General features: G+C 48.0%; 402 protein-coding genes, 7 pseudogenes, 2 riboswitches and 1 other annotated feature (1 of these 412 only partly in view). Of the genes and pseudogenes, 216 read left to right on the top strand and 193 right to left on the bottom strand.

Annotated features, from left to right (window positions below; all coding sequences use genetic code 11):
• A protein-coding gene (locus tag P2G85_RS02045) for a hypothetical protein (protein WP_275862435.1) crosses the window boundary here: on the bottom strand, nt 1–145 show its 5' portion. Its footprint begins 23 nt before the window's first position; the window shows 145 of its 168 coding nt (coding positions 1–145); its start codon is at nt 143–145; the stop codon falls past the left edge of the window.
• A 322-nt stretch (nt 146–467) separates the two neighbouring features.
• Here P2G85_RS02045 and htpX point away from each other — a divergent pair, with 322 nt between their 5' ends.
• From htpX to P2G85_RS02000, 9 genes are all read left to right on the top strand, one after another.
• Nucleotides 468–1331: a protease HtpX gene (gene htpX, locus P2G85_RS02040; RefSeq protein WP_275862434.1), complete on the top strand. Its 864-nt coding sequence runs from the start codon at nt 468–470 to the stop codon at nt 1329–1331.
• Nucleotides 1332–1538: 207 nt separating this feature from the next.
• Complete coding sequence (locus tag P2G85_RS02035) at nt 1539–1958, top strand: nuclear transport factor 2 family protein (protein WP_275862433.1); 420 nt, start codon at nt 1539–1541, stop codon at nt 1956–1958.
• A complete protein-coding gene (locus tag P2G85_RS02030; protein WP_275862432.1) occupies nt 1955–2680 on the top strand; it encodes an SDR family oxidoreductase in 726 nt (241 codons plus the stop codon). Before P2G85_RS02035 ends, P2G85_RS02030 begins: the two co-directional genes overlap by 4 nt.
• 30 nt (nt 2681–2710) lie before the next feature.
• Complete coding sequence (locus P2G85_RS02025; RefSeq protein ID WP_275862431.1) at nt 2711–4003, top strand: NAD(P)/FAD-dependent oxidoreductase; 1293 nt, start codon at nt 2711–2713, stop codon at nt 4001–4003.
• Nucleotides 3993–4811, top strand: coding sequence for a DUF1365 family protein (locus tag P2G85_RS02020; RefSeq protein WP_275862430.1), 819 nt, complete (start codon nt 3993–3995; stop codon nt 4809–4811). The genes P2G85_RS02025 and P2G85_RS02020 overlap by 11 nt, the downstream gene beginning before the upstream one ends.
• The gene (locus tag P2G85_RS02015) at nt 4805–6061 is read left to right on the top strand and encodes a cyclopropane-fatty-acyl-phospholipid synthase family protein (RefSeq protein ID WP_275862429.1); all 1257 of its coding nucleotides are present in this window, start codon (nt 4805–4807) and stop codon (nt 6059–6061) included. The genes P2G85_RS02020 and P2G85_RS02015 overlap by 7 nt, the downstream gene beginning before the upstream one ends.
• A gap of 6 nt (nt 6062–6067) precedes the next feature.
• Nucleotides 6068–6580 carry a DUF2878 domain-containing protein gene (locus P2G85_RS02010; RefSeq protein ID WP_275862428.1) on the top strand — a complete coding sequence of 171 codons (513 nt, stop codon included), beginning with the start codon at nt 6068–6070 and terminating at the stop codon, nt 6578–6580.
• Nucleotides 6540–7133 carry a chalcone isomerase family protein gene (locus P2G85_RS02005; protein WP_275862427.1) on the top strand — a complete coding sequence of 198 codons (594 nt, stop codon included), beginning with the start codon at nt 6540–6542 and terminating at the stop codon, nt 7131–7133. The genes P2G85_RS02010 and P2G85_RS02005 overlap by 41 nt, the downstream gene beginning before the upstream one ends.
• Nucleotides 7134–7150: 17 nt before the next feature.
• The gene (locus P2G85_RS02000) at nt 7151–7672 is read left to right on the top strand and encodes a DUF3833 domain-containing protein (RefSeq protein WP_275862499.1); all 522 of its coding nucleotides are present in this window, start codon (nt 7151–7153) and stop codon (nt 7670–7672) included.
• A gap of 78 nt (nt 7673–7750) precedes the next feature.
• On the opposite strand, the gene purB is transcribed toward P2G85_RS02000, so the two are convergent.
• The 3 genes from purB to mnmA form a co-directional block, all read right to left on the bottom strand.
• Complete coding sequence (purB, locus tag P2G85_RS01995; protein ID WP_275862426.1) at nt 7751–9121, bottom strand: adenylosuccinate lyase; 1371 nt, start codon at nt 9119–9121, stop codon at nt 7751–7753.
• Nucleotides 9122–9266: 145 nt separating this feature from the next.
• Nucleotides 9267–9887: a high frequency lysogenization protein HflD gene (hflD, locus tag P2G85_RS01990; protein WP_275862425.1), complete on the bottom strand. Its 621-nt coding sequence runs from the start codon at nt 9885–9887 to the stop codon at nt 9267–9269.
• Nucleotides 9888–9897: 10 nt separating this feature from the next.
• Nucleotides 9898–11022 carry a tRNA 2-thiouridine(34) synthase MnmA gene (gene mnmA / locus P2G85_RS01985; protein ID WP_275862424.1) on the bottom strand — a complete coding sequence of 375 codons (1125 nt, stop codon included), beginning with the start codon at nt 11020–11022 and terminating at the stop codon, nt 9898–9900.
• A 190-nt stretch (nt 11023–11212) separates the two neighbouring features.
• Between mnmA and P2G85_RS01980 the strand changes: the two genes are divergently transcribed.
• Both P2G85_RS01980 and P2G85_RS01975 read left to right on the top strand, forming a co-directional pair.
• Nucleotides 11213–11482 (top strand): hypothetical protein, encoded by a 270-nt coding sequence (locus tag P2G85_RS01980; RefSeq protein WP_275862423.1) that lies wholly within the window; start codon nt 11213–11215, stop codon nt 11480–11482.
• A gap of 116 nt (nt 11483–11598) precedes the next feature.
• Nucleotides 11599–12903 (top strand): inosine/guanosine kinase, encoded by a 1305-nt coding sequence (locus P2G85_RS01975; RefSeq protein ID WP_275862422.1) that lies wholly within the window; start codon nt 11599–11601, stop codon nt 12901–12903.
• A gap of 107 nt (nt 12904–13010) precedes the next feature.
• On the opposite strand, the gene P2G85_RS01970 is transcribed toward P2G85_RS01975, so the two are convergent.
• On the bottom strand, nt 13011–13418 hold the full coding sequence (locus tag P2G85_RS01970; RefSeq protein ID WP_275862421.1) for an H-NS family nucleoid-associated regulatory protein: 408 nt from the start codon (nt 13416–13418) through the stop codon (nt 13011–13013).
• A gap of 582 nt (nt 13419–14000) precedes the next feature.
• Nucleotides 14001–14182, top strand: a riboswitch (Lysine riboswitch).
• Between the two features lie 111 nt (nt 14183–14293).
• Between P2G85_RS01970 and tet(35) the strand changes: the two genes are divergently transcribed.
• Nucleotides 14294–15895 (top strand): tetracycline efflux Na+/H+ antiporter family transporter Tet(35), encoded by a 1602-nt coding sequence (gene tet(35), locus P2G85_RS01965; protein WP_275862420.1) that lies wholly within the window; start codon nt 14294–14296, stop codon nt 15893–15895.
• Nucleotides 15896–16442: 547 nt separating this feature from the next.
• On the opposite strand, the gene P2G85_RS01960 is transcribed toward tet(35), so the two are convergent.
• Nucleotides 16443–17396 (bottom strand): sigma-54 dependent transcriptional regulator, encoded by a 954-nt coding sequence (locus P2G85_RS01960; protein ID WP_275862419.1) that lies wholly within the window; start codon nt 17394–17396, stop codon nt 16443–16445.
• 340 nt (nt 17397–17736) lie between these two features.
• Nucleotides 17737–17874 (top strand) — a sequence feature (His leader region).
• Between the two features lie 53 nt (nt 17875–17927).
• Between P2G85_RS01960 and hisG the strand changes: the two genes are divergently transcribed.
• The 8 genes from hisG to hisIE all read left to right on the top strand — a co-directional run bounded on the left by hisG (nt 17928) and on the right by hisIE (nt 25089).
• On the top strand, nt 17928–18824 hold the full coding sequence (gene hisG / locus P2G85_RS01955) for an ATP phosphoribosyltransferase (protein WP_275862418.1): 897 nt from the start codon (nt 17928–17930) through the stop codon (nt 18822–18824).
• A gap of 5 nt (nt 18825–18829) precedes the next feature.
• On the top strand, nt 18830–20134 hold the full coding sequence (gene hisD, locus P2G85_RS01950) for a histidinol dehydrogenase (RefSeq protein ID WP_275862417.1): 1305 nt from the start codon (nt 18830–18832) through the stop codon (nt 20132–20134).
• Between the two features lie 2 nt (nt 20135–20136).
• Nucleotides 20137–21177: a histidinol-phosphate transaminase gene (hisC, locus tag P2G85_RS01945; RefSeq protein ID WP_275862416.1), complete on the top strand. Its 1041-nt coding sequence runs from the start codon at nt 20137–20139 to the stop codon at nt 21175–21177.
• Between the two features lie 74 nt (nt 21178–21251).
• On the top strand, nt 21252–22325 hold the full coding sequence (hisB, locus tag P2G85_RS01940; protein WP_275862415.1) for a bifunctional histidinol-phosphatase/imidazoleglycerol-phosphate dehydratase HisB: 1074 nt from the start codon (nt 21252–21254) through the stop codon (nt 22323–22325).
• A 12-nt stretch (nt 22326–22337) separates the two neighbouring features.
• Entirely contained in the window at nt 22338–22952 is a 615-nt protein-coding gene (gene hisH / locus P2G85_RS01935) for an imidazole glycerol phosphate synthase subunit HisH (protein WP_275862414.1), read from the top strand.
• A 12-nt stretch (nt 22953–22964) separates the two neighbouring features.
• Nucleotides 22965–23702, top strand: coding sequence for a 1-(5-phosphoribosyl)-5-[(5-phosphoribosylamino)methylideneamino]imidazole-4-carboxamide isomerase (hisA, locus tag P2G85_RS01930; protein WP_275862413.1), 738 nt, complete (start codon nt 22965–22967; stop codon nt 23700–23702).
• Complete coding sequence (gene hisF, locus P2G85_RS01925) at nt 23684–24457, top strand: imidazole glycerol phosphate synthase subunit HisF (protein ID WP_275862412.1); 774 nt, start codon at nt 23684–23686, stop codon at nt 24455–24457. Before hisA ends, hisF begins: the two co-directional genes overlap by 19 nt.
• On the top strand, nt 24454–25089 hold the full coding sequence (hisIE, locus tag P2G85_RS01920) for a bifunctional phosphoribosyl-AMP cyclohydrolase/phosphoribosyl-ATP diphosphatase HisIE (RefSeq protein ID WP_275862411.1): 636 nt from the start codon (nt 24454–24456) through the stop codon (nt 25087–25089). The genes hisF and hisIE overlap by 4 nt, the downstream gene beginning before the upstream one ends.
• A 79-nt stretch (nt 25090–25168) precedes the next feature.
• On the opposite strand, the gene P2G85_RS01915 is transcribed toward hisIE, so the two are convergent.
• The 4 genes from P2G85_RS01915 to P2G85_RS01900 all read right to left on the bottom strand — a co-directional run bounded on the left by P2G85_RS01915 (nt 25169) and on the right by P2G85_RS01900 (nt 28347).
• On the bottom strand, nt 25169–25672 hold the full coding sequence (locus P2G85_RS01915; RefSeq protein WP_275862410.1) for a YchJ family protein: 504 nt from the start codon (nt 25670–25672) through the stop codon (nt 25169–25171).
• Between the two features lie 67 nt (nt 25673–25739).
• Nucleotides 25740–26954 carry an EAL domain-containing protein gene (locus tag P2G85_RS01910; protein WP_275862409.1) on the bottom strand — a complete coding sequence of 405 codons (1215 nt, stop codon included), beginning with the start codon at nt 26952–26954 and terminating at the stop codon, nt 25740–25742.
• A 78-nt stretch (nt 26955–27032) separates the two neighbouring features.
• Nucleotides 27033–27791: a UDP-2,3-diacylglucosamine diphosphatase gene (gene lpxH, locus P2G85_RS01905; RefSeq protein ID WP_275862408.1), complete on the bottom strand. Its 759-nt coding sequence runs from the start codon at nt 27789–27791 to the stop codon at nt 27033–27035.
• A gap of 61 nt (nt 27792–27852) precedes the next feature.
• Complete coding sequence (locus tag P2G85_RS01900; protein ID WP_275862407.1) at nt 27853–28347, bottom strand: peptidylprolyl isomerase; 495 nt, start codon at nt 28345–28347, stop codon at nt 27853–27855.
• Between the two features lie 203 nt (nt 28348–28550).
• Between P2G85_RS01900 and cysS the strand changes: the two genes are divergently transcribed.
• Nucleotides 28551–29933 (top strand): cysteine--tRNA ligase, encoded by a 1383-nt coding sequence (cysS, locus tag P2G85_RS01895; protein ID WP_275862406.1) that lies wholly within the window; start codon nt 28551–28553, stop codon nt 29931–29933.
• Between the two features lie 84 nt (nt 29934–30017).
• Nucleotides 30018–30596 (top strand): thymidine kinase, encoded by a 579-nt coding sequence (locus P2G85_RS01890; RefSeq protein ID WP_275862405.1) that lies wholly within the window; start codon nt 30018–30020, stop codon nt 30594–30596.
• 63 nt (nt 30597–30659) lie between these two features.
• Here the strand turns inward: P2G85_RS01890 and P2G85_RS01885 are convergent, their stop codons facing one another.
• Genes P2G85_RS01885 through P2G85_RS01875 form a run of 3 tightly spaced genes read right to left on the bottom strand, consistent with a single transcriptional unit; the run spans nt 30660 to nt 33046 of the window.
• Nucleotides 30660–31298: a YdcF family protein gene (locus tag P2G85_RS01885; protein WP_275862404.1), complete on the bottom strand. Its 639-nt coding sequence runs from the start codon at nt 31296–31298 to the stop codon at nt 30660–30662.
• Complete coding sequence (locus tag P2G85_RS01880; protein ID WP_275862403.1) at nt 31295–32122, bottom strand: NAD-dependent epimerase/dehydratase family protein; 828 nt, start codon at nt 32120–32122, stop codon at nt 31295–31297. Before P2G85_RS01880 ends, P2G85_RS01885 begins: the two co-directional genes overlap by 4 nt.
• 27 nt (nt 32123–32149) lie before the next feature.
• Nucleotides 32150–33046 carry a LysR family transcriptional regulator gene (locus P2G85_RS01875; RefSeq protein WP_275862402.1) on the bottom strand — a complete coding sequence of 299 codons (897 nt, stop codon included), beginning with the start codon at nt 33044–33046 and terminating at the stop codon, nt 32150–32152.
• An 89-nt stretch (nt 33047–33135) separates the two neighbouring features.
• Between P2G85_RS01875 and P2G85_RS01870 the strand changes: the two genes are divergently transcribed.
• Complete coding sequence (locus tag P2G85_RS01870) at nt 33136–33558, top strand: PACE efflux transporter (protein WP_275862401.1); 423 nt, start codon at nt 33136–33138, stop codon at nt 33556–33558.
• 241 nt (nt 33559–33799) lie between these two features.
• Here the strand turns inward: P2G85_RS01870 and P2G85_RS01865 are convergent, their stop codons facing one another.
• Nucleotides 33800–34036, bottom strand: coding sequence for a TIGR02647 family protein (locus tag P2G85_RS01865; RefSeq protein ID WP_275862400.1), 237 nt, complete (start codon nt 34034–34036; stop codon nt 33800–33802).
• A 407-nt stretch (nt 34037–34443) separates the two neighbouring features.
• Between P2G85_RS01865 and P2G85_RS01860 the strand changes: the two genes are divergently transcribed.
• Both P2G85_RS01860 and focA read left to right on the top strand, forming a co-directional pair.
• Nucleotides 34444–35190: a DUF726 domain-containing protein gene (locus tag P2G85_RS01860; protein WP_275862399.1), complete on the top strand. Its 747-nt coding sequence runs from the start codon at nt 34444–34446 to the stop codon at nt 35188–35190.
• Nucleotides 35191–35412: 222 nt separating this feature from the next.
• A complete protein-coding gene (gene focA / locus P2G85_RS01855; protein WP_275862398.1) occupies nt 35413–36255 on the top strand; it encodes a formate transporter FocA in 843 nt (280 codons plus the stop codon).
• Between the two features lie 453 nt (nt 36256–36708).
• On the opposite strand, the gene P2G85_RS01850 is transcribed toward focA, so the two are convergent.
• A complete protein-coding gene (locus P2G85_RS01850; protein ID WP_275862397.1) occupies nt 36709–37503 on the bottom strand; it encodes an ABC transporter permease in 795 nt (264 codons plus the stop codon).
• Between the two features lie 475 nt (nt 37504–37978).
• On the opposite strand from P2G85_RS01850, the gene torE reads away from it, so the two are divergent.
• The 4 genes from torE to P2G85_RS01830 all read left to right on the top strand — a co-directional run bounded on the left by torE (nt 37979) and on the right by P2G85_RS01830 (nt 43827).
• The gene (gene torE, locus P2G85_RS01845) at nt 37979–38158 is read left to right on the top strand and encodes a trimethylamine N-oxide reductase system protein TorE (protein WP_275862396.1); all 180 of its coding nucleotides are present in this window, start codon (nt 37979–37981) and stop codon (nt 38156–38158) included.
• A 51-nt stretch (nt 38159–38209) separates the two neighbouring features.
• Nucleotides 38210–39394: a pentaheme c-type cytochrome TorC gene (torC, locus tag P2G85_RS01840; protein WP_275862395.1), complete on the top strand. Its 1185-nt coding sequence runs from the start codon at nt 38210–38212 to the stop codon at nt 39392–39394.
• Between the two features lie 24 nt (nt 39395–39418).
• On the top strand, nt 39419–41881 hold the full coding sequence (torA, locus tag P2G85_RS01835; RefSeq protein WP_275862394.1) for a trimethylamine-N-oxide reductase TorA: 2463 nt from the start codon (nt 39419–39421) through the stop codon (nt 41879–41881).
• Between the two features lie 203 nt (nt 41882–42084).
• Nucleotides 42085–43827 carry an alpha-galactosidase gene (locus tag P2G85_RS01830; protein WP_275862498.1) on the top strand — a complete coding sequence of 581 codons (1743 nt, stop codon included), beginning with the start codon at nt 42085–42087 and terminating at the stop codon, nt 43825–43827.
• A 45-nt stretch (nt 43828–43872) separates the two neighbouring features.
• On the opposite strand, the gene P2G85_RS01825 is transcribed toward P2G85_RS01830, so the two are convergent.
• Entirely contained in the window at nt 43873–45087 is a 1215-nt protein-coding gene (locus tag P2G85_RS01825; RefSeq protein ID WP_275862393.1) for a putative manganese transporter, read from the bottom strand.
• 196 nt (nt 45088–45283) lie between these two features.
• Here P2G85_RS01825 and P2G85_RS01820 point away from each other — a divergent pair, with 196 nt between their 5' ends.
• Together P2G85_RS01820 and P2G85_RS01815 are read left to right on the top strand one after the other, a co-directional pair.
• Nucleotides 45284–46189 (top strand): manganese-dependent inorganic pyrophosphatase, encoded by a 906-nt coding sequence (locus P2G85_RS01820; RefSeq protein ID WP_275862392.1) that lies wholly within the window; start codon nt 45284–45286, stop codon nt 46187–46189.
• Between the two features lie 75 nt (nt 46190–46264).
• Nucleotides 46265–46654, top strand: a complete 390-nt coding sequence (locus tag P2G85_RS01815; protein ID WP_275862391.1) for a DUF2750 domain-containing protein — start codon at nt 46265–46267, stop codon at nt 46652–46654.
• A 92-nt stretch (nt 46655–46746) separates the two neighbouring features.
• On the opposite strand, the gene P2G85_RS01810 is transcribed toward P2G85_RS01815, so the two are convergent.
• From P2G85_RS01810 to pspF, 6 genes are all read right to left on the bottom strand, one after another.
• Entirely contained in the window at nt 46747–47529 is a 783-nt protein-coding gene (locus tag P2G85_RS01810; protein WP_275862390.1) for an ATP-binding cassette domain-containing protein, read from the bottom strand.
• Entirely contained in the window at nt 47526–48521 is a 996-nt protein-coding gene (locus P2G85_RS01805; protein WP_275862389.1) for an oligopeptide/dipeptide ABC transporter ATP-binding protein, read from the bottom strand. The genes P2G85_RS01810 and P2G85_RS01805 overlap by 4 nt, the downstream gene beginning before the upstream one ends.
• A complete protein-coding gene (sapC, locus tag P2G85_RS01800) occupies nt 48521–49408 on the bottom strand; it encodes a putrescine export ABC transporter permease SapC (protein WP_275862388.1) in 888 nt (295 codons plus the stop codon). Before sapC ends, P2G85_RS01805 begins: the two co-directional genes overlap by 1 nt.
• A complete protein-coding gene (locus P2G85_RS01795) occupies nt 49395–50357 on the bottom strand; it encodes an ABC transporter permease subunit (protein WP_275862387.1) in 963 nt (320 codons plus the stop codon). The genes sapC and P2G85_RS01795 overlap by 14 nt, the downstream gene beginning before the upstream one ends.
• Nucleotides 50357–51976 carry an ABC transporter substrate-binding protein SapA gene (gene sapA, locus P2G85_RS01790; RefSeq protein ID WP_275862386.1) on the bottom strand — a complete coding sequence of 540 codons (1620 nt, stop codon included), beginning with the start codon at nt 51974–51976 and terminating at the stop codon, nt 50357–50359. The genes P2G85_RS01795 and sapA overlap by 1 nt, the downstream gene beginning before the upstream one ends.
• A gap of 251 nt (nt 51977–52227) precedes the next feature.
• A complete protein-coding gene (pspF, locus tag P2G85_RS01785; protein ID WP_275862385.1) occupies nt 52228–53241 on the bottom strand; it encodes a phage shock protein operon transcriptional activator in 1014 nt (337 codons plus the stop codon).
• A 228-nt stretch (nt 53242–53469) separates the two neighbouring features.
• On the opposite strand from pspF, the gene pspA reads away from it, so the two are divergent.
• From pspA to P2G85_RS01750, 7 genes are all read left to right on the top strand, one after another.
• Nucleotides 53470–54141, top strand: a complete 672-nt coding sequence (gene pspA / locus P2G85_RS01780; RefSeq protein WP_275862384.1) for a phage shock protein PspA — start codon at nt 53470–53472, stop codon at nt 54139–54141.
• 14 nt (nt 54142–54155) lie between these two features.
• Nucleotides 54156–54389, top strand: a complete 234-nt coding sequence (gene pspB / locus P2G85_RS01775) for an envelope stress response membrane protein PspB (RefSeq protein ID WP_275862383.1) — start codon at nt 54156–54158, stop codon at nt 54387–54389.
• Nucleotides 54382–54771, top strand: a complete 390-nt coding sequence (pspC, locus tag P2G85_RS01770) for an envelope stress response membrane protein PspC (RefSeq protein WP_275862382.1) — start codon at nt 54382–54384, stop codon at nt 54769–54771. Before pspB ends, pspC begins: the two co-directional genes overlap by 8 nt.
• A gap of 187 nt (nt 54772–54958) precedes the next feature.
• Nucleotides 54959–55990 (top strand): efflux RND transporter periplasmic adaptor subunit, encoded by a 1032-nt coding sequence (locus P2G85_RS01765; protein WP_275862381.1) that lies wholly within the window; start codon nt 54959–54961, stop codon nt 55988–55990.
• A gap of 1 nt (nt 55991) precedes the next feature.
• Nucleotides 55992–57077: an efflux RND transporter periplasmic adaptor subunit gene (locus P2G85_RS01760; RefSeq protein WP_275862380.1), complete on the top strand. Its 1086-nt coding sequence runs from the start codon at nt 55992–55994 to the stop codon at nt 57075–57077.
• Entirely contained in the window at nt 57074–60178 is a 3105-nt protein-coding gene (gene vmeI, locus P2G85_RS01755; RefSeq protein ID WP_275862379.1) for an efflux RND transporter permease subunit VmeI, read from the top strand. Before P2G85_RS01760 ends, vmeI begins: the two co-directional genes overlap by 4 nt.
• Nucleotides 60179–60241: 63 nt before the next feature.
• Nucleotides 60242–60826, top strand: coding sequence for a DNA-3-methyladenine glycosylase I (locus P2G85_RS01750; protein WP_275862378.1), 585 nt, complete (start codon nt 60242–60244; stop codon nt 60824–60826).
• A 38-nt stretch (nt 60827–60864) separates the two neighbouring features.
• Here the strand turns inward: P2G85_RS01750 and P2G85_RS01745 are convergent, their stop codons facing one another.
• Together P2G85_RS01745 and cls are read right to left on the bottom strand one after the other, a co-directional pair.
• The gene (locus tag P2G85_RS01745) at nt 60865–62070 is read right to left on the bottom strand and encodes a cystathionine beta-lyase (RefSeq protein ID WP_275862497.1); all 1206 of its coding nucleotides are present in this window, start codon (nt 62068–62070) and stop codon (nt 60865–60867) included.
• Nucleotides 62071–62169: 99 nt separating this feature from the next.
• Entirely contained in the window at nt 62170–63624 is a 1455-nt protein-coding gene (gene cls / locus P2G85_RS01740) for a cardiolipin synthase (RefSeq protein WP_275862377.1), read from the bottom strand.
• Nucleotides 63625–63999: 375 nt separating this feature from the next.
• On the opposite strand from cls, the gene P2G85_RS01735 reads away from it, so the two are divergent.
• The 3 genes from P2G85_RS01735 to P2G85_RS01725 all read left to right on the top strand — a co-directional run bounded on the left by P2G85_RS01735 (nt 64000) and on the right by P2G85_RS01725 (nt 67282).
• Entirely contained in the window at nt 64000–65433 is a 1434-nt protein-coding gene (locus P2G85_RS01735) for a sodium-dependent transporter (protein WP_275862376.1), read from the top strand.
• A 192-nt stretch (nt 65434–65625) separates the two neighbouring features.
• Nucleotides 65626–66318, top strand: coding sequence for a TIGR01621 family pseudouridine synthase (locus P2G85_RS01730; RefSeq protein ID WP_275862375.1), 693 nt, complete (start codon nt 65626–65628; stop codon nt 66316–66318).
• A gap of 31 nt (nt 66319–66349) precedes the next feature.
• Nucleotides 66350–67282 carry a class I SAM-dependent methyltransferase gene (locus P2G85_RS01725; RefSeq protein ID WP_275862374.1) on the top strand — a complete coding sequence of 311 codons (933 nt, stop codon included), beginning with the start codon at nt 66350–66352 and terminating at the stop codon, nt 67280–67282.
• Nucleotides 67283–67619: 337 nt separating this feature from the next.
• Here P2G85_RS01725 and P2G85_RS01720 read toward each other — a convergent pair whose 3' ends face one another.
• The 12 genes from P2G85_RS01720 to P2G85_RS01665 form a co-directional block, all read right to left on the bottom strand.
• Nucleotides 67620–68663, bottom strand: a complete 1044-nt coding sequence (locus P2G85_RS01720; RefSeq protein WP_275862373.1) for a hybrid-cluster NAD(P)-dependent oxidoreductase — start codon at nt 68661–68663, stop codon at nt 67620–67622.
• An 84-nt stretch (nt 68664–68747) separates the two neighbouring features.
• Nucleotides 68748–70409, bottom strand: a complete 1662-nt coding sequence (gene hcp / locus P2G85_RS01715; protein ID WP_275862372.1) for a hydroxylamine reductase — start codon at nt 70407–70409, stop codon at nt 68748–68750.
• Between the two features lie 174 nt (nt 70410–70583).
• The gene (gene norR / locus P2G85_RS01710) at nt 70584–72113 is read right to left on the bottom strand and encodes a nitric oxide reductase transcriptional regulator NorR (RefSeq protein ID WP_275862371.1); all 1530 of its coding nucleotides are present in this window, start codon (nt 72111–72113) and stop codon (nt 70584–70586) included.
• A gap of 226 nt (nt 72114–72339) precedes the next feature.
• Entirely contained in the window at nt 72340–72816 is a 477-nt protein-coding gene (locus tag P2G85_RS01705; protein WP_275862370.1) for a glycine zipper 2TM domain-containing protein, read from the bottom strand.
• Nucleotides 72817–72949: 133 nt separating this feature from the next.
• Entirely contained in the window at nt 72950–73570 is a 621-nt protein-coding gene (locus P2G85_RS01700; RefSeq protein WP_275862369.1) for a CDP-alcohol phosphatidyltransferase family protein, read from the bottom strand.
• Complete coding sequence (locus P2G85_RS01695) at nt 73563–74210, bottom strand: ATP-binding cassette domain-containing protein (protein ID WP_275862368.1); 648 nt, start codon at nt 74208–74210, stop codon at nt 73563–73565. Before P2G85_RS01695 ends, P2G85_RS01700 begins: the two co-directional genes overlap by 8 nt.
• The gene (locus P2G85_RS01690; RefSeq protein WP_275862367.1) at nt 74176–75885 is read right to left on the bottom strand and encodes a thiamine ABC transporter permease; all 1710 of its coding nucleotides are present in this window, start codon (nt 75883–75885) and stop codon (nt 74176–74178) included. Before P2G85_RS01690 ends, P2G85_RS01695 begins: the two co-directional genes overlap by 35 nt.
• A 9-nt stretch (nt 75886–75894) precedes the next feature.
• Nucleotides 75895–77040, bottom strand: coding sequence for an ABC transporter substrate-binding protein (locus P2G85_RS01685; protein WP_275862366.1), 1146 nt, complete (start codon nt 77038–77040; stop codon nt 75895–75897).
• Between the two features lie 232 nt (nt 77041–77272).
• Nucleotides 77273–77950, bottom strand: coding sequence for a TVP38/TMEM64 family protein (locus P2G85_RS01680; RefSeq protein ID WP_275862365.1), 678 nt, complete (start codon nt 77948–77950; stop codon nt 77273–77275).
• Between the two features lie 25 nt (nt 77951–77975).
• Nucleotides 77976–78746 carry a (Fe-S)-binding protein gene (locus P2G85_RS01675; protein ID WP_275862364.1) on the bottom strand — a complete coding sequence of 257 codons (771 nt, stop codon included), beginning with the start codon at nt 78744–78746 and terminating at the stop codon, nt 77976–77978.
• Nucleotides 78743–80539, bottom strand: a complete 1797-nt coding sequence (locus P2G85_RS01670) for an FAD-dependent oxidoreductase (protein WP_275862363.1) — start codon at nt 80537–80539, stop codon at nt 78743–78745. Before P2G85_RS01670 ends, P2G85_RS01675 begins: the two co-directional genes overlap by 4 nt.
• A 21-nt stretch (nt 80540–80560) precedes the next feature.
• Nucleotides 80561–81544 carry a rhodanese-like domain-containing protein gene (locus tag P2G85_RS01665; protein ID WP_275862362.1) on the bottom strand — a complete coding sequence of 328 codons (984 nt, stop codon included), beginning with the start codon at nt 81542–81544 and terminating at the stop codon, nt 80561–80563.
• Nucleotides 81545–81880: 336 nt separating this feature from the next.
• Between P2G85_RS01665 and P2G85_RS01660 the strand changes: the two genes are divergently transcribed.
• Nucleotides 81881–83647: a sensor histidine kinase gene (locus tag P2G85_RS01660; RefSeq protein ID WP_275862496.1), complete on the top strand. Its 1767-nt coding sequence runs from the start codon at nt 81881–81883 to the stop codon at nt 83645–83647.
• A gap of 1 nt (nt 83648) precedes the next feature.
• A complete protein-coding gene (locus P2G85_RS01655; RefSeq protein WP_275862361.1) occupies nt 83649–84251 on the top strand; it encodes a response regulator in 603 nt (200 codons plus the stop codon).
• A 55-nt stretch (nt 84252–84306) separates the two neighbouring features.
• Here the strand turns inward: P2G85_RS01655 and P2G85_RS01650 are convergent, their stop codons facing one another.
• On the bottom strand, nt 84307–84753 hold the full coding sequence (locus P2G85_RS01650) for an META domain-containing protein (protein WP_275862360.1): 447 nt from the start codon (nt 84751–84753) through the stop codon (nt 84307–84309).
• 207 nt (nt 84754–84960) lie between these two features.
• On the opposite strand from P2G85_RS01650, the gene P2G85_RS01645 reads away from it, so the two are divergent.
• A complete protein-coding gene (locus tag P2G85_RS01645; protein WP_275862359.1) occupies nt 84961–85212 on the top strand; it encodes a DUF1289 domain-containing protein in 252 nt (83 codons plus the stop codon).
• Between the two features lie 129 nt (nt 85213–85341).
• Here the strand turns inward: P2G85_RS01645 and P2G85_RS01640 are convergent, their stop codons facing one another.
• The 7 genes from P2G85_RS01640 to P2G85_RS01610 all read right to left on the bottom strand — a co-directional run bounded on the left by P2G85_RS01640 (nt 85342) and on the right by P2G85_RS01610 (nt 93562).
• Entirely contained in the window at nt 85342–85563 is a 222-nt protein-coding gene (locus P2G85_RS01640; RefSeq protein WP_275862358.1) for a hypothetical protein, read from the bottom strand.
• 433 nt (nt 85564–85996) lie between these two features.
• Nucleotides 85997–87712 (bottom strand): bifunctional UDP-sugar hydrolase/5'-nucleotidase UshA, encoded by a 1716-nt coding sequence (ushA, locus tag P2G85_RS01635; protein ID WP_275862357.1) that lies wholly within the window; start codon nt 87710–87712, stop codon nt 85997–85999.
• A 1006-nt stretch (nt 87713–88718) separates the two neighbouring features.
• Nucleotides 88719–88997: a 50S ribosomal protein L25 gene (gene rplY, locus P2G85_RS01630; protein ID WP_275862356.1), complete on the bottom strand. Its 279-nt coding sequence runs from the start codon at nt 88995–88997 to the stop codon at nt 88719–88721.
• A gap of 211 nt (nt 88998–89208) precedes the next feature.
• The gene (locus P2G85_RS01625; protein WP_275862355.1) at nt 89209–90609 is read right to left on the bottom strand and encodes an ATP-binding protein; all 1401 of its coding nucleotides are present in this window, start codon (nt 90607–90609) and stop codon (nt 89209–89211) included.
• Nucleotides 90599–91258: a response regulator transcription factor gene (locus tag P2G85_RS01620; protein WP_275862354.1), complete on the bottom strand. Its 660-nt coding sequence runs from the start codon at nt 91256–91258 to the stop codon at nt 90599–90601. Before P2G85_RS01620 ends, P2G85_RS01625 begins: the two co-directional genes overlap by 11 nt.
• 27 nt (nt 91259–91285) lie before the next feature.
• Nucleotides 91286–91714 (bottom strand): PepSY domain-containing protein, encoded by a 429-nt coding sequence (locus P2G85_RS01615; RefSeq protein ID WP_275862353.1) that lies wholly within the window; start codon nt 91712–91714, stop codon nt 91286–91288.
• Nucleotides 91715–91810: 96 nt separating this feature from the next.
• Entirely contained in the window at nt 91811–93562 is a 1752-nt protein-coding gene (locus P2G85_RS01610; protein ID WP_275862352.1) for a DEAD/DEAH box helicase, read from the bottom strand.
• 74 nt (nt 93563–93636) lie between these two features.
• Here P2G85_RS01610 and rsuA point away from each other — a divergent pair, with 74 nt between their 5' ends.
• The 3 genes from rsuA to P2G85_RS01595 all read left to right on the top strand — a co-directional run bounded on the left by rsuA (nt 93637) and on the right by P2G85_RS01595 (nt 96622).
• On the top strand, nt 93637–94338 hold the full coding sequence (gene rsuA, locus P2G85_RS01605; RefSeq protein ID WP_275862351.1) for a 16S rRNA pseudouridine(516) synthase RsuA: 702 nt from the start codon (nt 93637–93639) through the stop codon (nt 94336–94338).
• Nucleotides 94339–94757: 419 nt separating this feature from the next.
• Nucleotides 94758–95960, top strand: coding sequence for a Bcr/CflA family multidrug efflux MFS transporter (locus tag P2G85_RS01600; RefSeq protein WP_275862350.1), 1203 nt, complete (start codon nt 94758–94760; stop codon nt 95958–95960).
• Complete coding sequence (locus P2G85_RS01595) at nt 95960–96622, top strand: DUF2913 family protein (RefSeq protein ID WP_275862349.1); 663 nt, start codon at nt 95960–95962, stop codon at nt 96620–96622. The genes P2G85_RS01600 and P2G85_RS01595 overlap by 1 nt, the downstream gene beginning before the upstream one ends.
• Nucleotides 96623–96697: 75 nt before the next feature.
• Here the strand turns inward: P2G85_RS01595 and P2G85_RS01590 are convergent, their stop codons facing one another.
• Genes P2G85_RS01590 through P2G85_RS01580 form a run of 3 tightly spaced genes read right to left on the bottom strand, consistent with a single transcriptional unit; the run spans nt 96698 to nt 101971 of the window.
• The gene (locus P2G85_RS01590; protein ID WP_275862348.1) at nt 96698–98680 is read right to left on the bottom strand and encodes an MtrB/PioB family decaheme-associated outer membrane protein; all 1983 of its coding nucleotides are present in this window, start codon (nt 98678–98680) and stop codon (nt 96698–96700) included.
• A 10-nt stretch (nt 98681–98690) separates the two neighbouring features.
• Nucleotides 98691–99659 (bottom strand): DmsE family decaheme c-type cytochrome, encoded by a 969-nt coding sequence (locus P2G85_RS01585; protein WP_275862347.1) that lies wholly within the window; start codon nt 99657–99659, stop codon nt 98691–98693.
• Nucleotides 99660–99706: 47 nt separating this feature from the next.
• Entirely contained in the window at nt 99707–101971 is a 2265-nt protein-coding gene (locus tag P2G85_RS01580; RefSeq protein WP_275862346.1) for an OmcA/MtrC family decaheme c-type cytochrome, read from the bottom strand.
• Nucleotides 101972–102525: 554 nt separating this feature from the next.
• Between P2G85_RS01580 and P2G85_RS01575 the strand changes: the two genes are divergently transcribed.
• Together P2G85_RS01575 and P2G85_RS01570 are read left to right on the top strand one after the other, a co-directional pair.
• Nucleotides 102526–103149, top strand: coding sequence for a cytochrome c-553 (locus P2G85_RS01575; RefSeq protein ID WP_275862345.1), 624 nt, complete (start codon nt 102526–102528; stop codon nt 103147–103149).
• Between the two features lie 29 nt (nt 103150–103178).
• Complete coding sequence (locus tag P2G85_RS01570; protein WP_275862344.1) at nt 103179–103769, top strand: NapC/NirT family cytochrome c; 591 nt, start codon at nt 103179–103181, stop codon at nt 103767–103769.
• A 28-nt stretch (nt 103770–103797) separates the two neighbouring features.
• Here the strand turns inward: P2G85_RS01570 and P2G85_RS01565 are convergent, their stop codons facing one another.
• Nucleotides 103798–105231, bottom strand: coding sequence for a DUF2867 domain-containing protein (locus tag P2G85_RS01565; RefSeq protein ID WP_275862343.1), 1434 nt, complete (start codon nt 105229–105231; stop codon nt 103798–103800).
• 95 nt (nt 105232–105326) lie between these two features.
• Between P2G85_RS01565 and P2G85_RS01560 the strand changes: the two genes are divergently transcribed.
• The 9 genes from P2G85_RS01560 (at nt 105327) to fabV (ending at nt 117264) form a co-directional block, all read left to right on the top strand.
• Nucleotides 105327–106703 carry an MATE family efflux transporter gene (locus P2G85_RS01560; RefSeq protein ID WP_275862342.1) on the top strand — a complete coding sequence of 459 codons (1377 nt, stop codon included), beginning with the start codon at nt 105327–105329 and terminating at the stop codon, nt 106701–106703.
• Nucleotides 106704–106832: 129 nt separating this feature from the next.
• Entirely contained in the window at nt 106833–107504 is a 672-nt protein-coding gene (locus P2G85_RS01555; protein WP_275862341.1) for an ABC transporter ATP-binding protein, read from the top strand.
• Entirely contained in the window at nt 107485–109938 is a 2454-nt protein-coding gene (locus P2G85_RS01550) for an ABC transporter permease (RefSeq protein ID WP_275862340.1), read from the top strand. Before P2G85_RS01555 ends, P2G85_RS01550 begins: the two co-directional genes overlap by 20 nt.
• Nucleotides 109939–109970: 32 nt before the next feature.
• Nucleotides 109971–110987: a lipocalin-like domain-containing protein gene (locus P2G85_RS01545; RefSeq protein ID WP_275862495.1), complete on the top strand. Its 1017-nt coding sequence runs from the start codon at nt 109971–109973 to the stop codon at nt 110985–110987.
• A gap of 318 nt (nt 110988–111305) precedes the next feature.
• Entirely contained in the window at nt 111306–112469 is a 1164-nt protein-coding gene (nhaA, locus tag P2G85_RS01540) for a Na+/H+ antiporter NhaA (protein WP_275862339.1), read from the top strand.
• 30 nt (nt 112470–112499) lie between these two features.
• The gene (locus P2G85_RS01535; RefSeq protein ID WP_275862338.1) at nt 112500–112766 is read left to right on the top strand and encodes a hypothetical protein; all 267 of its coding nucleotides are present in this window, start codon (nt 112500–112502) and stop codon (nt 112764–112766) included.
• 143 nt (nt 112767–112909) lie between these two features.
• Nucleotides 112910–113548: a TetR/AcrR family transcriptional regulator gene (locus P2G85_RS01530; protein WP_275862337.1), complete on the top strand. Its 639-nt coding sequence runs from the start codon at nt 112910–112912 to the stop codon at nt 113546–113548.
• A 54-nt stretch (nt 113549–113602) separates the two neighbouring features.
• Entirely contained in the window at nt 113603–115885 is a 2283-nt protein-coding gene (locus tag P2G85_RS01525) for an acyl-CoA dehydrogenase (protein WP_275862336.1), read from the top strand.
• A 176-nt stretch (nt 115886–116061) separates the two neighbouring features.
• Nucleotides 116062–117264: an enoyl-ACP reductase FabV gene (fabV, locus tag P2G85_RS01520; RefSeq protein ID WP_275862335.1), complete on the top strand. Its 1203-nt coding sequence runs from the start codon at nt 116062–116064 to the stop codon at nt 117262–117264.
• Nucleotides 117265–117360: 96 nt separating this feature from the next.
• Here fabV and P2G85_RS01515 read toward each other — a convergent pair whose 3' ends face one another.
• A complete protein-coding gene (locus tag P2G85_RS01515) occupies nt 117361–119043 on the bottom strand; it encodes an aspartate:alanine antiporter (RefSeq protein WP_275862334.1) in 1683 nt (560 codons plus the stop codon).
• Nucleotides 119044–119219: 176 nt separating this feature from the next.
• Nucleotides 119220–119486: a GrxA family glutaredoxin gene (locus P2G85_RS01510; protein WP_128810701.1), complete on the bottom strand. Its 267-nt coding sequence runs from the start codon at nt 119484–119486 to the stop codon at nt 119220–119222.
• A 299-nt stretch (nt 119487–119785) separates the two neighbouring features.
• Between P2G85_RS01510 and P2G85_RS01505 the strand changes: the two genes are divergently transcribed.
• Nucleotides 119786–121018: an iron-containing alcohol dehydrogenase gene (locus P2G85_RS01505; RefSeq protein WP_275862333.1), complete on the top strand. Its 1233-nt coding sequence runs from the start codon at nt 119786–119788 to the stop codon at nt 121016–121018.
• A 389-nt stretch (nt 121019–121407) separates the two neighbouring features.
• Here P2G85_RS01505 and P2G85_RS01500 read toward each other — a convergent pair.
• The 6 genes and pseudogenes from P2G85_RS01500 to P2G85_RS01475 form a co-directional block, all read right to left on the bottom strand.
• Nucleotides 121408–121590: pseudogene (locus P2G85_RS01500) on the bottom strand (transposase DNA-binding-containing protein); the annotation flags it as partial.
• Nucleotides 121591–121716: 126 nt separating this feature from the next.
• Complete coding sequence (locus P2G85_RS01495; RefSeq protein ID WP_275862332.1) at nt 121717–122571, bottom strand: MurR/RpiR family transcriptional regulator; 855 nt, start codon at nt 122569–122571, stop codon at nt 121717–121719.
• Between the two features lie 312 nt (nt 122572–122883).
• Nucleotides 122884–124530: a pyridoxal-dependent aspartate 1-decarboxylase PanP gene (gene panP, locus P2G85_RS01490; RefSeq protein ID WP_275862331.1), complete on the bottom strand. Its 1647-nt coding sequence runs from the start codon at nt 124528–124530 to the stop codon at nt 122884–122886.
• A 121-nt stretch (nt 124531–124651) separates the two neighbouring features.
• Entirely contained in the window at nt 124652–125164 is a 513-nt protein-coding gene (locus P2G85_RS01485) for a hypothetical protein (protein WP_275862330.1), read from the bottom strand.
• 80 nt (nt 125165–125244) lie between these two features.
• Nucleotides 125245–126150, bottom strand: coding sequence for a lysine exporter LysO family protein (locus P2G85_RS01480; RefSeq protein ID WP_275862329.1), 906 nt, complete (start codon nt 126148–126150; stop codon nt 125245–125247).
• A 67-nt stretch (nt 126151–126217) separates the two neighbouring features.
• A complete protein-coding gene (locus tag P2G85_RS01475) occupies nt 126218–127138 on the bottom strand; it encodes an HDOD domain-containing protein (RefSeq protein WP_275862494.1) in 921 nt (306 codons plus the stop codon).
• Nucleotides 127139–127508: 370 nt separating this feature from the next.
• Here P2G85_RS01475 and P2G85_RS01470 point away from each other — a divergent pair, with 370 nt between their 5' ends.
• Nucleotides 127509–128096 carry a TfoX/Sxy family DNA transformation protein gene (locus P2G85_RS01470; RefSeq protein ID WP_275862328.1) on the top strand — a complete coding sequence of 196 codons (588 nt, stop codon included), beginning with the start codon at nt 127509–127511 and terminating at the stop codon, nt 128094–128096.
• 182 nt (nt 128097–128278) lie between these two features.
• Here the strand turns inward: P2G85_RS01470 and P2G85_RS01465 are convergent, their stop codons facing one another.
• The 3 genes from P2G85_RS01465 to P2G85_RS01455 form a co-directional block, all read right to left on the bottom strand.
• Nucleotides 128279–128827 (bottom strand): hypothetical protein, encoded by a 549-nt coding sequence (locus P2G85_RS01465; RefSeq protein WP_275862327.1) that lies wholly within the window; start codon nt 128825–128827, stop codon nt 128279–128281.
• A 203-nt stretch (nt 128828–129030) separates the two neighbouring features.
• Complete coding sequence (locus P2G85_RS01460; protein WP_275862326.1) at nt 129031–129528, bottom strand: response regulator; 498 nt, start codon at nt 129526–129528, stop codon at nt 129031–129033.
• Nucleotides 129521–131464, bottom strand: coding sequence for an ATP-binding protein (locus P2G85_RS01455; protein ID WP_275862325.1), 1944 nt, complete (start codon nt 131462–131464; stop codon nt 129521–129523). Before P2G85_RS01455 ends, P2G85_RS01460 begins: the two co-directional genes overlap by 8 nt.
• Before the next feature lie 185 nt (nt 131465–131649).
• Here P2G85_RS01455 and P2G85_RS01450 point away from each other — a divergent pair, with 185 nt between their 5' ends.
• Both P2G85_RS01450 and serC read left to right on the top strand, forming a co-directional pair.
• A complete protein-coding gene (locus tag P2G85_RS01450) occupies nt 131650–132912 on the top strand; it encodes a DUF945 family protein (RefSeq protein WP_275862324.1) in 1263 nt (420 codons plus the stop codon).
• A 131-nt stretch (nt 132913–133043) separates the two neighbouring features.
• Nucleotides 133044–134138, top strand: coding sequence for a 3-phosphoserine/phosphohydroxythreonine transaminase (gene serC / locus P2G85_RS01445; RefSeq protein WP_275862323.1), 1095 nt, complete (start codon nt 133044–133046; stop codon nt 134136–134138).
• A 55-nt stretch (nt 134139–134193) separates the two neighbouring features.
• Here serC and cydC read toward each other — a convergent pair whose 3' ends face one another.
• The 3 genes from cydC to trxB all read right to left on the bottom strand — a co-directional run bounded on the left by cydC (nt 134194) and on the right by trxB (nt 138756).
• Nucleotides 134194–135915 (bottom strand): cysteine/glutathione ABC transporter ATP-binding protein/permease CydC, encoded by a 1722-nt coding sequence (gene cydC, locus P2G85_RS01440; protein WP_275862322.1) that lies wholly within the window; start codon nt 135913–135915, stop codon nt 134194–134196.
• A complete protein-coding gene (cydD, locus tag P2G85_RS01435; RefSeq protein WP_275862321.1) occupies nt 135908–137692 on the bottom strand; it encodes a cysteine/glutathione ABC transporter permease/ATP-binding protein CydD in 1785 nt (594 codons plus the stop codon). Before cydD ends, cydC begins: the two co-directional genes overlap by 8 nt.
• Nucleotides 137693–137796: 104 nt before the next feature.
• Nucleotides 137797–138756, bottom strand: a complete 960-nt coding sequence (gene trxB, locus P2G85_RS01430; protein WP_275862320.1) for a thioredoxin-disulfide reductase — start codon at nt 138754–138756, stop codon at nt 137797–137799.
• A 355-nt stretch (nt 138757–139111) separates the two neighbouring features.
• Here trxB and P2G85_RS01425 point away from each other — a divergent pair, with 355 nt between their 5' ends.
• Entirely contained in the window at nt 139112–139768 is a 657-nt protein-coding gene (locus P2G85_RS01425) for a 2OG-Fe dioxygenase family protein (protein WP_275862319.1), read from the top strand.
• Nucleotides 139752–140987, top strand: a complete 1236-nt coding sequence (locus P2G85_RS01420; protein WP_275862318.1) for a cysteine desulfurase-like protein — start codon at nt 139752–139754, stop codon at nt 140985–140987. The genes P2G85_RS01425 and P2G85_RS01420 overlap by 17 nt, the downstream gene beginning before the upstream one ends.
• 57 nt (nt 140988–141044) lie before the next feature.
• On the opposite strand, the gene P2G85_RS01415 is transcribed toward P2G85_RS01420, so the two are convergent.
• Complete coding sequence (locus P2G85_RS01415) at nt 141045–141869, bottom strand: DUF2797 domain-containing protein (RefSeq protein ID WP_275862317.1); 825 nt, start codon at nt 141867–141869, stop codon at nt 141045–141047.
• Between the two features lie 269 nt (nt 141870–142138).
• On the opposite strand from P2G85_RS01415, the gene P2G85_RS01410 reads away from it, so the two are divergent.
• Nucleotides 142139–143470, top strand: coding sequence for a GGDEF domain-containing protein (locus tag P2G85_RS01410; RefSeq protein WP_275862493.1), 1332 nt, complete (start codon nt 142139–142141; stop codon nt 143468–143470).
• A 108-nt stretch (nt 143471–143578) separates the two neighbouring features.
• On the opposite strand, the gene P2G85_RS01405 is transcribed toward P2G85_RS01410, so the two are convergent.
• The 3 genes from P2G85_RS01405 to P2G85_RS01395 all read right to left on the bottom strand — a co-directional run bounded on the left by P2G85_RS01405 (nt 143579) and on the right by P2G85_RS01395 (nt 147731).
• Entirely contained in the window at nt 143579–144949 is a 1371-nt protein-coding gene (locus P2G85_RS01405; protein WP_275862316.1) for a DASS family sodium-coupled anion symporter, read from the bottom strand.
• Nucleotides 144950–145148: 199 nt separating this feature from the next.
• Complete coding sequence (locus P2G85_RS01400; RefSeq protein WP_275862492.1) at nt 145149–145880, bottom strand: ElyC/SanA/YdcF family protein; 732 nt, start codon at nt 145878–145880, stop codon at nt 145149–145151.
• 162 nt (nt 145881–146042) lie between these two features.
• On the bottom strand, nt 146043–147731 hold the full coding sequence (locus P2G85_RS01395; RefSeq protein ID WP_275862315.1) for an NAD-dependent malic enzyme: 1689 nt from the start codon (nt 147729–147731) through the stop codon (nt 146043–146045).
• Between the two features lie 264 nt (nt 147732–147995).
• Here P2G85_RS01395 and P2G85_RS01390 point away from each other — a divergent pair, with 264 nt between their 5' ends.
• From P2G85_RS01390 to P2G85_RS01375, 4 genes and pseudogenes are all read left to right on the top strand, one after another.
• Nucleotides 147996–150353, top strand: coding sequence for a helicase-related protein (locus P2G85_RS01390; RefSeq protein WP_275862314.1), 2358 nt, complete (start codon nt 147996–147998; stop codon nt 150351–150353).
• A 136-nt stretch (nt 150354–150489) separates the two neighbouring features.
• Nucleotides 150490–151248, top strand: a complete 759-nt coding sequence (locus P2G85_RS01385) for a phospholipase A (protein ID WP_275862313.1) — start codon at nt 150490–150492, stop codon at nt 151246–151248.
• A 240-nt stretch (nt 151249–151488) separates the two neighbouring features.
• Nucleotides 151489–151866, top strand: a complete 378-nt coding sequence (locus P2G85_RS01380) for a transporter (protein WP_275862312.1) — start codon at nt 151489–151491, stop codon at nt 151864–151866.
• A gap of 113 nt (nt 151867–151979) precedes the next feature.
• A pseudogene (locus P2G85_RS01375) lies at nt 151980–152669 on the top strand (alkaline phosphatase D family protein); the annotation flags it as partial.
• 56 nt (nt 152670–152725) lie between these two features.
• On the opposite strand, the gene P2G85_RS01370 reads toward P2G85_RS01375, so the two are convergent.
• The 7 genes from P2G85_RS01370 to P2G85_RS01340 form a co-directional block, all read right to left on the bottom strand.
• The gene (locus tag P2G85_RS01370) at nt 152726–153829 is read right to left on the bottom strand and encodes a phosphoribosylaminoimidazolesuccinocarboxamide synthase (RefSeq protein WP_275862311.1); all 1104 of its coding nucleotides are present in this window, start codon (nt 153827–153829) and stop codon (nt 152726–152728) included.
• Nucleotides 153830–154033: 204 nt separating this feature from the next.
• Complete coding sequence (locus P2G85_RS01365; protein ID WP_275862310.1) at nt 154034–154426, bottom strand: SulA-like leucine-rich domain-containing protein; 393 nt, start codon at nt 154424–154426, stop codon at nt 154034–154036.
• 346 nt (nt 154427–154772) lie between these two features.
• Nucleotides 154773–154958 carry a hypothetical protein gene (locus P2G85_RS01360; protein WP_275862309.1) on the bottom strand — a complete coding sequence of 62 codons (186 nt, stop codon included), beginning with the start codon at nt 154956–154958 and terminating at the stop codon, nt 154773–154775.
• A gap of 178 nt (nt 154959–155136) precedes the next feature.
• On the bottom strand, nt 155137–156114 hold the full coding sequence (locus P2G85_RS01355; RefSeq protein ID WP_275862308.1) for a J domain-containing protein: 978 nt from the start codon (nt 156112–156114) through the stop codon (nt 155137–155139).
• 102 nt (nt 156115–156216) lie between these two features.
• Nucleotides 156217–156885, bottom strand: a complete 669-nt coding sequence (locus P2G85_RS01350) for an OmpA family protein (RefSeq protein WP_275862307.1) — start codon at nt 156883–156885, stop codon at nt 156217–156219.
• A gap of 120 nt (nt 156886–157005) precedes the next feature.
• Complete coding sequence (locus P2G85_RS01345) at nt 157006–157695, bottom strand: DUF2786 domain-containing protein (protein ID WP_275862306.1); 690 nt, start codon at nt 157693–157695, stop codon at nt 157006–157008.
• 137 nt (nt 157696–157832) lie between these two features.
• The gene (locus tag P2G85_RS01340) at nt 157833–158513 is read right to left on the bottom strand and encodes a DUF3334 family protein (protein WP_275862305.1); all 681 of its coding nucleotides are present in this window, start codon (nt 158511–158513) and stop codon (nt 157833–157835) included.
• 200 nt (nt 158514–158713) lie between these two features.
• Between P2G85_RS01340 and P2G85_RS01335 the strand changes: the two genes are divergently transcribed.
• Together P2G85_RS01335 and P2G85_RS01330 are read left to right on the top strand one after the other, a co-directional pair.
• The gene (locus tag P2G85_RS01335) at nt 158714–161749 is read left to right on the top strand and encodes an FAD-binding and (Fe-S)-binding domain-containing protein (RefSeq protein WP_275862304.1); all 3036 of its coding nucleotides are present in this window, start codon (nt 158714–158716) and stop codon (nt 161747–161749) included.
• 80 nt (nt 161750–161829) lie between these two features.
• On the top strand, nt 161830–162291 hold the full coding sequence (locus P2G85_RS01330) for an isoprenylcysteine carboxylmethyltransferase family protein (protein WP_275862303.1): 462 nt from the start codon (nt 161830–161832) through the stop codon (nt 162289–162291).
• Between the two features lie 163 nt (nt 162292–162454).
• Here P2G85_RS01330 and P2G85_RS01325 read toward each other — a convergent pair whose 3' ends face one another.
• The 6 genes from P2G85_RS01325 to hutC all read right to left on the bottom strand — a co-directional run bounded on the left by P2G85_RS01325 (nt 162455) and on the right by hutC (nt 169809).
• Nucleotides 162455–163180 (bottom strand): DUF3581 domain-containing protein, encoded by a 726-nt coding sequence (locus P2G85_RS01325; protein WP_275862302.1) that lies wholly within the window; start codon nt 163178–163180, stop codon nt 162455–162457.
• Between the two features lie 208 nt (nt 163181–163388).
• The gene (gene hutH / locus P2G85_RS01320; protein ID WP_275862301.1) at nt 163389–164933 is read right to left on the bottom strand and encodes a histidine ammonia-lyase; all 1545 of its coding nucleotides are present in this window, start codon (nt 164931–164933) and stop codon (nt 163389–163391) included.
• A 6-nt stretch (nt 164934–164939) separates the two neighbouring features.
• Entirely contained in the window at nt 164940–166637 is a 1698-nt protein-coding gene (gene hutU / locus P2G85_RS01315; RefSeq protein WP_275862300.1) for a urocanate hydratase, read from the bottom strand.
• 84 nt (nt 166638–166721) lie between these two features.
• Nucleotides 166722–167729 carry a formimidoylglutamase gene (gene hutG / locus P2G85_RS01310; protein ID WP_275862299.1) on the bottom strand — a complete coding sequence of 336 codons (1008 nt, stop codon included), beginning with the start codon at nt 167727–167729 and terminating at the stop codon, nt 166722–166724.
• Complete coding sequence (hutI, locus tag P2G85_RS01305; protein WP_275862298.1) at nt 167719–168981, bottom strand: imidazolonepropionase; 1263 nt, start codon at nt 168979–168981, stop codon at nt 167719–167721. The genes hutG and hutI overlap by 11 nt, the downstream gene beginning before the upstream one ends.
• 120 nt (nt 168982–169101) lie before the next feature.
• Nucleotides 169102–169809, bottom strand: coding sequence for a histidine utilization repressor (gene hutC, locus P2G85_RS01300; protein ID WP_275862297.1), 708 nt, complete (start codon nt 169807–169809; stop codon nt 169102–169104).
• 193 nt (nt 169810–170002) lie between these two features.
• On the opposite strand from hutC, the gene P2G85_RS01295 reads away from it, so the two are divergent.
• Complete coding sequence (locus P2G85_RS01295) at nt 170003–170746, top strand: sporulation protein (RefSeq protein WP_275862296.1); 744 nt, start codon at nt 170003–170005, stop codon at nt 170744–170746.
• 6 nt (nt 170747–170752) lie between these two features.
• Here P2G85_RS01295 and P2G85_RS01290 read toward each other — a convergent pair whose 3' ends face one another.
• Entirely contained in the window at nt 170753–171694 is a 942-nt protein-coding gene (locus tag P2G85_RS01290; RefSeq protein ID WP_275862491.1) for a DUF3187 family protein, read from the bottom strand.
• Nucleotides 171695–172041: 347 nt separating this feature from the next.
• Between P2G85_RS01290 and thrS the strand changes: the two genes are divergently transcribed.
• The 11 genes and pseudogenes from thrS (at nt 172042) to ihfA (ending at nt 183469) form a co-directional block, all read left to right on the top strand.
• On the top strand, nt 172042–173970 hold the full coding sequence (gene thrS, locus P2G85_RS01285; protein ID WP_275862295.1) for a threonine--tRNA ligase: 1929 nt from the start codon (nt 172042–172044) through the stop codon (nt 173968–173970).
• A gap of 3 nt (nt 173971–173973) precedes the next feature.
• Nucleotides 173974–174525, top strand: coding sequence for a translation initiation factor IF-3 (gene infC, locus P2G85_RS01280; RefSeq protein WP_275862490.1), 552 nt, complete (start codon nt 173974–173976; stop codon nt 174523–174525).
• A 121-nt stretch (nt 174526–174646) separates the two neighbouring features.
• The gene (gene rpmI / locus P2G85_RS01275) at nt 174647–174841 is read left to right on the top strand and encodes a 50S ribosomal protein L35 (RefSeq protein WP_271698461.1); all 195 of its coding nucleotides are present in this window, start codon (nt 174647–174649) and stop codon (nt 174839–174841) included.
• A gap of 40 nt (nt 174842–174881) precedes the next feature.
• Complete coding sequence (gene rplT / locus P2G85_RS01270) at nt 174882–175235, top strand: 50S ribosomal protein L20 (RefSeq protein ID WP_004401084.1); 354 nt, start codon at nt 174882–174884, stop codon at nt 175233–175235.
• 256 nt (nt 175236–175491) lie between these two features.
• A pseudogene (locus tag P2G85_RS01265) lies at nt 175492–175737 on the top strand (nucleotide pyrophosphohydrolase); the annotation flags it as partial.
• A gap of 98 nt (nt 175738–175835) precedes the next feature.
• Nucleotides 175836–176153, top strand: coding sequence for a heavy metal-binding domain-containing protein (locus P2G85_RS01260; RefSeq protein ID WP_275862294.1), 318 nt, complete (start codon nt 175836–175838; stop codon nt 176151–176153).
• 399 nt (nt 176154–176552) lie between these two features.
• Nucleotides 176553–177362: a helix-turn-helix transcriptional regulator gene (locus tag P2G85_RS01255; RefSeq protein ID WP_275862293.1), complete on the top strand. Its 810-nt coding sequence runs from the start codon at nt 176553–176555 to the stop codon at nt 177360–177362.
• Nucleotides 177363–177558: 196 nt separating this feature from the next.
• A complete protein-coding gene (locus P2G85_RS01250; protein WP_275862292.1) occupies nt 177559–178680 on the top strand; it encodes a GGDEF domain-containing protein in 1122 nt (373 codons plus the stop codon).
• Between the two features lie 285 nt (nt 178681–178965).
• Nucleotides 178966–179949: a phenylalanine--tRNA ligase subunit alpha gene (pheS, locus tag P2G85_RS01245; RefSeq protein WP_275862291.1), complete on the top strand. Its 984-nt coding sequence runs from the start codon at nt 178966–178968 to the stop codon at nt 179947–179949.
• An 18-nt stretch (nt 179950–179967) separates the two neighbouring features.
• Nucleotides 179968–182370 (top strand): phenylalanine--tRNA ligase subunit beta, encoded by a 2403-nt coding sequence (pheT, locus tag P2G85_RS01240; protein WP_275862290.1) that lies wholly within the window; start codon nt 179968–179970, stop codon nt 182368–182370.
• Nucleotides 182371–183172: 802 nt separating this feature from the next.
• Nucleotides 183173–183469: an integration host factor subunit alpha gene (gene ihfA / locus P2G85_RS01235; protein ID WP_275862289.1), complete on the top strand. Its 297-nt coding sequence runs from the start codon at nt 183173–183175 to the stop codon at nt 183467–183469.
• Nucleotides 183470–183559: 90 nt separating this feature from the next.
• Here the strand turns inward: ihfA and P2G85_RS01230 are convergent, their stop codons facing one another.
• Nucleotides 183560–184333 (bottom strand): phosphoribosylglycinamide formyltransferase, encoded by a 774-nt coding sequence (locus tag P2G85_RS01230; protein WP_275862288.1) that lies wholly within the window; start codon nt 184331–184333, stop codon nt 183560–183562.
• Between the two features lie 342 nt (nt 184334–184675).
• On the opposite strand from P2G85_RS01230, the gene P2G85_RS01225 reads away from it, so the two are divergent.
• On the top strand, nt 184676–185323 hold the full coding sequence (locus P2G85_RS01225; RefSeq protein ID WP_275862287.1) for a thiopurine S-methyltransferase: 648 nt from the start codon (nt 184676–184678) through the stop codon (nt 185321–185323).
• 141 nt (nt 185324–185464) lie between these two features.
• Here the strand turns inward: P2G85_RS01225 and purT are convergent, their stop codons facing one another.
• The 6 genes from purT to P2G85_RS01195 all read right to left on the bottom strand — a co-directional run bounded on the left by purT (nt 185465) and on the right by P2G85_RS01195 (nt 191336).
• Nucleotides 185465–186640 carry a formate-dependent phosphoribosylglycinamide formyltransferase gene (purT, locus tag P2G85_RS01220; RefSeq protein WP_275862286.1) on the bottom strand — a complete coding sequence of 392 codons (1176 nt, stop codon included), beginning with the start codon at nt 186638–186640 and terminating at the stop codon, nt 185465–185467.
• A 141-nt stretch (nt 186641–186781) separates the two neighbouring features.
• Nucleotides 186782–187669: a cytidine deaminase gene (cdd, locus tag P2G85_RS01215; protein ID WP_275862285.1), complete on the bottom strand. Its 888-nt coding sequence runs from the start codon at nt 187667–187669 to the stop codon at nt 186782–186784.
• A gap of 246 nt (nt 187670–187915) precedes the next feature.
• Nucleotides 187916–188593 carry an LrgB family protein gene (locus P2G85_RS01210; RefSeq protein WP_275862284.1) on the bottom strand — a complete coding sequence of 226 codons (678 nt, stop codon included), beginning with the start codon at nt 188591–188593 and terminating at the stop codon, nt 187916–187918.
• Nucleotides 188594–188595: 2 nt separating this feature from the next.
• Nucleotides 188596–188970, bottom strand: coding sequence for a CidA/LrgA family protein (locus tag P2G85_RS01205; RefSeq protein ID WP_275862283.1), 375 nt, complete (start codon nt 188968–188970; stop codon nt 188596–188598).
• 57 nt (nt 188971–189027) lie between these two features.
• On the bottom strand, nt 189028–190449 hold the full coding sequence (gene sbcB / locus P2G85_RS01200; protein WP_275862282.1) for an exodeoxyribonuclease I: 1422 nt from the start codon (nt 190447–190449) through the stop codon (nt 189028–189030).
• A 191-nt stretch (nt 190450–190640) separates the two neighbouring features.
• A complete protein-coding gene (locus P2G85_RS01195; RefSeq protein WP_275862281.1) occupies nt 190641–191336 on the bottom strand; it encodes an NAD(P)H-binding protein in 696 nt (231 codons plus the stop codon).
• A gap of 457 nt (nt 191337–191793) precedes the next feature.
• Between P2G85_RS01195 and P2G85_RS01190 the strand changes: the two genes are divergently transcribed.
• From P2G85_RS01190 to btuD, 9 genes are all read left to right on the top strand, one after another.
• Nucleotides 191794–192405, top strand: coding sequence for a flavin reductase family protein (locus P2G85_RS01190; protein WP_275862280.1), 612 nt, complete (start codon nt 191794–191796; stop codon nt 192403–192405).
• A 17-nt stretch (nt 192406–192422) separates the two neighbouring features.
• On the top strand, nt 192423–193466 hold the full coding sequence (gene cobT, locus P2G85_RS01185; protein ID WP_275862279.1) for a nicotinate-nucleotide--dimethylbenzimidazole phosphoribosyltransferase: 1044 nt from the start codon (nt 192423–192425) through the stop codon (nt 193464–193466).
• A complete protein-coding gene (locus P2G85_RS01180) occupies nt 193466–194260 on the top strand; it encodes an adenosylcobinamide-GDP ribazoletransferase (protein ID WP_275862278.1) in 795 nt (264 codons plus the stop codon). Before cobT ends, P2G85_RS01180 begins: the two co-directional genes overlap by 1 nt.
• Nucleotides 194257–194802, top strand: a complete 546-nt coding sequence (cobU, locus tag P2G85_RS01175; protein WP_275862277.1) for a bifunctional adenosylcobinamide kinase/adenosylcobinamide-phosphate guanylyltransferase — start codon at nt 194257–194259, stop codon at nt 194800–194802. Before P2G85_RS01180 ends, cobU begins: the two co-directional genes overlap by 4 nt.
• On the top strand, nt 194799–195410 hold the full coding sequence (gene cobC / locus P2G85_RS01170) for an alpha-ribazole phosphatase family protein (protein ID WP_275862276.1): 612 nt from the start codon (nt 194799–194801) through the stop codon (nt 195408–195410). The genes cobU and cobC overlap by 4 nt, the downstream gene beginning before the upstream one ends.
• A gap of 92 nt (nt 195411–195502) precedes the next feature.
• On the top strand, nt 195503–197302 hold the full coding sequence (locus P2G85_RS01165) for a M3 family oligoendopeptidase (protein ID WP_275862275.1): 1800 nt from the start codon (nt 195503–195505) through the stop codon (nt 197300–197302).
• A gap of 239 nt (nt 197303–197541) precedes the next feature.
• A complete protein-coding gene (locus P2G85_RS01160; protein WP_275862274.1) occupies nt 197542–198570 on the top strand; it encodes a succinylglutamate desuccinylase in 1029 nt (342 codons plus the stop codon).
• 93 nt (nt 198571–198663) lie between these two features.
• Entirely contained in the window at nt 198664–199659 is a 996-nt protein-coding gene (btuC, locus tag P2G85_RS01155) for a vitamin B12 ABC transporter permease BtuC (protein WP_275862273.1), read from the top strand.
• Entirely contained in the window at nt 199646–200413 is a 768-nt protein-coding gene (btuD, locus tag P2G85_RS01150; RefSeq protein WP_275862272.1) for a vitamin B12 ABC transporter ATP-binding protein BtuD, read from the top strand. The genes btuC and btuD overlap by 14 nt, the downstream gene beginning before the upstream one ends.
• 74 nt (nt 200414–200487) lie before the next feature.
• On the opposite strand, the gene P2G85_RS01145 is transcribed toward btuD, so the two are convergent.
• The 4 genes and pseudogenes from P2G85_RS01145 to P2G85_RS01130 all read right to left on the bottom strand — a co-directional run bounded on the left by P2G85_RS01145 (nt 200488) and on the right by P2G85_RS01130 (nt 203465).
• Nucleotides 200488–201063, bottom strand: coding sequence for a nucleoside triphosphate pyrophosphohydrolase family protein (locus P2G85_RS01145; RefSeq protein ID WP_275862271.1), 576 nt, complete (start codon nt 201061–201063; stop codon nt 200488–200490).
• Between the two features lie 375 nt (nt 201064–201438).
• Nucleotides 201439–202014: a YdeI/OmpD-associated family protein gene (locus P2G85_RS01140; protein WP_275862270.1), complete on the bottom strand. Its 576-nt coding sequence runs from the start codon at nt 202012–202014 to the stop codon at nt 201439–201441.
• 529 nt (nt 202015–202543) lie between these two features.
• Nucleotides 202544–203077, bottom strand: a pseudogene (locus P2G85_RS01135) (alpha-amylase); the annotation flags it as partial.
• 79 nt (nt 203078–203156) lie between these two features.
• Nucleotides 203157–203465 carry a metalloregulator ArsR/SmtB family transcription factor gene (locus P2G85_RS01130; protein WP_275862269.1) on the bottom strand — a complete coding sequence of 103 codons (309 nt, stop codon included), beginning with the start codon at nt 203463–203465 and terminating at the stop codon, nt 203157–203159.
• Between the two features lie 251 nt (nt 203466–203716).
• Between P2G85_RS01130 and P2G85_RS01125 the strand changes: the two genes are divergently transcribed.
• Nucleotides 203717–204814, top strand: coding sequence for a permease (locus P2G85_RS01125; RefSeq protein ID WP_275862268.1), 1098 nt, complete (start codon nt 203717–203719; stop codon nt 204812–204814).
• Between the two features lie 95 nt (nt 204815–204909).
• On the opposite strand, the gene P2G85_RS01120 is transcribed toward P2G85_RS01125, so the two are convergent.
• Together P2G85_RS01120 and P2G85_RS01115 are read right to left on the bottom strand one after the other, a co-directional pair.
• The gene (locus P2G85_RS01120; RefSeq protein ID WP_275862267.1) at nt 204910–205491 is read right to left on the bottom strand and encodes a DUF1415 domain-containing protein; all 582 of its coding nucleotides are present in this window, start codon (nt 205489–205491) and stop codon (nt 204910–204912) included.
• A 50-nt stretch (nt 205492–205541) separates the two neighbouring features.
• Entirely contained in the window at nt 205542–206765 is a 1224-nt protein-coding gene (locus P2G85_RS01115) for an MFS transporter (RefSeq protein WP_275862266.1), read from the bottom strand.
• A gap of 113 nt (nt 206766–206878) precedes the next feature.
• Here P2G85_RS01115 and P2G85_RS01110 point away from each other — a divergent pair, with 113 nt between their 5' ends.
• Nucleotides 206879–207748: a LysR family transcriptional regulator gene (locus P2G85_RS01110; RefSeq protein ID WP_275862265.1), complete on the top strand. Its 870-nt coding sequence runs from the start codon at nt 206879–206881 to the stop codon at nt 207746–207748.
• A gap of 43 nt (nt 207749–207791) precedes the next feature.
• Here P2G85_RS01110 and P2G85_RS01105 read toward each other — a convergent pair whose 3' ends face one another.
• Entirely contained in the window at nt 207792–208022 is a 231-nt protein-coding gene (locus P2G85_RS01105; protein ID WP_275862264.1) for a glutaredoxin family protein, read from the bottom strand.
• Between the two features lie 138 nt (nt 208023–208160).
• On the opposite strand from P2G85_RS01105, the gene P2G85_RS01100 reads away from it, so the two are divergent.
• Nucleotides 208161–208676, top strand: a complete 516-nt coding sequence (locus tag P2G85_RS01100) for a M48 family metallopeptidase (RefSeq protein ID WP_275862263.1) — start codon at nt 208161–208163, stop codon at nt 208674–208676.
• On the top strand, nt 208663–209778 hold the full coding sequence (rlmF, locus tag P2G85_RS01095) for a 23S rRNA (adenine(1618)-N(6))-methyltransferase RlmF (RefSeq protein ID WP_275862262.1): 1116 nt from the start codon (nt 208663–208665) through the stop codon (nt 209776–209778). Before P2G85_RS01100 ends, rlmF begins: the two co-directional genes overlap by 14 nt.
• A gap of 97 nt (nt 209779–209875) precedes the next feature.
• On the opposite strand, the gene P2G85_RS01090 is transcribed toward rlmF, so the two are convergent.
• Together P2G85_RS01090 and P2G85_RS01085 are read right to left on the bottom strand one after the other, a co-directional pair.
• Nucleotides 209876–210280, bottom strand: a complete 405-nt coding sequence (locus P2G85_RS01090; protein WP_275862261.1) for a hypothetical protein — start codon at nt 210278–210280, stop codon at nt 209876–209878.
• Nucleotides 210264–211850, bottom strand: a complete 1587-nt coding sequence (locus P2G85_RS01085; protein WP_275862260.1) for a S41 family peptidase — start codon at nt 211848–211850, stop codon at nt 210264–210266. The genes P2G85_RS01090 and P2G85_RS01085 overlap by 17 nt, the downstream gene beginning before the upstream one ends.
• Nucleotides 211851–212376: 526 nt before the next feature.
• On the opposite strand from P2G85_RS01085, the gene P2G85_RS01080 reads away from it, so the two are divergent.
• A complete protein-coding gene (locus tag P2G85_RS01080; protein WP_275862259.1) occupies nt 212377–212619 on the top strand; it encodes a hypothetical protein in 243 nt (80 codons plus the stop codon).
• On the opposite strand, the gene pilW is transcribed toward P2G85_RS01080, so the two are convergent.
• Both pilW and metA read right to left on the bottom strand, forming a co-directional pair.
• Nucleotides 212616–213368, bottom strand: a complete 753-nt coding sequence (gene pilW, locus P2G85_RS01075; RefSeq protein WP_275862258.1) for a type IV pilus biogenesis/stability protein PilW — start codon at nt 213366–213368, stop codon at nt 212616–212618. The two genes, P2G85_RS01080 and pilW, sit on opposite strands and share 4 nt — an antisense overlap.
• Before the next feature lie 140 nt (nt 213369–213508).
• Nucleotides 213509–214450, bottom strand: coding sequence for a homoserine O-succinyltransferase (metA, locus tag P2G85_RS01070; RefSeq protein WP_275862257.1), 942 nt, complete (start codon nt 214448–214450; stop codon nt 213509–213511).
• Nucleotides 214451–214710: 260 nt separating this feature from the next.
• Between metA and P2G85_RS01065 the strand changes: the two genes are divergently transcribed.
• The 9 genes from P2G85_RS01065 to P2G85_RS01025 all read left to right on the top strand — a co-directional run bounded on the left by P2G85_RS01065 (nt 214711) and on the right by P2G85_RS01025 (nt 222303).
• Entirely contained in the window at nt 214711–215055 is a 345-nt protein-coding gene (locus P2G85_RS01065) for a hypothetical protein (RefSeq protein ID WP_275862256.1), read from the top strand.
• A gap of 134 nt (nt 215056–215189) precedes the next feature.
• Nucleotides 215190–215714: an RNA 2',3'-cyclic phosphodiesterase gene (thpR, locus tag P2G85_RS01060; protein WP_275862255.1), complete on the top strand. Its 525-nt coding sequence runs from the start codon at nt 215190–215192 to the stop codon at nt 215712–215714.
• A 191-nt stretch (nt 215715–215905) separates the two neighbouring features.
• Nucleotides 215906–216391: a VOC family protein gene (locus tag P2G85_RS01055; RefSeq protein WP_275862254.1), complete on the top strand. Its 486-nt coding sequence runs from the start codon at nt 215906–215908 to the stop codon at nt 216389–216391.
• A 14-nt stretch (nt 216392–216405) separates the two neighbouring features.
• Entirely contained in the window at nt 216406–216618 is a 213-nt protein-coding gene (locus tag P2G85_RS01050) for a hypothetical protein (protein WP_275862253.1), read from the top strand.
• 59 nt (nt 216619–216677) lie between these two features.
• On the top strand, nt 216678–217214 hold the full coding sequence (locus P2G85_RS01045) for an N-acetyltransferase (RefSeq protein ID WP_275862252.1): 537 nt from the start codon (nt 216678–216680) through the stop codon (nt 217212–217214).
• 196 nt (nt 217215–217410) lie between these two features.
• Nucleotides 217411–217659, top strand: a complete 249-nt coding sequence (locus tag P2G85_RS01040) for a DUF3297 family protein (protein WP_275862251.1) — start codon at nt 217411–217413, stop codon at nt 217657–217659.
• Between the two features lie 381 nt (nt 217660–218040).
• Nucleotides 218041–218715, top strand: a complete 675-nt coding sequence (locus P2G85_RS01035) for an ABC transporter ATP-binding protein (protein WP_275862250.1) — start codon at nt 218041–218043, stop codon at nt 218713–218715.
• On the top strand, nt 218702–221203 hold the full coding sequence (locus P2G85_RS01030; protein WP_275862249.1) for an FtsX-like permease family protein: 2502 nt from the start codon (nt 218702–218704) through the stop codon (nt 221201–221203). The genes P2G85_RS01035 and P2G85_RS01030 overlap by 14 nt, the downstream gene beginning before the upstream one ends.
• A gap of 32 nt (nt 221204–221235) precedes the next feature.
• Nucleotides 221236–222303: a lipocalin-like domain-containing protein gene (locus P2G85_RS01025; protein WP_275862248.1), complete on the top strand. Its 1068-nt coding sequence runs from the start codon at nt 221236–221238 to the stop codon at nt 222301–222303.
• 178 nt (nt 222304–222481) lie between these two features.
• Here P2G85_RS01025 and P2G85_RS01020 read toward each other — a convergent pair whose 3' ends face one another.
• The gene (locus P2G85_RS01020) at nt 222482–223141 is read right to left on the bottom strand and encodes a GntR family transcriptional regulator (RefSeq protein WP_275862247.1); all 660 of its coding nucleotides are present in this window, start codon (nt 223139–223141) and stop codon (nt 222482–222484) included.
• A 231-nt stretch (nt 223142–223372) separates the two neighbouring features.
• On the opposite strand from P2G85_RS01020, the gene P2G85_RS01015 reads away from it, so the two are divergent.
• The 5 genes from P2G85_RS01015 (at nt 223373) to P2G85_RS00995 (ending at nt 228601) form a co-directional block, all read left to right on the top strand.
• Nucleotides 223373–223720, top strand: coding sequence for a UxaA family hydrolase (locus tag P2G85_RS01015; protein ID WP_275862246.1), 348 nt, complete (start codon nt 223373–223375; stop codon nt 223718–223720).
• Complete coding sequence (locus tag P2G85_RS01010; protein WP_275862245.1) at nt 223717–224892, top strand: UxaA family hydrolase; 1176 nt, start codon at nt 223717–223719, stop codon at nt 224890–224892. The genes P2G85_RS01015 and P2G85_RS01010 overlap by 4 nt, the downstream gene beginning before the upstream one ends.
• Before the next feature lie 57 nt (nt 224893–224949).
• A complete protein-coding gene (locus P2G85_RS01005) occupies nt 224950–226077 on the top strand; it encodes a mandelate racemase/muconate lactonizing enzyme family protein (protein WP_275862244.1) in 1128 nt (375 codons plus the stop codon).
• A gap of 22 nt (nt 226078–226099) precedes the next feature.
• On the top strand, nt 226100–227668 hold the full coding sequence (locus tag P2G85_RS01000) for a BCCT family transporter (protein ID WP_275862243.1): 1569 nt from the start codon (nt 226100–226102) through the stop codon (nt 227666–227668).
• A 180-nt stretch (nt 227669–227848) separates the two neighbouring features.
• Entirely contained in the window at nt 227849–228601 is a 753-nt protein-coding gene (locus tag P2G85_RS00995; protein ID WP_275862242.1) for a TIGR01458 family HAD-type hydrolase, read from the top strand.
• Nucleotides 228602–228760: 159 nt separating this feature from the next.
• On the opposite strand, the gene P2G85_RS00990 is transcribed toward P2G85_RS00995, so the two are convergent.
• The gene (locus P2G85_RS00990; RefSeq protein ID WP_275862241.1) at nt 228761–229129 is read right to left on the bottom strand and encodes a DoxX family protein; all 369 of its coding nucleotides are present in this window, start codon (nt 229127–229129) and stop codon (nt 228761–228763) included.
• A 101-nt stretch (nt 229130–229230) separates the two neighbouring features.
• On the opposite strand from P2G85_RS00990, the gene P2G85_RS00985 reads away from it, so the two are divergent.
• From P2G85_RS00985 to P2G85_RS00950, 8 genes are all read left to right on the top strand, one after another.
• Nucleotides 229231–230118: a LysR family transcriptional regulator gene (locus P2G85_RS00985; RefSeq protein WP_275862240.1), complete on the top strand. Its 888-nt coding sequence runs from the start codon at nt 229231–229233 to the stop codon at nt 230116–230118.
• A gap of 572 nt (nt 230119–230690) precedes the next feature.
• Entirely contained in the window at nt 230691–233861 is a 3171-nt protein-coding gene (locus P2G85_RS00980) for a hypothetical protein (protein WP_275862239.1), read from the top strand.
• Between the two features lie 199 nt (nt 233862–234060).
• Complete coding sequence (locus P2G85_RS00975; RefSeq protein WP_275862238.1) at nt 234061–235596, top strand: MFS transporter; 1536 nt, start codon at nt 234061–234063, stop codon at nt 235594–235596.
• 429 nt (nt 235597–236025) lie between these two features.
• Nucleotides 236026–237648 (top strand): NAD(P)/FAD-dependent oxidoreductase, encoded by a 1623-nt coding sequence (locus P2G85_RS00970; protein ID WP_275862237.1) that lies wholly within the window; start codon nt 236026–236028, stop codon nt 237646–237648.
• A complete protein-coding gene (locus tag P2G85_RS00965; protein ID WP_275862236.1) occupies nt 237615–238874 on the top strand; it encodes an FAD-dependent oxidoreductase in 1260 nt (419 codons plus the stop codon). The genes P2G85_RS00970 and P2G85_RS00965 overlap by 34 nt, the downstream gene beginning before the upstream one ends.
• Before the next feature lie 342 nt (nt 238875–239216).
• On the top strand, nt 239217–239510 hold the full coding sequence (locus P2G85_RS00960; protein WP_275862235.1) for a hypothetical protein: 294 nt from the start codon (nt 239217–239219) through the stop codon (nt 239508–239510).
• Nucleotides 239511–239983: 473 nt separating this feature from the next.
• Nucleotides 239984–240406 carry a DUF2817 domain-containing protein gene (locus tag P2G85_RS00955; RefSeq protein WP_275862234.1) on the top strand — a complete coding sequence of 141 codons (423 nt, stop codon included), beginning with the start codon at nt 239984–239986 and terminating at the stop codon, nt 240404–240406.
• Complete coding sequence (locus P2G85_RS00950; RefSeq protein ID WP_275862233.1) at nt 240376–241203, top strand: DUF2817 domain-containing protein; 828 nt, start codon at nt 240376–240378, stop codon at nt 241201–241203. The genes P2G85_RS00955 and P2G85_RS00950 overlap by 31 nt, the downstream gene beginning before the upstream one ends.
• A 102-nt stretch (nt 241204–241305) precedes the next feature.
• Here P2G85_RS00950 and P2G85_RS00945 read toward each other — a convergent pair whose 3' ends face one another.
• Nucleotides 241306–242778 (bottom strand): carboxypeptidase M32, encoded by a 1473-nt coding sequence (locus P2G85_RS00945; protein WP_275862232.1) that lies wholly within the window; start codon nt 242776–242778, stop codon nt 241306–241308.
• A gap of 260 nt (nt 242779–243038) precedes the next feature.
• Between P2G85_RS00945 and P2G85_RS00940 the strand changes: the two genes are divergently transcribed.
• The gene (locus P2G85_RS00940) at nt 243039–243680 is read left to right on the top strand and encodes a LysE family translocator (RefSeq protein ID WP_275862231.1); all 642 of its coding nucleotides are present in this window, start codon (nt 243039–243041) and stop codon (nt 243678–243680) included.
• An 83-nt stretch (nt 243681–243763) separates the two neighbouring features.
• Here the strand turns inward: P2G85_RS00940 and P2G85_RS00935 are convergent, their stop codons facing one another.
• Nucleotides 243764–245140 carry a sodium:alanine symporter family protein gene (locus P2G85_RS00935; protein ID WP_275862230.1) on the bottom strand — a complete coding sequence of 459 codons (1377 nt, stop codon included), beginning with the start codon at nt 245138–245140 and terminating at the stop codon, nt 243764–243766.
• Nucleotides 245141–245259: 119 nt separating this feature from the next.
• Nucleotides 245260–245360: riboswitch (glycine riboswitch) on the bottom strand.
• A 527-nt stretch (nt 245361–245887) separates the two neighbouring features.
• On the opposite strand from P2G85_RS00935, the gene P2G85_RS00930 reads away from it, so the two are divergent.
• Together P2G85_RS00930 and P2G85_RS00925 are read left to right on the top strand one after the other, a co-directional pair.
• Nucleotides 245888–246046, top strand: a complete 159-nt coding sequence (locus P2G85_RS00930; RefSeq protein ID WP_275862229.1) for a hypothetical protein — start codon at nt 245888–245890, stop codon at nt 246044–246046.
• Between the two features lie 32 nt (nt 246047–246078).
• A complete protein-coding gene (locus P2G85_RS00925; RefSeq protein WP_275862228.1) occupies nt 246079–246813 on the top strand; it encodes a chromosome partitioning protein ParA in 735 nt (244 codons plus the stop codon).
• Nucleotides 246814–247278: 465 nt separating this feature from the next.
• Here the strand turns inward: P2G85_RS00925 and P2G85_RS00920 are convergent, their stop codons facing one another.
• The 8 genes from P2G85_RS00920 to P2G85_RS00885 all read right to left on the bottom strand — a co-directional run bounded on the left by P2G85_RS00920 (nt 247279) and on the right by P2G85_RS00885 (nt 257286).
• Complete coding sequence (locus tag P2G85_RS00920; RefSeq protein WP_275862227.1) at nt 247279–249213, bottom strand: LTA synthase family protein; 1935 nt, start codon at nt 249211–249213, stop codon at nt 247279–247281.
• A 295-nt stretch (nt 249214–249508) separates the two neighbouring features.
• Nucleotides 249509–250069 (bottom strand): fasciclin domain-containing protein, encoded by a 561-nt coding sequence (locus P2G85_RS00915; RefSeq protein ID WP_275862226.1) that lies wholly within the window; start codon nt 250067–250069, stop codon nt 249509–249511.
• Nucleotides 250070–250303: 234 nt separating this feature from the next.
• Nucleotides 250304–251881: a sensor domain-containing diguanylate cyclase gene (locus P2G85_RS00910; protein WP_275862225.1), complete on the bottom strand. Its 1578-nt coding sequence runs from the start codon at nt 251879–251881 to the stop codon at nt 250304–250306.
• 324 nt (nt 251882–252205) lie between these two features.
• A complete protein-coding gene (locus tag P2G85_RS00905) occupies nt 252206–253357 on the bottom strand; it encodes an ABC transporter permease (protein WP_275862224.1) in 1152 nt (383 codons plus the stop codon).
• Nucleotides 253354–254511 (bottom strand): ABC transporter permease, encoded by a 1158-nt coding sequence (locus tag P2G85_RS00900; protein ID WP_275862223.1) that lies wholly within the window; start codon nt 254509–254511, stop codon nt 253354–253356. Before P2G85_RS00900 ends, P2G85_RS00905 begins: the two co-directional genes overlap by 4 nt.
• Before the next feature lie 18 nt (nt 254512–254529).
• Nucleotides 254530–255510, bottom strand: a complete 981-nt coding sequence (locus P2G85_RS00895; RefSeq protein ID WP_275862222.1) for an HlyD family efflux transporter periplasmic adaptor subunit — start codon at nt 255508–255510, stop codon at nt 254530–254532.
• A 3-nt stretch (nt 255511–255513) separates the two neighbouring features.
• Complete coding sequence (locus P2G85_RS00890; protein ID WP_275862221.1) at nt 255514–256920, bottom strand: TolC family protein; 1407 nt, start codon at nt 256918–256920, stop codon at nt 255514–255516.
• A 138-nt stretch (nt 256921–257058) separates the two neighbouring features.
• Entirely contained in the window at nt 257059–257286 is a 228-nt protein-coding gene (locus P2G85_RS00885) for a hypothetical protein (protein ID WP_275862220.1), read from the bottom strand.
• 841 nt (nt 257287–258127) lie between these two features.
• Between P2G85_RS00885 and zwf the strand changes: the two genes are divergently transcribed.
• From zwf to gnd, 3 genes are read left to right on the top strand one after another with little or no spacing between them, the layout of a single operon-like run.
• Nucleotides 258128–259630 (top strand): glucose-6-phosphate dehydrogenase, encoded by a 1503-nt coding sequence (gene zwf / locus P2G85_RS00880; RefSeq protein ID WP_275862219.1) that lies wholly within the window; start codon nt 258128–258130, stop codon nt 259628–259630.
• On the top strand, nt 259627–260343 hold the full coding sequence (gene pgl / locus P2G85_RS00875; RefSeq protein WP_275862218.1) for a 6-phosphogluconolactonase: 717 nt from the start codon (nt 259627–259629) through the stop codon (nt 260341–260343). The genes zwf and pgl overlap by 4 nt, the downstream gene beginning before the upstream one ends.
• A 36-nt stretch (nt 260344–260379) precedes the next feature.
• Nucleotides 260380–261828: a decarboxylating NADP(+)-dependent phosphogluconate dehydrogenase gene (gene gnd, locus P2G85_RS00870; RefSeq protein WP_275862217.1), complete on the top strand. Its 1449-nt coding sequence runs from the start codon at nt 260380–260382 to the stop codon at nt 261826–261828.
• Nucleotides 261829–261909: 81 nt separating this feature from the next.
• On the opposite strand, the gene P2G85_RS00865 is transcribed toward gnd, so the two are convergent.
• Nucleotides 261910–262113: a hypothetical protein gene (locus P2G85_RS00865; protein ID WP_275862216.1), complete on the bottom strand. Its 204-nt coding sequence runs from the start codon at nt 262111–262113 to the stop codon at nt 261910–261912.
• Between the two features lie 487 nt (nt 262114–262600).
• Here P2G85_RS00865 and P2G85_RS00860 point away from each other — a divergent pair, with 487 nt between their 5' ends.
• Nucleotides 262601–262741, top strand: a complete 141-nt coding sequence (locus tag P2G85_RS00860; RefSeq protein ID WP_275862215.1) for a hypothetical protein — start codon at nt 262601–262603, stop codon at nt 262739–262741.
• A gap of 93 nt (nt 262742–262834) precedes the next feature.
• On the opposite strand, the pseudogene P2G85_RS00855 reads toward P2G85_RS00860, so the two are convergent.
• Nucleotides 262835–263985: pseudogene (locus P2G85_RS00855) on the bottom strand (HD domain-containing phosphohydrolase).
• Between the two features lie 320 nt (nt 263986–264305).
• Here P2G85_RS00855 and P2G85_RS00850 point away from each other — a divergent pair.
• Nucleotides 264306–265277 carry a TAXI family TRAP transporter solute-binding subunit gene (locus P2G85_RS00850; RefSeq protein WP_275862214.1) on the top strand — a complete coding sequence of 324 codons (972 nt, stop codon included), beginning with the start codon at nt 264306–264308 and terminating at the stop codon, nt 265275–265277.
• A 184-nt stretch (nt 265278–265461) separates the two neighbouring features.
• On the opposite strand, the gene P2G85_RS00845 is transcribed toward P2G85_RS00850, so the two are convergent.
• Nucleotides 265462–266244, bottom strand: a complete 783-nt coding sequence (locus tag P2G85_RS00845) for a sulfite exporter TauE/SafE family protein (protein WP_275862213.1) — start codon at nt 266242–266244, stop codon at nt 265462–265464.
• A 281-nt stretch (nt 266245–266525) separates the two neighbouring features.
• Here P2G85_RS00845 and P2G85_RS00840 point away from each other — a divergent pair, with 281 nt between their 5' ends.
• The 9 genes from P2G85_RS00840 (at nt 266526) to P2G85_RS00800 (ending at nt 278226) form a co-directional block, all read left to right on the top strand.
• On the top strand, nt 266526–267236 hold the full coding sequence (locus P2G85_RS00840) for a GntR family transcriptional regulator (RefSeq protein WP_275862212.1): 711 nt from the start codon (nt 266526–266528) through the stop codon (nt 267234–267236).
• On the top strand, nt 267233–268129 hold the full coding sequence (gene prpB / locus P2G85_RS00835; RefSeq protein WP_275862211.1) for a methylisocitrate lyase: 897 nt from the start codon (nt 267233–267235) through the stop codon (nt 268127–268129). The genes P2G85_RS00840 and prpB overlap by 4 nt, the downstream gene beginning before the upstream one ends.
• 133 nt (nt 268130–268262) lie before the next feature.
• Nucleotides 268263–269405 carry a 2-methylcitrate synthase gene (prpC, locus tag P2G85_RS00830; protein WP_275862210.1) on the top strand — a complete coding sequence of 381 codons (1143 nt, stop codon included), beginning with the start codon at nt 268263–268265 and terminating at the stop codon, nt 269403–269405.
• Between the two features lie 90 nt (nt 269406–269495).
• Nucleotides 269496–272087, top strand: a complete 2592-nt coding sequence (acnD, locus tag P2G85_RS00825; protein WP_275862209.1) for a Fe/S-dependent 2-methylisocitrate dehydratase AcnD — start codon at nt 269496–269498, stop codon at nt 272085–272087.
• A gap of 11 nt (nt 272088–272098) precedes the next feature.
• Entirely contained in the window at nt 272099–273286 is a 1188-nt protein-coding gene (gene prpF, locus P2G85_RS00820; RefSeq protein ID WP_275862208.1) for a 2-methylaconitate cis-trans isomerase PrpF, read from the top strand.
• A gap of 26 nt (nt 273287–273312) precedes the next feature.
• Nucleotides 273313–275190, top strand: coding sequence for a propionyl-CoA synthetase (locus tag P2G85_RS00815; RefSeq protein ID WP_275862207.1), 1878 nt, complete (start codon nt 273313–273315; stop codon nt 275188–275190).
• A 120-nt stretch (nt 275191–275310) separates the two neighbouring features.
• Nucleotides 275311–275802, top strand: coding sequence for a GNAT family N-acetyltransferase (locus tag P2G85_RS00810; RefSeq protein ID WP_275862206.1), 492 nt, complete (start codon nt 275311–275313; stop codon nt 275800–275802).
• Nucleotides 275803–276250: 448 nt separating this feature from the next.
• The gene (locus P2G85_RS00805) at nt 276251–277564 is read left to right on the top strand and encodes a molybdopterin-dependent oxidoreductase (protein WP_275862205.1); all 1314 of its coding nucleotides are present in this window, start codon (nt 276251–276253) and stop codon (nt 277562–277564) included.
• Nucleotides 277565–277632: 68 nt separating this feature from the next.
• Nucleotides 277633–278226, top strand: coding sequence for a c-type cytochrome (locus P2G85_RS00800; protein ID WP_275862489.1), 594 nt, complete (start codon nt 277633–277635; stop codon nt 278224–278226).
• A gap of 143 nt (nt 278227–278369) precedes the next feature.
• Here P2G85_RS00800 and P2G85_RS00795 read toward each other — a convergent pair whose 3' ends face one another.
• Complete coding sequence (locus P2G85_RS00795) at nt 278370–279683, bottom strand: 6-phospho-beta-glucosidase (RefSeq protein ID WP_275862204.1); 1314 nt, start codon at nt 279681–279683, stop codon at nt 278370–278372.
• Nucleotides 279684–279795: 112 nt separating this feature from the next.
• Here P2G85_RS00795 and P2G85_RS00790 point away from each other — a divergent pair, with 112 nt between their 5' ends.
• The 3 genes from P2G85_RS00790 to P2G85_RS00780 all read left to right on the top strand — a co-directional run bounded on the left by P2G85_RS00790 (nt 279796) and on the right by P2G85_RS00780 (nt 283862).
• A complete protein-coding gene (locus P2G85_RS00790; protein WP_275862203.1) occupies nt 279796–280713 on the top strand; it encodes a LysR substrate-binding domain-containing protein in 918 nt (305 codons plus the stop codon).
• Between the two features lie 373 nt (nt 280714–281086).
• Nucleotides 281087–282268: a GGDEF domain-containing protein gene (locus P2G85_RS00785; protein WP_275862202.1), complete on the top strand. Its 1182-nt coding sequence runs from the start codon at nt 281087–281089 to the stop codon at nt 282266–282268.
• A gap of 148 nt (nt 282269–282416) precedes the next feature.
• Nucleotides 282417–283862, top strand: a complete 1446-nt coding sequence (locus P2G85_RS00780) for a phosphatase PAP2 family protein (protein ID WP_275862201.1) — start codon at nt 282417–282419, stop codon at nt 283860–283862.
• 46 nt (nt 283863–283908) lie between these two features.
• On the opposite strand, the gene P2G85_RS00775 is transcribed toward P2G85_RS00780, so the two are convergent.
• Entirely contained in the window at nt 283909–284718 is an 810-nt protein-coding gene (locus P2G85_RS00775; protein ID WP_275862200.1) for a Cof-type HAD-IIB family hydrolase, read from the bottom strand.
• Nucleotides 284719–284897: 179 nt separating this feature from the next.
• Between P2G85_RS00775 and queE the strand changes: the two genes are divergently transcribed.
• Together queE and queC are read left to right on the top strand one after the other, a co-directional pair.
• Nucleotides 284898–285548 (top strand): 7-carboxy-7-deazaguanine synthase QueE, encoded by a 651-nt coding sequence (gene queE, locus P2G85_RS00770; RefSeq protein WP_275862199.1) that lies wholly within the window; start codon nt 284898–284900, stop codon nt 285546–285548.
• A gap of 14 nt (nt 285549–285562) precedes the next feature.
• The gene (gene queC / locus P2G85_RS00765; protein WP_275862198.1) at nt 285563–286261 is read left to right on the top strand and encodes a 7-cyano-7-deazaguanine synthase QueC; all 699 of its coding nucleotides are present in this window, start codon (nt 285563–285565) and stop codon (nt 286259–286261) included.
• Here queC and P2G85_RS00760 read toward each other — a convergent pair.
• From P2G85_RS00760 to P2G85_RS00745, 4 genes are all read right to left on the bottom strand, one after another.
• A complete protein-coding gene (locus P2G85_RS00760) occupies nt 286218–288188 on the bottom strand; it encodes a GGDEF domain-containing protein (protein WP_275862197.1) in 1971 nt (656 codons plus the stop codon). The genes queC and P2G85_RS00760 overlap by 44 nt on opposite strands.
• Nucleotides 288189–288560: 372 nt before the next feature.
• Nucleotides 288561–288914, bottom strand: coding sequence for a DUF2750 domain-containing protein (locus P2G85_RS00755; RefSeq protein WP_275862196.1), 354 nt, complete (start codon nt 288912–288914; stop codon nt 288561–288563).
• A 122-nt stretch (nt 288915–289036) separates the two neighbouring features.
• Entirely contained in the window at nt 289037–289654 is a 618-nt protein-coding gene (locus tag P2G85_RS00750; RefSeq protein WP_275862195.1) for an OmpA family protein, read from the bottom strand.
• Between the two features lies 1 nt (nt 289655).
• Nucleotides 289656–290972, bottom strand: a complete 1317-nt coding sequence (locus tag P2G85_RS00745; protein ID WP_275862194.1) for a TolC family outer membrane protein — start codon at nt 290970–290972, stop codon at nt 289656–289658.
• A 419-nt stretch (nt 290973–291391) separates the two neighbouring features.
• Here P2G85_RS00745 and P2G85_RS00740 point away from each other — a divergent pair, with 419 nt between their 5' ends.
• Nucleotides 291392–297613 carry a Calx-beta domain-containing protein gene (locus P2G85_RS00740; RefSeq protein WP_275862193.1) on the top strand — a complete coding sequence of 2074 codons (6222 nt, stop codon included), beginning with the start codon at nt 291392–291394 and terminating at the stop codon, nt 297611–297613.
• Between the two features lie 53 nt (nt 297614–297666).
• On the opposite strand, the gene P2G85_RS00735 is transcribed toward P2G85_RS00740, so the two are convergent.
• Together P2G85_RS00735 and P2G85_RS00730 are read right to left on the bottom strand one after the other, a co-directional pair.
• Complete coding sequence (locus P2G85_RS00735; protein WP_275862192.1) at nt 297667–298860, bottom strand: class I SAM-dependent methyltransferase; 1194 nt, start codon at nt 298858–298860, stop codon at nt 297667–297669.
• A 162-nt stretch (nt 298861–299022) separates the two neighbouring features.
• Complete coding sequence (locus P2G85_RS00730) at nt 299023–300429, bottom strand: methyl-accepting chemotaxis protein (RefSeq protein WP_275862191.1); 1407 nt, start codon at nt 300427–300429, stop codon at nt 299023–299025.
• Between the two features lie 90 nt (nt 300430–300519).
• On the opposite strand from P2G85_RS00730, the gene yccX reads away from it, so the two are divergent.
• The gene (gene yccX, locus P2G85_RS00725; protein ID WP_275862190.1) at nt 300520–300792 is read left to right on the top strand and encodes an acylphosphatase; all 273 of its coding nucleotides are present in this window, start codon (nt 300520–300522) and stop codon (nt 300790–300792) included.
• Between the two features lie 186 nt (nt 300793–300978).
• On the opposite strand, the gene P2G85_RS00720 is transcribed toward yccX, so the two are convergent.
• Nucleotides 300979–301869, bottom strand: coding sequence for an EamA family transporter (locus P2G85_RS00720; RefSeq protein WP_275862189.1), 891 nt, complete (start codon nt 301867–301869; stop codon nt 300979–300981).
• Nucleotides 301870–301986: 117 nt separating this feature from the next.
• Between P2G85_RS00720 and P2G85_RS00715 the strand changes: the two genes are divergently transcribed.
• From P2G85_RS00715 to P2G85_RS00700, 4 genes are all read left to right on the top strand, one after another.
• Nucleotides 301987–302469: a MarR family transcriptional regulator gene (locus P2G85_RS00715; RefSeq protein WP_275862188.1), complete on the top strand. Its 483-nt coding sequence runs from the start codon at nt 301987–301989 to the stop codon at nt 302467–302469.
• Nucleotides 302470–302503: 34 nt separating this feature from the next.
• The gene (locus P2G85_RS00710; RefSeq protein WP_275862488.1) at nt 302504–302860 is read left to right on the top strand and encodes an MmcQ/YjbR family DNA-binding protein; all 357 of its coding nucleotides are present in this window, start codon (nt 302504–302506) and stop codon (nt 302858–302860) included.
• A 96-nt stretch (nt 302861–302956) separates the two neighbouring features.
• Nucleotides 302957–303391 carry an Mpo1-like protein gene (locus P2G85_RS00705; protein WP_275862187.1) on the top strand — a complete coding sequence of 145 codons (435 nt, stop codon included), beginning with the start codon at nt 302957–302959 and terminating at the stop codon, nt 303389–303391.
• A gap of 235 nt (nt 303392–303626) precedes the next feature.
• On the top strand, nt 303627–303926 hold the full coding sequence (locus P2G85_RS00700; RefSeq protein ID WP_275862186.1) for a hypothetical protein: 300 nt from the start codon (nt 303627–303629) through the stop codon (nt 303924–303926).
• A gap of 108 nt (nt 303927–304034) precedes the next feature.
• Here the strand turns inward: P2G85_RS00700 and P2G85_RS00695 are convergent, their stop codons facing one another.
• Genes P2G85_RS00695 through P2G85_RS00685 form a run of 3 tightly spaced genes read right to left on the bottom strand, consistent with a single transcriptional unit; the run spans nt 304035 to nt 308776 of the window.
• Entirely contained in the window at nt 304035–305126 is a 1092-nt protein-coding gene (locus P2G85_RS00695) for a porin (RefSeq protein WP_275862185.1), read from the bottom strand.
• Nucleotide 305127: 1 nt separating this feature from the next.
• The gene (locus tag P2G85_RS00690) at nt 305128–305595 is read right to left on the bottom strand and encodes a hypothetical protein (RefSeq protein WP_275862487.1); all 468 of its coding nucleotides are present in this window, start codon (nt 305593–305595) and stop codon (nt 305128–305130) included.
• A gap of 22 nt (nt 305596–305617) precedes the next feature.
• Complete coding sequence (locus tag P2G85_RS00685; RefSeq protein ID WP_275862184.1) at nt 305618–308776, bottom strand: response regulator; 3159 nt, start codon at nt 308774–308776, stop codon at nt 305618–305620.
• Nucleotides 308777–309022: 246 nt separating this feature from the next.
• On the opposite strand from P2G85_RS00685, the gene P2G85_RS00680 reads away from it, so the two are divergent.
• Nucleotides 309023–309412, top strand: coding sequence for an ATP-binding protein (locus tag P2G85_RS00680; protein WP_275862183.1), 390 nt, complete (start codon nt 309023–309025; stop codon nt 309410–309412).
• 18 nt (nt 309413–309430) lie between these two features.
• On the opposite strand, the gene P2G85_RS00675 is transcribed toward P2G85_RS00680, so the two are convergent.
• From P2G85_RS00675 to P2G85_RS00665, 3 genes are read right to left on the bottom strand one after another with little or no spacing between them, the layout of a single operon-like run.
• Nucleotides 309431–310069, bottom strand: coding sequence for a sugar transferase (locus tag P2G85_RS00675; RefSeq protein WP_275862182.1), 639 nt, complete (start codon nt 310067–310069; stop codon nt 309431–309433).
• A 10-nt stretch (nt 310070–310079) separates the two neighbouring features.
• Nucleotides 310080–311273 carry a glycosyltransferase family 2 protein gene (locus tag P2G85_RS00670; protein WP_275862181.1) on the bottom strand — a complete coding sequence of 398 codons (1194 nt, stop codon included), beginning with the start codon at nt 311271–311273 and terminating at the stop codon, nt 310080–310082.
• Complete coding sequence (locus P2G85_RS00665) at nt 311266–312369, bottom strand: glycosyltransferase (RefSeq protein WP_275862180.1); 1104 nt, start codon at nt 312367–312369, stop codon at nt 311266–311268. Before P2G85_RS00665 ends, P2G85_RS00670 begins: the two co-directional genes overlap by 8 nt.
• A gap of 361 nt (nt 312370–312730) precedes the next feature.
• Between P2G85_RS00665 and P2G85_RS00660 the strand changes: the two genes are divergently transcribed.
• On the top strand, nt 312731–313957 hold the full coding sequence (locus tag P2G85_RS00660) for an HDOD domain-containing protein (protein ID WP_275862179.1): 1227 nt from the start codon (nt 312731–312733) through the stop codon (nt 313955–313957).
• Between the two features lie 35 nt (nt 313958–313992).
• Here P2G85_RS00660 and P2G85_RS00655 read toward each other — a convergent pair whose 3' ends face one another.
• Nucleotides 313993–314814: a sterol desaturase family protein gene (locus P2G85_RS00655; RefSeq protein ID WP_275862178.1), complete on the bottom strand. Its 822-nt coding sequence runs from the start codon at nt 314812–314814 to the stop codon at nt 313993–313995.
• Nucleotides 314815–314979: 165 nt separating this feature from the next.
• Between P2G85_RS00655 and P2G85_RS00650 the strand changes: the two genes are divergently transcribed.
• Nucleotides 314980–315729: a tRNA-uridine aminocarboxypropyltransferase gene (locus tag P2G85_RS00650; protein ID WP_275862177.1), complete on the top strand. Its 750-nt coding sequence runs from the start codon at nt 314980–314982 to the stop codon at nt 315727–315729.
• A 171-nt stretch (nt 315730–315900) separates the two neighbouring features.
• Nucleotides 315901–316809 (top strand): N-acetylglucosamine kinase, encoded by a 909-nt coding sequence (nagK, locus tag P2G85_RS00645; protein WP_275862176.1) that lies wholly within the window; start codon nt 315901–315903, stop codon nt 316807–316809.
• A 373-nt stretch (nt 316810–317182) separates the two neighbouring features.
• Here nagK and P2G85_RS00640 read toward each other — a convergent pair whose 3' ends face one another.
• The 6 genes from P2G85_RS00640 to P2G85_RS00615 all read right to left on the bottom strand — a co-directional run bounded on the left by P2G85_RS00640 (nt 317183) and on the right by P2G85_RS00615 (nt 322149).
• The gene (locus P2G85_RS00640; protein WP_275862175.1) at nt 317183–317449 is read right to left on the bottom strand and encodes a DUF2960 domain-containing protein; all 267 of its coding nucleotides are present in this window, start codon (nt 317447–317449) and stop codon (nt 317183–317185) included.
• Nucleotides 317450–317523: 74 nt separating this feature from the next.
• Complete coding sequence (locus P2G85_RS00635; RefSeq protein ID WP_275862174.1) at nt 317524–319302, bottom strand: bifunctional molybdopterin-guanine dinucleotide biosynthesis adaptor protein MobB/molybdopterin molybdotransferase MoeA; 1779 nt, start codon at nt 319300–319302, stop codon at nt 317524–317526.
• Entirely contained in the window at nt 319299–319886 is a 588-nt protein-coding gene (gene mobA / locus P2G85_RS00630) for a molybdenum cofactor guanylyltransferase MobA (RefSeq protein WP_275862173.1), read from the bottom strand. Before mobA ends, P2G85_RS00635 begins: the two co-directional genes overlap by 4 nt.
• Entirely contained in the window at nt 319864–320583 is a 720-nt protein-coding gene (locus P2G85_RS00625) for an energy-coupling factor ABC transporter ATP-binding protein (RefSeq protein WP_275862172.1), read from the bottom strand. The genes mobA and P2G85_RS00625 overlap by 23 nt, the downstream gene beginning before the upstream one ends.
• A 42-nt stretch (nt 320584–320625) precedes the next feature.
• Complete coding sequence (locus P2G85_RS00620) at nt 320626–321324, bottom strand: ABC transporter permease (RefSeq protein WP_275862171.1); 699 nt, start codon at nt 321322–321324, stop codon at nt 320626–320628.
• A 6-nt stretch (nt 321325–321330) separates the two neighbouring features.
• Nucleotides 321331–322149, bottom strand: coding sequence for a substrate-binding domain-containing protein (locus P2G85_RS00615; RefSeq protein ID WP_275862170.1), 819 nt, complete (start codon nt 322147–322149; stop codon nt 321331–321333).
• Between the two features lie 295 nt (nt 322150–322444).
• On the opposite strand from P2G85_RS00615, the gene P2G85_RS00610 reads away from it, so the two are divergent.
• From P2G85_RS00610 to P2G85_RS00600, 3 genes are all read left to right on the top strand, one after another.
• Nucleotides 322445–323893: a sigma-54 dependent transcriptional regulator gene (locus P2G85_RS00610; protein ID WP_275862169.1), complete on the top strand. Its 1449-nt coding sequence runs from the start codon at nt 322445–322447 to the stop codon at nt 323891–323893.
• Nucleotides 323894–323945: 52 nt separating this feature from the next.
• A complete protein-coding gene (locus P2G85_RS00605; RefSeq protein WP_275862168.1) occupies nt 323946–325919 on the top strand; it encodes a cache domain-containing protein in 1974 nt (657 codons plus the stop codon).
• 184 nt (nt 325920–326103) lie between these two features.
• Nucleotides 326104–327696, top strand: coding sequence for an ABC-F family ATPase (locus P2G85_RS00600; RefSeq protein ID WP_275862167.1), 1593 nt, complete (start codon nt 326104–326106; stop codon nt 327694–327696).
• A 247-nt stretch (nt 327697–327943) separates the two neighbouring features.
• On the opposite strand, the gene P2G85_RS00595 is transcribed toward P2G85_RS00600, so the two are convergent.
• On the bottom strand, nt 327944–328765 hold the full coding sequence (locus P2G85_RS00595; protein ID WP_275862166.1) for a formate dehydrogenase accessory sulfurtransferase FdhD: 822 nt from the start codon (nt 328763–328765) through the stop codon (nt 327944–327946).
• A 351-nt stretch (nt 328766–329116) separates the two neighbouring features.
• Between P2G85_RS00595 and P2G85_RS00590 the strand changes: the two genes are divergently transcribed.
• The 9 genes from P2G85_RS00590 to P2G85_RS00550 all read left to right on the top strand — a co-directional run bounded on the left by P2G85_RS00590 (nt 329117) and on the right by P2G85_RS00550 (nt 337967).
• Nucleotides 329117–329581 carry a DUF3305 domain-containing protein gene (locus P2G85_RS00590; protein ID WP_275862165.1) on the top strand — a complete coding sequence of 155 codons (465 nt, stop codon included), beginning with the start codon at nt 329117–329119 and terminating at the stop codon, nt 329579–329581.
• Complete coding sequence (locus P2G85_RS00585) at nt 329571–330140, top strand: DUF3306 domain-containing protein (protein WP_275862164.1); 570 nt, start codon at nt 329571–329573, stop codon at nt 330138–330140. Before P2G85_RS00590 ends, P2G85_RS00585 begins: the two co-directional genes overlap by 11 nt.
• Nucleotides 330141–330439: 299 nt before the next feature.
• On the top strand, nt 330440–332101 hold the full coding sequence (locus tag P2G85_RS00580) for a 4Fe-4S dicluster domain-containing protein (RefSeq protein ID WP_275862163.1): 1662 nt from the start codon (nt 330440–330442) through the stop codon (nt 332099–332101).
• Nucleotides 332102–332110: 9 nt separating this feature from the next.
• Nucleotides 332111–332737, top strand: coding sequence for a molecular chaperone TorD family protein (locus P2G85_RS00575; RefSeq protein ID WP_275862162.1), 627 nt, complete (start codon nt 332111–332113; stop codon nt 332735–332737).
• A 73-nt stretch (nt 332738–332810) separates the two neighbouring features.
• Nucleotides 332811–333014 carry a twin-arginine translocation signal domain-containing protein gene (locus P2G85_RS00570; RefSeq protein ID WP_275862161.1) on the top strand — a complete coding sequence of 68 codons (204 nt, stop codon included), beginning with the start codon at nt 332811–332813 and terminating at the stop codon, nt 333012–333014.
• Between the two features lie 10 nt (nt 333015–333024).
• Nucleotides 333025–335880 (top strand): formate dehydrogenase subunit alpha, encoded by a 2856-nt coding sequence (locus P2G85_RS00565; protein WP_275862160.1) that lies wholly within the window; start codon nt 333025–333027, stop codon nt 335878–335880.
• 11 nt (nt 335881–335891) lie between these two features.
• Nucleotides 335892–336500, top strand: a complete 609-nt coding sequence (fdh3B, locus tag P2G85_RS00560) for a formate dehydrogenase FDH3 subunit beta (protein ID WP_275862159.1) — start codon at nt 335892–335894, stop codon at nt 336498–336500.
• A gap of 14 nt (nt 336501–336514) precedes the next feature.
• On the top strand, nt 336515–337567 hold the full coding sequence (locus P2G85_RS00555; RefSeq protein WP_275862158.1) for a formate dehydrogenase subunit gamma: 1053 nt from the start codon (nt 336515–336517) through the stop codon (nt 337565–337567).
• Nucleotides 337551–337967: a hypothetical protein gene (locus tag P2G85_RS00550; RefSeq protein WP_275862157.1), complete on the top strand. Its 417-nt coding sequence runs from the start codon at nt 337551–337553 to the stop codon at nt 337965–337967. Before P2G85_RS00555 ends, P2G85_RS00550 begins: the two co-directional genes overlap by 17 nt.
• 112 nt (nt 337968–338079) lie before the next feature.
• Here P2G85_RS00550 and P2G85_RS00545 read toward each other — a convergent pair whose 3' ends face one another.
• The gene (locus P2G85_RS00545; RefSeq protein ID WP_275862156.1) at nt 338080–338301 is read right to left on the bottom strand and encodes a helix-turn-helix transcriptional regulator; all 222 of its coding nucleotides are present in this window, start codon (nt 338299–338301) and stop codon (nt 338080–338082) included.
• Between the two features lie 899 nt (nt 338302–339200).
• Here P2G85_RS00545 and P2G85_RS00540 point away from each other — a divergent pair.
• Entirely contained in the window at nt 339201–340421 is a 1221-nt protein-coding gene (locus tag P2G85_RS00540; RefSeq protein ID WP_275862155.1) for an ammonium transporter, read from the top strand.
• Between the two features lie 55 nt (nt 340422–340476).
• On the opposite strand, the gene P2G85_RS00535 is transcribed toward P2G85_RS00540, so the two are convergent.
• Nucleotides 340477–340668: a hypothetical protein gene (locus tag P2G85_RS00535; RefSeq protein WP_275862500.1), complete on the bottom strand. Its 192-nt coding sequence runs from the start codon at nt 340666–340668 to the stop codon at nt 340477–340479.
• 104 nt (nt 340669–340772) lie between these two features.
• Between P2G85_RS00535 and cobB the strand changes: the two genes are divergently transcribed.
• A complete protein-coding gene (gene cobB / locus P2G85_RS00530) occupies nt 340773–341492 on the top strand; it encodes a Sir2 family NAD+-dependent deacetylase (protein WP_275862154.1) in 720 nt (239 codons plus the stop codon).
• Between the two features lie 98 nt (nt 341493–341590).
• Here the strand turns inward: cobB and P2G85_RS00525 are convergent, their stop codons facing one another.
• The 4 genes from P2G85_RS00525 to potA form a co-directional block, all read right to left on the bottom strand.
• Complete coding sequence (locus tag P2G85_RS00525; RefSeq protein ID WP_275862153.1) at nt 341591–342628, bottom strand: extracellular solute-binding protein; 1038 nt, start codon at nt 342626–342628, stop codon at nt 341591–341593.
• Nucleotides 342629–342912: 284 nt separating this feature from the next.
• Nucleotides 342913–343683, bottom strand: coding sequence for a spermidine/putrescine ABC transporter permease PotC (gene potC / locus P2G85_RS00520; RefSeq protein ID WP_275862152.1), 771 nt, complete (start codon nt 343681–343683; stop codon nt 342913–342915).
• Nucleotides 343683–344543 carry a spermidine/putrescine ABC transporter permease PotB gene (gene potB / locus P2G85_RS00515; RefSeq protein ID WP_275862151.1) on the bottom strand — a complete coding sequence of 287 codons (861 nt, stop codon included), beginning with the start codon at nt 344541–344543 and terminating at the stop codon, nt 343683–343685. Before potB ends, potC begins: the two co-directional genes overlap by 1 nt.
• The gene (potA, locus tag P2G85_RS00510) at nt 344524–345615 is read right to left on the bottom strand and encodes a spermidine/putrescine ABC transporter ATP-binding protein PotA (protein ID WP_275862486.1); all 1092 of its coding nucleotides are present in this window, start codon (nt 345613–345615) and stop codon (nt 344524–344526) included. The genes potB and potA overlap by 20 nt, the downstream gene beginning before the upstream one ends.
• A 420-nt stretch (nt 345616–346035) precedes the next feature.
• Here potA and P2G85_RS00505 point away from each other — a divergent pair, with 420 nt between their 5' ends.
• The 3 genes from P2G85_RS00505 to P2G85_RS00495 are packed head-to-tail and all read left to right on the top strand — an operon-like array spanning nt 346036 to nt 348330.
• Nucleotides 346036–346833, top strand: coding sequence for a hypothetical protein (locus tag P2G85_RS00505; protein WP_275862150.1), 798 nt, complete (start codon nt 346036–346038; stop codon nt 346831–346833).
• Complete coding sequence (locus tag P2G85_RS00500) at nt 346826–347662, top strand: glucosaminidase domain-containing protein (protein ID WP_275862149.1); 837 nt, start codon at nt 346826–346828, stop codon at nt 347660–347662. The genes P2G85_RS00505 and P2G85_RS00500 overlap by 8 nt, the downstream gene beginning before the upstream one ends.
• Nucleotides 347663–347670: 8 nt before the next feature.
• A complete protein-coding gene (locus P2G85_RS00495) occupies nt 347671–348330 on the top strand; it encodes a DUF2987 domain-containing protein (RefSeq protein WP_275862148.1) in 660 nt (219 codons plus the stop codon).
• Between the two features lie 60 nt (nt 348331–348390).
• Here P2G85_RS00495 and ttcA read toward each other — a convergent pair whose 3' ends face one another.
• The 11 genes from ttcA to ccoN all read right to left on the bottom strand — a co-directional run bounded on the left by ttcA (nt 348391) and on the right by ccoN (nt 358458).
• Entirely contained in the window at nt 348391–349323 is a 933-nt protein-coding gene (gene ttcA / locus P2G85_RS00490; protein ID WP_275862147.1) for a tRNA 2-thiocytidine(32) synthetase TtcA, read from the bottom strand.
• A 152-nt stretch (nt 349324–349475) separates the two neighbouring features.
• A complete protein-coding gene (gene uspE / locus P2G85_RS00485; protein WP_275862146.1) occupies nt 349476–350423 on the bottom strand; it encodes a universal stress protein UspE in 948 nt (315 codons plus the stop codon).
• Nucleotides 350424–350600: 177 nt separating this feature from the next.
• Nucleotides 350601–351347 carry an FNR family transcription factor gene (locus P2G85_RS00480; protein WP_275862145.1) on the bottom strand — a complete coding sequence of 249 codons (747 nt, stop codon included), beginning with the start codon at nt 351345–351347 and terminating at the stop codon, nt 350601–350603.
• Between the two features lie 90 nt (nt 351348–351437).
• Nucleotides 351438–352115: a sulfite exporter TauE/SafE family protein gene (locus P2G85_RS00475; protein WP_275862144.1), complete on the bottom strand. Its 678-nt coding sequence runs from the start codon at nt 352113–352115 to the stop codon at nt 351438–351440.
• 11 nt (nt 352116–352126) lie between these two features.
• A complete protein-coding gene (gene ccoS / locus P2G85_RS00470) occupies nt 352127–352291 on the bottom strand; it encodes a cbb3-type cytochrome oxidase assembly protein CcoS (RefSeq protein ID WP_275862143.1) in 165 nt (54 codons plus the stop codon).
• Between the two features lie 11 nt (nt 352292–352302).
• A complete protein-coding gene (locus P2G85_RS00465; RefSeq protein ID WP_275862142.1) occupies nt 352303–354672 on the bottom strand; it encodes a heavy metal translocating P-type ATPase metal-binding domain-containing protein in 2370 nt (789 codons plus the stop codon).
• A gap of 4 nt (nt 354673–354676) precedes the next feature.
• A complete protein-coding gene (locus tag P2G85_RS00460) occupies nt 354677–355153 on the bottom strand; it encodes a FixH family protein (protein WP_275862141.1) in 477 nt (158 codons plus the stop codon).
• A gap of 87 nt (nt 355154–355240) precedes the next feature.
• Nucleotides 355241–356215: a cytochrome-c oxidase, cbb3-type subunit III gene (ccoP, locus tag P2G85_RS00455; RefSeq protein WP_275862140.1), complete on the bottom strand. Its 975-nt coding sequence runs from the start codon at nt 356213–356215 to the stop codon at nt 355241–355243.
• Entirely contained in the window at nt 356215–356388 is a 174-nt protein-coding gene (locus tag P2G85_RS00450) for a CcoQ/FixQ family Cbb3-type cytochrome c oxidase assembly chaperone (protein ID WP_275862139.1), read from the bottom strand. Before P2G85_RS00450 ends, ccoP begins: the two co-directional genes overlap by 1 nt.
• Nucleotides 356389–356397: 9 nt before the next feature.
• Nucleotides 356398–357018 (bottom strand): cytochrome-c oxidase, cbb3-type subunit II, encoded by a 621-nt coding sequence (gene ccoO / locus P2G85_RS00445; protein ID WP_275862138.1) that lies wholly within the window; start codon nt 357016–357018, stop codon nt 356398–356400.
• Nucleotides 357019–357030: 12 nt separating this feature from the next.
• Nucleotides 357031–358458 (bottom strand): cytochrome-c oxidase, cbb3-type subunit I, encoded by a 1428-nt coding sequence (ccoN, locus tag P2G85_RS00440; protein WP_275862137.1) that lies wholly within the window; start codon nt 358456–358458, stop codon nt 357031–357033.
• A 256-nt stretch (nt 358459–358714) separates the two neighbouring features.
• Between ccoN and P2G85_RS00435 the strand changes: the two genes are divergently transcribed.
• From P2G85_RS00435 to P2G85_RS00425, 3 genes are all read left to right on the top strand, one after another.
• Nucleotides 358715–359071, top strand: coding sequence for a hypothetical protein (locus P2G85_RS00435; protein WP_275862136.1), 357 nt, complete (start codon nt 358715–358717; stop codon nt 359069–359071).
• Between the two features lie 111 nt (nt 359072–359182).
• A complete protein-coding gene (locus P2G85_RS00430; RefSeq protein WP_275862135.1) occupies nt 359183–360376 on the top strand; it encodes an FIST N-terminal domain-containing protein in 1194 nt (397 codons plus the stop codon).
• Nucleotides 360369–362114, top strand: coding sequence for a response regulator (locus P2G85_RS00425; protein WP_275862134.1), 1746 nt, complete (start codon nt 360369–360371; stop codon nt 362112–362114). Before P2G85_RS00430 ends, P2G85_RS00425 begins: the two co-directional genes overlap by 8 nt.
• A 550-nt stretch (nt 362115–362664) precedes the next feature.
• Here P2G85_RS00425 and P2G85_RS00420 read toward each other — a convergent pair.
• Nucleotides 362665–363015, bottom strand: a complete 351-nt coding sequence (locus P2G85_RS00420) for a hypothetical protein (RefSeq protein WP_275862133.1) — start codon at nt 363013–363015, stop codon at nt 362665–362667.
• 186 nt (nt 363016–363201) lie between these two features.
• A complete protein-coding gene (locus tag P2G85_RS00415) occupies nt 363202–365220 on the bottom strand; it encodes a methyl-accepting chemotaxis protein (RefSeq protein WP_275862485.1) in 2019 nt (672 codons plus the stop codon).
• A 140-nt stretch (nt 365221–365360) separates the two neighbouring features.
• Here P2G85_RS00415 and P2G85_RS00410 point away from each other — a divergent pair, with 140 nt between their 5' ends.
• Nucleotides 365361–365852 (top strand): NlpC/P60 family protein, encoded by a 492-nt coding sequence (locus P2G85_RS00410; protein ID WP_275862132.1) that lies wholly within the window; start codon nt 365361–365363, stop codon nt 365850–365852.
• A gap of 14 nt (nt 365853–365866) precedes the next feature.
• Here the strand turns inward: P2G85_RS00410 and P2G85_RS00405 are convergent, their stop codons facing one another.
• The 3 genes from P2G85_RS00405 to P2G85_RS00395 form a co-directional block, all read right to left on the bottom strand.
• A complete protein-coding gene (locus P2G85_RS00405; protein WP_275862131.1) occupies nt 365867–366211 on the bottom strand; it encodes a DUF3802 family protein in 345 nt (114 codons plus the stop codon).
• Between the two features lie 127 nt (nt 366212–366338).
• A complete protein-coding gene (locus P2G85_RS00400; RefSeq protein WP_275862130.1) occupies nt 366339–367310 on the bottom strand; it encodes a sensor domain-containing diguanylate cyclase in 972 nt (323 codons plus the stop codon).
• A complete protein-coding gene (locus P2G85_RS00395; RefSeq protein WP_275862129.1) occupies nt 367310–368284 on the bottom strand; it encodes a response regulator in 975 nt (324 codons plus the stop codon). Before P2G85_RS00395 ends, P2G85_RS00400 begins: the two co-directional genes overlap by 1 nt.
• Before the next feature lie 225 nt (nt 368285–368509).
• Here P2G85_RS00395 and P2G85_RS00390 point away from each other — a divergent pair, with 225 nt between their 5' ends.
• Both P2G85_RS00390 and P2G85_RS00385 read left to right on the top strand, forming a co-directional pair.
• A complete protein-coding gene (locus tag P2G85_RS00390; protein ID WP_275862128.1) occupies nt 368510–369379 on the top strand; it encodes a fructosamine kinase family protein in 870 nt (289 codons plus the stop codon).
• A 269-nt stretch (nt 369380–369648) separates the two neighbouring features.
• Nucleotides 369649–369843 (top strand): CPXCG motif-containing cysteine-rich protein, encoded by a 195-nt coding sequence (locus P2G85_RS00385; RefSeq protein WP_275862127.1) that lies wholly within the window; start codon nt 369649–369651, stop codon nt 369841–369843.
• 55 nt (nt 369844–369898) lie between these two features.
• Here P2G85_RS00385 and P2G85_RS00380 read toward each other — a convergent pair whose 3' ends face one another.
• Entirely contained in the window at nt 369899–370513 is a 615-nt protein-coding gene (locus tag P2G85_RS00380; protein ID WP_275862484.1) for a riboflavin synthase subunit alpha, read from the bottom strand.
• 232 nt (nt 370514–370745) lie between these two features.
• Between P2G85_RS00380 and P2G85_RS00375 the strand changes: the two genes are divergently transcribed.
• A complete protein-coding gene (locus P2G85_RS00375) occupies nt 370746–372116 on the top strand; it encodes an MATE family efflux transporter (protein WP_275862126.1) in 1371 nt (456 codons plus the stop codon).
• 125 nt (nt 372117–372241) lie between these two features.
• The gene (locus tag P2G85_RS00370) at nt 372242–373237 is read left to right on the top strand and encodes a DUF3080 domain-containing protein (protein WP_275862125.1); all 996 of its coding nucleotides are present in this window, start codon (nt 372242–372244) and stop codon (nt 373235–373237) included.
• Nucleotides 373238–373244: 7 nt separating this feature from the next.
• Here the strand turns inward: P2G85_RS00370 and P2G85_RS00365 are convergent, their stop codons facing one another.
• Nucleotides 373245–374090 (bottom strand): DNA ligase, encoded by an 846-nt coding sequence (locus tag P2G85_RS00365; protein WP_275862124.1) that lies wholly within the window; start codon nt 374088–374090, stop codon nt 373245–373247.
• Nucleotides 374091–374409: 319 nt separating this feature from the next.
• On the opposite strand from P2G85_RS00365, the gene P2G85_RS00360 reads away from it, so the two are divergent.
• From P2G85_RS00360 to P2G85_RS00300, 13 genes are all read left to right on the top strand, one after another.
• On the top strand, nt 374410–374730 hold the full coding sequence (locus P2G85_RS00360; protein WP_275862123.1) for an STAS domain-containing protein: 321 nt from the start codon (nt 374410–374412) through the stop codon (nt 374728–374730).
• Between the two features lie 36 nt (nt 374731–374766).
• Nucleotides 374767–375615 (top strand): OmpA family protein, encoded by an 849-nt coding sequence (locus tag P2G85_RS00355; RefSeq protein ID WP_275862122.1) that lies wholly within the window; start codon nt 374767–374769, stop codon nt 375613–375615.
• Nucleotides 375612–377708: an SLBB domain-containing protein gene (locus P2G85_RS00350; RefSeq protein WP_275862121.1), complete on the top strand. Its 2097-nt coding sequence runs from the start codon at nt 375612–375614 to the stop codon at nt 377706–377708. Before P2G85_RS00355 ends, P2G85_RS00350 begins: the two co-directional genes overlap by 4 nt.
• Complete coding sequence (locus P2G85_RS00345; RefSeq protein WP_275862120.1) at nt 377708–378394, top strand: CpsD/CapB family tyrosine-protein kinase; 687 nt, start codon at nt 377708–377710, stop codon at nt 378392–378394. The genes P2G85_RS00350 and P2G85_RS00345 overlap by 1 nt, the downstream gene beginning before the upstream one ends.
• A 15-nt stretch (nt 378395–378409) precedes the next feature.
• Nucleotides 378410–378793, top strand: a complete 384-nt coding sequence (locus P2G85_RS00340; protein ID WP_275862483.1) for an Hpt domain-containing protein — start codon at nt 378410–378412, stop codon at nt 378791–378793.
• Nucleotides 378794–378929: 136 nt separating this feature from the next.
• Nucleotides 378930–380444, top strand: a complete 1515-nt coding sequence (locus P2G85_RS00335) for a sigma-54 dependent transcriptional regulator (RefSeq protein ID WP_275862119.1) — start codon at nt 378930–378932, stop codon at nt 380442–380444.
• The gene (locus tag P2G85_RS00330) at nt 380422–381486 is read left to right on the top strand and encodes a glycosyltransferase (RefSeq protein WP_275862118.1); all 1065 of its coding nucleotides are present in this window, start codon (nt 380422–380424) and stop codon (nt 381484–381486) included. Before P2G85_RS00335 ends, P2G85_RS00330 begins: the two co-directional genes overlap by 23 nt.
• A 153-nt stretch (nt 381487–381639) precedes the next feature.
• Complete coding sequence (locus P2G85_RS00325) at nt 381640–382818, top strand: glycosyltransferase (protein ID WP_275862117.1); 1179 nt, start codon at nt 381640–381642, stop codon at nt 382816–382818.
• An 8-nt stretch (nt 382819–382826) separates the two neighbouring features.
• On the top strand, nt 382827–383996 hold the full coding sequence (locus P2G85_RS00320; protein ID WP_275862116.1) for a glycosyltransferase family 4 protein: 1170 nt from the start codon (nt 382827–382829) through the stop codon (nt 383994–383996).
• Nucleotides 383989–385416: a lipopolysaccharide biosynthesis protein gene (locus P2G85_RS00315; protein ID WP_275862115.1), complete on the top strand. Its 1428-nt coding sequence runs from the start codon at nt 383989–383991 to the stop codon at nt 385414–385416. Before P2G85_RS00320 ends, P2G85_RS00315 begins: the two co-directional genes overlap by 8 nt.
• The gene (locus P2G85_RS00310) at nt 385413–386780 is read left to right on the top strand and encodes an O-antigen ligase family protein (protein WP_275862114.1); all 1368 of its coding nucleotides are present in this window, start codon (nt 385413–385415) and stop codon (nt 386778–386780) included. Before P2G85_RS00315 ends, P2G85_RS00310 begins: the two co-directional genes overlap by 4 nt.
• A gap of 110 nt (nt 386781–386890) precedes the next feature.
• Nucleotides 386891–388015, top strand: coding sequence for a glycosyltransferase (locus P2G85_RS00305; protein ID WP_275862113.1), 1125 nt, complete (start codon nt 386891–386893; stop codon nt 388013–388015).
• Nucleotides 388012–389448, top strand: coding sequence for a GNVR domain-containing protein (locus P2G85_RS00300; RefSeq protein ID WP_275862112.1), 1437 nt, complete (start codon nt 388012–388014; stop codon nt 389446–389448). The genes P2G85_RS00305 and P2G85_RS00300 overlap by 4 nt, the downstream gene beginning before the upstream one ends.
• A 48-nt stretch (nt 389449–389496) precedes the next feature.
• Here P2G85_RS00300 and P2G85_RS00295 read toward each other — a convergent pair whose 3' ends face one another.
• The 3 genes from P2G85_RS00295 to matP all read right to left on the bottom strand — a co-directional run bounded on the left by P2G85_RS00295 (nt 389497) and on the right by matP (nt 390715).
• Nucleotides 389497–389817, bottom strand: coding sequence for a hypothetical protein (locus P2G85_RS00295; RefSeq protein WP_275862482.1), 321 nt, complete (start codon nt 389815–389817; stop codon nt 389497–389499).
• A gap of 125 nt (nt 389818–389942) precedes the next feature.
• Nucleotides 389943–390254: a DUF3634 family protein gene (locus P2G85_RS00290; RefSeq protein WP_275862111.1), complete on the bottom strand. Its 312-nt coding sequence runs from the start codon at nt 390252–390254 to the stop codon at nt 389943–389945.
• 11 nt (nt 390255–390265) lie between these two features.
• On the bottom strand, nt 390266–390715 hold the full coding sequence (matP, locus tag P2G85_RS00285) for a macrodomain Ter protein MatP (RefSeq protein WP_275862110.1): 450 nt from the start codon (nt 390713–390715) through the stop codon (nt 390266–390268).
• A gap of 211 nt (nt 390716–390926) precedes the next feature.
• Between matP and P2G85_RS00280 the strand changes: the two genes are divergently transcribed.
• Nucleotides 390927–392567, top strand: coding sequence for a Lon protease family protein (locus P2G85_RS00280; RefSeq protein ID WP_275862109.1), 1641 nt, complete (start codon nt 390927–390929; stop codon nt 392565–392567).
• Between the two features lie 70 nt (nt 392568–392637).
• Nucleotides 392638–393156 carry a bifunctional 3-hydroxydecanoyl-ACP dehydratase/trans-2-decenoyl-ACP isomerase gene (fabA, locus tag P2G85_RS00275; RefSeq protein WP_010448008.1) on the top strand — a complete coding sequence of 173 codons (519 nt, stop codon included), beginning with the start codon at nt 392638–392640 and terminating at the stop codon, nt 393154–393156.
• Nucleotides 393157–393276: 120 nt separating this feature from the next.
• Here the strand turns inward: fabA and rmf are convergent, their stop codons facing one another.
• The 14 genes from rmf to P2G85_RS00205 all read right to left on the bottom strand — a co-directional run bounded on the left by rmf (nt 393277) and on the right by P2G85_RS00205 (nt 414494).
• Nucleotides 393277–393450 (bottom strand): ribosome modulation factor, encoded by a 174-nt coding sequence (gene rmf, locus P2G85_RS00270; RefSeq protein ID WP_275862108.1) that lies wholly within the window; start codon nt 393448–393450, stop codon nt 393277–393279.
• Between the two features lie 169 nt (nt 393451–393619).
• Nucleotides 393620–395416: a DUF3466 family protein gene (locus tag P2G85_RS00265; protein WP_275862107.1), complete on the bottom strand. Its 1797-nt coding sequence runs from the start codon at nt 395414–395416 to the stop codon at nt 393620–393622.
• Between the two features lie 7 nt (nt 395417–395423).
• A complete protein-coding gene (locus P2G85_RS00260; RefSeq protein WP_275862106.1) occupies nt 395424–397343 on the bottom strand; it encodes an ABC transporter ATP-binding protein in 1920 nt (639 codons plus the stop codon).
• A complete protein-coding gene (locus P2G85_RS00255; protein ID WP_275862105.1) occupies nt 397321–397563 on the bottom strand; it encodes a glutaredoxin family protein in 243 nt (80 codons plus the stop codon). The genes P2G85_RS00260 and P2G85_RS00255 overlap by 23 nt, the downstream gene beginning before the upstream one ends.
• A 32-nt stretch (nt 397564–397595) precedes the next feature.
• The gene (gene rlmKL, locus P2G85_RS00250; protein WP_275862104.1) at nt 397596–399722 is read right to left on the bottom strand and encodes a bifunctional 23S rRNA (guanine(2069)-N(7))-methyltransferase RlmK/23S rRNA (guanine(2445)-N(2))-methyltransferase RlmL; all 2127 of its coding nucleotides are present in this window, start codon (nt 399720–399722) and stop codon (nt 397596–397598) included.
• A gap of 486 nt (nt 399723–400208) precedes the next feature.
• Nucleotides 400209–400751: a cell division protein ZapC gene (locus P2G85_RS00245; RefSeq protein WP_275862481.1), complete on the bottom strand. Its 543-nt coding sequence runs from the start codon at nt 400749–400751 to the stop codon at nt 400209–400211.
• Nucleotides 400752–400917: 166 nt separating this feature from the next.
• The gene (pyrD, locus tag P2G85_RS00240) at nt 400918–401928 is read right to left on the bottom strand and encodes a quinone-dependent dihydroorotate dehydrogenase (protein WP_275862103.1); all 1011 of its coding nucleotides are present in this window, start codon (nt 401926–401928) and stop codon (nt 400918–400920) included.
• A gap of 310 nt (nt 401929–402238) precedes the next feature.
• Nucleotides 402239–407080 (bottom strand): NAD-glutamate dehydrogenase, encoded by a 4842-nt coding sequence (locus P2G85_RS00235; RefSeq protein ID WP_275862102.1) that lies wholly within the window; start codon nt 407078–407080, stop codon nt 402239–402241.
• Nucleotides 407081–407281: 201 nt separating this feature from the next.
• A complete protein-coding gene (locus P2G85_RS00230; protein ID WP_275862101.1) occupies nt 407282–407500 on the bottom strand; it encodes a DUF2835 domain-containing protein in 219 nt (72 codons plus the stop codon).
• 79 nt (nt 407501–407579) lie between these two features.
• Entirely contained in the window at nt 407580–410186 is a 2607-nt protein-coding gene (pepN, locus tag P2G85_RS00225; protein ID WP_275862100.1) for an aminopeptidase N, read from the bottom strand.
• A gap of 228 nt (nt 410187–410414) precedes the next feature.
• Nucleotides 410415–411062, bottom strand: coding sequence for a hypothetical protein (locus P2G85_RS00220; protein WP_275862480.1), 648 nt, complete (start codon nt 411060–411062; stop codon nt 410415–410417).
• Nucleotides 411063–411275: 213 nt separating this feature from the next.
• Complete coding sequence (prc, locus tag P2G85_RS00215; RefSeq protein ID WP_275862099.1) at nt 411276–413282, bottom strand: carboxy terminal-processing peptidase; 2007 nt, start codon at nt 413280–413282, stop codon at nt 411276–411278.
• A gap of 17 nt (nt 413283–413299) precedes the next feature.
• Entirely contained in the window at nt 413300–413923 is a 624-nt protein-coding gene (proQ, locus tag P2G85_RS00210; RefSeq protein WP_275862098.1) for an RNA chaperone ProQ, read from the bottom strand.
• Nucleotides 413924–414020: 97 nt separating this feature from the next.
• Nucleotides 414021–414494 (bottom strand): GAF domain-containing protein, encoded by a 474-nt coding sequence (locus P2G85_RS00205; RefSeq protein ID WP_275862097.1) that lies wholly within the window; start codon nt 414492–414494, stop codon nt 414021–414023.
• A gap of 102 nt (nt 414495–414596) precedes the next feature.
• Between P2G85_RS00205 and P2G85_RS00200 the strand changes: the two genes are divergently transcribed.
• The 4 genes from P2G85_RS00200 (at nt 414597) to rsmF (ending at nt 421870) form a co-directional block, all read left to right on the top strand.
• On the top strand, nt 414597–416393 hold the full coding sequence (locus P2G85_RS00200) for an ABC transporter ATP-binding protein (protein ID WP_275862096.1): 1797 nt from the start codon (nt 414597–414599) through the stop codon (nt 416391–416393).
• Between the two features lie 24 nt (nt 416394–416417).
• Nucleotides 416418–417665 carry a paraquat-inducible protein A gene (locus P2G85_RS00195; protein ID WP_275862095.1) on the top strand — a complete coding sequence of 416 codons (1248 nt, stop codon included), beginning with the start codon at nt 416418–416420 and terminating at the stop codon, nt 417663–417665.
• Nucleotides 417658–420324, top strand: a complete 2667-nt coding sequence (locus P2G85_RS00190; RefSeq protein WP_275862094.1) for an MlaD family protein — start codon at nt 417658–417660, stop codon at nt 420322–420324. Before P2G85_RS00195 ends, P2G85_RS00190 begins: the two co-directional genes overlap by 8 nt.
• A 109-nt stretch (nt 420325–420433) precedes the next feature.
• The gene (gene rsmF, locus P2G85_RS00185; protein WP_275862093.1) at nt 420434–421870 is read left to right on the top strand and encodes a 16S rRNA (cytosine(1407)-C(5))-methyltransferase RsmF; all 1437 of its coding nucleotides are present in this window, start codon (nt 420434–420436) and stop codon (nt 421868–421870) included.
• A 275-nt stretch (nt 421871–422145) separates the two neighbouring features.
• Here rsmF and P2G85_RS00180 read toward each other — a convergent pair whose 3' ends face one another.
• Nucleotides 422146–422979 carry a S1-like domain-containing RNA-binding protein gene (locus P2G85_RS00180; RefSeq protein ID WP_275862092.1) on the bottom strand — a complete coding sequence of 278 codons (834 nt, stop codon included), beginning with the start codon at nt 422977–422979 and terminating at the stop codon, nt 422146–422148.
• Nucleotides 422980–423117: 138 nt separating this feature from the next.
• On the opposite strand from P2G85_RS00180, the gene P2G85_RS00175 reads away from it, so the two are divergent.
• Nucleotides 423118–424470, top strand: coding sequence for a hypothetical protein (locus P2G85_RS00175; protein WP_275862091.1), 1353 nt, complete (start codon nt 423118–423120; stop codon nt 424468–424470).
• A gap of 24 nt (nt 424471–424494) precedes the next feature.
• On the opposite strand, the gene P2G85_RS00170 is transcribed toward P2G85_RS00175, so the two are convergent.
• Together P2G85_RS00170 and P2G85_RS00165 are read right to left on the bottom strand one after the other, a co-directional pair.
• Entirely contained in the window at nt 424495–424971 is a 477-nt protein-coding gene (locus P2G85_RS00170; RefSeq protein WP_275862090.1) for a DUF4442 domain-containing protein, read from the bottom strand.
• A 111-nt stretch (nt 424972–425082) separates the two neighbouring features.
• A complete protein-coding gene (locus tag P2G85_RS00165) occupies nt 425083–425967 on the bottom strand; it encodes a putative PEP-binding protein (protein WP_275862089.1) in 885 nt (294 codons plus the stop codon).
• A gap of 444 nt (nt 425968–426411) precedes the next feature.
• On the opposite strand from P2G85_RS00165, the gene P2G85_RS00160 reads away from it, so the two are divergent.
• Nucleotides 426412–427464, top strand: coding sequence for a 3-deoxy-7-phosphoheptulonate synthase (locus P2G85_RS00160; RefSeq protein ID WP_275862088.1), 1053 nt, complete (start codon nt 426412–426414; stop codon nt 427462–427464).
• Nucleotides 427465–427498: 34 nt separating this feature from the next.
• On the top strand, nt 427499–427981 hold the full coding sequence (locus P2G85_RS00155; protein WP_275862087.1) for a YajQ family cyclic di-GMP-binding protein: 483 nt from the start codon (nt 427499–427501) through the stop codon (nt 427979–427981).
• Between the two features lie 76 nt (nt 427982–428057).
• On the opposite strand, the gene P2G85_RS00150 is transcribed toward P2G85_RS00155, so the two are convergent.
• Nucleotides 428058–428978, bottom strand: coding sequence for an NAD(P)-dependent oxidoreductase (locus P2G85_RS00150; RefSeq protein ID WP_275862086.1), 921 nt, complete (start codon nt 428976–428978; stop codon nt 428058–428060).
• A gap of 461 nt (nt 428979–429439) precedes the next feature.
• Between P2G85_RS00150 and P2G85_RS00145 the strand changes: the two genes are divergently transcribed.
• From P2G85_RS00145 to P2G85_RS00120, 6 genes are all read left to right on the top strand, one after another.
• Nucleotides 429440–430468 (top strand): amino acid ABC transporter substrate-binding protein, encoded by a 1029-nt coding sequence (locus P2G85_RS00145; RefSeq protein ID WP_275862085.1) that lies wholly within the window; start codon nt 429440–429442, stop codon nt 430466–430468.
• Nucleotides 430469–430542: 74 nt separating this feature from the next.
• Nucleotides 430543–431751: an amino acid ABC transporter permease gene (locus P2G85_RS00140; RefSeq protein WP_275862084.1), complete on the top strand. Its 1209-nt coding sequence runs from the start codon at nt 430543–430545 to the stop codon at nt 431749–431751.
• A gap of 1 nt (nt 431752) precedes the next feature.
• Nucleotides 431753–432850: an amino acid ABC transporter permease gene (locus P2G85_RS00135; RefSeq protein WP_275862083.1), complete on the top strand. Its 1098-nt coding sequence runs from the start codon at nt 431753–431755 to the stop codon at nt 432848–432850.
• Nucleotides 432851–432874: 24 nt separating this feature from the next.
• Nucleotides 432875–433624 (top strand): amino acid ABC transporter ATP-binding protein, encoded by a 750-nt coding sequence (locus P2G85_RS00130; protein ID WP_275862082.1) that lies wholly within the window; start codon nt 432875–432877, stop codon nt 433622–433624.
• Nucleotides 433625–433884: 260 nt separating this feature from the next.
• Complete coding sequence (locus P2G85_RS00125; protein WP_275862081.1) at nt 433885–434547, top strand: Bax inhibitor-1/YccA family protein; 663 nt, start codon at nt 433885–433887, stop codon at nt 434545–434547.
• A 342-nt stretch (nt 434548–434889) separates the two neighbouring features.
• The gene (locus P2G85_RS00120) at nt 434890–435219 is read left to right on the top strand and encodes a TusE/DsrC/DsvC family sulfur relay protein (RefSeq protein WP_275862080.1); all 330 of its coding nucleotides are present in this window, start codon (nt 434890–434892) and stop codon (nt 435217–435219) included.
• A gap of 96 nt (nt 435220–435315) precedes the next feature.
• On the opposite strand, the gene P2G85_RS00115 is transcribed toward P2G85_RS00120, so the two are convergent.
• Complete coding sequence (locus P2G85_RS00115; RefSeq protein WP_275862079.1) at nt 435316–435849, bottom strand: hypothetical protein; 534 nt, start codon at nt 435847–435849, stop codon at nt 435316–435318.
• A 342-nt stretch (nt 435850–436191) separates the two neighbouring features.
• Nucleotides 436192–436542, bottom strand: a complete 351-nt coding sequence (locus tag P2G85_RS00110; protein ID WP_275862078.1) for a DUF3147 family protein — start codon at nt 436540–436542, stop codon at nt 436192–436194.
• A 281-nt stretch (nt 436543–436823) separates the two neighbouring features.
• Here P2G85_RS00110 and P2G85_RS00105 point away from each other — a divergent pair, with 281 nt between their 5' ends.
• Entirely contained in the window at nt 436824–437063 is a 240-nt protein-coding gene (locus P2G85_RS00105) for a PAS factor family protein (protein WP_275862077.1), read from the top strand.
• Nucleotides 437064–437394: 331 nt separating this feature from the next.
• Nucleotides 437395–437611, top strand: a pseudogene (locus P2G85_RS00100) (MipA/OmpV family protein); the annotation flags it as partial.
• A 123-nt stretch (nt 437612–437734) separates the two neighbouring features.
• Here the strand turns inward: P2G85_RS00100 and P2G85_RS00095 are convergent.
• The 7 genes from P2G85_RS00095 to P2G85_RS00065 all read right to left on the bottom strand — a co-directional run bounded on the left by P2G85_RS00095 (nt 437735) and on the right by P2G85_RS00065 (nt 445387).
• Complete coding sequence (locus P2G85_RS00095; RefSeq protein WP_275862076.1) at nt 437735–438493, bottom strand: SDR family oxidoreductase; 759 nt, start codon at nt 438491–438493, stop codon at nt 437735–437737.
• A gap of 9 nt (nt 438494–438502) precedes the next feature.
• Entirely contained in the window at nt 438503–439399 is an 897-nt protein-coding gene (gene mmsB, locus P2G85_RS00090; RefSeq protein ID WP_275862075.1) for a 3-hydroxyisobutyrate dehydrogenase, read from the bottom strand.
• Nucleotides 439400–439413: 14 nt separating this feature from the next.
• The gene (locus P2G85_RS00085) at nt 439414–440544 is read right to left on the bottom strand and encodes an enoyl-CoA hydratase/isomerase family protein (RefSeq protein ID WP_275862074.1); all 1131 of its coding nucleotides are present in this window, start codon (nt 440542–440544) and stop codon (nt 439414–439416) included.
• 10 nt (nt 440545–440554) lie between these two features.
• Nucleotides 440555–441331, bottom strand: a complete 777-nt coding sequence (locus P2G85_RS00080; protein ID WP_275862073.1) for an enoyl-CoA hydratase — start codon at nt 441329–441331, stop codon at nt 440555–440557.
• Nucleotides 441332–441374: 43 nt separating this feature from the next.
• Nucleotides 441375–442529: an acyl-CoA dehydrogenase family protein gene (locus P2G85_RS00075; RefSeq protein ID WP_275862072.1), complete on the bottom strand. Its 1155-nt coding sequence runs from the start codon at nt 442527–442529 to the stop codon at nt 441375–441377.
• 87 nt (nt 442530–442616) lie between these two features.
• The gene (locus tag P2G85_RS00070; protein ID WP_275862071.1) at nt 442617–444110 is read right to left on the bottom strand and encodes a CoA-acylating methylmalonate-semialdehyde dehydrogenase; all 1494 of its coding nucleotides are present in this window, start codon (nt 444108–444110) and stop codon (nt 442617–442619) included.
• Nucleotides 444111–444208: 98 nt separating this feature from the next.
• Nucleotides 444209–445387, bottom strand: coding sequence for a thiolase family protein (locus P2G85_RS00065; RefSeq protein ID WP_275862070.1), 1179 nt, complete (start codon nt 445385–445387; stop codon nt 444209–444211).
• A gap of 210 nt (nt 445388–445597) precedes the next feature.
• Between P2G85_RS00065 and P2G85_RS00060 the strand changes: the two genes are divergently transcribed.
• From P2G85_RS00060 to P2G85_RS00035, 6 genes are all read left to right on the top strand, one after another.
• Nucleotides 445598–445984 carry a MerR family DNA-binding transcriptional regulator gene (locus P2G85_RS00060; RefSeq protein ID WP_275862069.1) on the top strand — a complete coding sequence of 129 codons (387 nt, stop codon included), beginning with the start codon at nt 445598–445600 and terminating at the stop codon, nt 445982–445984.
• A gap of 45 nt (nt 445985–446029) precedes the next feature.
• Nucleotides 446030–447199 (top strand): isovaleryl-CoA dehydrogenase, encoded by a 1170-nt coding sequence (locus P2G85_RS00055; RefSeq protein WP_275862068.1) that lies wholly within the window; start codon nt 446030–446032, stop codon nt 447197–447199.
• A gap of 122 nt (nt 447200–447321) precedes the next feature.
• Nucleotides 447322–448929, top strand: coding sequence for a carboxyl transferase domain-containing protein (locus P2G85_RS00050; protein WP_275862067.1), 1608 nt, complete (start codon nt 447322–447324; stop codon nt 448927–448929).
• Between the two features lie 93 nt (nt 448930–449022).
• On the top strand, nt 449023–449805 hold the full coding sequence (locus P2G85_RS00045) for an enoyl-CoA hydratase-related protein (RefSeq protein ID WP_275862066.1): 783 nt from the start codon (nt 449023–449025) through the stop codon (nt 449803–449805).
• Nucleotides 449798–451858, top strand: a complete 2061-nt coding sequence (locus P2G85_RS00040) for an acetyl/propionyl/methylcrotonyl-CoA carboxylase subunit alpha (RefSeq protein WP_275862065.1) — start codon at nt 449798–449800, stop codon at nt 451856–451858. The genes P2G85_RS00045 and P2G85_RS00040 overlap by 8 nt, the downstream gene beginning before the upstream one ends.
• Nucleotides 451839–452741 (top strand): hydroxymethylglutaryl-CoA lyase, encoded by a 903-nt coding sequence (locus P2G85_RS00035; RefSeq protein WP_275862064.1) that lies wholly within the window; start codon nt 451839–451841, stop codon nt 452739–452741. The genes P2G85_RS00040 and P2G85_RS00035 overlap by 20 nt, the downstream gene beginning before the upstream one ends.
• 255 nt (nt 452742–452996) lie before the next feature.
• Here P2G85_RS00035 and accD read toward each other — a convergent pair whose 3' ends face one another.
• Complete coding sequence (gene accD / locus P2G85_RS00030; RefSeq protein WP_275862063.1) at nt 452997–453863, bottom strand: acetyl-CoA carboxylase, carboxyltransferase subunit beta; 867 nt, start codon at nt 453861–453863, stop codon at nt 452997–452999.
• 108 nt (nt 453864–453971) lie between these two features.
• On the opposite strand from accD, the pseudogene P2G85_RS00025 reads away from it, so the two are divergent.
• Nucleotides 453972–454223 (top strand): annotated as a pseudogene (locus P2G85_RS00025) (LysR family transcriptional regulator); the annotation flags it as partial.
• A 74-nt stretch (nt 454224–454297) separates the two neighbouring features.
• Here P2G85_RS00025 and P2G85_RS00020 read toward each other — a convergent pair.
• Nucleotides 454298–454858, bottom strand: coding sequence for a hypothetical protein (locus tag P2G85_RS00020; RefSeq protein ID WP_275862061.1), 561 nt, complete (start codon nt 454856–454858; stop codon nt 454298–454300).
• 526 nt (nt 454859–455384) lie between these two features.
• Between P2G85_RS00020 and P2G85_RS00015 the strand changes: the two genes are divergently transcribed.
• Nucleotides 455385–458105 (top strand): PEGA domain-containing protein, encoded by a 2721-nt coding sequence (locus tag P2G85_RS00015; protein WP_275862060.1) that lies wholly within the window; start codon nt 455385–455387, stop codon nt 458103–458105.
• A 49-nt stretch (nt 458106–458154) separates the two neighbouring features.
• Here P2G85_RS00015 and P2G85_RS00010 read toward each other — a convergent pair whose 3' ends face one another.
• Nucleotides 458155–458331: a hypothetical protein gene (locus tag P2G85_RS00010; RefSeq protein WP_275862059.1), complete on the bottom strand. Its 177-nt coding sequence runs from the start codon at nt 458329–458331 to the stop codon at nt 458155–458157.
• Between the two features lie 237 nt (nt 458332–458568).
• On the opposite strand from P2G85_RS00010, the gene P2G85_RS00005 reads away from it, so the two are divergent.
• Nucleotides 458569–460650: a sodium:proton antiporter gene (locus tag P2G85_RS00005; RefSeq protein WP_275862058.1), complete on the top strand. Its 2082-nt coding sequence runs from the start codon at nt 458569–458571 to the stop codon at nt 460648–460650.
• Nucleotides 460651–461373 lie beyond the last annotated feature (723 nt).

Raw genomic sequence — 461373 nt, 5'->3', positions numbered from 1 at the left:
TCAGGGCTTGGTGTGTGTCGGAAGCCTGCGTTAGCATCGATGGTTCAGTAGAAATACCCAGCTGCTGTTTTGCTTCTTCCTCTGAAATCCCTAGATGACAGCATAACAAATCGATAGCCATTTGATAGTTGTTAGTTTCTACCATGATATTTTCCCTTTATGACATGGACTGGAAGAGGCGGGTAAAAGACTGGCAGTCTGCCGCACTCTCGGTTCACTACAATATTCTATTAGCCTGAGTCTAACTCGATCCGGTTGGTGTACAATAAGACCAAAGTCTAACCTAATGCTAAACATTTGTTTTTTGATAACTAAAAACAACAAACTTTGTTCAGTATAGAAAACAAATGTTGCAATTTAATACTTAACCTTGTTTATAACCCAGTTAGACTATATCTATAAAGCAGCATAGTCCAATTGCGTTTGATTGGGCTCTCACGATAATAAGCTTCCCTCGGAGAAAAGTAATGAAGCGAGTTCTGTTGTTCCTGGCAACCAACCTGGCCGTTGTGCTGGTGTTGAGCGTTGTTCTGAATATTGTTTATGCGGTAACGGGAATACAGCCCGGTAGCCTGTCTGGTTTGCTGATCATCGCTGCGGTGTTTGGTTTTGGTGGTGCGCTGATCTCTCTGCTGATGTCCAAAAGCATGGCTCTGCGCTCGGTCGGCGGGATGGTGATCGAAAGCCCACGCAACGAAACCGAGCACTGGTTATTGGAGACGGTTGGTCGTCAGGCACATCAAGCCGGTGTGGGCATGCCGACGGTAGCAATCTACGATTCACCGGACATCAATGCGTTTGCAACCGGAGCTAAGCGCGATGATTCACTGGTCGCAGTGTCAACGGGATTGCTACACAATATGACACGTGATGAAGCCGAAGCGGTTTTGGCCCACGAGGTAAGCCATATCGCTAATGGTGACATGGTTACGATGACCCTGATGCAGGGGGTGGTGAACACTTTCGTGATCTTCTTATCGCGTTTTATTGCCAATATTGTCGCCTCCGGTGATGATGAAGAAGGTGAGGGATCCAACGTGATGGTTTACTTTGCCGTTTCGATTGCGCTTGAGTTAGTGTTTGGTTTTCTGGCCAGCTTTATTACGATGTGGTACAGCCGTCACCGTGAGTTTCATGCCGACGCAGGCGCGGCACAGCTAGTCGGTAAAGAAAAAATGATTGCTGCACTGGAGCGTTTGAAAATGAGTCATGAATCTAAGCTGGACGGAAGCATGATGGCATTTGGTATCAATGGTAAACAGTCATTGACCGAGTTGCTGATGAGTCACCCGCCGCTGGACAAGCGAATCGCGGCGTTACGCAGCCAGTAACACTAAACAGTCGCTAACTGAATCGAAAGGCCTGATTGAGAATCAGGCCTTTTTTATATCTGTTGATCCTGATCGCAATCAACTACGTAACACAGTTGAGAAATAAAGTTATACAAAATTTTTTTTGTACAACTTTTATTGTTGAACTATCTTGTACATATAAATATTTTGTACACTTTTTGAATTGCGTATACAGGAGTCCGGACGATGGATGTGGAGTCAGTTGGCAATATCTATCAGCAACTGAGCAAGACCAACTTGCATTTGCTTGAAGGTGTCTATCACCCGGAGGTGGTGTTTGAAGACGCTGCCCATCGCCTTGAGGGCTGGCCTGCGCTGTCTGGTTATTTTCAGTCCCTTTATTCTAATGTTTTGCGCTGTGATTTTATTATCCACGAGCACCAGCAAGTCGGGGATACGGGGTTTCTTACCTGGACGATGGATCTGCAGCACCCTAAATTGCAAAAAGGTGCGCCGATAACGGTTCAGGGGGTATCACACTTGAAGTTCAGCAATGGCAAAGTGATTTACCATCGCGACTACTTCGATTTGGGTGAGATGTTGTACGAAAACCTGCCATTGCTGGGGGCGGTGGTGAAAGCGGTCAAACAGAGGTTAGGGCAATGAGTGACAGTGTATTGATTACCGGGGCAACGTCTGGCATTGGCAAAAGGCTGGCACTGGACTACGCCGACAGTGGTTATGATGTTATTGCCTGTGGCCGCAACCTCGCTGTGCTCAATGAGCTGAAAAACCACAACAGTAACATCGCGACTTTACAGTTCGATGTTACCGATCATGAGCAGACACTTAGCGCGCTGGAAACGCTACCGTTCATACCGGCAACATGGATTTTCAATGCCGGTGACTGTGAATATATGGATGAGGGGCGAGTCGACGCCAAGTTGCTGGCCAGAGTGCTTAATGTGAATGTGGTTGGGGTGGCTAATTGCATTGAAGCGTGTCAGAAGCACTTTACCCGCGGGCAGCGGGTGGTGGTGGTCGGGTCGATCGCCTCGGAACTGCCGTTCCCGCGTGCGGAAGCGTATGGCGCGTCTAAAGCGGCGGTGAGTTATTTTGCCCGGAGCCTCAGCGTTGATTTGAAAAGCAAGGGCATCAAAGTGGTGACGGTTTTTCCGGGATTTGTTGAAACACCGCTGACCGATAAAAATAGTTTTGAGATGCCGATGATCATCTCGGTTGAGCAAGCTTCGAAAGCCATTCGAAAACAGCTCGCGGCGAACAAGAGCCATATTTACTTTCCAACCAGATTTACTGCGCTTCTGCGCTTGCTGGCTCTGCTGCCATACAGTTGGCAGGCGCGGATTACCTCAAAACTGGTCTCATAACGACGGGTATTTCATTATCAAGGAACGAGCATGAAGATTGCGATTATTGGTACAGGGATTTCAGGACTGACCTGCGGTTACTACTTACACAAACAGCATGATGTTACGTTGTTTGAAGCCAATGACTACATTGGCGGGCATACTGCAACTGTCGATGTCCATCTGGACGGCACAGATTATGCGATTGACACTGGTTTTATCGTTTACAACGACCGTACCTATCCCCATTTCATTAAGATGATGAGCGAAATAGGCGTGGAAGGGGTACCGACCCAAATGAGCTTCAGTGTGCGCAACGATGGAAACGGACTGGAGTACAATGGCCACACACTGTCGACGTTGTTTGCACAAAAGCGCAACTGGGCAAACCCTTACTTTTACCGTTTTATCTTTGAGATTTTGCGCTTTAACAAGCTGGCAAAATCCTTGGCGAACGAGCCGTCGGCTCACGTGCAGACGTTAGGAGAGTTTCTCGATGAGCATCATTTCAGTGTCTTCTTTTGTGACAATTATATCCTGCCAATGGGCGCGGCTATCTGGTCATCAACTTTAGCAGACATGCGTTCATTTCCGCTGATGTTCTTCCTGCGCTTTTTTCTGAATCATGGCTTGCTCGACATTACCAACCGACCACAATGGTTTGTGATCAAAGGCGGCTCCCGCAGTTACATTCCGCCACTCACCAAGGGGTTCGCTGACCGGATCCGCCTGAATAGCCCGGTAGAGAGCGTCATTCGCGATGACACTGGAGTTGCAGTGCAGGTCCATGGTGACACGGAATGGTTTGATGAGGTGATTTTTGCCTGCCACAGTGATCAGGCTATCAGGATGCTGGGGGATATCATGCCTGCTGAGCAAGAAATTCTCAGTGATATGACCTATCAGGCCAATGAAGTGGTGTTGCACACTGACACCAGCCTGTTACCAAAACGCAAAGCCGCATGGGCATCGTGGAATTACCGCCTGGAAGGCAGTGAAGAGGAGCAGACGCACCTTCCTTCTCTCACCTACAACATGAACATTCTGCAGCATGTTCAGTCACAGCATACCTTCTGCGTAACGCTCAACAGCACGGATAAAATCGATGCGGGCAAAATTCTGCGTAAGTTTACCTATCACCACCCGGTGTTCACGACAGAATCGATTGCGGCCCAGCAGCGCAGAGGTGAGATTCAAGGCGTAGCGAAGACCTGGTTCTGTGGGGCGTATTGGTATAACGGATTTCATGAAGACGGCGTACGTAGTGCTCTGGATGTGGTTCAGGCTCTTGAGAACAAACACCGGGAGCAGAACCGCCTCAGCTTAGACAAGGGTGCGGCGTAATATGAATAGCCGACTCTTTATAGGTAATGTTCGCCATCGTCGCTTCACACCGGTCAATCATGAGTTGAACTATGCTTTGTTCATGCCTGCTATTGATGTGGAAGAGCTTGCTGAGCTGGAAAAAAAGGTATGGGGGTTTGGTACGCGCTGGTGGCATTGGGCGCGATTCAAGCGCAGTGACTATGTCGGAGAAGGGGATCTAAAAACGGCGGTGCAAGATAAGGTCGCCGAGATCACTGGTGTTCGCTGTACCGGCAAAGTGATTGCGGTATGTCATCTGCGTTATCTCGGGCTTTACTTCAGTCCGGTGAATTTCTACTACGTTTACAATCATGCGGGAGAGTGGCAATACCTGCTTGCTGAAGTGAGTAACACACCATGGAATGAACGTCATTACTACGCAGTCGCCGCAAACCAGAATGATGAACAATTTGGTTGGGAGCAGGACAAGGCATTTCATGTATCGCCGTTTAACCCAATCGACCAGCTTTATAAGTGGAAGCTTAAACCGCTGACAGGCAAGCTGAGTATTCATCTGGAATGCCACAAAGGTGAGAAACATTTTGATGCCACCATGGCTATGAAAGCACATGAACTAACAAGTAAAAACCTGCTGAGATGTTTGCTGGTAACACCGATGCAAACGGTAAAAATCATGATCGACATTTACTGGCACGCACTGAAACTCTGGCTTAAAGGGGCACCTTTTTATTCTCACCCCAAATACAGCCAACCCGTTGAGGTGAAAGATGTAAAAGCGCTGAAAGACGAGAAAAATAACAAACAGAAGGAGAATTCTGCATGTTAAATACCACTTCTATGGCAATGCCCCGTGTCCTGACCACGACCCAAAAAGCGGCTCGCGGCGTTATTTTTCAGTGTCTGCACAAAATGGAAATCGGCTGCCTGACGGTCATCGAAAGTTTCAAAACAGAAACGACCGAGCGCAGTGAGAGATTCTCCACACCGAACGGTGATTACAACGGCGAACCGGTTGTCGCAACGATTGAGGTCAAGCACCCGGGTTTTTACTCGCGTATTTTGCAGGGCGGGAGTATTGCAGCGGGCGAAGCCTATATGGACGGCTGGTGGGACAGTCCCGACCTTACCGCATTGATGAGGCTGATGGCCCTCAACCTGCGCGCTCTTGACCAGCTTGAAGAGCAGGGCAGTTGGCTCACTAAGCTTTTGTATAAGGTTAGCCACCGGTCGAAGCGTAACTCACAAGAGAACTCACGTAAGAACATCCACGCCCACTATGACTTGGGCAACGATCTCTATGAAGCTTTTCTTGATACCAATATGCTTTACTCATCGGCAGTTTACCATCAAGACAGCGACTCCCTGGAGCAAGCGCAAATCAATAAAATGGATCGCTTGTGTCAGCAGCTTGAGCTAAAACCGACAGACCACGTGATTGAAATTGGTACCGGTTGGGGCGCAATGGCAATCTACATGGCAGAGCAGTACGGCTGCCGGGTAACCACGACCACCATTTCTGACCAGCAGTATGCGTACGCTGAGCAGCAAATCGAAGCGCGTGGTTTGTCGGATAAGATCACCCTGTTGAAAGAGGACTACCGTAACCTTGAGGGCAACTACGATAAGTTGGTTTCGATAGAGATGATTGAAGCGGTCGGCAAACAGTTCCTGCCATCGTATATAAAGGTGTGTGAGTCACTGCTCAAGCCGGGTGGTTTAATGGCTATTCAGGCGATCACGATTGCGGATCAGCGTTATGAGTACTACAGCAATAACGTTGATTTTATTCAGAAGTACATTTTCCCGGGGGGATTTCTGCCTTCGGTCACTTCGTTAACCCAAGCCACTACTAAGCACAGTGACTTAGTGGTGCGTGATCTGTTCGATATTGGCCTTGATTACGCCAAAACGCTTAGTGAATGGCACTACCGTTTCAATCAGGCGGAAAGCGAAGTTCGTTCGTTTGGCTATGACGACCGTTTTGTTCGCATGTGGCGTTACTACCTAAGTTACTGTGAAGGTGGTTTCCTTGCTCGCACTATCAGCGCGGTTCACATGACGTTTCAGCGTCCGTAGTTTGTTATGAGAGTGTTTATTGCATCGACATGGTTCCAACTCATCTGGTTTGCAGCGGTGCTTGGAACCTATCAGTGGCAGTGGCTGACTTTATTGCTGACCCTTGCGACCGTCGTGTATTGCTGGAAAACGGACCGTTCTTCGTTAAAGAGTATCGCCAGTATCGTAACGACGGGGCTGGTGCTCGAAACCCTCAACCAACAATTTTCTGTATTCATCTTCCCGACGCAATGGTTACCTGTTTGGCTCTTGTGCTTATGGGTTCTGTTCTCCTGGTATGCTTACCAACTAAAGTCAATTTTGTACCGTTTTCCCAAAACCTACGTATCAATAGTAGGCGGTCTCGGAGGAACAGTGAGCTACTTCGCTGGTTATAAATTCCAAGCCGTTGAATTTGGATTCAGCATGAGTACGACTCTGGCGCTTTTATTCGTTGAGTGGTGCGCGATGATGCTATTGATACTCAGGGTATACGCAAATGAAAGGGTTGAAGAGAAATTGGAAACGGAAGCTGACTAATGGTGTGATGGCAGTTTCGCTGTTGTGTGCCGTGCCTTTGCAAGCTCATAATGTTGCGGGTGCGCGTATCACAGCAGATACAAGCAGTTGGCAACATTGGCAGACGGTAGGGGAAGCTCAACTTACGTGGTTCATCTTTGATATCTATAAATCTCGCCTAAAAACCCCGGATGGCCAGTACACCGTCTCGAGTGACGTTTCTCCTCATCCCTTTGCGCTCGAAATCAACTATCAGCGTGACATCAGTAAAGAGCAACTGCTCGATGTGACCGATGAGCAATGGCAAAAGCTCGGCTTTACTCAGCCTTATCGTCGGCAGTGGATTTCCGAGCTTAATACCATGCTCCCCAATATTAAGAAGGGTGATGAGCTGACGTATCTCACTGACGGTAAAACAGGACAACTTATTTATCGCCAGGCGGGCCGAGTGCCTCATCAAACGGTTGGGTACGTAAAAGATGAACGACTTAATGATGCGTTTCTCTCTATTTGGTTATCACCACAAACGGAGTTTCCTAAACTTCGCAAACAACTGATTGGGCAGGTGAGGTAGTGAAAATAGTAAAGCGAATGATAAAAGTGTCGGTGATTGCAGCCGCAGCCTTGCTAGGGGCTTGTTCTGCTGATATCGCTAACTACCGGGCGGCGACACCAACCTTTGACTTGTTTGGTTATTTTGACGGTGAGATCAAGGCGTGGGGCATGGTGCAAGATTACACGGAGCAGCAAACCCGCCGCTTTGAAGTGGATATTGTTGGTAGCGTTGATGGTAACGAGCTGACGCTGGTGGAAGACTTCGTGTTTGATGATGGTTCGCTCGACCAGCGGATTTGGGTTATCACGAGGTTAGAAGACGGCAGCTACAGGGGGAAAGCCGACGACATCATTGGTGTTGCGACGGGCAAAGAACAAGGTAACGCACTGCAATGGCAATACGACTTTAACCTACAGTTGGATGAGTCGAGTATCACGGTTGCCTTTGATGACTGGCTTTATCGCCAGGATGAGATGCACGTGTTTAACCTGACTAAGATTAAGAAGTTTGGTGTCGAGGTCGGAACGATAACCTTGTTCTTTCAAAAACAGCCTTAAATACGGTTATCGACGCCAAAATAAAAAAGTTGACGCGTTCGCGTCAACCTTATGCATTTTCAGTTTATCACTCAGTGATTACAGCTTGTCAGTCAGCTCGATGGCCTGACCGATGTAGTTCGCTGGCGTCATCTCTTTCAGACGTGCTTTCTCGTGCTCAGGAAGCTCAAGACCATCGATGAAGTGACGCATTGCTTCGCCGTCTACACGCTTACCACGAGTCAGCTCTTTTAGCTTCTCGTAAGGCTTCTCGATGCCGTAACGACGCATTACTGTTTGTACTGGTTCTGCTAGTACTTCCCAGTTCTTGTCTAGTTCAGCAAGAAGTGCTTCGCGGTTTACTTCTAGCTTGCTGATGCCTTTAAGCGTAGAAGTGTAAGCGATAATTGCGTAGCCAACACCAACACCAAGGTTACGTAGAACTGTTGAGTCAGTTAGGTCACGTTGCCAACGAGAGATAGGCAGTTTCTGTGCTAGGTGACCGAACACAGCGTTCGCAAGACCTAGGTTACCTTCTGAGTTTTCAAAGTCGATTGGGTTAACTTTGTGAGGCATTGTTGAAGAACCAATCTCACCAGCAATGGTTTTTTGCTTGAAGTGACCTAGTGCGATGTAACCCCAAACGTCACGGTCGAAGTCAATCAGGATAGTGTTGAAACGCGCAACCGCGTCGAACAGCTCAGCGATGTAATCGTGCGGTTCGATCTGAGTTGTGTAAGGGTTCCAAGTTACACCTAGAGACTCGGTAATGAACTCTTCAGAGAACTTGTGCCAATCTAGCTCTGGGTAAGCTGAAAGGTGTGCGTTGTAGTTACCTACTGCACCGTTGATTTTCGCTAGGATCTCAACGTTTTCGATTTGCTTGAATTGACGCTCCATACGGTACGCCACGTTTGCCATTTCTTTACCCATTGTTGATGGAGAAGCTGGCTGACCGTGTGTACGAGATAGAAGAGGAATGTCGCGGTATTCCACTGCTAGCGCTTTGATAGCGTCGATTAGGTTACGGATTTCTGGAAGAATCACGTTCTCACGCGCTTCTTTAAGCATAAGAGCGTGTGAAGTGTTGTTGATGTCTTCAGAAGTACATGCAAAGTGGAAGAACTCGTTTACTGCGTGCAGTTCAGGAACGTCTGCTACTTTCTCTTTTAGGAAGTACTCAACCGCTTTTACGTCGTGGTTAGTTGTACGCTCGATCTCTTTGATTCGGCGTGCATCTTCTTCAGAGAAGTTTGCAGCAAGGTCGTCTAGGAATTGGTTTGCTTCTGCGCTAAACGCTGGCACTTCTGCAATTTCAGCAGTAGCAGCAAGCTTTTGTAGCCAGCGGATTTCAACGATAGTACGGTACTTTAGTAGACCGTATTCACTGAAAATTTCGCGTAACGCAATTGTCTTGCTTCCGTAACGGCCGTCTACTGGTGAAACAGCAGTCAATGCTGACAGTTCCATGATGTTCTCCTGAATTGGGTTTCTAAATTTCGTGAGCTTTATACCAATAACTGTGGCAATTGTCACGAATATTGCGCAAACGTTTGCGCGAGATTGGTGTTAGTCAAAAAATTAGCTCGCGGTAAACGCGAGCTAGCTGCTGGATTTATGCCATTCTGGCTAACAGGATTTGTGCCTGTTCAACCATCTTCTTGCGTCCGAAGATTAAGTGGCGACGCTTACCGCCAACCTGGCGCCAGAGTACCGCACTGCGAATACCGGATAACAACAGCGCCCGCACTTTATGCTGGTTTGAGGTCTGTTGCAGTACCGATGGGGTTCCGGTTACCTGAATACGAGGACCAATCGGGCTCACCACATCGAGGTAAATACTGGCCAGGTTGCTGATCATCTGTTCATCGAGCAGTTCAAAGTGATCCGTTTGGCGTTGTGCCATTTGGATACGATCGCCAAGCTGCGACATGGCATCATTGCGACCGGTAAGCTTACGCTCTAAAGCCATTAAACTAATGATGTAGCGGGTGATCTCGCTGCCGGCAGGTGTGCTGTCAATGCCCTTTACCAAGCATTCCAGGCCCAGTTTTAGGTTGGCTTCATGGCCAAAAACACTGGCGGTGTTGGCTGGATTAGTATTCAAAATGGCCTTGATTGACGTTTCAAAGGCATCTTGATCACAATGACCGTCTCGCGCAACCTGCTGAACCAACGCCACGGCCTGACAAATACCGGCAAAAGCAATAGTACGGTCATAAAGTGTGTTCGCCACGTAACGACTCCTAAGCTTGAGAATATTTAATGCGCTGCTCGATGATGCCACCACCTAAGCACACGTCACTTTGATAAAACACCGCAGACTGACCCGGAGTCACTGCGATTTGAGGTTCGTCGAAGATAACTTTAATGTTGTCATCATCGATAGGGATGATTGTACAAGGAATATCTTGTTGACGGTAACGTGTTTTCACTGTGCACTTCATAACATCGCGAATCGGCTCACGATCAACCCAGTGAAGTTGTGATGCAAGTAGACCTTCTGATTTCAGCATTGGATGATCTTTGCCTTGTACGGCGATTAAAACGTTACGTTTAAGATCTTTATCTCCAACGAACCACGGATCTTCGTTACCGCCACCACCTTTGCGACCGCCGATATGGAGACCTTTGCGCTGGCCTAGTGTGTGGTACATCAGGCCCTGGTGCTGGCCGATCACTTCACCTTCAGGTGTTTCGATGTCGCCTGGCTGAGCGGGTAGGTAACGGCCAAGGAAGTCGGTAAACTTGCGCTCTCCGATAAAGCAGATACCGGTTGAGTCTTTTTTCTTCGCCGTAACTAAACCTTGCTCTTCTGCGATACGGCGAACTTCCGGCTTCTCTAAGTCACCAACAGGGAACAGGCTGCGGGCAACTTGTTCATGGCTGAGCGTATAAAGGAAGTAGCTTTGGTCTTTGTTGCTATCCAGGCCTCGTAGCATCTGAGGTTTCTCACCACTTTCCGGGAAAGAACGACGTACGTAGTGACCCATTGCAATGTAGTCTGCATCCAGAACTTCATCGGCGAACTCAAGGAAGGCTTTAAACTTAATTTCTTTGTTACAAAGAATGTCTGGGTTTGGCGTACGGCCGGCTTTGTATTCAGCAAGGAAGTACTCAAATACGTTATCCCAGTATTCTGCAGCAAAGTTAATGGTGTGTAGATGGATGCCGAGTTTGTCACATACTGCCTGAGCATCGGCGAGGTCTTCTGCTGCTGTGCAATATTCTTCGTTGTCGTCTTCTTCCCAGTTCTTCATAAACAGGCCTTCTACTTGGTAGCCTTGCTGCTTGAGAAGATACGCAGAAACAGATGAATCAACGCCGCCGGACATACCGACGATGACTTTCTTTTGGCTGTTATCAGACATTACTAAACACCACTTAAATTAACAGGACGCAGATTCTAACAGAAACCACAAACCGGGGACAGATCCGAGATCGAAATCACAATTTGTTTTTGATTAAAAACACACCAAAAAACACGTATCTGTGAAAAATCGATAAGTATAGACAGGGTATATATGGCATAGTTGGCCAAAATCCAAGAGGAGAAAGTAAATGACGGATGAAACCCAGTTTATGCAAGAGGCTGAGCTGATAGAAATTATTGAGAATCAGCTTGAAGATGGTAACCCGGTAAAAGTGAAGGAAACCCTAATGCGGCTGGTGATGACCGGAACGCCCCGTGAAGATGCGGTAGCAATGATGGCGTGCGCAGTTTCTATTGAGATTTTCGATGTGATGAAAAACCAGGGTGAGTTTAACCTCAAACGTTACAGTGAACATCTGGATCGGTTGCCGGATTTAAGCTTTATGGAAGGTGAATAAGCCAGGATTGATAAAAAAGCACCCGGCAAACGTTTGCTATACTAGCTTTTATTGCCGCTGGATTGGCAGCAGTATAGAATCCGTTCTCCTTTTCATCCCTTACTCAGACTTACAATATGAAATTTCCTGGACAACGTAAATCGAAGCACTATTTTCCTGTTCATGCTCGCGACCCTTTGGTGAGCCAAGCGCAAGAAAGCAAGAAGATGGCGCGCACGCACATTATCGGTATTGATCAGACGCTGGTGGATATTGAAGCCAAAGTGACGACAGATGTGATTGAAAAATTCGGTTTGAGTAAGGGGCACTCCCTGGTCATTGATGATGTCAAGGCAGAAGCGCTGTATCTGCAATTAAAAGAAGAAAACCTGATCACCAATGAATATGCCGGGGGCACGATTGGTAATACGTTGCACAATTATTCTGTTCTTGCCGATGATCGCTCTACATTGCTGGGCGTGATGAGCCAGGACATTAAAATTGGTAGCTATGGTTACCGTTATTTGTGTAATACCTCAAGCCGCATGGATCTTAATTATCTTCAAGGGGTAGATGGGGCTGTTGGCCGCTGTTTTGCGCTTATTACTGAAGATGGTGAACGTACTTTCGCCATCAGTGAAGGTAAAATGAACCAACTTCATCCTGAAAGTATTCCGGAAAAGATTTTTGAAACCGCTTCGGCGTTAGTCATCACCGCGTATCTGGTACGTTGTAAACCGGGTGACCCGATGCCAGATGCGACAATGAAAGCCATTGAGTATGCCAAACAACATGATGTGCCGGTGGTTCTCACTCTGGGTACCAAGTTTGTTATTCAAGACGATCCCCAGTTCTGGCAAGCCTTTATTCGTGACCATGTTTCTGTCGTGGCGATGAATGAAGATGAAGCAGAAGCGTTGACTGGTGAGTCCGATCCGCTGGCGGCATCAGATAAAACGCTGGACTGGGCCGATATGGTATTATGTACTGCGGGTCCGGTGGGGTTATTTATGGCAGGGTATACTGAGGATAGTGCTAAGCGAGAAACGTCTTTGCCGTTACTGCCAGGCTCAATTGCTGAGTTTAACCGTTATGAGTTTAGCCGTCCGGCGAAAAAAGAGGCATGTGAAAACCCAATTAAAGTTTATTCACATATTTCTCCTTACATGGGCGGACCGGAGAAAATTAAAAACACTAATGGTGCCGGGGATGCGGCATTATCCGCGGTGCTGCACGATATGGCGGCCAATAAATATCACCGAGAGAATGTACCAAACTCAAGTAAGCATTCTTACGAGTATTTAACCTACTCTTCATTCTCGCAAGTGTGTAAATATGCTAATCGAGCAAGCTACGAAGTTCTTGTTCAGCACTCACCACGCCTTTCGCGTGGTCTTCCCGAGCGCGAAGACAGCTTAGAAGAGGCATATTGGGAAAGGTAACAAAGGTTGTCAGTCCGACCGGTTTATTAAAATGGCGTGTTGTTAAACACGCCATTTTTATTTAGTAAACAAAAAGGCGCCGATTGGGCGCCTTTTATTATGCAATCTTAGATAAGAAAATCGTCTAGTGATTTACCGGCATCTAGTTGCTCTTGAATAGCTGAAGGTGTACGGCCTTGACCTGTCCAGGTTTTCTCAACACCATTTGTATCGACGTATTTGTATTTTGCCGGACGAGGAGCTCGTTTGGCTTTTGCTTTGGTTTTGGTTTCACCTGAAAGCGCATTAATTAACGCTTCAACATCGATACCATCTTGAGAGATTTTTTCTGCGATAGCAGCCAATTTAGCTTCTTGTTCAGCTTGCGCTGCGCGTTCTGCTTCTTCTGCTTCTTTACGCTCTTCAACAACGGCGGTTAGTTTATCTAGAGCTTCTTCCAATTGCTCTAGAGTCAGCTCACGAGAAAACGCACGAAGGCTACGGATATTAAGAAGTGTTTTAGTCAGCTCTGACATAACTTTTCCTATTCATGTGACTGGTTAATTTGTAATAATCTGTTGCCACTATTTAGACAAACAAATATAGATATAAAGTCCTTATATTTAACGTTATAACCGCTGATTGTGCAAATACTAATTGTGATTGCTTTCTAATATTATCCGAAATTAAGTGCGAAAAATGGTTTTATAAGCATTTCGATATGAAAATTTACTCAAATTTCTCAAAAATGTGGGCCTAGTTGTATAGAAGCAGAGTGACACATTAATTTCGCCAATATTCATATGAGGTAAAATAGGTAATATTTGCAAAGACCTTATCAGCAATAATGGAAATGGGGTACAACCAACAGAATAGGCTGTTTAATGAAATGTGCTTATCAAGGCTGATGTCGTTTTATTTACATTAGTTACAGTGCTGTTAGTTGCGTATGCTAAGTGTGCTAATCGAACAAATTTAAACCATAGTGTTGACAGATTAATAATTAATTCGGGCTAATGTGTTGCATTGGAGGGGGTCATGCGTACAATACCTAGTACCTGATGCAATACAGCAGACAATCTGTTGCTGATTTATCCAGTATATAGTTGGTTATGCGTTATTGCCGTAGAGGCGCAGGCTCGAAGAGTAGCTATTATTGGGGTGATGCCAATGAATAATAGTGAAAGGCGTGTCTGCCGAAGTAAGTTGCCTGATCAAAGCACCTTGCTGGGGTTGTCTCCGAAAGGAACAACACTGCCATAGTCTTATTTACATTAAACTATGGAGCGCTACTGTAGGGTTGGGTGGAGTGTTCGCTTCCCTGTCGCTAAGTTCAACATGAGCACGTATCAATGGTGTTGCGTGACTTGTCTGCAGTAGATCTCTAGCCAAACTTTGGTTTTTGAAGATCATGAATTTAATAGATTTTGCTAATTCTCCGGTTTCCCTATTGCCACCGATTGTCGCATTGACACTGGCAATTTTGACTCGACGTGTTTTGATTTCTCTCGGCGTAGGTATCGTGTTAGGTGCGGTACTGCTTAATGATTGGTCCGTTGGTAGTGCGGCCAGTTACGTTACCGCTCAGGTTTCCTCTGTTTTCGTTGAAGATGGTGGGATCAATAGCTGGAACATGAGTATCGTTGCTTTCCTCATCTTACTGGGCATGACAACGGCGTTGCTTACCTTATCGGGTGGTACCCGTGCGTTTGCTGAGTGGGCTCAGACTCGCGTTAAGAGTAAGCGTGGCTCGAAATTACTAGCGGCTTTTTTGGGCGTATTTATTTTTGTTGATGACTACTTCAACAGTCTTGCGGTGGGGGCAATTTCTCGTCCGGTAACCGATCGCTTCTATGTCTCTCGCTCTAAGCTAGCTTATATTCTTGATTCTACCGCTGCTCCAATGTGTGTGATCATGCCCGCTTCGAGCTGGGGTGCCTACATCATTACCATTATTGGCGGTATTCTGGTCTCTCATGGTATTACTGAGTATTCTGCTTTAGGTGCATATGTGCGCCTAATTCCAATGAACTTTTATGCAGTGTTCGCCTTATTGATGGTGTTTGCTGTGGTTTGGTTTGGTTTGGATGTTGGTAAAATGCGTGAGCATGAAATCGCTGCCTCTCAGGGGCGTGGTTTCGACAAAGATCAAGAAAATGACCTGCAGGAAGCCCACGAACTGAATGAAGAGCTCGACATCCACGAGAGCGGTAAAGGCCACGTTTCCGATCTTGTCCTTCCGATTGTGACACTGATCATCGCCACCGTTGCTTCGATGCTCTACACCGGCGGTCAGGCTCTGGCAGCCGACGGCCAGGCCTTCAGCCTGTTGGGTGCATTTGAAAACACTGACGTTGGCATGTCGCTGATCTACGGTAGTTTGCTTGGTCTGGCAGTGGCAATGTTTACTGTGATCAAGCAAGGTATTGCCGTGAACGAAATTGTGCGCACACTTTGGATCGGTGCTAAATCGATGTTCGGTGCTATCTTAATCCTGGTGTTTGCCTGGACGATTGGCTCAGTCATTGGTGACATGAAAACGGGCTCTTATTTGTCTACCCTGGCACAAGGTAATATTAATGCACATTGGCTGCCGGTGATTCTGTTCCTGCTTTCTGGTCTAATGGCGTTCTCTACAGGTACGTCCTGGGGCACATTTGGTATTATGTTACCTATCGCCGGCGATATGGCCGGGGCCACTGACCTGGCACTGATGCTGCCGATGTTGAGCTCTGTGCTGGCTGGCTCTGTGTTTGGCGATCACTGCTCGCCTATCTCAGACACCACGATCTTGTCATCAACGGGGGCTCGTTGTAACCACATTGACCACGTGTCTACTCAGCTGCCATATGCATTATCGGTTGCGTTGGTATCGTGTGTTGGCTTTGTTGTGTTGGGTATGACGACATCCATTTCGCTTTCATTCGCTGCTGCTTTTGTTGCTTTTGTGCTTGTTTGCGCAGTATTGTCCTGGGTTTCTAAATCGAAAAGAAACGCTTACCAGAGTGCTTAACGCATTTTAACCTAAAGCTAATCTATAGAAGGAAGCTCCGCTTGAAAAAGCGGAGCTTTTTTTAGACGCGATTTGATGGGGAAGGACAATCGCGAACTGAGGACGAATAACAATGAGGGCATCGTTATTCAAACCATCAGGGGCTGCCGCCACCGATGGTAGGTTGATGGGCACTAGACCCATCATAGCGGTGTGAATTGTCCACGCTATCTGCCAGGGGCATGGCAGGATAGGGGATACCATCGTTGATACGCAAACGCCAGGATCGCTAGGTTGGCGTTGCTAACTTTCCTTATCATCGTTGCCTGACGGCAAAGTTCCTCCTGAATGGTTTGTGTATGGGACAGAGCGTTTCCAATAGTACATACACGCTCCCGTTTACATCAAAACTATCTACAGCAAAGCTTACTATAGCAAGCCTTATGCCATTTTTAAGTTATTGAAAGTAAAAGGGTCAGATGACGGTGATGATGGTTGGATGAGCTAAAGTGATGATTTCTATAAACACCAGTGATACACACTGTAACATGACATGTGGACAGCCGGGTCAGGTGCTCAGGTTGTACTTCTTAATCAATCGGTACAGCGTAGTTCGGGAGATCCCTAACTGTCTTGCGGCAGCGCTCATGTTGTGCTTGTTTTCTTCTATCGCTTGTAGCAAGTAATCCAGATCGATTTGTTCGGCCACCGGAATGGTGTTGCGTTCCAGACTATCTATGCCCAAATCTGCTGCCGATATGACGCCCTTTTCACACATAACCAGTGCTCTTTGTATGACATTACGTAATTCCCGGACGTTGCCCGGCCAGGCATGTTTGCGTAATTTCTCTTGGGCCTCTTTAGAGATTTTTACCCGCTCTCCTTTAGCCAGGTCGGTTAAGAAGAAATCAGCCAGCATCAGGATGTCCTGACCTCTCATACGCAGAGGGGGAATGGCCAGTGGTAGAATATTCAGGCGATAATACAGATCCTGGCGAAAACCACCCTGAATCACTTCTGATTTTAAATCGACGTGGCTGGCAGCGATGATCCGACAATCCACTTGAGTAATACTGTCAGAGCCAAGGCGTTGGATTTGTTTGCTTTCTAAAAAATGCAGTAAGTGAATTTGCAGGTCGGCGGGCATGTCACCAATCTCATCCAGAAATAAGGTGCCGTGATTTGCTCTCTGGATAAAACCGACCCGGTCAGTAATTGCACCGGTGAATGCGCCTTTTTCGTGGCCAAACAGTTCTGACGCAATCAGTCCGCCAGGTATTGCCCCGCAGTTTACTTCAACGAATGGGTACTGCTTGCGACTGGAAAGCTGATGGATAATATTGGCGCACAGGCCTTTACCTACGCCCGTCTCACCTTGAATGAGAACTTCAGCGTCGCATGTTGCATATTTTTTCAGTGAGTTGCGAAGCTCTTTCATGCAAGTGCTGTCACCAACCAGTGGAAACAGTTCTTTGTCACTAACCGCCAGAGATAGCTTCGCTCCAGTTTTATAAGTGGCCATAGTTAGTCTTTGTTTCCTTCCCCATCTAAAGAATAGCCGTGAATGGACAAGCTCAACCTTAAACCCGTGTCTTGAAAATGAGAATGCAACTTAAAGGCAACGGCTATCATGGTTAGTTGTTGATAACGGCTGTGTTTGATTTTTCAGGTGGTTTTGGCGTTAATCTGGTGACGATTGTAAAGTTGATGATTTTTTAGTTGTTAAAAATCAGCGTCTTACCATATTTTTGGGGCGGAAGTGAAAATTTCCTGTTGCAAAAAAAACCAAGCTTGGTTAGTGTGGTTCTAACAGCTAACAAACAGAAGTTATTAATAAGTATGCGCAATTTCGTAATGAATATTCATCACCATCATCACCCAGTTTAGTCTTTCGGGAGATGCGCGCATACCCGGGAGGCAGGAAACTCCCGGCGGTTAAAATCGATCAAATTCAGATTTAAAACCCTCGGGAGACCAACTTCTCCCGAGGGTTTTTTAGTTTTAACCATTTTACAAATTCTTATATATCAGAATCATGCACAGGGATAACGCAATGCAGACACAACGCCTAAGAATAGCCATTCAAAAAAAAGGTCGCTTAAGTAAAGAGAGCCAGGCTCTGCTTAAAAAATGCGGCGTAAAGTTTAATGTGATGGGCGAACGCTTGGTTGTTCACTCAGAAAATATGCCGATTGACTTACTTCTCGTCCGTGATGACGATATCCCAGGTTTGATCATGGATGGGGTCGTTGACCTTGGCTTTATCGGTGAGAATGAGCTGGAAGAAGTTCGCCTTGACCGAAAAGCATTGGGTGAACCGTGTGAGTTTGTTCAGTTGCGCCGCCTGGATTTCGGTGGCTGCCGACTGTCGATTGCCATCGACAAAGATGAACAGTACAACGGTCCTCAGGATCTGGCCGGTAAGCGCATCGCCACTACCTATCCGCACTTACTTAAGGCGTACATGGATAACGCCGGTGTGCCTTTCTCAACCTGTATGCTGACTGGCTCGGTAGAAGTTGCCCCGCGTGCGGGTCTTGCTGATGCGATTGCTGATTTGGTTTCGACGGGAGCGACGCTGGAAGCGAATGGCCTGAAAGAAGCCGAAGTGATTTTCCGCTCAAAAGCGACTTTGATTCAACGCACCGGTGAGTTTGATGCGGATAAGCAAGCTTTGATCGAAAAACTTCTCACCCGTATGCAGGGCGTTCAGCAGGCAAAAGAGTCGAAATACATCATGCTGCACGCACCCGCGGAGAAGCTAGACCAGATCAAAGCATTGCTTCCGGGGGCGGAAGATCCAACCGTATTGCCCCTTTCAGCCGACAAGCAAAAAGTTGCCGTTCACCTGGTCAGTACTGAAAATCTGTTCTGGGAAACCATGGAACAACTTAAAGATCTGGGCGCGAGTTCCATTTTAGTGCTGCCAATTGAAAAAATGATGGAGTAATTGCAATGAGAACAGTCGTATGGCAATCATTGAGTGAAACGCAGCAAGACTCGGTTCTTGAGCGTCCGGCAATTACCGAAGGTGCAAATATCACGGCAGCCGTTGCCGATGTTATCGCTAAGGTTCGTCGTGAAGGTGATGCGGCGCTGATGGCGCTGACCGAGAAATTTGACCGAGTTACACCAAAGTCAATTCGAGTTTCTTCTGAGGAAATTGATGCCGCATCCGGGCGCCTGTCTGACAAGATGAAAAATGCCCTCGAGCAGGCGTACCAGAATATTGCTAAGTTCCATACCGCACAAAAGCCGAAACCACTCAAAGTGGAAACGCAATCTGGAGTAATTTGTGAGCAGGTTACTCGCCCAATTCAGAAAGTTGGCTTGTATATTCCGGGAGGGAGTGCACCACTGCCATCAACGGTTTTGATGTTGGGGGTTCCGGCCAAAATTGCAGGTTGTCAGAAAGTGGTACTATGTTCTCCGCCTCCCATCGCCGATGAAATTCTTTATGTGGCAAAACTGTGCGGTATTGATGAAGTGTATAACGTTGGTGGCGGCCAGGCAGTGGCAGCCATGGCTTACGGAACCGAGACCGTGACTAAAGTAGATAAAATATTTGGTCCGGGTAATGCTTATGTCACCGAGGCAAAGCGTCAGGTCAGTAATGATTTCCGTGGTGCGGCGATTGATATGCCGGCGGGGCCGTCAGAAGTGCTGGTAATTGCAGACGAAACTGCGGACCCGGACTTTATTGCCGCCGATCTACTTAGTCAAGCGGAGCACGGGCCGGACTCTCAAGTCGTATTGGTGACACCATCTTCGGTTATTGCTGATCAGGTGGCCGATGCGGTCCAGCGCCAGCTCAAACAATTATCACGTGCCGACATTGCAGAAAAAGCGTTGGCATCCAGTCTGATTATCATTGCGGACTCGTTGACCAAAGCGGTTACGATTTCCAATTACTACGGTCCAGAGCACCTGATCGTCCAGACCAAGAATCCACGTGAATTGCTTCCGTTGCTCGATAATGCCGGTTCGATATTCCTCGGTGACTGGTCACCGGAATCGGCAGGGGATTATGCGTCAGGTACTAACCATGTGCTTCCAACCTACGGTTACACACGGACTTATTCAAGCCTTGGTTTAGCCGATTTCTCAAAGCGTATGACGGTTCAAGAGCTGTCAGCCGAAGGCTTACAGAATCTGGCACCAACTGTTGTCACGATGGCGGAGGCGGAGGGTCTGGATGCCCATAAGCGCGCAGTGACGATCCGGGTTGAAAAGTTGCAAGCCCAAACAGAAGGAGCCTGATGGTGGAAAAATTAGCTCGTAAACAGGTTCAGCAGTTAATGCCTTATCTTTCGGCGCGCCGTATCGGCGGGACCGGCGATGTTTGGTTAAATGCCAACGAATCGCCGTTTAATAACGAATACAAAACCGATTTTGCCGGTCTTAACCGTTACAGTGAGTGTCAACCCAAAGATTTGATTAACGCCTATGCGGCCTACGCCGGGGTTAAGCCAGAACAGACTTTAACCTCCCGCGGGGCCGATGAAGGCATTGAGTTGCTGATCCGGGCGTTCTGTGAGCCGGGTGAAGACGCCATTTTGTATTGTCCACCTACCTACGGTATGTACGCTATCAGTGCTGAAACCTTTGGGGTAGAGCGCAAAACCGTGCCGTTAACTTCGGACTGGCAGCTCGACTTAACCGCGATTGAAGCCAACCTGGATAAGGTTAAGCTGGTTTTTGTCTGTTCACCTAATAACCCGACCGGTAACCTGGTTAAACGTGAAGATATCGTTGCTTTGCTTGAGATGACTCAAGATCGTGCGATTGTGGTGATGGACGAAGCTTACATCGATTTCTGCCCGGAAGCCTCTACGGTTGATCTTCTCGCGCAATACCCGAATCTGGCTATTTTGCGTACCCTGTCAAAAGCATTTGCCCTGGCCGGCCTGCGCTGTGGTTTTACCCTGGCCAACGAGGAGCTGATCAACGTTCTGCTGAAAGTTATCGCGCCTTATCCGGTACCGGTGCCGGTCGCAGAGATCGCCACTCAGGCGCTGTCCGAAGCGGGGTTGGCCCGGGCCAAATTCCAGGTGCTTGATCTCAACGCCAACCGTGCTTACCTGCAGGTCGGGTTGTCGATGATCCCCGGGCTGACCGTGTACGAAGGTTGGGGCAATTACCTGCTGGTGCAGTTCCCCGATGGTGATGCACTGTTTAAAGCCGCCTGGGATACGGGGATTATTTTGCGTAACTCACCGGTTGAAAACTGTGTGCGCATCAGTGTTGGTAGCCGTGATGAGTGTGAAAAAACACTCGGCTTTATCAGAAACTATTATTCGTAACCGGTAGTCCAAGAATGAATCACGCTCTTGTGTTGTGCGAGGGTGTTAGCAAGATTAGCAATAAGGAAGTTCGAGTGAGTAAACAACAAAAAATCCTGTTTATCGATCGTGATGGTACGCTGATAGTTGAGCCGCCTATCGACTTTCAGGTTGACCGTCTGGATAAATTGCAGTTAGAGCCGTATGTGATCCCAAGCTTGTTGGCGTTACAGGATGCGGGCTATCGTTTAGTGATGGTGACCAACCAAGATGGGTTAGGTACCGACAGCTATCCGCAGCAAGATTTCGATGAGCCACACAATATGATGATGGAAATCTTTGCCTCGCAGGGCGTCAAATTTGACGATGTTTTGATTTGTCCGCACTTCGAAGAAGATGACTGCTCCTGTCGTAAACCAAAACTGGGTATGGTCAAAGAGTATCTTCAGGGCGGGAAAGTCGATTTCCAGAATTCTGTAGTGATTGGTGATCGTCCGACCGACCTGCAACTGGCTGAGAACATGGCAATTCGCGGTATACAGTACCACCCGGAAACCATGGGCTGGCCGCAGATCCTCAAAGATCTGACGGTTAAAGCGCGTGTCGCGAAGGTGATTCGTACCACCAAAGAGACTGACATTAAGGTCGCGGTTAATCTTGATGAGCAAGGCGGAAACGAGATTTCAACCGGCCTGGGCTTCTTTGACCATATGCTGGATCAGATTGCGACGCACGGTGGTTTCCGGATGGTGTGCAAAGTGGAAGGCGACTTGCACATTGATGATCACCACACGGTAGAAGACACCGCACTGGCATTGGGGCAGGCGCTGAAAGAAGCACTAGGGGACAAGCGCGGTATTGGCCGTTTTGGTTTCAGCTTGCCGATGGACGAATGCTTGGCGCAATGTGCACTGGATTTGTCTGGTCGCCCATACCTGAAGTTTGATGCCACGTTCAGCCGTGAACTGGTCGGAGACTTATCGACCGAGATGGTGGAGCACTTCTTCCGTTCATTAACCGACACGCTGGCGTGTACGCTGCACCTCTCTTCGTCTGGTGAAAATGATCACCATATTATTGAAAGTTTGTTCAAGGCGTTCGGCCGTACTTTGCGTCAGGCAATCAAAGTTGAAGGCAACGAGTTACCGAGCAGTAAAGGCGTACTTTAAGGAGCGAACCCGATGACAGAACAAAAAGTGGTCATTATTGATACCGGTTGTGCCAATGTTTCTTCGGTAAAGTTCGCCATTGAACGGCTGGGCTACACAGTAACCATTTCTAAAGATCCTCAAGTGGTATTGTCGGCTGACAAGCTATTCCTGCCGGGGGTAGGTACAGCCAGTGAAGCGATGAAAAACCTTGAAGAGCGTGACTTGATCAACCTGGTGAAACAGGTAGAGAAACCACTACTCGGCATCTGCCTGGGCATGCAACTGCTCGGTAAGGTTTCTCAGGAGAAAGGTCAAAAAGCCGATCAGTTGGTGGAATGTCTTGGTCTTTGTGATGGTGAAGTGAAGCTACTGCAAACCGGTGAGTTGCCATTGCCGCACATGGGGTGGAATACGGTTTCAGCTAAAGAAGGAAACCCGTTGTTTAAAGGTATTGAAGAAGGGGAATATTTTTACTTTGTACACAGCTTCGCGATGCCAGTAGGGGACTACACGATTGCTGAGTGTGATTACGGTAATCCGTTCACCGCAGCCGTTCAAAGTGGTAATTACTATGGCGTGCAGTTCCACCCGGAGCGTTCTTCTAAAGCGGGCGCGAAGCTTATTCAAAACTTCTTAGAACTATAAAAGGGATTTAGTGTGATTATTCCAGCTCTTGATTTAATTGAAGGACAGGTGGTTCGCCTTTATCAGGGGGATTACGGCCAGGTAACCGAATACAAAGTTGATCCGGCAGAGCAATTTAATTTGTACCATCAGGCCGGGGCAAACTGGCTGCATTTGGTTGATTTGACGGGCGCAAAAGATACCTCTGCGCGTCAGCTTGACCTTATTGCCAGGTTACTGGCGAGCACACCAGCAAACATCCAGATTGGTGGTGGTGTGCGCAGTGAGCAGGACGTTACCGACTTGCTGGAAGCGGGTGCTCAGCGCGTGGTGGTTGGCTCTACGGCGGTGAAACAACCGGAACTGGTAAAAGGTTGGATGGCAAAATACGGCGCAGAGAAAATTGTTCTGGCGCTCGACATCAATATTGACCAGGACGGTACCCGTAAAGTGGCCATCTCAGGCTGGCAGGAAGATTCAGGCGTAACGATTGAAGCGCTGATTGATGATTACCTGACGGTGGGCCTCAAGCATGTTTTGTGTACCGATATTTCACGTGACGGCACGCTAGAGGGGTCAAACGTTGAGCTATACGTCGATCTATGTAAACAGTATCCACAAGTGCAGTTCCAGTCCTCAGGTGGTATCGGCTCTCTGGCCGATATTGAAGCATTGAAAGGCAGTGGTGTCTCAGGCGTGATCGTCGGTCGGGCACTGCTGGATGGGAAATTCACTGCAGAGGAGGCATTTACATGCTGGCAAAGCGAATAATTCCATGTCTTGATGTTCGAGATGGTCAGGTTGTGAAGGGCGTTCAGTTCCGCAACCACGAAATCATTGGCGACATCGTGCCTCTTGCGCAGCGCTATGCCGAAGAAGGTGCCGATGAACTGGTGTTTTACGATATCACCGCATCAAGTGATGGTCGGGTGGTAGACAAGAGCTGGGTGGCACGCGTGGCAGAAGTGATCGATATTCCTTTCTGCGTGGCGGGTGGGATCAAATCAGCGGAAGACGCGGCCCGCATTCTCGAATTTGGCGCAGACAAAGTATCGATTAACTCACCGGCATTAGCCAATCCAGAGCTGATTACTGAACTGGCGGACAAATTTGGTGTGCAGTGCATCGTGGTTGGCATCGACTCTTACTACGACAAAGAGACCGGTAAATATCAGGTTTACCAGTTTACCGGCGATGAAGAGCGCACCAAAGCAACGAAATGGGAAACGCGTGACTGGGTGCAGGAAGTACAAAAGCGGGGCGCGGGTGAAATCGTACTGAACATGATGAACCAAGACGGCGTGCGTAATGGTTACGATATCGAACAACTGAATATGGTGCGTGAAGTGTGTCACGTGCCGCTAATTGCGTCCGGCGGTGCTGGTGCAATGGAGCATTTTGCCGAGGCCTACCAGCAAGCCAATGTGGACGGTGCACTGGCGGCGTCGGTATTCCACAAACAAGTCATCAATATTGGTGAGCTGAAACAGTATTTGAAACAACAAGGCATAGAGGTACGACTATGAGTTTGCAAGCCGCCGAAGTAAGTTCGCTATCTGAGCGAATCAACTGGGACAAGGTGGATGGTCTGGTACCTGCCATTGTCCAGGATTTTCAATCCAGCCAAGTGTTGATGATGGGCTACATGAACCAAGCCGCGTTGGCGAAAACGGGTGAAACAGGCCAGGTGACGTTTTTCTCGCGCACTAAAGAGCGTTTGTGGACCAAAGGCGAGACTTCCGGAAACGTTCTTCAACTGGTGAACATCGCACTGGATTGTGATAACGATACGCTACTGATCAAGGTCAATCCCATCGGCCCAACCTGCCATACCGGGACCACAACATGTTGGGACGGCGACCCTCAGGAAGAGTCACAAATGGTGTGGCTTCATCAGCTTGAGCAGCTACTGGCTGCCCGCAAGAGTGCCGATCCAGACTCATCTTATACCGCCAGCCTTTATGCCCGCGGTACCAAACGTATTTCGCAGAAAGTGGGCGAAGAAGGCGTTGAAGTCGCGCTTGCGGCGACGTCGGGTGATAAGGCGGAGCTAGTGTGTGAATCTGCCGATCTGATTTATCACCTGCTGGTCTTGTTGCAAGATCAGGGTTTGTCGATGAACGATGTGGTCAATAAACTAAAAGAGCGCCACAAGTAATTTAGTAGCAAGACTAAATATTGAGAATGAAAAAGGCTTCCAGTTGGAAGCCTTTGTTTTATTGCTCGCTAGTGAGTGGCTAGCCACAGCACTTCTTGAATTTTTTACCGCTGCCGCAGAGGCACGGATCATTTCGGCCGACTTTTACGCTGCTGACTGGCTGGGTCAGGCGTGGGTCTGGAGTGGCTTCTTCTTCTGGGAATGTGCCATCAATGTAGTACCACAGGCCGTCTTCTTTGACAAAGCGCGAACGTTCGTTCATACAATAACGCTTACCGTCTTCATTGAAGTAGGCATTGAACTCCACAAAACCTTCGTCTGCGTTGTGGCCAGCTTCAGCTTTGGTAACCTCCAGCTTACACCAATCATTGTCGATAGATTGGGTAATGGCGTCGCGCTGCTCTTCTGCGTGGCAGCTCGGGTGGTAGGTATTCACTACGTAATCAACCAAACCTAACACATGTGCACTGTAACGCGAGCGCATCAGTTGCTCTGGGGTGGTCACATCAGCGTGGTGGTTGTGGGCGATTTGACAGCATTGGGAATAGGTACGGTTTGATCCGCAGGGGCAAGATGAAGCCATAACAGTAAGTCTCGTATTTTTAAAATCAGCGGCCGCACATGCGTGAAGCCGGCCCCATTATAGCGGTTTAGCAGTTTTGCGAAAGCAGTTCTTGGGCCCATGCAGTAGACTGGCTGAAGGCTTTAGCGATTTGAGCGTCGGTCAGCTTTAATGCTTTGCAATACTTTTCCGTCAGCGCCCAGTCGGCTTGCTCATAAGCGACGATCATCGACAACAGATAGCCCAGCACACCTTTGCGACAGATCAGGGCTTGCTTGATCTCGGCATCTACGGGGATATTCTCAATCACATCCTCCAGAGGTTGATCGAGCAGTGAGTCTAAAAGCGAAAACATCCCGGTGAGAAAGGCCTGACCCGGATCATATCTGGTATTCATTTGACTAAGCAGGATCTCACACATTCGCGCACGCTGAGTCGCCAGGGAATAGAGCGAATCGGGTTTATCTTCATGAACAGAGGCGATGGCAACCAATGAGATAAAACGTCTTAGCCGATCCTCCCCCAAGTAAACCAGTGCCTGACGGAATGACTTGATATTGGTGGTGAGTGTGCACCCGGAGTTGACGTAGGTCAGTAACTTGTACGACAGGGTTACGTCCATCGAAAACAGTTGTTCGAGCTGGCTGAAGTCGATTGGCTCGTCTGCGATATGCTTACACAGTTGCACCACCGTGAGAAAGTAAGGGTTGAGGCGCTTTTTTTGGATCATCTCCGGCTTGCTAAAGAAATACCCCTGAAAATAGCTGAATCCGGCATTTAATGCCTGCTCGAACTCTTCATAGGTTTCCACTTTTTCTGCCAAAAATTCAATCTCAAAGGCGTGAAGCGAGTTGATGTAAACCGCGGCTTTGGAAATCGGTACGATGCGTATATCAAATTTGATCAGTGATACGTAGGGCAAAAAGCGTTTCCAGGCTTTGGTCGGAACAAAATCATCCAGTGCTATTTTGTAGCCCGCTTCGGCCAGCTGCCTGATTGCCTCAAGTAACTCATCCGTTGGCTCACAGTCCTCCAGCACTTCGATAACCAATGAGTCTTTTGGAAACAAGATCGGGACCAGGTTTACTAAGCTCTGGTATGGGAAATTAACAAAGCCGAGCTTGTCACCGAGAGTATTATAATGTGTGGACAGGAAGTGATCAGACAACAAACGGCTAGTAGCCAGTTCAGGTTCTACTTCTGGAAAGGTATTTTTCGGACCGTCACGAAAGAGAAGTTCATACCCTACGGTTTTCTTCTCTCTATTCAGGATCGGTTGGCGAGCGACATAAGAATACTTCAATTCGGCACTTCGTTCTGTTAATTCTTGCTTATTGATAATAACGAGTTATTTCAAATTATCCATGGGTGGAGCCCGAATCTATGAGGCGTCCGACGTCGATTGATGAAATGATGATTGCAACGGCCGGGACTGTAGTTCGTAGCCATCAGAATTGACTGTTAACACAGAGCCTTGCGTATACCAATCACCCAAAACGATTCTAATGTTTGTACCAGATTCGGTTTGAAAAAAATGTGTATCTGGTCGATGTGTATGACCATGAATCATCAACTTTACGCAATTTTGAGACATTACGCGTTCTACTTCGTTCTGGTTCACGTCCATGATATCCAGCGATTTTGTTGCTTTATCATCACGAATGTCACTCTGGACTTTGCCGACAATCCATTTTTTAACCGGCCATGGTATGTGGCGAAACACCCATTGTAACCAGGGCTGATGAACGGTTTCACGGAACTTTTGGTATTTTACGTCATCGGTACAGAGGGTATCCCCATGCAGGATCACCGCTTTCTGGCCATACAGGTCGATGGTGCAAACATCGTCGAGCAAGGTTAGGCCGGTTTCCTTACAGAAACGCTCACCGAGGAGAAAATCACGGTTTCCCTGGATGAAGTACACAGCGACACCGGCTTCAGTCAGTGCTTTGAATTCAGCACGAATGCTACTGGCAAATGGTGTATTGTCATCGTCTCCGATCCAGAACTCGAACAGATCGCCTAACACATAAAGCGCGTCGGCTGAGATCGCTTCGGTGCGCATAAAGGTCATGAAGCATTCGGTAATATCCGGCCGGGATGGCGTGAGGTGCAGGTCTGATATAAATAGTGTCGTCATAAAAAATAAGGGGAAGCGATGCCTCCCCACAAATTAATCTGTTACGAGTAATTCTGGTGAATTATTCTTCAATAGTGGTGCCAGTGATAACCACGTCTTCTAGTGGAACGTCCTGGTGCATGCCGTAAGAACCGGTGTTTACGCCTTTGATCTTGTTAACCACATCCATGCCTTCAACCACTTCAGCGAACACACAGTAACCCCAACCGTCCAGGCTTTCTGAGCGGAAATCAAGGAAGGTGTTGTTGTTAACGTTAATGAAGAACTGAGAGCTTGCTGAGTGAGGTTCCATAGTACGAGCCATCGCCAGTGTGCCCACTTTATTGCTCAGGCCATTGTTGGCTTCGTTTTTGATAGGCGCGCGTGTGGTTTTTTCACGCAGGCCTGACTCCATGCCACCGCCCTGGATCATGAAGCCGTCAATAACACGGTGGAAAAGAGTGTTGTCGTAAAAGCCGTCGCGGCAGTACTGGAGGAAGTTCGCGCAGGTTTGTGGCGCTTTCTCTTCGTTTAGTTGAATCTTGATGTCACCAAAATTAGTGTGAAGGGTGATCATGCTACTTTCCTTTACTGTGTTGTCTTGAAACTCGGATTCTAGCCTAAGTTCATACCCAAGCAAAACCTGAGGCGAATAATTCTTAGTTTTGTGCTGGAAGTTTAGCCGATTATCGTTTTATCGCTGAGATTGCTATTACCTAAAAGAGCGGGAGTTGATATACTCGCCAGTCTGTAAACCATTCACAATTATAGATAGAGATCATGTTAAAGATATATAACACACTCACAAGACAGAAAGAGGAATTCAAACCAATTACAGCCGGTAAAGTCGGCATGTATGTCTGTGGAGTTACCATCTACGATCTCTGTCATATTGGCCACGGCCGTACGTTTGTGTCTTTCGACGTCGTATCGCGCTACCTGCGCTACCTGGGTTATGACCTGACGTTTGTGCGTAACATCACCGACATCGACGACAAAATCATCAAGCGTGCAGCAGAAAATGGTGAATCGTGTGAATCACTGACAGGGCGCCTGATTGCTGAGATGCACGCTGACTTTGATGCGTTAAATATGAAGCGCCCGGACGTTGAGCCACGTGCAACGCAATTTATCACCGAAATCATCGAACTGGTTGAGAAACTGATCGAGCGCGGCTTTGCTTACGTGGCGGATAATGGCGACGTAATGTTTGAAGTGGGCAAGTTTGATGAGTATGGCAAACTATCCAAGCAGGATCTTGAACAGCTTCAGGCCGGTGCGCGAGTGGATGTGGAAACCGCCAAGCGCAGTCCGCTGGATTTCGTGCTGTGGAAAATGTCTAAGCCGGGTGAACCAACATGGGAATCGCCATGGGGCCCGGGCCGTCCTGGCTGGCACATCGAGTGTTCAGCGATGAACTCGTCCATTCTTGGCAATCACTTTGATATCCATGGCGGTGGTTCTGATCTGCAGTTCCCACACCACGAGAATGAAATCGCTCAGTCTTGCTGCGCTCACGATACTCAGTATGTGAATACCTGGATGCACAGCGGTATGGTGATGGTGGATAAAGAGAAGATGTCTAAGTCACTGGGTAACTTCTTCACCATCCGTGACGTGTTGGGTTATTACGATGCAGAAACCGTCCGTTACTTCCTGATGTCTGGCCATTACCGCAGCCAGCTGAACTACAGCGAAGAGAACCTCAACCAGGCGCGCGCCTCGCTGGAGCGTCTGTACACTTCTCTGCGCGGTCTTGATCTTACTGTGGCACCGGCTGGTGGTGAGGAGTACGTTTCTCGCTTTACAGCGGCAATGAACGACGATTTCAATACCCCAGAAGCTTATTCTGTGCTGTTTGATATGGCGCGTGAGATCAACCGTCTGAAAACAGAAAATCTGGAAAAAGCCAGCCAGCTAGGTGCGCTGATGCGTGAACTGGCGGATGTGATCGGTATTCTTTATCAGGATCCGGAGACATTCCTTAAAGGCGACGCCGGCAATGATGATGAAGTAGCAGAAATCGAAACGCTGATTAAGCTGCGTAATGACTCTCGTGCGGCAAAAGACTGGGCTAATGCCGATATGGCACGTGATAAGCTGACCGAAATGGGCATTGTTTTAGAAGATGGCCCTGAAGGCACCACGTGGCGTCGTAAGTAATTGAATCTTAGAAAAGGGCTGATGATTCAGCCCTTTTCTTTACCACTATTTATAAATTCTAAACTTTAACGAAGGTAGTGCCCTGTGGCTCAGATGTATTTCTATTACTCAGCAATGAATGCGGGTAAATCGACGACTCTTCTTCAATCTTCATTTAACTATCAAGAGCGAGGAATGACCCCCGTCATTTTTACTGCCGCGCTGGATGATCGTTATGGTGTCGGCAAGGTCAGTTCCCGTATCGGCTTGCAATCGGATGCCCATTTGTTTAGACCGGACACTGATCTCTACCTTGAGATCGCTGCCCTGAATGAAGTGGAAAAACGCCACTGTATTCTGGTGGATGAATGCCAGTTTCTATCAAAGGAGCAGGTATATCAATTAACGGAAGTGGTGGATAAATTAAATATTCCAGTGCTTTGTTATGGCCTGCGTACCGATTTTCTGGGCGAACTGTTTGAAGGCAGTAAATACTTACTGTCGTGGGCTGATAAACTGGTAGAGCTTAAAACGATCTGCCACTGCGGCCGTAAAGCCAATATGGTGATCCGTACCGATGAACATGGTGTTGCTATCAAAGAAGGTGACCAGGTGGCGATTGGTGGTAATGACCGTTATGTATCGGTCTGCCGCCAGCACTACAAAGAAGCGTTGGATAAGTAGTCTAACAGCCGAATTAGAAAGCCACCGTTGACGGTGGCTTTTTTATTGAGTTAGAAACAGCAATTACGCTGCGCCAAAACCAAACCGCTGATGTAACACTTGATAGGCGTCAGCGACATGATCCGGTATCGGTTGTGTGGTTTGAAAACCTTTGGCCGGGTAGTGTTTGATCCGGCTGAAATCTTCCATCAAAGCCTCCAGCACCATCATTAACGGCATGTCTTCATTAATGTAATCGAAGAATGAATGCGCCGTGGAACTCACTTGTAGCCGGGAATATGGCGACTGCCACTGTTTCTCAAAAGTCGCGATAGCGCGGCGTTCCATAAAGGGTTTCTGCACCAAAATTAAAGATGAACAGTGTAGGCCTTGGTTTTTCAGTAGCTGCTCGGTGAAGCGGACATTTTCCCCGCTGTTGCGTGATTGGGTCTCAAGAAGGATGGCTTCGCCGGGGACACCGGCCATTCTGGCAATGGCAGCAAAGGTTTCGGCCTCACTTGTATCAAACAGGCCATCAGTAAAACGTCCTTCGCCGCCGGAGAAAATAACCAGTGGTGCGAGTTTTTGGTGGTAGAGGGCTGCCGCATGCTCTGCGACGCGCATATCATTACTGCACATCACGAACAGGCAGTCAGCGGGCTGCAACTCATGCCCGAGTTGCATGTAACCCCACAAGGTTTCAATTTGTTGATATAGCTTCATAGCGCATCCAACGTTGAGTTGAAACGGAAGTCGTAACCGAGCGCGATGAGTTTATCGGCGACGATACGTTTATCCGCAGTGTCGGTGACCGGAGGTAAGGGCGTTTCCAGTTGCGCTTGTAAAATCGCAGCCTGGTAAAACTCGGCTTTACTGACGGTATTTGGTGTTGTGACATTGACCACTTGGTTGTGCAGGTGTTGTAACGCAAATATGCTTGCTGCGACGGCGTCGTCCTGATGCAGCATATTGGCCGGCGCTTTACGGCTGACCTGTGACAGGCGTGTGGCGAAGCGGGATGGATGGCGATCGGGGCCGAATAAACCGCTGCAACGTAAGATAGCGTAATCTATGCCGGAGTCGATGACGTATTGCTCAGCTTGTAACATGATCCGAGCGTTATCAGAGAAGTGTGGATTGCCTTGCGCTTGCGCCAGAGCGGCATCTTGCTCTCGCATCTCGCCTGGCAAATTGGGGTAGACGGTAGTTGAGCTGATCATCACCAGTTTGTCGATCGGCCGGTACTTCGCAGCGCGCACCAGTTTATTCCACTGCTCAGCGTATTCCTGGCCATACCCTTTGCGGAATCCGGGCGGGAAACTGCCTATCACATGTGTAATCGCGTAGTCGTCCAGTAATTGTGCCAGTTCTTGTTCAGCCTGTGCGGTAGAAAGGTCGAGTAGCGCTTTATTTATCAGTGGGATCTGAATGTCATCCAGCCTTGATTGACTGGTGCGGGTCACGGTCACCGTGTGTCCTTCAATGCTCAGTGCTTGTGCCAAAGGCAGGCCCAGCCAGCCAGCACCAATGATCAGAATATTCGCCATATGTGTTTTCCTGCCCCCTTTTCTTGGTTAAGTCATGTTAATCCGTTGCTTATCGCGAAACAGTGCTTGTAATTCGAGGCGTGCCTGTTGGTGAACAGGGTCAGCGTGCCACTTCTGGTGTTGGATAATATCGATATTGGCATGCCAGGAGAGGTCGGCAAAGTCACCACTGACACTGACAAGCTGGTTGGGTAGCCGTTCGGCCAGGTGGACAGGCAAAACGCTCCAGCCAAAACCTTGTTTGGTCAGTTCCAACAGTAAATAGTAATTATCAGCGTACCAGATATCAGGGCTAAACGCTTGATTAAGACTGCTAAAGTGTGTGCTTTTAGATCGAATGACTAACTGCCGATGTTGTTTGAACTGATCTACATGACGGATATCGGATCGCGCTAACGGGTGAGTTTTTGCAACAAACACATCAAAGGCGATGTGTCCTAGCGTACTGAAATCCAGTTGTTCGGGTAATGATGTTTCACTGAATATTACGCCCGTCGTGGCACGCTCAGACGCGACCAAGTCGATGATATCCGGGCTCGAAGCGGTCAGGCACCCAATTTGCAGCAGAGGATACTGCTGTGAAAGACGGGCGAGGAGCTCAGGGACATAGGCAGGTGGCATGCCGTCGTCAACCGCCAGTACAAACTGATTGGTCGTGGTTCTGGCCAAATGTGCTGCCCGGTTGGACAAGCGGTTGAATTGGTCGAGCGAGGCCTGAGCATCGGGCAATAGCTGTTTACCCGGCTCAGTCAGTAACGGATAGCGCCCTCGGCGGTCGAACAGTTCCACACCGCAATCAATTTCCATATTGATGATATGTTGGCTAACGACAGATTGTGCTTTGCCCAGCTTCCTGCCCGCGGCGGAAAAAGACCCGGTTTCGCAGGTTATGACAAAGGCTTGAAGTTGCTCAATGGTAAACATATCGCTTTTTCCGATGGTATCTAACTTTTAGTTATCTTAATGATAGATAAAATGCCAACCATTGAGTAGAACTATCTAGGGTTAAAACCATGGCACGTAATGAACGTATTTTTCATGCTGTATTATTTGAACTTATTGCACTGGCGATTATTGTGCCGGTGACTTCCCTCATTACCGGTAAAGGTTCAAGCGATCTGGCGATTGTGGGTATTGGCCTGAGCCTGTACACCGTGGTGTGGAACTACATGTACAACTTGTACTTTGATAAATGGTTTGGCGCGAACCGAGAAGAGAGAGGCTTAGCGATGCGTATCGGTCATACTGTTGGTTTTGAAGGTGGACTGATCTTTATCACCATTCCGGTGATCGCCTGGTTTTTGCAGATCACCTTGTTGCAGGCGCTGGCACTTGAAGCCGGATTTTTGGTGTTCTTCCTGTTTTATGCAACCGGTTTTAACTGGGCTTACGACAGAGTGCAGCCGTACCGGAAAATAGCCAAGCTGAAGGCGTAATATTAATCTGCATCAGTGTATGATTATTCTTGTTGGTTAATATCGCTGAGAACTGCGCTGTAGGTCCGTGAATTAGCATCACTAGTTAACCGAAATCTACGCTTTGTTCTGAACGATTTATCCTGCGCAATTATCTGAACACTGACTTATCCGGATTGGTATCACTGAGTGCCAAAATAATGTGTTGAAAATTAAAAAAAGCCACCGGGTTCGGTGGCTTTCTTGCCATGTGGATTATTCATTATTCGGCAGAAAGAACACGCAGAATTTTGTCGGCATGTTCTGCTACTTCGATACCTTCGTCAGTCAAATACCCCCCGTCTGGTAGAGTACATAATTGTTTGGCGTAAAGACGAGCTACCGCTGCCTGCATGTCTGCAGATGCTTCTTTATGGACCTTGATACCGGTTGCTGAACTGCTTAAATCGAATTGAAGAAGTAGGTTTAGTTCAGCAATGTGGTCTGCAGAATATTTCATAGATAAATTCCTTATGCTTTTTAATCCAAGCTAGACGTAAACACAGGCTTGAGCAATACATATCACCAAGAAGTGTTAACTGTGGCGCCATTGGGTTGATATAACGCGGAAATTTTATTCAATGGTAAACGCAGCCTTTGCGCACGCCACTCCGTTCACCTTAAATCTGGGGTTAGAACATTCCCGCCTCGGGGATATCACCCTGTTGCCATGTTGTCGGGGCTGGTATTTCAGAACCAAAGGTGAGGATTAAATAAATGTTGCATATAAGTCGCCGATTTCTTTTAGAATATGCTGTTACAGAATGAAAGCCGTTTGGGTTAACACGCGCCAGTGTGGGGGGAAATGCTCCATAACCGGTGATAGTGCCGGACGACTGTCATTATGCAAAAGTGAGTTTGGATGTAATGAAACAAGAATTTAATCTAAGAACTATCCGTAAAGGGGCCGGAGTCACAGTGGTGGTTATTAATGGCTTCCTGTCTGAGTCCGATAATGATGTGTCTGATTGGCTGTCCGTAATTGATAAAAACTATGATGGCGCGGAGGTTTTGCATTTGGATTGGCCTGCCAGCAACATAAAGAAGAATGCGCTGAAAATTGTCGGGACCCGGCTGGCAACCAGTTTAGCGGGAGGGGTCATATCTCCGGCGGTCGGGGTGGTATCATCAACCAGCTTTCTCCAGGCGGTAACCACGATTTCACTTGAATGGAAGAAAGCACTGGCAAAAACAGAGAAAGCGGGTGAGTTTCTGGCCAGGCATATTAATGATAACGCCGGTGATTATGTAATTATGGGGCACTCACTGGGGGCGCGTGTGACCTATCATGCGCTGGATCAACTCCAACAACATGAGCGAGTGAATGATGTCTATCTATTTGGTGGTGCTATTGCCCATAACGTGAACTGGAGTGCGATTACGCGTTGTAACCCCAAGCTTAGGCTGTTTAATATGTATTCAGCTAAGGATTCCGTATTGCGCTATCTCTATCGGGTGGGAGCACCGCTTTCTGCGGAGGCGATTGGCAGAAAAGCGATCAAGAATTCTTCGATTCAGATCAGAAACCATGATACGTCGGAGTTTGTTGCCGGCCATATGAAATATAAGACCAAAGCAATGGGACAATATATTGGCACCTTTTTAAGGGCTTAGTTATTTGCTCTTGTTATCTCGCATCCAGGGTTGGTAAACAATGCTGAGATGTTCTTGCCGGTTGGTCAAGCATATATTCGTTCCCCCCGTACTGATGGGTAATTTATCGATTACCCTCTCATCAACAACATTTTTGGTAAACATTGCCTGTTGCCCTTGAAAAAAAGTGGGAATCGAGCGATTATCCGCGCCACCTAAATTGTTGCTAAATGTTACTTCCTAATGAACTTCAATCAGTTTGATTCACTTCTACCGCCTCAGGCTGCAGAACGCGCAGCTGAGGTTGGTGTTGGTAAAGCCACCAAAGATCCCGTCAAATCATTTTTGCTCGCGATATCTGCCGGCATCCATATTGGTATTGCGTTTGTTTTTTATACCACTGTTACTACCGGGGCCGGTGATCTTCCCTGGGGGATGACTCGCCTGATCGGTGGTCTGGCATTTAGCCTCGGACTGATCCTGGTTGTGGTGACCGGCGGAGAGCTGTTCACCAGCTCGGTACTGACCCTGGTTGCACGAGCCAGTGGCAAAATATCCTGGCGGGTCTTGGTTAAAAACTGGTTAATTGTCTACCTGGGGAACTTAGTCGGGGCTCTGCTGTTGGTAATGTGCATGCTGCTTACCAGGCAGTACCTGTTTGATCATGGTCAGGTTGGTTTAAACGCGATGGCCATTTCGCAGCATAAGTTGCATCACCCGTTTTTCTCTGCAGTGGCTCTGGGCATTATGTGTAATGTGCTGGTGTGTGTGGCGGTTTGGATGACGTTCAGCGGCCGTACCTTAACTGATAAAATTGCGGTGATGATTTTGCCGGTGGCCATGTTTGTTTCGGCAGGCTTTGAGCACTGTATCGCTAACATGTTTCAGGTACCGATGGCGATCGGGATCAAATATTTTGCATCGCCGGAGTTTTGGCAAATGACCGGGGCTAATATCGCTGATTATGCCGACTTGACGCTAGGTAACTTTTTAATGAATAACCTGCTGCCGGTGACGCTGGGTAATATTATCGGCGGAGGAGTGTTTGTCGGCATGTGGTACTGGCTAATTTACCTTCGTGATTAATTAAACCAGCGTATGATTGAATAGCAAAGGGCAGGTGAGTGATCACTTGCCCTTTTTTGTTCAGAGCAGTTCATAATTAATGCCGATGTTCTCGGGCTCCCAGTGTGAGGTGAGCTCACTTGGCTCTATAACCAGCCAGTCACGTGGGTTATCCAACAGCTCTTCCTGTTTTTCTACAGTGCTAGTAATTCCATGGCAGTAACACCTTCTTAAATGCGTAGTGAGACCATAGAGAAGAAGTTTTTCATTGCTGTGAAGTTGCCATGACGGTTTCTTGGCAATGATCCTGCACCTTTAGATTAAGCCTTCCATTATCCACTGTTGCATATTGCTTGGCGGTGCTTATCCACATTTTCTGTGGATAACCTGTCTTAAAACGCGTGAGTATTTATAAAGACTTGGAATAATTGGAAAAAATAGTGAACGGGGTGGTTAAATTTTCACCGCTCGTTTTTAGGGTTCCTGCTTAAATGCGATTTTAATTTTCCCTTCTTTGGTTTGAACGCTGGCGAGAGTCAGTTCCAGGGTGATGGTCACGGAAATCGTCAGTACCACAAAAATAGCGAGCATAATGAGCAGTTGGTATTTGATCGCCACAATCGGGCTGGTGCCTCCGAGTATTTGCCCGGTCATCATGCCCGGTAGCGTTACCAGCCCGGTTGTGGCCATTGAAGCCATGATCGGGGCCAACGACTTTCGTAAAGCTTCTTGAATGAAAGGAAACGAGGCATATCTGGGTGAGGCGCCCAGCGATAAAGCAGCGTGATACTCGGGTTGGCGTTGGTCAAACGCGGTAAACAGGTTTTGCAGTGCAATAATATTGCTGCTCAAACTGTTACCCAGAAGCATACCGGCTAATGGAATCATGTATTGCGCACTGTATAACGGGTGCGGCTGCACCAGACCAAGAATGATGGCGCCAAGTATGGGGAACATGGCACAGCTTAGGGCAATGACTACCGGCCCGAATAGTGGGCGTTTGGGTAGGTTGGCTTTGTCCAAAATCGAGCTGGCTCCAACCGCAAGCATGATGGCGAGCCAGAGTGAATTTATTAATAAGCTATTGATCTTAAATAAGTACTCGAGATATATCCCCATTAAAACCAGTTGAACCGCCATGCGCGAAACACTGATGGCCGTATCTCTGGCGATCCCCAGCTTATAACGTGCATTAATGGCGAGCGGTACCAACAAAATGAACCCGAATCCTGCCAGCTGCAACCAGCTAATATCTACTACACCTTGCATATGTTCTCCTAACCCGCTATGTGGGCAGTTTAGCGAACTGGGGATCATTTATGAATCCCGCGTGAGTATTTTGGCGTCTAATTCTGTGTTAACAATGTCCCCAAACAGGAAGCTGCTTTTGCTACAACGCGATAACGCGCGGTTAACGCTTTGAGAAAGGGAGAGTAAATATGGCTGTCGCAAAATTGATTATTGAACCCTATTTTTCACTCGCAATGTTGCCCGAATGTGGCGTTATTAACACTTTCGCAAAAGACGCAAATCTTCATATCTATTAATAAATTTTAATAAAAAACATCATTCAAACACATCTCGGGATGAACTCAAAAAAGTGTTGAATAACAAGCTCTGAAAGGCAGGAATCGATTGAACCCTAGTAAAAGTATGGTCTAACATTTTCCATTAGAGATTGTAAAAAACTTAGGCTCAGTCACTGGAGCTAACCAAAAACACTAAATACAAAATAGGCAAATGTATGAGTGATGTTAATAAAATCGAGCGTGGTGAAAAACGCTCTCTGGAGTGGAAGTCTTTCCTCTTCATCGCGGTTGTTCTTTTCCCAATTCTTAGTGTGGCATTCGTAGGTGGTTACGGGTTCCTCGTTTGGATGCTTCAAGTATTCGTTATGGGGCCACCGGGCGCACACGGAATGTAAGCTAGTTAGCTCATTTCCACATTTTTGAAAAAGATTTTAAGAGAGCAAACCATGAAATCATTAATCCTTAAATTGTGGCGTACCATGACGCGCCCAGCTGTCCATATCAGCCTTGGAGTGCTGACTCTGGGCGGCTTTATTGCTGGTGTTATTTTCTGGGGTGGTTTTAACACCGCTTTAGAAGCGACCAATACAGAAGAGTTCTGTATTAGCTGTCACACCATGCGTGATAACGTTTACGTTGAACTGCAAGATACGGTTCACTGGAAAAACCATTCCGGTGTTCGTGCTACTTGTCCGGATTGTCACGTACCCCACAACTGGACCGATAAAATTGCACGTAAGATGCAAGCCTCAAAAGAGGTTTTTGCTCAAGTATTTGGCAATTACGGTGAAGAAGGCGTGTTTGAAGAACGCCGCATCGAGCTGGCAAAACACGAATGGGATCGTTTCTCAGCCAACAAATCTCTGGAGTGTAAGAATTGTCACAACTACGCTTCGATGGACTTTGAGTTAATGTCTCCAACGGCTCGAATTCAGATGAAACAAGCGGCTGAGAAAGATCAAAGCTGTGTTGATTGTCACAAAGGTATTGCCCACAACCTGCCTGCGGGCATGGACAGCATTGGCGGTATCGTTGGCGACCTGGAAGGTATGACGTCTAACACAGATTACGGTGTTGGCCAGGAGCTAGTAAGTGTTCGTCACTTACCAATCTACTTCGACGAGCAAGGCGCAACCGAAGCTGGTCTGCTAAACCCTGCCTCGGTGGTTAAAGTGGTTGCCGATAAAGGCGATTACGCTGAAATTGAAATCGATGGCTGGCGTAAAGCGAAAGGCTTTGGTCGTGTAATCCAGGAAGATTTTGGTAAGAACATTGCGGTGGCATCACTGTTGAAAGAAGCGTCTACTGACAGCAATGTGGTTACCACTGGTGAGCAAAAAGTTGATGAGCTAACAGGCCTGCCTTGGGAGAAAGTGTCAGCGAAAGTTTGGATCAAGAAAGAATCTATGCTGAACGACATCGCTCCGGTATGGGAAAAATCTCAGGAAGCGTACAAAACCAATTGTTCAGTTTGTCATACTCAGCCAGACGAAGCACACTTTGATGCCAACACATGGCCAGGTATGTTCGACGGTATGATGGCATTCGTTAACCTAGATACAGACAGTGAAGCACTTATCCTGAAGTATCTGCAGAAACACTCTTCAGATTATGCTGAAGGTCACCATTAATAAGCGTCGGATGGAGTAATTAGAATGGCTATTACACGAAGAAGTTTTCTTAAAGGCGTAGCAACGACAAGTGCGGCGTCAGTCATTGGTCCTAGCTTATTAGCGTCAGCGTCTGCAAGCGCGGCTGAGAGCACAGGTACCTGGAAGGTTTCAGGCTCTCACTGGGGCGCATTCCGCGCCCATATCTATGCGGGTAAAGTTCAAGAGATCAAACCGCTCGAGCTGGATAAAAACCCGACCGAGATGCTAAACGGCATTAAAGGTATCATCTACAGCCCGTCACGTGTCCGTTACCCGATGGTGCGCCTGGACTGGCTGAAAAAGCATAAGTACAGCGCTGAGACGCGCGGTAACAACCGTTTCATCCGTGTTACCTGGGATGAAGCGCTGGATCTGTTTTACCGCGAACTAGAGCGTGTGCAGAAAGAATACGGTCCGTGGGCACTGCATGCCGGTCAAACCGGCTGGAACCAAACCGGTTCCTTTAACAACTGTACCGCGCACATGCAGCGTGCGGTGGGGATGCATGGTAACTTCATCACTAAAGTGGGTGATTACTCAACGGGTGCCGGTCAAACCATCCTGCCTTATGTACTGGGTTCAACAGAAGTTTATGCACAAGGTACCTCTTGGTCTGAAATTCTGGAAAACGCAGATAACATTATCCTGTGGGCGAACGACCCGGTGAAGAACCTGCAGGTAGGCTGGAACTGTGAAACGCATGAATCGTTTGAGTACCTTGCGCAGCTGAAAGAAAAAGTCGCGAAAGGCGAAATCAATGTCCTTTCTGTTGATCCGGTGAAGAACAAAACACAGCGTTACCTGGAAAACGACCACCTGTACATCAACCCACAAACTGACGTGGCGTTCATGCTGGCAGTGGCTCACGTTTTATATAACGAAGACCTGTACGATAAGAAGTTCATTGAGACTTACTGTCTGGGCTTTGACGAGTTTATCCAGTACGTTCAGGGTGAGACTAAAGACAAAGTTGTTAAGACTCCTGAATGGGCTGCTGAGATCTGTGGCGTGAAAGCCGACAAGATCCGTGAATTTGCCCGTATGCTGGTCAGCGGCCGTACTCAGATCCTGATGGGTTGGTGTATCCAGCGTCAGGAACACGGCGAGCAGCCATACTGGGCAGCAGCCGTTGTTGCCGCGATGGTTGGCCAAATCGGCCTGCCAGGTGGTGGTATCTCTTACGGTCACCACTACTCGAGCATCGGCGTACCTTCAACAGGCTTTGCCGGCCCTGGCGGCTTCCCGCGTAACCTGGATCAAGGTATGAAGCCGAAATGGGACAACAATGACTTTAACGGTTACAGCCGCACCATCCCTGTTGCGCGTTGGATCGACGGTCTGTTAGAGCCAGGTAAAGAGATCCGTTATAACGGCGGCAAAGTGAAGCTTCCGGGCTTCAAGATGATGGTGATTTCGGGTTGTAACCCTTGGCACCACCACCAAGATCGTAACCGAATGAAAAAAGCGTTCAAGCAACTGCAAACCGTGGTTACGATTGAGTTTGCGTGGACGGCAACCTGTCGTTTCTCTGATATCGTGCTGCCGGCATGTACGCAGTGGGAACGTAATGACATCGACGTTTACGGTTCTTACTCAAGTAAAGGCCTGATTGCAATGCACCGCCTGGTGGATCCACTGTTCCAGTCTAAGCCTGACTTCCAGATCATGAGTGAGCTGACCCAGCGTTTCGGTCGCCGTGAGGAGTACACTCGTGGCATGAGCGAGATGGAATGGATCGAGAGCCTGTACAACGATTGCCGTAAGTCTAACGAAGGTAAGTTCGAGATGCCGGAATTCAATGAGTTTTGGGAGAAGAGCGTACTGGACTTTGGTGAAGGTAAGCCTTGGGTTCGCCACGCCAGCTTCCGTGAAGATCCTGAGATTAACCCGTTGGGTACGCCATCAGGCTTTATCGAGATCACGTCACGTAAGATCGGCCGCTATGGTTACGAGCATTGTCAGGAGCACCCGATGTGGTTCGAGAAAACTGAACGTTCACACGGTGGTCCGGGCTCTGATAAACATCCTTACTGGCTTCAGTCTTGCCACCCGGATAAGCGTCTGCACTCGCAAATGTGTGAGTCAGAAGAGTTCCGCGCCACTTACGCTGTAAAAGGCCGTGAGCCGGTGTACATCAACCCGCTCGATGCGAAAGAGAAAGGCATCAAAGATGGTGATCTGGTACGCGTGTATAATGACCGCGGTCAGTTGCTGGCCGGTGCAGTGCTGACTGATAGCTATGCACGTGGTGTAATTCGTATTGAAGAGGGTGCCTGGTATGGTCCGTTAAGTGAAAAAGAGGGCGCGATCTGTACTTATGGTGATCCGAATACACTGACTCAGGACATTGGCTCTTCAGAACTGGCACAGGCAACATCTGCCAATACCTGTATCGTTAACTTTGAGAAGTTTACCGGTAAAGTGCCGCCAGTGACCTCATTTGGTGGTCCAATCGAAGTGGCATAAATCTTTGCCCATTTCGTTGAACAATACGCTTTAATCAATACCAGCCTCCGGGCTGGTATTTTTTTGAGCAAAGTATCAGTGAGCGACTTCTCAATAATCGCAGCGGGAAACAGTACGCCCCAAAATCGTGAGCAGGATAACAATTTGGAGGGGGACTCATCAGGATAATAGCCAGCAGAGAACCAAAACAAATGAGTGAATATATGGTGTCAACCCTGCAACTTGCTAATCACACTGAAGTTCAGTTGATCAACGCTGATTTCCAGTCTCAAGTCGACGGTAATCAAATACATTTTGCCTTTACTGGTATTCATCCGCGGACTTTTACTGAACGTGAAGTGCTTTTCGTTATGCCGTTTCTGTTTGAACACAGTGCGACCGTGATTGGTGATGGCTTTCAAATGCTGGCACAGACTTCGGGTACGGTTGAGCAACCGGTCGATATCGGACGATGCCCGGATAACAATGCTTCGTACCGAATTTACCCGGAGGACGCACCAAAGCGCTATTACAATTATCTGGCGATCGAAGATGCCAGTGGTTATACCTTGCTCGGCTTTACGTCTTGTCGCCGGTTTGCCGGCTATTTTGATATCACGCGACAAAATGAGCAGTTGGTGGTCTCTGCCGCCGTTGACGGGGAGGGGACGCAGGTCACTGACTGGCAAACCAACCAGTTGGAATCGGTTGTGGTGCTGCACGGAGAATCACTGTCTGAGTTGTACCGGGAATACGCCGAACTGATTGAACATCATCACCCTGCGCGTGACGGTGTCACGCAAGAGGCGCCGATAGGCTGGTGTTCATGGTACGCGTATTATGCTGACGTCACGGAAAACAATGTGCTGGAAAACGTCGAGTGCATGCAAGACCATCTTGCCGAGCTCGAATGGGTGCTGTTGGATGACGGTTATCAGGCCTTTATGGGCGATTGGCTGAGTCCTTCGGATAAGTTTTCTGGCGGGGTTAAAGAGCTAATCGCCAAAATCCGCGAGAAAGGCAAAAAACCCGCGATCTGGATGGCTCCGTTTATTGCCCAACCTGAATCGGACGTGTTCAAAAACCATCCGGACTGGTTTGTTCGCCATCCTGACGGCAGTCTGCTCAAAGCGGAAGATGTGACGTATGGCGGCTGGCGGTGCACGCCCTGGTATATTCTCGATACGTCTCACCCGGAAGTGCAGGAGCATTTGACCCATGTTGTTGCCACCATGCGCAATGATTGGGGAGTGGAGCTGTTTAAACTGGACGCTAACTACTGGGGGACGTTAAAAGGTCAGCGCTACCAGTCAGGTGTTACCGGGGTAGAGGCTTACCGGATGGGTATGGAGGCGATTGCAGCCGGTGCCGGAGAGGCGTGGCTACTCGGGTGTAATGCTCCGATGTGGCCTTCGTTGGGCCTGGTTGATGCGATGCGGGTATCGGATGATGTCGAGCGCCACAGTCACCGTTTTGAGCAGATTGCCAAAGAGACGTTTTTCCGCAGTTGGCAACATCGCAAACTGTGGCAAATTGACCCAGACTGCGCGACGTTTACTTCGCTCGCCAATCAGGCGGCCTCCCGTGAAGATTATGAGTTTCACCGTTGTGTGCTGCTGGCGTGTGGCGGACTGCTGCTCTCCGGTGATCCTTTGCCACAGATAACGGAGTTTGCCAAGACAACCTTAAGCAAATTGATCCTGCGCCAGCGCCACAACCAGCAAGCGGCAAAATTCACCGCGCTGAGTCTGAACCACGCGTTTCTGGCCTTGACAACAAAAAGCGACCTGCATTGCCTGTTTAATTATGCCAATCAAGAAGCGAAAGAATTTACCCTGACGGCCAACCAGCCGACCGACTGGTATGATTTCTGGAGTGGAGAGAAACTTAATCAGCAGCCTTGCCAGTTGTTATCCGTCAGCTTACGCGATGGAGCCAATGCCCGGGCGATCGTGACCGCAATGTAAGATATGAAGAGCCTCTGCGGAGGCTCTTTTACGATGATTTGCGTTTTAATACTCGAATATGAAAAAGTACCCATAACCGACAATTAAAGCCGGGATGGCAGAGTAAATTGTCGCTACGATTGCGGCTTTAGGAGCCAGCGCAATAATCGGGAACAAGGCGTCACCATCATTGGCAATGGCGTTTGACAATTGGGCGGATAAAGGCGCTGCACCTGAGATGTACAAACTAGTGATAAGGATCTGGGGACCACATCCCGGAAACAAACCCACAGATAAACCAACCAATGGCATCCATCCTTCTAAACCAGAAAAGAGTGTGGCTAAGTCCGGATCGAGCAAGTAAGTTGTGAACTCGAATGCAAGGAAAGCGACGATCACCCATGCACTGACAAAATTAGTGTCTTGCGCGGCTTTCTGGATTGGATGTGAAGCGAGGATCTTATGATCTGCCGATACCGCGGATTGATAGTCATCCAGATCTTTTGTCATTGCCCATAAGAACATGCTGATGACGGCTAAAGCTGCGCCCAGCCATTCGATGGTGTTTTCTGTTAGCCCCAGTAATTGATTAACGTTGACCTGGAAAGAACCAAGCAGGGCGATAAATGTGGCAGGTATAAGCAGCCATTGCCAGAAAGTGCCCTGAAGATTGAGCACGCGTCGTTCCAGCGGAGAAGGGTTGTCGCTATCGCCTGTGTTACATCTTAGTGTGGTTGCATCTTCATTTTGCTTGGGGCGTAAGAAGTCATCTGGGTGAAAACTGTTTACCACCCAGCCGGCAATGCTGCCAACCACAATGCCAAGGGCAATTACACCAAATCCGGTTACGGGCTCGGCCGCTAATAACACAAAGGCCGCATCCCCCATCGTAGAGGTAAGTACAGCAACAATTGCCCCAAACCCAACACGGCCACTAATAAACTGGGTGGCTACCACAATAGCGCCTCCGCAACCGGGTAGCGCACCCAGTAGTGCCGATAAGCATACCTGATGGTTGCGAGAACTATGGTACAAGGCCGTTAAACGATTGGTGTTTGCCATAAAGTTTGACAGGTAGTGGTAGATGGCTAAGGTCGCCGCTACGTAACAGGACACTGCCCAGAACGAATCGGATAAAGCCGCAACCGTGATTTGTCGCGTTTCTGCATTGAGTAATAGGGTAACCAGAATGACGGGCAGTAATAGTCGTTTGTAGGCGAGGCTAAATTGTGTTGGTTGGAACAGCGGATTTGCGGAGTGGACATTCTTTGGTGCGTTCATAGATGCCTCATTTAATGCAAGTGAGAATTATTATCATTATATGTTAATGATAATAATTCTCAACAGTGGCGCACTTTTCTTGGTGTCAAAGTCTCACAAATCAGGTAAAGTATCAGCCTTTGTGAGCAAACCAGCTTCCACGGTGTTTCACACCAATATTAGGAAGCGTATCAAATTGACTTGAATAGGAAGAAACATGATTCTAGTTGTAGGTCATAAGAACCCAGACAGCGACAGTATTTGCAGTGCACTAGTTGCAACTGAACTTCTAAAGGCGCGTGGCGTTGAAGCAATGCCAATTCGTCAGGGCGAAATTAACCGTGAAACTCAGCATATCCTGGAAGTAGCTGGCGCAGAAGTTCCTGAACTTCGCACTTCAGTAGCGGGTGAAACAGTTTGGCTGGTAGACTACTCAGATCTAGCCCAAGCACCAGACGACATCGCTGAAGCTGAAGTAGCGGGTATTGTCGACCACCACCGCCTGGGTGACGTGATGACAGTAAACCCAATGGAAGCATGGATCTGGCCGGTGGGTTGTACCAACACCGTTCTATTCAACATGTTCAAGATTGAAGGTCACGCAATCTCTGCGAAAATCGCTAAGCTGATGATGTCTGCTATCCTGTCTGACACTGTAGGCTTCGCGTCACCAACTTGTACGCAGAAAGACAAAGATGCGGTGGCTGAACTGGCTGAAATCGCTGGCGTTGCAGATGTTGACGCATTCACGAAAGATCTCCTGATCGCTAAGACAAACATCGAAGGCCTGTCTGCAGCTGAGCTAGTAGAAAAGGACCTGAAAGGTTACCCATTCAACGGTCGTGATGTAGTCGTAGGTCAAGTTGAACTTGCAACTTTAGAGCAAGTTGACGGTATGATCGATGCGCTAGAAGCTGATTTGGAAGCACGTTGTGCAAACGACAACCTGGCGTTCGCTGCTGTTATGCTAACCGACATCACAACCGCTCAAACTCGCCTGCTATACAAAGGTGAATGGGCTGAGAAACTGGTTAAGCATGAGCAAGATGGCATGCTAATGATGGAAAATACGCTAAGCCGTAAGAAGCAAGGTTGGCCTTGGCTTCAAACAGAGCTTGCGTAATTTCGTTATTACCAGCGTATACTGTAAATGCCCGCCATCAGGCGGGCATTTTTCTATGGGAAACAGGAGACGAACATGTCTGAAGCATTAACCCAAGAGCAAATGGACACTATTAATCGCTACAACGAAGAGCAGCGATTGAAATACTGTGTGAAAGAGATCGTTGCCAATCGCAAAGTGTGGATCCTGAAAGATGAGCACGGCTGCGTGATGTTAAACACCGAAGACGACGATTGTGTCCCGGTTTGGCCAAACCAAGAGTTTGCCCAGCAATGGGCGACTGGGGAGTGGGAAGAGTGTGAGCCGGAAGCGATCTCATTGAACAAATGGCATAGCCGCTGGACCTCGGGTCTGGAAGACGATGAGCTATCTGTTGTGGTGTTCCCAAACCAGAACGAAGAAGGTGTGGTTCTGTTCCCGGACGAGTTTGATTTCGAACTGCGTAAGCAAGCGAGCCGTCGCTAATTTCTGCGAGTTCAGCTCTGACAAATACGAAAAAGCCTGCACAGATGCAGGCTTTTTCATTCATAGCTACGCTTTTTGAGCTCTGGCTGTCATCAGTGGCCAGGGGCCTTGTAGAAGTGGCTTTCGACCAGCCTCTGGGTGATTGGGTGTTCAGGTTGGGTCAGCACCTGGTTGGTGTCACCGAATTCCACCACCTCACCTTCATGCATGACCATCACTTTATCCGTAATGTGTTTTATGATGCCAATATGCTGGGACACATAGATAAAGGACAATCCCATCTCTTCCTGCAGTTCCAGAAACAAGTTGATGATCTGGGAGCGCATCGCCATATCCAGGCCGTTCAGCGCCTCATCGGCGACGATGATTGAAGGCTGGAGAATTAGCGCCCGCGCCAGACATACCCGTTGTTTTTGCCCCGCCGCTAACATTTGCGGGTAAAAATAAGCGTGTTCCGGTAACAGGCCGACTCGTAATAAGGTTTGTTTGACCCGGTTCATCCTCGCTTCCGGCGGCATATTGGTGTTTCGCTTTAATGGTCCTTCGAGGATACGCCCAATTTGGATCCGTGGGTTGAGTGAGGTGTTGGGATCCTGGAAAATCATCCGGATCAGCTTGCAGCGCGTGGCGTAATCCTTATGCTCCAGGCGCTCACCATTTACCCGGATTTCACCGGAAGTCGGTTCGATTACACCGGCCAGCATCCGGGCCAGAGTCGACTTCCCTGAACCGTTCTGGCCGATAAACCCGATGGTTTGCCCTGGCTCTAACGTAAAGCTGACCGGCTTGACCGCTTGTTTGACCGTGCGTTTGAACAAGCCTGAGCGCGTGACAAACTGCTTGGATAGGTTGTCGACTTCAAGCAACGCACTCATGACTTTTTCTCCGTATTCAATGGGAAGTGACAGCTAAATTTATGATTCTTAATCCGTCGGGTGCGCGGCATCTCGACACATTGGCGCTGGGCGTACGGGCAGCGCGGACCCAAACGACAGCCAATCGGTAAATGCTGCAGCGGAGGGATTGAGCCGGGCAGTGACTGCAGTTTTTGCTTGTGTGGCAGCCAGTCATTGAAGTCGGGCATAGCCTTGAGCAGCGCGGCCGTGTAGGGGTGCTTCGGTGCAGCAATGATGGTTGCCGTGTCAGCCGATTCAACTGACTGGCCACAGTACATGACGGTAATCCGGTCTGCCCACTGGGTGATGGTCGTTAAGTCATGGCCTATCAACACTATGGTGGTGTTGTTGAGCTGGTTCATCCGGCTAAGCAAACGCAGGATTTGTGACTGGGTGATCGGGTCCAAATCGTTGGTTGGTTCGTCGGCGATCAGTACTTTGGGTTTGGTCGCAATCGCCATCGCAATCATGACTTTTTGGCACTCACCATCAGTCAGTTCATAGGGATAACTGTCCATCAAGCGACGGTGATCTTTGATCCCGACTTTATGCAGCAAGGCGATGGCCTGTTTTTTACGCCACTTGAAGCGCTCCCACCATTTGCCTTCAAAGGCACGGGCAGGGATCGATTCAATCAGTTGCTTGCCCACCTCTTCAGAGGGATCCAAACAGGTAGACGGTTCCTGGAAGATCATCGCAATGTCACGGGCGATCACCCGGCGACGCTCTCTTGGTGTCAGCTGCAGCAGGTCAATATTGCCCAGGCGCATGCGGTCAGCGCTGACTTTCCAGTTGTCTTTACACACGCCGACGATCGCCTTGGCCACCAGGCTTTTACCCGAGCCTGATTCACCTACCAGGCCTCGGATTTCGCCTTCATTCAGGCTCAGGCTCATGCGGTCAACCGCTTTTACTAATCCCTGTGGAGTTTCAATTTCAATTGTTAAGTGTCGAATATCTAACAACGGCATTATTCGATCCCCGCGTTGAGTGCCTGACGGACACCTTCGCCTACTAAGTTTATGACAACCACGGTAAACATGATGGTAAGGCCGGGTAGGGTTACTGTCCATGGGGCCAGGTAGATCAGTTCGACCGAGTCGCCCAGGATGGCCCCCCATTCGGTACTTGGTGCCTGGGCACCTAAGCCGAGAAAGCCTAATGCGGTGATATCTAAGATCGCGACGGACAGTGCGAGCGTCAGCTCAGCGGCAATGACGGTCAGGATGTTGGGAAAAATTGAGTTCCACAGCAGGTAAAAGTCATTCGCCCCGTCCAAACGAGCAGCCATGATGTAATCTTTTTCGACTTCAGTATGGACGGCAATATATACCGAGCGAATAAAGCGGGGGATCAGCGCCAGGCAAATTGCCAGCAAAATGTTGAACTCACCGAAACCGAGGAAAGCGACAAAAATAATCGCCAATAACAGCGAAGGGATCGACATGACCGTATCGAGGAGATGGTTCAGGATACTGGAGAGTAAGCCTTTCGTCATGCCGGCTAAAATGCCAATCACACAACCGAGCAGCGCGGCGATGGCGGTGATCACAACCGCGGCGCCGAAAGTCAGTTGTGAGCCAATGATCAGCCGGGACAAAATATCGCGGCCTAAATCGTCAGTGCCGAGAAAGTAGTCGACGGTGCCTTCCGGGTTCCATGAAGGCGGGACAAGCAGTTCACCGGACTGGGATTGCGGATCATAGGGGGCGAGCCAGGGGGCCAATATTGTCACCAAGATGACAAAGATCAAGCACCATAACCCAAACATGGCCAGGCTGTTAGCCCGGTAGCTGCGCCAGAAGCGTTCAAACTGAGTCGGAATGTGCTCTTCCTGATAAACGTTATTTGTTAGCATACCATTCCTTGCGTACTAGTGGGTTGATCATTGCACCAATCAGGTCAGAGAGAATGTTGGCCATCAAAACCAGCGTGGCAATAACCATTACCCCGGCTTGGATTGAAGCATAATCCTGGCTGGATAGGGCATCCAACAGCCAACGGCCAATACCAGGCCAGTTAAAAATTGACTCGGTGATGATGGCTAAGGTGATCATACTGGATAACTGTACACCGACCTTTGGCACGATGGGTGGAATGGCATTTCTGAGCACATGTTGGGTAACGATTTCCCGGTTTGACAGGCCTTTGATGCGTGCAGCACGGATATAGTTTTGGCTCATTACCTGTGCCACCGAAGAACGCATCATACCGATAACCTGTGTTGTTGGGGCTAAAGCCAATACCAGACAGGGTAGGGTAATGTGTTCCAGGACGCTTTGCAGTGCGTGGGCCCGGTATTCGCCGGTGGCCAAAAATGCATCAATGATGGCGAAGCCGGTAATATGATTGATTTCGTACAGCAGGTCATAGCGTCCGGCTACGGGGAAGATTGGGTATTCCAATGAGAAATACATGATCAGCATCATCGCGACCCAAAATATCGGCGCTGAATAGCCGGACATGGAGATGAAGGAAATGCTGGTATCAAGCCATTTGCCTTGTTTCATTCCGGCAATGGTACCCACTGGAATACCGATCAGCAGTGAGACTGCAAAGGCAAAAAAACACAGCTCCAGTGTGGCCGGAAATACAATAACAAGCTCATCATAAATGGCGTTGCCACTTTTACTGATACCAAAGTTGAGTTGTGAAAGCTCAGTAAGGTAGCTCTGCCATCCCGACCAGAACTCAATGTTTGCCCAATGCGAAAGCGGATCCAAACGCAGTAAGGAAAAACCCACCAAGGTTAGGATCATGAAGGTAATAAAGAACAGGTTGAATCTTCTGATTGCATACCAAAGCATTAATGGACTCTCTCAACTTGATCAAATGGTTGGGCATTGAACGGGCTTTGTTTGAAGCCTTTCAGAGACTTATCATGAGCGCGGAACTGAACACCATGTGCCAGCGGAATGACCGGGAACTCTTCATTCAGTATGTTCTGAGCCTGGTGATACAGGTTTAACCGGTAACGCGGTTGTTGGGTCTCCAATGCCAGATCGAGCAAAAAGTCGAAATCATCGTTACACCACATTGCTACGTTAAGGCCGACTTTTTTCGATTCACAGGACAGCAATGGTCGCAGGAAATTATCGGGATCTCCCGTGGTCCCTATCCAGCCAGTTAACAGCAAATCGACATCAGCGATATTTTCGAGCTGGGTACGCTCGAAGCGGTCATCGGTAAACAGGTTAAGCTGTATGCCGATATCAGCAAAGTTGGACTGGATCAGTTCGGCTGTTTTTCTTGGGCTAGGGTTAAAAGCACGTGGTTCAAGTGGCACCCACATCGAGAGTGACAGGCCATCTTCATAGCCGGCTTCACGCAGCAGTGCTAAGGCATAGTTTCTGTCATAGCGGATTTTGACGCTATCTTTTTGATAGGCCCAGGAGTTCGGCGGCAACAGGGTATATGCGGTTGTTCCCGTACCGTAGTAGACCGAATCGAGAATATTCTGTCGGTTGATAGCCAGGTTCAGTGCCTGCCGAACACGCGGATCGGACAAAGCAGGATGGCGGGTGTTAATCGCAATGAACGACACATTGTTGGCTGGTGTTGCAGTCAGGTTTAAGCTGTCAGTTTCTTTAATGAGCGGAATCTGGCTGGAAATCGGCGATGATAATACATCACATTCATTCCGTAACAGTTTCGCCAGCGTGCCGGTGCCACGATGGGAAATATCAAACACGACTTGCTTCATTTTGGCCGGTTTATGCCAGTAATTGGGGTGACGCTTAAGCCGGATCAGATCGTTGACCTGGTACTCTTTTAACTGGAAAGGGCCGGTGCCTACCGGTAGTTGATCTATTTGTGCCTTGTTGTCTTCCGCCGCGAGATTGTGCGCATATTCTTCAGATAATATCACCGCATGACTGGTGGCAATGTTAGCGAGAAACGCAAAATTGGGCTGTTTGAGAGTGAACTTGACGGTGTAAGGATCAACCGCTGTGACCTCTTGCAGCAAGTTCTGAAAATCAAGCCCGGCAAACCAAGGGTAAAATCCTCCGCCGACATTGTGATAGGGGTGTTCTTTATCAATTATGCGTTTAAAACTGAATACCACGTCATTTGCATTGAGCGTGCGAGTTGGGGTAAACCATGGGGTGGTTTGAAACTGAATGCCTTGTTTCAGGGTAAAGGTATACTCGGTGCCTTCATCATTAACGTCCCAGTCCTCTGCCACATTGGGGATCGGCTGGTGAGTATTAGCATCCAGAGTGAGTAATGTATCGTAGAGTTGTGGGCTTAGCGCTTCGGCGGTGATGCCACTGTCTACAAGCTGGGGATTAAAGGAGCTCGGTTTACCTTGCCCACAAAAAACAAAGCCTTGCCTGCGAATGTCGTCGTGATCGATTTCTTCACCGCACGCGGTGAGCAGGCTTATACCGAGTAGGCCCAGCGATAGTCTTATCAAAGCTTTCATAATATGAAATGGTCATGGGATCTTGCTTGGTCTGCTTAACAACGGGTGCTCGGCGCTCAAGCGAAAATGATCTCGCTAATTTAACACCTTTGTGAACTTGCTCCAAACATAAATTATTGGCTGACAACGTGTTAGATCAAATTAGTGGCTTTATTTCCCTCTTTAGCCCTGACTGGCCAAGATACAGAGCTAAAGTGAGCACGGAATCTCACCCTACTATCCACAGTATAGTGAGCTATCAGCGGTTAGGTTTAACTTTGCCCGACTAAGCCGTATTTTCTTACCATTCCGCGTAGTTGATGATAACTGAGCCCAAGTAACTCAGCGGCCTGGCGCTGGTTGAATTTCGCCTCTTCCAGAGCTTGGTTCAGCAGTGAAATGTCCTGGTCTTCCTGCCATTGTTTGTAATCGATAGGAAACTGTACCGGTGGCGCTGTCTGCTCTTCTGAACTGAATGTTTGTTGCGCCGGTTCGGCAAAATGCCCTAAGTCTTCTTGCCATTGAGATTCGAATGGATTGAAGACCAGTTCGCTAATTGGTTCAGCGCTTAAACCGTGTTGGTAGATGGCTCGTTCGACGACATTTTTCAGTTCACGAACGTTGCCTGGCCAAGGGTAGTCCAGCAACGCCTGCTGCGCGGTTTGAGTAAAACCGACAAAATACTCTAGCTGTAGTTCACGACACATCTTGATGGCGTAATGTTCTGCCAGAGAAAGTATGTCTTCTTTGCGCTCGCGCAGAGGTGGCAGCAGCAGTACATCAAACGCCAACCGATCCAGTAAGTCAGCACGAAATTCTCCTTGTTGGGCCAACAGAGGTATGTTGGCATTGGTGGCGCAGATCAAACGTACATTGGCGTTAAGCGCCTGATGGCCACCGACTCGCTCGTATTCACCATATTCGATGACCCTTAACAACTTTTCTTGAACTAATAGTGGGGCTGTGGCAAGTTCATCCAGGAAGAGTGTGCCACCTTCCGCGCGTTCAAAGCGCCCTTTGTGCTTACCTTTTGAGCCGGTGAATGAACCTGATTCATGGCCGAACAGTTCGGAGTCAATCAAGCCTTCGCTGAGTGTTGCGCAGTTTAGTGAAATCAGAGGTTTATCCCAACGTTTGGACAAGTAGTGTAAGCGCTGGGCAATCAGTTCTTTACCGGTACCTCGTTCACCGATAATCAGTACCGGGCGCTCGATCGGAGCCAGTTGTGAGACTTTATCTAACACGGCGAGAAAGGCGGGCGATTCTCCAATCAGGTTTTGCTTCATAATATCCTTCTTATGCGAGCCACTCTGTATAGGTGAGTTATGGTTGGTGAAAATTGCCAACTGTTGGCATAAAACATCATAGCACAAACCAAATTTGCTACAATGCCATTATTAAGGTGTTGATTTATAAGAATATAAAACTTGGCATGCAACTTGTTAGATCTGTTGGGAGACACAAGGCAATTGACCACCTTGCCGAGTAAAAAATAGGAATAGAGGAGTACTATTATGGGTATTTTTTCTCGTTTTGCAGATATCGTTAACTCAAATATTAGTGCATTGCTGGACAAGGCGGAAGATCCGGAAAAAATGATCCGTCTTATCATTCAGGAAATGGAAGATACGTTGGTTGAAGTGCGTACCAACTCGGCTAAGGCCATTGCGGATAAAAAAGAGCTGACACGTAAAGTTGAGCTGCTGGAACTGCAAATTGTAGAGTGGCAACAGAAAGCAAGCCTGGCACTGGTTAAGCAGCGTGAAGATCTCGCACGAGCAGCTTTGATAGAGAAACAAAAGCTGGAACACGTAGTTAAAGGGTTGCATACTGAACAAACTCTGGTCGAGGAAACGATTGAAAAACTCACCGGGGAAATTGGCAAACTGGAAAACAAAATTGCCGAAACCCGGGCGAAGCAGCAGGCGCTGGCTATCCGTACCCAGACGGCTTCAAACCGTCGTGATGTTCAGAAGCAACTGCATACCGCACGCACTCATGAAGCCATGGCCAAGTTTGACCAGTTTTCCCGTAAGATTGATGAAATGGAAGCCGAAGCGGATTTGTATGCCAAAAGCGGTAATGCCAAATCACTGGATCAAGAGTTTGCCGAGCTGCAAGCGCAGGATGAGATTGAGAAAGAGCTGGCAAAACTAAAAGAGCAGATGTCATCTCAAGATAAATAAGCAAGGAGCCATTTATGTCGCCATTTTTTATAACAGGACCACTGATCGTCTTTTTAATCTTTGTCGCGCCATTATGGCTCTTCCTACACTATCGCAGCAAACGCAAGACAGATAGTACCCTGTCGGGACAGGACATAGAGCGACTGCAGGTACTGTCTGAAAAGGCTGAGACGATGCAGTCTAGAGTGGAAACGCTGGAACGCATTCTGGACGCTGAATCGCCAAGTTGGAGGCGCAAGTATGATTAAGCATGAACTGTATCGCGATCCCGTTAACGGCAAAATTTCCGGGGTGTGTGCTGGGATTGCCAATTACTTTGGCGCAGAGGTCTGGCTTGTCCGTATTTTGGTGATATCCGCCGCATTGCTGGGTGGGACGTTTTTGGTGCTGTTGGCATACATAGCCATGACTTTTATGCTGGAAAAACAGCCGGTCAGTTACAGTGCCAACATCAAGGCGCAACAAGAGCACACCTTAAAGAGTAAACCCTGGCAGCGTGGCCAGTCAGCAGATGAGTTGCTGAGGATATTGGAGAGTGATTTCGACCGTTTGGATGGCAAAATTCGAGATCTCGAGGCGTACGTCACCTCTGAAACCTTCCGGGTTAACCGCGAGTTCAACAAGTTATAATATGCACTACCCACCAATCCAATGAGCAGGCCTTCGCCTGCTTGTTTTTATCCCGTAAAACCGCGTTTAATGTGAAGCGACTTAAGTAATTTACAACCAGTTCATTTATAAGAAGAATTATTCTAGAAGTCTCTATAGGTTTCACCTACATTTATAGCTTACTGTCTATAAATGTGGACCAACTCGCATGAAAAATGTGTTCGTTGCTTTTGCTATAGCACTCTCATTATCAGGGTGTGGCAAAGAGCTTCCCCCCGTTCCTGAGCCAGAATCACGTCCGGCGAAACTGTTTACCGTTAGTGTCGGCAACGCCCAGTTTGAAAGAAGTTTCCCTGCCACGAGTGAGGCCGGAGACCGAGCTGTTCTCGCCTTTCGAGTGCCAGGGCTATTGCAAACCATTGAAGTCAATGCCGGACAGCCGGTAAACAAAGGTGACGTGCTGGCGACACTGAATCCTGATGAATATACCTTATTGGAGAAGCAAGCACGGGCGCAGTATCGCTTAGCGGATGTTCAGTACCAACGCTATAAAAAATTGCGCAAAGATAAGGTCGTGTCGGAACAGGACTTTGATCAGGCCAAAGCCAATCACAATTCTGCCAAGGCGCAGTGGGATCAAGCCAAAGCGAATCTGAGCTACACTAAGCTGCTGGCTCCCTACGATGGGACGATTTCTTATATTCCGGCTGAAAATCATGAGTTTGTCGCTGCCAAAGAAGGGGTGATGAATGTGCAGTCCAATCAGGTGATGAAGGTGATTTTCCAACTGCCTGATCATCTGCTGAACCGTTTTAATCGTAAGGCCGTGGTGCAGGCGAGTATGGTTTTTGATTCATTCCCTGAACAGTCATTTGATTTGGTATTTCAGGAAATCGATACCGAAGCGGATCCTAAAACAGGCAGTTATAAAGTGACCATGGTGATGGGACGTCCGGAAGGTATCGGCATTCTGCCGGGGATGTCCGGTACGGTCAATTTAGTCGCTCCTGTGGCCAGTGCGACTAAAATTCCGGATTCAGCGTTATTCGAAGAAAATGGCGTGACCTGCGTATGGCGGGTAACCGCTGAAGGCATAGTTGAAAAGGCAATCGTAAGTTTGAACGATAAACAACAGGTGCTGGATGGATTGCAAGATGGTGATCAGATCATTGTCTCTGGTGTCAGTGGTATTGAGCCGGGTATCAAGGTTCGAGAATGGGTTAAAGAGCGGGGACTGTAGTATGAAGGCATGGATAACCTTAATCACGCTTTATTCTGCGGTGTTCATTGCCGGCTGCGGCGAACAAGGCCCGCAGAGAACCATTGAGCCTGCGAAAGTCAAAGTGCTGTCATTACAAGGTAAACAGGTTAATGACAGGTTGTATTTTCCCGCTGTGGCCAATGCTGCTGATCGATCCCACTTAAGTTTTCGGGTTGCTGGGGAGATTACCAGGCTTGCTGTGCGTGAAGGGGATAGAGTCAAGCAAGGGGATATCATCGCAACGATAGACCCGACAGACTATCAGCTTGCGGTGGATAATGCTTCAGCACGCTTCAGTGTGATTGACAGTCAGTACCGGCGATCGAGTCCGTTGGTGAAAAAAGGCCTGCTTGCCAAATCTCAGTTCGATGAAATTGCTGCGGAGCGACAAATTGCACTGGCAGAACTGGAACTGGCTAAGCTGCGACTCTCTTTTACCACACTCAAAGCACCAATAGACGGCATTATCTCACGGGTAAATGCGGAACGATTTGAGAACATTCAAGTTGGTCAACAAATCGTTAATATTCATAGCCTGGACAGGGTTGAAGTGCTGATCCAATTGCCTGATCGCTTGTATGTTAACCGGCCTCCGACGGGAGAAAGTTTCGCCAGAGTAGATATTGTGGTGCGTGTACCAAGCGGCAATGAGTACCCGGCGTCGGTCAAAGAGTTTACGACTGAACCAGACCCGAAAACCGGTACGTTTACCGCGACTTTGTCTTTACCGATGCCCAAACAAGAGTTCATTCTCGACGGCATGGCAGTAGAAGTTACCTCAAAAAGCGATCTTGATAGTTTTAAGCTGGATGCGGGCATCAACGTGCCAATTGAAGCCATCTTTAATGCCGACGGTGATGCACTTGATCGGGTTAATAAGTTCGTTTGGGTACTTAACAGCGATGATACCGTAAGTAAAAAGCAGATAAAAATTGGTAAGGCGTCGCAGACCTCGGTACAGGTACTTGATGGCCTGGATTTGAATGATCGGGTCGTGGTTGCTGGCGTCTCGAGGTTAAGGGACGGTATGACAGTTGATGTGGTGGAACAGGAGGCAAACCAATGAGCGGACAACCAAAATCGTTGCCTCAGGATGACGACAACATTAGCGGTGTAGCGGCGTACTTTATTCGTAATCGCGTGATCAGTTGGATGATCTCGCTGATCTTCCTGATTGGTGGTGCGGCGGCTTTCTTTGGTCTTGGCCGTCTTGAAGATCCGGCATTTACCATCAAGGATGCGATGGTGGTGACCTCTTATCCTGGTGCGACTCCTCAGCAAGTGGAAGAAGAGGTGACGTATCCGTTAGAGAAAGCCATTCAGCAACTGACGTATGTAGATGAGGTTAATTCAATTTCCAGCCGGGGTTTATCGCAGATCTCGGTATCGATGAAAAATAACTATGGTCCGGACGATTTGCCGCAGATATGGGATGAATTGCGCCGTAAAGTTAACGATTTGAAAAGGTCACTACCGCCGGGCGTGAATGAGCCCCAGGTGATAGATGATTTTGGCGATGTGTACGGGATCTTACTTGCGGTGACGGGTGAGGGTTACAGCTACAAGGAGTTACTTGACTACGTTGATTATTTGCGTCGTGAGCTCGAACTGGTTGATGGTGTGAGTAAAGTTTCCGTAACGGGTCAGCAGCAGGAGCAGGTATTCATCGAGATTTCGATGAAAAAGCTCAGCAGCCTGGGTCTGGCTCCGACGACGGTATTTAACCTGTTGGCGACGCAAAACGTGGTGTCTGACGCCGGGGCGATCCGTATCGGTAACGAATATATCCGCATTCAACCCACGGGTGAGTTTGAAAGCGTTGACCAGCTTGGAGATTTGATCATCACGGAAGGTGGTGCTCAGGGGCTGATTTACCTGAAAGATGTCGCCAATATTGAGCGTGGCTATGTTGAGGTGCCAACTAATATTATTAACTTCAATGGTCAACTGGCTTTAAACGTTGGTGTGTCTTTCGCCCAGGGCGTTAACGTGGTTGAAGTGGGGAAAGCCTTTGATCGCCGTTTGGCAGAACTGAAATACCAGCAACCAGTTGGTATCGATATCGCGGAGATTTACAGCCAGCCCAAAGAGGTGGATAAGTCCGTCAGTGGATTTGTCATCAGTTTGGGCCAGGCGGTGGCGATTGTGATCATTGTTCTGCTGTTTTTTATGGGGCTGCGCTCCGGTCTGCTAATTGGCTTGATCCTGCTGTTGACCGTACTGGGTACCTTTATCTTTATGAAGTACTTTGCTATCGACCTGCAGCGTATTTCGCTCGGTGCGCTGGTGATTGCGTTGGGTATGCTGGTGGATAATGCGATCGTGGTGGTCGAAGGGATACTTATAGGAACACAGAAAGGGCGAACGCGATTGCAGGCGGCGACGGATATTGTCACCCAGACGAAATGGCCGTTGCTCGGGGCGACGGTGATTGCCGTTACGGCATTTGCGCCGATAGGCCTGTCTGAGGATGCTACCGGGGAGTATTGCGGTACCTTGTTCACCGTGCTGTTGATCTCGTTGATGTTGAGCTGGTTTACCGCGATTTCATTAACGCCATTCTTTGCGGATATTTTCTTTAAAGGTCAGAAGGTAAAAACCGGGCAGGATGAGGAGAGCGATCCGTATAACGGGATAATTTTTGTCGCTTATAAACGCTTTCTCGAGTTTTGCATGAAACGTGCGTGGTTGACGGTCATTGTATTAGTTGTTGGTTTAGCTGCGGCGTTGTTTGGCTTTGGCTATGTAAAACAGGCTTTTTTCCCTTCATCAACAACGCCTATGTTCCAGGTCGATGTATGGTTGCCTGAAGGTACCGATATTCGCTCGACCAACAACAAGTTGAAAGAGCTGGAAGGCTGGTTAGCGAGCCAGGAAAACGTTGCACATATTACCACCACCGCTGGTAAGGGGTTACAGCGCTTCATGTTGACCTATGCTCCAGAGAAGAGCTATGCGGCATACGGTGAAATTACCACCCGCATGAGCAGTTACGAGGCTCTCGCCCCGTTAATGGCAAGTTTCAGGGAACATATCAAATCCAACTATCCGGAGATCAATTACAAGTTTAAACAGATTGAACTCGGCCCCGGCGGAGGCGCAAAAATTGAGGCGCGGGTTATAGGCTCGGATCCGACGGTATTGCGAACTATCGCGGCTCAGGTCATGGACATTATGTATGCCGACCCGGGAGCAACCAACGTCCGCCATGACTGGCGGGAGCGGACTCAGGTACTGGAACCTCAGTTTAACGAGAGTCAGGCACGTCGTTATGGTATTTCCAAATCGGATGTGGATGACTTTCTCTCGATGTCGTTTTCAGGTATGGCCGTTGGTGTATATCGCGATGGCACAACTTTGATGCCGATAGTGGCCCGTTTACCGGAAGACGAGCGAATTGATATTCGTAATATTGAAGGGATGAAAATTTGGAGTCCGGCACAAGGCGAGTATATCCCATTGCAACAAGTGACGATGGGCTATGAAATGCGCTGGGAGGACCCGATCATTGTGCGTAAAAACCGTAAGCGTATTCTTACTGTGATGGCTGATCCGGATATTTTAGGCGAAGAGACGGCGGCTACACTGCAAAAACGTTTGCAGGATCAGATTGAAGCGATTGAACTTCCTCCGGGTTACTCCTTGGAGTGGGGGGGAGAATATGAGTCTTCACGTGACGCACAGGCATCACTGTTTACCACCATGCCACTAGGTTACCTGTTCATGTTCTTGATCACGGTGTTCCTGTTTAACTCGGTTAAAGAACCTCTGATCGTCTGGTTAACCGTGCCTCTGGCGATTATTGGTGTGACTACCGGTTTATTGGCGTTAAACACCCCGTTTGGCTTTATGGCATTGCTGGGCTTCCTGAGTCTTTCCGGTATGTTGCTGAAAAACGGGATAGTTTTGCTGGATCAAATCGAAATTGAGATGCATTCAGGCAAAGATCCGTATGTTGCGGTGGTGGATGCGGCGTTAAGCCGGGTTCGGCCAGTGTGTATGGCCGCGATCACGACCATCCTGGGTATGGTGCCACTGCTGCCGGATATTTTCTTTAAGCCTATGGCTGTAACCATCATGTTTGGTCTGGGTTTTGCCACGGTACTGACTTTGATTGTGGTTCCAGTGCTCTACCGACTGTTCCACAAGGTTTCTGTACCTGAATGATTAGGTAATGCTATGCCAAAACGCCTCTGATTTACGGAGGCGTTTTTATTTAAGGATTGTAAAATGACACGAGAACAAGTCTGTGCCTGGGCAATGAACCATCCGCTGGAGCGAGATTATCATGATGCGGAATGGGGTAAGCCTGTCTATGACGATCGGGTGCTGTTTGAGTTTATTACGCTGGAAGGTGCGCAGGCCGGGCTGAGCTGGATAACCATACTTAAAAAGCGCGAAGGGTATCGACGAGCGTTTGAAAATTATGATCTCAACCTGTTGGCACAATATGATGAGTCGCATGCCGATTATATTATTGAGCATTTTGATGTGGTTCGGCACCGGGGGAAAATCAATTCGGTGTTCAGTAATGCAAGAGCGGCACAGGCACTGATTATGGAGTACGGAAGTTTGTCGGAGGCGTTGTGGCAGTTTGTCGACGGCGTGCCAGTTACCAACCGTTGGCAGGAGATGAGTCAGGTGCCGGTTTCAACCGAACAATCTAAGGCGATGAGCCGGTTCTTAAAGAAAAAGGGCTTTAAGTTCGTCGGGGAGACCATCTGTTACGCATTTATGCAAGCGGTTGGTATGGTCGATGATCACCTGGTTGATTGCCCTTGCAAGGGTAACTTTTCTCTGGAGAGTAAAAAATAACCCCGCATTGCGGGGTTGGGAGACGGTTTTTGCCGGGTTTACAAAGACGTTTCTTTTTCCTGTACTAAGGCGTTGTAACGTGCAAAGCCGGCTTCTAAATCTGCGATCAGATCATTGACATCTTCAAGTCCAACATGAATGCGCACCAGCGTGCCATCAAAGTGCGGGTGAGCAACCGAACGTAAGCTGTCAAAGCTTTTTGGCTCGTTGGCCAGGATCAGGCTCTCAAAGCCACCCCATGAATAACCCATGCTGAAGTGTTTCATACCGTCCAACAATGCGGTGGTTGCGCGTGGGTAAGAGGTTTTAAGTACAAACGAGAACAGGCCGTTTCCGCCAGTAAAATCACGCTTGAAGAACTCATGCCCCGGGCAGCTCTCCAGCGCCGGGTGGCGAACATGATCCACTTCCGGGCGGTTCGCGAGCCACTGGGCGATTTTCAGGCTGTTTTCGGCATGCTGGCGTAAACGCACATCCAGGGTGCGAATGCCACGCAGACCCAGGTAGGCATCATCGGGAGAGACGCATTGACCCATCAGGTAACTTTGTTCGCGCAGTTGGTCCCAGTATTTGGTTGAGGCTACGGCGGTGCCTAGCATCACATCAGAATGGCCGACAATGTACTTAGTGGCCGCTTGGACTGAAATGTCCACGCCATGTTCAAAAGGAGAGAAATTGACACCAGCCGCCCAGGTGTTATCCAGCATGACGATAATCTCATGCTCATGAGCGATACGAGCCAGAGTCGGAACATCCTGTACTTCCATCGTGATCGAGCCCGGAGACTCAAGGAACAACACTTTGGTGTTTGGCTGAATCAGCTCACGTATGCCTTCACCAATCAGCGGGTCGTAATAGGTGGTCTCAACCCCCATTTTCTTCATGATTTTGTCACAGAAATCTCGGGTCGGTTCATAACAGGTATCAACCATTAAAATGTGGTCACCAGCCTCTACAAAAGACAAAATCGCATTTGATATTGCTGCGGTTCCGCAAGGGTAAAGGGCACAGCCTGCGCCGCCTTCCAGTTCCGTCATGGCATCCTGGAGCGCAAAATGGGTGGTTGTACCGCGACGGCCGTAGAATAGAGTTTTGTTGGCCCGGTTAACGGTGGCATGATGTTTTTCTGCGACGGTATTGAATACTACGGTCGATGCACGTTGAACCGGGGGGTTGACCACTCCGTTGGTCCATTTTTTATCCCGTCCTGCGGTGATAAGTTTGGTTTGCTTGCCTTCTGACATACGAAATCCCTGTCTCATTTACGATTTCTTTATTTAAAACATGGAGTACGTGCGCTTGGCAAGTGGAAAGCGCAAATAAGCCGGGATTGAAGTCCTACCTTAGAGTAACGGGTTAAACAGGTAAAAGGTCCGTTCAAGAAAGCGGTAGTAGTAACTACGCTCGGCCCATTCTTCCTTTTTGACCGGATAGGACTGCGCGATATAGCTGTCTTGTAGTTGCGACATTTTGTGGGTGAACTCGGTATCATCAACCGCAAGGGTGACTTCGAAATTCAGCCACAGGCTGCGCATATCCATATTGACTGTACCAACCAAACAGAATGCCTCATCGATCACCACCGACTTAGTATGCAGTAAGCCACCGTAGAACTCGTAGATTTTGACCCCGGCATCCATTAACTCAGTGTAAAAAGCGCGCGATGCCCACTGCACCATCGTGGAGTCGTTTTTGTGCGGGATGATCAACTCAACAGTGATGCCTCGCTGGGCGGTCATCTTCAGCGTTTCCAGCAGGTCGGTACTTGGGACAAAGTAAGGCGTGGTGATCCGCACCGATTGATTGGCTTGATTGATCGCCAATGTAAGAACCTGATAGATAAGGTATTCCGGCATCCCAGGGCCAGAAGGCACCACCTGGATTGGGTGTTGCGGGGAACAGCTATCCAACTGGCACTCTGGTAGCTTGGGTAACATTCGCTCACCGGTTTCTACCTCCCAGTCCCAACAGTGAATCGCGCTCAATACATTAACCGTCGGGCCGGTAATGCGCACCATGATATCGATCCACTGCCCAACGCCGCTGCTCTGTTTAAAATACGCCGGGTCGACCAGGTTCATGGAGCCGGTGTAAGCGATTTCATCATCAATGACAATGATCTTACGGTGCTGGCGCAGATCTAACCGGCGCAGAAACATACGCCACATTTTGACTTCCAGTGCCTGCACCACTTCAATACCGGCATCTTGCATCATGCGATGCCAAGGACTGTTGAAAAATCGTGGGCTGCCTGCAGAGTCCAGCAGAAGTTTAACGTCGACCCCTCGCTTGGCGGCCTGAATAAGAGCTGAGGCTACAGCATCTGCTAGTCCGCCGGGATGCCAGATATAGAACACCATGCGAATGCTGTGCTCCGCTTGTTCAATATCACGAATTACAGAGTGGAGGATCTCATCGGGTGAGCGCTGCAGTGACAGAGTGTTGCCGCTTAAGGCGGGGAGGCCAAGCCGGTTATTACACAGTTCATCAATACGGTAAATATGCCGTCCCATGGTTTCAGGCATGTGTGCGTTGCAGTCGTTGAGTTGGTTAAACCACTGCTCGAAAGGGGTGAACATTTCTTTCGCCCGTTCGGCACGTTTACGGCCTAAATTGAGTTCACCGAACAGAAAGTAGCAGCCAACGCCAAGCACCGGGAGAATATAAATGATCATCAGCCATGCGAGCGATACGCTGACAGCTCTACGCTTTAAAACCACCCGGATGGTGACACCGGCAACCAGCAGCCAGTACAGGCCAATGCTGGCCAGTGTCAGAAAATGATAAAACTTATCCATAGAAACATAATGTTAAAGGCCCTATAGGATATTAAGCGTAAAACAGGCCGGGGGGAAATAATTTTCATACTTGACCAAATGGTGAACAAGTACTAATTATTGTTAAGGGAACAGATATATCTGTTGCATATGCCTCATCGAATGGAGCAAATTGTAACATTTGCGCAAAAAAACAGCACTTAACGTGCTTGATTAGACAGTTGTGCGATAAATATACTTTTCAGGGTTCCAATTTTAAACCGAAACTGCTTTACTTGCCAGACATAGAGCGTCATACCATTTTTTCATAAAGTGTACATATAAGTTTACACGCACATATTTTAGGCGCCTATCTCTTTTTAAAACACAACATGACATTACATTTGGAGACAAAGCGTGGCTACAAGTAATACAAATACAGCACCACGTGATACGTGGGGGTCTAAACTGGGCTTCGTTATGGCAGCAGCGGGTTCCGCTGTCGGTTTAGGTAATATATGGAAGTTCCCTTACACTGCAGGTGAGAGCGGCGGCGGGGCGTTCGTGGCAATTTACCTGGTTTTTGTGATTTTTATCGGTTTTAGCGTCATGCTCACCGAGTTTGCTATTGGCCGTAAAACAGGCCTTTCGGCTGTGGGAGCGTTTAAATCGACTGACCGTCGCTGGACCTTTACCGGGGTGATCGGTGTGTTCAGTGGCCTGCTGATCATGGGTTTCTATCCTGTGGTTGGCGGATGGGCGCTGGCTTACATCTTTAAAGTCGGTGGCGGCCTGTTAAGTGCTCCAGAAGCGATTGGAGACAGCTTCGGTGGCTTCATCTCTAATCCACTACAACCACTGATGTGGATGGGTATCTACCTGTTCCTTAACATTCTGATTGTTATGAAAGGAATTTCGGGCGGTATTGAAAAGGCCGGTAAAGTATTGATGCCTCTTCTATTCCTTATCCTGATTATCGTATCAGTGAAAGGTCTGACACTGCCGGGTGCGATGGCCGGTCTTGAGTTCCTGTTTATGCCTGATTTCTCTAAAGTCGACAGTAATGTCGTGTTAGCGGCCCTGGGCCAGGCATTCTTCTCTCTGAGTCTGGGTATGGGCTGTATGATGACTTACGGTTCTTACCTGAAGAAGAAAGAGAATCTGGTTCAGACAACCGCTATGGTGACGGCGATGGATACCGGGGTTGCGATCCTGGCTGGTGTGGCGATGTTCCCGGCGATGTTCGCCTTCGGTATGGAGCCTGCGGCAGGTCCGGGCCTGGTATTCGTTGTTGTTCCTCAGCTATTCGCTGAAATGGGCGGCGTGATTGGCCTGCTGTTTGCGCTGATGTTCTTTATCGGTCTGACGGTTGCGGCACTAACATCATCGGTATCTCTGCTGGAGGTGGTGGTGTCTTACCTCATCGATGAGAAGGGCATGAAGCGTCCGGTCGCGGTACTGTCTGCAAGTGTGGTGATGGCAGCGCTATGTGTGTTCGCATCTCTGTCACTGGGCGGAGTAGGACCAACACTGTTCGATACCGGTGCGTTTGATATCTTTGACCTGTTGACCGATAAGATCTTCCTTGCGGTTGGTGGTATGTTGGTGTGTATCTTCGCGGGCTGGCGTCTGAACCGCTCAGATCTTGAAAAAGAGATTACCAATGATGGTGAAGTTTCATTCCCGCTGTTCGGCCTGTGGTACAACCTGGTTAAATACGTTATCCCTGTCGCCATTGCTATCGTGGCTTTCATGGGCATCAAGTCGGGTTTCGACAGTGGCAAAGGTGAAATCATGGTGCTGGGTATTGCGATCATCGGTCTGGCCGGACTGTTTTCGAAGAAACTGTAGCCCTAACTACATTTTTTAACAACAAGCGAGAGCCCGACAAAGGCTCTCGCTTTTTTGTTTCTGGGCATATGGGTCGTAGGCTGACATATCCGAGTACAGGGCTGGTGGAATAACCTAAACTGGGTAAGTTTAAGCTCGCCTAATTGGTTAGAATCGGTATACTTCTGGCTCCAAACGTGGAGCCAGTTTTTTATGTTCGACATTCTACATACCCATCCAGATTTTCTGATCATCAATAAGCACCCCAACGTCTCAGTTCACAAAGACGATGGTGACACCATGTTGCTGCAAGAAGTGGCCCGGCAGAGCGGGGATGAGCAGTTGTATCTGATCCACCGACTTGACAAGATGACGTCTGGTATATTGCTCCTCGGGCGTAATGCGCAAGCGGCGAGTGTGTTATCTCGGGCGTTTGCCGATCGTCAGGTAGAAAAATTCTATCTGGCGATTGGTGCGAAAAAGCCCAAGAAGAAGCAGGGCCTGGTGATCGGAGATATGGAGCGTTCTCGTCGCGCCTCGTGGAAACTGCTCAACAGCAAACAGAATCCGGCGATTACGCAGTTCTTCTCGCTCGCCGCAGAGCCGGGCGAGCGCCTGTTCTTGTGTAAGCTGCATACCGGCAAGACACACCAAATCCGTGTGGCGCTGAAATCCGTGGGTTCAGGGATTGTTGGTGATCCAATCTATAATGCGGGTAATGAAGCCGACCGTGGTTATCTTCACGCGTTTTCACTGTGTTTCCAATACCAAGATGAAGACTATCGCTTTGTGTGCGACCCGCGTGCGCACGCGTTACTTGGCAGTAAATGGCATAGTGACAGCGTCTCCCAAGGCCTGGACACTTGGCTGTCGCCGTGGAATTTGAACTGGCCTACGATCAAATAACCGTCACAAAGAAAACCAATAAGAGAATTCGATGCAAGCATCACAACTTCCGCTGTTTTTCCAGCACCTAGAAGCGGAGCTAACACAGGCTCCTAATGAAATTCGTCGACTGTTTCACGGTCGGGGCCGTCGCTTCGAAGGCTTAGAGCAAATCACTTGTGACTGGTTACAAGGGCAACTGATCATCAACCTGTTTAAAGAAGTGGATGAAGCGTTCCTGACCGGGCTGAATAGTGGTTTGATCGCGCTATCTGAGTCAGCGTTGTGGGCTGAGAAGCAAGGTCGTACGATCGTAATTCAACACCGCTATGCCGACGGTGCACCTTCAGAAGTGCTGCTGGGTGAGTTAGATGCCCGGCCTGTCGTGGAAGAGAGCGGATTGAAATACCAGTTGGATATCGGTCGCAACCAGAACTTCGGCTTGTTTCTGGACATGCGCTACGGTCGTGATTGGGTGCGTGAGAATGCGAAGCATAAAAACGTACTTAACCTGTTTGCTTACACTTGTGGCTTTTCTGTGGCGGCCATTGAGGGTGGGGCAGACAAAGTGGTGAACGTCGATATGGCGAAGGCTTCATTGTCTAAAGGTCGCGAAAATCATAAGCTGAATGGTCACAATATCAACCAGGTCAGCTTTATGGGGCATGATATCTTTAAGTCCTGGGGTAAGATCAAGAAAGCGGGTGAGTATGACTTGATTATCATCGATCCGCCATCATTCCAGAAGGGCAGTTTTGCCCTGACCAAAGACTACAAAAAGATCCTGCGTCGTTTACCAGATTTGCTGGCCGAAGGTGGTCAGGTGCTGGCGTGTGTGAACTCGCCGTCAGTAACCAGTGACTTCCTGATTGAAAGCATGCAGGAAGAAGCGCCAGAGCTAACGTTCCGCGAGCGTTTGGACAACCCGCCGGAGTTTATGGATGTGGACAGTGAAGCGGCACTGAAAGTTCTGCTGTTCAGCTAGAACGATTCACCGGCAAACAAAAAGCGCCTTTTACCGGCGCTTTTTAATGTTCGTTTATTAACCCTGAATCTTAACTTATCTGCACTTCGACACCGCAGTCAAACGCCGAAAATTAGCCGAGCACACCGCCTTTATAATGGTGAGCGGGCGTTACATCTGGCATGAGACAACAGCAATACCAATCAATATAAGTCTCTGATCATTCATGCTAGTTATAAACGCAGCTAACTGTGTTGTAGATTTGGCTGTCAGAATAACTAGTTAACCGAAATCTACGCCTTGTTCTAAGCGATTTTTCCTGCGCAATTATCTGAACACCTACTTATCCAGATTGGTATTAACCAATCTGTACTTCAAGATCAGATTCAATAGTAGAAGAACACGCCAGCACATAACCTTGTTCTATCTCTTCTGGGGTTAAGGTTTCCTGGCTGGTGGAAGATACGTTACCTTGGCGCACTTTACACTTACAAGAGCCGCAAATACCGCTGCGACAGGCAATAATCAGTGGTAATCCGGCACTTTCGAGTGCGTCTGCTAATACTTGCCCTTTCTGTGCATCGATGGTTTGAGCAAAGTCCGGAACCGATACGCTCGCGGTTTCGTCGGACACCTGTGATTCTTCTCTCGCCGCAGGGGTAAAACTCTCTTGATAGAAGTTCGCCATATCAAAGCCAAGATCACTTAAGTAACCTTGCACATCCTGCATGAACTGGTTCGGGCCACACAGGTACACGGTACGCTGTTTAAAGTCGGGCACCAGGGCTTGCAGCCAAGTTGGATTTAATCGACCCTCTGGATGCAAAGTTGTCCCACGATTTTTCAGTAACAACTTCAAGTTAAAATCAGGGTAGACAGAATGGTACGTTTCCAGCAAATCCAAGTAGATGGTTTCTTGTTGCGAGCGGGCAATATGCAAGAACTCAATATCGACACCTTGCCCGTTGATCAGCCACTGTTTGGCCATGGCAAATACAGGCGTAATACCGCAGCCTGCACTGATCAGTAGCGCTTTCCGTTTGCCTTGATGGGCAATTGGCGGGTGATCAATGCAGTTAAACTCTCCCGTCGGTGGTAGCGCTTTAACCGTATCGCCAATCAGTAGCTGATCGATGATGTAGTTGGAAACCTTACCGCCGTCGACGCGCTTGATGGTCAGTTGCAGGCAATCGTCACCAGATAGTGAGCTCAGAGAGTAAGCACGAAATTCCATCTTGCCATCCACCTCGACGCCAAGGTTAATGAACTGGCCTGCTTTAAATTCGAATAGATATGATTCAGATAGATCGGCCAGTTTGAGGCTCACTGCGTCTGCGGTTTCATGGTACTTATCAACACAGCGTAACGTGACAGGTTGACTGCCTTGCCATTCAAAAAACATAACAATCTCTTTGGTTGTGGCTATTTCTACAGTTAATTACATAAAGCCGCCCCCGGTTAGGGGGGCGTATTAAATGTGTGTCAGTTACGCTGTCAGGATAGCTTTTAGGTCATCCTGGACGTTACCAATACTGCGCATGTCGAACTTCTCCTGGATGATGGCAATTAGATTTGGTGTCAGGAATGCCGGTGCAGTCGGACCGGTATAGATGCCTTTTACACCAAGTGCGAATAGCGTCAGTAGAATCACAATTGCTTTTTGCTCGAACCAGGACAGTACCAGCGTTAGTGGCAGTTCATTGATGTCACAGTCAAACTCTTTCGCTAACGCCAGCGCCAGCTGGATCGCTGAGTAAGCATCGTTACATTGGCCGACATCCAATAGGCGAGGGATACCGTTGATATCACCAAATGTGTTCTGGTTGAAGCGGAACTTACCGCAAGCCAGCGTTAGGATGAGCGTATCTTCTGGGGCTTCAGCGGTGAAGTCGGTGTAGTAACTACGTTCGGCCTTGTCACCGTCACAACCGCCAACCAGGAAGAAGTGTTTGATGTTGCCTTGCTTCACCTGGTCGATAACCGCAGGCGCTGCGTTCATCAGGGCATTGCGGCCAAAACCAACCGTGATGCTGTGTTCGATTTCATCGTATTGGAAACCTTCTTGAGCCAGCGCGCATTCAATTACCTGGCTGAAGTCATCGCCTTCAATGTGTGCCACGCCCGGCCAGCCTACGATGCTGCGCGTGAACAGACGGTCTGCGTATTGGCCCACGTTCGGGTTGAGCAGACAGTTAGACGTCATCACGATTGCGCCCGGGAAGTTGGCGAACTCTTTCTGCTGGTTTTGCCACGCGCTGCCGTAGTTGCCCACCAGGTGAGCGTATTTTTTCAACTCGGGGTAGCCGTGCGCCGGGAGCATTTCACCGTTGGTGTAAACGTTGATGCCTTTGCCTTCGGTTTGCTGGAGGATTTTTTCCAGGTCATGCAGGTCGTGGCCCGAAACCAGAATACATTTGCCTTTTACTGGCTTGACGTTAACCGTTGTAGGTTCTGGATGACCGAAGGTGGCAGTCTCGCCTTGGTCTAGCATTTCCATCACTTTGTAGTTCATCAGGCCGATGCGCATAGAACAATCGAGTAGCTCGCCTAGATCTTCAGGGTCAGTGCCTAGCCACGCCATGATCTCGTGGTATTCCGCGTAAATGTCGTTGTTGGTTTGCTCAAGCACACGCGCGTGTTCCATGTAGGCGGCGGCACCTTTAAGACCGTACAGGCAGAGCAGGCGTAGGCCAATCACGTCTTCATGGAGTTGGTCTTTACCACGGTTCACCGCTACTTGAGGAGCAAACGACAAAATCGCTTCCGCGTTGGTTGGCAGCTCAAAGTCAGCTACTGGCGGAACCTCTGAGATATTCTCATTGGCAAGTGTTGCAGCGGTGATGACTTGATCTTTAAGCATTGCTTTGTAGGTTGCCGCCAGTGAGGTCAGCTCCAGAATACGCTGCGGGTCGAAGTTAACGTTGGTCAGGGTTGAGAAGAATGCCTTCGGTGCCCATTGGTTGATTTCATCTTTGATGATGCCAAATTCAAGTGCTTTTGATGCCCAAAATGAAACCCCTTGCAGCGTGTAAACCAACACGTCTTGCAGGTCGGAGACTTCTGACGTTTTGCCGCACATACCTTGTGCGAAAGAACAGCCTTTAACAGCAGGGGTTTGGATAGTCTGTTCACATTGAATACAGAACATATTGGGTTCTCCAGTGGTTGTAATCATAGTTGTTTTGTTTTGCACTAGAGAGCACAATGCGTGCCAATTGTTATCTTATTGAAATGTATAGGTTTATTTTGTTTGAGTTAAGACGATTGATGTGATTTGGACAACGGTGTTGATGTCCAAACTACATCGCAAGCTGAGGGATGGTTATTTATTGATGCCGAGCTTTTTGCCCATACGGTATAAATTGCCGCGATCCATCTGTAAAAACGCTGCCGCCTTGGCCCAAACTCCATTAGATTGGCGCAACGCATGTTCAATTAAGTCTTTTTGATACGCTTCAACGAGCTCGCGCATGGGCTGACTTTCGCTTGGTAGGTGGGTTGATGTGTTTTTAACATCATCAACTGCCGCAGGCGTATCAACGTGGCTGAGCATGATGGTGCCGGCGCCTTGCTGGATCGCATGCAGGGCGGCTCTTGTCAGAGTGTGTTCTAGCTCGCGGACATTCCCGTGCCAGGGCAGCGATTCCAGTTGCATCAATACCTTAGGATGGACGTGTAGGTTGGGTGCATTAAATTGTTGGCGGACCTTCTCCAGCAAATAGCCGGCTAAAACCGGAATGTCGCCTTCGCGTGCGCGCAGCGGTGGTACTTTGATTGGAAACACATTCAGGCGGTGGAACAAGTCTGCGCGGAATGTGCCGGCCTCGACTTCCTTTTCCAGCTGGCGGTTGGTCGCCGCAATGATGCGAACGTTAACCATCAGATGCGCATCGCTGCCGACGCGCTGTAACTCACCCTGCTGGATCACCCGCAGCAGTTTTGCCTGCAAAATCAATGGCAGCTCACCGACTTCGTCAAGAAAGATGGTGCCGCCATCAGCCAGTTCAAATTTACCGGCACGATGGTTGTTTGCCCCGGTGAACGCTCCTTTAACGTGACCGAACAGTTCACTCTCGGCTAAGCCTTCGGGTAAGGCGGCACAGTTAACGTAAATCATCGGCTTGTCGCTGCGATGTGACTGCGCATGGACAGCATGGGCAACAAGCTCCTTACCAGAGCCTGTTTCGCCGGTGATTAATACCGCGTAATCCGATGGGGCTACGGTCGCAATATGGTTACGTAGCTGGTTGATTTGCGGGCTTAAGCCGATCATTTCGCCATGTTGAGAGCGGGCTTGCTGGATCAGGGTCTGGGTGACGCTTTTCTGTTTTTGGTTTTGTGCTTTCAGGGCGCGCAGCTGGGCAATGTTACGCAGCGTTGCTGCGGCCAGCGCGGCGAAGGTTTCTATTGTGATTGGGTCAATGTCGTCGAACGCCCCTATGGCTAACGCATCCATGGTTAACGCGCCAACCAGTTGGCCTTCGACATACAGGCTAAACCCCATGCAGTCGTGCACATCAATGCACTGGTCATCGCCGAGTAAGTTGCCATCAAACGGATCGGGCAGGGCGCAATCAGCATCAAAGCGTACCGGAATACGGCTCTGAATAATGGTGTCCAGACGTGGGTGGGCTTTGGGAAAGTAGCGCCGGCCCAGAACTGCGGATGTCAAGCCTTTTACCGCGACAGGGGTCAGGAAGCCATCTTCATCAAAGACAAACAGGCAACTGGCATCGCAAGGGAAGACCTGGGCAACACCATTAATCAGGCTTTGATATTGTTGTTCGTAGGAGCGGTTTGAACTCAAATTAAGCGCGATATTGAGTAAAACGTGATCGAGAGTTGGTGACATAGCATACCTGACAGCATAGAAATCCCGGTCATGCTAACAGGATGATGTTATTTATACATCAAAACTTAGGTGCTATTGTTGTTTTATTGACGCTGATCAGCCGATGCACCGGGCCTGGTACGGAAGGAAAGGCAATCAGCGTTAGGTGCTTCTGCTCAAGTGCTGGCAGCAATCAGATGTGCGCGATGAACATCTGATCTGCTACTGAACTGAGTCGCGGCGTTTGTCAGCGCGGAACAACCCTTGCGTTGTCACCTGCGACGTTCACCTGAACGGCCTGGCCTGGCTGGAAAACCATGTTGGGATCTGCCTCTTGAACGACAGAGATGAGCTTGCCATCTTCTAAGCGAATGGTGAGGTTGACGCCATTGCGTTTGCCCACCTCAGCTGCGGTTTTACTACCGGCATATCCGCCCAATAGCCCGCCACCAATTGCTGCGATGTCAGAGCCTGAACCGCCACCAATTTTAGAGCCTAATATCCCCCCAATGGCGGCACCGGCCACCGTACCAATGGTGTTGGTTTGAGTCGATGCATCAATCGTCACGGGAGCGACTTTTTCTACCGTGCCGTAGTAGACTTGCTGAATCGTGCGGGTTTCAGATGAACCATAGGCATCCCCATAGGGGTTTGGCGATGTACATCCGATCAGAGACGCAATAGAAAGTACCAGAATAATGGGCAAGTTGACGTAATGTGCCATGTAACCTCCGCATGTTGTGCTACTCAAACAGTATAGAAGTTCAGCGGCTTTTTCGCCGCGAGCATGCGGTTGAAGTGCGCGACAGGGAAACCGTCAATTAACGGATAAAGGTGGTCTCTTGCTTTGAGGCCGGCTATTGACCCTGTTGCGCGTTTAGGGTGTGGAAGCCAGAGTAAATCCGGGTAAAGGTTGTAAACCAGCAGGCCACCCCGAAGATATAGGCGATCACCGTAAAATGCTGGGGGAATAAGCAAAACGCGATAAAACAGCCAATGGTTTCGGTACCTTCGGTTAGTCCGCTCATATAGTAAAGCGATTTATGCTGGTAGATCGGGTTCTCGATACCGCGTTTGCCCGCCATAACGGCAAAAGCCAGAAAGCTGCTGCCGGTCCCGACAAAAGAGAAAATCAGAAACGCACCAGCGATCGCATTTTGCTCCGGATTGGCTAACACAAATCCGAACGGGATCAGAGAGTAGAAAAGAAAATCTAAACTGATATCGAGAAATCCACCGGCATCGGTTATGCCCTGGATTCGGGCCAGTGCTCCATCTAAGCCATCACAGATCCGGTTAAGCACAATAAAAGCCAGTGCCAGCATATAATGCTGGGTAATGAGTGCCGGTAATGCTAAGCAGCCTAGTGCAAATCCGAGCAGGGTGGTTTGATTTGCGGTGCCTCCGCATTTGTCGATGATTTTTGCACTTTGGGTCAGCGGCCAGCGGATCAGCTTAATGCTCAGGCTATCAAGCATGGTTTGTCTCCCATGGCCAGTTCAGGCAGCGGCTGCCTTCAGGGACATCTTCCTCGTCGTGAGTGACCATCAGGGCAGGAATGTTGGCCTGTTGCAACTGTTCCACGACCCAGTTACGAAACTGAACCCGAAGATCTTTATCAAGTTTGCTGTAGGGCTCGTCAAGCAGCGCCACTTCGGGCCTGGCGAGCAGCATGCGGGTCAGGGCGATCCGAGCTCTCTGGCCGCCGGATATCTGATCTGGGAAAGACTCCGCAAGCTTGGTCAGGGCGATGTTTTTTAGCGCCTGCATGGCATGTTTTTTACGCTCAGTCCCTTTAATGCTATCGGGCAGGGCAAACGCCAGGTTTTCCCACACGGTTAAGTGAGGGAAAAGTAAATCATCCTGAAACAGAATGCCGACCTGGCGCTTGTGCGCAGGAAGGGTATCGAGTTTCCTGCCATTCAGAATGATAGCACCGGAATAATCAAATTCAGCAGACAGGTGCCCGGCAATCGCGTCCAACAAGGTTGATTTACCACAGCCGCTCGGGCCCATCAGAGTAACAATTTCGCTTTTTTCCACGGTCAGATCAAAAGCAGAAAACAGCGTATCGCCATTGGTCTTACGGATGGCGAGGTTTTTGAGACAGAGACTCATTAAACAGTAAACCTTTAATAGATAACCGACGATACTTAACCTGAAAGTGGCTCAGTAGAATCGCTGAAGAAAAGAGGATAAACGGCAGCAGTGCCTGCCAAATTGCGTAAATTGCGGTTACACGGCGGTCAAAGCCGCTGGAAAGGGCGACGGCTTCGGTTGTAATGGTACTGATCCGGCCTGCCCCGAGTACCAGCGTCGGCAGGTACTGCGCTAAGCTTACGCTCATGCCGACCGCCCAAGCAAAGGCGATGGCGGGTAACAGAATTGGCAGTTTTACTTTCAGCCAGGCCTGCAGTGGTGATTTACCAAGGCTCAATGCTACCTGAGTCAATCCGTTATCGAAGCTGCGCCATGGCCCGTCCAATGATAAGTAAACGAACGGGAACGCGAAGAACACATGTGCCCAACACACCCAAAAGAAGAACGCACCATTGTTTAGATAGAGTGCGGCAACCTGCATACCAAACAGCACGGACAACTGGGGGATCAGCATCGGCACGGCAATGATGTAGCCCGGTACCTGCCAGCGGTAACGCAGCCGGTATTCATGGGCGATCAAAGCCAGAATCAAGGCTATCGTTGCACTGATGAAGGCAATGGACATACTTTGCTCTAATGTCCCAAGGATACTGTGCCATTCGTACTGCCAGAAGCGCAGGCTATAGCGGCTGGGTAACAAATCAGGAAAGCGCCAGCGTTGAGCGAAACTCCAGACCACCATTAACGGTACCATCACCAGTGTCAGCAGGGTGATGAGGGAAAACAGTGTTTTGCCCGGGAGAGCGGCGCCGCCTCGCCCGGAGTACTGCCAGCGCCGGTAGCCTTTGGTAAGTGACCACTCAACCAAGCGGGCAAAGCCAATCAGCACACTGGCGATAGTAAATAGAATCACCGCGCCTGCCGCTGCGCGTGGTAACAGGGATAAATCAGGGTCATTAAACCATTGCCATACCAGAACCGCAAAGGTGGGAGGGTTGGTCGGGCCGATGATCAGGGCAACGTCAACCACCGACAAGCTGTAGGCCATTACCGCCAGTATCGGAAAGCGCAGTTTTGCCAGCCACTGCGGGAATATGCATTTCCACCACGCCTGCGCAGAGCTATAGCCCATCGCATGGCTGACTTTTTCGATTTTGCTCACTCTCAGCTGTTGCAGTACCGGGATGCTCATCAGCAGGAGGAATGGCACTTCTTTGAGCGCTAGCATGATGATTAAGCCCAGCGCATAAGGGTCTTTCACCAGTAACGCCATATCATTGACAGTTTGAGCATTGGGGTCGTAACCGAACAGTTGGTGCAAAACCCGCGCGCCCATACCGGTGGGGGCAAACAAAAAAGCAAAACCGATCGCGAAGGCGACATGGGGCATGGCAAGCAGGGGCGATAGGCTAAGCTCAACTTTGCGCCAAAAACGGGTTTGCCAGCTAGACTGCAATATCGCAAAGGTGATCATGCAGGCAAGATAGCTGCTGAAAATTGCCGAATAGATCGTCAGGCCAATGGATTTCCATACTCCCTGCCACTCAAATACGGCATAGAACCCATCTAAAGAGAGCTCATTGAGGCCGATAGGCGGCAAATAACCGAGTGAAGATACCACCACGCCAAGCAGCCCCGGAATGGTAGGTAAAATACAAACGGCGATGATGACCAGATACAGCGCTCTTAACATAGGTTTGTGCTAATTCCCATAACGTTTCAACCATTCTCTTTCCAGCGCCACTTGCCAGCTTGGGTGTGGCTCGGCGATAGATTTGAACTGTTGGGTGTTTTTGGCCGTACCGGTCAGGTACTGGCGGTTTAGTACAGAAGGATCGCCCCAGATATTGATGTCACCCTTACGCGACTGGGCGGCCGGGCTCAGCAAAAAGTTTATGGCCACTTTCGCCCCGGCACTGGCGTTAGCGTTCCAGGGGATGGCCAAAAAGTGAATGTTTGACAGTGCGCCGGCATCCATGGCGTACGCTTGGGTAGTGTCTGCCAGGTTGCCACTTGACTGGGCAGAGAACACAGCGTTTGGGTTAAATGTTATCGCCAAATCGATTTGACCATCATCGAGCAACTGCTGCGTTTCTGCGGTTCCCGCAGGGAACTGTTTGCCGCCGCGCCAGGCCACCTTGTGAAATTGATCTAAGTAGTGCCAGAGCGGTTGGGTTAGCGGAAGAAATGTCTCTTCTGCAACGGGCTGCTGTAAGGCCGGATCGTTGTTGGTTAGTTCTATCAGCAGCGCTTTGATGAAGCTGGTACCGTGGAACTCTGGGGGGCGAGGGTAGGTGAGACGATTGGGAAACGCTTTGGCGTAGCTCAGCATCTCGGCAAATGAACGTGGTGGATTGTGTAACGTTTGGCTATCGTGGATGAACACCAGTTGTCCGATGCCCCAGGGCGCTTCCAGCCCTTCGGTGGGCTCAGAGAAATCCACATCCACCGGCAGAGTTTGGTCGACATATTTCCAGTTTGGTAATGCTGTTGCAAAAGGACCCAATAATAGCTGGTTGTCTTTCATGGACTTGAAGTTTTCACCGTTGATCCAAACCATGTCAACGCTGCCACCGCTGTTTTTTCCTGCGGCTTTTTCCGCGATTAATCGGGTGGTGGTTTCAGAAATGTCGGTGACTTTGACATGATTTAAAGTCACGTTGTAGCGTGATTTCAGCTCTTTGCCTGCCCATTGGATGTAGCGGTTAATTTCCTGGCTGCCACCCCATGCGTGGAAATAAACCGACTGGCCGTCGGCTTGTTGCTCAATTTGCTGCCAGTCTTCGGCGAGTGAGGCAGTGGTGAACGTGGTGGCCAGAATGCCGATGGTGCTCAGTAGCTTTTTCATACGCGATCCGTGTTACTTTTTAATTATTTTCATTTCAGGAGTTGCTCATTTCTGCAGGCGGATAACTCCTTTCCCTCCTAAAGATAGTAATTCATCCCTAATTATTATCAATCTGAATCCCAAATGGATTCATCAATCAATTCAGCTAATTACTACCAACATAAAGCAAAGTGAAAGAGTGCGACTTCCGGTTCGCCGCACTCTTTTTAATATCCGTAATGGATAGACCGGGTTATTTGGCTAATTCTTCCATGTTGATGCCTTTTTTCTTGGCGATGTATTTCGGAATGAGAGACATGCCAAACAATACAAGGCCCGCTACCGCAAATTTGACCAGTAGCATGGCTGAGACACCGTTTGTCGCGATATCCCCCGCCATATAAGCGAAGATGAATGCGCCCGGTGCCATGGTCAGCAGAGATACCAGTGCGTAGGTGCCCAGCTTCAGGCTGGTGAGGCCGTAGGCATAGTTTTGCAGGCTGAAAGGGAAAACCGGTACCAGGCGAGTCAGGATCAGAAAGCTGGTCCCATTTTGAGCGACACCGTCGTCGATTTTCTGGAAGATCGGGTTGTCGCCAAATTTTTTCATGATGGTATTACGCAGTAGGAAACGCGCGACGATGAACGCCGCTACCGCTCCCAGTGTGGCAGAGAACAGGGCCAGAATAGCGCCTTTGATCGGGCCAAAGACGATACCGGCTACGATGGTGAACGCGCTACCCGGCAGCAGGAACACACAAGCAAACACGAACGCGGCGACGAATACCGCATAGCCCCATACACCAAAGCCTGCGATCCATTCCTGTAGGCTCTTGATGTCTGTGATGATCTCAAGGATGCCAGTCTGTTTTGCTACCAACAGGGCGATAGCGGCAACAGCTACGATAAGAGCAATTTTTACGAATTTCATTAGATAAACTTCACTTAAACGGTTATTAAACAGACATACACTTGATCAGGCCCGCTTTTGATTTGTAGCGGTTGAACCAAGCTTTCACCGGGCTTGCCAGTACGTTTACTGGTGACTCATCACCTTGCATGATGACCGGGCCAAACATCAGATCCAGGATGTGCCACGCTTTTGTACCCACGCCCATCATCGATGCGCGGCAGGCCGAGCAGTACACCACTACGTGGTCTGTCTCGAACTCTTCAACACGACGCTTAATAACGCGCGTTGCAACGTCCGGGTTGGCTGGTACCACCATGCCACCAAAACCACAGCAGCGCGTGTTTTCGCGTGTGTGTTCTGGCTCCGAGGTTTTGTAGCCCAGCTCATTTAAGACCCAACGGATGCCATCTTGTAGCTCTTTCTCGTAACGGGTAGAGCAAGAGTCGTGAATGGTGAACACTACGTCACTGTGTTTTGCTTTGCCGCGCAGTTCTGTTGGCAAGCCAATTTCAGGCAGTAGCTTCCATAAAGAAACCGGTTTTTGCGTACCGCCTGATTTCTTGATCATGCCATAGCAGCTTTGACACGCGACGATCACTTCTTGTGCGTCCAGTTTGTCGAAGTCTGCTTGTAGCTGGCCATAACGCTGTTTGAACTTGTCCGTCTGGCCGATCGCAGCGGTTGGTTTACCACAGCATTTCTGTACCGCGCCCATGTCTGGGAATACTTGTTTTAGGTAGCTCGCAATTGCAGCTACGCCTTCTGGTGAGTAGGATGGCAAGCTGCATCCTGGCATAAATACTTTATTACTCATTTTGTCGATACCGCCCGTTTTGCCATAGTGAAGATTTTTGAGAAGCCCAGCTTCTGGTGCATGTTGATCGCTTTGTGACCGGGCATTGGGGATTCACCGTTATTTGCCTTAACAAAGTCCGCACGTGCGCCAAGGAACAGTTCCTTCATCGGGAAATCTTTCGGGCACACGATGGTGCACTGGTCACAGGCGTTACATGAGTAAGCCAGTAGCGCATCCATCGACTGGTTGTTGACGAAGTCAGAGAAGATGGTTTTCGGGCAGTCACTGAAATCGTTCATCATGATGCACTCGTTCATACACAGCTTGCAGCTGCATTGCAGGCAGCGGGATGCTTCTTGTCTGATTTGCTCTTCTGTAAAGCCTAAATCCACTTGGGCAAAATCTTGCTTACGCTCTTGCGCGTCACGCAACTTACCGTGTAGGCGAGGGGTATCTGCCGTCCTTTTTGGCAGTGGTACATCTAAACGAGATGGGTGGCTGTACTCTTGCTCGAAATCACGATCTTCGCTGAGTGGGCGAGCCGTCAGGAAGCGTTCCACGCTCATCGCGGCTTTGCGGCCCAGAGCCATCGCTTCAATGACGATGTTACCGCCACACGCGTCACCGGCGACGAACACGTCTTCCAGGTTCGAAGCCAGGGTTTGTTTGTCGACAACATAACGGCCACCGCGAGTTTGCTCGAGTGCGCCGCCGGTGATGTCAGCCACGACTTGGCCGGTTGCGAATACCACGGTATCAACCGCCATGGTTTTGCTTTCTTCGCTGTATTGCGGTGCAAAGTTGCCTTGCTCGTCAAAGATAGACAGTACTTTCTTAATCGTGATGCCGGTGATCCGGCCGTCATTGTGTTCGATAGCAACCGGACCCCAGCCAGCGTTAAACGCCACGCCTTCTTCAAGAGATTCGTCGATTTCGATTTGGCTGGCCGGTAGGTTTTCCATGCTCTCCAGAGAGCACTGGTAGACCTCGCTCGCACCGATACGCCAAGAAGAGCGCGCACAGTCCATCGCAACGTCACCACCACCAATTACCATCACGCGTTTGCCGGCGCGGGGGAACTGGCGGGTTTCGGAAATTTCTTTCAAGTACTCCACTGCTGAGAACACGCCATCGTTGTCGTGGCCCGGAAGAGGGATGATTGAGCCGATGTGGGCTCCGTGTGCGAGGATCACAGCATCGTGATCGTTACGTAATGCTTCGAAGCTGATGTCTTTACCGATTTCTACCCCAAAACGAGTTTTAACCCCCAGCATCGCCAGATAGTTGTATTCGAAATCGATCACGTCGCGTGGCAAACGATATTCAGGAATACCCACACGCATCATGCCACCATAGACGTTAAGCTTTTCGTAGATGGTGACTTCATGCCCCTGACGGCGCAGCTCAATTGCCGCTTGAGCCCCAGCAGGGCCTGCCCCAACGATTGCGATGTGCTTGTTCGTCAGCGGTGCGATATTCAGATCCCAGTGTTCTTGGTTATCTAGTTTTTCCGCGACAAAACGTTTAATGCCCGCAACGCTGATCGGCTGGCCGAATTCGGTGTTACGACGACAAGAGGCTTCACAAGGGTGAGCACAGATGCGACCTAGCGTTTGTGGCAGGAACAGCTTACTGCGAATGACATTGAGTGCCCCGTGGAAGTCGCCTTTGCCCGCCATGTGGACATACTGTTTAACGTCGGTGTGCATAGGGCAAGCGGTTTGGCATGCCGGATCGGCCTCACCCATACAGCCATCAACGATCATCTGAGCGGTGTCATATAGCTTCTGGCTAAAAATTACTTTATTCATTGATTACTAGTTCCGGGTTGATCAGCTCTTGCCGTTGATAACGTTGACTTCAGGATTGTTTTGCTCGTAATGAGCGTGGCTGTACTCTATCCAGGAACCATCATAGTTATAGACGTTTTCCGCACCGAGTACGTTGGTCAGTACCATAGTGGTATGTGCTGAGCGAACCCCGGACTGGCAGTAAGCAATGACTTTTTTGCCGTTGATAATGTCGCCGTAGAGCGCTTGCAGTTCATCCACTGATTTCAGTGTTGTGTCGTCATTCAGGCTGTTGGTCCAGTTGATGTGGATACTGCCCGGAATCGTACCTGGCCCATAGGCACCGGACACAGCAACCTCTCCCCGGAATTCATCATCACCGCGCGTATCCAGAATGACCCAGTCGGGGTTGTTTTGTGCCGCCAGAACCATATCCAGCGTCGCTAAAGTGTTATTTTCCTGAGCAGGATTTGCAGCTTTGTACTCAACCGCTGCGACAGAACGATTTGCGGAACCGGTTGGGTAGCCTTCACCTATCCAGGCGTTCAGGCCGCCGTCTAAGTAGCGAATGTCCTGGTGGCCTAGGTTGTGGATTTGCCAGTATAAGCGGGCGGCGTCATGGTGAGAACCGGCGGCGTATACCACGATCGTGCTGTCCGTGGTGGCGCCAAAGCTGCCCAGGATCGTTTCCATCTCCTCGGTGGTATTTTGCATGCCACCAAAGTCATAGGTCCCTTTAGCGGCGGAGTAATCGTTACGCCACATGGTGTACGAACCAGAAATGGGGCTGTCAGGTCTGATAGGGTTTAGCGCACCAATCACCACGATATCTTTGTTATTGTCCATCAGAGACTTGAGCTGTTGGGCAGAGATAAAACTATCCGGATGGGTGTACTGGGCGAACTTGTTTGCCAGTTCCTCGGCATCAACGCTGACGACTTCGGTAGAAAACACCGACTTATAAGTCGGGTAACCCACTGCCGCGGCGGCGACCAGGATACTTATTGCTATGGTTGATTTTTTCATGAACTGCTTCCACGTTTTATTTTTAAAGTTTTGTTGCCGGATCGAAGAGATCCGAGATACTGAAATCGGTGAAGGAGCTATGGCCGCATGAGCGTTATTTGTTTATTTTTGGTGCTCAGAGTGTCTATGTGAAAAGATGACCTGGCCTGCTTCTTTTTAGCTGGTGCATTCTGATCAAATCGGTGGGATAGGGATATTGTGGTTTTCCACAATCTTGATGTGGAATTGATCTGAAGCAACAAAGCCGGAGGGGGGAGTGGTGCTAAACTGTGCGCCGGACCAGCATTTCACGGAACTTTATAAGTGATTGAAAAGTATTTGCAGCAAATTTTATTGATGGTTTCGTGTGTGTGTTGTTTGTGGGGCTCGCCGGTAAAGGCAACGCTTCACCCCGAGCGGACCCAGTTTGATGTCGGAGTCTTAGCATTAAGGGGCCACGTTCATACCAGGCTGGCCTGGCAGCCGACAATGAGTTGGCTGGAAGAGCATAATCCCGGCTATGAGTTTAAGTTACATACTTATGATTTTGAGCAATTAGAAAGCGCCTTTCTGCGCGGTGAGCTGGATTTTATGTTGACCAGTCCGGGTCAGGCGACCAAGCTGGCGCGTGAATACCAAATCCATTGGTTAGCTACCCAGAAAACGGCACACAGTGATATTCCAGACCGGTCGATTGCGTCAGTGGTGGTCGTGCGACAGGCGTCCCCTTACAAAACGTTAAACGACCTTAATCGAACCAAGATTGCCGCTGTATCGGAAAAAGCCTTTGGTGGCTTTTTAGCGCTTAGGTATGAGCTGGATAAGCTCGGCTATTTCACTGCCTCTTTTTTTGAGAACATTCACTTTACCGGTCCGCCGACCGATCGATTGGTTTTTGATGTTATAGAGAACAATGTTGATGTTGCAATTGTTCCGGCGTGTACGCTGGAGAACATGGTGAAAGAGGGCATTATTGAACTGCGTGAGTTGGATGAGCTGCGAGTCATTAATGAACAGCGTCCGGCCAAATCGAAATGTGCAGTCAGTACACCGCTTTATCCCAACTGGACCATGGCGATGACAAAACGAGCACCTGCACAGATAGGTCAGCGTGTCGCCCAAACGCTGTTTGCTATGCCGGAAGATCACCCGGCAGCCATTGCCGCCAATAATATCGGCTGGATGCTTTCCACTCCCGGCAATCAGGTGGATGAGGTATATAAACACTTAAATATGCATCCATTGCAGAAGCCATTGGGGCAAAAAATCCATGAGTGGCTGTATGAAAACCGAACGGTAGCGGTTGCCGGGGTGCTTACTTTTGTTCTGTTAACCTGTTATCACTTTTGGTTGCAATGGCGGTTTCGGCGCAGTCGTGACAAATTACGCCGTACGTTAAATGATTTACGCCGCAAAAGCAGCATGCTGGAGCATGCCCAGCGCATCACTATTGTTGGTGAGTTGGGGAGTAGCCTGGCTCATGAAATCAATCAACCACTGGCAGCGATTAAGAATTATAGCCAGGGAGCAAAAGTTCGTATGGAGCGTGGGGCATCAGCAGAGGAAATGCAGCCCGTTTTAGAGAAGATTCAGCAACAAGTGACAACCGCGAGTGCGATTGTCCAGCGTCTGAGAAGCCTGATCCATAAATCTCCGGTAGAGAAGCACTGGATTTGCTTAACTCATTTGATTGAAGAGTCGATCAAGCTGGTAGATTATGAGTTTCAGCGCCACGATATCCAGCTCGGCATGCTGTATTCCGGAGAGCCGAAAAATATTTACGCCGATGCGACCGGCCTGCAGCAGGTGATTCTCAATGTATTAAACAATGCGAAAGATGCCTGCCTCAGTCATACCACGCGACCTGACGTATTGTTTGTTGATGTGCATGTGGATTTTGCAGATGACAAGGCCGTCATCGAAATCACGGATAATGGCGTGGGGATTGAGGGCCACAACACGCCATTAGAGCAGGCGTTTTATACCACCAAAGAGAATGGGCTTGGGTTAGGCTTAGCCATCTGCCGTGAGGTTATTGAAGGGCATCAAGGTAACATTCGTTTTCGGTCAGTTGAGCCTACCGGTTGTCAGGTGACCATAGTTCTACCGTATCAGGAGGTTTGATATGTGTCGTCAGCGTTGTCCGATTTACATTGTCGATGACGAAGAATCGGTGTTGGAGTCCATGGCATTTATGCTGGAAAGCTATGGTTACCAAGCCCGGACTTACTCAAGTGGGAAAGAATTCTTGCACCATGTGGATTTAGCTGACGCCGGATGTGTTTTGCTGGATAGCCGAATGCCGGAAATGCGTGGCCAGGACGTTCATCAAGTGATGATTGAGCAATGTAGCCCGATGAGTGTGATTTATTTGACCGGGCATGGTGATGTTCCTATGGCAGTCGAGGCGCTGAAAGAGGGGGCGGTGGATTTTTTCCAGAAACCGGTAGATGGCAACGTTTTGGTATTAGCGATTGAGAACGCGATGGAGCAATCCTCACGCAAGCTTGAAAAAACGCGTTCCATGCAGACTTTAACCAGCCTGACCAAACGAGAGGCCCAGGTGCTGAGATTAGTGATACAAGGAATGAAAAACCAGGCGATGGCCGACCAGTTATGTGTGTCTTTGCGGACAATTGAAGTACATCGTTCGAATGTGATGAAAAAGCTGGAAGTGGATAGTTTAGCTGCGCTGATCCGTAAGGCAGGCGAGTTTTTCGAGGAATAAAAAAAGCAGCCTGTCAGGCTGCTTTTTACCCGTTTACCAGTGCCTGAGACTATGGTTAGTTGACCCAGTCACGTAATGTAAACGTCAGTTCATGTGCGGCATTTTTCAGGATTAAGCCGTCGTTCGTCAGGGTGATATCACTCCAGTCAGAGAGCGTTTGTGACATGGCGCGTTCGACTTCCATCTGCTTATCCGGGCACATCATCATCGTCATGGCCATTTTTTCAATCCGCAACTGGTTATTTTTTAGTTCCGCCTGGCCGAAGAAATTATTGCAACCGGCATAGCCGTTGGCCGTCAGGTTTTCGCCGATTTCCAGACGCGGCGCTTTTTGTTGCTCTGCCAGAACGAGGGCTTTGCCATCAATCTCAACCAGTTCCCAGTTGTGGTGTTGTAGATCTTGAGCCGTAATGTCTTTCATATTTTCGTTATTGCTAGCACAGGCAGTCATCAAAACTGGCAGTGAAATTGCTGCTACTAACGTTTTTAGGCTAAGCTTCATTTTATAGACTCCGTTTTAAAAAACGTGGTAAGTATAGGTAATAAAACAGTGTTTTTGTCAGTACAGGGTAATAGATTCGCATATTTGTGCTTGGGGTGAAAAGAAAATTGGTAATTATCTGAATTTTGAGTGATTTTAATTCGGGTTATGTCGAAATGCGTTTTGTTAATTCAACGCTGATGCAGGTTAAGGTGAAATGGATTAAGTATGGAACAATTAGAGTTTTTTACTGTTCCCAGCCCTTGTGTTGGCATCTGTACGGTGGATGAAAAAGGCTATTGTCAGGGTTGTATGCGCAACAGGGAGGAGCGGTTCAACTGGTTGAACTTAACACCGGCTCAGCAGTTACACGTGATCAAACTGTGTCGCCAGAGATACCGAAGAAAAATACTGGCAGGGAAAACCAAACCCCAATCAGTTCAAGACGATGTACCATCACCACAACAAGACCTGTTTTAACTTTTCTTTTGGCAGATGTAAAAATCCCGGCCTGAAACGACGTTATCGCTTCTGTTTGCCGGGATGATCCTACTATAGCTTACACAGTGTTTTTGAGCTTACACAGTATTTTTGTCGTTTGGCTCTACTCTATTTTATTGACCAAAGGTCGCTTACCCAGCCCCCTGCATGTTCGTCAAAATGATTACCGGCAAAGCGGTGATTCAGTTCGGCATCAAGTCTACTGGTGGGGCGTTCATCTAATAGTTGATGAATGTATCTCGCCATAGGATCATTGCATGCTTCACGCTCTCGTCGGGTGACGACTTCTTTGATCAGTTGTAGTCGGTAGCTGTTGCTGGCTCGTTTCATTTTTGACCTCCTGAACTCGATGGCAGCATTGTGAAGGTATAGGCGTTCGTTCACTGCTCATTAGGGCAAACATCGCGGTTACGCCCCTTGGTTAGGAGTCTGAATGAGAGACAAGTTGTATGAGAGCAGTACCAATTACGCCAATGTGTACTTTTTGCAAGGAAGGGGGGCATACTTCAGCAGAAGTGTTTGCCAGCGCCAGCTCCTTGCTTTAAAGACCTTATCAAACATAGAAGCCACGCACAGAGGCGTCAATAACACAAATGAATATTTTTTGAACAATATATAAACGGGCAATAATTTTAGGTAGTTAGCGCAGAATAAAAACCGGAGTCATCAGACTCCGGTTTTTGGTGTGACAGTTTGCCTTAGCTTGGGTAGAGTTTCACTACCGTTAAACCCAGTTGCAAACAGTTTTTTTTGCAAAGATCGTTTAGTTACTTTCTGCCGGACAGCCTTTCACTGCTTCGCCGTTGCTGAAGTAGCTAATCTTATCCAGGTTCTTGTCGTAATCGGCCGCAGAAACCTGAGGGTTGTTGACAAAGAATTCACGCAGTACAGAAGCGTCGGTCATTTGGGTAGACTCAACCTCGATCACTGGGTAATTGTCACCACCGGCAGCACTGAAGCTGATCACAGAGAAGGTGTAAGTTGCGTCCAGATCGAAGCCTTTACCGTTAATATCGGTAATGCTTACAGAGCCAGCATCACAATCAACATCAAGCGTGATGTTATCCAGCTGCGCGTATGCACCAGAGCCTGCAGATTTAGTCGCGACTACATCCAGGTAATCTTTGACTTGTTGGCCGGTCATGGTTGCTTTGGTCACGAAGTTACCGAAAGGCTGAACCGTCAGTACATCACGGTAAGAGATGTCGCCTTCCTGAATAGAATCGCGCACACCACCAGAGTTCATCACACCAAAGTCTGCATTGACCAGGTTGTAAGTACGGTAAGCTTTACCTAACAGGTGGCCCAGGTTGGTCTGTTGGCTGCGTACTACGCTGCGGTCACCTTCCAGTTTACCGTCTGTGTGCGAGATCACTTCGTCAAGCAGTTCCTGACCTTGTTGCTGGTACGGGTACAGGATCGATTTAACGGTCGCGTCAGGTTTGATTTCTTCTGCGATGAACTGGTATTCACCATTTTCATCTTTTTCTTTCAGGTTCACCGGGATCAGTGAGTAGTTTGCCAGATGCAGTTCGCCACCGTAGAACTCAAAGTCAGCACGGCCTACGTATTTACCCCACTCATGCGCTTGCATGATGTAAGTACCATTCTGTTGATCCGGGGCACAGTCGTCACCAGGTTTAAAGTCAGCGTATTCGTTAGTGCCTGGCTCCATACAAACCGGGTTCTGCGAGTGGCCACCGATGATCGCATCTAGCTGGCCTTCTTCCAGTGAGCGTGCCAGTTTAACGTCGCCGGCCGCTTCGTTACCATGTTTGCCATCCGCGTAGTGACCCATGTGAGTCGTAGCGAATACCATATCAACGGTTTCGTTGGCCTTAATTTCTTCCAGTACTTTCTTAATTTCTACTTGTGGATCGGCGAAGTAGATGTCCGATACGTTGTCTGGGTTAACCAGCTTCGCGGTATCTTTAGTCGTTAGGCCCACAACGGCCACTTTAAGGTTCTTGATAGTAAATACTTTGTAAGGTGCAAAGTAACGCTCGTCGGTCACGTTGCCTTCAGCGTCTTTCTTGTAGATGTTTGCGGCCAGCATTGGGAAGTCTGCCAGCTCTGCCTGCATATCCAGGATATCTAACGAGTTATCAAATTCGTGGTTACCAACCGCCATGGCATCATAGCCTAGCAGGTTCATACCGACGAAGTCAGGCACGGCGTTTTGCATGTCTGACTCTGGTACACCTGTATTGATATCACCACCAGAGAGTAGAATTGACTCGCCGCCATTAGCAGCGACTTCGGCGCGAATCGATTCAATCAATGTCTTACGCGCGGCCATACCATATTCGCCTTTGCTGTTTTCCCAGAAGCGGCCGTGGTTATCGTTGGTGTGAAGTACCGTGAATTTAGTACATGAATCAGCTGTTTCACAGGTTAATGGAACGTCAACGCTATCTGCGCCACATCCTGCTAAAGCAGCGCCAACTGAAAGTACCAAGAGGGATTTGGAAAACTTCATAAGGGATCCTTTCTTTGTGATTTTGGTTATGTAACGGCGTGAAATATACGGAATTTATGTGAAAGTTTAGTGATCTTGCTCTTATTTACCGACTTGTTATCAGCGATATTTCATCAGCCTGTAAACTGAGTCTACAAATAAACAGAAATGGTTTTTGGAGATGGAATTGGTGCTAATTTGATGGAAAATGTGATCTGATAAATTGAATGCATTTTGTTTATGTGAATCTGTGCGCACTTCGCTCAAGTCTGAAGCCGGAACTGATGGTTAATCTATCAGATACGCATTTTTCTAATTCTTAAGAAACAATTAGTTAAGATTTTCTTGCCTGCCAGTATGGCAGGCCGGACAGCTCACGGGTTCATCAGCCGCAGTACTGTCGGAGAAAAATATCGATCGGTTTTGGTGGTAAAGTATCCAATGGTTATTATGATGATGCTGACCACTGATGAAAGTTCACTGAAATTAACGCCGTTTTTTTATATTAGTTCAACGTGGTGAAAACTATTTCTTGGCTCACTGAATAGTGGCGTAATATCGATCCGGATAAGTAGGTGTTCAGATAATTACGCTGGAAGAATAGCTCAGAACAAGGCGTAGGTTTCGGTTAACTAATTATTCTAATCACTAAATCTACAATGCGGTTATCAGCGTTTTTAACCAGTAAGAATGATCAGAGTCTTATGCAGGCTGGTATAAAAGTCAGTTCATTTTTATTCTTAACAGAGAAACGCTCAGCAAGAGTCCATTGCGCGCGACTTTACTGCTGTCGGATGCGATGTATTCAATCCAGCTTACCCTGGCAGGGAGAGGCGAAGGTAGGCAAAGGTGAGGTGCATCGCTTAAATACCGTGTGTGGCTTGTTTGATACAGTCTAAATAGTAAAACCCCGGAGGTGGTAAGTCTCCGGGGTTTTGAATTTTTTTAGATTTCTCGGTTGGTAAGGCCGGTAATCTTTTTTATGCAAAAGGGTTGGATTTAATCCGAATAATTCCTTGGTAGGGAATTAGATACGGATGAAGTCCATGTGCTCAACTTTTGGCTTGTAAGCGTGGCGTTGAACGTCTTGTGGCTTAACTTTAACTTCTTTGCCATCGATAACCAGAACGATGCCTTCGTAGAACTCAGGCTTATCCATTTGGTTAACAACGTCATCGTGGTTAAGAACGATAGCAACTGCTGCTTCTTCACCGCCGTATACAACTGCAGGGAATTGACCAGCGTGACGTAGGCGGCGGCTCGCACCTTTACCTAGTTCAGTACGTACTACTGCTTCGAATTTCATAGTATTTACTCTCAAATTAGTAAAAATAAAACTTCACGAACAACAATGCGACCTTGTGTTCATGGTATAGCCTGAAACAGGAACTGTTCAAGCGAGCGCGGATACTATCATCGTCCGCGCTTATCAGCAACCAAAATTACATTTAAATCAGCAAAAAGCCGAATAACTGTATACAAAAATGTTTATTTTTGCGTGTTGCGCTGAATTTGCCTTAATTCGGCGTATTTTTGAACAAATTAATCCGGCTTAGCGGTGTGGTATTCTCCGGGCGAATTCTATGCAGTGTTAATGTGGCTTTGAGCCCGCCCAAAGCACTGTCGCCGAGCGACAGGTTGCCACGATAGCTGTGCGCCATTTCACTGACAATGTTTAATCCTAATCCGGATCCCGGTGTGGTTTCGTCCAGCCGGACGCCTCGCTGAGTGACGCGAGTCAGGAGTTCGGCTGGAATGCCAGGACCATCATCTTCAATCAAGATATGCATGTACTCTTTATCACTATGGGCATGCACCCGGATCATACTGTTTGCCCATTTGTAACTGTTTTCCAATAGATTACCCAGCATTTCGTCCAGGTCAGTCTGCTCGACTGCCACATAGAGCTCGGAGTCCAGTTCGTTGATTAAGCTGACCTTGCGAGCGGCGTAGACTTTATCAAATGCCATGGTGATCGCGTCTGTCCGCAGTGCCGGGTTAGACTTAACCGACAGGATATTCATTGAGCCTGCCATGCGTGCGCGTCCAAGGTGGTAGTCAATGTGCTGCTGGATTTGCTCAATTGGAGGGGTGAGCTGGTTTTGGGCTGCTGGTCCAAGAGACTGAAGTTCATTGCGGAGAACTGACAGCGGTGTTTTGAGTGCATGGGAGAGGTTACCGGCATGATTGCGGGCGCGTTCAAGCAGTTCCTGGTAGTGAAACAGTAAGGCGTTAAGATCAGCGATCAACGGTGAGATTTCTTTGGGGTATTCTTCTTCCAGACTGGTTTTCTTTCCGGCCTTTAGCTCGGCCAGTTCTCGCTGGAGCTTGGTTAACGGGCTGAGTGACCAGGCAATTTGAATTAATATCACCATCAGAATGCCGCCAAACAACAAGCCGAGGATCACCCATAACTGGCTCATCAGGGTTTGCAGGGATTTCTCTAACGGTGCTTTATCGATGCCAATTATAACGTGGATCGGTTTGGGCGATTCGGGCAGGTAGAGGGTTTTCTCCAGGGTGATTAAGGGCTCTTCTCTGGCTCCGATGGCCTCATGAGCCGGACCGTGGTAAGTGATGGTCTTATCCCACAGTGAACGGGAGCGTTCGACGCTTTGGTCCGTGAACGCAACCCAGTACAGGCCACTGTATGGGCGGTTAAAACGCGGATCGGATAACGCTGTGGCCAGTGAAAGCTGGCCCTGGTTGTTGACCTCCAACTGGGCGGCGACTTCGTCCATAAAAATGTTCAGCTGAGCACGGGTATCGTCGACCATGTAACGGTAAACCTGTGTCGGGATGGTTACACCGGCCGCCAGAATCATGGCGGTTAACCAGACGATCGCCGCCAGGACCAGGCGACTTTTGATGCTCAGCCGTTTGATTGGGGTAAAGGAACGCTTATGGTTATTCGGCATTGAGCTGATATCCCAGTCCTCTGACGGTTTTGATGATCTTGGGGGCGATTTTCTTGCGAATGCGTCCGATGAAGACTTCAATGGTGTTGGAGTCCCGGTCAAAATCCTGTTTATAAATATGTTCAACCAGTTCGGTGCGGGAAATGACTTTGTCCGGGTTGTGCATAAAATACGCTACCACTTTGTACTCCAGGGCCGTCAGGCTGACGGCCTGTCCCTGCCACAGGACTTTGGACGTACGGGTGTCGAGGCTTAAATCGCCAATTTGCATCACAGGCGAGGCATTCCCTGAAGCCCGGCGTAGCTGGGCACGAAGGCGGGCAATCAGCTCGACCATCTCGAACGGCTTGGTGAGGTAGTCGTCTGCCCCGGCATTTAATCCTTCCACACGCTGGCTCAGGGTATCCCGTGCACTCAGGATCACCACCGGTGTGTTGATGTTTTCATCCCGAATGCCGTTTAGCACCGTCAGCCCATCCAATTTGGGTAAGCCTAAATCCAGTACTATCACGTCCCACTCTTCCGCGGTGGCACGATATAGGGCATCAATACCATCTTGCGACAGTTCGGGTACCCAGCCATTGGATTCCAGCGCTTCAACAATCTGCTCGCCTAATCGAGGATCATCTTCCACAACAAGTATTTTCATAACACGCTCTTGTAGTTATTGTTTTGGTTATTGTATTTGAGGTTTTAGCGCTTTGTTGAGATTTCGGCCTTTTATTTCCAAAATTTCCAATGTGGCGGCGTCGTACTCAATGCGGATAACGTTGTTGTCAAACAGGACTTTAAGCTCATAAACCCAAACGCCGTCGTCTTTTTCCAGTTCTACTTTGATGATACGACCATACACATCGCGCTCTATTGCTGCATATAATTCGGAAAACGGGCGAATATCGCCATTTTTCACCGCGCGGTAGACTTCATCCTGATCTTCATCAAACTCGATCTGAGTGCTGGCGTGCCGGCTGTCATGCCATGACACCTGATCCTTGTGGTTTCCCGTGCTGTCATCATGGGGGCTGGCAAAACCGGGCACCGCAAATATCGCGAACAACAGGCAGCACGCGATGATTGGTTTGTTTAATGCAGGCAATTTATCCATGCTCATCTCTTTCTATAACGTATGCGGCAAGTATATCTTTGCAGAGATGAATAGGAAGTGAATGATGGGTCAGCTCCCGCTAATCCCCGGCATCAATCATTTCAGTTCATCGTCGAATATTTTGTCTCGAAGCTTCCAGAATCGCCCTGCCTTACGGGCAATGACAAACTGCGGCAGGCGGAAACGGTGTTGGTTTGCAGCCACCCGGGTTGGAGAAGCTTCTTCAAAGGGGCGATGTTTGTCCGCCAGGTGGGGGCGGACAAACTGATCTTTGAAGGTTTGCTTTTGTTTTTTGGTGTTCAGCGACCAAAACTCGTGGACCTGAGCATGGCCCTCGCCCTGATAGGGATCACCGGAATAAGTCACCCTTAGCTGAGGTTTGCCGTCGCCGGATTTAAACACGGACAGATCCATCCCGGTGCATTCAAAGATCAGGGCATCTTTCAGATTCAGCGCCTCTTTGAGTTTTTTGTCCGGGTCGACCAGGGTTGCGTCGCACTCGTGGCAGATCCGCGCGGCGATGTCATTATCCGCGCCGCATTCGCTGCAGTACTTGGCCCTGAAGCGGTAACCGCAATGCTCACGTTCACCCGTGTCCTCATCTTCAAAATAACCCTGGCAGCGGCGGCCAAAGTGCTCGAGCAAAAAGCCGTTGCTGTCGAGTTTGCCCCAGAAGTTATTATTAAAGCCGCAGGCCGGGCAGGGGATGGTAATGATTTCACTGCTGGAGTCTGGTTTTGGATCGCCTACTTCCGGTTGATACAAATCGTAACTGTTGCCGGCATAGTCGAGTACCAGACATTCCGATTTGCCTTCTGAGAGACGCAGTCCACGACCGACGATTTGCTGATACAGGCTGACCGACTCCGTCGGGCGCAAAATCGCGATCAAGTCCACATGGGGCGCGTCAAATCCGGTCGTCAGAACAGACACGTTAACCAGGTATTTGATTTCACGATGTTTAAATGCCTGAATGATCGCATCGCGTTCGGGAGTCGGGGTGTCACCAATCACAATCGCCGTCTCACCTTCTGGTAACAGGCGGAAGATTTCCTGAGCGTGACGAACCGTTGCCGCGAACACCATTACGCCCTGGCGGCCCTGAGCGTACTGCATCACTTGTTCCACAATCTGCGGCGTAGCGCGCTTTGCCTTGTCGATCACCATATCCAGTTCCGCTTCTTTGTAGCGTCCGGTACTGGCCGGTTTGAGCTGCGAGAAGTCGTAGGACAGGACTGGCGCGTCCATCATCCGCGCCGGGGTCAGGAACTGCTCATCGAGCAGATAGCGTATCGGTAACTCAAAAATGCAGTCGCGGAAAAAGCGGGATTCTTCAGTACGTACCTGACCGCGGGTGTGGTACTGGTAAATCCAGCCCATCCCCAGCCGGTAAGGGGTCGCCGTTAATCCGAGTACCTTTATGCCCGGGTTAAGCTCTTTCAGGTGGGTGATCACTTTCTGATAACTGCTGTTTTTATCGTCAGGTACGCGGTGACACTCGTCGATAACCAGTAATGAGAACTGATTTTTGAACGCGTTCAGGTTACGTACTACAGATTGTACTGACGCAAACACCACTTGCTGATCGGTCTCTTTTCGCCCCAGCCCAGCAGAAAAAATCGCACCTTTCTGCCCATAGCCTTCATATTTGGCATGATTTTGTTCAACCAGTTCTTTTACGTGGGCCAGAACCAGTACTCGGCCTTTGGCCAGGCGGGCTAACTCTGCGATCACTAAGCTTTTGCCCGCGCCGGTGGGCAGCACGATCACCGCCGGTGTCGAGTGTTTACGAAAATAATGAATGACCGCTTTAACTGAGTCAGCCTGGTAGGGACGAAGGGTATACATGAAAAACTGTGAAATCGCTCAACTATTGCCATTAGGATGGCTATAATACCCGACCTTAACAAGATGAGGTATTCATGCGTTTAGATAAATATTTGTGTGATGCTCTGGGTGCGACCCGCAAACAGGCAACAAAGATTCTCAAAAGTGGCGATGTCACCGTTGATGGTGAAGTACAAAAAAGTGGTGCGTTCAAGGTTGCCGAAGGCAGCGAAGTCGCATGGGAAGAGCGTGTGATTGGTGCGCCGGGGCCTCGGTATATTATGTTGTACAAGCCTGCTGATTTTGTCTGTTCGCATGAAGACGGTTATAACCACACGGCATTCGTTCTGCTTGATGAACCGCGTATGGAAAACCTGCATTTTGCCGGCCGCCTTGATGTCGATACCACTGGCTTGGTTTTGATTACCGATGATGGCCAGTGGTCACACCGGATCACTTCGCCAAAGCATAAGTGTGACAAAACCTATCGGGTGTGGCTGGTGGATGCGATTCAACCTGATTACGTAGAAAAGTTTGCTCAGGGCATCGAACTGCGTAACGAGCGTGACGCCACATTGCCAGCCAAGTTAGAAATCGTTAATGAAGCGGAAAACGAAGTGTTGCTGACCATCGTGGAAGGGAAGTACCACCAGGTGAAACGCATGTTCGCGGCATTGGGTAACAAGGTGGAGCACCTGCACCGCGAACGTATCGGCACTATTGAGCTGGATGAGGCGCTGGAGCCGGGTGATTACCGCTACCTGACCCAGGAAGAGGTTGATTCTGTCTGGAAATAATGTGAGCTATGGGAAATAGTTTGTTTCCTGAAAGGAACTAGTAATTTGCAGGAAATTGCCCCAGAATGGGGTTTCCTCCCAAGGTATCTAGTGATCATTGCCAGCCCTGCGGCCAGGTTGATATCACGCTGGAATTTTTAGCTAACGATATAAACATTTGCAGGCAAAATAATGGCAAGCCGGAGCTCTTGCCCACTCGCCTGGCATGGACATCAAATCTGTGTGGCGAAGGCGAGTTGGAGCAATACCTCATGAAATTCTCTGAACTCTCTGGATAATCTCGAACCCTTTAACCTACTCGAGGTGACGGAAGGACTGTGATGTCTTAACGGCTGAGGACAAGCGTTTTTACGCCATGCAGATTAACGAACGCCAACAACCAGGATGGTTGATGGCATTCCATAACTAGAGGTAACAGAATGACAGAAAAGGTCCAAAGCGCCCCACAATCACAAATCAGCTTTCTACTCTTTCTTGTATTGGGTGCCGTAGGTGCCCTGACACCACTTGCCATTGACATGTATTTGCCTGCAATGCCGACCATCGCCAAGGATTTGGGTGTCACAGATGGGGCGGTGCAGTTTACGCTCACCGCCTACACCGCGGGGTTTGCCGTCGGGCAGCTGATCCATGGACCACTGGCAGACAGCTTTGGCCGCCGACCTATTCTCATTTTAGGTGTGCTTTTTTTTGGTCTGGCGGCTGTCGTCAGCGCAACTACTCATGGTATTGATGCGCTGACCTATGTACGTACCGCGCAAGGCTTTGCTGGTGCCGCTGCTGCAGTGATCATTCAGGCGGTGGTGCGCGATATGTTTGACCGGGAAGATTTTGCCCGTGCAATGTCGTTTGTCACTTTGGTGATCACGGCGGCCCCGTTGGTTGCGCCGATGATTGGTGGTCACCTGGCAATTTGGTTCGGCTGGCGTTCTATTTTTTGGCTGTTGGCAATCTTCGCGGTGGTGGTGATTCTGTTGGTGTTGTGGAAAATTCCGGAAACACTGAAAGCAGAGCATCGTCAGCCGCTGCGTTTTCGCACTACACTGCGTAACTATGCGCGCTTGTGCACCAGCCCAATGGCGGTCGGTTTGATGTTTTCGGGGGCATTTTCATTCTCCGGTATGTTTGCCTTTTTGACGGCCGGTTCGTTTGTTTACATCGACTTGTATGGCGTGCGCCCGGATCAGTTTGGCTATCTATTCGGCCTGAACATTGTGGCCATGATCATCATGACCAGTATCAATGGCCGGGTGGTGAAGAAAGTCGGCTCCCATGCGATGTTGCGTTTTGGGTTATTTGTTCAGTTGCTGGCGGGAACCGGCCTGTTTGTCAGCTGGCTGCTGGATTTGGGGCTGTGGGGGATTGTGCCGTTTGTGGTGTTGTTTATCGGTACCCTGTCAACCATCGGCAGTAACTCAATGGCGCTCTTGCTTAGCGGCTACCCGAAGATGGCGGGGACAGCATCGTCGCTGGCGGGTACGTTGAGGTTTGGTACCGGATCCCTGATTGGTGCCTTGGTTGCAATGCTGCCGGGTGGGGTCGCGTGGCCGATGATCATTATAATGTTTTGTTGTTCGGTGCTTTCGGCACTGTTTTATTGGACTTTAGGAAGAAAGGCGTAATGTCTAGTTACACCAAAGAAATTCAAAACCTGGTTAATTCTGCGTTGAGTGATCTTGAGCAGGAACATCGTTCGGGCAAGCTTACTGACGCTCCGGTGGCCAACAATCTTTTTTTACTGCGTTGGGTAACCAAGGCACTGAAATCTCAAAGCTTTAACCGTTGTGTCGGCGATGATCTGACCCGCTGGCAAAAAGCGGGGCGTTCAAAAGGCAATAACGCTGGGCTGCTGTCTATTTTTAAACGGATTTCTGCTTTTTATGCGCAATTTTTCCCGCAAGATGACTTTGCAAAAGCCATCACTGACGCTGACATTGAAGCTTTTCTGGATCTGATGGAGCAGGCGGGTTGGGAAGTGTCGACCTCAGAGACCCTGGTTGGCGGCGGTAAAGTGCAGATCTTTACTGAGGGGCAGAACTCTTTAGCCTTGTGTGCCGATCAGTGTGAAAGCTGTTTTGATGGGGCCACCTTGGTAAAACCGATGAGCTGGTTTGTGCGTGGTAACCATGCCGAATTTGTCGAAAAGGCCAGCCAGGCCGGTTTTATGGTGCATAAAGTCACCGATTACAAATCGATGGTGAAATATCATGGCGAGTACCTGATCTTTCCGTCAAATCAAGGTGATCAGCTGGCAGAGATCCCCCTAAGTTTTAAGGCTGATTAAGCTAAACGGTACCGGACGTCCGGCCTTGATTAATACAGTAACAGAGGGGCATGATCAAGCCCCTCTGGTTTATTACTAGAAGCGGTATCTCCAGTATACCGAGCCAAATAACCCCTCGTAACTCTGCAGTACATCCCCCATATTGGCGGCTTCCTGAGTAAACAGATAATCGTCTTCATCATAATTTTCATAACGAATATTGATGAGTATATTTTGGTTATCAGAGAGCTGGTAATCGCCGGTAAACTCGAAACGGTGTGAAGTGGACTCATTGTCCGGGTATTGGTAACTGCTGGTGGTTGCAGTACTTCCTTCACCACGGTGATAGCTGTAATCAAACGAAACTAACAGCGTATCTTCCAGCAGGTCATCTTTACTCAGGCCAAATCCAAGTGTGGTAATGTTATCTTTCGATTCGCTGCTATACCGGCCCCAGCCGATCACGTCGGTGTTGGCCTGTTGCTGGGTTGAGCGAATGGTCTGTTGATTAACAAAGGCGTGGCCACTGACACCATTATCGAGGTAGAAGTTGATACTGACATCGTAACCATAGTCTTTGCCTTCGCTGATACCAATATCCGGCGTCGGGTATTCGTCGTCGGCGTACCATGCCTCCACCACCAGTTGCATGTTGGATGTGAGTTCATAAGTCCCGTCGCCACGCAATTCAATTCTGTCTCGATCTGCCAGGTAATAGTTGCGCAGGTGGGCGTCATCCGGATCATCGTTCTTCCAGTTTGAACCATCACGGAAATGGTAAGCGATTTTTCCCCCCAGGCTCCAGTTTGCGTCAGGTCGGTAGCGGGCTCCAAGGAAAAGGGTTTGATCTTCGGTTTCCTCCCGGTCGGCATAACTACGTCGATCTCGCTGGTAGTCATAGCCGGCCTTCAGGCGCAGGGAGCGGTTAAGACGATGATCCAGTGCGGCTTCAAGTTTAGTCCGGTCCCGATCGTACTCTTCACGATCCGTGCCGATGACTACGCTTTTATCAGAGTCGTCATCGCGGTCACGGTAGTCTGCGCTGAGTTTGAACGCCGTTTGCCGGGTGAAGCGATTGTGGTAATCCGCACTGAGCTGGAAAGTATTGATTTCACCGTGGAAAGTATCCGAAGTGACCGGAGACTGAGGGAATGGGGCCATTCCGCCCTCAGAGGTTGAGCGTGACCACAGCAGCCGGCCGTTCAGGGTTTGGCGATCTATCCGGTAATTACCTGACAGCGCCAGTTGGTGGAAATCGTTGTCCGGCTCGTAGGCGATGTGGTTTGCGTATGGAGAGCTTTCTGTACCGTAATAAAGTGCGGGTCGGTCATTGCGGAAAAATGAACCACGATAGGCGACATCGGCCATCCAGTTTTCTTCCACATAGCTGACACCCGCATGGGTATTTAAGGTCTCATGTTCAATGGGCTTGGGCAGGTAACCGGGAACATTGCCATAACCCGGAATCGACGTGGAATATAAAGTGCCGGTGCCCTGTTTTTGCTCATGTTTCATTGTGGCGTATGGTTTCCAGGGGCTGTAGGGGGTGTACTTTAACGCCAGGTTAAACGTTTCGCGGGTTACTTTGGTCGTGAAAGAGCTTAACTCCTCACTGAGCAAACTGCCGCTGCTGTTTTGATAGGCACTCAGTCCGTTGTAGTTCCGGTAATACGGACTTTCACTGTAACTGCCGAGGAACTGAAGGCCGTCATATTGGCCGACTTCCCATTGAACCAAGAATCGTTGCAAGCCCAAATCTACCGCAGTGAAGCGGTTGTAATACCCGTCATCCTGATATTGCTCGATGTCGGCGTTAAAACTTGGGCTGATACGTTTATCGCTGGAATGAGTACCATAAACGGGTGGGTTCCAGTTATTGAAGTGAGCGGAACCGTCGTTATCCAAATAACCCAGACCGAAATAGATATCGCCGTGCCAGACACCATCACTACTGCATTCATCGCATCTCCACCGGCTGGTGTCGGCCTCGCTACTACGGTTGAGGGAGTAGTCTGCGTTCGCCTGCACTGAGAGTGACAATGCCATTGAAACGGCTATCCATACTGGTGATAATTTCATCATGCCCTCCTTAGTTTCTCAGTGCGTGTCCGCGTGGGTGATTTGAGCCGTGCACCTGATTGTGGCAGCCAAGGCAGCTTCCGCCGCGCACACGCAGGTCATTGTCTGGCAGTTCAATATTGGCGTGTGGCACTTTGTGGCATTCCTGACATAACAGTGGCAAGCGTTTGGTCAGCAGTGCCTGGTTGACGGAACCATGAGGGCTGTGGCAAGCGGTACAGTCTTCACTTACCGGCTCATGTTCCCACAAAAATGGTCCGCGTTTTTCTGCATGGCAGTCGTAACAGGAGTCGTTGACTGACGGTAATGTCAGACTTGCTTCGTTGATGGCCTGATGAGGGTTGTGGCAACTGGCGCAGTCCATTGTGCCATTTAACATCGGATGGCTGGTTCGCTTATGGAGATCCGATTTGGTCTTAGTATGGCAATCGGTACAGGTTTGGATTTGTAATTGAGACACCATCATCGGGTCATTCTTTTTGTGCACCTGATGACAGCTTGAGCAGGACAATCCCTCAAAGGCATGCTCACTGCTGTGCCACGTGGCACGGCTGGAATCCTGGTGGCAGGAGAGGCAGACACTGTTTTGTTTTTCGGCTGGAACGGGTGAGCTGGGGCCGAAGGTGATCATGGGTTCACGTATTTCTCCCTGACGGGGGTTACGTGCGTGGTTGTTGGCCGGGCCATGGCATGCTTCACACTGTTTATCTTGCATCGGCCCGTGAGCGTTGGCCAGTTTGCCATGGATGTTGTTGAAAATACCAGTGGCCGGCTTGTCTGAATCATCGTCGTGGCAGCGCAGGCAGCCATCGGCCCCGCGACGGGAGTATTTCCCCTCGCTAAACTTGTGATCCAGCATTGCCTCAATGTCCACCCGGGAGTCGGGCTTGCTGTCGGTGGTATCTTCCGAGTACACCGCCGAAGCAAAACCAAGTAGCACCATCGCCACAAGTAACCACTGCTGAAACCTTGTTTTCATAGCCACTCCTTGTTGTTGGTTATCCTTTTGCTTTTTTGTCTGCGTGGTTAACGGTAGTCATACACGTGATGAACTTTGTCCACACCCTGAGCCTGACCAACCGCATGGCAACTGGCACATTGCTCTGTTCCTGTTGCTTCCGCGGCGGTATCGGCGGCGAAAACGGCGCCGTTATTGAGCATATGAGTCAGTATTGCATCACCGGCGACGTTATCCGGGTCCGCATTGGCGATGGCTGACTCAAGATGGCATGCCCCACAAGCGACCAGTGCCGGGCTGAAATACTTGTCGCTTGCGAGGGAAGGGCGGGTATTTTCCGTACTCGGAAGATTGTATTGTGACTTGGTGTGGCAAGCTTCACAGTTGTTTATCGCGCCGGGATACTCCGGATCGCCAGACCGATTTGAGCCATAGGTATGCAAGGAGTGCACATGGTATTTCAGATCCGCCGCCATACCCGGGTAGTAAGCGGAACGTTCTGAGTTGTGGCAGTTCTTACATTGTTGAAAGTCCGTTGCCGCATGGGGATGCGCGCCCAGTTTGTGAATAGTCAGTTCCTTGTGGCAGTCATTACAGCTGTCGATATCCGCCCCAACCGGAAGTCGGTGAGAGACCGCCACGCCACCGGTATCAAAAGCTCCGGAGGCGTTGTTGGCGGCGATGACAAATGGATAATTGAGCAGGTCAATACCGGTAAAGCTGTCACAGTTGGTCAGAGCTGCCGTTTTCCTGTCAGCACATAATGGCATGTCGGCCATGTTCACGGTGAGTTTGCTGGTTGCGCCAGGCAGAGCTGCCGAGTCACTGAAGTCTTTATGGCAACTGAAGCGTCCATTGCCTTCGGCGACACAACCATCACCGCTGGTTCCATCTTCCGTCATATCCAGATCGTTATTTGCTAGCACCGGACCGAGGCCATCATCCCAGTTCAAAAGCAGATTCAGGTGGCCATGTTCGTTGATAAATGGGGTGATCTCATCCAGCGTTTTGACACCGACACCATCTTTGCTGACGTGAACCAGGATTTCAAAGCTCTGATCGACAAAACGTGCTTGCTCGATATTAACCTGCAAAGAGTCTCTTGCCGCTGCCAGGTTAGCCAAGCGCATGGTATGTACAGTTCTGGCGCTGCGACTGGCATCCTGGCCAATGATAGGCTCACCATTATCGTCCCGTTCATAAGGCCGGTGACAACCAGTGCAAGTGTTTTGCGGTGAACCGTCACGAACCCATGCGGTTCCGATTTGGTTGTCATGTGCGCCGCGATCACGGAACAGGTGGCAGGTTTCACAAGCTACCTGGGTTGGGTGTTCAAACCAGTTTTTAGCGTCGGAGGCGAGCGTGACGTCATTGGTATGGCAGGTCGTGCAGTTGCGCGCGTCCTGTGGGAAAGGGTTACCTTCAACCACCAGGCCATTAATGTCCGCGACCAGCTGTTCGTTTTCATCGACGGGCTGTTTGTACGTGGTGAGGTTATTACGGTCACTGCCAAGCTTAAAGATATTCCCATGATATTGGTGGACTACAGCCGCCAAAGGACGACGGCTCGGCGCCGCTCCGGGGTTGCTGTCATTGTGGCATGAGGTACATACCGCGATATTGTTATCAATTGAGCGATAGCCCGGGCCGTGATAAAGCGGTTCTCCCATGTGGCAGGTTTCACAGGTGCCTTGTCCAATTACGTTTCTTGTTACTGCAGCGTCCGACTCTGCGTTGGGCTGCCACTCGTATACATGGGTAAATCCCAGCGCTTGATCGCCATATGCCATGACGATACGGTGCAATTTATCTTCATCCCATGCGATGTAGCCGTTGTTAGTTGTGGAATCTGCAGGGTAGGGATCGGCTACTTTCAAAATATCCGGAATAGCAAAGGTGTATCGGTAGCCGGTTTCCGTTTTGACCAAGTCGCCATCCCAGACACTTTCCATACGGGCTTTATTGTTTGGCTCGTTACTTGAGTGATGGAAGCTCTTCCAAAACGTGTTGCCATGACGCCCGTTGAATGCAAAAGCGGGGTCAGTGCCGTCTTCAGTATCGCTGCGCGCAGGCATTGCCTTAAGTACGGCAATACGAAAATCTTTTTCCTGGTCGAGGCTGTAGTCACGTCCGGCTCCGTCAACAACCGAGAAGTTCACCACTAGTTTGGTTTCGCTACCGGTTTCTGAAGGGATCAGTGATGGCGTATCAATACTGATACTAAATGCATTTATATCCGGCGGTGGGGCATTTTGATCATTTTTACTATCTGGACCACATGCAACCAGAAAGAATCCAAGGATTGTGATGAGAATTGATTTTATGTTGTTCATGTTCCCTCTCGCTTTCATCCTAAATGTACGTGGGATTGATTTTTTACTGCATCCTTGACTGAAATAAGTGACTGATAAATTGGGTTACCTTGCTCTCTGATCGCCGGTACGTTGCAAATGATTGAAGCACGGAAATACAGGCCGGCAAATCGATAACTGATAAGAGTATAGACACAATATAGTGTTTGACATTCTTCTGGTGGGGTCATCAGTTCTGATGTGAGCATCGGTTTTAACGTGGTTCGTTACTGGATAAATGGTGATGGTGTTGATGCGGTTAGAGTGGCGTAACGTACTTGCTGAAAGTTGGGTTCCAGCAGTGCTGCTAATTCAGTAAAGCGCAGTGGTTTGGATTATACTGGTTAATGGTGTGTAATCTGTGTGTTGCTATAATGTTATCGCGGCGTGATGTGAGGGAGGTGGTATATTGCCAATTTATCTGCTCTTCAGCGCAGTTTCAGGCAGGTAAGTTTACCAGCAGGATAACGTGATTGTGAACCGACCTCAGTGACATCCAGCTTTTGCATACAGATAAACACAAGGAAGCGTAACTCATGTCTGTCAACTTAAAACAATTAATCAAAGCCCTGGCGTTAACGGTGATGTATACCATTATGACTACCGCCTCTCAGGCATCAACAACTGACCTGAACCAACGTTTTGAGTGCGAAGCGTGCCACGGTGTTAATGGCGTGTCTCAAAACACCGATATTCCTTCTATTGCCGGGATCCCCGAGTTTAACCTGCTTGACCAGATGATGCGCTACAACGAAGGCAGGCCCGCCGCGACGGTCAATCATCTTTACGGGGATACTGGTAAAAGCGGGGATATGGCGACGGTAGTCAAAGCGCTGTCTGAGCAGGATATCGCAGCGCTGGCTGTTCATTATTCACAGATGGAGTTTATTCGGGCGAAACAAGCGTTTGATCCTGATCTGGCCGCGAAAGGAAAAGTGATTCATGACAAGAGCTGCGATCGCTGCCATGCGCAAGGCGGAGGCGATCCGTATGACGAAGCTTCAATTTTAGCCGGCCAGCAAAAAGGCTATCTGCTCACGACTTTGAAGCAATTTCAGCGCGGTGAACGCTCGGTGGATAAAAAAATGGATCAGGCCATTAGGAATCTGAATGACGAAGAGCTGGTAGCCTTATCCGAATATTACGCGAGCTTTCAATAAATTGAACAACCAAAACCAGGATGCCGGGTATGGGATTGTGGAGTCAACCGAAAAAGAAATGGATGCTGGGCATTCCGCTGGGGGGCGTGGTTGCATTTGTTTTAGGTGTGGTTACGCTTGGTGCTTATCACGGCGTGATGAATTACACCAATAGCAACGAGTTTTGTTATAGCTGTCACGTGGGGATGGACACGATTGTCGAGGAATATCAGCAATCGACTCATTTTAAAAATCCCCAGGGAGTGATAGCCGCGACCTGCAGCGATTGTCATGTGCCGAGGGAGTTTGTGCCGAAAATCGCGCTAAAAATAGGTGCGACAGCAGATATTTTCCATAAGCTAACCGGCCGGATCACTCTGGAAAATTTCGAGACGGAACACCGGCCTCGTCTGGCACAAAAAGTGACGCAGGAATTTATCAATGATAAGTCTAAACAGTGTCAGTACTGTCATTTGGTAGAAAGAATGGATCTGGAAAGTCAAAGTCGTACAACTGCCCGACGTCACCAGATGATGGAACAAAGAGGACAGTCGTGCATTGATTGTCATGCCGGTATTGCCCACCGATTACCAGAAGAGGCGGAGTCGCAAGATTCCGATGAATCCATTCAAGCCGAATAACCTGTTGGGTCTTTTTGTAAGCTAATATCTAGAGAAGTTTGCTGGCTTTTCTGATGATTGCTCTTGCCATGCCATTAAAGATGAAAAGGTGGGCGGGCATCATTGCATACCAATACAGCAGGCCACGAAAACCCTGTGGGTGCCACCAGGCGGTAATATCGAGCTCCCGCTCCTCACCCAGATCTTTGATGGTTATTTCCAGCCGTCCAAGCCCCGGGCCTTTCATGCCAAAAAACAGCGATAAGAAGTGGTTTTCTTCACAGCGGATGACTTTCCATGAATCAATAAAGTCACCGACTTTCAATTTCGGCCCGGGTGGTGAGCGGCGTACGGGCTTGCCGCCGCCAAAAAGCACATCCAGCCATTCACGGGTTCGCCACAGTGCGTTTGCAAAAAAATAGCCTTCCTCACGGCTGCCAACACGCTGTGCCACCTGCCACAGTCTATTGGCGGATGCATTCGTTCTAACCGAAGTGCCGGCTTGTTTGGGATAGTAGCCAAAACCGGGTTGCCAGCGATGCAGGGCTCCGGGATCAAACCCCCAGACATTGCTGCGGACAAAGGTTCCCTCGTGTGCAATCGCGCTTTTTACGGCTTGCTCATAACTGATCAGTGGTTGAGGAAAACGCATTTGAATGTCAGTGGTATCAGCAATGTAGTCATGCTCCAGGCCTGCCAGTAAGGCTCGACCGATGTTGGAGGGAACCGAGGTAACAATACCCAGCCAGAACGATGCCATTTTGGGGGTAAAAAGTGGCGTGGCGATGAGCCGGTAGGGTTTGTGCGCCAGTAGGCAGATCACCTTAAACTGGTCGCGGTAACTCAAGATGTCCGGGCCGCCGACCTCGTAGATTTGGTGTGCGGCAGGTCTGGTTTGGGCAAGTGCCAGGAGGTAGTGATTGAGGTTATCCAGCGCAATCGGGTTGGCCTTTGAATCTACCCATTTTGGGGCGATTAATATCGGGAGGTTATAGACAAAATCACGCATGATCTCAAAGGCTGCCGAGCCGGGGCCGATGATCACCCCGGCGCGAAGCTCGGTTACCGGAATACCGGCCTGGCGGATGATCTCACCGGTGGCTTTGCGCGCGGCGAGGTGCATAGAGTGGCCATTTTCCGGTTGAATGGCACTCAGGTAGATCACATGGCGCACCCGGCTTGTTTCCAACGCTGCCCGGAAATGTTCTGCCAGCTCGATTTCGTAGTCGATGAAATCATGGCCTTGTGCCATACCATGAACCAGGAAGTAGACTAAATCAAAGTTGTTGACCAAAGCTTTGGTTGCATCGGCGTCGGCTAAGTCCAGGTACTGAAGTGTCAGGTGCGGATGAGGCGCGGTGCGTGCCTGCAGATAATCAATATGCCTGGCAGCAGCGGTGACATGGAAGCCTAGTGTGAGCAATTGGGGAATCAGTTGTGAACCGACATACCCGGAAGCACCTAAAACCAGAACTTTTTTCATCCCTAATCCTCTTATTTGCTGGTGGAAAAATCACCGCCAAGTATAATAATGGAGTACTTTTCTAAATCTATCAATAAGTTGTAACCGGAGTGCGCGTGGCTTTCTTTTCTCAGGTGTTGATGTACACAGACAAAACTTTTTTACGTCGTCTTATTGCGATCGCATTACCGATTACGTTGCAAAATATTATGTTTTCCAGCCGGGGGCTGGTTGATGTTTTGATGCTGGGACAACTCGGTGAAGCCGAAATTGCTGCGGTCGGGGTGGCAGCCCGAGCGACGTTTGTGACCACGATTATGTTAGTCGGTGTGACTACCGGGGGCGCATTATTGACGGCCCAATACTGGGGAGCGGGCGATCGGGATGGTGTCAGGCAGGGTACATCATTAACCTGGCTGATCGCTATGATGGTTGCCGCACTTACGGTCGCGCTGTTTGTTGTCCTGCCAGAACAGATCATGGCGCTGACGACTGACTCCTCAGAGGTGATCAGACTAGGGGCAGAGTATCTGACGATTGTCTCTGTCAGTATGTTTGCGGTTGCTTGCGTTGCGAGTATGGCGGTTGGGTTACGCGCGATGCACCAGCCGGGGATCAGTACCTTTTTTAGCGGCATCGGTATTTTGTCTAATATATTCCTGAACTGGGTGCTGATATTTGGTCACTTCGGCCTACCGGCGATGGGGATAAAAGGTGCTGCAATTGCAACGGTGATCAGTGGCGCTATCGAAGTCGGCTGTTTGTTCAGCTACCTTTGGCTTAAAAAGCATACCATCACATTTGGAGTAGCAGATTTGTTGGCATGTCTGGTTTGGGACAAAGTGCTGCGTTTCCTCAAACTGTCGTTACCTACCACTTTCAATTTTCTGGCATGGGCCGGAGGCCTTTTTGCCTATCACGCTATTATGGGGCAGGCCGGGGTAGAAGGTTTGGCGGCGTTGTCGGTGATGACTCCGGTCGAGTCAATCGCATTAGCGATGATGATTGGGTTATCTAACGGGGCTGCGGTACTGGTTGGTAATCAACTTGGGGCGAAAAACTACGGCCCGGTTTATTACCAGGCGTGGGCGACACTGATTCTGAATGTATTGATTGCCATTGGGGTTGCTTTGACGTTGCTGGTTAGTAACCAATGGATTCTGGATTGTTTCAGCGCCCTATCCAGTGAAACACGGGCTTTGGCGGAACAATTCATGTTGATTTTAGCGCTCGGCGTGGTTTTGCGTTCGGTACCCATGATGGCAATCGTCGGGGTGTTGCGAGCCGGTGGAGATGTGAAGTTTTGCTTGTATCAGGATTTGCTCGCTCAGTGGTTGATCAGTATTCCACTCGCAGCTTTTGCAGTGATATATCTCGGCGTTGAACCCCAATGGGTTTATTTACTTTTCCTGACTGAAGAAGTTGTCAAGTGGGTGGGGTCACTAATGCGAATGAGTAGTAGAAAATGGATAAATAATTTGATCGAGACGTAGTTGTGTGGTGTGTGTTTCACAGCAGTTTGTTTTAATAGTGTGAGCCAGAATTCAAAATACTTTCTACGAACAAGAAATTAGTGTAGATTCTGATCCCAATTTTCAAACATCATTCGAGCGGCATAATCAATGTTACAACTGTCAGACCTATGTAAAGGCTATGTAGATGGGGGGGAGTTTCATCCTGTTCTACAAGGGGCAGAATTAACATTGCAGCAAGGTGAGCAACTCGCCCTTATGGGAGAGAGTGGTTCTGGTAAGAGTACCTTGCTGAACCTGATTGCCGGGCTAGATACGGTAGACTCCGGAGAAATTCGTTTTCCTAATTTTTCGATGCATGATGCACCGGAAAACCTCCGCACTTTATATCGACGCAATAACATCGGTAATATTTTTCAACAGTTCAATTTGTTACCCACACTGAATATCGCCGACAATATTCGTTTTTGCCGTCAACTGAAAGGTCTGCCAGAGGATAGGGCATTGTGGCGCCAGATCCTTTCTGCACTTGATCTGATGCCACTGCTGGGGCGCTATCCCGAAGAGGTGTCCGGTGGACAGCAGCAACGGGCAGCTATTGCTCGCGCGTTATATATGGAACCGAAAATCTTATTGGCCGATGAACCAACCGGCAGTTTGGATGAAAGAAATGCTGAAGCGGTGATGCGGTTGCTTACCTCGCTGGCTCGACAGCTAGAGTGTACTTTGCTTTTGGTAACCCATAGTGAAAAAGTTGCCGGTCACATGGAAGGTAAGATCCGTCTTCAGGGAGGGCAGTTGCATGTTATGGCCCGTAGTTAAAGCACTACTTGGTCACTATCGACGTTATCCTCTGCAAATTATCCTTGTCTGGCTTGGTTTAACACTTGGGGTCTCACTACTTGCCGGAGTAACCTCGATTAACCAGCATGCCCGGCAAAGTTATGCAACGGGCGAACAGCTGTTTTCTAACCCATTACCGTACCGAATTCGTACTAAACACTCTGCAAACAAAATTCCCCAAGGTTTCTATATTCAGTTGAGACGGGCTGGCTTTAACCAGTGTGCGCCTTTTGATGTGCTGCATTTAGACAGTAAATATGACATGAGTCTTATGCTGGTGGGCATTGATCCGGTTGCGATGCTGCCGTTGGAAGATGGCCGGACGCTGGATGATTTCCTCACCTTAAGCTTAATGAAGCCTCCTTACCCAATACTGGTAAGTCAGGATCTGGCGCAGCACCTTAGTTGGCAGGATGGCGACTTTATTGAACTCAATGACGGTAGTCAGCTTGGTCCGATCCAAGTCGATACTGAACAGTTGCTGACCGGGACCCGGCTGGTTACGGATATTTCTTTATTACGTATGCTGAAACGCAGCTCGGGTTTGTCAACCATTGCCTGTGGAGAAATGCCGGACGAGAAGCTTGAAGCCTTAAAAACGATGTTACCCAAGGGGATGTCACTGGTTCGTAGTAGCCGTGTCGAGCTGGAGTCGCTGACTAAGGCTTTCCACATGAACTTAACGGCCATGGGGATGCTGTCATTTTTGGTTGGTTTATTTATTTTTTATCAGGCGATGTCGTTGTCTTTTATCCAACGCCAGCGTTTGGTGGGAATTTTGCGCCAAACAGGTGTGAATGGTATGCAACTGGCACAGGCGCTGCTGTTAGAACTGTCGATTTTGGTTCTGGTAGCCTGGGCATGTGGTAATTTCTTCGGCTTACTGCTGGCTAATGAGCTGATCCCTGCTGTTTCGTCAAGTCTGAGCGATCTTTATGATGCTAACGTTGGATTAAGTATTGGCTGGTCGTGGCAATCAAGCCTGTACAGTTTGGCGATGGCGGCGATGGGTGCACTGATCTCCTGTTTGTGGCCGTTGATCCGCTTATTGCAGGCACAGCCTATACGGCTTTCGTCACGCTTGTCGTTGATGCGATTTGCCGGCAAAGAGTTTTCTTGGCAGGCATTTGCTGCCTGTGCTTGCTGTGTCATGGCGATTGCGGTCTATCAAGCCCCGAAAACCCAAGAGTCAGGATTTACCATCACTGCGTTGATGCTGGTTAGTGTTGCTTTATTCCTGCCTTTTTTGATGTGGCATCTGTTTCAGAAATTCTCTTTCTCGTTGCGTTGGGTTCGAGCCCGCTGGTTTTTTGCCGATGCCGCAGCAAGTATGAGCTATCGTGGTGTTGCTACTATGGCCTTTATGTTGGCGCTGGCAGCTAATATTGGCGTGGAAACCATGGTTGGTAGCTTTCGTGACACCACCGACAAATGGTTAAATCAGCGACTGGCCGCTGATATCTACATTTATCCAACCAATAACTCAGCGGCGCGAATGAGCTCCTGGCTCAAGGAGCAACCTGAAGTGGATATGGTTTGGTGGCGATGGGAAAAGGAACTATCCACCGATTTTGGCGCGCTACAGGTGGTCAGTTCCGGTGCTTCAGAGGGGGAGCTGGATGCGCTGACGGTCAAATTGGGGGTGCCCAATTACTGGTATCAGTTGCATCACACGCAAAGCCTGATGGTGAGTGAGTCGATGGCGCTCAAACTGGATATTCGTCCCGGCGATGAAATTGAATTGTCACACCCGTTAGGTGAGAAGTGGCTCGTTGTTGGGGTCTACTATGATTATGGTAATCCATACAACCAGGTTCTGTTGTCGCATAGAAACTGGCTTCACGCGTTTGCAGGCACTGGCAACGTTGGCCTTGGCGTTCTGCTGCGGGATAACGTTAACAGTGACGGGCTGAAGCATCGCATGGAAGAGTTGTTCCGTTTGCCTCAGGATCGTGTGTTTAATAACAACAACATCTACAATCAGGCAATGCGGGTGTTTGATCACACTTTTGCTATTGCAGATACGCTTGGGAACATCACCCTCATTATTGCCGTGTTTGGTTTGTTTTTTGCGACACTGGCGGGGGAACTTTCCCGGCAGCGGCACTTCTCCCTGTTGCGTTGTATGGGGGTGTCGGATAAAGAGCTGGTTATCTTAGGCGGGTTACAGTTGTTTGTGTTTGGTGCTGTTTCGGCAATCATCGCGGTTCCTCTTGGAATGGCTTTAGCCCACCTTATTATTGACGTTATCATTAAGCAGTCGTTTGGCTGGTCATTGGAGCTACAAGTTATACCCTGGAAATATGCCCAAACGATTGCCTGGGCGATGGTGGCCATCATCGCGGCCGGCGCCTTACCTGTATTACGAATGATCAAAAGTACTCCGATGAAGTCTCTCAGGGATGCGTTGTAATGGAAAACATCAAGCCTCGAAACCCCATAGCAATGGCATTATTGCTTCTGCTTGCCAGTTTTAGCTCATTGGTCTGTGCTACGAGTGTTTTTGAGCCCGTCCTGCCAAATAGGAGTGTGGTTTTGCCGCGTGATTTTGCGTTTCATCCAGAGTATCAGCATGAATGGTGGAATTACTTTGCAAGATTAAGAGATAAGAACGGTACGATATATCACGTACAGTGGCGTTATGTGAGGTTAGCTACTGATGAAAGAGAAATGCGAGGATGGCAAAGCCCTCAAGTTTACTTATCTCATGTTGTGGTCAGTAAGGGATCAAAAGTATGGCGTGAGCAGAAGGTTGCTCGGGGCGGGATTGGTCAGGCAGGTCTGGTGAGCAAACCTTTTCGCTTATGGATAGATAACTGGAGTTGGCGATCTCTTGGAGCAATGCCTTTTCCGGGAAGTATTGATATTGCTACCGATAGTTTCGGTGTTGAACTTGATACCGTTACCAGTGGCCCGTTGGTTCTGAATGGAAAACGTGGTTACCAGGTGAAGCACACCTTGCAGTCTGTTGCTTCATATAGCTTCAGTGCTCCTTTTCTTAAGGTAAATGGCAGACTTATCCTTGATGGCAAAGAAATCCCGGTTGTAGGTAGCGCGTGGACGCAAAAAGAGTGGGGCAGTGGCTTGTTCGGTGATGAACAACAGGGCTTGGATTGGTTCGTGTTTAATCTGGATGATGGCCGCGCACTTACTGTCAGCCGCTATCGTTATCTGGGGCAGCTGCCATCTGTTTTCGGTACGCTCTCCACACGTTCCGGAAAAACGATCAATCTTACTGATAAGCAGTTGTCCCTTATCGCGCTTGATAGCACCAGCTTGCCAAACGGGCGAAGACTGCCATTGAAGTGGAAGATCAATATTCCAGAGTACAATATTAGCCTGACGACCAGAGTCAGGAATCAAAATATGTGGTTACCTTTCCTGGTGCCACTTTGGGAAGGCCCGGCTCTCGCTTCTGGTTCTCATGAAGCTTGGGGGTTTATGCAGCTTAACGGCTATTGAGAGTGAAAAAAGCCACCGGACAGGTGGTTTTTTTGTGGCTGCTATCCTGGCTTGTGGGCATAGTCGTCTTTACCAGCGAGTGCAAATGATATGCTAAGTTTATAGCGTGACTAAGATATCACGTGAGGTAATCAATACCTGCAAGCTATGATTAATTTGAATCAATGTGTTGGTAAATACGATGTTCTGTATCTAAATGTTCGGAAATTACGATGTTTAAGCTCTGAACAAGCGATTATTCCCATAAAATCATTAGTTATACACTTCAGGCATTCTTTGTTAATCGTTTATCAAGACAATAAATATAAGGACAAAACCATGAACGATGTCATTCGTGACTTTTTTAAGATGGAATCGGCAGGTGGTATCTTACTTGTGATTGCAGCTGCTATCGCTATGATGATCGCAAACTCTCCGCTGGGTGACACTTATCAGGCTTTCTTGCATAGTTATGTATTTGGTATGTCAGTCTCACATTGGATCAATGACGGACTGATGGCGGTATTTTTCTTGCTCATTGGCCTGGAAGTCAAACGTGAGTTACTGGAAGGGGCGCTGAAGTCAAAAGAAACTGCTATTTTCCCGGCCATTGCGGCAGTAGGCGGTATGCTAGCCCCGGCTCTGATTTATGTGGCGTTCAATGCGGGCGATGCTGAAGCGATTTCAGGCTGGGCGATCCCGGCGGCTACCGACATAGCCTTTGCGCTGGGTATCATGGCCCTGCTCGGTAAACGCGTGCCTGTCAGCCTTAAAGTTTTCTTGCTTGCTCTGGCAATCATCGATGACCTTGGTGTGGTGGTGATTATTGCCTTGTTCTACAGCGGTGATCTTTCAACAATGGCATTGACGATCGGCTTTATTATGACGGCGGTGCTGTTTATCTTAAACGCGAAACAGGTGACCAAGATCAGTGTGTATATGGTCGTAGGTTTGATCCTTTGGATAGCGGTACTGAAATCGGGTGTTCATGCTACCTTGGCTGGGGTTGTAATTGGTTTTGCCATTCCGCTTAAAGGGAAGACCAGCGAAGATTCTCCGTTAAAGCATATGGAGCATGCACTGCACCCGTACGTTGCCTTTGGTATTTTGCCGCTGTTTGCTTTCGCGAATGCAGGTATCTCGTTGCAAGGTGTCTCATTGTCAGGCCTGACATCAATGCTACCGCTGGGAATTGCACTGGGCCTGCTTATTGGTAAACCACTGGGAATTTTCAGCTTTAGCTGGGCAGCAGTAAAGTTAGGTATTGCTAAGTTGCCTGAAGGCGTAGGCTTCCGTCATATCTTTGCGGTCTCAGTGTTGTGTGGTATCGGTTTTACCATGTCGATCTTCATTTCGTCGCTGGCGTTCGGTAATGTCAGTCCGGAGTTCGATACCTATGCACGCCTGGGGATCCTGATGGGCTCGACCTCTGCAGCATTAATTGGTTACTTCTTACTGCATTTATCCTTGCCAAAGCAAGCTAAGCAAGAAGTGCTAACCTGATAAAAAAACCTCCTTTATTGGAGGTTTTTTATGCCCGGTAAACTTGGGACGCCGCTGGCCTTTAGGTGGCTCTTTTACATTTTCAGACGAAAGAAAGCTCAGACGAAAAAAAGCCCAGACGAAAAAAGTGTCTGGGCAGATACAAACATAGGAGTTAATAAGAAAAAGCAGCAACGTAACAAAAAGATAGAAGCAAGTTTGACGGCCAGAAAAGCTTTCAATGCTCTCATCGTTACATCTATTCAGACCGGTCCATTGCACAACAGTTCCATTTTTTTGTTAACTTTTTCAGCATAAAAATATTCTCTTTAGAACTTAGTGGGTTAGACGAGAATATTTCTATCTGGTCAGACCAATGCTGGAAAGTGTGATGTTAATCGTTTGTTAATTGCGTTGAGAGGGGGTATATTTCAAACAGTTGTTTAATACGAGTGATTGAAATGGCCCCGAGAAGTACAACAAAAGAAAAAATACTCGATGTCGCGGAAGGATTATTTGCCGAGCATGGCTTCAATGATACCTCGCTCAGGACGATTACTGGTAAGGCAAACGTCAATCTTGCCTCAGTGAACTATCATTTCGGTGACAAAAAGAGTTTGGTCAGAGCCGTCTTGGATCGTTACCTTGAAGCTCTTATGCCACGTATTAATACCTCACTTATTGAACTGAACACGCGCGATGACTATTCAATGGACGATGTGTTTGAGTCACTCCGTTTGCCACTGCGTAACCTGAATGAAGTGCGACCTAACGGTACGGCATTGTTCATGTTATTGATTGGTCGTGGTTACACTGATGTGCAAGGGCATTTGCGCTGGTTTATTACAACCCGTTATAAAGATGTGCTGGATCTCTTTATCCATTCAATACTTAAAGCAAACCCAAAGTTAACCGAAGAGACCCTGTTTTGGCGGCTACACTTTACGCTGGGTACCTGTGTATTCACCATGGCTTCCAGTCGGGCATTGAGTGAAATTGCCGAAAGTAAGTTTGGTCATGAAACCGAAGTGAAATCTGTTGTGGATTTATTGATTCCCTACCTGTCAGCAGGGATGTCTGCTGAGCAATATAACTTGTAATCGAATAATAAGCATAAGCCGTAAGTGGTAATAGTGAACAAAAGGATCTGAACTATGAGCTCTCTAAGAAGAAAATGGATAAGCGACCCTGCTTTCAAAATGTTTAAAAAAGTATTGCCCCCTTTGTCGAGTACGGAAAAAGAGGCTATGGAAGCGGGTAGCGTTTGGTGGGATGCTGAGTTGTTTTCAGGTAAGCCCGATTTCCAGACTCTTCATCAATATCCCAAACCCGTGCTGACTGTGGAAGAACAGGCGTTTATGGACAATGAGCTTGAAACCCTGCTGCAAATGCTGGATGACCAGAAAATCGTTAAAGATGATCGTGACTTACCTGACGAGGTTTGGGACTACCTGCGCACCGAGCGTTTCTTCTCGCTGATTATTTCCAAGCAGTATGGTGGCCGAGAGTTTTCCGCGCTGGCCAATTCAACAATTGTATCCCGTATTGCCACCCGTAGTATCAGCGCGGCGGTGTCGGTCATGGTTCCGAATTCGCTCGGGCCGGGAGAGCTGCTGTCTCACTACGGAACCCAAGAGCAGAAAGACTACTGGTTGCCACGCTTGGCTGAGGGTACGGATATTCCTTGTTTTGCGCTGACCGGGCCTGAGGCAGGCTCCGATGCCGGTGGCATCCCCGACCATGGTGTGGTTTGTTATGGCATGCACCAAGGAAAAGATGTACTGGGTGTGCGCCTGAGCTGGAACAAACGCTACATAACGCTGGCACCGGTAGCCACGGTATTGGGGCTGGCATTTAAGCTGAGCGACCCGGACGGCCTGTTAGGTGATAAACCCGATGTCGGTATTACCTGTGCGTTGATCCCGACCGACCATGAAGGCGTGGAAATTGGCGAACGTCATGATCCTCTGGGTTCGGCTTTCATGAATGGTCCGACTCGTGGTGAAAATGTGTTTATCCCGATGGACTGGCTGATTGGCGGATCAGACTATGCCGGTAAAGGCTGGCGCATGCTGGTCGAGTGTCTGTCGGCGGGGCGTGGTATCTCCCTTCCTGCGCTGGGTACGGCGATTGGTCACCTGACCACACGGACCACAGGGGCTTATGCATATGTACGCAAGCAGTTTGGTATGTCAATTGGTAAGTTCGAAGGTGTGGCTGAAGCGATGGGGCGTATTGGCGGCTTAACCTACTTGCTGGAAGCGACGCGTACCTTAACGACGACTTCGTTGGATATGAAAGAGAAACCCGGCATTGTGACTGCTATCGCTAAGTATCATATGACAGAAATGGCACGGACTATCCTGAATGATTCAATGGATATTCATGCTGGTCGGGCGATTCAGGATGGGCCAATGAACTATCTGGCAAAACACTATTTGGGTGTTCCGGTCGCTATTACCGTGGAAGGGGCCAATATTCTGACTCGTAACCTGATGATTTTTGGCCAGGGTGCGACCCGATGTCACCCTTACGTTTTGCAAGAGATGGAAGCCGCGGCGAATCCTGATGAAAAACAGGGAGCGAAGGAATTTGATCAACTGCTGTTTAAGCACATTAAGCACGCTACCGGTAACACATTCGGCGCGCTGGGTGCTGCATTAACGGGATCGCGTTTTGTTAAAGCGCAAATGAGCGGACCGACACAGAAATACTATAAAGACATGACCCGACTGAGCCGTGCCCTGGCGGTAAGTGCCGATGTTGCGATGCTGACGTTAGGTGGTGATCTCAAGCGAAAAGAAATGATTTCTGCCCGGTTAGGTGATGGCCTCAGTTACCTGTACATGGCTTCTGCGGCACTGAAAAAATATGAAGATGAGGGGCGCCAGCAAGAAGACCTTAATTTTGTCCACTACGCGGTGCAACACTGCCTTTATCATGCCGCGAAATCCTTGCAAGAGGCCTATAGTAACTTCCCGGTTAAGTATGTGGGTGGCCTGTTGAAAACAATTGTCTTCCCGTTGGGTAATCATTTTAAACAACCGAGTGATGAGTTATCAGTCAGCTTGGCAGAAGCCATGATGACACCGGGGGCACAACGTAACCGCCTGACCAACCTCTGCTATATCGGTAAGGGTGAAGATGACAGCGTTGGTCTGATGGAAAGTGCATTCTTGGCCATGTATGAAATCAAACCGCTGGAACGTAAGTTGTTTAAGGCAGCGAAGGACGGCAAAGTGGCACGCAAAGGCTTGCTTCATGACCGTTTGCAGCAAGCGTTTGAAGCGGGAGTGCTGACCGAAAATGAAATAGATAAAATTATGGCGGCAGATAAATTACGCTATAAAGCCATTCAGGTCGATCATTTCAGTCATGACTTCACTGAAGTGCGGACGAATGCTTCGACAACACCACATCTTAATTCAGCAGCATAAATGAGCCTGCTAAACGCGGTATAAGCACCTCTCGGGAGGTGCTTTTTGTTTATCTGGGCAAAAAATGGTTGATGAGTCATCCAACCACTTGCATTTTAGCAGCATTTTTTCAGAAATTAGATGCGAAGTTAGAGCGAAACTTTTATCCTAGCAAGGTTTTTTAAAGGAAGTTGAATATGATCATCAAACCTAGAATTCGTGGATTTATCTGTACCACAACGCACCCGGTGGGTTGTGAAGCTAACGTAAAAGAACAAATTGCTTACACTAAAGCGCAAGGCCCAATTGCAAACGCACCTAAGCGTGTGCTTGTTGTGGGTGCTTCAAGTGGCTACGGTCTATCTTCTCGTATCGCTGCGGCATTTGGTGGCGGTGCATCAACTATCGGTGTGTTTTTCGAAAAAGAAGGCACAGAGAAGAAACCTGGCACAGCAGGTTTTTATAACGCAGCGGCTTTTGAAAAGTTAGCGCGTGAAGAAGGCCTGTACGCAAAAAGCCTGAATGGCGATGCTTTTTCAAATGAAGCCAAGCAGAAAACAATCGAGCTGATCAAACAAGATCTTGGTCAGGTTGATATGGTGGTTTACTCACTGGCATCACCGGTACGTAAAATGCCTGAGACTGGCGAGTTGGTTCGTTCTGCGCTTAAACCAATTGGTGAGACTTACACATCAACAGCGGTTGATACCAACAAAGATGTGATCATCGAAGCAAGCGTAGAGCCAGCAACAGAAGAAGAGATCAAAGACACCGTAACCGTAATGGGCGGTGAAGACTGGGAACTTTGGATCAATGCTCTTTCTGAAGCCGGTGTTCTGGCAGAAGGCTGTAAGACGGTAGCCTACAGCTACATCGGTACAGAGCTGACATGGCCAATCTACTGGGATGGCGCTCTGGGTAAAGCGAAAATGGACCTGGACCGTGCAGCAACCGCTCTTAATGACAAGCTTTCAGCAACAGGCGGCAGCGCAAACGTTGCAGTACTTAAGTCTGTAGTAACTCAAGCTTCTTCAGCCATTCCGGTCATGCCACTGTACATTGCTATGGTGTTCAAGAAGATGCGTGAAGAAGGCGTACACGAAGGTTGTATGGAACAGATCTTCCGTATGTTCAGCCAACGTCTGTACAAAGCCGATGGCAGCGCACCTGAAGTGGATGAGAAGAACCGTCTACGTTTAGATGACTGGGAACTGCGTGACGATATCCAGCAACACTGCCGTGATTTGTGGCCGCAAATCACCACTGAAAACCTTAAAGAGCTGACTGATTACGTTGAGTACAAAGAAGAGTTCTTGAAACTATTCGGCTTTGGTGTTGACGGTGTGGATTACGAAGCAGACGTTAGCCCTGCAGTAGAAACAGATTTTATCGCAATCTAATCGGTTTCTAACTTCATTAAAAAGGCGCTCAATGAGCGCCTTTTTTGTGCCTGCTCCCTAAATGGGATTTATAAGCATTAGTTTGCTGTAATACGACTAGCTAAGGATGATAAGAATCGTACCTGCTAGTGTCATTAAGATATTGGCAATCGCATAAGTGCCAGCATAGCCCAGTGCCGGGATAGTCGATTTTGCGTATTCGTTCACCACATCCATTGCCGGTGCACAGGTGCGAGCGCCGATGATCGCACCAAACAGCAGTGCGCGGTTCATTTTCAGCACATAAGCGCCGACCAGGTATGCGGCCGCGACAGGCAGGACACTGACGATAAAGGCCAGGCCAATCACCTGTGGTCCGATTTGGGTGAGGTGTTCGAACATCTTACCCCCTGCACTTAAGCCGATCCCAACCATAAAGAACATCAACCCCAGGTCTTTTACCATGTTCAACGCACCTTGCGGAACGTAACCAAAGGTGGGGTGGTTGGCTCGCAAGAAACCAAGCGTGATCCCGGAGAGTAACAAGCCGACCGCATTCCCGAGGCTAAAAGAGACCTGGCCAAAAGTCATGGTGATCAAACCGAACATAATACCAAGGATAAAGAAGCTGCAAAATGCGAGTAAGTCAGCCATTTGGCTGTGGATAGAGATAAAGCCAATTTTTTCCGCCAAGCCATGCACGCGGCTCTTTTCTCCACTGACCTGCAATACATCACCTTTGGCTAGCACGATGTCCAGATCCATGGGCATTTCAATTTGCGCTCGCACCACGCGGTTGAGGAAACAGCCAAACTCTGACAGGTTGAGATCCGATAAGCGTTTGCCTGCGATCGCGTCGCTTTTGACAACGATCTCCTCTTCTGTGATGCGCAGATCTAGCAGGTTACGGTCGAAGACCTCTTTACCGTTGCGAAAACTAGGATCCAGTCGGGCATGGCTGTCAGGGAAACCCACCAAGGCTATTTCATCACCTTCCTGCAGGATTGCATCACCGTCAGGGTGGGCCAAAATGCCATTGCGCCGGATCCGTTCTATGTAGCAACCTGTTTGGCGGTATATGCCCAGCTCCCGCAGGTTTTTGCCATCGCCCCAGTTCACCAGTTCTGGCCCGACACGATAAGCACGGATGATTGGCAGATAGACTTTGCGCTGGCTGGAGCTACCGAGGCCACGCTCTTGGACGATTTGCTGAGCGGAGTCGGACAGGTTCTGTTTTTGCAGCTTAGGCATCAGCTTGGCAAACATGATCATACTGATCAAACCCACCAAATAGGCCATGGCGTAACCAACCGAAAGGTTTTCCAGCACCAGTGAAAAGTCCATGTTTCTTGGAATGGTCGCTAAGCCGGAGTTAATTGCATCTTGTGCACCCACCAGGACGGGGGTGGCGGTCAGTGCCCCGGCCATCATCCCGGCTGACAAGCCAAAATTGAGACCAAAATACTGACTGCTGAAATAGGTCACACTGACTGCAGTTACCAGGACCACCATACTCAACACAAAATAGTGCTTACCGTCGCGGAAGAAAATGCCAAAGAAGTTTGGCCCTGCCTCTATACCAACGCAGTAAATAAACAGCATAAAGCCGATGGTGAGCGCTTCAGCATTAAATGAAAAACCTAAGTGGCCCATGATTAGCGACATAATCAATACGCCAATCGAGTTGCCGAGTTGCAGGTTACCAAAACGAATTTTGCCAATGGTTAGGCCAAGGGCTAATACGACGAAGATAAGTAAAATGGGATTTTGTTCGAGAAGTTGTACGACGTCTATGTTCACGATGTGGCTCGGTAAAGTAAGTGCCAAAGATAAAGAAGGTTGAGTGATGGATTGTAACCAAATATAGCCAAAAGATAAGTGAAATTTTTTGGTTTTTACGATTAGTTGAGGTATGGATAACTAATCTGGTGACAAGAAAAAAGCCGCAGATGCGGCTTTTAAAAAATTACTTGAGCTTACTCGTCGAACAGGCCCAGGTGCTCTTTTGCATACGCTTCAAAATCGTCGCAGCCGCCAATGTGCTCTTGGTCGATAAAAATTTGCGGTACGGTTTCTACCGGCTTGCCAACGGTCTTTTCTAGATCAGCTTTTGAGATGCCTTCTGCGTGAATGTCTACATAACGGTAGTTGAAGTCGTCGCGTTTCGCTTTCAGTGTTTCAGCGTGTTCTTTTGCGCGAACACAGTAAGGGCATGCCGGGCGGCCAAAGATAACTACGAACATATTCTTTATTCTCCTAAATCTATAATTTTCAAGCGTTACATAAAGCCTAAGGCTTGTTTGCTCTGTTATTGGCATCATCATGCCTCATCCAACCTAGGAAATAAAGTAGCAATTACCTCATGATCCAATAGGTAAAACCTATTGAGTGAATCTTAAACTAAGCATTTAAAACCACCAGTGTGAAGTGACGCATAAAAGCTTGCTAAAATTAGGGTTATTAGTGGTTAAGTGGAACGGGTCAACTTTTTTTCATTCAAGACATAGCAAGCTATAAGCAGTTACTTTGGGGGAGGGTGAGTATGTTTCAGTTTATGACTGCAACGCGGATTATATTCGGTGAGGGGGCGCTTCGGTCCTCGTTGTCGGTGATTAACCAATATGGTTACAGTGTTTTGCTGGTGACCGGACAGGATATACAAAGAGCGGCACCTATTATTAACTATTTGAAGGCGCAGAATATGCGCTATCAGCATGTTTCGATCAGTGGCGAACCTTATATCACCATGGTTGAAGAAACCGCTATCATTGGACGAAAATTCCAGCCCGATATGGTCATTGCTATTGGCGGCGGCAGTGTGATTGATATGGGTAAAGCACTGGCGGCCATCATACCCAATCAGGGTAACGTTTATGACTATGTCGAGGTAGTCGGGCGTAACGTGCCGCTTAAAACCAAACCGATCCATTTTATCGCCATTCCTACGACGGCCAGTACCGGCTCTGAGGTGACGCGTAATGCGGTGCTGAAATCGGGTCAGGATCAGGTCAAAGTCAGCTTGCGTAGTCCTGATATGCTTGCGGACGTTGCGATTGTCGATCCGACCCTGACTTATGGTATGGATCAATACACCTCCGGAAGGGGGGCGATGGATGCCTTTACCCATCTCATGGAAGCATATGTGTGTGGTGATCCTAATCCACTGACGGATATGGTATGCGAAGAAGGGTTACGCCGGCTCAGCGCTTCTGTTATTGCTGGTTGTAAGCAGGATAACCATAAAGCTCGTGTAGACTTGTCATTTGCAGCGTTGCTCGGCGGAATGGCTATCACCAATGCAAAGCTGGGTGCTGCGCATGGTCTGGCTTCAGCATTAGGCGGGAAACTTGAAGCTCCCCACAGCGTAATAACAGCGCGGTTGGCTCCGCATGTGATGCAAGAAAATATTAACGCCGCTAAACGCGCCGGCCGTAACGATGTATTAAGTCGTTATAGAAAGCTGGCGCAGTTGGTGACGGGCCGCACTAATGCCAATGAGCAAGATGGTGTGCTTTGGGTCAAAATGACCCTGGACAAGTTGGAGCTGCCGCAACTCGGTAAGTTTGGGGTATGCAGGACACCATTTGAAAAAGTGGCCGATGATGCGTTGAAATCAGTAGCAATTAAAGGCAACCCACTGCCTTTGACTCAAGAACGGCTGATTCATATTTTGCGGCAAGTCTGTGACTGCAGCGGAGAATGTGTAGGTGAAGTGCAAACCCACCAAAGCTCTGTCGAGGTCGTTAACCAACAAGAAAATTTAAGCAAGGCGTAGGTAGAATCAGTATAAGAAAGGGGGGAAGGAGCTGACGTGTGTCGAACCTCTTTCTTGAGCGGTGGGTGTGATGCATTGCACCGCTCATTGAATGGTAAAACACCGAAAGATGGGCTTGTGGAATTAGCCGATCTCCCCTCACATCATCTCTACCCACGGAATTTCAATAGCGCTAGCAGCGTTGGGAAGAGAGGTTGCAGGAGCATAATTACAAGCTCGGTCTTCAGCTACGATGATTGCAACCATCTCTTTGAATCACACACTTAAGGTGTTGCTCCTGGTCCCGCTTTTCATCACCAGGCTGTTTTTGGTCAGTGACTCATTGCTGGGCACAGTTATTCAGCCAGAAAAACCGAGTCACTTCGCTTAACTAGTACATCAGATTAGCTCCGTATTGCTCCTTTCAAATCGGAAGGCGAGATAGGTATTTTGGCCACAGATACTTCTGGTTGCTATGCCAATGATGCAGCAAGACAAACAAGCTTTTGAGTTCTTGCAGGCTCATTGAGATTAGTTTGTCCAAGTTGCTTTTGAACCCAAAGTGTTAGTTCTGAGTGTTTCGCCTTAATAATTTGGGTTGGTAGTTCAATGATCTGATTGCAAAGCCATGTCAGAGCCTAAAAAAATCCCCAAACCTTTTGGTTCGGGGATTTATGTATAAGAGACACGCTACTGCTCAGTTATTATCGCAGTGATTATCAGTATTGACTCAGCTTGTCATAACGGCTGTCTTTCAATGCGTCTTTAACACGGCGTAAGTTTTCGCGAAAACCACTACCACGACGTAGGGTAAAGCCCGTCGCGAGTACGTCAATTACCGTCATTTGCACGACCCGGCTGGCCATCGGCATATAGACGTCTGTATCTTCAGGCACATCCAACGTAATCGCCAGCGAACTGGCTTTTTCGAGTGGTGAATCTTTGGCAGTGATGGCAATGACCGTTGCTCCATTCTCTCGTGCCAGGTTGGCAATCTCTACCTGACTTTTGGTGCGTCCGGTGTGAGAGATCAGAACAATGACATCGTTATCGCTACAATTAATACAGCTCATGCGTTGCATGACGATATCTTCAAAACAAGTAATAGGGATATTGAAACGAATAAACTTGTTTTGTGCATCACGCGCGACGGCAGAAGATGCACCCAGACCAAAGAACGAAATACGTTTTGCCTGAGTTAACAGGTCAACTGCTCGGTTCACCTGCATTGGATCTAAGCTGTTTTTAGCCACATCCAAACATGCCATAGTAGATTCAAAAATCTTATGCGTGTAGGCATCTGGTCCGTCATCTTCCTCAACATTACGGTTTACATACGGTGTTCCGTTAGCGAGGCTCTGTGCTAAATGTAGTTTAAAGTCTGGAAAACCTTTGGTGTCCAGACGACGGCAAAAGCGGTTTACTGTGGGCTCACTGACATCCGCCATTTTGGCCAATGTGGCAATACTTGAGTGAATCGCAGTCTGTGGTGACGCCATAATTACTTCTGCAACTTTGCGTTCAGACTTACTGAAATTCTCAAGGTTTTTCTGAATTTTTTCTAATGTATTCATAGTGTTCACGAGGGCATAGAGAACATCTCGCTGGTTTTGTTAACAGAGGGAAACGGATAGGTTTCCTGGTTTCTTGGGGACGTCAACGAAAACGACCAGCGCCATAAAAACAGTATAAACCCGATCGACAATCTGGCTGAAACAAATACGAGCAATATTTCGTGAGAATTTGACAAGCCTCAAACAAAGTGTTGTAAAAACTACAGAACTGGAGGCTGTGTCGATGATTATTGGCGTTAGTAGCACAATATTGATGTCTGAGTTACACCAAAAAGAAAGAAATTTTCAAATTGGCGTAACTTGACACGGAATTCACTGTTGAAGGATTTCATCCACCAGTTGCTGGATTTTGCTTAACAAGTTTGGTGCCTGGTGCGAGATCTCACGTTGTTCCACCAAAACTGAATGGAGAATATCCCGACTGGTTAACGGGTTGGCTAATACCACCCGGAAGACGATCGTATTCATGCGTTGCCATTGCTCTGGGTTCAAGCGGGTACGGGATACGAACGATTTGCCAGTTTCGCGTTGGCGTTTCTGAATGAACTGAGTGAGCTGATTGACCAGTTCATTTAGTTTGTCACGTTGCGTGCCTTGGGCCTTTTCGAGCGCCATGCGCACATCGGTGGGCAGGTAGCGATATGTAAGCAAACACAGTTCTGGTTGAGAAACCAGTTCGAAGTCTTCTTCTGCATCAATTAACTCAGCGAAATAGCGCGCTTTTTCGATGCTTTGATCAATGAGCAGTTCATATCCCGGCCGGCTGATGATATGCATGGCTGCATACACCAACATCGCCATTCCGGAGCGAGAGCCTTCAAGAGTGTGACTACCTAAATCTTTCGAGCCTTTACGCAGGATATATTGCGCATGGTGCTCAATCGATTTCATTGCGTCGGGGTCTTTGAATAGCACCATGCCGGCACCCATCGGGATGTATAGCTGTTTATGTGCATCAATAGTAACTGAGTCGGCTAACTCAACCCCGGACAACAATTTCCGGTATTTACCGGACATTAATGTCGCACCGCCCCAGGCCGCATCCACATGGAAATGGCACTGGTGCTCTCGACTGATTTTAGCTATTTCATTCAATGGATCGATGTTACCGGTTTCTGTGGTACCGGCCACGCCGATAATGGCGATGGGTTTAATACGCTGCTTTTCCAACTGGATAAGTTTAGCCTTAAGGTCATCGACAATAATGCGGTTATTGGCATCAGTTTTGACTGCAACTAAGCCTTCTTGTCCGAGACCAAGCACATCGGCCGCTTTTTTCAATGAGTAATGGCCGCGTTCGGAAACCAGAATGGCCAAGCCTTCATAACCATAATGTTTCATGGCTTTGAACAGGCCTTCTTTTTCCACCCCTTTAAATGGCCCGTCTGCTCTGAGCGCTTTATTGCGTGCTACCCATAGTGCGGTAATGTTGGCAATTGTACCGCCGGAGCAAAATGCTCCTAGAGAATGTTTGGCACTGTGCATCCATTTGGCGTAAAAATCGTCATCTCGAGTGTAGATTAGGCGATGAAGCATGCCCAACACTTGACGCTCTAATGGTGTAAATGCTTTCGATGTTTCGATTTTTACCAAGTTTTGGTTCAGCGCGATCATGATTTTAGACAGTGGCATCAGAAAATAGGGCAGTGCCGATGTCATGTGGCCGATAAAGCTTGGTGCAGAGGTATGCACGGAGTGAGATACCAGGGTATCTAGCAAGTGTTCGGTGTGTTCGGAGACAAACTCTGGCTGCTCCGGTATCTGAGCAGAAGAAAAGTCTTTCTCGATTTCGCGTAAAGGCTTTTCTTCTGCCACGATGTGCTCACGAAGAAACTGGTTCAAATTTTGCGAGAGGCTGTCTTCGATTTTGGTTAGCGTTGAGTCGGGGCCTTCTGGAATCGTAAAGATTTTTAGCAAGCTCTCGAAGCTAACGTCTGCTGTTTTGTGTTCCTTAACCATAGCAAAGAGTCGTTTGTAGTTATTTTAGTAATGCGAGCAGAACAATCTAAACCAAAACGGGAGCAATGTCCCGTTTTAATTATCGAATTCCAGGTTGCTGATATGAAATGACTAGTGGCAGTTATTCACATTTCATCTGTTCAATCTTGCTGATGGATTGGTTGTATCGGTTCAGAGCAGCATCGATTTTCTTGGGGTGGCTAAGCAGGTCGGCAAACGCTGAGCGTAACTCGTAATTTTGCGGGTGATTGGCCGACTGGCGATCACTAAAGGTTTTTTGCGCGGCAACGCCGAGCGGATCTGTGCGTGTCGCCAGTTGTTTTACGTCGTGTTGCTCGAGTTTTAACCATGCCTCTACCGGCTGTCCAGTGGCGACACGTGCAGGGTCATTAGCCAAAAAGTAGTGGACGGCCTCGCGGTTAAGTTCAAAGTGATGCCGGCGTCCTTCTAAAAACCACTGGCTTACTTCTGCCAGATGTGGGTACTGACTGGCCGTCAGGTCAACCAAGTCCTGATACCATGTCAGTGAGGCATCAACATAAGCATCGTATTTTTGGGCTAAACATTGTTGATCTGCAGCAAAGGTAAAGCTTGAGCAGCTAGTGAGCAGGGCTGCAACGACAAAGCGTTTCATGGTTATTCCTTTTTAGACTGTATTAGCGTTTTATAATATTTTGCCGCATTGTAATCGAAGTTGAGGGAAAAACCTGAGATCTAGTTAGCAAGTGATACAAAGAAAAGCATCATTACCGGTACTAACAGACTTAAAATAAAACCACTGACAATCGCAATCGGGACACATCGGACCCCCCCGGTGGACTGAATGACCGGAAGTGTGAAATCCATGGCGGTGGCACCTGCATACCCGATAGCACTACACGGATGGCTGCGGATCAGTAACGGAATCGCGACCAGAGCAACCAGCTCACGCATCAATTCGATCAGAAAAGATGCCCCGCCGAATACCGGGCCAAATGCATCACCCATCAGAATGCCCGAGAGTGAGTACCAACCAAAACCAGAAGACATAGCCAAGGCTTGGTAAAGCGGCAGGTCGAGAAGTATAGACACAATGACGCCACCGGCCATACAACTGGCTATGAGAATCGCGGCAATCGCCATGCCCTGCTTATTTAGTAAGATTTGCCGCAGGGTAAGTCCGCTGTTTCTTAACTGAATCCCGATAAAGAACAGGAGTAAAAACAAAATCCACTCACTGGCAGTGTCCACCCATGAAAGATCGACGGAAAGCACCAGGCCGGCGAGTAAACCGCCTCCTACCACCAGCACCAGCTTGACAGACTCAAGCGCCATTGCTGACAAGGGGAGTTTGCTGTGATTCAGATCCGTTTGCAGTGGCAGCAGTTTATCGATAAGTGGTAACGCGAGTAAGTTACACACGCTGAGAACACCAAAAAAGGTGCCGGCATAAAGCAGGATGTTTTGCAGATTACTGCTCAAATTATCCAGCGCCGCTAAACTTAACCCCATCAGGGAAAGAATGACGTAAATTAGGTATGAGGTTGATTTGTTAATTTTTTCCAGAATGGCGCTATTCGATACTGGTATTAAATAACCCACGACCAGCGGCGCGAAGATAAATAACATCCCTGATAGCATAAGTCTCTATGATTCCTTTCTATGTGTGGCAGACGAATGATGATGGTAACCGCTGTAGTGCTAAAAGCTACCAACCACTGGCTTGAAGTACATTATTGATTTCGTCCTGAAAATCGTCGTCGCTTAGATTGCTCAAGTCATAAAGTACTTCCGCACCAGTCAGATTAAATTCCACTTCATGTTCTTCGATTCGTTCGTCCTGACTGCGGAACATCAATAAATGATTGGCAATACGGGCGATATCGAGATAACTCACTTCTGGACGCACCATCTCAATTATTTCATTGGAAGAGACTTCGCGGAAGTCGTTATCAAATCCCCACCTTTCCAGTACCAAGTTGCTGGTGGCTGAACAGCGGGTTTGGAAAATCTGCAGGGCAATATCATCATCCAAATAATTGCCCCTGTCCAGGTAGAGGTGGTATTCATTGACAAGACAGAACAAACCGATATCGGCCAACAAACCAACCAGCAGTGCTTTCTCTTGCTCAAGATAGTCGTAGTTATCGGGTTCACGTTTACGAAATTCCTGAACTATCAGCACCATCGTCGCGCCTAACTCACGTGATACGGCTGCGCTTTTGATCAGGATAGCATTCGATGCGCTGGATAAGTTTATCGAATGTTTGAGTTGTTCAATGGCTTGGGCGGTAACAATATCTCTCACCCGAAATATACCTAATCTGGAAACGGCGGTTGCCAAGTCATTACAGGTAATATTACGCCGGTTAAAAGTTACCGAGTTAGCGATACGGATCACCAAGGCTGCCAACCCTGGGTCTTCCAGCAGACAATGGGCGACATCGGTGACAGTGGTGTGTTCTTCGACACACATCTTCTGTATTTTCACAACAACATCGGATATCGGTGGTAAAGAAATTTTACCAGTAGCAATAGACTGTTCGACCAACTGGGCGAACTCAGTCTCGAGCGCCTTAATTAGTTTGTCTTTATTATTGGGCAGCCAAAAAAATGATAGGTGTTCCATGCGACGTTGTGTTTTTAGATATTTCACCCAGTGTAACCTCACAAGCGCTTCGTTAGCAACGAAATGCGTATTTTGGATTTGGTGGTTGGTCAATAAAGCATCGCGCATAATCTCTGTTTGTAACAAAGTGTTTCTGCTAAGGTCGTCAATCGTGCTGGTATGTGAAACCAATCACGTATAGCGAGTTAATCGTTTGTTATCTGTGACATAGATCTTAACTTATTTTTCGCCGTTAAGTATGATGAGGGCAGTTGGTGGAGATAACCCAGACAATATCACCAACAATCAAACTATTTCTAATTCGCTATAAGCTGCTGTTCTATCTGGTGACATCGCTAATCGGGGTAATTTATTCAGATTAAAGAGGTCAATGGACATGACAGACCAAGCTTTTTTTAAATACGTAAACAATTTTAGTAACTATCAGAAACGCTCGATGTTTGGTGGCATCGGTTTGTTCACTAACGACGCTATGTTTGCTTTGGTAAGCAATGGTTGTTGCTATATCCGCGGTGGTGACGGGTTGGATGATACCTTTGCTGCCTTGGACTGTGAAAAGTACAAACACGTTAAGAAACAGACAACGGCTACGGTGAACTATTACGATATAACCAACTTGTTTGAAAGCCGCTATGACGGTCTGGACGAGCTTTTGCAACGTTCGATTCAGTGTTCAGTGAATGCTCGCCGGTTACAGAAATCTTCAGCCAGCAAACGTCTGCGTGATTTGCCTAATATGCAGCTTACGCTTGAGCGCATGGTGAAAAAGGCCGGTGTTGAGGACGTAGATACATTTCTTGAGCTTGGTGCGGTAGAAGTGTTTAATAAAGTTCGCGTTGCTTACGGCAGTGATGTGGACTTAAAGCTCCTCTGGAAGTTCGCTGGCGCTATTGATGGTGTCCACTGGAAACTCATTCAGGAACCACGCAAGAAACAGTTGCTGGCATTGTGTCACTAAAGTGCCACAAGCAGATAGTTGACTTAACGTTGTATGGAGTTAGCGGGTCGTAAAAATTAAGTGTTAGAAATGGCAAAAGGAAGTTTGCGTTTTTAGCCGCTCCGGGATGAGTCTAAACAGCATAAAAAGCCGAGGTAACTACCTCGGCTTTTGGCATTATTACACTGGTACTTGCTTAGTGTTTAAAACTTAAAACGCGTGGTGAACATCAGTTGATCACCGTAGAAATCATTCAGGCGCGCTTCTATCCCCAAAGAGAAAAGCTCCGTGGAATGAAAGCGGGCGTAAGCGGCACCGGTCACGTCGTCATCGTCATCGATCGAGACATAACCAACTTTGCCTCCAACTTCGAGTTGCGGCCCTAGCCACTGACGGACACCTAAGTTTAATTCCATCCCCACATCTGCACTGCTTGATGTTTCTGGTTTTACCACACGCATTAGCATTGCCCCGGTCAAATCTGCCCAGTTGTTTAGGGGCGAATGGAAACCAAAGCCGGCAGCAGAGTCGAAGTCACCTTCAAACTCCGAGTCAATGCGGGCAATGACGTGAGCGTTGGGGTGGATTGTTTTGCTGAAGCCGGCACCAAACGTTACCGGGCTGGCACCAATACGTGCCTCAGCGTAGTCGTAGCTAAAGTTGCTCATGACGGCAGGGCTGTTGCGATCGGTTTCAGCGAACGCCTGGCTGGATGCCAACAATAGCGCAGCGGCTAATAGTGTTTTACGCATAATCAACGATAAACCTTTTGTTTATGTTTCTATCGATCCAAATAAACATTTGAACCTTAATCCTGTTTGTTCGACATCATAATAAAAACCGCGGCTAGCGACCAATAAAATGTGTCGGTATTTTGTTGAATTTGCAATTATTGAGCAAATAATATGCCGTTATAGTGCGAATGGAACAGCAGTATTGGCATCATCGGCGATGGTCATTCACCAAAACTTGCCCGTCGTTCTGCCATTGCGTTTAGAATTGCTTCAGAGTCAAGTACTGAGACCCAGGACAACAGGTTGTCATCGTTATGAATCACAAATTCTGTCAATTGTTTTCTGAGTACCTCGCGAAGCGTATCACCACGCCAAGGCTTGGCAATATAGTAATCCAGGCTAGCATGGTTGACGGCTTCAACGGTATCTTCTAAGCCCGCTTGCCCGGTGAGTAGAATTTTCCGTGCTGATTGGGTATCACTGTTTTGATTCAGTTCGATTAAGAAACTGATACCGGTTTGTTCTGGCATGATGTGATCGCATAAAATGAGTGCCAGTTTTACCCCTTCAGCAATAAAGTCTTCAATGACCTCTCTTGCTTCCGTGACAGACTCGGCACCTTCTACAATAAAGTGCTCTTCAAACTGGGCGAGATCTTGAAGTACGCTGTCCAAGACTTCTCGCTCATCATCCACACACAAGATCAAATACTTAGACATGTTCTTCTCCTTCTGTTTTGATAGGCAACCAGACGGTCATTCTTGTGTACGCATCTGGCTCGGACTCAACCTCAATCCATCCATGATGGCTGGTGACGATCTGTTGGCAGATTGACAGGCCAATACCTAAACCGAAATTACCTTCTTTCTTGGTTGTAAAATTGAGCTCAAAAATAGCTTGTTGCTGACTCTCTGGTATACCATGGCCGTTGTCCTCAAAGGCAATGACGGCATAGCGTTGTCCATCCCGCTGCTGAATACTTGATTGAATCGTCAACTTGCCTTTGTCTGGAAATGCGTCGATGGCGTTAGAAATTAAATTTGTCCACACCTGCTGCAATGCAATAGGTTGGCATTCTATCTTGGGAATGTCAGCATAGTCGGTGACCACGGTATGGCGTTTGAGTTTATTTTCAAAAATAACCAAGGTGTCCTCTATGCCTTCGTGGATATTGGCATAGTGCATCATCTCGTCATCGTCGCGTGCATAGCCTTTCAGGCTTTTCACCATATCGGCGATGCGCGCAGCACAGACGTTGATCGAGCGCAGTGACGTACCGACGCGATGATACTCTTCCAGTAATGCCAGATCAGAAAGTGACTGGGCATCGTTGCGTTTTAGTGTCTCTAGCAGTTGACGATCGCTGTCTAAGCCTAATGACACGACTTTTTTGGCAATACTCCGTTCGCTCAACAGAGGTTTAAGCTGATTTGCCCGTTGGCGCAACTCGGCAGTGGAAGAGGGCCTGCTATGCTGGGCGTTGCCAAGAATTTCAATTCCCTTGGATTGAACTTTATTATCAGGGGTTTGAGTCAGGAGCTGCTGTAAGGTTGTGGTCAGGTTTTCCACGCCGCGCAATATGGCTGCGATAGGGTTATTGAGTTCATGTGCCACACCCGCAACCAATTGCCCCAACATGGCCATTTTTTCTCGCTCAATGAGTTGCAAGTGTGCCGACTCGAGCGACTCGAGTGTCTTCTGTAGTTGCAGCTTGGTGTTAATACTGCGCTGCAGGCGCCGGTTGAAATGCCTTAATAACAGGTTGGTAAACAGCGGTAATAAGTTGGAATCCGACTGCATCACTTGGCGGAAAACGGTGCGATCCAGCTTGATGACTTCAGTTTTGGTTAATGTCATTGCAGTAGAAAAAGACTTTTCACCAGTGACAAAGGACATACCGCCAACAAGGTTCCCCTTGCTATGCCTAACCACTTCGCGCTGCATACCCATTTCGTCACGTTTATACAGAGCTACCTCACCATTGGTAATGAACCATAAGAAGCTGTTCGGCTCTCCCTCGACCGTGAGAAGGTGTTCCGGGGAATAAGTACGGCAGGCTTTGGTCTCATCTTTTTCTTGAAAAAAGGCCTGCAAGGCGCCGATGACCCGCTCTGCCAGTTCGGAGTCGCTCATGACGTGGTAGTCATCCAGAAACCCGGCTTGATAGCTTTGCATTTGTCTATCAATATGTGCGCGGAGTAATTTTTGCTGGTCTAGTACATGGCTGTAGCTGAGTAAGTTTTCACGGTCATGGTGTAGAATAAAATGTGTTAACTCTTTTTGAGCCGTATTAAACAACACTTTGTCAGGTAGTGGTTTGGTCAGGCAGTAGTCCAGGCGGCCTTCATTGACGGCAGTTAAAATGGCATCAATATCAGACGAATAACTAATCAGGATTTTACGGGCTTTTTCAGTATGAGGTGAGCGATCCAAACCAATTAAAAACTCGACACCATTGATCTCTGAGTGATGGCTGGCAATCACAAGTGCAACCGTTTGTTGATTAGACTGCAAATAATCTAATGCACTCTGTGCTTCTTCCAGCGACTCAACCGAGTGAATGTCAAATTTACTGGCAAAAACAGATAGCTCATGCCGGAATTGTTCCGCACTGATGGGGTTGTTATCCAGGCAAAGTACAGCGTAACGGTTCACAGGTGATTAAACTCCGGTTGAATCTTAGCCATTTCACCATATCAACAAAACTATTTGTTCGTTGGGAGCTACGTTTAATAAATGATGAATCAGTGTGTTAAACCATCAATAGTCTGATACATCTCAATGTTTTATCCGCTCTGGGTTTGCGGTAGACTGGGTGAAATTACGTAATAAGTGACATTATGGAAAATCTGAAAAAGCTCGGCGCTATTGGTGGCGCAATTTCGTTAGCGCTCTGTTGGCCTCTGGCGGTTGGGCAAATTGGCCAATCTCTTGTCGAAGATGGCGTTGCTAATATGAACAACGACATGGTTAAAGGCGAAATCGTTGAATATGATCGCGGTTACTTGTCTTCGGTGGTGCTGACGCGCTATAGCGTGACCGATCCGGTGATCAAACAGCAGTTGGAGCTGGATGGTTTGCCGGTTGTGTTTAATGTCAGAAGTGACGTCACGCACGGACTGACCAGTTTGAGCGCAGATTCAGTGATTCTTGAAAACCAAGCGTTACCATTGACAATGCAAACTACGACTCAGCTTAATGGTAATACCGCTTTTGACATTGAACTGGATAGCTGGCAGTTCCAGCACGAGCAACAAGGTTTGTTAGTCTCCACCAGCCCCGCTGTGTTGAGCGGTAATGTGACGGTACTCGGTGATCTTCAGTATGCGGTAGATATTCCGTCAGTGCAGGTTGATTTTGACAGTGGCGAGGAAATCTATCTCTCCGCTCTAAAAGGTGAGGGGAAAGGCAAACAGGCTAATGGGTACTGGCTCGGCCAACAGAACTTTACGCTAGAAAAATTTAATATTGTTGATGCAGAGCATCAGCCAATATTTTTGGTCGAAAGCGCCAGCTACGATGGCAATACTACGCTAGACGTAACCGGGGATAAGTTGAACAGCCAGTTGGTGATGAATGCGCTTAAGCTTCACCTATCTGATGGAACCGATGTTGATCGTTTTAAGTTGGATTTTTCGGTCAGTGATGTTGATAGCCACTCTTTCGACCAGATTATGGCCATCTATCAGAATACTCCAGCACTTGGTGAGGATGATATCGCCAAGTTACTCCCCCATATTGATGCACTGTTCAGTAAGGGCTTTGACGTATCGGTTAATGAGTTATCATTGGCATTTGGTGATGGTAAGTTTAGTAATCAGTGGCAACTGGCGGTGCCTCAGGGGACCGATGGTATTACCAGTGGCCCAATGAAGCTCATCAGTGCAATAAACGGTAATCTGAACACTTATTTTTCGGATGAGTTGGTTGAAGCGTACCCCTTCATTCAGGAAGGTATCGATGAGTTACTGATCATGGAACTGATAGAGAAGACGGACGACGGCTATCAATTGAAAGCACAGATATCCGACGGTAAACTCAAGTTTGAAAATGGTCATGAGTTCCCGCTAGTGAGTTTATTGCTTCCGGCGTTGGCACAGTAATCATTAACCATAGTTTAATATTTCAACGTAATCAGTAAAAAAGAGGCCGATAGGCCTCTTTTGTTGTTTTTATCCCAGCTAAAACGTGATATTAATTTCGTAATATTTATACAGCAGGAGCAATGAGCATCATGGAACAAAATACGGATCACGTATTTAACTTTAGTGCAGGCCCGGCAGGATTACCGAAAGCCGTTATGCAGCAAGCACAGCAGGAACTACTCAATTGGCAAGGTTTGGGTACTTCAGTGATGGAGATCAGTCATCGAAGTAAAGAGTTCATTAAAGTCGCTGAAGAAGCGGAACAAGACCTTCGTGACTTGCTTAATGTGCCAGACAACTACAAAGTCCTGTTTTGCCAGGGTGGTGCCCGTGCTCAGTTTGCTGCCGTGCCGTTAAATTTACTCGGTGATGCGGCTACCGCGACGTATATCGATGGCGGTTACTGGGCGGAAAGCGCAGTCGCAGAAGCAAAAAAATATTGTGAGCCGGATGTATTTAATGCCAAAACGGAAATCGACGGTAAAGTCGCGATCCTGCCAGCCAGCGAATGGCAGGTGGCGCCAGATGCCGCTTACGTACATTTTTGCCCGAATGAAACCATCGATGGTATTGAAATTAACGATCTGCCCGTCACGGATAAACCGATCGTCGCCGATATGTCGTCGACCATTTTGTCACGCGAAATTGATGTATCGAAGTATGGCGTTATTTATGCGGGTGCGCAGAAAAACATCGGCCCTTCAGGCATTGCCATTGTAATCGTGCGTGATGACTTGCTTGGTTTGGCGAACAAAGTCTTACCAACGATTCTGGATTACACCGTGCTGGCTGAAAAAGATTCGATGTTCAACACTCCTCCTACCTTTGCCTGGTACCTGTCAGGATTGGTGTTCAAGTGGCTTAAGGCACTGGGTGGGGTAAAAGCGATTGAGAAAATCAATCGTGACAAAGCGCAGCTGCTTTATGACTACATCGATCAGTCAGAATTCTACCGTAACAACATTCACCCTAATAACCGTTCATTAATGAATGTGCCGTTCCAGTTGGCGAAGCCAGAGCTGGATGCCACCTTCCTTGAGCTGGCGGGTGAGCAAGGGCTGAAAGCGCTTAAAGGCCACCGTGCGGTAGGCGGTATGCGTGCTTCTATTTACAACGCCATGCCACTTGAAGGCGTGCAGGCTCTGGTAGACTTTATGCGTAAGTTTGAAGAGCAATATGCGTAAGGCACCTGTACACTTTTAATAAAAAAAGCCGAACTCCTGTTCGGCTTTTTGTTTTTTATAGCGACTGTAACAGTTGATAGTAGCGCCCTTGCTGGGCGAGTAGCGTCGCATGATCACCTTGCTCGATGATCTCTCCTTGCTCCATCAGGCAGATGTTGTCCATGGCATCCAGCCCGATCAGGCGGTGGGTAATAAATACCACGGTCTTATGCGTAAAGTGTTCGCTAAACAGCGCCATGATGTTTTTCTCGGTGCGCTTATCCAGCCCTTCGGTCGGCTCATCCAAGAGCAGGATAGGGGCATCTTTTAACAGAGCCCGGGCAATGCCTATCCGGCGTTTTTCTCCACCTGAAAGCTGGCGGCCACCGTCACCCAGCCAGGTATCTAAGCCCTGATTGTCGAGTAAGTTGCCCAGATCCACCTGACGCAGAATGGCAGACAACTGGTCATCCGAAGCCTTGGGTGATGCCATCAGCAAATTGTCGCGCAAGCTACCGTTAAGCACATCAACGCGCTGGCTGACCACGCTGATCGCCGCGCGGAGATCGGGCTCACTCCAGTTCTGCAGTCGGGTATTGCCCATGCGGATCTCGCCCTGGTTAACATCCCAGTAGCGGCACAGTAGCTGGATCAAGGTTGATTTTCCTGAGCCGGTCTGGCCGACGATCGCAGTTTTTGTACCGGGTGGCAGTGTCAGTGACAGGTTATGCAGTACCTGCTGATGGCCATCAGGGTAGCTAAACGCAACGTGGTCGAACTCAATATGGAATTGCTTGTCCCGGGCGTGTGACTGGGCAGGAAATTGCACCTCCGGTTCCGCCAGAATCACTTCGTTGAGGCGACGAGCGGAAGTCAGCGTCTGGCCCAGGTGCTGAAACGCGCCAGCGATAGGCATCAGCAACTCAAAGCTGGCCATGGTGGCAAAAGCCATCAGCGCTACCATCGGATCCGGTGCCTGACCTGCGACCCCATCGGCAGCAAACCACAGCATGGTCACCAGCGTCAGGCCGTTAACCAGCATCAGCAGTCCGGATGCCATACCAGTCAGATTGGCGTTAACAAACTGATTGGCAAACAGTTGTTGCTGTTTGTCCAAAATCGCATTGCGGTAGCGTTCTTCTGCACCAAACAGGCTGAGTTCACTGTAACCCTGTAACCAGTCCAGCGTAGTAACACGCAGGTCAGCTTTATTTTGGGTCAGATGCTGGCCATTGTGTTTGCCCAATTTGTAAAACAGCAGTGGCCAGATAAACAGCATCAGTGCCAGAATCGAACCGAGCAGCAGCGCTAACTCAAGATCAAACCATGCCAGTACGGCGGTCAGACCGGCAATGCCCAGTACACCGACGGTCACCGGGCTGATAAGGCGCAGGTACACGTGATCCATGGCATCGACATCGGCCACCAGGCGGTTTAACAGGTCGGCATCACGCAGGGTAGAAACCCGGCCGGGAATAAGCGGTGCAAGCTTGCGGAAGAAGAAAATCCGCAAATCGGTTAACAGTTTAAAGGTGGCATTGTGGCTTACCACGCGCTCGCCCCAGCGGCCTGCGGTGCGCGCCATCGCCGCACCACGCACACCCGCCCCCGGCAGCATGTAGTTAAAAGTTTCCCGGGCGATGGTCAGCCCGGCGACGGCGGCGGCGGAAATAAACCAGCCGGAGAGCGTCAATAAACCGATTGAGGCGGCCAGAGTGACAAATGCCAGCAGCATACCAAGCGACAGGCCGAACCAGTGTTTCTTATATAGTTTTAGATAAGGGAGTAAATCACGCATCCAGGTTCCCCTTGTCTGAGTGTTGTTGAGCGAGGTTGGCGGCGAGCATGTCGCTAAACAGTCCTTCTTGCTCAGAGAGCGTCGCGTAGTCACCGCTTTGCACGATCAGGCCATTATGCATGACCAGGATTTGCTCGACGTCCTGTAGTGGCGCCAACTGGTGGGTGACCATCAGGTTGGTGGTACTAGCGGTATATTTGTTGATGCCTTCCATTACCAGTTTTTCGCTGTGGGCATCCAGACTGGCGGTAGGTTCATCAAGCAGCCAAAAACGTCCGTTTTGCAACATCGCGCGCGCCAGCGCCAGGCGTTGCGCCTGACCGACAGACAAGCCGCCGGAGCGATCGGAAATGGCATAGCTGAGTCCGTGTTTGGAAACAAATTCAGCCGAATGTGAGTCTGCCAGTACCTGCTCAACCTGGCTGTCGGTGATATCGTGCTTACCAAGAGTGACGTTGTCACGAATGTCGCCATGCAGTAGCATCGGGTTCTGGCCAATCCAGCTGATGGCCGCGCGCCAGGAGGCGAGTTCCAGCTGTTTGAGTTCACAGCCGTTGATTTTAAGGCTGCCCTGATAAGGCATAAACCCGAGCAGGGTATTCACCAGACTGGTTTTACCGGCACCACTCGGGCCGACTAAGGCCGTGCTCTGATTGGTATCGAGTTTAAATGTTAGCGGGCCTGCCAGTTGTTTACCTTCCGGGCTGAAAATGGTCAGATCCGATGCTTCAATCAAGATATTGCCGTCGGGTAGTGACTGGTGGCCGCCTTGCACCTGACTGACCTCGAGCTCCAGAAACTCAACGATGCTCTCGGCCGCGCCAACAGCCTGCTGCTTGGCATGGTAGAAGGTGCCCAGATCGCGCAGTGGCTGATAAAACTCCGGTGCCAGGATCAGGATAAACAATCCGGCAAACAGAGTAACTCCGGTACCGTAATAGCCGAAATTCAATTCACCGATGTAGCTAAAACCAAAATACACCGCGGTGATGGCGATAGAGATAGAGGTGAAAAACTCCAATACCGCGGAAGAGAGAAACGCTATCTTCAATACATCCATGGTTCGGGTGCGAAACACTTCTGAGGCACCTTTTAACACTTCGGTCTCTGCCTGAGTACGGTCGAACAGGCGGATGGTGGTCATGGCCTGCAGGCGATCGTAAAAATGGCCGGATAAGCGCTGCAGCGCTTTGAAGTTTTTGCGGTTAGCATCAGCCGCTTTGATACCGACTAAAGCCATGAACAGTGGCACCAGCGGAGCGGTGATAAGGAAGATCAATCCGGCTGCCCAGTTGACAGGAAACACCACCACCAAAATGATGAAAGGCACTAGCACGGACAGCGACATTTGTGGCAGGTAGCGGGCAAAGAAGTCCTGCATATCTTCCACCTGCTCAAGAATTAATGTTGCCCAGGTTCCGGCTGGCTTGCCCTTGATGTAAGCAGGTCCAAGTTGATGTACTTTGTCGAGGATCATTTGGCGAATGTAGCTGCGGATCTGTTCACCACAGCGATAACCGGCGATTTCCCGTCCCCAAGTGCAGGCCGCCCGGGCAATTACGGTGATGCCCAATCCAACAAAATGCCAGATCAGTTCGCTCTTATCGATATGTTCAATGATCAGTTGATGAAGAATGGAGGCGAGCAAGGCTGCTTGAGCCAATAAAAACACGCTTGAAACTACGCCCAGGCCAATCGCAATCGTAAGCCAGCGTTTGGCTAACTTACTCTGTTGCTTAAGCCACTTATTCAAGCTGCGTTGCTTTTTCTTATCCATTTTGAAGGCTTAATGATAATTGTTTTTAGAAAGGCGCTAGTATACAAAAGAAAACCCAGCGGGAATACCGCTGGGTTTTAAGGATATGATACAAATGTGAAAAGTTATTTGTCATTTAAGCCGTCGAGGAAGCGTTCTGCATCCAATGCGGCCATACAACCGGTTCCGGCTGAAGTGATCGCCTGACGGTAGTTGTGATCCATGACATCGCCGGCAGCAAATACACCTTCAATGCTGGTTTGGGTGGCGTTGCCTTCCAGGCCCGACTTGACAATGATGTAACCGTCTTTCATCTCGACCTGGCCTTCGAAGATTTGGGTGTTTGGCTGGTGGCCAATGGCAATAAAGGCACCCATGACGGCGAGATCTTCGGTAGCGTCGGATTTTGCGTCTTTGATCCGGACACCGGTGACGCCCATGTCGTCGCCCAATACCTCTTCTAACACGCGGTCGGTGTGCAGCACAATATTACCGTTTTCGACTTTATCCATCAGACGATTGACCAGAATCTTTTCCGCGCGGAAGGCATCACGGCGGTGGATCAGGTGCACTTCAGCGGCAATATTCGATAGGTACAACGCCTCTTCAACCGCGGTATTGCCTCCACCGACAACGGCAACTTTCTGATTGCGGTAGAAGAAGCCGTCACAGGTGGCGCAAGCCGATACACCGCGACCTTTGAATGCTTCTTCTGACTCCAGGCCGAGGTATTTTGCCGAGGCCCCGGTCGAAATAATCAACGCATCACAGGTGTATTCACCAGAATCGCCTTTCAGACGGAACGGACGCTGCGAAAGGTTCACTTCGTTGATGTGATCAAACACGATTTCGGTTTCAAAGCGTTCAGCGTGTTCTTTCATCCGGTCCATCAGGCCCGGGCCAGTTAAGCCTTCAGGATCGCCTGGCCAGTTTTCTACTTCGGTTGTGGTGGTTAGCTGACCACCTTGCTGCATTCCCGTTACTAGCACTGGGTTAAGGTTAGCGCGCGCAGCATAAACGGCGGCGGTGTACCCGGCTGGACCAGAACCAAGAATTAATAGTTTACAGTGTTTTACGTCGCTCATTATGGCTCCAAAAGGGCTGAACATTTCTTTCGATTGTAGGGAAATTCCGATGGCTTTAAAAGCGTAAACCAAGGGTCTGAAGTGAATTAATGGTTATAGGTTAGAACCTTTGATGGTATAGAAAAGGTATAAAATGCTGAGTGCAGGACAGAAATCTAGTTTCAAATGCTGCTAAGGTGGCGCAATGAAGTTATGTGCTGTTATTTGGTCGCTGTATGGTTATTGGTTGTGTATTATTCTTTTTGCTAACACTATCGGCGGTAAAGGCTGGTAATTGCAAAATATTTGCGTATTCTAGAATGTAAATTAAATGTTAATTTGTTTAGCTTAGATGTGCTTCATTAAGGAGTCGATGATGTTACATTCGCGAGAGAATACCTTGCACCTTACCCAGCTCAGCATGGCTGCTATCGAGCAACTATCCCCGTCTTTTTCTTATCTGCCAAACACCGGGCACGCCGATGGGCAATATCGCCTGAGACGTTATTCGGTTGTGCAGTTTAAAGATGGTCAAATTGTTGATTTGAAAAGGAACCAGTTTGTTCAATCATCCGACATTAACCGTTTTCAGGGTGATGTCGTGCGCGAGTTTGCTCCGATCGAGCCTGCGATCATGGCCAGCGAAGGCTTCGGTGAAATGTGTGATCTGTTTGTCAGCGTCAATCATCTGCCTGACGGGCAGGAAATCGAGGTTCATCAGATCCGTATTGCTGCGATCGAGGATGAAACGCAAGTCGCGCCGGAAGGGGTACATCAGGATGGTTTCGATCATATTGCACTGGTTGGGGTAGGGCGTCATAACATCATCGGTGGTGACATCATGCTGTACAGCAGCAGCAACCAGGCACCGTTTTTCCGCAAAGTACTGGAAAACGGAGAGGTGGCCATCCTGGCCGACGGTAAACTGTGGCATAACGCGTGTCCTATCCGTTCAGTGAACAACGATCAGGAAGGGTATATGGATGTGTTCGTACTAACAGCAACGGATAAACGCAATGAATTTCACTCTTAACCAAATACGCGAACAGTTTTCGGCACTAGGCCAGTACCATAATGACCGACCGGTTACCTTTTTTGACGGGCCGGGTGGTTCACAAGTGCCGCAGTCCGTACTCGACAGCATGACGCAATATCTCGGTCAGTATAATTCCAATCTCGGCGGACACTATTTTTCCAGCCGGAAAACCGTTGATGTAATGCATAACGCACGTGAGTCGGCGCAGGCGCTGCTTAATGCGCCTTCTTCCGGCAATGTGGTGTTTGGTGCGAATATGACTTCACTCACGTTCCAGCTGAGCCGGGCGATCAGCCGTGACTGGCAAGCCGGCGATGAGGTTATCGTCACCTCGCTCGACCACTACTCGAACGTGTCGAGCTGGCAGCAAGCCGCTGAGGATAAGGGAGTGATCGTCCATCAGGTGCGCGTCAATCAGCATGACTGTACGCTTGATATGGAGCATCTGCTCAGCCTGTTATCAGAGAACACCCGCCTGGTGGCGGTCACATATGCGTCGAACACCACCGGATCAATTGTTGATGTGAAACAAGTGATCCAAGCCGCCCACCAGGTCGGCGCACAAGTGTATGTCGATGCCGTGCATTATGCGCCCCACCACCTGATTGATGTGCAGGAGTTGGGCTGTGATTTTCTGGTTTGTTCAGCGTACAAGTTCTTCGGCCCGCATGTGGGCATCGCTTATGTGGCGGATCAGTGGTTACATAGCCTGAAGCCTTATAAGGTCGAACCGGCCAGCAACATTGGACCGGGGCGGTTTGAAACCGGCACCCAGAGTTTTGAAGCGTTGGCCGGGCTCAGCGCAGCGGTGCGCTATCTGGCGCAATGGGGCGATGAAGGGCAGCCACTGCGGAAACAGCTTGAGCAGAGTTACGTGCTGTACAACCAGCACGAACAGCAGTTAAGTGCGCACTTTTTACACCGGCTCGATGCACTGCAGGGGATCAGGCTGTATGGTATTGCAGACGAAAATGTGCTGTTACGTACACCGACTTTTGCTTTGACGTTTGACAAGCTCAGCCCGGAGCTGGTCGCAAAGACATTGGGTGAACACAACATTTGTGTTTGGAATGGTCACTTTTATGCCCAGGGTTTAGTACAGCAACTTGGTTTGCTGGACTCAGGAGGTGTGGTGCGGATCGGTTGTATGCACTACAACACGGTGGAAGAGATTGACATGCTGTTTGATGTGCTGGAAAACATGTTGAGTCTTTGACAGATACTATGTTTAAAACTTAAAAAGCTCGAGGTGACTCGAGCTTTTTCCTCTTAACTAAGCGCTGACTTCAACTTCGTATGAGGTGAACTTGCGAATGTTGATCACCCCGGTATCAAAAATCAGGTACTGGCCTTTGATCCCTTGCAAAACACCGCTTACCACCGGGTTTTTATCAAAGTTGTGCGAGGTGATTTTGGTCGGGTGCTGTTGTACCGGATAGCTGAGGTCGGTAATTTTTTCATTCAGAATCTGAATCGCATCATCACCAAATCGCTGCCTGATCTCAGCGATTTTGTTTTCAACCAGTGGCAGCAACTGTGCAAACTGTTCTGCCAGAGGCAGCGGCTCACCGTCGCCTTTAAGCAGGGCTCGCCAGTTGGTTTTATCGGCGATATGCTTGGCCATTTCAACTTCAATTAAACCGGAAATGTAGCGACTTTTTACTTTGAATACCAGTAAACCCTGAGTGGCGCCCTGATCAATCCAACGGGTCGGAATTTGAGTATGGCGGGTGATGCCGACCTTGAGGCTGGAGGTGTTCGATAAATATACAAAGTGATCGACCATACAGTTCGCCTCGCCCCATTCCGGCTCGCGGCATGTGCCTTGGTCATAGTGACAGGTTTCCGGCTTCATGATGCACATATCACAGCTGGCCAGCTTCTTCATGCACACGAAGCAGTGTCCTTGTGAGTAGCTTTTCTTGGTTTTCTTACCACATGAACAACAGTAGATATTGCCGGTATGGGTTAAGGTCAGAGGTAGGCCGATTAATGGGTTGAGATTGATTTCCTCATTGCCTACAGGCAGACGATAGGTGACTTCTCCATCCAGAGTGGCACGCATTTTACTCAGCGTGCCGGTTATTAGTAGTGACATGACATTACTCTTCTTGTGTTTTGCGCAGTATACCAAAAGGTATGTTTGACTGCCTGTTGAAGCTAATGTGAACTATACCGCAAAAATCTGCTCACCCTTGCAGTTTTCACTTATGAACCACGTCCGATACGGCATACTGTTGTCTGAATGATGAGAATTCTAGTTAAAAAATGAATGACTGATAAATTGATTTTGTTTAGTGGGAGCTTCTGGTCACGGCAAGGTCTCGTAGTCAAAGGTTTCAAGGTGTAAGGCCATAGCTTATGAATCTGAAGTGGATACACAAACTCGTTTTTGCATTGTCACTGAGCACTATTGGTGTGGTTGGGCTGTACAGCTTGTTTGGTGACACACGTAAGCTGCAAATTACGCCAAACAAGTTTGACTTTCATGTCACCAGCGATGTTTCAGAGGGGGGCTTAAGCCGCGCTGATATTGACTGGCAGGGTGACAGGCTCGAGCTGAGTTGTGAGCTGAAGCAAAGTGATTATGCCTGGCCATATTGTGGCCTTTCTGTATACACCGATGTGGTTAAAGCAAATCAAGGGATTGATCTGTCCAATTATCATACTGTTCGAGTGAAACTGCGCTATTTACAAGCCGGAGATGGTGAGAGAAAACTGCGCTTGTATTTACGCAATTTTAACCCGGCTTATTCTGTCCCGGGTGAGGAGTATACGATCAAATACAATGGGGTTCAGTTTGACTCTGCTGAGCAGACCGAAACGCTCGAGATCCCAATCAAAAATCTTCAAGTGATGACTTGGTGGCTTGCTGATAATGATGTGCCGATAGAATATTCTGCGCCGGAGTATGCCAATGTGACCCGGATAGATTTGTCTACCGGAGCCGGAGCAGGGTATGGCAGCCATAAGATCATCATCGACAAAATTGAATTTGAAGGTACTTACCTCCCTCGGGAAACGCTGCTGTTTGTCTTGCTTTTTTCCTGGATGGCTCTCGGTCTGGCATTTTCGTTGAGTGAGCTGAGAAAGCGTAAAAACGCGATTGACGAAGCACAAAAGCGACACCGTCATTTAAAAAAACTCTACCACTCCCTGCGAGCCCAGAACTTTGAGTTTGCTGAACTGGCTCATCGTGATGCACTGACCGGCGCTATGAATCGTCACGCCGTTCGGGAATGGCTTGAACGGCAGGCGCGCCAAGTCAGGTGGGGGCACAACTCTCTGTCCATTTTGTACTTGGATTTAGATCATTTTAAAGCGGTTAACGATCAATTTGGTCACCAAATGGGTGATGATATTCTGCGTGAGTTTGTGATGGTTATCGCCAGTGCACTTGAGGCTGAAGATCGACTGGTTCGTTGGGGCGGGGAGGAATTTGTATTGTTTTGCCCGGATGTGACGCTTCAATTTGCGGCAGAAAAGGCTGAGCGTATTCGTAAGCATGTCGAGAACCATCTTTGGCTGCATGGTAATACGCTTACTTGCAGTATTGGTATTGCGGAGCTGCAAAATGAACGAGTGACCGAAGCGCTGGCACGCGCAGATGAAGCGCTCTACCAGGCAAAAGATCTTGGTCGCAACCGGGTGGAAGTCAATTATGGGCTAATGACGGTAGGTACGGCTGAGGCGAGTTAGGCATAAAAAAACGGTGGCCTGTTGGCCACCGAAATAAATTGCTGATCAACGCCGGGGGAAACATGGGGCATCTGGTCGATGACCAAGATCAGCCATGTAGTGCTCTTTTTACCAGAAGAGCCAGGCAAACAGGGTTAATGCACCAATACAGGCGATATTGAGCACTAAACCAATTCTCATCATCTCTTGTTGTTTGATGTGGCCGGTACCAAAGACAATGGCATTTGGTGGGGTTGCGACCGGTAACATGAATGCACAGGAAGCGGCGACAGCGATAAGCGCTGAAAGAATGACCGGTGACAGGCCCAACGCTTCAGCAATAGTAGCGAACACCGGCACCAGCAGAGCCGCACTTGCGGTGTTACTGGCAAACTCGGTTAGAAAGACCACGAAAGCAACCACAGCTAAAATGGTTAGTAAAACGCCCGCCTGCTCCAAGAAGCCGCTTAACCCGTGCGCCAGGAATACGCTGGTACCGGTTACCTTTAAGATGTTGCTCAGACAAATACCGCCACCAAACAGGATAAGTACGCCCCAGTCGGTGGTTTTTTCAATATCTTTCCACTCTACGGCGCGAGATGCACCAAGTAACAGGATAGCGCCAATTGCGACCAGAGTATCAAACTTGGCGAACCCACCCAGCATGGCGTTGATCGGTTTGCTGAAGATCCAAAGCGTGACTGTGAACAAGAAGATCGCCAGAGTGATCATTTTGCCGTTGGTCCATTCAACAGGCTGGTGGCTGAGTTCAAATTTATGGCCTAGGTCGGGCTTGGTCATCACATATAGGATCAGCAGCGCAATCGGTAACAGCATCATTGAGATGGGAAGACCTAATTTCATCCATTCAGTAAAGTTCAATCCGACTTCGGCAGCGGCGATTGCGTTAGGTGGGCTACCGACGAGGGTGGCAATCCCGCCAATTGATGCGCTGTACGCAATCCCAAGCAGAACAAACAGGAAAGTACGGTGATTTTTTTCACTATCGAGTTTGGTCATTACGCCCAGAACCAGGGGCAGCATCATTGCCGTGGTGGCGGTGTTGGAGATCCACATTGACAGGCCTGCACTTACACCAAACAGCATAAATACCGCCACTGACATTTTGCCGCGTGCGATCAGCAGAACTTTATCGGCAATCGCCTGGTCGAGCTTTTGTTTATGTAATGCGGCGGCCAATGCAAATCCACCCAGAAACAGGAAAATGATCGAGTTGGAAAAATTGTTCAGCGCCGCTTGAGTGTTAAACACGCCAAGGAAAACTGCCAGCAATGGTACGAGCAAGGCGGTAATGCTGACATGAATTGCCTCAGTAAGCCAAAGCACGGCAACAAAGACCAGAATACTCAGGCCTGTTACTACTTTGGGATCAAACGGTAGGGTATTAAGTAAAATAGCAAACAGCACGATATTGGCGATCAAAATCATGCTGTTACGGGTGAAGAACCAGTTCTTCAGTGTCACAGCGAGTGCAGTCATAGTAGTGCTCCTTTTGCATTGCCTTATAGTATTTTTTATAGCAACGTAACCGACTTGTTTTTAGTTATTGAGAAAATGTTACAATGAAAATGCAAAGGAAGGGGCGGTGAATAAAGGTATGAGCGGCAAATTGTGAGGTTAGAATTGCGAAATGGGTAGACATCTACCCATTTATTTTTAATTAATTGTTAGCTGGTTGTTATGGGGTGGCGTTTATGGCTGGCTGAGTTTTCTCTTGCTCATCACTGACGGCCAGAATGGGCTCTGGCGGGCCAAGAAACTTAGGCTGGGTATTAATAATATACAAGTCCAAAAAGGCTTTGGTTCGTGCCATTAGTTCACGTAAACGCATTGAGGTTTGCTGGCGATTGGTAGTTGGGCCGGCGACAGCCAGGCACTGGGCATTAATGTTATAGGCGTGGGCAATAAATAAGGCCCGCTCGCAGTGAAAGCGTTGGGTAACAATCAGGAAGCGTTCTGATGCAAAAATCTTTTTAGCCCGGACAATTGAATCTAAGGTCCGAAAACCGGCATAGTCGAGGTGCAGCACTTTATCCGGCACACCGGCTTTAAGCATGTCGCGCTTCATGGTCCAGGGTTCATTGTAAGAACGGTGTGCGTTATCACCGGTGAGTAAAAATTGTTTTACCTTACCGCGCTCATACAGTTTGATTGCGGCATCAATACGATGTGAGTAATAAGTATTGAGGGTTTTCCCGATGTATTTGCTGGTCCCGAGCACTACAGCAACTTCATGCTCGGGCAGAGCATCATAAGAAGTGAAAATTTTGTCTTCTGCCTGTAGCACGACCCAGCGATCGATCGCGATAATGGCGAGCGTTGCCCCAATGAAGAGAATCGCAGTCAGGAGTGAAATACGCGGCCAAGTGAATCGACACTTGCAAAGCCGCTTTTTCCAGGCCCGCAACATGCGTGGGATTTCTTTGATAAATTTCATGCTGCTCATCATATCCGATAGCGGACAAAATAGAGAAGTCTATTTGTACGGAAATCTTGTTATCAGGAGAAAAAGCTTATAAAAATCAAAAGCCCCTAGGTCTTGGGGCTTTGATACTGGCCATGGAGATGGTTTTTAGAATGCCGTGCGTTTGTAACGGCGATAGACGGGTTGCCAGAAGGCTTGGTCTATCGCGTGTTGAAGTGCTTCATCGGTGATCTCCAGCGCAACGCCTTGCTCGATGGCTTTCTTGCCTACCGCAAACGCAATTTTCTTCGATACGTGGTGAATTTCTTCCAGTGGTGGCAGTAAAGCCCCGTGACCGTTAATTGAGAGTGGGGAGCAGGATGCCAAAGCGCGGCTTGATTCCATCAGCATCTCATCGGTCACCCGCTTGGCGTTAACCGCCAGCACACCTAAGCCAATACCCGGAAAAATGTAGCTGTTGTTACACTGAGCAATAGGGTATGTTTTGCCTTCGTGAGTCACGGGTTCGAACGGGCTGCCGGTTGCGACCAGGGCCTCACCGTTTGTCCAGCGAATGATGTCGTTCGGGGTGGCTTCTACGCGGCTGGTCGGGTTAGACAGCGGGAATACGATTGGGCGTGGGCAGTGTTTATGCATCTCCTGGATTACTTCCTGGCTGAAGAGGCCTGGCGCACCAGAAACACCAATCAATACGGTTGGTGTGGCATTGCGCATTACATCCAGCAGTGAGAAGCCGTTGCCTTCACTTTGCCACTCCTTGGTGTTTTGGGCTTTTTGTACCAGGCGCTGCTGGAAGTCTAGTAAGTTTGGCATACCCTCTTGCAGCAAGCCCCAGCGGTCAACCATGTATACCTGCGAGCGGGCTTGGCTATCCGAAATACCTTCTGAAACCATTTGGGCGATGATCGCTTCTGCAATACCACACCCGGCAGAACCAGCACCTAAAAAGGTAATGCGTTGCTCAGACAATTTACTGCCAGCCGCCTTACACGCCGCTAACAAAGAGCCGACCGTCACAGCCGCTGTGCCCTGAATATCATCATTGAAGCAACAGATGCGGTTTTTGTAGCGTTCCAGCAGTGGCATGGCATTTTTTTGTGCAAAGTCTTCGAATTGGATCAGGGCATCGGGCCAGCGGCGTTGCACGGCTTGAATGAACTCCTCAACAAAAGCGTCATATTCTGCTCCGGTAATACGTGGATGGCGCCAACCCATGTACATCGGATCTGCCAGTCGTTGCGGATTGTTGGTACCTACGTCCAGAACGATAGGTAGCGTGTATGCCGGACTGATACCGCCACATGCGGTGTATAACGATAACTTACCAATCGGGATCCCCATTCCGCCAATCCCCTGGTCGCCTAAACCCAGAATTCGCTCGCCATCAGTTACAACAATAACTTTTACGTTATGGTTAGCTGCGTTGTTGAGCAGATCATCGATACGGTCGCGGTTCGGGTAAGAGATGAACAGGCCACGGCCGCGACGGTAAATATTGGAGAAGTTTTCGCACGCGGCGCCAACCGTTGGGGTGTAGATGATTGGCATCATTTCAGAAATGTGGTTTTGAACCAGGCGGTAAAACAGGGTCTCATTGGTGTCTTGAATATTACGCAAGTAAATGTGCTTGTCCATATCGCTTTCAAAGCTCTTGTACTGCTGATAAGCACGCTCAACCTGTTCCTGAATAGTTTCTGTGCTTTCAGGAAGCAGACCTTCCAGGTTGAAGGAACTGCGCTCTTCCGCTGAGAATGCACTGCCTTTGTTTAACAGAGGGGTCGCGAGCAGTGCTGGGCCGGCGTAAGGAATATAGAGTGGGCGTTTGTCGTTATTCATTCGGTGCCTTATGTAGGGTATAGGATGAAGGATGCGGCGAAAATTCTAACGGGATTTGCAATTAGTTGTAAACAATCGTTGATGTACATCAACGCAATATCGTAAAAATTCTTGTTGTAAGGTTCAAATTTGTTCAATTACCCAATACTGCCGAAGGGACTTTGCTGCATCGCGAGCCTTAGGCGGCTTGATACGGATATCTGAGCATCTTGCGCTTAGTTGGGTATAATGCCGGTGTTCCAACAATGAAAAGCCAGCATCTATATGTCCCAAACATTACCCATTGAGAGTTTACGTTCCGATTTTGATACCTTATTACCCCGGCATCACCTTGTTGTTGAAGCCGAAACCGGTTCAGGTAAGTCTACCCGCCTGCCTCTCTGGGCTGCTGAGCATGGGCGGGTGTTGGTTATCGAACCGAGACGTATCGCCTGTACTTCGCTGGCAGAATACCTGGCCGGGCAATCTGGCGAGCCGCTGGGTAAAAAAATAGGTTATGCCATTAAATTGCATACTCGTTTTGACCCTGATACTCAGGTCGTGTTTGTCACTCCCGGTGTTGCATTGCGCTGGTTTGCTGAAGATAAACTGGCCAATTTCTCGGTGGTAATGATTGATGAGTTTCATGAACGCCGCTGGGATATCGACCTGTTGACCGCCATCATCAAGCATTCGCAGCAACACCGTTTAATCGTTACCTCCGCGACTATCGAAGGCGCGAAGTTAGCCCGTTATCTTGGCGCGGAGCGCTTGCGTTCTGAAGGGCGTTGTTTTCCCGTTTCGGTGTGCCATCAAGCCCGGGACAGTCATTATCTGCCCGACAAAAGAAGCTGTGAATCGCATGTCATTGATACGATCAAACAGGCGATGATGGATGAGCAAGGGGACATACTGGTGTTCTTGCCCGGGAGAAAAGAGATCAATCATTGTGCACAGGCGTTACAGAGCCTTGATGGCGTACTCATCACCAAGTTGCACGCTTCTGTCAGCGATAACGAACGGATGCGGGCTTTGACCCAGCAACCGCAGCAAAAAGTGGTGCTGTCGACTAATGTGGCGGAGACCTCCCTGACAATTCCTAACATTACTATGGTGATTGATAGTGGTTTGGAAAGACGAACCCTACAGCGGAACGGTCGTACCGCGCTGGCGCTGACACATATCTCTAAGGCCAGTGCAGCGCAGCGTGCCGGGCGTGCCGGACGGGTGAGAGAGGGCTCCTGTATCCGATTATATGGTGAGCACGCGCCGCTCGAAGCGGTAACCCCGCCGGAGCTGCAACGGGAAGAACTGGTTGAGCCGATGCTGGCCGCGGCCTGTTGCGGATACCGCCTGAACGAACTGGAGTTTCTTGATCCGTTACCAGAAAAACCATTGTTGCAGGCACTGCAGACGCTTCAGGGGATGGATGCACTGAATAATGAGGGGCGTATTACGGAACACGGCCAGAGCGTTTACCCGCTGCCGATTGATGCTTTGTTTGCTGACCTGGTTACTCGTATTCAGAGTAAAGCCAACAAAGAAGCCATGATAGACCTTGCTGCGGCACTCTCTGTTCCGGGGCAGTTATATCAATTATCAGGCGGGGATGAGGCTGAGGCGTTAGCGCAGGGAGAGCCATATGGTTGCGATGCCAGCGTATTGATTCGATTAGTCAGAGGTGAACCATTGCCTGGGGTATCCTTAGACAAGAGCATTGTTGAAGAGGCGCAAGGATTGGCGAAGCAGATGCGTGAGGTGTTCGGTCTGCCCGATTTGGAAGTTGCCTCGCGCCTTAACCGAGAGGGGCTGGCGAAGGAGATTGCGACGCTGCACCCTGAGCTGGTTTTTGTCCGCCGTGCACGTCGTCGGGAGGCGTTGGCAAATGGCGCGGTTGAAATGGTGGCCGGGCGCAATAGCCGTTTCCCGGAAAAGGCAGAAGCGGCATTGGTACTAGATAGTCACAGCTTACCCGGACGCGGCAGCAGGCAGACGCTCAATCTGGCGTCGGTCATGATGCCTGTTTCGCTCTCATTATTGCGGGAGCTGGAACTGGGTGAATGGCAACAAGGCGAAACCAATTACGATGAACCCATTCCCAGGGCAACCATGCATCTGCTCTACGCCGGACGGACGATCGCGACTGAATATCAGCCACTGGAAGGTGAAGTGGCAATCCACTCGATTGTTGAGATGGTTGAAAATGAAACTTTGTTAGCTGGTTTTGCCCCATTGAGAAAGCAGCAGTTGCAACACTGGAAATTGTATAATGCACTTGAACTTAATCCGGCCCCTGTATCGTCGAAAGAGCTGGACGAACTCAATTTTTCAACTTGGCTGACTGAGCAGTTACACACGCTTGGGGTGGAAAGCATTGACGATATGGCACTGTTTGAGAGTGATGATTTCCCCTTTCATGGCATACCAGAGTGGGAGTACGCAGAGTTTGCCGAGCGGTTTCCACTGAAGTTGGTATTGGCTGAACTTAAACTGGATGTGGAGTATTTCCCGGCCAGAAAACTGGTGCAAGTGGTGTATGCCGGGGGGAACAGAAAAGGAGACCCGAAGCGGTGGGAGCTACCCAGATGGCAGGGGTGGAGGGTGCAATACCGTAAGGCCAGTCGGGTTATTGATATAAGATAAAACCCGAATGCATCATGGTGGCGTCTTGAATATGGTATGATAATTGCTCATTGTGCTTCCTGAATTTGATCATGGCGGGTACTGAACCCCATGAGGAATGTGTTTGCCGCCAAGTGTGGCGGCTTGAAGGAAGACAATGAAGTATAAAGCGATTCCGTTTTTATTGTGTCCCGTACTGGCGTACGGGAAAAGCCTGACCCATATTGCCACATATGAAGACAACTATGTTCTGGGCACTTACACCTCGGATGTTAATCAGTCTGAATATGATAAGCTCGGCTCAGAGATGGACTCCCTGCAGCACTTTGAAGTCAAATTTCAGTTATCCGCTGCTGTGCCGTTTTACCGGTTTAACCCTGCTACAGCCGTAATGGGTTCCTATACCCAGAAATCATTGTGGCAACTGGCTAACTCAGGCATTTCTTCACCTTTCCGTGAAACCAATTACAAACCTCAGCTTTTTGTCGCTCATCAATCGAACATGTTGTTATTTAACCATGTAGAAGCTGGCTACAAGCACGAATCTAATGGCCAATCGAGTACGCTTTCTCGTAGTTGGGATCGGCTTTACGTTGCCGCAGAGCGCTTTGAGGGCCCGGTTGAATACGGTGTCCACGCCTGGTGGGTCATTAGTACTGAAAATAAAGAAATGAAGGATTACTTCGCACCCTATGAGTTATGGGCGAAAGTGCATATCCGGGCCGGTGTGATCAATACTCGGGGGTTTTATAATTTCGCTACCGACAAAGGCGGTGTAGAGCTAGGTTATACGTTTTATTTCAACGAACTGCTCGGTGTATATATTCAGGGTTATCATGGCTACGGTGAAACTTTGATTGATTATAATCATTCACATACCCGGATTGGTGTTGGGATCCGACTGATGAATTTATAATCGTTATGGTGCCCCGGTCAACTGCCTCAACCATAGCGTTTTAGTTTGATGAATAAAATATTAATCAATTGGGTGCATATATTTAGCCAGGCTGTACAGTTGTTGTTACGAAACTGGTTTTAATATTTCTTTTTGGTGCTTAGATGGGGAATAAAAGACAATTCTTTTATATCCTATTGCTATATCACGTAGGTTGGACGATATTGTTTGTATTTCATTCCAAGAATGTCGGGGCCTATAATGGAAAAACAACCAGTAAAATGCATTGAGTTCGACTACACCAGTTTTCTTGGTACATCGGGCAGTAAAAAATGGACGTTTGTCGAAGCATTTTGCATCATCGCCCCGGTTTTCGGCGTCATGTGGAAGCGAAATATCGCTGAGTTAACGAATCCGGAAGACCGTTTGTGGGACGCGGCGTTAAAATCGATGTCTTCACGCCAGAGCGATGAAGCTAACTTGGTCAAGTTAGTCGGTTTAGCGCAATATGAAGGAATAAGTGAGCTGCGAATCGTGATGCCATACGCCTTAGAGGCGGAACAAATCGATTATATCGAGGCCCACAGTAAGCTTAAAGTGGATACCTCTGAGCAGGATATATTGACACTCAAATTGTAAACCATCTTCTGCTGAACAAAAAAAGCGATTGAGAAAACCAATCGCTTTTTTTGTGCCATTTTCTAAGCAATATCGCCTGTTGTCCAGAGCCTGGAGTGGCAGACGATGTATTATCGCGCAGTAGTGAGCGTGAGTTGCTCGGCGTGGAACAACTGGGCTGGCTCATGAATCAAGTGAATAGCCATAATGCACACTGGAATGTCCTCGGACAGCAAGTGTTGATGTCACGTGTGGAGTTACCCAGTACGGTTATGATGGCTATGTTCCAACTGTTTACCGCGGGAGAGGAACAGGCCAACGAGGCGATGTTGGCGGTAAACAACGCCATCAGTAACTACTTAGCCGATCCTGGCTCTGATCCGGTCAAACTGCCCTATAACCTTGATGCATGGGATGGTTACTATGCAGAGCGAGAGCGGGTTTATGGGGCGATAAAAGCCAGCCGTGGGCGTTTTGTCTGTTTAGCCGGAGATACGCATAATGCATGGAGTAGTGAGCTGAAAGATATCAGCGATCAGCCTGTGGGAGTTGAGTTTGCTACCAGTTCGGTCAGCTCTCCCGGATTAGAGGAGTATTTGGGCCTGAATCCAGTCGCGATTGCGCAGATGGAATATACCTTGCCGTATTTGGTTAATGAACTACAGTGGGCAGATATCAAACAACGTGGGTTTATGCGAGTCAGGTTTACCGAGGAGCAGGCTCAGGCAACGTGGTATTTTGTCTCTAGCGTGAAAGAGAAGCAGTATCAGGTGCAGACTAAGACGGTTTCAACTTCGGACGGGAAAAGCCTCAACCTGGAGTAAGCTGTAAAAAGTCCGCGATTAACGCGGACTTTCAAATTTGCTGCCATGGTGTACAGTTAGTCAATTAATCCGTATTCGTCACTCAAAATTTGGATGATTTCCGCTTTCGGGTTGTCACTCAGGGTAATTGGCTCTCCGATGATTTTCTCTGCCAGGCCAATGTAGGTTTTTGATACCTCCATCAGAGCCTCTAGCGGCAAGGCGTTATCGCGTGCCAGTGCTTCTCGTTCGGGCATTCGTTCTTTATTAAGCAGAATGTCCGGGTCAGGGAAGTGGCTCAACAAGAACTGACGGAAACCTTCTTTTGAGTTTTCGATGATCTGCCCATCCTGGTAGGCGTTGCTATCCCAGATACGTGAAGAGTCCGGTGTTCCTACTTCATCCATGTAAATGAGCTTTTCTTTCCCGGCGGCATCTTCGACATAGCCAAACTCAAATTTGGTATCGACAAAAATTTGGTCAATCGCTGCCAGTGCCGAACTGATAACGTTGAACCCCTCTTTGAGTAACGTTTCGTACACTGCGATATCTTCAGCGCTGGAAAAGTTAAACGCGGCGTAATTGTCCTCGATATTCTTGCGGGTGATGTTAACATCATCGGCTTCCGGTACGCCGGGAATACCTTTTAAAATACCTTTGGTTGATGGCGTCATAAGTAGCTCGGGCAGAGCCTTATCTTTTTCCAGCCCTTCAGGTAGCTGGATACCACAAAATTCACGTTCGCCGTTCGCATACGCACGCCACATTGAACCTGTAATGTATTTACGGCAAATGGCTTCGATCTTAACCGGCTTGGCTTTTTGTACAATCCAAACAAATGGGTGAGGAATATCCAGAATATGGCTGTCAGCCAGCCCGTTTTCCTTAAACAGTTTAAACCAGTGATTGGAGATTGCATTCAGTGCTGCGCCTTTCCCTGGAACGCCTTTCAACCCGCCTTCACCGTGCCAGATGCAGTCAAAAGCAGAGATACGGTCACTAATGACCATGATGGCTAATGGGGCATCCGGGGCTACATCGTAGCCTTTTTCTTGAATTAGGCGTGCACTGTCTTGTTCGGTCAACCAGTAGACTGAGCGAACTTTACCACTGTGGACCGGTTTGTGAGTGCGAATGGGCAGATCGTCATTGACGGCAAGTACTTGATCAGCAAGGCTCATTTTGACATTCCTATCATTTAAATCAAACGTCATACAGAGAAGTTATTCAGTGCAAATTCTCACACCGAATAAAGCGAATGTGGGCATCATACCAGAACTATTTTAACTCGCCAGAGAAAAAGCAAACGTTTGCTTTGTTTTTTGCCAACAATAAAAAAGCCCCCCATGAGGGGGCGTGGTGCAGAGGAGATAACGTCGAACTTATTAGTGGTACTTATTTGCTCTGCCTTCGACGAAAAACACTTCACACTGATGACGTTGTGCCAGATCGCGCAGCATGATCTGGTTGATGTGGGCAATGTTCGTTGAAGCTACCACGGCACTGGCATTGCCTGAGCGGATTGCTTTTACAACGATCTCTACTTCGGACTGCTGCTGAGAAGGTTTCATTTGAATAATATTTTGACAGCGAATCTTAGATGCAGTCAGTTGTGCAAAATCGGGACGAGGGCACTCAGCAGTAAACAAAATCCATTGTTGCTGCTGGGAAAGGGTGGCCAGTTTTGCCAGCAAACTGCTGGGAACATTCATTGGCTGAGTTGTTTGTGCCAGTACGTTAAAACGTGAATAAGAGTGACCGTGACTTTGAAACTGCATCTTACTGTTCCTTTATACATGCTGTATGCTTATACAGTAGTTTGTTTTACGCCGAGGATCAACTGATTTTTGCCAGTTGGTGATCAGAAGATGCTGGATTTTTGGGATGGTTTTTAACTTAAGTTATTGATATAAATGGGGTAAAAGCGTCTATTGCTGTGGGTGGTTTGGTGGTGAAAATGTGAGCTGAGTGCATTTTGTACAGCTATGCCAGGGAGATACGAGCAGCGCATTGCCTGTTTGTACAGTAGTCGGGAAAGAGGGTTAGCGGTGAATATTGGTTATTAAAAAAGCGCCGGTATAAGGCGCTTCTGAAAATCAGTTCCATTGATTAATGCCGCTCTGTTTAACAAGATTGCCTTGCTAATTGTTCCCGCATTTGCAGCTCAGCCCGGTTAAACCGACGGACATCGATCTTGGCGATATCGTAACAAGCTACACATGAACAATGAGTTTTTCCATCTATGTATTCATGACGGGTGACAAAGCTTAGTTTTTTGCACCAGTCGCAGGTGCCTTCTTCAGTGAACATTGATTTTCTCCCCACCTATTAGTTTACAGTGTTTAGGTGTTATTTTGCGCCGGATATTATGACACAAAGAGGGGGCTAAGGTTAATGGTCTGTTAAGGTTTTTTGAGAGCGTGATCGATTGCGACCCCAGAAATAACGGGGCTGATGGACAGAGAAATATGGTAACAGTGTGCTGCGGTTAATTTTTTGTGCTTTTTTGAGTGATTGTGTTAAATGCCTGGTTTAGGCGTTTCATTTCTTCTTCACTTCCGCGCGTATCCGGGTGATACAGTTTTGAGAGTTGGCGATAGCGCAGTCGCACCGATTTGTCCTCCGGGATACTGGCAGGGGTATAGCCAAACATCGCACATGCGATAGCCAGTTTGTGCTGATCAGATTGTTGTTGAGTTTTACGGAACTCTTGAAACACTGTTTCTAACTGACGTTTTAACTGCCGGTTGGTGAACTGCAGTTCTTTAACCTGCGTCTCAAGTTGCACCTCTTTAGTGAGTTGCTGTTGATGAACTGTATTTTGGCGTTTATCGGCTTTTCTTCGGAAGCCAAACCATGAGCCGGCGAGAATCATGGTAATTGCAAACCCGGTGGAAGGGTAAAGCCAGTCAGAGTTTATCGCAGATTGAGCAGGCGGCTGCGGTGTCCCTTGTTGATTCTCTGTGGTTTGCTGTTGTTCGAGCTCGGTAATCTCCGTGACCTGCTTGGCGCGTAACTGATTAAAGCGCTGCTCAAGAAAAATGGCATAGGCGGTTTCGGCTTGCGGATTATTCTCCGCGGCAAACTTGTACCATGCTTCAATCAAATCGTGGTTGTTTACTTGCTGCTGGTGCTGCTGCAAAAATTGAGCGAGGAGATAACCATGGTCGGTTGCGTCTTGGTTCGCGATGGTTGTGAACCAGTAAATCGCCTGCGGATAGTTTACTTTTCCGCTGAGGCCGTCAGCATAATCTTTGGCGAGCTGCTTTTGTGCGGCAAGATGGCCTTGTTGGGCTGATTGTTCAAGCCAGTACCTGACTTCAGGTAGCGAGGATTGGGAGGCCTGTTTCGCAAGGTTCTGGGCCTGTTGGTATTGCGCCACAGGATCGGTCAGCGGCTCTGTCGCGTAGGCAGGTAAAGAAATACAGGCCATGGCGGCCAGAGAAAGAATCGTGCGTCGTGACATCCAAGTGTCAGGCCTGGTTATTTCTACCAGGCCTGCTCCGGTAATGATTACTCTTACCTTTATACCCAACTTCAGTCTATTTGGGTATACATTGCACCGGGTTTACTTAAGTGGCAAGATTTGGATCTCAACCCGGCGGTTACACGCACGTCCTTCTGCGGTACTGTTGGTACAAAGTGGGTAACGCTCACCGTTTCCGCGGGCAATCGCACGGCCAGCGGCAACATTTTGTGAGATCAGAAACTGGCGCACAGATTCCGCACGACGTTCAGAAAGAGTCTGGTTGTATGATTCACTACCCGTGCTGTCGGTGTAACCGTCAATCACCAGGCTGGTGTCAGGGTACTCGACCAAAATCCGAGCAACACCTCGTAACGTATTATGAATACCGGCATCCAGTTGGTAAGAGCTGGATGAGAAACCAATACCGTTTTCCATCCGCAGCAGCAGTTGATTTTCACCCACGCGTTCAACTTGTACACCCGAGTTGAGTAACTCACGACGCAGCGCGTCCTCCTGCTGGTCAAAGTAGTAACCGATACCTGCACCTGTAGCTCCGCCAGCGGCAGCACCGATCAGTGCACGCTTACGGCGCTCTTTCGCATCATCACCGGTAGCCAGACCAACTGCAGCACCGGCGATAGCGCCGATGATAGCCCCTTGAGTGGTTGAGTTGGTTTCATATTCACCAGTAGTTGCGTTTTGGCGTTGAGTAGCTTGACAGCCGGTAAGCGCCAGCACTAGCGCTAGTGCAATAGACATCTTTTTCAAAGGAATCTCTCCATGTAAAAGCAAGGCGTTGTCGCGCCTTAATGTTGAATCAATAGTATGGCCAAACAATAATGGATTTTTGTTATATCACGGTAATTTTGGGCGGTTGTGTAGCGAAAACTATTTGCTTTGTATCATTTTTCTTGACTGGGCACCGTTTACCCCACGGTTAACCGACACTTTGCGACCTTTCTTCAGGCCAACTTCATAATCTTCGGTGAGGTTCTTCATCGCTTCTCTGAGCTGCTTTTTGAAGGTTTCCCGGTCTATGTTCTTAAATTCTTTGTCAATGTAGTTGTTGATTTTGTTTGCCGACTCTTCGTCAGGTGAGATTACCGGCAGCTTCTCCAGCGCCCCTTCGACCCATCCTGAGACAAATGAGTTTACCCGACGATTGACCTCGGCTGATGGTGTTCCACTGCCGGCAAAGCTGTTGCGGAACTGGCCGGTACTTTCGTTCATCTCACGATAGATGATGTCAAATGCAAACGCTGCAAAGATCGCGCGATCCGCTTCACCAATAAACTCTACCCGTTTAAGTCCTTTATGGTTGAGTAACACCGCTTCAACCCCAAATTTGGTATTGATGCCACGGATCACTCGCAACAGGGTTGAACTAATGTTGGCAGGCAGCAAATGCGAAGATTGAGTTTTGCCCATCTTGATGAATTCAATATCATCTTTGTCCAGCCCGTATTTGAGCATCAAACGGTGGGCCATTTTTATGGCGTTTGCGGCTTCGTTTACGTTGGCTGAGTTGCCCAGTTCTAAACATTTAGCGATTTTCTTGAGAGCTTTTTGCTTATCCATCGACGACCAATCACGAAAATTTAAGAAGTCGAGTATATTACCTTTTTTAGCGCAGAAACGAAACCAAGCCAGACAGGTGGAACAAAAAACGCCACAAAATAGTGGCGTTGGTTGCAAGGTTAGCTGGGGCGGGCTGGTTAAATACCGAGTTCATCTAACAAATCATCGGCTTCATTGCGTGCTGGCGAGGATTCATTACGCTGTTGCTCCATGCTTTTGCGTGTGGCTTCCAGAATGTCATCTGGATTTTCGTCTTCAGTAATCTCAAACTCTTCCAGTTGGATAAACTCGGTTTTATCCATAGCCAGCTCGAGATAAAAGATGTTGTTTTGCGCGGTAGAAAAGGTGACGCGTCGTGCCTGGGGGCGATCCAGATTGGTATCAACTTGCAGGATCACCTGTTTGTTGAGTGACAACATCTTAGGCTGGTTTTGCGTGATGTTCGTTTGCAGCTCTTTACGAATTTTGTGGGTGAAGTCGCCGACCAGTTGATTCATCAGCTCACCCAGTACATCGGCAACGTCATCAGAGGTGTGAGTAATCGCCAGTTCTTCTTCCGGCATCCCCATACTGCGCATGTAATTGGTGTATACCTCCAATGCTGCTTTGGCAGTAAAGTTAATCACCACCAGCCCGGTGAAACCGCCGTCAAAAAGGACAAAACAGCCAAAATCGGGCTTGAGGCTGGTTTTATGGATCTTTTGCACCATTGCAGAGTAGTTGATCTGTGATGACGTTGCTGAGGTCAATACGCCTGATACTGACTGACAAAGTTTTAAAAGGATATCTTCAGTCGTCACGACTTTATTTTTTTTCATTCTAAAAGGCTCATGTTGAAATGCGATTTTTGCACCAATGTAAGGTATTAAGTAACAAAAAAGAAAGCATAAGTTGATTTCATGCAGTGAGATTCTGATTTGATCACTTTTTTAAATGTTGTAAAGTGACGAAATTCAAAGATTATTCTTAAATCATAACCCAAAGCTGATTGGATCAGTACCGTAGGGGCAGGAAGCAAATGTTACCAAGACTACACTCGCAAACCGATGTTGACCCACTTGTTCTGAATTTTCTTAAAGAGTTGGCTGAAGCCGGGTTTACCGGCGATATTGAAAGCCAGTATTCCAGCCGGTTAGCCGTCGCGACAGACAATAGTGTCTACCAGTTACTCCCTCAGGCGGTTGTTCACCCTAAAACCACCCATGATGTTACCTTGATCGGTAAGCTTAGTAACCATGAAACTTATGAGCGGATTACCTTTTCTCCCCGCGGCGGCGGAACCGGGACTAACGGCCAGTCACTAACTCAGGGCATCGTGGTGGACTTGTCCCGCCACATGAATAAGGTGCTGGAGATTAACGAAGAGGAGGGCTGGGTTCGTGTTCAGAGTGGGGTGATCAAAGATCAGCTTAATGATGCCGTCCGTCCCTATGGTTTCTTTTTCTCCCCGGAGCTGTCAACCAGTAACCGCGCGACTATCGGTGGCATGATCAATACCGATGCTTCCGGGCAGGGCTCACTGAAATACGGTAAAACCTCGGATCATGTCCTGTCGTTGCAAGCGGTATTTGCCGATGGCTCGATTTTAGAGTCGGATCTGTCCCATGGTCTGCCGGATGAAGGGGATTTTGCGGCAACAGCTTTGCAGGTAACCGAGTCGGTGTGCCGTGAGAAACGCCAGCAAATTATGGATAAATTCCCGCCACTCAACCGTTTTTTAACCGGTTATGATTTAAAAAACGCTTTCGATGAGCAAAGTGGTGACTTTGATATTACCCGTGTGCTGTGCGGCGCTGAAGGCTCACTGGCTTTTATTACTGAAGCTAAGCTGAATCTGACCCCGCTGCCTAAAGCGCGCACCTTGGTGAATGTCAAATACAACAGTTTTGACTCTGCGTTGCGAAATGCGCCGTTTATGGTCGAAGCTCAGGCTTTGTCGGTTGAAACGGTCGATTCCAACGTCCTGAATCTGGCTAAACAAGATATTGTCTGGCATACCGTAAGCGATTTGTTGGCGGATGTACCCAACAAGGAAATGCTTGGCATCAATATGGTGGAGTTTGCCGGTCAGGACGAACAGGAAGTGGCATCACAGGTGGCGCAGCTGACGGCAAAGCTGGATGAGATGATCGCTGACGAACAAGCGGGCATTATTGGTTATCAGGTCTGTGATGATATCGCCAGTATTGGCCGTATCTACAATATGCGCAAAAAAGCCGTCGGCCTGCTTGGGGCGGCAAAAGGCAAAGCTAAGCCGGTGGCGTTCGCAGAAGATACTTGTGTCCCCCCGCAACATCTGGCTGATTTTATTGCAGAGTTTCGTCAACTACTCGACAGTAAATCTCTGGAATACGGTATGTTTGGCCATGTGGATGCGGGCGTGTTGCACGTGCGGCCTGCGCTGGATTTATGCGATCCCCGCCAGGAAGCCTTGATGCATGAGGTATCGGACGAAGTCGTGAAGCTGGTGGCGAAATACGGTGGCCTGATGTGGGGCGAGCACGGCAAAGGTTTTCGCTCCGAGTACGGACCGGAGTTCTTTGGTGATGAACTGTTCACCGAACTGCGCCGGGTGAAAGCCGCATTTGACCCTCACAACAAGATGAATCCGGGTAAAATTTGCACCCCGCTGAACAGCGATGCCGAATTGGTTAAAGTCACCGGCACCAAACGTGGCTTTTATGATCGCCAGATTGAAGTTGAGGTGCGGGACAGTTTTAAACAGGCGATGGAGTGTAACGGCAATGGGTTGTGTTTCAATTACGATTCCAGCTCGCCAATGTGTCCTTCGATGAAGGTCACTGCGGATCGTCGTCAATCGCCGAAAGGTCGTGCTGGTTTGGTCAGAGAGTGGCTGCGCCAGTTGACAGAACAGGGCATCGATATTCTCGACCTTGAGCAGCAAACACTGACACACAAGCCGACCATCAAAACCATGATTGAGCGCGTCCGCCATTCACTGAACAAGCGTCATCAATATGATTTTTCTCACGAAGTCTATGAGGCGATGAACGGTTGTCTGGCGTGTAAAGCATGTGCAAGCCAGTGTCCGATCAAAGTCGATGTACCAAGCTTCCGTTCGCGGTTCCTTAACATTTACCACAGCCGTTACCAGCGCCCGGCGAAAGACTACCTGGTTGCCAATATTGAGACGATGCTGCCGCTGATGGCGAAGGCACCGAAAGTTGTAAATGGCATGCTGAATCAGCCGTTGGTACAGAAACTGACCGCCTCAACGGTTGGTTATGTTGATACGCCATTGTTGTCGGTACCGACTTTAGCCAAGCGGGTGAACAAGCTGACCACGCCTTACGATCTGAAAGCATTGAACTCGCTGTCATCGCAGGAAAAGCAAAATCATGTGTTGATAGTCCAGGATCCGTTCACTACATATTATGATGCAGATGTGGTGGAAGATTTCATTAACCTGGTGAAGAAGTTGGGTAAACATCCGGTATTGTTGCCGTTTAAACCCAATGGTAAGGCGCAGCATATCAAAGGTTTTTTACGTCAGTTTTCTGCTACAGCGCAAGATACGGCGAAGTTCCTGGCATTGGTTGCCGATCTGGATATCCCGATGGTAGGGGTCGATCCGGCACTGGTGTTGTGTTACCGCGATGAGTATCAGGAAATCCTGGGTGAGAAACGGGGTGACTTCGAGGTTCTGACCGCCCACGAATGGCTGTTGCCAAGGTTAAGCGAGTTTCCTGCACCGGCAGAAAAACAGGCCGAGCCCTGGTATCTGTTTGCCCATTGCACAGAAAAAACCAAGTTGCCCAATGCGGAAAACGAGTGGGGCGCGATATTTAGCCACTTTGGCGCAGTGCTTAACACAGTGGCGGTTGGTTGCTGTGGTATGGCCGGCACATTTGGTCATGAAGTCGATAAACTGGCGATGTCGAAAGATATTTACAACCTGAGCTGGAAACCCAATCTGGACGCGCTGCCGAACGAGCGTTGTTTGATCACCGGCTATTCTTGCCGTAGCCAGGTGAAGCGCTTTGAAGGGGTGAAACCGAAACATCCGGTGCAAGCGTTATTAACACTGGTATAACCGATGTCCTTAGCAATAAAGCCCAGTCAACCTGGGCTTTATTTATAAGAATGGAACCAGGATTTGAAAGGATCTGAATCATGATAAAACTAGAACTCAGAGTTCCACCGGTGGCGGTGTTCCTGCTGGTGGTGTTACTGATGTACTGGCTGAAAGGATTGACACCGAGCTTGATGATCCGAGTGCCTTTTGTTGAGTATGTTGTTGGCGGTTTAACCTTGTTATCTGGCTACACTGGAATTGCCGGGGTATATGAGTTTTGCAAATTAAAGACCACAGTGAACCCGGTTAAGCCGGAGTCTGCCTCTTTTGTTGTCAGCTCTGGGATCTTCAATTATACGCGTAACCCTATGTATTTCGCATTATTGCTGCTTATCATTGCATTGGGGCTGTGGTGGCAACATTTAAGTGTATTTCTTTGCAGTGCTGTGTTCGTGTTTTATATGAATAAATTTCAAATAAAACCGGAAGAGCAGGTGTTAGAGCGACTGTTTGGTGAAGAGTACCTTAAATATAAAAACCGCGTGCGTCGGTGGATATAATTCCTGCTGGCATAAGTTTCTGATTATTATGTGTAATTACCAGAATGGTTACTGACTAGTTTGGTATTCAGGATGGCTATCAGGAGTGTCCTGATGTAAAGAAGCCCAGCTCATTTGAGCTGGGCTTCGTTATATTACTGAGACGTGGCAATGTGGCAGCGGCTTATGCTGCCTCAGCAAACTTTGCCAGGAAGGTATCCTTACGCTCGTGAAAGCGTTGTACCAGATCGTCAACCGCAGCTTGATCATATGGTTTCAAGCCACTGGCTACCATGCGTTTGATACCTTTACCTACGACTTCGCCATCTTCTTTGAAGGCAAAGTTGAGGGTGACGACGCCGCGTTTGCCTTCTACGTCGAACGTGGCACCGGTGAACTCGACTTCCGGATGGGTGAGATCCAGACGAGAAAACTCCACTTCCATGCTCTCGTAGATCACCAGTGGACGCTGGCAGTTAATCATCATCTGTTGCTCTTCCATCAGAGGCACCATAATGTGAGGAAAGTTCATGCCAGAAAACTGCACGTAGTTGGTTACTACATGTTCGATGAAGGCAGGATCCTGATTACAGTCACCTTCACGAGTCATATGCAGATACTCTTTGCCCGCTTCATCGACTACTGAACTATGTTTCTCACACTTATTTTCGATGTGTAAGTCGATACCATCATTGACCATTCCAGAGAATTCAAAACGCATCTTCTGGCTCACGCCTTCTTTGCTGAGCAGCACTGCGAACAACAGATCGCCGGGTACGCAGAAACGTTTGTTGTCTTCATCATGGATAGGGTTGTAATCACCTGCGACACGTTTAGCGAAGTGACTTGCCTGTTCACGAGTGAACTGGAACTGATGGTTATTGCTTGAAAAATAAGGTGTTAGAAACATAACTTTCACGAAGTTGCCAAAACTGTCACGGATTATATGCGAAGAACCCGATAGCAATGGTCCATCCAGTAGAGAATTTAATGAAACTTAACACTTATACCTGAGCGTATCGTCGTAATAGCAGTAAAAACCATGATTTCACTGGACTGACTTTGATAAGGAAAAGGGCCCCGATAAGGAGCCCTGGCTAAGTCGCGTATCTGACCGATTATGCCGGCTGGCTCGGTAATAAACCGCCTGGCATCAGGCTGTGGTGCAGTGCCAGTTTTAGCAGCGAGTTTGCCTGTTCGATGTCAGGTGCAAAATAGCGGTCTTTATCGTAGAACGGGACTTTCTCACGCAACATTTGCTTGGCGGCCTCAATGCGCACGGAGGACTTGTCCGGTGCGCGGAAATCCAGGCCTTGTGCGGCAGACAGATACTCCACAGCTAAAATGCCACGCGTGTTTTCGCCCATTTCGCGTAGCCTGCGCGCGGCGAATGTGGCCATTGATACATGATCTTCCTGATTGGCCGAGGTGGGCAGGCTGTCAACTGAAGCCGGATGGGCCAGGGTTTTGTTTTCACTGGCCAATGCCGCTGAGGTTACCTGAGCTATCATAAAGCCGGAATTGACTCCGCCATTGTCGACCAGGAAAGGTGGCAGTTTGGATAACGCACTATCGATGAGCAGGGCCATGCGGCGTTCGGATAAGCTGCCAATTTCTGCTATCGCAATCGCGAGATTATCGGCGGCCATGGCAACCGGTTCGGCGTGGAAATTACCGCCAGAAATGATGTCCTCGTCTTCAGCAAACACCAATGGGTTGTCCGATACTGAGTTCGCTTCGACCTGCAGGATTTCAGCGGCATTGCGGATTTGTTGCAAGCAGGCACCCATCACCTGCGGCTGGCAGCGCAGCGAGTACGGATCCTGTACCCTTTCACAGTTAGTGTGGGATTCACCGATTTCGCTGGAACTGTCCAGCAGGTGACGGTACACCAGCGCAGCGTCCATCTGACTGCGATGGCCGCGTACACGGTGAATGCGTGGGTCAAACGGACGACGGCTGCCAAGCGCGGCTTCGACTGACATGGCACCGCATACGGTCGCTGAGGCAAACAGGTCTTCGGCAATGAACAGACCTTCCAGCGCGAAAGCGGTCGATGCCTGGGTGCCGTTGAGCAGGGCCAGGCCTTCTTTGGGGGCCAGCGTGATGGGTTCCAGGCCGGCGATTTTCAATGCTTCAAGCCCGGAGATAATTTTGCCGTTATGGCGTGCTTGGCCTTCACCCAATAACACGGTACTCATATGTGCGAGTGGAGCAAGGTCGCCAGACGCACCGACGGAGCCTTTCTGAGGCACACACGGATACACCTGCGCATTGACCAAATCAATCAGCATATTGATGACTCTGAGGCGAATCCCGGAGAAACCACGGGCTAAGCTGTTGATTTTCAGAACCATCATCAGCCGCACGGTTTCATCGGCCATAAATTTGCCGATGCCAGCGGCGTGTGACAGGACGATACTTTTTTGCAGAGTTTCCAGATCCTCTGGCGCAATACGGGTGTTGGCAAGTAAGCCGAAACCGGTGTTGATGCCATAAACCGTGCGATCTTCCGCAATGACGCGATTAACCACCTGAGTGCTCTCTTCAATGGCAGGTGTCGCTTCAGGGTCAAGAGTAAGGTTTACGGGTGAACGGCTCACTTGACGAAGTTCATGCAAGCTAATATGACCTGGCTTTAGCAGTAGGTTTAACATCTTCATCTTTCCTTACTTCAGTGTTGTCAGTTCGTCGTTCAGCATCGGCAGATCGAGGCCTTGTTCTGCTGCGCATTGCTTGGCGATGTCGTAACCGGCATCCGCGTGGCGCATTACACCGGTAGCCGGATCGTTATGCAGCACGCGAGCAATACGCTCAGCGGCGTCATCACTGCCGTCGCAGCAGATCACCATGCCGGAGTGCTGGGAAAAGCCCATACCAACCCCACCTCCGTGGTGCAATGAGACCCAGGTTGCCCCCCCGGCAGTATTGAGTAGTGCATTGAGCAATGGCCAGTCGGATACTGCGTCGGAGCCATCCATCATGCCCTCGGTTTCGCGGTTCGGGCTGGCGACGGAGCCGGAGTCGAGATGGTCGCGGCCAATCACAATTGGTGCTTTCAGTTCGCCGTTTTTCACCATTTCGTTGAAGGCCTGGCCTAAACGCTCACGATCTTTCAGGCCAACCCAGCAGATACGCGCGGGTAACCCCTGGAATTGAATACGTTCACGCGCCATATCCAGCCAGTTATGTAGATGCGGGTTATCCGGGATCAGTTCTTTCACTTTCTCATCGGTCTTGTAAATGTCTTCCGGATCGCCGGAAAGTGCAGCCCAGCGGAAAGGCCCGATTCCCTCACAGAACAGGGGACGAATGTAGGCCGGGACAAAACCAGGGAAGTCAAACGCATTAGTCACGCCTTCTTCAAGCGCCATTTGGCGAATATTATTGCCGTAATCCAGCGTTGCTGCGCCACGGCTTTGCAGATCCAGCATTGCCTGCACCTGAATGGCCATGGACTGCTTGGCCGCTTTGACGACGGCCGCTTCATCTTGCAGGCGCATTTCAGCAGCGTGTGCCATTGTCCAGCCTTTGGGCAGGTAACCATTAAGGGGGTCGTGGGCTGAAGTCTGATCCGTGACGACATCAGGTGTGATGTTTCGCTCCACCAATTCTGGGAATACGTCTGCCGCGTTACCCAGCAGGCCAACGGATACGGGGGTTTCTGCGTCGTTGATGATGGCAAGCGCTTCGTCCAGGGTGGTGGCTTTTCTGTCGACATAGCCGGTACGCAGGCGATAGTCGATCCGCGTTTCATCACACTCAACCGCAATCATCGAGAAACCGGCCATGGTCGCTGCCAGTGGCTGAGCGCCGCCCATTCCGCCAAGGCCACCGGTCAGGATCCAGCGCCCTTTAGCCTCGTCGTTGAAATGCTTTTTGGCAACCGATGCAAAGGTTTCATAGGTTCCCTGAACGATGCCCTGAGAGCCGATGTAAATCCAGCTGCCAGCGGTCATCTGGCCGTACATCATCAGGCCCTGTTTATCCAGCTCATTAAAGTGCTGCCAGTTTGCCCAGTGTGGCACCAGGTTGGAGTTGGCTATCAGCACACGCGGGGCGTTTTTGTGGGTTGGAAAAACGCCGACAGGTTTACCGGATTGAACTAACAGGGTCTGATCTTCTTCAAGTCTTTCCAACACCTCAACGATTTTGTCAAAACAGGCCCAGTTGCGTGCGGCACGGCCAATACCACCATAGACCACCAGGGAATGGGGATGTTCTGCGACATCTGGATCGAGATTGTTCATCAGCATGCGAAGCGGGGCTTCGGTCTGCCATGATTTTGCGCGCAGTTCATTACCGTGTGGAGCACGAATTGTTCTGCTGGTATCAAGTCGTGGATCTTGTCCCTGGCGCTGTGTCATTGTAAGACTCCTTTCGTTTCTCGTTAAGGCTCAGTCGTTATTTCGCCTGGCCTTTCGTTATTGTATAGGGTGGAAAATTTGTGCTTAACGGTGTGTTTTTTCAGCCATCGCGTTGGCGATATCCCAACACAGCCGCGCGGCCAAACGGGCCGTCTGGCCGTCGACATCGTAGCTTGGGTTATATTCGGCGATGTCGGCGATCAGCAGTTTGTTTTTGTAATGAAGGATGCGGTCTAAAAACGGCGCTAAAGTTTCGTAGCTGACGCCCCGGGCCGCCGGTGCACTTACGCCGGGCGCCGTGGCGGCCGGAAATACATCCAGGTCAATCGTGAGGTAGAGGTAATCACAATCGTCAATAAAATGTTGTAATTGGGTCAGGTGGTAACTGTGGTTCAAGTAAGAGAGTTGTCTGTCTTCGACAAACCAGACGTTCAGCGCTTTAGCCCGCTCAAACAGTGCCGCGGTGTTGCTGGCTCGGCTGACGCCCAGACAGGCGTAGTGGAACAGCCAGTCATGACGCTGGCAATAATGATGAATCTGATTAAATGGGGTGCCTGAGCTTGGCTTAACGTCAGTATGCGGGCTGCTGAATGCCCGTAGATCGAAGTGCGCATCAAAGTTGATGATGCCAATCTTTGGTTTGCTGCCGGGATCATGAGCCTGAAAGTACTTCGCCAACCCCGAGAATGAAGCCCATGCCACTTCGTGCCCGCCACCGAGGGTGATCACCGGGGTATGAACCAGGGCTTGTGCGATGGTATCCGCGCATTTGTCCTGACTGGTTTCCAGTAAGTCGTCTTCACATGAAACAGTGCCTAAATCAAACAGAGCACAATCCTGGTGCCACGCCAGGTTCGCCAGCGCAGCGCGGATCAGATCTGGAGCGTTACGGGCGCCGATCCTGCCTTTATTGCGCGCGACACCAGCATCACAGGCGAAGCCCAGCAAGGAGACCGCATGAGAACCATTTGGCAACTCGTGGCTACAACGGTGTTGAATAACATGGTGGACGCGCTGGCCCAGGAGGCCATCTTCAGCATCGTGCCGGCCCTGCCAGCGAAAATTACTGGCATTGAGTTCGTTATTCGCCATATCCATGTTCTCCGTGTGAAACGTAATCACCCCTGACGATGCGCGCATGCAAGCGTTTGGCGCCGACCTGATAGCTTAAATCAGCGGGATGGGTGATATCCCAAATCGACAAGTCGGCATCGTAACCGAGCTCGATTTTGCCCCGGCTTTGCGGGTAACCCAGCGCCTGTGCAGCATGACATGTCACCCCCCGTAGTGATTCCTGCGGGGTTAAGCCAAATAAAGTACAGGCCATGTTCATTATTAATGATAAGTCGGCAAAAGGAGAGGTACCCGGGTTGAGATCCGTAGCGACTGCCATCGGTACCTTGTGCTGGCGCAGTTTCTCAACCGGGGGTAACTGTTTTTCACGTAAGAAGTAAAAGGCGCCGGGCAGGAGGGTTGCCACTGTTGAAGACTGCGCCAGGGCGCTGATCCCATCTTCGTCGAGATATTCGATATGATCGGCAGAGAGGCCGTTGTAGTGCGCAGTTAAGGCTGTGCCGCCAAGGTTGGAGAGTTGCTCAGTGTGTCCTTTAACCTGCAGGCCATGTTGATGCGCACAATCAAAGACACGTTGGGTTTGTGACAGGTTAAAACCGATCGACTCACAAAAGATGTCCACGCTTGATGCTAACTGTTCCTGGGCGACGTATGGGATCATCTCCTGACAGATGTGTTCGATGTAGTCATCGGCCCGGTGCGCGTATTCCGGGGGGAGTGCATGAGCCGCCAACAGAGTGGTGGTGATGTTGACGTTACGTTCTTTATCGAGCGCTTTAGCGGCGCGCAACATTTTCATTTCATCATCAAAGGTGAGGCCGTAACCGGATTTGATTTCCACTGAAGTGACGCCGCTGTCCAGCAGGCCATCCAGCCTTGGCAGGGCAAGTTCAACCAGTTCGGCTTCACTGGCAGCACGGGTTGCCCGGACGGTCGACAGTATTCCACCACCCTGTCTGGCAATCTCTTGATAGGGGAGGCCATTCAGGCGCATTTCAAATTCACCGGCGCGATTGCCGGCATAGACTAAATGGGTATGACAATCGATCAACCCCGGAGTGATGAGGCGGCCCTGCAGATCCAGAACCCTGGCATATCGATTCGGATCCAGTTCACACTCGATGGCCGGTGTGTCTTCTCCTTTTTTTGCGGTGCTGATGGCGCAAATTTTGCCTTGCTGGATACCCAGACGAGCAGGCGCTGAAGGGAGATAGCCCTCCTCGCCAGGCTGCATGGTGACAAGACAAGCATTAACGAGCAGCAAATCCATTTAAGCAACTTCCTTTGATTTGTATTATTAAATGTATATACAAATTAATAGGAGAAAAAACTCTGGCTGGCAAGGTGGATGTTATGGAAATGTGATCGAAATGCAGTGATGAACACTGTTCTAGAGCAGAATTTTAGAGCTGAGTTTGTACTTGCTACCCGGGTGGTAAAGTAAGGCTGTACTGACCAGTTTGTCTTCGCTCCAGGTGCGGCGATTGAGCAGCAAACACGGCTCATTGGTCTGCATGTGCAGATCCTGCCTGATACGGGAGTCGGGTACGATTGCCTCAACGGTATGCTCAATCGCACTGAGTGGACAGTTATCGGACAGATACTGATTAGGTGTGATGAGTGTAAAATCTTGTTGTAAATATTGCGGTGCGTATTGGCTGTTGACCCAGCGTAACTCCAGCTGGATCGGTGAATCGTTTTCATAGTGAATGATTTCACTATAGAAAACGGTGGTGCCAAGCATTACACCTAATTTGATCGCGATGGCGTCATCAGCCTTCAGTGCGAGTTGTTGGCGTACTTTACTATGGTGTGTCCGGCCCCGGTTTGCGATCTCATCAGCAATGTTGCGAATATCCAGCAAAGGGGATTCGGCTTTTGATTCCGGAGGGCAGACAAAGGTACCAAGGCGTGGCCGACGCTGCAGTCTTCCTTCATTAACCAGGTCCCGGATGGCTTTATTGACGGTCATGCGGCTGACACCAAATTGCTCGGTGAGGGCTAATTCTGTCGCGATACGATGTCCAACCGGCCACTCTCCTGAATCTATTTTTCCCACGATAAAGTGTTTGATCTGGATGTAGAGAGGTGAAGACATAGATAATTCCTTTTAATTGCATATACAAATAGTGCGTAATATACGTGCAAATTGCAACCGCCAGTTTATGGAGGTGTAAAAGGAATTTGTCCGCATTCTTGGGGTCTATTGCTTGCAGGAGTTGCGTCAGTTGTGTAAACAGAGAGTTAAACAACACAAAGATAATGAACATAGACAGTCACAAAGGAATCATATGTTTAAGAAACTGAAAGCGTCACTTGGAATTGGCTCAGCAAAAGTGGATACGATTTTGGAAGAAATGAGCGTTTACCAAGGTTCAATCCTGAAAGGGCATGTCCACATCAAAGGTGGCGATATCGAACAGCAAATTGATGCAATTACGATCAAGCTCAATACGGAAATGAAGGTTGAAGTGGACGACAGTGTTAGCTATCAAACTTTCATCATCGACCAACTTAAAGCGGTTGAATCCTTTGTGATTCGGCCTAATGAAGAAAAGCAGGTACCATTTGAACTCAAACTGCACGATGAAACCCCAATCACGGCGGTGAATGCATTAAAAAATATGTGCCATGTATGGATAGAAACCAGTCTGGATATCGACTTTGCTATTGATCCCCGGGATCGTGACTATATCGAGGTGAAACCATTGCCTGTGGCTGCTCGTGTGATCCAGGCGATCGAACAGGCGGGTTTTACAATGGTCAAAGCCGATGTTGAAAAAGGTTTTTTGGGTGGTAACGGCTTTACCTCGCGATCCGGTATTTATCAAGAGTTAGAGTTTCGTAACAAGGGATTTATCTCCTGTAAGGAAATTGAGCTGTCGTTCATTCTCGATGGTGAACGGATACACTGTTTGGCTGAAATTGATCGCTCTTTAAGTTTGGCTGGTGATCAATACCGCTCTTTCTCTTTGCCATTGAATGCATCAGATGCGCAAGTTGTGGCAGCGATGGACCCCACGCTCAGTTTATAACGACCGTTAACTCCCGGAGTCAGGTGAGAACAGGTACCGGTAGCCGAAGGTAAATGCGATATCGGTACTGTTGTCCATATTCCTTGCGTTCTCGATAGCCATAATTTCAAAAGCTGAATTTTCCATCAGGTAGCGGTAACCCAGGACAAACTCGTTAGAAGCATCGGCAAACTCACTGGGGCCTTCCGTTGAGCCTTGATACCAGTGATATTCAATCAGGAAATGGTGGTTTTCTCGGAATGCGTAGCGATATCCGCCGGCAACGGCCGCGGTGTTACGCCGATAGGGTAAATCGGCCAATGCACGGCCACCGGAGCGAAACGTCATTCCGGCCATTGAATAAAACGCGTGCGCCTGATTTAGGTAGCTGTAATTGAGTTGAACACCCTGCTCGAAATTGCGGTCTTTAAACGTGCCATGCGCCACATAGTTGTAATAGAGACTACCGCCAACAGAGAGGCCATGAGCCCCTTGATCTAAAAGCTGGTACTGCACATAAGTTGAAAGATTGTTGGCAAGGGTCTCGCCTTCAAAATCGTCAACTAAGACATCGTATTCAGGCATGGAGATGTAGAAGCGGTGTTGGTCGACTTCATCTCTGCCGTTCTGGCCGATGCCGAACAGGTTATGGAATCCTTTGGTCAGATCATCAAGATGGTTGTCAGCTGCAAATACCCAGCGATAATTCCATTCCCACTGCCATTTCGTGTCAATTTGCCACTTTGCCCCTAATTCCAGTTGGTTGTGATAGTAATCGAGAAAATACTCATCGGTATGAGCCCAGACACTGGCCACGGTACCCGAACCGTAGGTTTCAACGTAGCCTGAAGGCAGGCTATGTCCTGAGCGAAGGACATTGGTATGGCTGACTACTTGCATTGGTGATTGGGCGTACGAGCGCATAGGGCCATACAGGTCAGCCGCGTTGGCGGCAGGTAAAGAAACCATACAAGCGGTTAAAGCAAAGGTGCTGGATCGCCACATTATATTCATCTGATGCATTCCTATTTACAGGTCGCTCAATAAAACTAACTATAGCTTCGATTATTATTGAACGCTGTACAATTGGAATAATTCATCACCAAAGTGATTTTGATGAATATAAAATTATGAATCTGGTGTAAATCCTGCTTTGCAATCTAAATGTGAGCTAGGTACAATCGCGTCCTCAATAGTGGTCCGGTATTCGTGTTACCGAGCGGCCTTTATTGACTTTCAACTATTTTCCAATGAATAGCTTCTAATTTGAACAACATGTGTTGCTTGGTGTGCAACACCACTGTAAAGGACATAGCATGCCTATTATTACTCTTCCTGACGGCAGTCAGCGTCAATTTGACAACCCAGTTTCTACTATGGAAGTTGCGCAATCGATCGGTCCTGGTCTTGCAAAAGCAACTATCGCTGGTCGTGTAAACGGTAACCGCGTTGATGCGTGTGACTTAATTGAAGAAGACGCAAGCCTTGAGATCATCACCGCTAAAGATGAAGTTGACGGTCTGGAGATCGTTCGTCACTCTTGTGCTCACCTTCTTGGTCACGCTCTTAAGCAGCTTTACCCTCAAGCTAAAATGGCGATCGGTCCAACCATCGACAATGGCTTCTACTACGACATCGATCTAGACGAGTCTCTAACGCAAGAAGATCTAGAAAAGATTGAAAAGCGTATGAAAGAGCTGGCTAAGACCAAGTACGACGTTGTTAAGAAAAAAGTGAGCTGGCAGGAAGCACGTGATACGTTTGAATCACGTGGCGAACCATACAAAGTGGAAATCCTGGACGAAAATGTTTCTCGTAACGATCGTCCGGGTCTATACCACCATGAAGAATACATCGACATGTGTCGTGGTCCTCACGTTCCTAACATGAGCTTCTGTCAACATTTCACACTGTTGAATGTTGCAGGTGCATACTGGCGTGGTAACAGCGACAACAAAATGCTTCAGCGTATCTACGGCACCGCTTTCCACGATAAGAAAGCGCTGAAAGCGCACCTGACTCGTCTTGAAGAAGCGGCGAAGCGTGACCACCGTAAGATTGGTAAGCAATTAGACCTGTTCCATATGCAGCAAGAAGCACCGGGTATGGTGTTCTGGCATCACAATGGTTGGTCTATCTTCCGTGATCTGGAAGTATTTGTCCGCGCTAAGCTGGACGAGTACGGCTACCAAGAAGTTAAAGGTCCTCTGATGATGGACCGCGTGCTTTGGGAACGCTCTGGTCACTGGGACAAATACGCAGATGCGATGTTCACAACTTCTTCTGAAAACCGTGAATACGCTATCAAGCCAATGAACTGCCCGGGTCACGTACAGATCTTTAACCAGGGTCTGAAATCGTACCGCGATCTACCGCTACGTATGGCAGAGTTTGGCTCATGTCACCGTAACGAACCATCAGGTGCACTACACGGTATTATGCGTGTACGTGGTTTTACTCAGGATGACGCTCACATTTTCTGTACTGAGAGCCAAATTCAAGAAGAAGTAACAAATTGCATCAAGATGGTGTACGATACGTACCAAACTTTTGGTTTCGACAACATCGTGGTGAAACTGTCTACACGTCCTGAAAAACGTGTAGGTTCGGATGAAATCTGGGATCAATCAGAAGAAGCCTTGAAACAGTCTCTTGAATCGATGGAAATTCCATACGAGATTCAAGAAGGCGAGGGTGCATTCTACGGTCCTAAGATCGAATTCACGCTATACGACTGTCTGGACCGTGCATGGCAGTGTGGTACAGTTCAGCTTGATTTCAACCTACCAGGCCGTTTAGGCGCTACTTATGTAGGTGAAAACAATGAACGTCTTGTTCCGGTAATGATCCACCGTGCGATTCTGGGTTCACTGGAGCGTTTCATCGGTATCCTTATCGAAGAATATGCTGGTTTCTTCCCGACTTGGTTGGCACCAGAACAGGCAGTTCTTATGAATATTACTGATAAACAGTCAGATTATGTTCAAGAAGTCGTACAAAAACTGCAAAAATGTGGAATTAGAGCTAAAGCGGACTTGAGAAATGAGAAGATTGGCTTTAAAATCCGCGAACACACTTTAAAGCGTGTACCGTACATGCTGGTTGTTGGTGACCAAGAAATGGAAGCCGGCGAAATTGCAGTACGTACTCGTAAAGGTAAAGATCTCGGTAAATTTAAAGTGGATGACTTTATTGCATACATCCAAGACGAGATCTCTAGCCGTAAGCTCAATCTGGAGGAATAAGCTATTAAAGGCGGAAGACGCGGCCAACAGCCGGTAAAACAAAACCCACACCGTATAAACGGTGAAATTCGTGGCGTTCGTGAAGTTCGACTAACTGGCGCTGACGGTGAATCAGTTGGTGTTGTATCGATTCAAGAAGCGATCGCAGCTGCTGAAGAAGCAGGCATGGATCTTGTGGAGATCAGTCCTAACGCTGAGCCGCCAGTATGTCGTGTTATGGACTACGGCAAATTCCTCTTTGAGAAGAGCAAATCTGCTAAAGAGCAGAAGAAAAAGCAAAAGCAGGTTCAGATTAAGGAAGTAAAATTCCGTCCTGGAACTGATATTGGAGACTATCAGGTAAAACTACGCAACCTGACGCGTTTCCTTGAAGAAGGCAACAAAGTGAAGGTAACAATTCGCTTCCGTGGCCGAGAAATGGCACACCAAGAGATCGGTGTTGACGTTCTGAATCGCTTGAAAGAAGACACTGCAGATATCGCTGTAGTGGAAGCTTTCCCAAGCAAGATTGAAGGTCGTCAGATGATCATGGTTCTTGCCCCTAAGAAGAAGTAATTAACGGCTTACAAGTAATACAAACCCAGCCGCGTTCCTTTCAAATAAAAGGTGTTACGGCTGGGTTTTATTCGCCCTAATTACGTGTTTATTAAACTACTACAATGCGGAGTTATTCATCATGCCTAAGATGAAAACCAACAGAGGTGCTGCTAAGCGTTTTAAGAAAACTGCTGGTGGTATTAAATACAAGCACGCTACTAAACGTCACATCCTGACTAAGCGTACTACTAAGAACAAGCGTCAGCTTCGTCCAAATGCAATCCTTCCAAAATGTGAAGTGGCTGCAGTTGTTCGTATGCTGCCATACGCTTAATTCTTTTTAGTTATCAATCGTTTAGTTTAGGAGAAGCATAATGCCTCGCGTAAAACGTGGTGTACAAGCTCGTGCACGTCATAAGAAAGTTCTAAAACAAGCTAAAGGTTACTACGGTGCACGTTCACGTGTTTACCGCGTAGCTTTCCAAGCAGTTACTAAAGCTGGTCAATACGCTTACCGTGACCGTCGCAACAAGAAACGTCAATTCCGTCAACTATGGATTGCACGTATCAACGCGGCATCTCGTCAAAATGGTCTATCTTACAGCCGTTTCATCAACGGTCTTAAGAAAGCATCTATCGAGATCGACCGTAAGATCCTTGCGGACATCGCGGTATTCGACAAAGCTGCATTTGCAGTGCTAGTTGAAAAAGCGAAAGCTGCTCTTTAATTAGTAGCTTAGGTTTAAGAGAAGGAGAGCATTTGCTCTCCTTTTTTATTGTAGCCAGTTCAGATCCTCCCCTTTAATTCCTCCAGTCTATTTTCTATCAATCTTGTGATGCCACTTTTATCGTCTACGTTCAACCAAGTGGTAGAGGTGTCATATATTCAACTTAGTGCTATAACTAGCAAACATAAAAAGTGGACCAATAACCGAACAAGAGGGCGTGAAAATCAGCGATCTACCAATACTCAGTTAACCACGTGACTATGAACCGGAGCAAAAGGAACACTGTTTTCTCAAGTTCGTTGAAGAAGTTGGCGAGCTTTCGGAATAGTCAGGAAGTAATGCAGTTGGGCAACCTTGTCCGGAGACAATTAAGGGCACTGTCGCTGACGAGCTTTATGATATTTTGTATTACGTATGTGCCATGGCGAATGTTTATGGAATCGATTTAGAGAAGATCCATTACAGCAAAGAACCGCTTAACAAAGCCAAATACTACTGCTAGTACAGCAAAACCAGTAGTTCACGGATTTGTTTACTGACTTGACGATAAATGCGGGCCAGTTCCACCCTATCGTGATAACTAAGAGTAAGGATTACAGGATGATATATACCACCACAGATCATATTCCGGGTAAAGAGATCACTGAAGTGCTTGGTGTCGTCTCTGGCAATGTTGTGCAATCAAAGCATATTGGCCGAGATATCATGGCGGGACTGAAAAGTATTGTAGGGGGCGAGATCCGTGGCTATACCGAAATGATGACTGAAGCGCGTAATGTCGCCATTCAGCGTATGGTCGACGAAGCAGAAAGCAAGGGCGCAAATGCCATTGTGGGTATTCGTTTTACGACCAGCTCTATCGTGGATGGTTCTTCGGAGATTCTGGTGTTCGGTACTGCGGTACGGCTGTTACGCTAATCTTTTCGCTCAGGAGTTAAAGTGCTCAGTTTTTGCTTTGTTACTTGTGGATCTATTTTATAGCGGCTCTTGTGAATATCTATGCATTTTGATAGCGTCAATATAGGAAAAGCAATGCTCTGAATGTGACATTTGTTTCTATTGCATATGATTATATTGGCTCTAAATACTGTTACATTTGATTAATGTTTGGCGGTGATTATGGCTGGGTGTTGTAACACAAGTTGCTAATATTATGGCTCTATAAGTGAATAACTCTATCGTTGTCTCACGAAAATAATGGCGTTATTAAGCATAATAACTCATCTCGGAGCTATAAAAATACAAACTAAACGTTTGCGTCCGGGGTGTAAAATGTTACAAATAAACCAGAAGAGGAAAATAATAAAGGAAACCTAGATGAGAGATATCACTCCCGAGTACCTGTTGGCGGCTTTGAGGCAAGCGATTAAGACCAAAGGGTTAACGTATCGAGAGCTATCTGAAAAAATGGGCATGCCATTGTCTACTTTCAAGCGCCATCTGACCAGTACTAACTTAGCGTTAGATAAGTTGTTAGAGTACTGCCGTGCGGTTGATTGTACTCTGGATGAACTGCAAAAAATTGCCAATCAGCTTCAGGCTGAAGATGAAGACTACTTCAGCCATACCCAGGATGAGGTGTTTTTTCAGTTCCCGCATCTGTACGATTTTTACCGCGAATTACGCATGTTACGTGGCAAAGACGGTTACACCATCTTAAAGAAGAAACATCAGCTTTCTGAAAAATCGATGGCGGATTATCTTAGGGCGCTGGAGTTGCTCGGCCTTGCCACGGTAGATGAGTCAAAATCGATCTCGCTTAGTGGACCGCTATATTACAGCTATGCAGATAACTCAAAACTTAATGATAAGTACACTGAGATCCTCAAGCAGCAAACTACAAAAAGTGACAACTGCGTTAGGGTAGCGTTGTCGCGAATGAAAATCACCGAAGAGCAGCTATTAGCGCTTGAAAAAGAGCTGTGCAAAATTGTCCTGGATTACCACTCGAAGAACGTAGTGGCAGAGAACTTCAATGTTTCTGATTTTACTAATGTGCTATTGATAGCAGGCCCCCATGAACCGGTGATGTTTTCTGACGGTATTGTTGATACAAACGGTACATTTATTGAAGATATCCGTGGCGCGATCGCCGCGACAGGAGATAAGCCTAGTTTATCTATCTAGAACCACAAAATGATTTGAGCTTTTGAGGCAATTTAGCTCATCTTTTTGTCTTGCTGAAGGCGATCCAAATCATCTTTTTGTCGGGTTTTGGAGTCATCGCCAGAAAATTTGGTTACTATTCCATATGTTTTGCAGGGGATTGATTGCATTGAGTGATAAATGTCCGGCAGTTTGATACATGATTGGAGTAGTGGGCTTGAATTCATTTCGCTGGGATAACTATTTTGAAACCGGAATAACCGAAGTCGATGAACAGCATCAGTATCTGGTGGGGTTTATCAATAAGTACGGAGCGCTGCTCGCAGAAAACAACATCTCACTCCAGGATATCCAACAGGCCCTATTTGAGCTTTCCCGCTATGCGGAATTCCACTTCCGTGAAGAAGAAGAACTGATGCGCAGAGTGGGCATTCACCATGCGCATCTACAAAAGCATGTGGTTATTCATCGCACGTTTATCAATGACATTAAAAGCATGCAAAGCTTTATTGAACAGGGTAATAAGAAAGCGGCCGAAGAGTTGCTTGATTTTCTTATCCATTGGTTGGCTTACCATATATTGGGCATTGACCAGAATATGGCAAGGCAAGTCGAAGCGATTGAGCAGGGGATAGCAGCGAAGGATGCCTACGAGCAACAAGAAGAAAAGGTTAATGCCTCTACAGAGCCACTTTTAGACGCACTGAGTGCTTTGTTTGCGCAGGTCTCTGAGCGAAATCGCGAGTTGCTTAAACTCAACCAGGTGCTTGAAGATAAAGTAGAAGAGCGCACTAAGCAGTTATCACAGGCCAACAAGCAGTTAGAAGAACTGTCTTTGACTGATTCGTTAACTAAGTTGCCTAACAGACGCTGCGCTATGCGGACGCTCAAAGATTTGTGGTCGTCGCCGGAAACTCAGGGCAGGCCTTTGGTTTGTATTATGATCGATGCCGATAATTTTAAGCAGGTCAACGACACCAGCGGCCATGACGCCGGAGATCGGGTACTTAAAGAGTTGGCAACAACGCTTCACCACCACTTTCGCAATGACGATATTGTGTGCCGACTCGGTGGTGACGAATTTTTGGTTATTTGCCCGGACACCGAATTAGACGGCGGTTTGCTGGTCGCAGAATCGGTGCGTCAGCAAGTGGCGGCTATGGTGGTTCCGACGGGGAATCAGCCTTGGCTTGGTAGTATCAGTGTAGGGGTTGCCGAGCGGCAACCAGATATGCATGTTTATACTGATATCATCAAAATTGCCGATGAATCGGTTTATCTTGTCAAACAAAATGGCCGGAACGGGGTCAGAACAGTGCAAGAAAGAGTGCATGCTTAAACAGAGACGAGCTGGATTTTTACTGTGCGGTTTGAGTCAAACAATGATTCAAACCGCGCGTGATGCTATTTATATGCTTAGTATTTACCCTTGTCTGCGTAAAGCTATATTCGGCCCGCATGACTTCATTTGCTGGCTTTATGCCGTTTTTGTGTTCTTTTTATTCAATAACCTCTTCTTTTCATAATTCAATTTGGCATTGGTGGCTGGTTTGGCTACTATGTACAGCTATCAAAAAACCAATCACTCCCTTATGGACACTACCTACAGGTAGATGAGGAAACGATGCAACATCTAGAAGAGATCATTGCTAGCGCGAGCACTGCAATTGAAGCTGCCGAATCGCTAGTCGCACTTGATGAAGTGCGTGTTCAGTATCTGGGTAAAAAAGGTGAGCTGACAGCTCAGCTTCAAAGCCTAGGTAAGTTACCACCAGAAGAGCGTCGCAGCGCTGGTCAAGAGATCAACAAAGCAAAAGGCGTGGTTCAGCAAGCTATTGCAGCTCGTAAAGACGCACTACAACGTGCAGAGCTTGAAGCGAAGCTGGCAGCAGAAACGATTGACGTGACACTACCAGGTCGTCGTATTGAAAACGGTGGTCTGCACCCGGTTACGCGCACTGTTGAGCGTATTGAGAAATTCTTCGGCGAACTTGGCTTTAACACTGAGGCTGGTCCGGAAATCGAAGATGCGTTCCACAACTTCGATGCGTTGAACATCGCTGAAGATCACCCGGCGCGTACTGACCACGATACTTTCTTCTTCAACCCAGATTTGATGCTGCGTACTCATACCTCGGGTGTACAGATCCGTACGATGGAAAATGGTAAACCACCATTCCGTTTCATCGCACCGGGCCGTGTTTACCGTAACGACTACGACCAGACGCACACGCCGATGTTCCACCAGGTGGAAGGCATGCTGGTTGATGAGAACGTGAACTTCGCTCAGCTAAAAGGCATCCTGCACGATTTCCTATGTAACTTCTTCGAAGAGGAAGTTGAAGTACGTTTCCGTCCATCTTACTTCCCGTTCACTGAGCCTTCAGCAGAAGTTGATGTGAAAGGCAAAAACGGTAAATGGCTAGAAGTTCTGGGCTGCGGTATGGTTCACCCGAACGTATTACGCAGCGTAGGTATTGATCCTGAAAAATACTCTGGTTTCGCCTTCGGTATGGGTGTAGAGCGTCTAACCATGCTTCGTTACGGCGTGAACGACTTACGTGCGTTCTTCGAGAACGATCTTCGTTTCCTAAAACAGTTCAAGTAATCCAGAGGGTTCATCAACATGAAATTCAGCGAATCATGGCTTCGTGAGTGGGTAAACCCTGCGGTTACTACTGACGAGCTTACTCACCAAATCACTATGGCGGGTCTGGAGGTAGACGACGTACTACCTGTAGCGGGTTCTTTCACCGGCGTTAAAGTGGGTCAAGTTGTTGAGTGCGGCCAGCACCCAGACGCAGACAAACTGCGCGTAACAAAAGTTGACGTGGGTGAAGCAGAGCTTCTAGACATCGTGTGTGGCGCACCTAACTGTCGCCAGGGCCTGAAAGTAGCAGTAGCAACGGTTGGTGCTGTTCTTCCGGGCGATTTCAAAATTAAGAAAGCCAAACTACGTGGTCAGCCATCTCACGGCATGCTTTGTTCATTTACTGAGCTAGGCATTGACGTTGAATCAGACGGCATCATGGAACTGGCAGAAGACGCAGTAATCGGTACAGATTTCCGTGAATTCCTGGGTCTGGATGACGTAACGGTAGACGTTGACCTGACAGCAAACCGCGCGGACTGTTTCAGCATTCGCGGCCTTGCTCGTGAGGTGGGTGTTTTAAACCGTGCTGACGTTACGGAACCTACAGTAAACCCAGTTGCACCGGCTATCGATGACACTGTATCTATCGAAGTAAAAGCACCGGCTGCGTGTCCTCGTTACTTAGGCCGTGTAGTTAAGAACGTAAACGTTCAGGCGGAAACACCACTATGGATGCAAGAGAAATTGCGTCGTTGTGGTATTCGCTCAATCGATCCAGTAGTAGACATCACTAACTACGTGCTTCTGGAGCAAGGTCAGCCAATGCACGCGTTCGATCTGGCTAAGATCGAAGGTGGCATCGTGGTTCGTCTGGCTGAGCAAGGCGAGAAACTAACACTTCTTGACGGCACTGAAGCTGAACTAAACGCAGACACACTAGTGGTTGCTGACCACAACAAAGCACTGGCAATTGCTGGTATCTTCGGTGGCGAAGAGTCTGGCGTAACGTCAGAAACTAAAGACGTTCTACTGGAGTGTGCATTCTTCGCCCCAGATCACATCCGTGGCCGCGCCCGTAGTTACGGCTTGCACACTGATTCTTCAATGCGTTTTGAGCGTGGTGTGGACTACGCACTACAAACAAACGCGATGGAGCGTGCAACAGAGCTTCTGGTTGAAATTTGTGGCGGTGAAGTTGCACCGGTGATCGATGCTGAATCTGAAACGGATCTGCCAACACCGAACACGGTTGCACTGCGTCGCTCTAAACTGGACAAATTGCTGGGCCACCACATCGCGGATGCGGATGTAGTAGAAATCCTGGAGCGTCTGGGTCTGACGGTTGAACCTACTGAGTCGGGCTGGATTGCGACGGCACCAACCTGGCGTTTTGATATTGCTATCGAGCAGGATCTGATTGAAGAAGTAGGCCGTATCTACGGTTACGACAACATTCCGAATCAGCATCCGGCAGCAGCGCTTAAGATGCATAACCACGTAGAAGCGGACCAACCGCTGAAACGCGTGCGTGACTTACTGGTTGACCGCGGTTACCACGAAGCCATTACTTACAGCTTCGTTGAGCCTGAGCAACAAAAGTTATTTGTACCTGGTGTTGAGCCACTAGTGCTACCAAACCCAATCTCTGCCGACATGTCAGCAATGCGTCTTGGTCTTATCCAGGGTCTGCTGAACACGGTAGTGCACAACCAGAAGCGCCAACAGCCACGTGTTCGTCTGTTTGAATACGGCTTGCGTTTCATCCCATGTGAAACTGCAGAAAACGGCATGCGTCAGGAGCCTATGCTCGCTGGTGTTATCGCCGGTACTCGCAGCGAAGAGCATTGGGACATCGAAACCAACACCGTTGATTTCTTCGACCTGAAAGGCGATCTGGAAGCGATCCTTGAGCTATCTGCTAATGAAAAAGCGTACTCTTTCGCAGCAGCGAAGCACCCGGCACTTCACCCAGGCCAGTCTGCGGCAATCATCGTAGATGCTGGTCTTGAAACAGAAAGGGAAGTGGGTGTGATTGGTGCGGTTCACCCAGAACTTGAGCGCAAGTTTGGTCTGAACGGCCGTACTATCGTATTCGAAATCGAGTGGTCTGCGATCAACACTAAAGTGATCCCAGAAGCAGTACAGCTTTCTAAGTTCCCGTCAAACCGTCGTGATATTGCTGTAGTTGTAGACGAAGCAGTAGCATCTGGCGACATCGTTAACGCTTGTCTCGAGCAGGGCGGTGAGTTCCTGAAAGATGCGAAACTGTTCGACGTATACGTAGGTAAAGGCGTTGAAGAAGGCAAGAAGAGCCTGGCTATCGCACTGACACTACAGTCAGTTGAGCGCACGCTGGAAGATGCTGATATCGCGGGTGCGGTAGAAGCTATCGTTGCTCATGTCTCTGAGAAGTTTGGTGCTGTTCTTCGAGACTAAGAACGCGTGACAGAGCTTTTTTGGAAAGTACAGAAACCCTGCCAGTTCGGCAGGGTTTTTTTTGCTGCTTCAAATACCAGCTGGTTGAATGCATGTGAACGGAGATTCCTGTCTGAACTAGCATAGGATTGGCAATAGACTTTCTGGCAGCTGGCTACGCTACTCGCCAGCTAAACAGTTTAAGCGCGATCAACTCAGCGACAAAGCCAACGTCAGCCGCAGGGGTAAAAACACTCAGAAATTTGCCAAACAGCTCCTCTTCCCCCTAACGAGTGCAGCATCACCGGTACGGCTGCCAGAACTGACTCAATTAACCTTTTTGTATAGCGTTATGCTTTCTATATTGCATTTACACAGCATTCACAGCTAGCGCATTGTTATTTGTACTGCAAAGAATGATAGAAACACTGCGCAGACCAGTTGGCATGTTTTTAAGGGCAAGCCACTGATAATTCAGCAAAGTTTACCTGATCATTATGTTAAGACTCTGTCAAATCTGGCCTGTTTTGACAACCTTGTCAAATGGTTAAAAATTCTGCCTTTTTCGCTCAACTTAGACGTATAAACTGGCTTTTTGGTCTCGATGTAGAATAATGTAAAGTGAAATTTTGTATTTTAAGTGGCGCTAAGGGCTTGTTTTAGTTGTGGGCTCTCGATTAACGAAGAAAAAAGTTGGCGAAAATCATAAGCTTGGCATACACTTCCTGATGTAGGCCCGATATGTTGTTGAATTGGTAGGGTAAAACTGCTCTGGCGCTACAAATAAAGTAGCATTGTTTAATCTAGCTTTGAGGAAAGTTTTATGGCGCTCACAAAAGCCGAACTTGCAGAGAACCTGTTTGATAAACTGGGATTTAGTAAACGGGACGCCAAGGAAACGGTAGAAGTGTTCTTTGAAGAGATTCGCAGAGCACTGGAAAGTGGCGAACAGGTAAAACTATCAGGTTTTGGTAATTTTGATCTTCGTGACAAAAATGAACGACCTGGTCGTAACCCGAAAACCGGTGAAGATATTCCCATTACTGCTCGACGTGTCGTGACGTTCCGCCCGGGCCAAAAATTAAAAGCTCGTGTAGAAAATCTAAAAAATGAACAGTAAGCAAAGCAATAAGATCACGTTAAACGTGATCTTGTGTTTGCCAGGCTAACCACCGCTCTCGCGGTGGTTTTCTGTATTTAGAAAGGCTATTTAGGCCGCCTCTAGGTGAGTAGTCAGGTAGGGCTGCCACGCTTGTTGATAGAGATCTTTTGACTGGATGCGCATCTTGTTAATTGTTGCCATTTCCCAATCGTTTAAACTACGACCCTCCACCTTGGCTGCGCGCTCGATTTGTTGAATGTTTTTATACAGTTCATGTTCCGGGCCACTTTTCACATCTGCAATGGCTTTCAGGTGAAGCTGAACTTCTGCCACTAAGTTGGTTTTGGGTAAGCGTACCAGCAGATTAAGATCTCGGTATCCTGATGCGGCCGGTTTCTTAAAACGGTTTTTTACCTTTAGGATGGTGGTTTCACGTTCCAGAGCCTCATAAGCCGACACCAAGCTAGATACATCATTTGCAACTATGGTCGCACGGGCAAGGTCGGTAATTCGGTTTGTCTGGCCGTCCAGTTCGTGGGCGATTTTAGTTATTGCCCGCTGTTTGGATTTTATACCGGCAAAATGAGGCTCGGTATCTGTCAGCAATGCGGTACTTTTACAGATAGTTTCAAGCTCAAACTGGGCTTGGTGGGCTTTGCTGTGCAGTACGTCAAAATCAGAGTAAGGCTGAACAGGAGTGGTATCAGTGGACTGTATTCCATACAAACCACTCAGGCTGTGTTTAAAGAGTTTCGAACTGACTTCGTTCTGGCTCTGAGAACGATTTTGTTCGTTGCTTGGGGTATTAGGAAGTGCGGCGAATGCCGGCGCACGGCTCAGTACTAACAGCATTAATGCGGTAGTACGTAAAAATAAGCTCATTCACTCTCCTTAACTTGCTCTTAGAAAATGGGTATAGAAAAGTTGCTAAGATCGGCAAATCAGGTACTAACTAGTAAATGGGGACTTAACGGAATAATCCAAGGCCAGTGAATCACCTGTTAGCAGGATTGTGTGCTTGATCACCATTTATTCTTCTAATTGTCTGTTCAGAAAGGATAGCAATACACCCTGACCTGAACAGTGCCCAGCATATCATTGCTGCATTAACCAAAGATGAACGGCGTAGACAATTTTCGAAAAAACGTTAGTCTTATGCTTCGAGAGCGAAAAACCGCTTAATCTTATAACTCAATTATAATCAGCCGACAAAGTAGAAAGAGAATGAGAGATCAAGAGTTTTGGCATAGTAAATGGGCCCGCAATCAAATCGGTTTCCATTTGGAAGATGTTAACCCCTTGCTGAGGGAGTACTGGCCACAGACTAATCCAGGCCGTTCAGATAGGGTGCTGGTTCCGTTATGCGGAAAGTCAGAAGACTTGGTGTGGCTGGCTTCCAAACATGATCAGGTACAAGGGGTAGAGCTCAGTCAGATTGCCGTGCGAGCTTTTTTTGCCGAGCACTTTTATACCCCAACCGTGATACCGGTCAATGGCCGGCACGAGTTATACCAGTTTGATGAACTATCGATTTATACCGGGGATTTTTTTACGGCGCCAGTAGAACAAGCAGACATTATTTATGATCGTGCCGCACTCGTGGCGTTGCCGCAGGATATGCGCGAAGAGTATGTGGCGCGGCTGAAAAAACTGCTGTCAGCGAATGGGCGCATACTTTTGGTTACTTTGGATTATCCGCAGGATGAGATGGCCGGACCGCCATTCAGCGTACCTTACGATGAAGTAAAACAGTTGTTTGCCGGCTGTTCCGTTACAAGACTGAATGTTGACCAGGCCGATGACACCCACCCGAAGATCGCGAAGAAGGGCTTGAGCCGCTTTGCTGAAGAAGTGTATCTAATCGAAGTATAATGCCGAACAACATAAGTATCTGATTTTTAAGCGTAGTTATCTGAGCGCCTGCTTATCCAGATTGGGATAACTATTATTGGGGATGAGAAAGCGCAGCCGACCAATGGCTGCGCTTTTCGTTTGTTTTCAGCCGTTACGTGATCAATAGATCACCTTGACTTTGCCGGCACTTGTGACGGCATCGTGAATTGCATCATCTGTTGTTTTGCGGCGGGTCAACACGACGCCCAGTCTGCGCCGGCCATCGATTTCAGGTTTGCCGAACAGGCGTACCTGGGTTTGTGGCTGACTTAGCGCATCGGAGACGCCTTCAAAGCGAATGTCTGTTGAGGTTCCCTGGCCTAAGATCACGGCCGAAGCTGCCGGGCCATACTGAGTGATGCTGCCGACTGGCATCCCGGTGAAGGCGCGGACATGCAGGGCAAATTCAGACATCTCCTGAGAAATCATGGTGACCATTCCGGTATCGTGTGGGCGAGGGGAGACTTCATTAAAGATCACCTTGTCACCTTTAACAAACAGCTCTACGCCAAAAATGCCGAATCCGCCCAGTGCGTTGACCACCTGCTCGGCAGTATATTCGGCTGCTTTAATGGCGTTATCTGACATTGCCTGTGGTTGCCAGGATTCGCGATAGTCGCCATCTTCCTGACGGTGGCCTATTGGAGCACAAAAATGCACCCCGTCTACCGCACGTACTGTGAGTAAGGTGATTTCGTAGTCGAAATCGATAAAGCCTTCAACGATCACACGGCCAGCACCTGTTCGTCCGCCTTCTTGTGCATAGTCCCACGCTTTTTCAATATCCTGCTCATCTTTAATGATGCTTTGTCCTTTGCCGGACGAGCTCATTACCGGCTTAACCACACAAGGGATACCAACGAACTCAACGGCTGCCTCAAAATCTGCCAGGTTATCGGCGAAACGATAAGGTGAGGTGGTCAGGCCCAGCTCCTCTGCGGCAAGGCGGCGAATACCTTCGCGGTTCATGGTTAGTTTGGTCGCATTAGCGGTCGGGACGACATTCAGCCCCTGTTGCTCAAGCTCTACCAGCGTATCGGTAGCGATCGCTTCAATTTCCGGTACCACGTAGGCTGGTTGCTCCTTGGTAATCAGCGCTTTCAATGCTTCACCATCCAGCATATCCAGCACGTAGCTGCGGTGGGCAACTTGCATCGCCGGCGCATCCGGATAACGATCACAGGCAATGACTTCTAAGCCCAAACGTTGACATTCAATCGCGACTTCTTTACCGAGTTCTCCTGAGCCTAAAAGCAATACGCGAGTAGCATTTGATCTGGTTGCGGTACCGAACATGGTGTTCCCTTACAAATTAAACTGATGAAACAAAAACTGAAGCGGATCATACTGAATTTTCGCGCCGAAGCAAACGTTTGCGTTGGGGGGGTGAAAAAAAACTCCGTTGGTAATGGAGCTTTTTTGATCATGTGTCAGCTGTTAAATATTAACAAAACTCACTGGAATATCAGGGTTAAGGGCTTCCAGAGTCGATTGGGTATCAGCAAGATGGCTAATTTTACCCTGCGAGTTCTCAACCAAGGCTGCTGCTTTGATCATATCGAAGCTTTGACCTGCCAGCAGAACCTGGATCAGGGCGACTTGTAAGGGGGGCAGACTCGGGTTAAAGGCTGCATTTTCAGCGTAAGCACCCTGGAAAATTTGCCCATTGGTCAATTCTAACGCCAGACCACTCAGGTTATTGGTGTACGGGGCATGGCTCATGTTCATGGCATCTACAGCCTTTTGGATCAGCGGATCGGCGTCATCGCAGCTGAACTGATGTTGCACTTTGGTCATTAAGCCTGATTCGATGCCTAAATCTGCCGGGCCAAAAGAGTCGGGCAGGTATTCCTGCAGTGATTTTTCATCACGCTCTGGCAACTGAACTTTCAACTCATTCGCTGTTGACAGTTCATTCATAAACTGACGGCAGTGGCCACAAGGACTGAAGTTAATCGTAATGTCTTTGACACCACATTCTCCTTTCATCCAGGCATGACTGATGGCCGATTGTTCCGCGTGGACGGTTTGCCCTAACTGGACACCAAAGAACTCCATGTTTGCCCCGAAGTAGAGGCGGCCGGAGAGGCCACGCACGATGGCACCGACATAGAACTCGGAAATAGGCGCGTATGAGTACGCCGCGGCAAAAGGAAGCAAAGCAACACGAAGCTCTTTATCTGACAAATTCGTGGCGGTTAATAGTTGTTCAAACTGTTGCTCAGAAAGAGTGGCATCAAAATCGTCGGCCAGAACGATTGGAGCAAGATGTTTTGAAAGTGCTTCAGGTGCGCTTGCTAGCGCTTGTTCAATGCGACTGTTCATGTTGAATCCTTGTTATTGCATGGACAGTTATTCTAGTTCACAACAGGAAATGTTCTGCGAGCGCGGTCACACTAAGCAATGTAATGATAATTTCCATTTCATAATTAGAGTGAGCTCACACATGTATTCGATTGCATCATAGCTTTACGTTAGCCTGATCTCACAAATAAATATATCAGTCCGTGTTCATATTGCGAGTTCTTTGTCTGAATAACGGCCTGCCGTAATATGGCAGGCCGGCTGCGATTACTGATAGATCCAGATGGCCAGAGCGAAAAAGCCGGGAGCGACGATTGAAGTGATGATGCCGCACAGGACCAGAGCAAGAGAGGAGAATGCCGCGTCCCCCGGTTGCTTCTCTGCACAGGTTGCGGTGCCTAAGGCATGGGAAACCGTGCCCATCGTCAGGCCACGAGCGATCGGGTGTTTGATACCAATGATATTGTAAATGGGGTAGGCCAGAATAGCGCCAAACAGACCGACGATGAGTACCAAGATCGCCGCGACGGCCGCTTCTCCGCCGAGGTGGCTTGAAATCTCCATGGCAATCGGGGTGGTGACAGATTTACCCAGCAAGCTGGCGATCAAGGTGATGTCGGCTTTAAAGGCCACCGCTATCAGCATCGTCGTAAGCATCGACATGACACTACCCAGAGTACAAGCGAAAGTGATGATGCGCCAGTTCGCTTTGATTTGTGGTAGTTGCTCATATAAGGGATAAGCCAGGGCGACGACCGCGGGTTGCAGGAGGAAGCTGATCACTTCGTTATCGGCGTAATAGGTCTCGAACGGGATTTCTAAATAAGTCAGTAATGGAATAAGTACACCGATACTGATCAACAGCGGATTGGCGAGCGGGGTGTTGAGCTTAATGCTGATTTCCCGGGCAATAAAAAACACCACCAGAGTGACGACTAACCACATACTCAGTACTCCTCTTTTAGCAAGTAGTCGAGCAGCCAGGCCAGACTAACCAAAACAATCAGAGAGCCGCCAACTGCGCTGGCGATAATCGGTAAAGCGTTGGCCAACAGCATTTCAAAATGCTGCATCAGGCCGACACTGATGGGGACAAAGAGCAAAATCATATAGCGGATAAACAGGGTTGCTCCCAGGCGTACCCATTCGACTTTAACCACGCCTGAGGTCATGGAGAAAAAGAGAACCAGCATGCCAATTACACTGCCGGGAACAGAGGTGCCAGTGAACTGTTGGATGGTATTGCCGATGCCAAGTGCGCCCAAAATAAGCATCAGGGATATCAGCAGGTGGACAAGTTGTATTGCGCGAGGTTTTATCATTTTAGTGAGCATTAAAACAACAAGCACACTCGAAGGTGCGCAAGTTAACAAGGAAAATTAAGACGTTAAGCTAACGATGTAGCGGTAGACCGATTTTAGTACCGCTACCTTTTTTTCGTCACTTTCATATTCACAAACTAAGTTTTCTAAATTTAGCATGTACTCTTCAATTTGACTCTCAAATATTTCGCGACAATGCATCGCCCAGCGTCGCTGCTCGTGCTCGTCTAAGTTCATTGGGAAGTGACGGGCCCGGTAGCGAAACAGCAGGGGTTTAATCCGAGGGTCATCACACTCTATGTCGAGAGCCGCCAGGTTGTTTGGATCGGTCTCACGGATAATATCCATCGCGGCGCGATCGGCGGGTGAGAAGAAGCCATCATACAGTTGGGTATCCACATCCTTACTTTTCTCAAATTCGCGTTCAATCGAGTAAAGACCGATCAGTTTTTCTCTGATCTCAGGATGCTGACGAATGAGGGCCAAATTATTCAGGCACTGTTGACGGTCGATGCCGACTGACTCGGCATTTTCCGCCGTTAGTGTTTTGGCCGGGGCGAGAATCGGGCACTTATTAAGGTGCACCAGTTTGACCGGTACCGGCAGCAGTTCTCCCAAATCCTGACGTTTGGTATACAGGCGCTCATGTAGCTGTTCCGCACTTAACTCAAGCAAAGGTTGAGGATCTTTGGCCAGATCAACAGTAATAACCGCATTATTATTGGTCGGGTGCCATGCGACCGGCACAATCCAACTGGTGTACTGGCATTCCCGGCCAAACATGCCGGACACATGCATTAATGGGGTCATATTAACAATATCAATTAACTCGTTGAGTTTGCGTTTGCCACGCATACTGAAAAAGTAATCGAATAGCTTAGGTTGAGCTGCTTTGACTTTTTTGGCCATTTCAATGGTGGCAATGACATCGGCCATGGCATCGTGGGCGTTACTGTGCTCGATACCATTTGCCACTGAGAGATGTTCAAGTTTGAAACTGGTAAAGCCGTCTTCGTTTTCCGGCCAGTTTACTCCTTCGGGACGCAGTGCGTGGCAGGCGCGCATGACATCCAGCAAATCCCAGCGGGAATTGCCGTTTTGCCAGCTCCAGGCATAGGGATCGATAAAATTGCGGTAACAGGTGTAGCGGGTTACTTCGTCGTCAAAGCGAATGCTGTTGTAGCCAAGGCTGGTGGTATTCGGTTTGGCTAACTCGGCATGGATCCTGGCAATGAATTCGGGTTCAGGTAAGCCTTCCTGCAAGGCTTTTTGTGGTGTAATGCCGGTGATCAGCGCCGCTTCTGGTGAAGGCAGGTAGTCAACCGGAGGCTGACAGTACATGACCAGCGGCTCGCCGATGATGTTAAAGTCGGCATCGGTGCGGACACCGGCAAACTGGCTGGGACGATCTTTAGCCGGGTTTGTACCCCAGGTTTCATAGTCAAAAAAGAAAAAAGTGGGCTGATTTTCAGAGTGCATTCTGCATACCAATTAAGGAACCGTTAGTGGTTATTAGACCATTCAACGCCTTGAGTCGCAACGAAAGATGCAAGGTCACCTTGCATAATTGGAAAAGCCCAAGGATGGCCCACGGCTGGTGGTGACGTTAAGGATGGGGTGCTGTGTGTTGATGGCTGGCGCAAATGAGTTACATCGCACCCTGAAGGTTCTTATTCATAGTGCCGAATCAGGTCAAGCATCTCTTTGCGGGTTAAATATACCACCGGTTCCTGTTGATAGCTGAAGACCTGATAGAGCATTGCTTTTGCCACATCCAAAGCGGAAATCGGAATGTAATTGGCTAACCTCCCGATCATGACCGGGCGCAGGAATCGAAGTAAGCGCTGCAGCCATTTTTCGTCGTTGCGCGGCTCGGCGCGTTCGCCGACTAACGGGCCGGGTCTCACTACAACAACTTCCTCAAATCCCATATTGGCGATGGCGTGTTCCATTTGCCCTTTACAGGCGAGGTAGTGAAAGGGCGAGTTCTTATCCGCGCCTAAACTGGATATTACCGCGATGCGCCTGACCCCGATAAATCTCATTTGCTGAGCGACTTTACATACCAAGTCTACGTCAATTTTGCGCAGGTTTTGTTTACTGCCCGCTTGTTTCAATGTGGTGCCAAGGCAAATAAAGCCGGCAGCGGGTGTGGGTTGATCTTCATCCCATTCGTGTATGGCCAGTTCCTGATCGAGCAGGGATACGACTTTACCACTGCCTTCGGGTATGGTCGGTAAAGGCCGCCGCGCCAGACAAAAAATCTTGTGAATGCCGGGTTGTTGTAATAGGAGAGTAAGCAGTTGTTGTCCTACCAGCCCTGATGCACCGGCGATCATCACACACTGGCCATTGTCTTGTGCCATGTTTCCATCCTTAGTTAGAACAAGTGCTTACGCTATTGTAGCGCATAATTTTTCTTTATTTTACATCACATTAAAGTTTGGGCTGTTTTTGCGTGCTGGATAGCGGAACAGGCCCGCGCAAGGCGAGCCGGGGCTCAGGTGACCGACAGAGGAACCACACGTCGCGAGGTGCGTTTAGGGTTAGGTTTGCTCGATTTAACCCGGCGACTATTTTGGTTGGCAAACATATTTCTCTCCTCCAAAGCTTGTTAGAATTATAAAATGCATGGTTTAGTAAGAGATATCTCATTGAAATTAATAGTCTACTTTGACAGATTTATCAACATTTAAGTGAGAATAATTCCTGTTAACAATTGGTGAGGGAAGTGCTGGCTATCTGAGTTTGCTCAGGGGTACACTTGCCTGATATTGATGATTAGCTCGGCTAATCGTGGCAGATTCAGATCAAGGAAGGCTTATGAACATTGATTTAACTACCCTGGCTCCGACCCAGGTATACCACCTGATGACCCAAACTGTGATCCCCCGTCCTGTCGCCTGGGTATTAACCGACTCAGGGACTGACAATTACAATCTTGCGCCGTTTTCATACTTTACCGCAGTATCCAGCCGTCCTCCGCTTTTGATGTTGTCGGTGGGTAAAAAGCCAGACGGAGAGATCAAAGACACCACCCGCAACGTGCTGGAAACCGGTAAGCTGGTAATACATATTGCTGCAGAAGCGTTCGCCCAGCAGGTGACGGCCACGTCTGCGAGTCTGGCTCATGGTGACTCGGAGCTGGTGCGTGCCCAGTTGGAAACAACGCCGTTTGATGGATTTGAGTTGCCCAGGCTCAAGGACGCACCGATTGCGTTTGCTTGTAAACTGCATGAGGTGATTGAAATGGGTGACACACCGCAAAGTCTGATTTTCGCTGAAATCGAGCACGTTTATATTAACGAAAAAGTGGTCAGCTTTGACGGCGACAGATTATCGGTTGATGCACTGGCGGTGAATCCGCTGGCCCGCCTCGGTGGCAGTGAGTACGCCACGCTGGAAAAAACCTTTGCCGTCGCACGGCCGAAATAAAACAAGGAACGTTTACTATGGATCGAACATTTAGCGCCCACATCCAGTCCCGGATTGACAACAAAACCAAACCGGTCGGTTCTCTCGGCCAGCTGGAGCAGGTTGCGTTACAACTGGCGTTGATACAAAGCCAGGGCAAAACGCATCCGGTTGATACCATTAACCTCACACAGCCGACGATGTTGGTGTTTGCCGGCGATCATGGTATTGCGCAAGAGGGGGTCAGCATTGCGCCAAGCGCAGTGACCCAGCAAATGGTGGCGAATTTTCTGGCCGGCGGAGCGGCGATCAACTGTTTTTGCCGTGAGAATGATATTGAACTGAAAGTGATTGACTGCGGCATGCTTGCGCCCATTGAGACACTCAACCCAACCCTTAAAGCGCATCCGGCTCTGATTGAACAGCGACTTGGCAACGGGTGTGCCAATTTTTCTCAGCAAGCCGCAATGAGTATAACCCAGGTTAAGCAGGGTCTGGCTTTCGGTGAACAACTCGCCGCTGATACCATTGCATCCGGGTGTAACCTTCTGATGTTTGGCGAAATGGGGATCGGCAACACCAGCAGCGCGGCGGCATTGCTAGCGGCGTTAAGCCGGAGTGAGATCGAGCAGTGTGTCGGGCGGGGGACAGGTATCAACGCCGGGCAACTGCAGCTCAAACTTGAGTTGGTGTCTAAAGGGGTGGCTCGCTGTGGTGAGCTTAGTGTCACAGAGACACTCGCAGAGGTGGGCGGGTATGAAATCGTCCAAATGGTCGGAGCATTTTTAGCGGCCCGACGGCATAAGGTACCAGTATTGGTCGATGGGTTTATTGTGTCAGTGGCGGCGTATGTCGCCACGCTACTGGAAGCAGAAACGCGTGATTACCTGATATTTGCTCACCGCTCACAAGAGAGTGGTCACAAACTGGTGCTGGAACTGCTTAGAGCAGAGCCGCTATTGGATCTGGGACTACGTCTGGGTGAGGGCACCGGGGCGGCTCTGGCGTTTCCTTTGCTCAAGGCTGCCGCCCGGTTTTACAACCAGATGGCCAGTTTCGATAGTGCGGGAGTAACGGTTTAGTGTCTGCTCCAACCACACATGTTGCCCGGTTGCGTTATCAGTTAGAGTTGTTTTATCTGGCGCTGAGCTTTTTCAGCCGCATCCCGATACCGGCATCAGTGCCCTACAGTGAGCAACGGATGAATCTGGCAGGCCGCTATTTCGCCTTAGTGGGAACCTTGCTCGGGGTGTTGTGTGCCGGGATTTATCTGTTGAGTAACCTGCTGTTCCCGGTGCCGGTTTCTATCGTACTGGTGATGGGCTTTAGCCTGTTACTAACCGGCGCATTTCATGAAGATGGCCTGACCGATATGGCAGACGGGATCGGTGGCGGGATGTCGGTTGGGCGAAGGCTCGAAATCATGAAAGACAGCCGTATCGGAACCTACGGCGCGGCGACGCTGGTGATGGCGTTGTTGGCCAAGTTTGTTTTCTGGAGTGAACTGGCCTCGCAACTTCATTTTTGGCTGATCATCGTCGTCGCGTATACCGCAAGCAGGGCCGTGGCCGCCACCCTTATCTATGATATGCCCTATGTATCTGACAGCCAGAGCTCAAAAAGCAAACCACTTGCCAATCAACAGTCTTCGCTGGAAGTGGCAATCCTGTTAGCTACCGGAATGTTGGTGACGTTGTCACTTGGTCTGCCAGTAGCGCTGGGCTTAGGTGTGGTTCTGATGTTGTTCCGCCAGGGATTTAAAATCTGGCTGACACAGCGTATCGGTGGTTTCACCGGGGATTGTTTAGGCGCCGCACAGCAGTTATCTGAGCTGCTGATTTATCTCACTCTTATTGGGTTTTATCAGGTTTCATGAACACACTTATTTTGGGCGGAGCGCGCTCAGGAAAATCGCAGTTTGCGGAAACCACCGCTAAACAGTTGGCGGTTAGTTTAGGATATCGGTTGAACTATGTTGCGACCGCATTGCCATTTGATCATGAAATGCAGGCCCGGATAGCCCATCATCAAATGCAGCGTGGTCAGGGCTGGCGTGAACATGAGTGTCCGCTGGATTTGGCCAGGTTGCTTGAGTCTTTTTCTGCGCAAGAGGTGGTTCTGGTCGATTGCCTGACACTATGGCTCAACAACTGGATATTTGAACTTGCTGATGCCTGTTGTAACACACGGCTGGAAGCTGAAATAGGCAAGTTGTGCAGAGCCATTGAGCGAAGCCCGGCAACGCTGATCTTTGTCTCGAATGAAGTCGGGATGGGCATTGTGCCAATGGGTGAGGTCAGCCGTTATTTTGTCGATAACGCCGGGCGGATGAACCAACGTCTGGCACAGCTTTGCGACCAGGTAACGTTTGTTGCTGCTGGTTTACCCATGACACTTAAACAACAAGGTGTTGGATGAAAACGTTCAATGTTTATCTTATGCGGCATGGCCCGGTCAGTGCTCCGCCTGGCTTACATGGCCGAACTGATGTCAAAGTTGATGTGCAGCGGCAAACAGAGATGGTCGGTGCCTGGTGCACCCAGGCCAGGCCGGTTGAGCGGATCATTTCTTCGCCGCTGTCGCGTTGTTCTGATTTGGCGGCCTTATTAAGTACAAGAGAAAAGCTGGCACTGGCTTGCGAACCGCTATTTCAGGAACTGGATTTTGGTGATTATGACGGTCTGGCTTTTGACGATCTCCGACAACACTGGCCGCAGTTGGAAGCGTTCTGGAATGATCCGGCGCGCTGCCCGTTGCCGAACGCAGAACGTTTGGATGACTTTAGTCAGCGAGTGCTGTCTGGCTGGGAAAAAAACATCAATGAGATCAATGAGAACTTGCTAATCGTTACTCATGGTGGCGTAATAAGAATGATCCTCGCCCATTTATTGGGTGTAGACTGGCGCAATCCTCGGTGGTATTCGACCCTGTCGATTGGCAATGCGTCGGTTACGCATATAACAATCACCACAGGCAAACAGTTGTACGCTTCGGTTCGTTCGATTGGTGTACCGCTGTTAGTTTAACTTATTTAGTCACGGACGATGCCAGGACTAGCCGCTGGATAAACACATCGTGCGTATCCATACTGGTACGATGATTACAAAAGGAACCTTACATGACCGCTCCGAGTTGGGATTTATCTATTGTTTATGAACACTTAGCTGATCCACGAATTCAAGATGATATCACCTTGGTTGAGCAGTGTATCGAACTGCTCGACAAGCAATCACGGGATTGTGATTCTGTTGAGGTGATGCAGAATGCGATATTGACCCATGAAGCTGCTACTCGTCTGGCAGGCACAATTTACAATTTTGCCAATTGCTATGCATCGGTGGATGCACAAAACGCCTCGGCTAAGGCGTTGATTGGGCGTATGACACGCATTTACTCTGAGCTATCACAAGCATTTAGCCCGTTTGAGCTGAAACTGATCCATGCCGATAGCGAGTACGTTGTCAGAGTGCTGGATCATGAGAACCCTGATATCAGTGGCCAGGCGTTTTCCATCCTGACCAATCGTAAGCTAGCGGATACCCGGCTCAGCAATGAGGAAGAACAGTTACTGGCAGCCATGAGCGTGGATGGTAACTCTGCCTGGGGTAAGCTTTATGACAACTTGACCGGTTCGCTTAAGCTGGAACTGAAATACGCAAATGGTGAGTCGGAGCAATTGGGATTCTCTCAGGCGGCGAGTATCCTTTATGGCGGGGAGTTTGAGCGCCAGGAACCTGCCTGGCGCGCGATCCAAGCTGCGATGGCAACCCACCAGGAATCATTTGCGGCGATATTAAATGCTTTGGCAGGCTGGCGCTTAACCGAGAACAAGAAGCGCTCTAAAAAGCGTCAGGTGCATTTTCTTGAGCCGAGTTTGCACAGCAGCCGCATTCAGGCTGAGACGCTTGATACCATGATGAAGGTTGCAAAACAAAGCCGTGATATCGGCCAGAAGGCGGGCCAACTGATGGCCAGAGTGCACGGCTTGGACGAAATGAAGCCATGGAATCATTTGGCAGCCATGCCCGCATTAAGTGGCACAGCTAAGGTATACGAGTTTGATGAAGCGATTGAGCTGATCTGCGAAGCATTTGAAACGGTCAATCCGGAGATGTCTGAGTTCGTGCGGATGATGGTGAAAAATGGCTGGATTGATGCCGCACCTAATGCGAATAAACGCCTTGGCGCTTACTGCACTAAACTACCGGCGACACGTACGCCGTTGGTCTTCATGACCTGGAGTGGCAGTCGCTCTGATCTGATGACCTTAGCCCACGAACTCGGTCATGCATTCCATAACTGGGTGCTCAAAGATATGCCATTATGTCAGACTAAATACCCGATGACATTGGCTGAAACGGCGTCAATTTTTGCCGAAAACATCGTGCGGGATCATCTTATTTCACAAGCCGACAAGGTGGATGAACAACTGGAAATGCTGTGGGAAGAGCTTTCTTCAGCATTAGCACTGATGATCAACATTCCGGTACGTTACGAGTTTGAAAAGGCTTTTTACCAGCAGCGTCAGCACGGTGAGCTCACCGCTCAGGATTTTTGTGAACTCATGAGCCAGACTTGGCAAGAGTGGTATGGCGATGTGATGAGCGAAGCTGATCCGTATTTCTGGGCCAGTAAGTTGCACTTCTCTATTGCCGAGGTGAGTTTCTACAATTACCCGTATCTGTTCGGTTTCTTGTTCAGCAAGGGAATTTATGCTCTGCGCGAAGCAAAAGGGGAACATTTCTATACCGATTATGTCAACTTACTGCGTGATACCGGCAGTATGATGGCGGAAGAGGTGGTAGCTAAGCATCTGGCGATGGATCTGACTCAGGCGGATTTCTGGCAACAGAGCGTAGAGCTGGTCAGAGAAAAAGTCGATCAATTCGAACGTTTACTCGCACAGCGTGATGTTTAAACCACGAAATTTGATCAAATTATAATGATTATGTGCAGGGCTGTGGTAAAGTTCACGGCCCTAACACTTTGTAATTGTTTAAAAAGTAGTCGGACTTGAGTCTGATGTAAGCACATGGCGTAATTTGCAGGGAAATTTTGCAGAAAAAATGAGTCTCTCTAGTCATAAGTGGGATCGCAACAACAAAAATTCGCTGTACAATTTATTAACATATCTGCCGTGCTATTAAGGAGTAACGCATGACGAAGTCCCTATTTCGCCAATCGTTTTTAACGGATACGTTGGATATTCATCTTGAAGTGGCGCCGGTAGAAAAAGTGCTTTCTAACGGTGTGATTCTGAAACTTTATCAGCAGGGTGTGTTAGAGGTTGTGCCTGAAAACTATGATCAGGACAGCAAGAATATCATTATTTCCTGCGGTATCCATGGTGATGAAACAGCGCCAATGGAGCTGGTGGACACCATTATTCAAGATATAGAATCTGGTTTTCAGCAAGTCGATGCACGCTGCCTGTTTATAATTGCACACCCACAGGCCACACTGGCACATACCCGTTATTTAGATGAAAATTTAAATCGACTGTTTGATGATAAGCCGCACAATGAATCCCGTGAGTTGGTGATCGCCGATACATTGAAAGTGCTGGTAAAACAGTTTTATCAAGATACCGCACCAAAAACGCGCTGGCACCTGGATTTGCATTGCGCTATCCGCGACTCAAAACACTATACCTTTGCGGTCAGCCCGAAGACGCGTCATCCTGTCCGGGGTAAAGAACTGATGGATTTTCTCGACAGTGCCCACATCGAAGCGGTGTTGTTGTCCAATTCTCCATCCAGCACATTCAGTTGGTGTAGTGCGGAAAACTACGCAGCACAAGCGCTGACTCTGGAGTTGGGCCGGGTAGCACGGGTTGGTGAAAATGATCTCGATAAGTTCACGGCATTTGATTTGGCGCTGCGTAATCTGATCGCATCGTCACAGCCGGAACATCTGCCCAAACCGTGTATAAAATACCGTGTCAGCCGCACGATTGTGCGCCTGCATGATGATTTTGACTTCATGTTTGATGACAATGTGGAAAACTTTACTTCGTTTGTACATGGTGAGGTGTTTGGCCACGACGGGGATAAGCCATTGATGGCTAAGAATGACAATGAGGCGATTGTTTTCCCTAACCGTGAAGTTGCGATAGGGCAGCGCGCCGCTTTGATGGTCTGTGTGGTTAAAACCCGTTTTGAAGATGGTCAATTGGTGTACGATTAATTCAACGGCCTTATCATTGATGATCAGGTATACATGAAGAACCTCAAGAGGCTTAACTGAAAGGTTGAGCCTTTTGTCTATTTGTCGGAAATTATGGATTTTCAACAGCTTATATTGAACAAACAGCGCCGCTGGCAGCGTTACCTGCTGCTTATGGCCGCCATTTTGCTGCTTCTGTCGCTGCTTCACTTAATGGTCGGAGAAGTGTTTCTTTCGCCATTTGAGTCTCTGTCTGCGTTTGAGCAGAAACTGCTGCTGGATTTACGCTTGCCGCGGTTGTTAGCCGCAGCCGTTATCGGTGGGGCTCTGGCGGTGTCCGGAGCCGCTTTGCAGGTTCTGTTAGGTAACGTACTGGCTGAACCCGGTGTGCTGGGGATTTCTGGTGGGGCCAGCCTGGCGATGGTGATCGCGATGTTTTTGCTTCCGGTGGCACCAACCCCGGTGGTGTTTATGCTGGCGGCGATATTAGGTTCGCTGGTTTTCACCTTCATTTTAGTTGCAATGGCACGTGCGATGCGTCTTTCCACGGCGCGATTGTTACTGGTGGGCGTTGCTTTGGGGATCCTCTCGAGTGCCGCCGTGACATGGTCGTTTTACTTTAGCGATGACCTGAGTCTCAGGCAGTTGATGTACTGGCTGATGGGGAGTATCAGCGGAACCAGTTGGTATCAGCACAGCGTAAGCTTACTCGTTCTTCCGGTATTGTACTGGCTGTGTCGTCAGGGCCAGCCGCTGGATAAACTAATGCTGGGAGAGGTGCACGCGAAGCAACTGGGTATTGATGTCGATCAGATGCGCTGGAAGCTGATTTGTGCAATCTCGATTTTGGTCGGGGGCGCGGTCGCGCTAGGCGGCATCATCAGCTTTGTTGGCCTGGTTGTGCCCCATTTGCTGCGTTTGGCGTTTGGCACAGAAAACCGTTACCTTTTACCATTATCAGCGCTGGCGGGAGCGACTCTGCTGGTGTTTGCGGATATTGGTGCCCGCTTGCTGCTGGATTCAGCCGAACTGCCTTTAGGGGTGATGACCACCACCATCGGCGCACCTATTTTTATCTGGATGTTGGTAAAAAGTCATGATTCACGTTAAGCACCTCGCGATTGGTAGTCGTCTCTTACCACTTTCATTTGAATGTAAGGCCGGGGAAGTGGTGCATGTGGTCGGGCCAAATGGTTCCGGTAAAAGTACTTTGTTGGCCGCGATAGCAGGGACACTGACCAGCCGGGATGGTTTGCATGGTCAGGTTTTCATCAATGGCAGCGATTTACTTGCGATGCCACTGGCTGAACAAGCGCATGTCAGGGGGTATTTGTGCCAACAATCCAGACCCGCATTCAATGTTGATGTATTTCAATACCTGGCTTTGTCTTTACCTTATGGGGTGAACCTTGCGGACAGTAAAGTACGCGATGCCGTTGGTCTGGTCATTGCTCTGGTGCAACTGCAAGACAAACTGCATCGCAACATTCAGACCCTTTCCGGGGGGGAATGGCAGCGTGTTCGACTTGCTGGTGTGTGTTTGCAAGTGTGGCGGGCGATTAACCCATATTCACAGTTACTGATCCTGGATGAACCTGCTGCGCCGCTCGATATTGCCCAGGAGGGGTTGTTGTATCAGCTTATCAGTGCCGTTGCGGCTCAGGGGGTCGGCATTTTAGTCGCGAATCACGATCTTAACCGAACACTGAAGCATGCAGATAAAGTACTTTTGCTGAGTAATGGTGTACTGCACTCTTCTGGCAACGCTAATGATGTCTTGACGGAAGAGGGGCTCGGCGAGGTGTTTAACACCCAAGTAAGCAAAGTTATGCTCGAAGACCGGCCTTATCTGATCTTTGAATAAGAAGCTGACTGCAACAGAAAAACGACCCATAAGAGGTCGTTTTTTTAAGTGTGGTGCTGGTGTCCCGTACAGGCTTATTGCGTGAGCGGGGTAAGATCTGCCGGGCGGTAGTAGACGGATTTCAGTACTTTGCCTTTACGAATGGTCTTGCTTTCTGAAACAAAGTCTTCAGCACATTTGGCGATAATGTACTCGCCTTTTTGCACGGCCATTAGTTTGATTCCCTGCTCGGCGTAAAACTTCTCGGTCTCTGTGTACTCCTGCTCATTACGGCATACTTTACTCATGTTGCTGGAGTGAACTTCGTCCCAGCAAGGGATAAAGTCAATGCCACGGTTGACCGCTACGTTTAACAGGAGATCGATCAGATAGCTGATTGCCAGGTTGTCCTCAACTTTGTCGTTGCCAAGGTGTACAAGGCGGCCCATGAGGACATAAACGCTGTCTACGATTGCGTCAGCCTGCTCGGTTTTACAATCTGCTTCCGCCAGTTCAGTTAGCTCTTCGATCGCCAGAGAAGTATGTAGCGTATCTGCTTGTGCATCTAAGCTGGTAACGTCTGCGACTGGCAGGTCGAACGTGCTACGGAACTCGGTGATGTCACGGTATAAGTGATCAAAAATCTCTTGGGTCAGCTTTGACAGTTGCATTCTAATGTCCATTGAATCGATTGAAGCGGCAATGATAGCAAACCGCACTTTAATCCCCAAGAGTTGAGCTTCCAACTGTCTATAAATCTGCCTGTCGGATAGGGCAATGAGCTCGGAGGATAATAGTGTACGCTCGGATACTCTCCCTTTATGAACAATAGTCAATTGATAGGCTGGTGAGGTGTGCTCATTTTTGGGGGATCATTCCTCCAAAGCTTCACGAGGAAAATAATACAGTTTTATCACTGTTTGACTCGTTTCTGGACAGAACCTTGGTATCCGCCCCACGATCCCACGGGGCGTTTTAGGGCAACCTATCAGATCTAGTCACATCGAGGAAACGAAACTGACAATATGCATATATGGGAATGGCACTTATTTAGGTTTTTCCTCATTTACAAGCATTGTCATGTATTTTGTAAATCGTCTTTGTCTAGTTTCGGGTTTCTTTGCGCTTGTTAATCCAGATGCGATTACATAACGATTCGATTTATTAAGTGTTTCAAAAAATTGTTTTACTTTCGGCTGACTTTCCAATGCAGCTAAGAAATCTACGGGAATTTCCATTTCACTTGTGACATAGGCGTTATCCCAACGACCGTCAGCTTTCGCAGCACGAACATGTGCAAGGCCAGATTCATTCATGCGACCATCAATTATCAAACGTTCAACATGCTCTGTGTTTCTTTTAGACCAGTTACTTCGTGTTGTTCTGGGAGTTATACGCTGAAGATAGGCTTGTTCATCAATTGACTTTTTAACACCGTCAATCCAACCCCAACACAAAACCTCTATGACTACATCATTCCAAGTAACACTTTGAACCCCAGAATTTTTCTTAAATATTTTCACCCACAATTCATTTTCAGTTGAGTGATTCTCCTTGAGCCACTCGCTAAGATCTTTCGGTGTTGCAAATGTCATGACTCTCGATAAATCTGGTTCAGGCATATAATTTGATTCTCTTTGGAATAACACATGTTTAACGGATTCTATCCGCCTAATCTCCTAAAAATCAATCATTAGGTATATTTGGGATAAACTCAGCTCATAAAGGCACTAACGAACAATCATTCTATGAAGGTTTGGGGCAGAAATGCATTGGGGTGTTTGTGCAAGAGCCTCTTGTACAATTAGGTAGCAGCTTGTTGCCCAAATTAACCTTATGGCTATAAGCCTTTAGCTCAATGCCTTTGGGGCCATGCTGAATCAGCAATGTAGTGGTTGTGCATCGCCACCAGTTCATAAGAAATAACCCTATCTGCTATTTCTTTAACTATGTGGGTGGTAAACCTGGGAACTATGCTGCATTCATTCTTGCCGCTAAGGTATATGCGTCGCAGCATGTTGGAAGATTTTTCAATGTTGGTGTAGATGTGTCATTTGTGGCAATAGCCCGGTGAAGTCTCACCGGGCTATAACTGATCTGTCTATTTTTACTAACTAATCGTGGTCCTGATACATCAGGACCACAGTGAATTTAGAGCATATACATTCTTGCGGTGCGCGCAGGAATACTGAACGTGTGATAACGGGAACTTACCGTTTCAGTCGCTTGTGAAAGTGTGTCTTGATAGGACTGATACCAGTTGAACTCATGCTGATATGTGTCGACGGTATGGTTACGTTCTTTACCACACTTGTTAATACCAACAACGCCTTGTTTGCCACGCTTAAAGAGAAGCAGGCACTGGTCACTGTGCAGTACCGTCATACCTTGACCCTGCATGGCATTATGGAAAGCGATCATGTTTTTCATATCAGTTTTGTTCCAGACATCTGCCCAGCGGCCGTTGTCCTTGTCTTCGCTATCTGGTAGCTCATCACTGTAAATAAGTGGTGTTCCTCCATCTTTACCAAGAATGTAAGCGTAAGCGAGTGCTTCATCTTCTGGAGACATTATCTGATAACGGAAGCCGTCATTTGTAGGTATGTCATGTGTAATGGTAAAGGTTACTGCCCGAGCGTTATCCAGTGCCTGGCCATAAACCAGTGGATCATGCAGTTTAGTCAGGCTGGCCCAGCCAACGCATCAACTAGCTACAGGTTTGACCTAATACTCGTTGCCCACTATGAACACCAACAATGCGCCCTCAAGATTCGTTGTGGTATCCGCCCTCGTTGAGACAACATTCATCGCGTAAGAAGCCAATCACATTGTCCAGACATTCGTATTCAGCCACGCAGTACAAAGTACGGCCTTCACGACGCTGACTGATCAGTCCGGCAGAAGCAAGGCTCGAAACATGATGAGAAAGGGTAGAGGCTGGAATACCGAGTATATCCTGAACGCTACCAACGGTAATTCCCTGGTAGCCAGCTTTCACCACCTCTTTATAGATGCACAAACGGGTAGGATGCCCAAGTTCTTTTAGCGCTTTTGCTACAGCTTCGAGTTCCATAGAGGCCACCTTAGGATTACAATTTATGAATTATTCGATAATAATGGAAATGTCCAATAATGGCAAATGCTGACTGATTAAAGATTTAACTTATTGATAAATAATGGATTATAAAACATTTCGAATAATGTCGAAATAAAATGATTGACGAAATAAACTTTATTTCTATAATTCGAGAATTGTAGAAATGAAGTGTTTAACTTCATTACGGTATTAATAGTTACTGATAAAAAATCAGTCGGAGAATCAATATGAACCCTGAAATCATGACCATGGCAAAGGAAGCGCTTGATATGTTTGCGTTTCTGGCAACAGAGCTAATTATCCTCTTCCTGGCAATCAGCTACATTGTTGGTGTCTTACAAGACTTTCTAACACCAGAGAAAATTCAATCTATCCTGAGTTCGAAAAACGGTAAAGGCTACTTTATTGCGGCGCTATTGGGCTCGATTACCCCTTTCTGCTCATGTTCAACCATTCCTTTCCTTAAAGGTTTATTGCGTGCTAAAGCAGGTTTCGGCCCAATGATGGTATTCCTGTTTGCAAGCCCACTGCTTAACCCGGTAATCATTGGTTTGTTTGTGGTGACCTTTGGATGGAAAGTAGCGGCATTCTACTTTGCTATTGCGATGACAGTATCGGTAGTGGCTGGCTACGTACTTGAAAGGTTAGGCTTTGAGCGTTATGTAAAACCCGAAGCGTACCAAGCTGCAGAAGCGTCTTCATGCGCTACAACTTGCGCTGATTCACGTATAAAAAAAGCAGCAGAAAAACCAGCATCCAGCTGTAGCACAAGTTCATGTAGTGAAGCTGCACCAGTAATGGCAAAAACGTCTTGCTGTGGTGACAGTGCGGCAAAAGTAGAACCAAAAATTGAAGTATCCTGTTGCTCAGCAGACGGCAGTGCGACCGCGATGATTGTTGAAGAGCAGCAACCAGGCCGTTGGGTACGTATTTGGCACTCAACCTGGAAAGACTTCAAACAAGTATTCCCATACTTAATGTTGGGCATTGCAATCGGGTCTTTCATCTACGGTTTTATTCCTACAGATCTGATTGCAGAATACGCAGGTGAAGCAAAATGGTATGCGATTCCAGTAGCGGCCATTATCGGTATCCCATTGTACATACGTGCAGAAGCCGTGATCCCACTGAGTGCGGCACTGGTACAAAAAGGTATGGCATTAGGCTCGGTAATGGCACTTATTATCGGTAGCGCGGGCGCAAGTCTTACAGAAGTGATTTTATTGAAATCGATCTTTAAGAGTCAGATGATCGCAGCTTTCCTGTTTGTCATCCTGACTATGGCAATGGGTGCGGGTTATCTTTACAGCTTTATCTTCGCTTAAGTTGAGTAGAAAACCGTTAAGCTAAGTAAAAACCCCTAAGCTACAGCTTGGGGGCTTTTACTTTCCGGCGGATGATCCCGTTTACTGAATAACAGTTATCTGAACAAATAGGGGAACAGGTTTCTGCGCTCCTGAGCAGACAGTGCCGAAACCCGCTTGATATTGGTGTCAGGGATCAATTCCGGGTTGGGGTAGTGTTTCAGTACTTTTTCCATGCTTTCTTCACGGATCAGATGAAAAATCGGATAGGGTGAGCGGTTGGTGAGGTTTTCATCATCTTCTGGCGCTGTGCCACCAAAGCAGTAGTCAGGATGAAAGGTCGCTACCTGGAAAACCCCTTCCCAGTCTTGTTGTTTGATCAGCCCCTCCACCCAGTCAATGAACAGGTTGTAGTCCCAGAAGTCTTCCAGCATGTTGGGCACGACAACTAACGTAGTTTCCAGCTGTTGTGCATCGGTGTTGCTGAGTTCGATCAGCTGCAACAAGATGTCTTCCAGTAACGCCTCTTCCTTTTCGGCCTGACTGACGAAGATTTTGATCTGTTTGTTACGCTGAGGTTTAGCGGCAAAAGGACATAAGTTTAGCCCGATCACCACGTCATTAAGCCACTGTTCGACCGACTGGGCGACGGCATTGACATCGGTGCGGGTTGGGTTGTGAGTTGAGCGTGTTGGCATAGGATTTTCTTGTGGTTATGAGTATCGCGCAAGCATAGCAAAGAACCAGGTCAACTTCTTCTTAAGCCGCTCAGGCCTGGATCGTTAGCGGAGTTAAGCGTTTCATTGGTATGTTTTAACCGGGCTATCGTTGCAAACATTGCCAGGTAAATGGCGCTGCCACCGACTAATACGGTTGACCAGCCACCATGTTGCCAGCAATACAGCAGTAGGAACCCGCCCAGGCTCCCGCCAATATAGTAGTGAACCAAATACAATGCGGTCGCGGTGGCTTTGGCGTGGGTCGCATGCTGGCCAACCCAGCCATACGCCAGCGTGTGGGTGAAGAATGCGCCGAAGCTGATGAGTAACAGGCCGATCAGCATCGCGGAGAGGCTTTCGATTGCCGCTAACCACATGCCCGCCATACTTACCACTGCACCCAGAAACATGCCGATGATGGGAGGGTAACGTTTACTCCAGTGGCCGGCGCAGCGGGATGAAAAAGTCCCCCCTAAATAACAGATAAAGATCAGAGAAGCCAAACCAACCGGTACATGATGCGGCGCGCTGACTAAGCGGAAGCCCATGACCGAGTATAGATTGACAAACAGGGCGAAGTTAAACCCTCCGATCAGCATCGCCAGCCATACCTGCTGGTTTCTGAAATGACCGATTAGGGCACGGTTATGATGCCTTAAGCTAACGGAAGAGGGTGTAAAATTGTGCTGTTTGGGGAGAAGGCGATATACGCAGACCACACCAGCCAATGTGGCAACCATCATCACTTTAATTGCAATATCGACACTGAAGTTATCCGCCAGCAAGCCGCCGCTGATACGCCCGGCTATGCCGCCTAATGAATTCGCCGCGATATAGCTGCCGATGGCCATTGAGAAGGCATACTGGTCTAACTCTTCAGCCATATAAGCAACGGCGACGGCCGTGAACGCTGCCAGCGCGATGCCAATCAATGCCCGGCACAGCACTAAAAACAAAAACGAGTCACTAATCAGCATCAGTGCAGAAATGGCCGGAACCGCGAATAAGCCAAACATCATGACGGGTTTGCGGCCTACTGACTCTGACAGTACCGCAAGTGGTACCAGGCTGAATGAAAGAGTTAATGTGCTGGCCGCAAACAACCAGTTGGCCTGAGTTTCGGAGATGGCAAACAGTCTGGCAAATTCGGGCAGCATAGGCTGGAGCAGATACAGGTTTGAGAAAACCAAAAAGGAACCGAGCGCCAGTGACAGTGTAACGCGTCGGTATTCCGGAGTGCCAAAACTGACCATATGCTCTGCCTTGTGTGCTAGAAGGAAAATAAAAGGAACTGTGATCAATCTATCAGTTAGTTTTGAATTGAAAAAATATATTAAAAATATAGTTACGATATATTTTTGATCTAATGGAATCGAGACAACTGAAGCATTTCCTCGCTGTAGCGGAACATGGCAATGTCACTCATGCTGCCCGGGCGCTGCATATCGCGCAGCCCGCATTGAGTATTTCAATAAAAAAGTTTGAGCAGTCGTTAGGGGTTACGCTGTTTCGGCGAGAGGATAAGAAAATCAGCCTGACCCAAGAAGGCGAAATCTTATTGGTGCATGCCAAACGTGTGATCCAGCAGTTACATGATGCGCAGCTAGCGATTGATGAGCTCAAAGGGCTGGCTAAAGGAGAGGTGCGCCTCGGCACGCCGTCGATGATGGGCAGTTATTTCTTCCCGCGTATCGTTATGGCATTTAAGAGTCAGTTTCCGGACTTGAAACTGACCCTGGTAGAGGCAGGAACACAATCCATTCGACGCATGTTGCTGAATGGACAACTGGATATTGGCGTGATCAGTTGTGATGACGTTCCGGATGATCTGGAAATCGATCATCTGTTTACCAGTCAGATGGTTGCGGTGGTAGCGCCGGATCATGAGTTAGCTCCGCGAGGGGCACTGACGTTTGATGAATTTTTTGACCATGAACTGGTGATGTTTCAGCATGGTTATTTTCATCGCGAGTTTTTAGATCACGTCAGCGAAGAGCATGGTTTTACCATGAAGTCGTCGTTTGAAACGAACCTGCTTCCTTTGATCCTCAGCATCGTAAAGCAGGAATTTGCCATTACCGCATTACTTGAGTTGGTGACGCAAAATGAAAAGGGAGTGGTGGGGATTCCGTTTGACCCGCCGGTTAAGCTGGATCTGGCCTTGGCGTGGCGTAAGCAAGGGTATTTGTCGATTGCTGACCGAACATTTATCGACTTTGTTAAGCAATACGTGTGATACAAAAGCCTTTCGTGCGAAAGGCTGCTTCAGTTAGCTGCGTTTAGTTACTGCTGTACATCTTTTCGAAATTCTTTGGATTCCAGCCAATCATTACGCGATCACCAATTTTCAGTACCGGCACTGATCGGGCGCCTAATGCATCAAGCTCTTTGCGGCCACGCTGCATTTTTGCATTACACAGGCGATAGGTAATGTTTTTCGAATCAAGATAACGTTGAGCATCTTTACAGTGAGGGCATTTGTCTTTGATGTATAGCACGACACGTTTCATTGAATTTCTCTCCATTACCGTAGGGAGGCGAAGTTTAACGGCCTTTTGCTATAAAGGAAAGCCGAAACCTGAGATGAAAGTATCGGCTTTCTCAGGTATATTTAGCGCCTTTCTTTTGTCATAGCAGACTTTATTTCCATGCATCCGTCACTTCGCTATATTCAAGGCTATCCGCCACACATCGTTGAACAAGTCAGTTCACTGCTTGAAAGCGGCAAGTTAGTTCCCTGGTTCGAACAACGCTATCCGGACCGGCACCAGATCAAGAGTGAAAAAGCGCTCTATGAATATGCTATAGCGATCAAAAACCGCTATATGAAGAAAGCCGCTCCTATCAGCAAAGTGGTCTACGATAAGAAAATTCACCTGATCAACAACGCGCTTGGATTACATAGCGTGATCAGCCGTAACCATGGTGGCAAACTCAAATCGAAGAACGAGATCCGGATCGCCAATGTATTTAAAGATGCACCGGAACCACTGTTGAGAATGCTGGTGGTGCATGAGTTGGCACACACGCGGGAAAAGAACCACGATAAATCGTTCTACCAGTTGTGTTGTTATATGGAGCCGGAGTACCACCAACTGGAGTTTGATGCCCGTCTGTTTATGATTTACCTCGATTTAAAAGCGAACTCGAATGAAGCACAATAACCAGGCCGCGCAGCCGGTCAAATCAAAGCCAAATCAAGAGGCACGTAAAGCCGGGGCGAAACGGGTGAAAAAGAAAGCGTCTGGCAATGCGAAACCGGTGGCAGCCAAAAGCGATATCGATTTTATCAAGATCGCCAAAAGCGGGTTGCACGAGCGTAACGCACACCGAGGACGCTATGATTTCGAAACGTTACTTGCCAGCATGCCAGAGCTCAAACCGTTTGTGGTCAAGACGCCGAAAGGGGAAGATTCGATCAACTTCTCTGAGCCGAAAGCCGTCAAAATGCTTAATAGAGCCCTGCTTGCCGCGTATTACGATATCGGGTTTTGGGATATCCCGGAACACTATTTATGCCCGCCGATCCCAGGCCGTGCCGACTACGTTCACCGCGTGGCTGAACTGCTGGATGGTGAGGTAAAAGGCACTTACCCGCACCATAGGGTACGAGCGCTTGATGTGGGTGTGGGGGCAAACTGCATTTACCCTATCATCGGGGTGACGCAATATGGCTGGCAATACACCGGCAGCGATGTGGATCCAAAATCGATCGCCGCGGCACAAGCGATCGCCGACAACAACGTCGTGCTAGGAGACAAAATCCATCTGGTGCAACAACAGAGTGAAGCGCATATTTATCGCGGCATTATCCAGCCGGGTGAGCGTTATGATGTCACCACCTGCAACCCGCCGTTTCATCGCTCAGCAGAAGATGCCGCAATGGGCAGCCAGCGCAAGCTGGACAACCTGAAAGCAAACCAACGTAAGAAAGGCGTGAAATCTTTGCATGCCAGTCAAACCAAGCAGGCCAAACCAACCCTTAACTTTGGTGGGCAAAACGCGGAGTTATGGTGTCCGGGAGGCGAGGCTGCTTTTATTCGTAAGATGGCCAATGAGAGTCAGGCATTCAGTGCCCAGGTGCTTTGGTTCACCACATTGATTTCGAAGAAAGACAATGTCCGCCCGATGCGCAAGCAACTGGAAAAGCTCGGCGTCAAAGCGATCCGGGTGGTGGAAATGAGCCAAGGGCAAAAGGTCAGCCGGTTTATGGCCTGGTCTTATATGAATAAGGCTGAACGTGCCCGGTGGATAGCCCTTAAGTAGGAGTAACGACAGGGTCAGCGAAAGTAGACATAAAAACCACGCGCGGCTTGTCTGGTTTGCAGGTCGCAGACCGGACAGGCCGCGCGTGTTGGGTCGTTTACTCAGACACAGGCGTGCAGGTTAGGGAAGTCAGGGCGATGAACTTATCGTCTTTTTCGTAGTAAATCCCACATGTGCTTCCTCTGAGCTGTAAGGTATATTGGTCAGGAAATGCAGAGTAACTGCCGTCTAACAGCAACTGATCGTCACCTTTGATTTTGCCTGACTCAATCAGTAGCGTTGATGACTGTTCAAATACATTTGATGCTAACCTTGGGCCAGGCGTGCCCTTGATGGTTGCAATGGCCTGCTGGATCTCCTCCACCGCTTGCGGCGTCGTGTTAATACTGACGGCGCTCACTACTGGTTGAGTGGTTGTTTGGCAGCCTGTTGATAGCAGGGCTGCCCCGAGGCAAAGACCGGTCATCAACGCGGACGGGAACCGGTTATTTAAGATCAACATGAATGGCCTCTGTTCTGAATGGAGAGCGGAGATCATTAATCGCGCCTTCCTGATGTGAGTTCAAGTTCGACATCGCCCGGTAGCTTGCGGCTGGCAGGGCAGGACATTCGCCTGTGCTGATATAGTTTAAAGCTGCGGCAAGCATGCCTTCTGAGCTGTCACCCAGTGGCTTGGTTAAATCATCCGCGACTAAACAGCCCTCGACTTTTTCATCCAGCCCGATAGTGGCCGATGTTTGTGATTTTGGCGTCGGTATAAATCCATCCGCGAAATCGCCGAAGCCTTTTTCATTGGCAGACTTAAACTGGATGGTGTAGTACATCGTGCCGCAGTTTTGTTCTGGTGCGAAACCATAGGGCTTGCCGGTTGATGGGGTGCCGATCTGAATCACTTCCACATCAATACCGCGTAAGGCGTTGATCAGTAGTTCACTGGCAGAAGCCGTATTGCCGGTAGTTAACACATAAACGCGCTGAGCATTTACGCTTGGTAGTTGCTGTTTCGTCAGGACACCTTTGCCCCAATCAATGGCGACGTCAAGGAAAGGGTAGATGTTCTCACCAGGAGCGACTTCTTTCATTATTTTGTCATTGTAGTGCAGCGCACTGAATACTCGGTTACTGTCAGCACCCGACAGCATGTAGCCAACCTGTGCCGACTGCCACACCAGACCACCACCGTTGTATCGCAAGTCAACAACCATCTCGTCGATTTGCTGTTCAGACAGCATGGAGAACGCAGTTATTAGCGGTGCCTGAGCCGTTGGTTCAAATGCATTGTACTGAATGTAGCCGACTTTTTTATCGCCATGCTCAATGACTGTGGCATTCTTGACCGGGGAAGTCATGACATCTTGTGCGGTCAGTGTGACGGTCTTCGGCATTCCATCAACATTTTCGAATGTGAACTGATAACTAGTGTTTAACTCTGGGGCGAACAGTGAGGCATTGATAAAGTCAATGTCACCCGGATTGTTGGTGGAAACCACATCGACATTGTTAATCATCAACAGTTTATCACCACGATTCACGCCCTCCAGAGCCGCTGGTGAGTCTTGTTCAGTGTAGGCAATTCTGATATCGCGTGGGGCAGTGGCATTAAGGAAAGACCAGTTGAAGCCAAACCCTGCTACCACTCCTGACTGTGACGACTTTATGTATTCATCGTAGGGAACGGTGAAGTGAAATCGGTCTTTGTCTTGGCCGGATGCCGTTGTTTCAGTGGTTTTTAGTGAGTGAAAGTAATCCAGCACCGTGTTGAACTGTTGCGGGTTTTGATCTTGGATCTCGTCATACCATAAATAGGTTTCGTTACTGAATGCGCGGAGAAACATTTTCTCATTCATTGCCGATCCGGCTTTGTCAGGGTAAGCGGTGTTACCTGCATAGGGATCTAAGCCGGTTCTGGGCGTACTGCATAAGTTAGCCAACTCTGCAGAGGGGACATTATAGACCCCTTGGACCCAACCGTTCAGGCTGGACTCAAAGGTAGTGTTTTCGCCACCGCCACCACACCCCGGTAGAAGTGCAATCGGAAGCGCCGCCAACAACGCTGAGTAGTGAACCTTCATATTTATTTTCGCTCCATGAAAAACAGTGGTAATTGTTAATTTTTATCGATGTTTAATTTGCATCAGCGGGATGGTTAAACGTATGCATTGATACTGCAAATTGTGATTATAAATGTGTGATCTATCTATGGTTAATTATTGCAGCGTGTGGTGTTTTCAATCTAAGTGCCGATTTATTCAGGGATTTCACTTATGTTCCTTAGCTAAATATTCAATCATGGTAAGCGGCAGTCAGAAAATCGATACAGTTAGTAATTTGTTGTGATTATGAGCAGAGATAACGGTTAACAAGTCAGTTACTATGTGTAAGTCAGTTAACATCTGCTGTTACAGGCTTTAACGTTAAGGGGAGAGGAGCAAAGTCGAATAGCCTAACTATGGCGGGCATGTGGTTAAGTGATGGCAAATTATTAAGGCGAGGCCTGTTGTTTTCGTACGTTATTTGCAATGCATCGATAGACAATCGCATCACAGGGGCTCGCTTTGGCTAAATAACATTTCAGTGGTTGAAAACGGAGGTGAGGAAATGGATCATCAGTTTTATCTCCCATGTCAGCCAGATTGGTTGTGTAAACCTTTTATGACCGTTTTTACGCTATTGTTGGTCATCGGTTTGCTGGCATTTATCCGTATTGTTTATCAAGAATACCTCAGCATTCAGAACCGCGATAAAGTGGGTCGGCTTCGCCGTCTGCGCCGGATGTCTCAACGGCAGCGGGATCGGCTGCGGGCACGCAAAAAACGCCCGAAACGCGGAGCTGGTGGTTAAGGCCGGTTATTGGCTTTTTCTCTGGTCGCTTTGAGCAGTTCGAGCTGTTGCTGGTAGTTTTCCTGTAGAGTTTGGTTGCCGGCGGACTGCTCAAGTCTGATTAATAGCTGGAGTGAGGATATTTGTGGGCCATACATCTGATGGAAACGCAGCAGTTGGCGGCGAGCGTCGGTGAACTGATGTTGGTCTATTTTTAAACTTGCAAGCTGAAGAATGGATTTCGGGCGGTTTGGATCGTAGTCAATGGCCCGGGTGAAATAGTGCGCGGCCATTTCCTCTTTTTGTGCTTTAAGCGCGCAAAATGCCGCGTTTTCATAACTGGCGGAGATCAAGTAATAGTAGGGCTGGTTTATCGCGCGATTAAACATTTTATCGGCTTTTTCGTAATCGCCCTGTTTACATAAGAAGGTTCCGTAGTTATTGAGTACGTTACCGTTGTTTGAGTGCTGTTGTAGTGCACGCCGATACATTGCTTCCGCTTTGGTCTTTTCCCCTACGACTTCATAGTAGTGTGCCATCGACAACTGCGCCCGGTAGTAGCGGGGGGCATGTGACAAGGCCTGTTGCAGGTTATCATAAGCGCGGACCATATTGTCTTGCTCAAGGTAGCCTAAACCAAGCGCAATACGTGATTCGGCCATACTGACCGGATCGGATTGAACGTTTTGCTCGTTTTCTGTCACTGTGACGCAGCCAAAGAGCGTCGCTATACCGACAAGCAATGCCGATGTCCGTTTCCAGTTATTCATGATGTTCTCCTTGCTTCCTGCCGGTAAAGGCATGATATGTCCGGAGAAGGAAAAGCCTAATAATGAAAAATTACAATGCGATCCGCTTGGCAATCTAATACAAAAAAGCCGCCAACCGGCGGCTCGTGTGGTGCTTCATATCAATCATCTTTAGTGAAGGCCGATTCACTGAAATGATCGAGATCGTATGGTGTTTGCTGGTAAACACAGTAGTTGAGCCAATTGGCAAACAGCAGATGTCCATGGCTTCGCCAGCTGGCAATTGGTGGGTTGTCCGGGTGGTTATTCGGATAGTAGTTGACCGGGATCGCCGGCTCCATTCCTTCACCTAAATCACGAATATATTCGTTGTGCAGGGTATGCGAATCGTATTCCGGGTGACCGGTGACAAAGACATTGCGTTTATCTTTCGTCGCTGCCAGGTAAACACCGGCGACATCGGATGTCGCCAGAATATCCAAATCAGTATGTTCAGCCAAATACTCCGGGGAAAAATCGGCATAGCGGGAGTGGGGCGCAAGGAAGGTGTCATCAAACCCACGCAGGATCGGGTGGAACGGGTGGTGGATCTGATGATGGTAGACGCCGGATAGTTTTTCTTTACGGGTTTTCTTTGGCAGGTCGTACAACAACTTTAAACCTGCCTGGGCCGCCCAGCAGACAAACAAGGTAGAGGTGACATGGTCTCTGGCCCAGTTCATGATGGTCTGCAGATGATCCCAGTAAATTACATCTTCAAACTGCACCAGACCGAGCGGGGCTCCAGTAATGATTAACCCGTCAAAGTTACGGTTCTTGACCATTTCAAATTGACGATAAAACGTATCAAGATGCTCAGTCGGTGTGTTTTTGCTCGGGCGATCATCAATACGCAGCAGTTCAACGTCCACTTGCAGCGGGCTGTTGGAAAGTAAACGCAAAAATTGAGTTTCGGTCTCAATTTTCTTTGGCATCAGGTTCAGGATAAGCACTCTTAAGGGGCGGATCTCCTGGCTGGCTGCGCGTGTTTCGCTCATGACGAAGATGTTCTCTGTCCGCAGAACATCAGTAGCAGGTAGTTGATCCGGAATTCGTATTGGCACAGCTTTCTCCCTAAGTGTGTTTTAGACGTCTATACATCTAAACCTACCGTAAAAAAAAACAGATGTCGATACAGAATGTGAGATTGGAATGACTTTTCTTCAGCGGCTGGGAATAAAACTACTGGGATTCGTTTGAAGCAGATATCAGATTCACGTTAGTATGGCTTTATGCAGCTGAGTTAATAATAAGTTCTAATGGCTGCTTAATCGTTCTTTCAAGCGAGAGCGAAAATATCCAGATAACGTCAGTGGAGGATCTTATGCTTGCTATGTTCAGAACCAAGGGCATTATACAAAGCCTCGCCAAAGAAGCTCCGTATGAGTTGAGTAAAATGTTTGGCGAAAAACAATCCTACTCGCCTGTTGAGGTGGAGATGGTGCTTGATCAACTCGGTTATAATAAAAGTAACGACCCGGATCACTATATTCATGCATGCGGAATGTTCTGTGATTCCTCATCTTATACCAAACTGGCGCTGGAGCAGGAACTCGGTGACTATTCGGGCTACCAACGCGCAATCGGCAAAATGCTACTCAATACGCCGGAACCCGTATCCATGCTGATCTATTTTGAGTTGGCACAGCAGCACATGCAGAGCAAATAACCGTCCTGATTGGCAGACCAAAGCCCGATTATGGGCTAAGTTTTCTACAGTTACACAGTTTTGCCATACTTGTTGTCTGTCGGTTAGTGAAGTGGCTCGGGGCGGACTGGTATTGTTCGAAGCAGGTGAAAAATATGAGATTGTTTTATGCACTGACTTTTAGTGCAGATACCAAACGTCGGTTATCGACAGTACGGGATCACCTGGCCGATCATGCGTTGAAAGGCCGGTTTACCCGTGAGCCGAATTTTCATATTACGCTGGAGTTCATCGGTCAGGCTACTCGTAATCAAGCGGATATGTTGCTTGCTGTATTATATACCCTGACACGTCTGCCGTATCAGGTTACCACTCAGTCTTTGGGCTCGTTTCACCGCAAAGGGCGTGATTTGGTGTGGTTGGGTATTGATAAAGAGCCGCAGTTAATGGCGTTGCAACATCAGCTCAGAAGCAGGCTGAGTGAGGCGGGTTTTAGCCCGGAGAAACGTCGCTTTTTACCACATGTTACTCTGGGGCGGAATGTGGTGTTAGACCAGCCATTAGCGGGCTTTTTTGTGCCTAAGATGGAACTTGATGTCCGTTCCGTCGCCCTGATGGAAAGCAAGACAGTTAATAACCTGTTGGTCTATGACATTGTCGATGAACTGCGGCACAAATAGCATTTTCCAGCGGGGGACGCATTTGCGCTAATCAATCCCGGCAATGAGCCTTATCAGAACCTGTGCCCTCAATAAGTATAAATTTTCATTATTAAAAACATAATATATGATAATTTCCCCTAATTTAAAGCGCTTCATATACTCACGCCATCAAAGCAAATCAACAATGAACAGTGGAGTTTGGAGTAGTTATGAAAATGAATCACGTGGGTATCATGGTTGGTGATATGGATAAGGCGGTTGAGTTTTACACTAATGCACTGGGCCTGAAAGTGGTTATGGGTAATACCAAAGTGGTCGAGGAACGCGAAACGGCGATCGGAAGAATGTGTATTGCGGTGTTTGGTGAAGGCTTTAAAGGCTTTAACATTGCCCATCTGGTTACCAGTGATGGTATCGGGGTTGAGCTGTTTGAGATGAAAGAGCGCGCTGAGCGACACCAAGTCGACTTCTCTCGGCTCGGTATTTTCCACTTCTGTCTGCAAACCGATGATTTCGAGGGCGTGATTAACAAAACCGAAAAATTTGGTGGCAAAGTGAGAATGGATATCATGCGTTACCATCCGGAAGATGACAGCAAGCCGCAGAAAATGGTTTATCTGGAAGACCCGTTTGGTAACTTGTTTGAACTGTATTCTCACACCTACGAAGAAACGTACTCGTCTGACTATGAGTGATTAGGGGATCGGCCTTGGTGCCGATCCTTTTACTTTTGGGGATTGCACGCTATCAACGATTGGATTTTCAACGATTGAAATCCCGGCAGCCGTTTGCGTATGATGAAAATTCACTTGAGTTTCGTGAGATTAACTTAAAAAGTAAGGCAGGATGGCAAGCGCGACAACGTGCAGGTGTTGAAAACCGTCATCATCTGAAATTCCAATTAACAGTGCTGTTTAATTAGGCGTTATGGTGAGTGGTGTGGCACATTAATAAAATGGCAAATGTAAAAGGCAATCGCGTATGGACTACACACTGGATGACTCCAGGCAGGCTGAGAAAATCGAACAGCTTTTTTTGCACACTTTCAGTGATTCAGAAGGTGAAGCAGAGGGACAGGTCATTGCCAAACTGGCCGGAGAGCTTATCAATACTACAGCGGGTGATGAACGGTTCGTCTTTGTCGCCACTGAGCATCAACAACTGGCAGGCTGCATCATCTTTTCCCGCCTGACCTTTCCCGGCGGACAGTCGTGTTTTTTGTTAGCACCGGTTGCGGTACACACTGACTACCAAGGGCTGGGGGTCGGGCAGGCATTGATCCGTTATGGACTGGAGACACTCAAGCAGCGTGGTGCTGAACTGGTGATGACTTATGGTGATATCCGTTTTTACTCCAAAGTCGGATTTGTGCCGGTCAGCGAAGATATTGTTAAAGCGCCATTGGCACTCACCTATCCGCAAGGGTGGCTCGGCCAGGCTCTGAAGGGTGAGCATATTGCCCCGATCAACGGAACCCCAAGGTGTGTGGAAGCCATCAACCATTCGGTTTACTGGTGAACAGAGGTAAACGCACAGATTGAGCGCGGCTTTTTGATGTCAGTAAATTGGTTGCAAAATAGTGGATAACTAATCGAACAGGCGTATTTTTAAGCAGTGGCGGGATTAATTTGCCAACCAGCTAAGACGTTTCTTGAACACTGGTTTTGCACTGACTACAATGGCGCACTTTTTAACGACTTTAAGGTCATACTCGATGAACGATACTACTTCAAAACCAACGTTGCCGGACCATCTGGCAGGTAACCCTCGCAGCCCATTTTTTGTTAAGGAATGCTTCGAGCACCAGATTGGTATTCGCTTTAACGGTAAAGAGCGTACTGACGTTGAGGAATACTGCATCAGTGAAGGTTGGGTAAAAATCGCATCACCGAAAGCAAAAGACCGCTTTGGTAACCCGATGCTGATCAAACTGAAAGGTACGGTAGAAGCGTACTACGTCTAAGTAGTCTGACCGTTAACCAATATAACCACATGAAGCCTTGGTTCCTTTGGGGCTTTGTGTGGAGTTACACCACGCTCTTCCGGTTTATCTTTTCATTGCGTTCTTCCTGGAATGCTCACATTACCTGCCTTAGTCACACTATTTCCCTGACTCCCTGACTCCCTGACTCCCTGACTCCCTGACTCCCTGATTCATTGACTCCCTGAGGTCGAAAGATACAGATGTCGCTTAAAAGCGTTATCTTTTCAGTTTGTTGCTTCAGACATTGATTACTACCTAATGCTTTTTTGCAGCATATACTTGTAACAAGTGGCGGAAGTGAACGGATTAACTGTGTGCCGCACTGTTGCTGATTAACACCAAATTTTACAAGGAGTAGAGATGGAAGCTCCGCTCGTGGCGCTAAAACATGCCACCAAGCACTTTGTTGATGGTAAAGAGAGTCATTGCGTGTTGGACGGAATCGAGTTTGCACTTGGCAAAGCTTCAAGTGTGGCATTAACCGGGGCGAGTGGCAGTGGAAAAAGTACCTTACTCAATATCATCGCAGGTTTTGAACCACTCTCCGATGGTGAGCTGTGTTTAAATGGTGAAAGTACCGCCCTGTGGAAAGACTCGCAATGGAGCCGGTTCCGATACCAGCAACTGGGGGTTATTTTTCAGCAGTTCAATCTGCTAACCCCACTTAACGTTGAGCAGAATATCGCTTTTCCGCTGAACCTGAACCGGCGCTCTTGGAATAGCTGGTGTGATTATCTGGTGGATACGCTGGGCATCGCTGGCCTGCTTAAGCGCCATGTCGCCTCCTTGTCGGGCGGGCAGCAGCAACGCGTGGCGATCGCGCGGGCGTTGGCTCACCAACCCGAGTTATTACTGGCTGATGAGCCGACCGGAAATCTTGACCAAAAAGCCGGTTTAGAGGTGATGCGCTTACTGAAAGAGATCACCGCACAAGGCAATACCGCTGTGGTGTTAGTGACGCACAGCAACGAATGTGCTGACTTTATGCAGGCTCGCTTCCATCTGGCGAATGGGCACTTATATGGCACGGATTAAACTGACGCACATTTGGTTAGCGGTGAAACTGTTCGCCGCCCATTACCGGCAGGCGCCGTTACAGGCGGCAGCCATCTTGATCGGTATCGTACTGGCAGTGACCCTGTTTGTGGCGGTACAGGCGATTAATCTCAACGCCAAACGCAGTTACGCTGAATCTACTGAGCAGTTGAGCGTTACAGCCCGCAGTTTCATCATTCCGGCTACCGGGCAGCGCTATCTGCCGGAGTCGGTCTATTTTTCCCTGCGCCAGGCCGGATTGAGTGGTGCGTTACCTATTTTAGAGGGGCGAGTGCGTGATGAATACGGACGGCGCTGGTCGGTACAAGGCAGTGAACTGATCTCCGCGCTCACGTCTCGGTTGCGTTATTCCGAAGCCAGTAACGCCAGTGCCGGAAAGCAACCCGGCATCTCTCTGTTTGATGCTTCTTTGCCGCTTGCGCGCCTGCTGGCAGGAGAGCCGATCGTTGTCCTCAGCCAGTCACAGCACCGACACCTCGGAGGGCATGATCAACTGTTGCTGGATGGAGTGACGACCGACGTGATTGTTGTACCGGATGAGTGGCAGTTAGGGAGCCGGATGTTGCTCGATATTGGCTTTGCCCAGCGCTTACTTGGACGTACAGGCCAGTTGAGTTATATCGCGGTATTTGAGCCGGAAGATAAGGTGAGCGACAAATGGCGTGAAGTGGTCGCCGATAAGGGCCAATGGATAACTAACACCCAAAGTACCGATCTTGGGGCTCTTACTGACAGTTTTCACCTCAACCTGACTGCCATGAGTTTGTTGGCGTTTCTGGTCGGACTGTTTATTGCTTATAACGGAGTGAAATACAGTCTGTTAAAACGCAACCGGCTGTTAGTGCAGATCCAGCAAGCTGGCGTAGAGCCGCTACTGGTTTTTGCCGGACTACTGATTGAACTGATGCTGCTGGTGGTGATGGGGGCGACAGTGGGTTTTGTGTTGGGTATGCAATTGAGTCACTGGCTGCACCCCACGGTTGCGTTGACCTTAGAGCAGCTTTATGGCGCGACGTTACTACCGGGAGAGTGGCAATGGCAGTGGTGGGCCCAGGCTCTGTTACTTACGTTAGTCACTACTTTGCTGGCTTGCTGGCAGTACTTTAAGCAGCGAGTTCGCCAACCACTCTCTTCTCATGGCGGTTTCTATCAATTTCCGGAATACAGCAACGAAACTACACTGTTGCTTGTTGCGTTGATGCTGTCAGTGGTTGCCTTACTCGGCTTGTGGCTGAGTCAGCATTTTCGCTTTACCATGCTGTGGCTTGGGCTACTGGTGAGTGCGATCCCTTTATATTTGCCAAAAACACTCAGTGTACTGGCATACTGGAGTGAGCGGCGCACCCGCTCCGGATTGATCCAATATCTGTTTGCCGAACTGACAGAGCTGAACGCACCATTGTCACTGGCGATGATGGCACTGCTGCTGGCGGTAACTGCCAATGTGGGGATGAATACTTTGGTCGGTAGTTTTGAGTTCACACTCAAACAGTGGCTGGAACAAAGGCTGCATGCCGATATTTATATCAGCCCTTCTCAAGCGCAGATGACGGAGGTCGAACAGGCACTGGAGCAGTTCCACGGGATAGATGCGGTGTACAGGCAATACTATGTTGATGACAACGTACAGGGCCTGCCAATACTGCTCGGTACCAAAGATCCGGTGACTTTGGAGCAGACGATGGTGTTTAAGTCGCAGTTACCACAGTTCTGGTCGCGTTTTTATACCGGTGAAGTGATTGCGATCAGTGAGCCAATGGCTGTTAAACTCGGTTTAATGGTTGGCAGTGAGCTGCGTTTGCAAGCGGTATCGGTAACCCCTTTGACTGTCGGAGCGATTTTTTATGACTATGGTTCTCCCGATGGTGAGGTACTGATTGCTCCTCAGTTGTGGTTAAAGCAGGGATTCACCCAACTTCCGTCGAGCCTTGGGGTGAAGGTGTCCACGGATAAGCGAGAGGTATACCAACAGCTGCTTGAACAGCTAAAACTGAACCCGACTCAGCTTTACGATCAGGCACAGATTAAAGCGCTTGCATTAGAGATTTTTTCGCGAACCTTTGCCATTACCAGCGCCCTGAACAGTGTCACCCTGCTGGTGGCGGTGATTGGACTATTCAGTGCCTGTTTCATGCTGCTTGAAGCCCGCAAAGCTGCTATTGCCAGGTTGTATGCGCTTGGGGTGAGCCGAGCGAAACTGATGGCCATGGTGGTCGGGCAGATAGTGGTGTTAGTCACTTTTACCCTGATGATCGCACTGCCGCTGGGGGCTTTGGTCGGATATATACTAACAGATATGGTTACCTTGCGAGCATTTGGCTGGAGCCTCGATTATGTGTGGAGTTGGCGTGACGCATTGGGGATGGTGGTGATCACTCTGACGGTCGCGGTGACCGCTACCTTGCTACCGCTATGGCGCTTGGTGAACCGGCCTGTCGTGGCGAGCCTACAGAGCGAGGTGTTGTAATGGTGAGGCGGCATAAGGGGTTTGTCGTAGCGATGATATTGTTCATATCCAGCGGGTGCGGTGAGAAGTTGGCAGATGGCTTTGCTGCCTGGCTGGGCGAGGGGGGCGGCGACTACACACAAGTGATACCAGATGTGACACTTACATTTCCTGATGATCATCGTGCTCACACGGATTTTCGCCATGAATGGTGGTATTTTACCGCCAATCTGGTTGATGAGCAGGGGAGTTCATTCGGCGTTCAGTGGACGCAGTTCCGCATAGCCGTTGCTCCTGACCAGAGCGAAACCGGCCAGTCTGCCTCCAGTGATTCCTGGAGCAGCCGGCAGCTCTATATGGCCCACAGCGCCATTACCACGGCAGAGCAACACTACGCGGACGAAAAGTGGTCGCGAGAACACCCCCGGTTGGCGGGTGTCGAGGTGTCCCCATTAAGGGTATTCCTCGATGACTGGCAGTGGCTTGCACAAAGTGACGATCTGCTGCCTGCCAGACTTAACGTGGACTCAGAGCTGTTTAGTTATCAGTTAAAGCTGACCAGCAGTGCGCCATACCACAAACAGGGCCAGCAAGGGTATAGTCAGAAAAGCGCCAGTGCCGAGGTTGCTTCTTACTACTACAGCCAGCCATTTATTGAGGTTAATGGCGAGATCAACATCAACGGCAAGCAACATCGGGTTAGTGGTAAAGGCTGGATTGACCGTGAATGGAGCTCTCAGTTTCTGCTCGGCTCTCAGCAAGGATGGGACTGGTTTGCGCTGCGGTTGAATGAACAAACCAGCCTGGTGGTGTTTCAACTGCGTGATGCAAAAACTGGCGAGGCAAATTATGCCTACGCACGCTTGATGTATCACAGTGGGAAAGGAGTGGCCATCCGTCAAAATGAAATCACCCTGCGTCCCGTTAGCCGGACCCGTATTCAGGCGAGTAATTATCCTACTCAATGGCAGCTCTCACTCCCAAACCATGGGATTGAGCTAACCATCTCGGCGCTGAACCCAAACGCCAAAATGTCGCTCACGGTGCCGTACTGGGAGGGGCCGGTAGAGTTTAAAGGCACCCATTCGGGCAAAGGGTACATGGAGCTAACGGGTTACTAAACGGCAGAATCTTTTCTTGCCCGGTGCAATGGCGGGATTTCTGATACAGCAATAAGTACCGGGGTTAACCAATCCTGAAGCGTTGTTGAGAGGTTGCACAAGCAAGCCTCTCAATCTATGGCCCGCGGTCTACACGATGATATCCTCTGTGGTAGGGGGCCGGCCTGGTTGCATGACACTATTGATTTTGGAGCCGAAACTTTTCTCCCACCTCCTTAAAGGTGGAGATATGCTCTTCGGCGTGAAACGCCGCGGCTTGCGGATCATTATTACAGATGGCCTCGACTAGCGGGCGATGCGCTTCGACAATACTTTCTGGATCGTGACTGGCCAAATCAATATTAAAAAACAACAGCATTTGGTTGGCGACATGGCGATAAATATTGACGAAGCGACTGTTGTGACTCATTGAGACGATCAGTGAATGTAACTCCAGTTCATACTTACTCATGGTCTGAGTAGTCACATCGGCGGTTTGGGCGGCGTGTTCAAAATCAGACATCAGTTCTTTGAGCTGCTGTTTATTCTCATCATCGGCTTTGATCGCGGCCAGCCATGCAGAGCGTGACTCAATAGCGACCCGGAGATGGTAGATCTCCCAAAGATCTTGTTCGTTAATTTCAATAACCTGCCAGCCAGCATACGGTTTTTGTACGACTAATCCTTCATGAGAGAGCGTGTTTAACGCCATTCGAATCGTACTGCGCGAAAGCTCCAGCTCTTTGGCCAGGGCACTTTCAACCATCCGTTCACCCATTTTGTAGTTGCCATTCAGGATCAAATCGCGCAGATAGCTGACTGCCTGATCTTCCAAACTGCTTTTATTGAATTTCACCATTGCAAAACCGTCTCAAACTAACGTTTATTTATTTTAAATCAGCCAATTATACCTTACCAAGTCGCATTTATTGGCCATTTTTTACTTAGTCTACTTTAGTGACGATTGTCTAACAATCTGACAAAAAACGCTAGTTTTTATCTTTCCATGATCGATCTCTCATTTCACTCATTCATAATTTGTATAATTGTCATCAGGTCGATTGTCCGACAATCTACAATAGGTATAAATATGAGCAAGTTAAAAAAGGCCCTACGTCTATCCCCCAACGACAATGTCGCGACGGTGTTATCAGACATCGCCAGGGGGGAGCAAATTGAGATTATCGATACTCACAGTGAGCGTATTGCGATCCACACCGCGCACCAGGCCATTCCATTCGGCAATAAAGTCGCCCTGGATGGATTTGAGGCGCAGACCACGGTGACAAAAGGCGGCTATCCGATTGGCCTGACCTGTATGCCGATTAAGTCAGGCGATCTGGTCCATGTACAGAATGTCCGCAGTACCCGGGTGGATATTCCGACGCCAATCATTGAACAAATTATTCAGCAAATGCAGATCGAGTGTGAAGTATGAAAACTTTCCTAGGCTACAGACGTGCGGACGGTCAAGTTGGGATCCGCAACCATGTTTTGATTCTGGCCATTGATGAGTGTGCCGAAGGTATTGCTCAGGCGATAAAACAGAAGATCTCTGACTGTGTGGTGGTCACCAACCATTACACCTGTATGTATGGCGGCAATGAAGAGATGGTCAACGTCATGGTCGGTGCGTCACTGAACCCCAATATCGCCGGAGTACTGGTGCTGAATATGGGCTGTGGCAGTATCGACCAGACCTTGATCACCGGGCCGATTAAACAGGCGCAGAAACCGGTGTTTAATCTCTCAATCATTAAGTCCAAGGGCACCCGCCAAACCATCAATGAGGGCGTGCAACTGGTGGATGAGCTCGTCAACATGGCGAGCCAAATCAAGCCTGAGCCGACACCGATATCAGAGTTAGTGGTAGGCATTAAATGTGGCGGTTCGGACACCAGTTCCGGTATTGCCTCCAACCCATCGGTCGGTCGTGCTGCGGATCTGCTGGTCGATATGGGGGCAACGTGTGTTGCCGGAGAACTGATCGAACTCATTACCTGCGAAGAAATTTTACGTGAACGGGCGGTGAATCCCGGCGTGGCTGACAAGATTGAGCGGCTGATTCATGAAGAAGAGCGTCGCTGGCATATTGAAGGCACCGATGTTGAAACCATGAGTATCGGTAACAGTGTCGGCGGCTTGACCACCCTGGAAGAGAAAGCGCTGGGCGCGCTACATAAAACCGGGACTCGCCCTATCCAGGATGTACTGGAAATCAATCCTCAGGGGATTCAAAAACCAACCACACCCGGTTTTTACCTTTCAGAAGTGACCCATTTGTGTGGTGGCTCTGGAATGCACTTTGCGGCGTTAGGGGCTCAGGTCATCCTTTGGACGACCGGCGGCGCAGGCTTCAGTAATCCGATTGTTCCGGTCATCCGCATCAGCGGCAATGACGCACAGATCACCGACGATATCGACGTGGATGTCAGCGGCATTATGTCGGCGACGCTGAGTGTGGTCGAAGCCGGAAACAGAGTGCTTCACCAACTAGAGCAAGTCGTGAACGGCGAGAAAACTGCGATCGAAGATGTCGGTTATGCCTTTTGCTCACTGTACCAGAAAGACCAGCGCCTCGAACGGCTGATCTGCAAACAAGCTGTTTAAATTCCCATTAATACCAGGTCAGTTTTCGGAAAGACGTACCCGGAAAAAGGATATCAAATGAAAATAACAGATATAGAAGTGATATGTCTGCGCGTTCCTCAAGGTGATGAGCCTTGTGAATGGGGCGAGGATGCGGTCATTGTCAAAGTTCACACCAGTAATGGTCTGGTCGGCATTGGTGAAGCGGACAGTTCTCCGGCCGTTATTAAAGCCTGTATTGAAACCCCTCACTCCAATCTGTACTGCTACGGGTTGAAAGAGCTGCTGATCGGCGAAAATCCGCTCGAAATTGAGCGGCTGTGGAACAAAATGTACTGGGCTTCCAATTACATGGGCCGACGTGGGGCCGGTATCCATGCCATCAGTGCGATCGACATTGCCTTGTGGGATATTGCCGGGCAGTTTTACGGCGTGCCGGTACACACCTTGTTGGGCGGAAAATACCGCGATCGCATCCGAGCCTACGGTACCTTCATACCTGCCAGCAAGCCGGAAGATAATCGCGCTATTGCTGCCCGTCTGGTCGAGCAGGGCTTCACCAGCATTAAGTTTGGTGGTGGCGTTTTCGGCGATGATCCTGAGCTGGACTACCAGATCGTGAAAAACGTGCGTGAAGCGGTTGGGGATGAGATTGAAGTGCAAATCGATCTGGCTTCTAAATGGCGCACATCAGGCCACTCCGCTGCGATGAGCAAAAGGCTGGAGCGTTTTAACCTTAACTGGATTGAAGAACCGATTTTGGCTGATGACCTGAAAGGCTATGCCAAATTGGCCGGGAAAACCGAAACGCGACTGGCGGGCGGTGAATCGCTGACTACTCGCTATGAGTTTCAGGACTTCCTGCAGCGTTCCCAGGTCGATATTGTTCAGCCGGACATCACCCGTTGTGGTGGTATCACCGAGATGAAAAAAATCTATGACTTATCACAGCTACACGGTGTGCAGCTGGTTCCGCACGGTTTCAGTACCGGCATTCTGCTGGCTGCTTCAGTGCATTTTCTTGCCGCCTGCGAGCACGGCACATTGATGGAATATTCCCAAAGTGCCAGCCCTCTCTTTAGCGATCTGGTTAGCAACCGACTGCCATTTGAAAATGGTTTCGTAGCTGTGCCAGATACCCCGGGACTTGGTATTGAACTCAATGATGATGTCATTGAACGTTTTCGTACCGACGCCGTCAAATAATTATTAAATAGGACTATCCAATATGAAACACAAAGACAGACAGATAGATAAGCCGTTGATGACGATAAGCCTTGTCACAATCTTTTCCATCGTTGCCGGGCTGTCGCTCTACCCGGAGCAAGGTAACGCTATCGCAAAAAACCTTTTTAGCATTTTAACTGAACAATTTGGCGCAGTGTTCCTTCTATTCGGCTTTTTCAGTGTCATTATTCTTGCCTGGCTTGCTTTGAGTAAGCACGGCAACATCCGCCTAGGTGATGAAAAGCCACAGTATTCCCTTTTTACTTACCTGGCGATGATGATCTGTGCCGGTCTGGGCTCTGCTACTGTGTACTGGGCATTCGTTGAGTGGGCGTATTACTACATGGGACCGCCAATGGGCATCGAGCCTTTTTCTACCATGGCGGCAGAGTGGGCAACCAGCTACAACATGTTCCACTGGGGGATTTCGGCCTGGTCACTTTACTGTATAGCGTCTTTGCCGGTGGCTTATTCCTTCCATGTGCGTAAGAACCCTCACCTTAAGCTGAGTGCGGTATGTGAGAGCATCATGGGTAAATATTACAACCCTGCGGTAGGTAAACTGATCGATACTATCTTTATCTTTAGCTGTGTCGGTGCAATGGGGATCACGCTGGGCCTGAGTGTTCCTATGGTGACGGAAGGTATTGCTGAACTGCTCGGTGTGCAGAGCAGCTTTACCATGAACGTGTCTTTGATGCTGTTGATCACCGCGCTGTTTACGGTCAGCTCATACGTCGGGATTGAAAAAGGCATGGCGAAGCTGAGTGACATGAACACCAAACTTGCCGTGGTCTTTGTCTTGCTGGTATTGATTGTCGGCCCGACCTCTTTCATTATTGATCAGATGACCAACGGCTATGGTCTGATGCTGCAAAATTTCATCCGCATGAGTCTTTGGACTGATCCGGTGGAAGGCGGCTCGTTCCCGACATCCTGGACAGTATTTTACTGGGCCTACTGGATGACTTACGTGCCTTTCATGGCGTTGTTTGTCACCAAAGTATCACGCGGGCGCACTCTTAAAGAAGTTATTACCAGCATGGTGCTGGGCGGAAGCGCAGGCTGCTTTGTTTTCTTTGGCGTGCTTGGCAGCTACAGTATGAGCACCCATCTTAATGAACTGGTGAACGTCACGGATATGCTGTCAAATGTCGGTGGTTCTGAAACCGTTATTGCGGTGCTTAAGACTCTGCCATTTAGCTCAATCTTTATTGTGATTTTCGCCGTCATGTCGACGCTGTTCCTGGCAACCACTCTGGACTCGGCATCATTTACGCTGGCGGCGACGGTAGCTAATCAGCTGGATGAGGATGCCAACCCACCAACAGTGTTACGTTTGTTCTGGTGTATGATCCTGGCGGCTGTGCCGTTGGCGATGATGTTTATCGATGCACCACTGAGCACAGTGCAGACACTGGCTATCGTTACCTCGTTACCTTTGATGGTGGTGATATTTATTATGTTGTATGGCTTCTTTAAGTGGATATCGAATCCGCAGGAGGCAGTCGAACAGACCTCAAACCAAAGCGATGCGGATGCGGTTCCGGCACTGGAAATCGAAAGCTAGTGATGTGACCGCCGGTGACCTTAACTGATTTGAACGAACTGCGTCAGGGAGTGATCTCTGGCGCTTTTTTTGTTTTGTCCTGGCGGGTTTCGTACGGACGCGCCTCGCGGTTTATCGGTTGACTATACTCAACACAAGTTCTCCGGCAGATGAAATGGGGTAGGCAGGATGCTCAAAGGGGTGTTTTTTGATCTTAGTGGCGTGCTTTATGAAGGGGAGCAACTTATTCCCGGCGCGGTTGAAGCAGTGGCGCTGGCCAAGAAAAGCGGACTGCAGATTCGCTTTGTGACCAATACATCACGTAAAACCAGTATCAGAGTTTATCAGGATCTGCAAAGGTTAGGGTTTGACCTTGAACCGGAGCAGATCTTCACCGCCCCGGCGGCGGCCAAGGCACTGCTCATGCAGCGCCAGTTACGGCCTTACTGCCTGATCCATAACAATATTCAGTCGGAGTTTGATGATATTGACCAGACGAGGCCGAATTCGGTCTTCATCGCCGACGCTGAAGAGGCGTTATCCTATTCGGCATTGGATCGCGCGTTCCAGTTATGTCAGGCGGGCGCCCCCTTGATTGGCGTGGGGTTAAACCGTTACTTCAAACTAGAAGGAAAGTTGCATCTTGATGCCGGGCCTTTTATTCGCGCCATCGAGTATGCCGCGGCGACTAAGGCGATTATTGTCGGCAAACCATCCGCTGAATTTTTCGCCCAGGTTGTGGCTTCGACCACGCTGAGTGCCCGGGAGGTTCTGATGGTTGGGGACGATGTCTTTGGGGACGTCGAAGGTGCGCTGAATGCCGGATTGCAGGCATGTCTGGTGAAAACGGGCAAGTATCAGCCGGGTGACGAGAATCAGTTGGGTCAGCCGGTTTTATGTGTTGAATCAGTAACCGAAGCGGTAGAGTGGGCCGTGGATCGTATTGACCGATGAACTTTTGGCGGTTGTCCGCTTCTGCTCTCAGGCCTGTCTCAGGTTTTGATGGCATTACTTTGGTTGTCGAAGTAAGGCGGTGAGCTAAATGGTTTTTCCGCCTTATTTAGTGTGGGGATGTCACTGATGGCTTGAAATTCTTTATGTCAGTATCCCTTTTTACCAGTGAGTGACTAATCCTGGTAGCGGTGCCGCGACCAACAGAGACAGTAAAAGCGTTACCATTGACGGAACCGCGTCTTTCCAGCTATCAAAACGAAAGTGAAAGTACATCGCACCCACTGAAGTTATCACAATGAAACTGGCACCAATGGCACTGAGCAGCAGGCTGGCGTTGATCATGCCCATTAACATCAAGATAGCACCACTGGCTTCAATCACACCAACGGCGAACATCGCGGCACGATTCAGTCCATAACGGTGGAAGAAGGTTAACTGCGGCTCGAAAACCGCCTTTAACCAGCCAAAAATTTTAATCGAACTGGCAAACAAGAAAAATGCGATTAATACCCCTTGAACAAACAACATAACATTGACTCCTAATCAAACAGTAGGGCCATTAAAGCATTCCAAAATAAGTTAAAGGATACTAAAATTTAGCTCTTTACCATTCCAGACAGGAATGTCTTATGGATAAATTTGATTGCTTAAAAGTTTTTACCCGCGTGGCCACACTCGGCACATTCACCGCCGCCGCAAATGAACTCAATACCACCCAAAGTGCGGTGAGTAAAAAAATCGCCTGGCTGGAGAAAGAGGTGGGCATTACCCTGTTTCATCGCCATGCCCGTGCGATTAGCCTGACAACCGGCGGCAAACAATATCTGGCATTAGCGCAAAAGTTGTTGGAAGAGATGAGCGTGTTTGAATCTCAGTTGCGACAAGAGCAGACGTGCGTGTCCGGTACTTTAACGCTTTCCGTGCCCAGTGCTTTTAGCGTTCGGTTGCTGGCCTCTCCGCTGAATGAGTTCCTGAACTTGCACTCGGATCTGTCGGTTGAGGTCTCGGTGTCTGACAAGTTTGTCGATCTGGTCGAGGGGAATGTGGATATCGCCATTCGCGCGGCTTACCTCAAAGATTCCGGACTGCGGGCCAAATGGCTGATGGACAACGAACTGGTGTACTTTGCTTCTCCGGATTATCTCGCCAGTCATCCGCCTGTGGTAACCGCCAGCGATTTAAGCCTGCATCAATGCCTTACTTATTCCTTATCTACCCCGTCTGACTTATGGCGATTCAGTGATGGAAAACAACAGCTCAAAGTTAAGGTGAAAGAGCAGGTATGCAGTGATAGCCCGGAAATGCTGGTGCAAATGGCCAAACTGGGTCAGGGTATTGCCGCGATGCCACGCTGGATGGTGGAACAAGAGTTAAAAGCCGGGACGTTAAAGCAAGTATTAGAACAATATCAGCCATTTAAGTTACCAATGTACCTTGTGTACAAAGACAGTGCCCACCAGCCTCAGCGCATTCGCGCATTTATTGACTTTTTGACTCAGTGCTTTTTGCCACGGTAAAAATCACGAAGGTGAAGGGAAAAACGAGTCGCTAACCAGCGGTTCGTTAGACCGGGTCTGGTTGTGACAGGTAACGGTTTTTGAGGCTATACCAAACAAAAAGCAATTTGTGGCATTGATGACTTTTCTTTATTGAGTTCATAATAAAATGATTAGTTAGTTTATGTGGCTGAATTATAAGGATTTAAACTCGAAAGGTCGACTCGGCGCTAATTATACGAAGTCAACCCCAGTTCACAAATCTGCCGTGTAAATACCACTTTTTTATAGACTTGAATTAGTGTTGGGAGTATCTTGCCATCCAAAAGAAAGCGCTTTCTTTTTAAGGAAAGAAAGCGCTTTCATCAGCGTGGGGCTTACGTATCTTGGAGCTTGGGGGCTTTTAACTGTTATGACTAAACAACATTAAGAAGCATCACATTGCCTCCCTTGGTTCGACAACTTAGCAGCCGCTCATCTGTTAAGAACAATACCAGTACCGAAAACGAGCCAGTTCATCACTGAACCGCCAGCCATATAACAAATTGGGCTCGCGATTAACTGCATCGATAGAAATAGACAAAAGATTAATTATGAACAACGAATACTATTTAGAAAATGACGAATTTGTAATCAATGATTATGATTTAAAGAAAACATTCTCTTCGTTTCTGCCTGGGCTAGCGGGTAAGAAAGGCGTTCCATTGTGGGCATTTTATGTCAACAGAGGACAAGGTTTATGTTCTTTTGGTGTAGAGAATAAAGACAATCCGATTCTGGAGTTCTCACCTGCGGTAACCGCTTATCAAAATGTGAGTCGAGTTGGTTTCAGAACCTTTATTAAGTCAGATGGTGATGTGTATGAGTTCTTTGGCCCGGTCAGAACGAAGAACGTTAACCGCAAGATGCACATTAAGCGTGGGCAGTTCAAAATAACCGAAGAGAACAGAGATCTCGGGCTATTTGTCGAGATTACGTATTTCGGTCTTCCAAACGATAACCTGGCCGCAATTATGCGAAAAGTTAAGGTCACTGACTTATCAGGTAAACCACGTCGTTTCGAAATGCTTGATGGTATTTCTCAACTCTTGCCATATGGTACTTCAAACGCTGCCTTTAAAGAGATGTCTAACTTATTGAGAAGTTGGATGGACGTCTTTAATATGAATAATGATGTTCCATTTTTTAAGATGACATCAACAACGTCAGACAGTGCAGAAGTTAGCACCCTTGATAAAGGTAACTTCTACTTATCGTTTGCAAACCAGAAACTCATCAAGCCAATTGTTGATGGGAACTTAGTATTCGGCCACGATAACTCACTGACCAGTCCGGTCGCTTTCTCTGAAAACTCAATTGAAGATCTCTACAAAAAAGAGCAGGTAACGGCTAACAAGATCCCAGTCGGTTTCTCACCGGTGGCGGTTGAACTGTCTGCCAATGAAACCTTTACCTTGAGAACCATTATTGGTCATGCGCAAAATGTTGAGTTGTTAAACTCTAAAGTATCCAGCATGGTATCTGATGAATATTTTGATTCAAAAGAGTCAGAATCAGAACAAGTGATTACTGAACTGGTGAAAGACGTTCAATGTAAAACATCAAATCCATTATTTGATGAGTACATTAAGCAAAATTACCTGGATAACGTTCTACGTGGTGGTTACCCGCTAGTCTTTGAAGGCGAAGATAAAAACCATGTATACCACATTTTCTCAAGAAAGCATGGTGATCTCGAACGGGACTACAACTTCTTTAATGTTGCACCTGAGTATTTCTCTCAAGGAAACGGAAACTTCCGCGATGTCTGCCAAAACCGACGGGTTGATTCATTATTTAACCCAAAAATTGGTGATTTTAACGTATTACTATTTGCATCTCTGATCCAATTGGATGGATATAATCCGTTAGGTGTCAATGGTTCAACATTTGAAATTAATTCAGATACGAACCTGGAAACTCTGGTACGAGATAATTTTAATAACAAGCACGAGTTAATGGAGAAAGTACTGTCTTCAAAATTTACTCCTGGCATTATCATCAACACTATGGCGAATGAAGGTATCACGTCAGAAAAAGATGATATGGCTTTGCTTGCTGATATTTTAAAACATGCCAACCAGAATATCGAAGCCTCATTCGGTGAAGGATTTTGGGTTGATCACTGGACTTACATATTAGATTTAGTTGAATCTTACCTAGCAGTTAACCCTGATACTAAGAAAGAACTGCTGTTTGATAATTACGACTACAAGTATTATTCATCACCAGTGACGGTTTTACCGAGGGATGAAAAAACCGTTATTACAAAAGATGGCAAGATCAGACGTTATGGTTCGCTGCTTCATAATGATGATGAAAAAGTCAAAATGCTGAACATGGACGAAAAAGGCTCAAACTGGGCGGTTGATGCTAATGGCCATATCATCAAGACAAACTTGTTCACCAAGCTGTTTACCTTGGCGTTTAATAAGTTTGCGACATTAGATCCTGAAGGCATCGGCATTGAAATGGAGTCTGATAAGCCAGGCTGGAATGATGCAATGAATGGATTGCCGGGGATTTTTGGCTCAGGCGTATCAGAAACCGTTGAACTACTGAGATTAATCAAGTTCTTAAACGAATCCGTCGTTGACGGGGGCGCAATGCTATTGCCGGGAGAGTTTACCTCATTCATCAGAGGAATTAACACATTGCTGGATTCAGACTCTCAAGGGTTTGAATTCTGGGATAAACTTTCAACGTTGCGAGAGAACTACCGGGAGGCGATCAGATTTACCGTTGAATCGAATGATCAACCGGTAAACGTAACGGATATCGTCGCGCTGCTTGAAAAGATGATTGCGAAACTAGAGCATGGCCTTGAGAAAGCGAAGGGCCTCTCCGGCGGTATTCTGCCAACATTCCTGTATTATGAAGCGGTAAAGCATGAGGAAATCTTAGAAGATGGACAACCGAAAGTCGGACATTACGGCTTACCGCTTGCCAGGGTCAAAGAGTTTAAACTGCATGTATTGCCTAATTTCCTCGAAGCACCGGCAAGATTACTGAAAACTTCAGATGATATGGCGGCTAACTTAGATTCTTACAATCGAATTAAGCAAACAGAAATATACGATAAAGAGCTGGGACAATTTAAAACCAGTGAATGTTTAAATGAAATGAGCGTAGAGATTGGCCGTGCCCGCGCCTTTACTAAAGGCTGGCTGGAGCGTGAGTCAAACTTCCTGCATATGAATTATAAGTACTTACTGGGATTGCTGAAGTCTGGTATGTACGGTGAATTTTATAATGAAATAAAGACCAACCTAGTTTGTTTTATGGACCCAAATGTATATGGCAGAAGTATTTTAGAGAACTCTTCATTTATTGCACCAACATGTAATCCGGATCCGATGGTTCATGGACAAGGCTTTGTTGCCCGCTTATCTGGTTCTACAGTAGAAATGCTGCATATGTGGACGTTGATGATGTTTGGCGATAAGCCATTTATTATGAAAAACAATGAACTTACATTGAACTTAAAACCAGCATTGCCTGCAGAGTTTTTTGATGAGAACAATGAAGTTTCATATACGTTCCTGGGCACAACTAAGGTAACGTATGTTAACCAGGCCAGAGCCAATACCTTTGAAAACTTTGCCGTTCAGGAATATGCACTGATGTTTACCAATGGTGAAATCAAAATTTTGTCAGAGGTGAAAGGTGAAAATGCCGTTGCATTAAGAAATGGTGATGTCACTGAACTTCAAGTTAAATTTTAATTTAATGTAGAAGCGATGTAGAAGCTATATAGAAATATTAACTGTAGGAATTTAGCACGCTATGTTGCTATTTCGGCCACTGCGAGACGCAGTGGTCGTTGATGTTTTTGCTTTAAACAAGCTACTAGGGAATTTAAGTAGTATGTTGGGCCTGCTTAAACTCAGGTGGCTCAATATTGAAATCTAAAAAGGTAATTTAATGAGTGAAGTTCGGCAATCTGCCACCGCCATCAATGAAGTAAAACATTACGAAACCGTCGCTGAAGATATTGTTCCTATCAGTCAGAAAATCGCATTCGGTGTTGGCTCTCTTGCTAACCAGTTGTTCGCAGCTGCGCTGGGTGTCTTTATGATTGTACTGGTTATGGGATTAGGTATGGATCCTTTTCTGGTTGGCGTTTTAGGGGCGGTGCCTCGCGTGTTTGACGCTATTACCGATCCGCTGATGGGATACATTTCTGATAACTCAAGAACCCGCTGGGGACGTCGCCGCCCGTATATCTTTATTGGCGCCATCATTACCGGTGTCGCATTTATGCTGATGTGGCAGATTTATCCGGAAAATGGTGAAACCTATAACTTCGTCTACTTCCTGGTACTTTCTCTGCTGTTCTATCTTGGTTATACCATTTTTGCTACGCCACTGGTTGCCCTTGGCTATGAGATGAGCCCGGATTTCCACGAGCGTACCCGTATTATGGCGGTATCCCAGTGGATCGGCCAACTGGCATGGATGGTTGCGCCATGGTTCTGGGTGATCATTTATGATCCTAGTCTTTATGATTCAGCTGCCGTCGGCAGCCGGGATTTAGCGATTTGGGTCGGCCTGATTTGTCTTGTTTTCGGTATTGTGCCAGCTATCTTTTGTAAAGAGCGGGTACTTCCTGTGCAAGCGGCTGAAAAACTATCGTTTTCGTCGCTTGGTTCGACGATGGTTAACTTCTTTAAGGGGATCTGGCAGACATTTAGATGCCTGCCATTTGTACAGCTGTGCAGCGCGACTTTCCTCGTCTTTAACGGCTTCCAGACGGTTGCTCAGTTTTCCTTCTTTATTATCGTGTTCTATGTCTTTAATGGTGATCAGGCAGCGTCGGGTACCTGGCCTGCATGGTTCGGTACCATCAGTTCGCTTTGTACCTGTTTGCTGGTTATTCCGGCGATCACCAAAATGTCGCAGAGAATGGACAAAAAGAATACATTTATCATTGCAACACTGATCTCTATTGTTGGTTACATTATGAGATGGTGGGCATTTGAACAGGCGCTCAATGAGGACACTCACTGGATGATGTTTGTTTCGCTGCCGCTGATGACTTTCGGTATCGGTGGTCTGTTCACAATTATGATGTCAATGACGGCCGATGTTTGTGATCTGGATGAACTGAATACCGGTGAACGACGTGAAGGCGTATTCGGCGCGGTGTACTGGTGGTTTGTGAAACTGGGTACGGCGATTGCGATGCTGATGTCCGGCTGGGTGTTAAGTGCTATTGGTTACGGAAGGCTGGAAGAGATCAGAAACTCTCTCCAGGCGGGCGAAGCGCTGTTACATATGCCGGAGGCGGTAGAAATTATTAACATGCTGCGTATGGCTGATATTGTGGTTCCGGTGTTTACCGCATTGCTCGCAATTTGGGTTATGTGCAAATACAACTTTACTGAAGAGCGTGCCCATCAGGTACGTAAAGCACTTGAAAAGCGCCGTGGTAAAGTAAAGCATAACGACGAAGCCTAATTTAAGACGCTAACTTGAATAAAAACCGCGGCAGTGTAACTGCCGCGGTTTTTTTGTTTAAACGCCATTAAGTACGGGGGCAGGTCGATTCAGCGATTGAGGGAACAATTGTTACTCCAGATTTGGGCAGATGGCCTACGAATGTTCACGGATGAGTCACCATATGCAAATTTTTGTGCTAACCGCCTAATTCAACTGCTAATATTAAAGTGAAATATTGCTTAATACCGAATAGACATGGATGGAACGGGATGGAACGGGATGGAACGGGATGGAACTGGCTGGAACTGGCTGATTTTCAGGGGCATTGATGCAAGGTGGTTGGTTAGAAAAAGCCTTAGGCAGAATTGGTGAGTGTTGTTGGCTTTACCTGATAAAACAATGACTTCCATTTAATAATAATGCAACCTTAACCGAAAGGTGCGCAATATGATTAGCAAAACATACCAGCAGTACAGTAAATCCGCGCAAACAACAGACGCACGGACCTTTGACGCCATTATCATCGGCTCTGGTACCGGAGGCATGAGTGTCGCCTCGTTTTTAGCCCAGGCCGGAAAACGGGTACTTCTGCTCGAACAACATAACGTACTCGGGGGATATACTCATACGTTTGGCCGTAAGGGATATGCATGGGACGTCGGTTTGCATTATGTAGGTCAGGTTCATCTGCAAGGAAGTGTATTAAACAAGGTCTTTCGTTATATTTCCAAAGACAAACTGCAATGGGCCCCGCTTGATGACATCTATGACCGGGCGGTGTTTGGCGATAAAGAATACGTATTTCCCAGAGGAAGGGAAAATCTGAAGGCCAAGCTTAAGGAATATTTCCCCGAGGAGCAGGATAGGGACTCAATTGATCAGTATTTCTCGCTGCTTGATGAAACCCGCAATCTGGGTAGTGGGTTTTATATTGAGAAAACCTTGCCACCATTGTTAACAAATCTTTTTGGCGACTTTCTTCGTCGCAGTACCCTGAAATTTTCTGACCTGACCACATTAGAAGTGCTCCAGGGGATCACTGATAATCCGAAACTGATTGGCGTGCTGACTTTTCAATATGGCGATTATGGTTTAGAGCCGTCAAAGAGCAGTTTTTACATGCATGCCCTGCTGGCTAATCACTATATGGAAGGGGCGGCTTATCCGGTGGGTGGGGCATCAAAACTTGCTGAGTGTATCGTTCCGATCATTGAGGAGTCGGGGGGCGTCGCTTTAACACAAGCCGAAGTGCGTGAGGTGATCGTCGAAAATAACAGCGCGGTTGGCGTTCGAATGAATGATGGCGAAGCGTTTTACGCCAAGAGTGTGGTCAGTGCCACCGGTATTGTGAGTACCTATTCATCTTTGTTGCCGGAAGAAGTGAGCAAAAGGCATCAGCTGGATAAAATAATCAGCGAGTTGGAACCTGCAACGGCCCATGCCGGGTTATATGTCGGCATCAAAGAATCCCCTTCGACGTTAAAATTGCCCAAATGTAATTACTGGGTTTTTCCTCAGCAGTACGATCATGACCGGGGGCGGGCAGAGTACACGGAGTTTGCCTCCCCATTACCGGTCGCTTTTGTCTCATTCCCTTGGGCAAAAGACCCTTCAGCAGAACAAACACATCCCGACAGAAGCACCGCAGAAGTTGTGATTCTGCTTCCCTATGACTGGTTTGATAAGTGGGAAGATACGACATGGCAGAAACGGGGTGAAGAGTATAACGTGCTCAAAGAAGAGCTGGCCGGACAAATGTTAGAGCAGCTGTATCGTGTTGCTCCGCAGCTGAAAGGGAAAGTTGATTATTACGAAGTCTCGACTCCGCTCAGTACGCGGCATTTTTCCCATCATAAACAAGGTGAGATTTATGGTATTGCCCATTCACCCCAACGCTTTCAACAGAAAGCGCTGCGTGTCCATACACCGGTAAAAAATCTGTATCTTTCCGGGCAAGATATCATGACGGCCAGTATTGCTGGTGGCACCATGGCGGGGCTGTTGTGTGCATCGACTATTTTGAAGAAGCATCTACTATGGACAGTAAACAAAACCATAAAAGAGATCTAAATCAGCGTATTGCCATTCTGGGCGCGGGGGCGGCAGGGCTCAGTGCCGCTGAAGCGCTGAGACAAAAAGGCTATAAGCATATCACTGTCTTTGAGCGCACCGACCATGCCGGGGGAAAATGCCTGAGTGTTGAAATCAACGCAAAAACCTATGAGCTTGGTGCGGGGATTTTAACGAAAAATAATACCATACCGCTTGGGCTGGCTAAGAAGTATCACGTCCCGATAGAGCCGGCAGATTTTGGTCACAGCATGTTCGTTAATAAAGACGCTAAGCCAATCCCCAAGCAGTCACTGGCGTTAAAGCTGAAAGTGTTATGGCAGCTGTTTTTCCGTTACCGGCGCCTGCTCAATCAATACAAACAGCTGGAATCTCCCGGCTTTCACCACCTTTCGCCGTCTGTCACCTTGCCATTTGAACAATTTGCCCAAAATAAAAAAATTACCGATTTAGCCAATTTTTTCAGTCTGTTTCTCACCGGTTTTGGCTATTGTTATTCGGATAATGTCCCCACCGCTTACGTGTTGAAGTACGTTAACTGGAAAACGATTGTTGCTTACCTGAAAAAGCAAGTTTATATCTTTCCTGATGGTATTCAGGGATTGTGGACGCGTGTGGCAAGAGAGCATGATGTCCGGTTTAAGGCAAAGATCACTAACATTGACCGGGCTGAAGGCATAACCATCAGTACCGAGTCGGGGACAGAAGAGTTCGATAAGCTTATCGTCACCACGCCTCTGGACGAAACCTCGTTATTTATGCATTTGAGCCGGCAAGAGCAGGCGCTGTTTGAAAAAATCATGTACCTCGATTATCAGACCATTCTCTGCACAGTAAATAACTTTGTTGAAAAGACCGGCTACGTGCCGGAGAACTTTATCAGAGAGCGTGAGGGGCATCCTGTGTTCTGGTACTACCGGCAAGCAGGGCAGCCTGTCTACTCGTTTTATGTTCTGACTGATAAAAGCTCCAGCGAAGCCGAAGTGACAAATAATCTAAACGCCTTTGTACGCAAAACTGGTGCAGAGATTGAGTCGGTTCATCAGTTTATCCACTGGAAATATTTCCCTCATGTCGGAACCGAGGAGATGAGCAGTGGTTTTTATGACAAACTTGAGAAGCTGCAAGGTGGGCAGAATACCTACTACGCCGGCGAGATACTCAATTTCAGCTGCGTGGGATTCACCTGCGAGTATGCCGATGATTTGGTTAACCGGTATTTTTAAGTATGAAGGAATGCCGGTTCCAGTTTTATATACCCAAGTAACCTCGGGATGCGAGTGGCAGCACAGCCATGTTCACATGCTCTCGGCGAACGGTAACACTTAACCTTACTAAGCAAAGAGTGGAATATTCCTGATCTTTGCCATCATGACGTTACATTTTATCCCACCCCTGCAACTCAATGTTTGAGTGTATTGCCCTGAGCAGGCAGTTTGACGAGATGTTCTCCCGTCCTATAGTTAAAGAGGACTTACTGAGAACCATAAGGGGGATGCATGACCTCTCGCATTTCGTATTCCAAACTAGATAAAGCTTATACTCCTAATTTTAGGAACAAAATCAATATGGCAAGAAGCACTAACGATGTATATGACGTGTTCTGCTACACCGTTGCGACTATGCTCAATGAAATCACCGAAACCAATAAATTCAGGGATACTGACATTGGCTTCTTCCCGGAAAGAGAATGCCATTATGAATTTGATGTTGATTTGCAGCGAGAGCCCGGGCTTGCACAGTGTCTGGACAATTCAGAACTCAGTCGCATCCTGGATGAAATGGCACAGGCAGCAACCAACCGGCATACGCACCTAATGAAACATCCGGAGAAAACTAACTCAAAAATTATGCGCCATTAATTAGCTTGAGTGAATTACCAAGATATTGTTTAGTGTTTACATTTGCAGCCAAAATAAAAAGGTGAAGCAATTTACTTCGCCTTTTTTTATTTAATCATCAAGGCAGTTTCGATAGCAGCGTCATCAAACCAGAAGGCTTACTTGCCATAGGCTGTTTCCCTCCTTGTTACGCAGGAGTATTCCATCAACGTGCAGGATATTGTGACAAACGGATAACGGGGATCCATCAATGGATTATTACACAGCGTGGTTATACCGACATCATCGGCCCGGCACTGGAATCCGAAGCGATGGAGTTGGCACAACGTTATTTTGGCTCTGTGACCCAAATAGCGTCAGGCAAGCATTTGCGCCTAATAGTGGCTCGACATCTGCGTAACTCTTAATGTGCTTGCTGAGTCTTCTTTTTGAACCCTAGGAGGGATAAAGGTAGTGAAGCCGTTTATTTTCAGAACCGTACCAGGAGGTGCTTGATGAAAAGACAGGTCATAGTAAGCACTAGTGCGTTATGTGCAGTGGTTTTGGCGATCGGCATATATCAACTGGGCAGCATGGGAATTTCCCATTGCGATAGCGGATTAGCTGTGGGGGTGGATAGCTCTGACCTGGGAAGTCAGCCGTATTTTTCTCCTGACTATTTACAGGCGCGGGAGAAGTTTCTTTCCGTGGTCAATAAGACGGGCGGTACTATCGAAAGTATTCCTTTTTCACATACTGGCCCGGAAGGCAAACCGCTTTTCATGGATGTCGCACTACTTGGAGCACAAGATGCAAAGCAGTTTGTTCTGGTGATGTCGGGTATTCATGGTGTAGAAGGTTTTGCCGGTTCTGCTATCCAAACCGGTGTTTTAAGTGAGGGGATTGCTTGGCGATTACCTGCGGATACCGCCTACTAGTGATCCATGCTGTTAATCCATATGGCATGGCTTATCTGCGTCGGTTTAACGAAGATAATGTGGACGTAAACCGAAATTTTGTAGACTGGAGCAAGCCGGTACCGGAGAACCCGGAATATAAACGGCTGGCAGATGTGATTGCACCGCTTTCTTTATCATTTGGGTCGGAGGTGGCAGCGTGGGCACAGCTACTGTGGTATCGGGTGAAGCAAGGAAAAGCCGCAGCCCAGGCCGCAATAAGTGGTGGACAGTATTCGCATCCTAAAGGGCTATTCTATGGAGGAGCGGCGAATACATGGTCAAATCGGCAGTTACGTTCAATTTTTCAGCGTTATCTTTCTCACGCAGAGCGGGTTATTGTTATTGACGTTCATACTGGTCTTGGTGAGTTTGGCAGTGCCGAGATAGTACTTAATTCACCAGAAGACTCTCCTGAGCACCTCAGAGCGCTTGCCATTTGGGGGCCTGCATTAGTTGAAACAACCACTAGCGGCAACTCCGTCTCTGCGCACCTTGAAGCTTCGTTCAAACTGGCGGTTGCGGATACGTTACCAGGTTCGGAAGTCACCTCAGTGAGTCTGGAATACGGCACCTTTCCACCTATGGATGTGTTCAGAGCAATGCGTGTCGAAAACTGGCTGTATCATTACGGGGGTACAGCCAATCCTGAAGCTGCACAAATAAAGCAATGTATGTTGCGTACCTTCTATCCAGACTCTGCGGAATGGAAAGCGTCGGTGTTGAATAAGGGCAAGCAAGTTATTGAGCGGGCGCTCAGCAGCTTAGAGTCACTCTAGGTAAGGCCCGGCATTGCCGGGCATGTGTTAGGCAGACAGTTTAAAACTTTGCTATTACGCATACGATCAGCAGATAAACTCAACGCAGCGTTGGGTGCTGGTTTATAGGTAACGCCCTCTTAAATGCGCCTGGAAGTAGGCATCATTCAGGGACTCCCCAGTAGCCTGTTTCACTAGCTCATCCGTTGTTAGCAAGCTACCTTTGCTCCAGATGTTGTCAGACAGCCAGGTAAAGATAGGAGTCAGATCACCGCTGCGGAGCACCGCGTCAACATCGACCGTTTGCTTCATCGCTGCCATAAACTGCGCGGCGTACATCGCACCCAACGTGTACGATGGGAAGTAACCAAACGCCCCGTCCGTCCAGTGAATATCCTGCATGCAGCCATCTTTGTAATTGCCCTGCGTCGAAAGGCCTAAGTAGGCTTGCATCTTTTCATTCCACAACTCAGGCACGTCGCGGTGGGAGATTTTGCCGTTAATCAGATCGCGTTCGATTTCGTAGCGCAGGATCACGTGGGCAGGGTAGGTTAGCTCGTCGGCATCGACGCGGATGAAGCCTTTTTCTACTCGGGTATAAATGTTCGCCAGATTTTCTTTGCCAAATTCATCGCCCTGGAAGTAGTCAGACGCCAGATGCGCCAGATGGTCAATGAAGGCTTCGTTACGGGCGATCTGCATTTCGAAGAACAGCGATTGTGACTCGTGGATCCCCATGGAGCGGGCCTGACCGGCTGGGGTGCCGGCTAATGACTTCGGCAAGCCTTGTTCATAACGGGCATGACCGGTTTCGTGGACGATCCCCATCAAAGACTGGACGAACTCACTTTCATCGTATCGGGTGGTGATACGCACATCGGTCGGTACGCCACCACAAAACGGGTGGATACTTTCATCCAGACGGCCGTGGTTAAAGTCGAACTGGAGCAGTTTCATTACGTCCAGCCCGAGTGCCTTTTGTTTGTCTGTCGCGTAATGGCCGTTAGGTAGCACGATTTGGTGACTGCGCTGCTTGTCAATTGCCGCATCAATCAATGATGGTAGCCAGGTTTTGACATCCGCAAACAGTGCATCCAGTGATGCCGAGGTGGTTCCCGGCTCGTAGATATCGAGCATCGCATCGTATGGTGTGCTGCCGCTGGCATCGGCACGAATTTGTGCCTCTTCCTGAGACAGTTTTACCACTTCAGCCCAGTTCTTCTCAAAACCGGCCCAGTCATTCTCACTACGCTGAGTACGCCAGGCATGTTCACACTTAGAACCTGCCAGTGACTGCGCCTCAACCAGTGATTCCGGAAGCAGGTTGGCTTGTTGCCATTCGCGTTTTATCTCGCGCAGTACGGCTTGTTGCTCGGTAGAGAGGGTTTGTTCTTCTGCCTGAGCAAACAAATCGCCAAGGTGAGGCTGGGTCATCAGCGAGTGAATATGCACAGACAGCTCTGCCATGGCATTTGAGCGGGCTTCGGCCCCGCCGGCGGGCATCACTGCGGCCTGATCCCAGCTGACTATTGAAGAGAGATGCTCGAAATTGGAGACTTTTTTTGAATGTTCGACGAGTTTTTCGAATGCGTTCATGTGACTACTCTTTATTTTTGTTCTTTCCTTAAACACCCCAAAGGGTTCCTTGAACTTCAGGGTTCGTGTTTGTGCCGCCTGACTGAAGGCTGTCCCTTGCAGGGAAAGGCAGACGGACATTTGTTAATCAATTATTAATTAAACAAAACAGCCCTATTGTGCACAAATTCAGTAACTTGTATAGACACGCAGAAAAGAAGCTTGCACCTGGTGGCATTTGACGGTATTGATGAGGAAGGTTTTATCACGACAAACAATATATGGATATTTTGAATTTTGAGGCGTTTTTGATCGCCATTACTATTTTGACTCTTACTCCGGGGCTGGATACGGCGTTGGTGATCCGCAATACCAGCCGGGCAGGGCTTAAAGACGGTTGTGCAACCAGTCTGGGCATCTGTTGTGGCCTGTATGTCCATGCACTGTGTTCAGCGGTGGGGATTTCGGCGGTGCTGGCCCAGTCGGCTGAGCTGTTTCAGTTGGTGAAAATGATCGGGGCGGTATACCTGATTTGGCTTGGGCTGAGCAGCCTGAGATCACTGGTGAAAAGTGGTGCAGGGATCACCGTAACTGAGCAGGCACACCTTGCGTTCAGCGGTAAACGTTCGCTAAGGGAAGGTTTTCTTTCTAATGTACTAAATCCGAAAACCGCAGTGTTTTATCTGGCGTTTCTGCCCCAGTTCGTTAATCCTGAAGGTTCTCCGCTATTGCAGTCGATGCTGATGGCATCCGTTCACTTTTTGATTGCGATGCTTTGGCAGTGCGGTCTGGCCGGGGCGTTAAACTCGGCGAAAAGCCTGCTTAAAAACGCCAGCTTCATGAAATGGATGGAAGGGACGACCGGGATGGTGCTGGTGGTACTCGGTGTGAAGTTGCTGATTGAAGATGCGCCAAGTGCGTAATGGCGGGGGCATCAGGTAACGCACCCTGCCGAGAACTTAAACAAAAAGCCCGCTGAGTTCAGCGGGCTTTTATTTGGCGTTAATTAGACGTTGACTGCGTCTAATTCATCCGGCTTTGCGCTGGGCGAAAAAAACAATTTGGTTTCCTCCAGCACCACATGACGCAGGGCGATCAGACCAATCAGGTTCGGAATTGCCATCAGGCCGTTCACGATATCGGCGATAACCCAAATCATATCCAGATGCAGGAAAGCACCAGAGGCGACCAGAACCAGAAAGATCACTTTGTAAGGCAGTACCGCTTTGGTACCAAGCAGGAATACCACACAACGTTCACCGTAGTAGTTCCAACCCAAAATAGTGGTAAAGGCGAAGAACATCAAACCGATAGACACCATCATTGGACCAAAGGTTTCGGCGTTCAGGCCTACCGCGAAAGCATGGGTGGTCATTGCCGCGCCGGCATAATCGCTTTGCCATGCACCGGTCAGGATCAGGGCAAGACCCGTCATGGTACAGATAATGATGGTATCAAAGAAGGTACCGGTCATTGAGATCAGCCCCTGTTTAACACAGGAATCGGTTTTTGCTGCCGCCGCTGCCATTGGTGCACTACCCAGACCGGATTCGTTTGAGAATACCCCGCGGGCAATACCCGACTGAATCGCAAGCATAATGCCGGCACCCAGGAAGCCCCCGGTTGCAGCGGTAGAAGTAAATGCTGAAACCAGAACCAGTTCAATTGCAGCAAGCAACTGATCAGCGTTCATGATGATCACGCTCAGACACGCCAGAACGTAAAACACGGCCATAGCAGGTACGACTTTACCGGCAACACTGGCGATCGATTTAATACCACCCAGAGTAACAAACGCTACCAGCAGGGTCAGGATAAACGCTGACAGCTCACGGTTCATGCCCAGCGAAATTTCGCTGGCGTCCAGAATCGCGTTAACCTGCGGGAAAGTACCAATACCAAAACACGCGACACCCAACGCAAACACCGCAAACAGAATTGCTAGAGTTTTAGAGCCGACACCGTACTGAAGGTACTGCATCGGGCCGCCAATCATCTGGCCGTTTTCATCGGTCTTGCGGTATTTAACCGCCAGTAAACACTCGGCGTACTTGGTTGCCATGCCAAACAGCGCAGCAAGCCACATCCAGAATAGTGCGCCAGGGCCGCCCAGTTTGATCGCGGTTGCTACACCAACGATGTTACCGGTACCAATGGTTGCAGATAGCGCGGTACAAAGCGCGGCAAAGCTGGAAACGTCACCTTGTTGCGAAGATGACTTATCTCTACTGAACACCATCGAAAGTGCGGTCGGTAAGTGTTTAAACTGAATTAAGCCGAGGCTGAAAGTGAAGTATACACCGGTACCAACGAGCAAGATCAGCAGGGGTGGGCCCCAGACAAAGCTATCGATGGTTTGAAGTAAAGATTGTAGGTCGTTCATGATTTCCCCTTAATAAAACAACTAATAAGGAGAAGAGGGAAAGGATGAGATCAAAAGATCTCAATCAGACATCGGCTACCGATAATCGGGTAGGGAAGTCTAATTATGAGTTAGTTTCTTTCCACTCCTCTGTCCTTTTGCCTGAGAGTTTCACCTTGCAGTGATTGCAAGACTTGCTCCTTCGGCGACCGATTTAACGGTTCTCTCCAGAGGTTCCTCCAACGACAGTCCCCGCTACCAAGGTAGCACCTGAAATAGTTAATTCTTCGGCGGGTTACTCTGGCCAAATGTTGCCATTTGGTTAATAACCACTCTCCTGCAGTCTTCATCGGAACAATTACTCAAGTTAATGAGTAAAGGTTAGTCAATAATGCTGGCCATCATTGACGTGTGAACTTTATCATGTTTTTTCGTCATTTCAACACCTAAACGTTGATTAATTTCCTGCGTGTGGGTGGGGTTTAATTCAAATGTGTTACAGGAAGTCGCCATGTTTATGCTTTTTGGCGGAAGTTAGAGCCTATTTGGCTGATGAATGCTGCTTTTCTTTTTATATTCTGTGGGTATCAGAGGGCATTCGGTCGGTGATAAGTTGTTCAATTGACGAGCAAAAAATAATAAGAACTGGATTTAAAACCTTAAAAACTACGCGATATTAACCGAATGGAACCTAGAATTGAGGTACAATAAGCCACTCAGTAACTCTCTCGGGAGGCTCTGGTTCTTCCGTTCTGACAAGGAGGTTGTATGACCAGGTTATTAGCCATCGCGGTACTCATTGCGATAGCGTTTGTTTTATTTCGTTATCGTACCAATGAAAAAGTGCAGAAGATCACCGTCATTGTGTTGATTGGGGCTTTTTTGCTTTATACCGCGTCGATTATGATCGCAGAACTGGCACGCTAGGCTTCTCACCAGAGATCTTGGAGTAAATTACGGTGACTTCTCAAAAAAATATTGAAGAACAAGATGACGTGGTGGTCATTGAAGAGCGCGACAAGCGTACGCATTTATATATTGCTATCGCTGCCGTTATTGGTTTGGCTTTTGGCGGGCTGCTGGGCTCGGTGTTGACGGCCAGTAAGTGGGAGTCAACCTATCAGGTATTAGAAGAGCAATATCAGGCGTTGGCCCAGGATAAAACCCAACTGGTTACGCAGGTGCAGACGCGTGAACAAAGCTTAGATCAAGAGCTGCAAGAGAAACTGACCCAGCAGCTTGCAGAAAAAGAGCTGCAACACCAACAACAGTTACAGGCGCTGCAGAAGCAACTCACAGAAGTCGAGAAAGTTAATCTGTCACTGGAAGCGCAGATTAAACAGCAGCAAGAACAACTGGACTCAACCGCGTCTGAAAACCAAAAGCTCAATCGCCAGGCTGATTTGCAGGCGACAATGTTCGAGCGTTCACGTGAAGTGTTCCGTAAAGAGATGCGAGTGACCCAAGATCTGGAAGCTCTGGAAAAAGAGCGCGAACAACTGCTGCCTAAAATCGAAAAGCTCAAATCAGAGTGCGATATTTTCCTTGAAGGTAAATCCTGGGATGTGAAATCGGACGCGTGCGATAAACATGATGAAGCTAATTCACGTTTAAGCCAGGTGGATCAACTGATCGAAGTGAATAAAATGGATCTCAAACAGATCAAAGCGCTCAGTGAGGAGATGGGGCTGTAATGATCTGATATTATTTAAAAAAGGAGCCTGTCGGCTCCTTTTTTAGTTTGCAATCGTACGATGTGGGTGCCCCGGTATTTCAATATTCGGGTTTGCGCTATCGTTTCCTGTGTAGATTATACATACGTCGGTTATTACGCATTCCTTCATGATACAAATGTGGCATCTAGGATTAATAAGTTCTGGTGCTTTAAATGCCTGGCGATAAGTTCACGTACTTGCTACTTAATTATTCCCATCGGACAATTATGGGCATTTTAGATACCCCAGTTTTAGTTGGGGCAGTAACTATTGTGCCGGGAAGGCGTGGTATGCGTTAATTACAAAAATCATGGCCGAGAAAGCCGTTAGCCAGGCAGAGCGCTTGGCCTGACCGTGTTAGGCAATGAAATAACTGAATCGACTCAAACAAAAAGCCCCTCGAACTTATCGAGGGGCTTGTTCAGGTGATGATTGGTTTATACATCAGTGGGTTTGTGAGCTATACCAGTTTTTTTGATACGCTTTGGAGGCAAACAGTGCATTGGCTTTGGCTCTGTCGATGGCAGCTTGATCGACTGGCATGGATGCCATCGTCTGATCGTCGAAGTTATACTTCATGGTCGCGATCTTCTTACCGGGAGAGAATACCACCAGATTATCGCGGGTGAGGTAACCAAAGTTTTTGTTGTACTGCATCATGGCCCGTTCATCTTCACGAGCCAAAGGCTTGGTCAGGTCACGGCCAATCATCGGGGTTTGCGCATCCACACCAATCAACGATAGCAGTGTCGGTGGCATATCAATGTTGTTGGCCAGTCGGTCATCCACGCGAGGTTGAATGTCTTTGCCCAAAATCAACGCCGGAATGTGGAAGTGTTTCACGGGTACCAGGTTCGCGCCAAAGACGCGTGCATCATGGTCGGCAATGACAATAAAGATCGTATCGTCCCAATAGTTTGACTGCTTGGCTTTCTTAAAGAAACTGCCTAACGCATAGTCAGAATATTTGACCGCATTGTTCCGCGTCATGTGCTCTGCATCATACGGCTCAATTTTCCCCTCAGGGTACTCAAACGGGCTGTGGTTGCTAGAGGTGAATACCAGGCTGAAAAACGGCTGCTCAGATTGGGCTAATTGCTCAAACTCATCGTGCGCTTTGTTATAAAGATCTTCGTCACTTACGCCCCATGAACCGACAAATTCAGGGTTGGCATAGTGCTTTTCTTCGACGATTTGATCAAAGCCGTTACCAAAGAAAAAGGTTTTCATATTGTCAAAGTTCGCTTCGCCACCGTAAATGAACTGGGTGTGGTAGCCCTGACTTTTGAGCAAATCGGCAATGGTAAAGAAGCCGGTCTGGCTTTTGCTTAGTTTTACTACTGCTCGCGATGGCGAAGGCGGGAAACCGGTAGTTACCGCTTCAATACCACGAACGGAGCGGGTGCCGGTGGCGTACATTTGGGTGAACTGCCAACCCTGGGTCATCAGTTCATCGAGGTTAGGGGTTAGCGGCAAACCGCCCATAGAGCCAACAAAACGTGCGCCCAAGCTTTCCTGCAGAAGAATGACTAAGTTCTTGCGTTTACCACGGTACGTTGCTGTGTTGCTATTCATTGTTGGCAGAAGTTCAGGGCTGAACGAGGTTTTTGCTGATGAAGCACGTACCAGTTCAAGCATTTTCTTATCGTTCATCTTGCCATAAAACTCTTCAGCCGATTTTTCAGACTTCATGTTGTTGATGGCAAAAAATAGTGAATAAGATGAGTTCAGCGCCAAGTCGTTTAATAGAGGGTCATTAGAAAACGCTACCATGGCTGGGTTCAGTGGCCGGTGGCCGAGTGAAGAGCGGGCACCAGCAACACCAATCAAAACCACCAGGATAGCTAAAACTGGCCGCCAGATAAGTTTTACCTGCTGAGCGTTGTTAACCAGGTTCCGGCTCCATATCCAGCCAAACCACAGAGTGATGGCAGAACCGAGTGAACCGAGAGCTAACTCGAGCTTGTAACCCGTCCAGAGCATGCTGAATACTTCTTTTGGATAAATCAGGTATTCAACAAACAACCGATTTGGCCTCAGGTCATATTCCAGAATAAAAGGTGCGGTCGCCAGTTCCATGTAAACAATGATCCATAAACCGGCCACGAGCCATAGCCGTAACAATGGCTTCCAGCATTTTCCAACAAAGCCCTGCAACGGCAGAAGGGCAGAAAGTAGCGCCGGAAGAATAAACAGCCAGCAGAGTGTTGCCACATCGACCCGTACACCTTGAGTTAAGATGTATAGCAGATCATTAAGTGCAGGTATTCGTTCAGACAGCCACACCGTTAAGAGAAGGCGCGATAAAGAAAGCGTACAAAGAGAAAAGAAGGCAAAAAGCACAATGGGACGCAGCGGCCCAAAAGCAGGCTTTTTCATTGAGAGTCCTTGTTTAAATCATGGTTGAGTTAGAGAAGGGCGATAGTAGCAAGATAAATGTGTAATAAAAGTGAAAAATACCCAATGAGAATGGTATTTGTGAGGTTGATGTATTTATCGGATGAATGCTTGCCAGTTGAAGTACATTTATTGCGCAAGATGGTAAAGGTCCTCAGCTCACCGTGGCCGATGTAAGTCTTGCAAAGTTTTAAAGGCAACGCGCCGCGACGCAACGCAATGAACTCTGATTATTGCTATTGCGATGCAACAATCAGAGCCACTGTTACGATGATAGTTAAGGTAACAAAAGTGAGTCGATAACGTGTACCATGCCATCTGCCAGGCGGTTATCGATATCTAACAGACCTGCTTCAGACTGGCCCGCAATGATTAAGCCGCTGTCAAAACTAATGGTGTTGCCATCTAGCATCGTGCGCATTTTCGCTCTGGTAACAGATCTTGAGTTGTGAACTCCTTCCGTTACGTGGTACGCAAGTACAGCTGCTACCCCCTCTACGTCGAGCAAATCAACAACGGCATTGAAGGCTTCTGCATCATTGTTGGCTCCGGTCAGGTTGTAAAAAGCCTGATCATTGGGGGCAAAAACGGTAAAGTCGCTGCCATCGAAAACTTCCACAGTACCAGTGGCAATAAGAGCAGCAACCAGGATATCAAAGTCTTCACCATTGGTATCAAAGTCAAACGGTTCGCCAGAGGCGCCTACGGCAAATTCTACAATAGTTGAATCAGACTTCGTTGCCCATTTGGGTGTATTTGCAAAAGCGGGTGTGGCAAGGAATATAACAAGGGTAAGGATCGCTACAGTAGCAGATAATGATCGCATTGAGGTAGTCATCGTCAGTCTCCGTTTCAGGGGTAAATTACATTACCAAGTCCCTCTAAATTACGTGGAGAAAACGTCAGCGGATCATCTTTATTTGTTCAGACAGGCAGAATTAAGGTGAGCTGTCTGTCGTGTTAAACAAACTGGGAGCGGGAAATAACGACCGACGACCAGTCAGATCGGAGAGCGCTGTGGCTTATTTACCGCCAGGTTGAAACCTGCTCTATCCGAATAAGTCGCGCTGGTTTAGCGCTGAGTATTGGTGGCGCTACGAGCTTTGGTGACTTTTTTATGTTCGTACATGGCTTCATCGGCACGTTCCATCAGGGTTTCGGCGTTGTCGTCCGGACGCAGTTCACTGCATCCATAACTGATGGTCCAGTCTGTACCGATGCGTTTTAGTCCGCAAACGGCAAAACGGGATTGAATACGCTGCATGATCGCCTTCGCCTGCTCACTAGTGCATTGGTTAAAGACAATCAAAAATTCATCGCCGCCAATTCTGGCCGAGGCATCGCTACTTTTTATGGTTTGCTCGATCACATTCGCGACGTTTTTGATCATTTCATCCCCCATATCATGGCCATACCAGTCATTGGTATGTTTCAAATCGTTAACGTCTATGAAGCTCACGGCCAGGGGGGTATCAATTTTCAGGCTGTGTTCAATGCGCGTTTGCAACAGCGCCATGATTGCCCGGCGGTTATACAGACCGGTTAGATGGTCATGGCTGGCTTCGTAATCCAGCTCCTGAAATAAGAAGGTTCTCTCGACCTGATAATGCGCGATAGCAAAGGCCAGAAAGGTCAGTAAAGGACCAAGAAATGCCCACAGTGCGATAAGGCCATTCACCAGAGTGGTTTGAGTGTTTTCAATCACAGCCATAGGGGCAAAGAGAACCAGAAATATCTCTTCACTGTTTATGGCTTTGAATGGTGCATAAAGCCGGAGTGATAGATTACGGAAATAATATTCGCCATCTGCGGTTACTACTTTTCCTTGTGTGTGCCCGCTCATCGCTTGCCAGGTTTCCGGAAACTCGTCAGAGAAACGAGCTGCGGGCTTGTTTGGCCACATGAAGCCCCATTCTTTTTCCGCTTGATGGGATTTAAGGTAGAAGCCGTGTTGATTGACAACCGAAGCCACATTTTGAGCAGGAGTTTGTGCCGCGATTAGATCGAAAATATATTGCCCGTTGTAGTTGATGACGGTAGCACCAATAAACCGGGACTGTTTATCATGAATGGGGGCGACAAAGCGGATCGTCGGGCGGAAGGGGCGCTCGATAACACCATGTTCAATGTTCAGGTCAAATTGTGAGACATACGCGGCATCGGTTTGCAGCGGTACAGCTTGCCTGAAATAGTAGCGATTGCCTTTTTCCTGTAGGAGAGATGCCTCGATCGGTTTAAGGCTGCCGTCTGCTAACTGGTCGATACGTATGACTTCGCGCCCGTGCTTATTTAGCAGACGCAACTGGAAGTAGCGCTTGTGGCTGGTACCAACCTGAAACATCAAAGAGCTTAAATGCTGTTTGGCTGCATCGTCATGTTGCAACAGGACAGAGTTGGCCAGTGAGGTTCTGGACAAATAGGCTAAGTCGGCACTGACAAAGCGAAACTCGGTTTCGATATTGTGCTGGATATTGGAGAGTGCTTCCTGATGGTGCTGTTCTCGTGCCTGATCAAGTTTCTCAATACTGCTGGTATAGAACACCGTACTGATAGCGGACAGGAAAGCCAGCATAAGAAAGAGGTATAGCAGCCCTTTGCGGCGTTTTGTTTTGTTAACTACTCTTCGGTGGCGTGCGTGCTCTATCGGCATTACATCTCCTGAAAACTCATTTTAACCAGCCGACACCACGGGCAATTGTTGTCAATGGATGCACAGAAGAGCACGCAGTTTATCATGCCGAATTTCAAATTTGTTCGAAGCAGCCAATTGGAACGGATTCTTGATATACGAGGTGATAGGGTGTTACTTATCAATTATTGATATTGTTGATAATATCAGAAATGGCGGATTATGAGCTATAAAAAAAGGTGGTTAAAAGCGATTTCGCTAAATAGGCAGCAAAGGCGGGCAGTTGTTGACGAAGGTTTACAAAAACAAAAAGCCTGCCACTGGCAGACTTTTCTGATTAGATCTTTATCCGATACTTTCTGTCACTATCGGTTTAGCAGAGTTGCGGGCTTGCCGATAGGCGATGATACTCCAAACGCCGGCAAGTACCCAAAGCCCTGTCCAAAACCGAGCCACCTGCTGCCAGGTTGCCCCCATCTGGTTAAGTGCAAGAAATCCTTTAATTGCCCATGAACTCGGGCTTAGATCGGCAACCCAGAGTAATGGTGCTGGAATTGACTCAACCGGCCAGATAAACCCGGCTAGAAATACTAATGGCATTGAGCTGACCAAGACCACTACCGTAACCAGCTCCCGCCGCGGTAGCAGAAAACCAAGCCAGTTACCGATAGCACAGCATCCGAGTAAAAATGGCAGCAGCAGGGTCAACAATTCAGCAGCATTGGCGGTGTGGTTGATTGCTAACCGATCAAAGCTAAAGCCGAAATAAAAGGCGCTGAGCAGGTAATAGATGGCGATAAAAACCAGACTCCTCACCAGCAGTAGTCGGAGCGGTGAGGTGCGTGACCAGTAGCCTTTACCGTGTTTCTGCGAGCCGGTTTGTAACCCGACAGCCATGATCAGTGTCTGCTGAAGAATAAGCACAAATACTGCCGGTACCACATATTCGATGTAACCCATGGTCGGGTTAAAAGTGGGTTTTAGGTTAAGTTTGATAGCGGAGTAAGCCTGGCTCGCTTTACTTAGCGGGACTCCGTCGATAATCAGTTTGCTTACTTTTACCTGAGCGCCCAGAGTCCCGCCCGCTTTGGCCAGTCCTTCAACCACAGTGCCGTAAACTAAGAAATATGACGCATCCGCTGCAAAAGCGAGGGTAGGGCTGCGGCCTAGCATCAAATCTTTATAAAAATGCTCGGGAATAACCAGAAAACCAGTGACTTCGTGGCGCAAAAACGCTTGTTTGGCTTGTTCAATGGTGTGCGCTCTTTTTACGATCCGTACTTGTGGGGTAGCATCCACCATTCTTTCCAGTTTCAGACTGGTAGCGCTTCCGTCTAAGTTGACCACAGCTATCGCTTGCTCACGCGGCGTTTGTTTGGCATATGGGAGTGGATAGAGAAACGAGTAAAACACTACGCCACCAAACATGGTCAATGTGACTACCGGGTTTCTTAGTAATGCGAGGATTTCAGCTTTAATTAACTGCCAGAGGCTCATAGCGACTTCCTTGCCATGTGGCGTTGTTTGTCGATTAAGGCGGTGACCAAAAGTAACGGAATGGTATAAGCTAACATAGGTGACAACGTAATCAGGGAGTCTGCGACGGATGCACCATAGCTGGCTTGGCCCACCTGAACTTCAATATAATGACTGATGGGGAGCAAGTTTCGCCATGCCTGAGCTAACATGTTCATATCCGAGACAGGAAACGTAATGCCCATAAAGGCGAAACTGGGAGCGGTAAATGCACCGGCAAAACTCATCGCACGTGCAGCGTCCATAGTGAGGAAGAAAAACAACGCCCCCATAATCATACAGGCGATGATAGTGATCAGTTGTGCGAATAATAGCAGTGTAAAACTGCCTTCCATTGGCCAATCTAAGACAACATAAAAACCATATAAGAACAGAGCACCTTGCAGCATGAACACCGGGATATACTGGCTTAAGATCTTGCTCAGCGAGTAGACAGGGCTTGGCGTTAAAAAAGCGAAGATGTCCTGGCTGGTGGCACCGTAAATTCGGAAGTTGGCCGATAGCAGCAGAATCGTGCTGACAACAATACCAATTTGCCAGATCGCGGGCACAATTGCGGTGACCAGGAACTGAGCGTAGTTATTATTGCGATTAAATAGTGCTGTGATCTGGGTGGAAACCGGAACCGCTTTTCCTACAGCGGTAAGCGGGGTGGTACTGCCTTTCGCCAGGATCGCCATTGCCTCTAATTGCGCATCAAAATACCCTTGAGCCTGGACGAACGCTGAGTTGATCAGTTTACCGACTAATATGTACTGACTGTTATAGAAAACGGACAGTTGAGGTTGTCTTTGCTGGAATATGTCTTGATCGAACTGTGGAGGGATCACGGCATAAGCGTAAACTATTCCTTCGATCATCGCATCTTTTGCCTCGCTGGTGCTGGTAAAGTGATGTTTTACCGCCATCGTGGCAGAGGCGTCCAACGATTGGATTAGCTTGCGTGAAAGCTGCGAGTGTTGCAAATCCACCACGCCGATGGGTAAATTACGCGCAATACCGGCAGAAAATACGCCCCAAATGGTAAGCGCAATCAGGAGCGGAACCCATGTCAGGCATGACAATAACCATTTGTCACGCCGTAAAATATGCCGCTGAGAAATTTTCATCGTCATCGTTTTGGCCAGATCTGATTAAAGCTCCACGACAACACTCATACCCATCCGCAGATCTGGTTCAGGCTGTGCTGGTCGTGCTTCAACTTCAAAGGTACGCAGATCGAACCCCTGAGAGGCATCGGTCGTACGCCAGGTTGCAAAGTCACCCATGACAGCAACGTGTGTCACCTTAAAGGTCAGGGTTTTATCCAAAGCTGGCAGGTAGGCATCGAATGTTTTGCCGTGTGGGAAGTATTTTAGCAAATCTTCGCGAACATTCAGCGTTGCCCATGCATCCTGGGTGTCGATAACGGTTACGACCGGGAAACCTTGTGGGGCCAGCTCACCGGTCTGTAAAAGGACCTGAGAGACCTCACCGTCAAACCAACTGTGGATTTGGGTATCTTTGGCATAAGCTTCCACTTCGGCAACCGCTCCCGCAGCCATGCGGGCTTTTTCCGCCGCGGCCACTTTGGTTTCACTGCGTGCACCTTCTTCGGCCATCTGGTACATCTGGTACGCCGCACTTTCGGTATATTTGGCGGCCTGCCACTGGGTCATGGCCTCATCACGTTTTTGTTCGGCTACGACACCGTCTTTGTACAGGTTATTGACGCGACGGTAGGTTTTTTCCATTAAATCAGCCGCTGCTTTGGCTTTTAACCACTGATCTTTTGCCGCCTGGATTTGCTGTTCGCGCGCGCCCTGTTCGGCTTCTTTGGCGAGAGCCCCTGCCGCTTTTTCACCTGCTTTGGCTTGTTCGAGTTTGGCTTCAATTTCCGGGCTGTGCAGGGTGAAAATCAGCTGGCCTTTTTCTATGTTATCCCCTTTACGTACCATGACATCATTGATCCGCCCGGGCACCTTTGAAGAAATGCTGTACTGCTGCGCTTCAATCATACCTTGCAGGCGGGTAGGGGATGGTTGGTAGGCCCGATAAAACTCATAGCCGATCCAGGAAGAAATAGCCAAAGCGCACAGAGAGATCAGAACCGTTTTATTTGATTTGCTTGCCATTGTTTATTTTTCCTTGTTGGATGCCGGAGAATAAGCGCTAGTTTGATATTGGGAAAAGCTGTCCATTTCGCTGCTTAGCGCCAGAAGCTTGGTGAGTGAGATTAAGTAGCGAAAACGCGCTGCTGAGCGTTGCGTTTCGATGCTGGCGACGTAAAGCTGGGCGTCAACCACGTCGAGTGAGGAGGACAACCCCTGGGTAAACGCTTTTTCTCTCAGTGATAAGTTTTCGTCAGCCAGCATGAGACTGGATTCCAATCCGGACACTTCGTCGATGGCCTGCTGAGCTTCCAGGTAGGTCTTTTGTACTAACAGGCTAAGATCCTGTCTGGCTTGGGCTTTCAGGGCGTTAACTTGCGTAACCAGACTATGCGCAGCCTTAACTCGCTCGCTGCGTCCGCTCGATTCAATCAACGGAATTCTCACGCCAACACCGACCAGCCAGTCTGGTTTCATTTGGCTGGCTAAAGAGTCATCTTCATGCAGGCTGTAATCACCGTACAGGTAGACTTCAGGATAGTATTTGCCCTTTTCTGCCTGGATTAAGCTGGCAGCCTGCTTATGTTTGGCTTCCAGTAACGCCAGGCCGGGGTAGGTAGTCAATGTCTGGTCGATAAACGCGGACAGTGGAGGCAGGTTCTGGTTAATGAACAGCGATTCAGCGGGTTCGACTGCATCGTCCTGCGCCAGAATTTTACCCAGTGCGGATTGGGCGATGGTTAAGTCACTGATTGCTTTTTGTGTGTCCACTTTTGCTTTATCCAGCGAGGCTTCTGCCTGCAGGCGCTCAACCCGGGCGATCTGGCCTTGTTGTTCCAGTTTAATCGCAAAGTCGCGGTGTTTTTTCAGTCCGGCTTCAACCGCTTGCCTTGTTGCCAGAACTTCTTTTGCCAGGACGACAGAAAAGTAGTACTTGGACAGATCTTCAAACCGTGCCTGTTGCTCCATGGCAAATTGGCTTTTGGCTTCGTTGGTTTTGCCTTCTGCAGCGGACTGCGCCGCGTTGATCCGGCCACCGGTGAAAATTGGCCAGATCGCACGGATAGAAGATGAAAAAATATCCCGCTCAGTAATGGTGGATGTGGTACTGGCCAGAGCGGAAAAAATGGGCTGAAACACCGGAGGAACGGCAATGTGTTGACCGGTACTGTCGAGGAGCTGTTTACCTGAGACCGTGACATCGGTATCCAGACGTGTGTAGTTGGCTCCGATAGTGATTTGAGGCAGGTTGAGGTTATCGGTAGCGCTCTGCAAATGCTGATAATTTTCCACATTGGCACGTTGTGCTTTAAGTGAATAGTTATTCTCTTGGAGTAGCGTCCAGGCGTTGTCAAAAGTGATAGGAGCTGCATAGCCTACGGAAATAGAGCTACTGAGTAAGCCAACAACCCACAACTTTCCAGTATATGTCATATCGGTCACAATGGTATAGAGTATTAGCTCTAATATTAAAGGAATAGTTTTGCCCTGTTAAGTACAAGTTGTAACGAGCGACATAAAAAAAAGCGCCCAACCCGAGTAACTCAGGTTGAGCGCGTTTGGTCTTGAGGGTTACTTTGTGGAAGGACAGAAGTACTCCGCTCTCCATTCGAGGTGACGTGACCCCCGCATGGTGTTCAACAAGTCCCTTCCACTCATTTGTGGAAATGCCAGCAACACCTTGAGATCGGGAGGGGTCGCCTCACTTTTCTCGTAAGCTCTGACGTGGGTAAAAGTTGAACACATGTTTTCTGACAGCATTGCCTTATCAAGGCATATTCCAAATGTATCTCGTTCCATGTTTAACGTTCCTTCTAAACTACAAAAATTTCACCTCTGTTTTATAGTTATTTCATTGTGCAGGTGGTGTCTAATATGTTAGTCCTGTCGCCAGTCTTTGTATTATTAGTTAAATTTGTGCAAATCACTTGGCGGTATTGTTGAGCATTAAATAGACTTCGATCATCACTGCTGCTGAGAGAAGTTTCCATACTTCCTTTAACTGAAAATTATACAATTAAAAAGCTAAAAACGCCTCAAAAACAGCTAAAACTAGTGTGATCTATGTCAAGAAATATGTGTTAAGTTGTGCATATGGTTTTGCCGTCTAACTATTTATTTTCCTTATAAAAATGTTGATGTCGTCAGTAAAAATGACAGCAAGGTGCTCGTTTTCAGCGAGCCACTGTCATAAATTGCCAAAACCTTGCAGTGAGACTGTTGCTGTGTCCTTGCAGGCTCGATAGTATTGGTGGTTCTGAGGTCCATTTTGCCTTACGTTGTGTTGTTATTTTGTTATAAATAAGGCTGTCGGGTATGTGCTCTGGCTTAGTGTTACGGGTTACTAATTTAGAGCATTTACTCAAAGTAAGAGGTGGTTAAGATGAAAGAAAATGTTACTGGGTTACAAATTTTTAAAGTGCAACAGGTCAATAATGTAATCGATTGCACTGGCGTGTATTGATGTGGATCAAGTTTGCATCGACAATAGTAACCTCCCTCAGGAAAAATCGTAATTGGATTTGCCTATCACTTTGATAGGAAAGACCAATTTTCTATTCCAGAATGCTATTGATAGGGTGAGGGCATCCTTTAGCCGTATTCAGACACGCAATAAGTACCTCGTTTTAAGGGAAAGATGATGGTAATTCCAGAAAATAGCAGCATCGTAATATTCGGTGCCTCAGGAGATCTTACTTACCGTAAGTTGATTCCTGCTTTGTACCACCTCTACGCGAATCAACAGCTACCAGAACACTTAACCATCTTGGGTGTGAGTCGTACACAGTACAGCGATCAGTCCTATCGTGAAAAGCTCAAAGCATCACTTCAGAAAATGGAGAAAACACAACCAGACACGCTGGATGCTTTTATTGACCACTTGCATTACCAAACGATTAATACTTCTGACCCCCAAGATTACAGCAAACTCGCAGTCCGGCTTGGTCAGTTGGCGGATGAATATCGCTTTGAACAACAGAATGTCTTGTTTTATTTAGCTACGCCACCAAGCCTGTACAGTGTTATCCCTTCCAGTCTGGCCGCTCACGGTCTGAACTGTGAAGCAAATGGCTGGAAACGTTTGATCATCGAAAAACCATTCGGCTATGACCTGCAGTCGGCCCGCCGTTTAGATCGGGAAATACATCAACATTTCCATGAGCATCAGATTTACCGAATTGATCATTACTTGGGTAAAGAGACAGTGCAAAACCTGCTGGTATTACGTTTTTCTAACGCCATGTTTGAACCGCTGTGGAATCGTAATTTCATCGATTATGTCGAAATTACGGGGGCAGAGTTTCTCGGTGTTGAAGAGCGCGGTGGTTACTATGACGGGGCCGGTGCTGTTCGTGATATGTTCCAGAATCATCTGCTGCAAGTACTGGCGATGGTCGGTATGGAGCCTCCGGCGCAAATTAATGCCGATGCGATGCGCGACGAAGTGTTTAAAGTACTTCAGTGTTTGAAACCACTGGACGAAGGCGATCTGCGTAACAATTTAGTGCTGGGCCAGTATACCGCTTCAGAGGTCCGGGGGAAGCATTTAGCGGGTTACCGTGAAGAATCTGGTGTGGCAGGAGATTCTCGTACTGAAACCTACGTTGGCCTTAAGGCTTATATTAATAACTGGCGGTGGAACGGAGTGCCGTTTTATGTCCGTACGGGTAAACGTCTGCCGACTCGTGTTACTGAAGTTGTCATTCACTTCAAAGCGACTCCCCACCCAGTGTTTGGTAAAAATGCTCCGGAAAACAAACTGATTATCCGAATTCAGCCGGATGAAGGTATCCAGATGAGTTTTGGTTTGAAAGAGCCCGGGGCCGGATTCAACGCTAAAGAAGTGAAAATGAATTTCCGCTATGCGTCTCTTGAAGAAACCCAAATGCTGACAGCATATGAGCGACTGCTTCTGGACGCGTTAAATGGTGATGCGACCCTGTTTGCACGCAGTGATGCGGTGGAAGCATGTTGGCAGTATGTACAGCCGATCCTCGATTTCAAGCAAGATCCACAGGCCCTGTTTGGTTACGCTTGTGGCACCTGGGGGCCGAAACAAGCCGACGACCTGTTGTTGCGCGATAATCGTGCCTGGCGCTTCCCATGCAAAAACTTAACTGACACGGATTACTGTGAATTATGATCAATCACCAGATATTTGAAACCCCTCAGCAGGTGGTCACAAGACTCGCTGATGAGATGAAAACGTATAGTGAACTTGGGCGCCCGGTGCATGTTTCACTTTCGGGTGGCAGTACCCCTAAAATGTTGTTCAAACTATTAGCAACACAGGCATACGCTACGTCTGTCCAGTGGCAAAACCTGCACTTTTGGTGGGGTGATGAGCGTTGCGTTGCGCCTGATGATGCTGAAAGTAACTATGGTGAAGCTCATACGCTGCTGTTCAGCCATGTCAGCATTCCTGCTGAGAACATCCACCGTATTCGTGGTGAAGATGAGCCAACGCGGGAAGCAGGGCGTTTTGCCAACGAGATGGCCGACGTCATTCCAACCGAAAACGGTACGCCTGTTTTTGACTGGATTTTGCTTGGTGTGGGCGCCGACGGCCACACGGCATCGCTGTTCCCGGGTCAAACTAAATACCACGACGAAAACCTGGCAGTACTGGCGACTCACCCTGAATCTGGCCAAATTCGGGTATCGAAAACCGCGAAAGTGTTAGAAGCGGCAAAACGCATAACTTATCTGGTTCTTGGTGCCGGGAAAGCCGACATCGTGAATGAAATTCATACGACTCCTGCAAGTGAGCTGCTTTATCCAGCAGCCAGGATCCAGTCCAAAACTGGTGAAACGGAGTGGTACTTAGATTCAGACGCAGCAGCAAAAATCGCGTAAGGCGAGCGTCCATAGAGATAAATCTGGAGAGAAATAATGAAAGGTGATATCGGTGTAATTGGCCTGGCAGTTATGGGGCAAAACCTTATCCTCAACATGAATGATCACGGTTTTAAAGTCGTTGCACATAACCGTACTGCTGCGAAGGTAGACGAGTTTTTGCAAGGCCCGGCGAAAGGTACCAATATCATCGGTGCATATTCGCTTGAAGAGTTAGTGGAAAAGCTGGAAACGCCACGTAAAGTGATGCTGATGGTTCGCGCCGGTGAAGTGGTTGACAAGTTCATTGAAGCATTGGTGCCGCTGTTAGACAAAGGCGACATCATTATTGATGGCGGTAATACTAATTACCCGGATACTAACCGCCGTGTCGCTGCGTTAAGGGAAAAAGGCATTCACTTTATTGGCACTGGCGTCTCCGGTGGTGAAGAGGGCGCCCGTTTCGGCCCGTCGGTCATGCCTGGTGGCGCGTCAGAAGCGTGGCCAGCGGTGAAGCCCATTTTCCAGGGGATTTCGGCAAAAACGGACGCCGGTGAGCCTTGTTGTGACTGGGTAGGTAACGATGGCGCGGGTCACTTCGTTAAAATGGTGCACAACGGCATCGAATACGGTGACATGCAACTTATCACCGAAGCTTACCAGTTCATGAAAGATGGCCTGGGTATGTCAGCCGATGAGATGCAAGCCGTCTTTGCTGATTGGAACAAAACTGAGCTGGATAGCTACCTGGTGGAAATAACGGCCGATATCCTCGGCTATAAAGATGAAGACGGCGAGCCATTGGTTGAGAAGATCTTAGACACTGCTGGCCAGAAGGGTACTGGTAAGTGGACTGGTATCAACGCACTGGATTTAGGTATTCCGCTGACGCTGATTTCAGAATCGGTATTTTCCCGCTGCCTGTCGGCGCTGAAAGAGCAGCGCGTTGAAGCTGAACAACTGTTCGCTAAAGCTATCACCCCAGTTGAAGGTGATAAGCAGGAGTGGGTGGACGCACTGCGTCAGGCGCTGCTGGCATCTAAGATCATCTCTTACGCGCAAGGCTTTATGCTGATGCGCGAAGCATCGAATGAAAATGGCTGGGATCTCAACTATGGCAACGTAGCCCTGATGTGGCGCGGTGGCTGTATTATCCGTAGCGCATTCCTGGGCAACATCCGTGACGCATTCGACAAGGATCCTGAACTGGCATTCCTGGGCTCTGACGACTATTTCAAAGGTATCCTGCAAAACAGCCTTTTAGCCTGGCGTAAAGTAGCGGCTAAGTCTTTGGAAGCGGGTATTCCGATGCCATGCACAACATCTGCGTTAACCTTCCTCGATGGTTACACCACCGCACGTCTGCCTGCGAACCTGCTCCAGGCACAGCGTGACTATTTCGGCGCGCATACCTACGAGCGTATCGACCGTGAGCGTGGTGAATTTTTCCATACAAACTGGACGGGAACCGGTGGCGATACCGCGTCGACCACTTACGACGTTTAATTATTGCTTGAAAACTACTTTAAAAAGGATGCCGTCGGGCGTCCTTTTTTATTGTCGCGATGATGTGTGCATGCAATGATTTCAGGTGTTGTTTTTCTTTTTGGGCTTTTTAGCGTGGTGAAGTTTGTCTTTCAAATAAAACAAGCTGCTGGTGACTAAGGCCACCACTGAAACCGTGAATAGCGCATACATATTCAGTATCCATGCGAATGTTGCCGTGATAAAGGCAATAAAGGAGAACATTCGACTCACCGACATGACCTGACCTAACTTGTTACTTTTCATCGCGCCTCCTAATTATGGGTGGCTAGAGTAAAGTGGTTTAGTTGTAACGTTATTGTCGGTTTTTTCAGCAGCGATAACCTAAAAGGAGGCTAAAACGATCTCAAAACAGCTCAATTTGTGATCGGAGTTGCACTTCTTAAGATGATATTGAAGCAGGGAAGGAGAAAATTTAGACAATTGCGCCTGTTTATCCTCCCCCCGAACAGTGGCACACTCACTTCCTATTTATCTATTGATAACAGATAGTTAATCTGTGAAGTTGGTGTTGGCGACACGTGATTACTGCTATGTGAGCGGGCATAGGGTGAAAATCAGCGCTAGGTAAGCCGTGCTTCTCCTACTATAATATCGCGCCTTATGGAGGATGTTTGGTTATAAAATATCCTCTATTTTTTGAAACCTAAGACAAGGAGTTGGCGAATCTTTGAGCGCCACGGTTGTTCTTGCTACCAAGAAGGTGATTAACATAACTATTTGAGGTTCTGAGATGACTATTAACAAGTACTTTGTTTTTGTTCCTGCTGTTGAGCAAATGCGGGAAACAGGTAAGGAACAGGAATTGGTATCAGAAAAAGAAACTCAACGTCAGGCTTTAGTAAAACAGGCGCAGCTGGAAGGCGGTCTGTAGGCTAGGTTTCAAAAAGTAAAGGAGTCCAATCGGGCTCCTTTATTCAATTTACACGCTAACCGTTGAATTTACTTCGGTGTACAACGCCACTGGCTAGTAGGCCAGCACACTTTCAGCACATTCCTGGTCTTGATGATCGGTTCTGATGGCTAAGAATTCGTCTAAATGCTCAATCAGCATGTCGACACAATCGGGAGCAAACATGGTTGAACGGTGTTCTTCTATAAATCTGGCAGTCTCATCAACCGACCAGGCTGCCTTATAAGTACGTTTGCTTAGCAGCGCATCAAACACATCGGCAAGTGTTACGATACGTGCCTCAAGGGGAATGTCTTCGGCGCACAGTGCATCGGGGAGCCCGGTGCCGTTATAGTATTCATGATGATGGCGGATAATGTTCTTGATGAACTGTATTTCATCATTCGCTATCATGGACGCGTCAGACAGGCTCACTACATCCTCGATGATGCGTTCGCCATAAATGGTGTGCATGTTCATGATTTTTCGTTCTGTGGGCGTAAAGCGTTTATCGCTAAAAAGCACCGCATCGGGAATTTTGTACTTACCAATATCGTGGAACGGAGCATACAGGCGGATTCGATGAATAAACTCGGGGGTAATGTTCACGTGTTTACTGGCGAGTAATCGAGCAAGCTTTTCGCTGTATTTTCCCATTCTTATCAGGTGTTCGGCGGTTTCTGGATCCCGTTCATGCCCCATCTTCAGTGCAATCGCGAGTGCCGATTGGAAGTGTTTTTGCTTTTCATCAAGTTGAATGAACATTCCGCAGATCACCTGGCTAAAGTATGCGAAATCTCTTCGGGTGCTTTCGTCGGAAAAGAAAGATTGGCTGTTGTGTTACAGAACACAAAACCGATAATTACTCCCCGGTTATGTAGTGGGGAGGCATAACTACTCTGGTGGCCAAGTTTGATGAGTTTTTTGATCCTCGCCGTGGGTTTGAATGTTTTGAGATCATCCACGATACGAATCTGGCTGGTGTTGGCGACGTCCATCAGTGAGGAGTTGACGCTGAGTTCCTGCTCTTCAAAATCAAGCCCGAATGGCTGAGCGATGGTGTCATTGACATAATAATTCGATACCTGATTTCCCTTAAGTAATGCAATAGAAAAGCGGCTAAACTGCGGGTAGCTTTGACGCGTAAGATGAAATAGCTCATCAAGAATTGCGGTTATCTTCTTTTCTTGACTGGCGGTTCTACTTATCTGGGGGTAATCGAGCATGTCTGCCAACCTTCTATTGCATGTTTTTCTATTTTTAATGGAATCAATTTCTCATAATTTAGACATGCAATGTAGCACTTTGATTACATCTGATTAACCAGGCTTTATGTGAAATCAGATACCCATCAACATTGTGTGGTTATTTATGCGGTGTCTTTGTAGTAAAACTTGAGCTGAATCTAAATGATGATGCGGTTCAAAATGGGGCGGTTTGCTTGCCTGAGTAAATGTAGAATTACAAGGATGTGATCTCGTTCGTTATCAAAGTGTTAACGATTGCTATACTTAAGCGACAATCAAACAGAGGAAAAGGACGTTCAATGTTAAAGCTCAAACATCTGACTATCGCCGCATCCGTGGCAGCGCTAAGCGCAAGTTTTTCCGTTTCTGCAAAAGACACGTTTGTGACCATTGGCACGGGTGGGGTTACTGGTGTTTATTACCCGACGGGAGGTGCTATTTGCCGTTTAGTCAATAAGTCGCGTAAAGAACATGGTATCCGTTGCTCGGTAGAAAGTACCGGTGGCTCGGTGTACAACATCAACACGATCCGTGCCGGTGAGCTCGATCTGGCTATCGCCCAGTCTGACTGGCAGTATCATGCTTACAATGGTTCTAGCAAGTTCGAGGAGAGTGGGCCATTTAAAGAGTTGCGCGCCGTGTTTTCTATTCACCCTGAACCGTTTACTGTTATTGCGCGTAAAGATGCCAATATTAAAACGTTCGATGATCTGAAAGGCATGCGGGTTAATATCGGTAACCCGGGTTCAGGTCAGCGCGGGACAATGGAAGTATTGATGGCTGAGTATGGCTGGAGCCATGATGACTTTAAATTGGTATCAGAGTTGAAAGCAGCTGAGCAGGCTAAAGCACTGTGTGACAACAAGATTGATGCGATGGTGTATACTGTGGGCCACCCTAGTGGGGCCATTAAGGAAGCTACAACCTCTTGTGACAGCATGATAGTGACAGTTGAGGGGCCTAAGGTGAGCAAGCTGGTGTCAGATAACAGCTTTTACCGATTAGCGAACATTCCGGGTGGTATGTACCGGGGGGCTGACCGTGACGTACACACATTTGGTGTGGGGGCTACCTTTGTCTCTTCCACGTCAGTACCGGACGAGGTGGTTTATCATATTGTCAAAGCCGTATTTGAAAACTTTGATGATTTCCGCCGTTTACACCCGGCGTTCGCCAACCTGAAGAAAGAAGAGATGGTGAAAGACGGCCTGTCAGCACCGCTGCATCCGGGCGCAGCCAAATATTACAAAGAAGTGGGTTTGCTGAAATAACCTATACAATATGATAAGGGTCATCAGTGTGATGGCCCTTTTAAATCCCAATCAGCCGGCACTTAATCGATGTTACAACGAGGCTGTTTTAACGGCCTTTGATTGCGGCACTGCACCCGATATTATCCGAGCTAATTTGTGCTGAGTTGCTGCTTATGGACACTGTGGCAGGTATAATTTTTCCTCATGCTGGAGTCAATAGGTAAACATCCACAAAAAAGTAGCCTGTGATCAGTGCCGAAGAGAGTGTAACAAAGCCCCTAATATAGAGTGGGTTTAACCGCCGGGATACCCTTGCTGCCAAATAGCCACCAGTAAGTGAACCCAGCATCACGATACTGCCTTTGCTCCAGTCAATCGAGCCATTGGCAACAAAGATCACGATCGCGACCAGTGATACACAGCTTGAGACCAGCAGCTTAAAACCGTTCATCTGGTTGATGTCCTGGTAACCCGCCACCACCAGATAGCTCAGTACAATCACCCCAAGCCCGGCATTAAAGAAACCTCCATACGCAGAAACCCCCACTAACAGAAGTGCAAGCAGCACGGCACCCAGAGCCTGAGCATGTCTGTGCTTTGTGCTGTGGGTCTGAATAAAGCGGGTGATGTGAGATCCGGTCACAAACAGAACTGTGGCAAACAGCAATAGCCAGGGGATAATTTCCATAAACAGGGTTTCTGGCGTACTGAGCAACAGGTAAGCACCGACTGCTCCACCAATGACACTGAACACCGTGGTGAAGAGTAACTGGCGCTTATGTTTGGCTATTTCTTCACGAAAACCAAAGGTACCGCTGATATAACCGGCGCAGGAGGCGTAGGTGTTGGTCGCATTGGCCATGATCGGGGGAACGCCCATTGCCATTAATGCCGGAAAGGTAATAAAACTTCCTCCACCAGCGATGGAATTCATCACCCCTCCAATAATGCCTGCGCTAAAAAGCAGTACAAACTCCGCCAGCATAGCTCTTCCTGTCTGATGTAATTAATCTATTGCTTTACAAATGCTTAACACTACGGGAAATTGACGGCTTTGGGAAGGTTCTCGTTAGTAAAAGCGACGACAGTACAGGGAAAGTGGCACGTAATGGGGTGAATTCGGCGTTATCTGTCCCTAACATGACTCTCATACCTTAGTCTAAATTGTCGACAATAAGCTTGATTGTCGACACTTATATGGTCTATTTTAAATCCAGGTTAATAAATTGTAGACAAAGTGATATCTCTGAGGCGAGTGCACCGGGTATGAATAGTGAGCTTAAACCGCGTCTTAAGGCGATGGGATCAGACAAAGAAAACACCAAGTCCAAAACGCTGACAGGATCTCTGGTCGAAGCGATCGTCAACGGAGACATTGAGCCGGGCAGTAAGATCTCTGAGCCTGAGCTGGCGAAGCGCTATCAGGTCAGTCGTGGGCCGCTGCGCGAAGCGATTATGCGCTTAGAGGGACTGGGGCTGGTTGAGCGCATTCCCCATGTGGGGGCAAGAGTCATTAGTTTTGCACCTGAAAAGTTGATTGAACTGTACTCGGTGCGAGAGGCGCTGGAAGGCATGGCGGCTCGCCTGGCTGCCAGATATATCACTCAGGAAGAGCTGCTTGGGCTCGAAATGCTGCTGTCGGCTCATTCGAAGCATATTGATGACGTCGAAGGGGCTTCTTATTTCCATCAACACGGCGACTTTGACTTTCATTACCGGATCATTAAAGCCAGCCGTAACAGCAAATTAATCGCCTTGCTGTGTGATGAACTGTATCACCTGCTGAGAATGTATCGTTATCAGTCACCCCGAGCCCAATCGAGACCCAAAGAAGCGCTTAACGAGCACGTATTTATCCTTCAGGCGATAAGAAATCGTGATGAAGAGCTGGCTGAAATATTGATGAGAAGACATATCTCCGGCAGCAGAAAGTTGATTGAACAGCAAATCCTTAAGGATGAGAGGGAAGACCTATGAGTTTATCTCCGGGGGCGAAGTTCAGACTCGCCGTTGAACAAAATAACCCATTACAGATCGTCGGTACGGTTAACCCGTATTGCGCCATGATGGCAAAAAATCTTGGCCATCAGGCGGTTTACTTGTCTGGCGGCGGGATCGCTAATGCCTCATACGGTTTACCGGATCTGGGCATTACCACACTTAATGATGTGTTGGTTGACGTGAATCGTATTACTGATGCCTGTGATTTGCCGCTGTTGGTCGACATCGATACCGGTTTTGGTGGCGCATTTAATATCGCCCGAACCATCAAGGCGATGGAGAAAGCGGGGGCTGCAGCGGTACACATGGAAGATCAGGTGGCGCAAAAACGGTGTGGCCATCGCCCGAATAAGGCAATCGTCAGTCAGCAGGAAATGGTCGATCGGGTTAAAGCCGCCGTGGATGCCCGCAGTGACGAGAACTTTGTGATCATGGCGCGTACCGACGCGCTGGCGGTGGAAGGGATGGACAGCGCGATTGAAAGGGCGATTGCCTGCGTTGAGGCCGGAGCCGATATGATTTTCCCGGAGGCGATGAATAAGCTCGACCAATATCAGCAGTTCTCGGCAGCGCTTAAACAGGCGACAGGCAAGCATGTTCCTATCCTGGCCAACATTACCGAGTTCGGTCAGACACCACTGTATGGCTGTGAAGAGCTGGCAAACGCTGATGTTGACATGGTGCTGTATCCACTCAGTGCCTTCCGCGCCATGAATAAAGCAGCGGAAATGGTCTACAAACATCTGCTTGAGATCGGTAATCAGGAAGCGCTGCTGGATTCGATGCAGACGCGCAAAGAGCTGTACCAGCACCTGAATTACCACGCCTATGAAGACAAGCTTGATCAGCTGTTCTCGGAAGGGAAATAACTACCTGCAAAGCAAACAACAGGAAGCCCAGGGAAAAGAGTTCGGAATGTTCTTAATCCAATAACGTGAAACAAGTCTGGCGACTACAGTGCCCCGGGAAGAGGGCAACGCCAGACAGAAAAGGAGTTCAACAATGCCTCAATCTGTAGAAAAGAAAGCAGAGTTAGGTGGTGCAGGCCTACGTGGTCAGAGCGCCGGAAGCACAGCACTATGTACGGTCGGTAAAACGGGGACTGGCCTGACTTATCGTGGTTACGATATCACCGACCTGGCCAACAATGCCCAGTTCGAGGAAGTGGCACACCTTTTGTTACGTGGTCACCTACCTAATCAGCAAGAGCTGGACGCTTATAAGACCCGTTTACTAAGTCTGCGTGGTTTACCGGAACAGCTTAAGCAGGCGTTAGAGTTGCTCCCTGCCTGCGCGCATCCGATGGATGTGATGCGTACCGGTTGTTCGGTATTGGGCAATCTTGAGCAGGAAACCGACTTTTCTCAGCAGGTCGACGCGACCGAACGCATGCTGGCTCTGTTCCCGGCGATCATCTGTTACTGGTACCGTTTCAGCCACGATGGGGTACGTATTGATACCCAGGATCAGTCAGAAGACTGCATCGGTGGTTATTTCCTTAAGATGCTGACCGGTAAAACGCCAAGCCCTTTGCATAAGCAGGTTATGCATTGTTCACTGATTTTGTATGCCGAGCACGAGTTTAATGCTTCGACGTTTGCGGCGCGGGTGTGCGCATCAACGCTGTCCGATCTCCATTCATGTATTACCGCGGCGATCGGTACGCTGCGCGGGCCGCTTCACGGTGGCGCAAACGAAGCGGCGATGGAAATGATTGAAAACTGGCAAACGCCGGATGAAGCGGAAACCAACATCCTGCGTATGTTGGAGAACAAAGACAAGATCATGGGCTTTGGCCACGCGATTTATCGTGAAAGTGACCCACGCAATGCCTTGATAAAACGCTGGTCGAAAGAGCTGTCACAAGCGGTAGGTGATACTCATCTGTACGCGGTATCTGAGCGGGTGGAATCGGTGATGAAGCGTGAAAAGGGCTTGTTCTGTAACGCGGACTTTTTCCATGCCTCGGCTTACCACTTTATGGACATCCCGACCAAGTTGTTCACGCCTATTTTCGTCATGAGCCGCCTGACCGGTTGGGCTGCGCACGTCTACGAGCAGCGTGCCAATAACCGTATTATCCGCCCAAGCGCCGATTATACCGGGCCTGACCACCAGGACTGGGTGCCAATCGAGAAACGTTAAGTTTGATTTTGATTGACTCTCTGCCTGCCTCCTCCCGCAACGGGGGGAGGAGCACGGCGTAAGTAGTAATTTTTGATTGGAAGTAAGCCCATGAGCAATACTATCAACACCCAATATCGTAAACCGCTGCCCGGCACGAACCTCGATTTTTTTGATGCCCGTGAAGCGGTGAATGCCATCTCTCCCGGCGCGTATGACTCGCTGCCTTATACCTCCCGGGTGCTGGCAGAGCAACTGGTGCGTCGCTGTGACCCTGATATGCTGACCGACAGCCTTAAACAGCTGATTGAGCGTAAGCGCGATCTGGACTTTCCGTGGTATCCGGCACGCGTGGTGTGCCATGACATCCTTGGCCAGACGGCACTGGTGGATCTGGCAGGGCTGCGTGACGCTATCGCCGAGCAAGGTGGTGACCCGGCTAACGTTAACCCGGTGGTCGAAACACAGTTGATCGTGGACCATTCGTTGGCGGTCGAACACGCGGGCTTTGAGCCGGATGCGTTTGAAAAAAACCGAGCGATTGAAGAACGCCGTAATGAAGATCGTTTCCATTTTATTGAGTGGTGTAAAACCGCGTTTGAAAACGTCAGTGTCATCCCGGCCGGTAACGGCATCATGCACCAGATCAATCTGGAAAAAATGTCACCGGTGGTTCAGGCCAAACAGGGTATTGCTTACCCCGATACCTGTGTCGGCACTGACAGCCATACGCCACACGTCGATGCGCTAGGGGTAATCGCGATTGGCGTTGGCGGGCTGGAGGCTGAAACCGTGATGCTTGGCCGCCCGTCCATGATGCGCCTGCCGGATATCGTCGGGGTGAAATTAACCGGTAAACGTCAGCCCGGTATTACCGCAACTGATATTGTATTGGCTATCACTGAATTTTTACGTCAGGAGCGGGTGGTCTCTTCTTATCTTGAGTTTTTTGGCGAAGGAACCAAAGACCTCACTATCGGCGACCGCGCCACCATTTCCAATATGACGCCCGAGTACGGGGCGACGGCGGGGATGTTCTACATTGATGAGCAGACCATCAACTATCTCAAACTCACTGGCCGTGATGATGATCAGGTGGCGCTGGTGGAAAACTACGCTAAACAGACCGGGCTTTGGGCGGACGCTCTGGAAAATGCGGTTTACGAGCGGGTGCTGGAGTTCGATTTGTCTCAGGTGACCCGCAATATGGCCGGCCCGTCAAACCCGCATCGCCGTTTGCCGACCTCGGAGCTATCCGCCCGGGGGATTTCTGGCGAATGGCAGGAAAGAGACGGCGAACTGCCGGATGGGGCGGTGATCATTGCCGCGATCACCTCCTGTACCAACACCAGTAACCCGCGCAATGTGGTTGCGGCAGGCCTGTTAGCGAAGAAAGCCAATGAATTGGGCCTGGTGCGTAAACCCTGGGTGAAATCCTCGTTTGCGCCGGGCTCCAAAGTGGCCAAATTGTACCTGGAAGAAGCAGGCTTACTGCCGGAGCTGGAAAAACTCGGCTTTGGGATTGTCGCGTATGCGTGCACCACCTGTAACGGGATGAGCGGCGCGTTAGACCCGAAAATCCAGCAGGAAATCATCGATCGCGACTTATATGCCACGGCCGTGCTGTCCGGTAACCGAAACTTTGATGGTCGGATTCACCCCTATGCGAAACAGGCGTTTCTGGCATCGCCGCCTCTGGTTGTGGCGTATGCACTGGCCGGTACGATCCGTTTTGATATAGAGCGTGACTCGCTCGGCACTGATGCGAAGGGAAATCCAATCTATCTCAATGATCTGTGGCCGACAGATCAGGAGATCGATGAAGTGGTGGGTAACCATGTCAAGCCTGAGCAGTTTAAACAAGTCTATATCCAGATGTTTAAGCTTAATGACGATGAGCGCAGCTCTAGTCCGCTTTACGACTGGCGCCCGATTAGCACCTATATTCGTCGCCCGCCGTACTGGGAAGGGGCGCTGGCCAGTGAGCGGACACTGTCTGGTATGCGTCCTCTCGCCATCCTGGGAGATAATATCACCACCGATCACTTGTCACCTTCGAATGCCATTCTGGCCAGCAGTGCAGCCGGGGAATATCTGGCAAAAATGGGTCTGCCTGAAGAGGACTTCAATTCCTACGCGACGCACCGCGGCGATCACCTGACCGCACAGCGTGCGACCTTTGCCAATCCGAAACTGTTTAACGAGATGGTCAAACAAAACGGCGAAGTAGTGCAAGGCTCGCTGGCCCGGGTTGAGCCGGAGGGCAAAGTCACCCGGATGTGGGAAGCGATCGAAACCTATATGGAGCGTAAGCAGCCATTGATTGTGGTCGCCGGGGCCGATTACGGCCAGGGCTCATCACGTGACTGGGCGGCGAAAGGGGTGCGTCTGGCCGGGGTGGAAGCGATCGTTGCTGAAGGGTTTGAGCGTATTCACCGTACCAATCTGGTTGGTATGGGGGTACTGCCGCTTGAGTTTAAGCCGGGAGTGAACCGTAACACGTTAGAGCTGGATGGTACCGAGCTGTATGACGTCGCCGGTGAGATCAGGCCGGGAGCCGATTTGGCCCTGGTGATCACGCGCAGCAGTGGTGAAAAACTCGATGTCCCTGTTACTTGCCGATTAGACACTGCCGATGAAGTAGAAGTGTATAACGCTGGTGGTGTGTTGCAGCGATTTGCCCAAGACTTTCTGGCCAAGTAAGGAGAAGAGTGATGGATAACTTGACTCAAAGTCAAATCAAAGTCGCGGCAACCTATATGCGCGGTGGCACCAGTAAAGGTGTGTTTTTTAATCTCAATGATCTGCCACAGGCGGCACAGGTCGCGGGTGCAGCGCGGGATAACCTGCTGCTGCGTGTGATTGGCAGCCCGGATCCCTATGGTAAGCAGATCGATGGCATGGGTGGCGCGACATCCAGTACCAGCAAAACGGTGATTGTGTCGAAAAGCACTAAGGCCGACCACGATGTCGATTACCTGTTTGGTCAGGTGTCGATCGACAAACCCTTCGTTGACTGGAGTGGCAACTGCGGCAATTTGTCGGCCGCTGTCGGCCCCTTTGCTGTCCACGCCGGGCTGATTGCCAAAGAACGAATCCCACAAAACGGCGTGGTTACCGTGCGCGTTTGGCAGGTGAACATTGGTAAAACCATTCTGGTGCATGTGCCGATTGTAAATGGCTATGTGCAAGAAACCGGTGATTTTGAACTGGACGGTGTGACGTTCCCGGCACAGGAAATTCAGGTCGATTTTCTCGACCCGGCCGATGCCACCGGGAGTATGTTTCCAACCGGCAATCTGGTCGATGATTTGGCCGTGCCTGGGGTGGGTACGTTCAATGCCACGCTGATCAATGCCGGCATCCCGACCATTTTCGTTGATGCCGAGTCCATCGGTTACCAGGGAACCGAGTTGCAGGACGACATCAATAACGATGACAGCGTACTGGCCATGTTTGAAACCATTCGCGCTTATGGTGCGCTAAAAATGGGCCTGATCACCTCAGTAGAACAGGCTCAAACTCGTCAGCACACGCCAAAGATTGCCTTTGTGTCCAAGCCGAAAAGCTACCAGTCTTCAAGCGGTTCGGAGGTGAATCAAGCCGAGGTTGACGTGCTGGTACGGGCACTGTCGATGGGTAAACTGCACCACGCCATGATGGGCACGGCGGCGGTAGCTATCGCGTCGGCGGCATGTGTACCGGGTACCTTGGTCAATTTAGCCGCCGGAGGCAGTGAAAGAGAAACGGTGACGTTTGGTCATCCCTCGGGCACTTTGAAGGTGGGCGCAAAGGCCAAACAAACATCGCAGGGTTGGGTGGTCGAGAAAGCCATCATGAGCCGCAGCGCACGCATCCTGATGGAGGGATGGGTAAGAGTACCACGAGAAACAATCGAGTAATGACAAGACATACTGGAGGAAGCAATATGTCTGCGTATCAAAAAGAATACCTATGGGCACAAAATCAGCCAGAGAGCTTTTGGCAAGCCCAGGCACAAAACATCGATTGGTTTGAAGCGCCTCAAACCATTTTAAAAGCTGATGAAAATGGCATTGAGCGCTGGTTTCCTGATGGTGTGCTGAATACCTCCTGGCTGGCTCTGGATTACCATTGCGAGCACGGACGTGGTGATGCCACCGCATTGATTTATGATTCACCGGTTACCGGAACCAAGCGCAGCTATACCTACCAGCAATTGCGTGATCAAGTGGCAAAGATCGCGGGAATGCTCGCGGTTCAGGGCGTAACTAAAGGGGATCGGGTAGTGATCTATATGCCGATGATTCCGGAAGCGGCAATGGCGATGTTGGCGTGTGCCCGTTTGGGGGCAATTCACTCGGTGGTATTTGGTGGCTTTGCGCCCAATGAGCTGGCGGTGCGGATTGAAGATGCTGAGCCAAAAGTGATCATGACGGCTTCGTGTGGTGTTGAAGTCAACAAGGTGATCCCGTACAAGCCGATGGTCGACAAGGCGATCATGGACAGCCGCTGGAAACCAGAATCGGTGTTTGTCTTGCAGCGGCCCGAGTGTCAGGCAGAGTTAAGTCAGGAGCGTGACATTGACTGGGACAAGGCTTACCAGCAAGCGCTGCCGCATGGTTGTGTGCCAGTGCTCGCCACCGATCCGCTGTATATTTTGTATACCTCCGGTACCACCGGTAAGCCGAAAGGGGTGGTGCGTGATAATGGCGGGCATGCGGTGGCGATGAAGTACTCCATGAGTGCTATTTATAACATGCCGCAAGATGGCGTGTTCTGGGCCGCTTCTGATGTGGGCTGGGTAGTCGGCCACTCCTATATAGTTTATGCGCCGCTGATCCACGGCTGCACCACGGTACTGTTTGAGGGTAAACCGGTCAGAACCCCGGATCCCGGTGCGTTCTGGCGTGTATGCCACGAGTATAAAGTTGATGCGCTGTTCTCGGCTCCAACCGCATTTCGGGCCATCAAGAAGGAAGACCCGCATGGGGCATACCTTGCGAAGTACGATCTCAGTAACCTGAAAACCATTTTTATGGCCGGTGAGCGTCTTGATCCGCCGACGCTGGAATGGGTCCTGGAGCAAACCGGTAAGCCGGTGATCGATCACTGGTGGCAAACCGAAACCGGTTGGGCAATTGCCGGTAACCCGACGGGAATTGAGTTGATGACGGTCAAAGCTGGTTCCGCGACCAAGCCAATCCCGGGCTATCAGGTCGAAATCCTCAATGAGTTTGGTGAGCCTGTCGGAGCGAACCAGCAGGGGTTTGTCGCGCTGAAACGGCCATTGCCACCAAGCTGTCTGCCAACCGTATGGCGCAACCATGATCGTTTTGAAACGGGTTACCTAAGCCAGTTCCCTGGTTATTATGTGTCAGGCGACGGTGGTTATCTGGATGAAGACGGCTATTTGTTCATCATGGGCCGCATTGACGATGTGATTAATGTAGCCGGCCACCGTTTATCAACCGGTGAGATGGAAGAAATTGTCGGGGGGCACCCTGCGATTGCCGAATGTGCGGTTGTCGGGGTTCATGATGAACTGAAAGGCCAGTTACCGCTTGGTTTCGTGGTACTGAAAGATGGCGTCAAGGTGGATCTTGACGCGCTGGAAGGGGAGCTGGTCGGTAAGGTCCGTTCGGAAATCGGTGCCGTGGCGTGCTTCAAACATGCTTTAGTGGTTGATCGTCTGCCGAAAACCCGTTCCGGTAAAATCCTGCGTCGTACCATCCGCCAAATCGCAGACGGTGAGAACTACACTGTACCGTCTACCATTGATGACCCTTCGAGTCTGAATGAAATAGAACGGGTATTGCGAGATTAACTCGTTTGACTCTCCCTGTTTGGTTCTGCCCCTTAGCGTTACCGTCTACAGGGGCTTTTTTCTTGCCTTTGGCTTGGTTTAATCAGACACTAACGCTCCCTTAATTACAGTTAAAGCTATATGTCCACATTTGCTATCCGCGCGGCACAACTTAGCCAGTTAGAGCAGTTAAACGACCTGATGTTTAAACTGCATGATGAGCACCACCAGCAGTCACCGCAGCTGTTCAAATCAGCCGAGGAGATCGAACAGGAAAAGAGCATCGCATGCTATCTCGATAATCCGGACTGTCTGGTTTATGTCGCGTATCAACAGGACAACATCGTTGGGTTTATTACCGGCCACTTTTGTGAGCTGTCCTCGACCGTCAGCCAGCCGGTGATGATGGGTAGTGTTGATGAGCTGTACGTGGTGCCGGCGCTGCGTAAACAGGGCATAGCGGCCGCCTTGTTAGCCAGGCTTGAACAGACGTTTATAGATTATGGTGTTAAGCAGATGTTTGTTGAGGTGTGGCACTTTAACCAAACCGCAGTCGAGCTCTATAAAAATCAGGGCTTTGGTCACCATATTCATTGGCTGAGAAAGCCGGTGGGTCAGGGCAACAGTGGTTAATGTTTATTGTGTTAGCCACAAACGTCACTCATTTAGCTGTTTAACACCTGAACATTAAGAAACCTGCCGGGCAGGTACGGCATCGATCCGGTTTAGCTTGCCAAATAGCTCAACGCCACCGCTTTTTCCGGTGGCGTTTTTATTGATGAAGCGTAGGGTTTTAGAGTTTTTTTGAGCAGATCTTAAACCCGGTAAGACAATCTGGTTTCAACGTCACTGCTTGTCGGTGAAGCCATCAACGCCGGATAGCCTCAATGATATAAAGAGAGTGTGTTTTTTGTACGATAAGTTAATAGGCTGAAATGTTGTTAAGACTGTCAATAGTCGACTAATGTTAGTGGTGTGTGGCCTAACTGGATCGCATTTGTATTTAGATTGGCGTTACAGGCGGGCAGGAATATCAACAGACTGAAGGTACTTGGGCGTTGAGCGTACCGGGGAACATGTTATGGACGAAAGGAAGAACAAATCACCACGAGGGATTTACGAGTACTACGAAGAAAATCCGGATTCTGCAGATGAAAAAATTTTTGGCCGGGCGAGTTACCCGGATCGGCGTGGCTTTTTAAAAGGTGCGGGGTTAGCGACCATGGCGGCCGTACTTGGAGGCGCGATTCCTTTTCACCGTAATATGCCCGCCGGGATGATTCCCGCCGCGTTTGCGGAAGGTCTTGATGATGTAATGATTGAGGGAAAAGATGGCCTGACGGTACTTAACGACAGGCCGGTGAATGCAGAAACGCCCCCGCATCTTCTCAACGATGACATTACGCCGATTAAGCACCATTTTATTCGTAACAATGGCATCCCACCGACGGACGTGAATCCGGATACATGGACACTGACCATTGACGGGTTAGTTGACAAGCCAATGACCCTTAGCATCGCAGACCTTAAGAAAAACTTCGAAGTGGTCGAGCAACAACTGGTGGTGGAGTGCGGCGGCAATGGCCGTGCGTTCTTTGAGCCAAAAGCCAAAGGTAATCAGTGGACATACGGAGCGGTCGCCTGTTCTAACTGGACCGGGGTACGGCTTGCGGATGTGTTGAAAGCTGCTGGAGTTAAAGATGGTGCCGTATATACGGCTCACTACGGCGCAGATAAGCATCTTTCTGGTCAGGAAGGTAAACTGCCTATATCAAGGGGCGTACCAATTGCGAAAGCGATGGGTAGTGAAAACCTGATTGCCTTTGCCCAAAACGGCGAGCCGCTGCACCCGATGAACGGCGCGCCACTGCGGTTAGTCGTTCCCGGCTGGCCCGGCTCCTGTTCGCAAAAATGGCTGACCCGGATACAGATACGAGATCAGGTCCATGATGGCGCGAAAATGACCGGTACTTCATACCGGGTACCTAACCGGCCTGTTGCGCCGGGGGAAAAAGTCGCTAAAGAAGACTTTGTGATTATCGAGCGTATGCCGGTCAAATCACTGATCACTTCGCCGCAGACTAATACGGAAGTCAGTGGTAACGAAGTGTTGGTCCGGGGGCATGCGTGGTCTGGTGACCGTAAGGTTGATAAAGTCAGCCTTTCTATCGACTTTGGTGCAACCTGGACGGAGGCCGAACTTTCAGAGCCCGCCAATCCGGGGGCCTGGCAAACCTTCAGTGCCAAGGTGAAGTTTCCTCAGCCGGGCTATTACGAAGTCTGGGCCAAGGCCACGGATGATCAGGATATCAGCCAGCCGTTTGCTATTGCATGGAACCCCAAAGGTTACCTCAACAATACTTTCCATCGCATCGCATTGGTTGTGAAAGGGTGACGGGAATGGCGACAAGTGTGATTGAGCGGGTACGCCCGCTCTTATTTTTCCTGGTGCTGCTGGCGGGTATGCCGGTTGCCGCGAATGAAGCGCTGATTGCGGCCGGTGAGCGAGAAGCATTGGTGTGCAAGGCATGTCATCAGATGGAGCGCGACGGCGTGACGATTGTCGGGCCGCCGCTATGGGGATTAGCGGAGCGAGATATTGCCGGTTTTGAAGGCTTCAGCTACAGCGACGGGTTAAAACAGCATCAGGGGAAATGGGATGGAGAAAGGCTTGACCGGTTTTTGGCCTCTCCTGCGGATTTTGCGCCAGGCACTAAAATGGTCTTTCCGGGAGTGAAGGACCCTGGCGCGCGTGCGGCTATTATCGTCTGGCTTGCCAGTAAAAACCCTTCTCCGCCGAACTGGGTCACGCAGGCCGAAGGTATGCCGGTAAGATCGGTCGGGGAGGGGATTCTGACACCCGGTGAAAACATGGAGCTGGTGGCGGCGGTGTGCTCTGCTTGCCACTCACTTTACCTCGTTACTCAGCAGGGGCTGAGTAAAGAAAGTTGGGACGAGACGTTGCAATGGATGGTGGATGAGCAGGGCATGGATGAGCTGGACGCAGACAAGCGCGAAGCCGTACTTATTTATCTCTCTACCTATTATGGTTTGTAACACCGGTGAGTTTTGCTGGCTAAACAGGCTGTACAGCATCTATCGGTTCTGGCCAGCAATTAGGGGCCAGCTTGATCATGATTAAAGTCTATTACTCCGCTGCCCGGTTAGGGACGGTGTTAAACCGTCCCCCTGTTCCTGAATTAGCGGAACTGTGGCATGTAGTCCAGGTTCGCTTCAATAGTTTCAGTCAGTGCTTTTTCTAACACCGTCCCCGTTGTCACCAGTGGGTTTAGAATAAGCGCCCGGTGAGCGGCATTGCGATCACCGGTTACCGCCGCTTCGACAGTCAGCGATTCAAACTCCTTCATTAACTGAATCAGGCGTAGCGTGTCAGACGGGAAACTCGCGACGTTCAATGGTACAGGACCGGCTTTAGTGATCATGCAGCTCACTTCTACTGCGCAGTCATCGGGTAAGCCGTTAATAGCTCCGTTATTGCGGGTGTTGACGTGCATAATGGAGCGCTTATCGTTGTAGATCGAGCTCATCAGCTCACAAGCGGCCTCTGAATAATACTGGCCGCCGCGTTTTTCCAGCTCTTTGGGTTTTTTGTCCAGTTCAGGGTTACGGTAGATATCAAACAGGCGTTGTTCCATTGCCTTCACTACTTCGCCACGTGTGCCTTCTCCCTTCGCTTCTTCCAGCTCCTGTCCCATAATGTCTTCGCTGGTATAGTAGTAACGCAGATAAGCACAAGGAATCATCCCCATGTTGCGTAGCAGTTCTTTGGGCCACTCGAATGCAGGGATATTTTGTGGCACTAACGGGTCGTTCCCAGACAAGATCTCTTCAACCACATCCTGTAGTTTGTCACGCCCTTCATGCAGGATCTGACGCGCCCAGATAAAGTGGTTAAGACCGGCCACTTGCAACACAAATTCCTGTTCGTCAGCATTCAGCATTTGCGCAATGCCTTTTTGCATAATCACAGGTACATTACATAAACCGACGGTTTTAACGTTGGTGTGTTTGAGGATGGCTTCAGTTACCATACCTGATGGATTGGTGAAGTTGAGTAGCCACGCGTCCGGGCATAATTCTTCCATCTCTTTACAGATTTCCAGAGCGATTGGAATGGTCCGACACGCATTGGCAAAGCCGCCCAGGCCATTGGTCTCCTGACCAATCATGCCGTATTTAAGAGAAATCCGTTCATCACGAATCCGGCCTTCAAGGCAGCCCGCACGGAATTGAGAACAAACAAAATCTGCGTTTTCCAGAGCAGGTTTACGATCTAATGTCACATGAACGTCAATATCAGTCATATCGTTTTTTGCCAGCATCCGGCGGGTCAGGTCAGCGATGATGTTGACCTTTTCTTCGCCATCTTTGATGTCTACCAGCCAAAGCTCACGGATCGGTAATTCATGATTGCGGTTGATCAGGCCTTCTATCAGCTCTGGAGTGTAGCTTGAACCGGCGCCAATGATGGTAATTTTCAGACCTTGTTTCATAATGAAGTTTCTCTTTATGGATAAGATTGCTTTATTAAAAAGCATCATTAGTTGCTATACAAACCAAAATGGATTTACCATGCATTAGCTAGATTAATTCATAAGGTGATGTATGGAGCGCAAACAGCAGATGCTGGCCAACATGTACACATTCAGTGTGGCGGCCAAGTTTCTCAGTTTTACTAAAGCGGCAGAAGAGCTGTTTATCACTCAGGGAGCGGTTAGTCAGCGGATCAAATTACTGGAAGAGCAGCTTGGGTTTAGTTTGTTTGTGCGTATGACCCGGCGCCTGGAACTGACCCGTGAAGGCGTGCGGCTGCAGCAGGCGCTTAACCAGTCTTTTGATGTGATTTTCTCTGAGCTTGAAGACATCAAGTTCAATGAATTGCGGGGAGAGCTTTATATCGGTGCTGCTCCAACGTTTGCTCAAAGCTGGTTACTGCCAAGGCTGGCTGACTTTCAACGTTTATATCCCAATCTCAACGTGAAACTCAGGGTTAAGGCAAGCCGGCTCGATTTTCAACATGAGCCAGTGGATATTGCGATTTACTACAGTGGGAGCGAGCATCCCGGCTTTTACCACCGTAGGTTATTTAATGAAGTACTCATGCCGGTCTGCAGTCCGGACTATTTTACTTCGCACCTGTCGGGTCATGATTCGTTACTGAGCAAACTCAAGCGTGCAACTTTCATTCATTGCACAGAATCATTAGAAGCGAGTGAACCTAACCAGGAGTGGAAGATATGGCTGGAAAACCAGCAGGATTCAGAGCTCAAGTCGCTCAATGTTATGGAGCGGACCTATGTATTTAACCATTCTGATATGGCCATGATTGCGGCGAAAAACCATATGGGTATAGGTATTGCGCGCGAATCGTTGGTTCGTTCCAGCCTCGAGAGCGGGGAACTGACAGCGCCTTTTGAGCGGGTGAATTCCGGCCGGGGTTATGATCTGATTTGTTTAAATGGTCAGCAGCACAGGCCGAGAAATGCCGCTTTTATAGAATGGCTACAAACTCAGCTGGTTTAATCCAGGACATCATTACCCGGGTGGAGGAGAACTCGGGCACGAGCAAGGCAGGCGGAAATGGCTGGTAAGGGCCTGCATTCTGAAAGCTCCCGCTTGTCAGTTGGAGTGTACCTCGTGATAAAAGCAACAGTTTGACTTAGCACATTTTGCTGATTAGTAGCCTAATAATTGACCAAGAGTAAAGATTTTTAAATTATCAGCATCACTAACCTGGTAATCTGATCTTGGTCACAAAATAACCGTAATATGTCATTTACTTTTATAGTTGGAATTTTTCTTTCGAGAATAACTGAAGGTAAGTTTTAATAAAGTTTGTGAGTGCAGTTTAATAGAACATAAGTAAAGCATAACCATTAACTGAATGAGGTTCATTATGCTTGATCTGGACATGAAAACAACTATTACCATTTATGTTCTGGTTAATTACGCATGTACCTATATACTTGCTCAAATATGGTTTCAAAATAAGAGCAAATTTTCAGGCTTGTCACTAATTCTCATTGACTTTGTTTTGCAGTCAGTTGGAATGACATTAGCAATATTTCATGGTGTTTTGCCAGTGTTCTTTTCGGTTGCTATTGCTAACATCATGATGTTTTCCGGCGCGGTGCTGTTCCTTTTTGGTCTGGCTCTATTTCTTGATCTAAAGGTAAACAGACTTGCTTACTATATATATGTGTGTGTGTTTGCCAGTATATATATATTTAGTATCTATTATCAGCCATTCTTCTGGGTCAGGATTCTTATCTTTAATGGTATGTTAATTCCGGTGTTTATCCATGTTTTATATTTAATTTACTTTGCCTCAAGTTTTGAAAATAGAAAGCATGGTTCTAGTACAGGCTTTGCGATTGTTTTATTTTTACTATTAACACTAGTCCGGTTTTACTTTGCTGTGTCATCTGAAAACTTAACAGACTATTTTAATTCATACATTATGGACAATCTTTTAGTTGCGTTAAGTATTCTGTGTACAATATTACTCACTTTTTCTCTGCATCTTATGATCAATAAAAAGCTTTATAGCCAGATCGAAAAGCTCGCGATTACCGACCCATTAACGCAGGCCTGTAACAGGCGCAAGATTGAAGAGATCATAAAGAATGAAATTGAACGATATTCGCGTTGTGGAATGCAGTTTTGCATTATTTTAGCTGATATTGATAATTTCAAGCGATTTAATGATACCTATGGGCACGATGTTGGTGATAAGGCTCTGGTACATGTTGTTGATATATTGAATAAAAACATACGCAGGTACGATACCGTAGGACGCTGGGGCGGAGAGGAGTTTGTGATCGTACTACCTGGCTCAGACTTGCAAAATGCTGCTAATATCGCCGATAGGTTGGTTAAATCGGTGAATGTTAATACGATTGATGTGAAGGGGGAAAGTGTAGCTGTCTCTATCAGCCTTGGTTTGGCTGAATATAAGAAAACATCAACGTTTGAGTCTGTGATTAGAGATGCAGATATTGCGCTGTATAAAGCAAAAGGAAATGGAAGAAATCGCTATGAGCTCTATTGTGGTGATGTTAAATGCTTGATTGTCTGAGTGCCAACCGCCGGGTGTACTTATGGGACTGAAACCGGTACTCAAATACTCCTTTTTCAATACGCACCGCAGTTATTTTCTATCGAAAATAATGTAATTTGCTGTCATTATATTGCATTGTTGCTGGTTCACATTAAAGGTTTTTTCGGTGTTTAGGACTCTGAATCTGTTCTTTTTATGCTCATTGTCACTGTTATTGTCTCCATTGGCGCAGGCGTATTCGCCAGCGGCGGGGATCAAGGGTGCGCTGTGTGTGATACGCGCCGATCATAAACTGGTATTGATCCACGAAGTTATCACCAACAAGATTTCGCTGCCCGGTGGCACCATCCAGGAAGGGGAGCCGCCTGAGCTGGCTGCACAGCGCGAAACATGGGAGGAAACCGGTCTGGTCGTTACGGTTGGGGATGAGCTGGGAAGAACAGACAGCGCCGTTTTATTCGATTGTGTATCCGATTCTGAAATTATCGCCTATTCAGTAAACAATTCATTGGGTGGGAATGAGTTGCCGGTTTGGTTTGCCCCTCACTATGGGATAGAAGTAAAATCGGCGATGTTGTTATATCCTCAGGAATTGTCGCCACAACAGTATCGTTATCCCGGACAGTGGCGTACTGTAGAAGAGATATTTGCTGTTGCCACAGAGCAGCCGGTTGCATACGTAGCAGAGTTGACCGGATCAGCGCCATCTTACCGGCAATTGGAACTGACCTGGATAGTGAGATTGCAAAGCTGGGTTAAGTCTTTTTCACCACAGGTGCAGCAGGGGGTTCATTTTGCAGCTAACCTTATTGATGGCCTGACCAGCGCTTCGATGCTGCTTTTACTTTTCCCCGTCGCATTAGCTCGTTTCGGTTTGTCGTTTGTCTATCGTCTTTTCTTCGCTGTTACTGTCACCTCTTTAATGGTTTTGATTGCTCAGCAAGGGTTTGCACTGCCGAGGCCACACGTATATGTGTCGCTGGGAAACCTGACAGACAGTTATGGCTATAATTTACCGAGCCTGCCACTTGCACTGTGGTTTTGTATCGCGACTTTTATTTTTCACCGCAGTAAAACGTTTGGCATTAACCAGATTACAGCCACAATAACGGCATTGGTGATGTTAATTATGCTTAGTAAGCTGTATTTGGGCGCCGCATTTTTGCTTGATATGTTGGTTGGTGCAATGCTCGGAGCGCTGGTGGCGTGGCATATCTTGCGTCTGGAAGCCAAGCCGGAAGTAAATGTCGATCAGCTCATGAAGTCTAAAGGGGTTTGGTTCTTTTTAACCGCAGCGACAGCGGTTGTTATGCTGTTTTGGCCATTGCCCGTGTTTACTCGTTGGCTGGCTATTCTGATCACGGCTTCTGCTTTGGTCATTAGTACTAACCAGTGTATGGCTGAATTTTCGTCTCGTCATATGCAGATAAGTGTCGTGGTGCTAGTGTTTGTGGATCAGCTCTACCGTTATGTTGCTAGCGTGAGTACGTCGAGTGGTTTTTGGTCGCTGGTCATCCAGACATTTCACTACCCGCTGTTAATGCTGGTGTTTATGCTACTGGCTCGGCGACTGACAGAAGCGTCACGTCAACAAATCGATGCCCTGGATTAAGTTGAACGCCTCGCAAATGCGAGGCGTTTGATTTTTGCTGAACAGGTTATGCCGAGAAGATGAATTTCTCTATTGCACGGGCTACGCCATGTTCATCATTGCTGTCAGTGATGTAATCGGCAATCTCTTTGGTCTCTTCCATTGCATTCGCCATGGCAACACCTAAACCCGCGTAGGTCAGCATGTGGTGATCGTTTTCCGCATCCCCCATGCATATGACTTGTTCCGCTTGAATGCCGAGATGCTCGGCGATAGCCGCTACGCCAACGCCTTTGTTACTGGATGGATTGAGAAACTCAAGGAAGAATGGTGCACTTTGAACCACGGTAAACTCGTCACGAAGCTGCGTTGGCAGTGTTGCGATGGTTTTTGTTAACTGAGTTGGCTCTGCAACCATCATTACTTTAACGATAGGGTGATCATCGCTTAGCGCTTCAAAATTCATTTCCGTGATTTCGAGTCCGTTAATATTGGCCTCAATATTAGTATATGGGTTGTGCTCGGTGGTGATCAGCCCGTGTTCCTGACTGAAAGCATGAACATAAACGCCTAACTCTTTGGCTTTGCGGGCGACTAACTTCGCGGCGCGACCGTCCAGAATCTGTTGATGGATGATTTCTCCAGTGCCTACGTTTTTAACCATAGAGCCGTTGTAAAACAAAACAAAATCCTGCTCTGAATCAATACCAAGTTCATCCAGTTTATCTTGCATGCCCTCTAACGGACGGCCAGAAGCCAGTACAACGGTGATACCGGCTTCGCGCGCTTTGGCAATAGCGGCTTTGTTTTCATCCGAAATGATCTTATCGCTATTGAGTAGCGTGCCGTCCATATCCAGGGCGATTAATTTATACATTGATACTTACCTAAGAAACGTAAACTAACAAAAAACATAAAAGGGGTATGAAACTACAAAATGGGCTATTTTAACAATTAATTTTTGGATTAAATTGACCTGAACACCGGTCTCCTTTAATGTCTCCGCCTCGGATTGTAATGAGTTGAGTGATTGCTACGTTGTACAAGCTAAATGAAATGTTTGAAACCATCCAGGGGGAAGGGGTGTTTACCGGTGTTCCCGCGGTGTTTGTTCGCCTTCAGGAATGTCCGGTTGGGTGTGCCTGGTGTGACACTAAACAAACCTGGGATGCAGAGGCACAGGACCAGCGAGAGATTGGTGAGATCCTGGTTAAAACTGAAGATTCCCCGACATGGTGTTTAGTTTCAGAGCAGGAGATTGTTGCCCAGTACAGCAAGCAGGGTTTTAACGCCCGACACATCGTCATCACTGGTGGCGAACCATGTGTTTATGATCTACGGCTATTGACTGAGGCGTTTGAAGCGATCGGCTGTCAGTGTCAGATAGAAACCAGCGGGACGTCTGAAGTGGTGGCCAGTGACAAAACATGGGTGACAGTGTCACCTAAAATAGCGATGAAAGGTCGTCTTCCGGTGCTCACCAGTGCGTTAGAAAGAGCAAACGAGATCAAGCATCCGGTGGCAACACAAAAGGATATTGATCAGCTGGATGAGTTATTAGCGACTGCCAAAATTTCAGATAATACGGTGATAGCCTTGCAGCCTATCAGCCAGAAAGAGCGAGCGACCCAGCTCTGTGTCGAGACGTGTATCGCACGTAACTGGCGTTTGTCAGTTCAAACTCACAAATATCTGAGTATTGCTTAAGTTCGGAGAGAAACATGAAAAAAGCCGTTGTTGTATTCAGTGGTGGGCAGGACTCTACAACCTGCTTAGTCCAGGCTCTTAAAGAGTATGATGAAGTACATGCGATTACTTTTGATTATGGCCAACGCCATAAACTCGAGATTGAAGTGGCACAGCAACTCGCCAAAGATCTGGGTGTTGCTGCGCATAAAGTGATGGATGTCGGTCTATTGAACGAACTGGCGATCAGCTCGTTAACCCGTGATGATATTCCGGTATCACATGAACTACAGGAAAATGGTTTACCTAACTCCTTTGTGCCAGGGCGGAATATTCTGTTTCTTACTCTAGCAGGTATCTATGCATACCAAATCGGTGCACAAGCGGTGATTACCGGTGTTTGTGAAACCGACTTCAGTGGTTACCCTGATTGCCGCGATGAATTTGTCAAGGCAATGAACAGTGCCCTGGTCAAAGGCATGGATCGCGAGCTTGAGATCAAAACGCCGTTAATGTGGCTTAATAAAGCTGAGACGTGGGCGTTGGCGGATCAATACGATGCGCTGCAACTGGTGCGTGAAAAAACCCTCACTTGTTATAACGGCATTATCGGTGATGGTTGTGGTGATTGTCCTTCTTGTGATTTACGCAAAGCCGGGTTGGATGACTATCTCAGCAATAAAGACGCGGTTATGAGTGCGTTGATTCAAAAGCAACAATCGGTAGCGCAATAGGCTCAAATCCCGCATCAATCATGATGTTGGCAACAGTTTGTTTTTTTTGAGACAAAGCTTGGTCTAAGATTGAATACAGCGCATCAAAGTCGGTCAGAGCCTTTGATGTGGACAAAAAGGCCAAGCTGGCACTGAGGTTCAGTGTTATTGCTTTATCTAAGGTGACACATTGTTTCGTTATAGTTTGGTGCAGATGCTCCACACGAAGTGTCACTTCAGTTTCATCTACCCCGTTTAATACGACCATCAGTTCATTACTGCCCAGGCGGCCCAGTTTGTCGCCGGGTAAAAGCAGTGTTTTGACTACCTTACAGACCTGCTTTAGCAGTTGATCTCCCGTCGTATACCCGTACTGCTTATTAATTACTTTAATGTTGTTTAAGCTGAGTAACACAAGCACGCAGCGTAGGCTTGACGACATCTGCTCTTGTTGTCGCTGAATCTGACGAATCATCACAGAACGATACAGAGCACCTGTTAACGGGTCTCGTTCCGCTTGGCGTTTGGTATACCTGTACATTGCGAAAATTGCGGAAAGAGCCACGAGCAGGCCGATACTAATCAGCAAATAAGTACGATTTTGGGCTGAGTGAGCTTGTGCTTCTATGTGCCCAATAGTGGTTTTGTTATTTATTTCAGCTAATGCTAATTCGTGCTCATAGTTTCTTTTGGTCAGATCCAGTGATTGCATCGCTTTAAGGTTGTTGGTATCCCGGGTGGCAAGTTCAAGGTGCAAATATTGCTCGTAGTAGTACATCGCCATTTGATATTTGCTATTAAACTTATTGACATAAGCCAAGGTATATAGGGCTTTTGCCTCTAAAACAGGCATCAAATGTTGCTGAGCCAGTTCAAGTGCTTTCTTGGCATAGTTATTTGCTGCCTCCAGTGCCCCGTGGGACAAATATGCTTCGCTGGCTGCAAGGTAGCTTTCCGTTTGCAGGTGAGTATTTTGGTGGGTGATACCTAAATCCAGGGCATCTTCGATAAAGGCAATAGCGCCTTTAATATCACCCAGTTTAACAAATGTGGAGCCAAGCCCAAGATAAGCTAATCCCTGGCCATAAAAAAAGCTCTGGGTATTCAAAAGGGTTAAAGCGTTTTGATAGTGTACTATCGCTAACTGATAATTCTCCATTTTTTGGTATAGCGAAGCTAAGCTATGCTCCACTTGTGCGACCTGAACTTCAGAGCCGTTTTGTTGACGAAGCATCAGCGCCTGCTTGAGGTATCGCTCTGCTGACTGATACTGGCCCATATTCGCGAGTAAGTTTCCTGCGTCATTATAAATACCGGCTCGGTCATTCAGTTGGTCAACTTCATCAAAGATTCGTTGATAGGTGGCCAGTGCCTGTTTAAAGTCACCCCTTAAGTCATAATTATTTGCAATAATTCTCAGAGCGAGCTCAGTAGGGAACGGCTCAGCATGTAAGCTATTAATATGATTGTCTAATAAAGAACAATATATGTTCGCCTGATGGTACTTACCTTGCTGATTAAGAGTGAAACAGAGTTGGTAAGTGATTAGGGCTTCTGCTTCGGTATCTCCGCTGTGTTTAAATTGACGGCGGAGAGTTTCGAAGGTTTCGAACGCGTTATCGTATTTGCCCTTTTTTCTATCCGCCAGAGCTTGAATATAATGAAATTCATTGGTGGCGAAAGCGCTCTCGCTTGATTGACCGCTGCCATAATATGGCTGGTGCTGGTTTGCCATGTATTCGTGTATTAGCCCGCTAATGTACAATTTCTCACTGTCACTGGCAGCGAAGTTGTATTTGTCTTGTAACATTTGCAGCGCGGCTTGGAGATCATTTTGCAGCGTTTTTTGATAAATCAAATACCATTTGGTCATTTGTTGTGTGTTCTTTGCGCCGGCCTGGCTTATAGGAAGTAAGCAGATAAGCATAACCAGAATTAGCTTACGCATAGGGACAATACCTTGTGTCTTTCAATATACCCAAGTGATTTGATAACGAAATTGAGCTGATGAAACGCCGTTATGGACACGCTTTCTCGTTTTCCATTAAAACTTTTGGAAGTAGAGAAAGCGACTGGTTTTTTCGGTCATTAATGCGTCGTCTTACTCAGTGTTTTATCTGAAGCAAATATTTTTGAGGCTACTTGGGAGTGAGTGTGCAATTCAGTACAGTATGGCATACCCAAAAGAGCAACGAAAGTAAAAAAGTATTAAATAACAATGAACTATCGTGAGGTTTTTGCGCCAGATCGGTTTTTAAACGAAAAGCGGGAATATTAAATGGGGGCAGCAGGCCTCGATCAAAACCGAGGCCTAAGGTAATTAGCTGAGGTAAAGTTTTGCCAGGTCTTGTGGTTCGACTTCTTTGCCTTCAAGTTGAGCATTCCAGTTAGTGCCAACCAGTACACCATCTTCAGATAGTGTCAGTAACCAGTCTTCTACAAAGATATCCAATGGGATTTCAAGAACTTCGAAGTCTGACCACTCTTCTACATTGTGGGCTTCTGCGTCTTCTTTTGCAGACCAGAAAGGCATTACTTCGCTGTTTTCGTATTCGGTTGAATCACAAGATAACCAACCCTCTTCATTGCGAAGACCCCAAACCAACTGGGTTTCCTTGGTTTCAGTTACGAACAGTTCCAGGTTCGCCTCGATATCAGATGTAAGTTTGCTCATTTCAAAACTCTCATTATTTTAACGCGGCTAGGTTAACACTAAAGTCAAGATTACCAAAGCAGAATACCGTCTATGGTAGTGCTAAGAGATTAAAAGAAAAGGAGCTGAAGCTCCTTTTCTTTCTAGCTTTTCGGTAATGTTGTGAAAATACTCCACTCTTTTTTGGCTTCTCCTTTATAGCCTACAACAGTAGCGGTTACGCGCCGGTTGAGCGCATGGCTAACCTCATCCGTCCCCAGTGACGCCAGTTTAGTCTCACCAAAGCCGACAATTCTGATCCGATCCGGCGCGATACCATGGTACAGCAGTGCTTTACGTACATTCTCGGCGCGGCGTTTGGATAAATCTAAATTGTATTCCTCTGCGCCAATGATACTGGCGAAGCCTTGTAGTTCGATCGATGTGGATGGGTATTGTTTCAGGAACTCGGACAGCTCTTTAATCTGCTGAGCAAATATAGGCTTAATGACATCTGAATCGTTGGCAAATAATACCCGGAGTTGCATTTTTTCAGACGATTTTACATATTCACCACAGCCATCATTATCCAGCTCCGAACCAATTGGTGTACCCGGGCAGAGATCTCGGGCATTAATGACCCCGTCGCGGTCTTCATCCATATGATCGGCGGATTGATCTGCTATCGGCGTTGGCAGGTAATCATATTCGTCCCCGTGCCTGCTGGATGAGCTGCATGCGGCAAGAACAAGAGCAAATACTACAGTCATTATCACTTTCATGTCAGTACTCCACTTTGTCTAGCCATTCTTGAGGCACTTCTATTCTGAGTGCATCAAGAAGTTGTCCGGTGGCATTCATCACGCGATATTTGGCGTATTGCTCGGCATATTTGGCATCCAAATAGTCTTTTCTTGCCTCGAACAGTTCATTTTCGGTGTTAAGCAGGTCTAGCAGAGTTCGTTTACCAATCCGGTACTGTTTGCCATAAGCAATCACGGTTTCGGCTGCAGAATCGACATGATCGGCGAGAAACTCCTTCTGCTGCAAGGTAAGGTCTAATGCGCTCCATGAAAGACGTAAACCCTCTTCCACATTGCGGTAGGCGCTTGCACGTAAATCTTTGGCTTTGTTTAACTGGTAAGCGAAGTTATCGGAATTTGCTGCATCACTGCCACCATTATACAAGTTGTAACGCAGCCGTAGCATTGCGAGGGTTTCATCACTGCTGCCTTTAAGCCCATCCGCATCGTCCCGCCATGTTTGAGAGGCTTCAATTGAAATGGTCGGGTAGTTGACCCCCTGAGACTGCTTATATTGAAACTTGGCAGCATCTACATCTGCAATCGCGACCTGGATTACAGGGTGTTGATCATTTGCCAGGTTTGTCGCTTCCTCAATGGTGTAAGGAATATAGTTTTCATCGGCACGCGGAAAGATTAACCCCTGCGGCGTTTGCCCAACCAAGCGGGTAAACATGGTGTGTGTGTCAAACAGGTTGTTCTGTGCTGCGGCTAAGTTGCCATGTGCCTTGGCTAAGCGTGCCTCTACCTGGGTTAGATCGGCGGTCGAGCCAATGCCGGAGTCGACCCGTTTTTTGATATCAGTGTAAATCTCTTTGTGCACGGCGAGATTATTTTCAGACAGTTTGAGTATCTCGTAGGCTTTGACTGCTTCAAGGTAGACGCTGGTCACTTCTAGTGCTTTATCTGATGCATCCGCAAGTAGTTGATACCTGAGCGATTCGGCATCAGCGGCAGTGCGATCGATGTTATTAATGGTTGCAGAGCCATCCCAGATTAACTGGCTTAATGTGATTGAGGCCTCTTTTCGGGTATAGTCGGTCGAGCCTCGGCCGATTTCATCAGAAGGATCAATACCTTCATAACCAATCCCTGCATCAAGATCGACCTTAGGCAAATACGCACCCGTTGCCGATTGGTTGATGTAGCGACTACTTAAGAACTCATTAAATGCACTTTTGATGTCTGGGTTTGACTTTAGCGTGAGCGCTACAGCCTGCTCCAAAGTCTGACCGAAAACAGGAATGGACGCTAACAAGCTAAAGCAGCAAGCGGTACTAAGTCGGTTCCATTTCACGGTGATTCTCCTAGAAAATTCAATTGTTTTTCTGCTGCTTTATCTCATTTGTGAGATGACATCACACAAACAGAGATAAAATAACGTAAGTAACAGAGATTGATACTTCACAGCTTCAAGTCATTGTTAAAACTAGGCTTTGTTTGATAAATCCAGTAACTGGCCTATTTATAACTTAGCACATGTGATAAATATTGCTCTGCTAAGTGATGAATAGCTACAAAAAAGTCCTGAAATCTTAACGTCATAGCGTTTAACTTCCTGCTCAACTACTGCACACCGCTTAAATCTTGCTACTTTGGATTTTCAATGCCGGAAATACTGAACATCCAACGATACTGTGACGATTTTGACTAAACTATAGACATAACAGATGGGGCGACAAACTTTGGTTTAGTTTGAACTGGGACGAGGTAATTATGGATCGCGTAACCTTGAGCTCTTTAATGGGCAATATCGTAGTTATTGGACTTGATGGGAATATCAAGACACTAGAACAAGGGCAGCTACCCAGCCCGGGTGAAGTAGTCATACCTGAGTTAACAGATACGTCGAATCTGAGGGTAGAACAAGTTGCGGCAGACGGTACCAGGGTAGATGTTTCTGATGATGTAGCCGCACTGATAGATGCAATCGCTGCAGGTGCAGACCCAACATTGCTGGGCGAGGAGTTTGCTCCTGCTGCTGGTGAGGCTGCCGGTTCCAGCCCGCTAACGACCGGGACTATAGATAGGACCGGGGAAGAATTACTGGCCAGTACCAACTTTGAAACGGTAGGCACAGAGGGAACCGGCCTTTCTGTGACCCAGGCGCTCTCATTGCTAGAACTCGTCCAGACAATTGAGGCTCCGGAACTGCCAAATGTAATAGTGCAGGACATTTCCAGTCCGGTTGTTAATGAAGGTGAGCAGGTCACGTTTGATGTGACACTGGATCAACCCACTCAGGACGAAACGGAAGTTATACTTTCGCTCCTGGACGGCACCGCAGTGGGCGGCGAAGGTGATGAAAGCGGCGTGGATTTCATCAATAGTGTCGTCACGGTAATCTTTAGTGATGGTACATCGCTTGAGCTTGATGTACCCGATGATGGCGTTTTTAATCTCACCGTGCCGGCGGGAAATGACGGTTTTAGTATTGTGTTGGATACCCTCAGCGATGAGGTATTTGAAGGTGATGAAACATTCAGTTTAAATGGTAGAACTGAAACCCAGCAAGAGGTTGTGACAGGTACCGCTACCATCAGCGATGATGGTGAAGGGCCGGGAGATAATCCGGATGATGACCGGCCGAGCGTGACCATCAGTGATGCCGGTAGTATCAGCGAAGGCCAGCCGGCGGGCTTTACCGTCTCGCTGGATGCAGAAAGCGAAGATGCCGTGCAGGTGCTGCTGACCCTCAACGCCGGTGACACCGAGCCGGGGGATCTCGGCGCGTTTGAATACAACACCGGCAGTGGCTGGCTGGCGGTACCGGCGGACGGCATTGTGACCGTCCCGGCGGGCATGCAGAGCTTTGACGTGCGGGTCCAGACCGAAGACGATGAGGTGTACGAAGGTGCAGAAGGCTTCAGCGTCGACGTGACCGGGTTAGGTCCGGTACAGGGCAGCGATACCGGCACCGCCACCATTTATGACGACGGCAGCGTTGATCCGGAAGGCCCGCAAGAGCCGGATGATGATCGGCCAAGCGTCACCATCAGTGATGCCGGTGACATCAGCGAAGGCCAGCCGGCGGGCTTTACTGTCTCGCTGGATGCGGAAAGCGAAGATGCCGTGCAGGTGCAGCTGACCCTTAACGCCGGTGACACCGAGCCGGGGGATCTCGGCGCGTTTGAATACAACACCGGCAGTGGCTGGCAGGCGGTACCGGGTGACGGCATTGTGACCGTCCCGGCGGGCATGCAGAGCTTTGACGTGCGGGTCCAGACCGAAGACGATGAGGTGTATGAAGGCGCGGAATCGTTCAGTGTTGAGGTCACCGGCCTTGGCGTAGTACAGGGCAGCGATACCGGCACCGCCACCATTTATGATGACGGCAGCGTCGATCCGGAAGGCCCGCAAGAGCCGGATGATGACCGGCCAAACGTCACCATCAGTGATGCCGGTGACATCAGCGAAGGCCAGCCGGCGAGCTTTACTGTCTCGCTGGATGCAGAAAGCGAAGATGCCGTGCAGGTGCAGCTGACCCTCAACGCCGGGGACACCGAGCCGGGGGATCTCGGCGCGTTTGAATACAACACCGGCAGTGGCTGGCAGGCGGTACCGGCGGTCGGCATTGTGACCGTCCCGGCGGGCATGCAGAGCTTTGACGTGCGGGTCCAGACCGAAGACGATGAGGTGTATGAAGGCGCGGAAGGCTTCAGCGTTGACGTGACCGGGCTAGGTCCGGTGCAGGGCAGCGATACCGGCAGCGCGACCATTTATGATGACGGCAGCGTCGATCCGGAAGGTCCGCAAGAGCCGGATGATGACCGGCCAAACGTCACCATCAGTGATGCCGGTGACATCAGCGAAGGCCAGCCGGCGAGCTTTACTGTCTCGCTGGATGCAGAAAGCGAAGATGCCGTGCAGGTGCAGCTGACCCTCAACGTCGGCGACACCGAGCCGGGGGATCTCGGAGCGTTCGGGTACAACACCGGCAGTGGCTGGCAGGCGGTACCGGGCGACGGCATTGTGACCGTCCCGGCGGGCATGCAGAGCTTTGACGTGCGGGTCCAGACCGAAGACGATGAGGTGTACGAAGGTGCAGAAGGCTTCAGCGTTGACGTGACCGGGTTAGGTCCGGTACAGGGCAGCGATACCGGCACCGCCACCATTTATGACGACGGCAGCGTTGATCCGGAAGGCCCGCAAGAGCCGGATGATGATCGGCCAAGCGTCACCATCAGTGATGCCGGTGACATCAGCGAAGGCCAGCCGGCGGGCTTTACTGTCTCGCTGGATGCGGAAAGCGAAGATGCCGTGCAGGTGCAGCTGACCCTTAACGCCGGGGACACCGAGCCGGGGGATCTCGGCGCGTTTGAATACAACACCGGCAGTGGCTGGCAGGCGGTACCGGGTGACGGCATTGTGACCGTCCCGGCGGGCATGCAGAGCTTTGACGTGCGGGTCCAGACCGAAGACGATGAGGTGTATGAAGGCGCAGAAGGCTTCAGCGTCGACGTGACCGGGTTAGGTCCGGTGCAGGGCAGCGATACCGGCAGCGCCACCATTTATGATGACGGCAGCGTCGATCCGGAAGGCCCGCAAGAGCCGGATGATGATCGGCCAAACGTCACCATCAGTGATGCCGGTGACATCAGCGAAGGCCAGCTGGCGGGCTTTACCGTCTCGTTAGATGCAGAAAGCGAAGATGCCGTGCAGGTGCAGCTGACCCTAAACGCCGGGGACACCGAGCCGGGTGATCTCGGCGCGTTTGAATACAACACCGGCAGTGGCTGGCAGGCGGTACCGGGCGACGGCATTGTGACCGTCCCGGCGGGCATGCAGAGCTTTGAGCTGCGGGTCCAGACCGAAGACGATGAGGTGTACGAAGGTGCGGAAGGCTTCAGCGTCGACGTGACCGGGTTAGGTCCGGTGCAGGGCAGCGATACCGGCACCGCCACCATTTATGACGACGGCAGCGTTGATCCGGAAGGCCCGCAAGAGCCGGATGATGATCGGCCAAGCGTCACCATCAGTGATGCCGGTGACATCAGCGAAGGCCAGCCGGCGGGCTTTACCGTCTCGTTAGATGCAGAAAGCGAAGATGCCGTGCAGGTGCAGCTGACTCTCAATGCCGGGGACACCGAGCCGGGTGATCTCGGCGCGTTTGAATACAACACCGGCAGTGGCTGGCAGGCGGTACCGGGCGACGGCATTGTGACCGTCCCGGCGGGCATGCAGAGCTTTGAGCTGCGGGTCCAGACCGAAGACGATGAGGTGTACGAAGGCGCAGAAGGCTTCAGCGTCGACGTGACCGGGTTAGGTCCGGTGCAGGGCAGCGATACCGGCACCGCGACCATTTATGATGACGGCAGCGTCGATCCGGAAGGCCCGCAAGAGCCGGATGATGATCGGCCAAGCGTCACCATCAGTGATGCCGGTGACATCAGCGAAGGCCAGCCGGCGGGCTTTACCGTCTCGCTGGATGCGGAAAGCGAAGATGCCGTGCAGGTGCAGCTGACCCTTAACGCCGGTGACACCGAGCCGGGGGATCTCGGCGCGTTTGAATACAACACCGGCAGTGGCTGGCAGGCGGTACCGGCGGACGGCATTGTGACCGTCCCGGCGGGCATGCAGAGCTTTGAGGTGCGGGTCCAGACCGAAGACGATGAGGTGTATGAAGGCGCGGAAGGCTTCAGCGTTGACGTGACCGGGCTAGGTCCGGTGCAGGGCAGCGATACCGGCAGCGCGACCATTTATGATGACGGCAGCGTCGATCCGGAAGGTCCGCAAGAGCCGGATGATGATCGGCCAAACGTCACCATCAGTGATGCCGGTGACATCAGCGAAGGCCAGCCGGCGAGCTTTACTGTCTCGCTGGATGCAGAAAGCGAAGATGCCGTGCAGGTGCAGCTGACCCTCAACGTCGGCAACACCGAGCCGGGGGATCTCGGAGCGTTCGGGTACAACACCGGCAGTGGCTGGCAGGCGGTACCGGGCGACGGCATTGTGACCGTCCCGGCGGGCATGCAGAGCTTTGAGCTGCGGGTCCAGACCGAAGACGATGAGGTGTACGAAGGTGCGGAAGGCTTCAGCGTCGACGTGACCGGGTTAGGTCCGGTGCAGGGCAGCGATACCGGCACCGCCACCATTTATGACGACGGCAGCGTTGATCCGGAAGGCCCGCAAGAGCCGGATGATGATCGGCCAATGGTTTCCATCAATGGTGGTGGGGATGTTTATGAAGGCGATGTTGCTACTTTCACTGTGATGCTGGATAAAGTCGCAGAAGTGGAAGTAACAGCGGTTCTTTCGTTTATCGCTGGAGATACAGAAGCGGATGATTTTGACGGCTATCAGTATCAGGACAGTGAAGGCCTGTGGCAAGATGTTCCTCAAGATGGCGTGATCAGTTTTGAACCTGGCCAAACGGAAGTCAATTTGCGCGTTTTTACTAAGCAGGATACCCTTTATGAAGACGAGGAAACTTTCAGTATCCAGGTAGCAGGAACGGGTACAACGATCACGGATCCAATCTCCAATATTGCTAATGCCACCATACTTGATGACGATAATACTGCTCCGGTGGTAAACGATTTTGGTATCTTAGTTGATGTGGGAGATGTGCTTGTTCCCGAGGCGCAAGTAGATTTTTCCGGAAACGAGTTGGGTACTGAATATGTATCTGATTTAGAAGATGACGCCGATATTACCAAAGAAATTCAGGTCGTTATTGAGTCCTTGCCAGCTTATGGTGAGCTCTATTATCTCGATGCTAACAATCAGGAAGTGATTTTAGAGGTAGGCGACCCCATTTATGAAAGTGATGAAGTCAAATATCGCTTAACTGAAGACTTCTTCGAGGAACAGACTTTTGACTTGAATGACTTGCTAGAAGAGTACTCTAAAGATTTTGTCGCTCCTTCAGTGGATGTAAATGGCCTGAGCTTCTACGGCGGTGAGGTTGTCAACAATGGTAGTGATATCATCTTTGACCCTAACGCGAATATTAAAGTTGATTTTGCGGCGCAGCAAATTGGCTTAGTTGTGGTTTCACCTGGCGAAACCGGTCAGGGTGATGAAATCAGTACCCACGAATATGTCGCTATTGAGCTGGATGAAGGCTTAGAAGCCAATAAGGCGAAACTAAGCTTCGCGAGTTTAAATGACCGTTTCAACAGTGGTGCTGCATGGATCACGGCATACCTATTCTTGGATGGGGTCTTGGTTGATACACAACTATTGACTATTGATGATATTACTTTCACCAGTAATCACGAAGGAGTCGCGACCGTTGAACTTGATAGCGGTAGCTTTGATGAAATTCGGCTCTCGCCAGATACTAACAGCGCGAGTGATAAAGCAAGCTTTACGTTAGTGGGCACTGAAATTACCAGTTTTTCTCAGGTGAGCGATGCTTTTGATTATAAAGCGGTTGACTCTGACGGATTGGAAAGTGATACCACGGCAACGGTAGATATTGAGTTCAATAATGTTAACTTTGAATCAGTTTCAACGGCAAACTTTACTCCACAGACACTAACGTTAACCACGCTTGCTGACCCAGAGCTGAATGTCATTCAGGGCGATGAGCAAGACAACCTGTTGGTCGGCACTGATGGAAACGATACCCTCATCGGCGGAGGCGGCAATGATATTTTGACTGGCGGAGCCGGAGAGGATGTCTTTAAATGGAGTGAGATGGAGACAGCGGTTGATCGGGTGACGGATTTTTCCTCAGGAGATCGGCTCGATTTTACTGATCTGTTTGATGATGTGAGTCAAAACGACATATCTATTTTACTGGATGACTTGGCATCGGGCGATTATCGCGGACAGGTCGATAATATTGCAGTTTCTGTCACTGAAACGGATGGAAGTTCGACGCTTGCGATCAGTATTGGTAGCGACATACTGGAAGTGAATTTTGACGGTGCGTCTGCTGCGGAAATCACCGATAGTTTAATCGCCAATCTGATACAACTGAAAGAGTAAAAAAATGAAAACGGAGCGAAAAGCTCCGTTTTTTTGCATGAATGACAAATTTTTTACAGCACTTTACAGGCAAAACCTTTCAGGTAAAACCCTTCTGGATATGCGGTATCGGTTGGGTGATCTGCTGCCTGTTCAAAGCGCTCGACAAATTTTACCTGTCGGTTTGCATCTACTGCTGCATCAGCAATGATCTTCTGGAACAGCACCTGATCCATCAGACCTGAACAGGAGTAAGTCAGTAGCGTACCGCCTGGTTTTAGGATCTGCATCGCCAACATGTTGATGTCTTTGTAACCTCGGCAGGCACCATTTAACTGGGCTTTGCTTTCTGCAAACTTTGGCGGGTCCATGATCACAACATCAAATTTGGTGCCTTGATCGCGGTACTCGCGCAATAGCTTAAATACGTCGGCATTGAGAAATACCGCGCGTTTTTTGGAAATATCGAAATCATTCAACTCAGCATTGTGCTTGGCCGTGTCCAGTGCAGGTTGAGACACATCAGCATTGATCACGCGTTTTGCACCACCTTTGAGGGCATAAAGGCCAAAGCCGCCGGTATAGGAGAAGCAATTGAGTACTTCTTTATCCTTAACGTATTTCATGGCTTGCTGACGGCTATCGCGTTGATCCAGGTAGAAACCCGTTTTATGTCCACCGACAATATCGACGCTGATCTTGACGCCATTTTCTTCAATTACTACAGATTTAGGCGGAGTTTCGCCATGTAGTACGCCAGTGGTTTCTTGTAAGCCTTCTTTCTTTCTTACTGCGACATCAGAACGTTCATAGATGCTGCAATCAGGAAAACACTCCACCAGAGCATCAACAATTGCCGGTTTGTTGTATTCGGCGCCAGCACTCAGCAGTTGGCAAACGAAAAAGTTTTGGTAACGATCGATGGTCACACCTGGCAGGCCATCAGATTCGGCTGCAACCAATCGGTAACCGGTGAGTCCGTCGCGTTCAATGATATCGTCACGCAGCAGTTGAGCGTTTTGTAAGCGTTTTACAAAAAATGCTTTATTGATTTCCTCTTTTTCAAAGCTCCAAATGCGTGCGCGGATCTGAGAGGCTGGGGAGTATGCCGCTTTAGCTAGCCATTTTCCGTCGTGAGTGAATACATCAACGGTTTCGCCCTGAGCAGGCTCCCCCTCAACTTTATTGATGCCTCGAGAGAAGATCCAAGGGTGCTTGCGCTTAACCGATTTCTCACGACCTTTTACCAGATAGATAGCAGCTGTCATTTTATTAGCTCTTGTTGATACTTTTGAGGGGGCGTATTGTCTGAGATGTTGTGGTTAAAAGCAACATCCCTACGCGAAGCAACGGTTTAGCCGGGCTAAATTCCTCTATCACGAGGACAAAAAAAGGGCCACAGACGTGGCCCTTCAGAGTATTGGGAACGTTTAGGCTTTCAACCCAGTTAACAGTGATTCCATCGTATTGCTCTGTTGTTTGAGCTGGTCGATGTTTTGTGAGGTCGTACTGATCATATTACAGACGTTGTTTGCCTGAGTACGTATCTCCTCAACACTGGCAGCAATGTTGTCGGCGACCACGCCTTGCTCTTCTGCGGCGGTGGCGATTTGAATGCTACTGTCAGAGATGGTTTGGTTTCTGTCTGCCAGAGAGCTAATCTCCTGATTCACTTCTGTCATCAGCGTTTGGCCTTCACTGGCGTTATGTACCGTGGTTTGCATCAGTTTGGTGAGTGACTGGCTGTTTTGCTGCAGTGCCGAGATCATCGCCTGAATTTCAACCGTGGCTTGTTGCGTTCGCCCTGCCAGAGCTCGAACTTCATCCGCGACGACCGCAAAGCCACGGCCTTGCTCGCCGGCACGAGCCGCTTCGATGGCAGCGTTCAGTGCCAGTAAGTTCGTCTGTTCCGAAATGCTGTTGATGGTCGTCACCACTTCGTCAATTTGGGCGGCATTGGTGTCAAGCTCGGCGACCGCTTGCGATGCAGATTGAATTTCATTCGATAAGTGAGAAATGGAGTGGAGCGTGTTCTCAACTTTGACTTGACCTGATTGGGTAACACTGCGTGCATCTTCGGTTTGGCTACTGGAATCTTGTGCCAGGTTAGCAACCTCGCGAATGGTGGATGCCATTTGTTCTGTGGCACTGGCAAGAGAATCGAGGTGCTGTTGTTGGGTATTGGAGATGGCTGAACTGTGATCAATCGACAGGTTCAGATCTGAGCCAATTTGTTGCATTAACGCGACTGACTCTTGGATAGACAACACCAACTTCTGTTCGCGCTCAGCCACGCGATCGATGGTGATGGCTATTTCACTAAACTCATCACGTACGCGGAAATAGTTCATTCGAGCGGTGAGATCACCGTTGGCTAGCGTCGTCAATGCTTGGTTCATCGCGAACATTGCACCGCCGATAAAGGTCATGATGTAGTATACGCCCATGGCCATTAAAACCACGGCTGCGATAAGGATGCCTATTTGGGTGGTAGAAAGGGCAGTCCAGATGGAATGCTCACTATTAGAGGCGACTAAATGGAACGCCCCGTTCATTACTGGCACAGAATCCGGCCCGCTGCCAATGGCAAGCGCTCCTGATGATTGAATTAAGGAAGCAACCTGTGCCTGAGAAAGGTTGCCAGCTTCAATCAGGCTTTTGGTGACGGCCAGCTCTTGTTGATAAATGTGGTCAAGTAACACATTGGTGGCACTGCTCATGACCAGAGTGAGGATGAGTAACGTAAAGAGCGGCAACAAGAACAATAAGTAAAATTTTTCTTGAATTTTGAGATGGATAAGATATTTATCGATCCAACGGAAGGGTATCTCTTTCATAATTATTATAACCATACAAAAACCCACTATCCTTAGTGGGGTGAATTGACAAAAATAATATATCACTCAATTTCAGGGAGAGGTATCGGCATGGATCTAAAGTGTGAGAGGTTTTTAGTAAAAGGTTATGTTCAGGGAGTCGGCTTCCGGTATCACACATCACATCAGGGGTTAAAACTGGGATTGACCGGGTATGCAAAAAACTTAAATGATGGTGATGTGGAGGTGATGGCGTGTGGCAACCCGGATAAGATAGAAGAATTTGCCCAATGGTTGGCTGAAGGGCCTCGTACCGCCAACGTAGAAAGCGTGATCCGAGCCCGTGCATCTTACAAGCCTTTCCGCGGGTTCAAGATTCTTTAAGCCTATATACTGTTTTGGTCATAGCATTCACAGTTTTATCACTGATGTGAACCAAAAATAAGCCTGTTTGCGGGCTAAAACCGCTGATAACATCGTTATTGCTGTTTCTTATGCAATTTTTTCCAGCCAGGCTAACGAGTTTTCGACAGCTAGCGGATTGCTTTTACGGGTTTTCTGTACCCATACTTAACCATCCTGGTATTTGCGGCGCATGTTTTTAAGGCTGGATATGATTTGTGGCATCAGTGACATAGAGATCATCCCGGCCATCAGGGAGTACTGATAAAGAGAGAAGCTTTCCCCGAGCAACACCATACCGGAAACAATTCCTGCGATAGGGTTGGCAACACCACCAAAGGTAAAGTCAACCACAGACATTCTTTGTAGCAACCAAACATACATGCCATAGCCAAACGCTGTGTTGAGGATAATTACCCACAGTAAGCCTGAGATGTTAGAAAAGGAGAGGTTGGTGAGGACCTGTCGGTATTGTTCAGGACTTAGCCATGCCTGAACCCCGGCGATGATCGCTAAAATGATGCCACCGATAATTAACTGCCATGTTAGTACCGTCCACCAGTGAATGCGTGTTCCAAGAGATTTAGTCACACTGCTACCAAAGACAATGCATAAGATTGCCCCTAGCATTGCACTAAGGCCGACGGGGTCAAGTGAAATAGCACGCGGATCAAACAGTAACCAGGCCAGTGCAACGAGTACACTGCCACTGAGTGCCTGAATTAGGTTAGGTTGCCTTTTTTGTACAATCCAGTGGTACAGCATGGCAAACACTGGTACTGATATCATCCCGACTCCTGATATTGCGGAGGGCAAAGTCAATGCCATCACAAAAATCAGGCTAAAGAAGATTGCAATGTTAATCATTCCCAATGTGAGTAGTGGTTGCCAATCGCGGCTGGTTGGTAATGAAGGTTTGATCAGCAGCAGAAGTAACCCGGCAGGTAGTGCGCGAAGTGCGCCTAATAGTAATGGTGGCCAATCGGGTAAGGTGAACTGCGTAGCGGCGTAGGTAGTACCCCAAAAAAAGGCGGGGATCATGGCAAGCAGTATGTTCATGTCAAGTATCTTTACGTTAAGATATTTGTCGTGACTGTACGCCATGTATGCATACTTGTAAAGTATCTTTATGTTAAACTAATTTCCCCAGTTCTTATGTAGTGAAGAGTAATAGCAATGGACGCAATAGATAAAGTCGTTGAGCAGTGGTATCAGCAAAAACCGGAACTGGAGACGGAACCCATGGCCATCCTTGGGCGGTTGCTGCGTATCGCAAAACATCTGGAAACGCAGATAACGGAACTGCATAAAGAGTATGATTTGAAGATGGGGGAGTTTGATGTGCTGGCGACCTTACGGCGTAGTGGCGAGCCTTATCGCTTACTGCCATCAGAATTAATTGCCTCGATGTTGCTAACTTCCGGAGCGATGACGAATCGGCTGGATAAGCTAGAGGCGAAAGGTCTGATCGCTCGTAAGCACAGCCTGGAGGATCGCCGCAGTGTTGCAGTTGAGCTGACCGCAAAAGGTCTGGTGCTTATCGACGAGTTAATGTTACAGCATGTTTCGTTACAGCATGAGCTTTTGCGTCCATTGACTCATGAACAGAAAGGACAATTAAATCAGTTGCTGAAATTATGGTTACCTTTGTTTGAGTAAATAAAATGCAAATGAGAGTAGGAGCTTTAAGATGATGATAGCAAAAGAGCTGACAGAGTATCTGGACAGCTTCATGTGTGCGGAGCCAGGTTTCCCTTTTGGTCCAGAGGCGTTGGTGTACAAAATTAAAGGGAAGATGTTTGCTATCATTGCGCAAAAAGATGGCCGGGAGTATGTCAGTGTTAAAGCGAAACCTGAGGATGGTGAAGTGTTAACCTTTCAATTCGTTGATATTGTGCCAGGATACCACCTTAATAAGCGCCACTGGATTACGGTTTATTTTGATGGCGATGTTGAAGCTGGCTTAATTAGGGACTTGTGCGAGCGTTCTTATGATCTTGTTGTGGCTAAACTAACCCAACGCGAGCGAAAGTCACTGGGGTACAAATAAAAAGGTAAATAATGTTCGTCTTAGGGCGTTAAAAAGTTCGCACCTTTGCTTTGCCGCGACTATAAAAGTGTTAACGGAGTTGCAAAGGAACAGAGTATGCGCGCTTTATCTGAATGGCTAAAAGATTATAGTAAAAGTCATCAAAATCCGATAAATCAAAGAATACACACCATTGCCGTTCCTGGCATTTATCTTTCTGTCGTCGGGCTGATATGGTCCGTCCCACAGATTCCATTGTTTGGTTTTCAGCTGAACTGGGTGTGGATAGCAGTGATCCCTACCTGGGTATTTTATTATCGGCTCTCTCTTAGTGTTTTCCTGATGATGCTTGGTTATACCTTATCTTGTATTGCGTTGATTTGGTGCCTGGAAATATTGGTTTTACCGGTGTTGTATATCTCGATGGTATTGTTTGGTGTGTTATGGATGCTGCAGTTCATCGGTCACAAAATTGAAGGCAAGAAGCCTTCGTTTTTTGAAGATTTACAATTCCTTTTAATTGGCCCTGTTTGGGTATTCAGAAAGCGCTGAATGGATTTGCAGGTAAAGCGCTTCTGATTTTATTCAACCTATGGTGATCATGCGCTGGAGTACCGGCGGAATAAAGCTGCTGAAACCGCGGCGCTAGAGCATGGGGAAAATTTTGTGTTGTTATCGGCCAACAAGTTTATACCGGCCTGACAACCTGACAAACGGGGCCTGCCCACGCTATCTTTATAAGGTAAGTAAAACTCCTTCTGCAGCGTTGATAACGATGGGTGGGAATATGGATAGAAGAGAGCAGAAGTACATCTACTGGAAGGAAGAGCGCAAGAAAGGAAAGTGGCACTACATCATTAAGTCGTTCCTGATGATTAGCTGCGCGTTAATCATCGGCAGGCTGATTGGTCTTGCTATTTTTGACAAGTTAGATTCTTATCAGGAGATTATGTCAATGTTGCCAATCGACGCTGTTCTGCTGATATTAATCGGGCTCCCGATCAGTTTTGCCTGCTGGCATCATGAGGAGTCAAAGTTCTTCCGGGCGCTCAAACGGCGCAGCAAACAAAAACATCCCCACACGTAGCAGTAGGTCATCCTTGCCGGGTACTACCTCAGATCACTAAGCGTGACAGAGAGTACAACTATAAACAATGTCATTTTAAGTCACCATCAAGACAGGCTTCAGCCCGGCTCAGAAAACAAAGCTCATCATCAGGGTATAGAGATTGGCGTCGTTATCTTCCGGTACGTAAATGAAGGCACCATACTCATCATCACGTGCTTTGAAATATTGCCACTCCGCATTAAGTGACACATTGTAAAGCAGGTCATAGCGCAATCCCAGACCATAACTGCTGCCGGTTTGTGCTTCGTCTGCACTGAGTTGCTGGCCATACATCATGTACGAAGTAAAGCTATTGATATTATAACTGGCTGATACATACCAGGCGTTTACTACGTCATTGACCTGGCCTTCCGCGGTGAGTGAAAGCGAGTCGAGTTCATACGAAACACCAAGGGATGCCAGTTGAATATTCTGGTTACGCTCTACGATTTTCATTTTATCAACAAACATTGCTTCACTGCCGGGTATATCCATTATTGTATTCGTCAGTATGGTTTCCCGATCATAATCAGCGTTCATATAAGTCAGGTTCCAGCGGTAATTGTCACCGCTTAACACCACGTTTATCCCCCACATTCTGTTGGTGGTAATGTCCAGCTCGGTGTTAGGGTTATAATTGACATTACTTTCATTGCGCAGCCCGAAAAAGGGGGTTGCTATGACACTTTGTGTGTCGTTCAGTTCATGGTTCCAGATTACCGATAAGCCGTTATATGCGGTAATGCCCAGAACGCTGTTGTAGACCTCTGCAGCCGGCCTTGCTGACGGATAGGCGTGTCCGACAAAGTAATATTCTGACGCCAGAAACAGCGGCATTCTTAACCGCCCGCCACGAAACTGGAAATTTTCATGTGAATAGGCCAGATATGCCCACTCTAATTGAGGTTCAGACCAGTTATCCTGTGGTCGCTTGACCAACTGAGCCGAGGCTTTAAAGGCATTGTGGTAGTAATCGAGTTGTAAGCCGAAGGTGGTGTCACAATCAAAGCAGGTTGAATCATTAATCGCCCGGTTAACCAGCAAGGGCGTTTCGTTATCTGAGACGGCCACAGAGGTAGAGCCAAATCCACTCAGAGTAACGTGTTCAGAAAGCTCTACGGCAGCCAGCGTCGGGAAAGACAACAGATATAACAGTGTTAGGTAGCGAATGTTCTTCATACTAATTCTCCGAACTGACCACATAAAGGACTTGAGCATTGGTAGGCAAGCTGCTGAGCGGGGCATATCCGATACGGTTAGGCTTTTCTCCCATCCATATCAGCAGTGCCTCGATGTTGGCGATTTTAATTACGGTAGGCGGGCGAGCTTTGCCTGAGAACGATAAGCTGGCCCAATGAGCGTTCATTTGAGCCAGGTTTTTGTTCAGTAGATAACGATAAAATTCCGAACGCTCTTCGGAACCGGCCGGCCAGTCAGAAAGCTCTATACGCCTACCTTGTAATTGCTTGGTTTTTCCCCGGTATAGCTTTCTGGCTTTGTGAACGCTCAATGATTCAAAATGTGAGTCGAGAGTGAATATGGCGTACTGCTCTGCCGCCAATGCATGAGCTGCAAACGCATACACAATAACCCCTAACAGTACGCGCCATAGCTTGAATAATGGTACTCTGATTTTAAGCAAACACATCATTATTGGTTTTATACTCAGCTTAAGTTACGTTTTTGATTTGATGTAACAGTTTTTCTTTTCGCACGGGTTTTGGTACATAAGCATCCATACCTGAGTCAAAACAACGTTGGATATCATCGTCTATCACGCTCGCTGTCAGTGCAATGATCGGGGTTTTATCCAGACGGTTACTTTTTTCGTAGGCTCTGATCTCTCTGGCTGCAGTAAACCCGTCCTTAACCGGCATCATGCAGTCCATCAAAATGATGTCAAAATCATGGTCCTGTTGGTACATTTCAACGGCTATTTGTCCGTTTTCCGCGATTTCGTATTGGTAACCTGCTTTATCAAGTAAAAGCGAGGCGACTTTTTGGTTGACCAGATTGTCTTCAACCAAAAGCACTTTCACGGTACTGGTCACTATGTGGTTCGGTTTATCGTTGATGGCCAGATGGAGAGGAGTAGCAACCGGGAGGGGTTCAACAAAATGGGGTGATGCTTCGCAACCGGGGTGGGGCAGCACGTCGATGGCCTTGGTTAATTTATCCTTCAGTACGTTTGCGGTAAATGGTTTGGGTATGTAGTCATCCATTCCGGAATCAAAGCATTTGGTAATATCATCGTCGACGATACTCGCTGTAAGGGCAATGATGGGAGTACGGTATGGACGATTCTCTTCATTTTCTAATTGCCGAATCCTTCGGGTCGCCTCAAAACCATCCATTACAGGCATCATACAGTCCATTAGGATCAAGGAATAACGTTGTGTCCTGAACATATCAACCGCTTCTGCGCCATTAGCCGCTATGTCGTAGGTATAGCCCGCTTTCGCCACATGTAAGGCTGCAATCTTTTGATTGATGGTGTTGTCTTCCACAATTAACAGTCTCGGCTGGTTATTTACTGCAACGTTGAGGGGGACGACTTGCTCGTTAAGATTGAAGCTATCAGTGCATTTATTGATTGCTTTGAGTAACCGTTGACCGAGTAGGGGCTGGGTAACCACCGCAGTTACGTTGTGACCAAAATCGAACTGGACGCTGTGCAGATGCTTAATCAGGCAAAAATGGATATGTTTTGCAGTCAACTGTTTCAGTAGAGAATGGTGCTGCGCTGCAGTATCAGGTTTGCTCTCCATATAAATCACGACAACTGGTTGACCAACAATGACCTCGCGCGGTATGGCTTCAAGGTTGTGATAAGTTTTATTTATTGGGATGTGATAAAAATCCAGTTCATTGGAAATTTGCTCAGCCATTGTACGGTTATCGCAGACCAGCCAAATCTGCATGCCGTGAGTGAACTCTATGGCGTTGTAATTCAATTGTTGTATTGGGCAAGTCAGTGTGAAAGAGAATCGACTGCCGCAGTTTTTTTCTGATTCCAGCTCAATTTTTCCGCCCATGAGTTCTATTAACTGGTTACTGATCGCAAGCCCTAACCCTGTACCACCAAACTGGCGGGTAGTAGAACTGTCTTCTTGTGTAAAAGGTTCAAAAATATACTTTTGTTGCTCAGCATCAATACCAATCCCGGAATCTGATACGGAAAACTCAACCGTGGCCTGCTGGTCTGAAATGAGTCTGGTGCTGACGGCCAGGTGAACGCTGCCGCTATTGGTGAACTTGATCGCATTTGACATGAAATTCATGATGACCTGGCGAATGCGGTGATCGTCGAGAAGTAAGCGATATGGGGTTTCATGATTGATGGAAACCGCCAAGTCGATACGTTTTTCTTTTGCTCGTGGGGAAACGACCGATGCGATGTCGTAAAGTGATTCACGAATATTGGTCGAGTGCGGGCTGATATGAAGCATGCCGGACTCAATTTTAGAGAAATCCAAAATGTCATTTATCAGGCTCAACAGTAGTTGAGAGGATGTTTCTATCGTATCAACATAATCGCGTTGAGTGGCTGATAATGAAGTATCGGCCAGAATTTCTGAAATGCCGATGACCCCGTTTAAAGGGGTGCGGATTTCATGAGACATATTGGCCAAAAAGCTACTCTTCGCTTTACTTGCCCTGATCGCCTGATCTTTGGCTTTTTCAGCATCCTCTTTTGCTAAAGTAAGGTTTAGTTTGGCTTGCGCACGCTCTTCGCTCAGGTCTTTCACCTCTCTGGCAAACTGACTCAGTTCGTCGTGACCACGTATTAGTGTTGCCAAAGATGGCGCTTGCGTAATATCGTCATACTTCAGATAGTTAAGAACCAAATTCAAATTATTGGTAACTTTTCTGGCTAAAGCTAATGCTAAGCTGATCAATCCGAACGTAGTTATGGTAACGATCGAAATAAACAGCAGTTGTTGCTGTTTAGCAACGGAAATAGCATTTGCAATATCAGCTTCTAGCTGCTTTTCGATTTCGGCGTCGACCGCCTTTAACCGTTGCAAGCGTTCATTCAGGGTCTGTAAGCCAGCTTTAAGTTCAGAAGATGAATTTTCACGTTGTGCAGAATGATTGAGCAATAATGAACGAAAGTCCTGACTGAGCGCGAAGACTTCATCGCTAAAGGATTCGATAAACAGCCCAACCTGATTCTGGTTCGCCGTGAGCGTAACAAAGCGCTGGAGAAAAAGCTCCTGACGGCTGATCAGTGCTGAAATCTCGCTAATGATTTCAGCGTGCTCTTCGCTGGTCTGCTGTTTATTTTCTTCAATTAGAACTTTGCTCAAACGATACTCTTCGTTTGACCAAAACATTAACCACTCCATTTGGATAAGAGCAGACAAATGGTTTTTTATTTCAACTGTTGTGTGTTCAAAAGGCACCTTTTCCATCGCGAGCAAAATTTTTGAGTAAATGTCGCTGTTCCATTCTGCCAGGTCGCGCTTCTCTTCCGGATCGGTTAGTTGGAGTAACGCAAGACTGGCCTCCTCAAAGCTGTCGAGTAAAGCCAGTATTTCTGGTGTCTGGTCTGAAAAAATATACTGTGCATCGGCTTTTAGATTTTGGCTGTCAATCAGGATACGGCGTGTTGCGTTTGCCGAGTCAGCTGTATAAGGCAGTTCGTAGAGCAGTGATGCCGTGTCTAAATACTGTGAATATAACTTGGCTTTTTCGACATCGCTGGCTTGATTTGACAAGGTTGCAACTTGCTGCCCTGCAAGGAACAGCAGCAGTAGGATGGGGGTGCAAACTAAGCTAAACAGCTTGTACCTTACCGACCAGTCATGCCAAATAAGTCGCTTCACCTTTAAAATCCCATATTCATTAGGTAGATATGCAAAGTGTAGTTTAATTGGGTCGAGAGTTACGGACGACAAAGAAAAAGTTGTGTGTTTTTAATATATTTGTAGTTCAGTTAGCAGTTTTATACGGGGAGATTGGCTACTGCCATTGTTAGGTGTAGCGGGTGAGTGGGTGCATAGCTTACGCGATGCTTTTATTTTTTTGTTAAGCAGGTAAAGTGAAGGGCTTTTAACGATATGATCAGGCGTATGTCGAGTCCTAAATTAGTACTGATCCGCGGTTTACCGGGATCGGGTAAAACCACCAAAGCTAAACAATTGTCTCGAGCTTTACAGGCAAGGCACTTTGAAGCCGACATGTATTTTGAAAACGACCAGGGTGAATACGTCTTTGACCCCGCGAAATTAACTGAGGCACATGAGTGGTGCTTCCAGCAAACGAAATACTGGCTTGAACAAGGTGTGCCGGTTGTGGTGAGCAATACGTTTGTCCAGCGCTGGGAAATGGACAGGTATCTTGATTATTGCCGCGAACATCATATTGCGGTAGAGGTGTTGGTTTGTCGTGGAGAATATGAGAGCCTGCATGGCGTGCCACCAGCGACCATCAATAAGATGCGCCGCTTGTGGCAAGAGTAACCAGCATATCAGGCGCCGTTACTGACCGCGGCCATCGATCATGACCACCAGGGTTTTGCTCATGATCCAAAGGTCAGTTGTAATCCAAGATGCAAAAGAGCGTAAACTCAACGCGTAGCTGTGGTCAAAGCCAACTTTGCTTCTTACGTCTTCAATGCATGCGTCATAACCCTGATTTACCTGGGCGAGCCCGGTAATGCCCGGTAAAACTCCATAGGTTCGCTCGACAAAATAGGGAATTTCACTTTCCAGCTTTTGATAAAATGCTGGACGCTCCGGGCGGGGGCCGATCAATGACATTTCACCTTTCAATACGTTGAACAGTTGTGGTAATTCGTCCAGGCGGGTTTTACGCAGAAATCGGCCGACGACGGTAATGCGAGGATCATTTTTTGTCGCCCAAACCGCCCCCGAGGCTTGTTCTGCATCAACATACATAGTACGGAATTTCATGATCTCAAACAGGGTCATCTGTTCCGGAGTTGCTTTGCCTACTCTTAACTGACGATAGATCACCGGACCTTTTGAATTGGCAACGATAGCCAGTGCGATCAGGGGAAACAAAGGTAAGCAGATCAGCAAGATACATAGCGAGACAATTAAGTCAAAAGTGCGTTTGGCCAGATATACGTTGCCATCATAATGTGGGGTTTTCATGATAATTTCCTTATTGATTAAGTCGGGTCCAGGGTTTGTTTTCAAGGCCAAGTAAATAACGCATGCCTCCCGTCAGATTAGCGGCATGGCCAAGCAGCACATAACTGATGATTTTGAACACCCGAATAGTGTTGAGTGATGGAACAACCAGGCTCAATACTGCGATCAGATACAGGGCAACTTGACCGCCGGACAAAATGGCAAACACAGTGTTGTGACTGAGTGACAGTGAGCTAATCAAACAGGCAAGCATTAAATAGGGCGTTGCCAAACGCAATACCTTACCGGAGACAAATGTAAATGCAGTGCCTCGGTAGCGGGGGCGTAATAAGGTTCTCAATTTAATCAACTGCTGCATGTTGCCAGCTGATATTCTCAGGCGACGTTTGAAGTCTGTCGCATCGTTTGATGCTTCCAGTTCCAACGCCAGCATTCTGGGTTCATAGACCGCGTGATAACCTTTTAACACGATGCGCATTGGCAAAATGAAGTCATCGTTAATGATGCCGGGTTCTAACGGGGAAAACAGCTGAGTCCTAAAGGTGTAAAAGGCGCCATGTGCGCCGATGGCGGAGCCAATTATCGACTCGCCGTACTTCAGCTGTGACTGGTATTTCCAGTAGGTAGTTTCCCCCAGATTGTCTGAAGAGAGGATTTGGTAGGTTGCGTTAACCACACCAACGTTTGCATCTTGAAAATGGTGTGCGGCCAGTAACAAAGAATCATACGATAACAGTGCAGAAGCATCGCTGAGCGCAATGATGTCAGACGTTGACTGAGCAATTTCTTCATTTATTACCGCGACTTTACCCCGGTTGGTTGGGTGGTTGTGAACAATAAACAGGGTTTCGGCGCAGATCGCTTCTTGAATGGTTTGCTGGGCAAGTTGTGTGGTGTCATCGGTGCAACCATCGCAGGCAATGATAACTTTGAGCTTGTCCCTGGGATAATCTAAGCAGGCCATATTACGGATCTTTTCTGCTATCCATTGTTGCTCGTTGTATGCGGGCACAATAATGGTGATGCTCGGCAGGGTGTCATCGAGTTCACTGTGCTGGTAGCAACGCTCTGCGGTTTTTATACGCATCTTTTGTGGCTGTTTATTACTACAAACTTTTCGTAATAGCAGCGGATAACCAAGATGGTGGTAGATAATCAGCAAGATCGACAGACAAAATGTATTCAGTAGGATCAATTCAAGCATGGTATGCCTCCGTGGCCAGTTGACAGTAGCGTGCAACCATTTTGCGGATATCAAAATGTCGGGTAACAAAATCTCTGGGTGAAGGGGGCTGGCGTTGCAGTTGCTTACTTAATGCCAGCGCGAGTATCTCAACTTGATTGGGTAAGACTGCTTCGCCAGACAACGGGCAGAGCGTCTCTTTTACCGCTCCGACATCACTGGCGACACAAGGAATATCACATGCCTGTGCCTCCAGTGTTGAGAGAGGAAACCCTTCATTTCTGGATGGTAAGCAGAATACATCCAGGGCCTGATAAAAAAGTGGCATGTTGCTGACTAACCCGAGAAAAGAGACCCGGTCGTTGAGGCCAAGCCTATCAACCAGCGAGGTCAGGGCTGCTTTCTGGCTGCCTGAGCCTGCTATAGCTAAATGGGTGTCTTCATGCAGGCGAGACAGCGCCTGAATGAGTATTTCATGGCCTTTGACCGTCTCAAGGCGACCGGCTGTCCCGATGATTTTCGCAGAGGGGGGCAGGTTGAAATTATGCCGGGCATCGATGCGATCTCCTGCAACAAAGCGTTGGCAGTCGACCCCGTTGTGAATGGTGTTGACGTCCACGAACGGGAACTTGATTTGTAACTGCCGGGCAACTTTTCTGGCATCAGCGACCACTTTGGGTTGAGTGATCTTGAACAGCAAAGATTGCAGGTGAAAGGATTTGGCATTGTTTAAATGCCACGCATCATGCTCAGTATGGACGAGATTAGGCACGCCGGCGAGACGCGCGGCAAGACCGCCGTAAAACAGCGGTCCGAGATGGTGGGTATGCACCACCTCCGGGCGTAGTTGCTTAAGTAAACGTGTCAGTTGTGTAATGTGACGGATGCTTACTCCGCCGGACTTGTTCATAAACAAAAGTTGCGATTCAAACTCGGCCAGCCTTCCCCAGTGACGCAACGCTATCGTTTTCTGCCCCTCCAGACTAACCACCAGAACGGAGCCTGGCTCGGGCGAGAACTTCAGCATCTCCATGACCAGGGTTTCCAATCCTCCGGGTGCGAGATGCTGCACGATGTGCACACAATGGATTTTGTTTTTTTCTGTTCTGTGTTTCATGCTTTTGTCTCATGTCAGTACCTGTGTTAGTTCAGAGACAGCATGCTACGTGCCAATTAATTACTGGTTAAAAAACAGTCACATAGAATAACATAATTGATATTTCTCAATATGAAAGTCAATTTTCGAACCGATCCTGTCCCGCAATTAAGGCGGATTTGTCATTTTGATACTCTGGGTCGTGTTGAAATTAATCTCGCGATGAGGCGTGTTACTCCCTGATGATATTGATGTTTTTTTTGATGAAAGACTTAATGAAAGGTAGGTATTTGCTGAATCAATATCACAAAGGGCTTACTCGCTGCTGACTTATCGTTTAGAATCGCTGGTCAGGAATCAATACAACCTCAAAGGAACCGGTTTGTTGCTCACCAACAAGACATACACCCAAGAAGCAATAGACACTGCACTCAAAATTGCCAATGAAGTCGAACTGCGGCACGCAAAATGGCTTGTTAACAGAAAGTACCTGTTAGAGCAGTCACAAGTGGATAATCTGCTTAGTCTACAGGGCCGTTATTGCGATGATGTGATCTTTAATGAAGATGAACGTATTACCCGTAATCAGCGTATTTTGCTCATGTGTGAGCAAGCGCGCGTCAAAGAGCGAAATCAGCGTGTAGAAAATCGTCAGAAAACGCTGAAAAGTGTCGTTGCCGACGTCACTCGTGTGGCCGAGCAAATGCTGATCCAGAAGTTAAATCAAATGCCGATGGAGAAGCTTTGTGGTGAAGTGGCAGATTTTGCCCATTTCTCTTCGATTGCTTACTCTCCGTCACTGAGTTTTACCAAACTGTCGACATTAACCACGCTCAGTCATCGTTTAAGTGCGACAATTGTCGACTTAGTCTCCAACCCTAAGTTTTGTGAGCGTTTAGGTCGTCAAACTAAAAATGTACAAGATGCCAAGGTCGCAATTGGTTTGCTTGGTATTGAGAACTGCCGCATGTTATTTCCGGTCTTAATGGCAAGACCCATGCTGAAGTGGGGCGATCACAACACCAAGTTCATTGTGCCGAAAATGTGGCAGCATCTTATTGTCACATCTAATGTCACCCGTATGCGTTTGCAAGATGCTGATATCAGAAACCCCGATGCGGGAGTCTTGATTGGCGTGTTGCGTTGTTTGGGGCAGTTTGTCATTGCCAACCACTTTACCCTGACGTTTGAAGATGCACTGATCGAAGTGATGCTGAACTATCGCAATCATGATCGTAAAGAAGAATACTATGCTTGTGCGGATGTGGTGGCGAACCCAGCCTTTTTACCTAAAGTCATTTATCAGATGGAAGGTATCGTCACCCGGCGCATTCTCGATTCGATGGACTGGCCAAGTAACGCAATGTATATCAAAGACGCGGTTCTGGAAGATTTAGACAAGGTTCCGGTGCTGGAACGCAGCTCGTATGGTGCAGCATTAGCTCAGGCCAAAGCTTATTCAATTTTTGATGGTTTGAGTCGCAGCAATGCGTTTGTCGAGGCACACAAGCCTTTTTGGTTTGCCAACGTGCAGATTTCTGCCCAGGCATTAAAGGAAACGCGAGCGCGGATGCCCGGCAAAATGATATTGGCCGGGCAGTCTCTGTGACCGGTAGTGAAAATAGCTGAACGATAGCAGGTGGATCAGTGTTGGCTATCCGTCGATTTGTAACGAAACGGTTGAGTTAGCAGTCGATCTAACCGCTGCTCTTCCGGATTACGGATTTCCGGGATGCCAATTTCCATTTTATCGTGCCCGAGGGCTGGTTGTGCCCGGTATGTACCAAACAGGCGATCCCAGACCGACAGGAAAAACCCAAAATTGGAGTGAGTCTCTTTGGGGATGACGGAGTGGTGGACGCGGTGCATGTCCGGGGTGACGATAAGCTTACGCAGCCAGGTGTCGGCAGAAAGTGCCAGCCTGGCATTGCTGTGATTGAACATCGCACTGGCATTGAGGTCGATTTCGAAGACCACGATGGCCAGAGGTGTAATGCCAAGCCCAACAACTGCAGCCATTTTGATCATCATTGATAGCAGAATTTCAATCGGATGAAAGCGCGTACCTGTGGTTACGTCAATGTCGAGATCCGCATGATGCATGCGGTGCAATTTCCACAGCGGCTTAACGCGATGGAAGCCCCAATGTTGCGCGTAAATAATCAAGTCCAGCAGTACCACCGCTATTAACACATTCAGCCAGACGGGCACAGGAATAAGGTTGAATAACCCCCACTGGTTTTCCTCAGCGATAATGGCGGCCTGAAATGCGGCAATCGGCATCATTATGGCGATCACTACACTGTTTAACGCGACAAGCGTAAGGTTATTAACCCAACGAAACCTGCGTGACACCGTGAGTTTTCTTCTGGGTAGTTTGTTCTCCCACACGGTACACAATAGCAACACAGTGATAAAGCAGGTAAGCCTGAGCCAAGACGGATCATTCAATGTGGTTTCTGTCACAGGAGGCTCCTTTTCATTTGTTTTACCGGGGTAAATCGCAATCAACCGGCCGGCGGCATTATTACAGCGGAAAGTGCCAGTTTTGTCCGCTATCTCTTGTGTCTTGAGCGTGGAGGGGGATGCAAGTAAAATCGCGCTCTACTTTTTGTTTGGCATTTTGTATCCATGAGAATTCACGCTTTCCACCGTTTATACCAGTACCGACAATCAATCTCAACGAAGCCTTTTAACGCCCGCGGTTGCAAAGTGGCCCGTTGTCAGTATTGCCAGGTTTCCGTGCAACACTGTATCTGTGAGTTCCAACCCGACATCAGTACTCAGTTGGCGTGTATGTTGATCGTCTCTGATAATGAAGTATTTAAACCAAGTAACACCGGTCGTCTGATCGCTGATACGGTGAAAGAGACTTATGTCTATCAATGGAACCGCACCCAGCCGAGTGAAGAGATGCTCGCGATTTTAAAAAGCGATCTATACCAACCGGTGATTGTATTTCCTGCGGACTATGTCGACCAGCCACAACGTCTGCTTGATGGTTTGGATCCCGCCAACTTGGCCGCGCACAGCAGCGGAAAGCAGAAATGGTTACTGATCTTTATTGATGGCAGTTGGCGTGAAGCGCGGAAAATTTTTCGTCGCTCTGAATTTTTGCAGGACATTCCGGTACTGTCTGTTGAGCCTGAGGTTATTTCTGAGTACATCATGCGCCGTTCAGACAACGAAAAGCATTTGTCGACTGTCGAGGTTGCGTCACTGGTACTCAGACAAGCAGGAGAAGAGAAAGCTGCGCAATGTTTGCAGCTTTGGTTTGAAGCCTTCCGTGAAAGCTATATGTTGACCAAAAGTCGCGGCAAGGTCGATTTAGCGAAACCACATCTGAATTGTTTCAGGGAGTGGTTAAAAAGCGAGAGCTGACTCTAAACAACGCACTTTTGTTGATGGCTTGTTGTTCAGTTAGCATCAACAAGAAAATAAATCTGCATTCGGTCACGGTTTGCAGGCGTACAGATATGGATAATGCTCGAAGATTATTTTATTTTGACTCTGTGAGTTTTGAGTCTTTTGTGCTTTTTAGGAGAGAATTGCATGTATTACGGCTTTGACGTCGGTGGCACTAAAATCGAGTTTGGTGCGTTTAACGAGAAACTTGAGCGTGTGGCGACAGAACGTGTACCAACCCCGACAGATAACTATGAATTATTGTTGGAAACCATCGCTGGTCTGGTAAGCAAATACGATGCTGAGTTTGGTTGTGAGGGTACTATTGGTCTTGGTCTTCCGGGAATGGAAGATGCAGATGATGCAACGGTACTGACAGTTAACGTACCTGCGGCGAAAGGTAAACCGTTACGCGCCGATCTTGAAGCCAAGATTGGTCGTTCAGTGAAAATCGAAAACGATGCTAACTGTTTTGCGTTATCTGAAGCTTGGGATGAAGAGTTGCAAGACCAACCATCGGTACTTGGTTTGATCCTTGGTACTGGCTTTGGTGGCGGTTTTATCTACGAAGGTAAAGTATTTTCTGGCCGTAACAACGTAGCGGGTGAGGTTGGCCATACTCGTCTTCCTATCGATGCCTGGTTCCATCTGGGTGAGAATGCGCCTCTGTTAGGCTGCGGCTGTGACAAGAAAGGCTGTCTGGACAGCTACCTGTCTGGTCGTGGTTTTGAACTACTGTACGCGCATTACTATGGTGAAGAGAAAAAAGCGATCGACATCATCAAAGCTCACGCAGAAGGTGAAGCTAAAGCGGTTGAACACGTTGAACGCTTTATGGAGCTGTTGGCCATCTGTTTTGCCAACCTGTTTACCGCAACCGATCCGCATGTGGTTGTACTGGGTGGTGGCCTGTCAAACTTCGAGTTGATTTACGAAGAAATGCCAAAACGTATTCCTAAGTACCTATTGTCTGTGGCGAAGTGTCCGAAAATCATCAAAGCCAAACATGGTGATTCTGGTGGTGTACGTGGTGCGGCATTCCTGAATATTAAGTAACTAGAGTGTCTGACGCTGGATCAAGCGTCGATAAAAGCTTTAAAGCCCTGTTGTCTATCAACAGGGCTTTTTGTTTGCGTATGGTTTGTACCAATCTACATAAGTATCTGATCATACTTACTGGTTAAAATTGCTGTACAAGGCATGCCAGCGTTCAGTAATCCCGACACTGTAGGGAAGATAGTTGATCGATTGCCGAGGCCGGCTGTGGCGGTGAATGGGGCGAGTTTCTACGTGCGGGGCAGTGAGTGGTATGCGCCAATTGCCGGCACTAGTCAATTTGTGATGGCAAAGCCGCAACTTTAAGCCGTTAACGGGCAGTCAAGAATAAAAAAACTCGCGTTTAAGTCGCGAGTTTTTTATTCATCATGGCTTACTTGTTCTTTTTACCGACGCCCAGGTTCTCTTTTTGCGCCAGGGTGATTTTAGTGAAACCGAGTTTTCTGAAGTGGTTGTCACGGTAGTTGCGCATCGCTTTAGTATCAGAAACTGCTTCGATTTGCTGTTCCATCTTCAGGTAGTCAGAAATATCGATACCTTCCGCTTCGGCTACCGCTTCATGTATATTACGGTGTTGCTGGTAAGAGAACGTCAGTTGTTTATCTTCGTTCTTGTAGGTGTAAAGAATGGTACGAGCCATAGCTGTTTCTCTGAATAGGTTTTCGGTAGTAAACAAAAAGGTCAGACTCGCTGACCTTTGAAGTCTGATTTGGCCTAGATTCTGCCTTGAAGTGGGATGATTGTCACGCTTTCTCCGACTTTTACTGTATCGACAGCCGGTGATATCTCAATAAGGCAGTTCGCCTCACTCATGGAGCGCAAAATACCGGAGCCTTGTTTTCCGGTGGTGCGTACCGTCAAACGGCCAGATTGATCAAGCTCGTAAATACCACGACTGAACTCCGTGCGTCCTTGTCGAGAGCGCAGACTCTCGGTCGCAACAGCATTCACTTTCAGTGGCTGCCAGCCTTGTTCGCCTTGCATTTTGCGTAGCGCGGGCTCAACGAAATTGATGAACGACACCATCACGGCGACAGGATTGCCAGGCAGGCCGAAGAAGGGCTTGTTATTGATCTGGCCAAATGCCAGTGGGCGGCCTGGTCGCATATTGATACGCCAGAAATCAATTTGGCCCAGCTTATCCAATGCCAGTTTGATGTAATCAGCGTCACCTACCGAGACACCACCAGACGTCATTACTACGTCTGCCTGCTGTGACGCTTTCTCTAGTGCTTCGATCATGAGCTGCTCGTTATCTTCCAGAATGCCGAAATCCAAAATTTCGCAGCCCAGCTTTTCAAGCATACCCATGATGGCAAAACGGTTTGAATCGTAGATTGAGTTGGCTTTTTGCTCGGTACCGGGTGCCTGTACTTCATCACCGGTAGAGAACACCGCAACTTTCAGTTTGCGATAGACGTTCGTATCGGCAAAACCAAGAGAGGCAATCATCCCCATTTCTGGTGAAGCGAGGCGAGTACCAGCCGGGAATACATCGCTACCCATCTCCAGATCTTCGCCTGCCTGGCGAACGTTCTGCCCGGCTTTGATGTTTACGCCAGCAAAAGTGACCGCGTCACCATTCGGTGTTGCCTGCTCGCGCATCACCACTGTGTCGGCGTTTGTTGGGGTAGGCGCCCCGGTCATGATCTTCACTGCCTGCCCAAGTTCGAGTGGCTGCTGGTATGCGTGACCGGCGAGCACTTCGGCGACAACCTGGTAACTATCGCGCTCGAGATCATCACTACGAACCGCGTAACCGTCCATTGCGGAGTTGGTATATTGCGGCACATTTACCGGTGAGACTACCGGCACGGAGAGCACCCGGCCATAAGCGGTTTCTATTTTGCATGATTCGGTTTCGCTCACCGTTTCAACCAGCGACAGAATTTTTTCCTGACCTTGGGTGACAGACAGAAAGGCCGGGGAAAGGGTGTCGCAACAGGCGGTGGCTTTTTCTTCGGCTTTTGGCTGCTTCGCGGTGTTGACATACTCAAGAACGAACCGGGCTATCGCGTCCAGATCGTTGATGTCCATTTGCGGCAGTTTTGAGTCTAACTCGCGGTTGTCTGATGCAATCGCGATGATATTTTCATCGTGAGGATAGAGCCAGGGTTTGCCGACTTCCTCTCGGTGAAGCTCAATCTTGGGGAAGGCGATGTTTTTGCAGCCTTCAACCAGAATGACGTCGAGTTTGTCCTGGTCAAAGCGAGTCAGTAGGTAATCAAATTCCGATTCTGCTTCAGGCGTTTCGGTCATTAATGCGTGACGGTTACGCGACGAAATCAGCATTTGTGATGCGCCGGCCTTACGCAGGCGGTGGCTGTCTTTTCCTGGTTGATCAACATCGAAGTTATGGTGTGCGTGTTTAAGCATACCAATGCGCAAGCCGGCCTGGGTCAGTTTGGGGAGCAAAGCTTCGAGTAAAGTGGTTTTACCGGTACCAGAATAAGCAGCAAAACCAAGAATGGGGATGTTTAGCGTATGTTTCATGATTCAAGTTGTCCAAATTGCGCCAGTTCTTCCGGAGTGTTTAAGTTAACAAAACAGTTTGGTGAATCGCTAAAGTCAACATAACTGGTGTTGCATTCTTTATAGAGCAATATGATTTTTCGGTCACCACGCTGCAAAAATGCAGTCAGCTTTGGTAAGACGCGTTTGTGATAAAGAGTGAATACCGGTTGCTGATACTCACCATCGTGAGCAACCAGGATGTCAGTATCGCTTTTGACCGCCTGACAGAAGCGCGCTACTAAGTCGGTATTAATGAGTGGACTATCACAAGGCACAAAACCTACCCAGTCGGTTTCGGCGTTGGTCAGGCCTGCGTGGATCCCCCCCATTGGGCCGGGGTAATCTTTAAACTGATCGCTAAACACCACACCAAACTTGCGGTAGGCGTCTTGATTTCGGTTTGCGTTGATTAATATGTGAGAGGTTTGCGGAGACAAGCGCTCAATAACATATTGAATAAGGGGTTTGTGATTGAGCTCAATCAGACCTTTGTCTTTTCCCCCCATGCGGCTTGCCTGGCCGCCAGCTAAAATAACCCAACTAGTTTGTGTTGGTTGAAGCATATACATTCTCTTTGGGTGTTTGTTTTGATACTACATACAGTAGTGGAGACTCTATCAAAGTCTTGTCTTTAATCCACCACTGTTTTTTACATAAATCCGTCAGAGCGTTGGTCTGATGGCTGGTCACCACGATACTGGAACCTCGTTCGAGCAAGTCTTGCGCCATTAGCACCAAGCGTTCTAACGATTCTTGATCCAATGATGAGCTGGGCTCATCCATCAATAGAATAGACGGGGTTAAGATCCAGGCGCGAGCCATGGCAACCCGCTGCTTTTCTCCGCCGGATAATACCGAAATATGTTCATCTGCCAGGGTCTCTAAACCGACCATTCTCAGAGCGTTGATAACCAGAGCCCGTTTATCCAGAGCGGCTTGCCGCTGAAACTTTACCCCATAGGCCACATTATCAAACACCGTGCCGTCAAACAGATAAGGCGACTGATGGAGGTATATGACATCATTGCGGCCGTTACGGTGCGTCCGGCGCTTCAGCCAGTTGTCTGCTGGTGCTACGACATGACCAGCCGTAGGTTTGATGAGCCCAGCCAGTATTTTGAGCAGCGTGGTTTTGCCTATACCGTTGTCACCTTTGAGGTAGATGGCATCATTTGGGCCAATGGTGACTTCGGGGATATGAAAAAGTACACGCTCTTTAAAGCGCATGGAGAGTTGCTTGGCGGTTATTTTTATCGTCATCAGTCGCCCTTATGGTGGTAGACACGAAAAAGCTTCCTTGCGTTAACTACGCAGGTAACCTTTTCCTCTCATGCTGGACAAGAAAAAGTTGAGCATCAACGCCAACGATAATAATACAATACCGAGCGCGACGCCTTGCGCAAATGCACCTTTGCTGCTTTCCATCGCAATAGCGGTTGGAATATTACGAGTGACCCCCATGATATTTCCCCCTACCATCATCGAACATCCGACCTCGGTGACGATGCGTGAGAAACCGGCGATCACCGCGGCCAGTAAAGGAAAACGCGTCTCCCATATCATGGTTGCGGCAATGCGGGGTAGGGAAGCACCGAGCGTAATGGCAGTTTCTATCGCTCTGCGATCGCTAGATTGTAAGGCTCCGTGCATCATTGATACCAGCACAGGAAAGCAAATCAGCATTTGGCCAAAGATCATTGCTTTTTGAGTAAAGAGCATTTGCCAGTTTCCCAAGGGGCCCGCGCGTGAAAGTAACATGTACAGTAGCAGGCCAATTACCACTGTTGGTACCGCTTGCAGCGTATTGATGATCGATAGCAGAAACCACTTTCCGCGAAAGTTCACGTAGGCCAGCAGAAACGAGATTAAAACCGCCGGTGCAACAACCAGCGAGACGGCGGTAATCGATACGCTAAAGGAGACCGCAACGATCTCCCAAAGATCCGCATCAAAATTTACCAGCAGTCCCAGCGCTTCCAGCGTGGTGTCGGTCAAATTCATACGGTATTAGTTGCTCTCGGCGTTGGCCACGAACAGCTGTTTGCCATTCAAACGGAAACTGTTAATCAACCCCTGACCACGCGGATTCACTAACCAGTCGCTGAATGCCTTAGCTGCTTGGTAATTGATTGCCGGGTAGCGTTCTGGGTTTACCAGGATCACCTGGTATGGATTAAATAATTTGGTGTCACCCTGGAAAAGAATCGTCAGTTCCAACTTGTTCTGATAGGCCAGCCAGGTACCACGGTCAGTCATGGTGTAACCTTGCATTTCCGACGCCATGTTCAGAGTTGGTCCCATACCCTGACCTACGCTGCGATAGCCGCCAAAGTTTGGTTCTAATTTTGTTTGAGCCCAGATGCCCATCTCTTTTTTGTGCGTGCCTGAGTCATCGCCACGCGATACAAAAGTGGCGTCTTTATCAGCGATTTCCTTGAATACTTCAATGACGTTCTTGTCATCCTGAATTTCGGCAGGGTCTGCTTTAGGGCCAACAATTACAAAGTCGTTGTACATTAGTTTGCGCGGTAAAACACCGTAGCCTTTGTCAACAAAAGCACCTTCGGCTTTAGGTGCGTGAGTCATAACCAAGTCGACGTCACCGTTTTCGCCCATTTTAAGTGCTTTGCCAGTGCCGGCGGCGATGATATCGACTTTGTAACCTGTATCTTTCTCAAACTCTGGTAACAGGTAGTCAAGCAGGCCTGAATGGTAAGTGCTGGTGGTGGTGGCCAATCGGATGTGCTCGCCATTTGGGGCAGAGAATGCTGAATAGCTGACGAGAGTGATTGACGTTGAAATCAGAGTTAGCGCGATCTTGTTCATTTTTTATCCATTACAATTGGGGGCATCGCATTATGCGCAGAAGTAACTACAACCGTTATGAGCGTTACAGAGTTGGGGTTGTATCCGTTATATGCTACAAGTGGTCTTGTTAGCTGGCTAAGTTCCTGCAAGCAAGATGCCAACATTTCATTAGAACAACACGCATAAATAGCGCAGGATATCATACACTTATTTGCATGGAAGTGCAGGTTGGTACAAAATGTCGCACATTTTGTAGGGTGATTGAAGCAAAACTTGGTACACTCTGTCCCATCCGGCACAAACTGGGGTAATTATGTCTACTCAAACCCATATTGGTACAAACCCACAATATAATGCATTCTCGGTATTGGTTGTTGACGATGAGCCGGGCATGCAAGCGATACTAAAGAAAGCACTCGGTAAACTGTTTTCTCATGTTGATACCGCTGGCAGTATCGAGGAGGCGGAAGCATTACGAAATGCCGGTCATTACGACTTGATCTTACTGGATATCAACTTGCCGGGGCGCTCGGGCATCGAATGGGAAGAAGCGTTTACCGATGAAGGTAAGCGGGCTGATGTTATATTTATGACCGGTTATGCCGATCTTGAGACCGCCATCCGGGCACTGCAATTAGGCGCATCGGATTTCATTTTAAAGCCGTTCAATTTGCAACAGATGCTACAGGCCGTGAAGCGTTGTATGGATCGCCGCCTCAATGAACGGATGCAATACGCAATGAAACGCGATTATCAGCGTCACCATACATCGGAAATCATTGGTGGTTCAGAGAAAACCCGCCAATTAAAGCAACTGATTACCCAGTTTGCACCATCACGGGCCTCCGTTTTGGTTGAAGGGGAGTCCGGTGTTGGCAAAGAACTGGTTGCTCGTGGCATTCATCAAGCGAGTGGTCGCAGTGGTCCTTTTGTTCCACTTAATTGTGGGGCGATTGCGCCTGAGTTACTGGAAAGTGAGTTATTTGGTCATACATCTGGTGCGTTTACCGGTGCAAAAAAATCTCGTGAAGGTCTTTTTCGCGTGGCCAATGGCGGGACGCTATTTCTTGATGAAATTGGTGAAATGCCGTTAACGATGCAGTCGGCATTGTTGCGGGTGTTAGAACAGCGCACGATTCGTCCGGTAGGGTCTGAAAAAGAGATCAGTGTCGATGTACGTGTCGTTGCTGCGACCAACCGTAATCTGCAAGATGAAGTCGCGAAAGGGAACTTCCGTAGTGATCTGTTTTACCGGCTCAATGTGCTAAGAATCGAGGTTTCCCCCCTGCGTGAGCGAAAAGCCGACTTGTTGGAATTGGTACCCCATTTTAGCCGCATACTTACTCAGGAGCTTGGTATGCCAAACCTGAAATGGGCCCATGAAGATATGGAGGCCATGAGTGAATACCAGTGGCCGGGGAATGTCCGTGAGCTTAAAAATCTTATCGAACGATGCATTCTGCTGGGTAAACCACCGGCGCATTACTGGCGGGAGCTTAATGGCGGGCACTCAATGCCTAACGTATCGATTACGGTATCAAATACGCCGGAGGTGCCATCTTTCCCTGAAGAAATAGAGTTTTCTGGTGAAGGTTATCCGAACAACTGGACCTTGAAAGAAGTCGAAAAAGCGCACATCCAGCAACTGGTTAACCTGCATGAGGGCAACAAATCAGCCGCCGCGCGCGATCTTGGAGTCGCGCGTAAAACGCTGGAGAGAAAATACAAAGAGTGGGAGACCGAGGGGCCTGATGATGCTTAATCGCTGGCTTCAACGTATCGGCCTCGCGAGGTGGGGATATCTTTTTCGGACTATGGTGCGGTATCGGCTGCTGGTCCTGACTTCAGCTCCGATTTTTCTGACGTTGCTGGCCTTAATCGGTATCACTATTTATTGGTCGATACATTACAACTGGCAAAATTCGTTGTTGGATGTATCGGAACGGCTTGGGGTCGCGAACAACAGTGTCACCCTGTTACAACAAAAACAGGCGAACTATGTTAAGGCGTTCTCTGAGTCTTATGATTTCAGGGTTCGTATCGAACAGGAGCAATCGCAGTTACAAAGTTGGGTTTCCGGGCAAAAACAGCGCTATAAACTCGATTTTCTCAATTTTCACCGCGTCGACGCCATCGAAAACAGAGCTGAGTTCGTAGCGTTGACGAAACGTGAGTCGTTTTTTGATGTTTTGAGCCCACAAGAACTGCAGCAGTTAGATCCTGAAATTGCAAAGCGTGCTGAAGTTCCGATACTAGCGACCGGCGAGGTGGAGCAGCGAGGCTTAGTCAGTAGAACGGTAGTAGCGGTTTACAGCCCAAGCCAAGATCTGATGGGTTTTCTCGACGGCGGACTGCTGCTGAATAACAGCACGGTATTAGTGGACCAAATTCGTGATCTGATTTATACCGGCGAAGGTGACGCTTTACGCCCGGTAGGGACATTGACCGTTTTTCTGGACGATTTGCGTATCAGCACTAATGTTCCGTTAAACAGTGATCAACGTGTTGGACGTGCGTTGGGTACACGCGTGAGTGACGAAGTTCAACAGGCGGTGCTGGAACAGAGTCAGCAGTGGGTTGATCGTGCGTATGTTTATGACGCCTGGTATATCACGGCTTATCAGCCGATTAAAGATCAGGATGACAATGTCATTGGGATGCTCTACACCGGTTATTTAATGTGGCCTTTTGTCAAAGCCTACATGACTAACATTGCTGAAATCAGCGTTATGACCTTTTTGGTATTGCTGGTATCTGGTATCACGGTTTACCGGGGATCACGAGATCTGTTTCAGCCGATCGAGCGGATTCACAAAGTGGTTAAACTGGTTCAGTTGGGGAAAGACCAGCGTATTGGCCCGTTAGGTTTAGATGAACGACATGAACTGGCACAGTTGGCCAGGCAGTTCGATAATATGCTTGATGCCCTGGAAGAGCGAAAACTTGAGCTAAGGCAGGCGGCGATAGAGTTGGAATGCAAAGTCCAAGAGCGCACTGCGAGCTTAAAGGAAAAAACTGAACAACTCGAACTGCACATAAAGCTGCTTAACCAAACCCGCGATAAGCTGGTCATTCATGAAAAGCTGGCCGCTCTTGGTGAACTGACGGCCGGGATTGCTCATGAAATTAATAACCCGACGGCGGTGATCCTGGGCAATGTGGAGCTGATCCAGTTTGAATTGGGTTCAGATGCCGACCGTGTAAAGGATGAGATCGAGGCTATTCACGCTCAAATAGATCGGGTGAGAAATATTACCCGTAGCCTGCTGCAATACAGTCGTCAGGGTGGAGTACAAGACGAAATTACCTGGCAACACGTCAACCCTATCATCGACGAAAGCATTACTCTGGTAAAAACCGGGACAAAAAAACGGGATGTGGAGTTTGTGACCGATTTGCGCGCACAAACGCCCGTAGAGGTCAATCGCCACCATTTACTGCAAATACTCGTGAACTTACAGATGAATGGCATTCACGCCATGGACGGAAAAGGAAAGCTGACCATTTCGAGTGAGGACTGGATAGAATCCGACCGGGTAAAAGGGGCCGTTATTCATGTCCGCGACCAAGGCTGCGGGATCAAGCCGGAGAACCTGAGCCGGATTTTTTCACCGTTTTATACCACCAAACGTGATGGTACCGGGTTGGGGTTGTCTGTTTCGCAAAGTATTCTCAGCCAAACCGGCGGAGAACTTAAAGCCCAATCGGAGTGGGGTAAAGGCAGTACGTTCAGCATCTATTTACCCAACAAAGCCGAGCTTTACCTGCAGGTTACTAATATCGCTTAGTGTCTGATTGTTAACTTAAAATAGGCCAGTATTATCACTGGCCTATTTTGTTTTTGGTGAAACGACACCAGGCTATGTGGTTTTTTATTAGCAATAAATTCAAACAACACTTGCAGTGTGTTGCCTTACGCAGTAACGTTGCGCGGTTTTTTCTCAATAAATTTCCACTCCTAAGGTAAAGAATTTGATTTCCACAGCAAATATTACTCAACAATTTGGCGCGAAGCCGTTATTTGAAAACATCTCAGTTAAGTTCGGCGAAGGTAACCGCTATGGCTTAATCGGGGCTAACGGTTGTGGTAAATCAACCTTTATGAAAATCCTCAGTGGTGAGCTAGAACAAACCAGTGGTAACGTGAGCTACGATCCAAACGAGCGCGTGGCCAAGCTTAATCAGGACCAGTTCGCGTACGAAGAATTTACTGTAATCGACACAGTAATCATGGGGCATAAAGAACTATGGGAAGTGAAGCAAGAACGTGACCGGATCTACTCGCTTGCAGAAATGAGCGAAGAAGATGGCATGAAAGTGGCTGATCTTGAAGTTCAGTTCGCGGAAATGGATGGTTACATGGCAGAAGCAAAAGCGGGCGAGCTTCTTCTTGCGGTAGGTATCCCTATGGAGCAACACTTCGGCCTGATGAGCGAAGTCGCACCCGGCTGGAAACTTCGTGTGCTTTTGGCGCAGGTTCTGTTTGCAGATCCAGACGTTATGCTGCTGGACGAACCAACCAACAACTTGGATATGGACACTATCCGTTGGTTGGAAGACACGCTAAACGCGCGTAATTGCACAATGATCATCATCTCGCACGACCGTCACTTCCTAAACTCAGTATGTACGCACATGGCTGATTTGGATTATGGTGAGCTACGTGTTTACCCAGGTAACTACGACGAGTACATGACAGCCGCTTCTCAAGCTCGTGAACGTCTGCTAAACGACAACGCGAAGAAGAAAGCACAAATTGCTGAGCTACAAACCTTCGTTGCACGTTTCTCTGCAAACGCATCGAAAGCAAAACAAGCGACATCTCGGGCGAAGCAAATCGACAAGATCAAACTGGACGAAGTGAAAGCGTCTAGCCGTCAAAACCCATTTATTCGTTTTGAACAATCTAAAGAACTGTTCCGTAACGCTCTGATTGTTGAGAACCTAAGCCAAGGTTTTGAAGACGACCTGTTTGCAGACTTCAATGCGATTTTTGAAGTGGGTGAGCGCGTTGCAATCATCGGTGAGAACGGTGTGGGTAAAACAACCCTACTGAACACGCTTGCTGGTGTACTAGAACCACGTACAGGTGAGTTCAAGTGGTCTGAAAACGCAAATATCGGTTACTACGCGCAAGATCACGCCCATGACTTTGAACAAGAGATGAACCTGACAGATTGGATGGGCCAATGGCGCCAAGAAGGCGACGACGAGCAAGTGGTTCGTAGCTTCTTGGGGCGTATGCTGTTTGGTCAGGATGATATCAAAAAGTCAGTAAAAGTACTGTCTGGTGGCGAACAGGGGCGCATGCTGCTTGGTAAACTGATGATGCACAAGCCAAACATGCTGCTAATGGACGAACCAACCAACCACATGGACATGGAATCGATCGAATCACTCAACACCGCGCTTGAGCAATATAAAGGCACATTGTTCTTCGTATCTCATGATCGTGTATTTGTAGACTCACTGGCAACTCGCATCATCGAAATCTGCGATGGCAAAATCACGGACTTTAAGGGCACTTACTCAGAGTTCCTAAAATCTCGTGGTATTGAAGGTTAATCCCTTTCCAGAATAAATAAAAAAGACCTCATATAGAGGTCTTTTTTTATATCGGTACTAATCCTCAAACTGATCCGTCAGATAAACATAAATTCCAACCAGCCCGAATGTAATGCACATCGATAAAAGAATACCGCTGGGTGTCAGGAGAAAGTCCCACAGAAGATCGTTATTCATGGTTCACATCCTTTGTGAATGAGCATCGATACTTCAAGTATATGTCATCTGGCCAGGTTGCAAGTTGTTACTAATTACCCTTGACGTCAAAGGTGATTTTTTCTGCGCCGGTAAACACCTGAAAGCGCAAGCCTTTTGCGCGAGCAATGGTGGTAATACCAAATTTCTTAGCGAGATCCAGCCCCATTTGTGTGACGCCGGAGCGGGATAGCAGAACAGGGATACCCATTTGCGCGACTTTAATCACCATCTCTGATGTCAGACGGCCGGTGGTATAAAAGATTTTGTCTTCACCAGTTTCCTGATTTAACCACATTTCCCCGGCCAGGGTGTCTACCGCGTTGTGACGGCCAACATCTTCCACAAACGACAGCACTTCATTATCTTTACAAACCGCACAACCATGCACCGCGCCTGCTTTTTTGTAGGTATCGTTGTAATGAGTTAACGCTTCTAGCGCGGCGTATACCTGAGATTGTTTAAGCGCGACTTGAGGTACCTGATAGTGCTCTAATTGTTTCATAACATTGCCGTACATCGTGCCCTGGCCGCAACCTGAGGTGACGGTCTTTTTCTTCAGGGCGTCTTCTAAATGTTCGGTGTTTTCCTGGGTAATTACGGCGGCGGAGTGGGTTTCCCAATCAATGATCACGGACTCAATCGCCGCTGGATCAGACAAAAAACTCTGGTTTTTCAGGTAACCTAACACCAGTGCTTCAGGACGCGAGCCTAATGTCATTAAAGTCACCACTTCTTTCCAGTTCAACATCACAGTAAGCGGACGTTCACAGGCGATTTGCTTGGATAGCTTCTCACCGTATTCATCGAACACTTCGACTTCGATAGTTTGCAGGGGATTGTCACTGGTTTTAATAATATTAGGTTTTACCACAGTCATTTCCTGATTGGTGAACAGAGTGAGTTAAGGCGGAGTTGTTCAAGGCGCTGAACCAACAGCAGCAAACTCCGAATTTTGCTATTTTCCTGATTCTCTGCAAATCTTATTCCAACATAGTAATACGCAGTAAAAATACTGTGATTCTCAGTCTGGCTGAGATAATTGCTGGCTTAGCCCGCTGTCACTACGACCGTAGTAATGACCAGGCCTTGTGATTAAAGCGTATCAATTGAGATTGGCTCAGTTATTGCTTTATACACGGAAAGTAAAAGATATCACAGTCAAAATGTCTTACCGATCTATCGACCATGGGTAAGTCTGCATAACCAATAAAGCAGGTACGTTATGTCTAACCATGAATCAAATACCCATCTTCACCATAAATCTGAACAGTTGTGGCCAATGGCATGTGAATTAGTGGAACAGCACATCAGCCGTGGAGTTTGGGCGATAACCCAGTGGCAGTTGAATGGATTTAACCTTTCTCCGCAAGATGATACAGAAAACAGATGCCTGCTTGAACTGTATCGGGACGAACGCACTGATTACCGGTTTAATTTGAGCTCACAGCAACCTAAGTTGTTTCTGGTAATGGAAAATAATGACACGGATGAAATGCCTAACCTTCTGCTGTTAACCGCATCTCAGAACGTCGCCGGGCAATACATGGATGGTGATTACTTGGTGTTATCCGCAGGTATGCCATTGCCTGTCCAGGCCTGGATGGAAGCCTTTATCGGCCGCAATGGTGAGCTGTTGGAAGTTCGACGCAAGAAACGTAAAGGAGCGGGTAGAGCAAGTGGCAAGTAACTTTTTTGAGCGCTGGTCAGCGAGAAAGCTAAAAGGCCAGGACGATGGAAAACCGGACTCAGGTAAAAATGCCGAGGTCGTCGTAGCAGAACCGTCGCCGGCTGAGGCCGTGACCGGTGGTGAACATGGTGTACCAGCGCAAGATACGCAATCTCCCTCAGTCGCTGATAATCCTCAGGTCGCTGATTCTGAAGGGATATCAGTAGCCGCTCTGCTGGCTTCAGGGGCCAAAGCGAGTGTCAAAAAAGCCGCTTTGAGAAAACTGTTTCTCTCACCGGAGTTTAACGAGCTGGATGGCTTGAATGATTATGATCACGATTATAGTCAGGTTAAAAGTTTGTCCGCCGAGGTAGCAGAAAAGCTACGTGACTGGATACAGGAAGAGCCGGAAGAGCACGAGGAGTCAAACGATGCTGAACCGTCTGCAGAACACAGTTCCGATGATGATGATGAGTCAGTCAAAAAGGCAGAAATAGCAGAGGAGCTGGATATCCATCCAGTGCGAGAGGAAAGTACCACCAATAACGAAAACGTGGGACAAAATAGACCACATAAATAATAGGTACATTTTGACTAACTGATTAAAAACCGACTGGGACAAATTGTCTCAATCGGTTTTTTTGTACCGTCAAAAAGGCTAATTTCAGTCAAAGTCATTGATTTATATGGATATTAAAAGTGGCCCGTTATTTGCAATTGGTTGTGTAAGGCCGATTTGATTAAGTCGTGATTAACACCAATCACAGAAGTCTGGCGCTCGTTGGAATTCAGTCGTTGAGATCTGCTTCAGCAGATAAGTCTGCACAGGCTACACTGAAAGATGGCGAAATTATCCATATGCATGAATGGACATGAGCAATGTTGAAACAACTATTACAACAAGCAACTTCCCCCAACGGTAAAGCGCGACTGTACGCGTTTGAAAATACCGTAGAACTAACGAACTTGATCCCGCCGACTGTCAGTTACGAGAGTGGCGGACATATCCTTATTGTTGGTCCGACGGCGATCATTGAAAGTGCGGCTGGCCAGCTCGAAGAAATGTCCAGTTTAACCTTACTCTCTACTGATGGGGAGAAAGGTGCCCATCCGGCACTGTATTACGCGAACTCTGTTCGGGTATCCGGCTTCCTTGGAACGTTTGAAGTCCTGATTGAGAGCCATGGCAAGACGAGTAATTTAGCGAAAGTTGCAATAAACCACGATTGTTTTGATGTGGTGCTCGATCTTTGCCTGAGCAGTTGTATGTCTGAAGAGGTTCCGGTGCCGGGTTATTATCCGGTAGGACGCGGTTATCCCAAACTCGCTGAAGCGCTGGAGGAGATCCCGACGCTGATGGGGACGTTCGATAAACCGAAGTTTTTCCGGCTGGACACTGATCTTTGTGCCCACAGCTCGCGCGGGGTAAAAGGGTGTGATCGTTGTGTTGATGCCTGTCCTGCCGGAGCGTTGTCCAGCGAAGGCAATGACAAAACCGGCCACCGGATTGAAATCAACCCTTACCTGTGTCAGGGGGTAGGGACATGTGCAACCGCCTGTCCGACAGAGGCGATCCATTACGCGCTGCCTAACCCGCAAGAGACGCAAAAATTCATCGAACGTACGCTGGCGAACTATGAACAAGCCGGTGGCGTTGATCCTATTGTTTTGATTTGCAGCTCACGCCATGAGAGCTACAACGTAATGGCACTGAAAGCGCTGCCGGATAATGTTATTCCTGTTGTCGTCGAAGAGCTTCCTTCAATTGGTATTGATACCTGGTTTGCTGCTTTGGTGAATGGTGCCACCCAAGTACTGTTCGCTGCTTCTCGCTTTATGCCGCAAACCATCATTCGTGTTCTTAATAGCGAAGTCGGGATCGCACAGGAGCTGCTTGATCAGCTGGGTATCGCGAAAGAAACCGTCGACATCCTGTACCTGGAATCACTGCGTGAAGCTCCACCGGTCCTTTGCACCGATTCATTTGACCTTGCGCTGGGTGATTTGCAGGGTAATAAACGCCAACGTCTGTTCAGCGCTCTGGATGCAATGGCAGCGTCGCGGATCCCGGTTGAAAACGTGGTCGAACTGCCGGCCAATGCCCCTTATGGCACGGTTTCTTGTCAGAGTAAGGACTGTACCTTATGCATGAGTTGTGTCGCCGTGTGTCCGACACGGGCTTTGCATACCGACGGGGACTCCCCATCACTTAAGTTTGTTGAACAAGACTGCATTCAATGTGGTTTGTGTGACAAGGCGTGCCCGGAAAAGGCGCTGACATTGATGCCACGCATGAACTGGGTAAAAGAGCAGCGTCAGCAAGCGGTTGTGATTCATGAAGAAAAAGCCGCTGAGTGTATGCGTTGTCATAAGCCTTTTGCGCCTCAGGCGATGATTGAAATGTTACAAAGTAAGTTACGGGGTCACTCGCATTTCACGGAGCAAGCGGCGATTAATCGCATTGCGATGTGCGAAGACTGCCGAGTCATCGATATGTTCGAAATGATGGCTGATGATCCAACCAAACAACTCAAATACTAGGAGCTCGCAGTGGATATCCAACAAGAACAAACACTGAGAACCGAAATTTACCTGGTTCTCTCAGCGCTTTTTCGTAGCGCTCCGGGCGAAGAGATAATTGAGTTTCTCAGAGCGTTAGAAGTCGAGCCTTCTGAGAGCGCAATGCAGCAAGCCTGGATCGCTCTTCAGCAAGCAGCAGTCGAAGCTAATCAGCAAGCACTGGAAGAGGAATATCAGGATCTGTTTATTGGCATCGGCCGCGGTGAAGTGATGCCATTTGGCTCATGGCATCGTACCGGCGCACTAATGGAAAAGCCATTGGCGGAAATTCGCCGGGATTTGGAGCTGCTCGGCATTGAACGTGATGAGCAAGTCAAAGAGCCGGAAGATCACATCTCTGCACTGTGTGAGGTGATGTCGATGCTTATGGGAGAGGCAGAAGAACTGCAACAAGCGGTATTTAACAAACATATCGCGCCTTGGTTTGGTTTGTTCACCCGTCAGCTTGAAAACGCAGAGAGCGCAAACTTTTACAAGCCGGCGGCACAACTGTGTGATGCGTTTTTAACGTTGGAGCAAGTGCGTTTCAGTGTCAATACCAAAAGCAGTAAGCACCAATTAAAAATTGATGTGAAAAACGTTGCTGATTACGAGTGATCGTGCAGCCGTTAATCATATCGATAGAGGGGCATGAGCCTCCCAAGAGCTACCGTAAGGTAAGGAAGCAAAGATGAAACAAGATAATAAAGAAATAAACACAAGCCGCAGGCAACTCCTGAAAGGCTTAACAACGGCCGCTGTAGCGGGTGCTGTTGTCGCTGGAACAACGAAAGTGGCAAGCGCTTCAGAATCGGTTGAGCCTTCTAAAAAAGACGTGAAGAAGCAAGGCTACCGTGAAACGCAACATATTCGTGATTACTACGACACACTTTAGGAGATAACGGATGAAACTTGTCAAACGCTCCGACAGTGTGAGCAAAGAGCAAAACCAGCTTGGCGTATCTCGCCGTGCCTTCATGAAAAACACCTCGCTTGCTGCTGGTGGTGCTGTGGTTGGTGCTGGCCTTTTTGCACCGGGTATGATGAAGAAAGCTCAGGCGAAATCAGTCGACCCGGACGCCAAAACGGAAGTGAAGCGTACCATCTGTTCTCACTGTTCGGTGGGCTGTGGTATTTATGCAGAGGTTCAAAATGGCGTATGGACCGGGCAGGAGCCTGCTTTCGATCACCCGTTTAACGCTGGTGGCCACTGTGCGAAAGGCGCAGCACTGCGTGAACATGGCCACGGTGAGCGTCGCCTGAAATACCCGATGAAGCTGGAAAACGGTAAGTGGAAGAAGCTTTCCTGGGAGCAGGCGATCGAAGAGATTGGTAATAAAACGCTGGAGATCCGTAAAGAATCGGGTCCAGATTCGGTTTACTGGCTGGGTAGTGCGAAACACAACAACGAACAGGCCTACACGTTCCGTAAAATGGCCTCAATGTGGGGGACCAACAACGTCGATCACCAGGCGCGTATTTGTCACTCCACGACGGTATCCGGGGTAGCGAATACCTGGGGTTACGGGGCCATGACCAACTCTTTTAACGACATGCACAACTGTAAGTCGATCCTGTTTATTGGTTCAAACCCGGCGGAAGCGCATCCGGTTGCCATGCAGCATATTCTGATCGCGAAAGAAAAAAATAACTGCAAGATTGTTGTGGCCGATCCTCGTCGTACCCGTACTGCGGCAAAATCCGATCACTATGTGTCACTTCGTCCGGGTACCGATGTGGCGTTTATCTGGGGTGTTCTGTGGCACGTATTTGCTAACCAATGGGAAGATAAAGAGTTTATTCGCCAGCGTGTTTTCGGTATGGATGAAATCCGCGCTGAGGTGGCGAAATGGACGCCGGCAGAAGTGGAGCGTGTCACCGGTGTAAGCGAAAAGGAAGTATATCAGACTGCCAAATTGCTGTCCGAAAACCGCCCTGGTTGCGTGGTATGGTGTATGGGTGGTACTCAGCACACTACCGGTAACAACAATACGCGTGCTTACTGCGTACTGGAACTAGCTCTGGGCAATATGGGCCAGTCGGGTGGTGGTGCCAATATCTTCCGTGGTCATGACAACGTTCAAGGGGCAACAGACTTAGGCGTACTGTCACATACCTTACCTGGCTACTACGGCCTGGCCGAAGGTTCATGGAAACACTGGGCGAAAGTTTGGGATGTTGACTATGAATGGTTAACAAACCGTTTTGATCAGAAACAGTACCGTGGCAAAAAGCCGATGAACAACATGGGGATTCCGGTATCCCGTTGGATCGATGGTGTACTGGAAAACAAAGACAACATTGAGCAAAACGATAACATTCGTGCGATGTTTTATTGGGGCCACGCGGTGAACTCGCAAACCCGTGGACCAGAAATGAAAAAGGCGATGCAAAAACTGGATATGATGGTGATCGTTGATCCATATCCGACCGTTGCTTCTGTGATGAATGATCGTACCGATGGTGTTTACCTGTTGCCGGCGACCACACAGTTTGAGACCTATGGTAGTGTGACGGCGTCAAACCGCTCTATCCAATGGCGTGATCAGGTGATTGAACCGCTGTTTGAGTCGAAACCGGATCATGAAATCATGTATCTGCTAACTAAAAAACTCGGTTTTGCTGACCAGTTGTTTAAGAACGTGCGGATTGAAAACAATCAACCGGTCATCGAAGACATTACCCGCGAATTTAACCGTGGTATGTGGACCATCGGTTACACCGGCCAGAGTCCGGAGCGCATAAAAGCCCACCAACAAAACTGGCATACGTTCCACAAGACCACCCTGGCAGCCGAAGGCGGCCCGATCCATGGCGAAACTTATGGTCTGCCTTGGCCGTGTTGGGGTACACCGGAAATGAAGCATCCGGGTACACACATTCTTTATGATACGTCTAAACCTGTCGCACTTGGTGGCGGTAACTTCCGCGCCCGCTTCGGGGTGGAATTTGAAGGCAAGAGCCTGCTGGCTGAAGACAGCTACTCACTGGGTTGTGAGTTGGAAGATGGTTATCCGGAGTTTAGCTCTAAGTTATTGAAACAACTTGGTTGGTGGGATGATCTGACCCCTGAGGAGCAGTCTTTGGCCGAAGGTAAAAACTGGAAAACCGACCTTTCCGGTGGTATCCAGCGTGTAGCCATCAAGCATGGCTGTATTCCATATGGTAATGCTAAAGCGCGTGCGGTTGTCTGGACTTTCCCGGATCGCGTGCCTCTGCACCGTGAACCGCTGTACACTCCACGACGTGACCTTGTGACAGATTACCCGACGTGGGACGACAGTGAGTCAATCTACCGCCTGCCGACTTTGTATAAATCTATCCAGGCCCAAGACAAGTCGGGTGAATATCCGATTGTGCTGACTTCCGGTCGTTTGGTTGAGTATGAGGGTGGTGGTGAAGAAACCCGTTCTAACCCTTGGCTGGCTGAGCTTCAGCAAGAAATGTTTGTTGAGGTAAACCCGAAAGATGCTAACGATCTCGGTTTCAAAGATGGCGACGACGTTTGGGTTGAAGGCGCGGAAAAAGGGCGCATCAAAGTCAAAGCTTTGGTAACACGTCGCGTGAAACCGGGTCTGGCATTCATTCCATTCCACTTTGGCGGAAAGTTTGAAGGGGAAGACCTGCGTAGCAAATATCCGGAAGGTTGTGACCCTTATGTGATTGGGGAAGCCGCCAACACGGCCACGACGTACGGTTATGATCCTGTGACTCAAATGCAGGAAACCAAAGTCACCCTATGTAACATTCGCAAAGCGTAAGGAGTCCGTAAATGGCTAGAATGAAATTCCTTTGTGACACCAAACGCTGCATTGAGTGTAATGGCTGTGTCACTGCATGTAAGAACGAAAATGATGATGCTCTGGAGTGGGGTATTCAACGCCGCCGCGTCGTAACACTGAACGATGGCGAGCCGGGTGAAAACTCAATCTCTGTAGCTTGTATGCATTGTACCGACGCGCCGTGTATGGCGGTGTGTCCTGCGGACTGTTTTGAGCATACCGAAGATGGCATCGTTCTTCATAATAAAGATCTGTGTATTGGCTGCGGTTATTGTCTGTTTGCCTGTCCGTTTGGTGCCCCTCAGTTCCCTAAACAAGCTGCTTTTGGTGAACGCGGTAAAATGGACAAATGTACCTTCTGTGCCGGTGGCCCTGAAACTGAGCCTGGTTCGGTTGAAGAGCGCCAGAAATACGGTGCCAACCGTATTGCTGAAGGCAAGCTGCCGATGTGTGCTTCTTTGTGTTCTACCAAGGCATTGTTGGCTGGCGATGCGGAAAAAGTCTCTGAAATTTTCCGTCAGCGCGTGGTCGAACGTGGAGCGAAGAATGCGGGCTGGACAGACGGCAACGATCTTTCTTACGACGCAACCAAAAGTTAACTCAGGAGAGACACATGTTAAACACTCTTAAACGTGCGTTTCTTGCAATGCTGTCATTGATGACAGTATTGCTGTTGACCTTCGTAACGCCAGCGTCTGCACAACAAGAGGTGTCACCAGCGGTACAGCAGGAGATGACTCAACTCGCAGGTGCGGAGTTCTGGCGTCAGGTCAAAGAGGGGCAGGAAGGCTATACCACGTCGAAATCAGCGGAACACGGCGTACTGATCAGTACGCCGGGTGAGACTTGGTACATTCTTAAAGAGAAATGGATGTCTCCCGCCGGTGCTGTCGCTATTTTCGGCAGTATCGCAATGGTAATCATGGCTTACCTGGTTGTTGGTCCTCTGATGCTAAGTAAGCCACGTACCGGCAAAAAGCTGAAACGCTGGTCTCGCCTGGATCGCGCACTTCACTGGAGCATGGCGTTTACCTTTTTGACCCTGGCGTTCAGTGGTTTGATGCTGGTGTACGGTAAGCACTTTTTGAAACCGTATGTACCTACTGAGTTTTGGGGCTTCATCGTGATGCTGGCGAAGCAGTATCACAACTACATGGGGCCGCTGTTCTTCATCTTACTGATGTTTGTTCTGCTGAAATGGTGGCGCAAATCTATTCCTAACATGACTGACATTCGTTGGTTTATGAAAATGGGCGGTATGGTTGGTAAGTACAAGGGTACCCACCCATCAGCAGGTTTTTCGAATGGCGGTGAGAAGGCGATTTACTGGCTGTTGATCTTTTTCGGTGCGATTGCTGCGGTCAGTGGTTTGGTTCTGGATTTCCCGATTTTCGGCCAAACGCGTCGTGATATGGAACTGTCTAACCTGGTTCACATGTTTTCAGCGTTGATTCTGATTTGTGGATTTATCTTTCATATCTACATCGGTCTCTTCGGGATGGAAGGGGCGTTGGAAGGCATGGTTACGGGTAAGGTCGATGAAACCTGGGCGAATGAGCACCACGACCTGTGGTATGAAGAGATGAAAGAAAAAGGTGCAATAGAAGACCTGGGTGATAAAACGTCACAAGCGAGAGGAGGGCACGCAAATGAACAAACATCATAACGGCATTTGGGTTGCATATATCTTGAGTTGTCTGACACCGTTTACTTTCCTGCTATCTGGCGTAGCTGCCATTATTTATGCCGGCTACCGGCTTGATAAAGGAGAAGATAGTGAGGTTGTAAACTCGCACTATTACGGTTTGATCCGTACATTCTTTCTATATCTGACATTCTTTGTTGTCCTAATTGTCACTGTGGCGACTTCCAACGGTGTGTTAATTGGTGTGAGTGATTACTGGATACAAAGTACATTGCTCGATACTGTTGCCTATTTCATACCGTGGGTCGGCATGCTGTTTGCTGCACTGGCCATTGTAGTCTGGTTTATCCGTATGAGTCAGGGAATACGGCAATTGCGTAACAATGAGCCACACCGGCCTTCTACCGGGCCTAACTTGTAATATTCAATATAATGAAAGCCCCAACCATTAGGGGCTTTTTCATATGTTAAACGGCCAAAATACGAGAAATATGCGCTGATAGTATTTTTACGGCAGATACTGAAACAGATAATTAAATCGGATCTTCTTCACTTGGTGCGTATTCCAGTATATCTCCCGGTTGGCAGTCTAAGTGTTTGCAGATAGCGTTTAGCGTTGCCAGCTTTACCGCTTTTGCCCGGCCATTTTTCAAAATTGACAAGTTCTGCTCTGTAATGCCTACGAGTTTGGCTAACTCGTTTGAACGCATCTTCCTTTTTGCCAACATCACATCAAGATTGATCACAATAGCCATAGCCTTCCCGTTAAATAGTCAGTTCATTGTCTTCATGGAGCTTTGTTGCTCGCTCTATGACAACTGAAATTACACGTACAACCAATTCGATAAACATCATCGTGATGCTTGTATTTGTAACTGAAACCCCGAAATACCACTCATCACTGTTATACGTTAATGAGAACTGAAGCAGTATACTCAGGATTATCTCAACTAAAGGTATTGAGATCAGTAAGTCGCTGAGTTTTTGCGACATCTTACATTTTGGTTCTCAAAAATCATGCCTTTATCATACAGGCGGACCAGTCTGATCAGCGGCCAAGGCATCGACAGATTCAAGCAAGTAAACAACATGCTTAGGATAAATTCTGCGAGTGAACACGCTAGCGAGAGTAGCAGTTCGACTTCTCCAGCAAAGGTGGCATCACACTACAGCCGATTGCACAGGGTGGCCCCGAACCAGAAGGCTGTATTTAATGTTGCGATAAATAAACGAAAACCAGAACAAAAATAGCAGTTTACGGCTGAAGTTACTTATTGCCTCAGGCTATTTCGCAGCAGTTTACGCTGACCGATCCGTCTATACGAGAGCGGTAATCCGCTGCAACAGAGATTATGGGAAATTTAAGGGTCACAAGGTTGGGTTATCCTGCTTTTTGATCATTAGCGTGCCTTTGTATGGTGCAAAGTCCCACTAGTGGTGCATTGTCTATGGTGCCACTTGCTCGTCCGTTAACAAAATGTCTTAATATTACACTTAATTATCAGATGTTTAGCTTTTGTTTGCGGCGGTTATTAATATTTGGAACAGTTATTGCTGTGTTAGACGCTTCATAGCAATCCTTCACCAAGTTGGTGAGTAAAAAATTATAGTTGCACAGGATGAGTGCGCTACATGATAACGGAGAAAATCAATAATGAGTGTAACTGCCAGTCAAGTACACGGGGCCGTACAGACACTGACACAAAGTTCTGACACGCTGTTCTTATTGTTGGGAGCAATCATGGTTTTTTTGATGCACGCAGGGTTTGCGTTTCTGGAAGTTGGAACGGTGCGCCAAAAGAACCAAGTAAATGCTTTAGTAAAAATTCTGGCTGATTTTGGTATATCCGCGCTGGCCTATTTCTTTATTGGTTATTGGGTGGCGTATGACGCAACCTTTTTTGCCGATGCTCAGACACTGGCACAAGGTAACGGCTACGAGTTGGTGAAATTTTTCTTTCTTTTAACTTTTGCAGCGGCAATTCCGGCGATTGTTTCCGGTGGTATCGCTGAACGGGCCCGCTTTTACCCGATCCTGATTGCCACTTTTTTCACCGTCGGTCTGGTATATCCGCTGTTTGAGGGCATGATTTGGAATGGCAACTTTGGCGTTCAGACCTGGCTTGAAGCTCAATTTGGTGCAGGGTTCCACGACTTTGCCGGCTCTGTCGTGGTGCATGGCGTTGGTGGCTGGATCGCGTTGGTGGCCGTGGTCTTTCTGGGTATGCGTAAAGGACGGATCAGAGCCGGGAAACATACCAACTTTGCGCCTTCTAACATTCCATTCCTGGCGCTTGGTGCCTGGATACTGTGTGTTGGCTGGTTTGGCTTTAATGTGATGTCCGCTCAGACATTAGAAGGTATCAGCGGTTTAGTCGCGATGAACTCCCTGATGGCGATGGTTGGTGGCATTGTTGCTTCGCTGGTTGCGGGGAAAAATGACCCGGGTTTTATTCACAATGGTCCGTTAGCCGGACTGGTGGCTGTATGTGCAGGTTCTGATTTGATGCACCCGATTGGTGCATTGGTAACAGGTGCGGTTGCTGGCGTACTGTTTGTGTACTTGTTTACCTTCTTGCAAAACAGAACCAAGATTGATGATGTGCTTGGTGTGTGGCCTTTACATGGAGTCTGCGGTGCCTGGGGCGGTATTGCGGCAGGTATCTTTGGCCAACAGGCATTAGGAGGACTTGGTGGCGTCAGCTTGCCTGTACAGGTGCTTGGTACCTTGTTGGGTATTTCCATCGCTGTTCTGGGGGCGCTATTGGTGTATGGTACTATCAACGCCGCGACTGGATTGCGCCTGTCAGATGAAGATGAGTATAACGGGGCAGATCTGGCGATACACAAAATCTCTTCAACCAATGAAGATTGATTGAGCGATACGATTAACCTGACAATGAGCGGCTCGGTGCCGCTCATTTGCATTTCTAATCGCAGTTACCTTTTTTGGCCTGGCCCGGAGGACAGAAATGACCATGGCCCGAGTGGTAGTCGTCTTCCGTGCTGACTTTGATGTTTACATCGTCTACTTTTCCTTCCACTCGCGTAAGCTGGCAGCCGGTTAATGTCACCAGCAGAGCCAGTGCCACCGACGCGTATTTTATTGCGATTGTTCTCATAATTTTCCTCGTAAAGGGTAAGTTCGACTATGGTCTAATCCATATTACTATTGTTGATATAGTTTCAGTGTTAAGCTAATGAAAAAGAACGACAAGGATGAGTTATGAATTTTCCTTATAGAAATATTGTAGTACTTACTGGCGCGGGTATTTCCGCAGAGTCCGGTATTCAGACATTTCGAGCTCAGGATGGGCTGTGGGAGAATCACCGTATCGAGGATGTTGCGACGCCGGAGGGTTTCGAACGTGATCCGGAACTGGTCCAGAGTTTCTACAACCAGCGCCGGCGTAAACTTCAGGAAGAGAAGATCCAACCGAATGCTGCTCATTTAGCATTGGGCCGACTCGAGCAGGAACTTGGCGGAAAAGTCACGGTTATTACGCAAAACATTGACAATTTGCATGAGCGTGGCGGGAGTACCAATGTCATTCATATGCATGGCGAATTGCTCAAAGCACGCTGCAGCGAATCTAACCAGGTTATTGACCATCTGCGCGATATCGAAACCGGCGAGTTATGCCATTGCTGCCAGATTCCTGCCCAGATGAGACCCCACATTGTTTGGTTTGGAGAGATGCCATTGCGAATGGGGGAGATATATGCCGCGCTTGAAGAAGCCGATTTGTTTATTTCTATCGGCACATCCGGTGTTGTTTACCCGGCGGCGGGGTTTGTCCATGATGCCAAGATGCATGGTGCTCATACTATTGAAATTAACTTAGAACCAAGCGCAATCCAGAGTGAATTTGAAGAGAAGCGCTACGGAAAGGCCAGCATTGAGGTTCCTAAGCTGGTTGAGGAAATCCTGGAGTTAGAACACTAAGCAATAGTGTCAAGACTGATTTCATTGCACACTACTCTGTTACAGCGGATCCTTTGTAAAAATAAAGCGGCTAAAAGCCGCTTTATTTTTTTTGTGTATCAGTTGTTTACTTTGAGTTTTTGGAAGTACTCATCGTACAACACACTGGCTTCACCGACTTCATCTTGCCAGGCTCCGCTATCCATGACTTCCTGAGGCGGGAAAATGCTCGGGTCATTAGCGAACTCTTCCGGCAGAAGTTTGTAAGCTGACTTAACCGGTGTAGGGTAGCCGATTTCTAAAGCGATTTTGGCCGCATTCTCAGGACGCAGCAGAAAGTCAATCATCTTGTGTGCCGCGTCAATATTTTTAGCGCCAGCAGGAATGGCTAAGCTATCCATCCAGAAAATGGTGCCTTTCTCTGGCCAAACAATATCAATATTCGCGCCTTCCAGGCGAGCCATGTATGCCGAGCCGTTCCAAAGCATACCAAGGGATACTTCACCTGCCAGGTATGGGTTAGCCGGGAAATCAGAATTGAATACCAGTACGTTTGGCATCAACTTTTTCAGCTCTTCATATGCTGCTTTAATTTCATCCGGGTTGGTGGTGTTAGGCGAGTAACCCAGTTTTGATAACGCGATGTGAAAAACTTCACGTGAGTCATCCATCAGCATGAGCTGGCCTTCCCATTTACTGTCCCACAGATCATCCCATGAGCTGACTGACGAGTTGTCCAGCATGTCGCTGTTGATACCGATACCCGTTGCTCCCCAGATGTATGGGATAGAGTAGTTGTTGCTTGGGTCAAATGACTTATTCAGGAAGTTAGTATCTAGGTCAGCAAAGTGAGAAAGCTTGCTCTTGTCAATTGGCTGCAGCATTTCTTCTTTACGCATTTTTGATACGAAGTAGGTAGACGGTACTACCAGATCGTAACCGGTACCCTGAGTCTTCAATTTTGCGTACATGCTTTCATTTGACTCATAAGTAGAATAGATAACTTTGATCCCGGTTTCTTTTGTAAAGTCTTCAAGAACTTGACTAGGGATGTATTCCGACCAGTTGTAGAAATACAGCTCTTGATCAGCGGCGATTGCAGGGGTAGCGATAAGTGTCGCTGCACACAGTGCGCTTACGTAGAATTTACTTTTCATTGTTCTTCCGTTTTGTTCGGCTTTTGGAGCACTCAATACGGGTTAGTCGCATTAAGCTGAGTCCAATTGCGATAAGCATCAATTCTGTTCACATTTGACGTCAGTCCCTCAGAGAACGCAGAAGGTTAAACTTTGGAACCTACGTCATGTAAACTTTGCGAAGACAATTATATCAGTCAATTACAAAAATAGGCAGCGATAGCTGCCTATTTAAAACGAACCAATGATAGCGGCCAGAAACCTGGTTAATGACCAGCCTTTCTCCCCCATAACAGTGGTGGTGGTTACTTGACCTTCTCTCTTGCAATTAACTGAGACATGACCACAAGAGTTAAAGAAACAATCAACATGACCGTTGCCAAAGCATTCACTTCTGGTGAGATACCCACCTTGACCATCGAGTAGATTTTCAACGGCAAAATTTCATAGGTTGGCCCGGTGACAAACGAACTGATGATGACGTCGTCGAGTGATAGGGTAAAACTCAGCAACCAACCAGCGGCAACGGCGGGTTTTGCCAGTGGTAAAATGATCTGTTTTAAAATTACCCACTCGCTTGCCCCGAGATCTTTCGCTGCTTCGAGCATTTTTACATCAAAGCCGTTAAGGCGGCTGTACACGGTTACTACCACAAAAGGTAAGCAGAAGGTGATGTGAGCAATCAGCAGGGTAAAAAAGCCCAGCTGAGCACCTAATACCAAGAACAGGGCCAGCAGTGAGATAGCCATCACAATGTCCGGCGACATCATGACGACAAACAGCATGCCGTTGACCGCTCCTTTGCCTTTGAATGAGTAACGGAACAGGGCAACCGCAGTCAAACTACCGATGATGGTAGCAACGGTGGCGGAAAACACCGCCACGTTGAGTGAATGCCATGCGGCCTGCATCAGGCTGTCGTTATTCACCAGGGATTGGTACCATTTAAAGGTAAATCCTCCCCATTTCATCCCAAACTTGTTGGCATTGAATGAGTTAACAATTAATACGATGATCGGTAAATACAAAAATGCGTATACCAGCGTCATAAAGCTAAATCTAATTGTACGTCCCATCAGTCCAGCTCCACTTTCTTGTTCAAGAGTTTACCGGCCCGGTAATAAGCGTAAAGCATAACTGCCATGGCAATGGTCAACGCGATGCTCGTTGCAGCGCCAAACGGCCAGTCTCTGGCATTGAGTACCTGGCTTTTAATCACATTACCAATCAACAGGTTTTTCGCACCGCCCAACAAGTCGGAGATATAGAACATCCCGAGAGCAGGTAACAGTACCAGCAGGCAGCCACCAATGATGCCTGGCATGGTCAAAGGCAAAACCACCTTGGTGAGTGTCTGGACCTTATTGGCACCTAAATCTTTGGCTGCTTCAATGTAGGTACGGTCGAGCTTTTCAATCGCTGAGTAGAGCGGCAAAATCATAAAAGGCAGCAGTATATATACCAAACCGATCATCACGGCTGTCTCGCTGTACATGAGCCGGATAGGTTTGTCGATAATCTCAAGCGCGAGCAATGATTTGTTTAACACCCCCTGCGTACCCAACACAATTTTCAAACCATAGGTCCGTATCAAAGAGTTGGTCCAAAACGGTACAATCACCAAAAACAGCATGAAAGGGCGCCAGTGAGGGGGCATTTGGGCCACGATATACGCGAATGGATAGCCAATCACCAAACACAACAGTGTTGCAATGATCGCCATGTAGAAAGAGTGCATCAACACTTTGGCATACAAGGGATCAAACAGGCGCACATAATTATCAAGAGTAAATGTAAGCTCAATCAGGTTGGCTTCATCACGGGTAAGAAAACTGGTACCAATAATCATCAGATTCGGCACTAGCACAAATAATGTCAGCCAGCCGACGATCAGGGTAATAATAGCGCTTTGAAGATTAAACTTCTTGCTGATCATTGAGCACCACCTCCCAGCTTTCTACCCAAGTGATCGCGACTTTTTGCCCCAGCGAATGATCAACATCAGGGTCATCTTCATTGAAGAACTCGCTGACCATTACACGCATGCCAGAGTCGAGTTCAATCACGGAATCGAGCGTCATGCCTTTGTAGGTTCGTTCAGTAACATGGCCTACGATGCCTTTTTCTTCGGCCTCGGTGATCTCTTCGATACGTAAATCTTCGGGGCGCAGCAAAACTTGCAGCTTGTCATTGGTACTCGCTGCTTGATCGTAATAGATAATGGATTCAACACCTTCGATTTCGGCGCGTACACGCTTGTCGTCAATCCGTTCCAGCATGGTGGCATTAAATACATTGATCTCGCCGATAAAGCGCGCCACAAATAGGTTTTTGGGCTCTTCGTAAATTTCTCTCGGAGAACCATCTTGCTCTATAACACCATCACGCATAACGATGATGCGGTCAGACATCGACAAGGCTTCTTCCTGATCGTGAGTAACGAAGATAAATGTAATCCCGAGTTGACGCTGCAATTGCTTAAGCTCAATTTGCATTTGCTTACGCAACTTATAATCGAGCGCGGATAAAGATTCGTCGAGAAGCAGGACTTTTGGCTTGTTGACCACTGCACGCGCAATCGCAATGCGTTGCTGCTGGCCACCAGATAGCTGGTGCGGTTTACGCTGAGCCATGCTTTCTAAGCGCACCATTCGCAGCGCGTCCATGACCCGAGGTTCAATCTCGCTGGCTGGTGTCTTCTGCATACGCAGACCAAATGCCACGTTATCGAACACGGTCATATGTGGGAAAAGCGCATAACTTTGAAAAACGGTATTTACATGCCGTTGTTCAGCAGGAAGTTGAGTAACGTTCTGGCCATCCAAAATAACTTCGCCACTGTCGACTGATTCGAAACCAGCGATCATGCGCAACACCGTCGTTTTACCACACCCTGAAGGGCCAAGAATCGTCAGAAACTCGCCATGGTTCACATCCAGGTTGAAATGACTAATGATTTGCTTGTCATCGAAGCTTTTACTGATACCAGTTAAGCGAATTACTGGCATTCCCGCTTGTTGTTGTGCGTTCAACGTTTGTATTTCTCCACGTTCATATTGGGGAATCAACTGAAGTGACTTTAACCATTCATTTTTGAGGCGCGCATCATAATCACCAAAACTGTGAATTCAAAGCACTTTCTTATCTTGAAACAGAAAAAGTTTTGCAGGAAAAAGTGTCCATTCCTTACCATACTGTGTTTATAGCAATACTCACGCATTATGTCTGAGACGCCACATACAGGAACGGGCGGTAAATGTTATCAATTTCATAGATTTGCAAGTGGTCAATTATCGACCAAAAGGGAAATAATGCAAGTGAATTACCCCGAGTATGATTTTAGAAGCGGTGACTTTTCTTTATAATAACCACCACATTAATTAACTGGCCTGCTAGTTAAGTTTTTACAAGTTAGCCCTGGACAACATATGAACAACGATTTTGAAAGAGATATTATTCTTGGTGGGAGTATAGAGCGTGCTCTGTCGGGACAGTATGAGTTAAAGGCTGGCACTGTGTTCAGAGAAGCCTGGAAATCTACAATACAGCATTTTTTGTCCTTTTCTCCTGCTATTATTGTGTTGCTTTTCGTCCAGTTAGGGATTTTTTATATTGCATTGCAGCTTCAACTTGGAGATGTGAGTGTCCTGGTTGATGCGTTATCAAACCCAGAAGCGTTTGATCAAAGTATTGTCTCTTCGATTTATGTGGCAAACTTCAGTTATGAGGTGATTAGTGCGCCGATTTATGCGGGGATCAGCCTGATGGCGATGAGCCATGTTGTGGGGCTGAGTACAAAATTACGTCATGTAGGGAAAGGCTTACAATTTACAGTACCAGTGATCATTGCGACATTATTCAGCTTGGTGTTACAAGGACTCGTGGGGATGATTTTCCCGCTGTTGTCGCTTTATTTATCGCTGGCATTTAGCCATTCTATCTTGTTGATCTGTGAGAAACGCGTTCCCCCGCTGCAATCGCTGCTGTTATCTTTGCGCGCTATCAATAAAAAAATCTTTGTCATTGCCGGCCTTTATTTATCAGTCATGCTGATGTTTATAGTTGCAGCTATGTTCTACGGTATTGGTTTGATTTTTGTGCTACCTTTCTTTTTCCATTTAAAAGGGGTGCTTTATCGCGAGATGTTTGGGGTCAAGCTCAAGATTGTCACCACCAATACTAATGACAACGATCAAGATGGTAACACACAGGTATTTGATGCGTAGTAGTTTAAAAATTATGACTTTACGAGCGACGGCGATTTTATCTGCCGTCGCTTTTTCTTGTATAGGTCCTTACCTCCATTATCAACGCCAGAGCGAAAACCTGGCAATGGGTGAGATTGCAGCTGAACATAGTAAACATGTGGATTTGTCCCATCTGCCCTGGCTAGGTGACATCCCGGACTTCAATGCAATCGCTGATACATTTACTAAGAAAGAAGCTTTTTTTGATTTTCTACGGCCCAAAGTGGCGCTGGAAAATCGCCGTATCCAAAAGGAGCGTGCTTTTTTACTCGCAATGCAAACGGATGATATGGATAACGAACAACATCAATATGCGAGTCGTCTGGCCAAGATGTATGGCTATCCGTTACCAAACCGTGAAGTGACGGAAGTGTGGCGGAGTGAAATGCTCAAGCGCGTTAACGTGTTGCCGGAAGCGCTTGTCCTGACACAGGCCGCCAATGAATCTGCGTGGGGTACCTCTCGTTTTGCAATTCAGGCAAATAACTTATTTGGTCAATGGTGTTATAAAAAAGGCTGCGGAATCGTGCCCTTGCAACGTAGTGAAGGTAAAGCGCATGAGGTCAGGAAGTTCTCTTCTGTGCAGGAATCGGTTCATCGATACTTTATGAATGTAAACCGAAATCGTGCTTATGAGCAACTTCGTGGTATTCGTGCGCAGCTAGAACAGCAGGGTGACGATTTACTGTCTGCGGCCAGCGCTGCTGAACTGACGTATGGTTTGCAGTCATACTCTGAACGCGGTATGGCCTATGTAAATGATCTGCAAGCTATGATTCGACACAATAATGCCTTTTGGACACAATAATAATACCCATGAAAAAGTTAAGCCTCAGCCTACTATGTGGTGCAGCGATGTTATTGACGTCACCTGCCGCACTTGCCCAGGAATACATGTTTACCTATTCCAAACTGTATACCCAGTTAAAGAACAACTATAAACAAGGCCACGACGATGTAAAAGTCGGCGTTTTCTTTGTTAATGCGCAAACGAAACAGTTGTGTGAGATTGAGAAAGCCTGGATGGAAAAAGAGGAGCACTACGAAGAGTTTGTGATCCCAAGCTCCAAAGAGTTACCACTTCCTGTAGACAATAATCTTCGTTCAGCCAACCCGCTTGTGTTTGTTCAAACCCCAGAAGAGCAGCGCTGTGATTACTCTTTGGTGGTGATGACCAAAGAATCGTTACAAGGTAACGTCTCTCACGCACAAGTTGCTGCGCTGATGCCGCAGATGCAATCTATGCTGGAGGATTTAGGGGGCATGTTTGCCAGTTGGTTTACGCCGGAAGTGCAGGGAGTAACGTTAGAGTTCAGCAACCAACTCCAAAGTGAGATTGTTTTCTCTGATGGTAAACGTAAACCGATTATCGATGGAAAAGTTCAGGTGGCTTTGAGTGAAATCGACCCCAAAGGGTATATGACTCTGCCGGAGAAAACCGTGCGAGTTTTACCTTATTTGCCTACCGCGGATTAGTAAGAATAAGATATAAAAAGAGCTGCCAGTTGGCAGCTCTTTTTACACGTGTCTGAAACACTAAATATTGGTCACATCCAGCTGTAGGCTCGGATCAAATTCTTGCACAGCATCTTCATCAACAAGCGTTTCTGCTGGGATTGTTTGTTTATCGAAACCAATATCCCCGCCATCAATGACGCCTGAATCTTTGTTAATTGACTTAAAGTCAAACAGATCAAAGTCAGCCAGATGGCTAGGTACAACGTTCTGCATCGCCCGGAACATAGTTTCAATTCGGCCAGGGAAACGCTTGTCCCATTCGTTAAGCATCTGCTTAATGTTCTGGCGCTGTAAGTTTGGCTGTGAACCACACAGGTTACAAGGGATAATTGGGTAACCACGCAGATCTGCATACTTAATGATGTCTTTCTCTCGGCAGTAAGCCAGCGGACGAATAACGACGTGTTCACCATTATCAGACACCAGTTTTGGTGGCATGCCTTTCATTTTTCCGCCGTGGAACATGTTGAGAAACAGGGTTTCAAGAATGTCGTCGCGGTGATGGCCGAGTGCAATTTTGGTTGCGCCTAGCTCTTTGGCAGTGCGGTATAGGATGCCACGACGTAAACGAGAGCACAGTGAACAAGTCGTTTTTCCTTCAGGGATCTTGTCTTGCACGATAGAGTAGGTGTCTTCCTCTACGATCTTATACTCTACCCCCAGGCTTTCCAGATACTCTGGCAGAATATGCCCAGGGAAACCCGGTTGTTTTTGATCCAGGTTAACCGCTACCAACGAGAAAGAAACCGGTGCGCTTTTTTGCAAGCTCATCAGAATATCTAGCATGGTAAAGCTGTCTTTACCGCCAGATAAACAAACCATGATGCGGTCGCCATCTTCAATCATGTTGAAGTCTGCAATCGCTTGACCTGTATTACGACGAATACGCTTTTGTAACTTATTGAAGTTGTATTGCTGCGCTTTAGTAAGCTCTTGAGTCTGCTCTGTCATCCGGAGTGGTTCTTTCAAATTACGTCAAAACAAAATGAACTGCGTATGATACGGATTAATTACTAAGATGCTAGCGCTTTCATGTTTATTAAAAGAAAAATCCCCCGAATGGCTCGGGGGATGGACACACGGGCGGGAGAGTCGTTAATAGATTATGTTGCGGTGTTTGGATCAAGAGGGCTGATGTAGCCTCTTGGTTTTAATGCCAGGACATCACAATTGATTTTGTCGATAACATGCTCAGCCGTGTTGCCGATGAATACGGCGGATAGGCCGGTTCGTCCGGTTGTACCAAGAATCACCATTGCCGCATTTAGTTGCTCTGCTGCTGCCGGGATCACGTCTTCCGGCAACCCCTGTTCGACAATAGTCTGTTCTTCACTTAAGCCATGTTTGTGGCGCAAGGCTTTCATTGATGTCAGGTGGTGGCCACGTACTGCGTCGGTGTAAGTTACAGGATCGAACTCAGGTAGTTCGATGGTAATATTTGCCGGTGTGACAGGATAAGCGTTAACCAAGTATGGATTCCCGTCGACGCGCTGACAGATTTCTTTCAGCCGTTCCACCATGCAGTCATTTAAATCGAGGTGAGTTGGATTTTCAGACCCGACATGAACGGAAGCAAGGATGTTGGCCTCAGCTGGCCAGTTCGCATTTTTAATCAGCAGTACCGGGATAGGGCACTTGCGGAGCAGATGCCAGTCGGTAGGCGTAAATATTACCGACTCCAGCACATCGTGCTTACGGGTACCTTTGATTAAAATATCATGCTCACCAGAGAAAACTTCAGCGATGATCGCTTCATAGGGGCGATTATGCCAGACAACACAAACGTTAAAGTCGAAGCTGTTGTCGATATAAGGCTGGGCAATTTTACGCATCCACTGTTCACGTTGGTGGATTACGCCCCGACGCATCGCATCTCGTTCATCTACCGATAGCATCGAGGTCATATCGTACGAAAAGTCGTAGATTGACAAAAAGAAAGTAATTTGGCTTCGGGATACACTCTTTTGAGCTAACTGCACCGCTCTTGCCAGTGCGGGCTGCTCATCACTATTGATGTCTGCAACGACGAGGATCTTACTGTATATACTCATAACTAAGCCCACTTTTTTGTAGAACCAAATACTGAATATAAGATAAATCAGTACCTTGGAGTGTTGGTACACTTTTAATGTAGCTTAGATTGAAGAAGAATATTAGGAATTGTTAGCGGATTATTGGAGAAATATGATGTAGCTCATCTCTGAGCTACATCATGTAAGAGCGTAAGGTTACGCTTTGCTTACCCCGGCAAGTTCCATAAGCGCATCGTGATCAAGAATGGTAATATACTTGCCTTTTACACTGAGGATATCTGATTTTTGGAAACGGCCCAGTAGGCGGCTGATGGTTTCAACCGTCAGCCCCAGATAATTGCCGATATCACCACGTGTCATGGTCAAACGGAACTCACGTGGACTAAAACCACGCTGTGAAAAACGAGTCGAAAGGTTGTATAGAAATGCGGCTAAACGTTCTTCTGCGTTTTTCTTAGACAGTAGGAGAATCATCTCCTGGTCACCTTTGATTTCATTACTCATTAAACGCATGATTTGCTGACGAAGTTTAGGCATCTTGCCCGACAGGTCATCAAGAATCTCGTAAGGAATTTCACAAACCATAGATGTTTCTAGAGCTTGAGCAAAACTTGGGTGGCTGTCACCAGTAATGGCGTCAAAGCCAACCAAATCTCCGGCTAAGTGGAAAGCTGTGATCTGTTCATCACCTTGTTCTGTAATGGTGTAGCTCTTGATCGTACCGGAACGAATAGCATACAGAGATTTTAGCTCATCACCGGCTTTAAATAGCTCCTGACCCTTTTGGATCGGCTTTTTACGCTCAATGATTTGGTCAAGCTGGTCAAGTTCAGATTCGTTCAAAGTGAACGGAATACACAGCTGACTAATGCTACAATCTTGGCAATGAATCGCGCAACCACCTGATTGGATACGCTTTGTTGCAGGTTTTTCAGAAATCATAACAACCTTTCACTATTTGATATACATCAATATTTTATCACTGCTTAATCCTAAAGGGTAGCAAAAAAATTACATCTGTATGACTCAATACTATATGAAATTGAGTAGCTGCAATGCACCCAGCGCGGTATATAATCCATAACCAATCAGAATTAGTGCAGAAATGTATCGAATTATTAACGAGTTTTGAAGTTTCTTGTAGAAGTTCGCACTGTAGCCAATAGCAAGCATGGAAGGTAAAGTTCCAAGGCCGAATGCGAACATTATCAGTCCGCCATTGACCGCATTTCCGGAAACCGCTGACCAGGTTAAAGCAGAATAAACCAATCCACACGGTAGCCAGCCCCAAATAAAACCAAACGGCAATGCGTGTGAAGGGCGGGAAAGGGGGAGAAGGCGTTTTCCCGCTGGAGATATATAGCGCCAGATGACCTGACCTGCCTTTTCAATAGCCAGCAAACCGTGCCACCATTTCGCAATATAGAGCGCAACTAAAATCATGAAGATGGCCGCAACAAAACGTAGCCACGCTAATGACTGGGTTAAACCACTGAGTTGTGACAACCCGGAAATGGTGGCCCCGACAAGCGCGCCAAACACCACATAACTCAGCAGTCGCCCGCTGTTATAGTAAAGCGGAACCAAGGCCGATGGCTTTGATGTATTATTGCTTAGAGAAAGTAACGAGGCGATCCCACCACACATGCCCATGCAGTGCCCGGAGCCGACCAGGCCAATCATAAAAGCACCTAAAAAATCTGGGCTCATACTGCTACGATCTACCTTTTGTTTTGGTCTGATTTTTCATCTTCATCAAAGAGAATGTTGTGACCTTGGCGTTCTAAATCTTCAAATTGCTCGCTTTTTACTGCCCACAAAAAGATGGCAACGGCAATACATACCAGCACAATGGCGATTGGGATCAGAATATATAGACTTTCCATACACGCTCTCTCTACTTTTCTTTCAGCAGGCGCAGTGAATTTGAAACGACAATGATTGAACTTGCCGACATGCCGACTACCGCGATATAGGGGGCAACTAAACCTGCGATTGCAAGAGGCAAAATTAACAGGTTGTAACCCAAAGACCAAGCCAAGTTTTCCCGGATGATCCTTCTGGTTTTTAGCGCGAGTAATCGAGCTTCGAGCAGTTTCTCAAGGTTATCACCGAGCAGAGTCATGTCCGCCGATGCTTTCGCCACGTCGGTACCTCCGCCCATCGCTACCGACAGGTGCGCTCCTGCCAACGTTGGGGCGTCATTAATGCCGTCACCGACCATCATGACAATGTCGCCGTTTTCTAAGCCCTTAAGGTAGGCCAGTTTATCTTCCGGTCTTGCCGAAGCAACGATGTCGTCGATACCGACTTGCTCAGCAACAGGCTTAGCGTTGGCGAAAGAGTCTCCGGTTAGTAACGTGGTCTTAATACCTGCCTGTGCGAAACGTTGAATAAATGACTGGCTCTCCTGTCGTATTGGGTCGTGATAGAAGAACGTTGCAACATGCTGTTCATCCAACGACAAATAGACCGCGTGGCTTTCCTGGTGAATCTGGCCGGATCCTAATACAAATGAGGCACTGCCGATTTTAACCTGCTGGTTGTTCCACTTCCCGGAAATACCTGCCCCAATGGTATTCATCACCTCAGAGACTTGATAGTCATCGGCTTGGTAATCGGAGAATGCACGTGCGATAGGGTGGTTGGCATGCGCTTCTAGTGCCGCGGCAATAGCCAGGCTCTGTTTTTCTGTCAGTTGAGCAAATGTTTGGGTTTGGCTGATTTCGATATCGCCCTTAGTTAAGGTACCGGTCTTGTCTACGACAAGATGATTGATCTTACATAAGGTCTCAAACACATGGCCTTTACGTAGCAGAATACCAAAATTACCCATGCGAGAAGTGGCACAAGTCAGCGCGGTGGGAGTCGCCAGTGAAAGGGCACATGGACAGGTAGCAACCAAAACCGAGAGCATAATCCAAAATGCATCATCCGGCTTGGCTTGGTGCCAGTAAAGCCAGGTGCTGGCAGAGATCAACAGGATCGCACCAACGAAATAGCGCGCAACCACATCCGCGATTTCAGCTATTTTGGGTTTAGAATGCTGGGCTTCATCTTGCAGACGTACAATGTTTGAGATCATTGAATCGGCTTTTGAGTTAGTCACTTCTAACTCAAATGACTCGTCGCCATTGAGCGTGCCTGCATATACCATATCTCCGGCTTTCTTAACCACGTGTACTGACTCACCGGTGAGCATGGATTCATCTATGTGAATTCGACCAGATAACACGTGGCCATCTGCAGGAATATGTTCTCCGGGTAAGACGCGGATTTGATCTCCGATCTTTAATGTTTTTACCGGGACTTGCTCGCCATCGAGAGTCGTTGCCATTGCGGGAATCAATTTCAGCAGGTTACCACTGGCGGCGGCGGCTTTGCGTCTGGCACGCATCTCGAGAAACCGACCAACTAACAAGAAAAACGTGAACATTGAGATCGACTCAAAGAACACTTCTCCCTGCTCGGTTACGGTCGCGACGAGACTGGCCACATAGGCAAAAATAAGTGCGATGGAAACAGGCACATCCATGCCAAGGGTTCGCCCCCTGATGCTACGCCAAGCGTTCAGATAAAACGGCAGTGCTGAGTAGAGTAAAACCGGAGTGGCAAAAATCAGGCTTACCCAACGAAAATAGTTTTTGAACTCAGGCTCTAAGTCACCGAAGACTTCCAAATACAGCGCTACCGCCAGCATCATCACTTGCATCGTTGCCAGTCCGGCAATACCTAACCGATATAGGTATTGCTTCATTATGCGGTGATAAATTGCTTCCTGTTTATCCGCTTCAAATGGCGCAGCTTTGTAGCCAAGCTGATGGATGACGGACAATAATTCACTCAAACGAGCTTGAGTCTTGTCCCAGGCGAGAAGAGCACGATTGGTAGTAGTATTGACCCGAATCGACACCAGTCCCTGACAACTAGTGAGTTGTTTTTCGATCAACCAGGCACATGCAGCACAGGAAACGCCGTCTAATGAAAGCGTTACCTCTGCAATATTATCTTGATTACGAACGAACTCTGACTGGACATCTTCATTGTCATAGTGAACCAGTGCTTGCAGTTGTTCCGGTACTAAGTCGGCTTTTTCCGCAGGCGCAGTACGATATTGATAGTATGATACCAAGCCGCTGTCTACGATGGTCTGGGCGACGGTCTGACAGCCTGGACAACACATCTCCCGGGATGCACCCAGAATGTCGACTTTGAAATCCGTGTTGGCTGGTACATCTTCACCGCAGTGATAACAGGATTTACACATAGCGTTACTTCATCAATGTTGTGGCGGTAGTCGGAAATTCGACCCGACCCTGAATCATCCATTGTTGGTCGTGTGGCTGCAACTCAACAAACCAAGGCCCCTGAATGGACTCATCGGCTACCAAGCGGTAATGCCCCTTCACATCAGAGGTAAGTAGTTGATTGAAATCACGATCTGGTAATGTCCGATGGGTAAATGTGGCGCTCAGTGCAGGATAGTGTGGCAGGTTACCTTTATCGAACGTAATGATGATGGTGCGTTCATCTGATGAGATTGAAGCGTTTAGTTTCAGATCCCTGGCAACATTCATCTTTGAAATATCAACGTTGATGCCTTTGCCTTTTTTATAGTAATCCTCAGCTACGAGAGACACTGAGTTGTTAGAAAAAATGACTACAGTGATAACCGTCCACACCACAACCGTAAGCGGTAAAATGATCAGGAACCACGGCCAGAATTGTTTATACCAAGGCTTTACCATAAAAAAGTTCTCAACAGCTAAATGAAAATGTAAGGCTTTAAATTTAAAGGAAAGACAGCCCCTTAGAAAGGGGCTGTTATTGGAATGTTACTTATTGTCGGTATTGCTCAAACTCCAGACGTATGCCGCGACAAGTTGAACTTTGTCTTCACCCAGAATATCTTTCCAGGCAGGCATTACACCAGAGCGGCCGTTCATAACCGTTTCTGTAACATCGGCACGTGAGTCACCGAACAGCCAAATCTGGTCTGTTAGATCAGGTGCACCAACAGCTGGGTTACCTTTACCATCTGTACCGTGACATGCTGCACATACCACAAAGCGCGCTTTACCCGCTTCTGCTTCCCGTGCATTCACTTTACGGCCTGACAGGCTTAGTGTGTAACTCACAACTTCTTGTACGCCTTGCTCCCCAAGTGCATCCTTCCATGATGGCATCTGGCCAATGCGGCCTTGCATGATGGTCGTTACGATGGCTGTTGGTTCACCACCGTATAACCATGCGTTGTCAGTAAGGTTAGGAAAACCTTTCAGACCGCGCGCATCAGAACCGTGGCACTGTGAACAGTTCTGCAAGAACAAACGCTGACCAACCTTAATGGCTTCAGGATCTTGCGCAATTTCTGGAAGAGGGCGCAGACCGTTATCATTATGCGCCAGCTTGCGAAATGCTTCGCCAAAGTAGGCATCCGCATCATCAAGTTCTTTTGCATATTGGTTCAGTTGTTTATTTTCTTGCGCACGTGCAACCGCATCTTTTGACTCTTGCAATGTACGAACCGTTTGATCTGAACTCGTCCAGTTCAGGACACCTTTAAAGTTACCTAAACCAGGGAAAAGAGCCAGATAGATGGCAGCGAACACAAAAGTGCTCACGAACAGGTAGGTCCACCACTTAGGTAGTGGGTTATTTAGCTCGCGAATACCATCGTACTCGTGGCCCATGTCTTCTCCGTCCTCGACGCCCATTTTATCTTTAGCGCACCAGGCCAGGAGAATGGCACAGCCTACCAACGTACCGACAGTAATCACGATAATCCAGAGACTCCAGAATGTAGTCATTACTTCTTCACTCCTTGGTTATTTGAGGGCGTTTGCTCTTCGTCACCGAACACCAAGTAAGCATCTTGCTCAAAACGCGCTTTGCGTTTCTTGCTAAACGCCCACCAGACGATACCGATAAAGCTGGCGAAGAGTACAACGGTATAAATGCTATGAATTGTACCGAAATCCATGTAACCCCCTTACTTCATTGCATGACCAAGAGACTGAAGGTAAGCGATGATAGCGTCCATCTCTGTTTTACCTTCGACTTCTTTAGCCGCGTTCGCGATTTGTTCTTCTGTATATGGAACACCGAACTGGTTGCGGAACACTTCCAACTTCTTCTGAGTCAGTTTGCCATCCAGTACGTTTTCCTCCAGCCAAGGGAAGCCCGGCATGTTTGATTCAGGTACCAGTTCACGAGGGTTGATCAGGTGAACACGGTGCCATTCATCAGAGTAACGACCGCCAACACGCGCTAAATCCGGACCAGTACGTTTGGAACCCCAAAGGAATGGGTGTTCCCACACACTTTCGCCGGCAACCGAATAGTGCCCGTAGCGCTCTGTCTCTGAACGGAAAGGACGGATCATCTGGCTGTGGCAAACGTTACAACCTTCGCGGATGTATATGTCACGACCTTCCATTTCTAATGGCGTATAGGCTCGCAGATTTTCTACGGGCTCAGTCGTCTGCTTCTGGAAAATCAACGGGGTGATTTCTACAAGGGCACCCCAACTGATGGCAAACACGATAAAAATAGCCAGCAAACCGACATTACGTTCAATGATTTCGTGGCGATTATTAGAATTATTACTCATTCTTCAATCTCCTTATGCCGGTTGTGGAGCCGCTTTCAGGCTCTGCTTTGGTGCGGTCACGGTTTTGTACGTGTTGTATGCCATCAGGAACATACCAAACAGGAAGATGAAACCACCTAAGAAACGTACAAAATAGAACGGATAAGACGCTTCAACCGACTCTACAAAGCTGTATGTTAACGTACCGTCAGAGTTAACAGCACGCCACATCAGGCCTTGCATAACACCTGAAATCCACATTGCGACGATGTAAAGAACCGTACCAATCGTTGCTAACCAGAAGTGCACGTTGATCAGGCTAACCGAGTACATACGCTCTTGACCGAACAGGCGAGGGACAAGGTGATACACCGAGCCGATCGATACCATCGCAACCCAACCCAGAGCTCCAGAGTGAACATGGCCAACCGTCCAGTCTGTGTAGTGAGACAGGGCGTTCACGGTCTTAATCGACATCATCGGACCTTCAAAGGTCGACATACCGTAGAATGACAGGGATACGATTAGGAAACGTAGGATAGGATCGTAGCGAAGCTTATGCCACGCGCCAGACAGCGTCATGATACCGTTGATCATACCACCCCAAGAAGGCGCGAATAGAACCAAAGACATCACCATACCCAGAGACTGAGTCCAGTCAGGCAGTGCTGTGTAATGAAGGTGGTGAGGGCCAGCCCAAATGTACAGAGAAACCAGTGCCCAGAAGTGAACGATAGATAGACGGTAAGAATAAACAGGGCGTTCAGCTTGCTTAGGGACGAAGTAGTACATCATACCAAGGAAACCAGCCGTCAGCAGGAAACCTACCGCATTGTGTCCATACCACCATTGGACCATAGCATCCACTGCTCCGGAGTAAATCGAGTAGGATTTACCCATAGAAACAGGAATAGCCATACTGTTTACAATGTGAAGTACTGCTACCGTGATAATAAAGGCACCGAAAAACCAGTTAGCCACATAGATATGTGAGGTATTACGCTTTATCAGTGTTCCGAAGAACACGACGGCGTAAGATACCCATACAACCGCAATTGCGATATCAATAGGCCATTCTAGTTCAGCATACTCTTTACCTGAGGTTAACCCCAGAGGAAGAGTGATTGCTGCGGCTAGGATAATTGCTTGCCAACCCCAGAAGGTGAAGGCAACGAGTGGGCCACCAAAAAGACGTGTTTGACAGGTACGCTGAACAACATAATAAGATGTTGCGAACAGAGCACTGGTACCAAACGCGAAAATTACCGCATTAGTATGCAATGGACGTAAACGACTGTACGTCAACCACGGCGTATCAAAGTTTAGCTGTGGCCAAACTAACTGAGCGGCAATCAAAACACCAACAGCCATACCAACTATGCCCCATAAAATGGTCACAAGGGTAAATTGGCGAACGACTGTATAGTTGTAGTTTTGTTCAAGCTGCTTTACTTGGCTCATTTGCATGCTTCCAATTTCTAATTAACTACACTTTACTTCCAACACGACTTGCGTCGTAATGCCACCCAAGTAAACGCCAGAATACAAGTGTAATCATCACTTTATTTCTGTTGCTGACTTTAATGAAAAGTGGCATTTTCACCGTGACACTATACTTGAATTAACAAATCAATGACAGGGTGATAACCTTACCAGTGCTCAGGAAATCATTTTTTATTCAAAAAGTTTGAACTTTGTAACAAGGATATTTGGAAATATGCCAGCACAAAAGTTAACAAAGGGGCGGCTTGCACAAATCTTAATCATGCTCAGTCTGTTAGTCACAGCATTTATGTGGCGTAGCCTTAGTCACCAAAGTACGCGGACCGTTGACTGTTCACAAAAAATTCGATGCGATGTAACAATTGGGGGAGAGAAAATCACGATAAAACAGAATAGGGGGGAAATATCAATTCAAAGCGCCGAAAATAGCAGATTGAAAATTGATCCAAATCAAGCGGGAGCCCTCCAAAGCTTATCGAATAATGATGGAAATTTACGTACCATAATCATTCCTGAAGATAGAGTGGTTCAGTTGCGTTTAGATGGGCAAATAGTTGACGTAAAACTATAAATTAGATCTGAGCCGAGGTTATCGAATAATTATTACGCTAACCCTTGATATTTCGGATTTGCAACGAATATGGTCAAATGAAATCACTCTGAACAATAATTAATATCATTTATGCATTGTCAATCGTTATTTAGCCACATAACAGATGAAGAATCCGCGATAAGATATTTTCGGCAGGCACTAGATGACGAAAATCTTGCGTTTCTGATTTGTTACTACACACAAGAATACAACCCAAAAGTCTTGCATCAGTCGTTGAGAAAATCTTTTCCAAATATTCCATTCCATGGCGCTAGTTCTTGCCAAGCAGTTATGACCGAGCAAGGCTATCATGCAGGTCCAGTGATTGCGATGCTTGCCATTTATGATTCGCGTGAACACGCATATGGCACCGGTTTGTGTTCTTATGTGGAGCCTGGCGATTCTGGTGTGTATGAAGTCAACCAGGCTCTCGATATGGCATTACTTCATGCCAACCGGGTAGGGGAAGTCCCCAATCTTATTTTGTTGCATTCAACACCTGGGTGTGAAGAGGAGCAAATTAAAGCTCTTGATGAAAGGCTTGGGACTTTGGTTCCTATTATTGGCGGGTCCGCGGCAGATAATGAAATCGCGCAGAAATGGTCGATAATGACGACACAGGGAACATCCGGAAATGGGGTGAGTATGACGTTGTTTTTCTCATCTCAACCGGTAGAAATTGCATTCAGTGCCGGACACATACCAACAAAAATCAAAGGCATAGCGACGAAAACCGACCAACGATGTTTAATGGAAATTGATCATCGCCCTGCGCTTGAGGTCTACCGGGAATGGATGGATAAGCATAGCGAGCAAATGGAGCAGGACACATTTCTGTTTGGTGTTGCCAGTGCTTATCCAATCGGTCGTGTTGCCGGGAAAATATATGACAGGCCTTACTACAAACTGTCACACCCAGTTCGTGGTACCGAAAATGGTGGGCTTGAGACATTCACCACCATCAAAGAAGGTGAAGAGCTGTATCTGATGAAAGGCAGCCGGGAAAACTTAGTCGGGCGGGCAGCGCGAGTGGTAAGTAACGCACTGAATCAGAAGGTTCTTGAGTCTCCCAAAATTGGGGCGATCAACATTTTTTGTGCAGGGCCAATGCGTTATCTTAAACAAGATATTGATAGTATCTGTGAGCAATTAAATAAGGAGCTTGATGAGCTACCATTTATTTGTCCGTTTACCTTTGGTGAGCAAGGTAGGTTCATCGGCGGTGAAATTGGGCATGGTAATTTGATGATTTCATCGGCAGTTTTTCACAAATCGTATGAATGATAGTTATAAAGACATATCCCAGCAAGAAGCATTACAAGAAGCGCTGGTAGAACTACAACGCGCCAGAGAAAGGGAGCGTTTGTTGGCCGACGAAAACCGGGCGATTCTCTCTGCGATCTCTGCTATCGGTGAAGCCGAAAATCGCCATGAGATCTTTTATGGGTTGCAGACAGTTTTAAAAAAATACATCGATTTTGATGATTTTGTTGTGATTAGCCGTGACAGTGAGTTTAACCATTTCTCCACATCGCTCACCACGAACATTGGCTTTGATAATACATTCTGGTTACAGGGTAACGTATTTGAAAGGGCATTGAATGGTGATTGCATTTTGCTGTTTGAACCTCAAAAGCTGAAGGAGTTTGAGGCATTAAATAGTTCGGCCGGTAAAAAGATCAAGTCTTTGATTTTAACCGGGATCCGATCCGAAGTGACACAGAACATCATTTTGCTTATCGGTGGGGAGAAAGGCCATTTTAGTTTAGAGAATCGTGAAACATTGCGGCGCTTTAGGCCCTTGATTGAACGGGCACTGAAAGAAATAGAGGTCAAAGAGAAGTTACAACGTATCGTTGAGGTGAGAACTATACAACTGGCTACCGCGAGAGAAGAGGCAGAAAAGGCCAACAAATCCAAGTCTGATTTTCTCGCGATGATGAGTCATGAACTCAGAACACCGCTTAACTCCGTGCTGGGGATGCTTGATGTACTAAAGCAGTCCTCGTTGTCCGGGGAGTATTTGGATGTTCTGTTGCAGATGGAATTATCTGCAGAACTGCTTCTTACCATTATCAGTGACATTTTAGATCTGTCGAAAATTGAATCCGGTAGCTTTAGGCTCAATGAGCAATGGTGCGACGTAAGTGACACTGTGTCTTTTTTAATTTTGCAACAAAAACAATTGGCTATAAGCAAAAACCTGCAGTTCGAGTTGCAGGTTTCCACTGAAAACAACACGGAGCATTGGCTGGATCCGATGCGCCTCTCACAGATCTTGTTTAACCTTGTCGGTAATGCCGTTAAGTTTACCGATCGTGGTAAAGTAGAAGTATGTATTGAGATCGAAGCAAACGAGTTATTTGTTACTGTTGAAGACTCCGGAATTGGGATTCCAGCAGACAAGCTAAAGAATGTGTTTAAGGCATTTCATCAAGCAGACAGTTCAATTACCCGAAGGTTTGGTGGTACGGGCTTAGGCCTGGCAATTAGTAAATGCCTGATTGAGCTAATGAAAGGAACAATTGATGTTACCAGTGAGCCGAATGTCGGAACTAAGTTCTTAGTGTCGATTCCGGTGCGCAGCCGTGTTAAACAATCATTGCCGTCAAAAGAGCCAGAAGAGCTTGTTGAAGCAACAGATAAGGCACTCAATATTTTGGTTGTAGAAGACACGCAGTCTAATCAGTTAGTCATTAAGCTCTTGCTTAATAAATTGGGTCACAATGTCTGTATCGCGAATAATGGCGTAGAAGCGGTAAGCTTGGTCACTGAAAGGCAAGATAGCATTGATGTTATCTTTATGGACGTCTCTATGCCAGTTATGGATGGTATCACGGCTACAGAACTAATACGGCGCAAAGGGATAAAGACTCCGATCATCGCGCTAACTGCACATGCACATGAAAATGACAAAACAAAATGTATTGAGGCTGGCATGAATGGTTTTGTATCAAAACCCATCAGACAGCAAGATCTTAATACGATAATACGTTCGCATTTATGTGGCATGAATCATTAATATAGATCTATCCAATCTTCTGATTGGTTAGATCTATATTAAGTATTTTATGGTAAATGGCGATTATGTTTAATCACAGCAAGAATTAGGGGTTAGTGTTCAAAATCACACAAGTAGGGTATCACTGACAACACTGCTTAATCATAGCTAAACTCAATTTAACATAACACATATAATACGCGCCTTGGGTGTGGGCGCGAAGTTGTAATGTCCGTTATGAGTTACTTCAAAATATCTCCTCAATTATGGTCTCAGCCGACATTTTTCATTGTGGTTTATTGAGGATTCTTTTTCTGATGATTGCTATACGTGGCAAAGTTCTATTGCGTTTTAAAATCATCAATTGCGACGTATTTGATAATTAACCTGGGCAAATTGATTGTCTTAGCCATTTCATTTACCGACCTTACGTACAACGTCATCCGAAAAGATTTGTCTCTTAACTTTGTTCAAACGCCAGTGCTTTGTTTTTTCCTGCGTAATGGTTTGCTGAATGATTTTTGTCGTTAGAAAAAACGGCACCATAAATTTGGGCTCACATCTTGCTGACTCAAACCATGGCAATTGCCACAACACAGACTGCCATATTCGCAACAACGATCAGTGCCCAAACTTTCCCTTTATCATTCCATGACTGCTGGCTTATAAAGCGTTGGCGTAACTTATCGTCCGTAAGCTCTAAGTATCTGCGCTCTAAAAAATACCGGTTAATTGCGTCGTAACATTCACAATTATGGTCACGGCTATAATCCATTAGTCCTCTTGGGTGGCCCAATTGTTGATGGAGTTTTGGATAATGGCGAGTTGCTTTCAGCAACAAGTGAAAGCGCAGAGCATATAACACAGCAGTAGTAAAAATAGCACCAACGCTTATCAGTGACAGAAATAGCCAGATGATCACTTGTTGTTCCTATAAGTTATTCGGATGAAAAACCTGGCAGTAACGCTCGACATTATGTGCCCTGCCCTTAGCCTTTTCTCAGTAGTCTAACCATACATTGTAACGTCCTTGTTCGTCAGTATTTATTTGCATTGATTATAACTGCTACTGATGCTCTGTTTTCTGCCTATTTCTATTGAGTGCACGCTACAAGCTTTTCTTGAGCTGGTATTTATGGAGCATCGCCTGTTGATGTCCGGCAATATCAGCGACCTGCTCTGAGCTTTCAACCATAGATTGAAGTTGTAACTTGGTTTTGTCACTTTGCTCTGAAATGTGGTTAATTGAGCACGATACGGCAGCAGTAGCGCTTTGCTGACGTTCTGTTGCCTGCGATATTTGTTCTACACGCCCAACAATATGCTTCACGGCGTTATCGATATCCGTAAATGCCGATTTTACATCATCGCTCGACTGCAACGCTGATGCCATTTCTGCACGAGATTCGGTCACCGCCAGACGTGATTTTTTGGCTGCGGTCAACAGCTCGTTCATCATCGTACGGATATTGGTGGTTTGTTGAGAAGTATCACTGGCTAATTTGCGCACTTCATCCGCAACCACAGCAAAACCACGCCCTTGCTCACCGGCGCGCGCGGCTTCTATTGCTGCATTCAATGCCAGAAGATTGGTGTTGTCCGCAATACTACTGATCATGTCGACCATTTCACGGATTTGTTTGACTTGCTGATCAAGTTCCGACATCGACTGTTCATTGATGTTTAGCGAGCGCTCTAATGATTGCAGCCGTACCCGATTTTCGGAGATCACCTCTACACCGCGCAATGAGTGGTTTGTCGCTATTTGTGCATCTTGATAGGAGTTATTAGTGATGTTTGAGATGTCACGGATCGATGCATCCAGTTGGTTAATTGTCGTCACCATGTCTGCCACCGCTTGATTCTGTTTAAGCAGGCTATGGTTACTCTGTTCAGCCGCATCATGGCTAATCTCCGCAGTTTGATACAGTGTTTCACAATTTCGGGTCACTGTTTCAATCGAATCGTGAGTGGAACTGATAACTTGGTTGAGTTTATCGGCTACTTCTTTTAACTCGAACGGGCCGATAGCTTTTGTATAGCCAGCCAGGTCATGTTCGGTAAGACGTGACAAATGGTGCAAGATGTTACGCAAACCACGATTAACCCATTTCCTTAAGCCAAACCAACTCAGTGCTATCACCATTGCTATCACAGCGCAGGCCGTAACCATCATGATACTGATGGTTGATATTGTCGCATGAACCAGTTCTTCTCTTTGTGAGATCATATTAGCTGCCGAACTTGATACTTCATCAAGTAACTGCATGGTTTCGTCAGCCAATTGTGTTGCCTGATTTAAAGCGTTTTTTTGTGACTCAGCGAGTTCGAGTTTTATCAGGATGAGCCGTAGGATGCCGTCCGGCTTGAAACCCTCACTGACCATTTCATACGGAGCTGTGAGGCTGGCAAATTCAGTCACATCCGGGTGCAATTCTTTAAAGTCGTCATAGGCCAAATCAATTCCTGCGATTCGGTTGCGCATTTCCCGGTACTCTTGCTCCGCTTTAGACAACTCGTTTTGCATCACCATCTGGAGAAATGTACTCTCCATTGAACTGGCAGAGGCTATGAACCGATTGGCCGCATCTTGCGAAACAGGGTTATCGTTGCTTAAAAAGGAGCTGATCCGATTCATTTCAGGGCCAATCGAGCTGAGTCCATAACGGAATCCTCCTATTTCTGCGTCGATTTTCTCTTGTAGCTGGATAACTTCCGTTTGTGTTGAGAGTATCGATGTATTGAGTTGCACAAGCAGGTAGATATTAGTAGAGAGCTTATCGGCGAGCTCAGGTGCCAGCTCTAAGGAGTGTTCGATTAGGGCTACATTTTTGTTTGCCAGGATCGAGAGGTGTTGTTGTATCGCGGTGAGTTCGTCCAAATTGGCGCTTTGCATGCCAAGATTTAACAGTTTAACTTGTTCCAGGACGTTTCGGGTTAGGCTCGCATTGGCCATTGCGAGCGGTAATGCTCGCTGTGATAAATCATCAAATTCTTCGCCTAGTTTGTTCATGCCTTTGAAACTGGATACAGAAAGGGCTATAACAAGGCAAATAATGGTTAAAAATATACCACTGATCGCTTGGATCAGTGAAAGGGAAAAACCTAAACGTTTGCGCGCAACCATAGTCATTAATTGTTCTTTGATGGGTTATTCCGCCATTCTCGCTTCAGAGGCATAAAAGCGATAAAAAACGGAGAGTTGCAACCAATACTATGAGTTGGTTATGACGGTAATATTTCAGAAATAAGTCACAAGGATGAAAGGTGATGCGACTTCAGAATGTAATATTCTCTTTAGTATTCAGTTCTATACTAATAGCATGTTCTTCCGAACCAATTCCGGAAGCCTTCCAAAGCACACACAGCCAACCAGCGAACCACTTGTTGTCAGGTAACCCGCAGTTGTACCAATTTTATCGAGAATGGTATGGCACCCCCTACCGCCTGGGTGGTACGCAAAAATCAGGAATTGACTGCTCTGCTTTTGTACAAAAAGCATTTTTGGAGGCATACCAGCTGTCTCTGCCAAGAACAGCTAAGCAGCAGTCAATTAAAGGCAAGCAATTAAGTTGGAATGAAGCGAAGCAAGGTGACCTGGTCTTTTTCAAGACGCGTAGAAACGTTTACCATGTAGGTATTTATCTGGGTAATAAGCAATTCATGCATGCGTCAACGTCTAAAGGGGTTATCATTTCCCGAATTGACACACCCTATTGGGCTGATAAATTTTGGCAGATAAGAAGGGTTAATATCTAACCCTTCTCGACACTTTAATCGTAAGTTGCTACCGCAGTATCAAATAGGTTTTTAACTAATGCGATGTACTCTTCCAGAAAGGCGATCTGCTCATTGGTGGCTTTTTTGTTCCACACTCCCGCTAAAACTTCGCCCAGGTCCTCGACAACAGCATCCGCCTCTTTGAGCAGTTTAAAACGAACACTGGAGTGCAACTCTGGATTTTGTTCAAAAATGGCCATGATGTTTGACGCGACCATATCGGTAACCACGTCTTCAATGCTTTCTGTACCAGTATCACCAACCTCGGTCGTGAAAATATCCAAATTAAGTGACAGATGCTCGATTAGAGCCAGGTATCCTTCGGTTTCTACAACCACTGCTTTTCTCCGTTTGATGCCTGCCTTCAGAACTGAAAGCGAACTGGTTTCAATACTAAGACATGCAGAGAAAATTTCATTAATTTATTTCAAATAAATGGAGATTCATGTTTCAGGTGAATGGATTTTAATCATCTAGAATTGCGCTATGGCAACAAGTTTGGTTACGACCACTTTCTTTCGCGCTATACAGTGCGGAATCTGCGCATTTCAACCATTGAGTGTGATTTTCAAAGCTGGAGTTGAACTCACATACACCGATGCTGATGGTGTAATTGATTAGGTAGTCTTCAACTTTTACGATTTCTTGCTCGATGCGTTTTCTCAGCCGCTCGGCGAAGTAACTCGCCTGCTCCTGATTGGTATTGGGCAAAATAACGGTGAACTCTTCGCCACCGAAGCGGCCGCAAATATCACTGCTTCTCGCGGTTCTTCGTAATAAATTCGCTGTGCGGCGAATCACTTCGTCGCCGGTTTGGTGGCCGTATGTGTCATTGACTTTTTTGAAGTGATCGATATCAAAAATCACTAATGAACAAGCCGCATCCATCACCTTCAGTTTAGCAAACTCGTCTTTTAAAGACTGCTCCCAATATGCGCGGTTAAACAGCCCGGTTAATCCGTCTTTGCGACTGATTTCTGACAAATGCTGGTTGGTTTCCCGGAGGTGGATCCGGTTGCGTGCGGTCTCTGATACATCATTCACTTGAATAGCGATATGATTGATCTCACCAGATAATGAGCGCAATGGCGTAATTACAATATCCTGATACATGTAATTACTTCCGTTAGAAACCGGTGAAAAGTTTTGAAATTTAAACAGGTAAGGTCGGTTTTCCCAGCTTGAAAATGAACGCGTTTCCAAGTCTTCGGCGGTCTTTATCTTGGTCTCCAACCAGGTTCGGGGTAAATCTTGAAAATGCTCAAACAGGCACTGGCCAAGAATATTCTGTGAAAGTACGCCGCTATAAGATTGCATGAAACTGTTCCAGACACACACCCGGTAGTCTTTATCTAAAACGACCAGCCCCGAGTCCATGGTGTCCAGGATTTGTGTTACCCAGTGAAAATCTGCAATGTCTAGCGTCATATCTGACATTAAAGTGACTCCATTATTTGATAAATGATTTCAACTGAGGGTTTGTCAATCAGAAATAAGACTTCACAATTAAAATCAAGCGATTCGGCCATGTAGGTGTACTCGATGGTAAATAGCTGACCTGACTCACAGTCTTCCTCTTCAAAAGGTGGCACGGAGTCGATAATGGCGGGTTGGCGGAGTGAAAACTGCTTATCTAATTGATTACCTAGAGAGATTAAAAAAGATGATACCAATAAATTTGCAACGTTCAGTATGATTTCGTTGTGTGGGGTAAACTCGAGCAGGTAACCCAAGCGTTCTCCGATTTGGTTGATGTCTTTACCTCGCAAGCAAACCAACGCTTCACCATGAATCCCGCCACCTACAAAGCGTTGTGATACGGCCACAGAACCATCGCGGCCAATGACATCAACCAACATCATATGTAGCTCACCACAAGATAATGGCCCCACATGTGGTACTGGTAAGTGGATAAACTCATGCAAGTGGTCAGCCATGATGGCCGCCCCTTTGCCCAAGGCTATATTGGCTACTTCCTTAAATTTTACCAGGCTGTTGATTTCACAGGAGTATATGTCTTCATTAATATCATTTGCTGAAGTTCCAAATGAATAATGTAACCCTAGCTGTTTATACAGTGGGATGACTTGCTCTTCGGTGAAGGGTTTTTCCAGGAAGTCTATTGCGCCTAGATCCAGACAACGCTGTTTAGCCTCTTGTTGGACATCGCCTGAGACAATGATGACCTTAGTGGGGTAATTACTCACAGGTAAAGCTTCAAGCAGTTCGAAACCATCCATAACAGGCATGGTCAAATCCAGAAACAGAACGTCTACGTTCTGTTCTGTCATAATTTGGAGGGCTTCGTATCCGTCCTGAGCTTCGAGCAGGTGCAATGACGAATCTTGTAGGATTGATCGGGAAATCAGCTTTCGTGCGACTGCCGAATCATCACAAATCAGTATTTTCATGTCACCTATGGAACTAATGTCAAAAAAAATATAATACTCCTTGTATACCTATAGCTCCATATGCTAGTTCGAAATATGAAGGAATTATAAGAGACTTAATTCACAGATATGCATATTTTTTAGCAAGTGAGGTCAATTTTATCGCTGAAGTTTGCTGTATCACCCGCCAAACTGGCGCCAGTTAGCCTAAACTATTGTTGATATAACAAATTGACGAGGTTTTCTATGTGGCAAGCAATCACACAGCAGCTTTCTGATACCTTGATGTTCGAATATCAACTTGTTGAGAAGGTAAGGCTTTCCGGGGGAGATATTAGTGAAAGTTATATGATCAACGATGGTGAACAACGTTACTTTGTAAAAATTAACGAACGTGAATTCTTGCCTAAATTTGAAGCTGAAGCGGAAAGTCTTCACCTTATGAGAGAAACTTCAACGGTTTTTGTTCCTGAAGTAGTCGACATCGGAAAGACCAAAACCCACGCTTTTCTTATCCTTAATTATCTACCCACCAAACCACTCGAAGACTCTGTAAACAGTTTTGAGTTCGGTCAGCAACTTGCCAAACTGCATTTATGGGGCGAGCAAAAAGAGTTTGGCTTCGACACCGATAATTATATAGGTTCCACATTGCAGCCCAACCAATGGCATAAAAAATGGGCGGTCTTTTTTGCTGAACAGCGAATTGGCTGGCAACTTCAGCTATTGAAAGAAAAAGGCGTTACTTTAGTCGATGATATTGATGATTTTATCGACGTGGTTAAGGGGCATTTGTCCGGACATTCGGTGACCCCTTCTCTACTGCACGGCGACCTATGGAATGGCAATGCGGCGCTAACGGCTGTGGGACCGATTTGTTTTGATCCTGCTTGTTACTGGGGAGATCGTGAGTGTGACATCGCCATGACTGAATTGTTTGGGGGCTTCCATCCCGATTTTTACGCCGGATATGAATCTGTCGCTCCCCTTAGTGCCAGCTATGTTGAACGGCGCGAGATTTACAATCTCTACCACATCTTAAATCACTGCAACTTATTTGGCGGTCATTATTTAGAACAGGCTCAAGGCATGGTCACCAGGGTGCTTTCCTATTGAACTATTTGAATTATATAAAATAAAACATGTTTCATATTGTAAATCTTCGACACACATCACTTCACATTAATGGCCCCAAGATCGCTAGTGAGTTTGGGGTCAAGTTTTGTACTTATTTCGAATCAATTAGCAACAACATCACCTAGTATCAAAGGGGACTAGTGATTTAAAGGCTCGAAATAGTTCGAGCCTGATTCAGAGTTAACAGGGGCTGTTTTTCTTACCTATATTGACAGTAAAAGCCCCTATCGCAGTACCAGGAGTGATGTATGCGTAACTACACTGAGAGATATGTAAAATGCCCGCATTGCGGTCATTCTATTGGCATAACCTTGGATGCCAGCAACGGTGATCAAGAGTTTTATGATGACTGCCCTGCATGTTGTCATGCTATCCATCTTAATATGAAAGTGGATGAGTTACAGGATAAGGTAGAGCTGTTTATTGATGATGATTACGAGTAATTGGTGAGTTTACGCAACTAATAATAAGGAGCAGTTTTCTGCTCCCTTTTCGCGACTATGCCATGTTTCGGGCAGCCAATACGCGTTCGACGGTATCAACAATAGCCTGAGTTTGAGGATCAAATTCGATATTAACCCATTCACCTACTTTTCTTTTGCCAAACAAGGTTCTCTGTAACGTTTCGGGAATTAAATGCACAGAGAAACGCATCGCTTCAACATTGCCTATTGTCAGCGAACAGCCATCAATGCCGATGTACCCTTTCTCTAACACATATTTCATTTTCTCTTTGGGGAGATGAAACCAGATTGTCCGGTTATTCGGGGTATCAATGATCTCATCAATCTCGGCAACCAAACTAATATGCCCGGACATGCTATGGCCACCAATTTCATCACCAAACTTAGCCGCGCGTTCAATGTTAACCTCATCACCTACACCCAGCTGCCCGAGGTTGGTTAACGCTAAAGTCGCTTGCATCAAATCAAAACTTATATGGTTACCATCAATCTTGGTTACGGTTAAACAGCAGCCGTTGTGCGCCACTGAAGCACCAACTTCAAGTCCTTGGCTGAGTTCAGGTGGTAATAAGATTACATGGGTCTGAAAATCTTGCTTTTTATCAATTTGGCTAACTGTGGCGGTTCCCTGAACAATACCTGTAAACATGTGTTTGTACCTTTGTTTTGTTACTACCTTAATGACCTGTTGCAACTTTGCAGTTGGCACCGGGTCATTAAGGTATAGCATCTGGACAGACAATTGTTTATCATCTGCGCGGAGTTTCGTAGCGGTATTTTTCCACCTTGTGGTGAGTAAAATCAACCAATAATCAGTTCTGGCCTTCGAATCCTCAACACCCCTCTCTTTCACTTTAGTAAGTTCCGCTCTGGAGTCGTTCGTGCATCGCTATAAAGAAGAAGCTTTGAGTTTAGTAAAACTCGCCACCCCAGTATTAATCGCATCTGTTGCGCAAACCGGTATGGGGTTTGTTGACACCGTTATGGCCGGTGGTGTCAGTGCTACTGATATGGCCGCCGTTTCAGTGGCTGCCAGTATTTGGTTGCCGGCGATTCTGTTTGGTGTCGGCTTGCTGATGGCACTGGTTCCTGTCGTTGCACAGCTCAATGGCTCAGGTCAGCGTGACAAAATCTCATATGAGATTCAGCAAGGTATTACCCTGGCATTACTGGTCAGTTTTCCGATCATTATGGTTTTGTTTCAGACCCAGTTTATCCTTAGCTTCATGAATGTAGAACCGCTAATGGCAGAAAAAACCATCGGCTATATTCATGCGGTGATGTATGCGGTGCCTGCATTTCTGCTGTTTCAAACGTTGCGCAGTTTTACCGACGGTATGTCACTGACCAAACCTGCTATGGTGATTGGTTTTGTTGGTTTGTTGCTGAACATCCCGCTCAACTGGATTTTTGTCTACGGCAAAATGGGTGCTCCGGCTCTTGGTGGTGTCGGTTGTGGTGTCGCGACGACCATCGTTTACTGGGCGATGTTTTTGTTACTGCTAGCTTATGTGACAACGTCACGCAGATTCAAAAGCATCCATTTGTTTAACACGTTTCACCGTCCTCAATGGAAGGCTCAACTGCGTCTGTTTAAGTTAGGCTTCCCGGTCGCCGCAGCACTGTTCTTTGAAGTTACATTATTTGCTGTTGTCGCGCTTTTGGTGTCACCCCTTGGCCCAGTCATCGTCGCAGCGCATCAAGTGGCAATCAATTTTTCATCACTGGTATTTATGCTGCCAATGAGTATTGGTGCCGCAGTCAGTATTCGGGTCGGACATCGATTGGGTGAAGAAAGCGTTGATGGCGCCCGTGTGGCTTCACGCGTGGGGATAATGGTCGGCGTGGCTCTTTCAGTGTGTACGGCGGTATTAACCGTTGCATTTAGAGAGCAAATTGGCCTGCTCTATTCCGATAATCCCGAGGTGTTAGACTTAGCGATGCAGTTGCTGATCCTTGCCGCGGTTTACCAGTGTACCGATGCGGTGCAGGTCATCGCCGCCGGTGCGTTACGTGGCTATAAAGATATGCGAGCAATCTTTAACCGAACGTTTATCGCTTACTGGATATTAGGTTTACCAATAGGCTACATTCTCGGCCGTACAGACTGGATTGTGGAACCTATGGGGGCTCAGGGATTCTGGCTCGGATTTATTATCGGCCTGTCCTCAGCGGCTATTTTGCTTGGTGTCCGGTTACGCTGGATGCATCGTCAGGATCAACAAGTCCAGTTAAACTTTTCTCACCAATAACGTTTAGCTCACCCTAACACGCGTTGAAAGTTTATAAAGCCAGTAGCCAATAGCTGCTGGCTTTTTTGATCGATTGCTGCCCATACTCAGTAAAGATAATAGGTAATAAAAACAAAGGATTTATCTTGAAAGTTTTATACTTAAGTTTACTGATTCTGCTTGTCGGGTGTGGACGATGGAATGCGGAGGAAGAACGTTTTGTTCGCTATAATCAACGCCTGGCTAACGTGCTTGGTGTGGAGCCTTCGCTTGTGCGAACCTCCCCGGCGATAACGCTACCATCGAAGCGAAAACTGTTTCGCGAGACACCGAGATTAACCATCGGTTTACTTGAAAGCTATCAGTTACGACAATGCGGCTTGTTTCACCTGCTCGCGGAAAAGAACTCACAACACGGCAAAGTCTGGGACGCGTTTCATGATTTGGATTACCAGATACAGTTACTTAAAACCATGAATCACTGTTTAACCGAGTATAATTTGAGTGAGAGTGAGTACCATACTCTGATGGCACTGAATCAACAGAAATGGGATCATCTGGAATGGCATCTCGACAACCTGTTGTTAACCAGCGACGCAATGCGAAAGCAAGTCACTGCAGCATCCTGGCTCGTTAATGAAGGCAGTGGCAGTGTAACTCACGTAAGACAGGCCTTTGAGCTGTTGCAGAAGTTGTATATCACGCCGAAAGGCGTCAGCCACCAGCTTCCCGATGTCGGGGTGGCCTCTTACCAGGAAAAAATCGAGAAGACGCGACTGATCGGAAAGTTATATTTTTCAATAGTCCGCGCAACCCACTGGCTTGACGCCACGACAATCCTTCTCAATAATCATCGTGAACGTATTGTTTGCGGGCCAAATCGCGATGAGAGCAAACTTCGCTATCTGAGAAATGTATTTCATTCTATTTTTATTGCCGACGTACAGCCATATTTGTCCTATCTGGACAGTATGTTTAATGAACTGTCAATGCCGTTGATGCTATTTGAGGAGCGCATTTCTGCTCGTGGTTACGAGTACCCCATTCATGCAGATCACAGAGCATTTCGGCGTGGGACATTAGAGCATGTTAAGTTCTGGCAACGTCTGTTTGACCAGTGTGGTATTAAAATCGTGTCTTAGTATGAGGTCAATGTTCGATCCGCTCCCGGACATAGCGGGGAAAGCGCGGTTTGCCTGTCTGGGTGTAACCGTTAAAACGAAAGGTAATAGTTGTGTCCAATTTCGGAGGTGCACGTCGGATCTCATCGGTAAAACCACTACCGATATAAATATGGCTACCGTCCTTTAGCTGGACGAGCAACGCTCCCATCATACCTAATAATCGACCTGAACCAGGTTTATATCCCACCACAACTGCTTCTTCATCCTGAAAGCGCTTTAGCTTAAGCAGATCACTGCCTCGGCCGGCCTGATAACGGCTGGATATTTTGCGCAGCATAATCCCTTCTCCCCGGGACTGATCGAAGCGATCTAATTGTTCAAACAGGTGCTGTTCGTTGCGAATGGCTCGGTGTTTGACATACTTAATGTGCGGCTGGTCAATCTGTAGTACCAGGCTCTGAATGTTGTAATAGCGTTTCTCATAATTGCCGGCAGAGTGTGGCATATCAAAAATCATAAAATCAATTTTACGCCAGGCAGTGTCAATCGGCTTTATGTCTAACACCGTTTGCTGCACGACATGGAAATTACCTCGCCCCGCCCATAACTCGCCATCCAATGGGTAATCGGGTAATACCTGAGTGAACCAGCCTGGTGCATGAATTCGATGGCCTTTACGGGTAACTAAATGCTGCCCTGTCCAGTATGCACGAATGCCGTCCAGCTTCTCGCTGTACCAATATTCTGAGACGTCAACACCATCATGATAATTTTTGGCTAGTGGCACTGAAGGTACAATCTCATCGGCAGAGGCGTCAGGTTGAACAGAATGAAGAATGGCAAAAGCTATCAACGTCATTTTAAATCGCATAATGGTTACCCTTGTCTCGTAATAACTTCATTACACTGAATTTATCTTTCTACGGCTATTGATGCTGAAATAACTTCGAGTAATCGCATGTAACGATATGACTAAGATGTAATATGTCTCAGTTTCTGACATGTTCGTGTTGCTTTTCCCTTATCGGTCATAAAGCTGAAACTCTTTTCTGATTCTCATAATGAGAATCACCCCTTTTTTATTTTGAGTAATCTCGGGGTGCTGTCTTATCTCGTTGATTAAAAATAATTTAATTTATGGCACGGATTTCGCTCTTTCAAAGCATCGGTATAGACAAGGAGATAACTTTATGGAGCTTCGGAAACTAGAAATCAGTCAGGATAAACTCACTATTGAGATTTTGGGCGATTTGGATGCACATGGGTGCCGACTGGCTCAACCGCAAATCGACGCCGTGATCAACTCAGATCACCACAATGAAGTCGAAATCAACTTTAAACATGTCCAATTTCTTGATTCTTCTGGTATTGGTGCCATTGTTTATTTGTATAAGCGACTAATTGAACATAACCGCACGATGAAGATTGAAAACGTGACAGGGCAACCTTTAGAAATCATCAGCTTGTTGCGAATCAATCACGCCATACCGGTTAATAGCAACCAGCACTGACTAATAATAATTACTGCGGTAGACACGGAGGTTGGCATGGTAAATCTGGTGAGGCAGTTAACAATGTATAGTGTTGTTGTGGTAACGCTCGGATGTTCCTCATTTGACTATCCTGAATATGGCTCTGGAGGACTGGCAGAAAGCTATCAGGACATCGCCATCAACGACCGAGGCTTTTCACCTGTCATGCCTGATGAACCGCTCGGGCCTGAGCATGGGCTTCGATTCGACTGGCAACTTAGCAAACTCCATCTTGATGCTTTGATCCAGGAAGGCGCACGCTGGTGTTTTCCTGCTGCTGTTGTGCAAGCGCTGGAGAAACAAAACCGTATCGCTCGAGAGTTAGAAGGAGGCTTAATGCTCGATGCAGCTAATGATCTGGTGATTCAGCGCCAAAGGCTGAATCAACTGGAGCAACAGCTGGATTATGTCTTGACCCAAACTACCTGCACGCCACCAGCAGACATAAGCAAATTACGTCAGGATTTAACGACGGTGGCTAAAGTGTATGAACTGCTTAATGTTGACAATCAGTTTGCCGTCAATTCTGCGGAGATTAATCCCAAATACATGGGGAACCTTGCTCAGGCAGCATATATTCTGCGTGACACACCTCCCCTGACCCTGATGATTACCGGACATGCAGATGCCAGTGGTGACGAGAGTTACAATCAGAAACTCGCCCAGGATCGAGCGGATCAGGTAAAACGTTACCTGACAGTTTTTGGCGTGGCTCCTGAGCGCATTAATACTAAATCTCTGGGAGAAACATTGCCTTTGTTTGAAGGTACCACGCCGGGAGTTCACCTGACCAACCGTAGAGTGAGTATCGAAGTACTAACCGCCAGCGATAACCAGAACAACCATAAAGGAGCCAACCAATGAACGTATTGAGCAGGATCTTAATGGTTGGGTTGCTATTGCTCGTCCTTATCCCTGGCGTGAAAGCACAAGAGCCCGACACAGTGAAAGTGGGTGATCTTATTCAGATTAACCTGCCGGGAGAAAGCTCACTCAATACCGGATTTCAGGTTGATAAACGCGGGCGAATTAGCCTGCCTGAGATTGGCCCGGTGTTTGTGGCCGGCTACAGTGAAGAACAACTGGAACAGGTGATCATTGATACATTGAAAACAGTCTACCGGGATGTAAGCAATGCACGTGTTTTCATCAAACAGCAACAAATTCTTCTTTCGGTACAAGGTTACGTTGCCAAGCCTGGGGAATACACCTTACCAGCAGGTGCAAATGTACAGATGTTCGTATATGAGGCCGGCGGTTTAAGAGCCGGAGCCCAGCTGGATAAAATGCTTGTTAAACGTGGTAATCAAAACATCGAGTTTGATTACAAACGGTTTCTTGATACCGGAGATCAAACTCATCTTCCTGCTCTGGAGTCACTTGATGTGCTGTTTGTCCCTGCGTCGCCTCTGGTTGGGAACATTGAGCAAGAATTTGATGCTGCAAAACTGGCTAACTCAGGTGACAGTGCCGATTCAGCCCGAGCTATCAAAGTTTTTGGTGAGGTCAATGCTCCGGGGTCATTTTCTTATAAGCCCAACAGCACCTTAGTTGATATTGTCATGCGCGCCGGCGGTGTCACTCGTTACGCCAGCGTAGAGCAAATCCGGATTATCACTAACAACACCCCTATCCTTTTTAATCTTAAGCAATACCTGGATAGCGGAGATCAAAACCTCCTGCCGACTATAGAGCCGGGGGCCACCATTTTCGTCCCTAAACAGGAAGACGAAATTAAAGCCGGAGCAAATGTGGTGTATGTGATGGGTGAAGTAGCCCGTCCGGGCGCCTACGAAGGCAAGAAAAATGCGAGTTTTATGGATATCCTCGCCAATGCCGGCGGGCCGACTCGCTATGCCGAGTCGCGACAAATCCGGGTGATTAAAGCAAATGGTGATGTGGTGAAATTTGATCTGACGGCTCACACTGAAGGCCTGACTTCGGCGGGCTTACCCCCTATCAATGCCGGCGACGCGATTTTTGTTCCGGAAAAAACCGACATGAATGAAAAATCATGGCTAAAAGTGGCGCCAGACCGTGCCGTTGCTGTTATTGGCGAAGTGGTCCGTCCTGGACGTATAGAATGGTCAGATGAAATGGATCTGATTGACCTGCTGGCACACGTCGGAGGGCCAACCCGCCGTGCCGATACGACCGAAATTGAGGTGGCGAGCAATGGCACCATGGTCAAGTTCAATTTGGACAAATATATTCAGAAAGGATCATCATCGAGGCTGCCGTCCATCAGCGCCGGAAGCGTGGTAAGAGTTCACGAGTTACCAGATGATCCCGCTGATAATAAATCACAGTGGGTAAGGCAAAGCTCAGACGCTTCGATCTATGTTTTTGGTCAGATTAATGCGCCCGGCCGTTACCGATTTACTGAAGAAATGCACTTTTTGGACATTCTTTCCGCAGCTGATGGCCCGACACAAAACGCCGATATTCATAATATTCGAGTGACACATCGCAACTTAAGTTACGCCAAAGTCAGTAAGTTAAACTTGTCGCTGTACTTCGAAACCGGTGACGAGTCAATCCTGCCGATTGTCAAACCCGGCGATACAATTTATATCCCGGAAAAAGACAAGAACTGGTTAGACCGTTCCAAAGAGTCTACCGTGCGAGTGCTGGGTGAGGTCCGCGCGCCCGGACGCTATGAGTTTAATGACAATATGACCGTTTTAGATCTGTTGGCAGAGGCCGGAGGGCCGACAGACAGTGCCTACCTGGAAAAAATTACTGTGGTTAACTTGTCATGTTGTCAAGGCCAGGCCCGGACATTTGATTTAACCGAGTTCAGTAAGACAGCCAATATATATCAGTTACCGGTTATTCGTGCCGGCGACACGATATTTATCCCACACAAGGATGAGAGCTTTGTAGAAAAAGCCCGGGCAGGACTGAGAGATATTCTTCAAATCACCACCACCATCGTGTTGATAGGAGCACTGTAATGACTATTCCGGCCACGCATAGTGAGATCGAGCAAATCTACCTCAATATTCAAACTAACGGCTTCCATAGTGTTTGTGTTGTCGGTTGCCAGTCTGAAGACGGCGTCACATCCATAGCGTCATCTCTTGCGGAACGTTTTGTTCTTGCAGGCTATAAGACGCTGTATGTTGACTTGAACCTTTTCAGGCCTGCCTACTTATCCGTTCATCAGTTTGAACAATCAGACATGATTGGCGAGCTGCTCCAGCGCCCTCAGCACGGGCAAGTTCTGCTGGGGTTACCGGCCCCCACTCAGACCTGCGCCAGCCTGGTGTATCGGGATCCAAATGGTATGCGCCAGCAAATCGCTCATTGGCGTGACCAGTACGACCGTATTGTTATTGATACTTCCCCTCTGCTCAATATCAATAAAAGCAATATTCCCGCCCAAGTGGTTGCCGGTGCCTGTGACGCCACTATCCTGGTGGCATGTTTTGCCCAGACTACCGCTACCCAGCTATTACAAGCTAAGCAGTTACTGGATGCCAGCAACACGAACCTGATTGGTGCGGTGCTGAATATGAAACAGACACCAAGCCTTAAAGATGAACTAATTCGCCAGGTGAACAAACTCAAAGTGCTTCCCACTGGCTGGAAACACAAATTAAAACAACAGATTTTGCGCAGTGAATGGTTAACGCATTAGTAAGGAAGAGTAATGATGAATACAGAAGCTCAGTTTAACATTGATGGCTGTCTGGTTGACGAGCCGGTTTTACAGCAAATGATCAAAGATACGTGTGCAGAGGTTCTACCATCGTTAATAGAGCATTATATACAGGAGTCTGAAGCACGTATGGTGAAAATTGTTCAGGCGATTGAGGCGGGTGATATCGCGACACTGGAATTTGAAGTGCATACTTTAGGCAGTTCAGCGCTGGCTCTTGGCAATCGCAGCCTGTCCCGCTGCGCCCGCGCGATTGAAAAACACTGCCTTGATGGTGATACCGAGCAGGCACTGGTACTTTCGGAGCTACTGCCCCAACTTGCCAAGCGCTCGTTTACGGCGCTCAACGAACGAAAAGAACAGGGTTTTGAAAGCTGATTTTCATTGGTGATCATGTGATAATGCATTAAAAATAAAGAAATTTCTGCAGTTCAGCCTGCTTATGCTAATACTTAATACTATAAGATTCTCAAAATGAAAACGTCAATATCACTCAGAAAGCTGGGAAAGAAATATGAGACCAAGGGTATTACTGGTAGAAGACTCAACCTCTTTAGCGATTCTGTACAAGCAATATGTTAAAGATGAGCCATACGATATTTTCCATGTGGAGACCGGCCGCGACGCAATGCGTTTTATTGAAAAGACGCCACCGCAACTGTTAATTCTCGATCTCAAACTACCGGACATGTCTGGTGAAGAGGTGCTGGACTGGGTAAACCAGCATGAAATCCCCACCTCTGTCATTATTGCCACCGCCCACGGTAGCGTCGATATCGCGGTCAGCCTGATCCAAAAAGGAGCCAAAGATTTTTTAGAAAAGCCAATCAATGCGGATCGATTGAAAACCTCGGTAGCTCTGCATCTAAAACAAGCCAAGCTAGAACACTTGGTTGAGAATATTCAGACAACATTTGATCGCCGAAACTATCATGGTTTTATCGGCTCCAGCCTCCCGATGCAAGCCGTGTATAAAACCATTGATGCGGTCGCCCCAACCTCGGCAAGCGTTTTCATTGTTGGTGAAAGCGGCACCGGTAAAGAAGTCTGTGCCGAAGCTGTTCATCGTCAGAGCCAGCGCAATAGTAAGCCATTTGTTGCTCTTAACTGCGGTGCCATCCCGCGTGACTTGCTCGAGAGCGAAATTTTCGGCCATGTCAAAGGTGCTTTCACCGGTGCAACCTCTGACCGCAAAGGCGCGGCAACCCTTGCTCACGGCGGGACGCTGTTTTTAGACGAACTGTGTGAGATGGAGTTGGAGATGCAGAAGAAGTTACTGCGTTTCTTACAAACCGGTACCTATACCCCGCTTGGTGGCAGTAAAGAGATGAAAGCGGATGTACGTATCATCTGTGCGACCAACCGCAACCCTCTTGTCGAGGTTGAAGAAGGTCGTTTTCGGGAAGATTTATACTATCGTGTACACGTGGTTCCAATTGATATGCCACCGCTGAGAGAAAGGGAACGTGACATTGTCACCCTTGCCGAGCATTTTCTACTTCAATACGCCAAGGAAGACAAAAAGCACTTTAAATCAATCAGTAAGGAGGTGCAGGCATTGCTAAAGAATTACCGTTGGCCGGGCAATGTTCGCCAGTTGCAAAATGTAATACGTAATATTGTTGTATTGCATGATGCCAAAGAAGTCACCATTGATCATTTACCGGCAGAACTCAAACGTCATGAGGTGAAAACCAAGCCTCCCCGCGCCGGAGACATAATGCGACCTGAAAAACCGAACACACCTCCGTCCACCGGGGAAGTTTTACCAGCAGAGCAGGAAAAAATACCACCAGCAACCTACGTTCCCGATGCAGAAACATCCCCCAACCCCAACCAAAACGCCTATTTTCATCATGACGGGACCATTCGCCCGATGTGGCAGGTAGAACGAGAAGCGATCCAGAATGCCATTGCATACTGTGACGGCAATGTGCTAAATGCTGCCGTGATGTTGGAACTCAGCCCTTCCACGGTTTACCGTAAAAAACAAGCATGGGAAACAGATGAAACTGATATCGGACAATAATCAATGCCCGGTTAAGGGGGAAGTCTGGTTGTTTCTGGATAGCTTGATTTATGGCGGAATCGAAAGCCATGTTTTAGAGCTCGCCAAGGGGTTACTTGAGCAAAACCGTTCTCCACGAATAGTTCTGACCAATCAATACGCCCGGCCGCTAATTTGGGAACGCGCGCAACAGCTGAAAATTCCGATCAGTTTTCTCGCAGATCTCGCGGGTGGCAGCTGTGCGCTGCCAATAAAACGCTTACTCGTTGCAATCCATCGCCATCAGCCGTCAGTGCTCCATACCCATGGCTATAAAGCCGCGCTGATAGCCCGAGGCGCAAAATTGATCAGTCGCCGAATCCCGCACCTGTTATCCACCTTTCACGCCGGAGAGACCCCAAGTGGCAAAGTTTGGTGGTACGACTTTTTTGACAGGTATAGTGGTTTTCTTTCTGACCATTGTTTTTCTGTCAGCCCAACCATCAGCGCAAAACTGCCCTGTCAGGCAGAACTACTGAATAACTTTGTTGCTCTACCCGACATGAATCAGGCGTTTGAGCAATTTGCTTTTGTCGGCAGACTAAGTGTCGAAAAAGGTGCCGATAGATTTTTGGATTTAGCCCAAGCTTTCCCTCAACTGTGTTTTTCAGTATATGGTGATGGGCCGGAGCGAGCCCAGCTCACGGAAAGGGCCCCTTCCAATGTCAGTTTTTATGGCCATCAATCTGATATGGCACTGGTATGGCCCTGTATCGGTGTGCTGGTGATTCCCTCTCGCTTTGAAGGCCTGCCAATGGCAGCTTTAGAAGCGATGGCCCGTGGTATTGTTGTGTTCGCATTAGAGGTCGGCCGTTTGCCAGAACTGATCAATCATCAACAAAATGGCTTTATTGCCCCAGACATGCCTGCACTGATCAACGAACTTCGTAATTGGCTCGCCTTAGCAGAAAGTGACAAACAACGCATTCGACACTGCGCCCGTATGACGATTGAAAACGACTACTCTACCTATAGCGTGATTCCTAAATTGCTAAAACAATATCAAATTGGTAACAGCAACTAGCACTATCCTATTCTCATAATGAGAATGGTTACTTCGCCGCACATTAAATTAAAATTAAATCTTTAAAAATCAGCCAGATATACTTCACGCATGTATTGGCATCCTCATTGCAATAATCAGAGTAATTTTATACTGGTGCAACTGAGGTGATTTATGGACACTCCGCGACGCATTCTCTACGTACATTATGGGGATAACTGGATTCGAGGCAGTGAGGTCGTGCTGTTGGATCTCATCTCAAACATTGATCGTCACCAGTTTGAACCGTTTGTCTGGACAAACTGCCGCCCTTTGCATGATAAATGTCTGGAAACGCATATCGCCAGCCACCACTCACAGTTCAACCTGGTTGGTGGTTGGCAAGCGCCACGCTGGGATATCAGTGGATGGAATGATTTAATTAAACAAGGCATTGCGTTAATCAAAGAGCTGGACATTGACCTGGTGCATGTTAACAGCGGCGCGCCGTGCCAATGGATGAGTTTCGCGGCACGTATGTGTAACGTTCCGTTGGTTACCCACCTTCATTGCAACTACCAGTTACGCGATCGTTTCACTTTAGGCCTGCACCTCTCGCCACGCCTTATTTGTGTCAGTCAGGCAGTTGGACAGGAGATGCTGCGAGATGGCTATCCGGCCGATAAGCTGGATATTGTTCATAACGGCGTCTCCATCCGCTCTGAATCAACCTTGGATGTCAAATCGCAATTGGGGATCCCGACACAGGCCTTTACCTTCATTTCTGTCGGCTCTTTAATCCAAAGAAAAGGATTTGACCGCTTGATCCAGGCAATGCGCCTTCACAACTATCACGAACACAACCCGCACTTAGTTATTGTTGGTGAAGGGGAAGAAAGAGAGAGGCTACAAGCTCTGGCGCAAAATCTCAATGTGGCTGATCGCATTCATATGGTTGGTGAACAACACAACATCGGTGCGTGGTTAACCGGGAATGTAGACGCGTTTATTAGCGGCGCTTATGACGAAGCGTTTGGGCTGGTGCTAGGGGAAGCGGCTTTGGCAAAGCTGCCGATTGTCGCACCACGGGTCGGTGGGATCCCGGAAGTACTGAAAAACAATCACAGTGCACTGCTGTATAAAAGTTCTGGCATGGCGGGATTACTGAATTCAATACAGCAGTTACTGCAGGATGCCCTGCTATGCCAGAAATTGGCCGACAACGCCTACCAGCATGCCAAACACAATCTCACGGTTGATGCTTCCGTCCGCGCGATTGAAAGTATTTACCTTGATGAACTGAACCAACACCGGACAGCTCAGCCACTGTCTTACGGCGCAAAACCCCTGTCCCGCTGGCTTAACCAGAACTAGGAGGCCACATGAAACGTGTTCTCATGTTCGATCTGATTGCAATGCATGGCGGCTCTAAAGTCGCCAATGCTGAACTACTGAAGTTATGCGATGAGCAAGAGATTATCGGCTATATCGCCTCGACGGATGTTGAGCACTGGCATGCCCTGTTGGCCAGTCACCCGCGCATCCAACTCCTGCCCGTCAAACGATCGCCTTTCAGGCGAGAAAGTGGGATCGGCTACTGGCTGATGTGTTGTTTCTATGCCGTACAGCTACTGTTTGTGTACGCGAAGTTACCAAAAATCGACTGGTTAATGGGGCTGTCTTGTCCGGGTAACGATATGCCGCTGTATCTGCTGCGGATGCTGGTTCGGATACCGGTTGTCCAGATGATACACGGACCGGTCGCGGCTGCGCGATCGACGGGGTACTGCCTGGTTAAGGCGTCCGCCATTTATTACCTGGCCAACACCAGGCCGTCAATGATCAGCGCACTTCAGGCCTATTTGTCTATGCCCAAGCCCGCCGCAGAGCGTTACTGGACAACATTGAACACCTCCACTTTTGTCAATGGCATTTCCGATCAACGTTGGCCAACCCCGGCTAACCCGATATCGGGGCGAATCTTCTGGGCAGCCAGTTTACTGAAATGGAAAAACCTCGACCTGCTGCTGGAGGCAATACAGCTGGATACAGATAAGCATTTTCACTCTGATATTTGCTACATTCGCCCAAAACACAATTCACTTGAAGTCAGTGAGCCTGACAAGCAAATACCCGGCGTCAAATGGTTCGAGACACCGTCAAACTTAGATCAGCTACGCTCTCGTTGTGGTGTGTTTGTTTCAACCAGCGTGAATGAACCGTTTGGCTTGTCGATACTCGAGGCGCTGGCTGCTGGCATGTGTGTCGTCATTCCCCATGATAATTCTTATTGGGATCGTGTTCTGACCCATGGGAAAAACTGTTTCAAATACACCCCCAACTCAGCCCAGTCACTGCACAATGCAATTTGTTTGCTTAATGAACAGCCATGGTTAAAAGTAACTATGGGACTGGAAGCGTTGAACCTTGCACAATTTTACCGGGCGGCACGATGTTACCAGCCCATCGTGCAATATCTTCAGCAGACCACACCCGTCCAGTCTTGCAGCACAACAGCCAAGCAAAAAACGCGAGGGCTGAATCATGTCTAAAGCCCTCGCCAACATGTCGATATTTGCTGTTGCTCTGGTGATCAATAAAAGTATCAGCCTGCTAATGCTACCGGTGTTACCTCACTTTCTATCTCCGACACAAATGGGAACACTCGAACTGCTGATGTCGTTCGGCTTTGTTGCGGCATTGTGTGTCGGTTTGGCGTTGCATGAAGTGATGTATCGGTTTGTGGGAGTGAGAAAGACTCCTCGCACCCGCCATCATTCATTAAGCCAGATTTACTCGTTGAGTGTTTTGATCTCATTTAGCGTTGTGCTGTTGTTAGTCATCACCCTATTTTCTGTCGCTGTACCTGCTCCGTTTCGCACCATTGAACTATTGATGCTGATCTTAAGCGTAGGTTTAGAAGGCGCGATCGCGATAGGTACCGCCTGGTTAAGAATGCAGAACGACAAAGCCAGAACTCTGCTTAACATCATGGTTACCACCACTGTGATGCAAGTCTCTTGTATTCTGATCTTGCTCAGTTATTCACCTGACATCTCGTCAGTGATAGCCGCCGGGCTTTTCGCCAACCTCACGCAGTTTATCTGGCTCAAGCGAATTAACCGTTATCGCTTTATCCTGCCGAAACCACAAAAAATTAAGCTGTACCTCAGGTACAGCATGCCCCTCATGCTTTCAGCAATATTGGCTTTTTGTCTGAATGGTGCGGAACGCTGGTTTATCGGAACAACCGATTTAGCCACCCTTGGGGTTTATGCCATTGCCGCCAAGTTCAGCCTGGGGATGTGTATTCTGGTCCAGCCGTTCGGTATGTGGTGGATGCCACGCCGCTTTGCGTATTTAGAAAGCAAACCGATAACTGAAACAACTAATATTACCCATCTGGGTATCATTTACGTCGCAGCATTGAGTGTGGTAGTCGCAGGCCTCGCCTTTATTGTCATTAGCCTCTTGCTTCCTTATGAGTATCAGGACGCGCTGCTCTACGTATTTTTTCTCTTGCCAATTGCTATGCTCAAAGAGTGGAACGAGCTGCTAAATGTAGCGATACTCTACAAGCAAAATACCCGTTGGCTACTTGGCATCAACATTATCTCGGCAAGTGTCGCGCTTTCCTTGCTGTTTGGGTTACCTCATCTTGGCATATTCGGCATTTTCATTGCGCTATATCTGGCTCAGTGCTGTAAGACCGTTTTAACCTACGCGGCTGGACAATTGTGCATGCCCCTACCTTTTAACCTCAACCTTTTGGTAGTACTGCATATGTTGTCCGGTGCGGCACTGTTCATGATCTATGCTGCTCAGGCGATTAGTGCAACCTTGGTGGTGATGGTTATGTTTGTCAGCCTGTTCATGTGTATCGCATGGCGTTACTTACCAGCTAGCACACGAGATACGATCGAGCTTCAAGTTGGGAAATGGCAACACCGCGTTAAGAGAGTGTGGTTATGAACCGCTGTCACACACGCGTAAATCAAATCAGCCTGGCGATGGGATTAAGTCTAACTATTGCTTTGATTTGGTTGGTATTACCTCACCCATTCCTGATAGTGGCGCTATGTTTTGCACCTTTGGCCATTCTGTTTGTGCTAAGCCAGACTTTCTGGCTGGTGACCCTGTTTGTGGTGTTTTCATTTTTCCGCATCCATGAAGCCTTTCCCGTTCTGTATAACTTTAAGATCCCATTGCTGCTTTCCCTCGGCGCTCTGGCCGCGTTGAGTTTTCACTTTGTCATTAGCGGTCAGATCAAACCTTACTGGCATCCGGCCATGAAGTGGCTGGTGGTGTTCTGGGGGTTGGTCATTCTCGGTGTTGTCTTCGCTTCTAATACCGGAATTGCACTTACCGCATTTAAGAGCATCTACTGGAAGATCATCGTCATGTCGTTGGCGATCATGTGGTTGATCACCACGCCTGCCCAACTGGCACAGATCTCGAAAACGATTATGGTTGCAGGCTTACTGATCGGCATGGTGGCACTTTCTAATGCAGCGAACGGCATCGACTTGGTAGAGGGAACGCGCGTCTCTATCGGTCGTTCAATTGGCTCAATGCTGGGTGACCCGAATGACTTGGCGCTGGTGTTAATGTTTCCGCTGGCATTTAATGTCGCGCAACTGGTTGAAAAACGTTCGTCATGGTTCATGCGTGTGATCGCACTGATCATATCCGTGGTACTCTTTTTAGCCATCATTGAAACCCAAAGCCGGGGCGGCCTGCTGGGTGCCTTAGCAGTATTTGGTTACTTTGCATTTAAGCATATTAAAAGTAAGGTTTTAGTGGTCAGCGTAGGAATAGTTGTTGCCTTGCTGCTGTATGCTGTGGCGGGGATTTCAGGACGCGCCTCCGGCGGAGCCGCTGAAGCCGGCATTGATGCATCAGCCATGGGACGCCTCTATGCCTGGGAAGCCGCATTTAAAATGGCTCTGTCCCATCCCTTCACCGGGGTCGGTATCGACAACTTCTACAGCAACTACTTTTTTTACAGCCCACACTGGGATGGGTTGAACCACGCCGTCCACAGTACTTGGTTCGGCGTGCTGGCAGAAACCGGTTTTCTCGGCTTAGCGATTTTTATTGCCCTGATCGTCTCATTATGCCGAACGTCACTGCGCTCTTTGCAGTTACTTAGCCCCGCCTCGCCGCCAGCATTATCGATTTGCATCAATGCGGTATTCGGCGGTCTATTAGGCACGATCGTCTCCGGCACCTTCCTGACCCAGGGGTTCACCTGGCCGATCTACATTCTTGCCGCGCTTACCATTGCCACCAATCGCATTGCGCAAAATGATTGTCAAAACGAAAAACAAACATAAATTGCGGTCATAGATCAACTAAAGGACTGTATTTTATCTATTTATTAGTTGGCACGTTCTATGAAAGCCTGATTAGCAGAACCTATAACTTGTGATATCAGGGGCTGAGAATGAAAGATATTGTCGTATTCGGAGAGGACTTTGGCGGCCTGCCATCTTCCACACAACATATTATTACCCGGCTGACTAAGCAATATCGGGTAGTGTGGGTAAACTCTATTGGCCTGCGTCAGCCGACACTCAGTAAAAAGGATCTAAAACGGGTGGTCAATAAGTGTGCCCGCTACATCGGTATTAAAAATGTAAACCACACACCACGTTTCTCTGCCACCTCACATCCCAACTTGCATGTGGTCAACCTAATGACCTTACCTGCCCCGCGGTCGTCGATACTCAGGCGCTGTACCGCACAAATCATGCAATGGCAACTCAGGCGCCACCTGAAGAGGCATGGTGTGCAAGCCCCGCTCTTTTGGGCTTCCTTACCTACTGCCGTTGATGTGTGTCGCGGCCTGGCGAAAAATGGCATCGTTTATTACTGTGGCGATGATTTTGGTTCCCTGGCAGGCGTCGACCATGCAACGGTGCTGGAACATGAGGCAGATCTGGTTGAAGCAGCTGATCTTATTCTGGTGGCCAGTCAAGCGTTAGAAGAGAAGTTCCCCAAAAATAAGACGGTTACGATATCACACGGTGTAGATTGCGCGTTATTCACCAACCCGGCACCCAAAGCTAATGACCTGGCTGGCCAACGTCAGGTGTTGGGTTTTTATGGCAGTTTATCGGCTTGGCTTGATTATGCGCTCATCGCTTCGGTCGCTGAGCAAAACCCGAATTGGGACTTGGTCTTCATCGGCCCCAATGAGTTTGATCATGTTCCGCTGCCTGACCGCGATAACATTCATTATTTGGGTCCGCGTCCGCACCATCAGCTGCCGCGTTACTCCCAGCACTGGGAGGCCAGCTGGTTGCCTTTCATCAACAATCAGCAAATCCAGGCATGCAATCCGTTAAAACTGCTGGAGTATCTTGCTGCCGGCAAACCGGTAATCAGTACGGCCTTTCCGGCCCTGGCGCCTTTTGCTGACGTTATCCACGTCGTACAAACCGCTAATGAGGTTAGCGATTGTTTAAAGCATCTCGACTCATCCCACAGCGCACCTTACATCGCTATTCAAGAGCATAGCTGGGACCACAAAGCACAACTTGTTGAACAACTCGTGAGGCAGCTATGACACAAATACGCGACAACATCATTCTTATTTTGACCGGTGCGTGGCGAAGACGTTATCTGATTGTCATGCCGATGCTTATCCTGCCGATCCTTGGTTATTTCATCAGTAAACTGGTGCCAACCACCTATGTATCCCACACCAGCATGCTGATCCAGGAGACAGCCAAAATGAATCCGTTTTTAGAAGATATTGCCGTTTCTACCCGGTTAAAAGACCGCCTCAGTGCATTGAGCACCCTGTTAAAGAGCCGCCATGTGTTGTATTCCGTTGCTGAAGAGCAAGGGTTAATCGACGCCAGCATGCCCCGGACAAAACAAGAAGCCATCATCAGGCACTTAGCTGCCAGCCTGGAAGTGAAGCAATTAGGCAAGGATTTCATTCAAATCCAGCTCTCACGCTCAGAGCCTGAGGGGATGGATACCATGCTTCAATCGGTCAGCGATCATTTCGTCGAGCAACTTTTGGCACCGGAGCGCTCTTCGATAAAAGATTCCAGCCATTTCTTGACCGTACACATCAACAAACGACGAGAAGAACTCGACATCGCTGAGCAGGCATTTGCGGAATACAAAAATGCTTATTCGCATGCGACGCCGGAAATGCAGGCACAAAGCCTTACCCGCCTTGCAAGCCTTAAACAAACCCTGGCAGAAAAAGAAGCGGAACTCGCAGGTGTGGCTCGCAGCCTTGGCAGTTTGGATCAACAACTGTCTAAAACTAATCCGGTGATAGGTAAAATCGAAGAACAGATCATCGAGATACGCAGCAAACTGACACTATTACGGGCGAAGTACACCGAGGCGCACAGCATGGTGCAGGCAAAATTACGTGAGTTAAAACGGCTTGAGCAGGAACGAAGTGTTTTACTTCAGTCCAAACAGCCTGAAATGAACAGTAATCAGTTGTGGGACATTGCGAGTAACGCAACCGTAAGCCCTTTTAGTGAAGCTCAACCTTTATTGGTCAGCCAGTTGCACCAGCTGCAAGTTATGCGGGGTAAGTTTGAAGCATTAACAGAAGAGACCAATAGTATACGCAGTATGGTCAAAGAACTCGAATCTGACGCGAACCGCTTTGGTAGCACCACTACAGATATTAACCGGCTGGCTCGCGATGTTGCTGTAAAACGTGAACTGTATGAAGATCTGGTCGAACGCTATGAAATGGCTCAGTTAACCGGATCCTTGGGGGTGTTTGAAGAAAGTAAACGAGTAAAAATCATTGATGAACCTTACACGCCAAGTACACCAGCCAATTTGCCGAGTGTGATGTTTATTATTCTTGGTATGATTAGCGGCGCGGCACTTGGAGTCGGGAGTGCAACTTTGCTCGAATTACTGGATAGCTCTGTTCGCTCAAAGAGATCGCTTGAAAAGTGTCTGGGTGTTCCGGTGATTACCGTCATTCCGCGGCAAGAATCAATATCCACCTAACGAAGAACAGACAACATCAACGGGAAAATGCGTCGTACCTCTAGCTGTCTAGGAAGATATATGCAGGCGGATGTATTTTTCCGGGAACTGATAACGGTGCTTACTGCCCAGTTTGAGGCTTGATTTCACAACTTGGCATACTGCGGCATCCCCGGTTCCTGATACTCGCCGGATCACTGCCGTCTTGCCCCGATGCTCCATTTCTATCATTACATCACAGTAGCCTTGGTAATCATCAAAATGACGAGCGATCTTCTTTTCCAGTTTCGCTTTGAGTTTTTTAGCCAGGGGATTGGTTTGTGCATCATCAGCCATAACAACAAAAGAGCATGATAAAAACAACACAGCAAACGTGACAACGTAGCGGATAAACACTTGAATACTCCGGGTAGAATTGCTTTCTGGCCATAAAACTACCGAATCCCGGCTGGGTATACCAAAACGGGACGCTCATTTGCGTCCCGTTTAACATCGATTGGCAACCGTGTTGTCACTTAAGCTTGTTTTTTGTTCTTACTGGCTTGAAAACCTTGATGCGGAAACACATTGCGGATGCGCTGCTGAACCTTTTTCGGCACCTGCTTAGAAAATGCCAGACGCATCCCCGTTCTCTGGCTATAAACTTTGAATTCACCGTCAAAGGGATTGCGTTCGCCGATATCCTGCAGGTTGTGCTTAAACGATGGCGGCATATGCCCCCTGACCTTTGCAATTTGACCTTTTTCAAAAGCAACTTTCAGGACCGGCCTGTCAACCGCAATCAGCCAAAAGATCAAGACGGCGGCAATCAAAATTACATATAACATCACTTTGCTCCTTAACTGGATAACAGCTTGCTTAAGTCTTCTTTCAAAGTACTGACTTTCTGGCTGGCTTTCTCACTTCGTGATGCTTCAGATAACAAATACTCGATCGCGTCGGAAAGCGTACAGCCGAGTTCGTTTGCTCGGTTTGATAACTTTTCCCACACCCGGTAATCCAAATCGATGGACTTTTTCTTGGTATGGATTTGTTCTGCATTAAAATGGCGTTTACGTTTCGCACGGATGGCCTGTTTAAGCTTGTTGTCCAGCTCTTCGGACATGTGGCTCTCTATCCAGGCTAAAACCAACGTGGGTTCATGTTCGATTTTGCGCAATTCTGCGACAGCCGCATCGGCCTCACTTGTATCGATATAACGGGTTATTGCTTCACCATCTTTCCATTTTTTGATCAGATAGCTCCACTTCCAACCACATTCTAAGTTCTCCAGCTGTTGGTATTTCATCCTGTTCAATCCTATAAGCACGCCTAGTGACAGCGTAACCCAACTCACTTTGATGAGCAATCAAAACTCACTAAAGTATCGATAGGGATCACTCATTTGTCTACGGAATAAATAACAAAACTGGCGTCAGATTAGCTTGATAAAAAACGCACTAGGGTGTGACCGTTAGATTCGCTATAATGCCCGCATAATTTAACCAACTAGCAATTTAATGAACCAAGTAAACTGGCAACAAGTCACTCCTCAATTTGACCCATATGAAGAGATTCTGAACAATCTGACTGCTCTACCATGCAAGTCCTTTCTCGATCTGCAACCAAGATTGGTGTCGACGCTGCAACGTTTCTCAACAATTCGTGGCCTGACCCGTAGTTTGTTAGTCAACTGCAGTGATAATGCTGTCTATCGCAATCTTATACGTGACGCGGTAACGGAAATTTCAGCCCGCCCCGTGGTTCTGACTGAGTCATTGAATGCCAGCGAACTATTCGATCGATTCTCGGTTAGTAAAGACGGTGAAGTGACAATTGAAAAAGGCTTACTTGCCAAAGCTCACGACGGCTATCTAATGGTGACGGCGAACCTGATCCTGGCTAACCCCGCACGCTGGCCAAGCCTGAAAGCAGCCATACAGGGAGAACCTATTGAGGTGCTACCTCTGACGCCACACCGGATCGCCTCTCCGGCCGTACAGCCAAGTTGCTACGAGGTTAAACTGATTATTACCGGTGATCGTGATCAGCTTGCAGAGCTCGAGTACTTAGATAATGACTTGTCTAGTGGATTGAGCATGTTTAGCGAAGTTGAGCAGGATGTCCACCTGTCTCAGCAAAGCTTGGAGAACTATATTGGTTATGTAAAATGGGTATGTCAGCAATATGCGTTCCCCGCTTTGGACCGGTTAGCGATTGAGCGTCTTCTTGTCGCTGGCATGCGCTATACTGAAGATCAGCATTATCTTCCTTTGGATATACTATGGCTCAACCAGTTACTTGGATTGGCATCACAATACTGTGATTCTGACAGCATGACATTTGAGGCATTGGACAAAGCGATTGATGACAAGTACTACCGAGAGTCTTACTTACCACAGCGAGCTGTTGATGATATTCTGGACGGTCAGGTAATCATTGAGACAACCGGTAAGCAAATCGGGCAAATCAATGGCCTGACCGTGATTGATATGACAGGACACCCTGTCTCTTACGGCGAACCAGCCCGTATCTCTTGTGTGATCCACTTTGGCGATGGTGATGTGTCTGATGTCGAACGCAAAGCTGAATTAGGTGGTAATCTGCACGCTAAAGGAATGATGATCATGCAGGCGTTTCTGAGTTCTGCGCTGAAGCTTGATGAACCGTTGCCGTACTCAGCATCGATTGTTTTCGAGCAATCATACAGTGAGGTCGATGGGGACAGCGCTTCGCTGGCTGAATTGTGTTGTCTGGTCAGTGCCCTGTCCGAGTATCCGATCGACCAGCAAATAGCAGTAACCGGTGCAGTTGACCAATTTGGACGAGTTCAAGCGGTTGGCGGACTAAATGAAAAAATTGAAGGTTTTTACCAAGTATGTAAACACCAGGGCTTTACCGGTCAACAAGGAGTGATCTTACCGAAGACTAACCTTAAACATCTTGCGTTACATAAAGATGTGGTACGGAGTATCAAGCAAGGTGAGTTCCATATTTGGTCAGTATCTACCGTTGACGAAGCCATTCCTATCATACTCAACCAACCTTTCCGAGGTGAAGGTGAAAGTGTGATTGGAAAAATCGCAGAACGTATTGAAAACTTTGAACGACATGAGCATTCACCAGGAATTGTGGAGCGCATCAAAAACTGGTTTGTCTAGTACTGATCGGAGTTGTTAAGCGTACACGTGTTCACTAAGATGCATCTGTCAAAAATTGGAGTTATTGATAATGCAAAATAAACGTGATTCTTATAACCGTGATGATCTACTTGCTTCTAGCCAAGGTGAGCTTTTTGGTCCGGGTTATCCGCAACTTCCAGCGCCAAACATGTTAATGATGGATCGCATTACTAAAATGTCTGAAACAGAGGGCGATTTTGGTAAAGGCTTAATTTTGGCTGAGCTGGACATTACTCCAGATCTTTGGTTTTTTGACTGCCACTTCCCTGGTGACCCTGTAATGCCGGGCTGTCTTGGCCTTGATGCGATGTGGCAATTAGTTGGTTTCTTCCTGGGTTGGGTTGGCGGCAAAGGTAAAGGTCGTGCACTTGGCGTAGGTGAAGTGAAATTTACTGGTCAGATCCTGCCTACCGCGAAAAAAGTGACTTATGAAATTCATATGAAACGTGTGGTAAACCGTAAACTGGTCATGGGCCTTGCAGACGGCCGCGTTTGTGTGGATGGCAAAGAGATCTACGTGGCAAAAGACCTGAAAGTGGGCTTGTTCCAGGATACTTCAAGCTTCTAAGCTTAATACGTACTACAGATTGATATTATTAAGGCTCCTGAAGGGGCCTTTTTTATACGCCATAATAAAGAAAGGCTCTAAACTGAGCCTTCCCAAATCCTTTAATTGTATGTGAAAAGTTTATTTGTAGAGACCGTTTTGTATGTCATCTCTGGCATCACGCCAACCACCTAACCAATATGAACGAGCATCAACTTGCTGATAAGGACAGGCCTCTTGAGACCGGCCATTCATACCAGCTTTGTAGCCTTGAGATTGTGCTCTTTCTAGGCGATCACGCTTTTGTCTCTTCATAGTTAATTCCTCATACAGTTCCGTTTACATATGCATTACTGCTATTGTTACGACTTGATGGAGTTTTTATGACTCCATCTCTAAGAATCGATCAAACTGAACATTTTCTCAAGACATAAAAAAAGCACAGGTCCAAATCTGTGAACCTGTGCCTAGTTCGAAAAATCGTCTATTTTCTGCGGAAACTAAACAACCCTAGCAATGTCAAAGTTAACCAGCCGAACCCGGCCCCCTGACGTTCTGCAGCTTCTTGCTCGACGTTACGCTGCTGGATGTCACTTTGGTCAGCGCCAGCAATCGGGACAAGTTTCACTGCGACCACTTTCTCGGCATTTGCATCTCCGCCTTTACACAAAGAGTTGTGCGCCGTGGTATCATACCCACCGTCACACATGGTCGCGGTAGCTGAAATTACCCCCGCCTCATTGATGTCGGTTGCATCAATAATCCGGAACTGGTTATTCGTTGCAGAGTAATCGCCGCCGTTTGTCAGGTCATCAAGATACCAGGCACGATCCTTGAACAATGCAGTTCGCTCTTCTAGTGTGCCGGTGGCTTGATAAGGATAAATAAAGCCGCGTTTACGACGGGCCTTACCATCTACTTCGCGTGAATCTTCGGCATCTAACTGGCCAACAATTTCATTATAATTGTTGATCCCGCCAATTTTGCCGCCGGCACTAGCAAAGAAAATTCCGCCGCTGAAATAGTTGGCAGATGGGCTATTGAGGTCGTTAACAGCAAACAGACGATTAGCAGCTGCGCCCCCATTAGGCTTACCGCCATAGCGTTTTGCTTCGCCCACAGCAATACCATTGCTGTTAACTGATTGAACTACAGAGTTGGTATAAATGTATTCGTTGGAGGAATTCTCAGACGTTGCACCAGAAACCCGTAACGACTTCCAGGTTACGTCATCCAAGTTGCCGGTTTCACTAAATGTGCCTTTAAAAACCGTTGCTTCAAGGTAGTTGTCACTGCTGTCATAGGTATTAAAACCGACACCATAAATCGATGTGGTGGAACCTTCCTCTAGCAAGATGAAATCACGCAAACTGCCTTGGGCTAACCTATCATTTTTGACGGAGGTGTTCGATGGCCAATCAATTAAAGAAACATTGCCAGCCCGATCCCAAATCGCTGCTTTAGAGTAGTAACTTTTGCCATAGTAATCGTTGCTCTGAGCGTACGACACGCTGCCAGAGATGTACTTCTCATCTGCCGCCCAGGCTCGGGATTGGTAATAATCCGTATTGGTATCATTGTCATTTTTCTTAACGTAATTCGGATGGGCCGGCGCCCACACTGTATTGCGTGTCGACAATTTATCACTTACTGAACCATTGCTGTCTGGGTTTAGGACGCTTTGGTTACCGACTATCTCTTCAAACTCTACAGTAACTCCATTCTCTGTAATCTCTTTACGCGATATAAGTGCGTTAATCACGTTATTGTACTGGTTTGTAACCTCGGCTCCTTCTACGAATGCCAGCGCATTAGAGTCTTCGTTAAGTGTATAGCGCTCCTGATTCCAGGCTTGCCAAACGCGAGAGGCCCAGCTTTCACAAGTAGAATAACGCAACTCTAGCTTGCAGTAGGTCTCAATATCATCAAAATCTTCGATGTAACGGAATCGAGCATCCATCGCAAACGGAACTTCTTCGCGAAAACTTACGCCATCTACCGCCGTGGCTGAAAGCAGCGCGGTGGTACGAGTTTCACCCGCGAGTTTAAAGGTTGTTTCATCGCAGGCTGCACCATTAGCAAAACAGCCTAACTTATACGGTGTGTTAGTATCTTCGTAAACGTTGCCTGTCTCTATCGCCACGCCAAAAGCGCTTTTGTATTCACTAGTGATGCCTTCTGGTTGTACTTCTACTACACGGTACAACGCAGCGTTTGCATTCATCGCGGTGCCCACCATCAATGCGATTGTGGTGAACTTGAATTTATTACTACAATTCATTGAAATCCTAACTGTCCTGTTGCATTGCTTCGAGTTCTTCCCATCTCTCGAAAGCGATTTCTAACTCCTGCTCTAATGCAGAGAGTTGTTCCAATACGGGTTGAGTCTCATCGACCGGCAGAGTAAAGAATTCCGGCTGGTTTACCTGTTCCTGCAACGCTTCGATATCAGACTCAAGCTGCTCCAATTTTGCCGGAAGTGCTTCTAGTTCTCTTTGCAGCTTATACGATAACTTCTTCGAGTTGTTCTTAACTGGCGTGGTTTTGGGAGTTTCCTCAACCGGTTTGTGTTTCACTGTCGCTTTTTCAGCCGCTTTACGAGTGGCCAACGCCTGCTCTCGCTGCTGTTTTGCGTCATGATAACCACCAACGAACTCTTCGATGACCCCGTTCCCTTCAAATATCCAGCTGGTAGTGACGGTGTTATCAACAAACTCACGATCGTGACTTACCAGAAGTAATGTGCCCTGATAATTGGCAAGCATTTCTTCCAAAAGTTCCAATGTTTCAATATCTAGATCGTTAGTTGGTTCATCAAGAATCAATAAGTTATTTTGCTTCAGTAAGATACGAGCCAATAACAAACGGTTCTTTTCACCACCGGACAATGCTTTTACCGGCGTACGCGCACGTTTGGGAGCAAACAGAAAATCCTGCAGATAACTGAGCGCGTGACGCTGACGACCACCTACCATGACTTCTTGTTTGCCGTCGGCTAAATTGTCGATTACCGTTTTTTCCGGATCCAGAATTTCACGGTACTGATCAAAGTACGCCACCTCAAGTTTGGTACCACAGTGCAGACGTCCGGACTGGGCCTGTAACTGCCCTAACAACAGCTTCAATACGGTACTTTTTCCGCAGCCATTCGGGCCAATCAATGCGATGCGATCGCCGCGCATGATATTAAAGCTAAAGTTATCAACGATCTTCTTGCCATCATAAGCAAACGAAACGTTCTCTGCTTCAAAGACAATTTTACCGGAGCGAGAGGCATCATCAATGTTCAGGTTCACTTTACCCTGCACTTCCCGTCGGCTTCTGCGCTCTTCACGCAGTTTTTTCAACGCCCGAACCCGCCCTTCATTACGCGTACGGCGAGCTTTAATACCTTGGCGAATCCAGACTTCTTCCTGCGCAAGTTTTTTATCGAACTCAGCGTTTTGCATCTCTTCGACGCGAAGCATCTCTTCTTTATCGGTTAAGTACTGATCATAATTACCCGGGAAAGAAGCCAACTGGCCGCGATCCAGGTCAACAATACGTGTTGCCATCGATTTAATGAAAGCACGATCGTGAGAGATGAAAATGATCGAACCTTTGAAATCTTTTAAAAAGTTCTCTAACCATTCAATGGTCGTGACATCAAGGTGGTTGGTTGGTTCATCAAGCAACAATACGTCCGGATCACAAACCAATGCACGTGCGAGCGCCGCTTTACGCTGCCAACCGCCGGATAAGTCCGTCAGCTTAGTTTCCGGGCTAAGTTTGAGAGCACCCAGTACATTTTTAACCCGGTCATCAAATCGCCAGGCATTCAAATGGTCAAGTTGTTCCTGCACCTGCGAAAGGCGTTTAATGTGTTTTTCGCTTGGGTCCTTAGCGACAAGATCGAGAAGATCATGGTAGATCTTTAGTTTTTCACCAATCTCGGCTAAACCGCCAGAGACATATTGGTACACAGTACCCTCTTGATTGCGTGGTGGGTCTTGTTCTAAACGAGAGATCACCACATCCTGCATGACCTGGATTTTGCCATCGTCTAACTGGATGTCCCCAGCCAGCACCTTCATCAAAGTCGATTTGCCGGCTCCGTTGCGGCCAACCAAACAAACCCGCTCGTTTTCCTGAAGGGCAAATTCGGCATGATCGAGCAGAGGATGGTCGCCAAATGCAAGTTGTGCGTTATGAACGGTAAGTAATGCCATTGTTTTCCAACCAATGTGTTAATTGTTCTGAGTCAAACGGCCAGTTCAACTCAGCATCTTTGTATCTTAATACGGGTATGGTGACGCCGTAACGGGAAAATAACACATCGTCAAAAGCAATATCAATGATGGTTACCTGTTCGGCGACACCGACCTGCTTAATAAGGTCATATGCCATCTCACAGAGATGGCACCCTTCTGTGCTATAAAGTGTCAGCACGTGTCGATATCCTTATACGTAAACTGAAAATCCTACTCTTCTACGTGTGTGACAAGCCAACAATTATGGATATGCTTATTACGTGAAAAATCCAGAGGAAGCGTTTGTGATGAAATGTTCTTCGCCTGCAGGCCAATTTCTGCCAGAGCTGCTTCATCCATTTTAAAATGACGTTTATTGTTGGAGAAAACGATTGTACCACCACTACGCAGAAGACGTTTTAAGTTCTTCATTAACTTAACGTGATCGCGCTGGACGTCAAAAGATGTTTCCATGCGTTTTGAATTGGAAAATGTCGGCGGATCGATAAAGATCAGATCATATTCACCTTTGGCGTTATCCAGCCACTGCAAACAATCCGCTTGCTCATAACGGTGTTGTCGTCCGACGCAACCGTTAAGCTGCATGTTATCTTTGGCCCAATTCAAGTAAGTATTCGACATATCGACAGTGGTAGTTGAACGTGCGCCACCCACTGCGGCATGGACGGTCGCACTGCCGGTATAGGCAAATAAGTTTAAGAAGTCCTTACCTTTTGCCATCTCACCCAAGCGTCGACGAGTGATTTTATGATCAAGGAATAACCCGGTGTCCAGATAATCATGCAGGTTTACGATCAGCTTAACACCGTACTCATTTACTTCCAGCGTCTGAGACACTTGCCCAAGCTTTTGGTATTGGTTGCGTCCCTTCTGCTTCTCACGAACTTTCAGTACAACCTTGTTCGCTTCCACACCGGTAACCTGAATGGTGGCGCGAATAATATCGGTCAGACGACGCTTTGCTTTCTCTTCAGGGATATTTTTAGGTGCTGCGTATTCTTGAATCACGATTTGATCGCCATATACGTCGATTGCTACGTTGTATTCAGGAAGATCTGCGTCATAGATGCGGTAGCAGTCTAGTTTTTCTTTACGAGCCCACTTGCCGATCTTACCGATGTTTTTCTTCAACCGGTTAGAAAAATCCGGAGCGATCTGAATGTTGCTATCAGCGCCCTGCACTTCATCAGCGCTGCGTTCAGCAATGCTGTAGTTTTTCTGGTGACACTGTAACGCGCCGTTATTCAGTTTGAATTGCTTATCAGCACGCATGCGAAGACAGCTTAGTAGCTCGTCTGAACTGGAGAAAATAGATGCTTTACAGCCGCCAAACTCAGCTTTTAACTGACCGCCAAACGCAGTGTAGAGTGCAATCAGGCCAGGCTCAGTACCGAGTCGCTCACCATAAGGAGGGTTCGAAACGATAACGCCCGCCTCAAAGCCTGCAGGGCGAGTGATCGTTGCCGCATCGCCTTGGGCAAATTCAATCAGCTCTTCAACGCCAGCTCTGCGAGCGTTGTCTTGCGCCACTTTGAGAACTTTCGGGTCGTTATCGAAGCCGAAAAACTTAGCGTCAACTTTTTTGACGCCGCGGCGAGCCTGTACATTGGCTTCTGATTTAATCTCGGCCCACGTCTCTGGTTCGAAGTCTTCCAGAGCTTCAAAACCCCACTGTTTGCGCTTCACACCTGGCGCCATGTTCGCAGCCATCATTGCCGCTTCAATCAACAACGTGCCTGAGCCACACATCGGATCCAGAAGTGGCTGATGGCCATCCCATCCACAACGCATCACGATTGCAGCAGCAAGCGTTTCACGCAGAGGTGCACGACCAGATTCAGGGCGGTAGCCACGCTGATGAAGACCGCTGCCCACCATATCCACACCAAGAATGGCTTTGTCTTTATGTAGACGAACGTGAACACGGATATCTGGGCGCTCTTTACTGATGTTTGGACGAGGAAGCCCCTTCTTCTCGAAGCAATCCACGATGCCGTCTTTGACTTTCATTGCACCATATTGGCTGTTGCGGATTTCACGGTTAGTACCGTTGAAGTCAACAACAAACCGTTTTGAGCTATGGAACTGGTTTACCCAGTTAATCGCCGACGTTGACAGGTAAAGGTCCATGTCGTCGTTACAGGTAAACTCCGATAAAACACGTACAAATCGTGATGCCAGGCGGCTCCACAAACAGCAACGATAAACTTGTTCATTTGTCGCTTTAAATTTTACACCGGCTTGGACCGGTTTTGCGTTTTCAATGCCTAAATTGGTCAGTTCCTCAACAAGCAGGTTTTCCATGCCGTTTGAGGTCACCGCGAGATATTGATTCATAGTGTTCTTTCGTTGATAAAAAATGGCTTTGATTATACCTGAGTTTACGATCAATGCCTCGTTTTAAAAGGCATTTTCCAGTTATTAGCACAAAGCCTCACCAGTTTATCTGACCGAAACTTTCCTAAATCCTTACATCTCCCCCTGAATTGTCAAAATCCAAATTGGCCCAAAAACCTGGTCATAACGGCAAAGTGAATACTTATTTACATCAACATTGGTCTATACCAGTATCATTATGGTGATGTAATTTTAGTACAAAAAAGGCCCTATAGGGGAAAGAATGGCGAGAATATGCGCGCCCAATTGCCTAATAACGGAAAAGGAAGGGAGAAAAATTAATGTAAATTAAGTGATGTAACTCAAAAGTTTGCATGGTGCTTTCATGACGAAGGGAGATTTGATGAAATATGAAGCAAAAAAAAATCGACCTACAGGCCGATTAATGCAAACAAAGGAACGAAATTTAGAAAAATTGAAACTGGATTAACCCACCATTGCCATTGGTGAGACAACGAAAAGATGGTTCGCGCAAGCCATTCTGTCATGCATTACTTTGATGGGCTCACCAAACCCAAGAGACTTGCTATTGTTCAATGAGAACTCCTCCGGGCCAACATAGGCACACAAGCTTGATGTCTCCCCTGCTTCCAGCACGATAAACAACCCTTCTGAGTGCTGATTGGTTAACGACACCATATCACCCTCTTCTGGCTGGTGGTCTTTACCCTGGGCATCGAAGAACCAACTCTTGGGCTGTACGGGTTTATGAAAGCGTTTAGCTGCCACACAATAGAGAGTTAGTTCGGCTTGTCGGTATTCATTGATATCCAGACAACGAATGCGTTCGTTGTAAGTTTGAAATGCACTCGCGTCATCGACGGTAAACTCGTTTTTTGAGAAGGCGCAATTAACAAGAAGCTTACGGCTCAGATTGGTTTGGAATATCATATCCTCCCCTAGATCCAGCATTAAACAAGCTTTTTGCTCATCATAATACCAACTCCATTTGTCACTGGGTTTAAGCATCATTCCGTTCTCTCGTTTGGTCGTTAATCACTGGAAAAGGTAAAACGCTTAATTACCTACTCATGATTATTCAAATTTTACAAACGAATGGACAAAAAAAAAGAGGAAAGCGATTCCTCTTTTTCTTGTAATGAACGTTGTTTTTTCTGAAGTTTAGTAGCGTAAGTTATAGATTTTTAACAATATCGCGTACTAAACCTGGACCATGGTAAATGAAACCAGTGTAAACCTGTACCAGTTGAGCGCCCGCCATCAACTTCTCTTTCGCCGCCACGTAAGAGTCAATCCCTCCTACGCCAATAATTGGAATTTGACCATCCAGTTCCTGATGTAATTTACGTACCACTTCTGTTGCACGCGACTGGATAGGACGACCACTCAACCCCCCTGCCTCATTCGCATGTTTCATGCCCTCGACAATGGTACGGTCTAGCGTGGTGTTGGTGGCAATGACCCCATCAATCTTATTCTTTAGCAGTGACTGACAAATCTGGTGAATTTCATCGTCATTTAGATCAGGAGCGATTTTCAGTGCAAGTGGAACATATTTACTGTATTTCTCTGCCAGTTCTGCTTGTTTGGCCTTTAATTCAACAAGCAACTCATCAAGCGCTTCGCCATATTGCAGCGTACGCAATCCCGGAGTGTTTGGAGATGAAATATTTACGGCGATATAGCCTGCATAGTCATATACCTTTTCCATACAGATAAGGTAATCCTCTGCTCCTTTCTCTATCGGTGTGTCTTTGTTTTTACCGATATTGATCCCCAAAACGCAATTAAACTTGGCTTTCTTGACGTTTTCAACCAGGTTGTCAACACCCAAGTTATTGAAGCCCATGCGATTGATAATACCTTCCGCTTCTACAAGACGGAACAACCGCGGCTTATCATTACCTGGTTGAGGACGAGGTGTCACCGTACCCACTTCAACACAACCAAATCCCATCGCATCAAACGCTTCGATACACTCGCCGTTCTTATCCAAACCAGCAGCCAACCCTACCGGGTTAGGGAAAGTAATTCCCATACATTCTACTGGGCGTTGCGGAAGGTGTTGACGATAAAAAAGGTCAAAAGGCGTGCCGGTGAAGCGTTTAAAGTTTTGAATTGCAAGATCATGTGCCTTTTCGGCATCCAATTTGAAAAAGCCAGTTCTGGCTAGACGGTAAAGCATTGTGCCTCCGAAAGATAAAGTCCCCGTGTAAACGGGACAATATTATTTACTGTTTTTGCTGCTAATTCAAATAAAATGAGCAAATTAAGGCAAAAACAATGATAAAAAAATTAATACCCTTTAAAATCAATACATTAAGATGATAAAAACTTTAAATAATACAACAAACCACAATTAAGCAATCGTTCAGCTCGGTTTTTCAAAACAGAAATACGTTACAGCGTAACTAAAAACGTGCGAAATTTGTATATTTTGAGCCAGTGACACAAAAAAAGCCCCATAGAGGGGCTTTTACTAAGTTTAACTGGCATTATTCACTTGAAGAGCAGTTCAAGTTGAGCAGAACCAACTCTCTGAGCGCAACTGAGAACTTAGCAAACTCATGTACTGTTCCCACTTTGAACTCATTTAAGATACTTTCCCAGCGATGAAGTGAGACTTCATTGGTGGCAATCCAGTCATCAAGAGCTTGCATCACATCCAGATCTTCAGGAGAACAGCCGCAACTGAGCACTTGAGCCGTTAGCTGACGCTGTTGCCAGTCTAAGTCTTCACGGAAAGCCGCCCGCGCAAGTGCCTGCCAGTTATTGTCCACAGCCTGGCTATTGATTTGTTTCAGGAACCAATGCAGTGACAGGCGATCACCGAGGTTAAAGTATAGTTTCGCCGCCTGTTCAACAGTTTTACCTGTCTCGCTAGCAACGGCAGAAATATCCAACGCTGACTGCAAGCTAGAAAGTCGCGAAACACGATGCGCCAGTTTGGCCTCTACCCCACGCTCAATCCATGTTTGAGCCAGTTCATTGTGCTCTTCTACTTCTGATTCAACCAGCATGTCATCCAGCGTTTCGGAAATCACCTGAACATCAGCTTTGTGCAGGGCAATTAAGTCAGCAACTTTACTCTTACCACTGCGATTACGTAATAACCAGCGTGACAAACGGCGCAGCACTCGGCGAACATGAAAAATGATCTCATACTGAGCATCCGCACTAGCCACGTTATCGAGTGCTCGGGTCTGGTTCAAAACATCCCCTAGTTCAAATATTTCTCGTGCTGCACTATAGCTATTGGCAATGTCGACTACGTTTGCCCCGGTCTCTTCTTGTAAACGAGTGACAAAGTTGCAACCCATTTCGTTAACCATCTGGTTAGCCAGAGCCGTAGCGATAATTTCTGCACGCAGCGGGTGATTATCCATCTGCTGACGATAGTTACGGCGTAACTCAGTTGGGAAATAGTTCGCTAACTGTTGAGCATGGAAGGCATCACCGGCGATCTCGTCACACACCAACTGTTCTTTCAATACCATCTTGCCGTAAGCAACCAAAACAGACAGCTCGGGACGAGTTAAACCTGCCCCCTGTTTCTCTCGTTCAATCAATGTTTCATCATCTGGAATGTATTCAAGCGCTCGGTCAAGATAACCGGCTTTCTCCATAGTGTGAATGAAGCGTATTTGCTCTTTAACGACACTGACTCCCTGCTGTTCAGTCACTGAAATAGATTCTGACTGACAGTATGCATCATCAAGAACAATCTCTCCGACTTCGTCTTCCATCGATTCTAAAATCTGGTTACGCTGCTTGACGGTTAAATCACCGTTAGAAACCAAACCATTCAAGAAGATCTTAATATTGACTTCGTTATCTGAACAGTCAACGCCACCGACGTTATCGACAAAATCAGTATTAACGCGGCCACCATGTAATGCATACTCAATTCGGCCTAGCTGAGTCATCCCCAGGTTACCGCCTTCACCGACGACTTTAGCCCTGAGCTCACAACCGTCAATGCGTAAAACATCGTTGGCCCGATCCCCAACGGCAGTATGCGTTTCACTGGATGATTTAACGTAGGTACCGATACCACCATTCCATAACAGATCAACTTCCATCATCAGAAGCATTTTAATCAGTTCATTCGGCGGTAATGAAGCTCGTTTGGTGCCCAGCATCTTCTGGATCTCTGGAGATAACGGGATCGATTTTGATCGACGCGAGAAGATACCGCCCCCTTGCGAGATCAATTCACGGTTGTAATCCTCCCAACTTGATCTTGGCAGATTAAACAAACGATGACGCTCTTCCCAACTGGTTGCGGAGTCCGGGTTGGGATCAATGAAGATATGCATGTGGTTAAACGCGGCTTGCAGGCGAATATGCTTCGACAGCAGCATCCCGTTACCAAAGACGTCTCCGGCCATATCGCCGATACCAATCGCAGTAAAGTCTGTGGTCTGGCAGTCGATACCCATCTCGCGGAAGTGGCGTTTGACCGACTCCCAGCCCCCTTTCGCCGTGATGCCCATTGCCTTATGGTCGTAACCATTAGAACCGCCTGAGGCAAATGCATCGCCCAGCCAGAAGTTGTACTCATCAGATACTGAGTTGGCTAAATCAGAGAAAGTCGCGGTGCCTTTATCGGCCGCCACCACCAAATAGGGATCATCCTCATCGTGACGAACTACACTCTTAGGTGGAATCACTTCACCCTCAATGATGTTATCTGCAACGTCTAGCAAAGCACGGATGAAACGTTTATAACAGCGCTGCCCTTCAGTGAAGATTTCATCTCGGGTATTGAGTGATGGCTGACGTTTACATACAAAGCCGCCTTTCGCCCCTACCGGAACGATAACGGTATTTTTCACTTGTTGGGCTTTTACCAAGCCTAAAATTTCGGTACGGAAATCTTCCTGGCGATCCGACCAACGTAAACCACCACGCGCTACTTTACCGCCTCGCAGGTGGACACCTTCGATATCTGGTGCGTAGACAAAAATCTCAAATGCAGGTACCGGTTGCGGGATATCAGGGATCTCGCTTGGTTTCATTTTCAGAGAGAGCCAGGGTTTTGGCTGCTTGTCCTGATCCAATTGATAGTAGTTCGTTCGCAAAGTCGCCATGATCATTTCCATATAGCGACGAATAATACGATCATCATCCAGGCTTTCTACGTGATCAAGCTGCTCAGTAATATTGGTGATGAGATCATTTTGTCCTTTGACGCTGCCTTTATGTTTCGGATCAAAACGCTTGGCAAACAATCGGACCAGCTCCTGAGCAATATTAGGGTGATGGTTGAGCGTGTCTTCGATATATTGTTGGCTGAACGGGAACCCGACCTGGCGCATATAACGTGCATATGCTCGTAAGATAGAAATTTCCCGACCGGTCAGTGAAGCTCCTAGTAGCAGACGGTTAAAGCCATCACTTTCTAAATCGCCGGCCCAAATCGCCGCAAAGGCTTGTTGGAACCGATCCCTTGCTTCACGAAGATCAACAGTTTGATCGCTTTTGTGCAGCATGGAAAAGTCGAGGATCCAAAAAGTTTGGCCATTGGTCTTGTGGATCTCATAGGGTGATTCACCGATCACACGCAAGCCCAAATTTTCCAGCATGGGCATGACATCAGACAAGTGAATTGGCTCTTCACGGTGATACAACTTCAGCCGTACTGCTTTTGAATCTGCCGAGGCTTCTTGCGGACGATAGAACAACATACCTAATTTATGTTCATCACTCAGGCTTTCAAGTCGTTCGATGTCTGCAACGGCAGACGCTGGCATCATGTCTTCTTTGTAATAGCGCGGGAAGGCGTGCATGTATTCCTTCGACAAAGGCAAACCTTTACTTTCGCCAAAATTGGCAATAATCGACTCTTTTAGCCGATCATCCCACGAAGTCGATACTTCCATTAAATTTTGTTCGATTTTTTTCACGTCTACATCAATATTGTTGTTGTCTACACGGACGATGTAATGTGTCCTTGCCAGCGGGCTTTCTGAGAAGTAAGTGGTGAACTCAACTTCTTGTCCACAGTTAAAGTACTTTTTCAGGATCCGCTGTGTTTGACGACGTAATTCGGTGTTGTAACGGTCTTTGGTGACATACACCATACAGCTAAAGAAGCGCCCAAACGGGTCTTTGCGTACAAACAGGCGCAGCAAATCCCGGTCTTGCATTTGAACCACCCCCATTCCTACTTCAAGCAGCTCTGTTTCTTGTGCTTGAAGCAGTTCATCACGCGGGTAATTTTCTAGAATGTTGTGCAGTGCTTTGTAGGAGTATGAGCCATAACGATATGCGCTTGCCTCGAGAATACGCTCGACTTTCTCTCTCACCAGAGGAATATTGTAAACTGCCTGATTATACACCGCTGAGGTATAAAGCCCGGTAAAGCGGTGCTCACCAATGACTTTACCGTTTTGATCGAATTTCTTGATACCGATGTAATCCGTGTAGGCAGGACGGTGTATTCGACATGGCCGGTTGCCTTTGGTAATGATCAATGCATATGGTTTTTTCGCTTCCAGGCGCGCGGAGTCAGAAAGCTCAGAAAGCTTAACCGGACGAACACGTTCTTCATCGGCAAACAGACCCAGCCCATTCTCGTCAACCGGGCGAAGTTCGGTATCGCCATCCAGCTCTGCTAACTGGTACTCTTTGTATCCCATGAAGGTGAAGTTGTGATCACCTAACCAACGCAGAAATGCGATGCTCTCATCAAGACGATCCGTGTTCATTGACACACGATCTTTATTTTTTTCTAGTTCATCGGTAACGATCTGGAGTTTATTGACCATTTTCTTCCAGTCGTTTACCACTAAACGGGTGTCGGTCAGAATGTCGATCAGCTCTTCTTTCAGTGCGCCCATTTCACTTTTGCTGCTCAGGCGGTCGACCTCAATATGGAACAGTGACTGAAGTACTCCACCCTCACCGTTGACATCAATCACTTCCCCTTTACTACCACGTTCAAGTTGGGTCGGATTGTTGAGCATCAGGTGGGAAGTCAGATCTAAACGGCTGAGTGCCATCTTAATTGAATCAACTAAAAACGGGCTATCAGGGACAACAATTTCGGCGATGGTATGGGTGGACTGCCAGCCGTGCCGGCTGACTGCGGGATTAAACACCCGAACAGAAATCTCTTCAGGGCTCTTTTCGTTAATATGATGCCAAAGGCTGACAACGGCACCATACAGATCTGATTCGTTACGTTGAACCAAATCTTCGTCAGCGATGTTACCAAATAGGTGTTGAGCAAGTTTGGTTACAAGCGGTTGGTGAGAAAGCTCGAGTTTGTCTTGAATCAGTTTGTACACTTTTTCAAGCAGAACCGGCACTACATTTTCACGCGCGGTCATATTCACACTCCACGTTAGAATTGTTGTTTTGTAGGGATACTCGGTTTTTAGTCGCAATTCCTAAAAACTAAGCATAGGTAATGCATATCGTCATTGTAAAAGGATAATTACAAATGTTTAACAAAAATTCGTACGGTTTAGAGGTGAAATGTCTGAGAATGTGACTAAGGTTCCTGTTTAACTATCTAGCAAACTCAAGCATCACAGAGCTTCTAACTTAAGAAACTTGTTATTTTGGTCGGTTGTTAGCCTAAAACGGCCACGAATACCCAATTGGCTAATAAATGGCCGGAATTTTGTCGCCGGTAACTGTAAGCGCATGCCATTATCGGTTACTACCTGGACTGCACTTGCAGCACCTGAATAGTGGGCGAGAAATATTTGATAACTAACGTTAAGTGAAAAGCAGTACTGTTTCATCGTTCGAGAACAACTTCAGTGTGAGAATAACAAAAAATGGGTGGTCATGTGACCACCCATAGTTTGCAGTAACCGGCTCCTACTCGTCCAGTGCTTTAGTCACTTTTTCGAATAAGTCTTTAGCAAGATTGTCCATTGCTTTGAGCTTCTCCAGTTCAGTACGGATCCGTGCTTGTCGCTCTTCATCGTACTTGCGGAATTTTAACAGCGGATCGATGAGTCTGGACGCAACCTGCGGGTTCGTATCATTCAACTGCTTGAGAATTTCGCCGGCAAACTGGTAACCCGCTCCAGATTTACAGTGAAAGCGCACTGGGTTGGCATTCAAAAACGAACCAATCAAGCTGCGGGTGCGGTTTGGGTTCTTCAGGCTAAATGCCTCATGGTTCATTGTCTCTTTTACAATCTCAAGCGCATTTTCTGCCGGGTTGCTGCCTTGCAGAGCAAACCACTTGTCCATTACCAAGCCATCATGTTTCCATTTATGGCTGTAATCGGCCATTAAAGCTTCGCGGCATGGCAATTGGGCGCTATTGGCAGCTGACATTGCCGCAATGGTGTCGGTCATGTTATGCGCCGTTTCATATTGAGCTTTAACCAATGCATTGCCCTCTTCAGCGTACGCCAGATAGTGCAGGCACTTGTTACGCAACGCGCGCTTGCCGATAGCGGAATGCTCAATGTTATACTCAGCTTGTTTCAGGCTGTGGTAAGTCGCGCTAAATTCATCTTCTAACGCCGATGAAAGTGACACTGTAATACTATTCAGGACCGTATCAACCGCATCAACATCCACCTGTTTATACCAGCCGGCTACTTCATTGAGTGTAGGTAAAGTCAGTACCTGAGCAATGAAAGCAGGTTCCAGGTTTTCATCCAGCAGTACCCCACGAAACGCATCGATGACATCATCATTCAGTTCGGTATCTTGCCCTGCCTGAACTTTCTCGACATTCGTACGAATGTATTTCGCCAGCAACATCTGACCTGCATCCCAACGGGCAAAGTCATTGCGCGCATGCTTCATCAGGAAAATAAGCTCGTCATCACTGTAGTCATATTCAAGTTTTACGGGCGCTGAGAACTCGCGAAGTAACGAAGGTACCGGCGCTTGCGAAACATTTTCGAATACAAATGTCTGCTTATCTTGTTTGATATCCAGTACGTTGTGAACCGATTCGCCATTAATCACCAGTGGAACCACTTCACCGTCTGCCGCATACAATTCAATGTCGAGTGGGATGTGCAATGGTTGTTTCTCAGCCTGATCATGAGTTGCTTCAGTAAACTGCTCCACTGTCAGTGCATAGGTTTGCGCTTGCGGATTATATTCACTGTTTACTCGCAACGTCGGCGTGCCTGACTGGCTATACCAAAGGCGGAACTGACGAAGATCCACGCCATTGGCGTCTTCCATCGCAGAAACAAAATCTTCGCAGGTTGCTGCTGTGCCATCGTGGCGTTCAAGGTAAAGTTTCATCCCTTTCTGGAAACCTTCCTCACCCAACAGCGTGTGATACATCCGAATGACTTCACTGCCCTTCTCATACACTGTCAAAGTATAAAAGTTATTCATTTCGATAACTTTATCCGGGCGGATCGGGTGCGACATCGGGCTGGCATCTTCGGCAAACTGAGGGCCGCGAATGATTCGGACATTATCGATACGATTAACCGCGCGTGACCCCAGATCAGATGAAAACTCTTGATCTCGGAACACCGTCAGGCCTTCTTTCAGGCTGAGCTGGAACCAATCTCGGCAGGTAACACGGTTGCCAGTCCAGTTGTGGAAATATTCGTGGCCAATAACCGCCTCAATACCAAGGTAGTCGTTATCTGTGGCTGTACTCTCGTTTGCCAGAACAAACTTAGAGTTAAAGATATTAAGGCCTTTATTTTCCATCGCGCCCATGTTGAAGAAGTCGACGGCGACAATCATGTAGATATCAAGATCGTATTCAAGCCCGAAGCGCTGCTCATCCCATTTCATCGAGTTGATCAGTGATGTCATGGCGTGCCCGGCACGATCTAAGTTGCCTTTGTCTACAAAAATTTCAAGCTCAACTTCACGACCTGATTTGGTAATGTACTGATCACGCAACACATCAAAATCACCAGCAACCAACGCAAACAAGTACGCTGGTTTTGGATGAGGGTCTTGCCATTGAACCCAGTGGCGGCCATTGTCTAAATCACCTTGAGCAATACGGTTACCGTTACTCAGCAGATAAGGATAATTTGCTTTATCTGCAATCACTTTCGTGGTGTATTTCGCCAGGACATCGGGCCTGTCTAGGTAGTAAGTGATGCGACGAAAGCCCTCGGCTTCACACTGGGTACAGAACGCACCACCAGACTTATACAAACCTTCCAGGGCGGTGTTCGCTTCGGGATCAATTTTAGTGATAATTTCCAGGCTGAATTCTGTTGGCAGGTTGGTCAGTACCAGCGATGCCTCTTTCTCTTCGTGATGAGTCCACTCCTTACCGTTCACTTTGACTGACCGAAGTTCCAGCCCTTCTCCGTCCAGTACCAGCGTTTTGCCCTCACCTTGTTGGGTGACTTTAGACAGTGCAGTAACAATGGTGTCATTGTCGTGCAGGTCAAATGTTAAGTCGATATCGGTAATGTTATGAGACGGCGCTTGATAATCTTTACGGTACTTCGCCAGAGGAGTTTGAGACATGTTCATATCCTTGTACATTGAACCACTAAATACCAACGGAAGACGCAAACGCCTGCCATAGGTATCACTATATAAGCTATTAGTATGGGCAGTGGTATCATAATACAAGTCTATTTAACAAAAAACGGAGCTTTTAGTGCGCCAGCTCCGCTTTTTGCTTAACATTCATACAACATCAGAACTTTTCTTTCAGCCCTAACCTGGTTAAAAGCCAGATTAGTGAGCTTGTTAAGGCGTCACCCTGTTCAACACCGCAAGCATATCACCATTGCTATCGGCGATGGTCAGCTGATTTTGATCCAACTTGTAAGTGGTGCCGTGTTCACCGTTTTCATATAACAAAATCAGGTGTTCACCTTCTGTGTAAAATACCCCTTGCTTGACAGATTCTAAGCCCTCTGCGTTTGACACGCGGAACATAAAAACAAAGTCTGGCTGTAAAATGAGATCCATGTGGTTTATGTCATTGTCAGCTAAACCTTCACCCGAAACATGCGTACTGGACCAGATTCCGGCTAAGGCATTAGGCAATCCCTTAGTGAAAGTGACACCGTTAAGATCTAAGGTATTGTGGTTGTTGCGATAAGCGTAAATCTGCGGCTCGTCAGTATTTAAACCAAGAACAATGGTATCTTCATTGGCATTATAAAGCCCTTCCCAATGGTCTATTGAGTAGTCTTTTTTCTGGATATCGATAGAGAAGCCATAGTTTGAATCAAGGGTGAGTTTTATCGCACGGAAGCTTTCAGCAGAACCATCCGGATTTGGATTGACCAAATACCAGTCACCGATCAAAAACGGTGTGTCAAAGTGGCTCAGTTCATCTTCTTTATTAATTTCAGCGCCGGAGACACTGAAGCAGCAAACGCTAAGCATTAAAAAAAACCATTTCATAACGGCATCCTTATCGTTTTCTTTTAGCTTAGGAAGAAGATAGCCATTTAGCGAAGTATTTTGACCTGAATCACATTTTTATTTATAAAAATAAAGCAAACAAAATAATAGTGTTAAGCAAAAACGCGTGATATTCACACACAAAAAAAAGAGCGGATCATAATGACCCGCTCTTAAATACATGAATGTTGAAAGTTACAACTGCTTTTCAGCCTTTAGCATATCGACCATAATCGCGACCGATTCATCTAAATAGACATCAGGTGCTTCATAATCTTTAGGCACATCTTTCAAGGCGTTGAACGCTTCTTTTCCATGAGCTGCTTGTCGCTGGTTGATGCGCTGCAATCTCAGCGCGTCGGCTTCTTCTGACTGCTTCTTGCGAGTTTTTTCGTTAAGAGACAAGTAGTTATCATCCTTTTCTAAACGATACTTTTCAATGTCTTCTTTGATAAAACGAAACTCCATATCCTCAGCAATACGTTTGTCGTGCAACTCGGTTAACTTAGCAATAAGATCGCTTTGTTCGGAAAACGCTTGATACGGCGCTTTGTCAATGCTATCCCAAGGCAATGCATTGTCTTCCACACTTTCCCCGGTTTCACTTGGATCAACAGGTGTCGGGTAAGCGATATCTGGTGCGACACCTCGGTTCTGGGTACTCCCGCCATCAATACGGTAGAACTTTTGAATCGTGTACTGCACATAACCTAATTCTTTCTCGAACAGATCATAAATCAGATTTAGTGAGCGATGCTGCTGAACCGTCCCTTTACCGAATGAGTTTTCACCCAAAATAATGGCACGATTGTAATCTTGCATTGCGGCAGCAAAAATCTCAGATGCAGAAGCACTATAGCGGTTGATCAGAACGGTTAACGGGCCATCGTAACTGATTTTACCATCAGTATCAGCGTTCACTTTAATTCGGCCATAACTGTCACGCACCTGCACCACCGGGCCTTGCTTAATAAACAAGCCGGTTAACGCTGTCGCTTCAGTAAGAGCGCCACCACCATTGTTACGAAGGTCAACGATGATGCCATCGATGCCTTTGCTAGTCAGGTCAGTGATGAGTTTATCGGTATCTTTCGATAAACCGACATAAAAGCTTGGTACCTCAAGGACACCTATCTTCTTACCATCCTTTTCGATGATCTCTGACTTCACTGCGCGGTCTTCGAGGCGCACTTTATCGCGAACAATTGTGACAACGTAACTCTTTGCTTCGTTACCTTCTGGCAAGATCTCAAGGTTCACTTTCGACCCTTTCGGGCCTTTGATCAGTTGTACAACGTCATCGAGTCGCCAACCAATGACGTCGACAATATCTTCACCATCCTGACCGACACCGATAATACGGTCACCTTCTCCCAACTGTTTGCTTTTCGACGCAGGGCCACCAGCAACCAGAGAACGGATCACTGTATAGTCATCGGTCATCTGCAATACCGCTCCGATACCTTCAAGAGAAAGGTTCATCTCAGACTGGAACTGTTCTGCATTGCGAGGAGACAGGTAACTGGTATGCGGATCAACTTCACGGGCAAAAGCATTCATGTATAGCTGGAATGCGTCTTCGTTACGACTTTGAGTAATACGTTTTATCGCATTATTGTAGCGCTTTTCGAGGACCTCTTTGATTTCCGGCCATTCTTTACCGGCTAACGTCAAGTTAAGCGCGTCATATTTCACTCGCTTACGCCACAGTTCATCCAACTCAGCTTTATTTTGAGGCCAGAATGCTTCTGAGCGATCCAGTTCAATGCTCTCATCTGCGTCAAACTTAATTTCGTTATCAAGTAATGTCAGGGCATAAGAAAAGCGCTCAAAGCGTTTTTGCATTGACAGGTTATAAACGTCAAAAGCAATCTGGTTGTTACCGGCTTTAAGCTGATCATCAAGTTGAATCGACCAATCTTCAAAAGCATTAATATCGGCCTGAGTAAAAATATTTTTACTATAATCAAGCAGTTCGATATAACGCGCAAAGATTGCCTGGGAGAATTCATCATTCAGATTGAAATGATTGTAATGAGAACGCGTTAATCGTGCAGTAACACGTTTACTGGCGGCTTCATGCTGAACTTCAGGAGCAAGAACAGGCAAATCATCTTTACTGAGTTTGGCTTCAAGAGCCTGAGCTGATGCTGCCAGCAAAAAGCCAGCAGCAATCAGGGTCACTTTTGAACGGCATTTCATGCGTAGGAGTATCTCCTTTAAGCGCGCAAGTGCTCCGCTTTCACAACCATTTGCAGGCCGTTGTTAAGTTGAACACGTACATCATCCTTATTGATTTCAACAATGGTCGCAGCCATGTTTCCTTTACCCATGTTCACATTCACTAGTTTGCCGATGGTCATTTCATCTGCGTTTAGTGCGCGTGTTTCTACAGGTGTTGACTGTTTCTGTACTTTCTGTTTGTTAGGACGACGAGGCTGTTGTGGCTTTTTCGCAGGTTTCGCTTTTGCCTTACCTTCTTCACGAGCTTTTTGCGCTTGCTCTTTACGACGTGCCTGTACTTTCGCCTTGCTTTCAGCAAGGGTCGCTTTTGCGTGTTCCACGTGTTCTTCTTCCAGCTCACCACAAGGGTTACCATCCAGATCCACGCGCACCGCGCCTGGTTTTACCCCATGTAGGTAACGCCATGATGAAGTGTACTGTCTTAACGCTGCACGAAGCTGAGTTTTGCTTACTTTTTCATCGTCACTTAGACGTTCCGCAAGATCTTGAAAAATACCAATTTTCAGAGGTTTTGCTTCACCTTCTAAAGTAAAGCACTTAGGGAAACATTCAGCAATATATGCAATAACTTCTTTGCTGTTTTTTAACTTTTCAGTCATGAGGGTTCCTGATTTGAGCGGATTTCCGCGAAGCATTAAGAAAAATATTCTCGTATTATAGAGACATGCCAAGGAAAAACCACACTCCTAGACGAATTTATGCGTCGTTCGCGTGTGAATTAAGCAGCTTTTCTACTTCAACCATAAAATGTGTGAGGCCTTGCTCATCAATTTCATTGAAACGCCCTATTTGGGGGCTGTCAATATCGAGTACTCCGGCTACCTGCCCGTTGATAGAAAAAGGGATCACTATCTCTGAATTACTCGCAGCATCACACGCAATGTGTCCCTCAAACCGGTGAACATCATAGACGCGCTGGACTGTATTAGTCTGCGCAGCCGTACCGCATACGCCACGCCCGATAGGAATACGCACACAAGCCGGCTTGCCCTGAAATGGACCCAGCACCAGCTCCTCTCCCTGAGTCAGGTAAAAACCAGCCCAGTTGAGCTCTTCAAGCTCCATGAACAACAGTGCGCTGATGTTGGCCAGGTTGGCGATCATGTTGGTTTCTGACTCAATAAGTGCAACCGCTTGCTTGGTAAGTGTCTGGTACTGTTCTATGTTCATAATTACTTCCGTATAAATGGTGTAATGAATTAGAGGCTTCCAATCTTTAGGAATCCCGTTACAATGCCCATCTAAACATAAATAGGATGCATTCTCATTACAATGACTCTAACACATGACACTATTAGCCGTTCCTGGTTGATAACACAAGTTAAAAAGCACAAATCAAAGTTAATTTGGGCTAACTTGATCGCGATTGTTGCTACTTTAATCAGCGTCCCTATTCCCTTACTCATGCCGTTAATGGTGGATGAAGTTCTGCTTGGCCAGCCTGCTTCCGGCCTGGCGGCAATGAACACTGTATTACCGGAAACATGGCAAACCCCTACCGGCTACATATTTTTCACGCTATTTCTGGTTGTACTGATGCGTGCGGTAAGTCAGGTGCTGAATATCGTTCAAAGCCGTCAGTTTACTCTGGTGTCGAAAACCATCACGTTTGAGATGCGGAGTAGAATGATCGATAAGCTGAGCCGTATCAGTATCCGCCAATATGAAACCAAGGGAATTGGCGGAATCAATGCTCACTTAATCACTGATATAGAGACTATTGATCAGTTCGTTGGCTCAACGTTAGCCAAATTTGTTATCAGCTTGCTGACCGTGATCGGAACAGCAATTGTGCTGCTTTGGTTAGAGTGGCGACTAGGCTTGTTTATCCTCTTGGTCAATCCGGTGGTCATTTACTTCTCGCGAAAACTCGGGAACATGGTCAAACACCTCAAACGCAAAGAAAACCAATCGTTTGAAGTATTTCAGAATCGGTTGGTTGAAACGCTTGATGGCATTTATCAGCTGCGCGCCGCAAATAAAGAGCGCGAGTTCTTAAAACAACTCAAATCCAGTGCTAACCAAGTACGTATAGACGCGGACAAGTATGCCTGGCAGTCCGAAGCCGCAGGACGCGTCTCCTTTCTGTTGTTTTTGATTGGATTCGAGTTATTCCGTGCTGTTGCGATGTTGATGGTGATGTTCAGTGACCTTACGATCGGTCAGATTTTTGCCGTTTTTGGCTACTTGTGGTTCATGCTCTCGCCAGTGCAAGAACTGCTCGGCATCCAGTTTTCCTGGTATAGCGCAAAAGCAGCGTTAAAACGGATTAATGATCTCCTCAGTTTGGAAGAAGAGCACCGGCCGCGCTCCAAAGTGAATCCGTTTAGCGCAGACAAAGAAGTCGATGTCAAAATTGAGAACGTCACTTTCTCTTATAATAAGGAAAACAAAGTACTTGATGATTTGACCCTTCACGTTCCTGCAGGCCGGAAAGTTGCTTTAGTTGGGGCCAGCGGCGGGGGCAAATCTACTTTAATTCAGCTGCTCATCGGTGTGTACCGGCAAGATTCCGGGTCTATTCGTTATAATGATGAGCTGAGCGAAGACATCAGCTTCGATGTAATTCGTGACAAAATTGCTGTTGTATTACAGCAACCTATACTATTTAACGACACCTTGAGGCATAATCTGACTCTCGGGGGGCATTACGATGAACTGTCGCTGTGGCGGGCACTCGAAGTAGCGCAGTTGCAAGATGTGACTGCCCAGCTAAGTCAGGGTCTGGACACCCAGATCGGGCGTAACGGCATTCGTTTGTCTGGTGGGCAACGGCAACGCCTGGCGATTGCCAGAATGGTATTGAGTAATCCCCAGTTCGTCATTTTGGATGAAGCAACCTCTGCCCTCGATACGGCAACCGAAGCAGCGCTGCATAAAGCACTGACTGAGTTTTTAAACGGTCGAACGACGTTAATCGTGGCGCATCGACTCTCTGCGGTGAAACAAGCAGACTTGATCTATGTCCTCGAAGATGGAAAAGTGTCGCAAACAGGAACACATGGTGAGCTAGTTGAACAGGAAGGCTTATATCAGACCTTATACGGGGGAGTTCAGTCCCACGCGTAACGCCTTTTGGATAGGGAGAGAGTAATGAGCCCGCTATCCAGACACCCTCGACAAGCGAACAAAGTTCGCTTGTGCCAGGGATGTGAATTGCCGGTGGACATTATTCAGATCCCCTATGGCCGAGATGCGTACTGCCCGCGCTGCGGAACTCATCTATACCGTGGTGGCTCACCCAGTTTGTCCGGCAATCTTGCTATAGCTGTAACCTGCCTGTTACTGTTTGTTCCTTCTCACTTTTTTGACTTCATTAGTATCCGTTTATTTGGAGTAATGATCCCCGCAACACTCCCTTCAGGAATGATTGCACTGATGCAAGAGGGCTATATTCTGCTCTCTTTATTGATTCTATTTTGTAGCTCACTGGCCCCCCTGATTGTTTGTTCATCGGTATTAAGCGCTCATATTTCGCTCCATATCCGGTCTTATCAAGGTTTGCGTATTTCCTTGTGGTTAGTCCAGCACTTAAAACACTGGGTGATGCTGGACGTATTCTTGGTCAGCATCGCTGTTTCGTGCTTTAAGCTCCAGGACTATTCCGACATCTTTGTTGGTCCCGGGTTGTTTGGCCTGCTTTTTCTACAAATATTCACCGTAATGCTGATTTCCCGGATCAGTGTTCGTCGCTATTGGGAAGCCTGGCAACCAGAAACGACCTTCAACTTTGCTCATAAAGACATACATTGTCATGAGTGTCACCTCTCCCAGCCCGCCGGGAAACGCTGCCAGCGCTGCCATAACCCGCTGCACCATAGAAAGCCTCATTCGATTCAGAAGACCTGGGCTTATCTCATTGCGGCAACCATCGCGATATTTCCGGCAAACCTGATCCCAATTTCTATACTCATCACCAATGGTCAACGCTTGGAAGATACAATCTTTTCCGGCGTGGCGTCACTCGTCAATAGTGGTATGTATGGAATTGCCACCATTATATTTGTAGCAAGTATTATTGTCCCGGTGGTCAAGATACTCGGGCTTGCTTATATCTTACTATGTATCAAATTCAAGCGTTCGGTGTTCCATAAACAACGAATGATGATCTATTTTGCAGTAAAGTGGATAGGCAAATGGTCTGTGATGGACCTGTTTGTTATTTCAATCATGATGACTCTCGTTGATCGGGGTCAGATTCTCGACTTTACCCCCGGCTACGGTGCCGTTGCCTTTGGTATCGTAGTGGTATTAACCATGCTCGCGGCGGACAGCATTGACCCCAGGCTTATTTGGGACAATGCCCCAGACAATCAAAATAAAGAGTCAGTAAATGAGTGATCAGAACAGTTCTCAAACGTCATACATACCGGATGTAAAACGAGGCCGGGGGATCTCGCCGTTTTGGATACTTCCTATTTTGACCATGGTGTTAGCCGGATGGCTGGTTTTCAAGTCAATTCAAGACGCCGGTCAGCGGGTCCAAATCTATTTCTCTGATGCCGCAGGTTTGGTCGCGGGCAGAACCACTATTCGTTATCAAGGTCTGGAAGTAGGTATGGTCCGTGACATTAAACTCTCTGAGGATCTCGGCAGTATTTATGTGGACGCCGATGTCTACCCGGAAGCCACAAAGCTATTGAATAAAGATACACGTTTCTGGTTAGTTAAACCCACCGCCAGCCTCTCCGGGATATCTGGCCTTGATGCACTTGTGTCGGGTAATTACATTTCAATCCAGCCGGGCAAAAGTGAACAGTTTGAAACGAAATTTGCCGCGCTGAGTGCTGCTCCAACTGATCTGAGAGTCAGCCAGGGCTTAAACATCAAACTGAATAGCCGGGATTTGGGTGGTGTCTCAGTAGGCTCCCAGATTGTATATAAAAAAATTCCAATCGGTGAAGTCTACAGCTATAAGCTTGATGATGATGCGAAATCTATTTCGATCCACGCCAACATCCAGGAGCAATATCGCCATATTATTAATGACCGCAGCCGGTTCTGGAATGTCAGCGGTATTGGTGCCAATATCGGTTTCAATGGCGTCGATGTACGCCTGGAGAGCATGAGCGCCCTGTTCGGCGGCGCCATTGCGGTAGACTCTCCTGACGATGGCGAACCGGTTGAAGAAAATGCCCAGTTCCGCCTGTACCGTGACCTGAAAACCGCAGGGCGAGGAATACCGATTAAAGTGGCATTGCCAGATGACAATAACATCAGTGGTGAAGGTGCGCCTATTATGTATCGCGGTATCGAGATCGGCCAGATCACCGACTTAAGTTTGTCAGAAGGGCGAGAAGTAATTTTAGCGTCGGCAGCAATTCAGCCGGCATTTAGCGATATGTTGACCACTGGCACCCATTTCATTCTTGAAGAAGCAAAAGTGTCATTGTCCGGAGTAGAAAACATTGCCAACCTGGTGAGTGGTAATTTTCTATCAATCATCCCCGGCCAGGGGGACCGGGCTCGTCAGTTCCGCGCCATTCGTAAAAACGAGTTTAGCCAGCAACAGCAGAAATCCATTGCGATTCGTCTGGTAGCCAATAACTCTTTCGGCTTGGATGCCGGGGCAAATGTGCTATACAAAGGGATTGTGGTCGGTTCGATCATCAACGTTGGTTTGCTCGACAAGACGGCGGCAGAACAGTCAGACCAAGAAGTCTATCTCGATGCTCTGATTGATCACCAGTTCAAGCATTTGATTAAATCCAATAACCGCTTTTTTGTTACCGGCAGTGCTTCTGCAGAACTGACAGAATCCGGATTAAGTGTCACAGTACCACCGGCAAAGCAACTCCTGACCGGATCCATCAGCTTTTTAAGCCAGGGAAGCGAGCAAGTAAAACAGGAATATCGGCTGTTCCAGAGTGAGTCACTGGCTGAACTGGCGCAGTACAACCTGCGTGGTTCACAAACATTAACCCTTTTTGCCAGCGAACTGCCTCCGATTTCAAAAGGCAGCCCCCTGCTATACCGTAATTTGCCGGTTGGTAATATCGCAGACTTTAAACTGGTTGACGGCGGCGTGATCATTAACGCGACCCTCGAAAAGCGTTATGCTCACCTCATTACCGACCAGACAGTGTTCTGGAACCGTTCCGGTGTTGAGGTAGATGCATCGTTAGCCGGAGTTAAAATCAAAGCAGACCCACTTAAAACGCTCATTAATGGAGGGATCGCCTTTGACTCAATTCCCGGCATTGACAATAAACTGGGTCATCGCTGGAAACTGTACCCGGATCAAAACCAAGCGCGTAAATTTGGCCGTGTGATCACCTTAGACACCGACGGGACACAAGAGGTGACCGCCGGAATGCCGATCAAGTATCAAGGCGTAAAAGTTGGTGAAGTAACCCTGGTAGTGCCACACTTCAAACGGCAACGCGTTGAAGTCACCGCGCGCATTCTGCCCGAGTATGTGGATGACATTGCGGTTAAAGGCTCCCATTTTTGGCTTAACGAGCCTGAAATAGGGTTCGATGGGGTAAAAAACCTCGGCTCGCTGGTTGCTAAGGCGATCAATGTTACTCCTGGAGATGGTCAGGCGCATTTTGCATTCCGCTTAGCCAAGAGCGCCGTTAAACAGCCTGGTATTGTCTTCACACTGCAGAGTGCCCAACGCGGCTCATTACAAGTCGGCACCCCTGTTCTTTACCGTGAAATGGAAGTCGGTCAGGTAACCGATGTTCGTTTGGGCGAGTTTGCCGACCGTGTTATTTCTCAAATCGAAATTCAGCGCAATTACGCTTATCTGGTCCGACAAAACAGCGTGTTTTGGAACGTTTCCGGCGTCGATGTGTCAATCGGATTGACCGGTGCAAACATCAAAGCCGGAACGATAGAGAGTTTAGTACGCGGAGGGGTCGCCTTTGCTACCCCTGAGCAAGCTAACCTGATGCCGATCGCCGAAAGCGGTCAGACCTTCCTCCTCTACCCCAAAGCTGAGGACGGATGGCGACAGTGGCGAACTCCGATACCAAAACCGACCACCAAACTTTAATCGGATAGAGCAGTGCATGCTGCTCTATTTTTTTACCCAAAGCTTCTATTTCGTTTCTGCGGCTAATTCGTTTATTATTTGCAGCAAATTTTGCAAATGAGATAACGCCTTGCATTCCAATGTTTACCTGCCAGAAGAGTTTCTGGAAAAAATCCGTACCATTCTCCCCGCCCTCCTGTGCATGGATGACTTTATCGCAGCCTGCCAAAAGCCATTGCGTAAAAGCATCCGCGTCAATACCTTAAAAATTACGGTTGACGAGTTTATTAAACGTGCAGAACAAAAGGGATGGCAACTTTTCCCGGTTCCGTGGTGTAGTAATGGTTTCTGGATTGAGGCCGATGAATCTTTGGTTCCTCTGGGTAATACCGCTGAGCATATGTCCGGGCTGTTCTATATCCAGGAAGCCAGCTCGATGATGCCGGTCTCTGCACTGTTCATGGATAATCCCACGTATGCTGCCGTGCTGGATACTGCCGCCGCACCGGGTTCCAAAACCACCCAAATAGCGGCTTTAATGGAAAACAAAGGCGTATTAGTGGCAAACGAATACGCTGCCAGCCGGGTAAAAGTCCTCCACGCCAACATTGAACGCTGTGGTGTGCGCAATGCCGCGCTGAGTAACTTCGACGGACGCGTGTTTGGCGGATGGCTGCCCGAACAGTTTGACGCGGTACTGCTGGATGCGCCCTGCTCTGGTGAAGGTACGGTACGTAAAGATGAAGATGCGATGAAGAACTGGTCGCAGGCATCGGTTATCGACATCGCGGCAACCCAGAAGGACTTAATTGAAAGCGCGTTCCATGCACTCAAGCCCGGCGGGGTTCTGGTGTACTCAACCTGCACATTAAGTACCGAAGAGAATCAGGAAGTGTGCCACCATCTGAAAGAGACGTTCAGCGACGCGGTTGAGTTTGAAAGCCTGGCCGGGCTGTTTGATAACGCTGAAGCGGCATTAACCGCAGAAGGTTTCCTGCATATCTTCCCACAAGTCTATGACTGTGAAGGTTTCTTTGTTGCCCGGATGAGAAAACTGGCATCGGTAGATGCACCAAAAGTGAAAAAACGCATGGGCAAATTCCCGTTCAGTAAGGCTAGTGCAAAAGTACAGGCGGAAATAGATAAACAGCTCAGCGACACCCTTGAAATTCACTTGCCTGAAAACGCTAGTGTCTGGCTGCGAGATAAAGACGTGTGGTTATTCCCTGAAGCATTAGAGTCAATGATAGGAGAACTGCGTTTCTCGCGTATGGGGATCAAAATCGCAGAAGCACACAAGAACGGTTATCGCTGGCAGCATCAGGTCGCGACGACATTAGCCTCTGGTCAAGAGTCAAAAGCTCTCGAACTAACAACCGACGAGGCCAGAGAGTGGTATATGGGACGTGATATCCGTCCGGAAAACATTCCCCAAGGAATGAAAACCGGCAAAGGTGAAGTGCTGGTGAGATATCAGGGTACGATCATCGGATTAGGCAAATGGGTCAGCAACCGGATCAAAAACGGCCTGCCACGTGAACTGGTTCGCGACAAAAATCTTTTTTAACCGTCCGCTAAAAAGAGCATTAAGTTAATGAAAAGCCATCGCATTCGCGGTGGCTTTTTAATTCTCTTCAGGTTTTACCTTAGCAGCCCTAGCTATCCAGATACCCTGTACTAAACTAAATGTTATGAACACAGGCTTTTTAATGGCATTTTTCTCTATTATGGCTAACGAAAAACCGTTAGCAAAGTTTAGCGCAGGCTCTAAGGAGCCGTTTCCCCTAGGCCCAAGAAACGGACGACTTTGGGCCGATTTTTTTGCCTGGGAAAGGCCCCTATTTACGCTAGGCGAATACCATCTTTTTCGATAACGATTTTACCCTGCTTATATAGGCCACCAATGGTTTTCTTGAACGTGCCTTTGCTGGTGCGGAACACCTCAAAAATCGCGTCTGGAGAAGACTTATCGTTTAGCGGTAAAAAACCGTCTTTCTTTTCCAGCAACTCAACAATTCTTCCAGACAGATCATCCATCTTTTCTACCCCGACTTTTTGCAGGGCCAGGTCAATCTTACCGTCTTCACGAACACGTTTGATAAAACCTTTTAGCTTTTTACCAATGAACAATTTACCAAAAACATCAGACGGGAAGATCATGCCCCAGTGGCGGCCGTTAACGATCGCCTTGTAGCCCAGTTGGCTGCGCTCTGCGATGATCAAATCCACCTGCTGGTTCACTTGGTAGTTAGCCGGGGTCTTATCGAGCCATTTGTTAAACTTAGTGGTTCCGACAATACGGCCTGACGCTTTATCGGTATATACGTATACCAAAATAGTCTGCCCTGCCGAAAAACGGGCGCGCTGCTCACTGAACGGGATCAAAAGATCTTTTTCTTTGATACCCCAGTTAACGAATGCGCCGGTGCTGTTGATGCCTTCAATTTTCATCAGCCCCCACTCACCAACCTGAGCGATAGGCGTCTCTGTGGTCGCAGCAAGTTGGCTCTCTGAATCGAAGAATAAAAACACTTCAACCTTATCACCAATTTCAGTGCCTTCAGGCACATACTTATTTGGCAATAACACCGAACCGTATTCGTCGCCATCCAGAAATACGCCAAAATCAGCCTTTTTAATGACTTTCAAGCTGTTAATTTGACCAATCTTAATCATTGAATTTGTCTCTTTGGAAATTTACCGGGAATTATACCCAAACTGGAAAGAAAATCAGAGAGAAATAGCTGCGCCTCTTTGATATGCTATGCGACGTTCGCTATCCGGACACCCATTAGCAATAATCAGGAGCCTTACTTGGTCACCGTTGATAAACAGGACTCAATCACACTAAAAATCAGCCATGCTTTAGCCACAAGCAAAAAAGTCGACTTAGATATCTTTCTTTTCGTTCCGGGGGAACTCGGCCTGAATTCAGATATTCTCACCGAATCTGAGTTTTACTACAGTTCCATGACCCAGAAACGGGCTTACTACAGTAATGAAGTACTACTGCCACTGGTTCACAGCCGCTTAGCCAAGCGTGGCCGTCTGTCTAAAAGCCAGTACCGGGTCAGTTTAAGCTTGTTTGCTTATCAATATGTAATAGCACTCGACAAAGCTGTCGCCAGTCTCAATAAACACCAAGGTGACAACGTCACTGCGGATGAGGTCGATGAAGTCATTGAACTGGCATTGGATATTCTGAAGCGCTTAAGACGCTCCATTCCCTACGAAGAGAACTTAAAACGTTACTACGTCAACATAGATAACTATCTCTCATGGTATACCGAACAGAAATTCTTATCTCTGGTCGCCCACCTGCCCAGAGAAGGTGATTACAGCACCATTAAGCAGCGGCTGTTGACGTTGTGTGAAAAAGAGCAGGCGCACAGAAAGCTCAATAAATACAACTCCCCGCGGGTTGTTGAAGATGTGACTCGTCTGTCGAATAAGATGCACCTTTTACGCCGCCTGATTGAGCACCCGATTGTACTGCGGGAAAAAACCATCTCGATGGGCAACAATATTAAACGGATAATTAAAGGGGCTGCCACTGGCCTGGTGATGGTGTTTGTTACCTCAACCGTGATCATGGCAAGAGATTACCTCGGCGAAATTTCCGCGTCATTTATTATTGCCATGTCACTTATCTATGCATTACGTGAAATTTTCAAGGATGACTTACGCGATGCAATGTGGCGCTGGATCCGTAAAGGCAAACCCAAATGGCGCAAAAAGTACACTGACCCAACAACCCGGAAAGTCGTCGGATCCAAACTGGAATGGCTGGATTACACAACTTTCGCCAAGTTACCGGACCGAATTCAACTAATTCGTAAAAAACGCGTGGTGCAGCGAGAAGAGCAGATTCTGCATTACCATGAGAAAGTGGATATGGCGACATCCCAGTTTCTGAGCGGCTACGAGCAAACACGCGAGACCATCAACATCAATCTTCGCCCTATCATCCGTTTGATGGATAAGAGCTCAAATCGCATCTACCGGATAAATGATGGCCAGGTCAGCAAAGAGTCCGTGGAAAAGCGTCACCTCCTAAACGTTATTGTCAAAGAGGATAACCACAGCGACGAGCCGACCTACTACCGCTGGAAAGTGGTGGTCAACCGCTCCAAGATTGTCTCTGTAGAGCAGATTGAGTTAACCTGAAGCACCACAAAAAGCAGCCTGCTGTCAGGCTGCTTTTTTGATCGATAATGTCAGAGAAAATTCAGCCATTGGCTCATCACCATGCAAATCAGGACATAGTGCGACAATTTTAACATCTTGATTGACTCGCTCACCGGTTTGCAGGGTTTGGCTTACCATATCGTCAATTAATGCCCCGTCATGGCAGACAAAATGGACATCCCCTTCCGGCCGCTTGAAAAAGTCCGCCTTAACTCCCTTGAACGCCAATGAGATCTTCTCTCCCTGCTCTTTTGCTTTACTCATCGCCAGAAAACCACCCGCCACATCAGCACCAACAGCAAGCGCGCCAAAATACATACTATTAAGGTGGTTTTTGGTTCTGCGCTTCAACGGGATGACCACTTCAACGTGCTGATCATCAATGGCAATAATCTTGGGGCGACACAGCCAGATAAGGGGCACTTTGGTAAACCCAAACAGGTTAAGATAAAGGTTGGCTTGACGAAGTGGGCTTAACATTGGACTCTCCCTGGTAACTAGTCAGACCAGTTAATCAGCATTGAGTGCAAATGTCAAAGAAATGTTAACAAAGAGAGGCCGCGCACGGGCCTCTCTGCATACACCAACACGTTAGTCGAAAAGGTAAGTTTCTACGCCCGCCACTTCCGACAAGTAGTGCTCTAAGCGCGGGCGCTCAGACAGTTCCCGGGTGAGGAGCAGCGCCGGTTTGCCCGTTGCGTTAGCCGACTTGACTGCAAAATCCACTAACTGAATCACCGAGTCGTTCTCCGGATCATAGAGGTAAGCCAAAGATGGGTTGTTATTGTCCACACCCAAAGTCAGCTGTGCCAATGTATCAAGGTTAATCACTAAACCATCGAAATAATGAAGTAGCTTTTCTGCCATTAATACCGCTGACGGCGTGTCGCAGCAATAGAGAACCTTCAGCCCTTTCAGTCCGCGGGGTAAACCCTGCTCTGCAAGTAAGTCAATAATCTTGGCCGCATCGCTCAGTGCGCGCACAAACGGCACGACAATGTCGATTTCAACGCCTCGTTGTTGCAATGCTTTAATCACTTCACACTCCAACACAAACGCCTCTTTATAGACATCGGAGGCAAATCGTGAAACACCGCGCAAACCAAGTAACGGATTTTGCTCATGTGGTTCCAGGCTGCCGGCAATTAACCGGCTCATCGCTTCACTGTCAGCGCTGTTCAGCTCAATACGCACCACATCGTAGCCTTTAGCGGCCAGTACAATTGATTCAACTAAGGTGGAGATAAAATGTGTTTTCACATCCTGTTGAGATAAGATTTGTTGAAGTGAAGCCTTTTCGGTTGCATCTTCAATATCATCCAAATTCGATAGTGAAGGATGGTAAAAAAGCTTGCCCATCACCAACTCAGATAGTGAAACATACAAAGCTCCACTTCCGCTTAATTCCCTTTGGGATGGAAACACATCGCCCAATTTGATCGCGGAGTTCTCACCCCCGGTGGTACTTTGACTCATTACTGCTCCAGTCTTACGATTATGATAGTTAGAACATACCTATTGTTCAGCTCGAAAACAAGAATAAATAGTTAAAAATAATGAATATATAATCAATAGAACTGTAATCATCAGCCAAATAGCTGACTCTGATCCTTATTTCGTCATTCGAGCCAAACAATCTCATATTATCAGTGAAACAGACACCGATTGCCTTACTTCACGCCAGTAACCGGAATCGGCTCACACATTGATGGCTGGATTTGCCCTGATAAATCATATGGCACGCTATCGCCCGTCCAATAACTCAGCAAAATCTGGCGAAAATTAAATCGCTTTGTCGCAATGCACAAAAAGGCTGGGTATGTAACGCCCTTTTACTCAATAAGATTCACTTTAAACAGTTTATTCCTTACCACAATTCCGTTATCTTTATTGCTTCGCAATAGAGAATATAGCTATCACATGCCAATTAAAACAGATGAATTGAGAACCCAGCCTCTGGGTCCAATGCCACCCCCCGCAGAGCTTGGAAGCGTGCACCCAATCACAGATGATGTTGCAGAACGTATAGCCCAATCTCGCCGTCAAATTGAAAAAATCCTTACAGGTGAAGACAAGCGCATCCTGGCCATTGTCGGGCCATGTTCAGTGCACAATACCGAAGCAGCCCTCGATTACGCGACGCGCCTTAGCCAAATTCAGGATAAGTATAAAGATGAACTTTTCATCGTTATGCGTACCTACTTTGAAAAGCCTCGTACGGTTGTCGGTTGGAAAGGATTGATCACCGACCCAAATCTGGATGGTTCTTATGCCCTGGAGGCAGGCTTGCATAAAGCCCGTAAGCTTTTGCTCGATATCAATAAACTTGGCCTGGCAACAGCGACCGAGTTTCTTGATATGATCACAGGTCAATACATTGCCGATCTGATCACTTGGGGTGCCATTGGTGCCCGTACCACAGAGTCACAAATCCACCGTGAAATGGCTTCCGCGCTTTCATGCCCGGTCGGCTTCAAAAACGGCACCAACGGAAATGTGAAAATCGCCATTGACGCGATTCGTGCTTCTCAGGCTTCTCACTACTTCTACTCGCCAGACAAAAATGGCCGTATGACCGTCTATCGTACCAGCGGTAACCCATATGGTCACATTATCCTTCGTGGCGGTGAAACCGGACCTAACTTTGACTCAGCATCCATCGAACAGGCATGTCAGGCACTGGCACAGTTCGATTTACCACAACGTTTGGTGGTCGACTTCAGTCATGCCAACTGTGAAAAACAGCATCGTAAGCAATTGGATGTAGCCAAAAATATCTGTGAACAAATCAAAAGCGGTAGCACCTACATTGCCGGGATTATGGCAGAAAGTTTCATCGTCGAAGGCAACCAGCCGATGACGGACATTAATAACCTTGCCTACGGCCAGTCAATCACGGATCCTTGTTTAGGCTGGGAAGATACCGTCACCATGCTTGATATGCTGGCAGACGCGGTAAAAAATCGTTCATAATAACTAATAACACTACTAGACATAAGGAATCTCCATGCCATCGTTTGATATTGTCTCTGAAATCGATACCGTTGAACTTCGTAATGCTGTTGATAACGCTAATCGAGAGCTTTCTACTCGTTTTGATTTCCGCAACGTAAATGCGAGCTTTGAGTTAGTAGAAGAAAATGTAAAAGTATCTGCGGAAGGTGATTTCCAGTTAAAGCAAATGCGTGACATTTTGCGCGGCCATCTGGCAAAGCGCGGCGTAGATGCAAACTCAATGGATACGCAGAATCCTGAACAGACCGGTAAGAACTGGCACCAAACGATTTTGTTCCGCCAGGGCATTGACACACCAATGGCAAAGAAAATCGTTAAGCTGATCAAAGACTCAAAGCTTAAAGTTCAAGCTTCTATTCAGGGCGATAAAGTTCGAGTGACGGGTAAAAAGCGTGACGACCTACAAGCCACAATGGCGGCCATTCGTGAAGCTGAGTTAGGCCAGCCTTTCCAGTTCAACAATTTCCGCGACTAATCCTGAGCGGCTAACCAGCGATTGTTCAGACAAAAGAGCCTACACAACGTAGGCTCTTTTTTTGGTGTATTCTCAACTAAATGACTAAGTCGTTACCCTGCAGTAAGTTAAATTCGCTGGTGCCCCTGGGAATAAACACACATACACGCAACTGACCGGCTTTCACAGTAGTCAACTTATCTGAAAGTTCCGCTGCGGTTGCAAAAGCTTCCCGCTCTGCATCTCTTCGCACCAGATCCAGCACATTCGGCTGGCACTGTGTTGAATACAACACCAGTTCCGCCTGCTGCATGTAGCGTACCGCTTTAATCGGCAACATTTCCACATCAGCCTCCACTTGTATCCAGGTACAGCTGCCCTTTTCATCCAGTGGCTGATTTACCAAAGCCTGATAAACCGCTTCCAGCTCACGGTTATCGCGGGCATTTTCCACTTCTGGCTGCGCGAAGTAGGTTTCCCAGAATTTTCTCCGCAGATCGACACTGGGCAATGCCTGTTTTATCGAGTTGCGTTTTGAATTGGCAAACTCAGCCATCAAACCCAAATTCTGCGGCAAAATGGATTCAAGCTTTTCACGAATATTACGGATCAGTACCGGTGACGCTCCGCCACTGGAAACGGCTATCTGAATCCGGCCACGGTTAATCATTGATGGGGTGATAAAATCGCAATATGGCTTATCATCGACCACATTGACTAAAATCCCCAACTGTTTGGCGTCTTTGTATACCTGATGGTTCAGCTCAGGATTGTCGGTTGTCGCCCACACCTGAATGAAATTTTTTGTGACAATGTCACTGGAATAAAAGCGCTGAATCCAGTGAACCTGTTGCTCCTCGACCAGTTTAGCCAGAAACTCAACCACACTGGGGGAAACGATGGTCACGTCAGCACCTGCCTTAAGCAAGGCTTCCACTTTTCGGCTGGCAACTTCACCACCGCCAACCACCAGCACCGGCTTGTTTAAAATATCTAAAAACAGAGGAAAATATCGCATTTCTATCCATGGCCACTTAATAACGTCTAACTAAATCCATGCTACCAAAAATGGGGCAAGAACTTCACTGGTTTAAAGACGACAAATAATTTTTGTTCAAATTTTGCCGATTTGTATCGCATCATCACTAATGACAAATCTAACATTGACGTTTTATCCTGCCTCTTTGAACTATTTTTTGCCATTTGTTCTGATGCACCACATTGGGCACAAGTTGCACTATTTACAAACAGTTAACATTTAGTCATTCTAGCCTGCAAAGGAATTTGTAAGTTCTTTCAAAACCCTAATTAAATTATATATTTGAGAATTAACAGTTCCTTACCTACGCTTATAACTGGTTGATTTAAAGAGAGCCGTTCTCTCTGAAAATCGATTATATAGGACGAAAACACAACCAAACTGGACACGTTGTATCAGGTCGGTCCTGATTTAACATGGATCATACAGGAAGGATACTAATGGCGAATAAACTAACAATTCTTGCTTCCGTCGTAGCGGCTTCTACTGCCATGATAGCAACATCAGCTCAAGCAGCAGACACTACTCTGGATAAAGTCATGAAACAGGGCTTTCTGACATGTGGTGTCAGTACCGGCCTGCCTGGTTTTTCCAACCCGAACTCTAAAGGCGAATGGGAAGGGATTGACATAGAATATTGCCAGGCTTTGGCCGCGGGCGTTCTTGGGGATAAAACCAAGGTTAAGTATGTCCCCCTTACCGCGAAGGAACGTTTTACTGCTCTCCAGTCAGGTGAAATTGACGTACTTTCTCGTAACACCACCTGGACACTTCATCGCGATACCGCACTTGGGATAAACTTTGTCGGTGTCACCTATTACGACGGTCAGGGTTTTATGGTCAAGAAAGACCTGGGGATTACCAGTGCCAAAGAGCTTGATGGCGCTTCGGTGTGTGTACAGTCCGGTACCACAACCGAGCTGAACCTGGCGGATTACTTCCGCAACAGTGGCATGTCATACAAACCAGTGGTATTCGATACCGCTGCGCAAACATCGAAAGGCTTTGATGCCGGCCGTTGTGATGTCCTGACCACAGACCAATCTGGTCTGTATGCATTGCGTCTGAACCTGACGGATCCAAACTCTGCTGCGGTTCTTCCTGAAATCATCTCGAAAGAGCCATTAGGCCCTGCGGTCCGCCAGGGTGATGATCAGTGGTTCAACATAACCAAATGGACATTGGCGGCAATGATCAATGCTGAAGAGTACGGGATTACATCCAAGAATGCTGATGACATGCTCAAATCAAAAGACCCTAACGTGAAGCGAATTCTGGGGGTTGATGGACCAAAAGGCAAAGGTCTGGGCATTCGCGACGACTGGGGTTATCAGGTGATTAAGCAGGTTGGTAACTATGGTGAGAGCTTCGAGCGCACGGTCGGTACCGGATCACCACTGCAAATTTCGCGCGGGGTGAATTCACTATGGAATGCGGGCGGATTCATGTACGCACCACCAATCCGCTAACAAGAAAGCATTAGGGCGGGTCATGCCGCCCTTTTTCTTGGTGATCACTATAATGGATTTGAGGTTATCGCAGTATGAAACCGAAGAATGTTGCATCGCAAAGCACGATGCCCACTAACTCAGGCGGTAATACGAGTTTGCTCTATAACCCGGCATTTCGTTCCGCACTGTTTCAAATCATAGCAGTCTCCGCATTGGTGTTTTTCTTTTACACCATTATCAACAATGCCCTGACCAACCTGGACGCACGCGGCATCGCAACCGGTTTTGGGTTCCTTAGCCAGGAAGCCGGATTTGGTATCGGGCTTACGCTGATTGAATACGACGAAACCTTCAGCTACGGCAGAACCTTTCTGATTGGCCTGCTTAATACGGCTCTGGTATCCGTATTAGGTATCATACTCGCCACTGTTCTCGGCTTTGCTATGGGAGTGGCCAGACTCTCCTCCAACTGGCTGGTTAGTCGCCTGGCTGCTGTCTATATTGAAACATTCCGTAATATTCCACTGTTGCTACAGATATTTTTTTGGTATTTCGCGGTGTTACAGGCCCTGCCTTCTCCCCGCCAAAGCATGAGCCTTGGCGAAGCCATATTCCTGAACGTACGTGGCCTTTATCTGCCCGCTCCGGTAATGGAAAACGGCAGTGGGCTTGTCATTGGCGCCTTAGTTTTCGGTATCATCGCCAGTTTAGTGATTGCGCGCTGGGCGACGAACAAACAACGCGTCACCGGTCAACAAACGCCGATGGGAAGGATTGTGCTCGGCCTGGTGGTTGGTCTACCGGTGCTGGTTTACTTTTTGGCCGGAATGCCAATTTCTCTTGAGTACCCTGCCTTAAAAGGCTTCAATTTCCGCGGCGGTATCAGCATTATCCCTGAGCTGGCGGCGCTACTGATCGCATTAAGTGTTTATACTGCCTCTTTTATTGCGGAAATCGTCCGTTCCGGTATCAACGCCGTCAGTCACGGCCAGACAGAAGCGGCGATGTCTTTAGGCCTACCAAGATCTAAGACATTAAAGTTGGTGGTGATCCCACAGGCCTTGCGCATAATTATTCCGCCACTGACCAGTCAGTACCTTAACCTGACGAAAAACTCTTCTCTGGCGATGGCGATCGGTTACCCGGATTTAGTGTCAGTATTTGCCGGTACGACGTTAAACCAGACCGGTCAGGCGATTGAAATTATTGCCATGACCATGGGCGTATACTTAACGTTGAGCCTACTCACCTCGGCTCTGATGAACATCTACAACCGCAAAGTCGCATTGGTGGAGAGATAATATGGCAACACATCAATTTCAACCCGATCTCCCGCCACCAGCAAACACGGTTGGTTTTGTCGGCTGGATGCGCAAACATTTGTTTAACGGACCGGTAAACTCGGTGGTAACGCTGATACTCGCGTACATCATCGCATCAGCATTATGGTCGATTATTGACTGGGCATTCATTAACGCTGACTGGATCGGTACCACACGGGATGACTGCAGCCGGGAAGGTGCCTGCTGGGTTTTCATCAGTGTCCGCTGGGAGCAGTTTATGTATGGCTTCTATCCGGAAGCTGAGCTCTGGCGCCCTCGCCTGTTCTACTTTACGCTGGCAGTTTTCACCGTATTGCTCGCCTACGAGAAAACCCCAAAACGTACCTGGATATGGTTATTCTTCGTTAACATCTATCCGTTCCTTATCGCTGCGCTGTTGTATGGCGGAGTGTTCGGCCTGGAAGTGGTCGAAACGCACAAATGGGGCGGCTTGCTGGTGACGTTGATCATTGCATTAGTGGGGATCGTGGTGTCATTACCGATTGGGGTAGCACTTGCCCTCGGGCGACGTTCTGAAATGCCGATCATCAGGAGTATCAGTACGGTATACATTGAGGTATGGCGCGGCGTGCCGCTGATCACGGTCCTGTTTATGGCCTCGGTTATGCTGCCACTGTTTCTGTCAGAAGGGTCCGAAACCGACAAACTGATCCGTGCCTTAATCGGTGTGGTAATGTTCAGTGCCGCTTATATGGCAGAGGTTGTACGTGGTGGCCTGCAAGCCATCCCGAAAGGCCAGTATGAGGCAGCGGACGCGCTGGGACTTACCTATTGGAAGAAAATGTGGCTGATTATCTTGCCGCAGGCGCTGAAAATCACCATTCCTTCTATCGTAAACACTTTTATCGGTCTGTTTAAAGACACCAGTTTGGTGCTGATCATCGGTATGTTTGATGTACTGGGTATCGGGCAGGCTGCCAACACCGACCCAGAATGGTTAGGGTTTGCAACAGAAAGTTATGTATTTGTCGCGTTAGTGTTCTGGGTATTTTGTTTTGGCATGTCGCGCTATTCGATATGGCTAGAAAACAAACTCCATACCGGTCACAAACGATAACTCATTAAGTATCAAGGACGTATTATGACGCAACAACAAGACTATATGATCCAGCTTCAGGACATGAACAAATGGTACGGTGAGTTTCACGTACTGAAAAACATCAACCTGAATGTAAAGAAAGGCGAGAAAATCGTTATTTGCGGCCCTTCTGGCTCTGGTAAGTCAACCATGATCCGCTGCATTAACCGCCTGGAAGAGCATCAGGCCGGGCATATATTCGTATCGGGGACGGAGTTAACCGAAGATCTGAAAAACATTGAAGCGGTACGCCGCGAAGTGGGTATGTGTTTTCAGCACTTTAACCTGTTCCCTCACCTGACGGTACTGGAAAACTGTTCGCTGGCACCGATTTGGGTCAAGAAAATGCCCAAGGAAGAAGCTGAAGCCATTGCGATGAAATATCTGGAACGGGTTAAAATCCCTGATCAGGCAGATAAATATCCCGGTCAGTTATCCGGGGGCCAGCAACAACGTGTCGCAATTGCCCGCTCACTGTGTATGAACCCGAAAGTGATGCTGTTTGATGAACCCACATCAGCACTGGACCCGGAAATGGTTCGCGAGGTGCTCGATGTTATGGTCGAACTGGCTGAAGAAGGCATGACCATGCTGTGTGTGACTCACGAGATGGGCTTTGCCAAAGAGGTCGCGGATCGGGTTATCTTTATGGATGCTGGTGAAATCATTGAAGAAAATAACCCGGTTGATTTCTTCGAAAACCCGAGATCCGATCGCACCCGCAACTTCTTGGCGCAAATCCTGCACCACTAAGTTCGGCTCGCGCTTACCGCCATAAAAAGCACTGGTTTAGGTTAAGCCAGTGCTTTTTACCTTATTAAACAATAACAAGCGGACAATTGTTCAACTATTGCCAGGCAGAAATATTGTGTTACAAGTTCTCAGATACATAACATCTTATTTCCATTATTATTTTGTCTTAGATATTCAATAGTTGGGCTTGATTTTTTGAACTTTTAGCCCCATAAATGTCAATATATCCAAGACAAGAAAGTCTCTGATTGAGGAAGATTATGAACAGTCCAATGTTTACGCGCACATCGACACAAGAGAGTGCTCTGCAAACCAACAAAGTATTGCGTAACACTTACGCCCTGCTTTCAATGACCCTGCTGTGGTCAGCCGTCACCGCTGGTGTGGCGATGGCATTTAACCTGCCGCGTCCCGGCCTTATCCTGATGTTGGTGGGTTTCTACGGCCTGCTGTTTCTGACTGAGAAAAACCGTAACAACGGCCTGGGCCTGGTGTTTACTTTCTTGTTTACTGGCTTCCTGGGCTATACCGTTGGCCCGATCCTGAACATGTACATTGGTGCCGGGATGGGTGATATCGTGTTAACCGCCCTGGGTGGTACGGCATTGTCATTTATGGCTGCTTCTGCTTACGCACTGACAACCAAACGAGACCTGTCAATGTTGGGTGGCTTAATGCTGTCTCTGTTTGTCGTACTGGTTGTAGGCATGATCGCCAGCATCTTCATCCAGTCAACAGTGATGCACTTAGCACTAAGTAGTTTGTTTATTGTGTTCTCAACCATGGCTATCCTGATGACCACACAAGGCATCATCCGTGGCGGTGAAACCAACTACATTTCAGCCACCATTACGCTGTATGTATCTATCTACAACATCTTCATCAGCCTGCTTAGCATTCTGGGCATCATGAACGATGACTAAATTCCTGCTCAATTGAGCTGAGGTAAAGCCCGAAAGCCTAGCTTTCGGGCTTTTTTTTGCCTCAAAATTCGTGATTACAGGTAAACTGAACTTTTTATGCATAATTAGGCAAAATCGGTTGTTTAACCCCGGTAAATTTTTATACCGAGCGACTTAAAATTCAAATAACCGCATAAGTCCATCGTTCAAAGAGAACCAAGGTAAGCTCGCCCACCTCTATATTCCTGATAACACTGTTCAGTTTTAACGCGCTTAAACTAACAACCCATTGGTTTAGGTTGAGCGTTTTGCTCAGTGTGCGCTACCCTATAGACAAAACTCAATAAAAAGCGGATTTTAGCTATGTTCGTTTATAACGGTAAAGAAATCGAAACTGACGCTCAAGGATACTTACTTGACCACACCCAGTGGGAAGAAGGCATGATTGAAGTGTTAGCAGAAGAAGAAGGCATTGAACTTACCGATGCTCACTTAGAAGTAGTTCATTTTGTGCGTGATTTTTATGAAGAGTTCAACACCTCTCCTGCGGTGAGAATGTTGGTTAAAGCGATGGAAAGAGCGCACGGCCCTGAAAAAGGCAACAGTAAATACCTGTTCAAACTGTTTAAAAAAGGTCCGGCTAAACAGGCAACGAAACTGGCCGGGTTACCAAAACCTGCCAAATGCTTGTAGTACTTTACTTCCTGAGTTGTACTAATTCAGACCTGGTCTGAACTAATGCACCTGAGTTGAGCTGAACGCTTGAGTCCAACTCAATTCAGGTTGTTTTTACTTATCAGTTGGTAAGCGGTGCCTTGTCACCATCTCTCCACTCTCAGCCTCGCTTTTGGATTTTTCCCATTCATTTTTCAATATGCGCTGGGCACAACGTTCGATACGAAGTAGCTCACGATTCAAGCCTTCATACTGTTTGGTTTCAAACTGCAGGATCACCCGGCTCATCGAGCGAACTAACTTAGCATCGTAACTGTGGATAAGTTCATTGGGGTTTAAGCGCAGTCTCACCTTTACCCGCAAATAGTTCAGCTCTTCAACATGAATGGCAAATAACTTATCTGCAAGCGCACTTTCTACATCACGTACCGCATAGTAATGTTTAACAGCCAGCGCATTAAACTGGGCAACTTCCTCTCTGAATAACTCCCGCCACTTACTTTTTTCAAGCGCAACACTTTCAATAAACAAGGTACGATTTGAGTTTTTTCTCGATATATAGGCCCTGGCAGACATAATTGTAAAGGCAAGCACCAAGCCAAAAATAAACCAGAATAAACTGGATCTGATGATTTCTGCTAACGGCACGTATCCCCCATTTCACAGCACCTAACGTCTGGCTAAGCCAAACCAGCAACTTCAACTGCGTGAGCGGTGTCATCCCCGACACCTGCTTCAACGCACCCGGTATTAATAGCATAATGAGTGTTACTTTAAGGTATACAACGGCTTCAAGATTGTTGCCATCTGGTTCAGGCAAAAAAACACCTGAACGAATCATCTCCTGACCCTTTTAAACCCGTTCTTCTGTTTTTGAGCGACGTGTCCAGCTGGAGTGGAAAAGCCCTAATCCCTACCAAACTTTTCAGTTCAGCCGAAAAGTGTCGATTATGATAACGAAGGATAACAGAGCATCATTAGCGACTGCCATTAAAGCAGCTCTACCCCAAACCACTTTGCGATATATACAGTTAACGCAAAACAGCCGACAGAGAGTACGCAGCAAAGTAACAGTGTCACGCTGAACGAAAAGCGGTTGAGCAAATATGGGAAGATGAGAAACATCGGTAATGTTGGTACAACATACCAGAAAGTATAGAACGCATGATTAGACAGCTTGGTCTCACCTTGCCCTTCGATATACATCCAAATCAGGGCCAAAATCGTCACCGTAGGCAATGCCGCGACTAATGCTCCAATTTTATCACTGCGCTTGGCCACTTCCGAAACCAAAACCACGATCGCCGCGGTGGTGAGATACTTGGTTATAATCCACAACATCCTTTGCTCCAACTGCTCTGAATAACATCTACAACGATGTCCTTATCCGTGGCGGTATTATTGACCAAAAACCCATTTACTACCACTACTTACCAGTAATTCACACTCAACACCTACCCTAACAATGTGTTCGCCATTACCAACGAAAAGATCAGCCACGAAAACGCTGCAAATGTATGCTTTATGACGCGTTACATTTGGTTATGTGATTGATGTTCCTGATTTATATCAGGCAAAAAGAGATAATGCATATGAACCCCCTAGAATAAATAGAGAATACCATGAACGCTACAACAACACTTATTTACGATACGCTTCAAAACCTTGCTAGCCAGGAACCAGAACAACACGCGAAAATTCGCCAGAACCTGTATGACCATCTGGATTTACCCTTTGATAAACAGTTGGCGCTGTACACCAGTGTTCTTGCGCCAGTAGGTTCAGGGAAAATTGAAGATAACCAGGGCATTAGCAACGCAGTTGATACTGCAATTAAAATCCTGGAAACACCAGAGCGTTAATTTCAGCATCTCTATGACATGGCCCGTAATCCCCAACCGGGCCATTTATCATCCATTTATGTCCCGATCTGCACCATTCATTCTCTCCATAGGCTTACCCACCTCATCTTTTTGTAAGATAGTGCCGCCTGCTGCTACCCGTTGTATTGATAACCACGCATCACAACATAACGTAAAACGGAAAATGACAGGCACGCTGTTTTATCAAAAACCATTAATTGAATTAAAGCTAATTGACTGTGACATTAATGGCTCATTTTCAACCATCCTACTTTCAACCTGATATTCCGGACTGTACATATTCATGAAAGCCAAACTAATCCTAAGCGCCATGGGCTGCTTGTCAGCCTGTTCAACCAATGCTTTGGCGTCTCAATGGTCTCTCGGGGCTGCTGCATCTTATTCTCCAGCGGTTTAATAAAGACACTGATTCTAATAAAACCGTGATTCCATTGATTGGCTATGAAGGCGAGCACTTATTTTTGCGTGGATTCAGTGGCGGCTATCGAATCTTTCCGGTGGGTTCACCACAAAACATTGTTTTTCGTGTCACCTATGGCCCATAACAATCGCCCCCTGACAATCAATACACACCAATAATCACACGTATTTTTATCAGCATTCAGCCCAGAACCGGTGATGTGGCAGATCACCGGCTCTGCCGACAGGCTTTACATCCGCATTCCGCCATCCACTTCCAGTACCCGGCCGGTAACAAACTCGTTTTCTAACGCATATTTAATGGTCGATGCGATCTCTTCCGCCAGTCCCAACCGGCCCACCGGGATCATACCCAGAAGGCGCGTCATTGCTGGTGGTTTGATCTGATCGGTCATTGCGGTTTTGATCACTCCCGGTGCAATCGCCACCGCGCGTATCCCGTAACGGCCAAGCTCTTTGGCCCACACGGCTGACATGGTCGCCACCGCCGCTTTGGACGCCGAGTAATTGGTTTGCCCCATGTTGCCGGCACGCGCCACACTGGAAATATTGATGATCACCCCCTTACTGTCTGTATTGAGCATCACTTTGGCTGCCTCACGACCACAGAGAAAGGTTCCCGTCACGTTGACGTCCATTACCGACTGGAACTGTTCCAGCGACATAGTAGTGACCTGGCCGTCCCTGACTTTGACAAACATACCATCACGCATGATTCCGGCATTGTTTACCACCCCATTAAGCTGCTGAAAATCGGCTTCAATCTGCTCAAACGCCGCCGCGACCTGCTGCTCATCGGTGACATTTGTGACATAGCTGCGCACGGTGATGCCCAAAGCTTCACACTCAGCCTGGGTTTCCCTTAACAGATCAGGGTTTTGGTCGATCAAAGCGAGTTGAACACCGCTTTCTGCCAGTGATAACGCCATCTGCTTACCCAGCCCCTGCCCGGCTCCGGTAATCGCAATAACTTTATTAGTTAACTCCATACGCTCTCCCTACACCTGCTTCTGTTTCTGGTAGAACTCAAACAGGCTGGAAAAGTCTTTTTGCCCGTTGCCCTGACCACTGTGAATAGTGAATAGATTACGAGCCAGGCTTCCCATCGGGGTGGAAGTCTGACCGGCGACCGCAACATCCGCAGCCAAACCGAGATCTTTGGCCATTAACTGGCTCATAAACCCACCCTGATAACCTTTACTGGCGGGGGCATTGTCCATCACGCCCGGTACCGGATTATACAGCTCAAGTGCCCAGTTACGCCCCGAGCTTTGTAACATGATGTCTGACAGCACGTTAGGATCGAGGCCATTTTCCATCCCCAGATTCAGCGCCTCACACGTACCACTCATTAAAATCCCCAGCATCATGTTATTGCAGATCTTGGCCACTTGCCCGGCACCGGCTTCGCCAGCATGGAAAATGTTCTTGCCCATATGACTTAATATGGTTTCCGCACGCACAAAATTTTCCTCTGAGCCGCCGACAATAAACGTCAGTGTGCCCGCCGCCGCACCGGCCACGCCGCCGGATACCGGCGCATCGACAAAACTTACGCCTCGCTGCTGCGCTTCGCTGGCAACCTCTCTGGCCGTGGCAGGATCAATGGTTGAAGAGTCAATCAGTAATGTCCCCGTTACCACGCTGTCGAGGATGCCGCCGGGTTCGAGGTACACACTTTGTACGTGTCGGCTCGCCGGTAACATTGTGACGACAACATCTGCTCCCTGAACCGCCTGGCGCACTGAGTCTGCGCTGGTGGCACCAAGTTGAGTCAGCGCTTCGACCGCGGCTGGATTCAGGTCATACACTTCAACCTGAAACTTTGCTTTGAGTAAGTTCTTAGCCATAGGCGCGCCCATATTGCCAAGGCCGATAAATGCAATTTTATCCATTTGATCTTCATCCCTTATCGTGTCGCTGATGCTAACTGCCCGGTCGATACCACATGTTCCGTGCACTCTATCGGTGAAAAGAATCGCGCCAGTAACTGCGGCGTCACCTCGGCAACGTCGTTATGTATCCAGTTCGGTTGGTTGGTTTTATCAATGATCAGTGCGCGAACCCCTTCCCTGAAATCGCCTTCCAGACCACAGCGCAAGGTGAGGTTAAACTCCAGATCAAAGCACTCTTTAAGTGAAAGGTTTTGGTATTGCGTCAGTTGCTGATAGCAGATACAAAGAGAAAGCGGACTGCCATACTGCATGTTTTTTTGTGCGGCAATAAACCATTTGTCATCCACTTCAGCAGCACTGATCGCCTGGATAATCTCCGGCAGATCACCACAGCACAACTGCGCTATCTGTTCGGCATGGGGCATTAACAGGCCGTCCATCGCAGGCTGATTGTCAAAACCGGCAATCAGCGCGTCCAGTTTGCCTGCTACATCACTTTCCGCCAACCAGCTCACCGTGGCCAGTTGCCCGACAAAACGCGCCTTCTCTTCTGCGGGTGCAACCCATCGGCATAAACCAAGTGCTTTCATGTCAGCGGCGTTAATTTGGCATGCAGTTAAGCTGAGAAAAAGTGCCAAATGTTTCGGTAAATGATTTAGAAAATACGTCGCCCCTACATCCGGATACAGCCCGATTTTTATTTCTGGCATGGCAAAACGTGTGAAACTTGCCGCAACGCGATGACTCGCGCCCATAAACAGCCCGACGCCACCGCCCATTAAATAACCCTGCCCCCAGGCAATGATAGGTTTAGGGTAAGTGTGGATCAGGTGATCACAGCGGTACTCCAGGCTGAAAAAGCGCTCCATCGACTCAAATGCGGCTTCAAACTGTTGCTCTTTATTTGCCAGCGCGCGATAAATCGCCTGAATATCTCCCCCGGCACAAAACGCCTTCTCGCCACTCGCATGCAGCAGCACCGCGACAACTGTATTATCCGACTGCCACTCGACCAGCTGCGCATAAATCTGCTCAATCATGCTATAGCTAAGCGCGTTAAGCGCCGCCGGATTATCCAGTTCCAGCACTCCAATCACCGAGCCGTCCGCGCACTCAATCTGTGACACATTTACTTTGCCCGTCATGGCGCCTCCTTTAGTTGTTTTGCCAGTTGGGCTTACGCTTTTGCAAAAAGGCGTTTACCCCTTCAGTCTGGTCGTGAGTATCAAAAAGCTTTAAGAACAACTCCCGCTCCAGTACCAAACCAGACGCATGGCTTTGACTGCGGCGGCTTTGGATCAACGACTTACATGCAGAAACCGCTCGCGGCGACTGTCCTGCCACTCGCTGCGCCAGCGTCATCGCCGCCTCGAGTGCCTGACCTTTTTTAACCACTTCCTCAATTAAGCCAATTCGCAGCCCTTGCTCTGCTGAGACGCGTTCACCACAAAGGATCATCCGCTTAGCCCAACCTTCACCCACCAGTGCGGTTAAATTTTGTGTCCCGCCGGCACACGGCAGCAACCCTACCGATGCCTCAGGCAATGCCATCTGTACCGGCTCTTCTGCGATACGAATATCACACGCCATGGCCACTTCCAGTCCGCCGCCCATTGCGTAACCATTGATGGCCGCAATTGAGACGCCGTCAAACGCCGCTAAGGCCTCAAAGGCTTCACCAAAGGCAAACGCCATATCTGCCGCCATGGATTTATCACCCGAGGCAAAGCTGTTGAGGTCCGCACCGGCAGAGAAAAACTTCTCACCTTGCCCGGTTAACACCAGCGCGTAAACTGACCGGTCATTACTGAGCTCGATCGCCAGTGCTTTAAGTTGGTTGAGAGATTCAAGCGTCCAGGTATTGGCCGGGGGGTTGCTGATGGTCAGCCTGGCAATATGTGCTTCTCTCTCCAGTTTGATCTGTACTGTCATGATTTTTTCGTCCTTGAATTAGATTAATCGGTCACACCTTTGGCTAAACCAGCTCAACGCCTTCGGTGAGTAAACGCCGCGCCACAATCAGACGCATGATCTCGTTAGTGCCTTCAAGGATCTGGTGGACGCGGACATCTCTGAAGTGTCGCTCAACCGGGTACTCCTTGATGTAGCCATACCCCCCGTGGATTTGCAGCGCCTGGTCGCAGACTTTAAAGCCCACATCGGTCGCAAAACGCTTGGCCATCGCACAGTAGGCACTTTTCTCTACATGCTGAGCATCAAGTTTGGCCGCGGCTAAGCGCACCATTTGCCTTGCAGCGACCAGTTCGGTCGCCATGTCAGCCAGTTTGAACTGCAGTGCCTGGAAGTGCGCCAGTGGCCGACCGAACTGCTTGCGCTCGGCCATGTACTGTTTGGCTTCGTTCAACGCTTGTTGCGCCGTCCCCACGGAACAGGTTGCAATGTTAATCCGCCCGCCATCAAGCCCCAGCATGGCGAACTTAAACCCTTGCCCTTCTTCACCGAGCAAATAACTGGCCGGAACGCGCACGTTATCGAACGTGATCATCCGTGTCGGCTGGCAGCTCCAGCCCATCTTGGCTTCTTTTTTGCCATAGCTGATCCCGTCACAGTCAGCAGGAACAACAAAGGCAGAAATCCCGGCTGCGCCTTCACCACAGGAACGCGCCATCACCACCAGCACATCGGTATCACCGGCACCGGAGATAAACACTTTGGCGCCATTCAAAACAAACTCGTCGCCGTCACGCACCGCGTTGGTGGTCAGAGACGCGGCATCTGAACCGGCATTCGGTTCGGTTAAGCAGTAAGAAGCCAGCTTTTCGCCCGAAACCAAATCGGCACTGAACTGCTCCGCCACTTCCGGTTTGGCAAAGCTGGTGATCATCCACGTTGCCATGTTATGAATGGTCATAAAGGCGGTCGTCGCAGTGCAGCCCATCGCCAGTTGCTCAAAAATAATCGCCGCATCCAGACGTGATAGTCCCAAACCGCCATGCTCTGGCGGCGTATAAATACTCAAAAAACCGAGCTCACCCGCCTGCCGAATCACATCTTTAGGAAAGTGCTGGCGCTCATCCCACTCTGCCGCATGAGGCGCCAACATTTGCTCGGCAAATTGCCTGGCCACATCGGCAAAGGCCAACTGATCTTCATTTAATTCAAAATCCATCTTGAAATCCTAGCTTGTGAATAGTTTCCATCGAATATGAGCCAGGCCGCGACCGCCGCCTGGCTACAGTCCAGTCAAGTGGGGAGATCACTTAAGCTGAATGGTCATGTTCGGTCCGCTCGGAATGTCGTCGTCAAACCAGCGGGTGGTTACCGTTTTGGTTTCAGTGTAAAAACGCACCGCCTGTTTGCCGTAAGCATGCAGGTCCCCATAGAAGCTGCCTTTCCAGCCCGTGAATGAGAAGAAGGGCAGCGGTACCGGAATTGGCACATTAATGCCAACGTTACCCACTTTAATATTGTGTTGATACTTTCTGGCCGCCGCACCGTTGGCAGTGAAAATCGAGGTACCGTTACCAAAGCGGTTGGCGTTAATCAGCTCTATCGCTTCATCAAGATCATCCACTTCCATAGTCAGCAGCACCGGGCCAAAAATTTCTTCCTGATAGATCGACATATCGGTTGTCACATCCGTAAACAGCGTCGGCCCCACCCAGTTGCCATTCGGGAACCCATCCACCTGACAGTCTGTGCCATCTAGCACACAACTTGCGCCGGCCGCTTTGCCCTCTTCAATCAGGTTCACCACCCGCTGTTTGGCCTGGGGGCTGATCAGCGGACCATACCCTGCCCTTTCATCGTCCCACGCGCCAGGGTGAACCTGAGATAACGCTTCTTTAAGCTCTGGGATCCATTGTTTGGTTTCACCGACAAACACGGCGACTGAAATCGCCATACAGCGCTGCCCCGCCGCGCCGACCGATGCCCCGACCAGGTTATTTATCACTTGCTGCTTGTTAGCATCCGGCATGATCACCATGTGGTTTTTCGCCCCGGCAAATGACTGCACACGCTTAAGATGGTCAGTCCCGGTTTTATAGATGTATTCACCAACGGGTACTGAACCCACAAACGAAATCGCCCGCACCACCGGATCGGTTAAAATCCTGTCTACCTGCGCTTTGCTGCCATGAACCACCTGCAAGACACCTTTAGGCGCGCCCGCTTTTTCAAACAGCTCGGCCAGCCGCATCGCCGTTAACGGTACTTGCTCTGATGGCTTGAGAATAAAGGTGTTACCACAGGCGATTGCCATCGGGAACATCCATAACGGGATCATCGCGGGAAAGTTAAACGGCGTAATACCGGCACACACACCAAGCGGCTGGATATAGGAGTAACCGTCAATGTTAGTCGCGACGTTTTCAACTGTTTCCCCCATCATCGAGCTACAGATATTGGCCGCCTGCTCCACCACTTCAATACCGCGCCAAACGTCCCCTTTCGCATCAGCCAGGGTTTTACCCGTTTCGCTGGAAAGCAGCGCGGCGATATCATCATGTTGTTCTTTGAGCAAATGCTGATAGCGCAACATCAGCCTGGCCCGCTCCGGCGCTGCCACCTCCTTCCAGCGTTTGAAGGTTTCAGCGGCGCTAGAAATTGCCGCATTCATTTCCGATTCCGTGGCGCATGGAACCTGCGCTATCACTTCATTGGTTGCCGGGTTGGTCACATCTAGCCATTGTTGAGAGTCGGAGATGGCGAACTCACCGCCAATATACTGCTTTACTTGTTCTGTCATGATGACATCCTTGTATTGTTCAGCTTTTCACTGACTGCTGTTTGGTATGATTGCCACAGGCTGGTGCTGCGGTCAGAAAATGGTTGTTCCGGTTATGCTCAGCAGATTTCAATCGCAATCGCTGTCGCCTCACCGCCACCAATGCACAGCGATGCGATGCCACGCTTACCACCGGTCTGCTTGAGGGCATGGATAAGGGACACCAGAATGCGGTTACCACTCGCACCAATCGGGTGACCCAACGCACAGGCGCCGCCGCGCAGGTTCACTTTGTTTGGATCCAGCTCGAGAGCTTTGACCGCGTATTGGGTGACTACGGCAAAGGCTTCGTTGATTTCCCACAGATCGACCTCCGACTTATCCCAGCCGGTTTTATTCAATAACTGCTCAATGGCGAATACCGGAGCAATGGTGAACTCTTGCGGTATTCTGGCATGAGTGGTGTGGGCAACAATTTTGGCAAGCGGCACCAGGTTTTCCTGTCGGCCCAGTTCACTGTCGACCAGAACGATCGCAGATGCCCCATCGGAGATTGAACTGGAGTTCGCGGCTGTCACGCTGCCGTCCTGGGCAAACGCCGGGCGCAGAGTTGGGATCTTGTCGACATCCAGTTTGCCCGGCTGCTCATCATCGACCACCTGGATATCGCCATGACGTTGTTTGACGCTGACAGGCATAATTTCTTCTTTGAACAACCCCTTCGCTACCGCTTGCTGCGCACGTCTGACCGACTGCTGCGCCCAGTTATCCATACTTTCACGACTGAACTGATACTTTTGTGCGGTTTGCTCGGCATAAACGCCCATCAATTGCCCCTGATAGGCATCTTGCAGGCCATCGTAAAACATGTGATCCAGCACCTGCTCATGACCTAAACGGAAACCATCGCGGGCTTTCTTCAATATGTATGGTGACGCTGACATATTTTCCATACCACCGGCGATCACCGCTTTGGCACTGCCCGCCTGGATAAGATCATGCGCTAACATCACGGTTTTCATTCCAGAGCCACACACCTTGTTCAGTGTGGTACAGCCGACTGACTGCGGCATGTGTGCCTTCAGGCTGGCCTGACGTGCCGGAGCCTGACCGACCCCTGCGGCCAAGACACATCCCATTAACACTTCATCAATCTTTTCAGCAGCTAACTGCGTTTCAACCATTGCCCCCTGTATTGCCAGTGCGCCCAGCCGGGTGACTTCGGTTGAAGCAAACACACCTTGAAACGCGCCTATCGGGGTTCGCTTAGCGGCAACAATCCATGTTTCGTTATTCATTTTTTAACCTTTCATTGACGTTTGCGTAATAAATATACTAACATTTACGTTAACGTCAAGTTTTGAGGTTATTGTTGTTCGATTGTTTGGCTAGGTTTTGGGTAAACGTATGTAAATTCAATGCTCAACGGACACTGCTATTTATTTACTTTAACGTTAACGAGTTGTATATTCTTTCTTATGGTTATACGAAAGTCGAAAGGTTAAGTAATGAATACATTTAAGATCAGTGAGCTCGCCAGAGAGTTTGATATTACAACCCGTAGTATTCGCTTTTACGAGGATTTAGGGCTGATTACTCCCGAGCGTAGAGGCAGCACTCGAATCTACAATGGTCGCGATCGAATTAGACTGAAACTGATTCTGCGAGGTAAGCGCCTCGGCTTTTCTCTTGCAGATATCAAAGAGTTGTTTGAACTCTACGACACCGATCAAAGCGCTGAGCAGTTGCACTATATGATCCGGCTGATCGAAGACAAAAAGGCCACGTTGCAACAGCAGGCAAATGATATCAATGCGGTAATGATGGAGTTAAATGCCGCTAAGTTGCGATGTGAAAACACACTTAGATCTATAAATGGTGACAACGCCACCTGACAGCTCATAACCGGGATGTAGGTGGCGTATAGGCAAGGATACGCAATGAAATCTACCTACTCTTCCCTGAACTTTGTATACGATGAAAACACCAGTTTGCTCCGTGAGCAAATCAACAGCTTCGCGGCAAATGAAATTGCGCCGTTAGCGCAATCTATCGACCAATCTAACGACTTCCCTAACCACCTTTGGTCCAAACTCGGCGACATGGGATTGCTGGGTGTCACCACCAGCGAAGAGTATGGTGGTGCCAATATGGGCTACCTCGCTCACGTGATCGCCATGGAAGAGATCAGCCGGGCTTCAGCCTCGGTGGGTTTAAGCTACGGTGCCCACTCCAACCTGTGTGTCAATCAAATCCACCGCAACGGCACAGCCGAACAAAAACAAAAGTACCTGCCTAAACTCATCTCGGGTGAACATATCGGCGCGCTGGCCATGAGTGAGCCGGGAGCCGGCTCCGACGTGGTCTCAATGCAGCTTAAAGCAGAACGTAAAGGCGATATTTACCTACTCAATGGCAATAAGATGTGGATCACCAATGGTCCCGATGCGCACACTTACGTGGTATACACCAAAACCGAACCCAGCCTGAAAGCCAAAGGCATTACGGCCTTTATCATTGAACGTGGTTTCCCGGGTTTCTCCCAAGCGCAAAAGCTCGACAAACTGGGCATGCGCGGCTCGAACACCTGCGAGCTGGTATTTGAAAATTGCGAAGTGCCGGCAGAAAACATTCTCGGTGTCGAAAATCAGGGCGTCAAAGTGCTGATGAGTGGGCTGGATTACGAACGCGTGGTTCTGGCGGGTGGTCCGCTGGGCATAATGCAAGCCTGTATGGACATCGTGGTGCCGTATATCCACGATCGCAAACAATTTGGTCAGTCGATCGGTGAGTTCCAGCTGGTGCAGGCCAAGGTTGCGGATATGTACACCCAGATGAACGCGGCAAAAGCCTATGTCTATGCGGTCGCTGCCGCTTGCGACCGCGGCGAAACTACCCGTAAAGACGCGGCAGGTGCGATCCTCTACAGTGCCGAATTAGCCACCAGAATGGCACTCGACGCAATTCAGTTGCTGGGTGGCAACGGGTACATCAATGAGTTTGATACCGGTCGGCTGCTGCGTGACGCCAAACTGTACGAAATTGGTGCCGGCACCTCCGAAATTCGACGCATGCTAATAGGCCGAGAGTTGTTTAACGAGAGCGCATAACGCTAGGCGCATGACATTGAAATAACTTCACTATTCAACCTAATACCAGTCCGGCTCGCTGTCCGGTTGGTATCAATGCAGCGGCGAAGTCCATTCGCCGCCCGAATGGAGATCGGCTTGTTATGGCTTGTTTGACAACTAATATCAATACCCAATCTGAGCAGTATCAGGAAAACTACCGCTCGATGGCCGCCCTGGTAGATCAGCTCTACACCGTTACAGCGAAAATCGAAGACGGCGGAGGTGAGAAGGCGCGCCAGCATCAGCAAAAAAAAGGCAAACTCCCTGTGCGGGAGCGTATTCTTGCCCTACTCGACCCCGGTTCGTCATTTCTGGAGATTGGCCAGTTTGCCGGCTGGGATGTGTATCCCGACTACGTCCCCTGCGCTGGCGTAGTGGCGGGGGTCGGTATCATTGACGGTATCGAATGCATGATTGTCGCCAACGACGTGACCGTAAAAGGCGGCAGCTACTACCCGCTCACGGTAAAAAAACACCTGCGGGCACAGGAAATTGCCGAAAAATGCCACTTGCCCTGCGTCTACCTGGTCGACTCCGGCGGTGCCAACCTGCCACGGCAGGATGAAGTATTTCCCGACCGGGATCATTTTGGCCGGATTTTCTACAATCAGGCTCGCATGTCTGCGAAAGGCATTGCGCAAATTGCCGTCGTCATGGGGCTGTGTACTGCTGGCGGTGCCTATGTACCGGCAATGTGCGATGTGTCCATCATCGTTAAGCAGCAAGGGACGATATTCTTAGCCGGCCCGCCACTGGTCAAGGCGGCAACGGGTGAAGAAGTCAGCGCGGAAGATCTGGGCGGCGCAGAAGTACACTGCCGCACCTCAGGCGTGGCCGATTATTATGCCGAGAATGACCACCATGCGCTGCAACTGGCCAGACAGGCGGTCTCACAAATCAACCACCTGAAACCGGCCCAGTTACGCCAGAAAGCCGCCCAGCCACCACGGTTTTCACCACAGGAGCTGTACGGCATCGTCGGCACCGATCTGAAAAAGCCGTTTGACGTCAAAGAAGTGATCGCCCGCATCGTCGATGACTCCCAGTTTGACGAATTCAAGGCGCTGTTCGGACAAACCCTGGTGTGTGGCTTTGCCCATATCCATGGCTTGCCGATCGGCATTGTCGCCAACAACGGCATCCTGTTCTCGGAATCGGCGCAAAAAGGCGCGCACTTTATCGAACTTTGTGCCCAGCGCAAGATCCCGTTGCTGTTTTTGCAGAACATCACCGGTTTTATGGTCGGGCAAAAATATGAGGCCGAAGGCATCGCCAAGCACGGCGCCAAGATGGTTACCGCGGTGGCCTGCGCCGATGTACCGAAATTTACCGTGGTTATCGGTGGCTCCTATGGTGCCGGAAACTACGGTATGTGCGGCCGCGCCTACGATCCAACCATGATGTGGATGTGGCCGAACGCCCGTATCTCGGTGATGGGTGGTGAACAGGCTGCCGGAGTGATGGCGCAGGTGACCCGCGATATCAAAGCGCGTAAAGGCGAGAGCTGGAGCGAGGAGGAAGAAGAAGCGTTCAAGCGCCCGATTGCTAATCAGTATCAAGAGCAAAGCCATGCGTACTATGCCAGTGCGCGTCTGTGGGATGATGGCATTATTGACCCGACCAAAACCAGGGATGTACTGGCCATCGCCTTATCTGCAGCACTCAATGCGCCAATACCTGACAGCAAGTTCGGTATCTTCCGCATGTAACATGCGTAGCTGACTTCAACCTTTATATCCCCCGCTATTCAGGTGTTGAACCGATGGATAGCGGCCTCTGGAACCATTGACATAGGACGTCACATGACCGGACTACTGCTTGATAAACACAACGATGGTGTTACGTGGTTGAGCCTGAACCGACCAGAAAAACACAATGCATTTGATGACCAGCTGATTGCCGCCCTGATTGAGACTCTGGATCAGCTCAATCAGGATCCATCAGTCACTGCGTTAGTATTAACCGCACAAGGCAAACACTTTTCCGCCGGCGCGGATCTCGCCTGGATGCAATCGATGGCGACTAAAACCGAAAGTGAAAACCTGCAAGATGCCGAACAGCTGGCCATGCTGCTGCATAAACTGGATACTTTCACTAAACCTACCATTGCGTTAGTGCACGGCGCCGCATTTGGCGGCGCACTTGGCCTGATCTGTTGCTGCGACATCGCAGTTGGCACGCCGGACAGCCGCTTTTGCTTGAGTGAAGTGAAGCTCGGGCTATTACCCGCTACCATCGGGCCTTACGTGATCCGTACGATTGGCCAGCGCCAGAGCCGGCGCTACTTTCTAACTGCCGAGCTGATAGACGCCGATACCGCCCGCTCGCTGGATATTCTTCATCTGGTTTCATCCGAGCCAGACAGCGCGGTAAACCACATACTTAAACAGTTACGGGGTAACGGACCAGCAGCGATGCAAGCAGCAAAAGCGCTGTGCCTGCGCAGCCATAATCACCCGATTAACCCATCATTAATCAACTACACCAGTCAGGCGATCGCATCTGCCCGAGTGTCCGATGAAGGACAGGAAGGACTCAGCGCCTTTTTTGAAAAACGCGCCGCCAATTGGAGGAAGCATGTTTAAGAGAATCCTGATCGCAAACCGTGGTGAAATCGCCTGCCGCATCATCAAAACGGCTAAACGCATGGCGATCGAAACCGTTGCCGTCTATTCAGACGCCGATCGCGCCAGTTTACACGTTAAACAGGCGGATTTTGCTGAATACATCGGCCCGTCACCGGCCAATGAATCCTACCTTGATATTGATGCGCTGATCCGCGCCGCCAAAAAATGGCAGGCAGAAGCCATCCATCCCGGTTATGGCTTTTTGTCTGAAAACCCCAACCTGGCACAAGCCTGTCACGATAACAACATCATCTTTATCGGCCCATCCACCAGCGCCATTGAACTGATGGGCTCAAAATCACAGGCCAAGGCGATCATGTCACAGGCCAACGTGCCATTAGTGCCCGGCTATCACGGCACCAACGACAGTGTTGAGCACCTGCTGGCAGAAGCAGAGCAGATTGGCTACCCGGTAATGCTCAAGGCCAGCCAGGGCGGCGGCGGTAAAGGCATGCGTGTCGTCCATACGGCGGCCGAACTACCCCACGCGGTTGATGGCGCGCAGCGTGAAGCCCAGTCGAGTTTTGGCGACAAACAGCTTCTGATTGAAAAATGTATAATACAGCCTCGACACGTTGAAGTGCAGATCTTCGCCGATCAACAAGGTAACTGCGTCTATCTTTCCGATCGCGACTGTTCGATTCAACGCCGTCACCAGAAAGTGGTGGAAGAAGCGCCGGCGCCCTGCCTCTCAGAGCACCTGCGCAGTCAAATGGGCGAAGCCGCAGTGCAGGCGGCGCAAGCGATCGATTATGTCGGTGCAGGTACGGTTGAATTTTTGCTCGATAGCCGCGGAAAGTTCTATTTCATGGAGATGAATACCCGCCTGCAAGTCGAGCACCCGGTCACCGAACTGATCACCGGCATTGATTTGGTCGAATGGCAGTTACAAGTCGCGAGTGGCGAGCCTTTACCGGTTACGCAGCAGCAGATCAGCCACAACGGTCATGCGATTGAACTGCGTATTTACGCCGAAGATGCGCAGAATGCGTTTATGCCGTCCACCGGCCGGATTGACCATTTGTCTGAGCCCAAAACTGGCACTCATAACAGAACGGGGCTGGTTCGCGTCGATAGCGGCGTGGCTCAGGGCGACGAAATCAGTGCGTTTTACGATCCGATGATCAGTAAGCTGATTGTTTGGGGGGAAAATCGTGACATCGCCTTAACGAAGCTTAAGCAGGCGTTAAGGCGTTATCACATTCGTGGGGTGACCACCAATATCGGCTATCTGTACAGTATTATCTCCCAGCCGGCCTTTGCCGATATCAAGCTCGACACCGCGTTTCTCAGCACCTATCAGCGTGAAATTGAAGCGCAGCAACACATCGGCGATTCTGTCTGGCTGACTCTGGCCTGTATCGCCCGCTGGCACAAACTGACTCATCAACCCGGCAGCAGGCCGCTCCCAAGGCCATCCACCCAGGGCTTCAGACTGGCGTTAGACAACCTCTACCGGTTTAACTTATCCAACGCTGAAACCAATCATGAGGTCAGGCTGCGCCACCCCGACGGCACGCCGGTTGCCGGGCAACCGATCATCTTCGATGTCGAAGGTGCCGGGCACCGCCATCAGGTCTGTCTGTTAGAGGCTCAGGAACACTTCGCCATAGAGATTGAAGGCGTGCGTTACACCTATCATGCACTCAGTAATGAAACGCAAACCACGGTGTTCTACCTGGGCCAGCAGCGGAGTTTCTCTCACCAGCCAAGTTTTGATACCTCTAAAAGCCAGGATGACGAGCTCAACCCCACCGCCCCGCTCAACGGAGTGATTTCTGCCGTGCTGGTCAATAAAGGGGATCAGGTTGCCGCCGGAGCTCCGCTCATCGTGCTTGAAGCAATGAAAATGGAATACACCATTACTGCTCCGCAAGCGGTCACGGTCGATGAGCTATTATATCAACAAGGTGATCAGGTCCAGCATGGCGCTGTGTTACTTCACCTTGTGCACGCTGAAGGAAACCAGAGCCAGGAAAAGGAGGCTGAACATGCTGCCAGCGAAAGCTAACATTGTTGAGGTCGGCGCCAGAGATGGCCTGCAAAATGAAGCGGCGGTTACCCTGCATGACAAAGTGCGCCTGATCGATCAGCTCAGCCTGAGTGGCCTAAAACACATTGAAGCGGGGTCTTTCGTCTCGCCTAAATGGGTGCCGCAAATGGCTGATTCCGCCGAGGTATTTGCCAAGATTACCCGGCGTCCCGGCGTGGTGTACAGTGCGTTGACCCCCAACCTGGCTGGTCTGGAACGTGCGATCGCGAGCGGCGTGACACAGGTCGCGGTGTTCGGTTCGGCCTCCGAGTCCTTCAGCCAGAAAAACATCAACTGCAGTATTGCGCAGAGCCTGGCACGGTTCGAGCCGGTGATCGCGTTAGCCAAACAGCACAACATTAAGGTGCGCGGCTACCTGTCGTGCACCATGGTGTGTCCCTACGAAGGTAAAATCAAGCCTGAGCAGACCAGCGCGATTGCCAACGCGCTGTTTGATATGGGCTGCTATGAGGTGTCATTGGGAGATACGGTGGGGAAAGCCACTCCCAACCGGGTTGAGGCAATGCTGAATTCACTGTTGTTGCAGTTGCCAAAAGACGCGCTGGCGGTGCATTTCCACGACACCTACGGTCAGGCGTTAGCCAACATTTACCAGGCGTTGCTGATGGGCATCAACACCATCGACAGTGCGGTGGCCGGCCTCGGTGGCTGCCCCTATGCGCGCGGGGCAAGTGGTAATGTCGCGACCGAAGATGTGCTGTATTTGTGTGAACATCTGGGCATCGACACCGGTGTGGATCTCAACGCCATCAATCAGGCGGGCTGGCAAATCTGCCGCGCGTTAGGCAAAGCACCGGTCTCTAAGGTTGCGCTGGGGCTGGGCGATCCCGACAGCCTTTAGCTTAACAATCCGTACCTCTGCAGCGAACGGGTATGGTGACTCAGCATACCCGTTGGTTGTCTATACCTCTGAGCTGAATCTGAACTGCAATTGGACAGACACTTTCAGAGAGTTTTCTATTTTCCTAATCTGCAACCCAGTTACCATTAATTTTTACCAGTGAGAATGATCAGATACTTATGTCGATTGGTATTATGCAAATTTGAGTGTAATCCAGCCATCTTGTCAGGTCTGCTTCGTTGCAGAATCCACTAGCTACGCTTCTTGTAGAATAGTTGTATTCGTCATTTTAGCGATTAGCCCCCCAACCCGCTTGCGCATTTCACGCCTATCCACAATCATATCGATGGCGCCGTGCTCTAACAGGAACTCACTTCGCTGAAAGCCTTGAGGCAGTTTTTCTCGTACGGTTTGCTCTATGACGCGGCGTCCGGCAAAGCCTATAATGGCCTTTGGCTCGCCGATATTAATATCCCCCAGCATGGCCAGACTCGCTGATACGCCACCCAACGTTTGATCTGTTAATACAGATATATAAGGGAGGCCTTTTGCGGATAAACGATTTAACGCAGCGCTGGTTTTTGACATTTGCATTAACGACATTAATGATTCTTGCATACGTGCACCACCACTGGCAGAAAAGCAAACTAACCCACAATTTGCATCAATCGCAACTTCAACTGCGCGAACAAAACGAGCACCGACAACCGCACCCATTGAGCCAGCCATAAAGGAAAATTCGAATGCACAGGCAACAACAGGTAAACCCAAGAGCCTGCCTTTCATCACAACTAAGGCATCCTTTTCCCCTGTATTATTCTGAGCCAGAGCAAGGCGTTCCCTGTAGCGTTTCAGATCCTTAAATATCAGCAAGTCTTTCGGCTCGTATTCACTGCCAATCTCAACTCGCCCTCCTTTATCCAAAAAACTATCTAAGCGGCAGCGTGCCGCCATCCTCATATGATGTTCACATTTGGGACACACCTCCAGATTCTCCTTAAGAGCCATGCTGTATATAATCTGGTCACACGAGGGGCATTTTGTCCATATTCCATCCGGAATTGATGCTTTACGTGTACTAATTATATTCTTCTTATCTAATAGCTTTTCTAACCAACTCATGAGAAACAATTTCCAGATAACTTTAGTAAGAAGCATTGTATAAGCCTGTTTCTGGTAATAAAGTGCGTTATATGGGTTTAATAATCCAACTTAATGGGATTAAATTAGATGCTTGATAAGATTGACCAGCAGTGGCTTAAAAGTTTTCATTGTGTCTATGAGAACAACAGCTTTAAGCAGGCTGCAGAATTTCTAAGCTTGCCGACATCAAATGTCAACCGCCATATCGCTTTGCTGGAAGAACGGCTGGATATACGATTATTTGACAGGACCACTCGCCGAATTGCTCCGACAGATGCAGGGGAACACCTTTATTTGCGCACACAGCCATTGTTGGACAAACTAAATGATGCACTTGAGGGGCTTTGTTGCTTAATTCAGTGAGAAGACATGGTAGCCCCATGTTGACCAGTTCTTAAACAATATACTGAGTTTCAGGCATACCAAGCCCTGTTGAGCTGCGACTCGGTTTGCGCGGCGTTTTTGAGGACGTCCTCTTCAAACTGCTCTTGATTCTGTCTGGATTGCTCCGCCAACTGCTGGTTTGACGTTATCTGTGATTGCAGCCTCGTCGTGCCAGTTAAAACATCTGACTCCAACCGCTCCAGGTTTTGTCTCGATTGCAATGAAAACTGCTCATTTGACGTTACTTGTGACTGTAAATTCGCATTGCTGCTTTCGACCTTTGATCCTAATTGCTCTAACTTTTGTTGAGACTGCGCTGCAAGCTGTGCGTTTGTTGTGATCTGCGACTGGAGCCGACTGTTGCTTTCTAAAACATCCATTCCAAGTTGATTGAGGCCATCTCTGGTTTGATTTTGCTGTTGTTGATTTTCAGCGATCAGTTTTTCATGAGAGTCCAACCGTTGATCTTGCTCAATTTGCACTTTCTGAACGTCTTGAATGCTGATAGGTGATGTAGGTATTTGGGCATAAGCGCTCACAGATGCGGTACCAAGTGCCAAAGTCACTACTGTCAGTTTTAACTTATTCATAAATTGTTCCTTTTATTAATTTAGAGTCATAGCTCTATTTTTTGGCTGACAAGCTAAAACTAGATCACTGTTGAGCTGGCGAGAAATGGAATTTTATACTAGAAGGCATGAAATAATTTCATGCCTGACGAACAGACGATTTTGATCCCAATCACCCTTCGCGCACTTTTTGCCTTAATTCGCGCTTTATTGAAATTATGACGCAGATACATGCCACCCTTACTGCTTTTTTATTGAGAGTGTTGTTATTTATCTATAGAAGGGGCTCAGTTCTATTTTCTCAACTCTATCGCGATTTTAGATCGAATTATCTCGTAGATGGACTAAAACGAAAATAGGTGAAGAACAGTGGTCTCCCTTCCATTTGAGCTAATAAATATATAAATCACGACCTGTCTAGCGACTAACAAACAACGTGATTACAACAAACTTCACTACTCGTCGAACTTATTTATACCAGCGCATTACATACGCAATAAGTTGATATTCTGCTTTTGAATTTATCCTTTCAACTGCGAGTGAAGATATGAAAAAGCTACTCTTTCTGCTCCTCTTTGTTTTCCAGTCCTGGGCAGCTATCCCTACCTGGAATGATTCATCAGTCTATACCAGCGGTGACATCGTCGAGCACAACAGTCAATTTTGGTTATCAAACTATTGGAATCACAACTCCTCACCACCGGATAACGCTGCCTGGCACCGGTTGACACCGCCTGACCGTGCGTCCGTTAATCATTGGCAACAGGGCGTTGTGTACCAAAAAGGTGATTTTACTCTGCACCAAGGGCAAACTTACCTCGCCCGTCATTACGAAAGCTATGCCGAGCCACAGCCCAACATCGAATGGGATGCATGGGTTGAAGTCAACCTCGACGACTTTGTGCTGCTCTCACTTGATATCGATGATGGCGCAATTCTTGATGAGGCCTTCATCACCATTAAAGGCAGAACCGCAAACAATAACGGAAATACGCAACTCACACTCAATGGCTACCTGGACATCCCTGTGAGCCAGGATGGTCACTTTTCATTTAGCTATATCCTGGTTGATGGCGCGAATCAGCTCGATTTGCAAGCACAGGTTGAAGGTCGGAACCTCGCTCGCCAACTGACTCTGTACTGGAGTGACCCTACACTGCTCGCCGAAAAAGTGATTGGAGAAGCAGGTGGCCAGCTTGTTGCTGACACAGCACCATGGAACGGCGTAAAAGTAATCATCCCGCAAGGAGCGATAACCGAAGCGACACGTTTTACCCTTCACCAGTCAGAGCTTCAACCAGAAGTCCCCCAGGGTGATACCCTCGTTTATCCGCCGCTGGATATTAAACCGTTCGGCATTGAGGGGACGAAAGCATTGACTCTGAGCTTGCCCGTTACTCCGGATCACGAGTACCAGTTATTCGCCGTCACCGAGCAAAGGCTGCAGGCTCTCCCGTTCACCATGACCAACAACCAGCTGATATTTGAGTTTGATGCGATCCACTATCAGGCGTTTTACCTTACCGAAAAAACGGAGGTAGCACCGTCGCAAATCCACGTGCGTACTGGTGCCATTCGAGGTGCCTACGTCTATTTAGACGGCGTCTACAAAGGCCGGAGCCCTCTTATACTTAACAACCTTGAGGCACGCGAACACCTCATCCGTGTCTATGCACCAGGCTACAATGAAGTGTTCTACTCTTTAGCTGCTACCGGTGAAGGTCAACATGTAGACATTAACCTGACGCCTCAATCGAATACCGATGGTTCTGGGATTCAGTTTGATGACGGGTTTCACGATGGGCTGATCGTGTCAGACAACATTCTGATTGTCAGAGGCCAGGTCGATAACGCGCTCTCACCTACGCGGATGATTGCCTCAATAAACGGCAACGAGTCTACGGTGCCGGTTGATGGAAACGGCCGGTTTGAAGCGGTGTTTTCGCTTCTATCAGGAGAAAACCAGTTACAGTTCCGTTCCACCAACAGTCAAGGTAAAAGCTATGTTTCACCGCTGATAACGGTGAAAAATGTCGAAGAAATGGCGATGCTGCGCAGCCTGTCGGCCCTGGGAAGCCAGGCTTCGGAGGCGCAAGCGCGGGAGCTGAAAGCAGTACTGACCTGGTCGTCAAATGATACCGACGTCGATATGCACGTTTATGACCATTTAGGTAACCATACCTGGTATGGCGAGTTAGATGGAATTCCAAATGGTATCCTCGACCATGATGATGTTGATGGATACGGACCAGAAACTTTCTCAATGCTTCAGCCGATACCGGGCAGTTATCAGTTTAAACTGCATTACTACAGTGACCACGGAAATGGCCCGACAACAGCTGAAATAAAGATCTGGCTCGGCACCGAGCTTGTTCATACCGCGAGCAAAACCTTAACTGACGGCGAGTGGTGGGACGTTTATACCGTTGAAATTGCGGAATTTAATATCGAAAGCATCAGCTGTACGGCTTGCCGCCCTGTCGAAGGCGAGTTTACCACCAACGACCAGTTAACCATCAACCTGAGTAATGTTGAAGGGATTGATGCCTCGACATTGAGCTTGTCGGTTACTGAAACGAATGAAGCGTTCGACGTCCCTGCACAGAACATTGTTTATGACTCTGCTGCCAACGCGTTTAACGTAACGTTGTTACATGAACCTCTCAGCTCATTAATCGACCCGCGTAATAGCAGAGCATTAACCTACCAGTTAGTAGCACAGTACACCACTGAAAGTGGCGATGTGGTCTCCAGCCGCCCGGTAACACTGACTCAAGACACCAAGTCACAAATTCGTCAGGAATACATCGACAAACGGGCCTTTGAGCCTGCATTCGCACGAAACACACCTGAGCGTCACTCATTGATCAGTGCTAACGAGTTTGTCTTGGGCAATGATGAATACTTCACCTACAGAGAGTTTGCCAGATACTCAGATTTTCCCGATTATTGTGCCATTGACCAGTCGCGCGATATTGCCAATACACTGCGCCGTGCCTGGGGTCACCCGCTGAGAATGACATCTGGCTGGCGTAACCCGAGAAGAAACGATACGCTCGGTGCGGCATCGGTGAATAGCCTTCACCAGTCCGGGGATGCGGTTGACTTTAATCCATCATTCAACAGGGCTAACTGGCCGCAAGGGGTAACAAGTTATCAAGCCGCTCAAGTTCGGCTTACTAACCTTGCCGGGGCAACGTTCGATAATGCTCTGTATGATTATCTCTTCCACGCCAATCACTTACACGTGGAATATGACCCGAGGTAATCTTAATCGCATAAATACAGCCGCCGCCATTTCGGCGGCTTTTGTTTGGTTACTTGGCATTCCTCGATGTGTGTACTTCAGGATCGACCTCATCGTTTCCCTTTAACATCGCTTCTTCCTGTTTCTGTTTTTCGTGCATGGCTTCGATAAGTTGACGATCTAATCTGGCAAAGTACATGTCTTCTTCCGCTTTACCTTTCAAGCGCAGTTTCTCTGTAAAGTCCATCTCTAGTCACCTCTTCGCTATGACTATCTGATAAAAGTATAGATTAATAGCTGAAAGAGAGATGATTAAAGCCTGTGGCAGGCTCAGAGTCAGGAAATGCGCTTATCACAATAAAACATGTTAAAACGAGTAAATGAAGGGAGCACAGATTTATTCACCAATTAATCGGGAATCTTGTGCAAAGATAGACCATGCTTAATTTATCAGTTTAGTGAAGCGAATAAGACATTTAAGCGTATGAATGTTCCCGATATTTTTATAGCATCCATTATCGGTATCCTATTGTTGATGGCGGTATCCGTCACGGCGTCGCTGGCAGCAAAGGCCTTACGTATCCCATTTCCTATTATTCTGGTGCTCTCCGGGGTACTCCTCGCCCAGCTGCCACAACTGCCTCAAGGCGTAAGTATTTTTTATCAGCCGGATATAGCCGAAAAAACCATTTTGTTTATTTTGCTGCCACTGATGGTCTTTGAGGCTGCATATAAATTTGATGTATCTAAATTTGCCGACAACTGGATAGCCATTGCGATGATGGCGATCCCCGGAGTGATCTTCTCCACCTTGGTGATTACCTCCAGCTTATTCTTTACCGGCATTCTGCCTCTGCAAACCGCTTTATTACTCGGCATCATTTTAAGTGCCACCGATCCAAGCGCCACCATCGCGATCTTCAAAGAATCCGGAGCCCCCAAAGATCTCATCACCATTATCGAAGGAGAAAGCCTGTTTAATGATGCAACGGTCATCGCCGCATACAAAATCACCATACTGGTGTTTGCAATGAACCTGAGTACTTATGACATGCTGCTCAATGGGTTCTGGCAGTTTTCCTGGCTGATTGTGATTGGGACCGTTTGTGGTTACCTGATTGGCCAATTGCTACTCTGGCTGATGCAAGTGCTTCCCGATGAACCATACATCGAAATCAATATTAGCCTCATCGCGGCAATTGGCTGCTTTATCGCCGTCGAGCTGTATATTCATGCCAGCAGCATTGTGGCTCTGACCGTCTGCGGCTTGCTGTTAGCCAAAAACACCCCGCTGCCCATCAGCAACGTGTCTAACGAATACCTAAACAGCTTCTGGACTTACCTGTCGGACTTAGCCAGGGCGATAATTTTTATCCTGGTTGGCCTATGGTTAAATTTTGAACTGATAGCATCACACCTACCGATGACAATGCTGGTTCTCGCCAGTATGCTGGTAGCACGCGCGGTCTTTGTCTACTTCATCTTGCCCTTTTTCGGCCGGCTCCGGCGCCTTGCGTACTCCTTGCCCAAACCCTACCAACATATCTGCCTGTGGGGTGGTCTGAGAGGCGCCGTCACCCTGGCACTTGCCATCCTGGTTATTACAGACACCTCAATGTTCAGCCTGGAAGAAAGGGAAACCCTGCTGGCAGTGGCAATGGGCGCGGTATTTTTTACCATTCTGGTTCAGGGGCTGACGCTTTCTCCCCTTGCCAGTAGGCTTGATATGGATGAAACCAGCATAGAAGAAAAAATCACCAAAAAAGAGCTGATGCTGTCTGCGATGAAAGCCAGCGAAAAAGTGCTGACACATCTGACCCAGACTCCACTGGCCGACAGTGGCGCTCCGGATGAAATGATACAATCACTCAAGTCCCATGTCCGAAAGGAGCAACAAGCCTTGCAACACCTGTATACATCCCAGGTCGATACGGAAAGCCTATACACAAAACTGATCATGGAAGGACTAAGTATCGAAAGTGGCTACCTGTACCTGCTCTATGATCAGGGGCTGGTTTCTGCAGATGTCTATCACCTACAGCGAGAGTTCCTTGAGCAGCAAATGGATGCCGCCCGGCATAAGTACCACCCACCAGGCAACCACGCCAACAGCAAATGGTGGAAGCAAAACGAGCTGCTCAACTGGAAAAAACATCATACCGCCAATATAACCAACCAGTATGAACTGGCATGGTCGCGGCTACTTACCGCTGAGTTTACCTTAGCCGAACTGAAAGAACTGCTAGACGATTACCCGGTCGACCCGGCAATGAAGCAACGCATCCTGCTTATCTGGCAATCATGGCACCAACAGAGTTCAGATACGGTCCACCGACTGGACAACACCTACCCGATTATCACCGCGACAGCCCATAGAAAGTGGCTGCATAACATGCTCAATACGGTCCATAAAGCCCATCTGGAAAAGTTTGTTCGTCAGCGGCTGATCAGCCCCTCAGATAAAGAGCAGATTATACAACAGCTCAAGAGCATTACTTCATCGTCATACAGAGATTCATTAGACAATATTAAGGCTGGTGATGGCACCGACAACGGCGTGAAATAGCAGTTCTCACAATCAGTCCCGCACATATGACACTCGAAGCGTATAACGATAAACAACACGATGCTTTTAGAAATGAGCAATTCCGGCCACTTGACGGTTTCAGTTCTGGCAGCATTCAAGCAACAGGTGCCCATCTTTGATCAATCTGACCTTTGATTCAGACTTAAATGCTCCATAGCCAGCAATAAGCTAATTATCAACATCGACCGTATTTATTTTTTGATGGTTCGATCAAGCCATTCCACTTTCAGCTATGGAAGTGAACATTTAAAAAACCATAGGAAATTAATTTAAATATCATGAGGATATATTTAACTCATATCCCCACCCAATTAAAGGCATTGATAATCATTGCTAGTACATTTAGTTACTTACACTAATAACAAACTTATTACTGTGAGTTTTGATGACTTTTCTTATTATTAAAACACTAGTTTACAGCAAATAATTTGATAGCAACTAATATTTTACTCAGTGACTTCTGTTATGCGTATGCATTTACAGAAATCCGTTTAATTATGCTTTCATGGGGCGAAGTGTTGAAAGCATTTTTAATATATTAGTTTACTTTTTTATCAAAGACCTAACCAAGGTGCATATCCAGGGCAAGATTACGAAGCCCCTTGCCCCGCAAGGACTTGAGAAAGGTACGCATTACTGCGATTCGCTTTCTTTTGCTTTCTCTTGATCCCTGCTTTAAAACTTTTCTCCGCCGTAAGCAAA

Origin of the sequence: Vibrio sp. CAU 1672, from assembly GCF_029223195.1 — a bacterium.
Taxonomy (GTDB): Bacteria; Pseudomonadota; Gammaproteobacteria; order Enterobacterales; family Vibrionaceae; genus Vibrio.
This window is presented reverse-complemented; position numbering and strand designations above follow the sequence as displayed.

Bases quoted from the DNA above. Each gene is read 5' to 3' on its own strand.
- P2G85_RS00730 (WP_275862191.1), bottom strand. From the start codon at position 300,429: ATGAAAGAGATACCCTTCCGTTGGATCGATAAATATCTTATCCATCTC.
- P2G85_RS00230 (WP_275862101.1), bottom strand. From the start codon at position 407,500: ATGAAACAGTACTGCTTTTCACTTAACGTTAGTTATCAAATATTTCTC.
- P2G85_RS01565 (WP_275862343.1), bottom strand. From the start codon at position 105,231: ATGAAAAAAGTTCTGGTTTTAGGTGCTTCCGGGTATGTCGGTTCACAA.
- P2G85_RS01850 (WP_275862397.1), bottom strand. From the start codon at position 37,503: ATGCAAGGTGTAGTAGATATTAGCTGGTTGCAGCTGGCAGGATTCGGG.
- P2G85_RS01730 (WP_275862375.1), top strand. From the start codon at position 65,626: ATGTTCGACATTCTACATACCCATCCAGATTTTCTGATCATCAATAAG.
- P2G85_RS00935 (WP_275862230.1), bottom strand. From the start codon at position 245,140: ATGAACGACCTACAATCTTTACTTCAAACCATCGATAGCTTTGTCTGG.
- P2G85_RS00265 (WP_275862107.1), bottom strand. From the start codon at position 395,416: ATGAATTGTAGTAATAAATTCAAGTTCACCACAATCGCATTGATGGTG.
- P2G85_RS01720 (WP_275862373.1), bottom strand. From the start codon at position 68,663: ATGTTTTTTGAATGGCAAGGCAGTCAACCTGTCACGTTACGCTGTGTT.
- P2G85_RS00790 (WP_275862203.1), top strand. From the start codon at position 279,796: ATGGAGCGCAAACAGCAGATGCTGGCCAACATGTACACATTCAGTGTG.
- P2G85_RS00705 (WP_275862187.1), top strand. From the start codon at position 302,957: ATGCGCGCTTTATCTGAATGGCTAAAAGATTATAGTAAAAGTCATCAA.
- cls (WP_275862377.1), bottom strand. From the start codon at position 63,624: ATGGATAAGTTTTATCATTTTCTGACACTGGCCAGCATTGGCCTGTAC.
- P2G85_RS02000 (WP_275862499.1), top strand. From the start codon at position 7,151: ATGATAAAAGTGTCGGTGATTGCAGCCGCAGCCTTGCTAGGGGCTTGT.
- trxB (WP_275862320.1), bottom strand. From the start codon at position 138,756: ATGAGCGACGTAAAACACTGTAAACTATTAATTCTTGGTTCTGGTCCA.
- P2G85_RS01745 (WP_275862497.1), bottom strand. From the start codon at position 62,070: ATGTCAGAAGGCAAGCAAACCAAACTTATCACCGCAGGACGGGATAAA.
- P2G85_RS00505 (WP_275862150.1), top strand. From the start codon at position 346,036: ATGAACAACGATTTTGAAAGAGATATTATTCTTGGTGGGAGTATAGAG.
- torC (WP_275862395.1), top strand. From the start codon at position 38,210: ATGAAATCATTAATCCTTAAATTGTGGCGTACCATGACGCGCCCAGCT.
- P2G85_RS01085 (WP_275862260.1), bottom strand. From the start codon at position 211,850: ATGAAGGTTCACTACTCAGCGTTGTTGGCGGCGCTTCCGATTGCACTT.
- panP (WP_275862331.1), bottom strand. From the start codon at position 124,530: ATGGTTAAGGAACACAAAACAGCAGACGTTAGCTTCGAGAGCTTGCTA.
- P2G85_RS01705 (WP_275862370.1), bottom strand. From the start codon at position 72,816: ATGGCACATTACGTCAACTTGCCCATTATTCTGGTACTTTCTATTGCG.
- P2G85_RS01725 (WP_275862374.1), top strand. From the start codon at position 66,350: ATGCAAGCATCACAACTTCCGCTGTTTTTCCAGCACCTAGAAGCGGAG.
- hisIE (WP_275862411.1), top strand. From the start codon at position 24,454: ATGAGTTTGCAAGCCGCCGAAGTAAGTTCGCTATCTGAGCGAATCAAC.
- P2G85_RS01900 (WP_275862407.1), bottom strand. From the start codon at position 28,347: ATGATCACCCTTCACACTAATTTTGGTGACATCAAGATTCAACTAAAC.
- P2G85_RS01650 (WP_275862360.1), bottom strand. From the start codon at position 84,753: ATGAAGCTTAGCCTAAAAACGTTAGTAGCAGCAATTTCACTGCCAGTT.
- P2G85_RS00565 (WP_275862160.1), top strand. From the start codon at position 333,025: ATGAAACTTGTCAAACGCTCCGACAGTGTGAGCAAAGAGCAAAACCAG.
- P2G85_RS01340 (WP_275862305.1), bottom strand. From the start codon at position 158,513: ATGAAAAAAAATAAAGTCGTGACGACTGAAGATATCCTTTTAAAACTT.
- pyrD (WP_275862103.1), bottom strand. From the start codon at position 401,928: ATGCTTTACCGTCTAGCCAGAACTGGCTTTTTCAAATTGGATGCCGAA.
- hisG (WP_275862418.1), top strand. From the start codon at position 17,928: ATGCAGACACAACGCCTAAGAATAGCCATTCAAAAAAAAGGTCGCTTA.
- nagK (WP_275862176.1), top strand. From the start codon at position 315,901: ATGTATTACGGCTTTGACGTCGGTGGCACTAAAATCGAGTTTGGTGCG.
- pspF (WP_275862385.1), bottom strand. From the start codon at position 53,241: ATGAAGCAAAACCTGATTGGAGAATCGCCCGCCTTTCTCGCCGTGTTA.
- P2G85_RS01690 (WP_275862367.1), bottom strand. From the start codon at position 75,885: ATGTTAAGAGCGCTGTATCTGGTCATCATCGCCGTTTGTATTTTACCT.
- P2G85_RS00380 (WP_275862484.1), bottom strand. From the start codon at position 370,513: ATGTTTACAGGTATTGTTCAGGGAACCGCCACAGTTAGCCAAATTGAT.
- yccX (WP_275862190.1), top strand. From the start codon at position 300,520: ATGGATCTAAAGTGTGAGAGGTTTTTAGTAAAAGGTTATGTTCAGGGA.
- P2G85_RS01495 (WP_275862332.1), bottom strand. From the start codon at position 122,571: ATGAATACATTAGAAAAAATTCAGAAAAACCTTGAGAATTTCAGTAAG.
- P2G85_RS00970 (WP_275862237.1), top strand. From the start codon at position 236,026: ATGATTAGCAAAACATACCAGCAGTACAGTAAATCCGCGCAAACAACA.
- torA (WP_275862394.1), top strand. From the start codon at position 39,419: ATGGCTATTACACGAAGAAGTTTTCTTAAAGGCGTAGCAACGACAAGT.
- hisD (WP_275862417.1), top strand. From the start codon at position 18,830: ATGAGAACAGTCGTATGGCAATCATTGAGTGAAACGCAGCAAGACTCG.
- fabV (WP_275862335.1), top strand. From the start codon at position 116,062: ATGATCATCAAACCTAGAATTCGTGGATTTATCTGTACCACAACGCAC.
- pgl (WP_275862218.1), top strand. From the start codon at position 259,627: ATGATCAATCACCAGATATTTGAAACCCCTCAGCAGGTGGTCACAAGA.
- P2G85_RS01680 (WP_275862365.1), bottom strand. From the start codon at position 77,950: ATGAAATTCGTAAAAATTGCTCTTATCGTAGCTGTTGCCGCTATCGCC.
- acnD (WP_275862209.1), top strand. From the start codon at position 269,496: ATGAGCAATACTATCAACACCCAATATCGTAAACCGCTGCCCGGCACG.
- sapA (WP_275862386.1), bottom strand. From the start codon at position 51,976: ATGAAAGCTTTGATAAGACTATCGCTGGGCCTACTCGGTATAAGCCTG.
- focA (WP_275862398.1), top strand. From the start codon at position 35,413: ATGAACTTCAATCAGTTTGATTCACTTCTACCGCCTCAGGCTGCAGAA.
- cobC (WP_275862276.1), top strand. From the start codon at position 194,799: ATGAAAACGTTCAATGTTTATCTTATGCGGCATGGCCCGGTCAGTGCT.
- P2G85_RS01485 (WP_275862330.1), bottom strand. From the start codon at position 125,164: ATGAAACGCTTTGTCGTTGCAGCCCTGCTCACTAGCTGCTCAAGCTTT.
- P2G85_RS00015 (WP_275862060.1), top strand. From the start codon at position 455,385: ATGAAAAAGCTACTCTTTCTGCTCCTCTTTGTTTTCCAGTCCTGGGCA.
- P2G85_RS00650 (WP_275862177.1), top strand. From the start codon at position 314,980: ATGAGAATTCACGCTTTCCACCGTTTATACCAGTACCGACAATCAATC.
- P2G85_RS01225 (WP_275862287.1), top strand. From the start codon at position 184,676: ATGAGAGATCAAGAGTTTTGGCATAGTAAATGGGCCCGCAATCAAATC.
- hutC (WP_275862297.1), bottom strand. From the start codon at position 169,809: ATGTCTTCACCTCTCTACATCCAGATCAAACACTTTATCGTGGGAAAA.
- P2G85_RS01610 (WP_275862352.1), bottom strand. From the start codon at position 93,562: ATGTATACCCTTCGTCCCTACCAGGCTGACTCAGTTAAAGCGGTCATT.
- P2G85_RS01385 (WP_275862313.1), top strand. From the start codon at position 150,490: ATGAAGTATAAAGCGATTCCGTTTTTATTGTGTCCCGTACTGGCGTAC.
- P2G85_RS00425 (WP_275862134.1), top strand. From the start codon at position 360,369: ATGAATGATAGTTATAAAGACATATCCCAGCAAGAAGCATTACAAGAA.
- P2G85_RS01015 (WP_275862246.1), top strand. From the start codon at position 223,373: ATGAGCAAGTTAAAAAAGGCCCTACGTCTATCCCCCAACGACAATGTC.
- P2G85_RS01865 (WP_275862400.1), bottom strand. From the start codon at position 34,036: ATGAAATATTCTGCAGACCACATTGCTGAACTAAACCTACTTCTTCAA.
- P2G85_RS01870 (WP_275862401.1), top strand. From the start codon at position 33,136: ATGGCACGTAATGAACGTATTTTTCATGCTGTATTATTTGAACTTATT.
- P2G85_RS00005 (WP_275862058.1), top strand. From the start codon at position 458,569: ATGAATGTTCCCGATATTTTTATAGCATCCATTATCGGTATCCTATTG.
- prc (WP_275862099.1), bottom strand. From the start codon at position 413,282: ATGAAATGCCGTTCAAAAGTGACCCTGATTGCTGCTGGCTTTTTGCTG.
- P2G85_RS01575 (WP_275862345.1), top strand. From the start codon at position 102,526: ATGTCTGTCAACTTAAAACAATTAATCAAAGCCCTGGCGTTAACGGTG.
- P2G85_RS00385 (WP_275862127.1), top strand. From the start codon at position 369,649: ATGCGTAACTACACTGAGAGATATGTAAAATGCCCGCATTGCGGTCAT.
- P2G85_RS01765 (WP_275862381.1), top strand. From the start codon at position 54,959: ATGAAAAATGTGTTCGTTGCTTTTGCTATAGCACTCTCATTATCAGGG.
- cobT (WP_275862279.1), top strand. From the start codon at position 192,423: ATGGATCGAACATTTAGCGCCCACATCCAGTCCCGGATTGACAACAAA.
- P2G85_RS00715 (WP_275862188.1), top strand. From the start codon at position 301,987: ATGGACGCAATAGATAAAGTCGTTGAGCAGTGGTATCAGCAAAAACCG.
- P2G85_RS00040 (WP_275862065.1), top strand. From the start codon at position 449,798: ATGTTTAAGAGAATCCTGATCGCAAACCGTGGTGAAATCGCCTGCCGC.
- fdh3B (WP_275862159.1), top strand. From the start codon at position 335,892: ATGGCTAGAATGAAATTCCTTTGTGACACCAAACGCTGCATTGAGTGT.
- P2G85_RS02030 (WP_275862432.1), top strand. From the start codon at position 1,955: ATGAGTGACAGTGTATTGATTACCGGGGCAACGTCTGGCATTGGCAAA.
- P2G85_RS01010 (WP_275862245.1), top strand. From the start codon at position 223,717: ATGAAAACTTTCCTAGGCTACAGACGTGCGGACGGTCAAGTTGGGATC.
- P2G85_RS01335 (WP_275862304.1), top strand. From the start codon at position 158,714: ATGTTACCAAGACTACACTCGCAAACCGATGTTGACCCACTTGTTCTG.
- P2G85_RS01660 (WP_275862496.1), top strand. From the start codon at position 81,881: ATGGTTTCGTGTGTGTGTTGTTTGTGGGGCTCGCCGGTAAAGGCAACG.
- P2G85_RS01450 (WP_275862324.1), top strand. From the start codon at position 131,650: ATGGAAAATCTGAAAAAGCTCGGCGCTATTGGTGGCGCAATTTCGTTA.
- prpB (WP_275862211.1), top strand. From the start codon at position 267,233: ATGAGTTTATCTCCGGGGGCGAAGTTCAGACTCGCCGTTGAACAAAAT.
- P2G85_RS01140 (WP_275862270.1), bottom strand. From the start codon at position 202,014: ATGCCTGAACCAGATTTATCGAGAGTCATGACATTTGCAACACCGAAA.
- P2G85_RS00735 (WP_275862192.1), bottom strand. From the start codon at position 298,860: ATGACAGCTGCTATCTATCTGGTAAAAGGTCGTGAGAAATCGGTTAAG.
- P2G85_RS01595 (WP_275862349.1), top strand. From the start codon at position 95,960: ATGTCTAGTTACACCAAAGAAATTCAAAACCTGGTTAATTCTGCGTTG.
- P2G85_RS01915 (WP_275862410.1), bottom strand. From the start codon at position 25,672: ATGGCTTCATCTTGCCCCTGCGGATCAAACCGTACCTATTCCCAATGC.
- P2G85_RS01980 (WP_275862423.1), top strand. From the start codon at position 11,213: ATGACGGATGAAACCCAGTTTATGCAAGAGGCTGAGCTGATAGAAATT.
- hutI (WP_275862298.1), bottom strand. From the start codon at position 168,981: ATGGATTTGCTGCTCGTTAATGCTTGTCTTGTCACCATGCAGCCTGGC.
- mmsB (WP_275862075.1), bottom strand. From the start codon at position 439,399: ATGGATAAAATTGCATTTATCGGCCTTGGCAATATGGGCGCGCCTATG.
- P2G85_RS00700 (WP_275862186.1), top strand. From the start codon at position 303,627: ATGGATAGAAGAGAGCAGAAGTACATCTACTGGAAGGAAGAGCGCAAG.
- P2G85_RS01675 (WP_275862364.1), bottom strand. From the start codon at position 78,746: ATGAGTAATAAAGTATTTATGCCAGGATGCAGCTTGCCATCCTACTCA.
- P2G85_RS00625 (WP_275862172.1), bottom strand. From the start codon at position 320,583: ATGACGATAAAAATAACCGCCAAGCAACTCTCCATGCGCTTTAAAGAG.
- cydC (WP_275862322.1), bottom strand. From the start codon at position 135,915: ATGCGTGATTTACTCCCTTATCTAAAACTATATAAGAAACACTGGTTC.
- P2G85_RS01590 (WP_275862348.1), bottom strand. From the start codon at position 98,680: ATGAAATTATCACCAGTATGGATAGCCGTTTCAATGGCATTGTCACTC.
- rpmI (WP_271698461.1), top strand. From the start codon at position 174,647: ATGCCTAAGATGAAAACCAACAGAGGTGCTGCTAAGCGTTTTAAGAAA.
- P2G85_RS01415 (WP_275862317.1), bottom strand. From the start codon at position 141,869: ATGTCACTACTAATAACCGGCACGCTGAGTAAAATGCGTGCCACTCTG.
- P2G85_RS01365 (WP_275862310.1), bottom strand. From the start codon at position 154,426: ATGCAGTTTCAAAGTCACGGTCACTCTTATTCACGTTTTAACGTACTG.
- P2G85_RS01475 (WP_275862494.1), bottom strand. From the start codon at position 127,138: ATGGAACACCTATCATTTTTTTGGCTGCCCAATAATAAAGACAAACTA.
- hutG (WP_275862299.1), bottom strand. From the start codon at position 167,729: ATGGCGAATAACGAACTCAATGCCAGTAATTTTCGCTGGCAGGGCCGG.
- P2G85_RS00065 (WP_275862070.1), bottom strand. From the start codon at position 445,387: ATGAATAACGAAACATGGATTGTTGCCGCTAAGCGAACCCCGATAGGC.
- P2G85_RS00140 (WP_275862084.1), top strand. From the start codon at position 430,543: ATGAAACCGAAGAATGTTGCATCGCAAAGCACGATGCCCACTAACTCA.
- P2G85_RS00555 (WP_275862158.1), top strand. From the start codon at position 336,515: ATGTTAAACACTCTTAAACGTGCGTTTCTTGCAATGCTGTCATTGATG.
- P2G85_RS00010 (WP_275862059.1), bottom strand. From the start codon at position 458,331: ATGGACTTTACAGAGAAACTGCGCTTGAAAGGTAAAGCGGAAGAAGAC.
- P2G85_RS00805 (WP_275862205.1), top strand. From the start codon at position 276,251: ATGGACGAAAGGAAGAACAAATCACCACGAGGGATTTACGAGTACTAC.
- P2G85_RS01830 (WP_275862498.1), top strand. From the start codon at position 42,085: ATGGTGTCAACCCTGCAACTTGCTAATCACACTGAAGTTCAGTTGATC.
- P2G85_RS00070 (WP_275862071.1), bottom strand. From the start codon at position 444,110: ATGACAGAACAAGTAAAGCAGTATATTGGCGGTGAGTTCGCCATCTCC.
- P2G85_RS01025 (WP_275862248.1), top strand. From the start codon at position 221,236: ATGATATTGTTCATATCCAGCGGGTGCGGTGAGAAGTTGGCAGATGGC.
- cobB (WP_275862154.1), top strand. From the start codon at position 340,773: ATGAATTTTCCTTATAGAAATATTGTAGTACTTACTGGCGCGGGTATT.
- P2G85_RS00740 (WP_275862193.1), top strand. From the start codon at position 291,392: ATGGATCGCGTAACCTTGAGCTCTTTAATGGGCAATATCGTAGTTATT.
- P2G85_RS00060 (WP_275862069.1), top strand. From the start codon at position 445,598: ATGAATACATTTAAGATCAGTGAGCTCGCCAGAGAGTTTGATATTACA.
- P2G85_RS00590 (WP_275862165.1), top strand. From the start codon at position 329,117: ATGTCTAACCATGAATCAAATACCCATCTTCACCATAAATCTGAACAG.
- pspA (WP_275862384.1), top strand. From the start codon at position 53,470: ATGGGTATTTTTTCTCGTTTTGCAGATATCGTTAACTCAAATATTAGT.
- hcp (WP_275862372.1), bottom strand. From the start codon at position 70,409: ATGTTCTGTATTCAATGTGAACAGACTATCCAAACCCCTGCTGTTAAA.
- P2G85_RS01585 (WP_275862347.1), bottom strand. From the start codon at position 99,659: ATGAAAACAAGGTTTCAGCAGTGGTTACTTGTGGCGATGGTGCTACTT.
- P2G85_RS00540 (WP_275862155.1), top strand. From the start codon at position 339,201: ATGAGTGTAACTGCCAGTCAAGTACACGGGGCCGTACAGACACTGACA.
- P2G85_RS01550 (WP_275862340.1), top strand. From the start codon at position 107,485: ATGTTATGGCCCGTAGTTAAAGCACTACTTGGTCACTATCGACGTTAT.
- P2G85_RS01210 (WP_275862284.1), bottom strand. From the start codon at position 188,593: ATGTGGTTAGTCGTCACTCTGGTGGTGTTTTTTATTGCCCGGGAAATC.
- P2G85_RS00670 (WP_275862181.1), bottom strand. From the start codon at position 311,273: ATGCTTGAATTGATCCTACTGAATACATTTTGTCTGTCGATCTTGCTG.
- P2G85_RS00145 (WP_275862085.1), top strand. From the start codon at position 429,440: ATGGCGAATAAACTAACAATTCTTGCTTCCGTCGTAGCGGCTTCTACT.
- btuC (WP_275862273.1), top strand. From the start codon at position 198,664: ATGGATTTTCAACAGCTTATATTGAACAAACAGCGCCGCTGGCAGCGT.
- P2G85_RS00840 (WP_275862212.1), top strand. From the start codon at position 266,526: ATGAATAGTGAGCTTAAACCGCGTCTTAAGGCGATGGGATCAGACAAA.
- potC (WP_275862152.1), bottom strand. From the start codon at position 343,683: ATGGGACGTACAATTAGATTTAGCTTTATGACGCTGGTATACGCATTT.
- P2G85_RS02035 (WP_275862433.1), top strand. From the start codon at position 1,539: ATGGATGTGGAGTCAGTTGGCAATATCTATCAGCAACTGAGCAAGACC.
- P2G85_RS01615 (WP_275862353.1), bottom strand. From the start codon at position 91,714: ATGGATAAATTGCCTGCATTAAACAAACCAATCATCGCGTGCTGCCTG.
- P2G85_RS00105 (WP_275862077.1), top strand. From the start codon at position 436,824: ATGAACGCTACAACAACACTTATTTACGATACGCTTCAAAACCTTGCT.
- P2G85_RS00545 (WP_275862156.1), bottom strand. From the start codon at position 338,301: ATGGCTATTGTGATCAATCTTGATGTGATGTTGGCAAAAAGGAAGATG.
- P2G85_RS01465 (WP_275862327.1), bottom strand. From the start codon at position 128,827: ATGCGTAAAACACTATTAGCCGCTGCGCTATTGTTGGCATCCAGCCAG.
- queC (WP_275862198.1), top strand. From the start codon at position 285,563: ATGAAAAAAGCCGTTGTTGTATTCAGTGGTGGGCAGGACTCTACAACC.
- P2G85_RS00235 (WP_275862102.1), bottom strand. From the start codon at position 407,080: ATGACCGCGCGTGAAAATGTAGTGCCGGTTCTGCTTGAAAAAGTGTAC.
- P2G85_RS01370 (WP_275862311.1), bottom strand. From the start codon at position 153,829: ATGAGCCTTGCTGATCAAGTACTTGCCGTCAATGACGATCTGCCCATT.
- P2G85_RS00500 (WP_275862149.1), top strand. From the start codon at position 346,826: ATGCGTAGTAGTTTAAAAATTATGACTTTACGAGCGACGGCGATTTTA.
- P2G85_RS01165 (WP_275862275.1), top strand. From the start codon at position 195,503: ATGACCGCTCCGAGTTGGGATTTATCTATTGTTTATGAACACTTAGCT.
- P2G85_RS00940 (WP_275862231.1), top strand. From the start codon at position 243,039: ATGGATATTTTGAATTTTGAGGCGTTTTTGATCGCCATTACTATTTTG.
- P2G85_RS01975 (WP_275862422.1), top strand. From the start codon at position 11,599: ATGAAATTTCCTGGACAACGTAAATCGAAGCACTATTTTCCTGTTCAT.
- P2G85_RS01570 (WP_275862344.1), top strand. From the start codon at position 103,179: ATGGGATTGTGGAGTCAACCGAAAAAGAAATGGATGCTGGGCATTCCG.
- P2G85_RS01205 (WP_275862283.1), bottom strand. From the start codon at position 188,970: ATGATAAAACCTCGCGCAATACAACTTGTCCACCTGCTGATATCCCTG.
- rlmF (WP_275862262.1), top strand. From the start codon at position 208,663: ATGAAGCACAATAACCAGGCCGCGCAGCCGGTCAAATCAAAGCCAAAT.
- mobA (WP_275862173.1), bottom strand. From the start codon at position 319,886: ATGCTTCAACCAACACAAACTAGTTGGGTTATTTTAGCTGGCGGCCAG.
- P2G85_RS00985 (WP_275862240.1), top strand. From the start codon at position 229,231: ATGGATAAATTTGATTGCTTAAAAGTTTTTACCCGCGTGGCCACACTC.
- mnmA (WP_275862424.1), bottom strand. From the start codon at position 11,022: ATGTCTGATAACAGCCAAAAGAAAGTCATCGTCGGTATGTCCGGCGGC.
- P2G85_RS01470 (WP_275862328.1), top strand. From the start codon at position 127,509: ATGGACATGACAGACCAAGCTTTTTTTAAATACGTAAACAATTTTAGT.
- zwf (WP_275862219.1), top strand. From the start codon at position 258,128: ATGGTAATTCCAGAAAATAGCAGCATCGTAATATTCGGTGCCTCAGGA.
- P2G85_RS01970 (WP_275862421.1), bottom strand. From the start codon at position 13,418: ATGTCAGAGCTGACTAAAACACTTCTTAATATCCGTAGCCTTCGTGCG.
- pheT (WP_275862290.1), top strand. From the start codon at position 179,968: ATGAAATTCAGCGAATCATGGCTTCGTGAGTGGGTAAACCCTGCGGTT.
- P2G85_RS00205 (WP_275862097.1), bottom strand. From the start codon at position 414,494: ATGAACATAGAACAGTACCAGACACTTACCAAGCAAGCGGTTGCACTT.
- P2G85_RS00390 (WP_275862128.1), top strand. From the start codon at position 368,510: ATGTGGCAAGCAATCACACAGCAGCTTTCTGATACCTTGATGTTCGAA.
- P2G85_RS01685 (WP_275862366.1), bottom strand. From the start codon at position 77,040: ATGAAAAAGCTACTGAGCACCATCGGCATTCTGGCCACCACGTTCACC.
- cdd (WP_275862285.1), bottom strand. From the start codon at position 187,669: ATGAACAGTCGCATTGAACAAGCGCTAGCAAGCGCACCTGAAGCACTT.
- pilW (WP_275862258.1), bottom strand. From the start codon at position 213,368: ATGAATAACTGGAAACGGACATCGGCATTGCTTGTCGGTATAGCGACG.
- P2G85_RS00895 (WP_275862222.1), bottom strand. From the start codon at position 255,510: ATGGCAAGCAAATCAAATAAAACGGTTCTGATCTCTCTGTGCGCTTTG.
- P2G85_RS00695 (WP_275862185.1), bottom strand. From the start codon at position 305,126: ATGAAGAACATTCGCTACCTAACACTGTTATATCTGTTGTCTTTCCCG.
- ccoS (WP_275862143.1), bottom strand. From the start codon at position 352,291: ATGGAAAGTCTATATATTCTGATCCCAATCGCCATTGTGCTGGTATGT.
- P2G85_RS01400 (WP_275862492.1), bottom strand. From the start codon at position 145,880: ATGTTGCGGGCCTGGAAAAAGCGGCTTTGCAAGTGTCGATTCACTTGG.
- prpC (WP_275862210.1), top strand. From the start codon at position 268,263: ATGCCTCAATCTGTAGAAAAGAAAGCAGAGTTAGGTGGTGCAGGCCTA.
- P2G85_RS00195 (WP_275862095.1), top strand. From the start codon at position 416,418: ATGAGCCCGCTATCCAGACACCCTCGACAAGCGAACAAAGTTCGCTTG.
- P2G85_RS00180 (WP_275862092.1), bottom strand. From the start codon at position 422,979: ATGATTAAGATTGGTCAAATTAACAGCTTGAAAGTCATTAAAAAGGCT.
- P2G85_RS00155 (WP_275862087.1), top strand. From the start codon at position 427,499: ATGCCATCGTTTGATATTGTCTCTGAAATCGATACCGTTGAACTTCGT.
- P2G85_RS01700 (WP_275862369.1), bottom strand. From the start codon at position 73,570: ATGCTTGATAGCCTGAGCATTAAGCTGATCCGCTGGCCGCTGACCCAA.
- P2G85_RS00865 (WP_275862216.1), bottom strand. From the start codon at position 262,113: ATGAAAAGTAACAAGTTAGGTCAGGTCATGTCGGTGAGTCGAATGTTC.
- P2G85_RS00290 (WP_275862111.1), bottom strand. From the start codon at position 390,254: ATGTTATATGTAATTTTGATTGCCGCCGTCTTGATCTTTTGGCTGATT.
- P2G85_RS00170 (WP_275862090.1), bottom strand. From the start codon at position 424,971: ATGTTAAGCCCACTTCGTCAAGCCAACCTTTATCTTAACCTGTTTGGG.
- P2G85_RS01460 (WP_275862326.1), bottom strand. From the start codon at position 129,528: ATGTCTAAGTATTTGATCTTGTGTGTGGATGATGAGCGAGAAGTCTTG.
- P2G85_RS01425 (WP_275862319.1), top strand. From the start codon at position 139,112: ATGTTACATTCGCGAGAGAATACCTTGCACCTTACCCAGCTCAGCATG.
- norR (WP_275862371.1), bottom strand. From the start codon at position 72,113: ATGTCACCAACTCTCGATCACGTTTTACTCAATATCGCGCTTAATTTG.
- P2G85_RS00570 (WP_275862161.1), top strand. From the start codon at position 332,811: ATGAAACAAGATAATAAAGAAATAAACACAAGCCGCAGGCAACTCCTG.
- P2G85_RS02010 (WP_275862428.1), top strand. From the start codon at position 6,068: ATGAGAGTGTTTATTGCATCGACATGGTTCCAACTCATCTGGTTTGCA.
- P2G85_RS00340 (WP_275862483.1), top strand. From the start codon at position 378,410: ATGAATACAGAAGCTCAGTTTAACATTGATGGCTGTCTGGTTGACGAG.
- P2G85_RS01145 (WP_275862271.1), bottom strand. From the start codon at position 201,063: ATGCAACTGTCAAAGCTGACCCAAGAGATTTTTGATCACTTATACCGT.
- P2G85_RS00750 (WP_275862195.1), bottom strand. From the start codon at position 289,654: ATGAAAGTGATAATGACTGTAGTATTTGCTCTTGTTCTTGCCGCATGC.
- pepN (WP_275862100.1), bottom strand. From the start codon at position 410,186: ATGTCTCAAACTCCTCTGGCGAAGTACCGTAAAGATTATCAAGCGCCG.
- P2G85_RS00945 (WP_275862232.1), bottom strand. From the start codon at position 242,778: ATGAACGCATTCGAAAAACTCGTCGAACATTCAAAAAAAGTCTCCAAT.
- P2G85_RS00300 (WP_275862112.1), top strand. From the start codon at position 388,012: ATGACACAAATACGCGACAACATCATTCTTATTTTGACCGGTGCGTGG.
- P2G85_RS01885 (WP_275862404.1), bottom strand. From the start codon at position 31,298: ATGAAGCTATATCAACAAATTGAAACCTTGTGGGGTTACATGCAACTC.
- P2G85_RS00815 (WP_275862207.1), top strand. From the start codon at position 273,313: ATGTCTGCGTATCAAAAAGAATACCTATGGGCACAAAATCAGCCAGAG.
- P2G85_RS00760 (WP_275862197.1), bottom strand. From the start codon at position 288,188: ATGCGTAAGCTAATTCTGGTTATGCTTATCTGCTTACTTCCTATAAGC.
- P2G85_RS00160 (WP_275862088.1), top strand. From the start codon at position 426,412: ATGCCAATTAAAACAGATGAATTGAGAACCCAGCCTCTGGGTCCAATG.
- P2G85_RS00020 (WP_275862061.1), bottom strand. From the start codon at position 454,858: ATGAATAAGTTAAAACTGACAGTAGTGACTTTGGCACTTGGTACCGCA.
- P2G85_RS00850 (WP_275862214.1), top strand. From the start codon at position 264,306: ATGTTAAAGCTCAAACATCTGACTATCGCCGCATCCGTGGCAGCGCTA.
- P2G85_RS00125 (WP_275862081.1), top strand. From the start codon at position 433,885: ATGAACAGTCCAATGTTTACGCGCACATCGACACAAGAGAGTGCTCTG.
- P2G85_RS01645 (WP_275862359.1), top strand. From the start codon at position 84,961: ATGGAACAATTAGAGTTTTTTACTGTTCCCAGCCCTTGTGTTGGCATC.
- P2G85_RS02015 (WP_275862429.1), top strand. From the start codon at position 4,805: ATGTTAAATACCACTTCTATGGCAATGCCCCGTGTCCTGACCACGACC.
- P2G85_RS00640 (WP_275862175.1), bottom strand. From the start codon at position 317,449: ATGGCTCGTACCATTCTTTACACCTACAAGAACGAAGATAAACAACTG.
- P2G85_RS01750 (WP_275862378.1), top strand. From the start codon at position 60,242: ATGACACGAGAACAAGTCTGTGCCTGGGCAATGAACCATCCGCTGGAG.
- pspC (WP_275862382.1), top strand. From the start codon at position 54,382: ATGATTAAGCATGAACTGTATCGCGATCCCGTTAACGGCAAAATTTCC.
- P2G85_RS00190 (WP_275862094.1), top strand. From the start codon at position 417,658: ATGAGTGATCAGAACAGTTCTCAAACGTCATACATACCGGATGTAAAA.
- P2G85_RS01195 (WP_275862281.1), bottom strand. From the start codon at position 191,336: ATGGCACAAGACAATGGCCAGTGTGTGATGATCGCCGGTGCATCAGGG.
- P2G85_RS01510 (WP_128810701.1), bottom strand. From the start codon at position 119,486: ATGTTCGTAGTTATCTTTGGCCGCCCGGCATGCCCTTACTGTGTTCGC.
- P2G85_RS01600 (WP_275862350.1), top strand. From the start codon at position 94,758: ATGACAGAAAAGGTCCAAAGCGCCCCACAATCACAAATCAGCTTTCTA.
- cydD (WP_275862321.1), bottom strand. From the start codon at position 137,692: ATGGATAAGAAAAAGCAACGCAGCTTGAATAAGTGGCTTAAGCAACAG.
- P2G85_RS00335 (WP_275862119.1), top strand. From the start codon at position 378,930: ATGAGACCAAGGGTATTACTGGTAGAAGACTCAACCTCTTTAGCGATT.
- potB (WP_275862151.1), bottom strand. From the start codon at position 344,543: ATGATCAGCAAGAAGTTTAATCTTCAAAGCGCTATTATTACCCTGATC.
- P2G85_RS00535 (WP_275862500.1), bottom strand. From the start codon at position 340,668: ATGAGAACAATCGCAATAAAATACGCGTCGGTGGCACTGGCTCTGCTG.
- P2G85_RS00955 (WP_275862234.1), top strand. From the start codon at position 239,984: ATGAAAAGACAGGTCATAGTAAGCACTAGTGCGTTATGTGCAGTGGTT.
- P2G85_RS00680 (WP_275862183.1), top strand. From the start codon at position 309,023: ATGTCGAGTCCTAAATTAGTACTGATCCGCGGTTTACCGGGATCGGGT.
- P2G85_RS01065 (WP_275862256.1), top strand. From the start codon at position 214,711: ATGCTTGCTATGTTCAGAACCAAGGGCATTATACAAAGCCTCGCCAAA.
- hutH (WP_275862301.1), bottom strand. From the start codon at position 164,933: ATGAAGATGTTAAACCTACTGCTAAAGCCAGGTCATATTAGCTTGCAT.
- P2G85_RS00755 (WP_275862196.1), bottom strand. From the start codon at position 288,914: ATGAGCAAACTTACATCTGATATCGAGGCGAACCTGGAACTGTTCGTA.
- P2G85_RS01130 (WP_275862269.1), bottom strand. From the start codon at position 203,465: ATGGAACTCGAAGCTGTAGCAAAAGCGCTAAAAGAACTTGGGCATCCT.
- P2G85_RS00165 (WP_275862089.1), bottom strand. From the start codon at position 425,967: ATGAGTCAAAGTACCACCGGGGGTGAGAACTCCGCGATCAAATTGGGC.
- P2G85_RS00450 (WP_275862139.1), bottom strand. From the start codon at position 356,388: ATGGATTTCGGTACAATTCATAGCATTTATACCGTTGTACTCTTCGCC.
- P2G85_RS00355 (WP_275862122.1), top strand. From the start codon at position 374,767: ATGGTAAATCTGGTGAGGCAGTTAACAATGTATAGTGTTGTTGTGGTA.
- rplY (WP_275862356.1), bottom strand. From the start codon at position 88,997: ATGAAATTCGAAGCAGTAGTACGTACTGAACTAGGTAAAGGTGCGAGC.
- uspE (WP_275862146.1), bottom strand. From the start codon at position 350,423: ATGAGTATATACAGTAAGATCCTCGTCGTTGCAGACATCAATAGTGAT.
- P2G85_RS01555 (WP_275862341.1), top strand. From the start codon at position 106,833: ATGTTACAACTGTCAGACCTATGTAAAGGCTATGTAGATGGGGGGGAG.
- P2G85_RS00095 (WP_275862076.1), bottom strand. From the start codon at position 438,493: ATGGAGTTAACTAATAAAGTTATTGCGATTACCGGAGCCGGGCAGGGG.
- pheS (WP_275862291.1), top strand. From the start codon at position 178,966: ATGCAACATCTAGAAGAGATCATTGCTAGCGCGAGCACTGCAATTGAA.
- nhaA (WP_275862339.1), top strand. From the start codon at position 111,306: ATGAACGATGTCATTCGTGACTTTTTTAAGATGGAATCGGCAGGTGGT.
- P2G85_RS00920 (WP_275862227.1), bottom strand. From the start codon at position 249,213: ATGAAAAAGCCTGCTTTTGGGCCGCTGCGTCCCATTGTGCTTTTTGCC.
- P2G85_RS00675 (WP_275862182.1), bottom strand. From the start codon at position 310,069: ATGAAAACCCCACATTATGATGGCAACGTATATCTGGCCAAACGCACT.
- P2G85_RS00220 (WP_275862480.1), bottom strand. From the start codon at position 411,062: ATGCTTAGCGTTTGCTGCTTCAGTGTCTCCGGCGCTGAAATTAATAAA.
- P2G85_RS00150 (WP_275862086.1), bottom strand. From the start codon at position 428,978: ATGCGATATTTTCCTCTGTTTTTAGATATTTTAAACAAGCCGGTGCTG.
- P2G85_RS00635 (WP_275862174.1), bottom strand. From the start codon at position 319,302: ATGAAACATACGCTAAACATCCCCATTCTTGGTTTTGCTGCTTATTCT.
- P2G85_RS01655 (WP_275862361.1), top strand. From the start codon at position 83,649: ATGTGTCGTCAGCGTTGTCCGATTTACATTGTCGATGACGAAGAATCG.
- P2G85_RS01110 (WP_275862265.1), top strand. From the start codon at position 206,879: ATGGAATCGAGACAACTGAAGCATTTCCTCGCTGTAGCGGAACATGGC.
- P2G85_RS00075 (WP_275862072.1), bottom strand. From the start codon at position 442,529: ATGGATTTTGAATTAAATGAAGATCAGTTGGCCTTTGCCGATGTGGCC.
- P2G85_RS01020 (WP_275862247.1), bottom strand. From the start codon at position 223,141: ATGGTGAAATTCAATAAAAGCAGTTTGGAAGATCAGGCAGTCAGCTAT.
- P2G85_RS01815 (WP_275862391.1), top strand. From the start codon at position 46,265: ATGTCTGAAGCATTAACCCAAGAGCAAATGGACACTATTAATCGCTAC.
- P2G85_RS00435 (WP_275862136.1), top strand. From the start codon at position 358,715: ATGCCAGCACAAAAGTTAACAAAGGGGCGGCTTGCACAAATCTTAATC.
- P2G85_RS00720 (WP_275862189.1), bottom strand. From the start codon at position 301,869: ATGAACATACTGCTTGCCATGATCCCCGCCTTTTTTTGGGGTACTACC.
- P2G85_RS00460 (WP_275862141.1), bottom strand. From the start codon at position 355,153: ATGGTAAAGCCTTGGTATAAACAATTCTGGCCGTGGTTCCTGATCATT.
- P2G85_RS01360 (WP_275862309.1), bottom strand. From the start codon at position 154,958: ATGTTCACTGAAGAAGGCACCTGCGACTGGTGCAAAAAACTAAGCTTT.
- P2G85_RS01255 (WP_275862293.1), top strand. From the start codon at position 176,553: ATGAGAGATATCACTCCCGAGTACCTGTTGGCGGCTTTGAGGCAAGCG.
- thrS (WP_275862295.1), top strand. From the start codon at position 172,042: ATGCCTATTATTACTCTTCCTGACGGCAGTCAGCGTCAATTTGACAAC.
- P2G85_RS00475 (WP_275862144.1), bottom strand. From the start codon at position 352,115: ATGAGCCCAGATTTTTTAGGTGCTTTTATGATTGGCCTGGTCGGCTCC.
- P2G85_RS01820 (WP_275862392.1), top strand. From the start codon at position 45,284: ATGATTCTAGTTGTAGGTCATAAGAACCCAGACAGCGACAGTATTTGC.
- P2G85_RS01080 (WP_275862259.1), top strand. From the start codon at position 212,377: ATGGATCATCAGTTTTATCTCCCATGTCAGCCAGATTGGTTGTGTAAA.
- P2G85_RS02005 (WP_275862427.1), top strand. From the start codon at position 6,540: ATGAAAGGGTTGAAGAGAAATTGGAAACGGAAGCTGACTAATGGTGTG.
- P2G85_RS00085 (WP_275862074.1), bottom strand. From the start codon at position 440,544: ATGACGGGCAAAGTAAATGTGTCACAGATTGAGTGCGCGGACGGCTCG.
- ushA (WP_275862357.1), bottom strand. From the start codon at position 87,712: ATGAAGTTTTCCAAATCCCTCTTGGTACTTTCAGTTGGCGCTGCTTTA.
- P2G85_RS00120 (WP_275862080.1), top strand. From the start codon at position 434,890: ATGTTCGTTTATAACGGTAAAGAAATCGAAACTGACGCTCAAGGATAC.
- P2G85_RS01535 (WP_275862338.1), top strand. From the start codon at position 112,500: ATGCCCGGTAAACTTGGGACGCCGCTGGCCTTTAGGTGGCTCTTTTAC.
- P2G85_RS00905 (WP_275862224.1), bottom strand. From the start codon at position 253,357: ATGAGCCTCTGGCAGTTAATTAAAGCTGAAATCCTCGCATTACTAAGA.
- cysS (WP_275862406.1), top strand. From the start codon at position 28,551: ATGTTAAAGATATATAACACACTCACAAGACAGAAAGAGGAATTCAAA.
- P2G85_RS00055 (WP_275862068.1), top strand. From the start codon at position 446,030: ATGAAATCTACCTACTCTTCCCTGAACTTTGTATACGATGAAAACACC.
- P2G85_RS01040 (WP_275862251.1), top strand. From the start codon at position 217,411: ATGAACGATACTACTTCAAAACCAACGTTGCCGGACCATCTGGCAGGT.
- P2G85_RS00080 (WP_275862073.1), bottom strand. From the start codon at position 441,331: ATGACAGTACAGATCAAACTGGAGAGAGAAGCACATATTGCCAGGCTG.
- purT (WP_275862286.1), bottom strand. From the start codon at position 186,640: ATGTTCGGTACCGCAACCAGATCAAATGCTACTCGCGTATTGCTTTTA.
- P2G85_RS00480 (WP_275862145.1), bottom strand. From the start codon at position 351,347: ATGATTTCTGAAAAACCTGCAACAAAGCGTATCCAATCAGGTGGTTGC.
- P2G85_RS01030 (WP_275862249.1), top strand. From the start codon at position 218,702: ATGGCACGGATTAAACTGACGCACATTTGGTTAGCGGTGAAACTGTTC.
- P2G85_RS01545 (WP_275862495.1), top strand. From the start codon at position 109,971: ATGGCATTATTGCTTCTGCTTGCCAGTTTTAGCTCATTGGTCTGTGCT.
- queE (WP_275862199.1), top strand. From the start codon at position 284,898: ATGTTTGAAACCATCCAGGGGGAAGGGGTGTTTACCGGTGTTCCCGCG.
- P2G85_RS01405 (WP_275862316.1), bottom strand. From the start codon at position 144,949: ATGACTGCACTCGCTGTGACACTGAAGAACTGGTTCTTCACCCGTAAC.
- hisH (WP_275862414.1), top strand. From the start codon at position 22,338: ATGACAGAACAAAAAGTGGTCATTATTGATACCGGTTGTGCCAATGTT.
- P2G85_RS00045 (WP_275862066.1), top strand. From the start codon at position 449,023: ATGACCGGACTACTGCTTGATAAACACAACGATGGTGTTACGTGGTTG.
- P2G85_RS01120 (WP_275862267.1), bottom strand. From the start codon at position 205,491: ATGCCAACACGCTCAACTCACAACCCAACCCGCACCGATGTCAATGCC.
- serC (WP_275862323.1), top strand. From the start codon at position 133,044: ATGGAACAAAATACGGATCACGTATTTAACTTTAGTGCAGGCCCGGCA.
- prpF (WP_275862208.1), top strand. From the start codon at position 272,099: ATGGATAACTTGACTCAAAGTCAAATCAAAGTCGCGGCAACCTATATG.
- P2G85_RS00310 (WP_275862114.1), top strand. From the start codon at position 385,413: ATGAACCGCTGTCACACACGCGTAAATCAAATCAGCCTGGCGATGGGA.
- P2G85_RS00035 (WP_275862064.1), top strand. From the start codon at position 451,839: ATGCTGCCAGCGAAAGCTAACATTGTTGAGGTCGGCGCCAGAGATGGC.
- P2G85_RS00860 (WP_275862215.1), top strand. From the start codon at position 262,601: ATGACTATTAACAAGTACTTTGTTTTTGTTCCTGCTGTTGAGCAAATG.
- P2G85_RS01160 (WP_275862274.1), top strand. From the start codon at position 197,542: ATGACGAAGTCCCTATTTCGCCAATCGTTTTTAACGGATACGTTGGAT.
- P2G85_RS01760 (WP_275862380.1), top strand. From the start codon at position 55,992: ATGAAGGCATGGATAACCTTAATCACGCTTTATTCTGCGGTGTTCATT.
- P2G85_RS01875 (WP_275862402.1), bottom strand. From the start codon at position 33,046: ATGTTTACCATTGAGCAACTTCAAGCCTTTGTCATAACCTGCGAAACC.
- P2G85_RS01395 (WP_275862315.1), bottom strand. From the start codon at position 147,731: ATGAATAACGACAAACGCCCACTCTATATTCCTTACGCCGGCCCAGCA.
- P2G85_RS00690 (WP_275862487.1), bottom strand. From the start codon at position 305,595: ATGTGTTTGCTTAAAATCAGAGTACCATTATTCAAGCTATGGCGCGTA.
- P2G85_RS00550 (WP_275862157.1), top strand. From the start codon at position 337,551: ATGAACAAACATCATAACGGCATTTGGGTTGCATATATCTTGAGTTGT.
- P2G85_RS00130 (WP_275862082.1), top strand. From the start codon at position 432,875: ATGACGCAACAACAAGACTATATGATCCAGCTTCAGGACATGAACAAA.
- P2G85_RS00810 (WP_275862206.1), top strand. From the start codon at position 275,311: ATGTCCACATTTGCTATCCGCGCGGCACAACTTAGCCAGTTAGAGCAG.
- P2G85_RS00845 (WP_275862213.1), bottom strand. From the start codon at position 266,244: ATGCTGGCGGAGTTTGTACTGCTTTTTAGCGCAGGCATTATTGGAGGG.
- P2G85_RS01260 (WP_275862294.1), top strand. From the start codon at position 175,836: ATGATATATACCACCACAGATCATATTCCGGGTAAAGAGATCACTGAA.
- P2G85_RS00050 (WP_275862067.1), top strand. From the start codon at position 447,322: ATGGCTTGTTTGACAACTAATATCAATACCCAATCTGAGCAGTATCAG.
- P2G85_RS00400 (WP_275862130.1), bottom strand. From the start codon at position 367,310: ATGTCAGATATGACGCTAGACATTGCAGATTTTCACTGGGTAACACAA.
- P2G85_RS01290 (WP_275862491.1), bottom strand. From the start codon at position 171,694: ATGGTTTCTTTACCTGCCGCCAACGCGGCTGACCTGTATGGCCCTATG.
- thpR (WP_275862255.1), top strand. From the start codon at position 215,190: ATGAGATTGTTTTATGCACTGACTTTTAGTGCAGATACCAAACGTCGG.
- hutU (WP_275862300.1), bottom strand. From the start codon at position 166,637: ATGACACAGCGCCAGGGACAAGATCCACGACTTGATACCAGCAGAACA.
- P2G85_RS00710 (WP_275862488.1), top strand. From the start codon at position 302,504: ATGATAGCAAAAGAGCTGACAGAGTATCTGGACAGCTTCATGTGTGCG.
- ihfA (WP_275862289.1), top strand. From the start codon at position 183,173: ATGGCGCTCACAAAAGCCGAACTTGCAGAGAACCTGTTTGATAAACTG.
- P2G85_RS01380 (WP_275862312.1), top strand. From the start codon at position 151,489: ATGGAAAAACAACCAGTAAAATGCATTGAGTTCGACTACACCAGTTTT.
- rsuA (WP_275862351.1), top strand. From the start codon at position 93,637: ATGCGTTTAGATAAATATTTGTGTGATGCTCTGGGTGCGACCCGCAAA.
- P2G85_RS01230 (WP_275862288.1), bottom strand. From the start codon at position 184,333: ATGAGCTTATTTTTACGTACTACCGCATTAATGCTGTTAGTACTGAGC.
- sapC (WP_275862388.1), bottom strand. From the start codon at position 49,408: ATGCTAACAAATAACGTTTATCAGGAAGAGCACATTCCGACTCAGTTT.
- P2G85_RS01390 (WP_275862314.1), top strand. From the start codon at position 147,996: ATGTCCCAAACATTACCCATTGAGAGTTTACGTTCCGATTTTGATACC.
- P2G85_RS01480 (WP_275862329.1), bottom strand. From the start codon at position 126,150: ATGCTATCAGGGATGTTATTTATCTTCGCGCCGCTGGTCGTGGGTTAT.
- htpX (WP_275862434.1), top strand. From the start codon at position 468: ATGAAGCGAGTTCTGTTGTTCCTGGCAACCAACCTGGCCGTTGTGCTG.
- P2G85_RS00260 (WP_275862106.1), bottom strand. From the start codon at position 397,343: ATGGCATTACTTACCGTTCATAACGCACAACTTGCATTTGGCGACCAT.
- P2G85_RS01090 (WP_275862261.1), bottom strand. From the start codon at position 210,280: ATGTTGATCTTAAATAACCGGTTCCCGTCCGCGTTGATGACCGGTCTT.
- P2G85_RS00890 (WP_275862221.1), bottom strand. From the start codon at position 256,920: ATGACATATACTGGAAAGTTGTGGGTTGTTGGCTTACTCAGTAGCTCT.
- P2G85_RS00320 (WP_275862116.1), top strand. From the start codon at position 382,827: ATGAAACGTGTTCTCATGTTCGATCTGATTGCAATGCATGGCGGCTCT.
- P2G85_RS01035 (WP_275862250.1), top strand. From the start codon at position 218,041: ATGGAAGCTCCGCTCGTGGCGCTAAAACATGCCACCAAGCACTTTGTT.
- P2G85_RS01795 (WP_275862387.1), bottom strand. From the start codon at position 50,357: ATGCTTTGGTATGCAATCAGAAGATTCAACCTGTTCTTTATTACCTTC.
- P2G85_RS01580 (WP_275862346.1), bottom strand. From the start codon at position 101,971: ATGAACAACATAAAATCAATTCTCATCACAATCCTTGGATTCTTTCTG.
- P2G85_RS00110 (WP_275862078.1), bottom strand. From the start codon at position 436,542: ATGTTGTGGATTATAACCAAGTATCTCACCACCGCGGCGATCGTGGTT.
- P2G85_RS01115 (WP_275862266.1), bottom strand. From the start codon at position 206,765: ATGGTCAGTTTTGGCACTCCGGAATACCGACGCGTTACACTGTCACTG.
- ccoP (WP_275862140.1), bottom strand. From the start codon at position 356,215: ATGACTACATTCTGGAGTCTCTGGATTATCGTGATTACTGTCGGTACG.
- P2G85_RS01005 (WP_275862244.1), top strand. From the start codon at position 224,950: ATGAAAATAACAGATATAGAAGTGATATGTCTGCGCGTTCCTCAAGGT.
- ccoO (WP_275862138.1), bottom strand. From the start codon at position 357,018: ATGAGTAATAATTCTAATAATCGCCACGAAATCATTGAACGTAATGTC.
- rplT (WP_004401084.1), top strand. From the start codon at position 174,882: ATGCCTCGCGTAAAACGTGGTGTACAAGCTCGTGCACGTCATAAGAAA.
- P2G85_RS01505 (WP_275862333.1), top strand. From the start codon at position 119,786: ATGTTTCAGTTTATGACTGCAACGCGGATTATATTCGGTGAGGGGGCG.
- P2G85_RS01695 (WP_275862368.1), bottom strand. From the start codon at position 74,210: ATGAGTCTCTGTCTCAAAAACCTCGCCATCCGTAAGACCAATGGCGAT.
- P2G85_RS01640 (WP_275862358.1), bottom strand. From the start codon at position 85,563: ATGAAACGAGCCAGCAACAGCTACCGACTACAACTGATCAAAGAAGTC.
- sbcB (WP_275862282.1), bottom strand. From the start codon at position 190,449: ATGCACTCTGAAAATCAGCCCACTTTTTTCTTTTTTGACTATGAAACC.
- P2G85_RS00665 (WP_275862180.1), bottom strand. From the start codon at position 312,369: ATGAAACACAGAACAGAAAAAAACAAAATCCATTGTGTGCACATCGTG.
- P2G85_RS00345 (WP_275862120.1), top strand. From the start codon at position 377,708: ATGACTATTCCGGCCACGCATAGTGAGATCGAGCAAATCTACCTCAAT.
- P2G85_RS00975 (WP_275862238.1), top strand. From the start codon at position 234,061: ATGAGTGAAGTTCGGCAATCTGCCACCGCCATCAATGAAGTAAAACAT.
- btuD (WP_275862272.1), top strand. From the start codon at position 199,646: ATGATTCACGTTAAGCACCTCGCGATTGGTAGTCGTCTCTTACCACTT.
- P2G85_RS00615 (WP_275862170.1), bottom strand. From the start codon at position 322,149: ATGAACAAGATCGCGCTAACTCTGATTTCAACGTCAATCACTCTCGTC.
- P2G85_RS01045 (WP_275862252.1), top strand. From the start codon at position 216,678: ATGGACTACACACTGGATGACTCCAGGCAGGCTGAGAAAATCGAACAG.
- lpxH (WP_275862408.1), bottom strand. From the start codon at position 27,791: ATGACGACACTATTTATATCAGACCTGCACCTCACGCCATCCCGGCCG.
- P2G85_RS00965 (WP_275862236.1), top strand. From the start codon at position 237,615: ATGGACAGTAAACAAAACCATAAAAGAGATCTAAATCAGCGTATTGCC.
- P2G85_RS00415 (WP_275862485.1), bottom strand. From the start codon at position 365,220: ATGGTTGCGCGCAAACGTTTAGGTTTTTCCCTTTCACTGATCCAAGCG.
- P2G85_RS01355 (WP_275862308.1), bottom strand. From the start codon at position 156,114: ATGTCACGACGCACGATTCTTTCTCTGGCCGCCATGGCCTGTATTTCT.
- gnd (WP_275862217.1), top strand. From the start codon at position 260,380: ATGAAAGGTGATATCGGTGTAATTGGCCTGGCAGTTATGGGGCAAAAC.
- P2G85_RS00980 (WP_275862239.1), top strand. From the start codon at position 230,691: ATGAACAACGAATACTATTTAGAAAATGACGAATTTGTAATCAATGAT.
- P2G85_RS01665 (WP_275862362.1), bottom strand. From the start codon at position 81,544: ATGAAAAAATCAACCATAGCAATAAGTATCCTGGTCGCCGCCGCGGCA.
- rmf (WP_275862108.1), bottom strand. From the start codon at position 393,450: ATGAAGAGACAAAAGCGTGATCGCCTAGAAAGAGCACAATCTCAAGGC.
- P2G85_RS01525 (WP_275862336.1), top strand. From the start codon at position 113,603: ATGAGCTCTCTAAGAAGAAAATGGATAAGCGACCCTGCTTTCAAAATG.
- P2G85_RS00580 (WP_275862163.1), top strand. From the start codon at position 330,440: ATGTTGAAACAACTATTACAACAAGCAACTTCCCCCAACGGTAAAGCG.
- P2G85_RS01345 (WP_275862306.1), bottom strand. From the start codon at position 157,695: ATGGATAAGCAAAAAGCTCTCAAGAAAATCGCTAAATGTTTAGAACTG.
- P2G85_RS00360 (WP_275862123.1), top strand. From the start codon at position 374,410: ATGGAGCTTCGGAAACTAGAAATCAGTCAGGATAAACTCACTATTGAG.
- P2G85_RS00430 (WP_275862135.1), top strand. From the start codon at position 359,183: ATGCATTGTCAATCGTTATTTAGCCACATAACAGATGAAGAATCCGCG.
- P2G85_RS00775 (WP_275862200.1), bottom strand. From the start codon at position 284,718: ATGTATAAATTAATCGCCCTGGATATGGACGGCACGCTACTCAATAGC.
- potA (WP_275862486.1), bottom strand. From the start codon at position 345,615: ATGCCAGTAATTCGCTTAACTGGTATCAGTAAAAGCTTCGATGACAAG.
- P2G85_RS01620 (WP_275862354.1), bottom strand. From the start codon at position 91,258: ATGAAAATACTTGTTGTGGAAGATGATCCTCGATTAGGCGAGCAGATT.
- matP (WP_275862110.1), bottom strand. From the start codon at position 390,715: ATGAAATACCAACAGCTGGAGAACTTAGAATGTGGTTGGAAGTGGAGC.
- P2G85_RS01000 (WP_275862243.1), top strand. From the start codon at position 226,100: ATGAAACACAAAGACAGACAGATAGATAAGCCGTTGATGACGATAAGC.
- P2G85_RS00620 (WP_275862171.1), bottom strand. From the start codon at position 321,324: ATGAATTTGACCGACACCACGCTGGAAGCGCTGGGACTGCTGGTAAAT.
- P2G85_RS01325 (WP_275862302.1), bottom strand. From the start codon at position 163,180: ATGTTTCTAACACCTTATTTTTCAAGCAATAACCATCAGTTCCAGTTC.
- fabA (WP_010448008.1), top strand. From the start codon at position 392,638: ATGCAAAATAAACGTGATTCTTATAACCGTGATGATCTACTTGCTTCT.
- P2G85_RS00495 (WP_275862148.1), top strand. From the start codon at position 347,671: ATGAAAAAGTTAAGCCTCAGCCTACTATGTGGTGCAGCGATGTTATTG.
- P2G85_RS00325 (WP_275862117.1), top strand. From the start codon at position 381,640: ATGGACACTCCGCGACGCATTCTCTACGTACATTATGGGGATAACTGG.
- P2G85_RS01625 (WP_275862355.1), bottom strand. From the start codon at position 90,609: ATGCCGAATAACCATAAGCGTTCCTTTACCCCAATCAAACGGCTGAGC.
- P2G85_RS00315 (WP_275862115.1), top strand. From the start codon at position 383,989: ATGTCTAAAGCCCTCGCCAACATGTCGATATTTGCTGTTGCTCTGGTG.
- P2G85_RS01825 (WP_275862393.1), bottom strand. From the start codon at position 45,087: ATGAACGCACCAAAGAATGTCCACTCCGCAAATCCGCTGTTCCAACCA.
- P2G85_RS00135 (WP_275862083.1), top strand. From the start codon at position 431,753: ATGGCAACACATCAATTTCAACCCGATCTCCCGCCACCAGCAAACACG.
- P2G85_RS00785 (WP_275862202.1), top strand. From the start codon at position 281,087: ATGCTTGATCTGGACATGAAAACAACTATTACCATTTATGTTCTGGTT.
- P2G85_RS00800 (WP_275862489.1), top strand. From the start codon at position 277,633: ATGCCGGTTGCCGCGAATGAAGCGCTGATTGCGGCCGGTGAGCGAGAA.
- P2G85_RS01880 (WP_275862403.1), bottom strand. From the start codon at position 32,122: ATGGCGAATATTCTGATCATTGGTGCTGGCTGGCTGGGCCTGCCTTTG.
- P2G85_RS00245 (WP_275862481.1), bottom strand. From the start codon at position 400,751: ATGCTTAAACCCAGTGACAAATGGAGTTGGTATTATGATGAGCAAAAA.
- P2G85_RS01330 (WP_275862303.1), top strand. From the start codon at position 161,830: ATGATAAAACTAGAACTCAGAGTTCCACCGGTGGCGGTGTTCCTGCTG.
- P2G85_RS00465 (WP_275862142.1), bottom strand. From the start codon at position 354,672: ATGTGTAAATCCTGTTATCACTGCGGTGAAGATGTACCAGCCAACACG.
- P2G85_RS00910 (WP_275862225.1), bottom strand. From the start codon at position 251,881: ATGCCGATAGAGCACGCACGCCACCGAAGAGTAGTTAACAAAACAAAA.
- P2G85_RS01420 (WP_275862318.1), top strand. From the start codon at position 139,752: ATGAATTTCACTCTTAACCAAATACGCGAACAGTTTTCGGCACTAGGC.
- P2G85_RS01190 (WP_275862280.1), top strand. From the start codon at position 191,794: ATGAACATTGATTTAACTACCCTGGCTCCGACCCAGGTATACCACCTG.
- rlmKL (WP_275862104.1), bottom strand. From the start codon at position 399,722: ATGAATCAATATCTCGCGGTGACCTCAAACGGCATGGAAAACCTGCTT.
- P2G85_RS00930 (WP_275862229.1), top strand. From the start codon at position 245,888: ATGACCAGGTTATTAGCCATCGCGGTACTCATTGCGATAGCGTTTGTT.
- cobU (WP_275862277.1), top strand. From the start codon at position 194,257: ATGAACACACTTATTTTGGGCGGAGCGCGCTCAGGAAAATCGCAGTTT.
- P2G85_RS00885 (WP_275862220.1), bottom strand. From the start codon at position 257,286: ATGGAACGAGATACATTTGGAATATGCCTTGATAAGGCAATGCTGTCA.
- hisF (WP_275862412.1), top strand. From the start codon at position 23,684: ATGCTGGCAAAGCGAATAATTCCATGTCTTGATGTTCGAGATGGTCAG.
- P2G85_RS00915 (WP_275862226.1), bottom strand. From the start codon at position 250,069: ATGACTACCTCAATGCGATCATTATCTGCTACTGTAGCGATCCTTACC.
- P2G85_RS00990 (WP_275862241.1), bottom strand. From the start codon at position 229,129: ATGTTGTTTGTTCAAGGGGTATTAATCGCATTTTTCTTGTTTGCCAGT.
- P2G85_RS01105 (WP_275862264.1), bottom strand. From the start codon at position 208,022: ATGAAACGTGTCGTGCTATACATCAAAGACAAATGCCCTCACTGTAAA.
- P2G85_RS00365 (WP_275862124.1), bottom strand. From the start codon at position 374,090: ATGCGATTTAAAATGACGTTGATAGCTTTTGCCATTCTTCATTCTGTT.
- P2G85_RS01055 (WP_275862254.1), top strand. From the start codon at position 215,906: ATGAAAATGAATCACGTGGGTATCATGGTTGGTGATATGGATAAGGCG.
- P2G85_RS00200 (WP_275862096.1), top strand. From the start codon at position 414,597: ATGACTCTAACACATGACACTATTAGCCGTTCCTGGTTGATAACACAA.
- P2G85_RS01810 (WP_275862390.1), bottom strand. From the start codon at position 47,529: ATGAGTGCGTTGCTTGAAGTCGACAACCTATCCAAGCAGTTTGTCACG.
- vmeI (WP_275862379.1), top strand. From the start codon at position 57,074: ATGAGCGGACAACCAAAATCGTTGCCTCAGGATGACGACAACATTAGC.
- P2G85_RS00960 (WP_275862235.1), top strand. From the start codon at position 239,217: ATGGCAAGAAGCACTAACGATGTATATGACGTGTTCTGCTACACCGTT.
- ccoN (WP_275862137.1), bottom strand. From the start codon at position 358,458: ATGAGCCAAGTAAAGCAGCTTGAACAAAACTACAACTATACAGTCGTT.
- ttcA (WP_275862147.1), bottom strand. From the start codon at position 349,323: ATGACAGAGCAGACTCAAGAGCTTACTAAAGCGCAGCAATACAACTTC.
- P2G85_RS00280 (WP_275862109.1), top strand. From the start codon at position 390,927: ATGAACCAAGTAAACTGGCAACAAGTCACTCCTCAATTTGACCCATAT.
- P2G85_RS00305 (WP_275862113.1), top strand. From the start codon at position 386,891: ATGAAAGATATTGTCGTATTCGGAGAGGACTTTGGCGGCCTGCCATCT.
- P2G85_RS01100 (WP_275862263.1), top strand. From the start codon at position 208,161: ATGCATCCGTCACTTCGCTATATTCAAGGCTATCCGCCACACATCGTT.
- pspB (WP_275862383.1), top strand. From the start codon at position 54,156: ATGTCGCCATTTTTTATAACAGGACCACTGATCGTCTTTTTAATCTTT.
- P2G85_RS00525 (WP_275862153.1), bottom strand. From the start codon at position 342,628: ATGAAAAGTAAATTCTACGTAAGCGCACTGTGTGCAGCGACACTTATC.
- purB (WP_275862426.1), bottom strand. From the start codon at position 9,121: ATGGAACTGTCAGCATTGACTGCTGTTTCACCAGTAGACGGCCGTTAC.
- P2G85_RS00395 (WP_275862129.1), bottom strand. From the start codon at position 368,284: ATGAAAATACTGATTTGTGATGATTCGGCAGTCGCACGAAAGCTGATT.
- P2G85_RS00605 (WP_275862168.1), top strand. From the start codon at position 323,946: ATGGTGCGGTATCGGCTGCTGGTCCTGACTTCAGCTCCGATTTTTCTG.
- accD (WP_275862063.1), bottom strand. From the start codon at position 453,863: ATGAGTTGGTTAGAAAAGCTATTAGATAAGAAGAATATAATTAGTACA.
- P2G85_RS01805 (WP_275862389.1), bottom strand. From the start codon at position 48,521: ATGCCGTTGTTAGATATTCGACACTTAACAATTGAAATTGAAACTCCA.
- P2G85_RS02025 (WP_275862431.1), top strand. From the start codon at position 2,711: ATGAAGATTGCGATTATTGGTACAGGGATTTCAGGACTGACCTGCGGT.
- proQ (WP_275862098.1), bottom strand. From the start codon at position 413,923: ATGACTGAAAAGTTAAAAAACAGCAAAGAAGTTATTGCATATATTGCT.
- P2G85_RS01125 (WP_275862268.1), top strand. From the start codon at position 203,717: ATGAACCCTGAAATCATGACCATGGCAAAGGAAGCGCTTGATATGTTT.
- P2G85_RS01670 (WP_275862363.1), bottom strand. From the start codon at position 80,539: ATGAATAAAGTAATTTTTAGCCAGAAGCTATATGACACCGCTCAGATG.
- P2G85_RS01960 (WP_275862419.1), bottom strand. From the start codon at position 17,396: ATGGCCACTTATAAAACTGGAGCGAAGCTATCTCTGGCGGTTAGTGAC.
- P2G85_RS00610 (WP_275862169.1), top strand. From the start codon at position 322,445: ATGTCTACTCAAACCCATATTGGTACAAACCCACAATATAATGCATTC.
- P2G85_RS00330 (WP_275862118.1), top strand. From the start codon at position 380,422: ATGAAACTGATATCGGACAATAATCAATGCCCGGTTAAGGGGGAAGTC.
- P2G85_RS01295 (WP_275862296.1), top strand. From the start codon at position 170,003: ATGTTTAAGAAACTGAAAGCGTCACTTGGAATTGGCTCAGCAAAAGTG.
- P2G85_RS01860 (WP_275862399.1), top strand. From the start codon at position 34,444: ATGAAACAAGAATTTAATCTAAGAACTATCCGTAAAGGGGCCGGAGTC.
- P2G85_RS01530 (WP_275862337.1), top strand. From the start codon at position 112,910: ATGGCCCCGAGAAGTACAACAAAAGAAAAAATACTCGATGTCGCGGAA.
- P2G85_RS00350 (WP_275862121.1), top strand. From the start codon at position 375,612: ATGAACGTATTGAGCAGGATCTTAATGGTTGGGTTGCTATTGCTCGTC.
- P2G85_RS00900 (WP_275862223.1), bottom strand. From the start codon at position 254,511: ATGACGATGAAAATTTCTCAGCGGCATATTTTACGGCGTGACAAATGG.
- torE (WP_275862396.1), top strand. From the start codon at position 37,979: ATGAGTGATGTTAATAAAATCGAGCGTGGTGAAAAACGCTCTCTGGAG.
- P2G85_RS00795 (WP_275862204.1), bottom strand. From the start codon at position 279,683: ATGAAACAAGGTCTGAAAATTACCATCATTGGCGCCGGTTCAAGCTAC.